Origin of the sequence: Sorangium sp. So ce117, assembly GCF_051524395.1 — a bacterium.
In the GTDB taxonomy this organism is placed as follows: Bacteria; Myxococcota_A; Polyangia; order Polyangiales; family Polyangiaceae; genus Sorangium; species Sorangium cellulosum_B.
Window position 1 is genome coordinate 2,536,446 of sequence record NZ_CP150309.1, and the last position, 461,373, is coordinate 2,997,818.

Genomic DNA, 461,373 nt, shown 5'->3' on the forward strand with positions numbered 1-461,373 from the left:
AGGTCGTCGAGGCGGCGGCGCTGGTCGCCCACCTCGCGATCCACCGGGTGACGTTCGCCGAGATCGACGCGGCGCTCGGCCGGGTCGCCGAGGTGGCGCTCGGGCTCGGGGCGACGGCGTCGATCCAGCTCGGCGAGCAGGGGGCCCCGCGCGCCGGCGCGGCGCGGGCGAGCCGCGCTCCCGAGCGCGCCGCGAGCGAGGCGCGGAGCCCCTGGGGCGACGGCCCGTACGACACGGTGTGGCTCGACATCACCGGGGCGTCGCACCTCGTCGGCGGCGAGGAGGCGCTGCTCGGCGAGCTCGGCGAGCGCGTGGCGGCGCTCGGCCACCGGGCGCGGCTCGCGATCGCCGACGGGCCGCGGCTCGCGCAGGCGCTCGCGCGCTTCGGCGCGCACGCGGACGGCGGGGGAGGGGCGGAGGCCCCGATCGCGCCGCCGGGCAAGGGGGCGCAGGCGATCGGGCCCTTGCCGGTGCAGGCGCTCCCGGTCGAGCGCGAGGTGGCGAGCTTCCTCGTCCGGCTCGGCGTGCTCCGCGTCGAGGATCTCGCGCGCCTTCCGCGGGCGCAGGTGGCGGCGCGGCTGGGGCCGCGGACGGCCGACGTGATGGAGCTCCTCGCCGGCCGCGATCCTGTGCCGCTCCTCCCGTTCGAGGTGCCCCGGCTGCTCGAGGAGGAGGTGCTCTTCGACGAGCCGATCGAGAGCGCCGAGTCGCTCCTGTTCGTGCTGCGCGGCATGACGTCGCGGATCGCGTCGCGGCTCGCCGCGCGCGGGGAGGCGTGCGGGCGGCTCAACGTGGCGATCGCCTACGATCGCTCGATCGCGCGGCTCCGCCTCGGCGAGCGCGAGGACGACGGCGCCGCCGCGCTCCTGGAAGACGACGGGCGCGGCCCTTCGCTGCGCTTCCACGTCGACATGCCGGTGCCCCTCTCGGACGCCGGCGATCTGCTCCGCCCGCTGAAGGCGAGGCTCGAGCGGATCGAGCTCGCGGCGCCCGCGGTGGGGGTCCACGTCATCGCCTCGCGCATCGCGCGGGCCCGTCGGGTGCAGCTCGATCTGTCGCGCGACCGGTCGGCCGATCCCGACAGCCTGCCGGCGCTCCTGGCCGAGCTCTCGGCGGAGATCGGCCAGGAGCGGGTGGGCATCCTGGAGATCGCCGACGCGCACCGCCCCGAGGCGCGCTCGCGGCTCGTGCCGGCCTCTGGCGAGGCGGCCATGACGCGCGCGTCCGCCGCGGCCCGCGCGCGCGCCGCGGCGGATCGGGGCGCGGCGGAGCAGGCGGGGGGCGCGGACGCGCCGGCGCTGGAGCCCGCGCGGCTCCTCGCGCAGCCGATCCCGCTGGGCCGGGTGGGGCGCGGGGCGATCGTGGCCGTCGATCGGCATCTTTACGCGATCGAGCGGCTCTCCTTCGTGATGCGGATCGACGCGGTGGAGTGGTGGACGCCCACGCCGGCGTCGCGCGACTACGCGCGCGCCTGGCTCGTCTCGGGCTCTCCGTCCGGCAAGGCCGCCCCGGCGCGCCTCGGCGAGCTGCGCCCTCCTCGAGACGGCGCGAGCGCGAGCTCCTGCGGCGAAGCGTGGATCTACGTCGACCGCGCGACGGGCGAGGCCTTCCTGCAGGGGTGGTGCGAGTGAGCGCCGGCGCGTCGGTCTCGTTCGTGGAGCTCTGCGGCCGCTCCTGCTTCTCTTTCCTGGAGGGCGCCTCGCACCCCGAGGAGCTCGTGCACCGCGCCAAGGAGCTCGGCCTCGAGGGGCTCGCGCTCTGCGATCGCGACGGGATCTACGGCAGCGTGCGCGCGCACACGGCGGCGAAGAAGGTCGAGCAGCGGGTGATCGTCGGGGCCGAGCTGACGCTGGGCGCGCCGCGCGGGGGCGCCGAGCGCGCGCCGGAGGTCCGGCCGTCGGTGGTCCTCCTGGTCCAGGACAGCGAGGGTTACGCGAACCTCTGCCGCCTGCTCACGATCGCGCACGCCGAGTGCGAGAAGGGGATGGCGAGCATCTCGGCGGAGGCGATCGCGGCGGCGCAGCGGGGCCTCTCCGCGATCGTGCCGCTCGATCCTCTCGTGCCCGCGGGCGTCTCCGGCGCGCTCCTCGGCACGCTGCGCGACGCGTTCGGCGAGCGCGCGCTCGTCGCGACCTGGAAGCACCTCGACCGCCGCGACGGCGAGCGCGTCGCGGCGGCCCTCGCGGCGGAGCGCCGCTACGGCCCCTGCGTGGTGGCGACGGCGCGCCCGCTCTATCATCACCCGTCGCGCAAGCCGCTCGCGGACGTGCTCGCGTGCATCCGGACCAAGACCACGCTCGATCAAGCGGGGACGCGGATCGCGCCGAACGCGGAGGCGTACGTGCGGTCCGGCGCGCAGATGGCGGCGCTGTTCCGCGATCATCCGGCCTGGGTCGCGCGCACGGTGGAGGTCGCGTCCCGCTGCCGCTTCTCGCTGTCCGAGCTCCGCTACAGCTTCCCGAGCGACGCCCTCTGCATGCCGGGGGAGACGTCGGATCAGGCGCTGCGCCGCCTCACCGAGGAGGGCTGCCGCGACCGTTACCCGGAGGGGACGCCGTCTCCCGTGCGCGCGCAGATCGAGAAGGAGCTCGCCTTGATCGCGAAGCTCGGCGTGGCGCCTTATTTCCTCAGCGTGCAGCAGGTCGTGAAGATCGCGCGCGCGCGGCAGATCCTCTGCCAGGGCCGCGGGAGCGCGGCCAACAGCGCGGTGTGCTTCGTGCTCGGCGTGACGGCGGTGGACCCGGCCCGGTCGAGCCTGCTCTTCGAGCGCTTCCTGTCGGAGGAGCGCCACGAGCCCCCGGACATCGACGTCGATTTCGAGCACGAGCGCCGGGAGGAGGTGATCCAGGCGATCTACGAGATGTACGGGCGCGACCGGGCGGCGATGGTCTCGGAGGTGATCGCCTACCGCGGCAAGAGCGCGCTCCGCGAGGTGGGCAAGGCGTTCGGCTTCTCAACGGATCAGGTCGATCGGCTGAGCGGCCTCGTGCTCCACCACGAGGCGGACATCACCGAGCAGCGGGTCAGCGAGGCGGGCCTCGATCCGGATGACGTGCGCGTCCGGCAGGCCGTCATGATGGCGAGCGCGCTCGAGGGCTTCCCGCGCCACCTCTCGATCCACGTGGGCGGCTTCGTGCTGTCGTCGGAGCCGCTGCACAAGGTCGCCCCGGTCGAGCCTGCGCGGATGGAGGGCCGCACGGTGATCCCGTGGGACAAGGACGATCTCGACGATCTCGGCTTCTTCAAGATCGACGTCCTGGCGCTCGGCATGCTGACGGCGATCCGCAAGGCGCTCGGTTTGATCCACTCGGACCGGTACGCCGAGCTCGCGGGTCGCACGGCACGGGGCCCCGCGTCTGCGGGTCCCTTGGTCCACACGGCACGGGACCCCGCGTCCGCGGGTCCCTTGGTCGACGCGGCAGGGGACCCTGCGCCCGCAGGGGTCTTGCTCCACGCGGGCCGAGGCGCCGCGTTCGATCCGATCGCGGAACTCGCGCAGATCCCGCCGGAGGACCCGGCTGTCTACGAGGCGATCGGCCGGGCCGACACGGTGGGGGTGTTCCAGATCGAGAGCCGCGCGCAGATGGCGATGCTCCCGCGGCTGAAGCCGAACAAGTTCTACGACCTGGTGATCGAGGTGGCGATCGTGCGCCCCGGGCCCATCCAGGGCGGGATGGTGCACCCCTACCTGCGCCGGCGGACGGGGCAAGAGCCGCCGGTGTCCCCGCACCCGTGCCTGGATCCCATCCTGGAGCGCACGCTCGGCGTTCCGCTCTTCCAGGAGCAGGTGATGCAGATCGCGATGGTCGGCGCGGGTTACACGCCGGGCGAGGCCGACCAGCTGCGCCGCGACATGGCGGCGTGGAAGAAGCACGGGCGCCTGGAGCGGCACCGCGGGCGGCTCATCCAGGGCTTCGCCGAGCAGGGGATCTCGGCGAGGTTCGGGGAGATGCTCTACCAGCAGATCCAGGGCTTCGGGGAGTACGGCTTCCCGGAGTCGCACGCGGCGAGCTTCGCGCTCCTCGTGTACGCGTCGGCCTGGCTCAAGGTCCACCACCAGGCGGCGTTCACCTGCGCGCTGCTCAACGCGCAGCCGATGGGGTTCTACAGCCCATCGGCGCTGGTGCAGGACGCGCAGCGGCACGGCGTGGAGGTGCGGCCGGTGTGCGTGGTGCAGAGCGCGTGGGACGCGACCCTGGAGCCTTCCGCCGAGCCCTCGGCGGGCCCGGCGCTGCGGCTCGGCATGCGGCTCGTGAAGGGGCTCGGCGAGGCGGCCGCGGCGGCGATCGTCGCGGCGCGCGAGGAGGCGCCGTTCACGAGCCTCCCGGATCTCGTGAGGCGCACGGAGCTGAAGAAGAACGAGGTGGAGGCGCTCGCAGAAGCGGGCGCGCTCGCCGCGCTGGTGCCTGCCCGGAGAGAGGCGCTCTGGCGCGCGCGCGCCCCCCGCGTGGAGGGGTTGTTCGAGGGCGTCCCGATCGAGCAGGACCGGGACGTCGGGCTGCCTCCGCTCAGGCCGCTGGAGCAGCTCGCGCTGGACTACGGGCGCGTGGGTCTGTCGCTGCACGACCACCCGATGCGGCACGTGCGGCGGGCGCTCAAGCGGCGGCGCGGGGCCGGGCGCGTGCGGACCGCCGAGGAGATCAAGGCCGCGCGCGACGGGGAGAGCGTGCGGGTCGCCGGGATGGTGGTCGGACGCCAGCGGCCGGCGACCGCGAGCGGCGTGACGTTCATGACGCTCGAGGACGAGACCGGCGTGGTCAACGTCATCGTCCAGCGGCAGGTCTTCGCGGAGTACGAGCACGTGGCGAGGAACGCGGCGCTCTTGCTCGTCGCCGGGCGGATCGAGCGGCAGGGCGAGGTCGTCCACGTGCTCGCGCGCGAGCTCGATCGGCTGGAGCTGCCCAGCGGCGAGGAGATCGCGCTCAAATCGCGCGACTACCGGTGAGGGCGCGCCGACGCCGCGCTCCCAGAGCGCGGGGCGATCGGCGGCGCGTCAGGAGAGCACGCGCGCTCGTCAGGGCGGCGGCGATGACCTCGTCGACCAGCGCGCTCGTCAGCGGGCGGCGACGACCTCGTCGACCAGCGAGAGCAGCGTCGCCGCGTCGAACGGCTTCAGGAGCAGCCGGGCGTTGACCTGCTGCAGGAACGCCTTGCTGCGCTCCGTGAAGGCGCCGCCGGTCAGGAACACGACACGGCGCTGCTGCTCGGGCGCGTGCTCGGCGAGCGAAGTGTAGAAATCCATTCCCGTCATATCGGGCATCATGAGGTCGCACAGGATGGCGTCGTAGCGCTCTCCGGCGCGGATCCGGCTGAGCGCGTCGCGCGCGCTCGCGGTCGCGGTCGTCTCGTGACGTGGCTCGAGCGTCCCCGCGATCGCCCGCGTGAGCAGCGGCTCGTCGTCGATGATGAGGACCCGCTGCCGCTGCGCCGCCTCCGGCGCGAGCGCGTCGAGGCTGCCGTTCTCGCGCGGCCACCTCGACGCGCACGAGCCGGGCGCAGCGGAGGCGTGCGCCTCGCTGGCCGCGGCGGCGGGGAGGACGAGGCGGAACGTGCTCCCCTTGCCGGGGCGGCTGTCCACCTCGATCCGACCCCCCAGCGCCGTGACGATGGAGTGGCAGATCGCGAGCCCCAACCCGAGCCCTTCGCCAGCTTCCTTGCTCGTGTAGAACGGCTCGAAGATCCGAGCGAGCGACTCGGGCGCGATCCCGGCGCCCGTGTCGCGCACCTCCACGACGACCGACCCCTCGGCGTCACAGCGCGTCGAGAGCTCGATCTCGTTCTGCTGGGCGAACCCCTCGGGGATGGCCTGCGCGGCGTTCACGATGAGGTTCAGGAAGACCTGCGCGAGCCGCGGCTCGTTCGCCTGGACGGGCGGCACCTCCTGGAAGCTCCGGACGACGCGGGCGCGGTGCCGGATCTCGTTCATCGCCATGTGGACGCAGGAGTCGAGCACCCGTCGGGGGTCGACCGGCCCGCGTCGGTCCTCCTCGGCGCGCGAGAAGCTGTGGAGATCGCGCACGATGAGCCGCACCCGCTCGGCGCCCTCGCGCGCGTCCTCCAGCAGGTTCAGCACGTCGGAGAGCTCGCTCGACGGCGCGCGGCCGTCGCCGTGAGAGCGCGCCCAGGGGCCGCCGCGCGCAGCGCTGTTCCGGCGATCGAGCGAGCCGATGCGCCGGATGGCCGCGTCGACGTTCGTGATGACGAAGGCGAGGGGGTTGTTGATCTCGTGGGCGACGCCGGCGGCCAGCGTGCCGACGCTCGCCATGCGGCCGGCGCCGACGAGGCGGGCCTGCGTCTGCGCGAGCGCCTGGCGCGCGGCGGCGTCGCGCGCGGCGCGCTCGCGGACGACGGAGAGCCGCGCCCGGGGGCCCGCGCCATCGCCGCCCGCGAGCAGGAAATCGGTCGCGCCGGCCGCGAGGATGCCGTCGATGTCCCCGTCGCGCTCGGTGATCGCGAGGACGAACACCGCATCGCCGCCGGGCTGCGCCCGCACGCGGCCGCAGAGCGCGGCGGCGCTGGCGGGCTCGCTCCAGTCGACGGCGAGCACCGGCGGCGCGTCGCTCAGGCACCTCTCGAGGGCGTGCGCGGGATCGGAGGTGACGCCGACGTCCGGCACATGGCGTCGGATCAGCGCTTCGAATCGCTCGCTCGCCGCGGCGCGCCCGCGGAGGAGCAGGATGGCGGCCGGCTCCGCGCAGCCCATCGACGTCCTCTCAGCTGTCCTTCGAAGACCCGTTTCAGGAGTCCTTCGAAGATCCTTTACCGCATCTCCATCCCGGCGTGCAGGCATGGTGATCCGTTCCGCTGCGCCTGCCAGGCGCCTCGCCGCGTCGCCGGTCTCCTTCGAGCCGCGCGCCAGCCTGTCGGCTCGCCCGCTTCGCGCGGCTATCGGGGGCTGGATGTCGCGTCGTCGTCCGGATCGCCGTCGTCGGCGATCCTCGTCGCGCCGTCCGTGAGCGGCGGATACAGGCTCTCGACGAACTTCCCGGAGAGCCGCCCCGCGAGGTGTGCATCCATCCGCGCCAGCGCCTCGCGCAGCCGATCGATCTCGTCCGAGAGCGCTGCCTTGAGCGGCTGGCGCTGCGCCTGTTCCATCCAGGCGAGCTCCACAAGCGCCTCCTCAAGGTGCGCGCGCGCCGCACCGCCCGCCTCGCCCGTGTCGGGCTCTCGGACCAGGTACTCCGCGACGCGCACGCGCCCGCGGTAGCGGACCCGCGTCCGCTCGAGGAAATCCCGGTACGGCTTCACCGCCCCGCTGAGCGCCTGCACCGCCGCCGCGAGCGCGCTCGCCTCGCCCTGGAGCGCCTCGCGATCGGCGCCGGAGAGCGCCGTGTTGTGCTCGACGTGGGCCTCGAGCGTCGCCAGCACCTCGCGGGCCCAGCGGAGGTGCCGGAGCCCCGAGGCGCCGCGCGACAGGCGCCTCCCGGCCGCCCCGTCCGCGCTCACGCCACCGCCGCCGCCGGCGCCGCCTCGCGCTCCGGGCGCTTCGCCGTCTCGTTGATCTTCACGCTGACGAGCTTCGAGACGCCGGGCTCCTGCATCGTGACGCCGTAGAGCACGTCGACCGACTGCATCGTGCGCTTGATGTGCGTGATGAGGATGAACTGCGAGTGGCTCGTCATGCTCCGGATCCCCTCGTTGTAGCGGGCCACGTTCGCCTCATCGAGCGGCGCGTCGACCTCGTCGAGGATGCAGAACGGCGACGGCTTGAACTGGAAGATCGCGAAGATGAGCGACACCGCGGTGAGCGCCTTCTCGCCGCCGCTCATGAGCTCGATGTTCCCGAGCTTCTTGCCCGGCGGCTGCGCCAGGATCTCGATCCCCGTCTCCAGCATGTCGTCGGGGTTCGTCAGCCGGAGCTCCGCCTGGCCGCCGCGGAACATCTTGGGGAACAGCGTCTTGAAGCGCGCGTTGATGCCGTCGTACGTCGTCTTGAAGAGCCGCTTCGACTCGCGGTTCATCTGGGCGATCGCCTTCTCGAGGTCGTCGAGCGCCTTCTCGAGATCGGCCTTCTGGCTCGAGTAGTACGTGTACCGCTCCTCGGCCTCGGCGTGCTCGCGCACGGCGTCGAGGTTGACGGGGCCCATGCGGTCGAGCAGCTCCGTCAGCTCCTGGATGCGCGCGCGGTGCGAGGCGTCGGCGGGCGGCCGCTTGTGGTAGTCGCCGACCACGCGGGCGAGCTCCAGCCCGCGGAAGCGCTCGCGCACCCCCTCGATGAGGTGGTCGTGCTCGACCCGCAGCCGCTCCAGCGCGAGCTCGTGCTTGCGGAGCCGCTCCGACACCTCGGTCAGCTCCTGCCGCAGCCCGCGCAGGTCGGCCTCGCGCACCCCGTGCGCCTGCCGCGCCTCGTCCAGCGAGCGCCGCGCATCGGTCAGCGCGGCCTGCGCCGCGTGCGCCTCCGCGACGGCGCGGACCAGCGCCTCGCGCGCGATCATGATCGTCGCAGCGGCCTTCCCCGCGCCCACGGCGCTCTCGGTCCGCTCCTGGTCGAGCCGGGCGATCCGGCCACGGAGCTCGTTGCACGACCGCGTGAGCCGCTCGACCGTGCCCCGCGCCGCCGCGGCGCGCTCGCGCACGCGCGCGAGCTTCACCTTGCGCTCGGTCACGACCGACTGCTGCCCGAGCACCCGCTCGCGCCACTCGGCCGCGACCTGCTCGGCGTGATCGAGGCCGGCCGCCGCCGCCTCGCGCGCCGCTCGCCCCGCCTCGAGCTTGTCGCGCGCCGCTTGCTGCTCGCTCCCGCCGGCGTCGAGGTTGTCGGCGAGGTCCTCGAGCTCGGAGCGCACCACGCCCTCGCGCTTCTGCGCCGCGGCGAGCTGCTCCTCCGCCCGGCGGAGATCCTTCTCGGCCGTCACGAGGGCGAGCTCTCCCTCGTGCGCCTCGCTCCGCGCCCGCTCCAGCGCCGTCCCCACCTCGGTGATGCGCAGGCGGAGCTTCTGCTGCGCGTCGAGCAGGGCCGTCACCTCCTCCGACTTGGTCGCGACGAACTCGTGCAGCGCGCGCATCTCCCGCTTCTGCTCGATCATGCCGGCCGCGACCGCGTCGCCCGAGCCGCCGCTCACCACGCCGTCCTCGCGGAGGACGGTGCCGTCGAGCGTCACGAGCGTGCACCCCGCGCCCTCCGCCGCGAGCCGCGCCGCGACCTCGGCGGAGGCGACGACCACCGCGTCCCCCACGAGCGCGCGCGCCAGCGCCTCGTCCTCGGGCGCGAAGACGAGCCGGTCCACGAGCGGCCCGAGCACGCCCTCCCCGCGCGGCGGCCGCCGCGCCGCGCCGGCCACGAACGAGGGCCGCGCCGCGATGACGCTCGCCCGCCCGCGGTTGTTCTTCGACAGATCCGCGAGCAGCGCGATCCCGCGCTCGACGTCGCTCACGACCGCGCACTGCAGCCGGTCCCCGAGCAGCCCCGCGAAGGCCGCGGTCAGCTCGGCCGGCGCCTCGATCCGGTCGGCCACGAGCCCGAGCAGCGCCGGGTCCTTGGTCTTGAGGAGGTTCTTCACCCCGGCGCCGACGCCCTCCAGCCGCGCGTGCAGCTCCTCGAGCGCGCGGAGCCGGTTGCGCCGCTGCCCGAGCTCGTTCTTGGCGTGCTCCACGGCGCGGTCGCTCGAGACCGCCTGCTCGCGCAGGGCCTTCATCTCGACATCGAGCCGCGACCGGTCCTCCGCCGAGATCCGCTTCCCCTCGGCGAGCTCCGCCACGTTGCGCGTCAGCGACGAGCGCCGTCGCTCGAGCTCCTCCGACTCGTACATCAGCCGCCCGAGCTCGTCCTCGAGCTTCGCCCGCCGCTGGCTCATCTCCGCCATGCGCCGATCGAAGCCGGTGAGCGACGCCTCGGCGGCCGCGACCGCCGCGGTGGCCTCGGCGGCCCGCCGGCGCAGGGCGGCGACCTCGTGCTCGGCGGTCCGCTCTCCGTGGCGCAGCTCCTCGAGCCGCTCGTGCTGCTCGAGCGCGAGCTCGCTCTCCCGCGCCTCTTCCTCGTCGACGCCGGCGAGCTGCGCCTCGAGCTGCGCCTTCTCTGCGCTGAGCTCCTCGACCGTCTTCTCGAGCTCTCCCTGCTCCTTGGCCGCGGTGACGAGCCGCTCCTCGAGGTGCCGCAGGCGGTCGCGCGCCCGCGCGATCTCCGCCTCGTGGGTGCGCACCTGGTTGTCGGCCGCGAACGCCTCGTTCTGCGCGCGCTCGGCCCGCTCCTCGCAAGCGAGGGCCTCGAGGCGGGTGACCTCGATCTCGGCCTCGCGCGCCGAGAGCGCCGTGCGCGACGCCTGCTCGCGCTCCGCGTGCGCGGCCCTTCCGAGCGACTCGTGCTGCGTGAGCACCGTGATCTCGAGGAGCTTGTGCGACGCCTCGTGGAGCACGAGGTCCTCCAGCTCCTTGCGGTAGTTGACGTACCGCTCGGCCTTGGCCGCCTGGCGCTTCAAGGACGCGAGGTTCCGCTGGATCTCGGAGACGATGTCCCCCACGCGGAGCAGGTTCTGCCGCGTCTGGTCCATCTTCTGCTCGGCCTGCTTCTTCCTGGCCTTGTATTTCGTGATGCCGGCGGCCTCCTCGATGAGCATCCGCCGGTCCTCGGGGCGCGCCGAGACGATGAGCCCGATCTTTCCCTGCTCGATGATGGAGTAGGCCTTCGTGCCGACGCCGGTGCCGAGGAAGAGGTCGGTCACGTCCTTGAGCCGGACCTGGGTCTTGTTGATGAGGTACTCGCTCGTCCCGTCGCGGAAGAGCCGGCGCGTCACCGCGATCTCCGCGTAGTCGCGGTACTCCAGCGGCAGCTGCGACGCCGCCGTCGGCTCGCTGTTGTCGAAGGTGAGCGTCACCTCGGCCATCCCGTGCTGGGCGCGGGTCTCGGAGCCGTTGAAGATGACGTCCGACATCGACTTGCCGCGCAGGTGCTTCGCGCTCTGCTCCCCGATCGCCCACCGGATGGCGTCGACGATGTTCGACTTGCCGCAGCCGTTGGGACCGACGATGCCCACCACGTCCGTGTCGAAATGGACCACCGTCCGGTCGACGAACGATTTGAACCCGCTGATCTCGAGCTTACGAATGCGCATGACGTCCCCGGGACCGGCCGGGCGGGCTTAAACGTATCGTCACAGCACGCCACGTACCGTCACAACTGGCGTCTCGGGGTCTACGTGGGCCGGCGCCGCGCGGCAAGAGCGGAATCCTGGCTCCTCACGCGCACCGAGGACCAGGTCTTGCGCGTCCCGCTGGTACAGCGATGTCCGAAGCGCAAGGTGTGCTTTTGGCAGCCGCCTTGACAGGTGGCTAACGTGGCCATACTCCTCGGGTTGTTCCGAGGAGTAGAAACGTCATGCCCACTTACGAGTACGCCTGCACATCTTGCGCGCATGAATGGGAGGCCGAGCAGTCCATCAAGGAGGCCGCCCTCTCGGAGTGCCCGTCGTGCCTCAACGCGACAGCCCGGCGGCAGATCTCGCGCGGCACGGGCTTCATCCTCAAGGGCAGTGGCTGGTACTCCGACCTCTACGCTTCGGGGTCGAACAAGCCGCCCGCGAAGTCGGAGGGCGGGTCGGGCAGCTCCTCAGGGTCGGAGGGGGCGAGCTCGGACTCCGGGTCAAGCAGCGCCTCGCCGGCGAGCGGCAGCACCAAGAGCGACTCCAGCGCGTCGTCCGCCTCCTCCGCGGCGGCCTGACGCCAACTCGGCGAGCAGCGACGGGGGTGTGGCCAGCGCGGCGCAGCGCGCGGTGGTGCCGTCGTGGTGCGCCGGCAGTGCTGCGTGCCCACCGGCGCCGGGCGTGGTGCTAGGGTGCCCTGGATGGATGAGAGAAAGCGACTTGAGGAGCTCCGCCGGCAGCTCACGGAGCTGGATCAAGAAATCCTTCGCAGCATCGAGCGGCGGGCTCGCATCGCGCACGAGCTTGCCAAGCTGAGGACAGGCACGGCCCGGTTCGCCCCCACGGCCGACGCAGCCCACATGCAGGCGCTCGAGCGCGCCGTGACGCCGCCGTTCCCGCAGCGCGCGGTGCGGCCGATCTTCGTCGCCATCGACGCGGCCTCGCGCGCGTTCGAACTCGCGCCCCGGGTGGCGTACCTGGGGGCCGAGGGCGACTATGGCTGGACCGCGGCGCACGATCACTTCGGGATCGGAGGCGAGTTCGTCCGCGCGGACAGCCCCCTCGCCGCCATCGAGGAGGTCGCGCGCTCGCGCGCTGACTTCGCGGTGGTCCCGTACGAGTCGCTCAAGGAAGGGCCGATCTTCCCGACGATCCAGGCGATCGGCGGCGCCGATCTCAAGGTGGTCGGCGAGCGCCAGCTGGTGCAGGCGCTCGACCTCGTGAACCGGACGGGCAGCCTCGCCGACGTCGAGCGGGTGTACTCCTCGCCCCAGGACCACGTGGCCTGCGTGAACTACCTCGAGCTCCAGCACCCGCGCGCGCTGGTGCTCGACGTTCGGGGCCCGCAGGCCGCCTGGGATCTCGCGGCGGAGAACGAGGGCAGCGCCGCCATCGTCCCCCGCGGCTTCGCGGGCGGGCAGGAGCTCAGGGTCGCCCGCGAGAACGTCGGCGACGAGGGGGAGCTCCGGATCCGCTACGCGGTGCTGTCCCGGCTCCCCTCGCCGCGCTCGGGCCACGACGCCACGGCGGTCCTCTTCAGCGTCCACGATCGGCCCGGCGCGCTCCACGACATCCTCCAGCACTTCAAGGAGCGCAGCTGCAACCTCCGGCGGGTCAACTCCCGCCCCGTCCCCGGCGAGGGCTGGGACTACGTGTTCTACGTGGAGGTCAGCGGACACACGACCGATCGGGCGCTCGTCGCGGCGCTCGAGGGCGTGAAGCGCGAGACGAAGATGCTGAAGATCATCGGCTCCTTCCCGCTGGAGCGCCCCGACCCGCCGCACGAGCGAGCTTGATGGCGAGCGCGATGGTGCGGACGCTGTTCCATTCCCGAGGCGCTGCCGCCCTGCGCCGCGCTGCGGGCGCGATCGCGATCGCGGCGCTCACCCTCCAGGCGCTCGGCGGCTGCGGCGGCGCCGACGACAGCCTCGCGCTGGTCGGCGGAGAGAAGATCGACGCGACGGCGATCGATCGCGACCCCCTGGCCGTCCTTCCGAGCGGCGCGGTGATGCTCGGATACCTCGACGCGGCGGCCATGTTCACGTCCGGCCTGGGAGGCGAGGTCAACCAGATCGTCACGAGCCTGCTCCCGCTGGGCCCCGAGTCGAACTTCGTCCCGTCGCGCGACATCGTGAAGGTCTACGGCGGCCTCTATGCCATGCAGGGCGCGGACTTCTGCGCCGTGATGCAGGGCAACTTCGACGTCGACGCGATCCGCCGCTCCGCCGACGCCAGGTCGGTCACCGTGATCGGCGCGCCGCTCGTGAAGACGCGCTACGCGGACAACGATCTCTTCACGGCCGGCAACGTCGGCTTCGTCGTGCTCACGCCGCACACGATCCTCACCGGCAACGAGACCGGGATGCGGCGGGCCCTCGATCGGCTCCGCTCCGGCAAGCTGACGCGCTCCGTGCCTTCGTGGATGGTCGAGCTGCTCGGGACGAAGGGCGCGTCGTTCGCCGTGGCCGGCGATCTCTCGAGCCAGGCGGCGGTCGCGTCTGCGGCGGGGCAGTTCCCCTTCGTCGCGGGGCTCCAGTACGTGCGCGTCATCGGCAACTTCCAGCCGCCCGGGGTCAACTTCGCCGGCGCCCTCACGTACTCGGACCCGCAGAGCGCGGCGAACGGCGCCGTCGCGCTCCGCAACCTCGAGCAGATCGCCAGGATCGCGACCCTGCTCTCCTCGTGGGGCTTCGGCTACGGCTCGGTCCCTCCGATGCAGGTCGCGCAGCGCGAGAGCGACGTCGCGTTCACGCTGCCCCTCGGCGAGGGGATCGTGCGCATGCTCCTCCGCACGGTCGCCGACACGGTGCGGAGCGTGGCGCTCGTGCGCTGACTCAAGCCTTGCGGAGCGGCGCGCGCGAGGGCGGCGCGGCGTGGGCGGGGTCGTCCGGCCACGCGTGCTTCGGGTAGCGGCGGCGGAGCTCCTTCGCGATCGCGGGATAGTGGCGCGCCCAGAACCCCGACAGATCGGTCGTGACCTGCACGGGGCGCTGGTTCGGCGCGCACAGGTGCAGCACGACAGGCACCCGTCCACCGGCGACGCGCGGCCCCTCCGCCATGCCGAAGAAGTCCTGCAGGCGGGACGCGAGCGACGGCGGCGCGCCCGCCGTGTACTCGAGGCGCGCCCGCCGGCCGCCGGGCAGGACGATCGACTCGGGGGCGAGCTCGGCGAGCGCTCGCGCCTTCGCGGGGCCCAGCGAGGCCTGCACGGCGCTCGAGAGATCGGCGTCGCGGAGCTCGGCGAAGCTCCTGCGCCCGTCGCAGAGCGCCTCGAGCGTGGCGAGCACCGCGTCCTCGTCCACGTCCGGTAACGCTGCGTCGGGGCAGTTCGCGCGCACGAACGCGACCCGCAACAGCCAGCCCTCGAGGGCGTCGCCCTTCACGAACGCTCGCCACCCCTTCGCCCTCGCCTGCGCCGCGAGCTCCCGCGCCGCCGCTTCCGCCAGCGGACCGCCGGCGCCGGCGGCCGGCCGCGCCTCGTCGAGCACGAGGGCGTCGTACGACAGCCGGCGAACGACCTCGACGCGCTCCGCGGCGGCGTTCCACGTCGCCTCCGTCGTGTCCCGGATCGCGTCCGTGAAGAGGTCGAGCAGCCAGTCGGCCTCGATCGCGCTCGCCGCCCGGACGACCGTGCGCGCCGAGCGCCCCTCGCTGCGCTCCTCGATGTCGACAGCGACCACGAGATCGACCTCGTCGATGACGCTCGCCTCCGAGAGCGCGGCCGTCCCGCCGGCGGCGAGCACGACCTCCCGTCCGGTCCGACCCGTCGCGCTGGTCGGCCGGCGGAGGCGCCCGACCCGGTCGGGGTATCCGGAGAGGATCGCGATGCGCTGGGCGATCTCGCGCGCCTCGACGGTCTCCGGCGGCGCGGCGCTCCGGTGATCGGCGAGCCGCGAGAGCTGCTTGCGCGTCCGCTCCACGGTGAGCGCGCGCGCCGGGTCCACGCCCAGCCACCGCAGTCGGTCCGCCGCGAACCGCGCGCGATCCGCCTCCTCGAAGGCCTGGAGCGCGGCGAGCAGGTCGGAGCTGTGCCGCGCGTCGCTCCTCCGACCATGGGGCTCCCGCGCGCCCGACGGCGCGCCGAGGTCGCGCTCCGCGACGAGCGCCGCGAGCGTGCACCCGTCGCTGGCGACGCCTCGCCGCTCGGCCTCGACGATCATCCGCGCCTGGCGCGGGTGCGCCGGGAAGCGCAGCATCCGCCGTCCGGTCGGGGTGACGCGCCGCCCCTCGTCGAGCGCGCCGAGCCGCACGAGCAGCGCCTCGGCCGCGGCGAGCCCGGCGGCGGGCGGCGCCTCCAGCCACCCGAACGCCTCGAGATCCGTGACCCCCGCGGCGCAGAGCTCGAGCACCGTCTCCGCGAGGTCGAGCCGGCGGATCTCGGGCGCCTCGTGCTCCGGCCGCGAGGCGAGATCCCCGCGCGTGTAGAGCCGGAGGCAGCGGCCGGGCCGCGTCCGCCCGGCGCGCCCAGCGCGCTGCGCCGCGGAGGCGCGGGCGATGGGCGCGACGCGGAGCGTCGGCAACCCCGACCACGGCGCGTGCGCGGCCACGCGCGCGAGGCCGCTGTCGATGACCGCGACGACGCCGTCGATGGTCACGGAGGTCTCGGCCACGTTGGTCGAGAGGATGATCTTTCGCCGATCCGCGGGGCGCACCGCGCGGTCCTGCTCCGCCGCGGACAGCGAGCCGTGGAGCGGCAGGAGCAGCAGGTCCTCGCTCTTCGCGATGGGGGAGCACGCGTCCATCGCTCGCCTGATCTCCGCGGAGCCGGGCAGGAAGACCAGCACGTCACCGTCGAGCCCCTCCTCGATGAGCTGCCGCACCGACGACGCCACAAGGCTCTCGAGCGTCCTGTCGCCCCAGTGCGCCGGGGCGCGGCGGTCGCCCGCGGCGTGGGTCGACGCGCTCACCCGGGCGCTCGGCAGGTACTCGATCGCGACGTCGAACATCCGCCCCTCGGCGCGCAGGGTCGGCGCCACGGAGGCTCCCGCCTCTTTGGCGTCGTGGCCGCGCTCGGCCTCGGCCGCAGGGGCGGGCTGCGCCTCCGGCTCGCCGAGGAACGCCGCGATCGGCCCGGGGTCGAGCGTCGCGGACATCACCACGAGGCGGAGATCGGGCCGCGCGCCGCGCTGCAGGCGCCGGAGCAGCGCGAGCGCGACGTCGCCGGCGAGGTGCCGCTCGTGGAACTCGTCGAGCACCACGGCGCTCACGCCCCGGAGCTCGCGATCGACGAGGAGCCGCCGCGTCAGCACGCCCTCGGTCACGAAGCGGACGCGCGTGGCCGGGCTGGACGCCTCCTCGAAGCGCATCGTGTAGCCCACAGTCTCGCCCACGCGCTCGCCGAGCTCTTCGGCCACGCGCCGCGCGGACAGGCGCGCCGCGAGCCGCCGCGGCTCGAGCACCAGGATCTCGCCGCGCTCCGCGAAGCCCGCGTCGAGCAGCGCGCGTGGCACGCGCGTCGTCTTGCCCGCTCCGGGCGGGGCCTCGAGCACCACGCTCGGGCGCGCCCCCAGGGTGGCGCAGAGATCGGGGAGGATCGGATCGATCGGCAGCGGCTGCATGGCTTCGGCGCTCTCCGCGCGATGGGCGCGCGGCAGCGGAGCCTAGCAATCCTTGGCGCGCGCGGACCTGTGATACTCGTCGAATTGCCGTGAGCGCATCGACCGATCCGACCCATCTTTCAGCGACCGCGCTCGCGACGCTCCTTTCGGCGCGCGAGATCAGCTCCGAGGAGCTCACGCGGGCGCACCTAGCGCGCATCGAGGCGCTCGAGCCGCGGCTCCGCGCCTTCACCCAGGTGCTCCGCGACGAGGCGCTCGCGGCCGCCCGCGGCCTCGACGAGGAGCGCCGCCGCGGGGACGTCCGCGGCCCGCTCCACGGGCTCCCGATCACCGTGAAGGAGTCGCTCGACATGGCCGGCATGGCCTCGACGCTCGGCGTCGCCTCCCGCAGGGGGCATCGGGCGACCAGCGACGCGACGGTGACCGCGCTGCTCCGACGCGCGGGGGCCGTGATCCTCGGGCGCACGAACGTCTCGCAGCTGCTCCTGTACAACGAGGCGCGCAACCCGCTCTTCGGGCAGACGGCGAACCCGTGGAGCCTCGATCACAGCCCGGGCGGCTCGTCCGGCGGCGAGGCGGCCGCCATCGCGGCGGGCATGTCGCCGCTCGGCATCGGCACGGACATCGGCGGCAGCATCCGCGTCCCCGCGCACTGCTGCGGCATCGTCGGCCTCAAGCCCACGCTCGATCGCTGGACCAACAAGGGGAGCAACACGGCGCTCCTCGGACAGGAGGCGATCCGCGCGCAAATCGGACCGATGGCCAGGAGCGCCCGCGACCTCGCGCTCGTCATGTCCGAGCTCGATCCCGCGTCGATGGCGGAGCTCGACGTGCGCGTGCCGCCGCTCCCGATGGTCGATCCGGCGAGCGTCGAGGTGGCGCGCCTGCGCGTCGGGTTCTACTGCGACGACGGGCTGGTGCCTCCGTCGACCGCCGTCGCCCGCGCCGTCGCGAAGGCGGCGTCAGCCCTGCGCGCGCGGGGCGCGACGGTCGTGCCGTTCACGCCGCCCGGGATCCCCGACGCGGTCTATGCGTATTTCGCGGCGCTCTCGGCGGACGGCGGCGCGACGGCGCTGTCGCTCCTCGACGCCGGCGAGGACGGCCGCGAGGGGACGGACATCGACGTCTCGCTCCGCTCGCTCCGAACGATGGCCTCGCTCCCGCCGTTCGCGCGCCGCGCCGCCGCGCGCGTCGCTGGTCTCGCGGGCGAGCGGCGGCTCCAGCGTCTCCTCGAGGTCACCGGGCCGAAGTCGGTCTCGGAGTTCTGGCGCACCACGCACGCCCTGCGCGAGGCGCGCGCCGCGATCGCGTCGGCGATGCGCGCCGAAGCGCTCGACCTGCTGCTCTGCCCGCCGTACGCCACGCCTGCCCTGCCGCACGCCGCGTCGCGCGACTTCGTCCTCGCGGGCAGCGCCGCGATGCTGTGGAACCTCACGCAGTTCCCGGCCGGCGTCGTCCCCGTGACCCGCGTGCGGCCCGAGGAGGCGCGCCGCGAGCGGCCGCGCGACCGGCTGGAGAAGCGGGCCGCCGAGGTCGATGCGAAGAGCGTGGGCCTGCCCGTCGGGGTGCAGGTGGTCGGCTTCCCCTTCACCGAACACGTGGTGATGGCCGCCATGATCGCCATCGAGGACGAGCTCGCCGGCGAGGCCGATCGGCCCGTCACCCCTGTCTCACCGCCCTCGCTCGCCGGATGACGCGGTGAACGCCGGGAGCCGGCTGAGCAGGACGACACCGGAGCTCGATGATGCCGCCGCGCGGTCGCTGTCCGGCGGGTCCACAGTCGACAGAAACTGAAGCCCTACAAAGCCGAAAGGTCCGCCGGAGAACCTCTCCGCCGGACCAGTCGGGGCGAGTGGATTCGAACCACCGACCCCTTGACCCCCAGTCAAGTGCGCTAACCAGGCTGCGCTACGCCCCGAGCCACTCCGCCGCCACGTTTCGGTGCGGAGCGAGGGCGCACCGTAGTCGAAGCCTTGGGAATTGCAAGGGCATCGCATCGAGGATCGCAGACTCGCTCCGGACGGGGCGTTTGGCGCTGGATGCAGCCGGGCGCCGGGCGCGGATCCTCCGACGAAAACGCCGGGGCTCTCCGCGCGACGTCGCGGGCGCGCGATCCGAGCGGCGCGGTCAGATGCCGCGGAGCGCGGCTGCGAGGCCCTGCGCCGTGCTGTCCGCGACGAGGATCCCGTCGTCGCTCTTGGCCCATGCGACCACGTCGCCTGCGTCGCAGGCGATGACCCGCACGCCGAGCGCGCGCGCCTCGCGGATCACCGTGGGGGCGGCCTCGTGCGATGAAGGGTGCAGCAGCACGTCTGCTGCGCCGATCCACGCGAGCGCTTCCCTCCGCGGGAGCGTGCCCGTGAAGCGCACCGCCCCGTTGCCGTCGCTCGTCGCCGTGATGCCCGCGCCGCGCGAGCCCCCTGCATCGAGATCGCCACGACTCGCGAGGCGCTCGAGCGCGCCGCGCTCTGGACCGTCTCCGACGACGACGAGGCGCAACCCGGATCCCGCGGTGCGCACCGCCTCGATCGCGAGCTCGACCCGCTTCGTCGGGATCAGCCGGCACGCGACGACGGCGAGGCGCTCGCCGGGGCCCTTCACGATCTCCCGACGGAGCGCGGCAGAGCGCCCCGCCACCGGCGGCAGATCGAACACGGGGGGCTCGACGCGCGAGGCGAAATCCAGCGCCCGAGCCTGCTCCGGAGCGAGCGAGCCTGCGAGCGCGTCGCGCAGCGCGCGCGCCGCGAAGACGAAGCGCGCGTCGCGCCGGAGGAGCGCGCTCACCACCGCGGCGCGAGCCGCGCGCGGCGCCCGGAGCAGGAGCCGGACGTCGGCGCCGTGCGCGCGCACCTCGAGCGGCGTGCGCGGAAGCGCGAGCAGGAGCGGCCACGCGCACGGGATGATCCAGTGCGCCACCGCGCGATCGACCGGCCCGATCTCACGGAGCCGCTCGAGCACGCCGGCCGCGAACGGCGCCACGGAGAGCAGCCGGAGCGGCGACTCGCGCGCGCGCGCCACGGCGCCGGGCCACGCGAACAGCGCGCCCCCGCCTGCCCGATGGACGACGAGCCGGCCGTCCCGCGAAGGTGGATCGAGGATCGAGCCCCCGGCGGCGATCACGTGGACCTCGGCGCCGCTGCGCGCGAGCGCCTCCGCCGACGACCGCACGAAATGGCCGGAGGGATCCTCGTCGCTGACCGGATAGGACGTCGTGACCACCACGGCGCGCATCGGGACCTCCCCAAGCTGGACGCGGCGCGGGCACCGCCTCCGCGTCGCTCAGGCGCGCCGCCGCGGTTGCATCACGCTGCCGGGGTAACTGCTCGACGAACAAAATGACAAGACGCAGAGCACGCCGCGGACGCTCGAATCAAGCGTCCGTGTGCGTCTTCTGCGTCTTGGCCGGCTGCTCTTGCGCGAGGGGTGGTCGCTCTAGGCGACCATGTCCATCTTCGACCGCTTCCGGCGACGACGAGCGGCCTCCGAGGCCTTCTTCCGTCGCTTCACGGACGGCTTCATGTAGTGCCGACGGCGCTTCAGCTCGCGGAGGATCCCCTCGGCGGCCATCTTCCTCTTGAGATGTTTGATGGCGCGCTCGATACCCTTGTCGCCCACGGCGACCTCGAGCGGTTTGCACTGAATGGCGTCTGTCGGCATGTCTCGAAGCGTCCTCTGCTGGGAAAAAACTGGCCCACTCGGCGGGCGAAATGCAAGCCGGCGGGGGCCGGCAGCGCGGGGCGCGCACTATGGCAGAGGCCTTCTAGCCTCGCAAGACCTCCCGGTAGTCGCGCAGCACGACGTCACAGCGCGCCGTCCGGCCTGTTTCGGCTGTTTCGCCAGGCCCGCCTGACTCGTCTTGCTCGTCAGGTTTCGCCGGAATCCGCGATTGGCCCCGGATTTCTCTGGCTGTCCGGCGGTAATTATTGGGACTTGCACCTGAGAAACTTTCTAAGTACACATGTCGCTGTGGCTACCTCGCGGACAGGTGCTGCAAAGGGGGCCGCGTCCCGCGATGTCCGGGGGCGCGCGGTCGGCTTCGAGCGCAGCGTGGTCGAGGAGGATACCCGGATCGCCTCCATGCTGGCGTGCGTGCGAGCGTCGGGGCTCAAGTTGACGCCGCAGCGCCTGGCGATCGTGCGCGAGCTAGCGGCGGATCCGACACATCCGACGGCGCAGGAGCTGTTCGAGCGGCTCCGGCCGGCGCTGCCGACGATGAGCTTCGCCACCGTCTACAACACGCTCGACGCGCTGGCGTCCGCGGGGCTGTGCGTCGCGCTGTCGCTGTCGCCGGGCGCCTCGCGCTTCGACCCCAACATGGCGGCGCATCATCACGCGGTCTGCGATCGCTGCGGGCTCGTCCGCGATGTGCCGTGCGAGCCGGCAGGCCCATCCGCCGAGCGCTCGGACGAGAGCGCCCCCGCGCCTCTCGCCGCCGCGCCCGGCTTCGAGGTCCGCGCCGTCGAGCGGATCTACCGGGGGCTCTGCGCTGCCTGCGCGAAGGGCACCCGGGGTGGCGAGGGCGCGCGCGGCAAGGCGCGAGACGCTGGGCGAAGCGCGGCGAACAGTCGACTCCGCCCTGCAGGGGCTCGAGGCGCGCGGCGCCCTGGACGTGTCTAGCGGATCCACCGCGCCGCCGAGCCGACCCGCGCGGGCACCAAGGACTCATCACCCCAGCCGTTCAACCGAAGGAAGGAGAGCGAACCCATGACAACCAAGCAGCTTACGGGCACGAAGACGCACCAGAACCTGAAGGACGCGTTCGCCGGGGAGTCGCAGGCCAACCGTCGCTACCTGTACTTCGCAAAGGTCGCCGACGTCGAAGGTCGCCCCGATGTCGCCGGTCTCTTCAAGGACACGGCGGACGGCGAGACCGGCCACGCGCACGGCCACCTCGATTACCTCAAGCAGGCGGGCGACCCGGCGACCGGCTTGCCGATCGGCAGCACGGAGAAGAACCTGAAGGCCGCCGTCGCCGGCGAGACCCACGAGTACGAGACGATGTACCCGGGCTTCGCGAAGGAGGCCCGCGACGAGGGCTTCGAGGACATCGCGGAGTGGTTCGAGACGCTCGCGAAGGCCGAGAAGTCTCACGCCGGGCGCTTCACGAAGGCGCTGCAGTCGCTCGACTTCTGAGATCGGCCGACGCGAGAGCGCGAGCGCTCCGGGGCGCGCCGAACCGACGGCGACTCGACCCGGGGCGCGCGCGCCATCGCGGCCCCGACGGCCGTCCGGCGGCGGGCCGCGCGGCGAGCCGTCCCTTTGCGCCGTACCCCACGTTGACGATGTTGAGAGGAGCCGACCAGTGAGCGTCATCCGGCGTGCACCAGACCGTCCACCGGCGACATCGCCGAACGACGAGCGATATCTCGAGCCCCGCGATCTCGAGGCAGAGCTGCGGCGGACGTTCCAGATCTGTCACGAGTGCCGCATGTGCGTCGGGTATTGCGGCTCGTTCCCCGAGCTCTTCGCGCGCGTCGACAGGGACATCGAGGCCGGCGTCGCCGAAGGCGCCGAGGCCCTCACCTACGATGACTTCAAGGCCGTCGGCGACGAGTGCTGGCAATGCAAGCTCTGCTACATCAAGTGCCCGTACACGGCCGACGAGCACGCGTACGAGCTCCTGGATTTCCCGCGCGTGCTCGCGCGAGAGCGCGCGGTGCGCGCCCAGCGGGAGGGCATCCCGCTGGTGGACAGGATCCTCGGCGAGCCGCAGCTGATCGGCGAGCTGGGCTCCGGCGCCGTCGCGCCGCTCGCCAACCTCGTGCAGGCCAGCCGCCTGCTGCGCAAGGTGCAGGAGAAGGTGACCGGGATCTCGTCGGAGTTCCCGCTCCCGGAGATGGCGCGCAGGCCGTTCTCGTCCTGGTTCGCGGAGCACGGCGCCGCGGCCGGCGCCGGCAAGCAAGGCGACGTGGTGCTCTTCGCGACCTGCTACGGCGAGTACAACACGCCCGCGGTCCCCGAGGCCGCGGTTCGCGTCCTCGAGCACAACGGCTACGCGGTGCACGTCCCGGGCTGCTCCTCGGCGGCAGATCTGCGAGACACCCCGGGGGGAGCGCTGACGTGCTGCGGGATGCCGAACCTCGACGGCGGCGATCTCGCGGCCTTCACCGCGAAGGTGAAGCACAACGTCGCGCTCCTGCTCCCGCACGTGCGCAGGGGGAGGAAGATCGTCGTGATCGGCCCGACGTGCGGCTACACGATGAAGAAGGAGTGGCCGGAGTACCTGCAGACGGCAGAGGCGCGCGAGGTCGCGGCCGCGACGGTCGACATGATGGAGTTCCTCGTCCAGCTCGGCCGCGAGAAGAAGCTCAACCGCGAGTTCAAGAAGGGGCTCGGCACGATCGCGTACCACGCCGCGTGCCACCTGCGCGCGCAGAAGATCGGCTTCCCGGGAGCCAGGGTGCTCGGCGTCGTCCCCGACACCGACGTGCGGGTCATCGAGCAGTGCTCGGCGGTCGACGGCACGTGGGGGATGAAGGCGGCCCACTACGAGACCGGGCGCAAGTACGCGTCGAAGCTCGTTCGCGGCGTCGCCGGCGCGGACGTCATCGTCAGCGACTGCACGCTCGCCGGTCTCAGGATGGTCAAGGAAAACGGCGCGAAGGTGCTGCACCCGGTCGAGGCGCTCGCCCACGCGTACGGGCTCGGCCCGACGCCGTGAGTCTCGGTCCGACGTCGTCAAGGAGAGGAGCGTCATGCGTCCCATCGATCGCAACGAGGTGCTCGGGATCGGCGAATACGAGGCGATCCGTGAGCGATTCCGCGGCCGCATCATCGAGGAGAAGCGGCCCCGCCGCGTGCGGATCGGAGACCACCTGACCGCGGTGTTCGAGAACCGCGACTCGGTGCTCTTCCAGATCCAGGAGATGCTCCGCACCGAGCGCATCACGAGCGAGAGCGGCATCCTCCACGAGATCGAGACGTACAACGATCTCATCCCGGGCGCGGGGCAGCTCAGCCTGACGCTCTTCGTCGAGATCCCCGATCGAGCGCTGCGCGACCGGATGCTCATCGATCTGGTGGGCCTCGAGGACACCGTGTCGATCGAGGTCGACGGCGTCGCCGCGCGAGCGCTCGGCAAGCGCGACGGATCGATGGAAGACCGCACGACGGCCGTGCATTACCTCAAGGCGGATCTCCCGGCCGAGGCGCAGGCCGCGATCAAGGCGAGGAAGGCGACGGTATCGCTCGTCGTCGGGCACCCGCGCTACGCGGTGAGGGCGCCGCTCGGGAGAGCGACCCTGGAGAAGCTCGCCGAGGACCTGTCCTAGCCGCGATGGTCTCCCTCGAGCGCCCCATCAAGTTCGAAGACGTCGACGCCGCGAACATCGTCTTCTTCGCGCGCTTCCTCAACTACGCGCACGAGGCGATGGAGCGGTTCTTCGCGCCGCTCGACGGAGGGTACGCCGGGCTCATCCTCGAGCGGCGGATCGGGCTGCCGGCGGTGCGGGTCGAGGCCGACTACGCGGCGCCGGTGCGTTACGGACAGGCGCTCCGGATCGAGACGTCGATCGCCCGTATCGGCCGGCGGAGCGCCACGCTCCGGTACCGCATGCACCGCGCGCACGACGGCGTGCTGTCGGCGGAGCTGCGGCACACGGTGGTGACCACCGACCTCGTGCAGCTGGTGTCGGTCCCGATGCCGGAGGACGTCCGGGCCCTGCTCAGCGCTCACCTCGAGCTCGAGCAGGCGCCCTCCAGCGCCGGTCAACCGGCGTGAGCGCTCGACCGGCGCGCCCGCGGGCACGCACGAGGACCGAACCCGAGGCGAAGGCGCGATCGCTGCTGAAGCGGCGCGTCGAGCTGACGCTCCTCCGCGACAGGGCGCATTACGACACGCTCGTGATGGGCGCCGTGGCGAACGCGCGCGTCTCCGTGTGGATCGCGACGGCGAACGTGAAGGAGCTGCGCGTGGAGGCGCCCATCGGATCGAGGGCGCGGGCGCGCGGCCGGTACATGTCGTTCCTCGACCTGCTCGACGCGCTCGCCGCCCGGGGGGTCGAGCTGCGCTTGCTGCACGCCGGCGTCCCGTCGCGCGCCTTCCGCGCCGAGCTCCGCCGGCGGCCCCGGCCGCCGATCGAGATGCGGCGCTGCCCGCGGGTCCACCTGAAGATGATCGCCGTCGACGGCGCGCTCCTCTACCTCGGCTCCGCGAACCTCACCGGCGCCGGCCTCGGGGCGAAGGGCGAGGGGCGGCGGAACTTCGAGGCGGGCGTGCTCACCGACGACGACCTCCTGCTCGACGAGATGCAGGCGACGTTCGAGGCGATCTGGACCGGCGCCGAGTGCAAGGGATGCAGGCTCCGGCCGCTCTGCCCGGGGCCGCTCGACCAGCTCGACAAAATCCCGTTGCGCTGACGGTCCCGATGGCCGATGAGCAGCGCATGAGCACCGCGGGACCGGACCCCTCCGACCTCGATCGAATCGCCAACGCCGCGCTCGCGCGCGTGGACAGCGGGATGCTGCTCGGGCTCGGCACCGGGCGGGCTTCCGAGGCCTTCATCCGCCGCCTCGGGGAGCGCGTCCGCCGAGGGCTCCAGATCAAGGGCGTCGCCACGTCGGAGCGCTCGGAGGCGCTTGCCCGCCGCGAGAACATCCCGATGGTGTCGCTCGAGGAGGTCGAGCGCCTCGACGTCGCCGTCGACGGCGCGGACGAGGTGGCGCCCGACCTTGGCCTCATCAAGGGCCTCGGCGGCGCGCTCCTCCGCGAGCGCGTGGTCGCCTACGAGGCCGCGCAGTTCATCATCCTCGTCACCCCCGAGAAGCTCGTCGAGAAGCTCGGTTCGCGCGTGCCCATCCCCGTCGAGGTGGTGCCCTTTGCGAGCACGACGGCCACGCGGCACCTGACCGCGCTCGGGGGCACGCCGGTGATCCGCAAGAACGCGGACGGGTACCCCTTCCAGACCGACAACCACAACTGGATCCTCGACACCGCGTTCGGCCCGATGGACGCGCCCGCAGCGGTCGACGCGCGCATCCGCAGCATCCCCGGCGTCGTCGACACGGGGCTGTTTCTCGACATCGCGACCCTCGTGCTGGTGGCGGACCCGGGCGCCGTCCGCGAGCTGACGCGGCAGCGCTAGCTCCGCGTGTCACGAATCCCGTCGGGGATCGCTGACACGCGAAGCCAGGGAACACGGCCTTCGGGCGGGCGGCGCCAGCGCGGCGCGCGCCCGCCCATGGCGGGACCTCTGCCAGGCGGAGCTAGCGCGCGTGGCGATCGAGCCTGCGGGCCAGGTCGTCCAGCGCGAGGTTGCCCGGAGCCCCGAGCGACACGCGCGCGCGGAGGCTCGCCGCGGCGTCGCCGGCCGGCAGCGCCGCGATCTCGGCCGCGACCTTGCGGTAAGCCTCGCGGAAGGGAACACCCTCCACGGCGAGCTCGACGGCGCGATCCGTGGCGAAGCACTCCGGCGTGATCGCGCGGGCCATGCGCTCCCGGTCGAACGCGAGCCCCTCGACGAGCCGCGGCAAGAGGCGCGACGTCGCGAGCGCCTCGTCGAGCCCCCGCATCGTGGGGCCCTTCGTGAGCTGGAGATCGCGGTGGTAGCCCGACGGGAGCGCGACGATGGACTGCACCTCGGCGAGCGCGCCCTGGACGACGGAGCACGCCGCGCGCATGAGCTCGACGACGTCGGGGTTGCGCTTCTGGGGCATGATCGACGAGCCGGTCGTGAACGCCTCCGGGAGGCGGATGAACGCGAGCTCGCTCATCGCGAACAGGCTGAGATCCCACGCGAGCCGGCGGCTCACGGCCATCACCTGCCACGCGGCGGCGAGGATCTGCGCCTCGATGATGCCGCGCGACGTCTGGGACGCGAGCGGGTTCAGCGCCACGCCGGCGAACCCGAGCTCGCGCGCGACGCCGACGCGATCGAGCGGGAGGTTCACGCCGAAGCCCGCGGCGCCCCCGAGCGGGCAGCGATCGACGAGCGCCCGCGTCGCGCGCACCACGTCGATCGCGTCGGTGAGCCCCTCGACGAACGAGGCGGCCCAGTAGCCGACGGACGACGGCACCGCCCGCTGCAGGTGCGTGTAGCCGGGCATCGGCGTCTCCGCCTCGCGCCTGGCGAGATCGAGCAGCGCGCGGGCGCCGGCGGTCGCGTTCTCGGCGAGCTCGTCCAGCGCGTCGCGCTCGTACAGGCGCGTGGCGACGAGCACCTGATCGTTGCGGCTCCGGCCGGTGTGCACCTTCTTGCCCGCGTCGCCGATGCGGGCGACCAGCGCGGCCTCGATCGCGCTGTGGCCGTCCTCGTCGTCCTCGGTGAGCCGCAGCTCGCCGGCCTCGTTCTGCGCCGAGAGCACCTCGAGCTCGCGGACGAGCGCGTCCCGCTCCGCCTCGCTGAGCACGCCGATCCGCGCGAGCCCGCGGACGTGCGCGATCGTGGCCCGCAGGTCGTACGCGAGCAGGCGCTGATCGAGCTGCCAGTCGTCGCGCGAGGTGTAACGCAGCATCTGGGCGTCGGTCGCGCCCCCTTTGTCCCACAGTCGTACGCTCATTCAGCTCCCCAGGCTCTCGTCCACGAGAGCACGGATCTCGGCAAGCTTCTTGGCCTTGCCCTCGTCCAGCGGTCGCGGCTTCGCCGCGCCGGCCGCGGGCGCGAGCTCTCGCTCGAGCTCGCGCAGCTCGTCGTCCGCCGTCCGCGCCGGCCGGCGCTTGCCGAGGCCGAGCGCGCGGGCCAGCCAGCTCCTCGACTCGCCGATCGCGTAGTCGTCCGCGGCGATCCGGTCCGGCGCGGCGCGCAGCATGCGGACGAGCGCGGCGTTGGAGCTCGCCCAGACGGCGGACTCGTCGAAGTGGGCGCGCGGCGTCACGTCGAGGTGCCGCGCGGCGGTCCGATCGGGCACGTCGTGCAGCCGGCAGTAGACGGCGAGCGCGAGCGCGAGCTCGTCGACCGGCATCTTGGTCGCCGAGTGCACCTGCACGCCGCCGCAGCCCTTCGCGTACAGGTAGGAGCCGTTCGTCGCGAGGACCCCGAAGCCGAGCAGCACGGCGGCGAGATCCACCGCGGGCTCGCGGTCCGACGGCGCGAGCGCGTCGAAGGCGCCGGCCTCGCTCAGGAACATGTACGCCACGGCGCGCACGAACGCCGTCGTGAGCACCGTGGGGTTGCGGAGCTCGCCCGCGGAGAGCGCGACCCGGTACCCGCCGTCGCCGCGCGGGGCGACGCGCTCCAGCTTCGACTCCAGCGCCATCCCGCCGCATGCGCCGCTCGAGCAGCTCACCGTGCTGGCCTGCCCCTCGGGGGTGACCACCGCGAGCTCCACCGGGACATCCTGGAGCCCGGCGTGCTCCTGGACCCGCAGCATCAGGGCGGCCACCGTCTTCGGTGAGCCGTCGAACGGGTCCGGGAAGAACTCGGCCGTCGGCTGCACCAGCCCGCGCACCGGCTCCGCGCCGTGCTGGAGGAGCGTCGCGGTCGTACGAAGGATCCAGCGGATCTGCGGTTCGTCCGGGAGGTCCATACAGCTACTGTATGCCACCGCTGCGCGGCGGTCGCGCGGTAGTTCCCAGGTAGCGGCAGCGGAAGGCGGGCCGGGCGGCAGCGCCTGGCTCGGGGACGCGAATTTTGGCGTTTTTTTGTCCATGCCACTTCCCTTTCGACGGCGGTCGGCGACCGCGTAAAGTTGTGCCCCCATGACGGAAGAGGCGAAGGGCATCTCCGAGAGGAAAGCGGATCACATCGAGCTCTGCGCGACCGGCGATGTCGGGTTCCGCGCCAAGACCACGCTGCTGGAGCAGGTCGAGCTGATCCACGACGCGTTGCCGGAGCTCTCCCTCGACGCGATCGACACCTCGGTGCTGCTGCTCGGGAAGCGGCTCCGCGTCCCGCTCCTGATCGCGGCAATGACCGGCGGGACGGAGCGCGCGCGTGCGATCAACCGGGAGCTCTCGCAGATCGCCGAGGAGCGCGGGTACGGCTTCGGGCTCGGGAGCCAGCGGGCGATGCTGAACGGCGACGCCTCCGCCTCCTACGAGGTCCGCGCGCACGCTCCGACCACCCTCCTCCTCGGGAACATCGGCGCCGTGCAGGCGCGATCGCTGTCGACGGAGGCGGTCGCCGAGCTCGTGGCCCAGGTCGGCGCCGACGCGCTCTGCGTCCACATGAACCCCGCGATGGAGCTGGTGCAGCCGGGCGGCGACCGGGACTTCGCCGGCGCGCTGGATGCGATGGGCCGGCTCGCGAGCGGCCTCAGCGTGCCGGTCGTCGCGAAGGAGACCGGCTGCGGGATCGGCCCGGGGACGGCATACCGCCTGGTCCGGGCGGGCGTCCGCGACCTGGACGTCTCCGGCGCTGGAGGCACCTCCTGGGTCGCCGTCGAGGCGGCCCGCGCCGCGGGTGCGGCCCGCTCCCTCGGTGAGGCGCTGCGCGAGTGGGGGGTACCCACGGCCGCCTCGGTGCTCATCGCCCGCGCTATCCGTCCTCGCTTCAAGACGATCATCGCGACAGGAGGCATCACGAGCGGCCTCGACGTCGCTCGAGCGCTCGCGCTCGGCGCACATGCGGCCGGGATCGCGCGCCCGGTCCTCCAGGCATTCGTCTCGGGGGGACGGGACGCAGCGGTGCGGTACCTCGAGAGCGTCGAGGCCGAACTCCGGGCGGTCATGCTGCTCGTCGGCGCGCGCGACGTCGCGTCGCTCCAGAAGGCACCCGTGCTGCTCGGACGGGAGCTGCGCAGGTGGACCCGGTTGCTGAAGCAGATGAAGCAGATGGAGAGGGCGTAGTCGTGGCGGTCGGGACAACGGGGGTAGGGGGGCCGAGACGGCGGGGTCCGGTCCCCGGGGTAGGGCCGGCGGGGCCGAACCGACGTTGTCGGCGGGGACGGCAACGCGCCCAGCGGTCGCTGTCCTTGGCGGGGGCGCCGGGCACGCCTCTGGCCCGCGCTCGACGCTTCCGTCCGGTCAGCCCCGCATGATACGGTCCGAAGCTCTGGAGAACCCCGGGATAAAATGACGGAGAAAAAAGGGCGTCCGAGCGATCGTCCCCCCGAGGACCTGAAGAAGGAGCGCGATGCCTTCATTCAGCAGTTCTTCCGCAAGGGGGCGCAGCTGACCGAGGAGCTCCTCCGCGAGAACGAGCGCCTTCGTGACAAGATCTCCGAGCTCGAGTCGGAGAACGGCAAGCTCCGCGCGCACCTCGCGAGCGACTCGGCCATCCGCGATCTGCTCCGCAAGATCGAGGAGCTCGAGCAGGAGAAACGCGACCTTGTGACGCAGTCGGTGCGGATGGTGGCGGCCTCGGACCGCTTCAACAGCCGCTACTCGGAGGCGGAGGGAGAGCTGGCGAACCTCGCGAACCTGTACGTCGCGCTGTCGCAGCTGCACGCGGCGCGCAACGTGCGCCATGTCCTCCGCAACCTCAAGGAGCTCCTGGCGCAGTTCCTCGGGGCGGGCGCCTTCTCCGTGTACCTGGCGTCTCCCGATGGTAAAGAGCTCGTCTCGATCGCGAGCGAAGGCGTCGCGGTCGAGGAGATCGCGCGCATGCCGGTGACCGAAGGCATCGTCGGCCAGGCATTCTCGAAGGGGGAAATCTTCTTCGACGAGACCAAGGACGTCTCCAAGGGGAGCATCGAGGATCCCGCTGCAGTGATCCCGCTCGATTTCAACGGGCGCACCGTGGGTGTCATCGCGATCTTCAGCACGCTCCCGCAGAAGACGGAGTTCGTGAACGTGGACACCGAGCTCTTCAAGCTCCTCGGGGCCCAGGCCGCCCCCGCCCTCATCAACGCGCGGCTCTTCACCGACGCCGGCCGGAAGGTGCCTGGCGTCCAGGCATTCCTGGACCTGGAGGACTGATCATGGCCGAGTACTCGTGTCTGATCGTTGAAGACTCGCCCATGATGCGGCAGCTCTTGGTCTTCGCGCTGGCGCGCGTGAAGAACCTCCGCGTCACCGAGGCGGACGATGGCGTCGACGGTCTCCGCAAGCTCGCCTCGACCAAGTACGACGTGATCATCACCGACATCAACATGCCGATCATGGACGGGCTCAAGCTCGTCAAGCGCGTGCGCACGGATCCGGTCCACAAGGACACCCCGATCATCATCATCACCACCGAGGGGTCTCAGGAGGATCGTCAGCGCGCGTTGCAGCTCGGCGCGAACGCGTACATCACGAAGCCGATCCAGGCCCCGCAGGTCATCGCCAAGGTCAAGGAGCTCCTCAAGATCGACTGAGGCGCCGCGCCCGCCAGCGGGCGCGCCCCACCGCCCGCGTTCTGCGGGCGCACGATTCCATGCGCCGGTCGCTCGGGCGGCGCGGCGCCCTGCAGCGGCCGCGGCCGCGGCCGTGCGGGTCGGCGCTGCGATGAACCCGCGCCCCGCTCTACGGCTTCGGGCCGAACTTCAGGAGCACGCGGTTGCGGCCGGTGCGCTTCGCCTCGTAGAGCGCCTCATCGGCCGCCGCGATGAGCTCCATGCCGGTCTGCACCTCGAGCTCGGGGTGCGCCGCGACGCCGACGCTGATCGTCGTCGGCATGCGAACGCCCTCGTGCTCGAAGACCGACCCCTCGATGAGGATGCGCAGCCGCTCGCCGAGGATGCCCGCGTTCTCGAGCCCCACGCCGCGGCACAGGATGCCGAACTCTTCACCGCCGTAGCGCGCGAACACGTCCTCGGTCCGCACCGTGTGGCTCGCGATCTTGGCGATCCTCGCAAGCACGTAGTCGCCGGCGAGGTGCCCGAAGGTGTCGTTGATCCTCTTGAAATGATCGACGTCGAACATGAGCAGCGACAGGTGCGCGCCGTGCCGCCGCGCATAGGAGACCTCGGTCTCGAGCCGATCGAGGAAGTACTTCTTGTTGAAGGCCTTGGTGAGGGCGTCGCGCAGCGCGGCGTCGTACATCTGCTGCTGAAACGACTCATCCAGGTGGTCGTGGTAGGTGAACTTGAGGATGGTCGTCGAGCCCAGGCGGATCTTGTCGCCGTCGTGCAGGGCGAGGCGCGTGATGTGCTCGCCGTTCACCATCGTCCCGTTCGAGCTGTTGAGATCCTCGATCAGCACCTGGCTGTCCATCTGGAGGAGGCGCGCGTGGCGCCGCGAGATGCCGTCGTCGTTCAGCCGGATGGTCGCCCCGGATGCCCGGCCGATCACGATCTCGGCGCCCTCGACCCGGTACATCTCGCCGACGTTCGAGCCAGCGAGCACGATGAGGTAGGCGCGGTCCTTCGGCGAACGCGCCGGGAGCTCCTTGTGGAGTTCCCCAACGTTGGCCACCCGCGTGGCCTCGAAGTCATCGTCGGGGAGGTAGCTGCCCATGCTCCCTGAGGATGATCCTAAATCCTTGAAATAGGTTCAAGCGGGAGGGCATGGCACAGGCGATGTTCCCTGTCGGGTAGGGTGTGTGACGGAGCGTCGAGCGTTTCGAGCGTTTCGAGCGTTTCGAGCGTTTCCCACCCCTTGCGCCCGCTCCCGACGGAGCGATTCCGCGCACCTGCGCGCTCACGCAGCCCTGCCGAGCGGCACCACGAGCTGCTCGACCCAGAGCTCGCCCGCTCGGAGCTCGACGAACGTCGCGTCGGCGTGCCCCGCGCCATACCCGGAGACGGCGCCGCTCCGCACAAGCTCGCCACGCTCGCCAGGCGCGCGCGCACCGACGCGCAGGTGATCGACGGTGCCCCGCACGTCGCCCCGCAGCGAGCACGGCGCTTCGCCCACCGAGCCGACGTTGATGATGCGCACGCCGCCCACCATCCGATCGAACGGGACGTGGGAGCCACCACAGATCACGACATCCGCCGGATCGTCGCCGAGCAGGGAGAGCACCTCCTCATCGGTCATGTCGTGAGAGATCGGCTCGAGCGGATCCGCCGGGGAGCCGTGGACCAGGACGAGCTCGCCGCCGTCCTCGAGCGGCAGGCGGTACGTCGGGGCGAGCCGCGCCAGCCGCGCAAGGATCAGCTCGCCGAGCTCGGTGCGCGTCTGGGACAGGCGATCGAGCCGCGCTCGCTCGTGCTCGCTCCGCGCCCTGACCTTGTCGAGGTCCAGCGTCGCCAGGGCGCGATCCGATACGCCCTGTACGCAAACCGCCTTGGCCTGGGTGAGCCGGCGCCACGTCTCGAGCGGCTTCGGGCCGGGAAAGCAGAGATCTCCGGCGACCAGGAGCTGGGTGTACCCTCGGCGCTCGGCCGTGGCCAGGACCGCCGCGAGCGCGTCGGCGTGGCCGTGAATATCCGAGACGCAGAGCAATCGCACCCGGCGAGCATAGGATCTGAGAGCGACGCCGCCAAGGCGCGAGGTGGGCCCAGGTCGCGATAAACCGGCGGTCGGGCCCTGCGGAACCGCCGTTCACGCCCCCACGGTCTTGCTAGCCTCCCGCCATGCAACAGGTCTCGAGGCTCCTGGAGATCGCGAGCGCGATCGATGAGCAACGCGTGAAGGACCGCGCGGAGCGGCTGTCGTCTCGGCTTCGTCCCGGGACGATGGCCTTCGCGATCGCGGCGCTCCTGACGGCCGCCTACCCCGCGATCGGCGCGATCATCGAGGCGAATCCGGACATCGTGGAGCGGCTCGCGGCGGAAGGCCACCAGACGGCGCGCGATCGCGCCACGTACCTGGCGCGGATCCGGAGCCGCGTCGGCGACGTCTCGGACACGGACCGCGTCCGGCGGGAGCTCCGGCGCGTGGCGCGCGAGGAGCGGATCCGCGTCGCGCTGCGCGAGCTGCTCCCGCCGTCGGCGGGCGGCGCGGACATCGACGTCACCGCGCGCGAGCTCACCGCGCTCGCCGAGGCCACGATCGAGGTCGCGCTCGCCGAGGCCGTCTCCGCCGTGACCGCGCGGTTCGGAGAGCCGCGCACCGCGACGGGCGCGCGCTCGAAGTTCGTCGTGCTCGGGATGGGGAAGCTCGGCGGCGACGAGCTCAACGCGGGCTCCGACGTGGATCTGATCTACCTCTACGACACGGACGACGGGCACGTGGGGCTGCCCGGCGATCGCGCCGTCTCGGTCACCCTGCACGACTTCTGGGCCCGCGTCGCGCGCCGCCTCACGTCGACGCTCGAGGAGGTCACGGAGGACGGCTTCGTCTGGCGCGTGGATCTCCGGCTCCGCCCGGAGGGCAGGAGCGGTCCGCTCGTCAACTCCCTGGCCGCGGCCGAGCGCTACTACGAGTCGTTCGGCCGCCTCTGGGAGCGCGCCGCGCTGCTCCGCGCCCGCGAGATCGCCGGCGATCTCGACTTTGGCGCCGAAGCGATCGAGGTGCTCGGCCCGTTCGTGTGGCGGCGCCAGGTCGATCCGCAGCTCGCCGTCGACATGATCGAGCTCGTCGATCGCGCTCGCGCGGAGCTCCCGCACGACGCGTCGCGCGACCTGAAGCTCGGCCCGGGAGGGATCCGCGAGGCAGAGTTCTTCGTGCAAGCCCTGCAGCTCATCTGGGGCGGGCGCGAGCCCCGCGCGCGCGCGCAGGGCATGCTCGACGGCCTGCGGCGCCTGCGCACCCTGGGGTACGTGACCGACCGGGAGGGGCGGGAGCTCGTGGAGGGCTACCTCGCGCTCCGGCGCGCGGAGCACGCGGTGCAGTCCGCGACCGGCGTGCAGACGCACCTCCTCCCCGACAGCGAGGCGGAGATCGCGCGCCTCGCGCGGGCGCTGCGCTTCGAGGACGCCGCGGCGTTCCTGGCCGACACCGCGCAGCGCCGGGGGCGCATCAAGGCCCGGCTCCTGTCGCTCCTGCCGAAGGGGAGCGCCCGGCCGTCGCGGTGGATCGACGCGATGGCCGCGCTCGACCACGGCGATCGCGACGCGTTCGCCGAGGCGCTGGCGAAGCACGCCGTGCTCGTCCTCGGCGGCGAGCCGGCGGCCGCCGCCGACGGCGCCGCGCCCGAGCTCGCCGCGCCGCCGGAGCCGCACGCCTCGCTGACGGCGCGCTTCCGCGACGTCGCCGACGATCTCTTCGAGCTGTCCCGCCACCCGGACGGCCTGCTCGGGGCGCGCAGCCGCGAGGCGTCCTCGTCCCTCGCGGAGACGCTGCTCGCCGCGGTGGTCGACGCCGCCGATCCGGAGCAGGCCGCGCGCTTCCTCCGGCTGTGCTTCTCCCGCATCAGGCACTCCTCCGTCTACGCGCGCATGCTCGGCGACGAGCCGCGCGCGCTCCGCAGGCTCGTCGAGGCGCTCGGGTCGAGCGCGTTCATCGGCGACGCCATGGTGAGGTACCCCGAGCTCGTCGACGCCGTCCTGTTCGCGCGCGGCGCGCCGAGCGCCGAGCTGATCCGACACACGATCGAGGCCAGCCTCAGCGAGGCGTCGCCGGACGAGGATCCGGAGGAGGCGCTCATCGGGGCGCTCCGGCGCGCCAAGGCGCGCGTCACCATCGAGGTCGGCCTCGCCGACCTGAGCGGCGAGGTCGGCACGCGCGAGGCGACGCTCGCGCTCTCGGATCTAGCCGACGCGTCGCTCGAGGCCGCGACGCGCTTCGCGCTGGGGACGCCGCCGGGCGAGCCCGTGCGAGGGCTCGCCGTGATCGCGATGGGCAAGCTCGGCGGCCGCGAGATCGGCTACGGCTCGGATCTGGACGTCTTCTTCCTGTTCGACCCGGCGTGCGCGCCGCCCGGCGAGCAGGGGGCCGCGTCCGACCCCGGCACGTACTACGCGCGGCGCGCGCGGCAGATCATCCGGCTCATCTCCATGTCGCACGCGGCGGGCCCAGGCTACGAGCTCGACACGCGACTGCGCCCGTCGGGCAGCCAGGGGCTGCTCGTCACGTCCATCGACTCGTTCGCTCGCTACCACGGCATCCGCCGCGCCGACGCGGCCTCCCCGGCGCCCGCGGAGCCGGAGTCGTCGCCCGGCGCGCGGCACATGCGCGCGGCGATCTGGGAGCGGCTCGCGCTCATCCGGGCGCGCGCCTCGGCCGGCGATCCCGAGCTCGGGGCGGAGGCGATCGCCATCGTGCACGAGGCCGCGTACCTCCAAGCGGACGACTTCGATCGGATCGCCGAGGAGATCCACCGGCTCCGGCTGCGCATGGAGAGCGAGCTCTCGCACGAGCGCCGCGGCCGCCGCGACTTCAAGCTCGGGCGGGGCGGCCTAGCGGACATCGAGTTCTCGGTGCAGCTCCTGCAGATCCGGCACGGCGCCGATCCGCGCGTCAGGACCACCGAGACGCTCGCGGCGATCGACGCGCTCGCCGCGGCCGGCCACCTCTCGGCCGAGCACGCCGAGACGTTCCGGGACGGCCACGCGTTCCTGCGCAAGCTGGAGCAGCGGATCCGCATCGTGCACGCGGACGCCTCGCAGCTCCTCGAGGAAGACGCGCCCGGGGTCCCGACCCTCGCGCGTCGGACGGGCATCCGGGGCCGCACCGCGGCCGAGGCCGCGCGCGAGCTGCTCGCGCGCTACGGCGCGATCACCGAGCGCGTGCGCCGGGCGTACGAGGCCATCGTCGCGGGCGGCGCGGCGTCTCTCGGTGAGGCGAGCGAGGCGCGAGGGGCGAGCACGGCGAGCGCGGGGGAACCGCGCGAAGACGAGCGCTGACGGTTGCCGTTGACCCTTGTCGGACGCGGTGGAATGCCAGGCGTTCCGATGACCACCCAGAGCGAGCAGAGCGCACGCCCGTCCGTCGGGCACCGTCATGTCACCGGGACGACCTCCCTCGATAGCCTCGTCGGCGCGCACCCGGGTACGCTGAGGCAGTTCTACGAGGCAGGGAAGCCAGCGGATCCGGCGGAGCTCGGCGATCTGCCGCGAGGGCGCCTGCTCGCCCTGCAGCCGACGGCCGGGATCCACCTGGCGACGCGCCCGCTGATCACGGCGCTCGCGTCGCGCTGGATGCCCTGGAAAGGGAACGAGTTCGACCATGGCGGCAACTCCGGCACGAACGTGGTCTTCGGGAGCCGGATCTGTCGCTTCAAGGCGCAGCTGATCCCTTCGGAGCTCGACGGCAAGCCGACGCTCGCGCTGACGTATGGCGAGAAGGCGTTCGGCAATCCCTGGCCGGTGAGCGCGGTCAAGGACGAGCTGCGGACCGTGGAGGCCGGGCTCGCGATCGGGCCGATGCTGCTGAAGTGGCACGAGCGGTGGCACGCCGTGCTCTGGTTCGGGCTGACCCGCGTCGATCCGCAGTAATCCGCCGGACGGGCCCGAAGCGGGCTCAGGCGAGCCGGAGTCGCGAGCGGCGCTCGTCGCGGGACCTCGCTCGCGGAGCAATTGCGCGGCGCGCGGCGCGCGGTGCGAAAGATCAACGCGCTCGTCACGAATCATCGATCCGTCAATCCTTCTTGTCATTGCGTCACGCACCATGTCGGACGCACGGAGATCCGCTGTCCAGGCCGTCCGACCGCGCGACACGCATGTCCTTCGCGGACGCGGTAGTCAGAGGTATCAGGGCTCACCCTAATAACCCATCGCTCCATTCCTGCTCTTTGCTGGACATACTTCCCGATTTCTACAGTCTGGCATACGATAGAGACTGGGCGGCAGCAGAGCACCTTTGCTCGCGTCGCCGGGAGGCTCGAAATGGTGACTTGGTCGGGCAAGGCGGGAGTCTTGATGGCTGCGATCGCTGTAGCACCGGGCGTCATGGCTGGCTGCTCCTGCGGAGATACCGGGGGCACGGCGCCTATAGCATCCGGCGGCGCGGGGCCTGGCGGTGGGAGTGGAATTGGCGGTGGAATTGGCGGTGGAATTGGCGGTGGCTTCGGCGGCTTCCCGGCGATCGCCAGCGGGGGCGGTGTCGGAGGCGAAGGCGACTGCGAGGGCCTCGAATGCCAGCAGGTCGAATGCGAGAACGGGGCGAAGACCACGGTGAGCGGCACCGTGTACGACCCCTCGGGCAAACTGCCGCTCTACAACGTGATCGTCTACGTCCCCAATGCGCCGCTTGAACCCATCCCCGACGGTGCGACCTGCGATCAGTGCAGCGCGACGCTCTCCGGCTCACCGCTCGTGACGGCGCTGACCGATACGGAAGGAAAGTTCGTCCTGGAGGACGTGCCGGTCGGCGAGAACATCCCGCTCGTCGTGCAGGTGGGCAAATGGCGCCGCGAGATGACGCTCCCCGTGGTCGACCGATGCAAGGACACCGCGACGGACGCCGGGATCATCCGGTTGCCGCGCAACCAATCGGAGGGGCACATCCCGAAGATCGCGCTCACGACGGGCGGCGCCGATCCGCTCGAGTGCTTGCTGCACAAACTCGGGATTGATGAGACCGAGTTCACGCCGGAGACCGGGACCGGGCGGATCAACCTGTTCGCCGGCCGCGGGGACGTCGATCACGAGGTGACGACGCGCTATGCGGATCGCCTGAATCAAGGCGCGGAGTTCACGCCGGCCACGAGCCTCTGGGGGACCGTCGACGCCCTGAGCCAGTACGACATGGTGATCCTCGCCTGCGAGGGCGACCCGCACGTGGAAGACAAACCCGGGCCCGCGCGCCAGGCCATGTTCGACTATACCTCGCTCGGCGGGCGCGTGTTCGCGTCCCACTGGCACAACGTCTGGCTGAAGCGGGGGCCGGCGCCGTTCCCGGACACGGCGGTCTGGGACAACGACGTCACGGACCCGGAGAGCCCTCTCACGGCGCTCGTGGACACCACGCTCCCGAAGGGGCAAGCCCTCGCGGAGTGGCTCGTCAATGTCGGCGCGTCGGACGTGCCCGGCGAGATCGTGATCAACGGCGCGCAGCATACGGTGAGCGACGTGACCGAGGACGTCTCGACCCGGTGGATCTATTACAACGAGCCCGAGCCGGCCGGGGTCCAGTACTTCACCTTCAACACGCCCGTCGACGCCCCAGAAGATCAGCAGTGCGGGCGTCTCGTGTTCACGGACATCCATGTCTCTGCGGCGGACCTCACGGGCCCGCCCTTCCCGGAGGGGTGCTCCGCGGAGGAGCTGAGCGCTCAGGAGAAGGCGCTGCTCTTCATGCTGTTCGACCTGTCGTCCTGCATCGTGCCCGACGACGAGCCGCCGCCGATCCCCATCCCGCAGTGACCTGCCTCCCTCGCGTCCCTGGCGTCCGCCGCGCCGCCGGCGCCCGTGCGCCGGCCCCGGAGCGCCGCCGGGGCTGAAGGACTCATGTCGGTATTCTCCTGAACTACGTCGTCTCCATCCCGAGCTGCCCCGCAAACGATCCTTGATGATGGGCGGAGAGCGTCCTCTCCGCTCGATCCGGCGAGCGCCGCGCGCCATCGGGGGTCGCCTGCGTTCCTCTCCGGGATATCCTGTTGCTATCCGCCTCGCCTGATCGCGGGAGACCACGAGCCGGGGAGCATCTGTGCTCCATTGCGCGCGGCGGCGGGACACGCTGCCGCGCTGCGCAGCCATTTCGTCGCGCCGCGCTCCGCGTGCGCCTCGGAGATATCGATTGAGCAGACGGAGGCGTACGAAGACGTACGAAGACGACAATCATGACGACAGCCGAGACAAGAGGCTGTCGCGGTGGGAAGCACCACGCAGATACGGAATGTCATCCATGCATGGTCCGGGGATCCTGCTAGGATGAATCTCGCCCGCAGTGCGGGGTTACATCCGGAGCCTGGGTCGCTGGTCTTCGGCTCGGCAGAAGGGACATTCCTACGATGGTCCAGCATCGCCCTAAGCCAGCGGCTGCATATCGGGCCATCGAGCGTTGGCTTCGCGAGGGCGGTCGTGCTCCGCGGTTGCGCGGGGCGTCGCAGGAGACCGGGCGCACGGAGGCGCTTCCGCTGCAGGGCGAGATGGGGGGGATGCGCGGAGTGATGGAGGGCGATGAAGTTCAGGTCTGTCCTGCGCCGCCGCCGTCCTCGCGCCGGTACCTGTTCAGCCGGCGCGGCGACGCGGGCTGCCCGCTCTGCGCGCGGCGCGCGCGGTCGACGATGCCAGGCCTCGGCGGGGCGCCGTATCCCTTCCTGGCCGCCACCTGGGTGGTCCTCATGGTCGGCGAGCCCTTGCCGTCACCGCCCTGATCGCGCCAACCCCTCACGTTGGCCGCGAAGGTGGCTGGCGTGCCGCTGCGCCCGGAGGTGGGGGCCTCGCGCGGAGGCCCGACGGCCGAGATCTGCCGGCGCCCTCTTGGGATGCTTGGGATGGGATGTGACGGGAAAGGTGCGACTGGGCGCTCCGCGGCGAGCGGCGCGCCCGACGCTGCAGCTCAGCTGGCCGCCGACCGCTTGCCGGCGGTCGCGCGCTTCTGCCCCGCCCTCTGCGCGCCCGACTGCGCCGCCTTCGTTCGCCGCGCGGCTCCGCGCCCGACGCGGGCGCTGGCCGACGGCTTCCTCATCGCTGCTGCGCGCTGCGGCGCCGCGCGCTTCGCGCCCGCCGCGCGCGTCGTTTTGCGCCCGCCAGCCGGCGTCGCGCCCGCCGCGCGCGTCGTCTTGCGCCCGCCGGCCGGCGTCGCGCCGGCCGCGCTTCGGCCGCGCCCCGCCGCGCTACCGGTGGCGGTCCGCTTCCTCGTCGTGGCCGCCCTCTTGGCCGCGCCGCTCTGCTGCCGGCTCGTCTGCCCGGCGGTCGCCTTCCTCGGCGCGCTGCTGGTCTTCTTCTTCTCCGCCGCCGCGGTGCTCCGCGCCGTGCCCGGCCGCGCCGCGGCGCTCGCTCCTGCCTTGCTCGCTCCCTTCTTCGCCCGGGTCACCCGCCGGGTCGACACAGCGGCCATCCGTGCGCCGGCAGCGGACTTCGTCCGCCTGCGCGGAGCCTTCCGACCCGCCTCGCCCTGGGATATCGCGGGCGCAGCTTGCTCGCGCTCGCCGCTCTGAACCCGCTTCCTCTGCTTGGACGTATCCTTCGATGTCTCGCCTCTCGGCATTGAGCCCTCCCCCCGAGCTCTCTCGACATGAGCTCGCTCGTGGACTCATGGTGCCACAGCCTTCCCTCTTTCCCGGTCGGAAAGTCGGCGGGAAGCACCGGAATCGAAATCAGGATCCGCTGTAGCCAACCCCGGCGGAAGCGCCTATTGCGCGTCAGGCGCTCGGCAAATCCGCGCCCGAGACCCGCGCGGTGGAGCCGCGGGCGCGGCGAGCCCCACGCCCGCGCGAGACCCGCTCCCCTCGCGCGCCATCGCGCTCCGCGCCGCGCGTCAGAAGCAGGTGCCGCCGCCGCAGCTCCTGCCCACGCAGCGCAGCAGCTGCAACGTCTCCGGGCTGTGGATGCACTGGAACCCGCAGACGGCGGGGCCGCTACCCTCGTCGAGGCAGCCGAAGAAGCACGCGACGTCGTCCGCGCAGGTGGGGCTGAGCAGGCACTCGCTCAGCTGCGCGCAGCAGCGCTCGGCCACGCATCCTCCGCAGCCCGTCCCGTCCGACGGGCAAGCGGGGCCGCCGCAGAGGCCGTTCTGGCAGCTGCCGTTGCAGCACTCGCCGGAGTCCGCGCACGGCTGGCCGTCGCGCGCGCACGGGGGCCGGCAGACGCCGTCCTCGCACGCGCCGCTGCAGCACGCCTCGCCGGACGCGCAGCGGCTGCCGTCTGCGGCGCACTCGACGCAGACCAGCCCGCAGAGCCTGGGGACCTCGCCGACGCAGATCTCGTCCCAGCTGGTGGTGCAGCAGAACGGGTCGAACCGGCAGAGCTCCGCCGCGCACCCGCCGCAGTCCGCGGCGAGCGGCGCGCCGATCTCGCAGGGCGCGTGCGAGCACGCCGCGCCCCCGCACACGCCCTGCGCGCAGACGCCGGAGCAGCACGGATCGGCCGAGCCGCACGCGACCCCGTCCGAGCTGCACCCGCCGCAGATGCCCGCGTTGCAGCGCCCGGTGCAGCAGTCCGCGCTCTGGCCGCACATGGAGCCGTCGGGCGCGCACGCCTCGGCGCAGGCGCCCGCGACGCAGGCGCCGCTGCAGCACGCGTCGCCCGCGCTGCAGCGCGCGCCGTTCGGGATGCACGGCGCGCGGCATGCGCCCTCCACGCAGCTCAGCGAGCAGCACTGTCCCGCGGACCCGCACGCGCTGCCGTCCCGGAAGCAGCCCCGCCCGCAGGCTCCGCCCATGCAGACCCCGGCGCAGCACTCCGCCGCGCTCTGGCACGGCGCCCCGTCGGCCGAGCAGCCCTGCCCGCAGAGCCCGCCGGCGCACAGGCCTGCGCAGCAGTCGCCCGGGGCGGCGCACGGCGCGCCGTCCCGCGCGCAGCTGTCGCCCCCGCAGATCCCCTGCGCGCACGCGGCGCTGCAACAGTCCGCCGCGCCCTGGCAGGGGAGCCCGTCCTCCCGGCACACCGGCGGGTCCGGGGGCGGCGCGTCGGGGGCGCCCCCTGCGCCCGCGAGATCGGGCAGCCCGACGAGCTGCTCTCGGGAGCCGCACCCGAGGGCCAGCGCCGCGAGGACCACGAGCACGAGAAACACGAGGAGGCAGCGCGCTCGGAAAAGCACGGCGCGGAGGCTAACACGGGGGCAGTTCACGACGGGCGGGCGTGGCGGTGGGGCAACGGCGGGGACGTGGGGAAGTGGAGATGGAGATGTCGAACGGAAGCGGGGAAGCGGCGCCGCCGGGGCGGGAGACCTCGGCGGCCCGCCGAACGTGCGGACCCGAGGCGGCTTCCGATGCTACACTCGCGAGCGTGTCGTTGAAGATCGACCAGGATCACGGGCGCTTCCGTCAGATCGTTCGCGGCCGCATCCGCGAGAACCTGCGCAAGTACATCTCGCAGGGCGAGCTCATCGGACGAAAGGGGAAGGACCTCGTCTCGATTCCCATCCCTCAGATCGACATCCCGCGCTTCCGCTTCGGCGACAAGCAACGCGGCGGCGTGGGGCAGGGCGACGGCAACCCCGGCGATCCCGTGGGGGGCTCGGACGACAAGCAGCCCGGCCAGGGGCAGGCGGGCAGCGGCGAGGGGGACCACCTCCTCGAGGTCGACGTCACGCTCGAGGAGCTCGCCGGCATCCTCGGCGAGGAGCTCGAGCTGCCCGACATCCAGGACAAGGGCAAGAGCAAGATCTCGAACGCCCACGATCGTTACTCCGGCATCCGCCGGGTGGGCCCCGAGTCGCTGCGCCACTTCAAGCGGACGTATCGCGAGGCGCTGAAGCGGATGATCGCGAGCGGGACGTTCCGCCCGGCGGCGCCCGTCGTCGTCCCCGTCCCGGACGACAAGCGGTACCGCTCGTGGAAGACGATCACCGAGCCCGTCGCGAACGCGGTCATCATCTACATGATGGACGTCTCCGGGTCGATGGGCGACGAGCAGAAGGAGATCGTGCGCATCGAGTCGTTCTGGCTCGATGCGTGGCTGACCCGCCAGTACAAGGGCCTCGAGTCGCGCTTCATCATCCACGACGCGATCGCCCGCGAGGTCGACCGGGACACGTTCTTCCACACGCGCGAGTCCGGCGGCACGATGATCTCGAGCGCCTACAAGCTGTGCTCGCAGATCATCGACAACGACTACCCGCCGGACGAGTGGAACATCTATCCGTTCCACTTCTCCGACGGCGACAACTGGTCGATGGACGACACGCTCTCCTGCGTGGACGTGCTCAAGACCCAGATCCTGCCGCGGGTCAACATGTTCGCCTACGGGCAGGTCGAGAGCCCGTACGGCTCGGGTCAGTTCATCAAGGATCTGAAAGAGCACTTCTCGCAGGACGATCGGGTGGTGGTGAGCGAGATCAGGGACAAGGACGCCATCGTGGGCAGCATCAAGGATTTCCTGGGGAAGGGGAAGTAGAGCGGTATGAGCAAGTTCGCCCTGAACACCGCGCTTCCCCGCTACCTGCGCACCGAGAAGGAGCGCATCGAGAAGATCGCCCGGGACTACGGGCTCGACTTCTTCCCCGTCATCTTCGAGATGCTGACGTACGACCAGATGAACGAGATCGCCGCGTACGGCGGCTTCCCGAGCCGCTACCCGCACTGGCGGTTCGGCATGGAGTACGAGCAGCTCTCGAAGAGCTACGAGTATGGCCTCTCGAAGATCTACGAGATGGTCATCAACAACAACCCTTCGTACGCCTACCTCCTCGAGGGCAACTCGCTCACCGACCAGAAGCTCGTCATGGCGCACGTGTACGCGCACGTCGACTTCTTCAAGAACAACTTCTGCTTCCGGTCCACCGATCTCGACCATCGCGGCCCGATCCTCGACCCGGTGCGGAAGAGCGACGCCTACGATCCGGACCGCAAGTGGATCGACAAGATGGCGAACCACGGCGCGCGCGTGTCGCGCCACATCGAGCGCTACGGCATCAACAAGGTCGAGGCGTTCGTCGACCACTGCCTCTCGCTCGAGAACCTGATTGACCCGTGGGCCCCCTTCTCCGGCCGTCCTGTGGCCAAGGAGGACGAGGAGCCCACGGAGGAGCCGATGGACACCTACAAGCTCCGGGCCAAGGAGTACATGGACTCCTTCATCAACCCGGAGGAGATCCTCGCGGCGCAGCGGAAGAAGCGGCAGGACCAGAGGAAGCCGGAGCGCAAGGTGCCGGAGCGCCCGGAGCGCGACGTGCTCAAGTTCCTGCTCGACCACGCGCCGCTCGATCGGTGGGAGCGCGACGTGCTTGAGATCATCCGCGAGGAGACCTACTACTTCGTCCCCCAGCGCCAGACGAAGATCATGAACGAGGGGTGGGCCTCGTACTGGCACTCGAAGATGATGACCGAGAAGGTCCTCGATGCGTCGGAGATCATCGACTACGCCGAGAACAACGCCGGTGTCATGGCGACGGCGCCGGGGCGCTTCAACCCCTACAAGGTCGGCGTGGAGCTCTATCGCTACATCGAGGAGCGATGGAACAAGGGCCGCTTCGGCCGCGAGTGGGAGGAGTGCGCGGACCTCGACGCGAAGCGCACCTGGGACATGCGGCTCGGCCTCGGCCGCGAGAAGATCTTCCAGGTGCGCGCGCTCTACAACGACGTGACCTTCATCGACGAGTTCCTGACGCCGGAGTTCGTGATCGAGCAGAAGATGTACACGTTCGGCTTCTCGGGGCGGAACGACAGGTTCGAGATCGAGAGCCGCGAGTTCAAGGAGGTGAAGGAGAAGCTCCTCTTCCAGCTGACGAACTTCGGCGACCCGTACATCCGTGTCGTCGACGCCAACTACGGCAACCGGGGAGAGCTCCTGCTCGAGCACGTGCACGGCGGCTTCGACCTGCGCGCCGACTACGCGCGGGAGACGCTCGTGGCGCTCGTCCGGTGCTGGAAGCGGCCGGTCGGCGTGGCGACGAAGATGGATAACAAGCCTGTGCTGCTCCGGTACGACGGCAAGGAGCACGCGATGACCCCGTACAAGCTGTGAGCGCCTGCGGAGCGATCCGCCGGCTCGGCGTCCTGCTCGTGCTCGCCGGCTGCGCCCCGGCGGCGCCAGCGTCGCGCTCGCCGGCGCCGCGACCCTCGGCGGAGGCCCCTGCGCCGACTGCCCGGCTCGATCCGACGGCGAACGCCGCGCCCGCGCCGCCTCCGGGGAGCGGCGCTGCCCCGGGCGCGGCGGGCCCGCCGGTCGGCTCCGGCGTCCCGTTCGACGCGCCGTCCACCAGCGAGGCAGCGGCGGCGAGCCCTCCTCCGCGCGTCGCGCGCGGCACCGGCACGCCGGCGGACAGGAAGCTCGAAGAGGGCGACGCCGCCTATGCGAGCGGCGATTTCGCCGCTGCCGAGAGGGCCTATCGCGCGGCCGCGCAGCTCGACAAGAAGGACGCTGCGGCGATCGTCGGCGCCCAGCGCGCGGCGATCGCCAGGGCAGGCGTGTCCACCGACTACAACGGGGCGCCGGGGGACAGGACGCTGCTCGCCGCGCTCCCGGAGCTGAAGCGCGCGGTGACGCTCGAGCCTGACCACGCGCTCGCGCACCTCGAGCTCGGCCGCACACTCCTCGTCCTCGGCCGGGCCGACGCCGCGCTCGGTGAGCTGACACGTGCCGCGGAGCTCGCCCCGAGCGACGCCGAGGCGCACTCCGCGCTCGGCGTCGCGCACCTCGCGCTCGGCAACCTGCAAGACGCTGTCCGCGAGCTGACGCGTGCCGCAGAGCTCGCACCCGGGGACGCGGAGCGGCAGGCGAACCTCGGGACAGCGCTCCTGGCCGCGGGGAGGACGGCCGACGCGATCCGCGCTTACGAGCGCGCCGCGAGGCTCTCGCCGGCGGACGCGCGCCTGCAGAACGACCTCGGGACGGCGCTCCTCGCCGCGAACGATCCAGCGCGCGCCGTTCCGCACCTCGAGGCGGCTGTCGCGCGCGACCCGGCGCGCGCCACCTACCGATCGAACCTCGGGTATGCGCACCATCTCCGTGGCGACCTGCAGAAGGCGACCGCGCTCTACCGCGAGGCGCTCAAGCTCGACGACAAGCTCGGGAGCGCCTGGATCAACCTGGGCAACGCCCTTGCGCAGTCGGGCCAGCTGAAGGACGCGCGCGCAGCGTACGAGAAGGCGCGCGCCGTCGATCCCACGGATCCGCGCGTGAAGGCGGTGATGGACGAGCTCGACGCCATCGAGCGACGCGGCGCTCCGCCGCGGTGACGCCGAGGCGCCGGTCGCGTGCGCCACAGCGGCGCTGCGCGGCGTGAGCTGCGCGCTGCGCTCGGGAGGCGGCGCGCTGCCGGGCTGGACAGCGCGACGGTGAACAGCCGTGGCCTGCGTCGTTGATTGTCAAGCTTAATCGTTGCCGTGTCCGACCCCGCGCGCCGCCTAGCCGCCCGCGCCGAAGGCGAGGGCGCTCCTTGGCCGAGCGGCGCCCGGCAGCAGGAGCGGGCGCTGCAGGACCATCGATGTCGTGAAGCGATCCCGGACGCGAGACACACCCGACGCCGGCCGCGGGCGCTCATTCATCGCGGCGCAGCCCAGAGACGCCGACTTCCGCGCGATGGGCCGCATACCGAATCCGCGTGCGAGAGGCGGACTCGGGTCCGGCGCGCGATGGGCTAGCCGGTAGGTGGGCGCACGGATCTCCTTGCACTCCCGTGGCGACTCTCGGGACCAAACGATGCCTGAGCGCGCCTTCGCCTCGCGCAGGAAAGGGTTGACAGAAGCGATGCACGTTCGATTACCTCTCTTCTGCAGCTCCAGATGCTCTGATGGTCAACCACTGTGCGCTCGGTCAAGACGAGCGGGGTGTATATGTGGTTCGAATTACAATCAAACGCCTCCGCAGCGGGTGCTCTGTGGACAAAATGGCTGGCGGCCGCGGTGACTCCGTGACGTCGCGTCCGGATAGAGGCAGGGCTCATTTCACCCGGATAAGTGCGAAACGATCGAGCTGAGCCGCAGGCTGCTGGAGGCTGTCCTACATTGATTTACCTGACCGTAAGGTCAGTGTAGATCCGAAAACGCAATTCGTATTACAAAAATGTTGCGACGTGATGGCATGCCTGGTGCAACCTGTCGGGCGGGCGCTGACGTTTCTGGCGTCTGAAATCCCGATGGGGCTCGCTGGAAACCTCGCGATGCACTCGACGGGGCACCCCGAACCCGGGTAACCTCGTTCGTGCCTCACTCGTCAACCAACCCCCGAGGCTTTGATGTCCGTTTCCAAGCAGGCCGACATAGCCCCGACGTTGAGACCGCCGCCGGCTCCTTTGGTGGACGGTATGATCATCTCCGCGAACTTCTCCGTGGGTGGTTTCAGCAAACGTTGGAACCACTGTCATCAGCTGGCCAATTTTCTCGCGCGATATGCCAGTGCCAACGAGGACGACCCCGAGCGTCATGCAACCTTGTTGTCGACGTTCTTTAACGAGCTGCTCGAAGCCGTCTTTCGAAATCACGGGCCATGCGGCGAGATACAGATTCGGTTCCGGAAGAGTCAGAGTCATATCTTCGTCGAGGCCGAGGTTCCGGTCAACGAACAGAGCGCGAAATTTTATAATCACGCAGTCCAGCTGGTCAATCAGCCCGACCCGATGTCCTGGTATCGAGAGCAGCTCGAGAACGACGTCCCGGACGATGACGCGCAGGCGCTCGGGCTGCTGGAGCTCGCGGTCGTGTACGGCTCCAAACTCAGCATCACCGAACCCGCTGGCGGGGGCCAGCTTCTGCTGGCCATTCAGTTCCCGTTCACTGAGGTAGACGAATTATGACTGCTTCGATCGGTCGCGAATCCGTCGTGCCGCCTTCCTCCTCGAGCGGCCTCCCGTCGTGGCGCTCGCAGGTCACGTTCAGCATGCGCGTCGACCAGACGGATCAGGAGGTCGCGCTGTCCGGCATGTTGCGGCCTTTTGGCGCCGATCAGATGAGGGCCATCCGCGGTACGCTGGAGACGGCGGCGAAGAGCGCGAGGGGCGAGTTGTGCTTGGACTTCAAGCGTCTCAAGTACATGAACAACGTCGCGTTCCTCGAGATCAACAGGTTCGTTCGCTGGGCGGTCGAGGCGCGTCCTAACCTCAAGATTAAGCTCATTATTTCGAGCGTCATCCCCTGGGCTATCCGCAAATTTCAGGTGATCGCGGAGATCTATACCAACGTCTCTGTCGAGATCTACGACATGGCGTTCTATCCGATCCAGCGGATGCTGGAGGACGCCGAGTTCATCGACGTGCTCCGGCTGCAGGAGCGGATCATCTGGGAGCACGAGCGCAAGATACTGCCGCACCACGGGCTCATGCCGGGGATGAGGATCGCGGACATCGCCTGCGGGCTCGGGTACTTCGCGGTGATGCTCCAGAAGGACTTCAAGCCCGAGTACTTGGTCGGCGTCGATCACTCCCGCCCGTCGCTCCGCTATGCGCAGGAGATGGCGAAGCGGCTCGCGATGGAGGACGTGGAGTACCAGTACGGCGATGCCGCGACTCTCCTCCTGCCGGACAACTCGTTCGATTTCGTGGCATGCCGCCTCGCGCTCCAGGTCTTTCACCAGCCCGAGATGATCATGCAGGAGCTCTATCGCATCTGCAAGCCGGGTGGACGCATTTACATCACGAACGAGATGATGTCGTGCAACTACGGGTGGCCCGACCACGAGCTCATCCGCGCGACCTACCAGCGCATCCTCGAGCTCGGCAAGATGGTCGGCATGGATCTCGATATAGGGATGAAGACGCGGCAGGTGCTGACGGACGCCGGCCTCGAAGACCTCAAGATCAACCTCATCGACATCACCAACATGAACACGGACTGCTACGACTTTGCCCGGGTCGTGGAGAGCTGGATCAACGGGACGAGCCAGATGGCGGCCACGGCGGGCACCCTTCCGGAGTTTCACCAGGAGATCTCGGCCGGCCTCAAGGTCCACATGGCGACCATCACCAATCCGAAAGGACTGGCGTCGTGGCCCATCTACGCGGGTTCAGGGCGCAAGCCAGTGAAGATGATGTAGGACGTTTCGTGCGAACTGTGCTCGTTTCAGTGGGAGATACTCATACGTGACCTCGCCTGCTGATGAGACACGGAGGGAGCCTCGGCGGCGCGGCTTCTTCTTTGGACTCAGAAAATTCAATACGAAGTTCATGCTGGTCACCGGGTTCAGCGTGCTGCTCGGTGCCCTCCTGAACGTCCTCGTAGCTCGGCAAGGTCTGCATGAGCTCAGTCAGAAGTCCGCCCGCGAGATAGAAGGTGGGCTGAACGAGGCGAACCGCGAGTACCTGACGAACCACCTCGGCGACACGGCGCAGCAGGTCAACCTGAAGCTGGGCCACGCCTATGCCGATCTCAGGATGCTGGCCGCCATCATGCAGACGATGGTGGACCAAGGCGACCAGCTCGACGAGCTGCACAAGAAGGTCGCCAGCACGGATTTCTTCCGCGACAAGCTCGTCTACAACTCGAAGAGCAACTGGTGGCAGAACGGCCCGGACGAGCCGACCGTCCTCGGCGTCTGGGGCTACCTCGGCAAGGACGGCCAGATTCTGCCTGACGTGCAGCGAGCGGTGGACAGGACCGCGCTGCTCGACCTCATCCTTCCGTCGTTCCAGAAGTACGGGGCTGATAAGCTCCAGGTCTATTACGCCGACAGCGCGGAGCAGCCGTTCGTCCGGGTGGCGCCCTACCTCGACATGGGGGGCACGTTCGATAAGCTCTATCCGGGGCACAACGAGAAGCGGTGGTACGACTTCTTCTATCCCGGCCTCGTCGAGAGCTGGAGCGAGTGGCTGAAGGAGCCTGGGGGGCTGGAGAGCCGTCCCGTTCAGACGACGGTCACGGCGCCCTACGACGACGCTGGGGGCGGCGGCATGATCATGACCGCGTTCCATCCAATTTGGAGCAAGGGGCGCGACAAGTTCGCGGGCGCGCTCGGGCTGGACCTGACCCTCGCGCAGCTCGTCGCGTCGATCAAGGACGTCCGCCTGGCGAACGCCGGCTTCGCCTTCCTGACCCAGGCGGACGGCAACGTGCTCGCCGTGAACGACCTTGGCGCCACGACGCTGCGCCTCCGGGCCGAAGGCGGCGCGGGGCAGAGCGAGGGGGTGGGTGTCCTCCAGCGTCGGCTCAAGGACAGCCGTGACCCCGCAGTTGCGATGATCGCGCTGCCCAGCGACGATAACGTAGATTACCATGAGCGGATGATCGCCGGAGAGGCGTACATCATCGCTCTCCAGCGGCTCGCTCCCGTGAACAGCTGGGCTGGTCCAGGCGCGCGGATCGAGTCGCAGCAGTGGACGCTCGGGTTCGTCGTGCCGAAGAAGGAGCTCTACGCGTCGCTCCTCGCATCGCAGCGTGCCATCGAGGAGAGCCGGACCAGCATCGTCACGAAGCAGATCCTCGTCACGATAGCCTCGTTCCTCGCGCTGATGCTCGGCGTATACCTCGTCTCCCGCAAGATGACGGGCGCTCTCGTCGCGCTCTCGACCGGCGCGACGCGGATGCGGGAGGGCGACTACGGCGTTCGCATCGACGTGAACTCCGCGGACGAGATCGGGCAGCTCGGCGTCGCGTTCAACGACATGGCGAGCGAGATCGAGGCCTACACGAACAACCTCGAAGAGCTCGTCGGCGAGCGGACGCGGGCGCTCGAGAAGGCGAACGAGGAGATCAGCGAGCTGAACGCGAAGCTCGCGCAGGAGAACATCCGGCTCGGCGCCGAGCTGAACGTCGCGCGGCAGCTCCAGCTCATGGTGCTCCCTGCGCCGAGCGAGCTCCAGGAGATCCCGGGCCTCGACATCTCGGGCTACATGGCCCCTGCCGACGAGGTCGGCGGGGACTACTACGACGTGCTCCGGAGCGACGGGCTCGTCAAGATCGGGATCGGCGACGTCACCGGCCACGGGCTGGAGAGCGGCGTGCTGATGCTCATGGTCCAGACGGCCGTCCGGACGCTGCTGGCGGCCAACGAGCGGGATCCGAAGAAGTTCCTGAGCATCGTCAACAAGGTCATCTACCAGAACATCCAGCGCATCCGGTCGGACAAGAACCTGTCCTTGACCCTGCTCGACTACAGCGACGGCGAGCTCCAGCTCACCGGCCAGCACGAGGACCTGATCATCGTCAGGAAGGACGGGACCCTCGATCGTGTCGAGACCATGGGGCTCGGGTTGCCGATTGGCATCGACCTGGATATCAGCGATTTCATCGGTAGCATCGAGGTGAAGCTGGAGGCCGGGGACGTCGTGACGCTCTTCAGCGACGGCATCACCGAGGCGGAGGACTCTTCAGAGGAACAGTACGGAATCGACCGTCTGTGTCAGGTGATCTCGCGAAACCACCAAAGAACCTCGCGGGAGATCAAGGACGCTATCATCGAGGACGTCTTGGCGCACGTAGGCTACAACAAAATCCATGATGACATCACTGTACTTGTCATTAAGAGGGTATGAGCAAGGGGGAGACTGGGCATTACCATGAGCGAAATCATCGGCGTCTACTCTTTAGACGATTCGTTCAGCGAACACATGTCGCTGACGTTGTACCCCGACTCGTTCGCGGTGAGATGGAGCCTTTGTAACCTGACGGCCAATTTCATGGCCGAGTACTTCGGCGAGCTCTTTCCGGAGATCGACGGCGAGGACAGGCTCATCAGCCGAGACGAGGTCTCAGGCGCCATCGGGTACGTTCTGAACGAACTGGTTGAGAACGCCGTCAAGTTCAATCAGCACGGTGACATCACCGTGACCGTGGGTATCGGGCGTGAGGACCTGGTGTGCCTCGTCAGCAACCAGATCACGAACGCCGCCGTCCCCTCGCTTCGTGAGAAGCTCCTAGAGCTCACACAGGAGGACCCTGGGGAGCTCCTGCGTCGGCAGGCGGAGGCGAACGCCGAAGACGCGGAGAACGCCGGGTCGGGGCTCGGGTATCTCATCATCATGAATGATTACGGTGTCAGTCTTGGCTGGAAGCTAGACCCGATCTCGGTCAACAGCTTCAGCATCAAGACGATGGCCAGGATTCCTATTTTGAATGAAAGGTCGAGAATGGAAATCAAAGGTGGTAACTACCGGGTTTGGTACGATCCCTCTGAGGTGGTGGTGTACCTGGAAGGAATCCTTCGTCTTGGCGGCACCACCGAGTACGCCCCCATCGAGGAGCTGCTCGACAAGGTCCTGGCCACGAACCCTCCCACCATCACACTCGACGTCAGGGCGCTGAACTTCCTGAACAGCTCCGGGATCAACGTCCTCTACAAGTTCGCGATCGCCACCAGGAAGAAGGGCGAGCTCCAGCTCATCGTCCGCGGGTCGAAGTCCATCCCGTGGCAGGGGAAGTCGCTGCCCAACCTCAAGAAGTTCAATCAGAACTTCGAGATGATACTCTGTGATTGAGATGGGATGGGTTCTTCCGTCCAACCCGAATCGCGTCCAGGTCGAGCCATGACTGCACCCAAGGACATCAGCTCGATGCACTCCAGAGGCTTCCTGCAGAAGCAGAGCAATCTGGATGCCATCAGGGCGATCGTGAAGGAGCGGCAAGCGTGGAACACCTTGCTCCGCGACGAGGGGAACTTCACAGACTTCATGGAGCGCTGCAACGCGCTGCTGGAGTACGTCGACAAGCTGAAGCTCGACTTCGACGACCTCTCCCTGGTGCACGAGGCGATCCTGGAACACGCGACCAGCATCGAGAACGAGCTCGAAGGGTACAACCGGGCCATCGACGACGACCTCGCGGTGGCGCGGCAGGTCCAGCGCGCCCTGCTTCCGGAGGCGAGCGGGGCCATCGCCTCGTCCTTCGACATGGCCATCTTCCACAAGCAGCTCGCCCAGGTCGGCGGAGACTACTACGACTTCTTCTACCTTCCCGGCGAGCGCCACGCGATAGGTGTTTACGATATCTCAGGTCACGGAGTATCGTCGGCGCTCATCATGGCGTTTCTGAAGGCGCAGTTCGCCCACGCTACCAAGAGGCTCGATAGCCCTGGGGCGATCGTGGACTGGGTGAACCGGAGCGCCTACTCGTTCCTCCGGGAGGTTCGCCGTTACGCGACGGTGAACTTCGTCATGTTTACTGACCGATTCCTCCGCTACGTCTCGGGCGGAGGGTACGGGCTCCTGGTCCGTCGCGGTACGCCTCGCTCGTTCAACCGGGTGAGCAACTTTATCGGTCTGCGCATCAAGCCATTTCACGAGTTCGAGCTGCCGTTCGAGGAGGATGACGTCCTCGCCTTGTACACAGACGGGATGTTCGAGGCGCAGGACGCGAGCGGGGAGATATATTCCGTGCAACGTCTCAACGAAATCGTCGTCAAGCACAGCGAGGAACCGGTGCAGGTGATCCTCGACCGGTGCATCGAGGACTACACGCGGTTCCGGGTGGCGGACGCCGACGACATCACACTGATCATCCTGCGAAGGTGCGCCTGATGAAGCCCGAGAAGAATCATTCGCAGACGTCGGTCGGTGCATCGATATATATATCTCCGATCGATCACATCACGGGCGACGTGGCCGGCCTGCTTGCGAACTTTTTGGACGCGCTGCTGGTGAGGTTCTATCCCAGGCGGATCTGCCAGAAGGTCAACGTGGTGGTCACGGAGCTGGTCACCAACGTGCTCCAGCACGGGACCGAGCGTGAGAGCGAGGTGCGGCTCGATCTGAGCATCGATCCGGATCGATTGCTCATCAAGGTATCCAACCGCGTTACGCCGGAAGAGTACCGGACCGTCAAGGCGGTATTCGACGAGATCTTCGCCGCGGAGGACCCGAGAGAGCTCTTTGCCAGGACGGTGCGCGAGCGGCGCAACGATCGACGCAGGGGCGGTCTAGGGCTCATTCGGTTGACCGCCGAGAACAAGTTCCATCTCTCGACGCAGTACGTCGATGGAATCCTCGTCGTCCAGGCTACTTTCCCTTGAAAAGGCTGCGTATGTTTTCCACGAAAGGTCGCGTATGAAGGCTCTCAGCTATGGAGAAATCACGGATGGCGGGCTGAGCGTCTTTCAGTCGGTCGCCCGGCTCGATGACGACAACCGCCTCGTCTTGACCTTCGAGGGCGCTATCCGGATCGACAACCCGTACCGGTACCTGTCGAGCTACCTGGACGAGCTCGCCCGAGTCCTCCCGCAGCACCCGATCACGTCCACGGTGATGGATTTCGTGAAGATGCGGTTCTGCAACTCGAACGGCTTCTACGTCATCATGGATATCGTGGACGCCGTGTACAACCTGGTGCCCGGCCGGGTGACCGTGCGGCGGATCCTCGACGATGACTGGCAGCACGAGACGCTGCCCATCCTGCTCAACCTGAACGAGGAGCACGTGGCCGCGCGGACGACGTTCGAGGACGTCAAGGAGACCTAAGCGTGGGGGTGTGGGCTGGGTAAGGCGACCGGCGATGGGCACACCTGCGAACGAAGCGGACGTAGAGAGGTTCTTCGCTGTCTGTCCCGATCCGCTGTGTGTTCTGCGGAGCGATGGATCGTTCCTGCGGGTGAGCGGCGCCTGGGAGCGGACGCTCGGCCTGGGGACCGAGGATCTCGTCGGCCGGAGCCTCCTCGATCTCGTGCACCAGGACGACGTCGTCGCGACCAGGGAGCAGATGGATCGGCTCCGCCAGGGGCCCGTCACGCTCGGGCTGGAGAACCGGTGCAGGAGCAGGAGCGGCCTCTACGTCTGGCTGTCGTGGTCGATGCTCTCGGTGCCGAGCGAAGGGCTCGTGTACGGGTGGGCGCGCAACGTGGGCAAGCAGAAGCGCCTCGAGCGGGCGCTGATGCAGCGGATCGAGACGAAGATGCTTGTCGCGTCGATCTCGTCCCATTTCATCAACGTGAAGCTTTCGGACGTCGACCGCGGCTTCCACTCGGCGCTCGCGGAGCTCGGCAAGGCGCTGCGCGCCGACAGGACGAGCCTGTTCCTCCTCGCGGAGGACGGGCGGCGGTTCCTGAACACGCACGAGTGGTGCGCCGACGGGGTGCCGTCGCTGCGCGCGGAGCGGGGAGTCGTGTCCAGGGACGTGTATCCGTGGCTCGTCGAGCGGCTGTTCCGCCTCGAGGTGTGCGACGTGCCGCGCGTGGCCGACCTGCCGGATGAGGCAGCGAGCGAGCGGCGGGCCTTCACGGAGCTCGGGATCGCCTCGCTCGTCCGGATGCCTGCAGCGTACGCGGGGCGGCTCGTGGGCGTCGTGGGGCTCGACGCGGTGCGATCGACCCGCGCGTGGGACAAGAGCGTCCGGGCGCTGCTCCAGGTCATCGGCGAGATGTTCGCGATCACGCTGGAGCGCATGCGCGCCGAGGAGTCGCTGCGCGAGGTGGTCGAGCAGCAGGAGTCGATGCGCGCGGTGATCTCGCGGCAGGAGTCCGCGATCGAGACGCTGTCGACGCCGATCATCCAGGTCTGGGACAGCGTGCTCGTGCTGCCGCTCGTCGGCAGCATCGATCGCCACCGGGCGACAGAGATCACGGAGAAGCTGCTGCGCACGATCGTCGAGACGAAGTCGCGCTACGCGATCGTCGAGGTGACGGGGGTCGAGGAGGTCGACTCGACGACGGCGCAGCACCTCATCAGCATGCTCAAGACGATCGAGCTGCTCGGCGCGCAAGGGGTCGTGGCCGGGGTCCAGCCGCAGGTGGCGCAGACGGCCTCGTCGCTCGGCGTCGAGCTCTCGTCCGTCCAGGTGCATCGGGACCTCCAGGAGGCGCTGAGGTGGTGCATCCGGGAGCTCCGGGCAGACCGGTCGACAGGGAAGCGGCGGTAGATCCGACTTCGCGCCGCGTTCTCCTACATCCGAACGTTTACGTGGACGTTTACGTGGTCGTGGTCGTGGTCGTTCACGGCCTATCGTTGACGACCACGACCACGTAAACGTTCACGGCCACGACCACGTAAACGTTCACGACCACGTAAACGTCCACGTTGGTGACCGATGGTGGGGGCGGGCTTCGGTGACCGGACGAGCTTGGTGAACGCCGATGCCCGGGGGTGGGACAGCGACCGCTCGGTCGGAGGGGGGCGCGGGAGCTTGACGCACCCCCGGGGAGAGAATATTTCGTACACGAAGCATCGTGACAGCGACCCTGCCGCCGCCCGAGAGGCCGGAGATCGACGCCATCGTGGAGATGATCATCTATCTCTACACGGAGTCGCGCAGGCTCACGAAGGGCATGGCGAGCGGATTCGGCCTCACCGGGCCACAGCTCACCATCCTCAAGCTGCTCGAGTCGTTCCAGGATCTCTCGCTGTCCACGCTGTCGGAGCGCATCCGGGCGCAGAACAGCACGGTGACCGGGATCGTCGATCGCATGGAGCGAGAGGGGCTCGTCCGCCGCGAACGCTCGAAGGCCGACCGGCGCGTCGTCCACATCCGGCTCAGCGAGAAGGGGGCGCGGCTCGCCCGCGAGATCCAGGTCGAACCGATGGAGATCTTCCGGAGCGCGCTGCTGAGCTTGAGCCCGACCGATCTGCGCGATCTGCTCCGGATCCTGACGAAGCTGCAAAAACAGGTGGTCTCGCGGGTCGGACAGAGCCGGACAGAAGAAGAGCGACGGCGCTGAGGACACGAAAGGGAGGCAGGGGGCATGAGAGAGAAGCCGACGTTCACCGGGGAACCGAGGGATCCGAACGGACGAGATCCCGATATCTGCGTGGTGACCTGCGCGCTGTCAGGGGTGCTCGCCGGCCGCAAGCAATGCCCCGCCATCCCCTATACGCCGGTCGAGATCGCCGAGGAGGCGAAGCGGGCCTACGACGCAGGGGCGGCGGCGGTGCACATCCATGCGCGCAACGACGACGGATCACCGACGTTCTCTCCGGCCGTGTTCGCGCGGATCAAGGACGAGGTGCGCCAGCGCTGCCCGGTGATCCTGAACTTCTCGACGGGCACCCTCCTCGACGACGTGAGCGAGCAGTGCGCGACCCTCCGGGAGAGCCGCCCCGAGATCGCGGCGCTCAACATGGGCACCATGAACTACTCGAAGTACTCGCGCGCGCGGAAGACCTTCGATTTCGATATGGTGTTTCCCAACACCTACGCGAAGATCAGCAAGCTCCTTGACGCAATGAACGAGGCCGGGACGAAGCCAGAGCTCGAGTGCTTCGATACGGGGCACACCCAGGGCACCTGGCCGCTCGTCGACATGGGGCTGCTCAAACCCCCGCTCCAGTTCTCGTTCATCGTCAACGTGCTGGGCGGCATCCCCGCGCACGTGGAGTCGCTCCAGCTCCAGACCAGGATCATGCCTCCCGGCTCGGAGTGGGAGGTGATCGGGATCAGCCACGGGCAGTGGAGGATGCTGGCGGCGGCGCTCGTGCTCGGCGGCAACGTGCGGTGCGGGCTCGAGGACCACTTCTACCTGCCGAGCGGCGAGATGGCGCGCAGCAACGGAGAGCTCTGCGAGGTGGCCGTGCGCATGGTGCGCGACGTCGGCCGCCGGCCGGCGACGGTCGAGGAAGCCCGGCAGATCCTGGGCCTGCGCGACGACGGCGCGACAGGAGCGGCAGGAGGGGCGGCCTCGTGACGGAGCGCGCGTACACGGTCATCCAGGCCTTTTTCGCGGGGGGCGTCCTCCGGCTCACGCTGAACAACCCGTGGCGCAAGAACGCGATCGGGCCGGCGATGGTGAGCGAGCTGCTCGACGCCCTCGCGGCGGGCGCGGCGGACGAGGCGGTGCGCTGCGTGGTCCTGACCGGCGCGGGCGACGCGTTCTGCGCGGGCGGGGACTTCGCGCAGATCGCGGGCGCGGAGGGGGCGCCGCCGCCCGAGATGAAGGGCGATTACGCGGACCTCCTGCTCGCCTTCGCGAACTCGAGCAAGCCGATCGTGGCGCGGGTGAACGGGCACGCGCTGGGCGGCGGGCTCGGGCTCGTCGCGGCGTCGCACTTCGCGATCGGCGCCCGCGGCGCCAAGCTCGGGACGCCGGAGATCAACGTCGGCCTGTTCCCGATGATGATCATGGCGGTGCTCCAGCGGCACGTGAGCCGGCGCAAGCTGCTGGAGATGATGCTCCTCGGGCAGCGCCTCGACGCCGACGAGGCCGCGCAGTGCGGCCTGCTCAACAAGGTGGTCGAGCCGGGAGCGCTCGACGCCGCGGTCGACGAGGTGACCTCCGCCATCGCCTCGAAGAGCCCGATCGCGGTGCGCCTCGGCCTCGAGGCGTTCGCGGCGCAGGACGATCTCGACCTCGAGTCGGCGCTGCCGCTCCTGCGCGAGCGGCTCGCCGGCTGCCTCGCGACGGACGACGCGCGGGAAGGGCTCCTGGCCTTTCTGGAGAAGCGAAAGCCCCGCTGGTCGGGCAGGTAGGCGCGCCGGGGCGCGCAGGGAGAGGTGGCCCGTGAACATGCGAGAGCTCGTGAAGGACCTCGAGGCCCGCCGGGAGCAGGTGCGGCGGATGGGCGGCGAGGAGCGCGTGGCAAAGCAGCACGCGCGCGGGAAGATGACGGCGCGGGAGCGGCTCGCGGCGTTCTTCGACGACGGGGTGCACTTCGAGGTGGGGATGCACGGCACGCAGATGGGGCTCGCGGCCGGGCCGGACGGGAGCGACCGGCCGCCGGCGGACGCGGTGGTCTGCGGGTTCGGCAAGGTCGACGGGCGGATGGTCTGCGCGGCGGCGTACGACTTCACCGTGAAGGGCGGCAGCATCGGGCAGACGGGCGAGGAGAAGGTGACCCGCCTGCGGCAGATGGCGCTCCGCGGCCGCTGGCCGATCGTGTGGTTCATCGACTCGGGCGGGGCGCGCATCGATCCCGGCTCGATGCACCCGGACAGCATCTCGCTGTTCGCCGGCTCTGGGCACCTGTTCCGCGAGCAGGTGCACATGAGCGGCGTCGTGCCGCAGGTCGCGGCCATGGTGGGGCCCGGCGCCGCGGGCACGGCGTACATCCCGGGGCTCGCGGACTTCGTGCCGATGGTCAAGGACGTCGGCTCGATGGCGCTCGGCGGCCCCGCGCTCGTGCGCGCGATGACGGGCGAGGACATCTCCGAGCAGGAGCTCGGCGGCAGCAAGGTGCACGCGACGAAGAGCGGCGTCGGGGACGCGGAGTACCCGAGCGACGCCGAGTGCGTCGCCGCGGTGAAGCGGTATCTGTCGTTCTTCCCCTCGAGCTGCGACGAGGAGCCGCCGCGCCTGCCGATCACGGATCCGATCGACCGGCGGGAGGAGTCGCTGCTCGACCTCCTGCCGGAGAGCCCGCGGCGCGCCTACGACATGCTGAAGCTGATCGACGCCATCGTCGATCACGGCGAGCGGTTCGACCTGAAGCCGCGGTGGGCGCGGTCGATCATCACCTGCCTCGCGCGCATCGGCGGCCAGCCGGTCGGCGTCGTGGCCAACCAGCCGACCCAGATGGGCGGCATCCTCGACGTGGACGCGTCGGACAAGGCCGCGCGCTTCATGCAGATCTGCGACGCGTTCAACATCCCGCTCGTGTTCCTGCAGGACGTGCCGGGGTTCATGATCGGCTCGAAGGTCGAGCACGAGGGGATCATCCGCCACGGGGCGAAGATGCTGCACGTCATGGCGGCGGCCACCGTGCCCAAGATCACGGTGGTCGTGCGCAAGGCGTACGGCGCGGGCTACTACGTGATGTGCGGGCGCGCGTACGAGCCGGACCTCATCGTCGGCTGGCCGACCGCGGAGATCAGCGTGATGGGGCCGGAGGGGATGCTCGGGATCGCGGCGAGGAAGATGTTCGGCGACGCGCCGCCGCCGCCGGAGGTGAAGCAGGGGATGGTCGACGCGATCCAGAAGAACATCGACGTGATGAAGGTCGCCGGCTGGGGCCTCATCGACGACGTGATCGATCCGCGGGACACCCGGAGGGCGATCGCGTGGGGGTTGGAGCTCGCACGGAAGAAGCGGGTGGAGCGGCCGGAGAAGAAGCGGGGGATCCTGCCGGTGTAAGTCGCGCCAGGGACGGGGTGCCCCGCCTCAGGGTGTCCCTGCCGCACTGACGCGCGGTCCTGTTCCTCGCGCTACTGGTCGTGCTCCTCGTGTTCCGGCGCCTGGCTGGCCTCGGGCTTCGGCTTGGGCGTCGGCGCGGCTCGCGGCGCGGCTGCGTAGAACGGCTCGGGCGCGCTCTTCACGCGAAGGAGCGTCGTGTTCTTGGCGGGGACGACGGCGGTGTACGCGTCCAGGCCGAGCTCGGTGCCCGGCTCGTTCGCGTGCAGCGTGGCCATGACCTCGTAGAGGCCCTCGCGGTTGAACGTGTCGGCGGGGCAGACCTCCCGGAGGAGGAGCGAGACGTCGGCCGATGCGCCGGGCTTCAGCGTCCTGAAGAGATCGCGCGGGATCGCCCCCGTCGGCGGGGCCGCCGTGCATACCGTCTCGCCGTTCGGGCCGGCGACGTGGAACTCGAGCATCCGAGACCGGATGGCGACGGTCATGGGGCGCCTGCCAGCGTTCTTGGCGCTCACCCGGACGACGATCGAGCGAGGGCTCGCCGCGTCGGACCAGGGTTCGCTCGTGAGCTCCAGGCGAGGCGCGTTGGCATCCACGATCGGCTTGCCCGGCGGACCGGCGCTGTGGCCTTTGTCCGACGGAACGCGCTTGTCCGGGGACTCGCCAGGTGGCCTATCCGCGGACGTCTGGGCCGCTTTGTCGTCCGCGGGTTGAGCAGCCTTGTCGTCCGTGGGCTGAGCGGCCTTGTCGCCCGAGGATTGTGCCGCCTTGTCGCCCCGAGGCTGAGCCGTCGTGTCCGCCGGAGAGGCCGGCTCGGTGCCGCCCGCATCGCCCGCGGCGGCCTCCCTGGGCGGCAGGCCGTAGCTCAGCACGACGGTGGGCGCCGCGAGGCCGGGCGCAGGGGCGAACGCCGGCGGATCGTCCGTCGACTCCGCAGCGAACGGCGCCGCCGGCGGCTTCTTCGACCACTTGGGCGGCGGACCCCAGCCGTACCAGGTCCTCACCACCGAGCCGCCCGCGAGCGCCGCCTCGTCCTTGCCGAAGCAGAGCAGGCGCGGGTCGAAATGCTCCATGTACGACTGACCGGGCGCCAGCAGCAGCGCGCGCCGCTCCGGGAAGCTGCTCGGCTTGAGCCCCGCGGGCGCGGCGCAGCGGACCGTCTTCTTCGTGCGCTTGTTCAGCGTGTCGACCTCGAGGCCCAGCAGCCGCACGTCCGCCGGGATGCGCATCGGCCGCTCCCCTTCGTTGTCGATCCGCAACGTCCACGGCCCGTGAGGCGACGGCGCGATGAGCCACAGGCGCGCCGGTGAAGGCGGCAGCGGCGGGGACTCGGGCGCCTTCTTCTTCGCGCTTGTCTTGGGCGCGGCGACCTTGCTCCCTGCAGGCGGCGGGGCGGCGGCAGCCTTCGGCCCCTCCGCGGGCACGGCGGAGCCCGGCCCTTCGGTCTGCTGCGCGGGGCTCGACTTCTCCTCCGCGAGCGCAGGGCTCGACGCGAGCCCCATCACGGCCGCTGCAGCAGGAGCGATCGAGGTGAACAGACAGGCGATCCGGACGAGACGTGTGCGCATGGAGGATCCGTTCGGGAGCGAACGCTTCCGCTTTCTTTCCGGGGGCGTCAACCTTAGCGTAGCCAGCGAGCCTGGCCTCCTCCGGAGCGCCCGGGCGCTCTCCCACCGCTCGAAGCGTGGTCATGCGCGGCCTGTACGCCATCGTCGACACCGACTCGCTCGCGCGCCGCGGGCTCGATCCTGCGGCGTTCGCCGAGGCCGTCCTCGACGCGCGCCCCGCGGCCATCCAGCTGCGCGACAAGCGGGGCGGGGCGGCCCAGACGCTCTCGCTCCTCCGCGCGATCCAGCCCCTGGCCGCACGCGCGGGGGTGCCGCTGTTCGCGAACGACAGGGCGGATCTCGCGATCCTCGCCCGCTGCGACGGCGTGCACGTCGGCCAGGACGACCTCCCGGCGGCCGCGGTTCGCAGGCTGGCGCAGCGCGCTTCCGTCCCGCTGCGCGTCGGGCTCTCGACCCACACGTCCGCGCAGATCGAGGCCGCGTTGCGGGCGTCGAGCGAGCTCCGCGATGCAGGTGATTCCGGCGATTCCCTCGAGCGCCTCGACTACGTCGCCATCGGGCCGATCTTCGCGACCTCGAGCAAGGAGCGCCCCGACGCCGTGGTCGGCCTCGAGGGGCTGGCGTCGCTGTGCGCCCTGGTCGAGCGGGTGCGTCCCGGGCTCCCGGTCGTGGCGATCGGCGGCATCTCCCTGGAGAGGGCGGCCGAGGTCGGCGCGCGCTGCTCCGCCGCCGCGATCATCGCCGCGCTGCTGCCGGATCAGGGCACGCCCGCGCCGCGCGCCCTCGAGGAGGTGAGCGCCCGGGCGCGGGCGCTCCAGGAGGCGCTCGCGCTGGCGGGCGCGCGCGCGGCGCCGGTGGACAGGGGCGCGCGATGAGCCTCACGCTGCTCGCGGCGGCCGCCGCGGTGGCCGCGACCGTGGGCTACATGGCGTCGCGCCGCGAGCGGGAGGCGCCGGGGGGGAAAGGCGGCGAGCGCGCGCGAGACGCGCCGGCGGCGCCCCCGGGGGACGCGCCGTGGCACGAGCTGCCGTTCGCGCTCGGCGACGTGGTCCTCGCCGGGAGCGAGGAGCGCTGGCTCTCGGGCGCGATCGTCGCGCGCGAGCGGGGCGAGATCGTCGCCGCGGTGTTCCTCGCGCCCGAGGGCGGCGCGCACGGGGCGGTCGTGGCCTTCCCCGCGCCACGGCGCGAGATCCTGTGGCTCGCGCCCGCGGCGGCCGATTCGCCGGACGAGCCGCCGGCGACGCTCGAGATCGCGGGCGCGACCATGCGGCGGCGGGCTCGGCTGCCGGCGGCGCTCGAGCGGTGCGGGCAGGGCGCGCCCCCCGTGGGCGACGCAGGGATCATCGCCCTCTACGACGGCGCCGGGCGCGACGCGGCCGTGGTGCTCGCCAGCGAGGGGCGGATCCACGCGTGGGCCGGGCGGCGCATCGAGGACGGCGGATACGAGCGGCTGGGCGGAGGCGGCGAGGGCTGACGCCGGCCCGCGCGGCCACGTGGCCGCGCGGCGCCTGTCAGCCGACGACGCTGCGCAGCTCCGCGATCAGCGACGCCATCGCGAGGCTCGGCGAGGCGTTGCGCTCGAGCTGCGCCACGGCGCGGGAGACCGCCGCGTAACGCCGGGCCGACAGGCCTGCGTGGCGCGGATCGGACGCGACAGCGGCGCGGGCCTCGCGGGCGAGCGCGGCGCTCAGCGCGCGGAGGTCGTCCTTGAGGGCGCCCTTGTCGCGGTCCACCGACTCGGCGAACGCGACGGCGGGCCCGAGGTCCCGGGCGGCCGCGGCATCGAGGACACCTTTTACAAAGGCGTCGCGCGAGGCGGTCTGCTCCTCGTCCGCGAGATCGAGCGCCGTGGACGCGCTGCCGGCGGCGAGCTCGACGGCGAGGTCGTGCCGCCCCTCGGGCACGCCGCGATCGCGGAGGATGCGGCGGATGAGGGCCTCGGAGAGCGGGGCGAAGCGCACCGGCAGGGTGCGCGAGCGGATCGTGTTGAGCAGGCGATCGCCGCGCGAGGTCAAGAGGATGAAGTGGGTGCCGGGCCGCGGCTCCTCGAGCGTCTTGAGGAACGCGTTCGCGGCGCCGACGCTGAGCTCCTCGGCGTCGCGGACGATGAACACCCGAGCGCGCCCCTCGTGGGGCGGGTAGGCGGCGCGGGCGAGCACGATGGCGCGGACCTGGTCGACCGAGATCTCGGTCAGCTCGTCGCGGCTCCGGCCGATGACGGCGGCGGGGTAGAAGTTCTTCGCGACGATCTGCACGTCGGGGTGGAGCGGCGCCGCGGGGCGCCCGTCGGAGCGCGCGGCCGCGCGCCGGCACGCGTCGCAGCGCCCGCAGCCGAGCGGGTCGCCCCCGGTGCAGACGAGCGCCTGGGAGAGGGCGACGGCCGCGAGCTCCTTGCCGACGCCCGGCGGGCCCTCGAAGCGGTAGGCGTGGTGCACGCGGCCCGCCTCGAGCGCGCGCGCGAGCGTGCCGACCGCGGTGTCCTGGCCGAGGATGTGGGAGAACGGCACGGCCCGCTATCTAGCACGACCGGGGGTCGACCTGGTCCCGGTCCGCGCCGCGCGCGAGCCCGCCCGGCGGCGGCTTCCTTCCCGCGCGCCGTCCCGCGCGTGATGGCGTCCTCGTCCTCGTCATCGTCATTGCGCGCGGCGGTGATAGGTTGCCGCGCATGCGCGTCCTCGTGCTCGGCGGCACTCGATTCATGGGTCATTTCCTGGTCTATCGCCTGCTCGCGGCGGGCCACCAGGTCACGCTCCTGAACCGCGGCGCGACGCCCGACGCGTTCGGCGATCGCGTCGCGCGGGTCCGCTGCGATCGCGCGGCCGGCGATCTCGCGCAGGCGCTCGGAGGTCGCGAGTTCGACGCCGCGGTGGACTTCACCGCGTACACGGCCGAGGACGGCCGCGCGGCAGCCCAGGCGCTCGGCGGCGGGCGCATCGGCCACTACGTGATGATCAGCACGGGCTCGGTGTACCTCGTCCGGGAGGCGTGCCCGCGGCCGTCGCGCGAGCGCGACTACCACGGACCGCTCCTCCCTGAGCCCGCGGGCGAAGAGGACCGCGAGGCGTGGTCTTACGGCGTCAACAAGCGCGGCTGCGAGGAGGAGATCGCCGCCGCCTGGCAGAGGGACCGCTTCCCCGCGACCGTCCTGCGCATCCCGATGGTGAACGGGGAGCGCGATCCCTACCGCCGCCTCGATCGGTACATCGTCCGCATGCTCGACGGCGGTCCGCTGCTCGTCCCGGACGGCGGCGGACACGCGGTTCGGCACGTCTACAGCGGTGACGTCGTCAGGGCGATCGTGAAGCTGCTCCTCGTGCCGTCGACCTTCGGCGAGGCGTACAACCTCTGCATGGACGAGACGCCGACGCTCACCGAGCTGCTCGAGCTCATCGCCTCGCTGCTCGGCGCGCCGGCGCGGCTCGCGCCGATCCCGTCGGCGGCGATCAGGGCCCGCGGCATCGATCCGGTCGCGATCTCGCCGTTCAGCGACCGCTGGATGTCGATGCTGGATCCGGCGAAGGCGAGGGCGGAGCTCGGCTTCCAGCACACGCCTCTCCGGCGCTGGCTGGAGACGGTGATCACGTCGCTGCTCGCGAATCCACGTCCCGAGCCGCCGGACGGCTACGAGAAGCGCGCCGAGGAGATCGCCCTCGCGGCGGAGCTCGCCGGCGCGGCGGGGGGTGGAGGGCGCTGACCCTGCGCGGGCGCTTTCGCCCGCGAGGCGAGGGGGAGGAAGGCAGGCGGGCGTTGGACCGGCTCCTGCGTTCCTGCGAACATCGGACGGAGGGAGATCTCGCGATGCAGGATGTGCAACCCAAGCGGGTCCTGGCGGCCATCGACGCCTTCCTGAGCACGCCGCTCGACGCGGCGCTGTCGCGGCACCGTGAGACCGATCCGGCCGACCGCGCGCTCGCGCTGTTCCACGAGGTCGCCGCCGCTGTCCCTGCTTACCGCCGCTTCCTCGCGGAGCACGGCGTGGACCCGGCGGCGATCCGGACGCCCGCGGATTTCGCGGCGCTGCCGGTGATCACGAAGCAGAACTACGTGCTCCGGCACCCCATCGCGGATCTCTGCCGGGGCGGGCGCGTCGAGCCGTGCGACATGATCGCGGTCTCCTCGGGCTCGACCGGAAAGCCGACGTTCTGGCCGCGCTCCGTCACGGACGAGCTCCCGGTCGCCCGGCGCTTCGAGCAGGTGTTCCACGACGGCTTCCGGGCCGACACGCGCCGCACGCTCGCGGTCGTGTGCTTCGCGCTCGGCTCGTGGGTCGGCGGGATGTACACCGCCGCGTGCTGCCGTCACCTCGCGGCGAAGGGGTATCCGATCACGGTCGTCACGCCGGGCAACAACAAGGACGAGATCTTCCGCGTCGTGCAGGATCTGGGGCCGGCGTTCGAGCAGGTCGTCCTGCTCGGCTATCCGCCGTTCCTGAAGGACGTCATCGACACGGGGCGGGCCCGCGGCGTCGACTGGGCGCCTTTCCAGATCAAGCTCGTGATGGCCGGGGAGGTGTTCAGCGAGGAGTGGCGGACCCTGGTCGGCGAGCGCGTCGGGTCGACGTCGCCCTGCTACGACTCGGCTTCGCTGTACGGGACGGCGGACGCCGGCGTGCTGGGCAACGAGACGCCGCTCAGCGTCGCGATCCGCCGGTTCCTCGCGGGGAGGCCGGACGCCGCGCGCGCCCTGTTCGGGCAGGACCGGCTCCCCACGCTGGTGCAGTACGACCCCGCGGAGCGGTTCTTCGAGCAGCGCGACGGGATGCTCCTCTTCTCGGGGGACAACGGCGTCCCGCTCGTTCGTTATGCGATCCTCGACAGCGGGGGCATTACCTCGCATGCGGACATGATGGCGGCCCTGGCCGGCTTCGGCTTCGACCCGCGGCGGGAGCTCGACGGGGAGCGCGGGGCCCGGGAGCTCCCGTTCGTCCATGTGTTCGGGCGATCGGATTTCACGGTGTCGTACTTCGGGGCGAACATCTATCCGGAGAACGTGGTCGTGGGCATCGAGCAGCCCGGCGTGAAGGAGTGGGTGACGGGGAAGTTCGTGCTGGAGGTCCGCGAGGGCGCGGACAGGGATGTGGTCCTGTCGGTGGTGGTCGAGCTCGCGCCGGGGGAGGGGGAGAGCGAGGCGCGGCGCGAGGCGGCAGCGCGATCGATCGAGGAGCACCTCGTCCGGCTGAACAGCGAGTTCAGGAGCTACGTGCCGGCGGGGAAGCGGGCGCCGCGGGTGACGCTGAGGGCGGCGGGGGATCCGGAGTACTTCCCGCTCGGGGTGAAGCACCGGTATACGCGCAAGGCAAGCGGGTGAGTCGAGCCGAAGCCTGGAGGTTACGGGCTAAGACCGTATCGTCCAGCTTCGTCTGTGGTTGGAGGGGATTGGGCCAAGCTGCCCGGCCCCCGGCAAGGGTGTTCGTCGCGCGGCGCGGGGACCCCGCCGGACTGGGCTGAGCCCTCGCGCCTCCGGCAGAGCCAGCGGCGCGAGGGCAACCGGGCTCAGACATCGGCCCTCCCCGCGCCGCGCGACGAACACCCTTGCCGGGGCCTACCACCTTCACGGATGATCCCGTCGTAGACATCGATCCTCCCCGCGCTTCATGAATGCGCTGTGGCGGGTGGACCGACACCATCGCTCGCTGCAGCGGAGACCGACAGTCGGTTGCGAGCTGAACGGAGCGATGAGGTTCAGCAGAGCCGCGACCACAGCTGCTACGCCTTGAACTCCTCCACACGTCCGGTCGCGATACGAATCTCCCGCTGCCTTCTCTGCACGATCTCGGTTCCTAGGCCGGCGTTTGCGAAGGCCCGACGAGCGCGGTGGATGAGAACGTTCAGGTGCCGCTCGTCAACGCCGAGCTGTTTCGCGAGATCGACCACGTGGATCCAACCCTGCTCGTCCTCGGAAAGGCTCCCGTGAGCGGCGTCCTTCCGCCGCTCGCGGGCGAGCAGCAGCAGCGCGTAGAAGGTGGTGAGCTGTCCTTCGATCTGCCGTATGGATTCCCCGTCCACAGCGTCGATGCGCACGCGCTCGTCGCGGCTCACGTGAAATCGTATTGTCGACGTCGCGAGCGAAGGAAAGAGCTTCGTCTTGTGCGTCCCGGCGACCGGCGAGGCAGGAGGCACCCTGAGCTCCCACCGCTCTCCCGCGAACGCAATCTCCTCCTGTTCGATCGCTCGGTGACCCGGGCCGCCTTCTTCCAGATCTCGCCCAACTGCCTCCACGAGCCCGCCCGCTACCCGCCGTGAGCCCTCATGCGTCTGTGACATCCTCTCGCCCTGGAACACCGGCACGCCGCTCGTGACCTCCAGCGGCGTCCCGCCCCCGTCCGCCGCTGCGTCCCGCAGCGCCTCACAGAACGCCGCCACATCCGGGAACCGCTCCGACGCCTCGAACTCGATAGCCCGCTCCAACACCTTCCGCACCGCATCGCTGCACGGCAGCCGCTCCAGCACCCGCCCCGGATACCGCATCATGATCGGCGGCAGCTCACCGCCGTGCAGGCAGAACACGGCCGTCATGCCGAGCCCGTACACGTCCGCGCGCGCGTCCGCGTCCTGCGGGCGATGCATCAGCTCCGGCGCCGCATAGAGGAAGGTCCCCAGCGCCCCGCTCCTCGTGCCCCCCGTCGTGTCGCGCGCCCAGACCAGATCGAAGTCTGTGATCCGTGGCAGCCCCTCTCCGTCGAGCAGGATGTTCGCCGGCTTCACGTCCCGGTGCACGAGCCCCCTCCCGTGCGCGAACGAGATCGCCTCTCCAGCGCTGAGGAGCATCGGAATCACCCGCTCTGCTGGCAGTCGCTTCCCGACGACCGCGCTCTGCACGTCCTCGCCATGGACGAGCTCCATCACGAAGTAGTGCCAGCCGCTGTCCTCGCCCTTGGGATCGAGGATGCGCACCACGCCGGGGTGGTCGAGCTCCGCCATCGCGCGTGCTCCCCGGAAGAACCGCTCCCGCCGGCCCTCGTCGCCCGCCAAGTTCGGGTGCAGCACCTTGATCGCCACGGGCAGGTCGCCCCGCCCCGCGTCGAGCGCTCGCCACACGGTCGCGAACCCGCCGCGCCCGATCCGCTCCAGCAGCAGGTACCGGCCGTCGCTGAGCTCCTCGCCGACGTGGAGCTGGCCGCCCTCCCGTCGCTTGCGCCGGAGGTCGACGATCTCCCGGTCCACCTCCTCGGTGCTCGCGCCGGCGGCTCTCAGCCTCACCCGCCGCTTCTGCGCGGCGGCGATCTGCTTGTCGACAGCGCGGATCGTCTCGTCTGCTTCGCGCAGGCTCACGCCGGGCGCGCCGGGCAGCGCGGTTGTGCCGGTGAGCGCCGCCTCCGGGCGCGCGCTCGCGGCGGCCTCCTCTACCGCTGCTCGGATGCCTCGAACGACATCCCTCCACGCTTCATCCGGGTTGGCCCAGCTCGTCACAGCCACGCTGTTCCGCGGCAGCGCCTGGAGCTCCGAAAGAGCGGTGCCCTCCAGGTCGCACGCGCGCACCAGGATGGGCACCACGCGCGCCGCCCCGCTGCGATGCCGCTCCAGCGCTCGCCCGAGCTCTCGCTCGTAGCAGCTGTCCGAGGCGAGGAACGCCTCGCTCACCAGCAGCACCACCACCTCGGCGGAGGAGAGTTCCGCCGCGATCGACTCGTCGCGCACGGCGCCTGGGCCGATCCGGCCGCGGTGCCAGGTGCTCACCAGGCCCTGCCGCTTGAGGGAGGCGAGGTGCGCCTCGAGCGCTTCGAGGTGCGACCGATCCGCGGGGGCGTAGGAGATGAAGACGTTGACCGCCATGCGCAGAGGAGCGTCGCTGTGGCGAGCACGCTGCGTCTCGGCGGCCCGCTCCCCGCCGACCAGGCTACCAGACGCGGCGTGGGCCCTCGACCATCCGTTGGATCCACGCCGTCCGGGCCGTGGAAGCGGCCGGGGCGGCTCCCCGGGGCGATCCGTGAGGTCGAGATGCCACGACGCCACCGCGGGGCTGAGCTCGCCGCGCTCGCTCAGCCTCTTCGCCTGGTCGGTGCCCGGCCCCTCCGGCCAGCGTCGCCGCGCGCCGCGTCGGTCGTCGCCTCGGTGGTGCCAGCGGCCTTCGTCCGTGGGACGCGCTCGTCGTCGTCGCCGCCCGGCGCGCGCAGCCCGACCTCGCCGCCATCGCATCGCATCGCGTCGAAGGAGGCGTGCCTGCGCGGATCGAGCGAGGCGTGCCTGTGCGGCAGGAACGGGAGCGCGTCGTGCCGCGTGATCTCGACCTTGTCCTCTTCGCCGATCGTCAGGGTGAACGTGCGGTCGACGTCGCACGTCGTCTCGGGGTCAGTGAGCTTGCCGCGCACCTGGAAGCTGGCGGTCGTGGCGCCGTCGTCCATGACGGCATGGATGTTCCTCGAATCGAAGGAGCTGTCGATGGAGGTGATGGTCATCCCCGACAGGGCCGTCACGACCGGGGGGTCGACCCATGCGCCTTCGTGGTTCAGCTCGATCCACAGGAGAGCGCTGGGCTCCTGAGGATCCTTGGTGAGCGTCCCCCTGGCCCACAGCGCCGAGCCGTCGGCGACCTCGTCGCACACGAGCGGTGGAGACGGGGGGTTGGTCGAGCCGTCCTCCTCACACGCGGTGAGCCCCGCCGTTGCGACCACGAGCAGCAGCGTCTTCGCTCTCTCCCGATTACCCATCTCCCTGTCCTTCCTGCCTTCGGTGCGCCGCTCCCCCGCCATGCCGGCGGTCGCAGCGTGGCCGCCAGCCCTACCATGACCATCCTAGGCGGCGGTGCGCAGACCCGGCGACCCACCCGCACGAAGACGACGACGACGACGCGACCTCATCCGTGCACCTCGGGCGCGGCCGGCAGCGCTCTCGCGCCGCGGAGGCTTCCTCTCGCGCTTGCTGGTAGAAGCGTCGCCCAGCACCCATGCTCAACACCTCCCCCCCGCTCATCGTCCTCGGCTGCGGCTTCACCGGCGCGGTGGTCGCCGGCCTGCGGAGGGCGTCCGGCGGCCGCGTCGTCGCGACGACGCGCTCGCCGGAGCGCGCCACGGAGCTCGCGCAGGCGGGCATCGAGGTGAGCGTCCTCCCGGCGCTCACCGCCGAGGCCGTCGACCGGCTCGTGACGGACGGCGCGGACGTGCTCGTCGCCTTCCCGCCCGACGGCGCGACCGACGCCGCGATCGCGCCTTCGCTCCGCCGCGCGCGCGCGATCGCCTACGTCTCGTCGACCGCCGTGTACGGCGACGCGACGGGGCGCATCGACGAGGCGACGCCCACGTCGGCCGACGGCCCCCGCGCGGCGGCGCGCCTCGCGGCCGAGGACGTGTACCGCGCGCGCGGCGCCGTGGTGCTGCGCGCCGCGGGCATCTACGGCCCGGGCCGCGGCCTGCACCAGCGGCTCTTGCGCGGCGACTTCCGCATGACCGGCGAGGGCGATCAGCAGGGCAGGAACGTCGTCTCGCGCATCCACGTCGAGGACCTCGCGCGCCTCGCGCTCGCGGCGCTGGAGCGCGCCGATCGCGCCGGCCCCGGCGAGGCCTTCCTGGTCGCCGACGACGCGCCCGTGCCGCAGATCGAGGTCGTCCGCTGGCTCTGCGCGCGGCTCGGCCTCGCGCTGCCGGCCGGGGCGCCGCGGGAGGAGCTGCACGAGACGCTCCGCCACGATCGCGCCGTGGACAACGCGAAGATCAAGCGCGCCCTCGGGATGGCGCTGCTCTACCCGAGCTACATCGAGGGGTTCGAGGCGTGCCTGGCCGTCGAGGCCGAGGCGCCGGCCCCCGCCGCGAGGGAGCGCGCCCCGCGGCACCGCGGGTGAGCCGCCCTGGCATCGCGGGTGAACCGCCGCGCGGCCGCGCCGTTCGCCGCCCGCGCTGTCACGCCTCGTCGTCCGCGGTGCCTTGCGGCGGCTCCTGCGGCTCCGTCGCGTCGAGCCGGTCGAGCTCGCGGAAGAGCGCGTCCAGATCGAGCGTCAGCCCCTCGCAGCCCGGAACCTCCCGGAGCACCCCTCCGGGCGCGGTGAGGCGGTGATGGTAGAGCCCGCCGCGCGCGAGCTCGTGGATCTCCAGCGTGCGGAGCTGCGGATCGAGCAACCAGTACCAGCGCACCCCGAACGCGGCGTACTCCTCGAGCTTCTCGACGCGATCGCGCCGGCTGTCCCGCGGCGAGGGAGAGACGATCTCGACCATGATGTCCGGCGGGATGCCGACGGCGCCACGGGCCGGGGGCCTCCGCGAGGTCGAGAGGAACGCCGATACGTCGGATTTGCGCCCGCGCCGCGGCTTGAGCGCGTACTTCACCTCGGAGCCGAAGACGAAGCCGCCGCGCGGGATGAGCCAGGCCCGCAGGGTGTGGATGAGCCAGGCGACGGCCAGCTCGTGGACGCAATCGGGCATCTCTTCCTCGACCAGGCGGCCATCGATGAGCTCACCGGCTTCGTCTTCCGGCAGCGCTGCCCACTCCGCGACGGACAAGAGGCGGGCTGCCTGGGGCTCAGGATACGGGCGCTGGCTCACGCCTGGAAAAGTACCATCACCGCGCGCCTCGTGCCGGGTCATGAGCGGGGTCGCGAGGTCACGCGGCGCGCCTGCACGGCGCGGCGACGCACGATGTCCAGCGAGGCGTCCATGCCTGCCGTGAAAATCAGGCATCGACGGACGGGATGGCCACGACTAGGGTCGAGGCACTTGGAGGATTGTTGAATGAAGCTTGGGTATTGGATGGTGCTTGCACTTGCGGCTGCCGCGGTGGGCGCAGGCTGCGGTGATGACGAAGGCGCGAGCAGCGGCGTCGGGCCAGGCGGCTCGGGCGGGGCTGGCGCCGGAGGCGGAGGCGCTGGAGGCGGAGGCGCTGGAGGCGGAGGCGCCGGAGGCGGAGGCGCCGGCGGAGAGGGCGGCACGGGCGACGGCGGGAGCGGCGGGCAGCCCCCGACGCCGCGGTGCGAGCCGTCCGACCCCGCGCTGGCCGAGCGCGACGCGGACGAGCTGTACGCGGCGGAGGAGGTCCCGCGCTTCGACTTCTACCTTCCGGAAGAGCGCTGGGCGGAGCTCAAGGAGAACGCCCGCGACGAGCGGTATGTCGAGGCCGAGGCCTGCTACAAGGGCAAGAGCCTGGGCGTGGTCGGCCTGCGGTTCAAGGGCGGTTACGGCACCCTCGCCATGTGCTTCGACGGGGAGGGGAACCTCACCTGTCCGAAGCTCAGCATGAAGGTGAAGTTCGACGAGTACGTCGACGGACAGCGCTTCTACGCGCAGAAGCGCCTGAACTTCCACTCCATGATCTGGGACCCCACCCGGCTCCACGAGCGGATCGCCTATGGCCTGTTCCGGGAGATGGGCGTCGCAGCCCCGCGGAGCGCGTGGGCGACGCTGCGCGTGAACGGCGAGTCGCAAGGGCTCTTCTCGATGGTCGAGGACGTGGACGGCCGCTTCCTGAAACACCACTTCTCCGAGGCTCCGGACGGCGATCTCTACAAGGAAGCGTGGCCGGTCTCGGACGACGCCGGCTACTACGCGGAGCGGATCGAGACGAACGAAGACGCGGCCACGCACGAGCGATTCATCGCGTTCTCGACCGCCCTCGCGTCGACCGAGGGCGCGGAGCGGATCACCGCGCTGTCGGAGTGGACGGACATCGAGCAGCTGCAGCGCTACATGGCAGTCGACGAGACGATCGTGAACTGGGACGGCGTCACGACCTACTACGCCAACGAGGCGGGCGCCGCGTTCAACCACAACTTCTACTTCTACGACGAGCCGTCCTCGGGCAAGTTCCACCTCATCCCGTGGGATCTCGATCAGACCCTCGGCCCCAGCACCTACTTCGGCCACGTGCCGCGATGGACGGAGACGCCGGCGGACTGCAGCGCCGTGGTCCCGGTGTTCATGGGCTCCGAGCACGTGCGCCCGCCGGGCTGTGACGCGCTGTTCTCTGCCTTGAACCAGGACGCAGCGGGCTACAAGGCCGCGCTGCAGGCGCTCCATGAGGGCCCGTTCAGCGAGGGGCGGCTCGAGGAGCAGGTCGACAAGTACGCGGCGCTGATCCGCACCGCCGTCGAGGAGGACCCGCTCGGGCCCGGGCTCGCCGGGTGGGAGCCCGCGGTCGAGCGCCTCAGGAACGAGCTGCCGATCCTGCGAGAGCGCCTGGGCCGCTTCGCCGGCGGCACGCCCCTCGCGCCGTTCTCGTTCACCGCGACGGGGATCAACGACTTCGAGGCCGCGGACACGCTCGGGCTGTACGTCGGGACGGTGCTGTCCACCAACAACGCGTCGAGCGCCGTGCAGGGCCTCTCGCAGGAAGATCCGCTGAACGGCGCGCAGAGCATGCTCCTCCGCTTCGACTTCCGCGACGAGGCGTCTCCCTGGGGGCAGTACGTGTACTTCGGGGTGCCTCTCGCCGAGGGCATGATCGACGCGACGGCGCTCGAGGGGGTCCGCTTCTGGGCGCGGGCGGAGGCGGCGCGCGGGATGCGCTTCGACGTCGAGAGCCCGGCGCAGAGCGAAGGGCTCTCGGGCGTTCGCCACGGATGGGACGTGCGGCTCACCGCGGAGCCGACGCTGATCGAGCTCAGGTTCGCCGAGATGGCGCTGCCCGGCTGGGCCATCGATCAGGGGCGCGACCCGGGCGACGACGTGAACGACGTGCTCCGGTCGATCGTCGGCCTCTCGTTCAGCGCGGAGATGAACGGCGTCCGCGCGAACGGCTTCCTCGGCAAGGACAAGGCCGACTCGGGCACCATCGAGATCGATGATGTCGAGTTCTTCGGGCCGACGTCCCAATCACCCTGAACGACGGATACGCAGGCTCGGAGCCGAGCGCGCCGGGTCTCCGCCCCTCCTGCGGCGGAGCCCGAGGCTCACGGCGAGGAGCAACGCGGCGACGCCGCCGGCGGACGGCGCGTCGCCGCCGAGGCTGCAGCTGCAGCCCGCCGACTCCCCGCTCCCGCTCGCGTCCCCGCCCGCGCCGGTGGAGGGAGCCCCACCCGAGCCTGAAGCGGCGTCCCCGCCCGCGCCGACCGAGGCGGCCACGTCGAGCGTCGGACCCGCCGCCGTCGTGCTGGCAGGAGCCGGCGGCTCCTCGGCGCACATGCCGGTCACGCACCGCTCGCCCGCGGGGCACACGACGCCGTCGCAGAGGTCGACGCACGCCCCGCCACGGCACGTGGTGCCCGCGCCGCACGCGACGTCGGCGCACGCGGCCTCGACGCACCGCCCGGTGTCCGCGGCGCAGCGGTCGTCCGAGGGACAGCCCCGGCAGCCGCACTGGACCACGCAGACGCCGCTCTCGCACACCTCGCCCGCGCCGCACGTCACGCCGTCGCACGGATCCAGGCAACGGTCGCCGCGACAGGTCTGGCCGTGCGGGCACACAACGCCGTCGCACGGGGCGCGGCACACGCCGTCATGGCACACCTCGCCGACATCGCAGTTCGCGTCGACGCACGCCTGCTCGACGCACAGGCCCTCCAGGCACACGAGCCCCGGCTCGCACGGGAACTCGGCCGAGCCGCAGCGGTTCACGCAGCGGCCGCGGCTGCACACCTGGTCCTCCGGACAGGGCGCCTCCTCGTCGACGATGTCGTCGCAGTCGTTGTCGATGCCGTCGCACTGCTCGGCCTGGCTGCCAGGCTCGACGATCGGCGTGCAGATCGCCTGTCCCTGCGCGTCGCAGTCGGAGATGCCCGCGCGGCACGCGCCCACGTTCTCCTCGATCTCGCACGGCTGGCCGGCCGCGGAGCACGTGATGCCGGAGAAGCGGAACAGGAAGTCCTCGTAATCGAGATCATTGCCGTTGACGCCCGCGCTGCCGGCGGCGTTCCGGAAATCGAGATCCTCGAACCCCAGGTAGAACGTGTTGGCGAGCTGGTTCGACCTGTAGATGAGATCGGAGTACCAGGGCCCCGGGGTCTCGCACACCGTACACTCCACGTTGAACCGGTGCTCGGTGTAATGGTACTGCGTGGCGTTGCCGTTGCCGGTGCCGTTCGGGTTGGGGATCAGCACGAAGCCGATGAGGCCGCCCGCGTAGGCGGGGTTCTCCCGGATCGAGACGGCCGTCAGCTCGCGCTGCGCGGCGGGCGGCAGGGAGCCAGAGAACGGAAAGAGGATCTGGATATCGCTCTCCGGCGCCGGCGTGCTGAGGTTGGCTCCGGTGTCGACGGGGACGTACCGCGGCGGGTCACCGCTGTCGCGGCCATCGTCGACGTTGTACCAGCCGACCGCGAAGTTGGCGCCGCCCCCCTTCTCGATGTACTTGCCGCTGAACTCGCAGAGCGGCGAGAACACCTGGGGCTCCACCGCGGCGTCGGCCACGACGTCGATCATCTCGTCGAGCATGTCGTTCTTCGTCGAGCCGTTCAGCAGATCGCTCAATCGGCTCGTGACCACGGGGACGACTGTGCCGTTCGGCTGCACCACATCCGCGCGCGCCGTCCCGCCCGTGCCGAGCGCCACGAAGAGGGCGACACGCCACGCGAGAGAAGACGGTTTGTTGGGGGTCGACCAGCGCATAGGGCTTCTCCTTCCGACAGGACACGTGAGTCCGGATCGTAAATTGGACTCGAGTTTCGCTCTCCTGTCCAGGTGCGGCGCGCCCGCTCGAACCCAAGAACGACGGATGTGGAGGACCAGCCCACGTGAGAACACTTCGTGCCTGTGCGCACGAGGGCGGGTGAACCCCTTTTTCCAGTGCGCCGGATGACGGGTGATGTGATGACGAGGGGGCGCACGGCGCCGGCTCTGCGCCGCCGTCAGCGTTCTTCCGCGTTCCGTGAGCCAGTGTCCGTTCGAGCCAGCGGGCCCAGCCGTCTCACGATGCGCCGACGGCGGCGGCGCTCACGCCGCGCCGCCGGTGCGCGGCGCGCCCGCCGTCCGGGCCGAGGCGCTCAGCCTTCCTGCTCTGCCGGCTCTTCCCGCCTGCGCGCGAGCGCCGCGAGCTCGCGGACGAGCTCCGGCATCCCCTCGCCCGTCGCGGCGCTGATGAGGTGGAGCTTCACCTTCGCCTTTGCGAACCGCGCCTTGAGCTTCGGGTAGGCCTCGCGCACCTCGGTCAGATCGGCCTTCGTCAGGACGACGATCTCCGGGCGCTCCGCGATCTCCGGGCTGAACTTCTTGAGCTCCTTGCGGAGCGCCCGGTAGTCGGCGAGCGGCTCGCGGCCCTCGCCCGGGTCGAGCGTCACGAGGTGGAGGAGCGCCCGCGTCCGCTCCACGTGCTTCAGGAACCGGATGCCGAGCCCGACCCCCTCGCTCGCGCCCGGGACCAGCCCGGGGATGTCCGCGATGACGAAGCTCGACCCGCCCGCCCGGACGCCGCCCCCGATCTCGACCATGCCCAGGATCGGGGTGAGCGTCGTGAACGGGTAGTCGCCGATCTTGGGCCGGGCCGCCGAGACGGCCGCGACGAAGGTGCTCTTGCCGGCGTTGGGGAAGCCGAGCAGGCCGATGTCGGCGAGCACCTTCAGCTCGAGGCGGAGCTCGCGGGCCTCGCCCGGCTCGCCCGGCTCGGCGCGCCGCGGAGCCCTGTCGTGCGGCGACTTGAAGTGCAGGTTGCCGCGGCCCCCCTTGCCGCCGCGGGCGACGATGACCCGCTGGCCTTGCTCGGTCACGTCGGCGATCAGCTCGCCGCTCTCCGCGTCGAAGATCTGCGTCCCCACGGGGAGCTTCTCGACCCGGTCGGCGCCGGCGCGCCCGTGGCAGTCGCTCCCCATCCCGTGCTCGCCCCGGTCGGCCTCGATCGTGCGCGCGTAGGTGAAGTCGAGTAGCGTGGACAGGCCTCCGTCGCCCACGAAGACGACGTCCCCGCCGCGGCCGCCGTCTCCACCCGCGGGGCCCCCGAACGGGATGTACTTCTCACGACGGAATGCGATCGCTCCATTGCCGCCATCCCCGGCGATCACCTTCAGACGGCACCGATCGACGAACCGCATGACGGCGGCTCATAGCATACAATTTAGGAAAGACCCCAAAGCGGAAGGGCGCCCCGCGCATCGGGCCGCCCGCCGGCCCGCTCGCCCAGGAGATCCCAGGTGCCCGCTCGAATCCTGATCGTGGACGACAACACGAGCCTCGCCGGAAACCTCCGCGAGGTCCTCGAGGGCGCGCGCGAGCTCGACGTGGAGGTCGCCCTCGCGCCCAACGGCAAGCAGGGGCTCGCGGCCGCCCGGCGCGACGGGTTCGACGTCGCGGTCGTCGACGTCAAGCTGCCGGACGCGAGCGGCCTCGAGCTCATCGCCCCGCTCCGCGCCGCCGCCCCCCACGGCGAGATCGTCCTCGTGACCGGCTTCGCGACCGTCGACGCCGCCATGGCCGCGCTCCGCGCCGGCGCCTTCGCCTTCATCCTCAAGTCGTTCCGCCCCGAGGAGCTCATCTCCACCGTGGCCCAGGCGATCGAGAAGATCTCGCTGAAGCGGGAGCGGGAAGAGCTCGAGCGCCGGTACCGGGCGATCATCGACGCGGCGGACGTGCTCATCCTCGGCCTGAACGCCGGCGGCAGCGTCGCGCTCTTCAACCCGCGCCTGTCCGCGCTGACCGGCGTGTCCTGCGACGCCGCGCTCGGCATGGCGTTCTGCGAGGCGCTCGTCGACGAGCCCGATCAGCGCCGGTTCAACCAGTCGTTCCTGAGCGTTGTCGAGGGCGACGCCGCCGCCGAGGTCGAGGTCGGCGTCCGGGACGCGGTGGGCGCCGTCCGCCGCGTGCGCTGGCACCTCTCCGGCGTCCGCGGCGGCGGGCGCGGCGGCAGGACCGACCTCGTCTACGGCATCGGCATCGACGTGACCGAGCGGCGCGCCCTCGAGCGGCGGGCCGCCGACGCCGAGGCCCTGAACGCCATGGCCCCGCTCGCCCTCGGGCTCGCCCACGAGATCAGGAACCCGCTGAACGCCGCGGTCCTGGAGCTCCACCTGCTCAGCCGCGGCATCGACCGCCTCTCCGATGAGGCGATCCGCGAGCCCATGAAGCGGCGCGTCGGCATCGTCGAGGCGGAGATCGCCCGCCTGGGCCGGCTCCTCGGCGAGTTCCTCGAGCTCGCCCGGCCGCGCGCCCCCCACCGGGAGCCCGTCGATCTGGCCCGCGTCGTGCGCGACGTGCTCGACCTCGAGGAGGAGGCGTTCGCGAGCCACCACGTCGAGGTCGTCCGCGATCTGGCGGACGACTGCTTCGCGCTGGGCGACGTCGAGAAGCTCAAGCAGGTGGTCTTGAACCTCGTCGTCAACGCGCTCGACGTGATGCCCGACGGCGGGGTCTTGCGGGCGTGCGCGTCGGGGGATGCGCACGAGGTGTGGCTGTCGATCGGGGACACGGGGCCAGGGATCGCGCCGACGATCCTCGCCGAGATCTTCGATCCGTTCTTCACCACGAAGGCGGCGGGCACGGGGCTCGGGCTCGCGATCGTCCGGAAGATCGTCGACCAGCACGCGGGCCGCGTGGATGTCGACGCACACGCCGCCGACGGCACGACGGTCCGGGTGAGGCTCCCCCGCTTCGTCCCCGAGCCCGTCGAGCGACCGGCGGGATCAACCCCACCCCGCGGCGCTGGCGCCTGACGGGGTGGGTGAGCGCCGCTCAGCCGACGATGCGCATGGGGGGCTTGAGCGGGAGCGGGGGCTTGGAGCCGGGGGCGGAGGGGATCGCGGAGGGGGCGGGCTTGGGCACCTCGCCCTCGAGGGCGGCGAGCGCGACGAACAGCCGGTCCATGCCGTAGTCGAGGGCCACCTCGCGCTGGAAGACGTGGGCGACCTTGATGAGGCGCAACGACGTCTGCTTGCCGAGGTCGATCTCCCGCTCGAGGAACGCCTCGAACGAGCCGTAGCCCTTCGCCTGATACAGCTCCTGCTGCTGGATCTCGGCGAGCACCACCCCGATATCGAAGAACCCCTTGTCGAGCCGCTTGCGGAGCGTGCGGATCTTCTGGGTCTGGTTGTGGAGCTCGGCGATCTTCGCCTTGATCTCCTCGGCGCCGCTCGGCACGCGGATGGTCGCCCGGGCGCTGCCAGGGGGCGCCGGCTCCGCGGCCCGGGCCCGCGCCTCGGCAGCGTGCTTCGCGGCGTGCCGCGCAGCCCAGGGCGCAGCGCCACGGAGGCCGAGCTTACGCTTCGACGCGCTCGACGCCGATTTCGAATCTTCCTTGATTACCGGATTCACGGGCTTGGCAAGCTGAGCTTCTGCGCCCCCCTTGCTGCTCGAAGAGGCCTTCTTCTTCATACCCGTCGCCTTCTCGGAGCTGCCCTGCTTTGTGATCTTCGGCATGTCGCTGCGTCCCCCGCTGGGTACGAGATCGTCGCGGCCCTTCGCCTCAAGCGCGCGCCGCCCGCGCGGCGGTAAAGACCCGCACGGCTGTCAAGCCCGATTGGCTCACCAGGTCGTCGCCTTACCAAAAAATCGACCACCCCGTCCACTAAGTTTCGGGGAGGCTCCTCGCTTTCCCGAAGGGCAGCATGACCCAAGATCGGTCCGGGAGCCAAAACCAGCGAGCATCGCACGCTATCGGGCGTCCCGGAAAGCTGGTCGTCGGGCGGGGCCGCTGGGTCGCGTCGGTCACATCGGTCCACAATCGCCGGTCCCGGCGGGCTCGGCGCTGCGGTCCGGCGAAGGCCACGCCCGCGGCGCCTGTCGCGCGCCGGCCGCCGGCCGGGCGGTTGGTCATCCATCATCCAATCCCGCGCATCCCGCGCATCCCGCGCGATCCAGCGTCATCCCGCGCTCCAAGCGCAGGGGTGGGTCGTGGTAGATCGCGGTGTATGACCTCTCCGCCCGCCGGTCGCGGCCCCGCCGATGACGTCCCCAAGGCCGCGGTCGCTGATGCGCCGCGTCGTGCGAGCGAGATGCCGCGAGGCGCGGCGAGCAGCCGGATTGCCGTGGTGGTGAACGGCAACGCCAAGAGCGTGACGGCGGAGGTGATCGAGACGCTCGATCAGATCCTTGACACGGGGGATCTGTTCGTCTCGCGGCGGGTGGAGGAGAGCGAGGGCATCGCGCGGATCCTGGTCGACCGGGGTTACGGCACGATCCTCACGGGCGGCGGCGACGGGACGTTCACGGTGGTGGTGACGGCCGTGGTGAACGAGGCGAAGCGGCGCGGGCTGCCGCTGCCGCGGTTCGGGCTGCTGCGCCTGGGGACGGGCAACTCGCTGGCGTGGGTGCTCGGCGCGTCCGGCGGCGCGGGCGCGAAGCCCGGGCTCGCGGTCGACCTCCAGCGGCTCCGCGCCGAGGCCGGGAGCCGGAACCTGCGGCTCGTGGAGGCCGAGGACATCCTGTCGCCGTTCTGCGGCTTCGGGATCGATGCGGTGATGCTCCGCGACTACAACGCGGTGAAGTCGGCGCTCGCGCGGGGCCCGCTGAAGCGGCTCGCGCCGGGGCCGGTGGCGTACGCCGTCGCCGCGACGACGCGGACGATCCCGAGCTACCTCGTGCGGCGAACACCGCACTGCCGCATCATCAACGAGGGCAACGACGCGATCCGCGTCGGCGAGAAGGGGGCGATGCTGGGGGCGCCCATCAAGAAGGGCGGCGTCATCTACGAGGGGCCGGCGAAGATCGCGGCGCTGTCGACGATCCCCTATTACGGCTTCGGCTTCCGGATGTTCCCCTATGCGGACGATCGCCAGGACCGGATGCAGCTGCGCGTGTCGGTGGTCTCGCCGTTCACGTTCGTGCGGAACTTCTCGAGCATCTGGAGCGGCGAGTACGACGACCTGGAGACGGTGTTCGATTACTTCGTGGACGAGGTCACGATCGAGATGGACCCGGTGACGAGCTTCCAGATCGGCGGCGACGTCCGCGGGGAGCGATCGCGGGTGCGCGTGCGCCTGACCGAGCCGATCCGGATCGTGGATTTCTACGCGCCGCCCCGCGGATAAGGCTCACCCGTCCGGCAGGGCGTGAGACGACGCGGATTGGACCAGAGTGGCACGACTCGAGTCGTGCTCCTGGCGCAGGGTGGCACGTCGGGGCGTTTCAGGGGCTCCTGGTGCCATGATCCCCGGGGATTTCGCGGGATGAGCGGGCGGCGAGGGGCTGGCGCAACGCTTGCTCCGGGTCTGTGCCATGAACATCAAGCTGACCCTTCTTCGCTCCGGTTCGATGGGAATTGCCTCGCTTGCGCTCCTCCTCGGCGTGGCGTCGATCGGCGCTGGATGCGCCGCGCAGGTGACGGAAGGGGAAAGCGGTGAGGGCACCGACGAGGGCGCGCTCGAAGGCGAGGAGCTCGAAGGCGACGAGCCCGAAGGCGACGAGGTGGTAGCGGCGTGTGAGATCGGCGAGTCCCGGAGCTGCACCGCCAACGGGACGGAGGGCTTCGAGCAGTGCGAGAACATCGACGGGGTGGCGACCTGGACCGGGTGCCAGGCGGGCGGCAGCGTCACCAGCACGCCGCTCGTGCTCTCGTTCGAGCAACGGCCGGTCGAGTACGTGACCGCGATGAGCGGCGCCTTCGATCTGAGCGGGCTCGGGGCCACGATCGCCACCGACTGGCCGACCGCGGCGACGCCGTGGCTCGCGCTCGATCGGGACGGCAACGGGGCGATCGACGGCGGCGAGGAGCTGTTCGGCTCGGCGACGGTGCTCTCGAGCGGCGCCCGCGCGGACAACGGGTTCACCGCGCTCCGCGAGCTCGACACCGACGGAGACGGCCGGATCACGGCGCGGGACGAGGCGTGGTCGCGGCTCGTGCTGTGGAGCGATCGCGACGCGAACCGCGCGTCGAGCGCCGGCGAGCTCGAGCCGATCGCGTCGCGCGGGCTCGTCGCGATCGAGCTCTCGTACGGGCGCGATCGGCGCTGTGACGCGCGCGGCAACTGCGAGATCGAGCGGGCCTCGTTCACGTTCTCGGAGGGCGCCTCGACGCGGACGGGCGCGGTCGTCGACGTGCACCTGCGCTGGCAGTGACGCCGCCGCGGGGCGGCGCGGAGCTGCCGGGCGATCAGTCGTAGTACTCGTTGCCCAGGTGGGTGATGAGGTCCTCCCCCATGAGCCAGCGCATCGTGTTCTTGAGCTTCATCGACTGGATGAAGAGATCGTGCTCCGGGTACAGGGCCGGCGCGGTCATGGGGCTCTTGAAGTAGAAGCTGAGCCACTCCTGCGTGCCGCGCAGCCCGGCGCGCTGCGCGAGATCGAGGAGGAGCGCCAGGTCGAGCACGAGGGGCGCGGCGAGGATCGAGTCGCGGCAGAGGAAGTTTAACTTCACCTGCATCGGGTAGCCGAGCCAGCCGACGAGATCGATGTTGTCCCACCCCTCCTTGGCGTCGCCCCGAGGGGGGTAGTACTCGATCCGCACCTTGTGGAAGAGCTTGCCATAGAGCTCGCCGTGGACGTGCGGCTGGAGGATGTGCTCGAGCACCCCGAGCTTCGAGACCTCCTTCGATCGGAACGAGTCCGGGTCGTCGAGCACCTCGCCGTCGCGGTTGCCGAGGATGTTCGTCGAGAACCACCCCGCGACGCCGAGCATCCTCGCCTTGAGCCCCGGGGCGATCACCGTCTTCATCAGGGTCTGGCCGGTCTTGAAGTCCTTGCCGGCGATGGGGACCTCCTGCTTGCTCGCGAGCTCCCACGCGGCGGGGAAATCCACCGTCAGGTTCGGGGCGCCGTTCGCGAACGGGACGCGCTCCTTCAGGCAGGCCCACGCGTAGATCTGGGAGCTCGAGATCGCCGGGTGGTCCTCGGCGAGGCCCGCCTCGAAGCGCGCGACGGAGGAGTGGACCTCCGCGGGCGCGATATAGACCTCGGTCGATCCGCACCAGACGGCGACGGCGCGCGCAGCGCCGCTGTCGCGGAGGAAGGCGCGGATGTCCTCCCGGACCTGCTCGACCATCGCGGCCTTGCTCGCGCCCTTCTTCACGTGGTTGCCGTGGAGCCGCCGGACGTACTGCGGGTAGAACACCGCGGGCATGGGGTGGATCCGCTCGAGCTCCTCGCGGACGGCGTCGAGGTGGCGGTGCTCGAGCACGTCCGCGTGCCGCGCCGACTCGTAGGCGTTGTCGGGGAAGATGTCCCACGCGCCGAACACCAGCTGATCGAGCGCCGCGATCGGCAAAAAATCCTTGATCCTTGGCGCGCGTTCGTCGGTGCGCCGGCCGAGCCGGATCGTGCCCATCTGGGTGAGCGACCCGATGGGCGCCGCGAGCCCGCGCCGCGCGAGCAGGGCGCCCGCGATGGTCGTCGTGGAGACGGCGCCCAGCCCCGGCAGCAGGACCCCGAGCTTGCCCTCCGCGGTCTTGATCTCTTTCGGCTGCTTCACGTGACGTGTTCCCCCCGTGGTCGTGGGCGCTCGCCGGGCGAGGGCGGGATCTGCCGGCGCCGTGGGCACGGCGAGCGCGAGGTCGGTCGAGGCCGCGCGGCGCTGCGACCCGCCGGGAGCATGAAGCTCGAGGGCCGCGATCACCACGGGCCGGCGCGCGCGCGGTGGCGTTTCCCGCGGGCGCCCTTCGCGCGTTTCCGGCGCTCCCTTCCTCCCGGCGCCTCGGACGGCGGTATGAGGCGCTGCCGGGAGATGGCATGTTCGCGACGCGCCGGGCAACCCCGGCGGGCGATCGCGATCAAGGGGAGGGGCGCGGGTAGCCGGCGGCGGGGGTCATCGCCTCGATCCAGGCGCGGATCGCGGCGACGGCCTCCTCGTCGATGCGCCGGGTCGCGAGCGGCGGCATCTGCTCGGGCGGCGCGCCGGGCGCGTCGCGCCGGGACATGCTGCGGAGCACGGCGCTGCGATCCGGATCGAGGGGCCTCAGCCGGTCATAGCGGGCTCCCGGCGGCGCTCCGGGCGGGCGGACCTTCGCGGGCTGGTTGATCGCCGTCTGGTAGACGCGCGTGCCGGGCACGTCGCCCACCCGGCCGGCAGCGTCGATGTCGAGGCGCATCTCGAAGTGCGTCGCGACGCCGCGCGGGTGGTGGCACGAGACGCCGCAGTTGACGTGCAGCAGGCCGAGGGCGCGCCGCTCCGTCGCGGTCCCGGGCACCTCGAGCGCGGCCGCGTCGGGGAGCGGGCCGCCGGAGGTCGTCGACAGGAGGCCGCGCTCGACGAGCTCGGCATACGTCAGGCCGCCGGCGCCCCGCGCGGCGAGCTGGATCGCCTCGAATCCAAGTGGGTTGTCGGTCTTGCCAGCGTGGCAACGGATGCAGTCGACCTGCGCCGGGATCGCATAGTCGGGGGCGCCGGGGACGTGGGGGACACCGGCCTTCACCTGCGTCGCGCTCGCTCCGTCCTCCGACCAGACGTAGGTGGCGCGCGTCCAGCCATCCTCCGCGGTCTTCCACAGGAACCTCGTCTCGATACGGCGGCTCGCGCCGGCGACGGGCAGACGGAACTCCTTCCACAGCTTTGTGCCGACAGGAAAGATCCAGTCGTTCATCCGGGAGACATCGATGGTCGCGCCCGGAGGGAGGTAGATCCAGCGCGTCTTCTCGGCGCCGTCGCTCCAGAGCTCGAAGGCCGGCTTGAACTCGCGGACACCCGCCGCGATCGTGCGCGCGCCGGGGTCGCTGTAAAGCCCGGTGCAGCGGAGATCGTGAGGATCGGTGTCGCCGTCCTTGCAAGGCGGCAGGCCTCCGGGCGCCTGGGCCGCGCCCTGGCCGGGGCGATCGCCTGTGCCGGGTGCGCGCGTGGTGGTCGCGGCCGCCGGGCCGGTCTGGCCCGGTGGGGTGGGGAGAGGTTCGGGCCGGGGCGCCTCCTGCGCGCCGCAGCCGCCGCAGCCGGCCAGCAGCAGCGACGCGGCCACGGCTTGCCAGGCGCGGCCTCTCGTGGTGAAGGTGGAGAGGGAGGTGCCCGCTTGCCCGAGAGACCGAGCCACCGGCGCGTCGTGGGGCGCGCTGCCTATCTGACGAGAGCGTGCCATCGGACCGCCTGGTGCCTCCTGCTGGCTGGCAGTGTAGCCGCCTGCGACAGGCGCGTGCAGGTCGCGGGGCCGCCCGAAGAGCCCCGCGAGGGCGGCCCTCCCGGCCAGGCCGCGGCGGGGAACCCCGTCCAGGCGGCTCAGGGGGGCACGGGGGCGCCTGGCGCGGCGCTCGCCGCGCAAGACACGCCGGCCGCGCAGGGGGTGCCCGCCGCGCAAGGCGCCCCCGCGGCGCAGGGGGCGCCCGCGAGCGCGGCGGAGCTCGCTCGCCCGGCGAAGTGCGGGGGCGTCCCGCAGCTGAAGCTCACCATGGTGGCGAGCGGGCTCGATCAGCCGACGTATGTCGCCGGGCCGCCCGGCGATCCGTCGCGCCTCCTCGTGCTCGAAAAGACGGGGGTCGTCCGGCTCATCAAGGGCGGCGCCGTCCAGCAGGCGCCGTTCCTCGACGTGCGCTCGCGCGTGTTCTTCCCGGCGCCGAACGCGGAGGGCGGCCTGCTCGGGCTCGCGTTCCACCCGGACTACGCGAACAACGGGCGCTTCTGGCTCCACTATTCGTCGGCCCCGCGCGGCAACGTCGTGATCGAGGAGTGGAAGCGCGCGGCGCAGGGCGGCGACGCCGCCCATCCCGAGCCGGTCAGGTCGCTGGTCGACGTGAAGCACGGCGCCTGGAACCACGTCGGCGGGATGCTCGCCTTCGGCAAGGACGGCCATCTCTACGCCGCGATCGGCGACTCCGCGCGATCGCCGAGCCCCGCGGCCGATCTCACCTCGAAGCTCGGCAAGATCCTCCGCATCGACGTCGATCAGCCGGGCAAGGCGCCGGCGGGCAACATGACCAGCGGCGACCCGATGATCTGGGATTACGGGCTCAGGAACCCGTGGCGGTTCAGCTTCGACCGGCTCACCGGGGACATGTACATCGGCGACGTCGGCCAGAAGAGCTGGGAAGAGATCCTGGTGGAGCGCCCTGGCCAGGGCCGGAACGATTACGGCTGGGAGGCGATGGAGGGCGCCCACTGCTACCCTCCTGGCGCGACGTGCAAGCCGCGCGGTCTCCCGCCCGCGGTCGAGCACCCGCGGAGCGAGGCGGGCTCCATCGTCGGCGGCTATGTCTACCGCGGGGCGAAGATCCCGTGCCTGCGCGGCCGCTATCTCTATGGCGACTACGTGACGGGCCGCTTCTTCTCCTTCGTGTGGGACGGCAAGGCCGCGACCGATCGCGTCGAGCTGACCTCGGCGTTGAACCCCAACGGACTCCCGGCCTCGTTCGGCGAGGACGCGGCCGGGGAGGTCTATGTGGTGATGTTCAACACGGGGCGCGTCTACCGGCTCGATCCGGGCTGAGGTGGTTCCACGGCCGCCGGCGCGTCGCCTGCTCTCTCCGGGACGGGCCGTCGACGTGGCGGCGACGAAGGGCTCTGCCGCAGCGCCGCGTCGAGGAACTCGCGCACGTCGCGCTCGAGCCGGCGGTGGAACGCCTCGCGATCGAACCCGGAGCGATCGATCGCGGGCAGGAAGTCCGGGCGCCGCATCTGGGGAGGAAACGGGCTCAGGAACGCGTGATGGTTCGCGTTCTCGACGACCTTGAACGTGACCCGGGCCGGGTCGGGGACGAGGTCGAGGACGAGCTGCCCCTGCCATCGCGGCGCGATGCGGTCGTGCTCCGCCACGAGCAGGAGGATGGGCGCCTCGACGTCCTTCAAGGCGTCGTTGGGCACGAACCAGCACGCCGCGGGGGCCATCAAGACCAGCGCCTTGACGCGCGGATCCTTCGTGACCGCGACCCTCTGCCCCGGCCCCGTCCAGGGCTGCCCGCCCGCGAGGGCGAGCGCGGTGTAGCCGCCCATCGAGTGCCCGATGACGGCGATGTCGTCGCCCTGCAGGCGAGGCCCGAGCTCGGCGTCGGAGCAGACAGCGTCCACCGCCAGCCGGGCGTGGCGGGGCCGGCGCTCCAGGTTCTCGATCGCCTCGGTCAGGGACCGATCGTTGCGATTGTCCCCGGGGTGCTCGGGCATCGCGACGACATAGCCGCTCTGTGCGAGGTGGGACGCGAGCGTCCGATACCCGAGGGGCGTCCCGCCGCCGCCGTGCGAGATGAGCACGAAGGGGAGAGGGCCGCCGTGCACGGGCGCGTTCCTGGCGACCTCCAGCGAGTAAGGCCCCATCGATACGACCTCGGCAGGGACGTGCGTCGGGTACATCACGAGGACCGGGAACGAGAGGTCGTTCATCGGATCTCGAACGGTCAGGCTGCGGCAGCCCACGAATCGATTCATGCGCGTTTCTCCGGACGGTGTCGGGGGGATGGGAAGACCAGGGACGATGCCTGTCTGTTCACGGGAAGCTCACTGGAGCGGGAGGAAGACATCCGTGACGGCCTCGTGATCGGGCACCTCGGGGAAGAAGCGCACCCGCTGCAGAAAGAGCGGGAAATCCCGCAGCTCCTCTCCGCTCATGGGGAGCCAGGTCGCATAGAGGTACCTCACGGCCACGTAGAGCGTGTCGTCGCATCCGACGTGCCGGAGGACGGCGCAGCGGCCGCCGGGGATCGCCTTCTCGACGACGCCGTGCGGGTTCTCTGAAATGGGGCGGTGGATGCCCGCGCAGAGGTCCGCGCGGTAGGCCTCCGGCGGGGACTCGGCCGGGTCGTCGTACAGGATGTTGAAGGTCGCGCTGACCCTCGGCGGGAGCTTGTTCTCCTTGCGCCACGCGATGAACCGGCGCACCGATTCCAGGATCCGCTTCGGGTCGCCGCGGTGCTCGAGGGCCGCGACGCGCGTCTCGTTGAACCGCACGATCGCCACGTCCTCGGCGCGGTGAGCGGCCTTCATGGGGAGGGCCCTTGTCTCTCTCAGGCGCTCATGGGTGGCGTGCCAAGGATCCCACCGGGGCTGCTCCCGGAACTCGGAGGGGGACTGGCCGAACGCTCTCTTGAAGGCGCGCGAGAAGGCCTCGGGGCTCTCGTAGCCGCTCGCCATCGCGATATCGATGATCCGGGCGTGATCCCGCTGCGGGAGCGCGAGACGGTAGGACGCGCTCCGCAGGCGGACGAGCTTCACGTACTCGTGAACTCCCATCCCGAACAGCTCGGAGAACTGCCGGTGAAAATGGAACTTCGAGCACGCGGCGACCCCGCTCAGCCGCTCGAGCGTCAAGTCCTCGTCCAGGTGCGCGTCGATGTGCTCGAGCACCCTGCGGAACCTTTCGATATACGCGTTCTCGGCGGCTTTGGTCAACGCGGTGTCCTCCTCGGCGAGGGGCAAGGTAACGAGGCGCCGCGCGCCATGCCTGACCGAAATTGCTGAATTTCGGGCGACCGGGCCCGGAGGGGCGCTGGGGGTGGCCCGGGGGCGCGGCGGTAGCTGGCCGGAGCCGGTTCACATGCCCGCCGGGGCGAAATTTTGTTCTGACGTGGTCGCCTGCTCCCGGCACAGGCCTGGCGTCGATGGCCCTGTCGCCGTCCATCATGGCGCGCGGCAGGACGCTGGCGACGCGGAATCCCGCGCGCTGGTAGAGCCCGCGCGCGGCGTCGCTCGTCATGGCGACCGTGACGTGCACCTGCTCGACCCCCGGCACCAGGAGTCACTCGAGGAGCAGCGTCCGGATCGTGCGTGAGTAGCTCGGTCGACTCCCGAGGAACGACTGCCGCTCACCTGACCTGGATTGGATCGCCGCCGGCTTCGCCGTGACATGTCACGTGACATGTCACGTGACATGTCACGTGACATGTCACGGCCGCGCCGTGACATGCGCTACAGTCCAGCAGGAACTTTCAGCACGGCTCCGCCTGGCGACGCGTGGCGCAGCAGCCCTCTCGCTCTGCAGCCGCTGTAGTTGCGACGCGCTGGCGCCGCGGTGACCCGAGTTTGGCGCTGCTGCGCATGCGAGCACCCAGGACGCCAGAGCTGGCGCGCCTGTTGCTTTGTCCCTTCAGCAATGGTCTTCACCTGATCCACGCGTTGCGGCGCCGTGACCCACGGTTCGATCGAAGATCGCTGCACGCTCGGGCGCGGACCACGAAAGCGCCGCTGCATGGATCCGCTTTGAAGCGCCGTCAAAGCTGCACGCCCCCTATCGATGGAATACATATGAAGAACGTATCGAACAAATTCTGGAAGCTCTCGTGCATCCTCCCTGTCCTGCTCATGGGAATCGGCTGCGTGGCGGCCACGGGTGAACAGGCGGGCGACGAGCTGATGGACGACGAGCTGGTCGGCACGGCCGAGCAGGCATTCACCGGCTACTGGGGCTGGTCGCGGGCGACGGCGGGTCACTCTACGCCGGCGTGGGATCTCGGGTCGACCGACGATATGACCTGCTTCCTCTCGGGGGTCGGCGGTAACCTCAATGCCACCGACACCTCCATCGGTGCCTGGGCGGGGGTCTGGAGCAACGACGACCGCTGGTTACTGGAAACGATTGGCTACGACGAGGGCGCCAAGGTCAAGGCGACCACCCTCTGCGTTCCCAGCATCAAGAACAGGACGACGTTCGCCAGGTGGAGTTCCGGAGACGGCCCGACGAAGCTGGCGCCGTCCACTGTCAGCCGGAGGTGTGGCCTGAGGATGGTGGGCAACTTCGGGTTCCACGACGAATGGGAGGCCGCCAGCGACAGCGTGCGGGTCTGGGACAGCGGCCTCGACTGGTTCATCGACGGTACCGGGAACGCCAATGGCCTGGCCATTTGCGTGGACGTCAGCCCCGGCAGTGGCACCTGGCGCTGGACATATATTGCGCCGAGCTCCGGCACGGCCACGCACAACCTCATCCAGGCAATCGACCACGGCACGAGCCCCCTCGGAACGCAATGCTTCCTCACGGGCGTCGCTGGACGCTTCCGGACCAACGCGTGGGACGACGGCGTCTTCGTCGCCTATGACCCCGGGACCAACTGGTGGAAGGTGACCGTGAGCAACGGCAGGACGGCCCACGTCATGTGCATCCAGTAGATCCCGCACGACGGTCGACGGATCCCGCCGTCAACGGGTCGCCTGGGCGCCCCCCGTGAGCGCCTGCGGTCCCGCCTGCTACCCGACCCGGGTCGCCGACGTACTCTGCACCGCGGAGGACGGGCGCCGGGCACGGCGTGGCCGGCAGCAACGCCCTGGCGCTTCCTAGCCGCATCCCGGCGAGCTGCGGCGCGCGCGCCGTCATCCAGTCGAACCGGCCTCTCCCGATCATCCCGGTGGCGTTCGACGCGGCGGGCCAGCCCTTCTCCCCACAGAACGTCGAGCATCCGGCGGTCGACGTGGCGGGGACCGGCGTGGAGCTCCGGGGGCGCGAGGGGGCGCGCCCTCCGAGATCGTCGCAACCGGGGATGGCACCGTCGTGATCACCGCGACCGACGGCGGCCCATCGCGCGAGGTCTCGGTGATCCCTGCCGCCCGAATCGACGCCATGGACGTGGTGTTCGCGCTCCCCGGCCATGCAGGGGGCGGGAGGACCCTTGTCGATGGAGAGACATCCAGTGAAGGTGCACGCACGGGGAACCGGGTGGTCGGCATCCAGATCCCCTGGGGGGATCTGCTGACGCGCTCCGCGGAGGTCATTGCCGACGGGAGGTGCGCCGTGCGCGTCGACGCGCCGGCGTTCGCCGGCGGGGCGGGCCTGGGCGCGGAGATCTCCGTGACCCTGAACGACACCGACAAGCTGGGCGATCTCACTCCCTAGCCTAGGCGCCTCCGGCAAGGCGCTTCAGCCGGCGCAGGCGAGCTCGTCGCGCACCGCCGCGGTGAGCTCGAGCGAGCGCACGCGGGCGGCGTGATCGAAGAGCGGCGAGCTCACGATGAGCTCGTCGGCGCGGGTGCGGGTGATGAAGGCGTCCAGCCACCGCCGCACGGTCTCGGGCGAGCCGGCGACCGAGCAGGCCAGCGCCTGCTCCAGGCCGGCGCGGTCGAGGGGGCTCAGGTCGCGCTCGACCAGGGGGTCCGCGCCCCGGGCGAGCAGCGGGAGCTCAGTGCTGCCCGAAGGGCCGGCTGAACCAGACGCTCGCGATCGAGGCGAGCCGCTCGGTGACGAGCGCCGCCGTCGCCGTGTCTCCCGGTAGCACGAAGACACGGAAGCCGGCGATCGAGGCGTCGGGCGACCATGCGTGCAACGCCGAGCCGACCGCCGGCTCTTTCTTGAGCGCCTCGAGCGCTTGCTGCGCGAGCTCTCTCTGCTTCCGCGTGTGACAGCCGGGACGCAGCTCGACCGGGACGCGCCTCGGAACCGGGATCTGGGCCTGAATCGACGCCCAATCCTGGAAGTCTGGCTCGAAGACGACGACGATCGACCGGCGCTTCCGCTCGGTGACCACCCCGATGAACGATGGGTGCTTCGAGAGCAGATCGTGCAGCGGCTGATAGTCGGTCACGCGGAGCTCTGGCCATGCAATCTCGCCGACCGGGCTCGTGCTGCCAGGCGCCTGAGCCTCCGGCTCGCAGTACGGCTGCAGGTTCACGCCGACCGCGTGGCCCTCGGTGATCTTGTGCTGCGCGCGCTGGATCGTCTCGAGGGTGACCGGGCTGAAGGCGGCTCGATCCGCGGCGGGAGGGACATCGCTCGATGGACTCGCCGCCGGGGCGGCCTCCGGCCTCGAGGCTGACGGCGCGGCCGACGTCGTGGCCGGGGGCCCCTGTGGTTTCGCGCCGGTGGTCGCTGCATCGCCGCCGCTCCCCGGCGCACGAGCGTTGCACCCGGCCGCGAGGAGGAGGGAAGCGGCGAGCGGTCGGGCCGCGGCGAGGCTCCAGTCAAAACGCAACGGTGACTCCTAGCTGAGTTTCGATGTTGGCGACCGAGTGAAACCAGGTCTGGTCGAAGGGGGCCACCACGAACCCGGCGATGTGCATCCCGACGATCGCGGCGTTCCCGACGCCGACGGGGATGTAGATCGGCGCGCCGGAGTCAGCGGGAGCCGCGATGTTGACGCCCGTGCGGCGGCCGAACCACACGTTCGAGCGGGCGTTCCCGTCGATGACCCAGGTGGATTGCATGTTGAAGACCTCGACGCTGCACTTGGCCAGATAGTTCCTGCCGCTGATGCACACGATCTGCCCGTTCGCGGGGTTCACCTTGCTCGTGACCGGCCTGGTGACTGGGCAGCACGGGTCTGTGTGAATGCGCGCGGAGTATGTCTCCAGCGGGAACGACGGACCGACGTACACCATGTCCCACGCCGTCGTGTTCGCGGGGAAGTGACCGGCTTCACCCCAGAACTCCGGGCCGGAATAGACGAACTCTCCCGCCGCGCTGACGCAGTGCCCCGCCGTCACCGCACCACGAATGAGCCCCCAGTTCACGACGAACCCGGCGGTGCAGACTCCCGTGTCCGTCTCGATGGCGGCTGCCCCGTAGTGCGGCTCGCCGTCGTTGAACCGCCCATGCTCGCCGAAGGGCCGGGACTCGATCGTCACGAGGGCCCCCAGCGCGCCCTGCAGAGCCTCTGCCACGTCGGCATCGGCAGCATCGGCGAACACCACGTAGCGCCCTTCCGCGACGTCCAGCAAGTAAAGGAGCTCCACCTCCGGCGCGCGCGAATGGAAGCTCCCGGTCTGGATGACCTCGAGCGCTCGCCTGAGCTCGCTGCCGCTCCTGCAGCTCGGTTGCACCACGAGAGGGACCGTGGGCTCGAGCCGCTGCAATCTCTCTGCCACTGCCGTGAGCTCCTCGTCCGTTCCGGCGTCGACCACCGCGATGAAGTGCTGCAGGGCGTCGTCGGCGGTGATCCCGAGGATCTCAGGTTCACTGGCGATGGCCTCCTGGAGGCGGGCGAGCTCGAACTGGACGGAGGCGCCGCTTCGCCAGACGTGACGGCGGAGGTATCCGTCGGGCAGCTCCTCTTCTGCGTCCGGCGGGAGAGGCGACACGCCGCAGAGCGGCGAGGCGACAACCCCCACATGGTACCCGAGCTCGAGACGATCGAACGAGATGGCCTCGACGCTGCTCGAGGTGTCCACCGCGAAGCGAACCACCAGGTCCTCGCAACCGCCAGCGAGCCGCTCGCGCAGCGACGGGGGCAGCGGAAGCGAGATCGTCTCGAATCTCCCCGTGGAGATCGGAGCGAGCTCGACTCTCCCGACGGTCTCGTGACGGATGCTCCGCGACGCGCAGTCGAGGGACACCTCCAAGTTACCTGCCCACGAGTAGTTTTCATCCGGCGTGCGCACGTCCACGCCGATGCGTGCCGGCGAGTCATCTACCCGGAAGGGCAGGCTCTCCAGCCGCACCCCCCCTGCCATGGAAACCTCGATCGCCTGAGATCCCTGGGTCGCATGGGCGACCGACGAGAGCTCCCCGTCACCCCGAAGCACCCAATCGGTCACACGTTCGAAGCCCGGGAGCTCCGGCGACGCGCCGCGCTGCGCCGGGGCGTCCTCTCTCTCCCTCAGATCGAGAGCCTCGCCTCCCTGATCCGAACAACCGAATGTCAGCGCCGCCAAAAACCCAAGCCCGAGCGCGCGACTTCCGAGCGTATTCATGTAAGCCACCTCGCGCCGCGCAGTGAACAGCGACGTGGCATTTTTGTCAAATTGAAATCGGAGCGCCGACTGCGCGCGTCGAAGTCGGCTGTATCGATGCCGTGGAGCGCGCAGCGAGCCCTTCGATGCGCGGACAGATCATGGAGAATGGCTCGACCTCCAGGTGAAAGGTGCGGACCGCACCCGACGCGATCTCTGGTCACCTCGGGCGGGCGTGGCGATTCACCTGTGACATCGCCGAATCGTCTTGGTTCCCGCTTCCTCCGGGGCAGCGCCTCGCCGCGGCGAGCCTGCGGGATCTCGCTCGAAGCGGGCGCGCGTCAACCCACCTCCGGCGCGGAGGCGCTCGATGTCGCTCGGCGTTCCGCCGGGGGGCCCGCTCAAATCAGCGTCGTCAGCGCGCCGCGCAGGAAGTCGCGCGCGACGACGACATCGTGGACCTCGTCCGGACCGTCGGCGATGCGAGCGGACCGGGCAAACCGGTACCAGAGCGAGAACGGCATGTCCTCGACAAGAGCGTCAGCGCCCTGCGCGCGCTCAACTATCCGGAGCTCGCGAAGCGGCCCCTCGCGGGCCAGCTCTGCGCGGGCGCGCACACGGATTACGGCAGCCTCACGCTGCTCAGCATGCAGGGCGCGCCCGGCGGGCTGGAGGTGCATCGCGGCGGCGACGACTGGGAGGCCGTCTCGGCCCCCTCCAGCGCCCTCGTGGTGAACATCGCCGATCTCATGCAGCAGTGGACCAACGACGTATGGCGCTCGACGCTCCACCGGGTCGCCTTGCCGCCGCCGGACGCGAGGGGCGCGCGCCGGCAGTCCCTCGTCTTCTTCCACCAGCCCAACTACGACAGAGAGATCGCGCCGATCCCCGCCTGCTCCTCTCCGGGGTCGCCGGTGACCTCGATGCCAACGACACCTCCAACATCGGCTTTGCGGGGGTCTGGACCTACAGCGGCGGCTGGTATTTTCGAACGAAGGGCAGGTACGAGGGCGCCAAGGTCAAGGCGACCACCCTCTGCGTTCCCAGCATCGCGAACAGGACGGGGGAGATCCGGTGGAGTTCCGGACAGGCGGCGAAGGTCCTGGCGCCGGTCACTGCCAACCGGCGGTGTGGCCTGATGAGCGTGTGGAACAACGGGGGCGACAAATGGCAGGCCGCCGGCGACAGCGTGCAGGTCTGGAACGACGGTACCAACTGGTACATCGGCGGCACCGGGAACGCCCTAGGCGACGGCAGTTGCGTGGATGTCAGCCCCGGCACCGGCATCGGGGTCTGGACCTAGATCGCGCCGAGTTCCGGCACGGCCACGCACAACCTGGTCCAGGCAATGGACCACGGCACGAGCCCGCTCGGCACGCAATGCTTCCTCACGGACGTCGCTGGACGCTTCCGGACCAGCTCCTGGGACGACGGCGTCTTCGTCACCTATGACCCCGGCACGCAGTGGTGGAAGGTGACCATGAGCAACGGCAAGACGGCCCACGTCATGTGCATCCAGTCGATCCCGCACGACGGTCGACGAATCCCTCCGTCAACGGGTCGCCTGGGCGCCCCCCGTGAGCGCCTGCGGTCCCGCCTGCTACCCGACCCGGGTCGACGCATCGCTCGGCTGCATCGACCGATACCGAACAGTCCCGTCACCTCCCGCCGCAGCGGATCGAGCGCGAGGTTTGCCCCCCCGGTCGGTGAGGAAGCTCTCTGCTCCCCGTCGGCGTCGACGAGGATGACCAGCACGCCAGAGGCTGTCCGGAGGTGGTGGAGGACCTCGGTGGAAGTCCTGCGGGCTTGCCCGGAGGTGGTGGAGCACCGTCGGGGAAGTACGGCGGGCGAGCTTGCCCGGAGGTGGTCGAGCACCGTCCCGCGAACGAGCCGGACGGAGAGCGCTGCGCGCCGAGCCGGCGGCCCGCCCGGCGCGAGCCCGCGCCTCCGGGCAAGGCGCTTCAGCCGGCGCGGGCGAGCTCGTCGCGCACCGCCGCGGTGAGCTCGAGCGAGCGTACGCGCGCGGCGTGATCGAAGATCGGCGAGCTCACGATGAGCTCGTCGGCGCGGGTGCGGGTGATGAAGGCGTCCAGCCCGCGCCGCACAGTCTCGGGCGAGCCGACGACCGAGCAGGACAGCGACTGCTCGAGGCCGGCGCGGTCCAGGGGGCTCAGGTCGCGCTCGAAGTCGTCGGCCGGCGGAGGAAAGGGCCCCGGCCGGCCACGGCGAAGGTTGACGAAGGCCTGCTGGAGCGAGGTCCACAGCCGGCGCGCCTCCTCGTCGGTGCCGGCCGCGACCACGTTGATCCCCAGCATGACGCGGGGCTCTGCGAGCTCGTCCGAGGGGCGGAACTCCCTGCGGTACAGCGCGATCGCCTGCGTCATCTGGCCCGGCGCGAAGTGCGAGGCGAAGGCGTAGGGGAGGCCGAGCGCCGCGGCGAGCTGCGCGCCGAAGAGGCTGGAGCCGAGGATCCAGATCGGCACGCGGAGCCCGGCGCCGGGCACGGCCTGAACCGGCTGGCCAGGCTCCGCCGGGCGGAAGTAGCCCATCAGCTCCAGGACGTCCTGGGGGAAGCCGTCCGCGTCGCCGGCCAGGTTGCGCCTGAGCGCGCGGGCGGTGAGCGGGTCAGAGCCCGGAGCGCGCCCGAGGCCCAGATCGATGCGCCCTGGAAAGAGCGACGCCAGCGTGCCGAACTGCTCGGCGATCACGAGCGGGGCGTGGTTCGGCAGCATGATCCCGCCCGCGCCGACGCGGATCGTCGAGGTGCCGGCGGCCACGTGCGCGATGACGATCGACGTCGCGGCGCTGGCGACGCCGCCCATGTTGTGGTGCTCGGCCAGCCAGTAGCGGTGATAGCCGAGCCGCTCGGCGTGGCGCGCGAGATCGAGCGAGTTGCGGAGCGCCTGGGCGGCGTCTCCGCCCTGGACGATCGGGGCAAGGTCGAGAACGGAGAACGGAATCATGTTGGACACCTCGCCAGACTGTTGCACGCCACGGACGGTTGCGGCAGCGCTCGGGGACCGGCGCGGCTCGTGCGCGGTCTCCGCGCGCGATCGCCGCGAGGAGGCGCCCCCGCCAGCGCGCGCCCCCGCGGCGCGTCGCCCCGCGGCGCTCCAGCCGTCTGGAACGCCATGACGCGGCCGCGCCCGCTGTATTACGCTCGGCTCGTGCGCCGTTCGTCCTCGCCGCTGCGCCGCCTACCGCAGGTCCTGCTCGTCGTCGCCGCCTCGGCCGCCGCTGTCGCGTCGCCCGGGGGAGCGGCCGCGACCCTCTGGCCCAACGTGCCCGAGCAGATCGCGCGTGCGCTCACGTCGGGCGACGCCCTGGAGCGGCGCCTGGCCGCGACCCGCGTGGGCGAGCTCGCCCCGGAGACGGCGATCAGGCTGATCCAGCGAGGCATGAGCGACCCGGACGTCGAGGTGCGGCTGCACCTCGCCGGGGCGGCCGTGCGCCTCCGGATGCCGCGCGCGGGGGACCTCGTGATCGAGTGGCTCGGCGAGGGCGACGCGCGCCTGCGGCTCGCGGCCTGCGACGTGATCCGCGCCTCGCCCACGGACCGCTCCGTCGTCGCGCTCGGGCGGGTGCTCGGCGATCCCGACCCGCACGTCCGCCTCGCCGCCGCGACCGCGATGGGCGCGGCGGGGCTCCCGGACGCGGTCTCGCCGCTGCTCGGCCACCTCGACGATACGGCGCCGGAGGTGCGCGCGGAGGTCGCGCGCGCGCTCGGCCGGATCGGCGACGCGCGCGCCGTCGTGCCGCTGATCGGCAAGGTGCAGGACTCGGTGCCGGAGGTCCGCAAGGCCACGGCGCGCGCGCTCGGAGAGCTCGGAGACCCGCGCGCGGTCAGCGCGCTGCTGCTCGCGCTCCAGGACCCATCCCAGGATGTGCGCGTCGAGGCGGTGACCGCCCTCGGCCGGCTGCGCTCGGACGACGCGACGTCGGCGATCGCCGATCTCGTCACGGCGTCGCCGGGGGCCGCGGGCGTGTTCCCGGGGGCGCGGCCGTCCGACAGCGCCACCTCGAGCAACGACGTGCGGGAGGCGGCGCTCCGGGCGCTCGGCCGCATCGGCTCCGACGCGGCCGTGAAGGCGCTGCTCGCGGCGCTCGCGAAGGACAACCCCGCGGCGCCGCGCTCCGCGGTCCGCGACGCCCTCGTCAGCGCCGGCGCCGCGGCCGTCCCCGCGCTGGTCGCCGCGCTCGCGGCCGCGCCGTCGGCCAACACAGCCGCGGGCGCCGCCCTCGTGCTCGGCGAGCTCAAGGCCAGGGAAGCGCTGCCCGCGCTCGAGCGGGGGATGCAGCGGGGCGTCGTCCCGCTCCGGCACGGGCTGCGCGCCCTCGGCGCGCTCGGCGATCCCGCGGCGCTGCCCGGCGTGCTGGAGCTGCTCGGCGACGCCGACCCCGCGGTCCGCGCGGAGGCCATCCGCGCCGCGACCGCGCTGCTCGATCCAGCGCGGCCCGACGGGCGCGCGGTGGACCCGGCGCGCGCCCTGCTGGTCGACCCGGCGACCGCGCCCGACGAGAAGCTCGCCCTCGTCCAGCTGCTCGGGCGCACCGGCTCGCCGCGCGCGCAGGCGGCGCTGCTGCCGCTCGCCAAGGCGCGCTCCACGCCGCTCCGCCTCGCCGTGATCGAGGCGCTCGGGGCCGCGCGCGCGGCCGGGACGCTCGGCGCGGCCGTGGACGCCGCCCTGCTCGCGGCGCTCGACGACGAGTCGGCCGACGTGCGGCTCCGGGCGGCGATCGCGCTCTCCCGCGTCGCCGGCCCAGGCAGCGCCCGGCCGCTGCTCCAGCGCCTCACGGTCGCGGCGGAGCAGGACCGCGGCGCGCTCGGCATCGCCCTCTCGGGCGCCCTGTCGCGCGCGGACGGCGCGACGGACGCGAAGGCCGCGAACGACGCGCGCGACGCGAGCGGCAAGGGCCTCGTCCACGAGGTCGCGGCCGCGATCGCGAGCGCGCCGGACGCCGCGCGCGACGCGCTGATCGAGGGGCTCGGCCGCATGCCGGGGCAGGCCGCGGGCGCCGCGCTCGCGCGGATGGCCTCGGCGGCGCCCATCGACGATCGCCGCAAGATCGCCGAGGCGCTCGCGGGGCACCCGGAGGCCGCCGCCGCGCTCCGCAAGCTCGCGGGTGACCCGGATCCCGGCGTCCGCGCCAACGCGGTCTGGTCGCTGGGCGCGGCGGGGGACAAGGACGCGCTGCCGCTGCTCCTGCCGCTCCTCAAGGACCCCGACGCCGCCGTGGCGGGCAACGCGGCGGGCGCGATCGGGCGCGCCGCCGGCCGCGCCGGGCAGCCGGCCCGCGCGGCCGCGGCGCTCTGCGCGGCGCTCCCCGACGCGCGCCCCTACGTGCGGGCCAACGCGCTCGCGGCCCTCACCGTGGCCGGCGCCCGCTGCGACGGCGACGCGGCCCGGGACCTGCTCGCGCGCGACCCCGCGGAGGCGGTCCGCCTCGCGGCCGCCGACCACCTCGCGCGGAGCGGCGCCGACGACGATCGCCGCGCGCTCGCCCGCTGCGCCGCCGAGGACAGGAACGCCACGGTCGCCGGGCGCTGCGCCCACGCCGCGGCGCCCCGCGCGCCGGCCGCCGGCGCCGAGGACGTCGCGGTCTTCATCGTCCCGTTCGACGCGGGCCGGGGAGGCTCGGTCCGCGACGCGCCGGCCCCGCGCGCGCCCTTCGCGCTCGTGCGCGCGGACGGGCTCATGCGCCTCGGCGTCGCGGACCGGCGCGGAGAGATCTTCGAGCGCGGCGCTCCCCGAGGGCCGATCCGCCTGACCGTCCCGGCCCCGCTCGTGAAGTGAGCCCGCGCCCGCCGCGCTGAGCCGGACACCATGCGAACCCGACCCGACGTCGAGCTCCGGATGTCCAGGACCGTCCACCCGGGCGACGTCGTCCTGGTCGAGCTGGTGCTCCGCTGCCGCGGGAGGACGCCGGTCGACGCGATCGAGCTCCACCTGGAGGGCATGCAGGTCGCCCGCGTCGAGGAGCGCGTCCTCGTGCCGCCCCACTTCCTCTCGCTCGTCGCCCGCGTCTCGGGGGCGACGACGCTCCCGGAGGGCGAGCAGCGCTACCGCGCGAGCTTCCCGCTCCCGGACGACGCGCCCTGCTCCTACCTCGGCACGCGCGCCGAGATCCGCTACGGCATCACGCTCTCCATCGCGATTCCGTGGTGGCTCGACGTCCAGGAGTCCTACGAGGTGCTCGTCACGCCCCGCCCCGTCACGCGCCCGGGCCGGTCGCCGGCCGCGGGGACCACGGCGCGCGGCGACAGCCCCTTCGTCGAGGTCTCGCTCGACGATCGCGTCTTCGCGCCGGGCGACGAGATCTCGGGGGCCGTGGCCCTCGGCAACGTGCAGGGCCGCGGCGTGCGCGGCATCGAGATCTCGCTGGTCGGCGTCGAGCGCCTCCTCAGCGCCGACCGCTCCGCGCCGAACCGCGCGACCGAGGCGCACCGCTTCACCGCCTTCCGCCGCGCGGACAGCCGCGACGAGGGGCGGGAGCTGCCCTTCCGGTTCCGGATCCCCCGCTCGGTGGCGCCGTCGTTCGACGCCGGCTGGGTCGCCCTCGTCTGGGGGCTCGAGGTGCGCGTCGATCTCGCGCGCGCGGACGGCGTCGTCCACACGACGCCGCTCGCGCTCGGCGTCTTCGACAGCCCGCCCGGCCTCGGCGCGATGCGGCGGCAGATCGGCTCCGGGAGGTGGCGGGCCGTCTGGGAAGCGGTCGGCGCGCGCCACGGCCTGTCCCTCGACGCGCTGGAGCTCCGCCTCTCGGGCACGCTCTCCGGCGCCGCGGCGTCGGTGTGGATCGACGCGGGCTCCTCGTCGAGCGGCGCGCTCGTGGGCGAGCTGCGCTGGCCGTCGTGGGGGCTCGACCTGGAGGTCGGCGTGAAGCGCTTCCTGCTCGCGCTGTCGTCCGAGGACGACGAGGGCTTCGGCCGCCGTTACCGCGTGCGCGGGCGCGATCCCGGCCAGGTGCGCGCCGTGATCGCGGGGCCGCTGCGCCGGGCGCTGCTCGCCTTCGACGACGTCCGGCTGGACGACGAGCACGTGTCGGTCCGGTCGCGGACGCCGGGCCACGATCAGCCCTGGCTCGGCGCGTTCCTGGAGCACCTCGCCGCGCTGGCGGCCGAGATCGGCGCCGCGAAGAGGCGCATCCCGCCGCCCACGCCGATGGCGGGGATGCGCGCGGCCTGGGAGCGGTTCGCGGCCGAGGTCCACGGCCGCTTCGAGGTGGGCCGCATGCGCATCCGGGACGCGCAGGTCGACGGCGCGACGTTCCACGTGGACACCTGCTTCGAGCGAGGCCCCCACCCCGAGCGCTCCGAGATCACGCTGGTGGTGGAGCCGCCCCTCGACGCGGCGCTCGATCCCGACGATCCCGAGCAGCTGCGCGCCGCCTCGCCCAGGGCGCGCGAGGCGGTCAAGGGCCTGCAGGCCCGCACGCGCGCGCTCCGGATCGCCCCGCACGCCATCGTGATCACGCTGCCGGCCCCGCTCGAGGACCCCGCCACCCTGCGCGATCTGCTCGGCGAGCAGCTGCACGTGGCGGCGCTCCTGCGCGGCCCGCGCGCCGCCCGCCCGTACCGCTGAGCGGCGAGGAGCGGGCGCCCGGGCGGGGGCCAGCACTCCGGAACCGGGAATCCCCCTAGGGCGCGCGGCTCGCTGATTTCCACACAAAACGCTGGCGGATCCGGGCTAGAGTCCCCGCCCATGCTCGACAAGCTTTCTCGCGAAGAACGCCTCCAGCTGATGCGGTTCATCTGTTCGTTCGCCTGGGCCGACCTCCAGGTGCGCGACCAGGAGCGCGAGTTCGTGCGCAAGATGATCCTGCGGCTCCACCTGGACGCGGAGGAAGCCAAGCAGGTGCGCGGCTGGCTCGAGGTGCCCCCCGCGGCCGACGACGTGGATCCGATGAAGATCCCGCGCGCGCACCGGCAGCTCTTCCTGAACGCCGCGCGCGAGATGATCTCGTCCGACGGCGAGATCGGCGAGGAAGAGCGCGAGAGCCTGAGCCTCCTGGATCAGCTGACGCGCTGACGCGGGCGGGGGGGCGACGGATGACGGACGACGGACGGCTGAGGAGCCGGTGAGCGGTGGAACGATGAGCACGATGGCGCAGGGAGGGGCCGGCGAGGGCCGGACCCCGGCGGAAATGGGAGTGAGCTCGGCCGAGAAGCCCTGGGTCGGCGTGATCATGGGCGGCAAGAGCGACTACGAGCACCTCGCCGTCACGAGCGAGCTGCTCACGCAGCTCGGCATCCCGCACGAGGTGCGCGTCGTCTCGGCGCACCGCACGCCGGACCGGATGTTCGAGTACGCGAGCACGGCCGCGGAGCGCGGGATCGAGGTGATCATCGCCGCCGCCGGCGGCGCCGCCCACCTGCCCGGGATGGTCGCGGCGAAGACGGTGCTGCCCGTCATCGGCGTGCCCATCCCCGCCACGGCGCTGAACGGGATGGACGCGCTGCTCTCGATCGTCCAGATGCCGAAGGGCGTCCCCGTCGCCACGATGGCGATCGGCAAGCCCGGGGCGGCCAACGCGGCCCTGTTCGCGGCGGCGGTCCTGTCGGGCAAGCACCCGGAGCTCCGCGAGCGCCTCGCCGCCTTCCGCGGCGCCCAGGAGGCGGCGGTGCTACGCGACTCGGTCATCGTCTAGCTCGTCAGGCCTCGTCGGGCCTCGTTTCGCTCCCTCTCGTACAGGTCCTCCGGAAATGCCCATCGCTCCCGGCTCCACGCTCGGTATCCTCGGTGGCGGCCAGCTCGGCCGCATGACGGCGCTGGCCGCCCGCACGCTCGGGTACAAGGTCCACGCCCTCGACCCTGACCCGGACTGCCCGGCCCGGTCGGTGCTCGATCGCTGCATCGTCGCCTCGTTCGACGACGTGGCGCAGGCGGCCGAGCTCGCGTCGCAGTGCGACGTGGTGACGCTCGAGATCGAGAAGGTCGCAACGGACGGCCTCGTCGCCGCCGCCCGGTTCGCGCCGGTGCGCCCGTCGGCCGACGTGCTGACCCTGGTGCAGGATCGCGGCGTCCAGAAGGGCTGGCTCTCGCGCAACGGCTTCCCGGTGGGGCCGTTCCGGGAGGTCGCGACGAGCGAGCAGCTCCTCGAGGCGACGCGCGCCATGGGCGGGGCGTGCTTCGTGAAATCGTGCGTCGGCGGGTACGACGGCCGCGGCCAGCTGCGGCTCTCGGGGGACGCGTGCTTGGACGAGGGCGGCGGCGCCGGCGGTCTCGAGGGCGAGGCCGCGTCGCTCTTCGCGTCGCTCGGCGGGCAGCGCTGCGTCGTCGAGCAGGCGCTCGACCTCGAGGCCGAGCTCTCGGTGCTCGTCGCGCGGAGCCCGAGCGGCAAGCTCGCGGTCTACCCGCCGGCGCTGAACCACCACGTCGACCAGATCCTCGACTGGTCGCTGCTGCCGGGCCCGCTGTCGGCCGCGGTGACGGGGCAGGCGGTCCAGATCGCGCTCGACCTCGCGGTCGGCCTGCGCGTCGAGGGGCTGCTCGTCGTCGAGCTCTTCCTGCTCAAGGACGGCCGCCTGCTCATCAACGAGCTCGCCCCGCGGCCCCACAACAGCTACCACGCCTCCGAGGTCGCCTGCGCGACGAGCCAGTTCGAGCAGGCGGTCCGCGCCGTGTGCGACCTGCCGCTCGGCTCGGTCGAGATCGTCCGCCCCGCGGCGATCCTCAACCTGCTCGGCGACGTGTGGCTCGGCGGCGCGCCGCCGCCGTTCGAGGCCGCGCTGGAGATCCCGGGCGTCCGGCTCCACCTCTACGGCAAGCGGGTCGCCCGCCCCGGCCGCAAGATGGGCCACCTCTCCGCCACGGGCCGCACGCCGGAGGAGGCGCTCGTCGCCGCGAAGCTCGCGATGGCCCGGCTCTCGGCGCAAGCCGGGCTGCCGCTCCCCGGGCGCTGACGCGCCGCCGGCGGGCCTCCGCCGGCGCACGACGCTCTCCACGGCTGCCCAGGATGGCGCGGCGCGCGCTGCGCCATCACGTCGACGGTCGACGGACTCGTCCCGTTCGCGTCGATTCATGAGCCGCCGCTGAGCCGCGGCGCAACTGCATGTTCGGGACGGCCCTGGAGAGTAGGGAGGTGTGTTCTCACGCGCTCAGGTTCGGCGTCGCCTGCGGCGTGGCCGGCGTCCGGGCGCGACGGCGACGCCGCGGCCGCGCGCGGCGATCTCGGCGGATTCAATGGTCTTGAGCGCTCGTGCGGAGACATCTCACGGTGTCTTCGTCCACAGGGGCAACACACGCTGGCCGGGGCGGAATCACGCGCACTGGCTATCAGGACGAAACATCGATATAGAATGCATTTGATCTGAACACATGCCCTGGACTTCGACGAATATCTCGCACAGAGGCGCCGTTGTGGCATGTTCGATTCTTAACAGGTCACGACCGTGGAGACTCCGGCCGTGCCCCTGCTTGCAACCCTGTCCATCTCGGGCGGCGGTGACCGCCCGAGGAGGAGCAAGTCGATGAAAAGAACCTCATTCATGGTGTTGGCGTGCGTGGCGGGCGGGCTGGGCAGCGTGTCGTGCGGGGGGGCGGACGCGGGCGACGACGCCACGCACGAGACTGAGCCCCAGTTCTCTGTCGACGCTCAGGGCGGGGTCTTCACCGGGGATGATGGATTCAAGATCGAAGTGCCGCCGGGGGCCGTCAGCGCGGCGACGGAGCTCACCATCGAGAACATCGTGGACGACCGCGAGGGCGCGGTAGGTCCCACGTACCGCCTCGGTCCGGAGGGGCAGATGTTCGCCAAGCCGATCAAGCTCACGCTGCCGATCACCGTGGAGCTCGAGGCGGAGCTCGGAGAGAATACCGTCCTCGATGCCTACGGCTTCTCCTCGCCGACGGGCTCCGACGACTTCACGCCGCTCGAGCGTCACGAGGTCTCTGCCGCGGAGATGATCACGGAGACCACCTCCGTGGGCACCTTCTACGCCGGGATGATCCCGGCGGGGGTGATGGCGAGCCAGCACGCCTACCCGATGGCGCTCGCCGCCGACGAAACCTACCTCTACTTTGCGAGCGGCGGGACCGAGTCCACCGCGCCCGCGGACTCGAACGACGGCTACATCTATCGCGTCAAGCCGGGCACGACCGAGGTGGAGGCGATGACCCCCGCGGATCCGGACCCCAAGGCGCTGTGGGTCAACGCCTCCCACGTGTACTGGGCGAGCGGCGGAGACAACGATCCGGTCATCCCTTCGGCGCTCAAGCGCGTCGACAAATCGACCCTGGAGATGGAGACGCTTGTCGAGATCGGCTACGTGCTGAGCGTCACCGGAGACGAGTCGTCCGTCTATTTCGGAGATGGTGACGGACACAACATCTACAAGCTGCCCCTCGACGGCGGCGAGCCCGTCGTGCTCGCCGCCGACGCCGGCGCGCCGGAGTACCTGGCGCAGGACGCAGAGAACATCTACTGGACCGGTGGCTCCCGGACGAACAAGGTCTACAAGGTGGCGAAGTCGGGCGGGGACGTGACCGTCATCGCCGAGAACGAGGGAGAGCCGGCCGGGATCGCGGTGGACGCGCAGTTCGTCTACTGGGCCAACGCCGGCGACGGCGGCGTGTTCAAGGCGCCGATCGCCGGAGGGGCGAAGACGCTGATCTACCAGGGGGGCTCGATGGGGGGGCTGGCCCTCAAGGGCTCGACGCTCTTCTCGACGGACATGAGCCGGAACCGCAGCGTCCAGGCCCACGATCTCTCGAGCAATACGACCGTCGTGCTCGCGCTCGGCCAGCACTTCGCCTGGCGCATCATCGCGCCGGAAGGTCAGGACGTGTTCTGGACCAACGGCGGCGATTATCGCTTCGAAGGACAGATCGTGTCCTACCGCGCTCCTTGAGCGCGCGCCTCCGGCGGCGATGCCGGGCAGCATGACAGCAGGGGCGAACGCCAGGTCGCGCGATTCGTGGGCCGCCGATTTGTGAGCCGCCCATGAGCCGCGGCGCGACTGCTCACCCGGGACCAGCGTGACGGGCAGGGGGGTCCCACACGCTCATGCTTGGCTTCGCTTCCAGCGACCCTGGAGCTCCGCTGTCGCGTGGAAGCGACGGCGGCGCCGGGGCCGCGCGCGGTGAGCTCGGCAGAGTCAATCGTCTTCACTCCCAGCGCGGAGAGCGCTCACGGCGTCTTTGTCTTCATGGCGAGCGCATGTTGGCCCGGGCGGAACCACGCGCGTTGGTCGCCGGGACGGACCATCGACCCAGGAAGCCGTTGATCCGAAAGCACCCGATCCCAGCTCCAACGATCCTCTCGTGAGAGGCGCCGCTGCGGCATGTTCGCATCTCATCGGCTCGCGACCGTGGAGACTCCGGTCGTGCCCCTGCTTGCAACCCTGTCCATCATGGGCGGCGGCGACCGCCCGCGGAGAAGCAAGTCGATGAAAAGAACCTCATTCATGGTGTTGGCCTGCGCGGCGGGCGGGCTGGGCGGCGTGTCGTGCGGGGGGGCGGAGGCGGACGACGCCACGCAGGGGACCAAGCCGCAGTTCTCCGTCGACGCGCAGGGCGGCGTGTTCACCGCGAGGGACGGGTTCACGATCGAGGTGCCGCCAGGCGCGGTCAGCGCGGCGACGGACATCACCATCGAGCGCGTCGAGGACGCGCGCGCGGGCGGGGTGGGGCCCATGTACCTCCTCGGCCCGGAGGGGCAGACGTTCGACAAGCCGATCTCGCTCACGTTGCCGATCACCGTCGAGCTCGAGGCAGAGCTCGGCGAAAACACCTTCCTCGACGTGTATGCCTTCACCGCGCCGGCCGGCTCCGACGACTTCACGCGGCTCGAGCGTCATGACGCTTTCCCTGCCGGCGTCGTCACGGAGACCCCGCATTTCTCCCGCTTCCAGGCCGGGATGGTCCCGCCGGCGGCGATGGCGAGCCAGCACGCCTACCCGATGGCGCTCGTGGCCGACGAAACCTACCTCTACTTTGCGAGCGGCGGGACCGAGTCCACCGCGCCCGCGGACTCGAACGACGGCTACATCTATCGCGTCAAGCCGGGCACGACCGAGGTGGAGGCGATGACCCCCGCGGATCCGGACCCCAAGGCGCTGTGGGTCAACGCCTCCCACGTGTACTGGGCGAGCGGCGGAGACAACGATCCGGTCATCCCTTCGGCGCTCAAGCGCGTCGACAAATCGACCCTGGCGATGGAGACGCTTGTCGAGATCGGCTACGTGCTGAGCGTCCTCGGAGACGAGTCGTCCGTCTATTTCGGCGATGGCGACGGACACAACATCTACAAGATGCCGCTCGACGGCGGCGAGCCCGTCGTGCTCGCGCAAGACGCCGGCGCGCCGGAGCACCTGGCGCAGGACGCCGCGAATATCTACTGGACCGGCGGCGCCACGACGAACAAGGTCTACAAGGTGGCGAAGTCGGGCGGGGACGTGACCGTCATCGCCGAGAACGAGGGGGAGCCGGCCGGGATCGCGGTGGACGCGGAGTTCGTCTACTGGGCCAACGCCGGCGACGGCGGCGTGTTCAAGGCGCCGATCGCCGGAGGGGCGAAGACGCTGATCTACCAGGGGGGCTCGATGGGCGGGTTGGCCCTCAGGGGCTCGACGCTCTTCTCGACGGACATGAGCCGGAACCGCAGCGTTCAGGCCCACGATCTCGCGAGCAATACGACCGTCGTGCTCGCGCTCGGCCAGCACTTCGCCTGGCGCATCATCGCCCCGGAAGGTCAGGACGTGTTCTGGACCAACGGCGGTGACTACCGCTTCGAAGGCGAGATCGTGTCCTACAGCGCTCCTTGAGCGCGCCCTGGCGAGCGCTCCCGAGCCCGCTCGCCAGGGCGCGCCGCGCCGCCCCGCTGCGCCGGTGTCGGCTGCTTTACGCATTGACCGTGTCCGGCGTCCTGGCGTAGTTCTTCTCATTCGATGCAGATCACCCTGTCGCGGGCCCGGCTCCAGGTCGCGCTGGTCGCCGTGATGGCGGTGATCGCGGGCGCCGGGCTCGCCGTCGAGGTGCTCAAGCCGCTCCTCCACCTGAGGAGCCAGAGCGGCGTCGTCCCGTTGTTCTCGCTGAGCTACGAGCAGAACGTGCCCACGTGGTACACCTCGTCACTGCTGTTCGTGTGCTCACTCACGCTCGCTGTCATCGCCGTCGGCGCCCGGCGCACGGGCAAGTTCGTGAAGCACTGGTGGGGGCTCTCCGCGGCGTTCCTCTACATCTCGCTCGACGAGGTGGTGGAGATCCATGAAGCGGCGAGCTCCTGGCTCGATCTGGGCGGGGTCCTGTACTTCAGCTGGGTGATCCCGGCGGCCGCCGCGGTGGCGGGATTCGTGGTCGCATACCTCCAGTTCCTCTCGCACCTCCCGCGAGATACGCGGAATCGATTCCTCCTCTCGGGCGGGATCTATGTCACCGGGGCCCTCGTCCTGGAGCTGCCGCTCGGGTACTGGACCGAGCGGGCCGGGAGCGACAACCTGATCTACGCGCTCATCGACTTCGTGGAGGAGTCGATGGAGATGCTCGGCGTGAATCTCTTCCTGCTGTCGCTCGTCGATCACCTCGCCGTGCAGGGATGGACGATCGGCTTCTCGCCAGCAGCACCGGAGCCGCGGCCCGCGGCGGCACCTCGTCCCGCATGAGCGCACGGGCCGAGCCCGCGTCCGCCGCGCTGCTCGGTGTAGGCCGGGCCGCGTACATCGTCGGCCCCTTGTATGACTGGGCCTTCTTCCTGCTCCCGCCGCTCGTCGCGCTCGCCGCGGGCGCCCTGATCGCGGGGACGCCGTTCGCCGACGCGAGGTTCAGGCTTCACGGGGAGAAGGTCACGTGGGCGGGGCTCTTCATCGGCACGCTCATCCATGGCCACCTCGCCGCGGTGCTCCTCCGGAGCCACGGCAACGCGGACATCTTCCGGCGGCACCGGCTCCGCTTTCTCGTGGCGCCGGTCGCCCTGTTCGCCGCGATGATGCTGTCCATGTGGGCCGTCGCCTGCGTGTCGGTCCTCGTGGTGTTCTGGGACGTCTACCACTCGGCGCTCCAGACGTTCGGCCTCGGGCGCATCTACGACGCGCGCGCGGGGAACGCGCCGGCGCTCGGCCGCCGGCTGGATCTGTGGCTCAACCTCGTCCTCTATGCCGGCCCCATCCTGGGCGGCGCGACGATGCTCCTCCACTTCCAGAGCTTCGACGCCTTCGAGGGCGTGGGCCCCGCCTTCTTCACCGCCGTCCCTGCGCTGATGACGTCGAGCCACCGCGTCCTCAGCTGGGCCGTCATCGCCGCGGGCACGTCGTACCTGCTCTATTACGCGCTCGCTTACCGAGCGATATGCCGGCGGGGTTATCGGGTGTCGTTCCCCAAGGTGTGGCTGCTCGTCAGCACGGGGCTCTGCTCGATCTACACGTGGGGTTTCAACCCCTGGGGACAGGCCTTCTTCATCATGAACCTGTTCCACGCCGTGCAGTACCTGGCGCTCGTCTGGTGGTCGGAGGGCGGCCGCCTCCGCCGCCGGCTGCGCCTCGACGCGCTCCGGGCCGGAACGCCGATCGCTGTGGCGGTCTTCCTCGGGGGTGTCCTTGTGTACGGGGTCTGGGCCGAGCTCGCGCCGGCGGACGACCGCGCGCTGTGGTCGATCACGCAGACCGTCGCGCTGATGCACTTCTGGTACGACGGCTTCATCTGGTCCGTTACGCGCAAGCAGGTATGAGGCGATCTCGCCTTCGAGAGGTCACCAGAGAGGGGTGTATGCGAATCCAACGTTGTCTCCGGTCCATGGTCGTCGCGCTCGGGGTCGCCTCCGCGGCGCTCGTCTCGTCCGCTTGCAGCAAATCGCCGCAGATCACGGCGGAGAGCATCGAGGACAACTGGGCGCTGACGGAGCAGCACGAGCCCGGGTCCGTCGTCATGACGGTGGCCCAGGACGGGCAGGTGACGGCGCTGGTGAAGGATCGCGACGGCAAGCCCATCGCGGCGGATGTGTCGGGCAGCGTCTCGGTCAAGGTGCCTGGCAAGGGCGGAGCCCCCATGAGCGCGGCGCTCGTGCCAGAGCCCAAGTCGGGGGGCGTGCTGCTCGCCAAGCTCCCGCCGCTCGAGGACGACCTGACCGAGGTCAGCTACGAGCTCAAGGTGAAGGGCGAGCCGTTCAAGGGGGTGCTGCACGTGCCCCGCGGCGGGACCCGGGAGCTCCAGGAGAGCGCCAGGGAGCACCAGACCACCCAGCTGGACGGGACCAAGGGGCCGAACGGGGGCGTGCTCCAGCCGGTCGGAGACGACATCGTGGAGATCGTCGCCGACAAGGAGAGCGGCGATCTGCGCGTGTACGTGCTGGATCTCAACCTCAAGCCGGTGCCGATCGGCGAGCGCGAGATCAAGCTCGCGATCCAGACGGCGTCGGGGCCGGACGTCATCGTGCTCGCGCCCGGGCCCGATCGGCTCTACTTCACCGGCAAGCTCAACGTGAAGGTCAATCCGACCAAGGTCACGGTGGTGCTCAAGGAAGGCGGGCACACGCACGTGGTCCTCTGCGGTTACCGTCCAGGCGCGGTGATCGTTGTCGGCCCGAGCGCGCCCGTGATCGCCATCCTGGTGGCGACCACGTGGGCCGTGAAGGTCGACGTCAGGCCGACCGTGGTGGTGCACGACGACGATGACGATGACGGCCGGGTCCTCGTCATCCACAAGCACAAGCACAAGCACAAGCACAAGGGCAAGGGGCACTGGAAATGACGGGGGAGGAGGGCGCCGCGCTCGGACGGGGCGCGCCGACGCGGTAAGGTGGCGGCGCGGCGCGCCCGCGCCTCAGCCGACGGAAAGCCCTCTCCCATGACCGAAGCGCCCGAGATCCCCGACCTCTCCCCCGACGACTGCCACCCACGGGCCGCCGCTGCCCTCGTCGACCCGTTCTTCTGGTCGCTCACCGACGAGACCGCTCCGTTCGGCAACGAGACCGCGCACGAGACCCTCACCGCCTTCCGCGACTTCCGCGACGAGCACCCGAAGAAGAGCCCGATCGAGCTCCTCGACGAGCTCCTCGAGCGCTGGGAGGTCGGCAATGCCGGCTGGGACGCCGTGGAAGCGGCCGAGGTCGAGGCGCTCGGCGAGGAGGACGAGTACGGCCTGCTCACCCGCGACGAGGCGATCCTCGCCCTGGCCTTCAGCCAGATCGTCGTCGAGGGCAGGCTCGATCCGGAGGTCCGCCGCCGCGCGCTGCTGGCGCTGGCCCGGCAGGCGCTCCCCGCGCTCCTGAGCGCCTACGAGGGACGCGCCCTGGAGAGGGCGCTGCGGATCGACCGGATGAGGGCCGTGCTCTCCGCTCGCTGGGATTAGGTAAGCGCCTCGGCGCCCCTGCGGCGCCGACGGCTAGGGGATCGCCCAGTCCTGCGCGTCCTGTCGGCACCCAGGCCCGCAGTCTTCGCCGTTCGGGTACCATGTCCGGTACGCGGGGGTGAAGCTCCGCTCTCCGAGGAGGGCGCCGTCCCGCCGCACGACGACGTCGACGCGCGCCGGCGTGCCACGAATCGCGAGCTGCTGCGTGAACTGCCCGGGGGCCGGGACGCAGCTCTGGGAGACGGCGTCGCCGCGCCTCGTCTCCGTGCAGATGCTCACCGCATCGACCGAGACACTGACGCTCGGGCTGCACTGGACGAACACGCCGCTGCCGCCGACGCTCGGCGTGTTCGTCCAGCTGTAGGCGCACGACACGGCGCTGCCGTCCACCGTGAGCTCCAGCGTGTACTCTCCCGCTGCCCAGCTCTTGTTCGCCGTCGCGGCGGTGATGGTGAAGGTGTCGCTACAGGCCATCTCGGTGCATTGCTTCTGGTTCAGGATGCAGCCGGGCATGGCGGAGACCATGGCGAATCCGGCGGCGAGCGCGGCGGTCGTGCGCACGCAGGCGCCGAGCGGGACGAGGGAAAAAAGAGATAAGGTCATGGATCCATCCTCTCTCCGGCGGGACCGCCGTGGATGGAGGCGCTGGCGAAGCAACGGGTAGACCACCTGCGCGGGCGCAAGAAGCCGGCGCTTCGGACGCCTTGTGCCAGGCGCCCGCCGAGCGGCATGACAGGTGTGTCAGGGCAACGAACCCGCGGCTCGGCTGAAGGACGCCCCGGCGCCGCCGGCGCGGGGCGCCTCCAGACCGCGCGGCGGCGCTTCGAAGGGGGCTCCCGCCGGCGCGGATTCGGGTACCGTCAGGCCTTCAGGTGGTCGAGCGTTCGAGCGCGAACGCCCGTCCTGCCAGGAGGTTTGCACATGAAGAAGACCTATACAGGGAGCTGCCACTGCGGCGCGGTCCGCTTCGAGGCCGACATCGACCTGAGCGGTGGAACCAACAAGTGCAACTGCTCTATCTGCACCAAGACGAGAAACTGGAACGTGATCCTCAAGCCGGACGCGTTCCGGTTGCTCGCGGGTGAGGACGCGCTGAGCGACTACCAGTTCGGCATGAAGGCCGGGCACCACCTGTTCTGTCGACACTGCGGCGTGCGGTCGTTCGGGCGCGGATATGTCGAGGCGATCGGCGGCGACTATGTGGCGGTCCAGCTCGCTTCCCTGGACGACGTGGATCTCGCGGAGCTCGTCTCCGCGCCGATCCGGTACGCCGACGGACGCAACAACGACTGGGGCGCGCCGCCGGGAGAGACCCGGCACCTGTGAACGGCGCCGCCGCTGCCGGCGGTGGATGGCGGCCCATCGACGGAGGCGCCGCCGCACGCCGGCGCCCCGGCTTCGCCAGTCTTACTTCGCGACCTCTCCCGTCTTCAGATCCAGCTTGAGCTCCCGCACCACCTCCGGCGTGGCGCACACGATCTGCGGCGTCGAGCCCTGCACATCGGCCTTGATCCGCTCCTCCAATTTCTTCGCGAGATCCCAGGTCGGCACGAACGCGGCGAAGAAGCGCTGCCCCATGTCGCGCGTCACCACGAAGCGCGCCGGCGAGAACTCCGTGCGTCCCTTGAGCGCCTTGCGCGTCAGCGGGAAGTCGTAGTCGTCCGGCGCCGTCTTGCTGAACGTGTAGAGCACCACGAGGTTCTGCGGGCACTTCGGCCCTCCGGGCCTGGGCAAGGTCCGGTTCTCCTTGGGCTTCGGCGGCGGCCCCTTCTGGAGCTGGATGCTCCCCGGCGCCGCGCCCGCGGCCTCGCCGGCGCCGCCGTGCTTCAGGATCGCCCCGCCGGCCGCGACCCACACGGCCCCGTCGCTCCCCACGGCCACGTCGCGGGCCTTCACCCCGTCGGGCAGCGGCGCCTGCTCCCAGGCATCGCCCTTGCGCGCGAACAGCGCGCCGTCCGTGAGCGCCCACAGCGTCCCGTCCGGCGCCGCCGACGCCGTGAGCACGCGCGCGCCCTTCGCCGGCGGGTCGATCTTCTTCGCCTCCCCGCCCTGGTAGCGGAGCACGCCCCCGTCCACGATCCACGCCTCGCCGTCGCCGGGGCCCGGCAGGATCAGCGTGCGCACATCGTCGGCCTTCTGTTCATCGAACGGCGCCGGGATGGGCAGGATGGTCGAGCGTTTCTCGCCCGGCTTCCAGACCTCCAGGGCGCTCTCCCCTTTGCAGTTGAGCCCGTAGCTCAGCGCGGTCCCATCGCGCGTCGCCCCGAATGCCTCCGGGCGGACCTCGGTCTCCGAGTAACGCGATGCCCCTTCGAAGTCGAACCCGCGGCACTCCCCCTTCCTGGGCGCCGGCGTGATCGTCAGTCCCACCCTGGGCCCGCGCAGCGTGACGAACCTCGAGGGGCCGATCATCGTCGGCCCCACCAGCCCCACGAGCGAGCTGCCCATGCTCGCCACCCCGGTGAACCACTGCCCCGCGTCGCTCACGCGCTGCGCCCAGCCCTTCGCCCCCAGCGCGTAGTGCTCGGCGACGCCGGTGCGGCCCGTCGTGCCCGTCGCGATCAGGTCGAGCTGGTCGGGATAGCGCCCGTGGACGCCGATCACCGACACCCACCACCCCGGCAGGTGCAGCCGCTTCGGGAACTCGATCTTCCCGTCCTTCAGCACGCCGACGGCGGCGGCCACGGCCGTCTGCTCCCCCTCGAGCACCGTCAGGTTGGAGGTCGACACGAGCAGCGCCCCCTCCACCGGGTGAAGCCGCAGCTCGACCTCCTCCGGGATCTGCGCCACCGGCGCGAACGCCGACTTCGGCGGCGGCGCCGGCTTCGCCGCCTCGTCCACCTTCGCCCCGCCCGCCGCGCCCGGCGCGCCCGCGGTGCTCGATGTGCCCGCCGTGCCTGCCGTGCCCGGCGCGCCCGGTCCCCGCGCCGCGGCCTCCGCGCGCGGCCCGTCCGCGGCCTGCGGCGCAGGCGCAGGTCCGCACCCTGCCATCGCCATCACGAGCCCGCCCAGCCCCCACCACGTCCTTCGCCCGATCATCGCTCGTCCTCCTCCAGGCACGGCCGCGCCCGAGCGCCCCGCCGCACTTCCATGCTCTCATCCTCGACCCGCCGGCTGCCCGGCCGCTCACCGCCCCGGACCGCGCGCCACGCCGGCCTGCTCCCCCTCGCGCCGATCCCTCGTCCGCTCATGGCGCGAGCCTCCCCGACGCGACCCGGATCTCGCCCTCGATCTCCGCGTCGCGCAGGTCCACCCCGTTCGGGTGCGCCACCCGCTGGTAGGCCACCTGCCACGCGATCGTCCGCGCCTCGCCAGCGGCCCCGACGTCGAGCTCCACCGTCACGGGCTCCGCGTGCACCCGATCGTCGGCCACGAGCTTCCGCCCGATCGCCCCGGGCCGCAGCGCGAAGTGCCGCGTCAGGTAGCGCTCCGCTTGCCCCAGCACGAGCTCGTCGGGCCCGAGCGCCTCGGCCGACACCTCGAGCCTCCGGAACAGATCCCCCGTCGGGAACGCGTGCCCCGCGTTCGCGGGCGCGAGCGTCACCGCCACGCGCGTCGCCGAGAGCCGCCGCGCCGTCACCGCGACGGCGCTCCGCACGAGCGCCTCGTCCCGCGATCCCGCGAACCCGTGGCCGCGCCGCCCCCCCGGCCCGCGGGGCATGTGGCACGCCGCGCAGGGCTGGTCCGCGGCCGGAGACGCGCGGTGCTCGATGACGGTCGACTGCATCAGCTCCGCGGCCGACCGCCCTCGCGCCGTGGGGAACGCGAACTCGTGGCAGGCCGCGCACGCGTCCGCGCCCCCGAACCGCGCGTCCCGGATCACCCCGTGCGGCGCCGCCGGCGGCGCCCCGCTCCCGGCCCACGGCGCCGCGAGCACCGGCGCCACCGCCTGCCTTGCGAGCTCGCCCTCGGCGTCGCCCGTCACGTGGCACGTCACGCACCCCACGCCGAGCGCCCCGAGCGCCTCCGGTTCTGGCTCCTCCGGCCTCGCCTCGGGCGCGTGGCAAGCCCGGCAGAACGGCATCGGCTCGATCGCGAACGCCCGCCGGTAGGCCGGCTCGGTGTTCGCCCGGTGGTGGAGCGACGCGCGCCACTCCCGCGCCACCTCCTCGTGGCACCCCTCGCAGGCGTGGTTCGCGCTCACCGCCGCCTCGAGCCGCGCCCGCGCCGGCCTCGGCATGGGCACCCGCGCCGCCTCCGGGGCCCCGGGCAGGGCGCTACCGGCCGGCGCCTCGACGTCACCTGTGGGCCGCGCGGGCGCGTCCGGCGCGGCAGCGCATGCGCCCGCGAGGGCGCCCGCGATCAGCAAGCCGAGGCCAGGTACACAGCGCTGCACAGCGAAGATTGCAGCTACAACACCCCCGACGCTGCGTCATCTCCGAGGCCTCCGCGCGACGCCGGCCGCTCTGCCTCCTTTGGGGCCGTTTCGCCGGCGCAGGCGGCGTGGCGCCGTAAGATCCCGCGGGCTCCCGTGTTTCCTGCCCATGCACGCGCTTGCTCTGCTCCTGTGCCCCCTGCTGCTCCTCGCCGCGGCCTGCGCCCCCAGGGGGCCCGACCCGGCGGATCCCCCTCGCCCAGGCGCTGACAACCCATGCGCGCCCGGGGGAACGCCGCGGCCTCCCCGCGAGCACGTCGTGGCCACAACGGTCACGCCGGACGGCCAGATCGTCGACTGGATCCCGATCGAGTCCCAGACGCCGGACGGCAAGATCGCCACGCCTCCCGCGGGGCCGACGGGCCCGGAGGGAGCCAGCCCCCCGCCGCCGGCGAGACCGGGCGGCGCTGCGCCGGCGCCGTCTCCGGCGGCGGCGACCGTTCAGCTGGGGCCGAGAGGCCCGGCCGGCACGGTGCCGGTGCTGCGCCCCCGGCGGCCGCAGTGCGACTGCTTGCCCGGGTATGTCCAGCAAGCCGACGGCTCGTGCGCAGCGCTCGCGTCGCGCTGCTCGGGCGAGGGAGGGATGGCGTCGAGCAAGTCGTTCACGACCTGCTGCCCGGGTCTCACGCCCATCGCGAGCATGGCGCGGGTCGACGGCGCGTGCGTGACCACGGCGCCCGACGCGCACCTCTGCGCGAGATGCGGCGACGGCGCCTGCGGCGCGGGTGAGAACGACTGCAATTGCCCGGGCGACTGCGGTGGAGCCCGGCCCTGAGCGGCCCGACCCAGGTTGTTGTGATCGCGATACACTCTGTGCTGCTCGAGCGACACCGCGACCGGGTTGTCACGGGCCACGCGAGCGCCAGCGCACGCCCGCAGGCGAACCAGAGCGGCCGGCGGCCCAGGGCAGCGATGGAGGACTCGTGATCTCGCGTCGGACAGGCCAGCGCGGCGGCGCCTGGCGGCGGGCCGCATGAATACGACGCACCTGGTACACGGGATGCTCCAGGGCGCGACATGCGCTCACTTCGAACGAACTCGCCTCGATGGTTCGCGACAGCCCTCTTTCTTTGCGCCGGGGCGGCCCGCGCGCAGGAGGGCAGCGCCCCTGACGTCGCTCCTGCGCGTAGGTCCGTGCCGAACATGGATTTCAACGTGCAAGTGGGCGCCGGCCTCTACTCGAGCTCGGACAGCGATGGGCTGCGCTTCGATCTCGCGCTCACGTACCGCATCGGCGTCATCGAGGTAGGTGGCTTCGCCGAGACGGGGGGTGAGCCTCTCGGGGAGAGTTTCAGCGGCGTCGGCGCGACAGCGGGCGTCGCGTGGAGATCGCCAGCTGGACTTCGACTCTCGCTCGCGGGCTCCTTCGGGAGACATACCTACACGGGGGTGGGAGCTCCCGGCTGGGACAGCGGCCCCGGCGTCGACGGCGACACGACCTTCGTCGGGGCTCGCGCCGGGGCGAGCTGGATCTTCGGTCCAGGTCCCGTGCACTTCGAGCTCGGCCTCGCCGTCGCCGTCGAGCACGACGTGACGAAGGAGCGAGTCCCCTACTCCTCCATTCATGACCCCGAATCCATGGGCGAGTCTCGGCTCATCTCCATCGGAACCACGCTCGTGCCCGTGTCGCTGGTGCGGCTCGGCATTACATGCGACGCGCTCTGACGCGCCCGTCACCCGGGCCGCCGTGGCCGCGGCGGCAGGTCTTCGCGGGCGCCGCGCGCTGCCGCTGCCCGGGCGGCGCCGCGGCGGCGTCGACGTCGCAGGGGCAGCGGATCATCCGGCGTACAGGCCGCGCGTGCGGCCGCACAGGCGCACGAGGCCGAGCAAGCTGTCGATGGTCGGCGTCGGTACGCCGGTCAGCTTGCCGATCTCGTGGACCACGGTCACCAGCGCGTCGATCTCCAGCGACTTGCTCGCTTCCGCGTCCTGCAGCATCGATGTCTTGAACGCGCCGAGCCTGCGCGTGACCTCCATCCGGTCTTCTCCGCTCTGCGCGATCGGGCAACCGATCCTCTCGCCGATCGCCGCCGCTTCCTGCATCGCCTGGAGACAGAAGCCGCGCACCAGCGGATCGTCCAGTATCCGATCACACGTCGCCCCGGTGAGCACCGACACCGGGTTCATCGTCATGTTGCCCCACAGCTTGTACCAGATGTCGGTCCGGATATCGGCGCTGGCCCTGGCCTCGAAGCCGGCGCGCTGCAGCAGTCCGACCAGCGCGCTCACCCGGTCCGAAGGTCCGCCCGCCGGCTCGCCGAGGAGCAGGCGGTTGCCAAGGCCGACGCGCACCATCCCCGGCTCCGGGCTGGAACCCGACAGATGCACGACGCAGCCGACCACCTGGCGGAGCCGGATGGCGCGCGGAACGATGTCGCCCGGGTCGAGCGCGTGGAGCCGGGCGCCGGCATACGGCACGTTCTCGGGCGCGAAGAACCACCACGGCACGCCGTTCATCGCGGGGACGACGATCGTGTCCTGGCGGAGCAGCGGCGCGACGCGCGCGGCGACGTCGGTCAGCGCGGTGGCCTTGACCGCGATGATCACGACGTCCTGCGCGCCGAGCGCGGCCGGATCCTCTGCGGCGCGGATCGGCACGCGGGTGATTTCTCCATCGACCTGCAGCAGCAGGCCGCGCTTCTGCAAGGCGGCGAGGTTCTCTCCGCGCGCGACGGCGCTGACGTCGCAGCCGGCCGTGGCCAGCCGGGCGCCGAGCAAACCGCCGATGGATCCGAAGCCGTACACAGCAATTTTCATGATGTCCCCGCATCCTAACGTCGCGGACCGCCGGTTGCCTCCTCGCCCGCCACCGCCGTTCACGGCGCACCGCGGCGTGCCGGTCCTTGGCCTGCGCGGAGCGCGCGATCGAGGCGCTGTGCCGCTCGGCCACCTCGGCCCTTGCGGCGCGAGGCGAGCTGACGATGATGAGCGGGCCCGATCGGCACACCATCCGGGGGCGCTTGGAGGCACTTGCTTATGAAGATCAGGTACTCGCTCGTTGTTTCTTGGATCGTGCTCGTTGCGGCGAATGGCTGCGGCGGCGGCGACGACCCGCTCGAGTCGGAGGGCGGGGGCGGATCCTCCAGCGGCGCTGGGGCCGGCGGGTCGAGCGGCTCCACGGGCAGCGTGGGTGCCACGAGCTCCAGCGGCACCAGCGCGGGCAGCGCGGGCAGCGCGGGCAGCGCGGGCAGCGCGGGCGCGGGCGCGGGCAGCGCTGCGGCGACGAGCGGCAGCGGGGGCGACGCGGCGGGGAGCGGCAGCGGCAGCGGCGGGGCCGGGGCGGGCGGGGCCGGGGCGGGCGGCGGTGATGACGTGTCGGTCGTCTGCCCGGGCGGCCCGTACGCGGCCGATCCGGTGCCGGCGAACGGCAGGGCGCAGCTGGTGAGAGGGGGGTTCACGTACGTCGAGGGCCCGGTCTGGGTCGCCGAGCTCGGGGCGCTGTTCTTCTCGGAGATCAACATGCAGGCGCAGAACTCTCCGCCCCTCAACGGTCCAAAGGCGAAGATCCAGAGGCTCACGCCGCCGGGCGCGTTCGAGGTGTTCGTCGAGAACAGCGGGACGAACGGGCTGGGCCTCCACAGCGACGGGAACCTCATCGCATGTACCCACGACACGCGCAGCATCTCCGTGTTCGATCTCGACACGAAGGCGCGGCGCGAGGTCGCCGGGTCGTACATGGGCAAGCGGTTCAGCTCCCCGAACGATGTCGTCGTGCGGAGCGACGGCAACGTCTACTTCACCGATCCCGATTTTCAGCTCACCGGCGGCAGGCCGGAGCTGCCGACAGCTGCTTACCGCGTGTCCCCGTCCGGCGCGGTGAGCCTCATCGGCACGCTGGAGACCCCCAACGGCGTCGCGCTCTCGCCGGACGAGAGCGTGCTGTACGTGACCGAGTTCACCCCCGGCCGGATCCGTCGCTATACGCTGAGCGCCGACGGAGCGCCCGGCGCCTCGTCCGATTTCGCCTCGAACCTGCCGAAGGCCGACGGAATGGGCGTCGACTGCGCGGGCAATGTCTACATCGCGTGGCGTGAGGGCATCGAGATCGTCGCGCCGAGCGGCGCGAGGCTCGGCAAGATCACGGGGATGGGCGAGGTGTCGAACGTCGCGTTCGGCGGGGCCGATAGAAAGACCCTTTACATCACGGCGGGCGCGTCGCTCTATGCGATGCAGATGAACATCCCCGGATACCCCTACTGAACCTCGCTGGACGCAGACCGCCGGTGCTCGGCCGCGCCGGCGCTTTGGCCGCGAGCGTCCGGCGGCTTGTCCTCGCGCGCGAGCATGTACTCCTGGAAACCCATGATGGCTTCACCGACGCGGACCACCCCGCGGGCGATCGCGCTTGACCGGTCTGGCGGGCCGGCTCAGGTCGATGTCGGGCAGATTCGTCCGTATGGGGAGCCACGACTGACCGGCGTTCGAGTTTCCATGCGGACAGAGGCGGGCGGATTCCGGCAGCCCGCGCGAAGCCGAGCGGCAGCGGCTTCCTGGCGGGGCTCCAGGTGCGGTAAACTGGGGCATGGCGAAGGTGCCGGAGAGATTCCGCTGGGTGTTCTGGGACGTCGACGCGAAGGCGCTCGATACAGTGACGGGCCAGGACTACATCATCCCGCGAGTTCTCGAGTTCGGTCGGCTGGAGGAGGTGCGCTGGCTCATCCGGACGTACGGAATGAACGGAATTCACCGGTTTTTGCGAGAACTCGGGCACCCCGAATTGAGTGGGCGGACGCTCGCGTTCTGGCGGGCAGTACTAAAAGCGGAGGGTGAAGTGTGGGCAAGTCCACCGGATTGGCGAAGGAGCAGAGCCGCGCCCTGGGTCGACTGAAGATCATCCCCGGGATCGAGCGGTTCTATCTGGCCGGGGGGACGGCCGTCGCAGTGCATCTACGCCACCGTCGGTCGATGGACCTCGACTTGTTCAGCAATTCCGCGGACGTCGATCTGACGATGCTCGCCCAGGCGGTTCGGGTTGTGGTGCCCGATCTGCAGGTGATAAGCATGACCGATGCGGCGTTGCGGGTAATGGTGGGTGGCATCCCAGTGGATATCGTAAGGTATCCTTATGGGCTGCTCGATGCGCCAACGCCCGGACCGGAAGCGTTTCCCATGGCAGGGGTGCGGGACCAACAAGCCGCTGCTGCCGGCGGCGCTGCGCGCCGCGGCTGACCGACAGGACGATGATCGAGGGACTCGAGCCGGTGTGCATGGGAGTGGTTGTCGCCGAGGCGCTCGCCGCGCAGCATATCGAGCGCGACGCCGAATGCAGCCTCGGCGCAGCGCTCGCCCTGGCGACCACGCTGCACGCGCCGGGGCAGCGCGAGCGCTATCGGCGTCTGCTCGATTGCGCGATCGAGCAGGCGGATCGCGCGCTGGCCGCCGCCGAGCAGGAGCGCGCTGCCCTCCAGGAACATGAGGTCGCCGCGGGAAGAGAGCGAATCCTCGCGACGGCGATGGGCGCCCATTCGACGCTGGCAAGGGCCCACGCGGCGCGGGCGGCAGACGCGCTCCACGGCGCGGGCCAGCTCTCGTTGAGCGCGCAGCGCGCGCCGACGCGCGACGCCTGCGACGACGGCTGGCGGCGCGTGGAGGCGATCGTGGCCGGCGCAGAGGCCTCGGCCCGCGCGGCCGCCATCAGCGCCTCGGAGCTCGAGGGCGGCTCTCCGCGGTCAAAGGTCGCCCGCGCGGCGCGCGCGGCGGCTCACGAGGCCGATGTCGCCGCCCGCGCGGCGCGCAGGATCATCGAGGAGCGAAACCACGCGTATACATTCCACACCGACGGCGGCTTCTCGTTCGGCGAGGGGTGGTACGTCGCCGCGGCCGCCGTCCTCGCGGGCGCGGCGATCCAGGTCGAGCCAGGCAAAGCGGGAACGGCGCAAGCCGAGGCGTTTCTGCGCGATGCAGGCCTGAGTGATCACCTTCAGGCGTACCGCTCGCGCCCGCGCGCGATGAAGCAGACAACGGAGATCGTCGCGCGCGCCTTCAAGGCCGATCCGTCGTCCGCCCAGGGGAAACTTCGCACAGCGTTTCTGGCGGACGCGCCCATTCCGGGATCGGTGATCGCCTGGGTCGATCGCAGGCTCGCGGAAGCGCGCGCGGGAGAGTCACGCCGGAAGAAGGTGCTGCTCTGGATCCGCGAGGGGGTCCACCACCCGCACCGCAACACGACGCTCGCCGAGCTCTTGGAGCTGACGGACCTCGTTCAATGTGCGGGGCTCGTGCCTGTGTTGACCGGCGACGCCCTTCGAGATGCAGCGGTCCCCGAGGGCGCGATCGACATGACGCTCTTCTGGAAGGACCCGACCTTCCGGCAGCTCGACATGCGCCGGGCGCAGCTACAGTTCTTCGAGCACTTGAAGCGAACGCACGGCCTCGTCGGCCAGCTCGGCGTCACGACCGCAGGCATGGATGGGCCCGCGCTCATGGGGCTCCCCACGATGTATCTCACCGAGGTGTCGAACGTGCGTATGCGGGAGTGGGTCGGCGCGGTGCCGGGATACCAGGAGATCGTGCGCGAGGAGGGATATCTCGATCGCGTCCGCCGTGTGTTGTCCGAATGGGCGGCGACTCCGTTTTCGGGAAAGTTCACAGGGAGGCGGGGAGGCGGGGAGTGAAATCCCATCAATCTCCCCGTCTCCCCGTCTCCCCGTCTCCCTGTTTAATTTCTCGTTAAAATGCCAACAAAGTGAGGGGACTTGTCAGGAGGCGCCGCCAGCGCCGCCTCCGCCGCCAGCGCCGCCTCCCGCGCCGCCGGTGCCGAGCGGGGTATCGTCGCCGCTGCAGTCCTGATCGATGCTGTCATCTGCCACGTCCGTCGCGCCGGGGTGGATGTCCGGATTGCCGTCGTCGCAGTCCTCCTCGGGCCCGTAGCCCTCGCATGTCGCCTGGTAGCCGTCGCCGTCGCTGTCGGTCGCGGGCTCGTCGCACGGGGGCATGCCGTAGCAGGCCATCAGCGTGACAGCCATCATGCCGCCCGACGCCACCGCGAGCAGCCGGCCCGCCATCCCGTGGCGCGCCTGCGCGCAGCCGGCGCGCTCGGCCGTGGGCGTCGCGCCGCAATGCGGGCAGGCGGAAGCGCCGGGAGGCAAGAAACCATCGCAGCAAGGACAAGCGCCGAGGGTGAGCATGAGGATCTCCGCCTTTGGGCCATGGGGCCGAGCCCTGGCGCGCCTCGGAAGGCCGAGCCAGGGAGGTCAAACCGTCCTATTCTATGGCAAGGCGAATCCGCGACGCGCAAGGAAAATGAAGGGGAATGGCGCAGCGGCCCGGCGTGCGCGTGCGCAGGTCACCCTCCATCCCCCGCGCGTCGAAAGGGCGCCGGAGAGCAGGAGCCGGCGGCGGAGTTCGCGGTAGGCTCCGGCATGGCGCTGCGCCGTCTCGATGTGGTCCCCGGCGAGTACTTCCCGGCGTACGTCGTCTGGGAGCTCACGCTCCGCTGCGATCAGCCCTGCCGGCACTGCGGATCCAGGGCAGGGGCCGCGCGGCCCTCGGAGCTCGGCACCGAGGAGGCGCTGGGCGTGGTGCAGCAGCTGGCGGCGATGGGCGCGCGCGAGGTGGTGCTCATCGGCGGCGAGGCCTACCTGCACGACGGCTTTCTGGAGATCATCGCGGCGCTCAAGGCCGCGGGCGTGCGGCCGACCATGACGACCGGAGGGCGGGGGATCACGGCGGAAATCTCGGCGCAGATGAAGGAGGCCGGCCTGCACAGCGTCTCGGTCAGCGTCGACGGGCTGGAGCGCGCCCACGACCTCATCCGCAAGGCCCCGGGCAGCCACCGGAGCGCGCTCTCGGCGCTCGGGCACCTCCGGGGCGCGGGGCTGCTCACCGCGGCCAACACCAACCTCAACCGGGTGAACCAGGGCGATCTGGAGGCGCTCTACGACCTGCTCCGGGAGCAGGGGATCAAGGCGTGGCAGGTGCAGATCACCGCGGCGCTCGGCCGCGCGGCGGACCGGCCGGCGATGCTGCTCCAGCCCTACGATCTGCTCGACGTGCTCCCGCGCATCGCCGAGCTGAAGCGGCGGGCCTTCCGGGACGGGATCACGGTGATGCCCGGCAACAACCTGGGCTACTTCGGCCCGGAGGAGGCGCTCCTGCGCTCGCTGCGCGAGGGCGGCCGCGACCACTTTCGCGGCTGTCAGGCCGGGAAGCTGGTGCTGGGGATCGAGTCCGACGGCGCGGTGAAGGGATGCCCGTCGCTCCAGAGCGACGCCTACGTGGGCGGCGACCTGCGCGGGCGCGCGCTCCAGGAGATCTGGGACGAGGCGCCGCGGCTCGCGTTCGCGCGGGCGCGCACGGCCGACGACCTCTGGGGCTTCTGCCGGAGCTGCGCTTTCGCGGAGGTGTGCATGGGCGGGTGCACCTTCACGGCGCACGCGCTCTTCGGGCGGCCGGGGAACAACCCGTACTGCCACTTCCGCGCGCGCACGCTGGCCGCGCAGGGCAAGCGCGAGCGCCTCGTGCCCGCCGCGCCGGCCGAGGGGAGGCCGTTCGACAACGGGCTGTTCGAGCTCGTGCTGGAGGATCTCGACGGCCCCGATCCCGGGCGCGATTCCCCGGAGCGCCTGGTCCAGCTCACGCGCAAGCCGCGGCCCTCCAGCTGAGTTTGCTAAGGTTCCGAAATGGTCCGACCGGTCACCCGCCGAGCCTTCCTCCACGCCAGCTGCTGCGCCGCAGGGATCGCCGCCTTCGATGGGATCGCCATCGAACCTTCCTGGCTCGATGTCGCCGAGCACGATGTCCCCATCCCGCGGCTCCCGGCCGCGCTTCAGGGGTTTCGGATCGCTCACTTCTCCGACATCCACCTGCGCGCGCTGGGCAGCGTCCACGAGAAGGCCATCGAGGCCGTCCGCGGGCTGGCGCCTGATCTCGTCGTGCTGACCGGCGACTCGATCGAGGGCGAGGGCTCGCTCGGCGTGCTGGAGGAGTTCTGCCGCGGCCTCGCCGCGCCGGGGCGTGAGGTCCTCGCCACCGTCGGCAACTGGGAACACTGGGGGCACGTCCCCTTGCAAAGGCTGAGCGAGGTGTACACGCGCGCCGGAGCCAGGCTCCTCGGGAACGAGTCGGTGCTGCTGAAGCGCGGCGTCTCCATCGTCGCGACGGACGATTTCTGCAGCGGGAACGCCGACCTGCGCGCCGCCCTGGCGAGCGTGCCGTCCGCTCCGGTTCGGCTCTTTCTCACGCACGCGCCCGGCGTCTTCGAGACGCTCCCTTCCGGCGCGCCGCGCTTCGATCTGGGCCTCGCGGGGCATACACATGGAGGGCAGATCCGAGCGCTCGGAACGGCGGTGTGGGTTCCGCCTGGATCGGGCCGATTTCGCTCGGGCATGTACGACACGGCCCATGGCAGGGTGTACGTGAGCCGCGGTGTCGGCACAAGCGTCCTTCCTGTGCGGTTCACATGTCGGCCAGAGCTCCCCGTGTTCCGGCTGATCGCGGGGTGACGTCCTGCCCGACGACGGACGGACGACCCGCGCGGCACTTCACCCCGGAGCATTATGCCGTCGCTCGCCCCGCCTTCGAGCCGGCTGTGAGCTCCTCGCTGTGGCTGCTCGGGCTGGGCTCTGTCCCGCCCGTCTTCCTCAGCGCAGGTGTGCCATGGGGCTGCAGAAAGGCGACGCAAACTCGCCGTCCTGGATCTGCTCGACGCCGACACCCTCCCCGTTGCGCGGCCGGCCCAGGGACTCCGGGTGCACCCAGCACGACAGATTGTACCGGCCCTCGAACTCCGACGAGGCGTCCTGAGGCGAGATGTCTGCGACCCCTCGGACGATCCGGCCGCTCTCCAGCGAGAAAGAGAGCGTGCCGGATTCCGAGTACCGACGCTCCTCGGCCTCCTGGAGGGCGACTGTCCCCATTCCCTCCGACAGCGGCTCGATGCGCAGCTCGACGGTCGCCCCGGAGACCTGTTCAAGGGAGAGCCCGATGGTCGCAGACCACACCCGTCCGTCGTCTGCCTGGGCGCTGATCGAGGCTTGTGCCGTCGGCTCGCCGCTCTCGAAGAGTCGAATGTCCATCGGACCTCCCTCGAAGAGAGAGCCATCGCGCACGGTGACACGCAACTCGGGCACGTAAGGTGGCTCCCCCACGGGATCAGGAAGGTCGCTGAGACATCCGAGCGACGAAGCGCTGGCAAGAAGGGAGACCGCTACGATGACTACCGACTTCAAGCGATTGCGCATGCGTCACCTCCGCAACGAACCTCGTTGTGCGCCAATGGTAGCATTGGTCGCGATCGCTCTCGATCGGCAACGTCGTCGGATTCGTGCACCTAGGGGAGAAGGAAATCCAAGATGACCGGGGGGTGAACCGCCCGGAGGACGTCAGTCGCGCTTCGGTTCTGCGGAGAGCGCGTTCAGGCGGCACGCGACCGACAGCGAGAGCCCTACCTCCAGCAGCGAGATGGGTCGCTGCTCGATGGCCCCCGGCGGCGCGCAGTCCACCAGCAGGAGCGGCGCCGACGCCGCCTGCGCCGCCTCCGCGAACGATCGCGCCCTCCGGAGCCAGTGCTCGGTCAGCTGCGCGCGGTGGCCCTCCGGCTCCTTCACCTCGGCCCGAAGCTGCCCGAAGGTGGCCCCGCGCCGCCCGTCCTTCGCAGCCTGCACCGCGGCGCTCACCTCGCGCCTGACCTGCGCCATGGCTGCGGCCAGCCGGCTCCTCGCCCAGAAGTCGAGCTCGGGGGCGAGGCGCACCTCGATCACGCCGTCGACGGCGGCCGATACGGCGTCGCCCTCGCTCTCCGCCTTCTCGGTGAAGACCGTGGTGAACGACGCGCCCAGCATCCTCACCGTGGATGCGCCGCCGGTCGCCTCCTTGAACTGCCGCTCCAGGTCCTCCACCGCGGCCTGCGCCGCGGCGAGGGCGCGCTGCGGATCGGCGTCGGTCTCCTGGAGCGCGAAGCCAAGGACGAGCACGTCGGGGCGGACGACCAGATCGGCCTGGACCGAAGCCCGGCTGGGCAACGCGGGCGCGGACGGCATGCTGGGCATGCTCGCCGACGTGGAGCCCAAACTCGTCGCGTAGGAGGGGGAGAGGGCCGCGCCGGGCGCCGCCCCGGATGCGCCCCCGCAACCGGTCAGGAGGGCGAGGGCGAAAACCGCGGTTCGCATCGGGGGCCGACGCTAACACGCGCATCGAAACCCAGCAATCGTACGGCCGGGTTGGATCCGCTGTGCACGATCTGGAAGGCGCGCCGCCGTCTCATCCGCGACGTCGACGCGGACCCTCGGCACGGGAGGCGTGACGCGAGCGCGCGGCGCGTGCGTGCGCCGGGTCATCGACGTGGAGCTTGCCGCCTTTTATTCCACCCGCCCGATCACCGTGGGGCCTTCTGGGCATATAGGACGGCCACTTTCTGACGCCTGCTGCAGGCACCGCCAAGGGGTTGCACCCCTGGGATGGAGGATTTTTGTGATGAACAGGGCACGCGCTTCGACCGCCGGCATATTGCTCGCGTTTCTCCTGGTGGGTTGTGGTTCTTCGAGCGGGCCGGAAGAACCCGAGAGCTCGGGCGGCCCGGGTGCGGGTGCGGGTGCGGGTGCGGGCAGTAGCGGGAGCGGGAGCGGAAACGCGAGCAGCAGCGGAGACGCGAGCAGCAGCGGAGACGCGAGCGGGAGCGGGACGACAGGCAGCGGCGCGGGGACGGGCGGTTCGGACGGTGCGGGCGGCGATCCGAGCGGAGACGGCGGCGGCGGCTCGTCTTCCGGTACCGGCGGCGGTGAGCCCGACGTTGTCGAGCCCACGTTGATCACCTCGGGCGCGAACGAGTACTGGAAGATCGGGACGCCGACGGAAGTGACGAGCGGCAATGCCGACGTGACCGTCGACGACGCGGCAACGCAGCAGCGTTGGGATGGCTTCGGCGGCTCGTTCAACGAGATGGGATGGAACATGCTCTCGATGCTCAGCGAGGCTGAGCGTCAGCGAGCCATCAAGCTTCTCTTCGACAAGAACGAGGGCGCAGGGTTCGCCTACGGGCGCATCCCCATGGGGGCGAGCGACTATGCGATGGACCGCTATAGCCTCAACGAGAAGAAAGATGATTTCACGATGGAGAGCTTCTCCATCGCGCGGGACAAGGAGAAATTGATCCCGTTCATCAAGGCGGCGCTCGCCGTGAGGCCCGGGCTCCACCTCTGGGCCAGCCCCTGGACGCCCCCCACCTGGATGAAGAGCAACGGCGCCTTCGATGGTGGCAAGATGAAGGACGACGCGAACACCCTGAAGGCGCATGCCCTCTACTTCGCGAAGTTCGTTGAGGCGTACGCCGCGGAGGGCATGACCATCGAGGCGGTCCACCCCCAGAACGAGCCGACCTACGAGACGAGGTATCCGAGCTGCGCGTGGACGGGGCAGCTCATGGCGAAGTTCATCGGCACCCACCTGGGGCCGCTGTTCGAAGAGCGCGGGATCAAGGCGCAGATCTTCCTCGGCACGATGTCCAACGACGCGGCGGACCCGGGGATCCTCAGCGCCGTGACCGGCGATGCCACCGCGATGAAGTACGTCAAGGGCTTCGGGCTGCAGTGGAACATGCGGGGCAGCGTGAACGGCTTGAAGTCGCGGAATCTGCCGATCGTGCAAACGGAGCACCAGTGCGGCAACTACAACTGGAACCCTCCGGGCGTGCCGACGTTCAACCCGAACACGGCAGCGAACGATCACGCCTACGGGCAGGAGAGCTGGGGGCTCATCCGCGACTGGATCAAGGCGGGGGTGAACTCGTACAACGCCTGGAACATGGTGCTGGACCCGGTGGGGAAGAACATCGACTCGCAGCGGCCGTGGCCCCAGAACGCGCTCCTCAACGTGAAAGCCGACACGAAGGAGCTGGTGCTGACCCCTGCCTACCACGTCTTCCGTCACGTCTCGCAGTACGTCGATCCTGGAGCGATGCGCGTCAACACGACCGGCGGTGACGCGCTGGCGTTCAAGAACCCTGACGGCAGCATCGTCACGGTCATCTACAACTCCGGCAGCTCCGCGAAGACGACCACCCTCAGCGTGGCCTCCAAGAAGCTCCAGTTCAGCGTTCCTGCCCGCGGCTGGGCCACCGTCAACTGGAAGTGAGGCGCGGGCGACCCGGCCCGGGTCGATCCATCGCGGCCCGGACCTGTCGATAGCCTCCCGGGAGAGATGAAACTCAAATCGGAGGGCGTCGACGCTCCGGAGCGCCGCCGCGCTCGGCCTTGCGAGCCTCCGGCCCCGGGGCGCTATGATCGCCCTCCATGGATGCCGCTTCCTTCCTCGCCGACATCGAGCCGCTGGCCCACTACGACCGCGTCCGCCGCGTGGTGGAGGTGGGCCGCGCCGCCGCGCGTGGCGACGCCGGCGCAAGCGCGCTCCTCGGCGCGCTCTGGAGCAGCGCTCAGCCCTACGAGCGCCTCCTCGCCCTGATGAGCGTCTACGGCTCCGGCGACGGCGCGCGCGTCGTGGCGGCCGTCTCCGACCCGTCCCGCTCCGTGCGGCGGCGCGCGGGCCGCATGGTCGCCCGCTTCTGCGACGACGCGCAGGCGCTCGCGGCGCTCGGCGCCCTCCTCGAGCGCCGCACCCTCCGGCGCACCGTCGCCCAGCTCGCGAGGCGCAAGCGCCAGGCCGCCGTGGACGCCTTCCTCGGCGCGCGCATGCAGGCGGGGCGCGATCCCCTGACCGTGGATCTGCTCCCGTTCGGCTCCGAGGCGCTCGTGTCGGCGCACCGGCGCGCCATCGACGAGGCGGGCGGCCCGAGCTGCCTCGATCGGCTCGGCGTGAGGCACCCCGCGGCCGCGGCGCGCTGGTTCGGGGAGGCGATCGCCCGCTCCCAGTCCCTCGACGTTCGCCTGCGCTACCGCCTCGCGCCGCTGCTCGTCCCGCTCGCCCGGCGCGCGCCCGACGCGGCGCTGCCGCTGATCCAGGCCCTCTTCGAGCGCGGCGAGGAGCCCTCGTTCCTCGCCGGCTCCCTGCAGCTCCTGGCCCGATCGCGCCCGGCCGCCACGTTCGACCTCCTCAAGGCGCGCCACGAGAGCGGGCGACCCGCGCGGCCGCCCGGCGCCTTCGCGGTTGTGCGCTTCGACAAGGGCGCGCCCGCCCTCGGCGCCGAGCGCCTCGATTACCTCATCCGCCACGCCTGGGGCGCGCTGAGCGACGGCAAGCAGGGCCCGCGGTGGTTCCTGCGGCTCGGCCCCGACGACCAGAAGGCCGTCCTCCGGGCCTTCCTGCTCGGAGGGCGCGGGGGCTTCGGCGCCTTCCTGTTCCGCTACGTGAAGGCCGACTCGGCCGAGGAGCAGGCGATCCGGGAGCGGGCCTTCGAGCGCTGGTCCTGCGCGGCGCAGGCCGCCGACGGCTCGATCGCGCCCGAGGTGCTCGACGCGCTGCCCCGCGACCTGCGCGAGCGCGAGGCGAGGCGGCACCTCTCGAGCTGCCCGTCGCTCGTCTCGAAGCCGGAGCGGCGGATGAGCTACGCGCGCCTCCTGTCCTTCGCCGAGGCCAAGGAGGTGCTCGCGCCGTTTCTCGGCCACCCGGAGGGCGACGAGCGGGCGAAGGCGCAGGCGCTGCTCCTCGCGAGCGTCCTGCACGACCGGGGCGCGCTCGCGGACGCCCTCGCGAACGTGCGCGCCCGCAAGTTCGAGCAGGATCCGGTGCGGCGGGCGATGATCGGCGCCCTCGCCGCGCTGCCCATCGGCCGGTTCGCGCAGGAGCACCTGGAGGCCGCGGGCGCCGTGGCGCAGGACGCGCTCGACGCCGCCGACCTGTCCCACGCCACGGCCTCGGCCGTGGAGCGGCTCGTTGTCCGCCTGTTCCGCATCGACGGGGCGTGGGGGGCGCGCTGGCTCACGAAGATCCTCGCGGTGCGCGGCTCGGTCTCGACAGCGGGCCTCGGGGAGGGGCTCACCCGCGCGGAGGCCGAGCGGCTCAGCCCGGCGCTCGCGCAGCTCGCGGGCGCGTGGTGCACCGGCGAGCGGGTAGGCGCGGTGCTCTCGCTCGCGCAGAGCCTCGGCATCCGCCTCGAGGTGGTCACGCCGCTGCTCGAGGCGCTCGAGCGGCTGTCCCGCGAGCTCCCGTTCGTCGGCGTCGCGGCGGGCGCGCTCGGCCTGCTGCGCGCCCACGACAGGCCGCGGTTCGCGCGGCTCGTGCCCGCGCTGCTGCGCGAGGACAGGAGCTTCGTGCTGATCGGCGCCGTCGCCCGGCACGTGAGCCAGAGGCGCCAGGATCTCCTGGACCCCCTGCTCGACCGGACGCAGCCCATGACCGGCAGGTTCGCGACGGGCAAGACGCGCTGGGTGCTCGATTTCGGCGGGGGCCACGGCCGCTGGACGGCGAGGCAGCAGGAAAAGTACGCCGCCGGCCTCCGCGCGCTGCTCGGCGACGAGACCTGCGACGTCCCCACGCTGCGGTTCGCGATCTCCGCGCTGGTCCGGCTCGCGTACGTCGACGCGTCGGCGATCACCCCGTTCGCCTCGGATCCGAGGCCGCCCCTGCGCGAGATGGCCATCCGGGGCCTGCCGTGGCTCGACGCAGGCCAGGGCGTCCCCGTCCTGATCGAGTGCCTGGGCGACGATCGCGCGCGCTGGGCGATCTACGCGCTCCGGAAGGTCTTCTCCGAGATGTCCCGGGAGCGGGTGCTCGCCGAGCTCCGGGCGGTGCCGACAACGAAGGTGACCGTGGCCAAGGAGGTCGTGCGCCTGCTCGGCGAGCTGGGCGGCGCCGACGCCTACCGCGACCTGCTCCGGCTGGACGCCCCGAAGACCCACCGCGACGTGCGGATCGCGCTGCTCCGGGCGCTCTGGGACCACCTGGACAAGCCCGAGACCTGGGACGTCTTCGGCCGCGCCGCCCGGGATCCCGACTGGATCGTGGCCTCGAAGCTCGCGGACATCCCGCTCGGCAGGCTGTCGACCGAGGCCGAGCGGCGCGTTGTGGACCTGCTCGCCGCGATCCTCGGGCGGGCAGAGCCGGAGGCGCGGCTCGACCTGCTCCGGCGCGCCGCGCACCTGCCGCTCCGGGACGAGGCGCGAGCGCTCTTCCGCCGGCTGCTCGATCACATGGCCGCGCCCGCGCCCGAGGAGGCGGCGGAGGCGCTGTCCGCGGCGCTCGCCAGGATGCAGCACGGGGAGGTCGCGATCGTCGTCCAGCGGCTCGCGGAGCTCTCGCCGAGGCGCCGGCACCTCGTGGCGTTCCTGCCCGCGCTCTCGGCGCGGCTCGGCTCCTACGCCGCGAAGCACCACGTCGCCGTCGGGGAGGGGCTGCTCGCCGCGCTCAAGGCGGACGCCCTGGCCGTGCCCCAGTACCTGGGGCTCGCGGCGCGCCTCCTTCCCTGGAAGGCGCTCGGGCAGGCGCTCGTCGAGCTCGGCCGGCGGGACCTCTTGCACCACGACGCGATGGTCGCGGCGATGTCCGCGGTGCACGGCTGCGTCCACCCGTCGCAGCTCGAGCAGGAGCTCCGGGCGAGCCCCGATCCGCGGCTGCGCAGGCTCGCGCTGGAGGCGCTCGTGCAGGCGGCGTCGCCGAAGAACGGCTGGACGGCGGACCGGCGCGAGCTGCTGGAGCGCTACCGAAAGGACCCGTCCCCCGCCGTGGCGGGGCCGGCGTCGTTCGTCATGCCGCCGTGAGGCGGAGGGCGACGGGCGAGCCGTCTGGCAGGGCTCACCTCACGACGACAGCGCAGCCATCGGCGGTGTAAATCACCGCCTCTGCCCCGGCGGCCTCGGCCTCCGGTGACGTATGTTCGATCGGCCGGCGACGAACCGCCTTCTTCTTCGAGCGCACGAACGGCCAGAAGAGCTGCTCGGCCCAGGGCTCGACCGGCGCGCCCTCGGGGAGCCCGAAGCCCTCCTGGCGCGCGTGCGGGATCATGAGCGTGCCGTGGATCCAATCGAAGCAAATGAGGGCGGCGCCATAATTCTTCGTGGCATTGCCGAAGCGGCCGACCCCGTGGTGCACATGGTGCGTGTCGGGCAGCGAGACGATGCGCTCGAGGACCCACATGGCAGGGCGCGCGAAGCGGCTCTGCTGGAGGTGCAGATCCCAGCGGAGATCGCTGTGCTCCACCAGCACGATCAGCGTCCTGAAGGCCAATCCCACGACATAGGCGCCAGGGTGGCCGAGCCAGACGACGAGCGGGGCCAGCCACGTGCCCGGCAACAGGACATACCATAGCCAGTTTTCGCGGTACGTGACCGCGATGTTCATGTTGCGCGGCACGTGGTGAGGCTTGTGGATCCACCAGAGCCAGGGCCACTCATGGCTCTTGCGGTGTACCCAGTAGATCCCGTATTCATCGAGGAGCACGTAGATCGGGAACACCAGCCATGAGCTCACGCCGGCGAGCGCGCCCTCGGAGCCGGGCCAGAGCGCCCAGAGCGCCCAGGTCACGCCGACGAAGGACGCGCCGCGGATCACGAGGTAGGCGCCGACGGACACGAGGCTCGCGCCGAGCTCCCGCATGGTGAGCACGCCTGTGCGCCGATACAGGCCGAGCGCGAGCTCGAGGGCGGCAAAGAGCGCGAGGAAGACGAGGACGAACACCGTGCCGTGGAGCATGAGGGCTCTCCTTTCGAGCGTCGTGGCCTGGCTCAGGCAACCGCAGCGGCGGCGCGAGCCACCGAGCCGCGGTCCAGGAATCTATCGTGATGCAAGTGCATCGGCGGGATCTCGCCGCGCAGCACGTCGAGCACGGCGTCGATCATCCCGGGCGGCCCGCACACGTAGGCCGCGCAATCGGCGTGGCCCGCGGCGACCTCGCGGAGGTGGTCGGTGACGTGCCCCTTCCGCCCTGTCCAGCTCGAGCCTTCGGGCTCGTGCGAGAGCACGGGCATGAAGACGAATCGACCTCGCCATCGCGCCTTGATCGAGGCGATGGCGTCGAGCGCATAGAGATCCTGCCGGGCGCGCGCGCCGACGACCAGCGTCACGTCGCGGGCGAGCCCATCCGAGAGCCCCTGCTCCAGGATCGCCTTGATCGGAGAGAGCCCTGTGCCTCCTGCCACGCAGAGGAGCGGCCGATCGGCCTCGTGATAGCGGAAGCTGCCGTGGGGCCCCGAGAAGCAGAGGCGCGCGCCCGTGCGATCGGCCCCGAAGAGCCAATCGGTGAAGGCGCCGCCCGGCACGTGGCGGATATGAAAGAGCGCCCTGCGCGGCGAGGCCCGAGCCGGCGCCTCGGCGAACGAGTAACAGCGCGGCTCGCCGAGCCCCGGGGCGCCGGGGACCGTGAGCTGCGCGTACTGCCCGGCCACGTAGCGGACGTCCGCGGCGAGGTCGACCTCGAGCGCGAGGACGCTGGCCGCGAGCCGCGTCACGCGCGCGACGCTCGCGTCGATCCGCGCCGGCGCTCGATCCGTCGAGCGCCCGCGGCCGGTCCCCGGGACCTCGATCGCCACCTCCTCCGATACGGCGAGGCTCTGGCAGGCGAGCACGAAGCCGGCAGAGATCTCCTCGGGCGCGACGTGGCGCGAGATATCGCTCTTGAGGCGGATATGCCCCTTGATGAGGCGGCACTTGCAGGTGCCGCACTCGCCCACGCGGCACATGTGTGGAAACGGGATGTTCCCGCGCACGGCTGCGCTGAGCAGTGTTTCTCCGGCCTCGATACGGACCGCGCGATCGCTGCCCAGGAGTTGGAGGGTCCCGGCTCGACCCCTCGTCCGGCCGCCGAATGAGATGGCTTTCACGATGTCATGGCTCCCTGTTGCACATGGATTCATGGAGGCGGCCCCCGAAAAGCCCAATCAGGAAATGGTATGAGGCAGATTGCCGGCGTGAATATTCCTCCGAATCCATGGCCGCCCGCCTCTTTCCGGCCGAGCCCGACCGCATGGGACGCGTCAGATGCGGCTGCAGAGCTCGATCAGGGACCGCCGGAGCCACTCGTGGGCCGGGTCGCCGTCCTGACAGGCATGCCACATCATGAACAGCGGGATCGGCTGGATGGGGAGCGGACAGCTCACCACCCGCACGGGGAAGTGCTGCTCGAACAGCCGCGCCAGGGGGAGCGGCACCGTGCAGACGAGGTTCGACTGCGAGACGATGAACGGCATCGAGAGATAGCGGGGGACCTGCACCCGCACGCGCCGCGATCGCCCAACGACGGCCTGAATTTGCTCTGCCAGGTTGGTCTGGCCCTCGCGCGGCTCGATGATCACGTGCTCGAGCGCCATGTACTCGTCGAGCGTCAGCGAGGGGCCCACGGTCGGATGATCCTGGCGCACCAGCGTGACGAACTCGAGGTCGAGCACGCGCGTTCGCCGGAACTCCTCGCCCGGGATGGCGATGTGATCCAGGACGAGCTCGATCTTGCCGAGCCGCATCTCGTTTTGCAGCGAGCTTCCGGGCTCGCGACAGAAATCGAGCCGGACGCGGGCGCCGAGCGGCTCGAGCCACTGCAGAAAACGAGGCAAGAGGAGGGCCTCTCCGATATCGCTGATCCCTAGCCTGAAGGTACGGCTCGCCGTGCAATCGAAGGCGCCGGTGTGGGCGAGTGATGCCTGGATCATGTCGAGCGCCCTGCGGATCGGGCCGGCGAGCGCGAGGGCGCGCGGCGTCGGGGCCATCTCCTTGCCGCGGCGCACGATGAGATCGTCGTTGAACAGCAGGCGCAGCCGGTTCAGCGCGCTGCTCACGGCCGGCTGGGTCATGCCGAGGCGCTCGGCCGCCCGTGTCACGTTGCGCTCGGTGAGCACGGCGTCCAGCACGGTGAGCAGGTTCAGGTCCACGGCGCGCAGGCGAGGCAGCGGCGGTGCGTTCATGTGGGGAGGGTAGCGCTGCCCCGACACCCGCCGCCGAGAGCGCGGGCGGCGAGCTCTTCCACGCGCCTGCCGTCACGAGGTGGCGGCCGGCGCCTACGGTGGCCCTGGCGCGGCCTCGATGCCGCCCTGCCCGACGCCCGGGGGCGGCGGCATCGCCGCGGCCACCAGGGCCACGCGCGCACCGCGCGAGAGCCCGAGGGTCACCCGGGTCCCCGCGGGCACGCGGAGCAGGGACCCGACCAGATACCCCAGCTTGCCGGTGACATCGTGGCCGTCCACCGAGACGATCACGTCCCCCACCTGCAGGCCCGCCGCCGCGGCCGGACCGTCGCGGCGCACCTCGACCACCTTGTGCGGCCGCATGGCCGACTCCATCGGCGACTGGGGCGGCTCGACCGTGAACCCGAGATCGCCGGGAGGCTCGTCGTGCTTCACCCGGCGCTTCGCCATGAACAACCGCCCTACGTCGGTCTCCGCGCCCGGCTGCACATCGACCGGGATCATCGCCGCGTCGAACGCCGAGCTCATCGGATCCGCGGGCATGAGCATGAGCACGAGGGGACCTCTGGGCACGCGGTCGAGGTGAAAATGACCCGCTCCGTCGGTGACCTCGTGTTGCTGCACCGGCGAGGGCGCCATTCCGCCGGCGCGCGGGTACGCGTGCACGGTCACCCCGGCCATGGGCGCGCCGTCCTCCAGGGACACCACCTGACCCCGGAGTGCGACGCGCCCGGCGAGCGTCAGCACCACCCCGCTCCGCTGCTCCCCCTGCGCGAGCGTCACCTCGCCCGTGGCCGTCCCCTCCGGGGCGTCGGCTGCGAGCTCGTACTTGCCCGCCGGCAGATCGCTCATCGTCCAGGCCCCGTCCGTGAACGCGAAGGACTCGTTCCGGAAGAACGGCGCTTCGCGGCCCGTGACGCGGATCGTGAACTGATCGGGCGGCGCGCCGCCGGGGCTGGAGACGGCGCCGGAGACGGTGCCTGTCTCCTGGATCATGAGCGTCACGGTGCCGCCGATCTCGACGTGCTCGACGGCGGCGCGGCCCCCTCCGCGGCGCTGCGCCTGGACCGTGTACGTGCCCCGGCCCAGGTTCCCGATCACGAACTCCCCGTCGGGATCGGTGAGCACCGGCGCGTAGGTCCCCATGATCTCCGGCGGTGGGGGAGGAGGGGCCGGGGCGCCCGGCTCGCCTGCGCCGTCGGGCTCCCGCTGGACATTGACGAACGCGTCCGCCACTGGCCTGCTGCTCCCGTCGACGACGCGCCCGTGGATCTCGCCGTTCTGGCGCTCCACGACCAGGCTCACGCGCGCGGCCGCCCCTGCCTCCACGGTCACCGCGACCCCGGGGTCGCCGCCGCCGGCCTGACCTGGCGCCCTCATGGGCATACCCCCCTGCATGGCCCAGATCCGGTACGCGCCCGGCGCGACCCCCTTGATCACGAATGTCCCGTCCGCGAGGGACGTTCTCGGAGCCGGAGGGCCGCCCCACCCGGGCTGCTGCGCGCTCAGCATGATGTCCGCGCCTGCAACGGGGCGGCGGTCCTCGTCGGTCACGGTGCCCTCGACGCTGCCCCCGCTGTCCATCACGAGGGTGATCTCGGGAGCGCGCTCATCGACGAGCTCGACCATCACCGGTTCGGGCGGAATGTGATCGTTCGAGTGCGCCATGACCCTGTGCTTGCCAGGGAAGAGCCCCCGGAGCACGAAGCGGCCGTCGTCATCGCTCTGCCCGACGGGGCCGGGCTGCATCGGCTGCATTCCCCCCATGTCGGTCGGGCTCGCGTGGACCATGGCGCGCACAGGCTTGTCCTCGCGGTCCACCACCCGGCCGCGGAGCGACAGCCCGGCGCGGACGGTCCACACGAGGCCCTCCACGTCCGCCTCGCCGACCTCCACGGCGGGGTAGGCCGGCTCCGACGCGTGATCCTGGCAGAGCACCATCACCTGGTACGAGCCGGGCAGCACGCCCTCGAAGCGCGCCGAACCGTCGGCCCCGAGGACCGTCGGGAGCCAGCCGCTCCCTTCGTGAAACAGGGTGACCGAGCCGCTCGCGCAGGGCCCGCCCCCGGGCGCGACCTCCACGCGGCCGGCCACGCTGCTGGCGGGGTGCATCTCGATCACCACCTCGCTCGAGGTCTGGCCGATCCCGAGCACCACGCTCGCGCGCGCCTGGCCATAGCCGCCCGCGGCGCGCGCCGTGGGCTTGTACCGCCCGGGCGCCAGGCCCGGGATGCGGAAGCGCCCCTCCGCGTCGCTCGACACCGGTTTCACCTCCCCGGGGCCCCACCTCTGCGCCATCCCGGGACGGACCGTCGCGCCGGCGATCGGCGCGCCCGACCCTGCCTCGACGACCCTCCCCTCGATCGCCGAGCCGGGCGTCATCAAGATCTCGAGCGGCGGCCCCGGCGCCATGCCGTGCTGCGACCCCTCGGCGTACCCGTCGGCGGTGGCGCGGGCCAGGCAGTATCCCTCCTCGGTCCACGCGGAGAAGGAGCCGTCTGCGTCGGAGCGGGTCACCGCGGCGCCCTGGTGCGACCCCAGGAAGCCATGAATCATGACGAGCGCCCCGGCGATGGGCCCGCCGCTGACGTCCTTGACGTGGCCCCGGACCTCGACGCCGCCGCGGACGAGCGTCAGATCGACGCCGGTGCGCGTCTCTCCCTGGCGGAGATCGAGCCAGCCGGCGCGGTCCGGGGCAGGGGAGGTGTAGCTCGCGGGGCGGTGGCCCGGCGCCGAGGCGAAGATGGTCCAGCGAGCGGGGGAGAGATCCGCGATCTGGTAGCGGCCGTCCTCGCTTGCGGGCGCGCACGTCGGCTCGCCCAGATCGAACGGCGTCAGTCCGCTCGCTCCGCCGCTCGCGCTGGCGCACACAAGCGCTCCGGCGACGGGCGAGCCGGCCGCATTGGCGACCCGCCCCGCGATGCTCCCGAGCTGCGGGGGCGGCGCGTCCCTCGCGCGGAGGCGCCGCGCTCCCCGTGCCGAAGCGGCGCTCGCCGGAGGTACGGGGCCGTCCGCCGGCGCCTCTCCGGCGCGGAGCCACAACAAGAGGCCCAGGATCCCCGCCGCCGCCAGCCCGAGCACGACAAGGGCAAGCCACCGTCTCGCTTCCGCGCTCTTCATGACCTGACAGCCCCTCCTTCGTGCATGGCCCCTGCCGCCGGGATCACTAATCCATCGCGCTCACGCGCGGCGGGGGCTCGTCCTGGGGAGCAGGATGACGGCGCGTTCCCACGGCGGGGCGCGGGGGTTTGCCCTGTCGCCTCATCGAGGGCGTATCGAGCGGCTCGACCCGTCCCCGGAACCCCCATAAGCGTCAACCAAGCTGCGTGCCGCGTTCTCCTACATCCGAACGTTTACGTGGTCGTAGTCGTAGTCGTGGTCGTGGTCGTCAACGATAGGCCGTGAACGACCACGACCACGACCACGACCACGTAAACGTTCACGTGGTGAACGATGGTGGGGAGGAGAGGGGCGGGCTCGTGCCGTGAGCGTGACCGAACGAGCTTGGTTAACGCCTATACCCCGTAACCGCCGACCCGCCCTCCTGAACGCGGTGGGGCCCACCGCGCTCCCATCACTGGCAGGCGGTCCCGTCGGCCAGCGCCGCGCACTCGTCCGGGTTCTCGAGCGCGCGGCTCACGTGGAGCAGCCGGCAAGAGACCGTGTCGCCGCCCTCGGCGCTCGCGACGGAGTAGTGGGAATCGTGGGTCGCTCCCGTCATCGTGCTGCACTCGTCCTGGCACGCCGCGCCCCAGCCATCGTACGCCTCGCCGAGGGCCTCCTTGCAGGCCGCCTCGAACAGCGTGCAGTACGACACGCAGTTGCCCGTCGTGCCCGAGCCCGGCTCCTCGACCCCGCAATGGCCGTCTCCGCCCGGCCCCGCGTGCGGGCAGTGGGTGGTCGGCGCCAGCATCGCGCTGTAAGCGTGGTACTTGCGGCAGCCCACGGTGTTCTCGACCCGGTCCTCCGTCGCGCCGGGAGGGAGCGCCGCGCAGACCGAGAGGCATTGCGCTCTCGACTCGTACACGGCCAGATCGCCCGTGCACGACGTCATGACCACCTGGCAGAAGTCCTCGCAGCTCGGCGCCGTCCCTTCCGGATCGCCGCAGGGCTGCACCGGCGTCAGGCTCGCGTGCGGGCAGTGCTCGTCGGGGTCCACCGTCGCGGAGCTCACGTGCACGAGGCGGCACTGCAGCGTGTCGCCGTCGTGGTTCTCGATGACGTCGAACTTATCCACGTCCTTGAGCCCCGCGCACATGGCGACGCACTCCTCCTCGGTGGCGACCTCGAGCGTGCACGCCGCGGCCCGCAGCGCGCAGTAGCTCTCGCAGTTGCTCCCGCACTCGCCGTCGCCGCCCGGGCCCGCCGCCGGACAGTGCACCCCGACCTCGCCGGTGGCGCCCGCCAGCTCCGCCTGGCGGGCGCGGCACGCGACCGTGTTGTCCACGGGCTCCAGGGGATCGCCCGCCGGGAGCAGCGCGCACACGCCCTGGCAGGTCGCCAGCGTGGCATAGACCTGGTGCTCTCCCGTGCAGTTCGCCATCACGTCGGCGCAGTACGACGCGCATTGCTCGCTCACGGGCGCCTGCCCGCCCCCCGACTCCGTGCTGCCCGGGTCGAAGGTGCGGTCCTCGATGCCGGCGATGGCCTGGCAGCCGAGCCACGCGAGGCTCGAGAGCGGGGCGAGCAGGGCGAGCGACAGGAGCCCTGTCATGCGTCTCATCAGAACGTACCTCCCACGCGCAACCCGACGTTGCGCGCGTCCACGAACGCCCCCATCTGGACGGGCGGGGCCTGCCTCGGCGCGACGACGAACACGAGGACGGCGCCGCCGATCGCCGCCGCCGCCCCGAGCCCGAACGCGACGTTCGACACGGTGGCGGCGCTCTTGGCCTCCTCGGTCAGCGTGACGCCGCGCTCGTCCTCGCACGTGCTGCCGCCCTTGCAGTAGGCCTCCGCGTCGCTGTTCTTCGAGATGGCCTTCACGCCGAAGAACGTCCCGACGCCGAGCCCCACGACGCCCGCGCCGCCCACGACGAAGCCAATCAAGCGCGCCGTGTTGCCCCCGGACGCCGCGGGCGCCGGCGCCGGCGCAGGGGCGCCGCGCGCCGGCGCAGGGCCCGCCGCCTCGGGAGGCGGCGCGTCGCGGGGCGCAGGCGGCGGCCCCTCGAGCCGCTTGAGCGCCGGGACATCGACGCTCGCAGGGCCCTTCTTGTCGCCCCCGAGCTTCACTGTCGCCGTCCAGGTCTCGTGGCCCGGGGCGCTCGCCTCGATCGCGATCTCGCCCGGATCCACGGGGATCGCGACGCCGAAGACCGCAGGATCGAGCGCCTTTCCGGCGGAGCGCACCTTGAAGCCCTCGATCGCGAGGTTCTCCGCGGCGACGCCGATGCTCAGCTTCGACAGGCCCGGCTCCAGCCGGGCCGCCCTCGCCTGCGCCTTGCGGGCGCGGTCGGCTTGCCCCGCGGCCTGCGACTCCGACATGGCCTGCCGGAACGTGGCCCAGGCGCTCGCCGTGCGGCCGGTGTTCTCGTAGCACTCGGCCAGGTAGAGGAGCGTGCCGATGCCCGGATCGATGCGCTGGCTCTGCTCCAGCCTCGGGCACGCCTCCGCGCTGCGCCCCTGCTTCATCAGGTCGAGCGCCGCGTCGAAGAGCGCCTCCGCCGTCGCCTTGTCGGCGGCGCTCGGCTCCGCCCGCGCGGGGAGCCCCCCGGAGATCAACGCCGCGCACAGACCCAGGCCGACGCAGTGTGCGATGCTTCGCTGACGACGTTTCGTACGCCTCATACGTCCCGTGTTCTCCTCCAAGCTGGCCACGACGAGCCTCGGGGCCGTCGCCGGATCGACGCGAGCGCCACGCTCAGCGCCGCCCGCCGAAGTCGCTGATCGAATTGCCCCGCGTAGGCTCCGGGCGCGCCCCCGCGTCGGGCTGCGCGCGCTCGACGGGCCGGCCCGTGGCGGTCGCCCGAGGCGCGCCCGGCTGCGCGGCGAGCGGCGCCGCCGGGCCGGAGGACGCCGCCGGCGGCGCCGCGGGCGCGCTGGAGGTGGCCGCCGGCGCGGTCGGGGCCGGCGAACCGCCGGCCACCTCGGGCGCGGCGCCGGTGGCGCCGGGAGCCTCGCGCGCGTCGCCCTTCGCCGTGGCTTCGGAGGTGGGCGCCGCCGCGGCCTCGGCGGTGGGCGCCGCCGTGGCCTCGGCGGTGGGCGCAACCGCGGCTGCGGGGGGCTGTGCCTGGTCGGTGGAGAGCCCGGAGCGCAGGAAGAACAGGGCGCCGAGCGAGGCCCCTGCCAGCAAGGCGCCGGCGGCGATGGCCAGGATGACGCGCGCCCCCTTGTGGACCGTTCGCACCGGATGGCCCGAGTTGCTCCACGAGTTGACCGTGGGCCCCGTCTCCGCGTTGGGCACGGTCGGCGAGGCCGGCACGAAGGACGGCATGCCCGGCGCGAAGGACGGCGTGCCCGGCACGAAGGACGGCGAAGACGGCGTTCCCGGCGCGAAGGACGGCGTGCCCGACGCGAAGGACGGTGAAGACGGCGTGCCCGACGCGAAGGGCGGGCCCCCGTGCGGTATGGACGGGCGCGATCCGGTGCCCTGAGCGCCCCCGCTCGGCACGCCGGTGTGGAGGAGGGACGGCCGCGCGATGTCCGAGGAGCTGCCGAGCATGCGGCGCGCCCGGTCGACGTGCATGTGGCCCGTGGCGGGGCCGAACGGGAGCAGCGCGGCCGCCAGATCGCCGACGTTCGTCCACCGCTGCTCGCGCTCCTTGGCGAGGCAGTGCATCACCACGGCGTCCAGCTCGCGCGGGACGTCGGGGCGCAGCTGGGCGACCGGGGCCGCGTTCTCGTAGAGCAGCGTGTGGAAGAGCTGAGCGACGGACTCGCCGTCGTACGGAGTCCGCCCGGTCAGCATCTCGTACAGGATGACGCCGAGAGACCAGATATCCGCGCGCGTATCCACGTCCCGCGCGGAGCGCACCTGCTCGGGAGACATGTAGAGCGGCGACCCGAGGAGCGACGCTGTCTGGGTCAGCGCGACCTGGTCGCGCGATATGCCGAGCAGCGACTTCGAGATACCGAAATCGAGGACCTTGATGACCCGATCGCCGTCGGGCCGGAGCGAGAGGAACAGGTTGGCCGGCTTGAGATCGCGGTGCACGATCCCCGTGGCGTGCGCCTCGGCCATCGCGTCGAGGGCCTGGAGCATGTACCCGACGGCCTCCATCACGGGCAGCGGACCGCGCGCCCGGATCTCGTGGGCGAGGTCGTTCCCCTCCAGGAACTCCATCACCATGTAGGGCATCCCGCCCTCCAGCGAGCCGACATCCAGGACGCGCGCGACGTGCTCGCTCTTGATCCTGGCCAGCGCGCGCGCCTCGCGCCGGAACCGCTCGGCCGGGTCGCCGCCGTCCGCCCGCAGCGAGTGCAGGAACTTCATCGCGACGCGCTGCTCCAGCTCCAGGTGCCACGCAGCGACGATCGTACCCATCGCACCGGCACCAACGATCTGCTCCACGCGGTACTTGCCCGCGAGGACGTCGCCCACAGCAACGGGAGCCATCGCCATGGGCCCTAGGCTAGCCGAGATCCACGAGATCACATACTTCGGCGCGCCGCGATCTGCGCGCAGGGCGGAAATCCCTCGTCGACGCTTCCCCTGCGGCGGAACCGTGCGTCTGGGCGCGTGGTGGGCAGGCATGACACCCGCGCCGGCGAGATCTCACCGGCGTTCCAGCGCGACGCCCTCGACGCAGCGCCAGCGTTCGGTCGGCCCCTCCACGGCCCACAGCTCGAGCCGGTCGGCCCACCACACCTCGTGCGCGAGCGCAAGCACCCGAGGATCCGCGGCGAGCTCCTTTCGGCGCGCGGCCGGCAGCTCGCCGTACGCGAGGCTCACGTGCGGGCGAAAGGGGGCCTCGTTCGCGGTCGCGCCGAGCGCCGCCTCGGCCGCGCGGCGCAGCGCCGCGAGCGGCTCGGACGGCGTCACGTCGAGGAACACGCACTGGTGGCGGGTGCCGCCGGTGGCGGGGCCCCGCGCCTCGAGCGCGACGGGGCGGAGCGCGCCGCCGTCGCCGCGCAGCCTGCCGAGCTTCGCGGCCAGCGCGCCAGCGTCGCCGCGCAGCCCGCCGAGCAGGGTGAGGTGAGGCGCGAACGCCGGGCCCCCCGTCTCCCGGGCGAGCGCCTCGATGAGCTCCTCGAGCCGCGCGGCCGGCGCTCCGCCGGGAATGAGCCACAGGGCGAACGCTGTCTCTTGCGCCATGCTCAGCCGAGCGCCGCGCGCAGGCTCCGGTAGAACGCGTCCGCGGCCCCGCCCTCGGGGATGCCCGCCGACCCGCCATCGTTCAGCTCCACCAGCATCCAGCCGCCCCCTTCCTTCTCGGCGACGTCGGCCGCGTAGAAACGACTGCGCACGCGGCCGAGAACGGGCGCGAGGACGTCGGCGCTCGGCGGCTCACCCGGATAGGCACCGTCGGCCCAGTACGGCGCCGAGTAGAACGGCCGGCCGTCGAGCACGAAGAAGCGATGCTCGTTCACCAGCGGAAGCCTGCTCTTCGGGTGCAGCCCGATGCGTCGCAGCTCGACGAACTCCCGGAAGACGAGCCCGCCGACGACGTGGTCGTCCTGGAGGCGGAGGAAGTTGCCCACGACGCGCCGCACGTTGGCCTCGTCGTCCGCCGCTGGGATGAAGCACGCGTCGAACCACTCGTGCTTGCGGGACTTCACATAGTCCTTGAGGATCACGGCGCCCGATCCGAACGCCTCTCGCACGTGAACGACGACGGCTTCGAGGTCGAACGTGGAGCCCGGGATCCAGATCGACCGCGCTGTGTGCTCGGCGCCGCCGATCGCCTCGTACCACTCGGGCAGGTGGTAGCAGTGCTGGTACGCCGCCGGCTCCGTGATCAAGCGCCGGCCACGCGCGGCGACGACCTCGCTCATGCATCGATAAGCATCGAGGTCCAGGATCCAGCCGCGGTAGATCACCTCGCCCGGGCCTTCCGGCACCCGGCGGAGCTTCACGTCGCCGCCGAGGAGCACCTCGAGGTCGATGAGGCCGACGTCGAAGCCGGCGCTGGCGGCATACCCGGCTTCCTCCTCGAAGGCGCTGTCCGGCGCGGTCGGGTGCAGCGGGCTGCTCGGGAACAGGACGAGCGGGGCGGGGAGCATCTCGCAGACTCTATCCGACGGCGCGATGGTCGTCACGAGGGTGTAGATCGGGCGATGACCGAGCGATTTTCAGCTCGGAGGTGGCTCCGTCGGCTTGTCGGGCGGGAGAGAGAGCAAGAGAGAGTGCACAGGGAGACGGGGAGGAGAACTATCGAGAGACCAAGGTGGAGAGGCGAGTGGTGGGGACCATCGTTCGCGTCTGCTTGCTCGGGGTCGATTGCTATCAGATCGCTCGTCCGTGGCCGTCGAGCTCAGCGCTGGGCTGCTCCCTCGACATCGATCCACGTTCCGCATATGGTGCAGAGCTTCGCCGACGCGTCGAGCAGGAACTCACAGTTCGAGCAGTACCTCTTTCCGCCGGGAGGCGGCGGCATCGGCCGGCGGGGGGGCGGCGGATTCCAGTTTGACACCATGGGCTCCGGCGGTAGCCAGGACGGTGGAGGTTCCTCCCAGCCGTTCAGCGCGATGGGCACGCCTGCCCTGTCGCCCGGCACGCAACGCAGCGCCGGCCCGCCGAGCTGGTCGCGGCGCAACCAGAAATCGCCGTTGATCATCCGGGATTGCAGCTCCGTGCCGTGCGCGCTCGAGGGCAAGAGCGGCCGGTTCGCCCCCGCATCATCGCGGTAAAGGACCGGCTGGCCCTCGGGCTTCAGGGCCGAGCCAAAGGCGATGTGGTGATCGACCTCGACCGTCGCCCGGAGATCGGGCGGGTTGCCGTCGTGGGCGTCGAGCGCGGGCGCGAACAGCCACTCCGGGTACCTGGGCTCGTACCACCACAGGAGCGGCTCGGGCTGGAGGTTGCCGTTCCAGCAACAGACCGCCACCGGCCAGCCGGGGTAATAGGCCTCGAACGCCTGAAGCATGCGGTCGTTGAGTGCAGGCCGCTTGGGCTTCGGGACCTGCCTGAGGACGGAGAGCACGGCGCGCGGCGACTCCGCGAGCACCACCGCATAGCTGCCCACGTCGAAAACCACCGCCCGAGCGGCCTCGAGCGTGCCGCCCAGCAGCGTGCCGTAGCTTCGCGGGATCGGCTGGCGCGTCGCCTCGCGGATGTCCTCGAGGAAGGTGCGGAACGGGCGCGTGTCGACAGCGTTCTGCGGGCCGAGCCGCGTGGCTGGAATCGGCAGGATCATGGCGTTCGGGCCAGAGGTCGACGCCGTGTTCTGGTAGGCGAGGACGTGGACGTAAAGGCCGTTCCACTGCGCATCGCCGGCATAGAGGAGGGTGCTGGAGAGCGTGGCGGGGGAGAAGGTGCAGCACATGGTCGCTGCAGGATACACGAACAGGAGCCGTTCACCCCATGGCCCCGGCGCGGTGCCCGGTCACCTGCCCGCGCGCGGGTCCAGCCGGCGCCCCTGCGCTGGCGGCACGCCGGGAGTGAACTGTCAGGCCGCGGCGAGCGCGCTGACCATGACGTAATACCCATCAGGATCACGGAGCGCGAACTCGCTGGTGCCGGTACTGGGGTTCAAACGGGGTTCCTCTTCCAGTCCGGCGACGAGGGCGCGTGCCCGAAGCAGCGTCTCATTGAAGTCGTCCACACGAAAGAACAAGAGTAGCCCATTGCCAGGCTGAGCGTGATCGGGGCTGATCAGTGGTGGATGCTCGTGGGCTCCCCACTGGTGAAGGCAAAGCAGGACCGTTCCATCGGAGTCCAGTATTTGCCCGAAATCATCATGGGCGGGCTTCGTTTCCGGTTGACCAAACAGCGACTGATACCACTTGAAGCTACGAGCAACATCAGCAACACCGATGATTGTCCACGTGCGTTTCATCGCTTCCTCCGGCAGGTCGGGCGGCGTCAGCGTGCACCTGGGAGTGCACCCGCGAGCTGTCGCGTGAGCTCCACCGCTGGCACTTCCTTGCACCCGCTGGCGTTTTGCCCCGCCCAGAGCGGCGAGAAGTCGCCGCTGCCCTGGCTTTCGGCCTTGGCGCGCAGGGGGGCGATGGCCGACGTCGCCAAGGGAAAAGCTGGCACGGCGCCGCTCATCGGCCCAAGCTCCCTCATCAGGCGGTTCACGATGCCCCGAGCGGGTCGCCCGGTGAACAGGTTGGTGAGCGCCGTGGTGCTGGCTGCGCCGCTCGCGAGGGCCGCGCGATGCACCAGGCTCGTGGTGGCCTCCGGGCACAAGAGGTAGGCCGTCCCGATCTGCACGCCGGCCGCACCGAGCGCGATGGCGGCTGCGACACCCCTCGCATCCGCGATGCCGCCCGCGGCGATGACGGGGATCTTCACGGCGTCCACGATCTGCGGCACCAGCGCGAAGGTGCCGAGCTGGACGCTGAGATCGTCGGACAGGAAGCTGCCGCGATGACCGCCCGCCTCGATGCCCTGGGCGATGACCGCGTCGACGCCGCGCGCCTCCAGCCAGCGCGCCTCGTCGACCGTCGTCGCAGAGGACAGGATCTTCGGGCTCCAGCGGCGCACCCGCGAGAGCAAGGCCTCCGAGGGCAGGCCGAAGTGAAAGCTCACCACAGCAGGCCTGAGCTCGTCGAGCACATCAGCGGCCTCATCGCTGAAGGGCAACCGGCCGGGGCCGGTCGGGATAGCGCTTGCGTCGACGCCGAGCTCGGCGAAGTACGGCAAGAGCAGGGCACGCCAGATCGCTTCTCGCTCGGCGTCGGGCTCGGGCCGCGTGTGACAGAAGAAGTTCACGTTGAACGGCTTCGTGGTCTGCGCTCGGATGGCTGCCAGCTCCTTGCGCAGGGCGTCCGGGCCCAGCACGGCGCCGGGCAGCGAGCCGAGCCCACCAGCGCTGGAGACGGCGACCGCGAGCGCGCTGCCCTGCACTCCGGCCATGGGGGCCTGGATGATTGGAAGATCGATCCCAAGGAGCTCCTGCAGCGTCGTCATGAGAATCTCCAGACCCACTGCCGAGGCAGCGTCCAGCTTTTGTCCTCTTTTCGCCCAACAGAGAGCGTTCGGCCGTGGGACCTGAGCGTAAGCGAAGGGCCCATCGGTGGCAACGCCGAGCTGGACGGCACGTGCTCACCTGCGCGATGCGCTACTCGTTCCTCTGGGGGCACCCGCGTCTGGCCAGCCGAACCCAAGTTGATAAACGCCCGCCGGCAGCTCGATCGTGCGCTCTTCCTCGATTTTCGTCAATTCCGTGCTGTCTTGCGAAAGTGACGGCGTGATACCAGCAGCAGCGCACCCTGGCGCCTTGAGCCATACCAACGCTCGTTCGCGAAGTCGGAGCGCGTGGGAGCCGGGGCTGCTCGCGACAGCGGTGATGTGCAGGCTGACAACGTCTTGCGCAGCAGCGCTTGGCGAGCTTGGCTGTCTCGATGCAGATAAGCTGCTATTTGATATCTCTTGGGCGGGGGCCGGCGATCGCGCTGCAGAGCCGTGGGGCAGCGGCGACGGACCATTTCGGGCACAGCCGGCGTGCAACAGGAGTGTCACGAGTAGCGGTGCTTGTGTCGTCTTCTTGCGCAGGTTGGTTAGTTTGTCTAACTATCGGTTGATTGGTCGTCCGAAGCCGCAGGACGAGGTCTGTCCAGTGGACCGTTCGGTAAGTCGTTCAACATGGTCGTGGAGCAGAGCCGTCCGATCGCGGCTCGCCGCCCGGTGTGCGGGTTCGACCGGCCACCGCGGATGATGTTGAAAGATCTGTCGAACAGTCCACCGGTTCGTTGCCTTTCGTGGCCTCCCAGCACGGAAAATCTCACGAATCGGTTCTGTGCCGCAAGGCTCGCATGCTGTCCAGCGCCCTGGGGTAGATCGGCCCACGACCGACGGCGGTCGTCGAGCGCTCGACCGGCGGCGAGCCGAGCGACGCTGGCGACGGAGAGCGCTGCGCGCATTGGCGCCGGCACGCAGCCTCGCCGCCGACGTCGCACAACCGTGCGCCCGTCGTGCGCAGGCCGCCTGCCTGACGGGCGGGTCGTAGAAAAGAATGTCAACCCGCGGAAGGTCGCGCAGTTGCGACTTGACATTTTCGAGTCGTTTGAATCTTCTTCTCTCCGAAGGAAGGCTTTTGTCATGTCGATCGGCACGGATAGAACCTTATGCAGGCGCGGTGAGGCCACCGCGAGGACCGCTGCGTCGGGCGACGGGCCTGCGCCGAGATGGGAAAGCGCTCGGTGGATAGGTACTTACCCATCGAGGCGAAACGGCGCGCGCGGGGTGACGTCGACGTGGTGGGGGGCCATCCGGCTCGTGGCGGGGCTATCGCTCACCGCGTGTGCGCCCGTGCAGAACCTCGCGAGCGCACCCATCACGCAGAGCGCATCCGGGAGCTCGCCCGCGCGCACCGGTCCCGGCGTGGAGAACGAGGAAGCCGCCCGCTACAGCAAGGCCTGCGACGCGGGTAACGCCAGGGGCTGCTCCAACCTTGGCGTTATGTTCGCGGAAGGCCGTGGGGTGGGCAAGGACGAAGCGCGCGCGGTGGCTCTCTACGACAAGGCCTGCGACGCGGATTACGCCGATGGCTGCAATAAGCTCGGCATCATGTTCGCGGCAGGCCGTGGGGTGGGCAAGGACGAAGCGCGCGCGGTGGCTCTGTACGACAAAGCCTGCAACGGCGGAGAGGCCAGTGGCTGCTTCAACCTCGGCGTTATGTTCGCGGCAGGCCGTGGGGTGGGCAAGGACGAAGCGCGCGCGGTGGCCCTCTACGACAAAGCCTGTAACGGCGGAGAGGCCGCGGGCTGCTTTAACCTTGGCATTATATTCGCGGCAGGCCGTGGGGTGGGCAAGGACGAAGCACGCGCGGTAGCCCTCTACGACAGAGCCTGCAGCGGCGGAGAGGCCATGGGCTGCTTCAACGTCGGCGTTATGTTCGCGGCAGGCCGTGGGGTGGGCAAGGACGAAGCGCGCGCGGCGGCCTTCTACGACAAAGCCTGTAACGGCGGAGAGGCCGGGGCCTGCTCCAACCTCGGCGTTATGTTCGCGGCAGGCCGTGGGGTGGGTAAGGACGAAGCGCGCGCGGCGGCCCTCTACGAGAAAGCCTGCGACGCGGGTGACGCCGTGGGCTGCTCTAACCTCGGCCACACGTTCCACGAAGGCCGTGGGGTGGGCAAGGACGAAGCGCGCGCGGCGGCTCTCTACGACAAAGCCTGCAACGGCGGAGAGGCCAAGGGCTGCTTCAACCTTGGCGTTATGGTCGCGGCAGGCCGCGGAGTCGGCAAGGATGAAGCACGCGCGGCGGCTCTCTACGACAAAGCCTGCGAAGCGGGTTACGCCACGGGTTGCTTCAACCTCGGCCTTTTCTTCGAGCGTGGCATCGGCGTGCGCCGGGACGCTCCACGCGCAGCGAGCTTATATGCTCGCGGCTGCGCCTTGGGCGAGTCGAAGGCCTGCGCGGCGCGGAGGTAGACCGCCGCCCCGCAGCCTGCGGGCGTCCTGCCAGTCGAATCGTGACTGTCAGAGCTCACCTGAGTCGGTGTCGGTCGTCGTCGAGGGGTCGTAGCGCAGGAACGGGCAGCGCCCTGCGTCGCTGGGGCGGGGGTAGGATCGACGGATCGGAGATGGGAAGGCTTCGGCACGGGTCAGGTCCATTCTCCGCCCTCTCACCACAGATTTCCAGGGGGAGCCTGTCTCACCCGACGTTGGCACACCGAGCGGCTCGCGACTCAGAAGGTGCCGCCGAGGCCGAAGGTGACGCCGCCGGGCGCGAAGCCGATCTGGGGCTCGAGCCGGATGCGGGTGGAACGATGGCTCTCCGGGTCGCTTTCCTCGTACGGGAGGACGGCGATATCGACGATGTTGGCCGCGAGCAGGCCGAGGCTGCCGCCGAGGATCGCGGCGATGACCGAAGGATCGACCCAATCACCTTCATCGGCCTTGCCGGCGGTCTCCGCTCCGATCAGGCCGCCGACCAACGTGCCCCCGATGTTGAAGCCGAGGCTGGCCAAGGCCTTGCCGGAATTGTCGTGACCGCCATGGATGATCGGGCCGCCGACCATCATGCCGCTGAGGCTCACCACGAGGATCTCCGGGGTCTCGGCGGCGAGGGCGACGGGCACGAGCAGGAGACTCCCGCCGAGCACGATGACGTGCTTCCAGCCATACCAGGCGAGTCGCGACGTGCCCTTTGTGCCCGGGCCGTGATTCCCGGGCTGCCGTGGGCCAGCGCGCCAGCCGTCGGGCGGCGGGGCGTACCCGGGCGGCGGGTCTCCCGCCTGTGGCATGCTCCTCACGCCGGACGGAGGCTGAGATGGTACGCCCCCCGCCTCGCCCGCAGGCTGCGCGAGCGGCGCGGGCGGGGCGGCGCCAGCAGCCGGCGGCACGACGACCGGCGGCGCCGTGGTCGAGTCCGCCGCCGCAGGCCGAGACGGTGGTGCCGGCGAGATCTGCGGCGCGGAACCGGGAGGCGGTTCCATCGCGCCCGCCTGACCCAGCGCCAACATCACGGCTGCTGCGCAGCAACCCCCTAGTCCATCGCGCACCCTGATCGTCACCTCGCCGCTCCTCTCTCTTCTCTGCTCCTCTTCTTTTACCCGCAAGCGTGCAGCGTTTGTGCTCGGATGAGGGGCGTATTCATGCTCATGAGGCGAGCGAGCCCGGAGGACCTGATGCGCGATAGACGGCTCGCCCGGCGCCGTCCCTGCGGGGCTTGACACGGCCGAGAGCTCCACGGTTTCAGATCCGCGGCGCGCGCGGCGCGGCTACACTGCGCGGCCCGTGGACTCCGTGATGGACAGCATCGAGGCGATGGTCGCCTGGCTCCGGCAGCGCCGGTGGGCGCACCTTGCCGTGGTGAACCTGCGCATCCTGATCGGCTTCGCGTTCCTGCCGGCGGGGCTGAAGAAGATCCTCGGCGAGCCGTTCACGGATCCGGGCAATCGCGGCCCGTTCCACGAGTTCTTGCACGCGTTCCACGCGACCGGGCACTTCTACACGTTCGTGGGCGTGGTCCAGCTGGTGGCCGCGACGCTGCTCATGACGCAGCGGTTCGCGACGGTCGGCGCGTTCATGGCGCTGCCGGTGACGGGCGCGATCCTGGCGTTCTGCTGGAGCACGGCGGTCGTCCCGACGGCGACGGTCGTCACGCTGATGTTCGCGGGCCTGGTCGGGCTGGCGCTGTGGGACATTGAGCGGTGGCGCGGCGTCCTCGACGCGCCGGACGCCACGCCGCGGGCCGCGCGTGCCTCGTCACCCGCGCCGATCGACCTGCGGCTGTGGAGCCTGTGCGGGGCGGCCATCCTGGTGGCGTACCTCGCGACGTGTCTACTCAGCGGCGGCATCTACCGGCCGCGGGGGCCCGCGTTCGATGAGCCGGGGTTCTACGTGCTGATGGCGCTGCCGCTGTTCCCGATCGTGACCGCGCTCATCGATCGTCGCCGGCGCGCGGGGCGCTGACGCCCCGGTGCCGGCCCGCGGTGCACCGTCGGGTTGTTCGGTGTGCCGCTCATCGTGCCGCAGTAGAGGTGCCCCTGCGGTGGTGTCATGCGCCGGCGGCACCCTCCAGCGCCACGACGATGTCGCCGAGCGGCGCAGCGAGGTGGAGCCACGCCTCGCCGCCCACGCGCAGCGCGGCGAGCACGTCGTCCGCCCGGCCGCGGAACGCGCCCAGCGAGCGGGCCGGGCGGCCCTCGTCGACCGCGAGCACGGCCACCTCGTTGTCAGCGCGCGCCACGACGACGAGCACACCCGGTTCGGTCGCGCCCAGCCAGACAGGGCGGCCGCCGAGCGCGACGTTCCGGGGAGCGCCGCGCTTCGGCACCTCGTGCAGGAGCCCGCGCGGAACGTCGCAGCCCCAGAACGAGCGCAGCCGCAGCGCGGCCGGCAGCGGGCCGCCGAACGCCTCGTAGGCGGCGCAGGCGTCGTAACCGGGGTCGAGAGGGAGCAGGTCGGCGTCGTTCGGGACGAGGCGGGCGAGCGCCGCGTCGCGCGCCTCCGTGAAGCGTGGCAGCGCATGGCGAAGGCGTAACGCCGGCAGGCCACAGAGCGGTCGCAGGTCTGGGCGAGACTCACCCTCTTCCGTCACTATGCAGCACCTGCCGCTCGGGTCGAGCAAGAGCACCGCGCGATTGCGGATCGCGATAGGTGTGTCTGGCCTGAAGACCGGGCGCACCTCGAGGACCCCGTGATCCTTCTTCAGCCGCACGAGCCTCCAGCCGTCGATGGCAAAAACCCGGCTGCCATCCGTGCAAAGGCGGCGATAGGACGACGACGTTGCGGCAACGAGGGTTGTCCCCGGAGGAACGAGCGCACCTCCTGAGGCCAAGCCTGCGGGCGCTTGGCCGCGTCCTGGCTCGGGGCGCGGTGCGGCTACACCGTGCCCGGTGAGCCAGGCGCGGAGCGCGGCAGGCGCGTCCACGTGCGCGGCGGTATCCCACGCAAGCTGGATCGATAGGTCAGCACCCACGCGCAGCGCGGCGATTGGCCGCCCATGGCGCTCGAGCTCCACCGTGACCGGCCCCAGCGTGTCCTCTTCCAGAGCTGCGCCCTCGCCGTGCGGAGGCGTATTCCCGCGAAGGCGAAGCAGAGGGCGAAGCGCGTCGAGCTCGGAACGAGGGACGCGAACGCGGCGGCGATCGTTCGCGACGAGCCACGCCGCCGTCGCGCTGCCGAGGGCGCGGTCCACATCCGCTTGCTGCGGAGGCGGCGAAGGTAGGATGGGCCATACAGGCATAGGGCTATCACTTCGGCGTTGTGGGCACGTACTTTCCGCCGTGCACCGTTGGGTTGTTCGGCGTGCCGCTCATCGTGCCGTAGTAGATGCGACCCGCAGTGGTGTTATGCGCCGGCGGCTCCCTCCAGCGCCACGATGATGTCGCCGAGCGGCGCCGCGAGGCGGAGCCACGCCTCGCCGCCCACGCATAGCGCGGCGAGTACGTCGTCCGCCCGGCCGCGGAACGCGCCCAGCGAGCGGGCCGGGCCGCTTTCGTCGACCGCAAGGACGGCGACCTGATTGTCATCGCGCGCCACGACGACGAGCACGCCCGTGCTGGTCGCGCCCAGCCAGACAGGGCGGCCGCCGAGCGCGACGTTCCGGGGAGCGCCGCGCTTCGGTGCCTCGTGCAGGAGCCCGCGCGGAACGTCGCAGCCCCAGAACGAGCGCAGCCGCAGCGCGGCCGGCAGCGGGCCGCCGAACGCCTCGTAGGCGTCGCAGGCGTCGTAGCCGGGGTCGAGCGGGAGCAGGTCGGCGTCGTTCGGGACGAGGCGGGCGAGCGCCCCGTCGCGCGCTTCCGTGAAGCGCGAGAGGGCGCGGCGCAGGCGGCGGGATGGCCAGTTGAAGAGCGGGCCGAGGCGGGAGCGGTCCTCTCCGCCTTCCACCGAGATGCTGTGTACGCCGCTGCGCCGGAGAAAGAACAGGCTGCCCTCGCGAGCGGCGAGCGGGCTCCCGGGGGCGAGCAGCCTGGTCAGCTCGGTGGTGCCATGGCCTCTCTCCAGCCGCGCGAGCTCATGACCATCGATGCCGAATGCGCGGGCACCATCCGTGCAAAGGCGATTGAATCGCCCGCCCGACGACGCCGCGACAAGCTCGGTTCCCGGTGGGGCGAGATCGCCCTCGCCGAACAACAGGCGCCTGGCGCGAACGATGTTCTCCTGAGCGCCGGAGTCCCGAGCCGCGGCCAGGAGCGCCTCGCGCACCTCCAGCGGCATACGCTGCTCGATCCCCCATCGCGCGCGCCAGGTGATCTGTTCGACCAAGAATCTCGTGATCCCTGTGCGCGCCGCGGCGGGCACACCCGCGAGCGCTGCCTCGAACACCACGTGGGCATCGAGGCTGCGAAGCATCGCCTCAGGCACCGCCTCGAAGGCATACGGCTCGTCCCAGCGACCGCGCCGCGCGCCGTACCAGGCACCGAGCGCCCAGGCCATCTCGGCCGGCTCGCCTCGGGCTGCGCGTAAAGCTTCCAGGGCCGCGCCATACGCCTCGGCGTCGAGCACGGCACGCCCCTCCTGCCAGAACGCATCCACGTACCGGCGGAGCTCCGGCGGCGCGGCGGCACGCCAGGTGCTCAGCACAGAGGCGATCTCGGGAGCGCAACTCCGCTCCAGCGCTCGCAGCGGCTTGTCGACACCGTGCGCCGCGAGCCACGCCGCGAGCATCGCAGGCTCCTCCACATCGGCGAACTCACTCCACGAGAGCAGCCGCACGGTGCAATTCCCTTCGATCCAGAGCGTGCCAGACGGTCGACAGGCACGTTCGAACGTGAGGGTCACCCGGCGTGCGCAGGCCGCGAGGCCAGCGCGCGCGCTCTTGCGCAGGCGGAGCAGCTGGCGGAGCGAGCCGAGTTCGGAGCGACTGACGCGGATCCAGCGCTGCTTGTCGCGGACGAGCCACGCCGCCGTGGCCTCATCGAGCACGCGATCGAGGTCAGCCTGGTTCGGCGGCGGAGAAGGCGCTGTGGGCCACACCGCCATGCGTTACGCCTTCGGCCTCACGGGGATGTAGCCCTCCGGACCGCGAAGGGGAATCGGCTTACCTTGTCCGGCGTGGCGCCGTTGCACGCGAGCAGGTCCATGCGCCTGCCCTTTCCTTTGAAGCCTGCGTTGCGGAGCTGCTCTCCTCCGTGGGGCTGTCTGCCTGCAGCAAGCCTGCGGAGGCGGTGCAGGCGACGGCGCCGGTCGCCGCGGCCGAGCTGGCCGCGCACCTCGGTCATCTCATCTGCCCGCGCGCGGCTCCAGCCGGAGCCACACGCCGCCGGACGTGCGCAGCGTGGTCGCGACGTGCAGCCGCGTCGTGCGCCCTGGCACCGCGCTGACCCGGTAGCGCTGGAGGAGCCGGGCGAGGATGAGCTGCCCTTCCATGAGCGCGAACTCCTTGCCGATGCACTGCCGCTGCCCGATCCCGAACGGGATGGCCGACGTCGAAGCCCGTGATGGCGGCATGCCGGGCTTCCTGCTCGAAGGTGCTGTCCGGCGCCGTCGGAGGGAGCGGGTTGCTCGGGAACAGGACGAGCGAGGCTGGGAACAAGTCGCCGGTCATCCACCCGTCAGCTCTTATCTCCTCGCACGGCATGGGCGTCGCTGCCTACGGCTGTCCGAATGAACGCTACGCTGCTGTGGGACCCGGCCATAGCTTCAGCGCTACGTCGAACAGCGCCCTGCCGCGCACCTCGATGCTGGACTCGTCCCAGGTGGCGAACGTATGCAGTTGCTGATTGATCGGCAGCAACGAGGAGACCAGTAGTTCCGATTTCTTAACCTTCCATGCGCTGTTCGAGACTGTCGAGTTCAACGCCTGCGTGAGGATAGTCAGGTTTCCGAGGGTGTGAATCGCGGCGCTTCTGCGGCGGGTCGCGACGGCCCGAGGATCAGTTGCATCGCTACTGACGAGCTCATCGGAGGTCATCCCCGCGGTCCCATCTGCCAGGGGCCAGTGTTCGATCCAGCTTTGCGGGAGGATGTGCTCGATGGTAAGCGGTCCCTCGACGCTGATTCGTTCACTCTTGTTGCTCAGCAACGCGTCACTCAGGCGCCGGAAGATGTGTACAACCCGGGGCTGGGCCAACGTCTGGTATGTGGCGCGCTCCTGCCATGCCGCCCGGAACTCCTCATCGGACGGCCACCCAGTGGACTCCCCGGAGAGCTCGGCCAGGTGCTTGCGAACGTTTTCCGGCGTGGTCCCATCCCGCCGCAAGCCCCGGGTCAGCGTAAGGAAGACACGGTTGTAGTTCTTGGTGTTTAGGCCGCACACCGCCCGTCGCAACAGATACGACTCGAGCAGGACGGTGAGCTGACGCCAGTGCATATCGGTCGTCCGGGCATCGAGGAGGTGGAGCAGCAGCGGATAAGCGGTACGGATGTCGAACGCGTCGAGGAACGACGTCAGCGGGAAGAGGATGTCGTCCTTCTTCGGATCAATGATCCGCCGGAAGTCGTCACCCTGGCGAGCCAGCGTCGCCAGCTCTTCGCGCACTGTGGCGTAGGGCCTCTTCCGCTCGATCCAGAACTTGTACTCGACGAAGAGGTGCGTGATAGGGATATCCGCGGTCCGGCGGCTGGCCAGGAAGTGCTGCATGAAAAGGTCGCTGCGCGGCCGGAGCAGGCGCCCCTGCTTGACCTCCTGGCGCCAAAAGTCGTCGTCGAACCTGCGCCAATACTCCTCGTAGAGCACCTCCTGCGACTCGCCCTGGCGCGCTGCCCGTAGGAAGATGAAGTTCCGCAGCAGATCGGCGGGCAGGAGCGGCTCCCCGCGGGCGTTCAGCGTCTCGAAGATAACCTGCGCGTCGTCCCCACCCTCGAGGTCGATCACGACCACCTGCAGCGCGTTCTTGAGGGCCTGGAAACACTCCTCCACCCGCACCGCGAGCGGTTGATCGGCGGCGATCGGCGGCTCCCCCTCTGTCCCGAAGAAGAATTCGCGCAGCTGATCGTGGAAATACAGATAAGCCTCGACCATGCGCGGCCGCGGGTCGTCGTGCCGCTGGTACTTGCGCCGTTGCCGCGGGTGCTTCTCCTCAAGCGCAGCGCGGGAGCCCGCGCCGATAACGTCCTTGAACTGCTGACGATCGAGCAGGGTAGGCCAAACTTTGAACCGGTCGGCGTCGGGCTCGGCCATCATTCCCTTGTTCAGGGTGAAGGAATCGCACTCCTTGGCCAGTTCCTCGCACGTGCTCTCGCGGCACAGGTCACGGAAGGCCGCGAGAAAGATCTGCAGCGTCGTGAGCCGCTGCTGCCCGTCGATGACCTGCCGCTTCTCGACGTGCGTGGTCGGCGTCTGCTTCTGGTCGAGCACCATGGCCCCGAGGAAGTGGACCGGCGCGTCCTTCCTCCCCTCGAGGTACTCGGTGAACTTCCGGCAGATGTCCTCCCAGAGGAACACCCACTGGTCGTCTTGGCTCCAGACATATTGCCGCTGGAAGAGCGGAACCTCAAGGCGCATCTTCTTCTCGAAGATGGCGAGCAGCGGGACGGCGTTGGCTTTCATCGGCGGTGCTCTCCAGGCGAGAGGGGATTTGCGTCTGCTCCATGAGCCCGGCGCGGGGCGCCCCGCAACCCTGGCTACGCGTTTCCGATCGGCTGGTGGAACCGGGAGCCAGCCGGTCGATGCGCGGGTCATATTATACCCGAGATCGCGGACGGGGTCCACTCCATTCATGTCGAGCGACACAGGAGAGTCTCGCTCCGGCGACGCGTGATATCCACATCAATACGCAGTCTCCGATGCTCGGCACGCGCGGCGTGGACTTCCGAGCGCAAAATTGTGCCGCGGCCGGGCGCGGCCCGATTGTCAGTCCCAGTTTTTTTGTTGGGCGGCGTCTTCCGTGTGGGCATGCGGTCACGTCGGCTCATTTGGTATTCCTGTTGCGCCGAGCCTTCCTCTGATTTCGATCTCTCCGAGCGGCCGAAGCTGCATCCGCGGCATCGTCACGCAGCAGCTCGATGGGACGCGAGGTGGCCCCGATGCGCACGTTATCCTCTTGGATAAAGCGCTCTGCCATGGCATCGTCCTCCGCGCACCATTGCACGCCATCGATGTAGCAGACCTCCTCGGAGTGCCCCTCCGAGTTCTCGTATTCCGTTGCAATGCCAACTACGTGGCGTAGATGCCTCTGATGATACTTAAATACGATGCAGTGCGAAGAAAGTGTCCAAGAACGCCGTGACCGGTACGCTAGATAGCTCTCATTATTCTCGCGAGGAGCGAGCACGAGGACGTACCCGGTGTCAGGTTGGGCGGGGACAATCGCGGTCCGAATAGTGGTATGCACGGACGACGCAGTCTTGAGGCACTGTGCTACGAAAAGTGCCAGCGCGCCTCGCACCCTCCGATTCGATCGAGCGAGTGCTCGTATGCGCCTTTCGTGCGCTATGGTACCTCGGCTTCTACCGCGGATGTGTACGGTCGTGCCTCCAAGAACGTTCGAGCTGAGCATCTCGATCGTTTGATCCCATAGGTAGCTGTGACGGATGGCATCTTTGCGTTCGTGGTAGTGCGAGGAGCCTGCGTACTTCGGCCAGAGTTCGCCACCGATAAGGAGCGGTTGCTCATTGTTCGCTGGAATCGAGTGGTATCCGTCTCTCCCCGGGTGCGCCAAGTAGTATGCGAGGAGATTCTCTTCGCCAGCTACGAAGGCAATGTGGTCCTCAAGAAGGAGCTGTTCCTTCGTTCGAAGATAGTGCGTAAAGTCAGAAATCGTGTCAAGCTCGGTGAGAATGGTATCCAATGTTGTGTCATCGAAGACGTGGATGATGCCATTTCTCGACAGCGCGTTGCCAACAACAAACGGCCTGCTGGGAAGGGCTCCACTGGTCGGACTGGTTGGCGAAGAAACCTCTGGGCAGAACAGCAAGCTCCCACTAGCGCTGTGGTGTGCCTCCCGACAGCGCCCGCCCGCGCCAAGTGCGACTACGATGCGGTGAAGCTTCATGCTGGCGGGCGTCGGCAATTCGAGAGGAAAAGGTTCGGTACACTGCTTGTCGAGGAAGATACGGTCAGGGTAGTCTCTGATCCAGCGTTCAGCCCCATAGACCTGGTCTGCCGACTTCTCGACGGAGCGCTGGTACCATCTGCGCCAATCCACATCGATTGAACCGGAGTTCGGAAAAGTGCAAGATTTGTCAGAAAATATGATGATCGTGTCGTCGAACACTACGAGCAAATCGCAAAGTTCCTTGCCGGCTCCAATGCCTCCGCGCCGACCCTGATCGCGGTAGACGTTCGGATAGCTCCACAAGCTGAGAAAGGAGCGCTCGCAGAGCGACTTGAGGTATCGCTCTGACGGAGTCGTTCCCTCCTGCTTTGTGATCCGCTTCATCCGTGTGCTTGCTGTTCTTGGTGCCTACTTCCGCCCAACGGCTAGCCGGTCAGCCGTCGTGCGGGCCGCCGAGCGAAGCGAGGCTGCCCGCACGGTCGGTTGCACCGGGTTGTTGGACCGCACCGGGGTGGATTTCGAGCCCTGGGCAGAGGATTCCGGAGAGAGGAAGGGCCACCCACGCCCAACCAGAGCAGGCGTCACCCGTGCCACTCGCATGGAATCCTCCTGCAATCGTCCCAATCGTGCATCAGTTCGATGCGGGCGTCCTTGTACGCAGCAACTGGATCCATCCGCCGACTCCGAACTCCGGACTTGTCCAACTCGACGTTCTCGGATTTGAGAATCCACACAATCTTCGCGCGGCGGAGGACGGTCAGTACGTCGTGAGGAGTCGGATTCTCTCCGAGCAGGTGAACTTCACGGGCCATCTCGTCAACGGTCGTGTAGTGCTCCCAATGAAAGATAGTGCGGCCATTGTCCTTCATTCCGCGCTTTTGCGGTTGGCAGAACCAGCAATATTGCCTGAGATCCTTCTCAAGACCGAGTTCGCGAGCCTTGGCGTGTGCGGCCCCTGAGACGTTCACCGGTGCTACTTCATCAACTTTTCGAATCGCAAGCGCAATCAGCTCGTCGTAACTCCTCGACCCGTGTCCGGTGAGCTTTTCGCGTGCCACCATCAGGTGAGAAATCGTCTCGGCAAACACAAGCAGCACGTCGTCAGTCATGTTCCCATCTCACTGTTCAGTGTGTGCCCAGGTGTTGAGAGTCAGGCTGGTTGATGCTCTCCCGCTCGGGCTGGCTGATGGCCATCGCGCTGGTGAGCGAGCGTCGGTCAGAGGCGTGATGGTCGGCCCATCGCGTCCTGAGCGTGCCGGGGTGCTCGGACGCGTCAAGGGTTCCCTCGCAGGGCTCGGCGGCTGCGCCGCCCTTGACGCGCCCTTCCGCGCCCCGGCGGCCGAGTCGCACGGGCGATGGGCGGACGGAGCCTCCGGCGGGGGCTCCGGGCACCGGATGGGCGATGGCCATCGCGCGCGTGAGCGCGCCATCATCCTGCCTGAGCGAAAAGTGGCCTCCACCCATCATCTATCGTGAGCGTCAACACCAGGTCAGGATGGTGGCCGGAACGTTCTCGCCTTCGCTCGGCGGAGCGCGGTGTGCAGAACCCAGGCGCAGCGCGACGCGAGCTTTCGGCATGGTCGTCGGTCCAACTATCAGTCGATTGGTCAACCGAAACTGCCGGACCAGATCTGTCTAGATGGTCGCCTTTTGTGACCTCCCCCCACGGAAAATCTCATGGATCGGTTCTACGCCGCAAGGCCGAAATGCTGTCCAGCGCCATGGGGTAGATCGGTCTAACACCGGTGGCTGTCGGCGCTTTTCCGGGGGCCGGGGGCGCCTGGAGGGAGGGGGCGCGGCGTACGCGCAGCCAGAGGCGTAGGCGTCGTGCCGCATCGCGCCTGCATGACACGGCGCGGCCGCCTCATCAGGAGGTTGCGGGACATCTAGCAGTCCGTTCACAATCTCGGACCGAAGGGCCCGTAGAGGGCGGGCAGTGGAACGACATGCCCTGCGACGCCAAGCTGCCCTAGGTGTGCAGGCTGCCTTGACGAGGATCACGTACGCTCCAGCCGCAGAGGCAGACAGGGCGGCCGTGATCCTCGATCCTCTCACCTGCCCGCGCGCGGCTCCAGCCGGAGCCACACGCCGCCGGACGTGCGCAGCGTGGTCGCGACGTGCAGCCGCGTCGTCCGCCCCGGCACCGCGCTGACCCGGTAGCGCTGGAGGAGCCGGGCGAGGATGAGCTGCCCTTCCATGAGCGCGAACTCCTTGCCGATGCATTGCCGCTGTCCGATCCCGAACGGGATGAACGCGAGCGGGTGCCGGGCGCGCGCGCGCTCGGGCGTGAACCGGCCCGGGTCGAACCGCATCGGGGCTTCCCAGTGGTCCGGGTGCCGGTGCAGGACATAACTCATGATGCCCACCAGGGTGCCTGCGGGGATGTGGAAGCCGTCGATCTCGTCGTCCTCGACCGCGGTGCGAGGTATCCAGTATGCCGGCGGGTAGATCCGGAGCGCCTCCTGCACGACCGCGAGCGCGAGCGGCAGCCTGGGGACGTCCGCGAAGGCGGGCCGCCTGTCGCCGAGCGCCGCGTCGACCTCTGCCGCTACCGCCTCCAGGAGGTCGGGGTTCTCGACGAGGAAGTGGAGCGCCCACGCGAGGGTGACCGAGGTCGTCTCGTACCCCGCGAGGAACATCGACACCGCCTCGTCCCGCAGCTGCTGGTTGGACATCTGCTCGCCGGTCTCGGCGTCCACCGTGGCGAGGAGGATCGAGAGCAGATCGCCGCCCCGCCCCGGCTGCGCGCGGCGCTGCGCGATGAAGCGAAACACGTTCTCATCGATCGTCTTCACCGACCGCTCGAAGCGGCGCCGCCCGGGGGCCGGCATCCAGCTCGGCAGCGCCCGGAGCGCGGCCCCGAAGATCATGTAGTCGATCGCGTACTTCATCGAGCCGCCGACGGCGTCCGCCTCCTCTTTGGTGATCCCCGAGCCAAACATGGTGTTGAGGATGACCTTCATCGTGATGTGCGGGAGCTCCCGCTCGGCGTTGACAGGGCGCCCCGCGGCGGCGGCCACGCCGAAGCCGGCCATGCCGTCGTCGATCGCCTGCACCATGAGGTCGCACATCGCGGCGAGCCGGTCCCTGTGGAACTCCGGCTGGATCATCCGCCGCTGCCGCAGCCAGAGGTCACCCTCGCTCGTGGGCAGCCCATTGCCGATGAGCGCGCGGATGCTCTCCCATATCGCGCCTCCCTTGCGGTAGTTGCGCGCGTTGTCGCGCAGGACGTGCTGCGCGTGCCTCGGGTGGTTCAGCGCGACGATCCGCGCGAGCCCGAGATCGATCGTGTACAGATCGCCGAGCTGCTCTCTCGCCGAGACGAGGTAATCGAGCCGATCCTTCAGCAGGTGCGGGAGCACGCCGACGAGCGGAAAGCCGTGCGCCGACGGCGGCGCGCTCGCGCGGGGGGCGGTGCCGGCGGTGGCGCGGGCGGGTGTGCTGGAGAGAAGATCCGGCTGCATCATGGCCTCGCCAAGGGAAGGGGCGTATCCGATCGAGCGGCAGTATCCGAGCCGCTCGGCGGACAGGGCGCCCGCTGCGCGGATCGGACGAGAGTACATGAGCCCGGATCCCGGCGACGAGACTTTGGAAAAGCTTCTTCGCAGCGCGCCCTCACCGCCCACAGTGTGGACGCGCGAGGCCCAAGCGACGGCGCGAGCGCCCGAGGGGCGATGTCCTCGGACGTTGTATTCCTACGCTGTCACGCGACCGCGCGCCGCGAGGTGCCGCTCGATGTGGCCTATCGCCGCCGTCACGCCGTCCTCGCCGCGGATCTTGCGTCCGAGCTCCTCGGCGCGCTGCTTCATGCCGGCGTCGGTCGCGGCGGTCCGGATCGCGGCCGCGAGCGCGTCGGCGGTGAGGCGCGGCCGCGGGATGGCGCGCGGGCCGACGCGGAGCTCCTCGACGCGGCGCCCCCAGAAGAGCTGGTCCGCGAGGTGCGGGACGACCACCGCGGGCCGCCCGGCGCGCAGGCACGCGGCCACGGTGCCCGCGCCGCCGTGGATCACCGCCGCGGCGACGCGCGGATAGAGCCAGTCGTGCGGCGCGGCGTCGATCCGGAGGATCGTGTCGGGCAGCGCGATGTCGCCGAGCCCGGCCCAGCCGGAGAGCAGGATGGCGCGCTGGCCGCTCCGCGCGACCGCGTCGACGAGGAGCCTCGTCGTGGCGCCGGGATCGTGGGACGTCATGCTGCCGAAGCCGAGGGCGATCGGCGGCTCGCCCGCCGCGAGGAACCGCTCGAGGGACTCGGGCGGCCTGTACTCTTCGCCCTCGTCGAGGAACCAGTAGCCCGTCGTGTGGTAGCTGGGCGGCCAGTCCGGCGGGTGCGGAACGACGTGGGCGCTGTAGCCGTGGACGACCAGCATGCGGCGCAGCGCGGCCATGTACGTTCGCCGATCCTGCGGCGGCAGGCCGAGCCTCTGCCGCACGCGGGCCGTCACGCCGCCGTACCAGCGCCACACCGTCGGCTCGATCAGGAGCTTGCCGAACAGGAGGTTGAGCACGCTGTCGCGGCGCGGGACGGGCGCGGCGAGCGCGGTCGGCCCGTGGCGCGTCGCCAGGATGGAGGGCTGGAGCGGCATGCTGACCTGCACCGCGCCGGAGGCCTCGGCGATGGAGGCCGCGTACGTGTCCGAGGTGAAGCTGCTCAGGATGAGCTCGGCGCCCTCGCAGGCGCGCAGGGCGTCGTCGGCCATCTCCGCGCCGAAGCGGTCGATGATCCGCTGCAGGATCCGCGACTGGGCCATGGGGTTCGTGCCCCGCGACACCCACTCTTTGCCGAGGTCGCTCTCCATGATGTCGACCGAGTCCACGCTCGCCGGGATGGCGGCGAGCCCGTGCGCCTCGATCCAGGGCTGGAAGCTCTTGCCGGCGAGGACGCTGATTGCGTGGCCGCGGGCCGCGAGCGCCTTGCCGAGCGCGATCGCGGGCTGGACATCTCCGCGGCTGCCGAGGGCGAGGACGGTGGTCTTCACAGGGCCGCCTCGCCTCAGAGCGCCTTCCAGGACGCGTCGCCCGACGGGAGCCGCGGCGGCTCGACCGACAGGATGTAGTCGACCCGGCGGTTGCGCGGCTCGTCCACCTGGTCCGCGGTCTTGACGAGCGGCGCCGACTCGCCGAGCCCCTCGAAGGCGATGGGGAGCTTCACGCCGCGGCCCTTGAACCAGGCGGCGATCGCGCGGGCGCGCTTCCGCGACAGGGCGAGGTTGTGCTCCGCGCTGCCGACGGTGTCCGTGTGGCCGACGATGAACAGCGTGATCTTGCCGAGCTCGCTGGTCTTCGCCACGACCTCCGAGATCTTCTGGAGGCTCGCCTCCAGCTTGGGCACCTCGGGGGCGCGGATGACGTCGGAGTTGGTCTCGAACTGCACTTCTTCGTGGGGGATGCTCACGTTCCAGGGGATGATCGCGATGCCCGCCCAGTACCCCTCGGTGTCGTAGCCGTACACCTCGATGCGCGCGACGGGCTCGTCGCTCGAGGGCGACCAGGTCACGGCGAGCGGCGAGCCGGCGGCGGCCCCGCCGAAGGGCTTCTCCTCTTCGGCCAGGACCGCGCCCGACTGCCCGAGGACCTTGATGCGCACCTTGCTGGCGGCGCGCGACAGCTTCACCTCGATCTGGCGGCCCTTGACGTCCACCTTGGACCTGTCGATCGTCACCTCGAGCGCGGGCGGCCTCGCCTGGGCGCTTCGTGGTGGTGAGGGCGCGGGTGAGGGGCCGTCGGCGCGCGCGGCGGCGGGGGCGAGCAGGGAGGCGGCGAGGAGCACGGCCGGGGCATGGCGCATGGGGATCCCCATCTCTGGAGGGTGAGGGAAATGCGGGAAGACGTCCCCGAGCATACCAAAAGGCGCGCGTGGTGGAGCGGCGGGGTGACGTGCTGTGTGTTCGTGGCGCGCGCCGCCCTGCGCGCCGGCCTGCACCGGTGTAGGGTGTACCGTCGAGCGTCGAGCGCGCTCCGGCAAAGGCGCCGGAGATCCTGCTGAACGGCGTTCCACGTCACATGGCAGTCACCATTTTCGACCTCTTCAAGATCGGTATCGGGCCCAGCAGCTCGCACACGGTCGGGCCGATGCGCGCGGCGCGCATGTTCGCGGTGGATCTCGACGAGGCGGACCTGCTCGCCCGCACCGCGGCGGTGTCGGTGGAGCTGTTCGGGTCGCTCGGCGCCACCGGCCGTGGCCATGGCAGCGACAAGGCCGTGCTCCTCGGGCTCATGGGCGAGACGCCGGACGGGGTGGACGTCGAGCGGGCGGGCGCGATCGTCGAGGGCGTGCGGCAGAGCGGCCGGCTGTCGCTGCTCTCCCGCCACGAGATCGGCTTCCAGGTGAAGGGACACCTGGCCTTCCTGCACCGGAGCCTGCCGTTCCATCCGAACGGCATGCGCTTCACGGCGCTGGACGAGGGGGGCGCGCCGCTGCGCGCGCGCGTGTATTACTCGGTGGGCGGCGGCTTCGTGGTGAACGAGGCGGCGGCGAAGGGGGAGAACCCGATCGAAGCGGACACGACGCCGCTCCCGTATCCGTTTCACAGCGCCGCGGATCTGCTCGCGGCGTGCGCGGCGAGCGGCCTGTCGATAAGCCAGGTCATGCTGGAGAACGAGAAGGTCTTTCGCCCGGAGGCGGAGAGCCGGGCGGGTCTGCTGCGGATCTGGGGGGTGATGCAGGAGTGCGTGCGGCGCGGCTTCCGGGCGGAGGGCGTGTTGCCCGGCGGCCTCAAGGTGGTGCGCCGCGCGCCGGCGCTGTACCGCAAGCTCATCGAGAGCCCCGAGGCGGGGCTCCGGGATCCGCTGACGGCGATGGACTGGGTGAGCCTCTACGCGCTGGCGGTGAGCGAGGAGAACGCCGCCGGGGGCCGCGTGGTGACGGCGCCGACGAACGGCGCCGCGGGGATCATCCCGGCGGTCCTGCACTATTACCGGCGCTTCGTGCCGACGTCGACGGACGAGGGGGTCATCCGTTTCTTGCTGACGGCGGGCGCGATAGGCATTCTCTACAAGGAGAACGCGTCGATCAGCGGCGCGGAGGTGGGGTGTCAGGGCGAGGTGGGCTCGGCGTGCTCGATGGCCGCGGGCGCGCTGGCCGAGGGGCTGGGCGGCACGCCGGAGCAGGCGGAGAACGCGGCCGAGATCGCGATGGAGCACAACCTCGGGTTGACGTGTGATCCGGTGGGCGGGCTCGTCCAGGTGCCGTGCATCGAGCGGAACGCGATGGCCGCGATCAAGGCGATCAGCGCGGCGCGCTTGGCGCTGCACGGCGATGGGGCGCATTTCGTGAGCCTCGACAAGGTGATCAAGACGATGCGCGACACCGGGGCAGACATGGAGTCGAAGTACAAGGAGACGGCGCGCGGGGGGCTCGCGGTCAACGTGCTCGAGCTGCCGGTGGAGGTGGGGGTCAATTTGCCGGAGTGCTAGCGCTCTTCCTGGACAGCAGCGTGCCTGCGGCATACCCATCGACGAACTCTTGCAGCTTTCGCATCTGGTACGTCCGCACGAGCCCCCTGAGCTGCTCGAGCCACGGGCCGAGCCGCGGGTCGGTTTCCTCCATCCGTGCCGCTTCCGCCACCACGTTCCGGACGCGCCCCGACGCGACCAGCCGAGATAGAAGAGCGAGTTCCTCGACCGACGGCGGCACCAGCGGACCACTCTCCCGCGCCGCCCTGACAGGGGCCTTCTCCTCGACGTGAATCCATTCCACGCCGAGGAAGCGGTGGATCTTGTCGAAGAGCTCGCCCGCTTGCACGGGCTTGTGCAAGGAGTCGTTCCAGCCGGCGCGGACGCCCTCCTGCTGTTCGGCTCCGGACACGTTCGCGGACGAGATCAGGATGACGACCTCGCCGAGCTCGGGCATCCGCCGCAGGCGGCGCGTGGCCTCATGGCCGTCGATGCCCGGCATGACCAGGTCCATCAAGACGAGCGCCGGCCTCCGCTCCATGGCCAGCCGGAGCGCCGCTTCACCGTCCTCGGCCTCCACGACCTCGAAGCCGATCGGGACCAGCAAATCGCTCATCAGGGCACGGTTATGCGGGTTGTCGTCCACGACGAGGATCGTGCGGCGCTCTCCGCGATACCCGGTGATCGTATGCCATCCGAGGACTCTGTCGGCGAGCGCGGAGTCAGGCCCCTCCGCGAGCGTGAGCGTCACCGTGAAGGCGCTGCCTCGGCCGAGCTCGCTCTCGACCTCGATCGTGCCGCCCATCTGGTCGACAATCTTCTTCGTGATGGCGAGGCCGAGCCCTGTGCCGGCGCTCTTTGCCTTGTGATCTCCGAGCTGCTCGAAGGGATCGAAGATGCGCGAGACGTGCTCCGCGGCGATCCCGGGGCCCGTATCCTCGACCCGGAACCGCAACGTGCTCCCTTCACCGGGGCCGCGCTTCAGCTCGTCGACGACGAGGGTGATGCTTCCTCGCTCGGTGAACTTGATGGCGTTGCTCAGGAGGTTCAACAGCACCTGCGTCAGGCGCTTCTCGTCGCCGTAGAACGCGGACGTCGTTCCGCCGCGTATCTCATGGGTGAAGGCGATGCCCTTCTGGTCCGCGCGCACGCGGCACAGATCCACCACCGTGCGCACCAGGGCCTGGAAATCGAACTTCTTCGGGACGAGATCCATCTTGCCGGCCTCGATCTTCGCGAGGTCCAGCACGTCTTCCAGCAAGGAAAGGAGATGCTCGCCCGATTTCTTGATGACTTGCACCCCATCACGGCTCTTCAGGGAGAGCTCGGGCGCGCGAGAGAGGACCTGGGCATAACCGAGGATGCCGTTGAGCGGCGTGCGCAGCTCGTGGCTCATGCTCGAGAGGAAATCGCTCTTCGCCCGGTTCGCCCGATCGGCCGCCTCCTTGGCGATCTGGAGCTCGGCCGTGCGCTCCTTGATCTTGGCCTCCAGGTCCCGGTACAGGACGGCGTTCTCGACGGCAATGGCCGCCTGCGAGGCCAGCACCGACAGGAACTCCACGCGCGCCGGAGGGAACGCCGACGGCACGTCGCGGTGCTCGAGGTACAGCACGCCCACGAGGTGGCCCCTGTGGGTCAAGGGCAGGGCCAGCAGCGAGAGCACCACGCGCGACACGAGGTACGGGTCGACGGCGAAGCGCGCCTCGCTCGTCGCGTCGCCCGTCACCACCGGCTCGCCCGTGCGGGCCGCATACTGCACCATGGTCGCCGGCACGTCGTGGCTTTGCCCGAGCGGCTCCGACAGCCCCGTCTCGATGCGAGCCCCCTCCACCGACAGCCGCGCCACGACGGAGAGCGACTCCCCTTCGCGCAGCACGAGGGCGCCGCGCTGCGCCCCCGCGTTCTCCAGCACGAGCTCCATCAGCCGGCCCACGACGCGCTCCGGGTCGCGCTCGCTCGAGAGCGCCTGCGCCGCGCGCACCGCGGTGTTCACGTCGAGGCTCGCGCCCGTGGACGCGCCCGTGGTCGCCGTGGTCGCCGCCGCCGCCATCGCGTGCTCGACGGGCGCCCCCTGCATGGCCGCCCTGAGCAAGGCAGGGTGTTTCGCGTTCAGATGGGCGACCACGTTGACCGCGCCCCAGCGCGCATAGGCGTCGCGCGCCTCGCGCAGGTACATGGCGCCGAGGTGCCTCTTGCCCGTCTGCAGCCGGAACTCGGCGGCGAGCTGGATCGAGAGAGCCTCGATGTGCAGGAAGCGGTGCTCGCGCGCGAGCTCGATGGCCTCGTCGTACCGGGCGCTGGCCTCTTCGGTCTGGCCGAGGACGCGGGCGTATTCGGCCTCGACGAGGCGCAGCTTGTGGAGGAAGTTCGGCGCGCAGCCTTCCGCGAAGTAGCGTAGCCGCTCGAGGCCGTGCTCGATGTGCTCCCGCAGCCGCGCCTGCTCCTCGGCGCCGGCGGCGTCATGCCAGCGCTTCGCCGCCGCGAGGGCGAGGAAGAACGGGATATCCGTGACCGGCGGCATGCCGAGGATGTCGGCTCGAGACTGGTCTGCCTCCCGCGCCCGCGACAACGCGCGCTCCCACCTGCCGGTGACGCAGAACAGATAGACTTCCAGCGTACGCGCGAGCCCCCCGGTGAACCCGTCGCCGTCGGCCAGGAGGGAGTGCGAGCCTCGCGACAGCGGCTCGTCGTTCAGGAGCTTCGGGGCGCCGTCGGCGGTCATCAGCACGTCGCAATAGGACGCGATCGTCTCGAAGTGGTGCCTCCCCACCGCGTCCCCCGCGCGCTGCACGAGATCCCAGCGAGCCTTGACCTGCGCGTCGACCTGGCCGAGCGGGAGGCCACGCCAGACGCGGTAATAGAACAGCTCGGCGAGGAGGCCCCAGCTCGTGCCCTGGAACGAACCGAGCTTCAGGCCGGCCCCCATGCCTTTCTCATAGAGGGCGGCCGTCTCGTCGACAGGCCTGGAATAGACCATGTAGATGCCGTGAAGCACCAGGCACTCGGGGAGCATCGGGGACCCCACGCGCACCGCTGCGCGCACCCCCGGCTCGACCCACCGCAAGACGCGGCGATACATGCCCGTGGCCACCGACCACACGTTGGCGAAGCTGCAGAGCATGAGGGTGGCGGCCGGCGTGAGGGCCCCCCGCCGCACCGCCTCGGAGACCAGGCGAACGATGATGAGCGTGTAGAGCATCGGCCGGCCGCCGTAGATGGAGCAGAGCTGCGTCTGCGTCATCAGGGCGTCGATGAGCCGGTGCTCCGGGGACTGCTCGGGCGGCATTCGATCGAACGCGCCGAGGTCCTGCTCCAACCATCGATCCAGCGCGGCGGACTCCTCGAGGAGCGCCGGCAGACACGCTTCGTCCGTCCCGGGGAAGGCGAAGCCCCGCTCCGCGAGCGCCGCGATACCAAGCCCGATCCCGCGCGCGTACTGCCCCGTCGCCAGGCAGCAGCGGACGCGGATCTCCTGCGCCGACAGCCAGGGCACCGCCCCGAGAGGTCTCGCGAGCAAGTCGAGCGCGCGCGCTTCGACGTCCTCGAAATCGCGCAACAGATAGGCCGCCTCCAGGCGCTCCAGCGCTATCTCCACCGACAGCGCGAGCTGTTCTCCGGCGGCGCGCTCGCCGAGGAGCGTCTGCGCGTTCTCCAGCAGGCTGGCCATCAGGCGGTGGGAGCTCGCGGCCTTCGCGACCCGAGCGGCCTCCAGGTTCATCCGCGCGACGTCGTTGAGCTCCTCGACGGACGTGAGCCGCGCCGAACCCTGGTTCATGTGCCGCGCGAGCTCCAGGAGCTGCTGAGCCGTGCCCCCTTCCGCGCGATACCGCGCCCAGAGCCGCCGGCCGATCTCGAGGTGCGCGAGGACGCGCTGCTCCGGCGAGATCCGCTCGTAGCTCGCCTGCTGCACGCGGTCGTGCAAGAACCGGTACGAAGCGTCCAGCGCTCCGTCGCCCACCCCTCCGAGCGCCTGCGCGGGGCGATAAGCCCCGTCGACCGGCACGACCAGCTCCTCCTGCAGCGCCGGCCATAACGCTCCCGTCACCCGGGCGGGCTCCCACCCGCTCAATCGCTCCAGATCATGGAGATGGAACGTGTGCCCCGCGCACGCCGCGAGCCCCATGAGCTGCTGTGTCGCGTCCGGCATTTCTCGCACTTTGTCCGTCAGCAACGACACCACGTTGTCGGTGATCTGCGCTCGCTCCAGGTCCGCTTGATTCCACTGCCATTCCCCGCTCTCCGCGTCCCTCGAGAGGAGCTTCTGACGGTGCAGGGAGAACAGCAGCTGCTCCAGGAAGAACGGGTTTCCGCGCGTCTTTTGCCACTGCACACGCGCGAGCGGCTCCACGCGCTTCGGCTCGCTCTCGAGCGTGCGCGAGAGCCACTTTTGCACCTGCTCTTCCGACAGGGGGCCCACCGTCAGCCTCGATACCTTGGCCTCGCTCGCCTCCACGGCCTCCACGAGCTTCCACAGCGGATGCTCGGGCGGGGTCTCGTTGTCGCGGTAGGCTGCGATCACCAGCAGCGACCGTCGCTCCACGTCCGTCAGCAGCGTCTGCAGGATGATCAGCGTAGCGCTGTCTGCCCACTGCATGTCGTCCAGGAACATGACGAGCGGCGGGTTCGGTGTCGTGACGGTTCGAACGAAGTTCAACCACGTCAGCTTCTGCCGGTTGAGCACCTGCTCGCCCTCCGCCGGCGGCACCGGCGGCAGCTTGCCCATGACGAGGTCGAGCTCCGGCACCACGTCCGCGATCAGCCGCGCGTTGTCCCCGACCTCGTTCCGGATCCGATCCCGCCAGGTCTCCAGGACCTCCTTCGGGCTCGAGATCCATTGACGCATCAGCCCCCCGAACGCCTGCGCTATCGCGGCGTACGGCGTCGACCGCGCGAGCTGGTCGTGCTTGCCTGCAATCAAGAGGCCGCGCCCCGCCTTCGCGATGTCGTGGTAGACCGTGCGCACCAGGGCGGTCTTGCCGATGCCCGACGGTCCGCCGACGAGCAAGAGCTCCGCCGCGCCTCGCTCGGCGCGGGCAAACGATTCGCCTACCCGCTCGACGTCCTGCTCCCGCCCCACGAGCACCTGCGGCAACCGCAGCTTGCGTGAGAAGTCCTTCTTTCCAAGCGAGAAGGGCGCCGCCGTACCACGCTGGTGGAGCGCGCGGAGCGCCTCCTCCAGATCCTCGGCCGCGCCTCTGGCTGTCTGGTACCGCCGCTCGGGATCCTTCGCCAGGAGCTTCGATATGATCGCCGACACGCCGCTCGGCACCTCCGGTGCGATCGTGTCGAGCGGAGGCGGGCTTTTGGCCAGGTGCGCGTGCACCAGCGAGAGCGGATCGCGGTCCGTGAAGGGCCGCCGCCCCGAGAGCACCTCGAAGAGCGTCACGCCCAAGGAATAGAGATCCGTGCGCGTGTCGAGCGCGCGCGCCGTGCGCCCCGTCTGCTCTGGCGAGATATACGCCAGGGTACCTTCCAGCGCTTCGGGAATGCTCGCCTCGGTCGCTTCCTGGGATAGCAGCGAGGCGATGCCGAAGTCGAGCAGGGTGACCTGCTCGTAGGTGTCATCCACGAGCAGGTTCTGCGGTTTGACGTCCTTGTGCATCACGCCGGCGGCATGCACACCCTCGAGCACCTGAGCAAGGCGTTGCCCGAACCGCAGCCCGGCCGCCACCGGCAGGCGACCGTGCCTGGCGAGCACGTGATCGAGCGAGCTCGCTCCAGGGTTCTCGAGCACCAGCGCCGCCGTGCCGTTCCGCTGCTCGAACGCATGCACGCGCGCCACGCCTGGCACGGCCGCGAGCTGCTGGAGCACTTGATGCTCGTGGACCAGCCGCCCCATGACGCGCGGGTTGGGCACCTCGGCGAGAGGAAATTTGATCGCCACCTGCGCGCCCGAGGGGAGATGCACCGCGCGACAGACGCGCGTCTCGCTTCCCTCGTATGCGATATCCCCCAGCGCATACTCCGTCAGTTCCATGCCTGAACCCCTCCCCTGCATCTGCACCGCGGCACGATAGCCGCGTGTGCGCTAAACTAGCCTGGGCACGGCAACACAAGTCAATGCAATTTTGAAAGACGCTTCGCGACTGCCACATTTGCGCACCCCGCGCACGTGCGCGGGCGCACGCTGCCTACAGCGTTTCCAGGTCGTGACCAGCGTTACGGGAGGCCGTATACGTTGGCACACGTACAGTTCGATCTGCCCTGGTATTATCGACGTGAAGCAAGTTACAGATACGTCGTGTCAGCGCTCTGCAGGGATCGTCGGGGCCGCGCTCCTCGGAGCGATGCTGCATGCTTGGCCCTTTACAGTCGTCACGCTCCTTGATAGCGTCCACGCTGCGTTTTTCAGGCACTGGGGGGGACGATTTTGACGCAATTCAATGGTTTCGTGGTCGCGGTCGACGACAACCCCGCCAACCTCGACACGCTCCTCGACGTACTGTCGGGCGAGCATCTGGATCTCGCCGTCGCCACGGATGGCAACATGGCGATCAGCTTGATCGAGCGCGAGCAGCCGGATCTCGTTCTCCTCGACGTCATGTTGCCAGATATCGACGGTTTCGGGGTGTGCAGGCGCCTGAAGGCCAACCCGCAAACCGCCGACACTCAGATCGTGTTCATGACCGCCTTGAACAATCGGGAGCACCGGTTGCAAGGGTTGAAGGCGGGCGCCGTGGATTACATAAGTAAGCCCTTCGATACGGAGGAGCTCCTTGCGCGGATACGCCCGCACATCGCCGTCCGGCGCATGACGCGAGCGTTGCAGGAGAAGAATACCAGCCTGGAGTCGGAGGTTCGGCAGCGCGTCGCCGTCGAGGCCGCGCGCGAGGCGCTCCTCGTCGAGCTCATGGCCCGTACGGACGAGCTGCGCGAGGCCAAGGAGGGGCTCGAGCGCGAGCTCGTCGAGAAGGGGCACGCGAACGCGGAGAGGACCGCGCTGCACGAGCAGGTCATCGCCGCGCAGCGCAGCCGGCTCCTCGAGCTCTCCACGCCGCTCATTCCGATCACGGATCGCATCCTGGTCATGCCGCTCATCGGTACCATGGACAGTGACCGGGCTCAGCAGGCCAACCATGCGATGCTCCACGGCGCGAGCAGCCGAGGCGCTGAATTCGTCATCATCGATATCACGGGCCTGAAACACGTGGACGAGAGCGTCGCCACCATGCTCGTCGCCGCGGCCAGCGGCCTGCGGCTCCTGGGGACGCGCACGGTGATCACCGGGATAGGCTCGGAGGTGGCCCGAACGCTCGTGCAGCTCGACGCGCCGCTGCAAGGCATCGTCACGAAGGGCACGCTCCAGGACGGCATTGCCGTCGCGATGCACTCCTCCCGTCATCGAGGATAGGACCTCTGCTCGGCCGGGAGCCCCCGGCCGCCTGAAGCCGAATCCGCGTCAGCTGTCGTTCTTCTGGTCTTTCGGACGAAGGCTCGCGAGCGACGCCCAGGCGCAAGATCCGCCCCGTCCAGCGCCGGACCGACGCGGGAGAGGTGGTAGATTCATTCACGGCGCGCTCCGGCGCCGTGCCAGGCGCACGTCGACGGACCAGCGCCCGGCGCCGACGACGACGAGAAAGAGCGCGCCCAGCAGCATCGCCCAGTCCGTCCTCGCCTCGTGGGCCATGCTCCAGAAGCCGTATTGCGGCAGCTTGCGCACGTGGAAGCCGAGGATGTCTCGGCCGAGCAGGATCGGAAGCTTGGTCGAGACCAGCGCCACGACCATGTCGATGACGAGCAGAGCGGCGGCGAACCGGGTCAGGAGCCCCGCGAGCACGAGCGCCCCGCAGACGATCTCGACCACCCCTACGAAAGGTCCCATGGCTTCCGGCCACGGGATGCCGATCTTGACGAACCGTCCGGCGCCGATCTCCGCTGGATAGATGAACTTCTGGATCCCTTCGGACAAGAACACGGCCCCGACCGAGAGGCGGACAAGGAGCGTCGCCGCAGGCGCCTGGGAATCGAGCATCTTGCGCAGGTGTTTCATTATTCCGTTCCAGCCCTTTTCGAGGGAGCGCGAATGTGGATCTTCCAGCGGCCCACCCGGATCTCACGATCCGCCGTCGAGATCATGGTTCGAAGCGCGTAGACGATCTTGGTAATCTCGTCAATCTCGACCCGCTGCCGTACGGACGCGGCCTGCAGCCTTCCGGCTCGGTCCCACAATCGAACCCGGCGCCTCCGCATCGGCTGGCTCGGCGCTCCTTGGTATCGTGATCCATCCCCGGAACCGAAACTGGACAGCGGCGCTGGCGAGGGCGGCGAAGTCACCCCATGCTCGGCGAGGGGGCTTCGAGAAGGCGGTCGCTGAGGTCGCCGAGCTCGAGGCGGCGTTCGGGATTGCCGACCTCGCGAGCTTCACGCCGACATAGGCGAAGGTGCGACGGGAGTGCTCGGGCCTCGCGACCGCCGCGCGGCGATGTGGCCGGCGACGTGATCGTCGGCCATAGTGTCCACGTGTTGTATGTCCGCCACGTGCCGGGTCCGCCGCTCTCGGCGCACGTCGCCGAGCTCTGGTACCTTTCGGCTGCTCCGCCTCACGCGGCCGAGCGCATCCTGCCCTCCGGTACCCTCCAGCTGGTCGTCAATCTCGACCAGGACGAGGTTCGCGTCTACGACGGCCCCACCATTCGCCGCTACTCCGGTGCCGTCGTCTCGGGCGCGTACCAGTCCGCCTTCGGTGTCGACACACGCGAGCACGCGTCGATGGTCGGCGTCCAGTTCCGCCCCGGCGGCGCGTGGCCGTTCCTCGGCGCGCCGCCCGGCGCGCTGACCGACACGCACGCCGACCTCGCGGACCTCTGGGGGCTGCGAGCGGCGGAGCTCCGTGAACGCCTGTGCTCGGCGCCGGAGCCGCGCGCTCGCTTCGCGCTGCTCGAGCGCGCGTTGCTCGACCGCCTTTCGAACGCGCGCCCCGGTCATCCCCTGGTGCCGCACGCGATCGCGGCGCTCGATGGAGGCGAAAGGCGCGTCGCCGACGTGGCGGCCACGCTCGGCATCAGCCACCGCCGGCTCGTCGACGTGTTCACCGCCGAGACCGGCCTCGCCCCGAAGGCCTTCGCCCGGATCACACGCTTTCGGCGGGCGCTCTTGCAGGCCGAGAGGGAGCGCGAGCCGGACTGGGCCCGGCTCGCTGCCACGTCAGGGTTCTGCGACCAGTCGCACCTGATCCGCGAGTTCGTGGCCCTCTCCGGCAATTCGCCGACCGCGCTCGTCGCCCACTCCTCCCGCGAACGCGTCAAGTTGCACCATATCGCCATCGCCGCGCCGGATGTGGCGCGCGGAAGGGACCGGCAACACGCGCGATCCCGAGGCGTCCCGACCCGATGACCGCGAAGGATCAGCGCGGTGTCGGGACGCACCGCGGCGCGACCGGCGACGAACCCGGTCGCCTCCGAGCCGTCATGATCAACCCGCTGACGGCTCGTGAAGCTCGATCGGGTTGCCGTCGGGATCTTCGAGTTGAATCTGCGCACCTCCCACGCCGCGTTCGATGTCGTTTCGGAAGGGTGTGCCGGCCCCGCGGAGTCGTTCGATGATCGCGGCGACGTCGTCGACGTAGAGGACGATGCGGTTCCAGCCGCCGGCGACCTGAGCGCGGCCGTCGGGCATCGGGCGCGCGCCGGAGCTGCCGGGGCCGCTCAGGAGCAAGCGCAAGTCACCGCGGGAGACCGTCGCGAACGCCGTGCCGGCCTGCAGGTCGAGCGTGAAGCCCAGTTGCTCGGTGTAGAAGCGAACGGCGCGATCGACGTCCGTGTTTTGATAGCGGACGACTGCCGCGGTGGCATCGGGGCCTTCCGCGGCCGAGGTCGATTCCTCCGGCGCCTCGTGAAGCTCGACCGGGTTGCCGTCGGGATCCTCGAGCTGAATCTGCGCGCCCCCCACGCCGCTTTCGATGTCGTTTCGGAAGGGTGTGCCGGCCGCGCGGAGTCGTTCGATGATCGCGGCGAGGTCGTCGACGTAGAGGACGATGCGGTTCCAGCCGCCCGCGACCTGAGCGCGGCCATCGGGCATCGGGCGCGCGCCGGAGCTGCCGGGGCCGCTCAGGAGCAAGCGCAAGTCACCGCGGGAGACCGTCGCGAACGCCGTGCCGGCCTGCAGGTCGAGCGTGAAGCCGAGTCGCTCGGTGTAGAAGCGAACGGCACGATCGACGTCCGTGACCTGGTAGCGGACGACGGCCGAGGTGGCATCGGGGCCTTCCATGGCCGAGGTCGATCCGGTGGTATGGGACATGCAACCTCCGAGAGAGAGAATGACCAGGATGAGGATGATCTTGAGGATGATCTTCATGCGCCGATTCTGTTGCCCGCGCGCGCCGCCGTATTGGACAAATTGGAAGCCGCGGCGGTCCAGGCTCGTGGGTCTGCGCCGCACCGAACGACGCTTCGTCATCCTCCACGTGCTGTGTGCCAGCGTTCGACCATGCGGGGAGCCGCAAGGCGGTGGAAGGGGCCTGCGCCGTGGTGTCCGCGGTCGCACCCCGGGACGCTCAGATTGCGATTGCCCGGCGCGCCCGGGTGCGCTCTTCTTCGATCCAGGAAGCGGGAGACTCTCCCGCGAGCGCGCCGCGATGAAGCCCTTGTACGAAGCTCGTGCACCAGAGATCGTGACGGAGCCCGAGCAGGTGGACCAGCTGCCGGCGCTGATCGAGCGGATCGCGGAGCAGACGCGGCGCGATGCCGAGGGCCGGCGGGTGGAGCTGCCGTCGGGGCGCGTCGTCGAGGTGCGATCCGCGGCAGGGGACGAGGAGTGGGTGACGATCCGGAGCGCCTCCGGGGACATCGAGCTCGACGTGCGCCTCACCGAGCGCGGGCCGGTGCTGCGGATCCGGGCGGCGGAGCTCGAGCTGGAGTCGCCGGGCGCGGTGCGCGTCGACTGCGATCGTTTCCACGTGCGCGCCGAGCACGGGATCGTGCACGAGACCGGCGGCGACCTCGCGCAGACGGTCGCCGGCGACGTGACGACGCGGGCGCGCGGCGAGCTGCGCGCCGAGGCCCGTCAGGTGAACCTCGAGGCCACGCGCGGCGACGTGCAGATCGCGGCGAACGATGACGTGCAGCTGCTCGGCGAGCGGATCAAGCTGAACTGCTGAGCGCCGCACGGCGGCGTGGGGCGTGGGGCGTACGGACGGCGTGCCGCGGGCGGCGCGCGCGGTCGACCGCGCGTCAGAGGGCCGAGAGCGCGCGTTCGACCTGCTCTGCCAGCGCGGCCTGCGCGGCGGCGCGCCGCTGCCACACGCGCTTCAGCCGCAGGCCGAGCGGCGCGTCGAGCCCCTGCTCCGCGATCCCGAGCGCGAGTTTGCCCCGCCGCTCGGCCCTGACGAGGCGGGCGTACTGCTCGGCCCCGAACCGGTCCGGGTGGCGCCGCTCCCAGGTGCTCACGTACGCATCGTCGAAGCGCTCGCGCAGCGCGCGGTCCCCGTGCTTCAGCGCGCGCTCGAGCTCGTCACGCCAGCGCCGCTCGGCCTTCCGCCAGGTGGCCTCGTCGAGGTCGTGCGCGGAGAGCACCTCGCCGCGCAGCGCGCCCCGCTCGGCGAGCTCCGAGCAGACGGCGGCGTACCGCTCGATCGTGACCGAATCTTCCGGGCGCGCTGGGCTCGGCGCCGGCGGCTCCTTCAGCCGGGCCGGCGGTTGCGGCGCCGGCGCGGGGGCCTGGGGGCGCGGCGCGGCGCCCGCGGGGGCGGGCGGCTGCGATGGGGCTCCATCGAAGTCGAGCGCGGCGAGCACCGCTCCCGCCACCGCCCCCGCCGCTGGGCCGGGCGTCGTGGCCGCGGGCGGGGTGGCGGGCAGGGTGCCCGACGCCGGCGTGCTGCCGGGCCCGTCGAGCGCCAGCGTGCCGCCCGCGGCCCCTTCCCGCCGCCGCGGCTCGCTGGAGCGCGACGGCGCGGCCGCCGCGGGGCGCTGAACCGGCGGGCGCCGCGGCGGGACCGCCGGCGCGCTCCCGATGCCCACGCCGGCGACGGCCACAAGGCGCTCCCGCTGCGCCGGGTCGCGCAGCTCGACGTGGGCGCGCCAGGTGATCGTGCAGAGCCGCCGATCCGCGTCGACGTGGAGGCCGTCGGCGTGGAACGCGAGCCGCGCCGGGGCGTCGGGATCGGCGTCGTCGAGGCCGTACACCGCGCCGGCGACGCGCGCGTCCGGCAGCGCGCTCTGGATCCGCGGGCGATCCGGGTGGAAGCCCTCGAGCACGACGACCGTGTCCGGCTGCAGCGCGGAGACCCACTGGTCGCGCGGGGCGCACTGGAAGTACGACCAGTCGAAGGCGCCCGGCACCTCCATCACCTCGGCGTCGAGCTTGGCGCGGGCGCCGGCCGGGAGGCGTCGGCTGCGCGCCGGCCACGCCGCCGCGAGCGGACCGAAGCCGGCGGGCCGCTGCGGATCGACGGGGTCGAGCACGTTCGGCAGCTCGCCGTCGCGCTCGCTGCACCCCAGGGGGTTCTCGGGCACGCCGACGCCGCCGGCGGCGCGCTCGTACACGATCGGCATCCGCACGAACGGCTCCGGCGCCGCCCCGGCCTCCTTGCGGCGGCCGACGACGCGCACCGTCTTGTCGAGGCCCGGCGCCTCGCGCTGGACGAGCGCGAACCGCGCGCTCATCTCGGCGACGGGGCGGCCGCCCGGCGCGGCGGCGTGCCCGAGGGCGGTCACGTCCACGTACTGGCGGTACGGCACCCGATCGCTCGCCGCGGTCACGTGGGTCATCGGGCCGCGGCGGTCGTGGACATCCTTCGTCTGGAACGGCGCCGCCACCTCCGCAGGCCGCATCGGCGACGCATCGAGCGAGAAGCTGGCCTTCACGACGACCGTCAGCCGCAGCTTGCCCTCGTGGCGCCAGGGGACCGTGTCCACGCTCGCCTGCGCCGCCGTCGCCGACGCCGACGGCGTGAGCGACGCGCACGCGACGCCGCCCGCGGTGCCTGGCAAGAACGGCAAGGCGCGCGCCGCGAACTGCGCGGCCTGCGCGTCGTCGACCGGGAGTGTCCCCTTCGGCTCGCTCATGTCCCCGTCGTGCACGGTCGCAACCGCGCCTCCCGAGGTCAAGGGCTCATCCAGCGATCGCGGGCCGCAACGACCCTTGGAGTCGTCGCCGGTGTGTGGCGGTGCGCGGATGGCTTCGGAACCTGGCCGCCGAGCTCGGCCAGGGGTGCGCGCCGGCGGCGGGAGATCAAAACAAAATACCGAGTGGCCGCCCGCGCGCGCCAAGTACCATGACCGCATGAAGCGGCTCACCGACCCCTTTCACGTGCTGCCGGAGGCGCAGCGCCACGAGCTCATGCGCGACACGGTGATGGCGATCTTCGGCCCCGCGGTGGGTCAGGGCTTCTGGGATCAGATGGAGCCGCTGCTCACCGACACGCGGCGCCAGCCAGGCGACGCGGAGGAGCCGGAGAAGAACTTCTGGCGGGGCCGGTGGCGCATCTACGAGGCAGAGTGAGCGGGGAGCAGCGGCCGTGAGCAACGACCCGACGCCGCCCGCCGCGCGCGCGCCTGCGCACAGACCGCGCAGACCGCGCCGCAAGACCGAGCTGCTCCTGCAGGGCGAGCCCGATGGGCGGCGGTGGATCGCCTGGATCTCGAAGCGCACCTACCGGATCCACAACGGGCGCTGCGAGCTCGACGCCCCCGGGCAGCAGGAGGTCCTGCACGACGACGAGATCCCGTACAGCGAGGATCGCAAGCCGCCGCGGGTCTCTCCGCCGATCGCCGTCGACGAGATGCTCCCTTTCCGGCGCGCGACCGACGTCGTCATCCAGGCCTTTGCCCACGCCTACAAGCCCGACACCCGCACGCTCACCGCGGGCGTCCGGTTCGGCAAGCACCACCGCGAGATCGTCGTCCACGGCGACCGCGTGGGTGAGATCGACCGCGCGGGCCGGCCGCGCTTCTCCGAGCCTGCGCCGATCGAGGTGGTCCCGATCCGCTACGACTACGCCTACGGCGGCGTCGATCTGACGGCGCTCGGCCGGAACGGCGACCTCCTCGGCCAGCTCGTCCAGGATGCCCGCCGAGGCATCGACCGGCTCGCCGACACGGTGTACCACTACCCGAGAAATCCTTGTGGTTACGGGTACTTGATGGAGCTCGACGCCGAGAGCTTCGCGGGGCGGCCGATCCCCAACCTCGAGTTCCCGTTCGACCCGCTGACGCCCCAGCGCCTCGCCGTGGGCAAGCCGTACCGGTGGATCCATGCGCCGCTGCCGGCAGGCTGGGATTACCAGTCCATGGCCTGGTTTCCCAGGCTCGCTTACCTCGGGCTCGCCCCGACCTGCCAGAGCGACGGCAAGCTCCCCGCGGAGGTCGAGCGCGGCTGGGCCGCCCGGGATGTCCTCTCGATTCCGCCGCTCTATCAGGACCCCGGCGGCCCGCTCCGGCCGGAGTACGCGCAGGTCGCGTCGCCCGGGATGAGCGTCTCCGACCTCGCGCCGGACGAGTACTTCGAGCTGCATCACGTGCACCCGAACCGGCAAGTCTACTCCTTCCACCTGCCCGGCGAGGTGCCCCGGGTGATGCTGGAGCTCGCGCCCGGCCGGGCGCTCGCCGAGGCGGAGTCCCACCTCTGCTCGGTGGTCGTGCGGCCGGTCCCGGGCGAGGTCGTGGTGGTCTGGAGCGCCCGGGCCCCCGTGGCCCTGGATCTCACCGAGGAGCAGATGATGAACCTGCGGCGCGAGGTGCGCTGGACCTCGGCGGCTCGCTCGACCCGATGAAGGAGCGCGGACAATGTCGTACGGCTGCCTGACCGTCACGCGGTGGAACGTGTTCCTCGGCCTCTCGTGGCACGAGGCCCTGTTCTGGTGGCCGATGCCGCCGCCCGGGGCCTACGTGCCCCAGAAGTACTGGCCTCATCTCCAGACGGGGCTTGTCAGCGGCACGCACCTCTTCTCGTTCTGGTCGGAGCAGAACAAGCACGAGATACAGCTCGACGGCGTGCACTGGATGGGGCGGGGGAGCGACGCGAGCCTCGTCGTCCCGCACGTGGACGTGGTCCAGGGGTGGAATCCGCTCCTACCCTGGACCATCCTCTTCGGGAGCTCCATCTCGGTCTGGGGGACGAGCGGGGTCACGATCGGATGCGACAACCCGATCTTCGGCGAGACGACCTGCGATCTCGCGTGCTCGCCGTTCAAGACCGTGCCGTTCTCGCTGCACCTCGCGTGCAACAGCCCGGTCAGCGCGCCGCTCGATTTCACCATCGTCTGGGGCACCGCCAAGGCCGGCTTCACCTGGACCGACTTCATCGCGTGCCTCGTCGACATCGCGATCGAGATCGCGATGGACATCCTGATGAAGTTCGGCGGCCAGATCGCGGGCAAGCTGTGGAAGGGCGCGAAGGCCGCGGGGAAGGGGCTGGTGAAGGGCGCGAAGATGGCCGCCGCCAAGAGCGCGGATCTCGCCCAGCCGTTCTTCAAGCGGGCCGGCAAGGCCCTCGCGCGGGAGAGCGCCGAGGAGACGCTCGCGAAGATCCTCAAGGAGTCCGCCGAGGAGGCGGCCGACGACGTCGCGTCGAAGGTGGGCAAGCAGGCGGCGGAGAGCTTCTCGGACTCGCTCAGCCGGCTGCGATCGCAGAGCGACGAGCTGCTCGAGGAGCTCGCCGAGGCCGCGGACGGCAGCGTGTGGAAGTCGTTCAAGGAGGGCGCCGCGGAGCTCGGCGAGAGCGCCGCCGATCGCATGAAGAAGCTCGGGAAGAGCCTTGGCTCCGCGGCGAAGTCGGTGAAGGACACGATCATCGCCGTCAAGACGTGGAAGAAGGTGACCGAGCAGAACCTCCTGCAGTCGCGGAAGGTGAGCAGCATCCTCAAGTACACGGCCCTGGCGAACGGGTTCAAATACTCGAAGAAGGTCGGCGGGAAACTCTACAGCTCCATCGACGCGCAGTACCACGATCCCGGGGATCTCGACGCGGGCTCGGACGGGTACAGCTTCGGGCCGTTCGCGCTCGGGTCCAGGAGCGGCGTCTACGACGACCTCGGGGACCCCGTGGGCGACACGGGCGACGACGACGATGATGACAAGACCACCAAGGCCGTGGTTGGCGATCGGTTCGCCTGGCGGGGCGACGCGACCGCGAAGACGCGCGTGAGCGAGCGATTCTCGTGGTCCGATCAGAGCGAGGAGAGCGGCGGGAGCGCGGGTGTGGACGACCGCTTTGCCTGGATCGTGAGCGACGCCGCCACGTCCGGCGCGTAGCTCCACCCATCAGGAGTCAGGCCAGGGATCCGGAGAGAGATTTCAACGCGAAGTCGCAAAGTCGCAAAGTCGCAAAAAAAGAGCACGCCTACGGTGTCACGAAAATGACCGAGAGATCATCGACGTAGAAGGCGCCCGTGGAGTTCGCGCCCATCCAGGCTCTGACCGCGCCGAAGTTCCGCGCCTGGTTGAGGAAGTAGCTCGGGATCGCGACGTCGAGGCTGCCGGATGCCGCCCCCTGGAGGGAGATGGTCGCCGTGGCGGCGCTCGCGCCGATGTTGAACGTCACCTGCACGCTGAACACTTGCCCGCGTTGATACGTCCCAAAGGTCAGGTTGCTGTCGTCGTTGACGCGCACCGTTCCGTTCGCGAGGAAGTCGAGGTGCAAGAAGCTGTTCAGGTCGCTCAGCGGCTGGTTGAAGCCCTCGAACTGCAGCGTCGGGACTCCGCCGTCCGCGCCTGGAATGAAGAGCCTGGCGGTCGCCATGTATTGGCCATCTCCGCGGAAGGCGCTGAAGCGGCCCTGGATCGACGTCACGTCGTTGAAGTTCGGGTGCTGAACGAGCACCCACTGATCGTTGGCCTCGCCAGCCGGAGAAGCGGCCACCGTCACGTTGCCGTTGCCGAGCGCCGCCGCGACGGTGCCGACCGTTTGCTGTGAGCTCGGCGGCTGAGATGCGGTGTCCTGGTTGAACCCGGCGCTGAGCAGCGTCTCGGCGGTGCAGCCTGTGAGCAGCGCCGGCGCGGCCAGCAGCGGCAGACCCAGGATCGTGCGCCGAGAAACGAGGGGCGATTTGCCGGTCGCATGGTCTTTGGCGCGAGCAGACTCGATCGTTCGATTGAACGTCATGTTCCTCTCCGTTGGGTGAAATCGGCCCACGCACGACGTGCGTGGCTCGGTGGTCAAAGGGGCGTTGTCGCCGAGAAGCGCGGCGTACAGCGACAGCTTTCGCAAGCGTCATGCCACGGCGAGCGGGTCGCGCACCCCCCGACGAGCCCCCGTGTTCGCGCCGAGAACGAGGCTCATCGCTCCCGTGATCTCCGGAGAAGAGCACGGGGCTGCCGAGCTCCCTGTCTCTCTGAAGGAGACACATGTTCCCCCGGAGAACCAGAGCGAGCAGGGATGGCCTGCGGAGGAGGGCTCCGCGCCTAGCGAGGCGCTCGCCTGCCGGATGATCGTCAGGTCGCCCCCAGGAGACGTCGAGCTGGAACAAGACATCAACCCACAGAAATTTTCGTCCCAGGCACCGTCGATGTGGGACAAGATACGTGTCGACGATGGCGCTCCGCGGCAAGCCGACCGCCCCACCATCGAAGAGCTGGATCCAGGTGCGCCGCTGGCATCGGCGATGGTGGTCCGCAACACCAATCGAGCCGCAACCAGCGCCCCAGGTGCGGCCGGGATTCGCATCGTGGACGCGGCATAGGCCATCTGGCGGAGGCCCCCGGGCGGCGGTGAACGGGCGCGTGAGGGCGCGGCGCACGAGCCTTGCGCCGGACAGACCATGGTTCGAATTTGCTTTACGCTCGCAACCCAGCCTGAGATGCTATGCACTGCGACGAAACAATGCAGGACAAGGGCATCGTTTCGATTGCGAAAGCATCCTGGAGGGGTAACATGCCGATCTCAGTGACAGTCAAAGGCAAGACGTACGAGAGCGACGGTCATTACCATGCGGAAGAGGTCATGTTCGCTTCCGTCAAGCGTCAAGGGAACCTCGACGTGGAAATGAACGGTTGGCCGTGCACGGGCGAGCGGCACCACGATTGCCATCAGCTCTTCCTCGACCAGTCCGCTAACCGCACGATCACGGTGACCATCACGGGGGATCATGCCGGCTACGCCGCGAACCATGGGCGCAAATTCGGGGATAAAGGGACGATCACCTATGCCGCTGGCGTCGCGACCTACGGCTAGAGCGGCAAACCGTCAGAAAAGCGTCCAATCCTCCGCCGCACCATTGCGGAGACCACGCCCTTCGGCCGAGCGCGGCCCGTCCCATCACGCCTCCACCCCGTACTTGTCCAGCCACTGTTTCAGGCGCTGGTAGCTCCTGAAGCCGATGAGCGCCGCCGCGCGCGTCTTGTTGTGGTTCGCTTCCTTCATGGCCCGCTCCAGGTAGTGCCGGACGACGTGGGCGATGGTCTCCTCGAGGCTGAAGCCGTCGCCGAGCGGCTGGCCCAGCACCGCATCCCGCGGCGTGTCTTCGCGGACGAACAGCGCCTCGCGGACCTCGACGACATCGATCACCGGCCCGTGCGCCCAGACGAAGGCGCGCCAGAGGGTCCCCTCGAGCTCCCGGACGTTCCCCGGCCAGGGGTGACGGAGCAGGTGGTTCCTCGCGGCGGGAGAGAGCTTCTTCTGGATGCCTCCGGGGCGCGCTTCGTTGTTGAGGCGGCGCGTCGGGCGGCAGCTCGCCGACTTCGTCGAGGAAGAGCGTCCCGCCGGTCGCGCGCCCGAGGTGCCCCTGGTGGTCGGCGGCGGCGCCCGTGAAGGCGCCCCGCGTGTGCCCGAAGAACTCGGAGTCCACGAACTCCCGGGGCAGGGCGCCGCAGTTGACGGCCACGAACGGGCCCGCGGCGCGCGGGCTCGCCTGGTGGATGGCGCGGGCAAGGAGCTCCTTTCCGGTCCCGGACTCGCCCTGGATGAGGACGGGCGCCGTGGTGCCGGCGGCCTGCCGCGCGCGGTGGAGCAGCCGCTCCATCGCCTCACTCCGGTGGACGATGTCCGAGAACCCCGGCTCGTCGGGCCGGAAGCCGTCCGAGAGGCGGGCGAGGTCTTCCTCGGTGCGGCGGACCGCGGAGGGGATCAGCTCCGCGGCGAGCTCGAAGGGCACGTCGGCGGTCTGGACGCCGGTCTGGGGCGATGACTCGATGAGCTCCGCCTCGAAGCGCGTCTTCGCGACGAGGATCCAGATGGCCGCCATCGCCGGCGTGCCCGGGCTCAGGTGGAAGGTCCGCTTGGCCCTCTTGCCGTACTGCTCGATCGACCAGGCCACAGCCTCCATGACGGCGCGGTAGATGTCCGCGTGGTGCGTCGGGGTGGAGAGCGCCTCCTGCCGGAGGACGACGCTCGCCTTCGTCTTCTTCCTGAGCCATCGCGTGAACGGCGCGACCTCCTCTCCTGGATGGTTGTTCAGCAGGACGAGGTGGTCGAACTCGCGCTCGGCGACGGCGTGCGCGATGGGGCCTTCGCCGACCGTGGCCTCGCCCGACGCCGCCTTGATATCGGTCTTCCCGATCCATGCGAGGAGAACACGGGCCATCGTGCTGGCCAGCGTAACAAACCTTCTGGCAGCGGAGCAACGCCGCCTTCTGCTCGCTGTCGTGGTTCCGACGGGAGGCCCCGCCGCTCGGTCGCGCGGCGCTGCTCCGGCCCAGCCTGGAGCGCGACGGTCCCGCGCAGCGCGCTGGGACCGGCTAGCCCCGGCTCGATCGGGGCGCTCGATCCGCCGGGTACGGACGCACGTTCAGGCCGGTCCAGCGCATGAGGTAACCGAGGACGGCGCCGAACACCAGGTGACCGATGAGGCTCAGAACGAACGTCTTCGGCGTGAGCCGGAAGAGCAACTCCTCGCCATGGGGCGCGGCGAGCACCGTGATGATGAGGCATGTCCAGACGAAGACGCCGTACTTCACGGCAGCCTGGACGACCTCACGCCCTCTGGCGAAGATGGGGTAAACCATGAAGAACGCGATCCCCATGCCACCCCCATTTCCAAGCCAGCGCCAGGCATAACCGAGCGGCGCGTGGCCCTCCTGTCGATGGAGCAGCTGCGCGCCGATGTTCGGGATGAAGTCGTTCCATTGTCCGGTGAGCATCCAGGGCGCCCTCGTGACGTCGTACATCCACACCGCGACGAGCGCCATCAGGTACCCGCGGGCGGCGAGCCGGCCGTAGCGCGGGAAGCGGACGCCGAGGGCGATCGCCGCGAACGCGGCGGGGAGCGCCACGCCAGGACCCGAGAGGTGCAGCGGGACGATCTCGAACATCGCCAGCGCCACGCAGACTATGGGCATGAACCCGAGCACCCCGAAGCTCAGAGGGACCCAGATGTCCCGGCGAAGCTTGACCCGATCCAGGAGCTCCGCGAGGAGCAGCGACACGTCATCTTGCTCCGCGATCGGGACGCCCGCGCCCGCGTGCGCCGCCACGCCGCGCGCGTCCAGGTTCTCCAGCGCTCGCCGCCAGGGAGAAGCATTGCCGCCGTCGTGATCGTTCCGCGCCCGCTGGGGCGAATCGCCGCTCGGTTTGCGCGATCTTTCGTGCTGAAGTTGCTTGTTCGAGTCCGGGTCGGTCGTGATGAGCAGCATGATGTGACGAATCCACGTGAGCCGGGTTTGCCGCTGGATGTGCTGGTTGTCGCGAAGTTCTGTCAAGGGCCGGTGAGGCTCGTTTCCCTTCTCTCCGCCGATGTGTGAGATAGAGTCTTGCATGAGGCTACTCCAGTGTTGACGATGGACGTCGCAGGCGCGCGAGCGATCCGCGCCGCGGCGCCGAGGATGCTGCGGCAAACCGACCAACCACGAGACGCGCAGCGATTCGATGCCGCGTGTTCGACGCGCGGCGCCGCTGCTCGCCTCGAAGGCGCTGCGAGCGCACGTCGAGATCTTTGCCGCTCGACCCTGACGAACCCTGCGTCGAGAACCACAGGTCGATCTTCAGCTGTCTGCTCGCGTGCCGTCCCGAGCGGCGCAGCGTCGCAAGGGGGGCGATTCACGAGAGCGCCGCGAGGTGTGGTCGTGATGATTGCTAGTCTGGATGTGTCGGCTTTGTCCAGGTCGAGGCTGGACTCCATGGATGATCCGGGCCTCCGGGTTCGCACCTCCGAGACTCCAATGGTGCAAGCATCCTACACGCACACTGCGACCCATCGCGCCCGGAGCCCGGAGCTCCAGGCGCTCGCTCGTGCTGGAGAGAGCTTCGCGCGAGCGGCAAGCTGCGGCGGGATGAGCCCTTCTCGCTCGTCGAGTTCGGCGCGGGCAACGGACGCCTTGCCCGCGATGTCCTGGATGCGGTCCGGAGCCTGAGCGGATCGAGCGACGACTGGCGTCGCTTCAGGGAGGTCCTCGAGGTTCGCATCTACGAGATCTCGGATCCCCTGCGCGAATTTCCTCGGGTCCTCGCGTCCACCGATCAGCGCCCGTTCGCCGAGCTCGTGGGGAACTCTGTCTTCAAGCTGCTCGTCGTGGGACGCGGCGTGTCGTGCTTCCCGGAGCTGCGAGGGCTCGAGCCGCTCCCGCTCCTCGCGCACGCGCCCGAGGCGACGCTCGATAACGGATCCACGCGCGGAGCCTTTTCCGGGATGCCCACGTTCGAAGAGCTTCGAGTCGTCTTCACGGAGAAGAGCAGGCCGCTCAGGGGGACCGTCCGATGATCTCCACGAGCGCTCGCTCCCTGGCCGCGCCCCGGCAGACGGCGCGCCCGGTGAGGCGCGAGGCGCAGCAATTTCACCGCGTCCGCAGGCCTTGCGCCCGCGCCCCGGCGACGTAGCGGCGCAGCGGCTCCGGGGCGCGGGTGCACGCTGGTCGGCCTCTTGCATGCTCCGTCGAGCGGGCACGGGGGAGCGGAGCTCGCAATGGGGGCGGGCGTACTCATGCGTGCCGAGAGCGCAAGGAGCCTGTTCGATGAAGCCCAAGAAGAACTGCAGGGTCGAGGATTACATGAGCACCGCGGTCATCACGCTGAAGGAGGCCGACACGATCAGCGCCGCAAACCTCGAGATGAAGCTCGCGGAGATCCGGCATATTCCCGTGGTCGACGCGAAGGGGCACGTCGTCGGGATCGTCTCCGATCGCGATTTGCTCCGCCACGTGAGCCGCCTCGACGGCAAGCCCATCCCGATCGAGTCGATCATGACCCGGCGTGTCCGCACCGTGCGAGCGACGACCCCGGCCGCCGATGCAGCCCAGATCCTCCTCGATCACAAGATCGGCTGTCTGCCCGTGGTCGGCGACGAGGAGCAGCTCGTCGGGATCATCACCGAGACGGATTTCCTGAGCATCGCCCAGCAGGCGCTGCGAGGCATCGACGTGACCCACGGCGCCGGAGATCGCTAGGCCAGCGACGCTTCAGAAGGCCGGGGAGCAGCTCTTGCCGTCGGTGGTGATCGGCTTGTCCTCGGGCTCGGCCTGCGTGAGGTCGATGGCGTGGAGATCCGTCACGTCGTCATGGCGCAGGCAGTAGACGAGGGACGTCGCGTCGGGAGCGATCGTCACGCTATCGATGTAGGTGCCGGGCTCGGCGAGCACGAGGGGGGACATCATGGCTGTGGCCATGTCGTAGACCAGGAGGGCGCTTGTCTCTACCGTGGTGTCGTCGGCCGGGATATCGATGGTTCCGGCGAAGACAAAGCCGCTTCCATCGCCGAGCCAGCTCGCCGGCGTAAGGGAGGGCCGCACCTGGCCTGCGCCGTAGCCCTCATCCACGAGCTTCACGGGGCTGGTGCCACCCGCTCTCGGATAGAGAAAGATGCCCTGATCTTCCGAATTCACGCACACGCTGTGAATGAGGAGAATTTCGCCGGTGGCCGGGTTGACCGAAGGTTCTATCACGGTGCAGCTCAACATCGTGGGGAAGGGCTCCGGCAAGCCACCCCCCGCGGGCACGCGCCACGGGAACGAGCCTCCTTGGAGGCTCGTTCCCTCGTACCACCAGTTGCCAAAGTCGTAGATGATGCCGGTGCCGTCGGCCGTGAACATCGGTGCGTCCACCGAGATTTCGAAGTTCGTACGGCCCTCGCCGTCGTTGGGAAACACCGGGGTGAGGCGGCGGAAGTCGGTCCCGTCGGTGGCGAGGCTCCAGAGGCGGCGGGTCGCGAGGCGGGTGTCGTTGTCTTCCTTGGTGGGGCCGTAGAGCGAAGCGAGGACGATGCGGGTGCGGTCGGGCGAGAGGGTGTGGCCCCAGATCTCCCATCCTTCACTGCCGTCGCCGCGCAGATCGGTGACCACGCGCTCGGCGCCGGTCGCGAAGTCTCGCGCGATGAGATGATCGTGATCGGCCGTCTCCGCGCGCACGTAGAGGAACGTGCCGGCGGGGAGCGCACCCGCGCCGGTGGACGAGCCACCGCTGCCGGAAGCGCCCGTGCCGCCCGATGCGCCGGTGCTGCCGGAGGAGCCGCTCGGACCAGCGCCCCCGGCGCCGGAGGTGCCCGCGCCGCCGGAGGTGCCCGCGCCGCCGGACGTGCCCGATGTGCCGGTGGGCGAGGCGGTCTCGATCGTGCACGCCGACGTCGAGCCCGCGGCGATCGCAACGAGGCTGAGAACTAGCCAACTGTTCTTCGTTGGAGTCATGCGACCAGCCTAACAAACTCTACTCACGCGCATTTGCCTTTCGATCCGGCTGGATCTCAGGCTCGACCAGGTGCGCTCGACGCCTCCCCGGCGTGCGCCCTCAGTCCTCGATGCGCAGCACGCGCCGAGCCGGATGCGGGAATTCCGCACGTCCAGATCTGTGGAGGGCCGGGGGGAGTCGACCCCGGCCTACCCGACTAGGGGATTTCGGGGTCGGTGTGCCTTCGCCACTCGTCCCGCGCGCTTGAGTAGGCGGTCCGGGCGGCGAGCTCGCGCTCCACGCCGGTGATGGCGGGCATCTTGCGATGGCACAGCTCCCCGGGAAGGGTGATCTCCACCTGCGTTCGTGCTTCACGCAGCGTGCCGGGCCATCCGCCGGCGGCGGGGCGGCCTTCTCGATGGAGGTCTTGACGCCAACGCCTGGCCCACGCCTGGCCCAGCGCGTTTGCGCTCTGCTCGATGAATCGTTGCCGTCCGGCCGCCTGCGCCGAGCCGTCCTGGTCGGCTCCTGGCTCGGACGGGGCGCGCTCGGCGCCCTGGCTCGGCGCTGCGCGCTTCACTCGGTGACCGCAGGCTGAGGCCCCGGGACGATCCCTGCGATGTCCGGATCCTCTCCCGGCGTCCCGCTGTTGGCGGCGCCCTTTCCCGTGCGGCGCGCGAGACGGTTCGCGTCTTTCTCGCGCTGCTTCTCTTGCCTCTCGCGTTCCTTTTGCCGCTTCAATGCTCCCTGTCTCTGCATGCCGAACCGGCCTTTCGGCGCCTCCGGGCGCGTTCTTCAGCACCTCATGGGTGCGTCCTGAAAGCGCAGGCGTGGCGGCGCACGAGCGCCGCCACGCCGCGCCCGTGATCAGTACCGGTCGCGACCGCCGCCGCCGCCGCCGCCGCCGCCGAAGCCGCGCGCCGGGCGCTCCTGCGCTTCGTTGACCTTCAGCGCGCGGCCATCGAGCATGGTGCCGTTCAGCTGCGAGATGGCGCTGTTCGCGGCCTGGGCCGAGCCCATGGTCACGAACGCGAAGCCGCGCGGCTGCCCCGTCTCGCGGTCGGTCGGCATCGCGATCTCACGGACCTCGCCGGCCGCGGCGAACGCGGACTCGAGGGTCTCGCGGGTGGTGTTGAACGAAAGATTTCCTACGTAGAGACGATTTCCCATGCCATCCTGCTCTTCTGCGGCCTTCTGGTGCGCCCTGCGGCGCACTCGGCCTGCCATCCGACGAAGCCGTGACGAATCGAACGGAGACGTGCGGCGCGGAACTCCCGCGCGAGCACACGGTGCGTCGTCCAGTCGTCCGAGCGAGCTGCAATCTCCCTCACGAGAGGGAAGAGGGAAAGCGTCGTTATAGAGGGCCAGGGACGATCGTGAGGAGGGCATCCTAGCCCGGTGCATCGTCGTCTGCAAGCGCGCCGTTCCGTCTTCCGTCGCGGAGCCTGCCGCCGGCCGCAGGCGGCAGGCGAACAAGAGGTTGCATCGGGGCGAAATGGCCGATGTCCGCGATCGCCGCGCACCTCGGCCCCGGGCCCTGCGAGGGCCCGCCGGGAGCTGAGCGGGGGCCTGGCGCCCGCGCCCCTCGCGACCGCGCCGCGTGCTGAACGGGCCCGGCCCCCAGCGCGAGGACGTCAATCTCACTTGTAGGCCGCGGGCGCATCCGACTGCGAACAAGCGAGCTCCTTGAAATCGGAGCAGCTCATCGGCTCGATGTTGGGGATCATCGCGTCGGGTCCTGACGCGGACCCGAACGCACATGCCAGGCTGCGCCGTGACGCCGTCCACCTCTGGAGCCTCGAGACGAGCCTCGACCGCCGGCCTCACCGGTCGTGCGCGATCCGGTAACTCCCCGGGATCACCGCCGGCGGCGGCCCGTCGTACAGCGTCGCCGTGCGCCGCTCCTCCTTGCGGACGTGGTACTCGAACACGCAGCGCAGGGAGAAGAACACCCGCCCTTCCCCCGCGACGATCCCTATCTGATCGAGGTGCATGGGAAAGACAACCTCTCGCTCCTCGAGCTGCACATGGATGTGCATCCGCAGGTCGGGCATCGCGAACGCGAGCTCCCCGCCGCGCAGGCCGTGCGTGAGCCGGATCCCGTCGCCCGGCCTCGGCTCGCCGCCTGCCTCGATCATCATGCCCGGGTGCCCCATGTTGAAGAACGTGGGGAGGATATCCCTGTGCCCCAGCTTGAATTCGGGCGCCCTGTCGGGCGTGAGCCGGCTCGGGTCCGGCGCGGCGGCGCTCGTCGCGGCCTTCACGCGGAGCGCGCCCTCGCTCGGGTAATACCCCAGGCCGACGGGATCGGGGGAGTCGCCGAACGAGCGGAGCAGCCGGTTCGGGTCCTCGAGGTTGGGCAGCGGCTTCCCGAGCGCGCTCTTCGCGTCGAGGTAGAACCCTCGCCCCGCCGGGTTGGGCGTGAAGGGCATGTCGAGCCCGTAGTCGGTCGGGCAGGTCCCGCCGAAGGCACGCCCGTAGTCGAGCTCCATCGAGACGAACGCCTCCGGCTCGCTCGGGACCAGGGCGCCGCCGGCCCCGGGCACCCACGAGCGATCACCGAAGACGGTGATCCGCCGCCGGAAGGTCCGGCCCACCTCGAGCTCGACGTCGAGGCGCGGCCTCGCCGCGCCGCCGGGCTGGCGCACCTTCCCGCCGAGCAGCACGTCGATCCCGCCCATGTAGAAGGGCTTGTCCCCCGGCATCTTGCCGAGCGCCGTCGCGACGGGCTCGCCCGAGATCGGCCACGGCTCGTCGGGCGTGGCGACGAGCGCGCCGCCGGCGACCCGGAAGGTGGGCCGCGCGATCGCGCAGCCCAGCATGTGGTCGTCGCTGCGCGCCGACGCCGTCCTGAGGAGCACCGCCGGATGCCTTGTCTCGTTGCGAAGCTTCACGGATCGAGCCCTCTCCGCCGCGGCGCCGCGCTCAGCAGTTCAGGCGCACGGTGCCGCCGTCGAGCTTCTCCGTGGCGCTCCCGTTGGTCACGTAGATCCCGTCCGAGGTGATCTCGATCTTCGCGGACTTGCCCTCGGCGTCGGTCGAATTGCCGATCTCGAGGATGATCTTCTTCTGGGCGCGGATCCGGATCGTCGAGTCGGCGAAAAGGGCGAGATCGGGTCCGCCGATCTGGACCTCCTGCTCGGACTCGACGCGCACCTCTCCGGCGCACGTCATCTCCAGCGCGCCGTCGGTGACCGCCCACTCGAGCGAGCCCGCGCTGAGCGTGCAGTGCCCGTCGACGACCTGCTGCATCGTGCCGCCGACCGAGAGGGTGAGGTTGCCCGCCACGCGCCTCGACTCGTCGTCCAGGGACGAGATCGCGTGCGCCCCGGTGACGATGACGGTCCGATCACCGCTCACCTTGACCGACTCGTCCCCGCCGACGCACGCGCTGCGGTCCCCGGCGACGATGTCGCGGCGGTCTCCGACGACGCTCGCCGTGTGATCGCCCGCGACCGAGAGCCAGCTGTCGGCGCCGACCGAGGTGGTCTGATCCGCGGCCACCGTCCTGGTCTCGGCCGCGCCCACGGTCACGGTGCGCGCGCCCGCGACCGTCACCGTCTCCGCGCCGCCGACGGTCTTCGTGCGGTCGCCCGTCACCGCGAGCGCGTCGTCGCCGCCGACGTTGCGGCGCGCGTCGTTCAGGGCCTCAACCTTGAGGTCGCGCTGGGCGCGGAGGTAGACCTCTTCCCGGCCTGACTGGTCCTCGAAGCGGAGCTCGTTGTACCCGCCGCCTCCCGGCGTGGTCTGGGTCCGCAAGGCCGACTTGGTCTTCTCGGCAGGGAGCGCGTACGGGTAGGGGCTCACGACCGTGTACACCCGCCCGGTCACGATCGGCCGGTCCGGATCGCCGTCGAGGAACTCGACGAGCACCGCGCTCCCGACGCGCGGGATGTGCATCGCCCCGTAGCCGGCCCCCGACGCCATCTGCGCGACGTGGACCCAGCACGCGTTCTCCGAGGCGCTGCCGTTGCGATCCCAGTGCAGCCTGACCCTCACGCGCCCGTCGCTGTCCGTCTCGATCTCGGCCCCCTGCGTCCCGACGACGGTCGCGGCGTGCGGGCCGGCGATGCGCGGCTTTGGCGTCCTGCACGGGGGCCGGAAGGCGACGCCGGCCGGGACGCACTCGAACGTGCAGCGGTACCCCTCCTTGCTGTCGAACCGGGCCGCGTGCTGGAGCCGGGTGACGAGGTACTCCGCGTTGAAGCTCTCCCTCGGGTGATCCTCGAGCCGGAACCGCGCGCCGGGCGCGAGCCGCACGGAGAAGGCCTCGCCCTGCCCCACGGCGGCGGTCGCCTGGAGCGCGTCGAGGCGGACCTCCGCCGCGGGGCTGGCCGGGTACGCGAACACGGCGAGGTCCGTGTGCCGCCCCTTCTCGGCCGCCGTGTCCACGACCGAGGCGGGGTTCTCGAACGGCACGTCGCGCGTCGTGACCTTCCCCGGCCGGACCCGCTGCGCGAAGCGGAACGTGTCGATGCCTTCTCCGGTGTGGATCGCCCCCGTCACCGGCCGATACCGGAGCTCCTTCGGGGAGATGGGCGAGTGGACCTGCGCCGTGTCGGAGATCGTCAGGGTCGCGCCGGCGTCGGTGTGCTCGAAGTAATAGAAGATGCCTTCTTCCTCCATGAGGCGGCTGAGGAACGCCCAGTCCGATTCGCGGTACTGGACGCAGACGTCGCGCGCCTCGTAGCCGCGCTGGAGCACGATCTGGTAACGCCGGACGCCGCCGAGCTTCAGCACGCGCTCGATGACCTCGGCCGTTGTGACGCCCTGGAAGATGCGGCAATCGTACCGCTGGTCGAGGAGCCAGACCTCCGGCACCAGCGTGGCGCGGTAGGCGGCGTGGTGCTCCGAGGTGTGGACCTGCTCGAACCGGCTGACGATCCCGTGCAGGTGGCGGGCGCCGGCGCCGTGATCGAGCGCCAGCACGGCCGACTCGGCGACGAGCGCGTCGAGGTCGAGGTCGGTGTCGGCGCACTCGACGGTGATATCGAAGGCGTAGAGCTCCGACATCGCCTCCGCGCCTGAGAGCTCCTTCACCTCGAGCGAGGTCTTGAGTCCATCGATCGTGAGTCGTGCGCGGACGAGGGGCGGGGCCACGGCCATGAGAACCTCGGAAGAAGTTCGGCCATCAGAGCCGATGTCGCGCCGATGTGCAAACACGTTGCGCGGGCCGGCCGCGCCGGGCGAGCTGTGCGGTGCAGGTGCGATGTGCCGCCTGCCACCCGACCCTGCTGCGCCCGGCGCATGTCGCGGGCTGCTCGTGCCTCGTCCAGCGACGCGATCCCGAGCGGCCGCTGTCGGCCGTGCGGCCCTGGGATGTGCGCACGGCTCGATGGGCTCGCTCGGTACGCTCACCGGCCGCGCCGGCGGGTTACACGACCTGTCGACGGCAGCGGCGAGCGCTCGAGGATCGAGAGCGCTCGCCCGGGGTTCCGCGCTGTCGCGCCGGCGCTACCGAGGGGGCGGCGTCTTCGAGGCGCAGCAAGTGAACTTTGCGTAGCTCGACTCGTGGGCGGCGCAGCGACCATCGTACCCGTAGTCGAACGCCGCGAGCTCCGCGCCGTCGCTCGCGCACGTGGCGTAGGCCCGTTCCTTGAGGGCGGCCATGTCGATGCACGAGGAGCCGTCGCCCAGAGAACCACCCCAGCAGGCGTCCGGCGGAGGAGGCGGCGGCTCGGCGCCGCAGCACTCGAAGTAGGCCTTGCTGGTCTCGGTGCCGGCGCAACGCGGGTTGTTCTCCTCGTACGTGAAGGAGGTGAACTCGGCGCCTGCGCTCACGCACGTCGCATAGGCCTTGTCCTTCATGACCGAGCGGTCGACGCAGGAGAGGCCATCGCCCAGCTCGCCCTTCCAGCACGTGCTCGGCGGCGGAGGCGGCTCGTTACCGCAGCACTCGAAGACGGCCTTGCTGGTCTCGTAGCCGGTGCAACGCGGGTTTTCCTCCTCGTAAGTGAAGGAGGTGAACCTGGCGCCTGCGCTCACGCACGTCGCATAGGCCCGATCCTTCATGGCCGAGCGGTCGACGCAGGAGAGGCCATCGCCCAGCTCGCCCTTCCAGCACGCGCCGGACGAAGGAGGCGGCGGAGGAGGAGGCTCGCTACCGCAGCACTCGAAGTAACCCCAGGTGGTTTCGTGGGCTGCGCAGCTCGGGTTGTTCCGCTCGTAATCGAAGAAGGTGAGGTCTGCGGCCGAGCGCGAGCACGCCGCATAGGCCTGGTCCTTGAGTGCGGAGGGGTCGACGCAGGATCTGCGATCGCCCAGCTCGCCCTTCCAGCACGCGCGCGGCGGAGGGGGCGGCGGCGTGGAGCCGCAGCACTCGAAGGTGGCCTTGGTGGCCTGGCTCGGACCGCAGCGCCCGGGGTCCGGCAGGGCGTCGAGCCAGGTGAGCTGGGCGCCCGCGCTCTCGCACATCGCGTAGGCCCGATCCTTGATGGCGCCCAGGTCGATGCAGGAGGACCCGTCGCCCAGCTCGCCCTTCCAGCACGAATTCGGCGGCGGCGGCGGCGGCGGCGGCTCGCCGCCGCAGCACTCGAAGACCACCTCGCTGCTCTCGTGCTCGGCGCAGCTCGGGTTGAGGGTGTCGCTCACGAAGCTCGCGAGCTCCGCGCCCATCCTCGCGCACCTCGCCTGGGCGTGATCCCGGAGCGTGGCCGTGTCGTGGCACGTGAATCCGTCGCCCATATCCCCGAGCCAGCACGCCGAGGGCGGGGGAGGCAACGTTCCCCCACCGCCCTCCGACCCCGGGTCCTCGCCGCCGCCCGCCCCTTGATTCGCGTCCCCGCCGTTCCCGCCTTCCCCGCCTGTCGAGCCCGCTGGTGGATCGGGATCCGGCGCCAGGGTGATGGTGCACCCCGAGCCGACGAGGAGACTGGATATCGAGACGCTGAGCAATAGACCTATCGCAAGGGAAGTCCGCATCGTGATCCTCCGTGAAAGCCGGCGTTGCGCCGGACAGCTCCGAACGCGCGCCGCTCGAGCTCGGGTCAGCGCGCCCTCTCCGTCGTGTCGCTCTCCATCTATCAACCGCGACGAGGCCGGCGGTTTCCTCGGGCGGGCGATTTCGCGATCAGAAGGGGCAGCAGGTGTAGCTCAGGCTCGTGGCCGTGGCGTCGGTGCAGGCGACGTGTTTGTCCCCGAACACGCGACGGAAGAGATAGTGGCCATTGCCCCTGCAGAGCGCCGTGGCCTCGGCATCCAGCTTCTCGTACGGCTGGCATGCCTCACCGAAGTCGATCTCGCTCGTCCAGCACGACGGCGAAGGCAGCGGATCCCCCAGGGGACAGCACTCGTAGTAGACCCTGGTCGTCTCGTGATCACCGCAGTCCCCGTCGGGCTGCTCCTGATCGAGGGAGCGGAGCTCCGTGTCCCTTTCCCTGCACATCATGTAGACCTCGTCCTTGACATACGTCGTGTCGAAGCACGTGACGCCGTCGCCGAGCACCCCTTTCCAGCACGTGGTCAGCGCCATCCTCCCGCACGTGTACTCGGCGTCGAGGTAGCTCCCCTGATTGCAGGGATCGAGCAGCGTCAGATCCGCGACGATGAGGCCCTGCGCCTCGCACCGTGCCCTGGCCTCACGCCGCAACGCGTCCGCCGTCTGGCAGAGCGCCTCGTCCCGCGGGGCCGCCGGATCTTCGGTCGCGGGTCCTTCGGCGTCCGTGGCACGGGTGCCTTCTCCGCTCTCGCCCTCGTGCGCGGCCGCTTCCGCGGGGACGCCTCCGGAGCCTCGGCGCAGCGCGGCGTGAGGGCCGCGCTGCGCGAGAGGAGATAGCCCTTCCTGGCCATCGACCCATCTCCGGCCCAGCGTCTGCGGGGGGGTCAGCGGCTCGACGCGCCCGCGCGCCGGCGGGGGCGAGGTGCGGTCGACCGGAAGCCGGCTGTCGTCCAGGAGCCCTGGGGTGTCGTTCGCGTCCCGCGGGGGCACGGCGCTGCGCGGAACGGGCGGCGCCGGAGCGAGCCGGCGGGGAGGTTCCTGGAGGAGCGGGGCGCGGATCCGGGGAGGCGGCGCCGTCGGGCCGTGGGCCGGCGTGCGCTCCAGGAGCCCGCCGTCCGCGGGAGGCGGATCGCCCGCGAACTCGATCGCTTGTTCGACGGGGCGCTCTGTGAAGATGGAGCCGGGTGTGAGGCCCTGGAGCGCGGTGCCCAGGGCGACGATGCTGGCGCTGGCGCCCAGCGCCAGCACGAGCGAGCGCCCCCCGCTCCCGCCCATGAAAGGCCGCCGCCCGCGCCGGTCGAGCTCCGCGACGAGGCGCGCCTCGAGCCGAGGCGACGGCTTCACCGCGGCGAGCTGCTCGTCCACCTCGCGCAGCAACGCGAGCAGATCACGGTTTCGCGTCATGGCCCACTTCCCATCCGGCGTCGCGGAGCTGCGCAACCGCCTTTTGAATCAGCTTGCAAACGTATCCCTTGGAGTGGCCGAGTATCTCCCCGATCTCCTCCTGCTCCTTGCCGTCGAGATAGAACATCGAGAAAGCGACCTGTTCTTTGGGAGGCAGCGTGCCCAGCGTCTCGAGCGCGCGGCGCAGATCGTCGCGCGCGATCGTCACTTCATCGAGGGGGCTGCGCTCGCCCCCGCCTTGCCCGAGCAGCCAGCGGATGGGCGGGAGCGCGAGGAATCGGTCCCGGCGCAGCCGGTTCAGGCAGCGATTCGAGGTCGTCCTGTACAGCCACCCCTCGAGGTTGTCTCGCTCGGTCAGGGTCTCGAGCGCCTTCATCAGGTCGAGGAAGACGTCCTGCGTCACGTCCTCTGCCCAGGCCACATTGCCGCGGCCGTAGCGGAGCGCGAGGCGGTACACCAAGCGATGGTGGTTGCGGTAGAGCGCGCCGAGTTCGTGCGCCGCTTCGCCGGAGCGCTGCGTCACGGCGGGTGGGAGCTTCCGCTCCGAAGGCACGGCGATGTCGTCCGGCGGAGCGCTCCGGCCTCCGTCCCCGGGAGGGGGGAGCAGCTCCTCCGCCCGGGTCTGGCCCTCGAAATGAGGCCGCGCGGCGAGGTTCACCGGCGCCTCCGAGCGAGGGTCCCGTCCGCCGTGAAGCCCCACGAGCCGACCAAGGGTTGCGCCATCTGACACCCTACACAATCGAGGTCGGCGCTGGTTTCCTGTCGGCGGTCTCAGGCGCCGATTTCCCCTCCACGGGGTGCTCCTGGTACCCTCCTGCAACGTCCGCGGTAGAATCGGCGAATGTCACGAGAATCGCTGCGGATCGGCGTCGTCGGGCCCGTGAGGCTCCGCGAGCGCGCCTTGCTCACCCGGTACGCAGCGCCTTCATCGCTCCGGCCCACGCGAGCAGCTGATCGAGCAAGGCGAAGGCGGACTTCTCGTGGCGGGGGCGGGGCTTGAACACGCTGAAATTTTCGAAGTCGTCGAACAGAGAGAGCATGACCTGCGCGCGCACGTCCGCGATCTGGAGCTCGGCCATCACGAGCCGGAGGTGCTCGACGGCGCGTGAGCCTCCCGCGCTGCCGTAGCTCACGAAGCCAGCCGCCTTGTTGTTCCACTCCTTGTACAGGTAATCGATCGCGTTCTTGAGCGCGCCCGAGGTGCCGTGGTTGTACTCCGGCGTGACGAACACGAAGGCATCGAACGAATCGATCTTCGCCGCCCACGCCTTGGTGTGAGGCTTCGTGTACTGTCCCATCGACGGGGGCGCCGGCTCGTCGAGCAACGGCAGGTCGAAATCCTTGACATCGACGAGCTCGTAGTCGGCGCCGCCCTTCTTCGTCGCCACGTCGTGCACCCACTTCGCGACAGCCTCGCCGTTGCGGCCCGGCCGCGTGCTCCCCAGGATGATCGCCACCTTCAACATGTCTGCTCTCCAAGGCAATAGCCCCTCTCCGCTCGAGCCAGCGGGCGGCGTGATGCGCATTCCCACGACGCCGCGGCGGAGAGGAGGGGGCTCACGAGGTTGCTACCAGCTCGAGGCTACTACCAGCCAGGCAGGCTTCCCGCCAGCCAGGTGTCGCGGGAGCGCACGACCCCTGGACCCGTACCGCCGCTTGTGCGGCCGCAAGCGCCAGGGGGGTGAGCCCCGTCACGGGCAGGCGGACCCCTCCATGGGGCTTGCCGCGTTATCGTCCAGGCTCGTCCCGGGGGTGGGGGGCGGACATCACGGGGCGGGATCGCCGGGGCCGAGCTCCGAGATCGCCTGGCGCACGATGCCGCCTCGGACCCAGACCCAGACCTCGCGGGAGTCCACGTGAGCGATGTCCTGGATGTCGAAGAGCTCGGGAGGCGTCTTGAACGACCAGTGATGGGCGTCGGACAGGCGGTAGACGTGGATCACCTTCTCGCCGATCGCGTAGACGGCATAGAAGCCTTCGCCGGCGGCCGAGATGGGGTATCCGATGATAGGGCCCGGCCGGCGCTTCTTCGGAGCGAGATCCGCCTTCGTCGCCGCGAAGGGGCTGGTCCAGAGGCTGGACGCCCCGTAGAACCCGTCGTCGGAGTAGGGCTCCGCCTCCAGCCACACGAGCGTCTGCCCGTCGCTCTTGACGTCGGCGATGACCCGAGGCGACTCCGCCCGGAGCAGCGGTTCGATGGTGTGGGTCTGGCGGCTCCAGATCCACCCCTCGGACGTAGCGTCTTCGAGGACCGCCAGGCCGAGCGCATGATCGCCGACTGGATACATCTGATCGAACGATGGCGCGCCGTTGCCTGACGGGCGACCGAACGTCTTGGCCTGGTTGCTGATCCTGTCGTAGATGTTGACCGTGCCGGGCCCGGGCCCCGATAGCGCGAAGGTGTCGTCGCTCGTGTGGAGGCCCTGGCTCAGCGCGTCGACCGGGATGGGTTGGCTCGCGGTGGCGAGCGCGTCGTAGCCGGAGACGAGGTAGGCCGAGCCGGGCGCCTCGACGCCCACCCTCTGCGCGCCGAGCCAGACCCGCTCATGACCGACGTTGGGCACCGTCGGTATGCAGTACTCCTGTCTCGGGTTGGCCTCGGGCACGGTCGGCTCGAGGTCCCTGAAGCGCCATGCGGCGAGCGGTGTCCCGTCGGCGTCGTAGACGCCGGTCCGTCGTTCACCCCGGTACTGGAGGTACAGCCCGACGCGGTAGCCGTCGCCCCATCGAACGACGCTCGGCGAGGCGGTTCGTGGATACGCGTCGGCATCCCAGTGGACGACGAGCGACGTGCAGCCCGGAGCGCTGCCCGGGCACTGCTCCCAGCGCAAGGACGGCAGCGCCTTGCTGGGCTCGTCGGCGACGTCGATCTGGCACCGGTCGAGCCAACGCGTGGCCCTCCAGGTGCTGTCCCCTGGATGTTCGGGCGCATCAGGGGGAGCGTCCGGGCCAGCGTCGCCCGGGACGCTGGCGCCGGTCGCCGCCTCGCCTGCAGTCCCGGACGCGTGCGTGCTGCCCTGGCCCGCGTCACCGGCCGCCGTATGTCCGCCGGCGCCGTCGAGGCTCGGAGGCTCCGGCGCGCCGCGAGAGCAGCTCGCCGAGAGGGCCGAAAAGGAGAAGAAGAGCGGCACGGCGCGCGCCGCGAGACTGGCAAGGAGGTCGTGTTGCATGGCTCAGAAGACCGTGGGCATCTTGGTGCTCGAGGGCGTGTTGAAGTCGATCAGCAGCGGCACCTCGTTTGTGGAGATGCTCTGATCCGGAAGCAAGCGGGACACGGACATGGTGGTCCGACCCACGAGCGGGGCGCCTTTGAGATAGATCGCCATCTCCTTGAGGCCGTCGAATCCGAGCTCGCCCGCGGAGACGACGAACCGAGCGAACGCCGCCCGCGATGTCGTATTGAACGGGGAGGTGATGGGGGAGGTCGCGGCCAGGATCAGATCGCCCGCCTCGCCCGGGACCAGCCAGTACTTCGAAAAGTCGTTCCACCACACCGGGAACTGGGCCAGCGTCTCGACCTCGCGGTGCGGCTGCCACCGCCTCAGCCTGAGGACGCCGCCGACCTTGTCGAGCAGGTAAACGGAGCGGTCTTCCAGGCGGAAGGTCGCGCTGATCACGGCGCCTGGCAGGGTGCTCCCTGGGATCGGGATCTCGGACCAGAGCTCCGAGTCGACGTCGAGCATCCAGGCCGAAGGGTTGGGCTGCGACGCGAGCTGGCCGTCGACGGTCCCGCCGATGACCAGGAGCCGGCGGGTGGTCGCCGAGAGCACGCGCGCCTCGTTGCCGTGCAGCACAGGCGCATTCAGCGGGATGGTGCTGCCCTGGCCAGCGGAAGGCAAGACGAGCGGCGCCCCGTCGAACTCGGTGCTGACCATCCGAGCTGCGAGCTCGTTGTTGTCCACGCCGTCGAGCGCGACGGCTCTCAGGACCGTCTCGCCGGGGATCTGCTCGCGGAGGAGCTGCCGGAACGTCTCGGCGGCGGCGACGTATTTGATGGCCCCGCTGGCGGCGTTGGCGTAGAGGCTCTCCGCGGCGGCGGAGAGGCCGGACACGAGCGCCAACCCCTTCGGCGTGGACTGGTAGATCCGGGGCAGATTGATCACTGGGTCATCGATCTTATACAGGTCGCTGAAGGCCAAGGGGCACTGCGGGCAGAAATACTTGTCTTTCACGTCGATGGCATTGGGCGGGATGATCGGCCTGTGCGTGGCGACGAGGGAGGCGTTGCCCGAGAAATAGTAATTGCCGAACGTGATGGCCTGGGTCTGGTTGTACCCGGCCATAGGGGAAAAGCTGGTCACGTGACTGAAGAGCACCCCCTTCACGCTGCGGATAAAGGGGGTCGACTGGACGTAGCTGGACCCGAGATCGAGGAAGTCCCAGTCGACGACCCGCTTGACGAGCTCCGGATTCTCGTCGAACGGCAGAGTGTACGAGGCGCCGACGCTCTTTCCGTTCGCCCACCCGTTGTCGCCGGTGCTCGATCCGCTCGCCTTGGTGGAGAGATTGAGCCACTTCGGGTGCGTGGTGAACTCGGCGGCCGCTCGTCTGCAGTCGGCCTGCGCGTCGTGATCGCAGGCGAGCCGCCCCTCCAGCGTGTTGGTGTCGTAGTTGGGGCACTCGCACCACTTCAGTTTGAGTGTCCCGGTCGTGTTGGCGTTGCCGATATTGCCTTGTATCGGCTTCAAATTGATCCGGTTGCGCAACTCCCAGTGGCAGGGATCCACCACGGAGCAGCCGGCCTGGCCGTTCGGCACAGGAGGGATCTCGGCCGCGGGCAGCGAGCCGCCCTCGGTCAGGTCCGCCTTGGGGCAAGGTACGGGGTCGCACACGTTCGGGCGGAACGTGTCCCTGTACAGCTGAAGATCGGCAGCGAGGGTAGGCGAGTCGGCTCGGATGATGGGCGGCTCGGACTCGTTGGGATACGAGGCGGCGAGCTCCGCCTCGAAATTGCAGTTCATCGTCGGCCCTATCCACTGATCGTTCCCCTGGGTGAGGCACATGTCGCACGCGCTGCCGAGGCCGTCGCCATCGGCGTCATCGTTGGGATTGGTGGCTTGCTCCGGGTTGGCGATCGTCGGGCAATTGTCGCACACGTCGATGATGCCGTCGACGTCCGTGTCTGTCTCGTTGCAAAAGCCGAACCTGTCGCACTCGTCGATGAACCTCGGGCACTCACCGTCGAAGTTGCCCTTCGCGTCGATGATGCTGTTGCCGGCGGGGGTCACCGCGCCGAGCATGAAGCTTCGCGCTTGGTTGCTGTCGAGCGCGGCGAAGACGTTCTCCAGGAAGTAGGTGCCCGGCAGGGCCCCTCCGAACGTCTTGCCGCTGACCGCGCCGCAGAGCCTGCCATCGTCGTCCAGGAGAGGTCCGCCGGAGTCGCCGCCGTAGCTCCCCTCGTACTCGTCGCAGACCCAAGGCCAGTTGATCAGCGTCCACATCGAGGTGTCGTAGAAGATGTCGCCGTAGTCCTCGTGCGAGCGGTCATACTCGAGCGTACTGCTGCTGTACCGCCGCATGGAGGGGATATCGCTGCAGACGAGAATGTCGTCCGTGTCGCCCCCGAATCCCACGATGGTACCGTCGAAGACCGAGCCGCACGCGTCCTCGTCCGGCAGGTGGAGAGGCCGGGCCAGCGTGCGCGGGACCCGGGTGTCCAGGCGAAACACGGCGATGTCGCGCGACCGCTCGTCGTCGTCCCATGTGCTGTTTGGCACGATGGAGCCGACGAAGACCGGGCCCGACACGGCCGTCGTGTGCATGAAGAAGGGCGAGGCCACGGAGGGATCCGTGCCCAGGGAGACGCTGAAGTTCTCGTTCTTGAGGGTCCCGTTGTCGTTCAGGAAGCAGTGCTTCGCTGAGACCACCCACCACGGTGTGATCAGCGTTCCGCTGCAGTAGCCGTTTGAAAAGTTCAGCCTCACCACGTGAGGGTACTGGTTCCCGGTGTCCACGGTGCCGTTACCGACGGCATACGCTGGGGCGCTGAAGCAGGTGCCGAGCACCGCGAGCGTGCCGGCGACTGATAATTTTCTAAATATTGCTCTCACTGACTTCGATATTCCCTTCTCGGCAGCGGGGCGCTCCTCCTGCTCTGGTTCCAGAGACCCTGCTTCGCAGGTAGAGCCCTGCACGATGCGCCGAACTGCCATGGTGGGCGCAGGCGCCCCGTCGCCGGTGATCGTCTCGACGACGCCGGACAGCGACGGGCTGAGCTCTCGGTGGGAGCGCTGATGAATCCGCTTCCTGAACCGTCCTTTTAGCAACAGCCGTGCCGGCCGTGGCTCCCCGGCGGCTTCCGCGGACTTGGCGGACGCGCTCAATGTCACGCCGCACGCCGTGACATGTCACGCCGCATCCTGTGACATGTCACGCCGCATTCCGTGACATGTCGCGGGGCGCGCGACGCCACCGCTCGAGCTCGGAGGTGCGGTGCCAGGGCGGTGAGCCTCGCCACGGGCAGGCGGATACCACCATGGGGCTTGCATCGGTTCCGATGCGGATCGACCACGCGCCCGGAGCTGGGGGGCGCGCCGCGGGCTCGCTGGGCGAACTGGCGAGATGGCGCAGATCACCTTCACGCAGAACCTGGCAAGACACGTGGAATGCCCCGCGATCGAGGTCGACGGCGGGACGGTGCGCGAGGCGCTGGAGAGCTATTTCGCGCTGCACCCGCGCGTGCGCGGCTACGTGCTCGACGACCAGGGCGCGCTTCGGAAGCACGTCGTGATCTTCGTCGATGGCCAGCAGCGCAAGGACCGCGCTGGCCTGAGCGAGCCGGTGAACGAACAGACGAGCCTCTACGTCATGCAGGCGCTCTCTCGAGGGTAGACAACATCATGGACACATTGCTCGTCGCGACGCGCAAAGGCCTGTTTCGGATCGAGCGGGGCAGCGCCGGGTGGGACATCTACCATGTATCGTTCCTTGGAGACGCCGTGCCGATCGTGTCGTCCGATGCGCGCGACGGCGCGATCTACGCCGCGCTCGGCCTCGGCCATTTCGGCGTGAAGCTGCGCCGCTCGCGCGATCGCGGCGAGACATGGGAAGAGCTGCAGACGCCGGCCTATCCGCAGCAGCCCGAGGGCGTGACGGACTCCCTGCCGGATGGGCAGCCGTGGCCCTGGCGGCTCCAGCAGATCGGGTCGCTCGAGGCGACGCACCCGAGCCAGCCTGGCACGCTCTTCTGCGGCACCATCCCGGGTGGGCTGTTCCGCTCGGACGGGTCCCTCTGGATCACCAAGGATCAACGTGATTCATGGCAATCGATCTCAAGCCACCTCCCTCCGATTCACTGCGTCCGGTTCATGGCATGACACGGCGCGCGCCGTCGCGCTCGCGGCGCCGCGCGGCCTGTCTCCTGTGTAGACACACGTCGGCGTCGGGGATTTGCTTAGGTCGTTTATAATTAGTATTTACTTGCGGTCGTGGTCCGTTCGTGAACAATCTGCTCGACGGCGGGGCCGAGAGGATCGTCAATCCAGGCGATCGCCGCGGTCGCGTCGAGACACTTTCTTTTTTGCCGTGGCGGCGTGTGCTCGGGGGGCAGCCTCTCGCGCGCGCGGCCGGCAGTGGAGATCAAGAACCATGACTGACAAGAAGCAAGGAACTCCTTCGTCCAGCTCGACCCCTACCCGCCGCCAGGTGCTGAAGCAGGCGGTGGGTCTCGGCGCGGGGCTGGCCGCCACGAGCTTGCTCGGTGGCGAGGCGTCGGCCGCGCCGCGCATCCGCTCCGGGACCTTCACGACGAGCGACGGGGTCGCCCTCAACTACCTGGAGGCGGGGAGGGGGAGGCCGCTGCTGCTCCTGCACGGGTGGTCCCAGTCGGCAGCGCTGTACAGGGCGCAGATCCTCGCCTTCGCGCGGCACCACCATGTCTTCGCGCTCGACTGGCGCGGACATGGCGAGTCGGAGAAGCCCGAGCACGGCTACCGCATCGCGCGCTTCAGCAGAGATCTTCACGAATTCATCTGCGGGATGAGGTTCAAGCACCTCTCCGTCCTCGGGCACTCGATGGGGTGCGGCGCGCTCTACAGCTACTGGGACAACTACGGGGGGCGCGACCTGGACCGCCTGATCCTTGTCGACGTGGGCCCGGCGATGACGGCCTGGCCCGACTGGTCCGCGGAAGAGGCGGCCGAGGCGGGGGCCCTGTTCACCCCGCAGACGCTCCACGAGACGGCCGCCGCGCTGCGCGGGCCCGACGGGATCGCCGTGACCTACGGGCTCCTGGCCACCATGTTCACTCCCGGCTACCCGGCGGATCAGCTCGGCCTCGTCGTCGAGCAGAACCTGAAGCTCCCGCGCGAGTACGCAGCCAAGCTGCTCGTGGACCAGGCCGAGCAGGACTGGAGGGACGTGATCCCGCGGATCGACGTGCCCACGCTCGTCGTCGGCGGAGAGACGAGCATTTTCAACCCCATCTCCCAGCAGTGGGTCGCCGACCAGATCCCCGGCGCCGAGCTCGTCATCTTCGGCGCGGACGAGGGGGGCAGCCACTTCATGTGGCTCGAGAACCCCGAGAAGTTCAACGAGGATGTCCTCGACTTCCTCCGCTGAGCTGCGCCGCTTCTGAGCGGCTGCCGCGCGCGGCTGCGCGGCGGCGCTGACAGTGCCTCTCCTTCTCGCCGGGCTGCTGCGAGCGCCGGCCGTTACCCCGGCGATCCGAGCCTGGTATGGGTAGGGTGGCTGCCATGAGGTTGTGACAAAAGGGCCGGGAGAGATGCCCGATTGCCCGCGGGCACATCGATTCAGTCAACTCCTCCCCGGCAGTTCGAGCCGGTCGACGACTGCACCCGTCCCGGCGCCGCCGCTGACCGCGTTGGACATCCGGTGAGAGAGCGCGCATCGTGGCGGCCATGAAGGTCTTCGTTACAGGGGGCTCGGGGTTCATCGGAGGCCATCTCATCGAGGGGCTCGTGCGCGCCGGTCACGAGGTGAGCGCGCTGGCGCGCTCGCCGAGGAGCGCCGACGTCGTGCGACGATATGGCGCGACGCCGGTCGCGACCGACCTCGGGGCGCTGAAGGGCGAAGACCTCGCGGGCGCCGAGGCCGCGGTGCACTGCGCCGCGTATGTCGAGGAGTGGGGGACGCGCGCGCAGTTCTGGGAGGGCAACGTGGAGGGGACGGCGCGGGTGCTCGACGCGGCGCGCGCCGCCGGTGTGCGCCGGTTCGTCCACGTCGGCACCGAGGCGGCGCTCTTCGATGGCCACGATCTCATCGATATCGACGAGACGCACCCTTATCCCGAGAGGCAGCGCTTCCTGTACTCGGAGACGAAAGCAGAGGCGGAGCGGCGCGTGCTCGCTGCGAACGAACCCGGCGGCATGACCACCGTCTCCATTCGCCCGCGCCTCGTCTGGGGCCCAAGGGACGCGACGGTGCTGCCTGTCGTGCTGCGCATGGCGCGGGAGGGGAGCTTCGCGTGGCTCGACGGCGGCGGCGCGCGCACGTCGACGACGCACGTCGCGAACCTCGTGCACGCGCTGCTGCTCGCCCTGGAACGCGGCCAGGGCGGGCGCGCCTACTTCGTCGCCGACGACGGCACGCGCACGTTTCGCGAGTTCCTGACGGCGCTGGCGCGGACGCAAGGGGTGGCGCTGCCCGGGCGCAGCGTCCCGAGCGCCGTCGTCCTCCCGCTCGCGGCCGCGATCGAGGGCGCATGGCGCCTCCTCGGCGTCCGCCGGGCGCCGCCGATGACCCGCTTCGCCGCCGCCATGATGTCGCGTTCGGTGACCGTGAAGACCGACCGCGCCCGCGCCGAGCTCGGGTATGCGCCTGTCATCGGCGTGGACGAGGGGCTGGAGCAGCTCTCGGCGGCGCGCTGACAGGGGACGCGCCGCGGGCGGTGAACACCGGGGATCCCGCCGGCGGCGATCGACAGAGAGCTCGCGGGCGGGCAGGGCAAGCGGCGGACAGGCGGCCTCCGCAGGAGCGCGGCCGTCCGCTCGGGCGCGCGAGGCCTGCAGGAGCCAGCTTGGCAGTACCTCGGCGCGTCCGGGTCTCGTAAGATGACGAGCTCATGCCGCGATCATCGGTACGCAAGGCCCCTCCGCCCGGCGCTGCATGAGCGCGCGGGCGACCCCGACAGACGCTGAGCCGAGGAGACCCACGTGAGCGCTCGAATCCCTCTTCAGCCCTTCCCCCAAGGCTGGTTCCAGGTCGCCGCCTCGGACGAGCTGTCCACGGGCGGGCCCATGTCGCTCCGCTGCTTCGGGCAGGATCTGGTCCTGTTCCGGACGCAGGACGGACAGGCCCGGGTCCTCGACGCTCACTGCCCTCACATGGGCGCGCACCTCGGGGTGGGGGGCCGCGTCGAGCAGGGCGGCATCCGGTGCCCGTTCCACGGATGGGTGATCTCCGGCGAAGGGAAGTGCGTGCACATCCCTTATGCGGACACGATCCCGCCGAAAGCGAGGACCCGCGCCTGGGAGGTACGGGAGCTCGACGGCCTGATCCTTGTCCACCACGCGCTCGGCGGCGAGCCCGCCGCCTTCGAGATCCCGCCGCTCGCCGAGGCGCGCTCGACGGAGTGGTCCCTGAACCTTATCAAGCGCTGGAGGGTCCGGACGCACATCCAGGAGACCCTCGAGAACATCGTGGATCCGGCCCACTTCGTCACCGTGCACGGCATGCTCGAGCCGCCCCGGACCGAGATCGAGATCGACGGCCACATCCTCCGATCGCGGTCGGCGGTGAAGCAGAAGGGCCCGGGAGGGCGGGTGGTCGACGGCACGATCACATGGGAAGGCCACGGCATGGGGTACGGGACGATCCGCTTCACCGGCATCGTCGAGCTCCTCTTCGTGAACACGGTCACGCCGATCGACGACGAGCTCGTCGACATCCGCTTCGCCTTCTGGCTGCGCAACGACGGCGCGCAGCGCCTCGGCCAGGCCCTCGCCGCGGAGGTCTGCCGGCAGCTCGAGGAGGACATCCCGATCTGGGAGAACAAGATCTACCGCGCTCAGCCCGTCCTGTGCGCCGGGGAGAAAGGCATCATGACGTTCCGCAAGTGGAGCAGCCAGTTCCTCTGACGCGCGGGGCGCGGCGGCGGCCTCTATCCGAGCGGGGCCACATCGACCGGGAGCTGGTTCAAGGGCCGCAGCGCCTTGCCATCGAGGAAGGCGCGGATGTCCTCGACCGCCTGGCCATAGACCAGGCGATAGCCCTCCTCGGTGACATAGCCGAGGTGCGGCGTGATCACCGTGTTGTCGAGCGCGAGCAGCGGGTGATCCGCGGGGAGCGGCTCGGGCTCGAAGACGTCGAGCGCCGCGCCGGCGATGCGCCGCGCGCGCAGGGCGGCGAGCAGCGCCGCCTCGTCGACGAGGGGGCCGCGCGAGGTGTTGACGAGGAACGCGGTCGGCTTCATCCGCCCGAGCTCGGCCGCGCCGACCAGCCAGCGGGTGCGCGGGCTCAGCACGAGGTGGACGCTGACGACATCCGCGCCGGCGAAGAGGTCGTCCTTGGGGACGAGCCGGGCGCCCACCTCGGCGGCGCGCTCGGCGGTGAGGTTCTGGCTCCAGGCGACGACCTCCATGCCGAAGGCGCGGCCCACCTGCGCGACCTGGCCGCCGAGCTTGCCGAGCCCGACGAGCCCGAGCGTCTTGCCCTTGAGGCCGAGGCCGAGCGTCGTCTGCCAGCGGCCCTCGCGCGCGGCGCGGTCCTCGGCCGGGATGTGCCGGAAGAGCGCGAGGATGAGCCCCCAGGTGAGCTCCGCCGTCGGGTAGGGCAGCATGTCGGTGCCCGAGACCTGGACGCGGCGCTCGGTCGCGGCCGCCAGGTCGATCGAGGCGTTGCGCATGCCCGCCGTGACCAGCAGCCGGAGGCCGTCGAGCCTCTCGAACAGCGCGCGCGGGAACGGCGTGCGCTCGCGCATCAGCACCACGGCCTGGAAGGGGCGCAGCCGCGCGGCCAGGGCCTCGAGGTCGTCGAGGTGGTCGGTGAAGGCCTGCACCTCTGCCGCCGGGTGGAGGCTCCGCCAGTCGGCCATCCGGAGCGCCACGCCCTGGTAGTCGTCGAGGATCGCCACGCGCATGGGTGCTGCCTCTCGCATCTCGGGTGAGCTCGACTTCTAGCCGATCCCGATGGCCTCTGTTCCGGATCCCTCCGCGAGGGCAGACTGAGGCAGGTCCCCGCGTGCTCGTGCCCGCCCCCAGATCGCCCCTCTCCGGCGCCGGCGCCGTCGGCGTTGGCTTCCGCCCCGAGCTCGCGGCCGATCTGCTGTCCGCGCCCGGCGCGGTGGACTTCGTCGAGGTCGTCGCCGAGGCCTGCTTCGCGAGCCCGGCCGCGCGGCGCGAAGCCTCGGCCATCGCCCGCATCTGGCCGGTGGTGCCCCACGGCGTGAAGCTCTCGCTCGGCAGCGCCTCGGGCATCGACATGGATCGCGCGCGCCGCCTCGGGGCGCTCTGCCGGGAGCTCTCGGCCCCCGTCGTGAGCGAGCATGTCGCGTTCGTGCGCGGCGGCGGCCGGGAGATCGGCCACCTCACCGCCCTGCCGTACACACTCGAGGCGGCGCGCGCCGTCGCGAGGAACGTCGCCGCCGCCCGGCGGGCGCTCCCGGACATCCCCCTGCTGCTCGAGAACGCGGCGTGCACGCTGCGGTTCCCGGGCGACGCCCTCGGGGAGGGGGACTTCTATGCCGAGGTCGTCGCCCGCACCGGGTGCGATCTGCTCCTCGACGTCGGCAACGTCTACGCGAACGCCGTCAACGCCGGCGTCGATCCGGGGGAGCTCCTCGGTTCCTACCCGCTCGAGCGCGTGGCGATGGTCCACATCGCCGGCGGCGTCGTGGAGCACGGCTTCTACTTCGACACGCATGCCCATCCGGTCCCCGCGCCGGTGTTCGAGCTGCTCGCCCAGGTTGTTGCTCGCACCGGGCCGCTCCCGATCCTCCTCGAGCGCGACGGTGACTTCCCGCCCTTTGCCGCCCTCGCGGCCGAGATCGCGACCGCGAGGGAGATCGCCCGGTCCGCGCCGTCCCGACCCACGTTGACCCGACCCAGGTTGGCCGGGCCCACACCGGCCGAACCCACGTTGGCGCCGACCCGACCGGGGTTGGGGTTGGCGTTGCCGACCCGACCGGGGTTGCCCGCCTCTCGCGCCGCCTTGCTGTACAATTCCACCGATGCCTCTCCCTCAGAGGCGTCGGCGCTCGCCGAGGTCCAGGCCCGCGTGGCCGAGCTGCTCACCTCACCCGTCGATCCGCCGCCGGAGGCCGTGGCTCCGTTCGACGCCGAGGACGTCGCCCGGTCGCGCGCCATCCTCCAGCGCAAGCGCGTCGACGACGCGCTCCCGCTCTTGCCTCGGCTCTCGTCTCACCGCGAGGCGGCCGCGCGCCTGGGTGCCCGGTGCGTCGAGGCGTCGCCGCGGGCCCCGAGCCGCACGGCGGTCGCCGACGCGCTCCGCATCGCCGCGGCGGCGGTGGACGACGCCCGGCTCGCGCCCGAGGCGATCGTCGACCGCCTGCTGCTCCGCGCCCGCTTCGTCGGGCCCTCGGGCGACGGGAGCGTCAGGCCCAGGCTCCTGCCGTTCATTCGGCGAGAGCGGCTGCCGGGAGGTCGGGTAGTCTGGGCGATCAAGGGGATTGGCTCGAGCGCCGAGGTCCGGCTCATCGAGCCGCGAAGGTAGACAATGAACGAGGGATCCATCGCCACGGGGAGCGCCGTCTCCAGGTTGCCGGCGCCGGTGCAGGCGCGGCTCGTCGAGCTCAAGGAGAGCCTGGAGCGGACGCTCGGCGACGAGCTTTCGTGCCTGCTCGTGTACGGGAGCGCGGCGCGGGGCGGCTACCGCGACGGGCAGAGCGACGTCGATCTGATGGTGGTGCTCAAGGAGGCCTCCCGCCAGAGCCTCGACGCGATCGCCAACGCGCTCCAGATCGCGCGCTACGCGGCCCGCATCGAGGCGATGATCCTCACCGCCGCCGAGATCCCGCGGGCCGCGGACGTGTTCCCGCTGCTCTACGACGACATCCGCCGGTGCCACGTGCTCCTCTCCGGCAGCGATCCCTTCTCGGCGCTCGTGATCGACGGCAAGAACCGCCGCCTGCGCGTCGAGCAGGAGCTGCGCGAGGCGCAGATCCGCCTCCGGCGCGCGGTGGTGGACGGGATGGGCGCGGACGACGCCTTGAAGGGCGCGGTCTCCCGCAAGGTGAAGCAGATCCGCGGGGCGCTCCACGCCCTGCTCGGCCTGCACGGGATCGAGGGCGGCGACGATCTGGGCACGGTGCTCGCCGGAGCGAGCAAGCTCCTCGGCGTCGACGTGGCCCCGCTGAAGCGCGTCCACGAGGCGCCGGCCCCGGCCTACGCGGCGCTGGCGGAGCTGCTCGCGCGCGCGGTCGACGACGTCGACCGGCTGGAGCACCCGGAGGCGGCGCGATGATCCACGAGATCTTCGACTTCTTCCCGTTCGACATGGCGTCGGGGCCGGCGTTCCTGCTCTTCTATCTGGCGCTCTCGGTCTCTGGCCTCGTCGTCGCCATCCTGGTGCGCAGCGCCGTCGGCGCCTCCCTGGATCGAGCGGGGCAGGCGAGCGTCCCCGCGGGGAGCGCGTCGTACCGCTCACCGGCGTGGCGGCAGCGGCTCTCGGCGGGCTGGATCCCGCAGCCGGACGAGTACTGGGCGATCGCGTACCTCCGCGACGGGAACAAGGGCGTCGCCGCCACGCTGATCGCGGTCGCGATGGGCGCGGGCTGGCTCGTGCCCGCGGGGGACGCGAAGGACGCGCCGCAGGCGCTCCACCTCCTGGTCGGCTCGCCCCCGCCGGACCGGGTGCTCGCGGCGTTCTTCAGCTCGCTCTCGTCGAGGGGCGCGCACGGCCAGCAGACGGTGACGCTCTCGCTCGATCAGGTGCGCGCCTCCGCCGACCAGATCGCGGCCCGCTTCGAGCAGGAGATCCGCCTCGATCTCACCGCCGCGGGGATGCTCCGCCCGCGGGGGAGGATGACGGCGCTCTCGGCCGTGGTGTGGGCGGTCGGCGTCGGCCTGCTCGGCGTGGGGCTGATCCGCGCCATCCGCGCGGAGGAGCTCGACCGGCCCTACGCGTTCCTGGTGGTGGAGATGATCGCGCTGCTCGTCGCCACGTGGATCGTGGCGCGGACCGCGAGCGCCTACAGCACCATGAAGTCGGACTACCTCAGGTGGCTCGACGACTCGACCGTCTCGCTCCGCTCCGACGTCGCGAGCGGCCGCCGCCGGCAGGCGGTGGACATCGGCTTGACGGTCGCCGCGAGCGGCACGGCGGCGCTCGCGATGTCGCCGCTCTTCGGGCCGATGGTCTACGCGATGACCCCGCCCCCCCCGGTCTCGACGGGGGGCGGCTCGTCCGGCGGATCGAGCTGCAGCTCGTCGAGCTGCGGTGGCGGCGGCGGCTGCGGCGGCGGCGGCGGCTGCGGCGGTGGTGGTGGCTGCGGCGGGTGACGCCCGCTTCGAGGTGCTCGACGCCCTCGGCCTGTGCCGGCTCACCCGGCGCACCGGCGATCTCGACGGCGCGGTGCCGCTCCGGGTGGCGAAGGCGTGTGTGCCGCTGCTCGAGGGCAACGCGTTCGGGCTCCAGATCACGCTGGCGCGGCCGATCGAGGTGCGGCGGCGCCTCGGGTCGCTCCGCGCCGAGCCGGCGGGAGAGCACCGCGAGGCGCTCGCCCGCGCCCACCGCGCCGCGCTGACCCGGCTGGTCTCGCAGGGGTTCCTGGCGCCGGAAGGGGCATGGCACCGGGCGCTGCGCGGCGGCCTCGCCTGGACGTGCCGGAAGGGTCTGGGCCCGCCCCGCCTGCGCCTGTGGACCGGGCTCCTGGTGCGCCCCGACCCGGGCCTGTGGCTGCGCGTCGCGGGGGCAGCCAACCGCCGGAACGCGCTGATCGAGGTGAGCGAGGCGTACCTCGCCGACGACGGCGCGTTCGTCCCGCTGGTGGTCGAGCTGCGCGTCCGCGACGAGGCCCCGCAGCGGCTGCAGATCGAGGGGGAGATCGGCTGCATCGCGCCCGTGCTCCCCGACGTGCAGATCGAGGCGTGCTCGCTCGCGGACGCGCCCGAGGTGGGGCGGGCGCACGCGGAGTTCTACGACGCGAAGTACTTCGCGGCGAAGAAGGGCCAGGTGACCCGCAAGTACCGGCGGCTCGTGGCGGGCACGGCGGTTGGGCGGAACGCGAGCGCGGGCGGGGAGAGCGCGGGCGGGGGAAGGGCGGGCGAGGGAAGGGCGGGCGAGGGGCGCGCGGGCGTGGGGAGCGCAGGGCCGGCGCGCGTGCGGCTGGTCGTCGCCGGGCCGGCGGCGCCGGAGATCACCGAGGTGACCGAGGTCACGACCGCGGCCGGGCCGGATCCGGTCCCCTGGCGCGGGGGTGCTCGGCGGCTCGCGTCGATCGTGGTGAGGAACGCCGTCCCGTTCCGCGCGACGTTCGACGGGCACACGCTCGCCGTCGCGCCGGAGGCGCCGCGCCTCGCCGACGGGGCGGCCGCGGTGGAGCGCGCGTTCGCGCAGGCCTTCGGCGACGATTTCCTCGCCGCGAACCGCGGGGCGCTCTGGTACCTGACGAAGTACTTCACGCCGCATCCGCCGGGCGAGCCGCACTTCTTCGTGAAGCCGTGGGCGTTCACCCGGACGCCGCCGGGCTGGTCCAGCCTGCTCGACGGCGTCAACGGCGACGGCTACGACGTGATGCGCGGCGTGGTCGCGACCGACGCGTTCTTCGCGACCCCGGCGGTGTTCCACGTGCGCCGGCTCGGGGCGCCGATCGAGGTGCCCGAGGGCGCGCCGTTGCTCCGGATCGTGCCCATCCCGCGCGATCTGCTCCGGGCCGGCTTCCGGGAGGCCCGCTTTCTCGATGCATGAGCGGGGCGGACGGCGCGGCCAGCGGGCCTGGTTGTGCTGGATAAATAGGATGATCTTCCCCTTCGAGCCCCCTCGCGGAGCGCGCCCATGAGCGAGCGATGGATCTGGCCCGGGCCGGAGGGCGGTCCGGCGAGGCTCTTCGACGAGCTCGCGGCGCGCGGCTTCTCGGTCCTCCGCGGCGACGCGGCGCTGGCGCCGGAGGAGGCCGCGCGGGCGCCGTGGAGCTTCGCCGAGCGGCTCCTCGGGGCCAGGCCGCTCCTTGTGGAGCGGCAGCCGATCAAGGCCGTGCCGGGCGGCAGGTCGTTCGCCGCGAGCTCCGCGGCGGCGCCGCTCCACACCGACAGCCAGTGCTACGCGGGCGCGCCTCCGGCGGTGCAGATCATGGCCTGTGTCAGGCCGGCGGAGCGCGGCGGCGGCTGCCTCCTGCTCGACGGCTGGCCGCTGCTCTCGGCCATCGAGCGCGCCGATCCCGAGCTCTTCCGCGCGCTCTTCACTGTGTACAGGCGCATCCCGTTCGTCTTCGGCGACTTCTTCGGGCCCACGGTGTCGCTCCGCGGCGGCGCGCTCGCGCTCACGCACGCGCCGGTCGTGCCGCCGGGGGACGGAATCGCCGCGCGCCTCGCGCGGTTCGTCGAGGCGTCGCGACGCGAGGTGATCGAGCTGTCGCTGGGCCCGGCGGACATCCTGGTCGTCGACAACCGGCGCATGCTGCACGGGCGGCGGGCGTTCGAGGGGGCGCGCGAGTTCGTGCGGCTGCTCGTCTGGACGGAGGCGCGGCTCCCGTCGCCGCCGGCGTACAACGCGCTCGCCGCGGAGGTCGCCGAGGCTGCCGCGCGCCGTCTCGCCGGAGCGCCGCGGGCCACGCGGCGGCGGCTCGGCCTGGGTGCGCCGCCGCTGCCCGAGGCCCGCCGCCGCCTGGGCCTGGTCCTGGAGATGCTGCGCGGCGTCCCGCCGGGCGTGCTCGCCGCGCGCGAGCGCATCCCCGAGCCCGAGCTCTACCGCCTCCGCGACGCGGCGCTCGCCGCCGCGGAGGAGGCGCTCTCGGGCGACGCGGAGGGCGCGGACGACAGCGCGCTGGCCGAGGCGCTCGGGCGGATGAGCCGCGGGTGAGCCGCGCTTGCGCCGGCTGACAGCCTGGTAGCGTGCAGCGTGCGAGGAAGAGCCCGCCGAGCGGGCGGAAGCTGCGTGGACGGCGCTGTGGACGCCCGCCGGGTCGATGCGGTCGCAGCTGCGCTGGCCTGCCCATCGGCTGCGCCAAGCGGCATGGTACCGTGTGGCCATGAGCGCAGGTGATGAGGCTGCGGAAGCGCGGCGGTTGGCCCGCGCGGGCTGGATGATGCGCGTCTTTCGGCCAGGAGAGGACGAGGCGCAAGCGGAAGCGGACGCCCTCTTCTGGAGCTCCATCCCCATCCACCAGCGTGCCGAGGTCACCTGGAAGCTAAGTCAGGAGCTGTTCGAGCTGGCCTTCCCGGGATCCGCCCATGAACGAAGACTTCCTCGATCTGATTTCCGCCCTGTGCGCCGTTGACGCGAGGTTCTTGGTGATCGGGGCCTACGCCGTTGGCGTGCATGGCCGCCCGCGCGCGACCAAGGACGTTGGTGCGGCGCGGCCGCCGGGATACGCTCTCGAGGCATGGCGTCACGTCCTCTCGGAGCGGCCGCGCTGTGCGGGATCGCCCTTGGCTGCGCGGCGTGCAGGCCGGCGGCGCCGCCGCTGCCGGCGCATGTCCGCATCTCCATCGACGGCGCGGTCATCAGCCCGGCAAAGGCGGACGGCCGTCAATGGGACGGCATGGGCGCGGTCCCGGCGGAGGCGCTCACCGCCATCGGCGGCCTGCTCCGCACGAAGCACCCTGTCGCGGCGGCCGCCAGCGTGGCCGGCTTCGCGGCGGAGGCGGCAGGGGCGGGGACCGAGCCGCCGGAGCCCTTCGGCTCGGCGGAGCTGTTCGTGGGCGGCCGGTCGCTCGGGAGGCGCGCGCTGGATCGCCCGGGGCAACGCGACACCTGCACGCCCGGATGGAAGGGACCGCCGACCTGGTACCGCGTGCCGCTCACGCCGGATGTCCATCTGAGCGGTGAGCTCATCGACAGGGACCTCGTGAACGACGACTTCATCGGGCGGTTCGCGATCCACCACGGTCACCTCGTCGAGGCGCTCCGAACGCGCACGGTCTATCCGGTGGCGGTCGACAACCAGGCCGCCGGACAGGTGCTGTTCGTCTGGATCGAGGTCTGGCCGGAGTAGACGCCTGCTCGCGCTAGTACCACAGCCGCACGTCGCGGCATCTCCGCGGATTTCGATGAGCGGGCGGACGATCGTGACGCTTGGCTCGTCCGCACACTGGTGAAGCCCAGCTCGTTCGGCGCTCACCGACGTGCGGCTGTAGTACTAGAGCGGGGAGCAGGTCCGACGTGCACGCTCTGCTTGCATCCCCTTCGCAGGGCGGCAGCAAGGATGCGACCCTGCGGACTCGACCTTCGAGAGCGCATCGTCAAGGCGTACGAGAATGGGGAAGGATCGGTGCGCGACCTGGCTGAGCAGTTTGAAGTCGCACCGAAAACTGTGCAGTCCTATCTCACGCTCTACCGGACGACCGGCAGCGTTGCGCCGCGCCCTCGCGCGAACGGGCCGCGCCCTCGCGCGAACGGGCCGCGGCCGAAGATCAACGGGCAAGCCCTGGATCACCTGAGGTCGCTCGTGGCGACGTCCTCCGACGCGACCCTGGACGATTTGGCTGACCCGCTCGCGCGCCGTGATCACATCGCCGCCATACCGTCGGCCGGGCGTTGCGGCGCCTGAACATCACCCGGAAAAAAAGCGCTCCACGCAGCCGAGCGCGACACGGAAGATGTGACAGCGGCTCGCCAGGCCTTCGCAAAGAAGCTCGCTCGGCTCGATCCATAAGAACTGGTTTTTATTGATGAATTTGGGGCCAGTCTGGGCATGAGGCGGAGGCACGCATGGGCACCACGGGGAATCCGTGCCCACGGTGCGGTGCCGATCAACACCGACCCGATGATCACGCTTACGATCGGGCTGGCCCTCGATGGTGTCGTCGCTCCCTTCGCGTTCGAGGGCACCATGGACGGCGTAGCCTTCCGCGCGTACGTCCGAGGGACAGCTCGTACCGGCGCTGAGGCCAGGCCAAGTCGTCATCGCGGACAACCTCGGAGCGCACCGCACGCGGGGGGTTCGCGAAGCGATCGAAGGCGCTGGCGCGAAGCTGAGGTACCTGCCGCCCTACTCCCCGGACTTTTCTCCGGTCGAGAATTGTGGTTCCAAGATCAAAGAGTCGATCCGAGCGGACGCGCCTCGATCGCCCTCAGCCGTCTACAAGTCGATGGGGCATGCGATCGGCGCGATCACTCCGGCGGACGCTCGCGGCTGGTTCAACCACTGCGGGTACTGTGTCCCTCGGACCTGCTCCTCGCTCTAGTACTACAGCCGCACCTCGACATCGATCAGGTTGGACCCAGGATCCGCCCATGGATCCGGGGGCGAGCGAGCTGCCAGCCGCGTTGGCGTGGGACGCGATGGCAGCAGATTTTGAGGCATTTCACGCGCGATTCGCGGCGCTGTTCGCGCGCAGCGAGCCGCGCGAGCAGGCGATCAAGTACGTGCGCTCGCTGACGGGGCCGGTGGCGCGGCGGAACGGTTGGCAGTTCGCCGAGGCCATCGGGGACCGCACGCCCGATCGCGTGCAGCGGCTGCTGTACAGTGCGGACTGGAGCGCGGATGCGGCGCGCGATCTCCTGCTGGACTTCACGATCGAGCAGTTCGGCGATCCGCAGGGCATCGGCGTACTGGATGAAACGGGCTTCCTCAAGAAAGGCACGAAATCCGTCGGCGTGCAGCGGCAATACAGCGGGACGGCAGGCAAGATCGAGAACTGCCAGATCGGTGTGTTCCTCAGCTACACCAGCCCACGTGGATATGTGATTCTGGATCGTCGCCTTTACTTGCCAGAAGCGTGGTGCAGCGATCCGGCGCGGAGGCAGGACGCTCACGTTCCGGAGGATGTCGCATTCCAGACCAAGCCGCAGCTGGCGATGCAGATGCTGCATGGCGCCTGGCAGCGTGGTGTACCGATGGCGTGGGTCACAGGCGATGAAGTCTACGGGGACGACCCCGTGCTTCGCGACGGCATCGCCGCGCAGGGCCATCAGTATGTTCTCGCGGTCATCTCGAGCACGCCGGTATGGCCCCAGCGACCCGCGGTCGCGGAACCCCCGACCGAACGCGAACACCCTCGTGGTCCGCTCCGCACGCGCACTCGTCTTGCACCGGGCACGCCGCACGCCTCCACCGTGGCAAAAGTGGCGGCGCAGTGGTCGCCGAAGCAATGGCATCGCCTTGCCGTCCATCAAGGCGAGAAGGGACCCATCGAGTACGACTGGGCCCGCGCCGCGTCGTCGACAGCCGTCGGCGCTTGCCGGCCGACGAACTCTGGCTCCTGGCCCGCCGCTCTGTCTCGAAGCCGTCGGAAGTGGCCTACTACTACCTGTCCAACGCCGGAGCCGACACACCGCTGGTAACGCTCGCGCACGTGGCTTCCACGCGCTACACGATGTTGACGCTCAGGCTGGCTGATGGTCCGCCGAGCAGGCCGCTTGATGGTCATCGCGGGCGTGCGCGGTTGCGGTCAAGGAGAGCGATGGCCATCGTTCGGACGCGCGCCGCAGGGCAGCTCGCAATGGCCATCATGGTTGGTGGCCGTCGGCGCCGGCGAGGTGTCCCTTCGCCAGCGCCGAGGGGGCGCCCGTCGTGTCGGTCAGCGTCAGCTGCCGTCCGTCCCCAGGTCGCCGACGATGCGCGCCATCACGTCACGCTCGACGAGCTTCTTCTTCCGTCGCGCCGCCTCGCGCAGCGCGGCGGTGGCCATGCGGTCGATCTCGCGCAGACTCGAGCCAGCCGCCTCGTGGAGCAGCGTCAGAGCGTCCGAGGTGAAGACATCGCGATCGGCGCCGGCGCGGCTCATCCGGAGCCGCACGTACTCTCCGGTATCGTCGGGGACCATCGCACCAATGGACAGACGGCGCTCGATGCGGGAATATAGCGAGCGGTTTTTGCGCAGCTCAAGCCGGTCTTGGAGGTCAGAGAGCCCTACCAGGATCAGCGACAACAGGGCGCGGCTGTCCCATTCGTAGGTGGGTGGGCGGCCGGCGCCGTGTCTGGCTTGCGCCAGATCGGTCTCCGGCCGCCCCCCTCCGAACCCGGCGTGCACCTTTCGTTATGCACCGGGCTCTCTATCGACGTTTGTAGCGAAGTACGGCGCGTGCATCCACCCCAGCTTGTATTGCTCAACAGTGAGCTGGGAGGTCTCGAAGAGGGTAACCTCTCCGTCCTTCCAGCGCACGCATCGGCCACCTGGCTTTCGCCAGCCGTAGCGTCTGGCGAGGCGCTTCAGGGAGAGCCGATGCTTCTTCGTGAGCCAGCGGGCGACCGTCCACCAGACATAGTGGTCGAGGAAGTTGAACACCTTCTTCGCACCCCAAGCATGCCGGTAGAAGTTCGCCCAGCCTCGCAGCATGGGGTTGAGCTTCCGGAGTTGCTTGCTCAACGACTGGTTCTTCGTGGAGTTCGAGAACAGCCGCTTCACGCGCTCCCGGAAGAGCTTGCTGCGTTCCTTCGGAACGAGGCTGGCGCTCACCATCCGGCGGTGGCCGGGATGTCGCCGTACCAGGATATGGTGGCCCAGGAAGCGCATGGGTCTCGTGACCGGGGTCACGAGCGTTTTCGCTTCCGACAGCTCCAATCCTAACTCGTTCTTCAGGAAGGCGGCCAGCGCAGACTTCTCCTCGTTTGCATATCGCTCGGCGTCCGCTTGTTGCTGCGGGCCGGGCGGTGCGCCGACGAGAAGGATGAAGTCATCCGCATACCGAATAGGGACGAACACCGGGAGACCGCGCCGCCTGTCGGTGGTACGTCTCTCGTTGGCCCGCCGTGTAATCGTCTCCGGATCGGTACGAAGCGTCGGCGTGCGGCGTGGCCACACGTGTCGCTCGTACCGTTCCTCGATCACGCTGAGCGCGATGTTCGCGAGGAGGGGAGACAGGATCCCTCCTTGCGGGGTGCCTGCCTCCGTCCGGGAGAATTGCTCCTCGGACAGGACGCCCGCCTTCAGGAAGGCGCTCACCAACCGATTCACCTTGAGATCGCCGATGCGCCGGCGCACCCGGTTCATCAGCGCGTGATGGTTGATGTTGTCGAAGCACCCCTTTATATCTCCCTCAATGGCCCATTGGTATGGAAGCCGATTCGCAGCCTTGCCCTGTTCGCGGATAGGCCGGGGACGCAGAAGCATCCGGAGATGCTCAAGCGCTCCATGGACGCCGCGCCCAGGGCGGAAGCCGTATGAGACGGGGAAGAAGTCCGCCTCAAAGATCGGCTCGAGGATGCTCTTCAACGCTGCCTGCACGACACGATCCTGGACGGTGGGGATGCCCAGCGGACGGTACTTACCAGGCTGACCTGTCTTCGGGATGAGCACCCGACGCACTGGACTCGGCCGGTAGGTTCGGCACCTCAACTCCTCCCGCAGTTTCTGCGCGAAGAGCTCCGCGCCGATGTCCCGGATGAGGCTCCCCATCGTGATTCCGTCTACGCCCGCCGTGCGGCTCCCACGGTTGCGAGCCACGCGGTGAAGGGCGCATCGCAACGTGCGAGGATCGACAATGAACCCCCACAGCTTGCGAAATACGTAATCCGGATCTTCGCTACTTCGCCGGTGTAGCTCACGTTGTACGCTCCGGAGCCAGTCCAAATCGGACTGAGATGCCGCATACACGGCTTTCCCCGGCGCAGCGTGAGCCGTCCCCATCGACTGCCCCCCTTCGCCTTGTACGCGGCTTTCCCGCGCTCCGACTACTACGGGGGCTCCGCCCCTCGTCCGAGACATGGCCGGACCTGTCGGCTTGCCAACGCTTGCGGCGCTGGCGCCCGGATCGAGGTTCCCGTGTTCACTGATACAACCCGTGGTGCGGTAGGTGGTCGGCTTTGCCCCTGGCAGCGCGGACCGGTCTCCCGTTCGAGGCTGGGAGCCGGCGTGCCCAGGCTGGGCACACCCAGTCGTTTTCAACTGACAACCAGGCTCTGGCTGCAAACCCGCGCGAGGCGGGGCATCCTTCCGTACAGAGGGTTCCAACACCGACTTCGATTTGCCTGAACGATCGTTCATGCGGCTCTCACCGTGGCACCTTCGGTCACCGGCCTCGGTCGCCAATGGCTCCCTGCGCCGGCTCTTCACGCCGCTCGGCTGTTGCAGGCCTCCGGTCCAGTCCCCGGAGACGTTCGCGGCGCCCTTCTTCACCCAGCTCGACCCAGGTGAGGGGGACCCCTTGTGGTCCCCGGTCGTATCAGCGCCTCACGGCGCACGTTCAACAAGATGTGGAGATGATCGAGCGTGTCTTGGTGGAGCAGGTGCGCTTCATCCAGCAGGAAAACCGGGTGGATGCGCTCGCGGCCGAGGGTCTCGATATGCGCGCTGACAGCGTAGAATACGGCCGCCGCGGTCGCAGCGGGGTTGAGGCCGAGGGCATGGCAGAGCTGGCGATAGAAGTCGCGGCGACCCAGCGTGGCGTTGTGGCAGTAGGTCAGCCGGAAGCCTGCCTGCGGCAATCGATGACGCACTGCCCGCAGCACACACGTCTTTCCGGCACCGGGCTCGCCGACCAGCAGCACTTGGGCGTGCTCGTGCACGGCCTCGCACACCTCCTCGACGAGCTGCTCCTTGGAGGGCGGCAGCCACAGGTCGCCGTCCTGGATCTCCTTGGAGAAGGGTGCGGCGGAGAGGGTGAAGAAGCGGACGTAGGACTCGCTCACGTCTCACCTCCGCGCTCGCTCGTGTCGGCACCAGTGCCCGTCGAGCGGCCGAGAGTCCACGCGGGGTTGAAGTCCACCGGGCGTGTCGGCTTGTCCACCGCAGGCCCGCCGCACGGCAGCCGCTTGCGCCGCGCGTTGCGCTGCGGGTCGACCGGATGCAGCACCAGGCGCTTGCCCTCGTGCTCGACCCACGGCGGCTCGTCGGGCGCGACGAAGCACCGGGCGACGGAGACGATCTGGCCAGCGAGGTAGCCTTGATCGAGCTGCCAGGCGACGCCGTCGACAGAGACGATGTTGTCGCCCGAGACGCGGCGCCGGGTGCGCTCGGTGAGCGCCACGCGCAGCGCCTTTTCGTCGACGCCGCCCTCGGCGGCCGGGCGGGCCGCATAGACCTTCGCTGGGGTCTGGCCGAGCAGGCCAGCGTGCGGCGCCGGGTGGTAACGCCTTTCGAGGAAGGCGCGGAGCGTCGTGTTGATGTCCACGAGCGACGCCACGGCGCCGAGGTACGTAAGGCACCCTTCGCGCAGCGTGCGCCAGAAACGCTCCATCTTGCCACGCGCCTCTGGGTCGTACGGTTTGGCGTGCAGGAGGGCGATGCCGAGCCGGGCGCACGCGGTTTTGAGGACGTCGCCGCGGTAAGTGGAGCCGTTGTCGAGATAGAGCGCGTCGGGCTTGCCGTGGCGGCGCAGGGCGTCGACGGTCATGGCGAGCATGTCGACCTCCTTCTCCGTCGTGTGCGCCTCGAGCGCCACGACGTAACGAGAGGCGTCGTCAAGCAGCCCGTGGATGCGGAGCGGCATCGCTTTGCCACCGACGGTGCAGCCGGTCACGTGGCAGACATCGCCGTGCCAGAGGGCGCCGGGGCGCTCGGCTTGCCAGCGCAGCCGCGTCTTCGGCTCTCCCTCGGCGCGCGCGGCGCGGCGGCGAAGGCCGTGCGCCGCGTACAGTCGGCGTACGGTGGGCTCGGAGACCTGGGTTGCTTCGAGCCGCCCCTCGTCGACGAGCGTCTTGAGGATGAGCGGCACCGAGGCGTAGGGATGCTCGCGCCGGATGTCGAGCAGCAGCGTGCGCAGCTCTTCCGACAGGTCCTACGCGAAGCCGCGATCGCTGCGCGGCTGCGGGCGCAGGCCGTCGAGGCCAGCGGAGCGATACGCGTACAGCCAGCGCTCGAGCGTGGGCACCGAGTAGGTGCGCGTGCTGTGCGCGCCCGGCGGTCGAAACCGCTGCTCGCTGAGCGTGCGCAGCTCGGCGGCGAGCTGGCCGTGGGTGAGCACGCGGTGCATGAGAGGGCCGATGACCGTGGCGCGATAGAGCGCGACGGTCTCGGCGTGGTCGGCGGGGCCGAGGGCCATTCGGACAGGTCCTTTCTGCGCCTTGCTGGCGCGCGGTCCTTGTCCGGGATCGACGGCGTTTTCGGCAGGGATCCTCTCAGGTGGGCTGTACGAGGGGGTCTCCTCGGGGGCAAAGACCATCACGCCGCACGCGCGGCGCCGAAGAAGGCGCGCTGCTCGATCGGCAGCGCCCGGGTCGTCGGATCCGCGCTTGCCGCGAGCGATGTCGCGACGGCGGCTGCCCTCTTTCGGAGCGAGGCGGACGGGCCTGGGTCGGGGGCATCCGAAAACAGACGTCGCTGCGCGACATCGCGCGCCCACCGGCGCAGCGTGGCCCAGCCGGCGACGGCGCTGTCGCCGAGGATCTTCGCCGGGCCCACGCGCCGACGGACCTCGGCCGCCGTCGCGAGCACCAGGCCCCAGAGCGCGAGGGCGAAGCCGATCGCGGCGGCGCTGTACACGCGAAGGCCGAGCACTCCGCGAGGAACGACGAGGAGCACAGCGCCGCAATCGAGGCAGCGGTAGCGGCGGGCGGTCACCGAGAGCACCTCGGGGGGTTGGTCCGGGCTGGTGGGGCCCCAGACCTGCCGCTCACGCCTGCCGTGGCCTTGGAGCCGGATCGCGCCGCCCAGCGGACAACTCGCAGCGCCGCAGACGGGGCAGCGCGCAGGCCGCGCTTCGACGACCGTGGGCGGCTGCTGCTGCCAGCGCTTGATGTCGATGGCGCTCTGGATAACACTGCGACCGCTTCGATTCCTGGGCACAAGAACCGGAGCACGACGAGGAGGCTGTCCGCCAAGATCAGGTCTCCTCGTCGCCTATTTTGTGGCCGGCACCGCGCCGCTGCTCCGCTCCAGCGGCCGGCCTACCCCGTCGTGAGGCAGGCGTGGGAGCGACGAGGGGTGGTAATTTTCGACCGGTGAACGGAAGTGGGGCGCCCGCGCAGGAAGGGCTTCTTTGAGACGACGTAACCGTGCTCAGAGGGAACAGAGATGAGAATCTTAAGAGTCTGGAGGTAATGCATCGTGCGCCGCGGCGCTCCGGAGTCGTCCTCCCGGGCTGCGTACGCGGAGCGAGCACTCTCCGTGATGGCCAGCCTCGTTGGGCAGAACCCCTCACCATCAACCAGCATGCTCGATGCGATGCGCTGCCGCATCAATGAGAGGGCGCGGTAATACACGATCGAGCAGTGCTTCGAGGAGGCGAAGGATGACGTCGGCCTCGACCATTACGAGGTCCGATCGTGGCCGAGCTGGCATCGGTACATCACGTTGGGAATGGTGGCCCTGGCGTGGTTGGCTTTTGTGCGCGCGAAGCTTCCTGCGGAGGGCGCCTTCCCGTACGCCCCGGCGATGAACCCCGACCTCGTGCCCAAAGCGGCGCGCCCGGGGCCGGGGAAGAATGCCAAGCGGATGCAGCAGATGGCGCTTGACACGTAGGGGAAAAAAGGCGCGCGGCGCCCGAAGAAGGCGACGGTCCGCCGACGCTGGCGCCCTTGAGCATTCCCGAAGTCCGCCGCCTGATGGACCTGGTGCTTCCGCTGCCCGCCCATTCGCCCGAGTTCCGCTGGGCATGGTCGAGGTGGCGACGCCGAAAGCGCGCGCAGGCTCGCGCCTGCTGCTACCGGCGCCGCCGCAACCGGCCGCTCGCCCGCGCCCGGGCTCCCTAACCGCGGCTGTAGTACTAGCCGGGCCGTTGCAGGGTTACTTCTTCGGCTCGGAGCGGGATAGGGCATCGAGGGCCAGGTCGCGCCCTCGTCCGGCGTGGGGTCCACACGCTCCTGCGCTGGTCTCCTTGACAAGGCGGGGTAGCCGTCGGATACGCTACCTTCCCACGATGAGTGGTGGCGGCACGACAGGGTGGGGTCGGAGGTTAAGGCGCTCCACGCTGAGGCGGCGGTCAGCGGGTAAATGGGCTGATGACGATGACAGGGCAGCAGGCGATGATGTGGGCGTAGTTCATCGTGGTCCGCACATCCTTCTGACCGAGCAGTGCTTGGAACGCCCGGATTTCGGTGCGCGCCTCGTGCAGGTGGGTCGCGAACACGTGACGCAGGATATGGCATGTCGCGCACTCGGTGAGTCCCGTCTCGCGTCCGTCTTCGTGAACGACGCTTTGCACATTCAATTCGTGCCGGTGGTAGACGACCCGTCGGCCAGTCGCTGGATCCATGCAAGGGCGACAGGCGGGAAAGATGTATTGCCAGGCGGGGCTGGTGGCTGCCATTGGTAACTAACTTCACAATCCGAGTGCGCCTACTCACGTTGCAGCCGGCGTGCAGGGCATCCCCGCACGCAGCTGAACGTGGCGTTGGGTGCATGGCGGCCGCATCCACAAGGCATGAATACCTGACCTAAGGAGCATCAGATGTCGTACGATCGCGCCCAGCAGTCAATCCAGGAACTTGGCTACCTCATCGCAGAAGCTTCCAAAAATGTGGTGTTCATCGTGGGGGCAGGGCTCTCGATGCCCGCGGGGCTGCCCAGTTGGAACAAGCTGAACGAAGCACTGAAGATTGAGGCGCTCGCTTGTATCAAAGCGAGCAAGGAGCTTCCCGCTGCGCAAAAAGACCGGGAAACGCAACGGCTCGCCGAGATGCAGGACGCCTGGTTGCTTGGGGACAAATTTCGCGAACTCATTCCTCAAGGTCGATACAATCAACTTGTTCGCGACAAACTGCATTCCGATACTGTGCCGGAGTCCTATAAAAGGATTTGGGCTTTGAAGCCCTCAGGCGTAGTTTCGTTTAACTTAGACTCCTTGGCCGAACGAGCGCTAGGAGGGCTGAAGGAGCAGGTCGCATCTGCGTTGGACGAAAGTAGATTTCAGAAGTTTTTGTTGTTATCTCGCCCGTTTCTGTTCCAGCCCCATGGTGTGCTGCGAAGGCCCGATAGTTGGGTGCTCGGCATGAAGAATCGTAACGCCCTGCTGACAAATGCCGCGTATAAGCGATGGATTGGAAGTATGCTCGGCAGTAGGCGAATGGTGATCGTGGGTTTTCAGCCCGGGGATTTTTCATTTCAGTCGTTGCTCTTGGAGGATTTTCGCGATCAGCTCAGTCAAGGTGTGGAACACTATTGGTTGTGTTCGAGTCCGTCCGAGGATCAGCGCGCCTTTGCCGAGAATTACCATCTATCAATAATCGAATACGATGGCAGTTCGAACAATCACGCCGACGTGGTCGAAATTCTGGATCAGTTAGCAACGTTTCAGCCGAGAAAGCTCAATACTTCGGTCGTGTACCAAGGAGATGCTATATCTCCGCAGGATCTGCCACCTGATGAGGTTTTGCGCACTAGTATGGTAGAGGATATTAGGCGCAAACTCAACGCTGCTCTGAAGGGGTCCGTTTCTGGCAAGCCAGACGTTGACGTTGATCTGATTGCCAAGTTTATGGCAGATTACAGCGGATCGGTTCACATGGCCTGGCACATCAAGCCGGGGGGCGCATACGGTACGCTGTTTGGGTATCGACTCATGGCCCCCGAACTCGGTCAGGGCGCATTCGGTAGCGTTTGGAAGGCTCAGGATGTAGTGGACGGCTCACTGTACGCCATTAAGGTTCTTCATGAGAGCGTGATCGATCAGCCTGGCTTCTTGGAATCGTTTCATCGCGGGGTGCGCGCAAATCGCATCCTCTCCAGCGCGAATGTTTCTGGAATGGTCAAGTACGTGAATGCGTTCGACGTTCCTGCGTGCGTCGTGATGGAGTACGTTGACGGGCCGACGTTTAGCGACGCCATGGCTTCTAAAGACATCGTATCGCTGAACGATTCTTTGCGTGTGGTCGAGCGCGTTGGCTCGATCGTCCTCGCCGGTCACCAGCTCAACAAGCAAGTGCTTCACCGGGACTTGAAGCCGGCCAATATCATGATTCGAAATGTTCATGATTTGGGGATCGAAAGACCAGACGTAGTCGTTTTGGACTTCGATCTGTCTTGGTACGAGGGGGCGATCGGTAAGTCCATGATGGCGGGAACGCGATTCCATAATTATGTGGCTCCGGAGCAGCTTTCCACACGGAAGGCTGGGTACAGTAGTCGTCATACTGCGGTCGACGTTTATGGTATGGGCATGCTCCTGTATTTTGCCACTACGGGCACTGATCCTGAACTGAACATTCAAAATACAATTTCTTTTCAGTCGAATACTGCAAAGTCAATTGCCGGGCGATGGCGGTGCCCGTTTGTGGCTGTTGCCGAGTATCTGTCCATGGTGATCGCTGAAGCGACATTGAATGCGCAGGAAAAGAGAGTGTCGCTGCCTGCTTTCATACAGCAGGTTGAAATGGTGGCGGAGGCAATTGAATCCGGTGTGCTGCCTATTCCCAGCGATCTCGCAACCTTGGAGATTGTGGTGCGTCTGCGTGAGGACGACTGGCGTGTGGATCTTGCTCTTGACAGGCTCGATCGTGTTGTTCTTCGGAAGCGTGGTTGCACCATAACCTGCGGATTTGATGATTCTCGTGAAAATTCACGCTTCGTGGTGAATGTGGCGTATTCTCATTCTGGAAGCCAGGCGCGTTCGCATGTGTCGAAATATCTTAAGTCGAAAAGCGATTCTGCTTCATCTAGGTTGAGGAAGGGCGGCCTGTTCGAGGTTAGGGCCGAGCGTGCGGATAATACTGTGAGTGTGACCGGGGAAATGACGATGATGGAGTGGACCCCGGACATGGTCAAGTCGATCGCTTCGGCACTCGGTGATGCGGGTAATTTGCTTGCATTTTCTGATTGAAACTACTTGTCTCGGCTGGGCGGGCGGCGAGCGATTTCACGGAGCCGTTCCTGATGCTCAGCAGCTATGGCCCCGCGTCGAGTTCCTGCCCGGCGTGCGCGTGCCGACGCGGCCCTTCATCGGAACCATCGGGGGGCGCTCGCGGAGCCCGGCCAGTACAGCGTGATCCCGCCGCGGCGCGTGGGCGGAAATCTGGACTCCCGGGAGATGGGGCGCGGCACCCGTGCGTACTTCCCCGTCGAGGTGCCCGGCGCGAAGCTATCTGTAGGTGATACGTAGGCGGCGCAGGGCGACGGTGAAGTCTGCGGCACGGCGATCGCGACGGCGCTGCGCGTGCGGCTGCGCATCGGCTTGCAGAAGCGGCTGCCGCTGCGCGCACCACGGCTCGACGTGCCGGCGCCTCAGCCCAGCGGCGAGGCAGGCGGACACTTCGTCACCACGGGCGTGGGGCCCGATCCGATGGCCGCCGCGTGCGATGCGGGTACGCGTTCGGCGACCCCCATCCTGTCGTCGAGCCTCTGCACCGCTTAGAAACCCGCGCCGGAGGTGTCGATGGACGAGAGCAAAGGCGTCTGGCGCGACCGCGTGGCGCGCTGGCATAGGAGCGGGCACTCCGCCCGCGTGTTCGCGGAGCAGGAGGGGATCAACGCCGGGACGCTGTACTCCTGGAGCCGCCGATTGGGGATGAAGCGGAGCGCGTATCGACAGCGCTCGGAGAAGACGACGCTGCCCACGTTGCTCCCGGTCGTGGTCGCCCCATCGGGCGCGGCGACGTCCTCGCCGGGCACGGCGTTGGAGATCGTCTTTCCGGAGGGGGTGGTCGTGTGCGTCCCGCGGACGTTCGACGAGGACACGCTGGCGCGCGTCGTTCGTGCGCTCGGGGGCGCACGATGATCCCGGGCCGCGTCTCGATTTATGTCGCCACCGGGCCGCTCGATCTGCGCCGGTCATTTGATGGCCTCGCTGCCGTCGTGCGCGAGGTACTGCGGCAGGATCCCCTCTCCGGCGCGCTGTTTCTCTTCTTCAACCGGGCAGCTGATCGCTGCAAGGCCCTGTGGTGGGACCGCAGCGGGTATTGCCTACTCTACAAGCGGCTCGAGCGCGGGACCTTCCGAGCTCCGCGTGCGGTCACTCCGGGAGCCACGAGCGTCGTCATCGACGCGGCCGAGCTGGCGAAGATCCTCGAGGGCATCGCTCTTGCGCCTTCGAAGCTGCGACGAGAGGCCCGCCTCGCCGAGGCTGCACCGCCTCCAAGCCTCTAATCTCACCCGAGCTCTTCACGCTCTGGCGGGCAGCGCACGCGCTGCATTGCCTTGAGAGCCCTTCATTTTCCTGCAACAACCCGCTTCAAAAAGCAAAAAGTCACGAGTACTTATCGCCTCGTGAGCAAGTCGCTCGAAGAGCAGATTGACGGTCTAAAGGACAAGCTGGCTCGCGCCGCGCACGAGCGCGACGAGTACCGCAAGCTCTACGAGCTCGCCAGCATCGAGCTGGAGCGGCTTCGCCGCCACATCTTCGGCCAGAAGGCCGAGCATGTCGACCCCGGGCAGATGCAGCTCGCCTTCGACGCCATCGTCCAGATGCTCGCGGGCGCAGCGGCTCCGGCGGGCGCGGCAGCGCCAGCCGACACTGGCCCTGCAAGCTCGCCTGAAGGTCATGGCGCGGCGCCAGGGGGCTCGTCCGGAGGCGGCGGCAAGGGCCGCAGGATCACCCCGCACGGACGGCAGAGGCTACCCGAGCACCTGCCGGTCGAGCGGATCGAGCTACTCCCGATCCAGATGCGCGACGAGCGCGCCGCCGGGATGGTCCGCATTGGCGAAGAGGTGTCCGAGACGCTGGAGTGGAGGCCCGCGAGCTTCATACGGCTGCAGATCGTGCGACCCAAGTTTGCCACCAGGGGCGAGCCCGAAGCCGGTGTCGTCATTGCGGACGTGGCCGACAGCCCCGTCCCCCGGTCGCTCGCCGGCCCAGGGCTGCTCGCGCACGTGCTGGTGAGCAAGTACGGCGACCATCTGCCGCTGCATCGGCAGGAGAAGATCTACGAGCGCCAAGGGCTCCACCTGTCGCGCTCGACGCTCTGCGGCTGGGTTGGCTCGTGCGCCGAGGTGCTGGGCTACCTGGTCGAGGCCATGGCCAGGGACGCGCTCTCGGCGCATTGCATCGCCATCGACGCCACCGGGGTGCTCGTGCAGGCGAAGGACAAGTGCCGGCGCGGACACTTCTGGGTGCTCGTCGCTGACCGGGATCACGTGCTGTTCCGTTTCACGCCTCGTCACAACCAGGATGGCCCCAAGGGGTTTCTCCGCGGGTACAAGGGCTACGTCCAGGCGGACGCATCGAGCGTCTACGAGGAGCTGTTCCGGACCGAGCAGGTCGTGGAAGTGGGCTGCTGGGGCTCATTGTCGCCGACGCTTCTTCGAAGCGATGTCCTCGGATCGGGAGCGTGCGATGACGGCGCTCGGCTTCATTCACCAGCTCTTCGCCATCGACAAGGTGACCAAGGACCAGGCTCCCGGTCGCCGCACCGAGCAGCGCAGGAGCCATGCCCAGCCCGTGCTCGACGCCTTCCGCGCCTGGCTCGACAGCGAGCAGCTGCTCGTGCTGCCCAGAAGCCCCATCGCTGGAGCTATCGGGTATGCGCGCAACCAGTGGACCGCGCTCACTCGCTTCGTTGAGGACGGGCGGCTTCGCCTGGACAACAACCGCAGTGAACTCGAGCTCCGTAGAGAGGCACTCGGTCGAAAGAACTGGATTTTCGTGGGCAGCGACGACGGGGCGGAGTGGAACGCCATCATCGTGTCGCTGATCGCATCCTGCGCCTTGCACCAACTCGACCCGTGGGCCTACTTGCGCGATGTGCTGATCCTGCTGTCGAGCTGGCCGCGCGATCGGGTCCTCGAGCTCGCTCCCAAGTCCTGGAAGCAGACCCTCGAGAACACCGACGCTCGGCAGCGGCTCGCTGCCAGCCCGTGGACCTGGGCGCCGGCCACGCTGACCAGGTGAGCGCTTCGGCGCTTGCTCTGCGCCGCCGGTAGCCTCCAGCGACGTCGCGCTGGCCTCGGGCACCGCTCGCCGGCGCTGGCGAGGCGGCGCGGTCTGTCCGGCGTCCATCGTCGGCGCGCGCCGCTTGCGGCCGCTCTTCCGCGCCTCGGCCTCCACGGCAGATACGCTCGACTTGCTGGGGCGCCGCCTTCGCACGCCGACGTCATCGGCCGCGCGCTCCTCGGGCCTCGCTTCGGGACCCCTCAGTCCGGTCTCGTCGTTGTTGCCCGCGCCCTGCCGTCGCTCTCGCATCGCACGGCAAGCCTATGTCCCTGGTCTGCTCGGCGTCAGGATGGGCTCTACCGAACGGATAGTGCGCCGGGATAAACCGGCAGGAAGATGAGGATGAAAGCACCTTACGTCGAAGGAGTAGCGAACCACGACGGCCCCGAGTCATGCGCCTGCACCCGCAAGGGGGCAGGTGAAGCGTTGACAGGGGTACGTACGGGCAGGGTATTGAGCCGCGAAATCAGGAAATCCAGGGTGCTGACGCTGTTATCCGAAGCGGAAGGCAACACAGCCGGGGGCGTTACCGCGAGCCTCCGGTCGGCCCTGCGCGGTCGTAGACCCCTCGCACGTGCGGATTCTTCCTGCGCGAGAACCGGGAGATCCACGAGTCGCCCACGGCGGATGGTGCCGCGGGCCGCATCGGGAAGGCCAGGGGCCGGACGCCGATGATGCACGACTCGCGGAAGTCGGACAGGCCCATAGTACCGACGAGGCCCTCGAACAAGGCGGAGCCGTCCGCTGCGGAGGGGGTGGAGGGAAGGGGTCTGGCCAAGGGGAACACGGACGAGCAAAACGCACCCCGGACGCAGAGCCGGATCGAAGGTGCGCCCAGTGCGCTCGACCGTGTACGACAGAGGGCACAACAGGACAGGAATGCAAAGTTCACGGCGCTCTTCCACCTCGTCACGGTCGATCGGCTTCGAGACGCTTACCTCTCGCTGCAGAAGAGGGCGGCGCCAGGAGTCGACGGCGTGACGTGGGAGCAGTACGGCGAGAACGTGGAGGCCAACCTCCTCGATCTTCACGCGCGGCTCCATCGAGGGGCGTACCGGGCGAGACCGTCTCGGAGGGTGTACATCCCGAAGGCCGACGGGCGGCAACGGCCGCTCGGCATCGCCTCGCTGGAAGACAAGCTTGTCCAGCGAGCCGTGGTCGAGGTGCTGAACGCCATCTACGAGGTGGATTTTGTCGGCTTCTCCTATGGATTTCGCCCGCGGCGCAGCCCGCATCACGCCCTGGATGCGCTTGCCGTCGGGATCCTACGGAAGAAGGTGAGCTGGGTGCTCGATGCTGACATCCGTGATTTCTTCAACACCATCGATCACGGGTGGTTGGTCAAGTTCGTCGAGCATCGTGTTGCGGATCGGAGGATCCTGCGCCTCATCCAGAAGTGGCTGAGCGCAGGGGTGATGGAGGAAGGTCGCTGGACCGCGAGCGAGCAGGGGTCCCCTCAGGGGGCGACGGTGTCGCCCCTCCTGGCGAACATCTACTTGCACTACGTCTTCGACCTGTGGGTTCAGCAGTGGAGAAAGCGGCACGCGTACGGCGATGTGACCGTCGTACGCTACGCCGACGATCTCCTGGTTGGATTCCAGCACAAGCCGGATGCCGTGAAGTTTCTCGACGCGATGCGTGGCCGATTCCAGCGCTTCGCGTTGGCTCTTCATCCTGACAAGACGCGGCTGATCGCATTCGGCAGATTCGCGAATGCGAATCGGCGAGAGCGAAACCTGAAAGGAGCCGCGGAGACCTTCTCGTTCCTTGGCTTCACGCACATTTGCGCGAAGAGCTTGGCGGGAAAGTTTCTGCTGGCTCGGCATACGGTGAAGAAGCGGATGCAGGCGAAGCTGCAGGAGGTGAAAGCCGAATTGCAGATCCGCCGGCATCAGCCCATCCCCGAACAAGGGCGTTGGCTTGGACAGGTGGTGCGCGGCTACTTCGCGTACCATGCCGTGCCGACGAACATCCTAGCGCTATCGTCTTTCCGCAGCCAGGTTATCCGTACGTGGCACCGCACCCTGCGACGTCGGGGTCAGCGTGACCGGACGGACTGGGCGCGGATGGCGGCCCTAGCGCAGCGGTGGATCCCACCCGCCCGTGTGCTGCATCCCTGGCCTGACGAGCGCTTTGACGTCCGTACCCGAGGCAGGAGCCCAGTGCGGTAGCTCCGCTCGCTGGGATCTGTGCGGGGGGCGGCCCGAGCTCGACGGGGCGAAGGGCCGTCCCTACCGCGACCCGATGCGGTGCGCGAGATGATCGACCACCTGATGCGCGAGGTTGGCCTCACGCCCGAGCAGCGCTACTGCTCGTGCAGCGTGGGCGTCCACCTGCGTATGAGAGCGGTGGTGGACGTGGCCAAGTGGGTGGTCTCGGCGTATCCGCCCAAGTCGCCGTTCACGCGGCGGCTGAGCCGCGTCACGGGCCCGCGGTGATGGCAGACAACATCGGCAGCACCTCGTAGCGAAAACCCCCCTGCGCGCGCACCACCGGATCGCTCTCGAGCAGCGCGCACGGACGCCTCGTCGGGCAGCTTCACGCCAGGCGACGGCGCGAGATGAGGTGACCTGAAGTGATCGTCCAGCGAGTCTTCGCGGATGATCGCGGGCTCGAGCGACGCTCGGCCGCTCAGCCGCGATTCCGTCTCGCTCGCGCGCTGAAGAGGAGGGCTCCGAGCGCCGCAAGATGGATCCCGAAGCGCCAAGGCGGCGTTCCGGGTTCGGACCCGGGGACCGAGACGCTGCAGCCAGAGTCCTCCGTCACGGGCGTATCCTCGTCGGTGCCGCCGCTCGCACTGCTCGAAACCTGCCCGCCTGTCGTTGCAGAAGCGCCTGTCGTGACGGCACCACTTCCGGGCACGCCCCCGCCGTTACCACTTCCGACCCCTGCGCCCCCGCCGTTACCGCTTCCGACCCCTGCGCCCCCGCCGTTTCCGCTTCCGACCCCTGCGCCCCCGCCGTTACCGCTTCCGACCCCTGCGCCCCCGCCGTTGCCCGCGGTCTCACCCGCCCCACCGGCCCCGTCCGCCCCGCCGGCCCCGCCGGCGCCCGTCGCGTCCTCGAGGAAAATGCGCTGGGCGAAGTTGTAGAAGCTGCGGTTCCAGACGGTCTTGGTATGGCCTTCGTTCGCCTCGATCTGGTAGATATGCTCGATGTTGTTCTGATCCAGGAAGTCGTGATAATTCCTGCTATTGTTGATCAGGTTGTCTGCGCTGCCGCAAGAGATGAAGATGAGCTTCACGTTGTTCTTGACCGCAGCCACGTCCTTGATGGTCTGACTTGGCTGCTGGGTATTGGGCGCAGCCGAATACGGTCCGATGTAATGGAAGACATCGGTGTTGGGGAACCCGAAGTTGAAGGTCTGCCCCCCGCCCATTGACAGGCCGGAGATGGCCCGCAAATCGGCATCGGTGGCGGCGGAATACGTCTTCTCGACCCAGGGGATCAGGTCCTTGAGCAGGACGTCCCCGAAGTTTGCGAAGCGCGCGAAATCGTCCGCTCCGTCCATCTTGCCGCTGGGCATCACGACGATCATGGGTTTGGCCATCTGCTTCGAGTACAGATAGTCCATGATATTGTCGGCATTGCCTTCGTTGCTCCCCTGGCCGATCCAGGAGACCTCATTGCCGCCGATTCCATGATGCAGGTAGACGACGGGGTATTTCTGGTTCGTCGAATACCCCGGCGGCATATAAACCGTCACCTTCCGCATCCCGTAGTTTCGGGTCGGATAGCTGACGGAGACGTCCACCTTCCCATGGGGAATGCTGTTGTCCCTGGTATCGAAGCCCCTGGGCGGAAGGGGAAGGTCAGCGGGGTCGCTGGCATACGCCGCGGCGGGGAGGACAGAAATGACCGAGAGCGAAAGGACGGCAGGCCAGTTCTTCAACAGCATGAGGACCTCCAACGTGCGTAAAAATCAAACTCGAGTTCCATGGCCCGCGCTAGGTCCATGGACCGCGCTACAAGTGCTTTGGCGCATTTGCACTGTCACCGTGGTGTCCCAAGCAAGCGGCATGTGCCGACGCACGGGTCGCGCACCACGCATGCAGCTGGCATGCAAAACTACGCTTCAGGCGTTCCGAGGAGCAACAGGGCGAGGGAATCCAAACGCGATCCGAGGGGCTAGAGAATCCAAACGCCATCCGGATGTCAAGCGCCTCGTGTGAACGTTCTCATGGTACAGCCACGCCGCACGTGCCTGTTGACATAGGAAACCTTACGCGATTCGCCTCCTCCTGGAAAAGTGACGCTGTCGAGGGCCTGCTTCGTGAGGTTGATGTCTGTCCGTTCTTCGCCGCCCTTGCCCTCACTGAATTCGGAGCGGGGGACGAAGACATGGCAGGCAAGGTGGAGACGTTCAGCGCTGCCAGCGATGATCTTGTCGTCAAGGGAGATCTTGTCGTTCGAGAGGCGCCCCTCCGGGTGTATGCTGCCGGTCGCCGCCCGTGGGACTTCGGGGCGATTTCCGATCCCAGTCTGGAAACTGTCGTAGGTTGATCGCCTCACCATTCCCCGGGCGGCTCTTTGCCATGCCCCCCGCCCCTACCGCGCCCCCCGCACGCTTTCACACCGAGCGCGTCGAGCGCGAGGACCTCGTCATGTTCATCAACGCCTGCTTCGCGTGCACCGGGCAGGCCGAGTTCTATGGCACCTCCGGAGGCCAGGCCGTCTCCATCGAGTTCCTCCACGAGTACATCCTCGGCAATTACCGCCGCCTCTACGCGCGCACGCTCGCCGCCGGCATCAACCACTTCAACCAGGCGCGCATCGCCATGAACCTCCTCGCGACCGGCGCAGAGACGCCCGCTCCCGACCGGCGGGAGGAGGGCTCGCTCATCGCGGCGGCCCTCCGGGAGCTCCCCCCGCAGCGCGCGCTCCGGGCGCTGCGCGAGCTCCGGGAGCGCCGCGTGAACAACCGCCGCGCGCGCGCCGTCATCCGCGGCTACCTCGCCGGCCGGCCCGACCCGGCGTTCGACGCCGTCAAGTACCGCGCCCACCTCCGCGCGCTCGCGGTGCACGCCCACCTCCAGCTCCCCGGCGAGATCGGGCCCTTTTTGTTCGAGCCCAAGCGGCGTGCGCCTTTCGAGACGCCGCTCCTCGAGCGCGCGCGGCAGGCGCGTTATGCGAAAGAGGCGATCTTCGACCTGCCGCTGACCGTCGCCGAGGGGCTCGCCGCCGCCCGCGGCGTCTCTCGCGAAGAGCTCCTGCGCCGCGCCGCGCCGCGCATGACCGAGGGAGAGCGCCTCCGGCTCCAGCGCGCCGCCGGGCGAGAGGACGTCGACCTCGCCGTCGACCTCGGCCGCGCCCCGCTCACGCGCGTCGCGCTCTATGCGCTCTCGCTGCCCGAGAAGGTCCGGCGCGAGCGCCGCGACGAGCTCCACGCGGGGCTCGAGCGCGCCGCCGCCCGCGCGCTCAGGAAGAGCCCAGCCGCGCTCGGGCGCGTCGCCGCCGTGCTCGACAGGAGCTACTCGGCGTCCGGATCGAGCGAGAAGCGCCGCCGCCCGCTCGCCGTCGCGCTCGGCGTGAGCTACCTGCTCCGCGCCGCCGCCCGCGAGTACCGCGCCTTCTGGACCGCGCCCACGGCCGACGAGATCCTCGTCGGCGCGCGAGGCCAGACCGATCTCGCGACGCCGCTGCTCGACGCGCTCGCCTGGCGACCCGACGTCGTGGTCGTCCTCTCGGACGGCTTCGAGAACGACCCGCCCGGCGCCGCCGCCGAGGTCGCGCGCTGCTTCCGGGCGCGGCTCGATCCGGGGCAGCGCACGTCGATCGTCCACATCAACCCCGTGTTCGACAGCGAGCGCTACGCGCCCCGCGCGCTCGGCCCGTCGATCCCGACGGTCGGCCTGCGCGACGCCGAGGACCTGCCGACGGTCCTCGGCTTCGCCCGCTTTGCCGAGGGCACGGCGCCGCTCGCGGAGCTCGAGCGCTACCTCGCGCAGCGCGCGGCCGCGCTGCTCTCGCGGCACGCCCGGACGCCGGGCGCCGCGGAGCCAGCTGCGGACGCGGGGCCGGCAGACGCCGTGGAGCTGGCAGACGCAATGGAGCCGGCAGACGCCGTGAAGCTGGCAGACGCAATGGAGCCGGCAGACGCAATGGAGCCGGCAGACGCCGCCGAGCCCGCAGAAGAGGCGCCCGCCGCGGCGCTCGAGGTGCCCTGATGGCCAAGGCGCCGGCCCTGCTCCGGTCGCTCTCGCTCCGGGGCCTCTCCGCGACGCACGCCCAGGTCTTCGCGGGCGTGCGCCTGGTCCCGCTCCTCCGGGACGCGCCGCGGGACGACCTGCGCATCGCCGGCCGCAGACACGAGGACGCCTGGTCGATCGTCGATCTCGGCGACGGCACGGCCTACTGCTCCTACGTGCCGCACGCGCTCGTGATCGGGTGGACCGAGGACGGCTCGCCGGTCGCGTCCTACGGCGCGGCGCTCGCGGGGCCGGAGGTCCGAAACCCGCTCAGCAAGTTGGGCTGCGGCGTCCAGCTGCTCCACCGCATGGCCCGGCGCGAGGCGCGCGGCGAGGACCCGGCCGAGCGGAACCGCCTGCGCCTCCTGCCGCTGCACCTCGCGATGGAGGGCTTCCTCGCGCTGCACTTCAACGCCCCCGAGATCGCCTGGTCCGAGTACTCGCGGCGGGCCATCTCCCGCGGCCTCGACCCGCGCACCGAGGTGTCGCTCTCCGGCCGGGCGATCCCGAGCCTGGAGGACGCGCTGCGCGTCTTCGAGATCCACGAGGGCCAGTGCGGCGTCCTGCTCTTCGTCGGCGAGCTGCTCGCGTCGGTGTTCGTTGTGTCGCACCCCGACGACTACCGCGCGCTGCACCGCACGCTGATCGAGGACTTCTACGAGCAGACGCTGCTCTACGCGGCCCGCCACAACGGCGACAGCCAGGCGATCGAGCACACCTTCGACGCCGCGCAGATCGGCTCGCTCGACGACCTGCGGGCCGCGCTCGGCCGGGCGCGGGCAGAGGCCGGCGCGCTGCACGTGGACACGGCCGCGGGGCTCCTCGGCCGGCCGATCGCGGCGGAGCGCGTGTACCGGGCGGGGCCGTTCTCGCTGCAGCGGTTCATGACCGAGCTCGATCCGTCGCTGGACAACCACATCGGCGAGGCGATCGTGCGCGAGGACGGCACGCTGGAGTACGCGAAGACGTACCGGCTCGCGGCGGGGCAGGTGAGGCGCGCCCGGCTCCTCCAGCAGCTCGCGGCGCACGGGTGGAACCTGAACGCCACGGCGTCGGCGCTCCGGACCACGCGCGATCAGCTGATCCGGCGGATCGAGGGCGAGGGGTTCGGCTACCTCATCGCGGAGCACGTGCTCAAGGCGGCGCTGAAGCGGACGAGGTGAGCGCGCTGCTCGAGGCGCTGGTCGAACAGGCCTGCGCCGCCTCGTTCACCTGCGCAGAGCGCTGGCGACCTGGCCGACGAGCGTGGCCCAGGGCATGTCGAGCGCGGCATAGACGGCGCCCGCCTCCGGACGGCCGTTGTCCTTGAGGATCTCGACCATCAGGGTCGCGTAGTCGGACAGGATGACGCCGGCCTGCTGCATGCGGAACAGGCTCACGTCGTGCTTGGTCTCGCTGAACGTTCCGGAGGCGTCGACGGCCACATACGCGTCCAGCCCGCGCGCGACGGCCGTCATCGCCGGGAAGCCCGCGCACACCTCGAGCGAGATGCCGGCGAAGATCAGCTTCTTGCGGCCCGTGGCGTCGATGGCCCTTGCGACGCGCGGGTCGTCGTAGGCGTTCACGGTCGATCGATCGATGATCTGGATGCCAGGCAAGGCGTCGACGAGCTCGGGGAAGGTCGGCCCCCACATGCTGTCGCGCGCCGTCGTGGTGACGACGATCGGCAGCTTGAGCGCCCTGGCGGCCTTCGCGAGGGCGACGACGTTGTGCTTCAGCTCGCCTGTCGAGTAGTCGCGGACGCCGGTCATGAGGCCGACCTGGTGGTCGACCAGGATGACGGCGGCATTGTCCTGGGTGAGCGGCTCGTACTTGCGAATGGTCATCGGGTCCTCCTGAGCTCGTCGCCGGATCCGGGCGGGCCGGACCTTCGGGGTCACGGTCGTTTGCCGTGATGACGCGAGGACTACCCGCTGGACGAACAGCCCAAAAGACGGCAAAATCCGAACTCAGCGTCCGGTAGATTGGACGATGAGCGAAACATGCTGGATTTGAACGATTTCTTCCTGTTCGTGCAGGTGGTCGACCGGGGCGGGTTCACGGCCGCGAGCCGCACGCTGCGGACCCCCAAATCGACGCTCAGCTACCGCATGCAGCAGCTCGAGAATAGCCTCGGGGTCCGGCTCCTCAACCGCACGTCGCGCAAGTTCGGGATGACGGATGCTGGCGAAGAATTCTATCGGCACGCGGTCAGCATGCTTCGCGAAGCCGAGCTGGCCGAGGCCGCGATCCGCCAGCGCCTGGTGGAGCCGAGCGGCACGATACGATGCACCGGCGGCGTGGCGACGATGCAATTTGCGATGTCCGACATCGTCGCGGACTTCCTTGTGCAGTACCCGAAGGTCAACGTCGTCGTGCATGCGGTCGACCGCGCCGTCGACATCGTCGGAGAGAACTTCGACGTCGCCATCCGAGCGCACTCCGATCCGCTGCCGGATTCCACTCTGGTCCAGCGGACGCTCGCGCCCGCCCCCTGGTACCTGTTCGCCGGATCCGACTACCTCGACGAGAAAGGCGAGCCGCAGAGACCCCAGGACCTGCGCGAGCATCCATCGCTGTTCATGATGCGGACAGGGGTCGATCCGGTCTGGCGGCTGCGCCACGCGCGTCAGGCCAAGAACGAGGCCGTTGTGCCGCTGACGCCGCGGCTGTCGAGCGACGATATGGTCGGCCTGCAGCAGGCGGCGATCAGGGGTCTCGGGATCGTCGCCCTGCCCGGCTACGTCTGCCGGGCGGCCGTGAAGTCCGGCAAGCTGCGCCGGGTGCTGCCGAGCTGGATCGCGGGCGACGCCACGATCACCGCGCTCATCCCCTACAGGCAGGGGCTGCTTCCCTCGGTGCGCGTCTTCCTCGATCATCTGGCGGCCGAGCTTCCGAGAGCCGTGCTGATCTAGGTCGTCCAACCAGCTGGACGCTACGTCTCAGAAATGGCGTCTTTTCAGGTCGACGTTTCCCGCCCCTAGATGTCCCACGCCACGCGCGACACGTGGCTTCGCGCGGACGGCGGAGCCATGTCCAACGATGGAGAACGACGATGTCGGAGATGCAGTTGCAGGATCATCAACATAGCAAAACGGAGATCATCAAGCTCTCGTCCGAGGAGCGGCAGCGCGAAGCCGCGCTGCGCGAGCGGTTCGCCAACTTCTGGGCGACGGCGATGGGAGACCAGAGGACCGTCTACGATGCTTTCATCTCCGGCTCTCCTTTGACCAGCGACGTCACGCTCGAGGCTGTCGACGAGGCGGGCGTGCGGGGCTTTTTCATCCGTCCGCCGCAGGCCGAGCCGAAGCGGGCGATCCTCTACCTGCACGGCGGCGGCTACGTCCTCGGCTCGGCGAAGGCATACAGCGGATTCGTCAGCCAGATCGTCAGCCGCACGAAGATCCCGGCGCTCGTCATCGATTATCCTCTGGCGCCCGAAGCTTCGCTGCCGGCCGCTCCGGACGCGGCGCGGACCGCTGCCATGTCTCTGGTCGCCAAGGGCTTCGACCGCATCGCGATCGTCGGCGACTCCGCGGGCGGCGGCCTCACGCTCGTGACGCTGGCGGGTTTGACCGGGAAGCCCGCTGGTCCGGCGCCGGTCGCGGGCGTCGTGTTCTCGCCGTGGGTGGATCTTTCCTTCACCGGCGCGTCGATGACGGATCCGGACATCGTCGATCCGTTGATCGGCCACGACTACCTGCAGGACTGCGCCCGCAAGGTCGTCGGCGCCTATGGCACCTCCGATCCGCTCGCCTCGCCGCTGTTCGGCGACCTGAGAGGCTTGCCGCCGCTCCTCATCCAGGTCGGCACCGACGAGCGCCTGCTCGACGACTCCAGACAGTACGCGGAGCGTGCGGCGAAGGCCGGAGTCCTCGTCGAGCTCCAGATCTTCGAGGGGATGCACCACGTCTTCCAGCTCGACGTCGCGCACCTCGAAACCAGCAGGAACGCGCTCGATCGCGCCGCCCGCTTCCTCCGCGACGCCTTGGACCGCGGCTGAAAGGAGCCCGTCAGAAAGGAGAAACCGCAATGGCCAACGAAACCCCGAAATTCGACGTCGTCATCGTGGGCGGCGGATCCGCGGGCGCCGTGCTCGCGAACCGCCTGAGCGACAACCGGGACCGTCGGGTTCTTTTGCTGGAAGCTGGCCAGGCCTACGCGCCGGTGAACACCCCAGACGTGATCGCGAACGCGAACCGCGTGGGCGGCGATCGCGATCACGACTGGGGCTACCACACCCAGGATCACCTCGGGCTCGGTCACGACGTGAAGGCGATTCGCGGCAAGGTGCTGGGCGGAAGCTCGGGCGTGAACGCGGCGGTCGCGATCCGCGCCAGGCCTTCCGACTTCGCGCGCTGGGCAACTCACGGCGTCGAAGGCTGGTCGTTCGACGACGTGCTGCCGATCTTCAAGGCGATGGAGAACACGCCGACCGGCGAAGACGCCTGGCACGGGCGCACAGGCCCCTTCCCGATCCGGCAGCGGACGATGGAGGAGAACACCCCGTCGATGCGCGCGTTCGTGCTCGCCGCGGAGAGGTGCGGCCTCGCGCGCGTCACCGACTTCAACGGCGCCGAGCAGCACGGGGTGTCGCCCTACCCATTGAACGTCGTCGACGGCAAGCGGATCAACACCGGTATGGCCTACCTCACGGAAGACGTACGCCGCCGGCCGAACCTGACGATCAGAGGATGCGTCGAGGTCGACAGCGTGGTGTTCGAAGGCCGCCGCGCGACCGGCGTGCGCCTCGTCGGCGGCGAGACCATCGCGGCCGGTCAGGTGATCCTGTCGGCCGGCGCGTACGGCAGCCCCGCGATCCTGATGCGTTCGGGCATCGGCCCGTCGTCGCATCTGAAGGAGCTCGGCATCCCCGTCATCGTCGAGGCTCCGGTCGGGCAGCGGCTGAAGGAGCACCCGTTCTACTACAACGTCTATGCGCTGAAACCCGAAGCCAGGTCGATGACGCCGGTCGCCGGCGCGATCCTCTGGACCAGGTCCAGCGAGGCCGGCGCGGACGAGCTCGACCTGCACATCTCCGGCACGCACATCTTCGATCCGGCCCAGAGCCCGACCGGAGGGGCGATCGTGCTGGCCTGCTCGGTGACGCTGCCGAAGTCGAAGGGATCGATCCGCCTGGCGAGCCGCGATCCCCGTGTGATGCCTCTGATCCGCTTCAACTTCTTCGAGGACCGCAGCGACCTGCGGCGGATGATGGAAGCTGTGCGCCTGTCGCGCGAGATCGGCAAGACCGCGCCGTTCAGCGACGTGGTCGAGCTGGAGATGACCCCCGGCAACGACGTGCAAGACGACGCCGCGCTGGAGAAGGCGATCATCGCGCAGGTCGACGGCTACTCCCACCCGACATCCTCCGTCCCGATGGGCGGACCGAACGATCCGGGCGCCGTCGTCGACGCAAGGGGCGCGGTCCGCGGCGTTGACGGCCTGCACGTCGTCGATGCGTCGATCATGCCGGACATCATCTCGGCGCCGACGAACGTGACGACGATCATGATCGCCGAAGCCATCAGCCGGAAGCTCTGAGGCGACGAGCGCGCCGCACCGACAGGGCACGACGGCGCGCACGCCAGGGTGCGTCCTGGCGATGGCCGCGGCGAGCACGCCGACGCCGCCGCCGAGCACCGAGCCCGCCGCGTGGTAGGCTCCCCAGGTGCCTGCAACGCCGAAGCATCGCACGTCCCGTGTACGGGGCCCGCTCCTCTTCGCGGCTCTGATCCTGGCCATGTCCGGATTTCTTCTGGCCCTTCCCCTGGCCGGCGAGGCACGGCTCCCCACCTGCGCTCGGCCCGAGATCGTCGTCCGCAAGGGCGATGGAGCGCTCGACCTTCATTGCGCCGGCCAGAAGACGTATACGTTTTCGGCCACCTTCGGCGCCAACCCCGTCGGTCCCAAGGAGCGCGAGGGCGACGAGCGCACGCCGGAGGGCGTCTACCGCATCGACAGCAAACGCGAGAGCAAGCGGTTTTATCGTTTCCTCGGCGTCTCGTACCCGAACGTGGATGACCTGAAGCGCGCCCGCGCGAAGGGCATCGAGAAGCCGGGAGGCGCGATCGGCATCCACGGCAGCGATCCCCGCCTCGCCGGCCTGGCGCGCGCCTGGATCCGCCTCGCCAACGCCGCCGGTCTTCAGAAGCTGTGGGGGCCCACCGACGGCTGCATCGGCCTGACCAACGAGGATGTCGATGTGCTCTATGCGCTCGTGCCGGTCGGGACCAAGGTCACCATCCAACCCTGACCTTGGGTGAGCGACGACCGGCGGCCTCGGCGTCGCCGCCGCGGCGGCGCTGCTCCCCCGCGCTCGCCGAGGCGCTCGCCGCCCACCTCGGTGAACGGTAGTTCCGCCTGGCAGCATGCGCCATAGTGCGACGCGTGTCGCTCGACGCTGCGATCCACTCCTTTGCCAGCGATCCGCTCACCGACATCCTGCGGCTCACCCAGGCCACGTCGGTCATGGCCGGAGGCATCGCCGCCGGTGGCCGCTGGGCCGTCCACTTCCCGCCACCCGGCGAGATGAAGATCTCGGTCGTCGCCAAGGGCGGCTGCTGGTTCCGCCTGGACGGCCACAAGAAGGCGATCCGTGGGGAGCCGGGGGACGCGGTCCTCCTGCCCGGGCGAAGGGGGTTCCTTGTCGGCAGCGACCTCTCGGCCCCACCCCTGGACGTGATGGGCCTGCTGGCCCAGAAGCGCCACCTCTTCTCTACCCTCGGTGACGGCTCCGAGGTGCTGCTCCTCGCCGGCGGCGTGACCCTCGACCCGCGCCACGCCGACCTCGTGCAGGGCGCGCTTCCCCCTTTTCTGCACGTGCGCGCGGCCGCACCGCAGGCAGCCCCCATCCGCTGGCTCATCGAGCAGCTGCTGGCGGAGCAGACAGCGCGCGGCGCGCCGGGCGCCTTCCTCTCGGCATCGATGCTGGCGCAGCTGCTGTTCATCCAGATCCTGCGCGCCCACCTGGCCGCGGCGCCACGCCTGCCCGCGGGCTGGCTGCGGGCCCTCCGCGACGAGCGGCTGGCGGCGGCGCTGCGCCTCCTCCACGGCGAGCCGGCGCGCGACTGGAAGCTCGAGGAGCTGGCCCGCGCCGCGGCCATGTCGCGCACCACCTTCGCCGTGCGCTTCAAGGAGGCCGCGGGGGTGGCGCCGCTCCAGTACCTCACGGCGTGGCGCATACGGCTGGCGGAGCGGCGGCTGCGGGACGAGGCAGCGCCGATCTCGCAGATCGCCGCCGCGCTCGGCTACTCGTCGGAGAGCGCCTTCAGCCAGGCCTTCAAGCGCGTCACCGGCAAGCGGCCGCGGGACTACCGCAACGAAGCGCGCGGCTGAAGCTGTCCTGTCGTTTCGTACGCTCGCGACAGTGATCGGCACGCTGGCGCATGGTGCGTTCGACAGGCCATCGCTATCGATGAGGACATGCGAACCGTGCTCGTCCTCGGCGGCACCGGGCTCACCGGCCGCCGCCTCGTCGAAGCGCTGCTCCAGGAAGGGTTCCTGGTCCGCTGCGCCGTGCGCAACCTCGACGCCGCCCGCGCCAGACTGCCCGCCGCCGCCGAGCTCGTGCGCGGCGACATCGCCGACCGCGCCGCCATCGAGGAAGCGGTTCGCGGCTGCGAGGCCGTGTTCAACTGCGTGCACACGCTCTCGCCGCAGAAGGGCGCCGCGCCCGGCGAGACCTTCGTGGACACCGAGCTGCGCGGCCTGGAGAACGTGGTGGCAGCCTGCCGGATCCACGGCGTGCGGCGCGTGCTCTACGTGACCTTCCTGGGCATCACGCCCGACACGCGCTCGATCTGGGCGCGCGGTCGCTGGAAGGCCGAGCAGATGCTGCTCGGCAGCGGGCTCGACGTGACCATCCTCCGGCCGGGGCAGATCGTCGGACGCGGCGGCTTCGGCTTCGACACCACGCTGGCCAACGCGCGGCGGCGCGTGGCGCTGATCCTCGGCAGCGGCCGGAGCCGCATGCAGAACATCGCGCTCGACGATCTCGTCCATTACCTCGTGCGCAGCCTCGACGAGCCGCGCACCTTCGGCCGGGCCTTCGACGTGGGCGGCGACGAGGCGTTCACCACCGACGAGATGGTCGACGTGGCGGCCCGCGTGCTCGGCCGGCGCCCGCCGTGGAAGCTGCACCTCCTGCCCTGGCTGCTGGCGCCGTTCGCCGGGCTCTTCGAGCGCCTGGCGGGCCTGCCCCGCGGCGCCTTCGCCGACCTGCTGCTGGGCCTGGACGCCGACCTCGTCGGCGATGTGGGGCCGATCCGCGCCATCATCCCGCTCACGCCCATGCCCTACGCGCAGGCCGTCGAGAGGGCGCTCGCCGACTGAGCACCTGCACGGGCGGCCGGGGCCGCGTGTCGCTTGCGGCTGGATGCCATGCCGCCCGGCGACCGCGGACGGATCGCCCTGCCGCTCGCGCTGGCCCTCCTGGGCGCGAGTCCGGTCCGTGCCATGCTGCGCACCCTGCGCTGCTGAACCGAAGGACGCCTCACGTGAGCCTGCAGACCACCCGCGACACCTGCCTTGCCCGCGACGCGAGCGACCCGCTGCGCCACCTGCGCGACGAGTTCGCGCTACCGGACGGTGTGATCTACCTGGACGGCAACTCGCTGGGCGCCCGCCCCAAGGCGTCGCTGGCCCGCGCCAGGGAAGTGATCGAAGCGGAATGGGGTGACGGCTTGATCCGTAGCTGGAACACGGCCGGCTGGGTGCACCTGTCCCGCCGCCTGGGCGACCTCCTGGCTCCGCTGATCGGCGCCGGCAGCGGCGAAGTGGTGGTCGCCGACACGACGTCCATCAACCTGTTCAAGGTGCTGGCCGCCGCCCTGCGCCAGCAGCAGAGCGCCGCGCCCGAGCGCCGGGTGCTCGTGTCGGAGCGCGACAACTTCCCCACCGACCTGTACATCGCCGAGGGCCTGACCGATCTGCTGAAGATGGGCGGCGGCGCAGCCTACGAGTTACGCCTGATCGACTCACCCAAGGAATTGCCGCAGGTGATCCGCGACGACGTGGCGGTGCTGGTGCTCACCCATGTCAACTACAAGACCGGCACCATGCACGACATGGCCGCCGTCACGGCGCTCGCGCGCGAAGCCGGCGCGCTGACCGTGTGGGACCTGGCGCATTCCGCCGGCGCCGTGCCGGTGGACCTCCACGGCGCCCGCGCCGACTTCGCCGTCGGCTGCACCTACAAGTACCTGAACGGCGGACCCGGCGCGCCGGCCTTCCTGTGGGTGGCGCCGCGTCATCAGAGCCGCTTCTGGCAGCCGCTGTCCGGCTGGTTCGGCCATGCCCGGCAGTTCGCGATGGAACCCGCCTACACCCCCGCCGACGGCATCGGCCGCTTCCTGTGCGGCACCCAGCCGATCACCGCGCTTTCGCTGGTGGAATGCGGGCTTGCCATCTTCCGCCATACCGACATGGCCGCGCTGCGCGCCAAGTCGCTGGCGCTGACGGAGCTGTTCATCCAGCTGGTGGAAGCCCGCTGCGGCCAGCATCCGCTGATCCTGGTCACCCCGCGCGACGCCGCCCGCCGCGGCAGCCAGGTCAGCTTCGAGCACCCGCAGGGCTACGCGGTGATGCAGGCGCTGATCGCCCGTGGCGTGATCGGCGACTACCGCGAGCCGCGCATCATGCGCTTCGGCTTCACCCCGCTGTATACCCGCTTCGTCGACGTCTGGGATGCGGTGGAAGCGCTGCGCGACCTTCTGGAGAGCGGCGCCTGGGACAAGCCGGAATTCCACCAGCGCGGCGCGGTGACCTGATCCGCCCGTGGCCTGGACGGGAAGCCGCCGGGGACGCGTTGGCCCGGCGCTCGCAGCCCTCTGCGATCGGGTAGAATGGGAGGCTCTGAATCGGGCACTCTCGGACTGCGGGCGAGACATCTCTGAGGAGCACGGCTCATGGGCAAGACGGCCAAGCTGTTTTCGGTTCCGAAAGAGCGGCAGATGGAGGCGCTCTGCGCGCGCAGCGCCGAGATCCGCGACGAGTTTCGAGCGTGCTTCTCCGTGTCGCCCGGACACCCGAAGACGCACGAGGAGCCGCGAGAGGCCGAAGCGCCCCATTTCGACGGGCTCTGGGTCTTCGGGGATGGGCCCGGCGTCGAGGTGGGCGACACCGGCGCGCACGTCGAAGCCGAGCTCCTCTGCAATCGCGCGCTCGGGGAGCGCTCCTACGTGCAGTACGAGGTCCGCATCGAAGCGCTCGATCTTCGGTACAAGGGCGACTACGCGCCGTATTACAGGAGTCGCGGCAGAATCCTGAAGCACATCGGAAAGCGCCTCGAGCTCTTCTGCGCGTACTCGCTGCTCGAGCTCCACGAGCTGGTGCGGAGCCGCGGGGTCGAGGACACGACGCTCGGCGCGCTCTTCTCGCCCAGGCACGTGAAGGCCAGTTTCATGGCGTTTCGCGTGCCGATCCGCTTCACCGGCGACCTTGGTTGAGGTGCGGCCCGGCGCCTCGCGACGCGCGGCATGTCGGTCTCGGCCCGTCGCCGGGCACGGCGCGCCGGGCGACGGCTCGTCATCGACCGGCTGTTCTGGCAGGATTTCTCTAGGCGCGCGCGCTCACGAGCCAGCAGGCCGCGGTGAAGCGGGCCGCGCCCTCCTGGACGTAACCGTCGAAGGCAGCGCGAACCGCCTGGGCCGTCCGGGCGCGCGTCGGCTCGTCCGCGTCCCGCAGCGCCTGACCCACCGGTCCGAGCCTTGTGACGTAGGCGAGGAGGTCGTTCTCCGCGACGCCGATCGGCACGTCGATCGGGCGAATGTCGACGTCGGTCCAGCCGCTCGCGTCCAGGATCCGCTGCAGCCGCTCTCTGTCCGCGAAGGCGAACGGGCCGGGGGCGTCGGGGTCCGGGACGCGCAAGCTCGGCAGGAGCGGGGCCGCAGCGCGCGCGGCCTCGGTCATGAACGGGTTCTCGTCCGCGCTGCGCCATGCCACGAACGAGAGCTTTGCCTCGCGCCGGGCGGCGCGCCGGATGTTGGCGAACGCCGCCGCGGGATCGTCGAAGAACATCACGCCGAAGCGCGAGATCACCGCGTCGAACGTGCCCTGCTCGAACGCATGGGTCTGCGCGTCCGCCTGGACGAACGCGGCGGACGCCAGCCCCTCGGCGGCGGCGCGTGCCCTGGCGGCCGCCACGAGCGGCCCGGAGATATCCACGCCGAGGCAGAGGCCCGCTGGCCCGAGGCGCCGCGCCATCGCGAGGGACGTGGCGCCCGCGCCGCAGCCGACGTCGAGGACGCGCCCGCCCTCGCCGGGGAAGCCCTCGTCGATGAGCGGCGCCACGAGCGGGGCCATCATGCCGTCGAGCACTTCCTGCATTTCCACCCAGGTGCGCCCGCTGGCCTCGTTCCACAGCGTGGCCTGGTCGCGATTCGGTTGATGGGCTTCGGACATCGGCGTCTCCTTCGGTTTGCAGTCGGAACTCATGTGCCGTAGTCTGCAAGCTCAAGTCAACTTGAGGTCAAGCGTGAAACAGCTGGACATCGCGGAGGTGGCCCGGCGCTCCGGCGTGCCCGCCTCGACCCTGCGGTTTTACGAGGAGAAGGGGCTGATCGCGTCCACCGGGCGGAGGGGCTTGCGGCGCCTGTTCGACCCCGGGGTGCTGGAGCGCCTGGCGCTGATCGCGCTCGGCCAGGTGGCGGGGTTCTCGCTGGACGAGATCGCCCGGATGTTCTCGCCCGACGGCCGGCCGCGCATCGAGCGAGAGCGGCTGACAGCCAAGGCCGAGGAGCTGGACCGGACCATCCAGCGCCTGGTCGCCCTGCGCGACGGCCTGCGCCACGCGGCGGCGTGTACCGCGCCGAGCCACATGGAGTGTCCGCGCTTTCGCAGCATCGTCCGGCTCGCCGGCGCCGGCCGTCTCGATCCCCCTTCCGGTCCCAGAGAGGCGCGTGTGCAGGAGGGCGGGAACCCTGCCCGGCGGAGCGTGGGGCGCTCCCGGGCTGGCGGGACCGGGGCTCGTACCGGGTTGCGGCCTGCTACCGTCGCGCTCGAGGCGAGCGAAGGCAGGAACGGGAGCGGGCGAAGTTGAAGCAGGGAGAGGGAGAGGAAGAGGAGCGGCGGGCGGCCCGGGAGCGTGCGCCGCGACGGACGCTGGTGGCGAGTGCGGCCGTTGCCGTCGCGGTGGCCCTGGTGGTGGCGGTCATCGTTGTCCGGGCGCTGGAGCAGCGGAGCGCGGCACGGAATGCGGAGGCTGCCGCGCGGAGGGCGGAGGAGGCGCAGCGGGAGGCGGCGACCCAGGCGGCGCTGATGCGAGCATCCTCGCTGATGGCCGGCGCTCGTGAGCTGCTGGCGCGAAATCGGCCAGAGTCAGCGGTGCAGCTGCTGCTCGAGGTGAGAGACGCGGAAAACGTACGTGGCTGGACCGAGCTGACACGTGATGTGCTCGCCGCGGCTCCTTTGATGCTCACGATGCGCGGCCATCGGGGCGACGTGCTGCGTGCTGACTTCAGCCCCGATGGGAAGCGCATCGTCTCGGCCTCGAGCGACAAGACGGCGCGGGTGTGGAACGCGGAAGGCAGCGGAACGACCGTGGTGCTCCGGGGCCACGAGGGCGCCGTGATGTTCGCGGCGTTCAGCGCCGACGGGCAGCGTGTGGTCACGGCCTCGGACGACGGGACGGCGCGGGTGTGGAGCGCGGATGGCAGCGGCACGGCCGTGGTGCTCGGGGGCCATCAGGGCGCGGTTGTGTTCGCGGCGTTCAGCGCGGATGGGCAGCGTGTGGTCACGGCCTCCCACGACAGGACGGCGCGGGTGTGGAACGCGGATGGCAGCGGCACGGCCGTGGTGCTCCGGGGCCACGAAGGCGAGGTGGGCTCCGCGGAGTTCAGCGCGGATGGGCAGCGTGTGGTCACGGCCTCCCACGACAAGACGGCGCGGGTGTGGAACGCGGATGGCAGCGGCACGGCCGTGGTGCTCCGGGGCCACGCGGCTGCGGTGATCTCCGCCGCGTTCAGCGCTGACGGGCAGCGTGTGGTCACGGCCTCGAACGACAAGACGGCGCGGGTGTGGAACGCGGATGGCAATGGCAGTGGAGCGCCGGTGGTGCTCCGGGGCCACGAAGGCGAGGTGAGCTCCGCGGAGTTCAGCGCTGACGGGCAGCGTGTTGTCACGGCCTCGAACGACACGACGGCGCGGGTGTGGAACGCCGGGAGTGCCCGGAACGGCCCTGTTCACGCGGATGAGTCCGAGCACGCGCAAACCGGTTGCGACCACGACCACGCGGAGGACGGAGGCGCGCCTGTCGTGCTCCGCGGCCATGAGGCAGGCGTTGGGTACGCGACGTTCAGCGCCGATGGGCAGCGGGTAGTCACCACCGGGTTCGACAGGACGGCGCGGGTGTGGAACGCGGACGGCAGCGGCGTGCCCATCGTGCTCCGTGGCCACGAGGGCGACGTGAGCTCCGCGGCGTTCAGCCCTGACAGGCGGCGCGTGGTCACGGCCTCGAACGACACGACGGTGCGTGTGTGGAGCGCGGACGGCAGCAGCATGCCTGTCGTGCTCCGAGGGCATGAGGCCCCGGTCTGGTCGGCGGCGTTCAGCGTCGATGGGCGGCGCGTGGTCACGGCCTCGAACGACACGACGGTGCGTGTGTGGAGCGCGGACGGCAGCGGCATGCCTGTCGTGCTCCGGGGGCACGAGGCCCCGGTGTGGTCGGCGGCGTTCAGCGCCGATGGGCGGCGGGTGGTCACGGCCTCGCACGACAAGACGGCGCGTGTGTGGAACGCGGACGGCAGCGGCGCGCCCGTCGTGCTCCGAGGCCACGAGGCAGGGGTCGGTTTCGCGGCGTTCAGCGCCGACGGGCAGCGGGTGGTCACGGCCTCGAACGACAGGACGGCGCGTGTGTGGAACGCAGACGGCAGCGGCACGCCCGTCGTGCTCCGGGGACACGAGGACTGGGTCAGATCCGCAGCGTTCAGCGCCGACGGGCAGCGGGTGATCACCATCTCGCACGACAGGACGGCGCGTGTGTGGAATGCGGACGGCAGCGGCGTGCCCGTCGTGCTCCGGGGGCACGAGGCCCCGGTCTGGTCCGCGGCCCTCAGCGCCGACGGGCAGCGGGTGGTGACGGCCTCGCACGACAGGACGGCGCGTGTGTGGAACGCGGACGGCAGCGGCACGCCCATCGTGCTCCGCGGCCATGAGAGCTCGCTGCTCTCGGCGGCGTTCAGCGCCGATGGGCAGCGGGTGGTGACGGCCTCGCACGACAAGACGGCGCGTGTGTGGAACGCGGACGGCAGCGGGGCGCCGGTGGTGCTCCGGGGCCACGAGGCAGGGGTCAGCTTCGCGGCGTTCAGCGCCGACGGGCAGCGGGTGGTGACGGCCTCGCACGACAGGACGGCGCGTGTGTGGAACGCGGACGGCAGCGGCACGCCTATCGTGCTCGGAGGCCATGAGGGCTCGCTTCTCTCGGCGGCATTCAGCGCCGACGGCCAGCGCGTGGTCACCACGTCGGACAAGACGGCGCGGGTATGGGCCATCTCTGCCGACGCGCTTCGGCAGGCCCTTCGCGCCGCCACCAGCGACTGCATCTCTCCTGAGATGCGCCGGACCTACCTCGACGAGAGCGACGAAGACGCCCGTCGGGGCTACGAGTCCTGCGAGCGCTCTTACGGCCGGGTCCCGTTCTACGCAGACGTTGACCTGCCGTGAGCCGCAAAGGTGCCTGCTCGACATCGAACGACCGGCCGGCCGCCCGGCAGCGAATCGGGCACCTGCGGGGCTCGCCGGTCGTAGAAGGACGCGGGGACGGGCTCGTCGGGAAGCACGCCTACGACGGGCGGCGCTCTAGCACGGAGCGCGCGGACGGCGGGATGTCATCTTCTACAGCGCGCTCGCGTCGGTGACAGCCCCTGGGAGAGCGAGCCACATCGTGCGGTCCGGAGGAGGGGCATCGGCTCAGGTGCCGAGCGCGATCCAGTTGACGTCGACGCCGTGCACCTGGCTGCCGAACCAGGTGCTGAGCAGCACCGTGAAGCCGGCGCGATCGATGTGGCGCGCGCACACGCGCACGCGCACCGCGTCGCTGCCTTCCACGTCCAGACCGGCGATGCCGATGTGCACGACCGGCGGGCTATTGAACTCGCGCTCGAACTCGACGCGTGCAGAGAACTCCCGATCGATGCCCTCGCTGGGCGGTCCGAGCAGGTTCCAGTGCGGCTGCGCCTTGCCAAAGTGGTTCGTGCCGGCGAGCATCTGCAGAGGGGTCACGGCGGTAGTCATGGCGGCGCATCGGAGTCGAGGCGCCGAGCCGGGTCAATCGCCTTTGCACGAGGCCCCTCCCCGAGCCGGTGGACGACACGCGACGGAAACTCGGGAGATCACCGGAGCGCCTCGTGAGCGCTCCCGGCGCGCCGCCAGGTCGTGCTCCGCGGTGGATGCTCGGCAAGCGATGAGCGCCTGCCCATGCTCGCGATCGAGCGCTCGCGCCGAGGCGCTGCTCGATCTCCTTGCGCAGGGAGTCCGGCGTGTCGCTGGGCGCATGGCGGCTGACGATGTCAACCCGCATGGTGGGGCGAGATGGCCCTGGATCGGCCAACCCTCTCTGGACTCCCTACCTGCTCAGCGACATCGACCGAGCAGAGCGCGACGCAGGATAGAGCGTGGCGCGAAGAGAGAGGTTGAACCACACCGCCACGGCGCATTGACCCACCCGAATGCCCCTGGCACCCTGCCGCGTCCATGAACGCTGCCCTCCCCAGCACCCTGGAGCTCCTGCTCGCGGACGCCACCGCGCTCCGCCCCACCCTTGCGGCGGGCCTGCCCGAGGTGACGGCGGGCATTGCGCCGCGGCCGGACAAGACGTCTCGTCGTGTGGACGCGCTCGTGCGCGAGATGCCCGACGCAGATCCCAACGATCTCGCCCTCCAGCGCTGGTCGGTGATCGCGCCCGAAGGCGCGCTGGGCGACGAGGCGCTCGAGGCGATCGCGCCGCTCCTCCGGCTCCGGGAGGCGGAGCAAGGCGCGCCGGTGACACCCTACCGCGTCGAGCCCGGAATGGGCATGGCGGAAGCGCTCCGCTGGAAGACCGATGTGCTGCGCGACGAGTCGATTCCGGAGGAGGAGAGGCCCCGGTATCTGCTCCTCCTCGGGGATCTCGACGCCGTCTCCCCCGAGCTCCAGCACGTCCTCGCGAACGGCGCGTTCGTCGGCCGCCTCCACATCGCGGGCGCCGACGGCAAGCCGGATCCCAGCGGCTATGCCGCGTATGCAGACAAGGTGGTGCGCTGGGCCAAGGCGCCTTCTGGCCACGACCAGCCCGACGCGCTGTTCTTCGTCGCGGACGACGGCACCGCCGCTACCCAGCTCGGCCGCAGCCTGCTCATCGCGCCTTGCGTCGCGATGGCGCGGAGGCAAGGTAGGCGACCGTTCCCGGCCGCGAACGTCGTCGAGATCCCAGGCGCCGGCAGCGCAGACGATCTCCTCCGCGCGGGGAGCACGCCGAGGCCTTCCGTGCTCCTGTCCGTGAGCCACGGGCTCGGCCGGCCCCGCGGCGGGTGGGCCTCCGTCGATCAGCAGCGCGCGCTCCAGGGGGCGCTGCTCGTGGGCGCACAGGGCAGCACCGCGTCGCTGCTCACGGCGGAGATGCTGCAACACGCGCCCTTTCTCCCAGGCGGCCTGTGGTTCTGTCTGGCCTGCTTCGGGGCCGGGACGCCGAAGGAGAGCGCGTTCTATCCCTGGCTCTCGCTCCTCGCGCGCGAGGGCGCCTACGGCGGCCAGGTCCAGCGGGTGCTGGCGAGCTTGCCTCAGGGCGGCGAGCGCCCGTTCCTGGCCGCGCTGCCGCAGGCCGCGCTCCGGAATCCAGAGGGGCCGCTCTCGGTGATAGCGCACCTGGATCTGGCCTGGACCTTTGGCTTCGTCGATCCCAGCAGGATGACCCAGAGCCGCGCCTCCCGGATCTTTGGCAGCATCCAGGCCATGGCCCGCGGCAGCCGCGCCGGCGTGGCGCTCGACGCGCTGATGCGCTCCTACCGCGAGGTCAACGATGAGCTGCTCGCCGGCTACCACGCCGAGGAGGACGCGCGCGTGTGGAAACGGCCCTCCCCGGTCGATCCCATGCAGCGCGGCAGCGCGTTCATGCTGCGCAACGATCTGCGGGGTTATGTGCTCCTCGGCGATCCCGCGGCGCGGCTGCCCCTGAAGGGGAGCCAGGCCCCGCACCCGACAGCGCCGTAGTCAGCCATCGCGAACCCGGCGCGCGCGTCGCTTTCCTGACTCGCGCAGATGCGAGCACGCTCACGCTTACGACCTACTCCACAGCCGTCGATGGGAACGCCGTGGACGGGCAGAGTCCTGCGCCTTCATGGTCTGTCGCTCTACATCGCGAACCAGGCCCAGCCCGTCCAGCGCCGCTCGCCCGTCCGTCACTCACGGAACCTCCGATGTGAGGGACGGTGGCTTTCGTCGCGGGCACCGGCGCGCGCCGTAGACAAGGCGCTGAAGCACAGGCATCTTCAACGATGCGGCATGGTGCGTCTGCTGCGCCGCACGGGCCGCGGGGGAGGTATGGATGCACGCAAACTTGGACGCATTTCCTGAACCGCTCGCGGTGCTCGACGCGAACCTCCGGTTGCGGGAGGCCAACCTGGCCTGGCGCAACGCGTTCGGAGAGGCGGCGCTGCTTGTGCCCGAGGCGGAGGAGGCCGCTCGCGCGGTGCTCGGCGGGGTCCAGAGCCGGGCGGAGATCGACGCCACGGCGAGCAACGGGGCGAGCCCGCAGCGCTGGACGCTCCTGCGGTGCTCGAGATCCGAGGGAGAGCCGCTCGTCTTCGTCCACGCTCATGCGGCCGACGACGCCGCGCAGCGCCGCCGCGAGGAGGCGCTCGCCGAGGAGCTGGAGCTCCTGCGCAACTTCATCGATCTCGCGCCCAACCTCATGTTCATCAAGGACCGGCGCAGCCGCTACGTCATGGCGAACAGCGCCCTCGCGAGCTGCTACGGGATGACGCCGGCGCAGGTCGTCCACGCGTCCCAGCACGAGCTCACCACGAGCGCGGATGAGGCCTCAGGCTTCACCAGCGTCGACCGGCAGGTCATCGACACGGGACAACCCGTGGTCATCGAGGAGAAGGAGACGCGGCCGAACGGCGACGTGCACTGGTACGAGACGGTCAAGAAGCCCATCCTCCGCAGGAGCGGTGAGGTGCAGGTCGCCTGCTTCTGCGTGGATGTCACCGAGCGCCAGAGGGCGCAGGACGCGCTCCAGAGCTCGGCGCGCGAGCTCGAGGCCATGGCCGCGGCGGCCCGGCGCGAGGCGGACGAGAAGTCGGCGCTCGCGGCGGAGCTCGACCGGAGGCTCGCCGTCATCCAGGCGCAGCACCGGCAGATCCTGGCGCTCTCCGCGCCCATCCTGGAGGTCGCCGATGGCGTCGTCGGCGTGCCGCTCATCGGCGCCATGGATGAAGAGCGGACGGCCACGCTCACCGAGCGCCTTCTCAACATCATCGCGACGCGGCAGGTGCGCAGCGTCGTGCTCGACCTCTCGGCGCTCGAGACGATCGACACCCGCACCGCCGATCGGCTGGTGGGCATCGTCCGCGCGATAGGCCTGCTCGGCGCGCGCGCGGCGATCACGGGGATCCAGCCAGCGGTCGCGCACACGATGACCTCGCTGGGCATCGATCTGTCGAGCATGGTCACGATGCGCACCCCGAAGGACGCGATCCGCCTCTTCTCGACGGCCGGCCCAGCCCGCTAGTCCGGCGGGCGCGTCACATCGGCTCTTGAAGGTCCTTGTAGCTCGGCAGCGCGCCGAAGTTGAACCCGATGCCGAAGTTGTAAACGAGCCCCCGGCCCTCGAGGCTCTTCATCATCGTGAGCTCCGGGTGGATCGCGAAGTTGTCGGAGGTCCGGAACTGGAACCCGAGGCTGCCTCGGAGGAGGAGGCCATCCGCGCTCGAAGCGGCCTCGCCGTCGTCCACGATATTGCCCGAGGCGAGGCCGTAGGTGACGCCAGGGGTCAGCACGATCGAGAACCAGTCCGTCGGGTTCACGCCGAGCATCACCGGCGCGTGAAGGTAGACGATGTGGACCGACGCCTCGTCGGACGCGAGGTAGAAGTACTGAACCCCCGGATCGACGGCGAGATCAAAGACGCCGCGGACGGGGTTCACCTTGAGATCGACGCCGAACGAGCTGAGGTTATGGACGTGGGCGCCGACGTCGAGGATGTCCGTCAAGCCGGTCCGGAGCTGATACGAGGGCAGCGTCGGCATGAACCCGCTGGTCGTCCTCGTCCTCGCCTCCGCCTGGCCGGTCTCAGGATTCACCTCGTCCTCGGTGATCTCGCCGATGTAGCCGAAGCTTTCGAGTGACACCGAATGCGCGACCTTGCCGGGCGCCACGGTCCGCGGGGTTCCGTAGGAGTTCGGGTTGGGGCAACCCGAGAGCAGGGCGCCGAAGAGCAGGACGGCCGGAAGCGCAAGGAGACGAGCAGATGGCTTTCGCATAGCCGACCATCCTATCCATTCCACACTTGCGATGTCCAGGAGTGTCGCGGAGAGAGCAGCATTACAGCATAAGGGCTTCACGCATCGGTCGATTCGCCACTCCCTTGTTGGGATCGGGCCATGGAGCGTATACGTCGGCGGCCTCACGCTCCTTCCTTCGCGCAGCGTCGAGGCAGGGCCCGAGCTTGAGTCGAGGACCCGAAGCAGAATCCGGCATGGGGGGCGCTCACCGCAGCTGGGGCATCCGCTGCAGGTGGGGCACGCCGGCGAGGGATCCGGCCAACACGCGGGCGTGCCGCCGCACCTCGTCGGCGCCGAGCGGCCCTCCGTGGCCCAGGTGGAACGTCTGTATCCCCTCGTCGACCAGCCGCGTGAGCTCGACGCCGACGGCGCGCGGGTCCAGCTCGAACGGGGGACGGATGGCGTGGCCGAGCCGCGCGAGCCCGCCCAGCATCAGCCCCGAGGCGACCAGATCTCCGACCAGCGCCTCGCGCGACTCGAGGACGACGGAGAGTGAGCCCTGGGTGTGCCCGGGGGTGTGGCGCACGCGACCCGCGACCCCGTAGGGAGCCAGATCGAGCGTCTCGTTGCCGGACAGCACGATGTCGGGCGCGACAGGCGCGTAGCGCTCGTGAACGAGAGGGGTCCGGACGAACAAGCGGCCGAACCAACCCGTCGGACAGAACGTCATCGGAGCACGCCCGTTGAGGTGCTCGACCTCGGCCTCGTGGGCGACGACGAGCGCCCCGGAGCGCTCGCGCAGCTCGGCGGCGCTCCCGGCGTGGTCGACGTGGGCGTGAGTGACCACGATCGCCTTCAGGTCGGACCAGCCACGGCCCGCGCGCGCCAGCGCCTCGCCCACCCTGGGCGTCGCGTCCGTCACGCCGGCATCGACAAGCACGCAACCCGTGGCGCCGACGAGCAGGTGGGCGTTGAGCATGCGAAAGGGTAGAATGGGCACGCGAATGATCTGGGCGGCAGACATGATGTTCCTCCGGGGCCGAACGCCTGGCCCCAAGGTGGCGTGTCGGGGCGGCTCTCGCCTGGCCCGATTCGACGCGGCGGATGGTCCACGATGGAACTGACCCACGTGGCGACACCCCCGGAGTCGATGCTCGAGCGCGCGGTGCAGGCCGGCCCTGGCGAGCTGCTCTGGCTCGGCGCCGAGCCGTTCGAGGTCCGCTGCGAGCCCAGACAGGCCGCGGGGCTGCTCAAGATCATCGCCGTGGCCGAGGGGGAGGGGGTGATCGCGCAAGGGGGGCGCCGGGCAATCCTGCGCGAAGGGACGTTCGCGTGGTTTCAGTCGGACACCCCCTTCGAGCTGACGATGCGCCGGGGCCGGCGGCTGCTGCTGCGGATGCCGCTCTCGGCGGTGCAGCAGCGGCACCCCGGGGTCGACCTGCGGACGGCCGTCACGCGCGGCGAAGAGCACGCGGGTGAGCGGGTCGTGGCGGGGCTCTTGCGCCAGATCCTGTGCGAGAGCTCCTCGCTGTCGGAGCGCGACTGCGTGGCGGCCGTCGGCGTGGTGCTCGAGGCGATCGGGATGTGCGGCCGCGCGCCCGAGCTTCCGCAGGCGAGGGTCGAGCGGGCGCTGGCCGACATCGAGATTCGTCTCGGCGATCCGACGCTCCAGCCGGCGGATATCGCGCGGGCGCAGGGGGTGAGCCGCCGTTACCTCGACGGCGTGATGGCAGAGCAGCTGGGCTGCTCGCTGGCCGCGCACATCCGGCGGCGCCGGCTCGAAAGGGCGGCGAGCGAGCTCTCGATCCGCCCGATCGAGGCCGTGTCCGAGGTCGCCGCGCGCTGGGGCTTCCGCGACACGAGCCACTTCACGCGCCTGTTCCGGGGCCACTTTGCCACGACGCCCGCGGCCTACCGGCGCGCGGCGCTTCACGGCACGTGCGAGGGCGGCGGGCGCACGGCCGACGCCGCGTCGCTGGCCCGGGGCTCGTCGGCCGCGGAGTAGCCCGCCCTACGTCGGCACGGGGCGCGTGTCGTGGGGGCCCGCCTCGCCGGCAGGCGCCGGCTGACTGCGCTCCAGCGCCTCGATGCGCCCGAGGAACGCGCGCCCCTTGGCCGGATCCGTCATGTACACGAACGCCGCGAGCCCCTTGAGCTGCGCGAGCGTCTCGCCCTTGCCCGGCCTCCCGAGCTCCCGGTTGCGGATCGCCGCGCGCAGCGCGCGCACCCGCTCGCGCGGGACCCGCGCCTCCGGCGCCCCCTCGCTCGCCTGGTTGACGACGAGGCCTGTCACCTTCTGCCGGCTGCCCTTGCGCATCACCACGGTCTTGCTCGGATGCAGCCGGAAGCCCTCCGAGCTCAGGATCTCCCGGAGCCCGCGGAGCAGCGCGCCCACCGGCGCGCGCGGCCGCGCGGCGCCGGCGACGCCCGGCGCCTCGGGCGCGCGGAACGAGAACGTGAGATCGTCAGCATACCGCGTGTAACGAAGCCCCAGCTTGCGCGCGAGGCCGGACGCGCGCCGATCGAGCCGCAGGCAGATCGCGTTCGTGATCGCCGGGGAGGTGGGCGCGCCCTGCGGGAGCACGCGCGGGCCCGTCGCCACGTAGAGCGTCTGCCCTCGGAACTGCACGACGTCCCGCGGCGACTCCGTCGAGAGGAGCGCAACGAGCGTCGCGGGACCCTCGGCCACGCCCGCCTTGCGGAGCAGGCCGCGCACCCGGCGCCACGTGATCGTCGGGAAGAAGTCCTTGATGTCCACCTTGACGATCGTGTCGGCGCCGGCATGCGCGGCGGCGTTCGTGACGATGGATCGGCTCGCGAGGAAGCCGTGCGCCGCGGCGTGGACCGGCAGCTTCTCGAACAGGTTGCGGAGCGCCCAGCGCTGCGCGCGCTTCAGATCCCGCTTCGGCGACGAGATGGTGCGCGCGCTGCCGTCGCGCTTCGGGATGTGCCACCGCCGGTAATGGGTGCCCGTGTCGACCTCGCGGTGGTACGCGAGCCAGCGGAGCCGCGGGATCGACAGCCCCAGCGCGCCCGCGAGCTCGGCCGCGCCCGGCAGGTCGGGGAAGCCGTGCGCCCGCGCGCGCTCGCTCAGCCCGGGCACATCGAGCCTGTCCGGCCCGCCACGGTCGCTCCAGTGCACGCCCGCGCCGAGGTGGTTGACGTGCGTGGCGACGTAGGCCTCCCAGGCCAGGCGGCGCAGCGAGCGGCGCTCCCTGGCCTCGACCTTCTTGCGCTCCTTCCACTGCGCGCGCTCCCGGTCGGACATCGCCTTGGGATCGCCGGTCGCGAGGGCGCCCTTCGACGTGAGCTCCGCGCTCACCCACGCGTCGATCCCGCCCGCCTCGTCGATCGCCTTCCAGCGGGCGACGCGCTCCTCATGGGCGAGCCGGCGCGCTTCTGCGCCTGCGCCGCGGGCCGCCGCGCCGCCGGGGGCAGGCGGCGTCGTGATGGGGAGAACGACGGGGGCTCGGGCTTGAACGGTCGCGTCGATCTTCGCGGTCATGTCTCGGTGGGAGCGTGGTGGTGAGTCACGATGGAAGCGATCTGTCCTCGGGACGCCGGACCGTCGATCGCTGTCTCATGTCGCCAAGAGAGGCTCCAAGCGCATCACCTTCATCGCTTGGTGCACGGTAGCCTCACCGGTTCTCCGGCTAGACGAGCCCTACGGCGTCGGGAGAAACGGCGTTTGCGAGGTTGTCTCAGCTCTCCCGACGCCGTAGGGCTCGTCTAGCCGAAGAGAACCAAGAACAGGCTACCTTGCGGAGAGTGACTGGCGGTTCCTCCAGAGCGGCGCGACGCCGCTCCTACGCTCGAGGCGTGGAGGCTGGTGCGTTCAGAACCTCTCCTGGCAACACGAACAATCTCTTTTTCTTGACCTCCTTTCCTCTCTCATGCTGACGACGCGTCGGCGTCCACGAACCCGGAGGACGTCAATGCATCCAGTCTCTTGAAATACGCGTCGCGCGCTTCGCCGTCCGTGTCAAACCAAATGCGCTGGTGTCGAGGCGCTTCGGCGCGCGCCCCCCACGACAGGTGTACTACGCGGTCGTCCAGGGAGACACGGTAGACGACCTCCGCGCCCGAGGCCTCGCGGCGCACGTACGTGCGGGTCTCGGCGCGGATGAGCGACCGCCCCTCGGCCGTCTGGCGCAGGGCGTCCCGCTCGGCGCGCTCGCGGGCGTAGGCGACGCGGAGCGCGATCATGTGCTCGCACGGACCTTCGCGGAGGCCGCTCCGGCGGAACGTGGGGCAGCTGCACCACGCGTCGGAGACGCGGCCCTCGAGATCCATCGTGAACCGTGGCGCGAAGTCGCGGTGCGCCTCCCGGTCCGCGACCTCTCCGTGGATCTCGGTTCCCTCGCCGGCGATCTCGTGCACCTTGGTCGGCCTCACCGCGCCGGGCGCGCCGAGCAGGCGGTGGGCCGCGGCCTCGCGGGGCGAGCTGTAGCGGATGTCGCGCTCGTCCACCGGATCGGCGAACAGCTCGCGCGGGCGGTAGACGCGGCGCGCGACGTCGTAGAGCACCCGGCCGCGCAGGCACTCGAGCTGGAGCGCCGCGCGGGCGTCCTCGGCGCCGCCGCCGGCCGCGAGCGCCGCGAGCGGGAGCGGCCCGCGCTCGCGGAGGAGGGCGATCTGCCTGCCCGCGAGCGCGTCGAGCGCCGCGCGCGCCTTGTCGCCGCCTTTCCCCTCGCGAGGCATCAGGGCGTCGAACGAGGCGGCGCTGGCCCAGCTGCTGTCGGTCCAGCCCGTGAGCGCGATCGTCAGCGTCGCGCGGCCCAGATCGAGCACCCAGAAGACCGGCAGCCCGGGGCCCCGGAGCTCGGCGCGCACGCGCTGCACGTGCGGCAGGAGCCGCGACAGCGCGAGCAGCCGCTGCCGGCCGAAGGTCCGGACCACGCGCGCCGGGCCCTCGTACGGAGGGCCGTGGCCCTCGATCAAGATCTCCCAGGGCTCCAGGATGAGGCGCGGCGGCTTGCCGGGGACGAGCTCGAAGCGCAGGCCGCGGGGCGGCTTCTTCGCCTTGCGGGTGCGGAGCACGAACAGCGCGTTGTAGAGATCGATCGGCGCGAGCTCGCAGGAGACCGCGGGCAGCGTCGCCGCCGACTGCACCTGCAGGAAGCCGCGGAGCCAGGTCGTCGGGACCTCGAGCGAGCGCTCGATCGGCGTCGCGCGGGCTGCCGCGGCGTCGCCGCGCGCCACGCCTGCGTCGAGCTCCACCTTGGCGTAGGCGCGCAGGCGATCGATCTGCTCGACGATGCGCGGCGAGAGATCGACGAAGGCGGTGCCGTGGGCCGCCTCGCGGCCCTCGAAGAGGTCGCTGGAGAAGGCGAGCCGGGCGTAGGCGCTCTCGTCGCGCGAGAAGACCTCGATCGAGACCTCGTCCGGGTGCACCGTGAGCACGGGATCGAGCGCGCCGGAGGCCCTCGGCTTCGCGGCGGAGCCGTCGCCCTGGGTCGCCGCGTCGTCGGGGAAGGCGCCCTCCAGGAACGCCTTCTGCGCCTCCCAGATGGCCGCCGTCGCCTTCTTGCCCTGCTTCATCAGGTAGGCGAGGTACGCGGTCCGATCCCGGCCCTTGTACCGGAGATCGCTCTCCAGGATGGTCGCCAGCGCGGCCATCGCGTCGCGGAAGAGCGCCGCGTCGCGGACGGTGCCGCGCACGCCGACCGGGCCGCGGGCGCCGTCGAGGGAGAGGCGCACGCTCGAGTGGAGCGGGGCGGCGGCGAGCTCGCTCGGGGCGGCGTACCGGAGGAGGATCGGGCGGGCGAGTGCGGCCGTCATGCGTTGACTCCTTCGGGGGTCTCGGGCGATGCGGGGGAGGGCGCGGTCACGAGCCGCGCCGCGCGGGGATCCGCCGCCTTGCGCTTCGCGCGGCGGTACGCTCGGTACGCGGCCTTGCGGACGGCGACGTCGGCCTTCTCTTTGGCCTTCTCCTTGTCGAAGGCGAGCGCGGCGAGCGCCTCGAGCGCGCGCTCGCCGCCGGCGCGGCCGAGCGCCGCGATAGCGTCGAGGCGCGCGGAGGCGTCGCCGCCGCTGCCCTGCGCGAGCGAGATCAGCGGGGCGAGCGCGGCGACGTCATGGCGCGCGAGGATCGACGGCAGCGCGAGGCGCCGGCCCGGCTCGGTCGCGGCGAGCGCCGCGAGCGCTTCGGGCGAGGCGACGCGCGCGGTCGGCCCGAAGGCGACCGGGTCGAACGGCCTCACCGCCACGGCGATCGCGGCCGAGCCGTCCGACGCGAGCGCGGCGAGCGCGGCCGACGCCGAGGCCCGGACGCCGGCGTCCATGTCCTTGAGGGCCGCCGTGAGCGCCTCCACGGCGCCCGCGGGCGGCGCGGCCCCTGCGGACCTCGCGGCCGACTCGAGCGCGCCGAGGGCGCGTACGGCCTCGCGGCGGACCTCGCCGGGGGCGCTGTCGTTCGAGAGGAGCGCGCGCAGCGCGGGCGCCATCGCGGTCGCGCCGGCGCGCCCCGCGGCCCAGAGCAGCTCGCGCCACGCCGCGGCCTCGGCGCTGCGCTCGTCGCCGTGCGCGGCCGACCAGCGCTCCGCGGTGCGCTGCGCCGCGGCGGCGAGCGCGCCCGCGAGCGCCCCGCGATCTCCGGCCACGGTGCCGGCGGCGATGAGCCGCGCGGCCTCCTGCCGCGCCGGGGCGCGCTCGTCCTCGAGCATGCGCAGGAGCGCGGCCACCGGCAGCCCGCCGCGGCGGAGCAGGCCCATGGCGAGGCGCTGCCGCAGGTCCTCGTCCTTGAGCGCGGCGAGCCGGGGCAAGAGCTCGGCCGGGTCGGCCTCCGCGGCGAGGTAGCTCGCCGCCGGGCCCGCGATGTCGTCGTGCTCGCTCCCGACCGCGAGGAGCTCGACGCGCGTCCGCTCGCCAGGGAAGAGCTTCTCCAGCGCCTTGCGCGCGTTCTTGCGGACCTCGCTGCTCCGCGAGTCGAGCGCGCGGGCGAGCGCGGGCTCGGCCGCGCCGTCGCCGAGCAGGCCGAGCTCGTTCACCGCGACGACGCGGAGCCTGTCGGGCGTGTCGCCGGCGCGCACGAGCTCCTCGAGCAGCACGCGGGCGCGCTCGCCGCCGATCCAGCGCACGCCCTTCGCCGCCGACTCGCGGAGATCGATGGAGTCCGCGTGGAGCGCCTGCTCGACGCGCTCCGAGGCCCGCTTGCGGAGCTCGGCGCTCCCCAGCTTCGGGGCCATGCGGCCGAGCGCCTCGGTGGCGGCGGCCTGCATGCTCGGCTCGATGGGCGCTTCCTTGGTGCCGCCGGCGGCCACCGCCTCGAGCTCTTCCAGCGCGCGGGCGTCGCCGAGCGTGCCGAGCGCGAGCAGCGCGCGCTCCCGCTCCCCGGGCTCGCCCGCGCGCACGACGAGGAGGAGCGGCCGGAGCGCTGACGCGAGGCCCCGCTCGGCCACCCCCTCCGCGGCGGGCAGCACGAGCTCGCGCGCGCCCGCGCGCAGCACGGCCTCGAGCGGCCCGGAGGGCGCGCCCTTGTCCTTGACGCGCTTCGCGTACGAGGTCACGGCCGCGACGCGCGTGGGGAGATCGCGATCCGCGAAGAGCGCGACCAGGAGGTCGTTCTGCGCGGGATCGTCGCCGAGATCGAGCTCGCGCGCCGCGGCGAGGCGGAGCGCCGGGTCCTTCGCGCGCGCGGCGGCGGCGAGGAAGGCGAGCGCGAGCGCCGTCTCGCGCTTCTCGCGCTCGCGCCCCTTGTCGACGATCTCGAGGCACGCCTTGAGCGCGGCGCTCCGGACCTCGGCCACCTCGTCGTCGAAGCGCGCCGCGAGCGGGTCGGTGGCCGCGGGGTTCCGCGTGCTCCCGAGCGCGCTCGCCAGCGCGGCGCGGTCCGCCGGCGTGGCGGCCTCATCCATGCGCGCCGCGAGCGCCCGCACCGCCGCGTCGCTCGCGAGCGCGACGAGCGCCTTGCGGGCGCGCGCCGAAGGCGCGGCCGCGCCCTCGCGCAGGAACGCCGAGAGCACGTCGACCGCGCGATCGTCGCGGCTGCGGGCGAGGAGCTCCGCGGCGCGCAGGCGCAGGTCGTCGTGATCGCTCTCCATCGCGCGGCACAGGGCGGGCACGATGCGCGGATCGCTCGACGACGCGAGGCGCTCGAGAACGCCGAGGCGCAGATCGGCGTGCTCGCTGCCGAGCGCCGCGAGGAGCGGGTCGAGGCTGCCCTTCGGAGAGAGCCGCTCCAGGAGCTCGAAGGCGTAGCGGCGCACGTCGGGCAGCGCGGAGCTGAGCGCGCGCACGATCTCCGGGCGGGCGTCGCCGCCCCGCGCGGCGATCTCGTCGAGCGCGGTCCGCGCCACGTCGGCCGACGCCGAGGCGAGCCCGAGCGCGAGCGGCTCGCCCGCCCCCGCCGGGAAGAGCGCCTTGAGCCCCGCGAACGCCGCCTTGCGCACGAGGTGGTGCGGGTCGTCGAGCGCCCGGACGAGCGGCGGGACGGCGGCCGTGCTGCTGACGTGCCCCTTGGCGCAGACGTCGACGATGCGATCGATGGCGTCGCGGCGCGTGCGGTGCGCCTCGTCGTCGCCCGTCGAGACCTGCCGGAGGAGGCCCATGTACGCGCCGAACGCGAGCCAGCGCAGCCGCCGCTGCTCGCCCTCCGGGACCGCGTCGCCGGCCGGCTTGTCGCTCTGCTTCTGGCCGCTCTGCCCGCTCGGCTCGGGCTGCGCGAAGAGGCGGCGGAGCCACCCCTTCGCGGGCTTGGTGTCGCTCTCCTCCGCGGCGCGCGGGGTCGTGTCCGCCACGACGTGGGCGCCCGCGGGGCGCAGCGCGGCCACGCGCTTCGCCTCGCGGAAGTACTCGACCGGCTTGCGCCGGATGCGGAGCACCTGCGCGGCCGCGTAGCGCTGCTGCGGGTCGTCGCTGGCGAGCGCCTCGGCGAGGCCGACGAGGATGCGCCCGCGCGCGACCTCGGGCGGCCAGTCCTTCGTGCCGGCGGGCTTCTCGCCGTCGGCCGCGCGGCCCTGCTCCGCCGTGTCGGGGCGCGGGGGCATCAGCGCCTCGATGAGGTGGGCGAGGTACAGCTCCGGATCGGTGCGGAGCTCCAGCGCGCGCGCCGCGGCGAAGCGCACGTCGGAGCGCTGCGACGAGAGCGCGCTCGTCAGGAGGTCCGGCGGGTCGCCGCGGCGGAAGGCCCTGAGGTCGCGCGCGAGCACGATCGCGAAGACGATCTCCTGCACCTCGCGCGAGCTGTCCTCGAGGCCCTGCAGCATGCCGCCGTAGCCCTCGGGCCCGAGCGCCGCGAACGACATGATCGTCGCGACGCGGATGGGCGGGTGCTCGTGGCGCAGCGTGCCCGTGAGCACCGGCAGCGCCCGCACGTCGCCGAGCCGCGCGAGCCCGTCGGCGGCCCACGACCGCACCGCGACGTCGGCGTGGCCCATGGCGTCGAGCAGGTAGCCCTCCTCGCCGCGGCGGGCGGCCATCGCGAGCCCGCGCGCGGCCTGCTCGCGCACGTCGGGGTACTCGTCCTTGAGCAGCTCGGTGGCGAAGTACTTGACGAGGCGCGGCGATCCCAGCGTCGCCAGCGCGGTCGCGGCGCGGGCGCGCAGCGGGCCGAGGACCTGGATCGGCAGCTGCTTGAAGAGGGACTGATCGGCGAGGAGCGCCCGCATCGGGTTGATCAGCTGCTCGTCGCGCCGGACGGCGCAGAGCTCGGCCGCCCGCACCCGGAGGTCGAGGTGGCTCGACTGGAGGCCGATGTGGAGCGGCCCCGCCTCGCTCGGCAGGAGCTTGTCGAGCGCCTCGATCGCGGCGATGCGCGGCCCCGCGTGCTCGTCCTCGAGCAGCTTGCTCAGGGCGCTGCGCGCGGCCTCGCCCACCGGCACGCGCGTGGCGAGCAGCCGGAGCAGGGCGTTGCGCGCGTCGTCGCCCGCCGGCAGGAGCGCGGCCCCGCGCGCGCCGCTCTCCCGGACCGAGGGGTGGATCGACGCCATGGCGGCGAGGTGCGGCTCCGCGGCCTCCTTGCCGCGCAGCTTGACGACGGCGTCGTACGCGGCCTGGGCCACGCTCGCGTCGCGGTCGCCGATGGCCGCGTGCAGCCGCTCCGCGGCCCACGGCTGCTCGCCGTGCGCCTTGAGCTCCTCGACGGCGCGCAGGCGCAGGTCGGGGAAGCGCGCGAGCTGGGCGCGGTCGAGCGCCGTCTGCGGATCCGAGGCGTGCCACGACCAGAGCGTCCGGAACGCCTCGCGGCGGACCTTGGGCGACTCGTCCTCGATCGCGTCGGCGAGCAGCGCCTCGGCCTCGGGCGGCCTCGGTCCCTTGCCCTCGCCGGCGAGCGCCACGAGCCGGTCGAGCCCGCGGACGCGGATGTCCTCCTGCGACGACCGGAGCGACGCCTCGGCCACGGTGAGCGGGGCCGACGGCTGGAGCCGCGCGTAGGCGTCGTGCGCCGCGGCGCGCACCGCACCGTCCGCGTCGTCGAGCATCCAGATGAGGCGCTTCTCGGCGCGGGTGTCCCGGAGCTCGGCGAGCGCGGTCGCCGCCTGCCGTCGCAGCGACGGGTCCTGCTCGCGCGTGAGCTGCAGCAGCGCGCCGAGGGCGCGCGTGTCGCCGAGCTGCGCGAGGCCGCGCGCCCCACGCACCGCCGTGTCCGGCGTGCGGCACGCCATCGCGGTGAGCAGCGGCTCGAGGTCGGCCTCGGCGAGCTCGGCCCCCGGGCTGCCCACGCCGGGGATCCGGGCGCGCGCCGCCTTGATGGCCGCCTCGTCGGCCGCCTTCGCGGCGTCCTTCGCCCCCTCCTTCGCGTTCGCCGCGGGCTTCTCCGCGCCGCCCGCGCCGGCGCGCCGCAGGACCTCGGCCGCGCGCCGCGCGATGTCGATCGCCGCGCGGCCGAGATCCTCGTCGCGCGCCTCGAGCGCGTGGGCGAGCGCGCGCCGCTCGATCACCTTCGCCGCGAACGCGATGCGGCGCACCTCGGCGTCCTCGTCGTCGAGCGCGCGCGCCGCGATCGGCGCGAACTCCGGCGCCGAGAGCCAGCCGGCGAGCGCCGCCCGGATGAGCGCCTCGACCCGGAGGTCGGCCGGGCCGCGCTCGAAGGCGGCGCGGAGCGGCTGCGGGCCGTCCGGGTAGATCTGCTGGAGCTGGTCGAGCGCCGTGAGCCGCACCGACGCGTCGCGGCCGGCGAGCTTCTCGGCGATGAGCCCCGGGATGAGCGGCGAGCTGCCGTAGAGCTTCCCGAGCTCGAGGAGCGCCCGGCGCTGCACGTCCGCGGCGCGGGCCTCGAGCGCCGCCCGGAGCGGGGCGAGCGGCGTGTCGCGCTCGATCGCGCGGAGCGCCTCGAGCGCGGCCATGCGGACGTTCGGGCTCTCGTCGTCGAGCGCCTCGCGCAGCTTCACGCGCGCGCCGCGGCGCCCCTTCGCGCCGAGCTCCCGGGCGGCGAGCGCGCGGACCTCGGCGTCGCGGTCCGATCGGAGCACGGGAAGCGCGGCCTCGAGCGCCTCGGGCTCGTCGAGCGAGGCGAGCGTCTTGACGGCGCTCTCGCGCGCCGGTCGGGCGCCCGAGAGCGCCTGGGCGAGCACATCGAAGCCGTGCGCGAGCTCGGCGGTGCCGTCCGCGGGCGCGCCTGCGGCGTCGATCGGGAAGCGCCATACCGTGCGCCGGTCCCCTGCGGCGAAGACGGCGCCGAGCCCGTCCTTCGCGTCCGCGCCGCCGCGGCTCGCCTGCCCGCGCGCGCCTTTGCGCGCGGCGGCCGGCGCGAGCGCCAGCGCGTGGAGCGCCAGCGCGCTCGTCTCCAGCGTGCGCGGCTTGCGCTTGTCCTCGAGCCGGTGGATGCGGATCGCGCCGTCCGCGCCTGCGGACAGCAGGCGGTCGCCGCTCTCCTTGCCGTCTTCCTGCGGCGGCGGGGTGGGCAGGCACAGGAGCGCGCGGACGCCGCCCGCGTGGCCGCTCCCGTCCGCGCCGCGCACCTCGCACTCGACGTCGCCGACGAGGTACCAGAGGCGCACGGTGCCGTCGTCGCCGCCCGACGCCAGCCGCCCGTCGCGCGGCGTGAACGCGAGCGCCGTGACCGGCCCGTCGTGGCCCGGCATGGCGCGGATGGCGCCCGTCGCCAGCGTGACCACGCGGACGACGCCGTCGTCGCCTGCCGCCGCGCAGAGCTCGCCGGCGGGATCGAAGGCGACGGCGCGGAGCGGAGCGGCCGAGAGCGCGAACGACGCGATCTCGACCGCGGCGCCGGGCTGCGGGGCAGGGGATCCGGCGGCCTCGCCGACGCGGAACACCCGCAGCGCGCCGTCGACCCCCACGGTCGCGAGGCGCGCGCCGGCGTTCTGCGACACGCCCGCGGCGATCGCCGTGGCGCCGCCCGGGTGCGCGTCGATCGCCCGCACGTCGGTCCCGCCGCCCGCGACGAGGCGAAGCGCCCCGTCGGAGCACGCCGCCGCGAGCAGGTCGCCCGCGAAGGCGAGGCCCAGCACGTGCGCGGGCACGTCGATCGAGCGCACCGGCTTGTTCGCCACGTGATCGAACAGCGTCACCTGGCTCGCGCTGGCGGGGGATGGCGTGGTCTGCGTCTCGCGCGTCCCGCGCGTCTCGCCCGGCACCGGCGCGCGCACGCCGCCGACCGCGAGGAGCCGCGGGCCGATCGCGAGCGCGCGGACCTTCTCGTAATGGCCGATCGCGTGGCTCATGCGGTCTCCTGTCCGACGCCGGGGAGCGCCCGGCCTTCGCCGGCCGCTTGTCCGACGCTTGGGAGCGGCCGGCTATCGCCGGCCGCTCCGAGGCCTTCGATCTCGAGGCCCGGGTGCGCGTGCTTGAGCCGCAGGAGCGCCGCCAGGCAGGCCTGCCACTCGCCCTTCGCGATCGAGCCGGTGAACTCGGCGATGACGGGGGCGACGAGCGCCGCGAACGCCGCGTCCTCGACCGCGAGATCGCGCACGACCTCGATCACGTGCCGCTTGGCCTCGCTCGCCGAGAGGCGCCTGCGCGAGCCCGCGTCGTCGCCCGGCTCCGGCGACCGCCCCGCGGGGATCCCGGCCAGCACGTACCGCAGGAAGCGCCGGAGCGCCTCGACGTCCGCGAACCGCCCGGCGTCCTCGGGCAGCTCCGCCGCGGGGCGCGCCTCGTCTCCCCGCGCCCCGCGCGGCCGCCAGCCCGGCGGCAGATGGCGCGGACGGTGCTTCTCCCAGAGCATCCGCACGGCGAAGAGGCGCACCTCGCGGTCGGCGCTCTGCATCAGCCAGCCGAGGCGCTCCGGGCCGCCGAGCCGCGCGTAGTGCTTCAGGATGAGCGAGAGGCCGAGCTCGCGCGCGCTCTTCTTCAGGCTCTCCGTGAGCGCGAAGACCTGCGCCGGATCGAGCTCCTCCGGCGTGAGCGCGATCGCCGGATCGGCCGACGGATCGCCGACCTTGCGGAGCGCGTCGAAGGCGATGTTGCGCACCTCCTTCGCGTCGCTGTGCGCGAGCTCGTAAACGCGGGTCTGGTAGCCCCACGCCCGGAGCTCGGCGCGCGTGATGAGCGCGGCGAAGCGCCGGACGTCGTCCCGCTTGTCGGAGAGCGCGGGCCAGATGCGCTCCGCGGTGAACGCGCCTCGCTTGAGCGCCGGCTTCAGCTCGAGCTCCTTGGCCTCGCTCTGCTCGGGCCCGAGGACGGGGTGGTGGCAGCGCAGGTACGTCTGCGCGAACGCCCGCATCGGCTCGGGCTCCTTCTCGCCGAGCGCGAGCGCGAACAGCCTCGCCGTGCCCGCCTCGCGGTCGCCGCGGCCGCTCGCGTCCTGCCCCGCGTCGAAGTCCTGCGGCTTCATGTGCGAGAGGAGGTAGCGGCGCGCGAAGCCGTTCAGCGTCGGATCGGCGCGCCGCGCGAGCGCGAGCAGCCAGGGCAGCGTGAGCTGCCGCGGCGACACGATCTTCGGGTTGCCCAGCACCTCCAGCGCGACCGCGCGCGTCTCGGCGCTGAAGACGAGCCCCTTCAGGCGCTCGACGCCCTCGGCCGTCAGGTCGGGCAGGGCGTCGGCCTTCTGGAGCCAGGTCGCGACCGTGGACCCGAGGCGCTTGCGCGTGAGCGCGCCGAGCAGCCACGGCGTCCCGATCGCCGCGATCGGGTACTTCCCGAGCGCGTCGAGCGCGGACTTCGTCGCCTGGTAGTCGTCCTCGTGGCGCGGGTCGTCGAGCACGCGCACCCAGAAGCCCGCCCCCGGCTCGCCGGGCCGGTACTTGGCCTTGAAGTACGCGGCGGCCCACTTCTTCTGCTCGGACTCGCCGTAGAGCATGTCGATGAGGAAGCCCTCGGGCAGCTCGGCGCGGTCGAAGCTCTCGCTCAGGGCCTTGCTGGCCCACGCCTCGGTCTCGCTGTGCGTGAGCAGCCGCCCCAGGAACGCGTGGCCGAGCGCGCGCGGGCTCTTGCCCTGGAGCGCCGACGCCGCGAAGGCGCGCGTGTCCTTGTGCTCGGAGTCGAGCAGCGCGGCGAGGCGCTCCGGGTCGAGGTCCGTCGCGTGCGCGCGGGCGTACTCGATCGCGAACGTGCGCGCCTTCGGGCTCGGGGAGCCGAGCAGCGCGAGCGCCGCGTCGTGCAGCCCGAGGCCCCGCAGCTTGCTCTGGTGGAGCTCCGGCGAGCCGAGCAGCGTCTCGATCAGGAACTCGTGCGCGCTCGCGAGCGGCCGGTACGCGAGGCGCGAAAGCCATGCGGGCGTGACGCTCCTCAGGGTGTCGGCGAAGTCCTTCTTGAGCCCCTGGATCGCGAACTTGGCCGGGGGATCGGCCTGGCAGGCCGAGAGCAGGAGCATCAGCGGATCGGGCGATCGCTTCCACGCCTCGTCGAAGGCGCGGTGCTTCACCATGTCGTTCGGCGGGACGTTGCCGTGGAACGAGCGCCCGTCGTACTTGCCCGTGCCGTGCGCCCAGATGTGGTTCGCGACCCAGAGGTCGCTGAAGCTCGTGCCCGGCGCGTAGTGGCGGAGCACCTCGACCGCGAACTGCGGGTAGAGCTCCGGCGTGCTCCGGCCGAGCTCGCGCAGGAAGCGCCACGCGCGGCGGCGCATGTAGATCAACGTCCCCTTGGAGACCTCGCGCCGCCGGCTGCGGGAGAGCTCGACGTCGAAGCGGAAGGCGAGCGCGCCGAAGAGCTCCGCGTCGAGCCGCGCCTCGGCCAGCTTGTAGATTCGCTTGAGCCCGCCCCACGCGCCGAAGACCAGCGGCGCGCTCGTGGCGATGTCGCGCAGCGCGCTGCGCCCTGCGTCCGTGCCCTCGTCGTAGATGCGCACGAGCAGGTCCGCGAGCTCGAGCCGCGGCGGCGGCGCGGCGTCGACCTGGGCGAGGAAGCGCTTCCACGCGTCGGTCGACTGCTCTCGCCGCTGCTCGGGGGAGCGCATGCCCTGCGCGCGCGAGAGCAGCTGCAGGAACGCCGTGAAGGTGAGCGCGCCCTCGCGCGGCGGCGTCTCCGGTTTGGGATCCGGCTGCCCGAGGTACGTCTCGACGACCTCGGCCAGGGCGGGCGAGCCGCTCGTGGCGAGCTGCTTGACGTTTGCGATGTCGATCGGATTCGGTGAGCTCGTCAAGGCGCCCTCCCGCGGCGGGATGGCCTGGGAGAATCGCGAGCCCCGCGGTGCAGGTCAAGCCAGAGTCGATCGGACGATGACGGAAGCGTCGTCGCTTCCCCCCGGTGTGCGCCTGTGGGTGGGGCGTGTTCGCCGATGCCGGGGTGCCGCGCGGCGCCCGGAGCGTCGCCTCGAGGCGCGCGCCGGACGCGCAGCTCAGGCCGCGAAATTCACTCAGCCCAGCTCAGGCCGAGCAGCTCACGCCGCGCGCATCCGCGCGACCCGCTCGGCGACGTGCGGGTCGCCGCCCGCGTCGATGCTCGCGAGGAGGTCCTTCAGCGAGCGCCCGCGGTGGGCGAGGTGCGCCTCGAGGTGCGGCGAGAGCGCCTTCCAGCGCCGCGCCCACCCGGCCTCGGCGCTCATCGAGCCGTTGTGTGGCCGATCGACGAGCAGGGCGCCGAGCCGGAGGCCGAGCTCGGGATCGTCGAGCTCCTCGAGCTGCCGCTTCAAAAGGGCGAGCGCTCCGGCGGCAGGAGAGGTCGCCGGCGGGGCCTTCCAGGTGTCGCGCACCGCGCGCGCGAACGCCGCGGCGTCGAGCTCCGAGAGCAGCTCGATCGCGCGCACGAGCGGCAGGCGATCGCGCGCGCTCGGCGCGACGACGCGGTCGAGGAGCGCGTCCAGGGCGGCGGACAGCGCCCCGTCGGTCGCGGGATCGAGCCCGCCGAGCGGCTCGAGCGCCCGGCGGGCGCGTCGGACGGCGCGCCCGAGCACCCAGCTCCGCCGGCCGCGCGCGGCCGAGACCGCGGCGAGCGCGTGGACGGCGGCCTTGCGCCGCGCCTCGGTGGCCTCGCCGGGCTGGACGCGCGGCGGCAGATCGAGCTTCGGCGGCTGCGGGGGCGCGGCCGCTCCGGGGGTGGCTGCGGGGGCGCCGGCGGCGGGCGCGCCGCCCCCGGCGGCGGCCACTTCCTGGTAGCCCTCCCTGAGCTTCTCCGCGATCTTCTTGTCGCACTCGCGCTGCGCGGCCTCCGCCGTGGGGAACGCCTTCTCCTTGCGTTGCCCGGCGGTCCCCAGCCGCCCGTAGACGACGATGAAGGTCGTGTCGTCCACGTCGGCCATCCAGAACTTGGCGCTCGTCCCCTGCACGAACTCGAACCGGCGCATGCGGGCGACGATATCACGTCGCGCCGGCGGCGCGCCTCAAGAGGGCAGCGGCGAGGGGGGCCGGCGGATCAGCACGAACGGCGCGACCACGAGCGACAGGAAGCGCAGATCGTGCTGCTGCGGCCAGCGCGCGAGATCGGCGGCCGTCGGCTTGGTCAGCTTGCCGGCCGCGATCCACGCCTCCACCGCGGCCGTGTCGTTCGCGGCCATGGCCTCACCGACGTCCAGGAGGTCGAGATCGGCGGCGACGACGATGACCGCGTCGCGCGCTGTATGGGTGCGGAGATCGGTCCAGAAGACCTCCCCGAGCGTCTTGGCGAGCTGTTCGCGCATGGGGGCAGCATAGGCCCCGGACAGCGGCCGCCAAGCCTGCGCGCCGCCGCCCGGGCGGGGGAGGGCGGCGGCCGCCGGCCGCGGCGGTCCGGGCAGGCGGCGCTGCCCGAGGCTCCGATCGGGCCCTACCAGCCCATGTTGTGGTGGACCCAGCAGTCGATCTGCTCCCAGCCGACCCGCGCCTTGCGATGGCCGTTCAGGATATGGCCCGTGTCGGGGACAATCGCGGTCGTGACGCTCTCGGCGCTGGCATAGAGCGCCGCGTCGGAGTCCGCGTACGACGCCGGCTGCAGCGCGTCGGTCTCCCCGAACTGGATGAACACCGGGCTCGTCACCTCGTCGATGCCGGCGAGCGTCGGGTCCCCGGAGACGGCGAGGAGGTTCAGGAACTGCCCGCGCGTGAACGTGTCGGCGATGGTGGCGTTGTCAAAATCGATGAGCGCCGGGTTCGCGTTCGCGGTGTCGTAGAAGATGGCGGTGCGCAGGTCCGGCGGGATCGCGATATAGGGCGTCTGCAGCAGCGCGGAGATCGCCTCCGGGGGGACCGGGATCGGGTGCGGCGTGAAGGCGAGGCCGGTGTTCACGAGGACGTCGGCGTCATTGTAGGTGCTCTGAGTGAACGTGTTGATGATGGCACCGTTCGAGTGACCGACGAGCGCGACGCGCGTGAAAGGCGTCTTGTAGACGCCGCCAGGCGTCCGCATCTCGGTGATGATCTGATGGACGCTGTCGGCGGTCTTGGCCAGGTCGAGGGAGTCGCCGTCGGGCCGGCTGCTCTCTCCGGCCCCGAGCATGTCGAGCGCCAGGACGGCGTATCCCTCCTTCGCCATGTGCCGGGCATAGGAGTAATCGTGTCCGCCGAACGACGGGAGATCCCAGTACTCGTGCGTGTAGGTCAGGCCGTGAACGAGCACCTGAAGGGGGCGGTACTTGGTCTGACCCTGATAGTAGAGGTATCCGACGACGTCGTACGTGTTGCCGTCGGAGAGGGTCACCGGGAACACCAGGCGCTCGACCTTGGTGGGCTGTCTCGACGACGACGCCTCGGCATCGCCCGTAGAGAGCGCGGCGGCCGCGAGCGTCGCCGAGAAGAGTACCGTGCTGAGTGCGCGATAATACAAGTTCATGAATTGACCCTCATGGTTACGGCAGGTGATTGGAGGTGAGGCAACGTCTATCGCGGTGCGATATCCCGTGGTCTCTCAGCTCCAGCGCCGCCACGCCATGTTCGCAAACATTGGACCAGAAAGCGTCTACGTCAACAGGATAGCGCACGATCTCCGCCCGCGCCGCCGTTCGCCGCCATTTCGGAGCGATGTTTGGTCTCCAGCGCGTTGACCGTGGGCTCGCCGGGCCCTCGCGGCCCGTCGTGAGGAGTGGACGCCGCACGAGTCTTTGCGTGATGCCGCAATGATTTGCACGGGGGTGACGCCGGCTGCCGATCCCGGCACATGTGCCAGGGAGGGCGTCATCACGACGACTTCTGTGCTGGCGAACAAATCCCCCCGTGCTTTATCGCTCTTGCCGGACGTCATGGCCAGGAGACGCCATCGCGGCACGGATGTCGTTGGATGAATCGATATGGGATTTTTGTGGCTCCGCTGCATTGTGCTCGCGGGCGCACGGGCGATCGCGCTCCCGCGGGTGATCCCGGCGATCCTCGGCGCGGCGCGGGCGCGCAGCCGCGGCGCCGCTGGTGAGCGCGAGCGCTGCCCGCGGCGCGATGACGTCAATGCCGCTCAGAAGGTCGCTTCGGCGCCGATGCTCGGCAGGATGATGGGTCCGAGCGTCTCCGGCTCGCATCCGCGCAGGAGCGAGCACTCGTATTGCAGCGTCTCTTTTCCAGCGGTGGCGTTGAGCACCTCGACCGTGAGCGAGAGGGTCCGTCCTTCGCGGAGGATCCACCGCTTCTCGAGCCGCACGTCCAGCCGGAAGAACGCCGGCAGTCGCTCTGGCAGGCTCAGCCGGCGGACCACCTGGGCGATCCGCTCGCGCAGCTGCTCGCGGCGCCGGATGTCCTGCTCCGTGTCGGGGCGGTCGTCGTTGCCATCCGGGCGCTGCCCGTCGACGCCGTCGTTGTCCCAGAGGTCGTAATCGACCGTCATGGGAATGCCGCTGTAGAACACCGCCCTGCCCCCGAGCTTCCAGCCGCGGCCCACGTCGGCCGCGGCCGCCATGTTGAGCACATGGCGGCGGTCGAACGCCGAGTCGAAGCTCTCCCGGCCGACATGGCGGACCGAGCGGGAGAGGGTGTAGGACACGAACCCTCCGATGCGCTTCGACAGGCTGCGGTGCGCGTGGATCTCCAGCCCATGGGTGCTGCCGGCGCCGCGCAGCTCGGCCCGCTGCGCGAGGCCAGCGTCGGTGCCGGGAGGCCGGTTGCCGAGGGCGTCGCTCAGGTCGAGGAAGCCGCTCCGGAACCCGGTGATCGTGGCCTTGATCTCCCCGGGGAGGCGGAGCTCGACGCCGGCGCTCGCCAGGAGCCCCGTCTGCACGCCGCCGCGCAGGCTGCCCACCTGCATGCCGGGCACCGCGCCGAGGAAGCTCGGCGGCTGGTGGGTCACGCCGAAGGCGCTCAGCAGGGCGACGCGCGGGGTCGCTTGCAGCCGCGTCGCGAGCCGCGGATCCACCGTGGCCCTCGTCGCGCCGCCGGACGCGAAGAGGTCGCCGCGCAGGCCCGGGACCACCTCGAACCCGGGCGCGACGCGGACGACGACGTCGGCCCAGAGCCCCGCGGCGAGGTCCTCCCGGCTCGTGAAGAGGCGCGCGAGCGCCCTGTCGTTCCGGGTCGGGAAGTCGCCGTCGTTCTCGCGGATGTCGATGTCGAACCGCTCCAGCTGTGCGTCGGCGCCGGCGCGCGCCGTCAGCCGCTCGGAGACCGGCGCGGACAGCTCCACGCGCGCGCCGACGAGGCGGGCGCGCCCGGCCCGCTCCCCGTCCTGGTTCTCGCTCTCCTCGTGGCCGAGCGTGATCGCGTGCCGGAGGCGGCCGCCGCGCGCGAAGAACCTGTCGTAGCGGAGGTCGAGCCGGTGGAAGTCGCCGGCGAGCACCACGTCCTTGTCGCCGTCGTCCTCGATCTGGGCGAGGTAATCGTGCGACCCGAAGGCGAAGAGGCCGACCCGGTCGTACGGCGAGGCGTCGTAGGTGACGCGCGCCTGGTAGTCCCAGTAGCCGAGCTCGATGCCGGGCGAGAAGAGCGCGAGCAGCGCGCCCGGGTACGCGTAGCGCCCGCCGACGAGCGCGGTGCCGCGGCCGTCGGCCCAGGGCGCCTCGACAAGGGCGCCCGCGTCGAAGAGCCGGAGGTTGGCCTCGCCGTGGAGCAGGCGCGACGGCTCCCGGGTCTCGCCGGCGATGACGCCGCCGGTGTAGCGCCCGAAGCGCGCCGGGAAGCCGCCGGGGTAGAGATCGACCCGCTCGACGAGCGCCGGGTGGATCACGCTGGGGCCGAGCGCCACGTGATAGAGCAGCGGGACGCGCACGCCGTCGATGAAGTAGCCGACGTTGCCCGGCGGCGCGCCGCGCACGAAGAAGTACGGCACGCCGGACGCGATGGGCGTCACGCCGGGCATCGCCTCGATCGCGCGGAAAGGATCGCCGAACGCGCCGGGCACCTGGCGAACCTCCTCGCGCGTCATCGAGGTCGTCATCGGCGCCGCGCGTTCGCCCACCACCACCACGTCGATGGCCTGCGCGGCAGCCGGCGGCGAGGGCGGCACCGTCGCGACGCTCCCGCGGGGCGGCGCGGGCCCGGCGGGCGCCGCAGGAGGCGCGGCCGGCGCCGCGGCGCGAGGATCGCGGAACCTCACGGGGAACAGGATGCGCGCGCCGATGGGCCGCCCGTCGCGCCGGGCGGGCTCGAACCGCCACGACGGCGCCGCGCGCGCGACCGCGCTCGCGAACGGCTCCTCGCCCTCCACCTCGACCGCGCCCACGGTGCCGTCCGCGTACACCGTGATGCGGGCGACCACGGTCGCGTCGCCGACGCCGCCGGGCGGGTAAGGCGGCTCGGTGGGGCCGAGCGGCGACGGCATCGTGACCCGGGCGCCCTGCGTGGCCGCCGCGGGCGCCGCAGGGGCCTGCTCCTGCGCGGGAGCCGCCGTGGCCTCGCCGTCGGTGAAGGCCACGAGGGCGCCGGTCGCCGCGGCCACCGCGACGGCCGCGGAGCCGCGCGTCCTCCGGCGTCGCAGATCGCTGTGCTCCGGCTCCTCCATCGGCGCTCCGGAAACCATGGAGAGTCGCGGCGGCACGCTCAAGCAAAACGTTCCGGCGCGCCTTTCAGGCCGAGCGCTGCTCGCCTCGCCGAGGTCGCGCTGGACGACCGCGCCGTCCCTGCCGTAGATAACTGGCAGCATCGACGTGGGCTCGAACAGGAAGCGACAGCAGAAGTCCTGGGGTTCGCGCGTGCTCGTCGCGCTCCTCGTGACCGGGCTCAGCGCGGTGGGGGTCAAGTGCGGCCTCGATCGCGTGCTCGAGGAGCTCGGCCTCGACCTCGGCGGCGACCGCCCCTCCAGGCCATCGCCGACGCCCGGCCGATCCGGCGGCGCCTCGCCGCCGAAGGGCGCTCCGCCGAAGGGCGCTCCGCCGAAGGACGTGCCCTCCTCGCGCCCGCCCGCGCCGAGCCCGCATCTCGAGCTCGGCGTCCCGGCCCGCACGGGAGCGCGCGCCGCGCGGGCCGACGCGTCCGACGATCACCTGATGATCAAGCCCCAGTACGCCCTCTCCTACAACCGCTCCAGGAACGTGGCGAACTGGGTCGGCTGGCGGCTCGACGCCGCGTCGTTCGGGGACGCGCCCCGCCATCGGGGCAAATTCCTGGCCGACAGCGCGCTGCCGGACGGCTGGTACCGCGTGCAGCACGACGACTACACCGGCTCCGGCTTCGATCGAGGCCACATGGTCCGCTCCGAGGAGCGGACGCGGAATCCCGACGACAACAAGGCGACGTTCCTCCTCACGAACATCCTGCCGCAGCGGCACGAGCTCAACGCCGGTCCGTGGCTGAGGCTCGAGGAGGCGTGCCAGGAGCTCGCGCAGAAGGAGCGGCGGGTGCTGTTCCTCATCGCCGGCGGCCTCTTCGACGAGCGTGAGCGACCGGCCGCCACCATCGGCAAGGACGTCGCCGTGCCGGACGCGTTCTTCAAGGTCGCCGTGGTCCTCGAGCCGGGGCAGGGGCCCGGCGACGTCGGCCCGGCGACGCGGGTCATCGCGGTGGTGATGCCGAACGAGACGGGCATCCTCGATCGGGGCTGGGGGCAGTACCGGACGACGGTGGACGAGATCGAGCGGCGCGCGGGCTACGACCTCATGACCGCCCTCCCCGAGGCCGTGCAGCGGACGCTCGAGGCGCGCGTCGACGACGGGCCCGCAGGCGGTCGCTGAGCGGCGCGCTCAGGTCTCGACGACCTTCGTCACGAGGCCGAGCCACGCGCCGGACGGATGGCGGCCGACGACGTAGACATCGATCGCGACGCGCCCGACGCGGTAGACCCGGACGTCGGTCAGGTGGCGCTCCAGCAGGTCCACGAGCCGCCGGTACCGCCCCGCCTCGGCCAGCGCCGCGTCGCCGGCGTCCCCGGGCACGTCGATCACGGGCGCGAAGAGGTCGCCCGCCGTCGTGACCTCGATCGGCGTCGCCGCGCCGAGGCCCTCGGCCGCGAGCAGCGCGGGCGGCGAGGACGCGTCCCCGCGCGACCGGAACGGGCGCAGCTCGTGATCGGACTCACTGGGGAACAGCAGGCCCTGCGCGGCCTCCGCGAGGGACGCGAGGAGCTCTTCGGGCGACATGGATGAGGCCTGCATGCGGATCTCCGGGCGGCAGCTCGGCGAGGGCAAGCTCGCCGTGGCGTGATTCATTCCACCGTGAAGCCAGCGGAGAATCCGCTTGCTCCCTGGGCTTTGGCGATGGTACCCGGACCCGCCCGCCCTGCGGATCCGATCCACCCTTCCGCTTTCCTTCGCCGCGTTGCATGCTCGGGCGAGACCCGAGCAAGGAACAAGGATTCAAGGTGCCATGTCCAAGATGAAGCTCAAGCCCGGCGTGATCACTGGCTCCGCTCTTCAGGAGCTGTTCGAGTACATGAAGAGCGTCGAGTGTGCGCTGCCGGCCGTGAACGTGATCGGCTCGCACAGCACGACCGCCGCGCTCCAGGCGGCCCGGGAGGCCAAGTGCCCCATCATCATCCAGTTCTCGAACGGCGGCGCCCACTTCTTCGGCGGCAAGTTCCTGGACAACAAGGGTGAGAAGGCCACCATCGCGGGCGCCGTCGCGGGCGCGCACTACGTGCGGAACCTGGCCGAGGCCTACGGCGTGCCGGTCATCCTGCACACCGATCACGCCGCGAAGAAGCTCCTGCCGTGGATCGACGGCCTGCTGGAGCATGGCAAGAAGTTCTTCGAGAAGAACGGAGAGCCCCTGTTCTCCTCTCACATGCTCGATCTGTCCGAGGAGCCGCTCCACGAGAACCTCGAGATCTGCCAGAAGTACCTGCGGCAGATGGCGGCGCTCAAGATGACGCTCGAGATCGAGCTCGGCGTCACGGGCGGCGAGGAGGACGGCGTCGACAACAGCGGCATCGACAACTCCAAGCTGTACACCCAGCCCGCGGAGGTGCTCGCCGCGTACGACGCGCTGAAGCCGATCGGCAACTTCACGATCGCCGCGTCGTTCGGCAACACGCACGGCGTCTACAAGCCGGGCAACGTGCAGCTCCGGCCGCCCATCCTGAAGAACTCCCAGGACGCGATCCAGAAGGAGCGCAAGACGGGCCCGAAGCCTGTCGACTTCGTGTTCCACGGCGGCTCCGGCTCGTCGCGCGAGGAGATCCGCGAGGCGGTGTCCTACGGCGTCATCAAGATGAACATCGACACGGACACGCAGTGGGCCTTCACGCAGCCCATCAAGAAGTACATGGACGACAAGGGCGCCTACCTGAAGTCGCAGCTCGGCAACCCCGAGGGCGAGGACAAGCCCAACAAGAAGTACATCGACCCGCGCGGCTGGCTCCACCTCGGCGAGAAGGGCGTGGCGGCGCGCCTCGTCGATGCGTGCAAGGACCTGAACTCGTTCGACAAGTTCGAGTTCTGATCCGCGGCGATCGCGACGGCCCCGCTCGCGCGGGGCCGGAGCGACGCCTGGTAAGCCGCGCCGCGGCGACACCGCGGCGCGTCGATCGACCCGCAAGCGGCTGGCTGCTCACGAGGGCGACGGGTGCGCCGCGCTCAGCGAGCGCACCGGCGCCGTCACCGCAGGGCGGCGGCGAGGCAGCCGGGAGAGCGGCAGGCCGAAGAGGCCGAACGCGGTGAGCTCGATCCCCAGCACGGGCAGGAAAGCGAAGCCCGAACCCCCGGTGGCAAGGAACTGCACGAGGGCGATCGGGGCCGCGATCGACAGGAGCGCTGTCGGGTACGTGACGCCGTGAAGCAACGCGAGCAGCACGCCGACGATCCCCACCGTGAGGCAGCCGTCGACGCTGGGGGTCATGTCCAGCGCGCCCGGCGTGCGCAGCGCGGCGCGGATCCACAGCAGGGAGCCAGTCGCCAGGAGGACCATCGCGATCGGCAGATTCGCCGAGGAGCGGGTCGCCATCTTCGGTATCTGGAAAGCCATGGTTCCGGCCATGACAGCACGCGATGTGCCATCAGGGCTCCCCGGCGGCGGCGGGCCGGCCGGCGCGCTGCGCGATGCAGGGAGTGCGGGGCGGCGCACGCCTTGCGCGTCACGAGCCCTTGGTCCCATCAGGGCGAGGGCGGGCCGGGCTCCTCGCCGGCGCCGGGCTCGCCCGCGTCAGGGCGCTCGTGCGTTCGTGGTGGACGCGCTGGATCGAGGGGCGCGAGCCGGATGCCCAGGTTCAGGAGCTTCACACAGTCCTGCTCGCACGTGGGCCGCCCGCCGGGGAGAAGCGAGCAGTGTGCGACCTCGACGGACTCCTCGGAGCGGCCGTCGACGACGAGTCGGCACCGCACGGGAGCCCCGGTCCGTGGACAGACCAGGGTGGTCTCCGAGGTGTGGTAATGCCGCCGGGCGAGCAGGCTTCTCGTCCCGACGATCAACGCCACGACGCCTCCAGCAGCCGCCAGCAGCACGACGAGCCAGTCTGCCATCGCGACCCCCTGTGAAGAGCGCTGCGGCGTCCACCGCAGCAGGTACGACGCAGCAAGGGGTGCGCCACGCGCTTCGCCGAGGCGTGGGCCCGGCCGGCGCGGCAGGGACCGTCCCTCGTGCATCGCAGATGCACTCCGCGCGCCTCTCGGCGCAGGGCGTGCGCCCCGGCGCCCGGGGCGAGGCGCAGCTGCCCGCCCCGCCGCCGAGCGACGACGTGAGGAGCCGTGAAGAAGCATGGGAATCGACGGCAACAGGCGCGATCCGGGTGCGGTCCTGGCGGCTCGCCATGGCGGCGCCGCGGGTCGACATCTTCCGGCTCGATGATTGCAAACCTCCTTTCATCGGCGGATGCCGCGGGAGGAGGGCGCCATGGCCTGTCATCTGGAGGAATCGGACAAGCTGGTGTGGATCGAGGTCGAGGGGGGTGGCACCGAGCCACGGACGGTGCGCTGCCCGCGGCGGGCGGCGACGGTGGACACGCGGGAGTGCTTCGCCTGCCCGCGCTACGCGACGCTCGCGATCCATCCGAGCGGGAAGAAGGTCTATCTCGTCTGCGAGCCGTTCGACGAGGAGCCGGTCGAGCCCTCGTAGCGGCGCGCGAGCCCGGGAGCGCCCCTCACGACCTCCCGTCCCCGATGGCTGCGCTCACGCGCGGCGCGGGCGCCTCAGATCGCGCAGCTTCTCCAGCTCGAAGAACCCCGCGAACGCCACGCCGAGCAGCGGGTACGGGAACAGGATCGCCATCGTGAGCAGCACGCCGAGGTGGAAGAGCCAGGCGGCGCCGCAGAAGACGACCGCGACGCGCCGGCTGAACAGGGCGAGCGGCGCGCCGAGCTCCATCGCCAGGCTGGCGAGCGCGAGGGGCGGGAACAGGAACCGATAGCGGACGAGCGCGCCGCCGAGCGGGGAGTGCGTGTCGCCGAGCGCGATCTTCCGGACGTTGTCGTAAGCGATGTAGTTGCGGAGGATGTCGCTCGTCGCCCAGTCGAGGCCGCTGTTCCGGAGCTTCGTGACCCCGGCGATGAAATACGACATCACCGTGATCGCGCAGAAGAGCCGGATCGGCCAGCCATAGCGGCCGTCCGGCGCCGGCGCGGGGGCACGCTCCGACGACGCGCGCGCCGCGCGCGCGTCGAGCGAGTGCGCGTCCGCCGCGGCCCCGAGGCCGAGCGCGATGACGTGGAGCGCGAGGAGGTTCTCGGTGTGGAACACCATGCCCCAGGAGCTCCGGTAGCTCAGCACCCAGAGCAGGAGCGCGCCGAAGACGGGCCCGGCGACGCGGAACCGGTAGCCCGCCACGAACGCCGCGCCCGCGGCGATGGCCGCGCCAAGGAGGCTCTGTACCGCCCAGAGGGGGAGCGGCGCGGACAGCACCGCGACCACGCCGACGGGCCTGAAGCTCTCCAGGGGCAGGTGGCTCACCCGCTGGAAGTGCACAGCGCGGACGCAGAGGTACACGAGGGCGAAGCCGCCGACCAGGAGCCGCAAGAGCGCGAGCCGCTCGGCGGGCGCCTCCGCGAAGAAGGCGCGGTCGAACCGCGCAAAAAGCCGCCTCATCGCGCGCCCACCTTGCACGTCGCGTGGAGCTTCGAGTCGATCGGGGCCTCCTGCCCCTCGAAGAACGCGACGGCATCGAAGGTGTCGGTCCGGATCTCGACCGCGACGACATCCGCGTAGCCGTCCTGCGCCGCGACGCGCGACGCGATGCCGCGGCAGAGCGCGCGGGCCGCGCGGGCGCCCTGGCGGATGCTCTGCGCCAGCGTGGCCTTGGCCTGCAGCACCTCCTCGCTGCCCACGAGGCGCGGCGGGATCGGCCGCCGCCCGCCCCGGGAGTCCACGCCGACGGCGCGCTCCACGGCGGTCCGCGCGTCGTGGCGGCCCCACGAGAACATCGGGTAGGTGGACAGCGGAAAGCTGTCGACCGGAGGGCGGCGGAACAGCGGGGCGAGCATGAGGAGCAGGAACGCGGCGGTCACGCCGTACGCGTACGCCCGGCGCTCGCCGAAGCGAGCGGCCCCGCGCGGGCTCGATCCACCGCCGGCGCCAGCGCTCACGGCGCCGCCCTGCGGGCTCGATCCGCCGCCGGCCCCGGCGCTCACGGCGCCGCCCTGCGGGCTCGGTCCACCGCCGGCGCCAGCGCTCACGACGGCCTCTCCCTCGCCGCCCGCGCTCACTGAGGCCCCGCCGCCGGCGCGCTCCGCCCTGGCACGAGCCCGAGCATCCGGCCCCCGTGGCCGAGCGCGGCCCAGGCGTGCTGCACGTAGTCGATGCGGATCCGCGGAGACGCCATGCTCTCGCTGAAGCCCCCCTCGATGATCACGTCGCGGCTGCAGGCGAAGCAGGTCGCGGGCGACCACTGCTGCCGCACGAGGAACCCGAGCACCCGCCGCATCAGCGCCTGGTCGGGCGCGAGGTCCTCGCCGCGCGCCTCCTTGACCGCCATCGCCGCGGCGAGCGCCTCGCCGAACCCCGCCGTCGCCGTGTTGTGCGGCGGCAGCACGTTGCCGAACCCGTAACCGCCCACGAGATCGGGCGTCACCTTGCTGTCCTCGTCGAGCACGAGCCGCGACTTGAACGCCACGTAGTCGAGGCAGAACCGCTCGTAGTCGTCGCGGCGGTGGTGCCCGAGCGCCGCGCGCGCCGCGAGGCAGTGCCAGTTCTCCTCCATGTACACGAAATCACTGGCGAAATGGTCCCAGTAGCGGTTCGCGTAGTAGTCCATGGCGCGATCGACGGCGGCGCGCACCGCGGTCGCGGGCGGGTACTCGGGGCTCGGCTCGCGGGCGGCGAGCGCCTCGAGCAGCGTCAGCGCGAGCACCGACTGGCCTCCCTCGTAGAGCTGCGTCGGGCCGAGGACGGGCGCGACGCGCGCGAGGTCGAGCTGCGGCGCGAAGCCGCCGTCGTCCCGCTGCGTGGCGAGCACCATGCGGGCGAGCCGCCCGATGAGCGCGTCGTGCGTTCCGTGCGCGTCGCGGCACGAGAGGAACGTGACGAGGCTCAGCGCCGTGGGGTTGAGGCCCGCGATCGTCCCGGGGCTGTCCTTGGGGTAGAAGAGCGCGCCGACGGAGTCGCCTTCGCCGGCCCGGCGCTCGAGCTTCGCGAGCAGCCCGAGCGAGCGCTGCACCACCTTCGCGAGCTCCGGCGACGCAGGCACGCTCTCGGCGCCGACCCCGAGCTCGCACAGGGCGAGCGTCGTGCCGGCCTGCCGCGCGATCGAGAACCCGTCGAACGAGGCGCGCCCGGTGAACGGGTCGACGATGTAGCGGAACATGCCGTCCTTCCGCTGCGCCCCGAGGATGTAGCGCTGGGCCGCGGCCGCCGCCTGCTGCGCTGTCGCCTCGGTGAGCGGGACCGACGGCTCTCCGATCCGCGACAGGAGGTGGAGCGCGCCCTCGGCGTCGACGGCGTAGCTGAGCGTCTCGATCCGCACGAGGCCGTCCCGCAGCGCGGCGCCGCCGGCGGTGGGGCCGCCGGGCGGCTCGGGCTCGCCGAGGGCGCGGCGCAGGACCGCGAGATCCACGCCGAAGCGGAAGTCGGGGACGCCGGCCAGCGGCGCGTTCGTGTTGAACGCGTCGAGCGCGAGGAGCTGCCACGGCATGAGGCACCGCTCCGCGAGGCAGAGGCCGTCGAGCCCGGGGCGCAGCGATAGCCCGTCGAGGCCCGGGCCGGGGGAGGCGAGCGGCTGCGCAGCCGAGACGACGTCGATCTTGAGCGGGCCGCGCAGGGCCTCGGCGAGCGCGCCGCGCAGCGCCGCCGCGGCGTCCTCGCCGGGGGCGGGCTGGAGGCAGCGGGTCGCGACGGCGGCGCGCTCGGGGTCGCGGCCGCCGGTGAGGTGGGTGACGACGAGGGTGGGGCGGTCGGGCTCCGGGGGCGCGGCGCACGCGGCCGGCGCCGTGGTCATGAGCGAGGGCGCCTTGGCCGGCGGCGGCGGGAGCGCGTCGAAGGAAGAGAGCGCCTCGCGCAGCGCCGCCCCGGTGCGCGACGGCGCGCCGCCCGGCACGGGCACGACGTCGGCCTTGGCGACGCGGTGACGGAAGAGCAGGGAGAGGGCGGCCAGGACGACCAGCCCGGCGAGCGCGGCGAGCGCGCGCGAGGGCCGGCGCTTCGCGCGGAGCAGGCGGAGGCCGCCGGTCGAGGCGACGCCCCAGCACGCGAACGGCAGCGTGAGGAGCGCGACGACCGCCCAGACCGCGAGCAGCGCCGCCGCGATGCCGGTGCCGAGGCCGCGGTTCAGCGAGGCGACGTAGACGGCGGAGGAGAGCAGCCCGAAGCTCAGGAAGGCGAGGTAGCCGAGCGAGCAGAACGACGCCGCGCGGAAGGCGCGGGGCGCGAGCGGGTGGGGGAGGAGCGAGAGGACGGCGGTCGCGGCGTGGAGCAGCGCGAGCGCGGCGGTGACCACGGCGAAGAGCGTCCACGGCCGGAAGGGGAGGGAGAGCGCGGCCCAGGCGAAGACGGGGGCGTGCAGGGCGCTGAGCAGCCCGACGGCCCAGCGGCGCCCGGGCGGGCGCCGGGAGGCGGCGCCGCGGCTGGCGAGCGTGGGGGATTCGGCCGGGGGGGCGCTGTCCTGGAGCGGCCCCGAGGGCGGGGGGGGATCGGTGTCGGGCGCCTGCATGGTGCGGCGACGCTTAACACGGCGCCTGGCGCGCACGATCGCCGCTGTTACCCGATCGCGGCGCGAGGGGCGGGCGGGCTCAAGGCGCTCGACACCGGCGCCCTCGGCCTGGAGCGGCGGGGACGCGACACGACGGTGTCCGACTCAAGGGCTGCAGTCGAGGAGCGCGCCCGCGTCCGCGCAGATCGCGGACATCTCTGTTCCTCCGTTCCTGCAGGAGAACCAGGCGACGTCGGCGAGGTGATGGAGGCCGACCACCAGACCCGTGCCAGCATCGATGATCGGCGACCCGCTCGAGCCCCCTTCGCTGTCGCACGAGTAGCCGATCTGCGATCCAGAGAGCGTGCCGGAGTAGGTCTGATCGAGCGCGTCGATCTGGCAGCGGAGGGTGTGCGCGTCATCCCTCCAGAAGCCGATCTCTTTCGGGCGCCCGCCCGGGTGCTGGATGAAGTTGATGGGGCGGCCGACGCTGGGGGCCTTCGTCGTCGGGGTGAGCACGCCCCAGGTCGTCTGCGGGTTGCCCGGCAGCCTTATCAGCGTGTAATCGAGGCCGCCTCTGGAGCGGCTGCGGGTCCGGCTGTTGGTCTTGAGGAGGGAGCCGCCCATGAGCCCCTCGCCTGCCGCCACGGCCGCCACCGTCGAGCTCTCGCAGGCCGTTCTCTGGTAACCAAAGCGGGTCTCGAGGCTGTTCGTCTCGTCCTGGGTGCTGATGCAATGGTTGTTGGTGATGAGCGTGGTACGCTCCTTGTCTTTGGTGGCGATCAGCCAGCCCGTGCACAGGTACATGCCCGTGCCGCGCGCGAAGAGCAGCCTCGCCACAGGCCTCTGCTGGAGGTCGAGCTCCGGGTGACACATGATGGCTTCGCGACCCTCCGTGGCACACACGACATCCGGCGTGCCTCCGCCGGGCCTCCTCTCGAGGGAGACGCTGTGCGGCGTCGCCTCGCCCGATGTCACAGGAACCGGGGCGAGCGCGAGCGTCCCGTGGCCGATGTCCGGGATCGAGAATCCGTGGCCACCGCCGGTGCTGCTGTGCAGCTCGACGATCGCCGTCTCGCCGTCGATGGCGAACGCCCAGACGTCGCCGTCCCCGTTCGGGCCGCGATCCTCGTACCGGAACGACTGCGCGCCGTCGGGGCTCGAGACGGTGACATAATCGCCCTTCGCGAGAGAGAAGTCGTTGAAGTGCACGCGCACGAACGTGGCGCCCGGCGAGGTGATCGCCTGCTTCCAGCCGCCGGCGTACGGGTGGGACGTCTCGGCCGCATACGCGATGACGTCACCCGCCCGGAGCGGCCCGGGCGCCGTCTCGAGCTCCTCTGGGTCGTCGGCTCCGCCTGCGCCGGGAGCGTCCACGTTCCCAGCACACCCCGTGAGCGCGAGGAGCGACCCAGCGACCAGCATCTTTCTGTTCATTACAACCCCCCTTCGTCCCGGCTCGCCGCGTGGAAGCGGCGCAAGCGGACGAACCGCATAGGATAAGAGAGGATGGCGAGCCTGGCAAACACGCCTGCCCGCCGAGCGCCGGGGGTGTCAAGGTGCGGCTGTGGTGCTACGCCTCGAAGATCTCGCGCACGCGGCCGAGCTCCGCCGGCTCCACGAGCACTTCGAGCCTGTCGCCGGCCTCGAGGATCGTCTGGCCTCGGGGCACGACCGTCCCGCCCTCGCGGTGAACGGCGCGAATGAGCACGCCGGCAGGCAGGCCGAGCTCGGCGATACGCTTGCCGACGACGGCGGCCCCGGGCGCGAGCTCGAACGTGCGGGTCCTCGGCTCCGTGCCGGCGAGGGTGTGGGTCGCCGGATCGTAATGCGCCGCGAGCTCGTTCACCACGGTCTCCGGCGAGAGGGGCGTGCTCGTCGTGTAGCCGGCGCGAGCGAGCAAGTGCGTCGCCACGGGCATCGTCAGCGCCACGAACGCGATGATGACGATGGCCCGGGTCGTGACGGCGACGCGCTGGTTCGGAGCTGCGGTTTCCGCTACGAGCTGAGCCCGACGACGAGCCGGACGCTCCTCGCCCAGGTCGAGGAGTGTGCGAGCGACCGGGGCTGCAAGCCTCCGACACGGTTTCAGTACAGCCGCGGAAAGCGATGATTCGAGCGGCTCACGACGGACATCGACAAGCCGGTCTCCGAGAAGGCGAGCCCGATGGTGTTCGACACCGACGCCGACGGGCTCGACGACCTCGTGATTCCGGACATCGTCGCGGGGCTCAGCACGCCGTCGAATCCGATCACCGCGTAGCAGGTGGCGCGCAACCTCGGGCCGCGCGCCTCACCGACCTACCTCGCGCCGGCGGAGCTCGCCTTCCTTGAGGATTGGCTGTTCGTCGCCGATCCGGATCGACCGTCCGCCCCGGCCCTTCCTCAGCCCGAGCTCGGGACGGTCCTGGACTACGATGACGACGGGCGGATGGACGTCCTGCTCCACGACGTCTACGAGGCCGAGACCACGTGGCATGTGCTCCTGTCCCGGCCGGACCGGACCTTCGCGCTTCACGACACGGGCATCCGCCGGCCGTTCCCGCTCGGGGTCACGCCTGCGCCGCCGAGCCTGAGCAGCCCCGGCGCTTCGGTGCACCTTGCCGATCTCGACGGCGACTCAGTGCCGGATCTGATCCAGTGTCAGGACCACGCCGAGGAGCTGGTGCAGCTCCCGCTCTCCGCCGTGTGGACCGTCCACTTCTGGAGGCCCGCGCGCGGCGCGACGCCCGCGGGGTTCGACCGCACGGGCGAATCGATCGAGCTGCTCACCGGCTATCCGTGCAATGTGGAGCTCGACGCGCTCGACGTCGACGCCGACGGCAAGATCGACCTCATCGTGCCTTCCCTGAAGTTGTTTAATGACGGGACGGCCCTCATCGGAAATAGTTACGAGGCGATCATGCGCCGAGGCGAGGGACGCTGGGAGCTCATCGACACCGAGCTCCCTGTCGTGTGGGGCGTGGGCCGCGTCGTCTTTCTCGACGTCAACGGCGACGGCCTGCCCGATGCCGTCGAATCGGTGACGCGATCACGCTCGCCGATCCACACGGGCCGCGCACCGGCGATCTCAACGGGGACGGGGCCCAGGATGTGATCCTGCCGCTCGGCGGTGTGTTCAACGCGCGTACGCGCTCAACAACGGCGCGGACCGGCCGCGGCGCTTCGAGGTCGGCTACCGCGACGGGCGTTACCACCGGCTGGGCCGCGGATTTCTCGGCTTCTCTTCCTTCAGCTCTCCGCGTCGGACGTCATCGAGCGCACCGTCACCCTCCAGCGTCAGGAGGTCACGGTGATGCCTTCGAAGAAAGTTTCCGAGTCTCGCTAGCTGGCCACCCGCCGCGGGATGGTAGCCGGGGGGCCGATACGCCCCCCGGAGGCCCGGACGGACGAGCTCCGCGGAGGGTTACTCCTGCTCGATGAGGCCGCAGCCGATGCGGCCGCCCGCGTCGGGGTCTGCCGCGGCGTGCACGACGATCGCGTACTTCGTCACGTCGGTGTCCGCGTCGTCGCCAACGGTCCAGACGTCGGTCCCGCGCTTGACCGTGTGCGTGCCCTTGCCGCTCGCATCGCACGTGAAGCTGCCGAGTCCTTCGCCGTTGGGCACCCAGTGGGCCCCCGCATCATTACCGTTGCTGCCGCAGCTCTTGTTCTCGTGGATGTGAGCGGAGTGCTCGCCTTCAGGGCAGCCTGACAGCGTGATGGTGAGCGTCACCTCCTCTCCGGTCTGCGCGAAAGCCGCGGTCCCGGTCAGGCCGCTCGAGTTCAGCCCCTGGATCTCCGCCTCGGCCCGCAGGGACGCGCCGCCGCCGTTTCCGCCGTCACCGCCGCCGTTTCCGCCGTCACCGCCGCCGTTTCCGCCGTCACCGCCGCCGTTTCCGCCGTCACCGCCGCCGCTCCCCGACGCGGATGTGCTCGTCGAGGCGTCGCCCCCGCCCGAGCCGGCCGTGGACGACGTGCTGCTGGTGCCAGCGGGCGATTCCCCGTCATCCCCGCACGCGGCCAAGAGAGTGCTGGCCCCAAGGGCGAGCAACGAGAGCTTCAACCACCGTGACATAAGTCTCCTTTTCTCGGGGTGACCCGAACAGGCAGGCAGTTGCCCCCCGGACGCGATCAAGCCATCGAGGGCACGAGTATGTCCGAACACGGCGAGCGTCCAAGCAGTTCCGTCACAAAAATCATGCAGGGGTCGCCTATCCGGCGACGGAATTCCGTCGATCGTAGAAAGATGTGGCCCCGCTGCCCTGCTTCGGCGCTCCGGCGCGCGCGGTGGGGGCTATCCAGCCCTGAGCGCTCGCGTGGAGGAGGCTGTCCTGGCAGCGAGACGATGCGTGAGGATACGGAGCCGGTTCATCAGGGATCGAGCTAGTACTACAGCCGCACGACGCGAAATCTCCGCGGATTTCGATGGACGGGCGGACGATCGTGACGCTTGGCTTGTCCGCACACTGGTGGAGCCCAGCTCGTTCGGCGCTCGCCGACGTGCGGCTGTAGTACTAGGCCTCGAAGATCTCGCGCACGCGGCCGAGCTCCGCCGGCTCCACGAGCACTTCGAGCCTGTCGCCGGCCTCGAGGATCGTCTGGCCTCGGGGCACGACGGTCCCGCCCTCGCGGTGAACGGCGCGAATGAGCACGCCGGCAGGCAGGCCGAGCTCGGCGATACGCTTGCCGATGACGGCGGCCCCGGGCGCGAGCTCGAACGTGCGGGTCCTCGGCTCCGTGCCGGCGAGGGTGTGGGTCGCCGGATCGTAATGCGCCGCGAGCTCGTTCACCACGGTCTCCGGCGAGAGGGGCGTGCTCGTCGTGTAGCCGGCGCGAGCGAGCAAGTGCGTCGCCACGGGCATCGTCAGCGCAACGAACGCGATGATGACGATGGCCCGGGTCGTGACGGCCGGGTCGTAGAAATGAAGGGCGGAGGCCGAGATGATGCATGTCATCCCGAACACCGAGGCCTTCGATGTCACCTGGAGGCGCGTGAACAGGTCCGGCATGCGCAGGATGCCCACGGCCGCGAGCAGCATGAAGATGCATCCGACGATGAGGAGCGCGCCCTCGACGAGTTCGAGGATCACGACGTCTCCCCCTGCCGCTCGAGGTAGTACGCGAACGCGATGGTGCCGAGGAAGAAGATGAGCGACAGCACCATGACCGCATCGAGGAGGACGCCGTGATCGGTCACCATTGCGTAGAGGGCGATGCCCCCGCTTCCGACCGTCGCCATGAGGTCCATGGCGACAACGCGGTCGGGGAGGCTCGGCCCGAGCAGGAGGCGGATGAACGCGACGACGAACGCCGCCGTGACGACGGCGATCGCGACGAGCAAGAGCGGGGTCATCGGAAGAGCTCCTTCACGCGGCGCTCGAGGTCGCTCTTGATGGTCGCGCGCAGCGCGTCGGCGCTGTCCACGAACATCGCATGGACGAAGAGGACCGTGCGGTCGCCCGAGACGTCGAGGCCAAAGGTGCCTGGCGTCAGGGCGAGCAGGATCGTCAGCACGGTGATCTCGAGATCGGTCGTCAGATCCAGGGGCACCGCGACGATGCCGGGGCGGCTCTTTCGCCTGATCGAAATGACGTCGCGGGCGACCCTGAGGTTCGCCCGCACCATCTCTTTCGCAAAGAAGAGCATGAACGACAGCACCCCTGGCAGCTTCTCGAAATAGGTCGTGGGGCCGAGCAGGCGCCGGAGCCAGAGGAGCAAGAGGTACCCGAGGAGGAAGCCGAAGACGAGGCCCCCTGCGGTGGCGCGGCCGGTCAGGCCCACCCAGACGATCGCCAGGAACAGATTGAGGACGAGGGCTCTCATGGGCGACCCTCCCCCAGCACGGCGCGCACGTAGTCGGTCGGATCGGCGAGCTGCGCGGCGGCCCGCCGGACGACGGCGAGGAGCGGCTCGGGCGCCATTCCGAGCGTGACGCCCAGCGCGGTCAAGAGGACGACCGGCACGTACAGGAGCGCGCGGCGCCGCGCCCCGCTCTCGCGCGGGGCGAGGTCGGCCTCGGCGGGCGCGGGCTTCCAGAAGGCCTCATTCCATATCTTCGTCATCGAAATCAGGGTGACGAGGCCGACGGCGAGGCTCGTGGCGACGACGGCCGCGGCCCCCCGCGAGCCGAGCTCGAGCCCCGACCGCACCAGGATGAGCTTGGCCCAGAAACCCGACAGGGGCGGTATGCCGGCGAGGGAGAGGGCCGTGACGAGGAAGCAGGCGGAGAGCCCGGGGCTCCGCGCGAGGAGCCCGCCCTGGAGGTCGAGGGAAGCGTCTTTCCCGCCGGATCGCATGATCCCGCTGATGAGAAAGAGGTTCGACTTGATGATGGCGTGGTGCAGGACGAAAAAGATCGCCCCCGAGAGGGACGACAGCGTGAACAGGCCGAGGCCCATGACCATGTAGCCGACCTGGCTCACGCTGTGAAACGCGAGGATACGCCGGACCTCCCGGTGGGACACCGCGCCGAGCACGCCGACGGCCATGGTGAAGGCCGCGATCCCGAGGAGGAGCGCGTGGGTGGCCTCCCTGTCGCCCACGAAGAGGAGGGTGAAGCTGCGCACGAGGGCGTAGACACCCACCTTCGTCAAGAGCCCCGCGAACAGCGCGGTGACCGTGACGGGGGGCGTGTGATACGAGTCCGGCAGCCAGAAGAAGAGGGGGAAGACAGCGGCCTTGATGCCGAACGCGACGAGGAAGATCATCGCGAGGGTGAACCGGATCGGCGGCGCGAGGCTCGGCAGCTTGACCGAGAGATCGGCCATGTTGAGGGCGTGCACGGATCCGTAGAGGATGCCGAGGCCGGTGAGGAAGAGGGCGCTCGAGATCAGGTTCATCGCGACGTACTTGATCGCGCCCTGCATCTGCGGCCGCTCGTTGCCGAGCACCAGGAGGACGAAGGAGGCGATCAGCGTCACCTCGAACCAGACGTACAGATTGAAGAGGTCGCCTGTGACGAAGACCCCGTTCGTCCCCATGAGGAGCACGTGCATGAGCGGGTAGAACCCGTGCGCCCGCCGTCCGCGGTCGATGTCCGACAGGGAGTAGATCGACGTGACGACCGCGATGACGCCCGAGAGCAGGACCATCAGCGCGGAGAAGAGGTCGGCCACGAAGGTGATGCCGTACGGCGCGGGCCAGCCCCCGAGCTGGGTCGATTGAATGCCTCCCCGGTGCACGGCGCGGAGCAAGGCGATACCGACGGTGAGCTGAAGGACGCTCCCGGCGAGCCCGAGCGCGCGCTGCCTCCCCACGCGCCGGAAGGAGAGGAGCGAGAGGGCCGCCGTGGCCAGGGGGACGAGGACGGGCAGGACGAGCAGCACCTTCATGGGCGGGTCGATTCGAGAGAGTCGATGTCGTCGCTGCCCATCGTCCGATGAACGCGATGAAGGAGGACGACGGCGAACGCGACGACCGCGAAGCTGATGACGATGGCCGTCAGGATCAGCGCCTGGGCCACGGGATCGGCCGGCGGCGCGTGGAAGGCCCCCTCGCCCTTGGGGATCAGCGGGGGACGGCCGCGGACGACGCCGGCCGCCGTGAGAATGAGGAGATTCGTCCCGTGCCCGAGCAGCACGAGGCCGAAGGCGAGCTTCACGATGCTGCGCCGGAGCATGAGGAACAGCCCCGACGCATAGAGCCCGCCGACGACGATCGCGAGGAGGACCGTCATGAGCTCATCTCCGCGGCCATAAGGAGGATCATGAGCACCATGCCCATCACGGCGGCATACACGCCGACGTCGAACAGCACCGGCGTCCCGACCGCGACGTCGCCGAGCCCCGGCACGGGGACGGTCGCCCATACGCCTTGCAGGAAGGAGCCGCCGGCCACGAGCCCGATGACGCCCGAGAGCAGGCTCGTCGCGAGCCCGAGCCCCATGAGCGTCTGGGGCGCGACGCGGAGCAGCCGCCGCGTCGAGGGGACGTCGTGAGCGAGGATGTGGAGCGAGAACGCCGCTGCGATGATGAGCCCGCCGAGGAACCCGCCCCCGGGCTCGTTGTGACCGCGGAGGAGCGCATAGATCGAGACGATGATGAGGAGCACCATCAGGACCGGCGTGGCGGCGCGCAGGACGACGGAGGGCATGGCTCAGGCCCCCTTCCGCGTGCGGGTCGCGAGCAGGGCATAGACCCCGATCCCGGCCACGCAGAGGACCGTGGACTCCCCGAGCGTGTCCATCGCCCGGAAATCCACGAGGATCACGTTGACGATGTCCCGGCCGTGGGCCTCCGGGTATCCCTTCGCCACGAAGAACTCGCGCAGGATCGGCTCCGGGGAGAGCGTCGACGACATGAGGATCAACAGGGTCACCGTGGCCCCGAAGATCACGGAGACGATCGCGTCCGGGATCCACACGCGCGCGGGGGATCGGGGCACGAAGCGCGGAAGGTGGTGCAGGACGAGGACGAAGATGACGACCGTCAGCACCTCGACCATGATCTGCGTCAGCGCGAGATCGAGCGCGCTGAAGATCACGTAGACGAGCATGACGCAGAGGCCGATCGCGCCGAGCGCGGCGACGACGGCGAGGCGCGATTGCGTGCGCGTCGCCATGGCCGCGGACGCGAGGATCACGCCCGCGAGCACGAGCTCCGGGAGCTCCACCGTGAGCGACGGGATCGTGAAAGGGAGGCTCCGGAGCAGAGGCGTCCCGACGAGCACGACCGTCGTCAGGGCCGTGATGAGCAGGTAACGGCGCAAATGCCCCGTCTGGAGCCGCGCGGTCAGCCACTCCGCGAACCGGAGGAGCCCCGCGAAGGCAGCGTCGTACACGCGCGCGGGGCCCCAGGCCCCGACGCGCGCGGCGGCGTCGAGGAGGCGCCCTTCGCGGCCGGAGAGAGCACGGAAGAGCCCGAGGCCGGCGAGGAGGGTCGCGACGCTGAGCCCGAGCACGGGGGTCAGGCCGTGCCACAGGTGCAGTTCGAGCGGCGCGGGCCGGCCGAGGATGGCTGTCGCCGCCGCGCTCGGGAGGTCACCGAGGAGCGCCGGCGCCACCCCGAAGACGAGGCTCGCCGCCGCGAGCGTGGCAGGCCCGAGCCACAAGGACGGCGGCGCTTCGTGGGGGAGCGCGGGCGCCGCCAGAGGACCCCCGAAGAAGGGGCGATGGCCGACGACCAGGCTCACCACGACCAGGAGGGCGCTCGACAGGACCGCGGCCCCGGCGAGGACCGCCGTCATCGAGGGCGGCCCGAGGACGGCCTCGTAGAAGAGCTCTTTCGACAGGAAACCGAGGAGGGGCGGCGCCCCCGCGCTCGAGAGCGCCGCCAGCACGGCCGCCGTCGCGGTGATCGGCATGAGCCGCGCGAGGCCCCGCAAGCGGGTGACGTCGCGGGTCCCGGTCTCGTGGTCCAGGGTCCCCGCGGTCATGAAGAGCGCGCCCTTGTACAGCGAATGCGCGACCAGATAGACCACCGCCGCGGAGACGGCCGCCCGGGTCCCGATGCCGAGGAGCATCGTGAGCAGGCCGAGCACGCTCACGGTCGAATAGGCGAGGATCCGCTTGAGGTCCTTCTGCGTGACCGCGAGCGCCGCGCCCGCCACCATCGTGGCGGCGCCGAAGCCCGTCACGACGAGGTGCCATTGTCGCGTCGCGCCCAGCGTTGGATGCAGGCGCGCGAGCAGATAGACGCCGGCCTTCACCATCGTGGCCGAATGCAGGTAGGCGCTGACCGGCGTGGGCGCCTCCATCGCCCGAGGGAGCCAGAAATGAAAGGGCACCTGCGCTGACTTCGTGAAAGCCCCCGCGAGGACGAGGAGCAGGATCGGCAGGTAGAGGGGGCCTTCGCGGACGACGTCCCCCGAGAACCGCGAGATCTGCGTCTCTCCCGTGACCACGACGAGGAGGACGAGGCCCGCGAGCATGGCGAGCCCGCCGCCGCCCGTCACGAGGAGCGCCGTCAAGGCGGCTTTGCGCGCCGCCGGCCGCTCGTGGTCCCACCCGATGAGCAGATACGAGCTCACGCTCGTGAGCTCCCAGCACACGAAGAGGAGAATGACGTCGTCCGCGAGCACGAGGCCCGCCATGGATCCCGTGAACAGGAGCAGGTAGGCGTAAAACCGCCCGAGCCGCGGGTGCGAGCGCAGGTATTCGCTCGCGTACACGAAGATCAGCGCGCCGATGCCGCAGATGAGCCCGAGGAACACGAGCGAGAGCCCATCCAGCCTCACCGCGAGCTCCACGCCGAGCGACGGGATCCACGGCAGCGACGCGTGATGGGCCGCCCCCTCGGCGAAGGGCCTCGGGACGAGCTGCGCCGCGAACACGAGCACCGCGAGCGGGAGCGCCGCGAAGAGCCAGCCGGCCGGGCGCCCGAGCCCGCGGTAGAGGGCCGGCGCCAGCAGCGCTCCGACGAACACGCTCAGGACAGCCCACAGCATCGCAGCAGGTTCCCCTTCGATGCCGGCGAGGGGCCGAGGCGTTCGAGCCCACGGCCTGCCGAGCGGGCTCGACACGCTGTTTGCCCTCGTTCCCGCGGCACCGGCGAGCGCGATCGGGCGAGCGCGCCGCGCCGAGCTGCCCGCCTCGTCGCGTCCGCGCGCTCGATGGCGCTGCCGCGATGCGCGGCGGGCGCGGAGCATCGGATGCGGCATGGATGCGCAGCGCGCCAAGGCGAGGCCCGCCGCCGGCCGCCCACTCGCGGCGCTGCTCCTCGCAGCGCCGCTCCTCCTGGCGAGCTGCGGCCGGGCGCCCGCCGCCCGCCGGGTGGAGCCGCGCGTGCGGGCCGTCCTGGAGGCGCACGGCGCGCCTGCGCTCCCGGCGCCGCCGCCCGCGGAATCGGTCCCGCTGCTGCTCGTCGCCGACGCCGCGGCGAGCGCGCCCGCGCCCGCGAAGCGCCCGCCGGGAGCGGCGCTGCCGGCGCCGGAAGCCGTCGTGTCGGCGGCCGTGCCGTTCGCGCCGGGCGCGCTGCGCGACGTCCGGTTCATCCGCCTGCGCGACGCGCGCGGCGCGGCGGTCCCGCTCCGCGCGAAGCCGCTCGCCGTCTGGCCCAGGGGCCGCTCGATCCGCAGCGCGCTCCTCGTCTTCCGCGCCGCGCTCGCGCCCGGAGAACGAGCGATCTACACGCTGGATTTCGGCGCCCCTTCGCCATCGTCACCTTCGCAGCGCGCCGACCGTCCAGCCCTCCCGGCCGCCCCGGCCCCCGGGCTCGCCCAGGTCCCGCAGCCCTTCCAGGTCCCTCCGGCGGCCGTGCTCGACGAGGCGCTCCTGCCGAACCCGGACGGGCCGATCGCGGCGGTGCTGCCGCCGTCGTGGTACGCGGCGAGCCTGGTGTCCGGGCCGCAGCTGCCGGCCATGGACGATCGCCGCTTCCCCGGCTTCGAGGCCCGCATCGAGGGCGCGCTCGCCCGCATGACGCCCGCCTACGACGCGTACGGCGTCACCTGCTCGGCCCCGTACCGCACGTACTACGACGGTCCGCACGCGCTCTACCAGCGCTTCCTCCGCAACGGCGACGCCGCGCGCTACCGGCGCGCGCGCGCCGAGGCCGTCTGGTACCGGCAGCACGAGCTCAGGTTCTCGCCCGATCGCCGCCTCGCTGTCCACATCTGCGAGCGCGACGACTGGAGCCCGGCGGCGCCCCTCTCCTGGCCAGTCCTCCGGCGCATGCTCGGCCAGGGGATGGTCGACGACTACCTGCTCACCGGTGATCCGGCGGCCAGGGAGGCGGTCCTCGCCATGGGCGAGGCCCTCCGGCAGAACCAGGCCGCGCTCACGGGCGGAAGGGAAGACGTGCTGCGCGTGACCGAGCGCAACATGGCCTGGGTGATGATGACCCTGTCGAGCTACTACGCGCTCGACCCGCGGCCCGAGCTCCTGTCGACGCTGCGCGGGCTGGCGGACCGCACGGTCGCCTGGCAGCGGCAGGGCGCGTCGGGCGCGTTCGAGCACGACCTGACCCGCGCCGACCCGTCGGAGTGCGAGCGCGGCCCGCGCGGCGGCTCGCCGTTCATGACCGCGCTGCTCGTCGACGCGCTCATGGACTACCACGCGCTCACCGGCGACCCGCGCGTCCGCGAGGTGGTCGCGCGCGCGGCAGGCTGGCTCGCCGAGCGCGCCATCACCTCGGACGGGCGCGCGTTCCGGTACCTGTGGGGCTGCGAGACCGACGCGTACGACGACAGCGGGACCGCCGACCTCAACCTGCTGATCGTGCCCGTGTTCGGCGCCGCCTACGCGCTGACGCGCGAGCCGCGGTGGATCGAGGTGGGCGACGCGCTGGCCGACGTCGGCGTGAAGGAGATGCTGGTGAAGGAGCCCAAGCACTGGAACCAGGCGATGCGCGCGTTCGGGCGCTACCTGGGGTACCGGGCGGCGCTCCCCGGCGCGGCGAGCGAAGGGCAGCGATCTGCCGGTCCCTAATAATGGCCGTTCCTGCGCCCGGTCGCGCCGCCGTTGCGGGCGCTATTGCCGTTGACGTGCAGGCCCGCCACGCCGTCGCCGGCCTGCCGGAGCGCGTAGCCGATGCCGCTCTGCAGCGTCCCCTTGGTCACCACGGCGCCGAGATCGACGCCCAGATCGATGAGCGTCTGCGCCAGCTCGGCGCGGATGCCGGTGATCACCGTCTTCGACCCGAGCAGCCGCAGCGCCGTCGCCGTGCTCATCAGCGTACTCGCGACCGCCGAGTCGAGCACCGTCACGCCGGTGACGTCGATGATGACGACCTTCGCCCGGTTCGTCTGGACGCCGTTCAGCGCCGCCTCGAGCGCCTGCTGCGCTCGCGCGGAGTCGATCGTCCCGATGAGCGGCATCACCATGATGTGATCGGTGATCGGGATGAGCGGCGTCGAGAGCTCGGCGAGCCGGGCGCTCTGCGCGTCGATGACCTCCGCCTGCAGCGCGGCGCGCTCCTCCTCGGCCCGGGCGCGCTCCTCCTCGGCCCGGGCGCGCTCCACGAGCTCCCGCTGCAAACGCTCGTTCGTCTGGCGGAGCTCCTCCGTCTGGCGCGCCACCTCGGTCTCCAGGCGCTCGTTCGAGCGGCGGAGCTCGGACGTCATGTCCGCCAGGTGCCCGTAGAGCAGGGCGTTCTTCACGGCCACCGCCGCCTGGGAGGCCAGGAGCCCGAGCGTCTCCAGCTGCGTCGCGAGCAGCGGCTCCGGCGCCGCGTCGCCCTCGATGTAGAGGACGCCGATCAGCTCGCCCTGGCACATCATGGCCAGGCAGAGGATCGACCTCGGCCCCTTCCCGGCGAGGTACCGCGCGTCCTCCGGGCGAGCGTCGCGGCCCGTGTCCCAGACGAAGACCGATTGACGGGTGCTCGCGACCTCCTCCACGAGCGACGCCGCGAGATCGGCGCCCGGGCCGACCGGCGTCGAGAGCCCGAGCACCACCGTGTCCGGATCGCTCGTGATCGACGCCTCGATCACCAGCCCGGACTCGCGCGAGAGGACGAGGACGCACTTCCGCGCGCCGGCGTGCTCCAGCGTGAGCCGCATCAGCCGGTCGAGCACGTCGTCGAGGACGATCTCGCCCGAGACCGCCTGCGCCGCGCGGATGACCGTCGCCATCTGCGCCTGCGCCTGCGTGAGCCCCTCGAGCGCGCGCTCCAGCGCCACCGTGCGCTCTCCCACGCGCCTCTCCAGCTCTTGCGTGAGCCGCTGCAAGGCCGCCTCCGCCGCGATCCGCTCCTCCACCTGCGCGGCGAGGCGCATCGTCAGCCTCCTGAGCTTTGTGTGCACCCGGACGCGCGCGAGCAGCTCCTCGTCCAGGAACGGCTTGGCGAGGTAATCGACGGCGCCCAGGTTCAGGCCCTTCACCCGGTCCGCAGACAGGTCCGTGCTCGCCGTCATGAAGATGACGGGGATCGCGGCCGTGGCCGGGTCTCCCTTCAGCCGGCGGCACGTCTCGAACCCATCCATCCCATCCATCTTCACGTCGAGCAGGATGAGATCCGGCATCCCCTCCCGCGCGAGCCGGAGGGCGCGCGCGCCGTCCACCGCCACCGCGACCTCGAAGCCTGAGCCCGTCAGGGTATCGGACAAGAGACCGAGGTTCCTCGGGTTGTCGTCCACGATGAGTATCGTTCCGGCTTCACTGGCATCCATCGTTCTAGCCTCCAGGAAGCGCGCGCTCCCATTGCCACGACCAAGGCGCGCGCCGTCCAAGCAACGTCAATCGCGTAGGTGCATCTTGATGAAATCTTCAACGGCTTCCATCTTGAAATCCTGCATCAGGCGGCGCAGGTGCCTGCAAAACGGCGCGAGCTTCGGATCGGCGCGATCGAGCCTGTCGAGGTGCTTCTGGAGCTGGTGGGAGAGCCCCCTGTGCGCGAGATCGAAGAGGAGCCGCAGATCCTCGGCGGCGGGGGCGGTCATCGGGAGATCTGCGCCGCCGGGGAGCTCGGGTGAGCTCGGGTCGCGGTGGGCGACGGCGGGCGCCTCGCCCATTGCGCCAGGATCGCCCTGCTGCTCGTAGATCCACGAGAGCCCGAGGTGCCGCTGGATCTTGTCGAAGAGCTCCTCCAGCTGCAGCGGCTTCGGGAGGAAATCGTCGGCGCCCGCGGCCAGGCTCTTGTCCTGATCGGAGAGGAAGACGCTCGCGGACGACGCGAAGATCTTCAATCCTGCTCGATCCGGCGCCTTCCGGAGCAGCCGGATCATCTCCCAGCCGTCGAGCTCCGGCATCGCGAGGTCCGTGATCACCAGGTCGAACTCGCGCTCCGACGCCGCCGCGAGGCCCTCCTTGCCGTCCGTGGCCTCGGACGTCTCGAACCCGACGGACTGCAGCATGTTCACGAGCACCGCGCGGTTCTCGGGCTGGTCGTCGACGACGAGCACCCGCCGCCGCCTGCCCTCGTAATCGACGACCGCCGAGGCGGGCCGGAGCGCCGTGGGCTGGGTTCGCCGGGGCGACTCGGCGAGGATCACGTCCATCCAGAACACGCTCCCCTTGCCGGGCTCGCTCCTCACCTCGATGGAGCTGCCGAGCAGCTTCATGATGCGCTGGCTGATCGCGAGCCCGAGCCCCGTCCCGTCGACGCGGCGCTTGCCGTCGCTGGCTTGCTTGAACGGGAGGAAGATCTGGTCGAGCTGATCCGGGCTGATGCCCGTCCCGGTGTCCTCGATCTCGAAGCGCACCCGGTGCGTCCTGCGCGGCGCGCTCTGGATCGTGGCGGAGTCCGGCGCGGATCCGTGCGGCGGGCGCGGCCCGTCGCCCAGCCGCTTGATCGTGAAGGAGACGCTGCCCTTCTCGGTGAACTTCACGGCGTTGCCGAGCAGGTTGATCAGCACCTGCCGCAGCCGCCGCTCGTCGGCGACCACGTCGGTGGGGAGCTCGGGATCGGGCGTATACACGAGCGTGATGCCCTTCTCCTCGGCGCGGATGCGGCAGATCTCGGCCGTCGATCGCAGGAACGAGGGGAGGTGGAAATCGTTCGCGTGGGCCTCCATCGCCTGCGCCTCGATCTTCGCCAGATCGAGGACGTCGTTGATCAGCGTGAGCAGGTGGGCGCCGGAGCGATGGATGACGTCGATCCCGCGCAGGTCCTGCTCGCTCAGCCCCCGCGAGCGCCGGAGGATCTGCGCGTAGCCGAGGATGCCGTTGAGCGGCGTCCTGAGCTCGTGGCTCATGTTGGCGAGGAAGTCGCTCTTCGCCTTGTTGGCGGCGTCCGCGGCGACCTTCGCCTCCTTCAGCTCGGCCGTGCGCTGCTCGACGCGGTGCTCGAGCTCCTCGAACGACCCCTGGAGCTGGCGCGCCATCTGGTTGAACGACTCCGCCAGCGTGCCCATCTCGTCGTGGGATCGCACCTCGACCGCTGTGTCGAGCTTCCCGCTCGCCAGCTGCGACGCCGCCTGGGCGAGGCGGGTGATCGGCCTCGTCAGGACCTGCGCCATCAGGACGGCGACCGCCGTGACGATCGCGGCGATCAGCGAGGCGAGCAGCAGCGCGTCGCGCGTCGTCTTCTCCTCGATGGGCTCGAGGAACGCCGCCTCCGGCCGCACGAACGCCACGGTCCACGGCGGCTTCTTCATGCCGTCGAAGGCGCTCACGCGCGCGAGGGCCACCGCGCTCATGGGGGCGTCCCGCGCGGCCATGCGGGCCTGCAGGAAGCGGCTCGCCGTCGAGGTGGGGTCCTGCTCGCGCTCGAACCGGCGCAGCCCCTCGTCGAAGGCCTGCGCGTCGGTCGACAGCTCCGCGGCCGGCTTGTCCGGCAGCCGCCGCTCCGCCTTGAGCCGGCCTTCGAGCTCCGGGGCGAGCGGCACCAGCGACTTGAACACGAGCTCCGGAGAGCGGCCGTGCGCCAGGCGGACGTGGTGCTCGTCGAGGAGGATCGCGAACGCGTCCGACGCCTCCAGGAGGCGCGTCTGGGAGAGGATGATCCGCTGGACGGCCGACAGGTTGTAGGTGCACCGGAGCACGCCGATCGTCTTCTTCTTGTTCAGCGCGTCGCGGACGGGGCTGCTGAAGACGAGCTGGGGCACCTCGCCGGCGAACACGACCGACGACGCGTACGGCAGGCCCGTCTCCATCGCGCGGACGAAGTAGTCCCTCCTCGATTCGTCCCTCTCCGCGGGCGTCTGCACCGTGTCGAGGACGTTGTGCCCGCGCTCGTCGAGCAGTGCATAGGAGAGGATGTTGATCGTGTCCTTCCGGATGAGGCCGTGCAGCGTCCTCGACGCGAACGCGTGCGCCTCGCTCCCGCTCCTCCGGGCCTCGTCGTCGAGGCTCAGGTAGCTGGTCAGCCCGGGCAGGCGGGCCTCGACGCGGACCGCGTCCAGGTTGCTCTCGATGAAGTCGTCGACGCTTGTCGCGGCCTGCGACGCGGCCGCGGCGAGCGCCTGGTTGGCGCTCTCGGTCAACACCATCTCGTTCGTCCGCTTGTTCAGGAGCGTGAGGATCGAGAGCGGCGCGAGCGCGACCGTCAAGAGCGCCACGATCAGCTTCATGCGGAGGGTGATGAGCGGGGCCTGCTGCTGCATTGCGCGACTCATGGCGTTCGTCGAACCTCCGTGGCGATGCTCTCCAGGTGCTCCGCGGGCCGCGGCGGTCACTCGCGGCTCGTGGCGGGCGGCAGGAAGGACGAATCGAAGATGTTGTCGAGGTCCGGGCGGCGCCCCAGCTGCCCGTCCTGGACGAGAAAATCGATGTGCTTGTTGACGAGCGGGGCCAGCGACGTGGGGTCGTTGTTCGGGGCGAACCGCCGTCGGACCTCCTCCAGCGAGAAGAGCTCGTATCCGTCCGTGCTGATGTCCGAGGCCGGGATCTTGAGCGCCTTCGCGATGATCTCGTTGCCCTCCTGCGGGTGGGCCTTCCAGAACTCGACGGCCTGGAACCACGCCCGGATGAAGGCGCGGACGTCGTCCGGGCGGTCGCGCAGCACCGTGCTGCGGAAGAGCGTGAAATCGGCGAACAGCGCGGGCGTCTCCTTGCTCGAGAAGATCGCCTTGGCGCCGGACTTCGCCGCCTGCGTGACATAGGGCTCCCAGGTGTGCCCAGCCTGGATCGTATTGTTCGCCAGGAGCTGGGCGACGTCCGTCTCGCCCACGTTGACCAGCGTCACGTCGTCGATGGCGAGCCCGTTCCTCTCCAGCATCTCGCTGACCAGCATCTCGCCCATGGCGCCGGTCTTGGCCGCGATCTTCTTCCCCTTGAGATCGGAGATCGTCTGGATCTCGGGCCGCGCCATGATGACGTCGGCGCCCGCCGTCTGGCCGGAGTAGAGGACGACCCGCGCATCGGGCTCTCTCGCGAGGATGCGCACGACGACCTCCATGGTCCACGGCAAGCCGTCGACCTTGCCCGCGGTGAAATCGGAGATCATGCCGTAGAGATCCGGGTTGAAGACGAGCTCCACGTCGACGCCCTGCTGGTCGAAGAAGCCCTTCTCCTCGGCGATCGACAGCGGGAAATACCCGAGCCAGTAGCCGTGGCTGAAGCGGAGAGGCGGTCGCGCCTCCTTGCCCCGGTCGCCGGGCGAGGGATCCGGCTGGCACGCCGAGGCGAGGACGGACAGCACGGCGACCGTGAGCCCGGCGATGGTGCGTCGCACAGCCGATGTCTTCATGGTCTCTCGGGGCTCCTTCCCGGGGCGTGTCGTGCGGGCAGCGCGCGCCGCTCGACGGCGCGACAGCGCGCGATGCGCACCGATCGCCGCGCGCCGCGCTCCCGGCGCCGAGACGACGGCCCGACTGCGAGGCCCCCCTGCATGTTGCGCAGCCTACCATGAACCGCCGCGGCGCCGCGATGCTCTGCGACCGGATCACGGCGATCCGGGGGGCCGTCTCGAGGTCGCCGGCGCCGTCTGCCCGACTGGACTGCCTCGCACCGTCGCGACACCTCGGTAGGTAGCTCGGCGCAGGTGTGCCGAAGGCATCGATTGCTGAAGCAAACCCATTGCGATATTGCAATGCGAGCCGGCCACGACTACCCTTTAACTCAGCCTTCGCGCCTTATCGTCTGCTTGCCATTCGAAATCAGTTGAGGAGAACCCCACTCATCGGAGGTGACTCATGGCCTCGTACTTTGTCGTGCGCGATGTCCTCTCCCGTCTCGTGGCGGCGTCGGCGCTGCTCGTCGCCCTCGCGGCCGGCCGATCCGCCGAGGCGGCGTCGTCTTTCACCCTCTTCGAGAGCGGCCATGTGCGTCCGCTCGCGCTCTCGCCCGACGGAAAGCTGCTATTCGCCGTGAACACGCCCGACAACCACCTCGAGGTGTATCGGGTCAAGGATCAGGGTATCGAGCACCGCGCCTCCATCCCCGTCGGCCTCGAGCCGGTGGCCGTGGCGGCGCGGAGCGATACCGAGGTCTGGGTCGTCAACCACCTGTCGGACAGCGTGAGCGTCGTCGAGCTGACCCAGGGGGCGCGCTCGGGCCGGGTCGTGCGGACGCTGCTCGTGGGCGACGAGCCGCGGGATATCGTGTTTGCTGGTCCTGGAAGGCGCCGCGCGTTCATCACGACGGCGCACCGCGGACAGAACATCCCGTTCGATCCTCAGCTCACGACCCCGGGCGTGGGCCGGGCGGACGTATGGGTCTTCGACGCTGATCGCCTCGGGCCGACGCTCGCCGGCGCGCCCCTCACCATCGTCACGCTGTTCAGCGATACCCCGAGGGCGCTGGCGGTGACGCCGGACGGCAGCAAGGTGTATGCGGCGGCCTTCCACTCCGGGAACCGCACAACCGCGATCCACGAGGGTTTGATCCCGAACGGCGGAGAGGCGGCGGGGGGCGTGCCCGGGCCGGCCACCAACGCGGAGGGGATCCCGCATCCGGAGACGGGGCTCATCGTCAAGTTCAATGGTTCCCACTGGGTCGACGAGCTGAACCGCGTCTGGGACAGCTCCGTCCGGCTCTCGCTGCCCGACAAGGACGTGTTCGTCATCGACGCGAACGCGAGCCCGCCGAGGCAGCTGCCCGGCGCCGCCGGGTTCTACACCGGCGTCGGCACCATCCTCTACAACATGGTGGTGAACCCGGTCAGCGGGAAGGTGTACGTGTCGAACACCGAGGCAGGGAACGAGAAGCGCTTCGAGGGGCCCGGGATCTTCGCCGGCCAGACGGTACGAGGTCACCTGCACGAGAGCAGGATCACCGTCCTCGGCCTGGCGGGCAGCGTCACGCCGAGGCACCTCAACAAACACATCGATTATGACGCCTGCTGCGCCCCGGTCCCGAACGCCGAGAACCAGAAGAGCCTCGCCCTCCCGCAGCAGATGGCCGTCACGAGCGACGGCAAGACGCTGTACGTGGCGACGATAGGCTCGTCCAAGATCGGGGTGTTCAGCACCGCCGCCCTGGAGAACGACACCTTCGTGCCGAGCGCCTCCAGGCAGATCCCGGTGCCCGGCGGCGGCCCGACGGGGCTTTTGCTCGACGAGGCGCGGCGGCGCCTGTACACGATCACGCGTTTCGACAACGCGATCTCGATCCTCAGCACGACGACCAGGTCCGAGATCGCGCACGTGCCGATGCACAACCCGGAGCCGCCGAGCGTGGTCGCCGGCCGCCGGTTCCTCTACGACGCGTCGTTCGAGTCGAGCCACGGCGACTCGTCGTGCGCGAGCTGCCATGTCTACGGCGATTTCGACAGCCTGTCCTGGGATCTCGGCAATCCGGACGGGTTGGTCGCCGACATCCCGGGGCCGTTCGAGTCACACCCCCTCGATTTCGGGATACCCGACACCCACCACCCGATGAAGGGGCCGATGACGACGCAGAGCCTCCGCGGGATGGCGAACCACGGGCCCATGCACTGGCGCGGCGATCGCACCGGGGGCGACGACGAGCCGAGCGCGCACCCGGACAGCGGGACGTTCGACGAGGTGACGGCGTTCCTGGAGTTCCAGGCCGCGTTCCCGGATCTCCTGGGGAGGAGCGAGCTTATCCCCGAGGCCGACATGCGGGCGTTCGCCGATTTCATCCTGCAGGTCACCTATCCGCCCAACCCGAACCGGGCGCTCGACAACTCGCTCACTCCGGCGCAGCAGGCCGGGCGCAGCTTCTTCTTCAACAACGTGTCCGACTTCAGCGAGGAGGGCACCTGCGTCTCGTGCCATGTGCTCGACCGCCACGCGAACGAGGAGTTCGGCGTCGATGCGCCGGGCTTCTTCGGCGGCGATGGCCGGTACACGTTCGACCTGGAGACCGAGGCCTTCAAATCGCCGCACTTCCGCAATCTGTACCAGAAGGTCGGCATGTTCGGGATGGCGAACAACGAGCTCTTCCCGGGCAGCGACGCGCACCTGGGCGACCAGGTCCGCGGCTTCGGCTTCAACAACGAAGGGGGCGTCCCGACGCTCTTCCGCTTCGTGAGCTCGGCGACCCCCGACATGGGGTTCAACCAGTCTCCGCTCACCCCGGGCGGGTTCCCGCCGGGGCCGGAGGGGGACGTGATGCGGCGCGAGGTGGAGCAGTTCCTGCTCGCGTTCGACAGCAACCTGGCGCCGATCGTCGGGCAGCAGGTGACGCTCACCCGCCACAACGCGGCCGCGGTCGGGCCGAGGATCGATCTGCTCCGCGCGCGGGCTGATGCAGGGGAGTGTGATCTGGTGGTCAAGGGATCACACGACCATGAGGCGGCGGGGTTCCTGTACGTCGGCGCGGGCCTGTTCGTCGGCGACCGGCTCTGCGACGCGCCGATCCGCGACGCGGCGCTGCGGCACCGGGCCTCGCGCAACCGGGGCGAGCTCACGTACACGTGCGCGCCGCCGGGATCGGGGGTGCGGATCGGGCTCGATCGCGACGGCGACGGCTTCCGCGACGGCGACGAGGAAGACGAGGGCAGCGACCCGGCAGACCCGTCGAGCACGCCCTGAGGGTCGCGCTCCGCCCCTCGCTCGCGCGACTGCCCACATGACGGAAGCGCTGCTCGTCGCTCGGCGTGGCCCGGCGACGAGCAGCGCGAGGGGCGGCGCTACCCCGCCGGCCGGAGCCGGAACGCGCCGCAGTCGGGGTGTTCGATGCGTCCGGCGAAGAGCGAGCCGTCGAACGCGAGGTCGCCCTTCATGCCCACGGTGACGTAGTTGGGCGGGCGCTCGAGCCAGGCGCCGGGCGAGAACGATGCCGTCCGCGTCTCGGCGTCGTAGCGGCCGCTCATGAGGTATTTGCCGGCGGCGCCGGAGTCGGCATGATGAAAGCCGAACACGGCCTTGATCCTGTCGCCCTTGACCTCCAGGATCCGGAACGTCATCTCGGTCGTGCCCTGCGGGCAGTCGTAATCGCCGATCCAGGTGCGTGTCCGCTCGAACGGGTTGTCGCCGGGGAATTCCTCCGGCACCCAGCCGTCGGCCGCCGTTATCGCCGCCGCCGGGGGCGGATCCTGGAGGACGATGTAGACCGTCTCGGCGGCGGGCGGCGGCTCCGGCGCGCGCGGCTCGGCCAGCGTGGGCGCGGGGCCGCACCCGGCCAGCAGGAGGGCCGCGCATGCGGCGCGGCGCAGGGCCGAGCGCCGTCGGGGGGCGGGGGCGTTCGCGGTACCCATACGCGGGAGGGTACCATGGGAGAGGGCCGAGCGCGGAGCGTGCTTCAGCGGCGGCAGCCGATGCGCTCGGTCGCGACGACGACATCGTCGTAGAGGATGGTGTGTGTGTCGGAGACGGTCATGCCGAGCTCTTCCATCTCCGCCCGCCGGCGAGCGTCGGAGTCGCGCTCGTAATAGGCGTCGAGCATGAATTTCTTGAAGCGCACGTCATCGCTCGATCGGAAGTCGAAGCCACCGAACGGCTCGGGCTGGGTGCACGCGCTGAAGTCGCACCCTCCCGTGTGGAACTGGGCGCGGAGCCAGGTGCCGTCGGGGTAGCCGGGGCGGTAGTCGCCGATCGCCACGCCGTCGATCCAGAACGCGAGCGCGCCGTCGCTCTGGCCGACCGTGTTGGCGCGTGCGTGCATCTCGACGCAGAACCAGCGGTCGCGCGGGAACGACGCTTGATCCGGCGGCTGAAAGACATTCCCGTAGTAGTATGTCGTGCCTTGATCGCCGGCGCAGCCAGGGGTGGCGGTCCCGTCGTTGCAGCGCCCGGAGCGCATCTTGTACCAGTAGGCGTAGAAGTTGAAGACGTCGTCGGTTGTCGTATCGAAGTCGAACCAGAAGCCGTCGTCTCCGGCCGGCACCGTGTTCGCGAGGCCGCTGCTGTCCCAGCTCTCGGTGCCCGCCGCCATGCGCACCCAGTGGTGCGGGTTCGGGGCGAGCTCGGGGAAGCGCACATGGAAGCGCCAGTAGAGCGCGTCGACGCGCTCATGGGTGACCCACGTGGACGACGAGATGTACGTCTCCTCCGCCAGATCGGCGGTCGTCACGGTCGAGCGGAGGTAGCCCTGCCCGGCGTGGGCTGTGGCCGGGTCGGTCTCGATATGAAGGTAGCGCGTGTCGGCGGTGGGCCCGTCCCAGCGCCCCCAGCCTTGCTCGAAGTCGTCGTGGAAGAGCACGGCGGGGTCACCGGCGAGCCCCACGTCGTCCGGGTAGCGCTCGCTCAGCGTGCCGGACGGCAGCACCGGCCCGTCGCCGCCGCCCCCGCCGCCATCGCTCGTTCCGCCGCCCCCGCCGCCATCGTTCGCTCCGCCGCCGGCGGGGTGCGGCGAGGGCACGTCAGGCCCTGAGCCGCCGTCGCCGCCGGAGCCCGGCGTGGAGTCGCAGGCGGCGAGCAACAGCGCGATCACCAGGGGAAATTGCAGAGGATTCTTCATCCTTCCAAGCTATCCGCAGCTCCGCCGCCTGCGCGAGCGCCCGAGGAAAAAATGCGGAAGACCCGGTGGCGGGCGGTGTAGGTTCGCTGTCCGACGAGCCGCGCTCAGGAGCAGGCCGCCCCTGCTGCTATCGGAGAAACTCCGGATCTTGCAGGCCTGTGTTCGCGCTGAAAGCGCTTGACAGAACGAGGACGGGTTGGTTGACCTTCCGCCAGGAATCGCGACCATGAGGTCAGCGCCAGCCGGGCTGTCGGACTGAGGGCGAGCGCCCAGGCCGGCGCCGCGGCAACATGCTCCGTCTTCGCGACGGCGAAGCGCCGTGATTGAAGCGAGGTGCGTCGATGCCCGTGCCTGGACCGCTCGATCGAATTCCGCTCTGGTTGCTCCTGGGGATCGTGATCGTGCTCCTGGTGCTCGCCGTCGAGGGCGGCTATCGGCTGGGAGGATACCGGCTGCGCCGGTCCGAGGGGGAGGCCGGGGCCCACGTGCTCGCCCTGGTCACAACCACGATGGGCCTGCTGGCGCTCGTCCTGGCGTTCACGTTCGGCTTTGCGGCGACCCGCTTCGAGGCGAGGAAACATATGGTCGTCGACGAGGCCAACGCCATCGAGACGACCTACCTGCGCGCCGGCCTGCTCCCCGGCGACCGCGGCGCGAAGGTCCGCGCGCTGCTGCGTGACTACGTGGCGTCGCGTCTGGAGGGGGTGAGGCTCGGCAACGTCGAGCAAGCGGTGCGGCGCTCGGAGGAGCTGCACCGGGAGCTCTGGAAAGAGGCGGAGACCGCCGGACGAGACCACCCCAGCTCGCCCGTCGTGGCGCTCTTCATCGAGTCGCTGAACCGGACGATAGAACTCCACACGACGCGCGTCAACGTGGCCATCCGGAGCGGTATTCCAGGGGTCCTGTGGGCGGCGCTCTTCGCGGTCGCGATCCTGAACCTGATGGCGGTCGGTTATCACGCCGGTCTGGTCAAGACGCGCCGGTCCCCCACGGTCGCGACGCTGGTCATGAGCCTCTCGGTCGTCATGCTGCTGACCGCCGACCTCGATCGCCCGCAGGAGGGGGCTCTGCAGGTGAGCCAGCAGGCCTTGAACGATCTGCGGCGAACGATGGGCGATTGAACATCCCTCGTGCGTCTGGCGGACGTGCGAGGATCTGAACGGCGCGTCCCGCACGGCCGCGGGACGTTGAACGCCGAGGGAGGGACGGAAGACGGAGATGGTCACACTCGATGGATCATCCACGGTTACGGGGGAGTGGGCGATGCCGCACCTCTCCGCCGAGGAGCATGCGGCTCGCGGCAAGGCGGAGCGCGCGGAGATCCCACGTGCCGCGCACGCGAACTGGGAGGCGCTGCCCTACCGGCCCGATCCGATCGCGCTTCTGGAGGAGCAAGCGAAGACCCGCGTGCCAGAGCTCGTGCCGATCCGCTACGGCCGGATGCTGGTCTCCCCGTTCACGTTTTACCGGGGCGCAGCGTGCGTGATGGCCTCCGATCTGGCCGCCGCGGCGCGCTCGGGCCTGAGGGCGCAGCTCTGCGGCGACGCGCACCTCTCGAACTTCGGGGTGTTCGGATCCCCCGAGCGCCGCATGGTATTCGACATCAACGACTTCGACGAGACGCTCCCGGGACCGTGGGACTGGGACGTGAAGCGGCTGGCTGCCAGCATGGAGCTGGCCGGGCGCGACAACGGCTTCTCGAAGGCGGCGCGGTCCGACATCGTCCTGACGACGGTCCGCGCGTACCGCGAGGCGATGCGGAGCTTCGCGGCGCTCCGCAACCTCGACGTCTGGTACGCGAGCCTCGACATCCAGCAGATCCTCGACCGGTTCCGCTCGCAGGTGGGCCGCGAGCGCCTGAACGCCACCGAGCGCAACGTCGCGAAGGCTCGGACGAAGGACAGCATCCAGGCTTACGAGAAGCTGACCCGCGAGGTGGGTGGCCGGCGGCGAATCATCAGCGATCCTCCCCTGATCGTCCCGATGGAGGATTTCGTGAAGGGCGTGGACCGCGAGCAGCTCGAGCAGCAGGTGCGCGAGATCCTGCGCGGCTATCGAAGCACCCTCCAGGCCGATCGGCGGCACGTGCTGGAGGGGTACAACTTCGCGGACATGGCCCACAAGGTCGTCGGGGTCGGGAGCGTCGGCGCGCGGGCCTGGATCATCCTGCTGTTCGGCCGTGACGAGGAGGACCCGCTCTTCCTGCAGGCGAAGGAGGCGCAAGCGTCGGTCCTCGAGCGGTTCCTCGGCAAGAGCGCGTACCCCAACAGCGGCCAGCGCGTTGTGGCGGGCCAGCGGCTGATGCAGGCCGCGAGCGACATCTTCCTCGGCTGGCAGCGCGTGAAGGGCGCCGACGGGATCGAGCGCGACTTCTACGTGCGCCAGCTGCGCGACTGGAAGTTCTCGGTGGACATCGCCGCGCTGGATCGGGTCCTCTTGACGACGTACGGCGGCCTCTGCGGCTGGACTTTGGCGCGCGCACACGCACGCTCGGGCGATCGGATCGCGATCGCGGCTTACCTCGGGAAGGCAGACACCTTCGACAAGGCGATCGCCGCGTTCTCGATCGCCTACGCCGATCAGACCGAGCGCGACCACCAGGCGCTGGCGGCCGCGGTGAAGAGCGGGCGCATCCAGGCCGCGGACGAACGCGAATGAATCGTCCGCTTCGTGGAGCGCCGCGCCGCTCTGCTCGACAAGCAATCTGCAGACCCGAGGGCAATCCGTGTACCGGCAGCAGTGGCCGAGAGGTTGTGCATCTAGCGAGACGCGCGACGTAGAACGGTGAACCCACAAGCCGCGCCAGCGGCCACTGGAAGCGCGAGAAACGCGTACCACACGAAGGGTGCGACGTCCTCCGAAAGCAACCGCGAAAGCTCGCGCAGCAGCGGCGGCGAGTGCTCGAGCGCGACGACCAACAGGGGAGCCATGGTCGTGGCCCCGAGGATCGCGCCTAGCAGAGTCAACGCGGGGCGCCTGCCGCCGCCGGCGAGGGAGTCGCCGAAAAGCCAGACGAGGACGGCTACCGCCGTTGGTACCAGCAAGACCGGCAGGAAGGCGAGCGCCAAGCCGGCGGCTTCTTGCCGGAAATCAAGGAGCTCGATCGCGATAAGAGTCTCCGCAACGGCCGCTGGCCCGCCAAGTAGGCCAGCCAGGACGAAAGCGCCGACACGGGCGGCGGAGCCGGTGGCACGCTTCGGAAACACCGAGTACGCGCCAATCGCGAGGGCAATGTTGATGGCGGCGGCGATCCCTGCCGGTACTCGATACGAGTTCGCGAGTTCGAAGAAAAACCGCAGAGGCTCGAGAGCTTTCATCGATCGCCCTTTACTAGTCGACCCAACGACCTGTCGGTCTGTCGCGGCCCGAAGCGCGCGTGATGCGGATAGTTCATCTCTGCGCCGCGCGGATGTGTGCGAGTGCGTCGAGCATCGTGTCGAAGATGCAGGCCGGACTGACAGACATGGCGCAAAGATGGTCATCTGCACCAGGTGATCGAATCCACGCGGTGGGCCCGCTCCGCTGGACGAGGGGGGCGAGGAATGGATGGAAATAGGTGCCCATCGATCGGAAGTTCGAGAAGTCGACGATGAGGGGCTCATCCGCAGGGATGGCAGAGAGCACCTCGCGAAGGGCGTCGGCCACATCGGGGCTCCAGCCCAGACGCCCGAAAATCCGGAGAATACGCGGCGGTCCCGACTGCACTTTGACCGGGAGCCCCGAGCCACGAAGGTAGCCGAACAGGTTCTCCAGCGCTGCTACACTCCCGGGAAGGCGAGCGCGTTCCCACGCCGCTTCGAAGAGGAGCCTGGCGAGCTGGACGCCAGGACCACTGCTCGCCACATGAACATTGAAGTCGTGCTGGAGGCCGTCGCGGAAGCACCCTGCGACCCTCAACCCGTCGAGCGCCCGGGCTTCTCGCTCCGGACTGTCGACCGAAATTGCCCCGATCTTGCGCCAAAGCTCCACGGCATCCTCCGCGCGCACGACAACCTGCTCCTGGTGAACTGCGAGAGCGTCTGGCAGTCGCTCGGCAGGGAGGCTGTTCGCAAAATCGGGGTCCCAGGCGAGGTAGGCGGAGCGCCAGAGGCTGGCGCTGGCCGCCGTGATCGAGAGCACGGTCCGGTCGTCGTCAAGGACGAGGGAGAGAGCGGCCTCCGGGTCGAACGAGGGCTGGTAGACAACCTGGACGAGCTTGTCGACGGTGGCAGACGCGGCGTCGCCGAACTTCACGCCGAGGACGCCGGCCACGGTCTCTCCGCGATATCCATGAAAGAGGATCGGCAAGACGGCCGCCGTGTTGACGAGCCTCACGCTCCCCTGCTGCATGTGCGCGCGCGAGTAGCGGAGCTTACCCTTCTCCAAGGCCGAGAGCTCTCCACCGACCGATTCGAACAGCGCGGCCGCCAGCACGTAGTTCTTCTCCGCGAACATTCGCCCGGCGAGCCGCCGCCGATCCTCGGCAGGCAGCGCTGAATATCCATCCTCGTACGCCGACGGCTCGCTCATCCGATCTGATCCATTGCAAATGGCGCCTGCGCCTGCCCGTCAGCCACTGCGCTCCACGGTTGCTTGTCGGCCCGACGAGTCGTCGACTGGTCCACCGAAGCCGGCGGACCAGGTCTGTGCATTCGAACGTTTCCGGTGACCTTTCGCATCGAGGATCTCACCAGCGGCGCCGCGCCGCAAGCGCGAGCGCTGTCCAGCGCCGTAGGGTGCGTTGGCAAGAGCTGCAGGTCGGCCTGGCGACGCGGCGGCTCACCCATGTGGCATCTTGGCTCGCGAGGCAGCCGCGGACGCCGTCCCGGGCTCGCCCGCGCTCACGTCCCTTGATGGCCCGCAGTCCCCTTCGCGCCCCGGAGCTCGCGCGGAGGGCAGCCGAACCAGCGCCGGAACGCGTGGCTGAACGCGGTCGTGTCCGAGAAGCCGAGCCGGAGCGCCGTCTCGGTCACGCTGCTCCTCGCCAGCAGGTCGGCCGCGCGGTCGCGGCGCACCTCCTCGACAAGCTTCCGAAAGCTCGTCCGCTCGACCTCCAGGCGCCGGCGCAGCGTCCGCTCCGTCGTGCCGAGGGAGCGAGCCACGTCGTCCAGCGTCGGGAGCCCGCCCTCGGCGCTCGCGAGCGCGCGGACGAGCTGGTGCCGCACGCCGTCCGCGATCGACGGCGGCGCGAGCTGCTCGCAGAGGGCGCTCACGCTCCGGCACAGGTACTCCCATAACCTCTGGTTCGCGCCCGCAGGCACCATGTCGAGGACCTCGCGGCGGAACACCATCCCGTCCCAGGGCGCGTCGAACCGCACGGGGCAACGGAAGAACTCCACGTGCGCAGTCCGGCGCGGCGGGGCCGCGTGGCGGAAGCTCACCTCCAGCGGCGTGAGGTCGTCGCCCGCCATCTGCCGCAGGCAGCCGAGGTTCTGCGCCAGCGCGGTCTCGTTGGAGAGGCGGTGCCCCAGCGTGAGCGGCCGCAGGCGATGCCACCGCACCTCGGCGCGCTTCGCGCTCTCGATCGCCTCCCATCGGCCCGAGTCGGTCAGGAGCGCGCTGTACCGCGCTGCGGTGCCGAGCGCATGCCGGATGGAGGGCGCGGTCATGAGCGCGAAGCCGAGCACATGGAGGTCCTCCACCGTCGCCCGCTGCGCGACGCGGATCGGCAGCGACGGGTCGTCCAGCGTTTGACCCAGATAGGTCCACAGATCGAGCAGCCGGTCGATCTCGATGCGCCGATCGGGATCGGCGGCGAGCGACGGCAGGCGCGCGGCGCGCTCCATCGCGCCCAGCCGGATGCCGTCGCGGAGCCCTAAGTCGACGACCAGCCTGGCCACGGACGTCATCACGGTGGGCAGCGGGCGGTGCATGCGCCCGGGATCATGCAGGATCCGCACCGACGGTCGCTCGCCGGTGCTCGCCGCGGCGCGAGATCGCGGCGGGGCGAGCGCGCTCTGGCGCGCCGATCAGGGCGCAGGTACCGCGGGCGTCAGGGGCTGGTGAAGCCGAGGAGCCCGTGGCCGACGACGATGGTCGTGATGTTCGGAGGCAGGGAGGGGGCGTTCGTGGGGCCCGCCCATCCTTCGCGCATCAGCGCCGTCCGGATGCGCGAGATCGGGGAGACCTGGTGGGCCTCCTGGAGCAGCTTCATCGCCTCGGCCGGGATCGTCAGCGTGCCATCACCTCCCAGCGCGACGCATTGAATCTCGACCTGCTTGCGCGCGGGCGGGGGCATCGCGAACGGCGACGCGCCCTCGACGTCGCCGTCCGTGCTGGTGAGGCGCACGAGCGTGGCCTGCGCCGGCCCGCAGCTGCCCCCCGGGCCGCCGCAGCCGAGCGTCAATGGGCTGCCGTCGAGCGGCACCGCGACGAGGGCGGCCGCCGACGCCGTGTCGGGCGTGAACGCCTCGCCGGCCACGATGGGCGCGCTGTCGGGGAAGTCGAAGGCCATCTCGCCGCCGGGCGAGATGCCCACGACGACCTCGTCGCCGCCCTCGATCGGGTCGACGGGGTTGTTCGGAACGGGCCCCGCCCCGGCGAGCACGGTGTACTCGGCCGCGAAGGCTTCCTCCGCCGCGCCCTGGTTGACCACGATCGCCGTCGTGCTCGACTCCACGGCGACGATGGGGAACGCGCCCTGGTTCTTCGCGTTCGCCGCGCCGGTGACGCGCAGGTAACGACCGACATCCGCTGCGGAGAAGGTCGCGCCCTCGATCGTGTAGGCCGCGGTCCCCGTCTGCCCCGGAGCGACGCTCGCCTGTCCGGCCCCCGTCGACGTCGGGCACGCATAACCCGAGCCAGCAAAGCGGCACGCGAGGGGCCCGCCTTCGAGGCCGGCAATCGTGATCACCCCCTGATCCGTCAGCGCCGGCGGCGGATTGTCCTGTGTGTCGTAGACCCACGCCCTGCACCCTTCGATTTCCCCGGGCATCTGCTCGTAAGCGGGAGGCGTGGAGGGGGTGAACAGGACTTGCACCGTGAGGCCGTGGCCCGCCTGCGGCGCGCCTTGAATCGATACATCCTGGATCGAGATGATCCCGCTGTGCGTCGCGACCGGGCAGCGGACCGAGCCGCCTTCACCGGAGCTCGAGGAGCCGCCCTCACCGGAGCTCGAGGAGCCGCCTTCACCGGAGCTCGACGAGCTGCCTTCACCGGCGCTCGACGAGCCGCCCTCGCCGGAGGCCGACGAGCCGCCGTGCCCAGCGCTCGTCGAGCTGCCGCCGGCGCCATCATCATCATCCGACATGGGGCAGCCCCCTGCGACCGCGAGGGTGGTGGCGAGCGCGAGGGCCATTGAGCCCCTCCTTGAATTTTGCGAGAGTTCCATTCGACCGATCATGGCTTTGAGCCTCCACGCGTCCGGCGAGGCGCGACGCGCGCCTCCGCGGCTGGACATGAGGCAGATGTAGCGATTGGCCTCAGGGGCGGCTTGGTCGCGCCGGCCAGCAAGTTGGTCGAATCGGCCACTTCCATCGGCGATTCCGGGTTTGTTCGCGTGCAACGCCTCCTGATCGCCTGGCGCGCGCTGGAGCTCGCGCTCGTCCTCGGGCGCGAGCGCGAGATAGCCGAGCTCATCGTCGCCCGCTTCCTCGAGCCGGAGCCACCGCTCCTCCAGGGCACCCACATCCGCGTCCCCCTCCGCATGGGAGCCGTCTGCGCCCGCGCCAGCCGGCCGGCGCCGCTTGACGACCGGCGCTCCTGGTTTATAGTGAGCCCCGCTGCTGCGGTGTGCGATCCCCTCGTTCGCGCACCGGGTCCAAATCGGGGGAGAGTGAGCCGCGGCCCGTCGCGTGATCGCGCCGGCCGCGTGCGTCTTCGTGGATTGGACAGCAGCATGGTTGGCAAATTGCATCTCGATGCGGTGGTGCGTCGCCTGGATGGCGCGACGGCCCGCATCGACAATCCGTTCGATATTCCGATCACCCTCGTGGCCAGGGAGGATGTCGTCGTCGAGGCCGACGGCATCGAGGAGCTCCTCCGGTTCGCCTCGCTTGAAGGCACGCTCCGCGATCTTCATACCTGGGAAAAGGCCGGCAGGATTGCCCCGTTCTGGGGCGGCTCAGCCGGCGAGATCCGCTCCATCGTGCTCACGCCCGACTTTCACAAGGGCGCGGGCATCCCCGTGGGCACCGTCGTGGATGCCCGCGGGTTCGTGGTGCCGCAGGCCGTCGGCAACGACGTCTGTTGCGGCATGCGCCTGCTCGCGACGGACGTGGACCGGGACGAGCTCGCGCCGCACATCGGCGCCCTGAAGCAGCGGCTCCGCGCGATCTTCTTCCAGGGCCAGCGCGATATCCCCATGTCGCCGCGCCAGCGCGCGGCGATGCTCCGTGATGGCCTGTCCGGGCTGCACGATACGGCGGCGGACAACGCCCGCACCGGCCTGTGGGCCCACTACGATCCTCGCGCCCAGCGCGCGGATCTCGATCGCGTGCACTTCCACGGCGGGCTCCCCGCGCGTGGGACGTTCGCGTTCGACGCGTACATCCAGGCGTCGGGCCGGGCGGACGGGCGTGACATCCAGATCGGCACGGTCGGCGGCGGCAACCATTTCGTCGAGATACAGGCCGTCGACGAGCTGGTCGACGGCGCGACGGCGCGCTCGTTCGGGCTCTCGAAGAACGCCGTCACGATCATGGCCCATGCGGGCTCCGTCGGGCTCGGGCACGCGGTCGGCGGCTATTTCAACGAGCGCGCCCGCGCGCTGTACCCCGCGGGGGTGCCCCATCCGGCGCACGGCTTCTATGTGCTGCCGGCGGTGGGCCCCCACGCCCACGAGGCCTCCGTCTACCTCGACGCGATGCGGAACGCGGCGAACTTCGCGTTCGCGAACCGCCTCTTCCTGGGCCTCATGGTGGTGCGCGCGATGCGGGAGGTCCTTGGCCGCGAGGTCGCGAGCACGCTCGTGTACGATGCGCCGCACAACCTCATCTGGGAGCCCGACGGGGCCGAGCCACGCTACCTGCACCGCAAGGGCGCGACGCCCGCCGGGGGACCCGATGGCGAGGGCGGAGCGTTCTCGTACACGGGTGACCCGGTGATCATCCCCGGCTCGATGGGCGACTCGAGCTGGGTGCTGGCGGGCGCAGGGCACGCGGCGCTGCTCGCGAGCGCGTGCCACGGCGCGGGCCGCAGCCTCACGCGCGGCCGCTCCGCGCACACCGACGAGGACGTCTACCGGCGCGCGGTCGAGAAGCTGCACGTCGTGACGCCGCTCGACCCCGACGCGCCCCACGTGCGGCGGCGGCGCGACATCCTCGCGAAGTACCACCAGCGGATGAAGGAGGAGGCGCCGTATGCCTACAAGCCCATCACGCCGGTGGTGCGCTCCGTCGAGGAGGCGGGGATCGCGCGGCGCGTGGCGCGGCTCTGGCCGCTCGTCACGGTCAAGGGATGAGGGCACGAGCCGGACGACCGCTCCGCCCGCGAGCGGGCGCCTGAGGGGCGCCCGCTCCTGGTTCCACCCGGCGAGCGCCTACCGGCGCCGACGCCCAAGAACGAGCGCAGAAGCGGCCAACCAGAGAGCGGCGGCGAGTCCGCCGCCCCCGGTGCTCGCGCCCGTCCGGCAAGCGCACGAGCCGTCTGAGTCGTCGCCGGCCGCGTCGTTCCCACCGGTGGGTCCGGCGCTGCCGCTGCTGCCCGCGACGGCGGAGCCGGTCGTTCCGCCGGTGCCTGCGGCGACCGCGCCGCCGCTGGCCGAGGTCGTGCCCCCGGCGGCGGCGCTGCCACCGGTGCCCGAGGTCGCGCCCCCGGCGCCGGCGCTGGCATCGTTGCCGCCCGTTCCCGGGTCCGTGCCGCCAGCACCGCCTCCGCCTCCGTCTCCCCCGTCACCCGGCATGGTGGGTCCGGTAAACCGCCACCAGTTGAACTTGAAGAGGTCGCCGCCGCCACCGACGAACTTCAGGAACAGGTCGTGTTTCCCGCTGCCCCCGCTGACCGCGCAGGTCTTGGTGGTCCAGGCCGACGCGCCCGAGACGTCGCACGTCCCGAGGAGCGTGCCGTTCTGACTGTCGAGGTGGAGCTCGATCTTCGCGTCGCCGGCTGCGGACGACACGCGCGCCTCGAAAGAGGTCACGCCGTCCAGGAAATCGACGTCCTTCACCTTGATGTAGTCGCCATTGCTGATGGACGTTACGTTCATGCCGGCGCCGGTGTCGGTGCACACCTCGGTCTTGAGCCCGGACGAGAAGGCGATGGTCTCGGCCTCGACTTGCTTGAACGGATCCAGCGTGTCGACGGCGGACGGTCCGTTCGTGGACATCATGATCTTCGGAATGCTGCCGTCGGCGCCGTAGGTGAACTCCTCCACGCAGACCGAGCGCTTGAAGTCACTGCCGCCCGGCAATGCGCTGTTGTGATAGAAGAAGTACGAGTGCCCCTTGTAGTCGACGATGCCGGAGTGGTTGGTGTAGGTCCGGCCAGCGCCCATGATGTCGCCGCGGACGGTCCAGGGCCCGGTCGGGCTGTTGCTGGTCGCGTAGCTGATCTTCTCGGTCCCGGCGATGGCGGCGTAGACGAGGTAGTACAGCGACCCTCGCTTGTGGAGCCACGGCCCCTCGGTGAAGCCGTTCAACGGCACCTCGGTGATGCTTCCCGAGGTGCTGATCATGTCCGAGTTCAGCTTCACGTGCCGGAGCTTGGCATTCCCCCAGTACATGTGGGCCTGTCCATCGTCGTCGACGAACACCGTCGGGTCGATGTTGCCGCCTCCGGGCGCCACGGCCAGCTCCTTTCCCAGCGGGTCCATGAACGGGCCTGCCACATTGTCCGATACGCCAACGCCGATCTTCGCGCCGCTGTTGTTGTTCAGCGGCACGTACAGATAGTACTTGCCGTTCCTGGCGATACCCTGCGGCGCCCACGCATTGTCGGTTCCCCACTTGAAGCTCTTGTAGCCCGCCACCGAGCCGTGGTCCCTCCAGTTGACCATGTCCGTGGTGGAGTACAACCTCCAGTCGTTCATGGTGTAGAAGTTGTTCACCGTGACGTCCTCGTCGTGGGACGTGTAGAGGTACAACCTGCCTTCGTGCACCATGGGCGCGGGGTCGGCCGTGTAGAAGGTCTGTACGATCGGGTTGTCCGCCCGAGCGGGGGAGGGGATCGCGGCGACGAGGCCCAGCGCCATCGCCGACAGCGTCATTCTTCTTGCTCGGTAGAACGTTGTATTTAAGCGCACGTTGAATCCTCTCGCGAGCGAATTGCCGGCGCCCCGCACCCCTGGTGCTGACTCGACGGAGGCGCCATCAATGAGAGGATGGCCCGCGCAAAGGCACGCAGGACGACCCCCCCAGGGCAAAGAACAAGTATACCCTTTCGAAATGTGAACGATCACATTCCTGGTGTCAAACCCAATCGACCGGCCCGGGCGGCATCCTCGATCCCGAAGGGAGGACAGCGCTGGCGGGCTCATCCGGCGCGCCGCGTCACGGGGGCCGGCGGGCGCCGGACCGCGGTGATCGCAGGCTCGATGCGCTCGATGCCGACCTGCGCACGGACGGCTGGCGCTCGATGGCGGACTGCGCACGGACGGCCGGCGCTCGATGGCGGACTGCACACGGACGGCCGGCGCCCTGGGTATCGCCTCTTGTGCGCGACGACTCGAGCGCGCGCTCCGGCCAAGCGCTCGCCCCATCATCGGCCGATTTGGATTGACGTTGTCGATGTGAACGATCACATTTCGAGCTGCGATGGGGTTGTCGAGCTTGCCCTTTCACCGGATCAGGAGACGCCAGATGTCGATAAGCAGGAAGCTGATGGGGGCCATGATCATGAGCGTCGGCATCGGCTCTGCCGGCGGTTTTGCGGGCGCAGCGTGGGCCGCGGGCGAGAAGGCGGATGTCCCCGCGTCCGTCGCCGAGGGGAAGGATTTCGGCTGCGGCGCAAAAGGACAGAAGGCCTGTCCGATGCAGGGCTGGATGAAGACGGTGATGCAGTCGGCGACCACGAGCGGAGACGGCGCGAAGATCGCGTCGGCGCTGGACTATGTGGCGTCGAAGCCGCCGCCCGGGATGTCGAAGTGGGTCGCGATATCGAAGGAGGGCGCGGAGAAGGCCAAGAAGGGCGATATCGACGGCGCCAAGGCGAGCTGCAAGGTCTGCCATGATCTGTACAAGGCGGAGTACAAGGCGAAGCTCCGTGACGCCGCCTTCTGAGGCGCCGCGCTCTGCTCTCGCCTTTGTCGAGCGACAGCAACACTGGCTCTCCCGCGATCTTGCACCCTGAGCCAGCGCTCGAACGCGCGCAGCACGAGGCGGGCACGCTCGTGCTGACCCTCCGAAGCTCGCGGTCCTTCAAACAACGCGCATGCCGCGGGGCCTGAGCTCGCGACCGCAGCCCGGGACCGGCGGAGCGCCCGTGATGCGCAACCATGCGCGAAAGTGAGCGAGGTTTCGCTCAACTACGCGCGCAGGTGAGCGAGGTTTCGCTCAACATGCCCACGCGCACCTCCGAGGGCTGTCGTATCGTTTCCACGAGGCACCGAAAGACCGGCAGGCGTCCGGCGGCCCCGGTCCACCGGGAATGGCCCGAAGAAGCGGGGGGTTGATGCGCGGGCACCGGCCTTGCTCTGAGGGAGCAGCGAACCTTCACGAGGAGCTGCTCAGATGAAGAACACCATTCGCGCCGCGCTCGCCATCCTGTCTCTTGCCTCCGGCCTCCTGGCCGGCTGCGTCGTGGCCCCCGACGAAACGACCACTCCGGATGAGACGGCCGCCGTGACAGAGGCGCTCGTGAACAACGGAGGCGGCGCTGGTTCGCTCGGTTGGTGGTGCGGCGACGACGGAACCTGCACGTGCGAGGGTGGAACGCTGTCGTCAGACTGCTGGGGGCTCTCTCAGTACTGCATCGACAGGTTCGAGTGTCGCATCAATCCGCCGTACCTGTGCTATTGCCACTGGAAGCTCGTGCGGCAACACCCTGGCGTCAAGGCGACGACCGGGATAGTCGGGAGCGGGACAGTCGGGGCGGCGATCAGTCCGTGAGTCCCCGCGCGGTGGCATCGCTCGCCTGGGCGGGCTCGGATGCGCTCACGCGGTCTGCGTGGCCGGCGCCATCCACGGGCTGGCAGCCCGCCGCCACCGTGAAGCGGTTCATCGACAAGATCACCTCCGAGACGAGCTGTCTGGCGACACCTGACGAAGCTCGGCGGGCGTGGTCGTGGCGCAGCGGCGCGCGCGAAAGGCAGGTGCGAGTCGGGTCGCCGACGCGTGCGGGGGCTGATCGTGTCCGGCTCGAGGCGAGCGGCGCGACCACCGGCGGCTGACGACCCACTCAGGGCAAAGCCGGAGGACGAGGCTTGACCGGGGGCGTTCACGCCGATCCGCCCCTCCGCCGCCGAGATCGGGCCCGGCCAATGGCGAGGCGCCGCGCGAGCGGCGCATCAAGAGAGGCGGGCGCCGGCGCGCGGTCGTGGTGGATGTCGATACCATTCCCCCCGCGCCCGACTAAGCTTGGCCCCGATGGACGAAAACTCTCCTCCCGAGCGGCGCGTCAAGAGAGGCGGGCGCCGGGCCGCGGTCATGGTCGACGTGGCCAAGCTCGCCGGCGTCTCGTACCAGACGGTCTCTCGGGTCCTGCACGACAGCCCCAACGTGCACCGGGACACGCGGGAGCGCGTGCTCGACGCGATCCGCCAGCTCGACTACCGCCCGAGCTCCGTGGCGCAGGCGCTCGTCACCGGGCGCTCGCGGACGTTCGGTGTGGTCAGCTTCAACACGACGCACTACGGCCCGGCGTCGACGCTCCACGGGCTCGAGACGGCGGCGCACGATGCCGGGTACGGCGTCAGCGTCGTCAGCCTGAAATCGCTCAGCCGCGCGCCGGTGGTGGATGCGGTGAAGGGGCTGTGCGATCAGGGTGTCGACGGCATCATGGTCGTCGCCCCGCTGCGGTCGGCGGTGGACGCGCTCCGCCACGTCACCTCCGACGTGCCGGTGGTCGCCGTCGAGGGGGGGCCGGACGATTCGGTCCCGGTGGTCGCCGTCGACCAGCACGGCGGCGCGACGGCCGCGACGCGCCATCTCCTCGACCTGGGTCACCGGACGGTGTGGCACATCGCCGGTTCGATCGAATCGCTCGAGGCCGAGCAGCGCATCGACGGCTGGCGTTCGACGCTGGAGGCCGCGGGCGTCGAGCCGCCGCCTCTCCTGCGCGGCGACTGGAGCGCACGCTCGGGCTACGAGCTCGCCCCGCAGCTGGCGCGCACGCCAGGCGCCACCGCCCTGTTCGTGGCCAACGACCAGATGGCGCTGGGCGTGCTCCGCTACCTCCACGAGATCGGACGCGCGGTGCCGCGGGACATCAGCATCGTCGGCTTCGACGACATCCCGGAGGCGGCCTACTTCACGCCTCCGCTCACCACCGTCCGCCAGGACTTCTCCGAGCTGGGGCGCAGGTGCCTCCACTTGCTGCTCGGGCAGATCGAGAGCGGCCGCCGCTCCTGCTCGCGCGTCGTTGTCGAGGCCGAGCTGGTCTTGCGCAAGAGCACCGCCGCCGTCGCCCGGAGCCGATGAGCGCTCCAGCCTGCCAGCTTCGTCTGCGCGCATCCCCTCACGGATCAGAAGCCCGCAATCGATCCGATGAGACAGTGGATATCCACCGCAGCGATGAGGCGCTTGTCCTCGTCGGGGTATAGAGGGCTTTGGGCCTTGTCGTTGTCCGCCTTGGGAACCCATCCACGTGGCAACGGATTGCTGGCGATGATCCGCGCGGGACAGGTCGCGAGCGCGAGTATCCGGTGAAGGCCATCACGCCGCCCCGCGCGACCCGTCGCCGAAGAGCATCGCCCGCAGCGCCTCGGCCTCCCGCTGCGCCCGCGCCACGATGGGCATCAGCCCAACGAGGCACTCGACAGGCACCTCCCGCACCAGGATCACCCCGTTCTGGCTGCGGAACACGCGCACGCCGCGCGCCCGGAGCCTCGCCGGGCTGATCTCGAGCATCACGTCGACCTTCGCGCGCTTGCCCACCGCGCTGCTCAGCGCGTCGGTGCAGTGGACGTGCGTGCGCGCCACCGGCCGGATCCCGTCGCGCGCGATGCCCCTCACGGCGTCCACGCTGGTGCCGTGCCAGATCGACGCGTCGCCGTGGACCTCCTCCCACGACGCCTCGAGGCCCGCGAGCGTTACCGGCATCCCGTCGCGCGAGTGCCCTTGCGAGGCGCGCACCCGGTCGCCGCGGATCTCGAGGCGGTTCTTCGTGTTCTTCTCCACCACCTCGTCGAGCACCGGCCGGGAGATCCGGAGCGCCTTGAGGACGTCGTCCACGGCCACCCAGCCGGCGTCGTCCATGGCGACGCCCTGCGAGGGCGCCGCGTGGCGGAGCAGCCAGGAGAGCTTCTTGCTCGTGTCGGTCAAGCGATCGCGGCCCATCGTCAAGCTCCATTCTCGTCTCGTGAACCGGAGCCGCGGTCCGCGATCCGCGCGGGCACGCAGAGGCCTCCGGAAGGTCCCTGGGCGGGACCGGGACCGAAACCGTGAAGGGAATCGGTACGAGGAAAGAATAGACGCCCGGGTATCATCCGGAAGAAGTATTTCTGGAGCTGCTATCGCGTTTCGCGATAGCTTTCCGCCATGCTCAACCTCGACTGGCTCGCCGCCTTCGTGGTCTTCACCGAGCACCTCAACTTCACGCGCGCGGCGCGGGCGCTGCACGTCTCGCAGCCGGCGCTCCACGCCCAGATCGGCAAGCTGGGCGAGGCGCTCGGCGTCACGCTCTACAAGCGGCGCGGGCAGCGGCTGGAGCTCACGGCCGACGGCAAGCGCGTCGCCGCGTTCGGGCGCGAGGTCGGCGAGCGGACGCGCTCGTTCCTCGACGTGCTCCGCCACGGCGAGAGCCGGGAACCGGTGGTGCTCTGCGCCGGGGAGGGCTCGTACCTCTACCTGCTCGGCGAGGGGATCCGCGCCTTCTCCGCGCGCGCCGCCGCCCCGCTCCGGCTGCTCACGCGCGACCGCGAGGGCACGCTCGAGGCCGTCGCGGCGGGCGAGGCGCACCTCGGCGTCGCGCCGCTCGAGGGGGCGCCGGACGGGCTCGCCGCCGATCGCCTCACCGAGGTGGCGCAGGTCCTGGTCGTCCCCGACGGCCACCCGCTCGCCCGGAAGCGCCACATCCGGCTGCGCGACCTCGAGGGGGCGCGGCTGGTCGTCCCCGGCCCGTCGCGGCCCCACCGGGCCCTGCTCGCGCAGGCGCTGCTCTCGGCCGGTGTCCGCTGGGAGCCGGCGGTCGAGGCGAACGGCTGGGAGCTGATGCTCCACTTCGTCCAGCTCGGCGTCGGCATCGCGGTGGTCAACGCCTGCTGCCGCCTCCCCCGCGGCCTCGTCGCGCGCCCGCTGCCCGAGCTGCCGCACAAGGTCTTCTATCTCGTCCGCCGGCGCGGCGGCGAGCTCCAGGGCGCGGCCGCGGAGCTCCGGGGCGCGCTGCTCGCGCACGCCGCGGCGTGGCAGACAAACCATGCATTGGGCGCGTCGAGCGCGCCCGACGTCGCCCCGACGGTGCCCGCGCGCCGGCGCTGAGCCCCGCCATCGCTCTTCCTGCCGCCTGCGGTGCTCTGCCGGTCTCCTCCCGGGCTCTGGCTTCCGGGCTCAGGCCGCCTTTCTCGACTTCTGCTTGCCCTGCTTCGCCTTCTTGCCGCCGACGTCGTCCGGGCGGCTCACCAGCTTGGAGAAGTTGCTCGGCTGCCCGTCCGCCGTCTTCTCCTGGTACACGAAGGCGAGGTTCGACTCCTCGAACTTGTCGAAGAAGTCCTCCCACGAGATCTCCTCCAGGGTGTCTTCCCCGCTGTACCCGGGGAAATCGATGCGGAGGATGCCAGGCTCACCGCCCTCCTCGGTGCTCTTCACCGTCGCCGGGCGGCCTCCGCGCGATTCGGCCCACTGGCGGATCTCCTCATGAACGATGGTCGTCTTTGATGAGCTGGCCGACATGGTCTTCCCTCCTGTGCTCGTGCATCGATGGCGCGGGGAACGGCAATCTGCATGCCAGAGGCCGATGAGAAGATCCGGGCACGCGATGGCCGACCTCGGCCATACCGCGGCTCCCTGGACCGAGCGCGGCGCGCCGCGGAGCCCGTCGCGCTGTCGAACCACCGTGCCGTCGTGCATGCGGCGCGTCGAGGTCACCAGGCCGAGACCGTGGTGAAAGCAGGGGAGCTCTGCTGTGTTCGAGGATGGGCTCGGCGATGCAATTTGCCCCGCCTGCGGCGAAATGCGGCCGGCTGGCGCAGGTCCTCGTCGATGATCGCGTTCCCCTGGATCCGTTTGAACTCGAAGCAGACAGGCCGACAGACTGCCTGCTTGAATGCTGACGGACAGACTGCCTGGCTGACAGAGACAGACCGACACGCGACGCGCGGCGCCCTCACGGAGGCATACGTGTACGCCATGAGGGCACCCCGGTGGCGCTCGCCACGGAACCAGGCGTCCCCAGTGTAGCTCGCGCTCGATGTAACCCACGTGGGCCGGGCCAACCCGGTTGGGCGGCCGAGAGATCGAGAGAGCACGTGTCGACGCGGGGGAGCCGGTCGTGCTACCTAGAATCGAGCGCCGCGATGCGCGCGCTGCCGAGGCCGAGGACGTGACCGCCGCGCACCATCTGCTCCTCCGGGTCGCTGTGATCGTCGTCGCCACGGCGACCGCCGCGACGGCGGACGCGCGCCCGACGCGCCCCGCGCCGGCCGCCCCGCAGGCTTACCCGCCGCGCCGTGCGCCGGCCGCCCCGCAGATCCACCCGCCGCGCCGTGCGCCGGCCCCCTCGCCGGGGCGCCCGCCGCGCCCTGCGCCGGCCGCCCCGCAGGCCCTCTTACCCGCGCCGGCCGCCCCGCAGGCGCCCCCGGCTTCGCCCGCCCCGCCGGCCCTGCCTTCCGCGGCTTCCCCCGAGCCCGCGGCCTGGCGCGCGCTCGTCGTGGGCGGTGGCCCGAGGCCGCCGATGAACCAGGTGGCCATCGAAGGGCACATCCGGTACTTCCAGTCGTTGCTCCCGGCCAGGGCGGAGCGGCGCGTCCTCTTCGCCGACGGGCGCCGGGGCACGCGGAGCGTGCAGTTCCTCGACGGCGACCAGACGCGCTACCGCGCGCCCAGGCTGCCGCGCATCGACGGGGCGACCACCCGCCCCGGGTTCGACGCGATCTGGCGCAGGTTCGTCCACGCGCGCCCCGCCGACCCGCTGCTGCTGTATTTCGCCGGCCATGGGAGCCCGGATCCCGGGCACGACCTCGACAACAACGTATTCGACCTCTGGGGCGGCGGAGCGCTGTCCGTGCGCGATCTCGCTGCCCGCATGAAGGAGCTGCCCGCCGGCACTCCCGTCGTCCTCGTCATGGCCCAGTGCTACTCCGGCTCGTTCGCGAACCTCCTCTTCGAGGGCGGCAGGCCCGACGGCGAGCTGGTCGAGCGCGACATCGTCGGCTTCTTCGCGGCGACCCGGGACCGCCCCGCGTCGGGCTGCACGCCCGAGATCGACGAGGCGGATTACACCGATTTCAGCAGCTTCTTCTTTGCAGCCCTCTCGGGCGTCGATCGCCTCGGGAAGCGCGTCGACGGCGCCGATTACGACCGGAACCAGCTCGTGGGGATGAACGAGGCGTTCGCGTACGCCCTCCTCCACCAGGAGACGGGCGATGTGCCGGTCGCGACGTCCGATGTGTTCCTGCGCCGCTTCGTCAACAAGCCCGATCACGAGACCATGGCGACGCCCTATTCCAGGGTCCTCTCGTGGTCGACCCCGGCGGAGCGGGCCGCGCTCGAGGGGCTCTCGGACGCGCTGGGCCTCCACGGAGAGCACCGCCTCCGGGCCGCCTACGATCGCGAGTTCGGGCCCCGGGCGGGCAGGAGAGACGTCGAGGACGTGGACTCGGCCCACCGCCTGCGGTTCATCCGGCTCGCCAAGAGCGTTGTGCTCGCGCGGACGCTGCGGCAGAGCGGCAGCCGCGCGCGCATCGAGCGCTTCGAGCGGCTGCGCGCCGCGGAGGCGCGCAATCCGCTCGTCGAGGTCAGGGCGGCGAGCCAGGCGCGACAGGACGGGCGGCGGCGCGCCGCCCGGTGATCCCGGGCTGGCCTCGCCCGCCTGCCCAAGGTGCTATCGGACCACCGGACAGCCGCGCTCGCCGCGGGGCGAGGCGCGCGAGCGCGTGTCATGACGCGCGGCTCTCGTCCCGCAGCATCGCGATCAGATCGGTCGCGCCAGGGTCGATCCCCATCTGTGTGAGCAGGGTGGTCACCTGACCGCGGTGATGGGTCTGATGATTGAAGAGGTGCCCCAGGGACCACCAGAGCGGAGAGGTGTAGACGGTCCCGCTCCGCGTGTACGTCAGGTCGCCCGCGAGCGCCCGGTCATCGATCTCGTGCACCCAGGCGAGGATATCCGCGTCCGTCCTGGCGCGCTCGCGGGAGAGATCGCCGAAGTCCGCGTAGAGCTCCTGCGAGAGCGCGGTGATCTCGATGGCCTTCCCGCTCGCATCACGGGAGGTGAACCGCTCCGCGCCGCCGGTGAAGCGCCCCATCCACGTGCGGTCGGCGAGCAGGATGTGGTTCAACGTGCCGTGGATCGACCGGAAGAAGGCCCCGCGATCGCGCTTGCGCTCCACGTCGTCGAGCTTGCCGACCAGCGCAAAGAGCTTGTCGTTCATCCACCGGTTGTAGCGAGCCAAGGCGCGGTACTGGTCGATCCAGCTCATGAGCGACTCCTCGTGGTTCGAGAGCAGGCGCGAACGCTACCACGCCCGCTCCCGACGGCGAAACCCGGCCAGCACCGCCGCCATCACCGCGGCGTCACGGCCGGCGCGCTACCCCCGGGACCGCGCGCCTCGGGCGCATCGCCGCCATCGCGCGCAGCCGTCGAGATCGCGCTTGCTCGGTCCGTTATGGCGGACTATTGTCCTCGATAACAGACGCGTGGTGCTCGGGGGAGACCCTCCATTCGGACCCGTCTTTCGCCGATCTCCACCTCCTCTCCCAAGGAGCCATGATGGTCAGCCTTTCGCTCGATTCAGCTGTCCTGGCCGAGACGTACGATCGCGTCAGCGATCGGCAGTTCAACCACGGAAAGCTGCTCATCGAAGATCTCCAGATTTCCCCGGGCGAGCGGGTCCTCGACGTCGGGTGTGGGACGGGCCGGCTCGGGGCCTACGTCGCCGATCGGGTCGGCCCCTCCGGCGCGGTGGCCGGCGTCGATCCGCTGCCGCTCCGGGTCGAGCTGGCGAACGAGAAGCGCCGGCCGAACTTCCGCGCCAGCGTCGGGCAGGCGGAGGATCTCACGCAGTTCGCCGCCGGGAGCTTCGATGTCGTGTTCCTGAACAGCGTGCTCCACTGGCTGCCCGAGAAGCTCGGCCCGCTGCGTGAGGCGCGCCGCGTCCTCAAGCGGGGAGGGCGCCTCGGCATCAGCTCGGCCGCCAGGGAGCGCCCGCACGAGTTCGAGCAGGTGATCCAGGGTGTGCTGTCGTCTCTCGGCCTGACCGGCACCGCGGAGACGCTCGGCAGCACGACCCACAAGGTGACCTCGGACGACCTGACGAGCACCCTCCTGCTCGCCGGCTTCGAGGATCCGAGGCTCCAGATTCGCTCCTTCACCGACCATTTCGCCGACACGGACGACGTGGTCGCGTTCTACCTGGCCAGCTCGTTTGGCAACTTCCTGTCCAACCTCGATCGAGCGGAGGCCGCGCGGGTCAAGGCGGCGCTCGCGGCCGAGCTCGAGCGCCGCCGCGCGCCGGAGGGGATCCGGCTGCAACGTCACCTGATCTTCGCCGTGGCGCGTGCGGAAGGCTGACCGGCCGCGCCGCGGAACACAACATCGAGGCGGGGCCACGCCCGCCCCGGGGGACGCCGGCCGTTGCGGGCTCCCGAGGTGCTCCTCCGGCACCACCGGAGCAGCAGGCGCTGCGCTCGGAGCAGCACGCACTGCCCCCGGAGCAGCAGCCGGAGCCGCCGTGATCGACGCGGCGGCGGGGGGCATCTCGGGGCGACTCGGGCACAGCCCCTGCAATGGGCATGGACCGACCGCGCCGCTGCCGCCCTGCTTTCCGGCTTTCGGACATCCTTCCCCATGCGGCGGCACGAGGAGCTCGCCCATGGAGTACACAAATCTCGGTTCGACTGGCCTCAAGGTCTCGCGGATCTGTCTCGGCGCCATGACCTTCGGCTCGCCCAAATGGCGGGATTGGGTGCTCGACGAGGCGGCGAGCCGCCCGCTCATCAAGCGAGCGCTGGACCTCGGTATCAACTTCTTCGACACGGCCGACGTCTACTCGCTCGGCGAGAGCGAGTCGGTGCTGGGCCGCGCGCTCAAGGATCTCGGCCCCTCGCGCGACAGGCTGGTGATCGCGACCAAGGTCAACGGCCCCATGGGCGACGACCCGAACCAGCGCGGGCTCTCGCGCAAGCACATCAGGCACTCCATCGACGACAGCCTTCGCCGGCTCGGCACCGATTACGTCGACCTCTATCAGATCCACCGCTTCGATCCGAACACCCCGATCGAGGAGACGCTCGACGCGCTGAACGAGGTCGTCAAGGCGGGCAAGGCGCTCTACCTCGGCGCCTCGTCCATGTTCGCGTGGCAGTTCGCGAAGACGCTCCACGCCTCGGACAGGCTGGGCCTCCACCGGTTCGTGGCCATGCAGAACCATTACAACCTCGTTTACCGGGAGGAGGAGCGCGAGGTGATCCCGCTCTGCAGGTCCGAGGGCATCGGGGTCATCCCGTGGAGCCCGCTCGCGCGCGGGTTCCTGGCGGGCAACCGGGGCAAGGACGGGAAGGGGGAGACGGTCCGCTCGAAGAGCGATGAATTCGCGCAGCGGCTGTATTTCCAGGACTCCGACTTCACCGTCGTCGAGAAGGTGACCGAGATCGCCGCGAGGCGCGGCGTCCCGAACGCGCAGGTGGCGCTCGCGTGGCTGCTCCAGCAGCCCGGGGTGACCGCGCCGATCGTCGGAGCGACCAAGCTGTCGCACGTCAACGACGCGGCCAAGGCGGTGGAGCTCAAGCTCGACGCGGAGGAGCTGCGCGCGCTCGCCGAGCCGTACCGGCCGCACGCGGTGCTCGGTCACAGCTGAGCGCCCTGGAGCCTCCGCCTATCTTCCGGCGAAGGCCAGGGCCTGCCTGCCAGGGATCCGGAGAGAGAATTCAACGCAAAGCCGCAAAGTCGCAAAGCCGCAAAAAGAATTAATCTTGTGCATGTTGCGACTTTGCGACTTTGCGGCTTTGCGACTTTGCGTTAAAATCCCGTCTCGCTCGCGGGGCAGGTCCCTGGCAGGACTCCTGGGGAGTTGAACTAGCAAGCTCGGCGACCGGTGGCCCGGGCGACGGGTCGGCCGGCGCGAGCACTCCAGAGCTCTCTCCATGGTCGCGCGCCGGTTGCGCGGTCGCGCGCCTCTGCGAGGATACGGCGCCGGCAGGGGCGGGGAGCCCGGTGAGCGCCCGCGTGTGCTCGACGACGACCGAGGAGCGCTGAGCCCGCCGCTCGGAGGGCAGGTGAGCGAACGACTCGACGTAGAGGTGCTGAGCCGCCGCGAGGAGCTCGAGGCGCTGCGGGAGCCGTGGAGCGCGCTGTGGCAGCGCTGCCCGGCGGCGACGGCGTTCCAGCGGCCGGAGTGGCTGATCCCGTGGGGCCGCGCGCTCGGGCCCGAGGAGGTGCTCGCCCTGGTCTTCCGGTCGGACGAGGGGCTCGTCGGCCTCGCGCCCCTCGCGGTTCACCGCATCGGCGACGAGCGCGTCGTCGCGCTGCTCGGCGCCGGGATCACCGATTACAACGATGTCCTGGCCGCGTCCGGGTACGAGCGCGCGGTCGCGGACGCGGCGCTCGCTTGCCTCGAAGAGCGCGCCGACACGTGGGACGTCGCCGATCTCCACGACCTGCGCGCGTCGTCGCCGCTGCTCCTCGCCGAGGCGCCCCCCGGCTGGTCGGACGAGGTCGAGAAGCACGAGGCGTGTCCGGCGGTGGCGATCCCCGAGGGCGCCGCGCCGGACGAGCTGTTTCCGCCGGGGATCCGCGCGCGCGTCGCCCGCGCGCGGAAGCGGCTCGCGCGGGCCGGGGACCTGCGCCTCGACGTGGCCGACGCGGCGAGCGTGGACGAGCTGCTCGACGCGCTGTTCGCGAACCACAAGGCGCGCTGGCGCTCGCGCGGCGAGGGGGGCGTGCTCGACGAGGCGCTCCGGCCGTTCCACCGCGAGGCCGCGCGCGCGCTGTGCGCGCGGGGCGCGCTGCGGCTCTTCGGCCTGCGGCTCGACGGGCGGATCATCGCGTCGCTCTACGGGTTCGCCGAGCGCGGCGGGCTCGCGTCGTACATCACCGGCTTCGATCCGGAGCTCGCCTGGTACAGCCCGGGGCTCGTGATGCTCGCCAGCGCGATCGAGCACGCGGCGCGCGAGGGCGCGCGGACCGTGGACTTCCTCCGCGGCCGCGAGCCGTACAAGTACGACTGGGGCGCCGTCGACCGGTGGACGTTCCGCCGGCGGCTGCGGCGCCGGGGCGCGACGCGCGGGGTGCCTGCCGCTCCGCCGCGCGGCTGTTCGACGAGCTCTGCGAGCGCTCGGAGGAGGCGAGCGTCGCCGCGTACTCGCTCGGCGATCCGGAGATCCTCGAGCGCGCGACGCGGGAGGTGGTCGAGCTCCTCGAGCGGTGGGGCGCGATCGGGGAGGACCGCGCGATCCTGCAGATCGGCTGCGGGATCGGCCGCTTCGAGGCGGCGCTCGCGCCGAGGGTGCGCGAGGCGTGGGGGCTCGACGTCTCGCCGCGCATGATCGAGGCCGCGCGGCGCCGCTGCGCGGGGCGCTCGAACGTCGTGCTCGCGGTCTCGTCGGGCGTCGATCTGGGCGACGCGCCGTCGGCCCGCTTCGATCTCGTGTACGCTGTCGACTCGTTTCCGTACGCGGTCGCCGCGGGCGCGGAGGTCGTGGATCTGCTCGTCGCGGAGGCGCGCCGGGCGCTGCGGCCGGGAGGGGAGCTCGTCGTCCTGGGCTACTCGTACCGCGGCGACCCCGCGCGCGACGCGGCCGACGTCGCGCGGCTCGGGGCCCGCCATGGGTTCGACGTCCTCGCGAGCGGCGAGCGGGCGTTCTCGCTGTGGGACGCGCGGGCGTACCGGCTGCGGAAGATCGACCACCGGTGAGGCGCGCTCGAACCGCGACGTCACGCGGGAGATCGACACAAGGCCGACCGAGGACGAGGCCTGTCGGAATCCTGCCGGCCCGGCGGTCCAGCGAGGAAGAAGCGCTCGCGCGCGCACGTAGCAATCGACACAAGGTGCTTGCCATGAAGACATCGATCCACGGTGCGTTTGCGCTCCTCCTGTGTTGCCTGACCCTCCCCGCGTGTGCCGCCGTCGAGCTCGCCCCCGGCGCCGAGAAGGTCATCGTCACCAAGCAGTCGGCCCCGCAGGGGTGCCGGTTCCTGGGGACGGTGATCGGGGAGCAGGGCGGCTCCGTGTCTGGAGCGTTCACCAGCAATGCGAACCTGCAGGAGGGCGCGGTCAACGACATGAAGAACAAGGCCCATGGCCTGGGCGGCAACTACGTGGTCCTGGAGAACACGAACGCAGGGACCACCCTCTCCGGCGACCGAGACAGCATCTCTGGCCAGCAGACCGACGTCACCCACATGGGCAACGCGTACAGCTGCCCGCCGCAGCTCGTCGGCCTGTAGGGCGCCCCGATCTCGCGAGGTCGCCGCGGCGATGGTCCGCGGCGCGAGGCTCCCGAAGGCGCCGCCGGCGGGGGCCTCATGGCCTCTGGGCCGCGCGGCCCGTCCGGCCGCCGCCGGGGAGGCGCGCTCGACCAGGTGAACCGATCCGGAGCGGCCCGACCGCAACGCGGCGGGCCGGGGCTCATCCAATGTCGACGAAGGGCCGGCGGAGCGTCGCCTCGGCGGGGTGCCCGCCGGTCGACCGTACGGCCTGCGCCTGCCGTCGGGATGGCTCCACGGTCGGGCGCGGCCGCTGCCGCGCGTCGATCCGCGCCGAGGGGGCCTGCCGCAGGGGGGGATGAAGAGATGGAGATGTCGTTGTCCAGGCGTACGGCCGCAGAGTTTCTCGGAACGTTCTGGCTCGTGCTCGGCGGCTGCGGGAGCGCCGTGCTCTCCGCGGCGTATCCCAGGATGGGGATCGGCTTCCTCGGCGTGGCGCTCGCGTTCGGGCTCTCCGTCCTGACGATGGCCTACGCGGTGGGCCACATCTCGGGCGCGCACTTCAACCCCGCCGTGACGATCGGCCTGATCGCCGGCGGGCGCTTCCCCGCGCGGGACCTCCTGCCGTACGTCCTCGCCCAGATCGCCGGCGCCATCGTCGCCGCCGGGATCCTCTATGCGATCGCCAGCGGCGCCGCCGGGTTCGCCGTGCACGCAGGCTTCGCGTCGAACGGCTATGGAGGGCGCTCGCCCGGCGGATACTCGCTCTTCGCGAGCCTCCTGACCGAGATCGTCCTCACGTTCGGCTTCGTGACGGTGGTCCTCGGCGCGACCGATCACGGCGCGCCGCGCGGGTTCGCGCCGATCGCCATCGGGCTCGCGCTCACGCTGGTTCACCTCATCGGGATCCCGGTCACGAACATGTCGGTGAACCCGGCGCGCTCCACCGGTCCTGCCCTGTTCGTCGGCGGAGGGGCGCTGTCTCAGCTCTGGCTCTTCTGGCTCGCCCCGCTCGCCGGCGGCGTGCTCGCGGGCGCCCTCTATCCGGTGCTCGTGGGCCCGAGGGCGGGCCGGGCCGTCGTCACGTCGCCGCCCGCAATCTGACGAAGCAGACGAAGCAGACCAGGCAGACGAAGCAGACCAGCCAGACGAGGCCGACGAAGGCGCCGGCGGACACGCCGCGCGAGCGAGCGAGCTGCCCCTTGGCGGTGCGCTCGGCCGCGCGGTAGTCTCGCGCCGCCATGTCCGTGCTGGAACGCATCTGGGATCGCGCTGAGGTCACGCTGGCGGCGGTGGTATCGCTGCTGTTCGGGGCCTCGTTCGGGTGGAATTGCGGCGTCAACAATCAGGTCGTGTACATGCTCGGGTCGCTGCGGCTCGTGCACCCCGACATCCTCGCGCGGGACTGGTTTGCGACCAGCACGACCCACTATCACCCCGCGTTCAAGTACCTGGCTGCCGGGCTCCTCGCGCTCAATGAGAAGGGGTGGGGCGTCGGCATCGCCCAGACCGTGGTCATCGGCGTCGGCACGACAGCCGTCTACTTCCTGCTGCGCGCCCTCGTCGATCGCCGCCACGCGCTGCCCAGCTTCCTCCTGCTCGTCGCGTTCGCCACGCTCACGCGCACCTGGGGTCCCTGCGATACCTACGTCTTCGATTTCATCCTCCAGCCCTCGTCGCTGGGCTCCGCGGCGTTCTTGATCTCGGTGCCCCTCTTCGTGCGGGGCCAGTGGCTCGCCTCCGGCATCGCGCTCGCTGCGAGCGGCCTCTTCCACGCCAACTACCTGATCCTCTTCTTCGGCGCCTACGCGCTCGCGCACCTCGGGCTCGGCGTGCGCGACCGGAGAGAGCTCTTTCACCGCGCCTCGCGGCAGCTCCTGCCGCCGCTCGCCGTCCTCGCGCTCTTTGCGCCGATGATCCTCGCCACCGCCGGGGCGAAGGACGCGAGGCTCGCGCAGGAGATCTACACCACCATCCGGGCCCCTCATCATTTCGTCATCCAGGGCCGCGAGCGCGAGTTTTTCAGCTTCATCGCGTGGCACCTGCTCGGGCTGGGCGCGGCCTTGCCGCTCACAAGGAACCGCAAGAGCCCTGCGGCGAGGCTGGTCACCCTGATCCTCGCGCTCGTCCTCGTGATCTGGACGTGCGTCGGCCTCTCGGCCCTCGCGGGGCTGCGCCCCGTCACGCAGCTCTTCGCGTGGCGCGTCGCCCCGCACGCGGAGCTGCTCCTCACGGCGCTGGGGTGCGCGGGAGCGGTGCGCGTCCTCCTGGAGCCCTCCGCCGGGCGTCGCTACGGCGTCACCGCGATGGCCCTGATCGTCGGCGGCCTCGGGGTCCTCGCCCTGTACGGCAGCGTCGAGAAGTCCGCGCGTGTCCCGGCGCTGGCCGTCGGCGTCGTGGCCGCCGCCGCGCTGTCCCGGCTCGCCTCGGAGTCCGCCCGGCGCTTCGCGCCCGAGCCCGGCCTCGCGCGCGCCCGCGCGCTCTGGCAGCGCGGCGGCGCGCTCGTGGGGCTCGCCGCCGCGCTCGCCGTCCTGCTCGTCTTTCTCGTGCCGAAGCTCAAGGAGATCCGCCGGAGCTCCAGCGTCCTCTCCGGCCTGCGCGCCGACGAGCGGTCCCTGTACGCCTGGATGCAGGCAAGCACCCCTGTCGACGCGATCTTCCTGACGCCGCCGGAGAGCGAGAAGATGCGCTTCCACGGGCAGCGGCCGATCGTCGTCGACTGGAAGTCGAACCCCATCGTCCCGGCCGACGTGCTCGAGTGGCTCCGCCGGCTCGAGGCCGTCACCGGCCGGAAGGTCCGCGGCCAGAAGGATCTGGACGGCTATGACAGCCTCGACGAGGCCCGCGTCCAGACCCTGCGGGAGCGTTATGGCGTGGATTACGTCGTCTTGCGCCGCGGCCAGAACAAGCAGATCGACCGGTACAAGACCGTCTATTCCAACAGCGGGTTCACCGTGCTCGACGTCCGCGAATAGCGGATCTCGGCCTGGGGCGCCGCGCCCGCCTCGCGCGGCGGCGCCCGGTCCACGCTCTGGTCGATGATCGTGAGCGGGCGCCTGCGCACCTGCTGGTAGATGCGGCCCACGTACTCGCCGATGACCCCCAGGAACAGGGCGTTGATGCTCAGCGAGAGCAGGATGAGCAGCGTCGTCGTCGCGAAGCCAGCAGGCCAGTCCGCGCCATAGACGACCCTGCCGACGGCGTAGCCCGCGATCGCGAGGAGCGTCAGCGCCGAGACCACGAGCCCCGTGTAGGTCGCGACCCGGAGCGGCACGGTCGAGTGGCTGAGGATGCCGTCGAGCGCCAGCCCGACGAGATCCTTCATCCGGAACTTGCTCTCGCCCCGCTCCCGCGCGGCCCGATCGTAGGCGATGCCCGTCTGCTTGAACCCGAGCGTGGCCAGCATCCCGCGCAGGTAGGGCTTCGTGTCGTCGACCTGGCGCAGCACCTCGAGCACCCGGCGATCCACCAGCCGGAAGTCGCCCGCGTCGTGGGGCAGGTGATCCTCGCTGAGGAAATCGATCAGGCGGTAGAACACCCGCCGGAGCAGGGTGATCCGATAACCCTCCTTGCGGCTGCGGCGGATCCCGTAAACCACCTGGGCGCCCGCCTCCCATTCCTTCACGAAATCGAGGATGAGCTCAGGCGGGTCCTGCAGGTCGCAGTCGATCTGCACGGCCGCGTCCCCGCGCGCCTTCATGTACCCCGTGTAGATGGAGCGCTGGAAGCCGAAGTTGCGAGAGAAGCGGAAGACGCGGATCCGCTCGTCCCGCGCCGCCAGCTTCACGAGCTCGTCGAAGGTCCCGTCGGTGCTCCGGTTGTCGGTGAAGACGAGCTCGAAGTCGTACCGATCCGCGATGCGGCGCATCACCGCGGCGACCGCCTCGTACAGCGGGGCCACGTTGCGCTCCTCGTTGTAGACCGGCACGACGATCGAGATCAGCCTGCGCCCGCTCTCCGCGTCGCTCACGGCGCCCTCTCTGCATCGGCGGCCTCGATCATGCGCCGCACCCCCTCGTCGAGCGCGATCCGGGGCCGCCACCCGGTCGCCTCCGCGAAGTGGGATGGATCACCGACGATCCACATGGGCTCGCCGTCCCGGTAGGGGACGCGCCCGAGGCCCAGGTCGTCGCCGGGCCAGCCCGCCGCGCGCGCGACGCGCTCGGCCACCTCGCGGACGCGCACCGGCGCGCCCGAGCACACGTTGTACGCGCGGCCGGACTCGAGGCCTCTCGACGTCGCGGCGGCGATCAGCGCCTCGACCACGTCGTCGACGTAGGTGAGGTCGCGCGCCTGCGCGCCCGGCGTCAGGGCCGGCGCCTCGCCCGCCCGGAAGCGCGCGATGAGGTGAGGGATGAGGCGCGCGGGGCCCTCGCCCGGGCCGTAGACGCCGAAGAGCCGCAGCGCGACGAAGGGGATCCGGAGCCGCGCCGCGACGGCCTTGCCGCAGAGGTAGGCGGCCGCCTTGGCCGCGCCGTAGACGCACGCCGGCTCGAGCGGGTGATCCTCGCGGAGGCGCGCGGGCTCCTGGGCCGGGGCGTACTCGGAGCACGAGCCCGCGTGGAGGAAGCGCGCCGGCCGGTGCGGCTCGATCTCCGCGAGCGCCGCGAGCAGGCGCGTCGTCAAGCCCACGTTCCCGTCCACCACGAGCTCCGGATCCCGCTCGCTCGGGTTCACCCCGGATGCGGCCAGGTGAAAGACCACCTCGGGCCGGATCGCCGCGACGGCCCGCGCGAGCTCCGGCGTCGAGAACGACGCGACGGGCAGGACCTCCACCCCGGCGATGCCCGCGAGCCGCGCCCGGCGGGGGCTCTCCGCGCGGACGATGCACGCCGTCCGCGCGCCCGTCGCCGCGAGCCGCGCCGCCAGCGCCGCGCCGATGAACCCCGTGGCGCCGGTGACGAGGACCGCACCGAGCCCGGCGCTCATGCGAAATCGACCCCGTACGCGCGGATCTGCGCGTCGAGCTCGGCGCGGCTCGACGCGGGGTCGTCGAGGTACGCGCGGTACCAGCGCGCCGTCAGCGCGACGGTCTCGTCGAGCGTGAGCCGCGGCGTCCAGCCGAGCCGGGCGCGCGCCTTGCTGATGTCGAGGTGCAGCAGCTGCGCCTCGTGCGGGCCGGAGCGGTGCTCGGGCGGCACGAGCCTGAGCTCGCCGCGCCCGAGCTGCTGGATGAGCCGCTCGGCGACGCCGCCGACCGCGCACGTGTCGCCGTCGCGCGGCCCGAAGTTCCACCCGCCCTCGTGGGCAGCGGGCGCCTCGCACAGCCGCCGCGCGAGCAGGAGGTAGCCCCCGAGCGGCTCGAGCACGTGCTGCCAGGGCCGGGTCGCGAGCGGGTTGCGGATGACGATCGGCTCCCCGGCGGCGACGCCGCGCACGATGTCGGGCACCAGCCGATCCTCCGAGAAATCGCCCCCGCCAATGACGTTTCCCGCCCGCGCGGACGCCACCGCCGCGCCGCTGCCGGAGAAGAACGAGCGCCGGTAGGCCGCCGTGACGAGCTCGGCGCAGCCCTTGCTGCTGCTGTACGGGTCGTGCCCGCCCATGGGCTCGTCCTCGCGGTAGCCCCAGACCCACTCGCGGTTCTCGTAACACTTGTCCGAGGTCACGACGACGATGGCGCGCGCGGAGCCCACGCGCCGGCACGCCTCGAGCACGTTCACCGTCCCCATCACGTTGGTCGCGAACGTCTCCGCGGGCTCGCGGTACGAGCGCCGGACGAGCGGCTGGGCCGCGAGGTGCAGCACGATCTCCGGCCGGTGCTCCTCGACCACGGAGAGCAGCGCCGGCAGATCTCGCACGTCGCCGGTCACGGACGTGACGTCGCCCGCGATGCCCGCGAGCTCGAACAGGTTCGGCCGCCCCTCCGGCGGCAGCGAGAAGCCCACCACGCGCGCGCCCATGAGCGTCAGCCAGCGCGAGAGCCAGCTGCCCTTGAAGCCCGTGTGCCCGGTGACGAGCACCGCGCGCCCGGCGAAGAACGAGGCGCCGCGGCCGGTCATGCCCAGGTCTTCCAGGGCGCCTTGCCGGACTCCCACAGCGACTCGAGGAGCCGCTTCTCCCGCAGCGTGTCCATCGGCTGCCAGAAGCCGTCGTGCCGGTACGCCGCGAGCTGGCCCTCCGAGGCGAGCCGCTCGAGCGGCTCGCGCTCGAGCACGGTGGTGTCGTCGGTCATGTACTCGAGCGCGCGCCGCTCGAACACGAAGAACCCGCCGTTGATCCAGCCCTCGCCGGACTGGGGCTTCTCCGAGAACTCGCGGACGAGGTTGCCCTCGAGCGAGAGCCCGCCGAAGCGCGCCGGCGGGCGGACGGCCGTGACCGTCGCGAGCTTGCCGTGGGACTTGTGGAACTCGACGAGGCGGCGGATATCCACGTCGCCCACGCCGTCTCCGTAGGTGCACATGAAGCGCGGGCCGTCGAGCCACGCGTCGAGCCGCCGGAGCCGGCCGCCCGTCATCGTGTTGAGCCCGGTGTCCACGAGGGCCACGGTCCAGTCCGGCGCGGCGCTCCGGACGAAGCGCTGGGCGCCGTCTCGCAGATTCACCACGTAGTCCGCGCTGCGAACGTAGAAGTTGTGGAAGTAATCCTTGATGACCTCGCCCTTGTAGCCACAGGCCACGACGAAATCGTTGAACCCGTGGTCCGCGTAGATCTGCATGATGTGCCAGAGGATCGGATACGGGCCGATCTCGATCATCGGCTTCGGGCGAGCCTCGGTGTGCTCGGCGAGCCGGCTTCCGAAGCCTCCGGCGAGCAGGACGACCTTCATGGGTTCCATGGGGCGCCGGAGGATAGATCAGAACGAAAGAACTTACACGGCGCGAACCGTGGGCGATGGTGCTTCGCTACCTCGGGCAGCAGGGCCGTGGTAGACGCGGCCGCATGAGCATGGCGAAGCCGGCGTCGCTGCGAGGCCTCTTCCGGTCCCGGAGCCTGCAGAGGCATCGCCTCGCGATCGCGGCGTCGCTCCTCGTCGCGCTCGGCTGCGCGTGGGTGCTGCGCGTCGGGGGGCTGCCCGTCGTGCCGGACAGGGCCGCGTTCGCGGGCGTGACGTGGTGGGCGCTGGCGCTGCACGGCGCGCTCTATGTCGCCGCGCTCTACCTTCGATCCCACCGCTGGACGTGGTTGCTCGAGCCCATCGAGCCCGTGCCGCTCCGGCGCGTCGTCGCCGTCTCCTTCATTGGTTATGGCGCGCTCGTGCTGATGCCGTTCCGCACCGGGGAGGCGGTGCGCCCGCTGCTCATCCGCCGCCGCGGCCTGTCCGCGTGGGCGGCGGCGGGCACGGTGGCCGCCGAGCGGATCATCGACGGCCTGTTCCTCAGCGCGCTGCTCCTCGCCGGGCTCGCGCTCGCGCGCCCCCACGAGCCGCTCCCGGATCGGATCGGCGACCTCGCGGTCCCCGCCGCCGCCGTCCCGCGCGCCGCCTACCTGGCGCTCGCCGTCTTCGGCGCGGCGTTCGTCGCGATAGGCGTCTTCTATTTCCGCAGGGCCTGGGCGCGGCGCGCGACCGAGCGCGTTGTCGGGCTCGTCTCGCCGAAGCTCGCGGGCCGCCTGGCCGACGCCGTGGAGCGCGTCGCCTCGGGCCTCGGCTTCCTGCCCCGGCTCCGGTACACGGCCCCGTTCCTCCTGGCGACGGCGGGGTACTTCCTCCTGAACGTGTGGGCGATGCAGATCGTGGCCTTCGGGTGCGGCCTTCTGCCCATCGACTTCCCGCGGGCGGCCGTCCTCGTCGGCGTGCTCCACCTCGGCGTCCTCCTCCCGAACGCGCCGGGGTATTTCGGCACGTTCCAGATGGCTGTCTATGCGGGGCTCTCGCTTTACCTCGCGCCGGAGGTCGTGATGGGCCCCGGCTCGGCGCTCGTCTTCTCGACCTACTCGCTTCAGGTCGGGCTCGTGGTGCTGCTCGCCGCGATCGCGCTCGCGGTGGAGGGGGCGCCGCTGAGCCAGGCGTTCGCGGAAAATCCGGCCGAGGACGTGAGGCCGCAGGGGCTACCCTCGCCGCCGGGCGCGAGCTAGGCTCGCCGCCCTTTCATGGCGCTCTCCTCCCACCTGCTCGATCGCGGCCATGCCGCCCTGTACGTCCTCTCCCAGCGCCTCGTCGGGGCCGACCTGGCCCGGCGCGCGTGCCTCGAGGCGCTCGATCTGCGCCCCGGCGATCGCGTGCTCGATATCGGCTGCGGCCCTGCGTACTACTTCGATCGCCTGCCGGCGGTCGACTACCACGGGTTCGACACCGACCGCCGCCACATCGCGGCGGCCCGCGCGCGCCACGGGGATCGGGCCAGGTTCTACGACGAGCCGTTCGGCGAGCTGCACGCGCGCGCGCTGGCCCCCTTCGACCGGGTCCTGATGCTGGGCCTCTTGCACCACGTGGACGACGAGGTGGCGAGCTCGCTGCTCTCGCTGGTCGCGCGCTCGATCCGCCCCTCGGGCCGCGTGATCACGCTCGACACCGCCTTCTGGGAGGGCCAGTCCTCGCTGGCGCGGCTCATCGCGAAGAACGATCGCGGCGACTACATCCGCACCCCGCAGGCGTTCCGGCGGCTCGCCGACCGGTCCTTCGGCCGGATCGAAGAGCGCTTCGTGGGCGACACCCTCAGGATGCCCGCCTCCCATTTCATGATGAGCCTCGAGGCGCCGCGGGTCGCGTAGCCGTCCGGGCTAGCCGCCGAGCTAGCCGCCGAAGCGGTCCCACGCGAGCTTGGCCGTGAGCGTGAGGCCGAGCGCGACAACGAACCACCGCACCTTCCTGGGCTCGATGCGGCGGGCGACGACGGCGCCGGCGAGCGAGCCGACCACCGCCGCTGCCATCATGATCGGCGTGGCGACCGCGTCGACCGCGCCCGCGAACAGGAACGCGAGCGCCGCCACGCCGTTGATCAGGCTCGCGAGCACCGTCTTGATCCCGTTCAGCCGGTGGATGTCCACGTCGCCCGCGAACGAGGAGAGCAGCGCGAGCATCATGATGCCGATGCCCGCGCCGAAGTAGCCGCCGTAGACGCTCACGAGGAACTGGAGCAGGAACACGAGCCACGGCCGCGAGGGCAGCGCGAAGCGCTCCGCGCCGGGATCCGCAGCGCCGCCGTTCGCGGAGGGCTTCGCCGGGCGCAGGTTCTGCCAGAGCAGCAGCAGCGTCGCGACAAGCACGAGCCCCGGCACCGCGGCGTCGAACACGCGCTGCGGCGTCACGAGCAGGAGCGCCGAGCCCACGACGCCGCCGAGCAGCGAGGGCAGGAACAGGACGCGGAGGACCCGGTAGTCCCGGGAGAGCTCGCGGCGATACGCCCACGCCGACGCGAGCGACGCCGGCGTGAGCGCCACGGCGTTCGTCGCGTTCGCCGCGAGCGGGGGCAGCCCCGCCGCGATCGCCGCGGGGAACGACACAAGCGTGCCGCCCCCGGCCACCGCGTTGATGGCGCCGGCCACGGCGGCGCCGCCGGCGAGGAGTGCCGCTCTGGTCAGATCCACGGCGCGAGATCGCCCGAGCCCCGCCGGCCTGTCAACCGCCGCGCTTGAGGGCGCAGGCGCGGCGCCCCTAGGATGGCACTGCGGCCGACCCTGGCGGTCGCTCCTCCTCGGAGAGCCGAGCGACATGCCGCGATCCTTCCCGCACCTCCCCGCCGCGCTGCTCTCCGCCATGGCGTGCGGCGCGCTCGCGAAAGCGGCCGCCGCCGAGGGGCAGCCCGAGCGCGCGCGCGTCTGGGTGGCCGACGACGGCACGCGCGTCCGCCGGGAGGACGTCGGCCTGCCGCTCTCGCGCGGCGAAGGAAACGCGGTCTTCCGGCCCGGCGAGCCGATCCGGCTCGGCGCGCTCCGCGCGGAGGTCGTCGCCTTCCAGGTCGTCGTCGAGTCCGGCGCCGAGCCCGTGCGCGGCGTCACGGTCGAGCTCTCCGCGCTCGGCCCCGCGGCCGGTCCGGGCGCGCCGGCCAAGGCGCCGCCGGCGCCGCAGCAGCCCGCGCAGGGGCAGGGAGCCGCGCCCGAGGGGGCGATCTCGATCCGCCGCTTCGTCGAGCACTACGTCGAGATCACGCAGCGCTCGCGCAACGAGCAGCGCCCCCGGGAGTCGCTCGGGTGGAGCCCTGCGGCGCGGCCGCCCGACGACGTGCACCTCGGGTTCCTCCCCGACGCGCTCATCCCGGTCGAGCTCGCGCCCCCCTGGGCGCCGTACCCGCTCGAGGTCGGCGCCCGCGAGACCCGGGCGGTCTGGATCGATCTCCACGTCCCGGAGGGCGCCCTCCCCGGCGCTTACGAGGGGAGGGTGGTGGTCGGATCGGCGTCGCACGGCGAGCTCGCGTCGCTCGAGCTGAAGCTCGACGTCGCCCCCGCGACGCTGCCGTACGGCGCTGTCGACTTCATCGCGTTCTACGACGTCGACGAGGTCGCCGCGCGGGTCGGCGACGGGCCCGCCGTCGAGCAGCAGCTCTGGCAGCTGCTCCACGAGCACCACGTCGACGGCTTCGCGTCGGTCCGGAGCCCCGCCGAGGTCGAGCGGCTGCGCGCGGCGATCGACGGCTCGCTCTTCACGGAGGCGCGCGGCTACCGTGGGCCGGGCGCGGGCGTGCCGCCCGGGGCGGTGGCGCTTGGCGCCTATGGCGGCTTCGGCGATCCGGCGGAAGCGACCCTCCACCGCGTCGAGGCGGTCGCGGACCTCCTCCCGCCGGCGGTGGACGACGTGATGCTCTATGCGATCGACGAGCAGTGCGAGAGCCCCCGCGGGCCCGGCTGGCGCCGGCTGATCCGCGGCTCGCGCCTGTCGTCGCGCGTCCTCGTGGGGCACTCGTGCGGCGAGGTCCCTCCGGTGGAGCAGGACGTCGACCTCGTGCTCACGCCGGCGAACCGCTTCGACTCCACGTGGGCGCGGGCCGCGCGCGAGGCGGGCCAGCGGCTCTGGGTGTACAACGGCGCGCTGCCGCGGACCGGCACGTTCATGATCGACGCGCCGCTCACCGGGCTCATGGCCGACGGCTGGATCGCGGCCTCCCACGAGGTGGACCGCTGGTTCCTGTGGGAGACGGCGTTCTGGCACGACGGCAACCGCGGCGGCAAAGGGCCCATCGACCCGTTCACGGTCGCCGAGAACTTCCACAACCGCGACGGCGACGCGTGCCTCGGCGACGGCATGCTGCTCTATCCCGGGACGCAGCGGGGCGCGTTCTCCTCCCGATCCGTCGGCTTTCCCGGCGTGCTCCCCTCGATGCGCCTGAAGAGCCTTCGCCGCGGGATCCAGGACGCCGGCTACATCGCGCTCGCGAGGTCGGCGTCGCCCGGCGCGGTGGACGCGATCGTCAAGGAGGTGATCCCGGCCGCGCTCGACGAGGCGCTCGACAGCGCGCCCGCCGCGTGGAGCAGCGACGGCGCCCCGTTCTTCCGGGCGCGCTCCGCGCTGCGCGCCCTCATCCCGGCGGGCGCCTCGCTCGACGCCGCCGGCGTCCGCCGCGCGCTCGTCGAGGCGGCGGCGGCCCGCCGCGCGCTCGTCCCGCTCCCCCGCGCGGGCGACGAGGCGGACAGGGCGGGACGGGCCAGCCCGTGGCCGTTCGGACGGTGGAGCACGACGGCGCGGCTCATCGCCATCGCCGGGCTGGGCGCCGCCGTGCTCGCGCTGGTCATCGGTCTCTACCGCCGGCGGAAGCCAGGGCGGGGGGCCGAGGGGCGCTGACCGGCGTACGCCTCGCTCGCTGCCTGGCGGCTGCGCCCATATCCCACGAACCTGCACCCCGCTATGAAGAGCGGTTCTACCGCCGGCGGATGGAACGGCGTTGTGGGCTCGTCGGGCTCACGATGATCGCATGATGAGCTGCTGAGTCGCCTTGCGCTCGCCCACGACGGCGACCACCGTCTCGGAGGCGAGCCCCGCCGCGCCCTGCGACGTGCGGCGGATCGTGCCGAGCAGCGCTAACCAGCCGAGCTGGCTGCTCGAAATGGCGCGCTCGCTGATTCCGTCCATGCGGGCCAGCGTCTTGCGCGCGACCCGGAACATGCTGCGATCGATCCCCTCGAGCAGGTCGAGCGTGGCGCCGAGCCGCTCCTGCGTCTCGACGCGCACGTCCTCGAGGAAGCCGAACCCCGCGCGCACGACCTCTTCGACGACGCCGAGGCTGCCATCAACCCAGGTGGTGATCAGGCCCTCTTGCGGAACGCTGAGCTTCGCGCGTTCAGAACCATTGCTGCCGGCCGCGGCCTGGCCGGAGATGCTCTCGTCCATCTCGAACCCCCTTCCTCAAAATGGCTCGCAGGCCATTCGCCTGCTGCGAACCCATTATCAACAACTGAGTTCTCGGATGGGTTATCACAGGGCAACAAAGGCGTGAACTCTTTCTTCGTCATCTCGTCATCGCGATCGTGCCCTCTGGTGCTCTGGTCGGTCGCGTCCGTTGCTTCGTTGCCTCTTGCGTCCGTCGCGTCCGTTGCGTCCGTTGCGTCCGTTTCCGGAGCCAGGCGTGCCGCGCGGAGTGAGGCCGTGGCGACGCCCTCCCAGGCGTCCTGCCGAATCCGCCCTGCCTCGGTAAATTTCGCTGAAAACTCGCGATAAACGGCCAGCGCGTCGCAGACGTAAGCTGGCGGCCACCGAAGACCCTTGGTCCTTGGCAGGCGCGCCCCGGCTGGGTACGGTCCCGCGGTGCCCACGAGGCCCACGAAGACCGAGCGATTCCTGAGGGGAGCCACCTTGTCCACGCTGCTTGCCGCCTCCTGCGTCTCCGGCGCACCGCACGGCGAGGCGCCCTCCGCGCCCCCACCTGCTGAGCTCTTGGCCTTCGATCTGCAAGAAGGCCAGATAGACAACCATTTTTTCCGTCGTGGTCATATCGCTGCCCATCTCTTGACGACGTCGGGCGTGTCGCCGCGGCTCATCGTCGCTTTTCCGGCAGGCAACATGGGAATCGCGGTGTGGTTCGATTCTCTGCCCGCGCCGGTCGATCTCTCGGTGGAGGGGGACGTCTCTGACGTGGAGCGCGTGGAGCGGCCCGGCGTCATGCGCGGCGTGTCGGCGCTCCTCGCGAGCGAGGCGCCGGTGCTGCGTGTCCATCGGGTGCTCCTAGGGAGTGTCCGTACGCTCCGCGACGTGGGGCGCGACGCCGAGGTTCCGGCCTGGCTCGGGAACGACGTCGAGGCGTTCGCCTCGCAGCGGGGCGCGGCGATTGCCGTGCGGCGGACGATGCTGGACGGCGATCATCACCTCGAGCTGCTCATCGAGCCGCAGGACGGCACGACGGCCGCGCTCGGGGACGACGGCCGGATCGAGCTGGTGGCAGGGCCGAGCGGCCTCCGTGTCCGGGTGACGGCGCTCTCGGACGAGGCGCCGCTCACGCCGGTGCCCCTCGAGGAGCTCGTGACGGAGCGCGCGAGCGACGAGCCGCGCCACCGCCAGGCGCTCGGCTTCCTCGCGTACCGGGAGAAGCTGCTGGCCGGGTCCTGGCGTTTCCTTACGTACTTCGGCCGGGACACGTTGCTCGCGGTGAGGATGCTCCTGCCCGTCCTCGATCCGGCGGTTGTCGAGGCGGGCCTCGGCTCGGTCCTCGATCGGCTGAGCCTGGCCGGTGAGGTCGCGCACGAGGAGGCGATCGGCGAGTACGCGGCGCTCATGCACCTCGATTCGGGCATCCCCGGGGCGCTGCGCGAGCCCATCTACGATTACAAGATGATCGACGACGACTTCCTCCTCGCGCCGGTCGCCGCCGAGTATCTCCTCGGCAGCGCGGCCGGTCGGGAGCGCGCCGCAGAGTTCCTGTCGCGCCGGACGCCGGGGGGCGACACGTATGCGGAGGCGCTCGCGCGGAACGTGGCGCTCGTGCTCCACCTCGCCGCCCCGTTCGCCGAGACGGGGGATCCGATGACGTTGATCGGGCTCAAGGCGGGCACGAAGGTGGGCGAGTGGCGTGACAGCCAGGAGGGCCTGGCGGGCGGCCGGATCCCCTACGACGTGAACGCCGCGCTGGTTCCGGCCGCGCTCCGCGCGTCGGCGCGGCTGCTCGCGAGCCCGCTGCTCGGCGCGGACGCGGAGCGCGCCGGCCGGGCGGAGCGGCTCGCGCGCGCGTGGAAGGACGCCGGCGTGTTCTTCCGTGTGGAGCTGCCGGAGGACGAGGCCAGGCGGCGCGTGTCGTCCTATGCGGCGTCGCTGGGCCTGGACGCGGCGCCGGCGCTCGCGTCGCTCTCGGGGATGCTCTCGTTCCCTGCCGTCGCGCTCGACAGCGAGGGGAAGCCGATTGCCATCATGCACTCCGACGACAGCTTCGTCCTCCTGTTCACGGAGCCGCCGCCCGCTGCGCTGGAGGAGATCGCGGGCCGCCTGATCCGCCCGTTCCCGGCCGGCCTGCGGACGCCGGTGGGGATCCTGGTCGCGAACCCCGCGTTCGCGCAGGATCCGGCGATCCAGAGGGATTTCACGGCGGCCCATTACCACGGGACGGTCACGTGGTCGTGGCAGCAGGCGATGCTGGCCGCGGGCCTCGAGCGGCAGCTCGGCCGCGGCGATCTGCCGGCGCGCGCGCGGGGCGCGCTGGAGCGGGCGCGGAGCGCGCTCTGGGAGGTCATCGCGGCGACGCGCGAGGCGAGCACGCGGGAGCTCTGGAGCTGGGCCTTCGAGGGCGGCTGTTACAAGCTGGTCCCCTTCGGCGCGGAGCGATTGCACCACGACGAGTCGAACGCGGTGCAGCTCTGGAGCACCGTGTACCTCGCGGTACGCCCCTGAGCCGAGCGGCGGCTAGTCCCGCGTGTCACGAGTCCCGCCAGGGATCTGTCTCGCAAATGAAGAGAGATTTCGACGCAAAGACGCCAAGAGCGCAAAGACGCAAAGAAACAAAAAATCTGTTCTTTCTTGCGCCTTTGCGCCTTTGCGCTTTTGCGTTGAAATCTCTCTCCGGATCCCTGACCGGACCTCTGGCGGGCGGAACTAGCGCTCAGGCCTTCGCGCCGGCGATCAAGTCCATCAGCGATCGCCGCTCCCCGCCACGATCGGCCCCTTCAATCGCCCCCAGCTCGACATCCGGCCGGATCCCCGTCCCCTGGATCGGCTCTCCCCCCGGCAGGACCATCCTCGCCGCCGGCGCGAGCACCGGCGCGTGATCCTCCGGATCCGCCGCGACCTTCAACGCCGTCCCCTTCCCGTAGGTGCGCTCCCCCGCCACGACCGCCCTCCCGTGCCACTGGAGGCAGCCGGCGAAGAGCTCCGCCGCCGACGCCGTCCCGCCATTCACCAGGATCCACAGCGGCGCGCGGCACGGATCCCGGTGGCTCGACCGGTACACGATCTCGTCGCCGTCCGCGTCGATCGCCCTCCCGAGGACGCTCCCCGGCTCCAGGAAGTCGCCCGCGAGCTCGAGGAACGCCGTCAGCTCCCCACCGGGGTTGTCGCGCAGATCCAGCACGAGCGTCTCCAGCCCTTCGGCCTCGAGCGCCCTCACCGCCGTGTGGACCCGGGCGGGCACGTCCAGCGAGAAGGTGCGGATCTTCACGTACCCGACCCCCGGCTCGAGCTGGACGCTCTCGACGGGCGACGCGCCGCCGCACGGGTGGAGCGACGCGACAAGCGCGTCCAGATCGGCCAGCATCGGGGCGCCGGCGGGCCGCTCGCCCCCGGCGCTGCCCCCGTTGTACGTGATGAAGACGTTGGTCACGCTCGGCAACACCTGGACGCCGATGAAGCAGTTGTAATTGTTGCCGGCCCTCGGAGAGAGCAGCGACGTGGCGGGGGCATAGTTGATGAAGACCCGCACGTTGCCGAACGTGTACTGGCCTGATCCCATGAAGGTCCAGTGCAGCGTGCCCAGCCAGTCGCCCATCGTGAGGATCGCGCGCGCCAGGAGGCTCAGCGCAGGCCCCATCGAGAACCACACGTTGAACGAGAACGGGAATTTCACCGCGTTCGGGTCGAAATTGGGGAACGGGAACGGGCCGAACGCAGGCGACAGGCAGACGTCGGGGTAGCCGGCGCTCATGCCGGTGCACTTGTTGTTCGCAGGGAGCATCGCGCCGGCCTCCTATCCCAAGAGGATCTGCTTGCCGTTCACCGTGACCGTCTCTTCGGTCAGGATCGTCGCGTTCTTCGCCTTCGTGAACGCCGTCTTCTCCACGATCGTGTGCGACTCGCTCGCTTGAACGCTCAGCAGCGCGCTCACCCGCTGGACCATCGAGGTGAACCTCTGGACCACGGCGTCGGCCACCATCCGGATCTTGCCCGCCTGCACCTCGATCTCCGGCCCCCGGATCGCGACGCCCTTGTCCCCGGACAGCGAGAGCTCTCCGTCCCTCGCGTGCACCGCCACGTCCCCCTGGAGCGACAGCACCGTCCGACCCGCGCCGTGGAGCACGCCGATGGCGTAGTAGCGCTCCTCCCTGCCGATGACGAGCAGCGTGTCGCCCACCGCGGGCTCGTAGGGCAGCGCGAGCGCCATCTCGACGGCGACCGGCTGGCCGCCCGGCAGCTCCACCGCGATGGCGCCCCCCTCCGCCGCCGTGACTCGGCCCGGGCCCAGGTACTCCCTCGGGAGCGCCGCGGCGCCCTCCTGGCCCGCGTCGCCGGCCGCCGCGCCCCCGGCCCGCGGGAGGCCGATCCGCAGCACGTCCGCGCCGCGCGGCCGAAGGGCGTGCTCCTCGCCCGCCGCCGCGTCCACCCGCACGGCCGCCGCGCGATCGCTCTCCTTCATGGCTCCCATCGACATCGCTCCTCCTTCATTGCGAGCGCCGCTCGGGCGGCATCCATGCTTCGGCCTCGAGCCGATCGACGTCCGTGCGCCTCGCCGTGGCGAGGTTGGCATCGAGATAACGTGTCTTCTCGTCGCGGACGTGGTGCAGGTTCGCCCAGTGCAGGTCCGCGCCGGTGAAGTCGGCGCCCGAGATGTCCGCGTGCGAGAGATCGGCGTGGTGCGCCTTGACCCCCACGAACAGCGCCCCGGCAGCGCGGACCTCGTGCATCACCGTCTCCCGGATGTCGGCCCCCGCGAGGTTCGCCCCCGAGAGATCGGCCTTCACGAAGATCGCATTGCGGAGCATCGCCTGCGTCAGCCCGGCGCCGGCGAGCACGCCGTCGCCGAAGAAGGCGGCCTTCGCCATCGCGCCCGCCAGCGAGGCCTGCCGCAGGTTCGCCCCCTTGAAGTTCGCGTTCGCCAGGATGGCGCCGTCGAACCGGGTCCGCTCCAGGTTGCACGAGGTGAAGTCGCAGTTCGACAGGTTGCACCCCGAGAGGTCCATCCCCGAGAGGTTCCCGAGCACGAAGAAGCACCGCGAGATGGTCAGCCCGGAGAGCGACGCCCGCGTCAGGTCCACGCCGGAGAAGTCCACGCAGTCGAAGATCGCCTTCTCGAAGGTGACGCCCTCCACGACCGCGGTCCGCAGCGTGGTCTGCGAGACGAGCGCGCGCGTCAGGTTCGCGCCCGTCAGGTTGGCCCCCTCCAGCACGCAGCGCACGAGCCGCGATCCGGACAGGTCGGCGCCCGAGAGATCGGCCTCCTTGAAGACCACCATCTCGAGGTCCTTGCCCGAGAGATCCGCGCCCGGCAGCCGCGCCCGGTACAGCATGCACGACCTCAGCGTCGCGCCCCGGAAGTCCGCGCCGGTGAGGTCGCAGCTCGCGAGCACCGTCTGGTCGAGCGTCGCGCCCCGGAAGCTCGCGCCCCGGAGGTCCGTGCCCTGGAGCGACGACAGCGTGAGGTTCGCGTTCTCGAAGCTCACCCCGGCGAAGTCCATCCCCTCCAGCGCCGCGCCCGAGAGGTCCGCCCCGGAGAGGTCGAGCCGGCCGAGGCGCGCGCCGTCGAACACCGTCTTCGTGAGCTTCTTCGGGAGCACGGCCTCCCGGAGATCCGCCTTCAGGAACACCACCGTGTCGAGCTCGGCGCCCGACATATCGGCCCGCGTCAGGTTCGCCTCGGTGAACGACGAGCCCTCGATCCGCGCCTGCGACAGCGAGGCGCCCGAGAGATCCGCCCGCGTGAACGACGACTGCGAGACGGTCACCCCGTCGAGCGCCGCGCCCGACAGGTCGGCAAGGTCGAGCCGCGTGCCCTTCAGGGTCGCGCCGGACAGCTCTGCCCCCGCGAGCTTCGACTCGGCCAGGTTCGCCTCCTGGAGCCGCGCGCCGCGCAGGTTCGCCCCGGTCAGCTGCCCGCGGACCAGGCTCGCCCCCGTGAGGTTCGCGCCGGCGAGGTTCGCGCCCGAGAGGTCGCACTGGGCGACGGCCGCGCCCTGGAGATCAGCGCCCGACAGGTCCGCGCCGCGGAGCGCGCACCAGGCCATCTTGATGCCGCGGAGATCGGCCCCCGAGAGGTCCGCGCCCTCCAGCTGCACCCGCCCGAGCTTCACGCCGCGCAGCCGCGCCTTGCGGAGGTCGGCCCCGCGCAGATCCATGTCGCCGAGCGTCCTGCCCTCGAGCGCCTCGCCCGCCTGGAGCAGCGCCCTCAGCTCGTCCGGGGTCATCGATCTCGCTCCAGCGTCGACTTCTTCAGGTTCGCCCCCCTGAAATCACAGCCGGATCCCGAGGTTTCATAGAATTTCGCATCGTAGAGGTTCGCGTCGACGAACTTCGCCTCCGGGACCCGCGCCCTGAGCAGGTCCGCCTCGAAGAGGTTCGCCCGCGTGAAGTCGGCGCGCGTGAGGTTTGCCCGGTCGAACCGGGCGCCCCGCACGTTGGCCCCGAAGAAGCTCGCGCCGTCGGCCGTGGCCTCGCTGAAGAGGGCGCCCGTCAGCACGGCGAGGCCGAGATCCGCGCCGGTGAGGGTCGCGCCCATCCACACGCTCCCGTCGCCCCGCGCGCCCGTGAAGATCGCGCCGGTCAGGTCGGACCCGGAGAAGCTCGATCCGGTGAGGGTGGCGCCCGCGAACGTGGCGGAGGCGCCCTTGACCTTGGACACGAAACACCGCGTGAGCGAGGCCTGCGACAGGTCCGCGCGCTCGAGCACGGTGTCCTCCAGGAAGGCCACGGCCCACGCCGCCCCGCGCGCGACGGCCCCCGTCATGTCCGCCCTCGAGAAGACGAGCTGCGACCCTTGCGTGCCCGAGAGATCGGCCTCCATGAGCCGCGCGCCGTCGAACGTGGTGCCCTCCAGCGTGGCGCCGCGGAAGACGGCGCGCTCTGCCGAAGCGCTCTGCAGGGTGGCGAGGCTCAGGTCCGCGCCCGTGAAATCGGCCTCCCTCACGTCGGCGTCGAACAGCACGGCCTGCTTGAGGATGGCGCGCGTGAGCCTGGCGCCCCGGAGGTTGGCGCCCGTGAGAATGGCGCCCGTGAGGTCCGCGCCGGTCAGGTCGCGGCCGCTCAGGTCCTGCTCGCTCAGGTCCTGGTCGCGGAGGTCGCTCCCGGGCCCGATCTGCCCGGGCGGCCGCGGCGGGGCCATGGAGAGGCCCATCGACGCGAGCTTCGGATCGCCGGCGAGCTTGTCCCACGCCGCGAGCGCCGGGACCTGGGTCCCGCGCGCGGCAGCGAGCGTCTTCGCCTCCTCCACCGCCCGCGCGACGCGCCGGAAGGCCGTCCGGAGCGCCGCGTCCATCAGCATGGGCGACGCGCCGGAGCTCATCGGCGGCAGGGCCTGCGAGGCCTTCGGCAGGTTGCGCAGCGCCTCCGCGATGATGCTGCCGAGGATCTTCCCCCCCGGCAACGCGACGCCCGCGAGCCCCGCCATCGCCCGGCCGATCCTCTCCTGCTGCGGCTTCGCGACGTCGCCGAGCCGGGCCTTGAGCAGCGCCGACAGCGGGTCGAGCCCCGCCGCGTCGCCGCCGTCGCGCGGCGCCGCGCCGTCGCCCTTCTTCTGCAGCGCCTGCAGCGCCCCCCACTCCTCCTTGAGCTCCGGGGCGAGCTGCTCCTCGATCTCGAGCGGATCGGCCTCGAAGCGCGCGAGGATCTCCCGGTAATGCTCCTCGGGCAGCGCCGGCCCGTCGAGCGGCTCGGAGGCGACGAGCGTGGTGACGCGCGAGAGGTCGTCGTCGGTCACCTCCGTGAGGCCGCGCCACGTGAGGAACAGGGCCCCCTCGTCCAGGTTGGCGAGCAGCGTGTCGAGGTGCATCGGCACCTCCCGGAACCCGCGCTCCGCGTCGTTCGCGAAGACGCGGATCCGGAGGCCCGGCAGCCGCGATCGGAAGACCTCCGCGTCCGGGTGGAGGTTCTGGAACAGGAGCTCCTCGTCGCCGCGCAGGTACGGGAGCCACTGATCGGGCCGGGCCGAGTTGAAATACGTCCAGTCGAAGTCGTCGGCGAAATACGGCGCTCGCTTCTCGCGGTACGCCTTGCCGTAGTTCTTCCCGACCCGGGCGCGCCGATCGGGCCGGTTCGGCGACAGGGGCCCGAACCCCGCGGGCGCCGGCCGATCCGAGCGCGACAGCAGCAGATCGTCCGCGCCCTCGACGTTGGGGAGCTCGCGCGTCCCGTGGCCTCTGCCCACCGGGTTGAGCGGGTGCCCCGGCCCTCCGAAGCTGCGCCGATCGCCGAGCGGCATCCGGTCGAACGGCACGGGATCGCTCATGGCGGGCCCGAGCAGGCCATCCATCCACACGCGCTCGCCGACCACGCGCAGGATCTTCGACCAGGACCCGACGCCGAACCGCACCGGACACTCGGTCATGCGCTCCTTGCCCGGCGTGTGGCACGTGCCGAGCAAGAGCACGTCGGCGTGGGGCTTGAAGTCCGCCAGATCGCTCGGGTACAGGCACTCGCCGGTCTGCTCGTGATCGTCGTCGTGGAACACGTCGCCGCGCAGCGTCTCCTGCGCGAGCGCCGGGTGGCCCTCGGGCAGCGAGAGCGGCGCTCCGGGCGTGAGGATGAACTTCGCCCGGACGATCAGGGTCATCTCCGGCTGGGGCGGCCTCCGCGAGGTGACCTTGCTGCCGAAGAGGAACGGGGTGAGATTCTTGTTCGCCATCCGTGAGGGTCGTCGCGCTTGCGCGTCACGTCATGAGGTGGACTGCCGCGATGTTCGTGCGGACGGGCACGAACTTGCCCCGGTCCAGGGTGACCTTCACTTTCTCCGGCCCCATCGAGAGCGTGGGCCCGATGCTGGCCTCGAGCGACGCGGCGACGGTGACGGACGCCTCCAGGCCGATCGTGGCGCTCGCCGAGATGCCGCCTGTGAAGCTCACCTCCGCGCCGAGCGTCGCCTCGATCATCCCCCCCAGGACGACCTCGTTGACCATGCCGAGGTTGATCGTCGTCTCGATCCCCTCGACGACGGTCTTGCTGTTGCCCTGCGTGTAGGAGTCCGCGTCGCCGTACTTCTCGTCCTTGGTGTCGGCGTGGGTCTCGGAGATGATCTTGCTCGCCTTCGTGTAGTTCTTGATGATGTCGGCCTCGGTGTGGTCATCGATGGTCCCGGTGACCGTTGTCGAGGTCGTGATCGACCCTGCCTTCATCGTCGACTTCGACGGTCCGTCGATGGTCGTCTCGTCGGTCATCGACGTGGCGTGCGTCTTCGACACCATCGTATCCGCCCAGGTCTCGTTGGAGATCGAGGGTACCCGGAGCTTCGCCGAGCCGGTATAGGACGAGATGCTCTTGGCCCACGTCCTGTCGACGATCGTGGGGTTCTCCCCGAGGACGCCTGACGACGGGAGCCCCCAGGGGTCCGTGATCTCGTCCAGGTTGCGCGGCGGGCTGTCGTGTCCGGTGACGCTCTCCAGCTTGCTGCCGTAATGGAACTCGAAGGCATCGCCGTGGTAGGTGGTGTGCACCTCGCCCTTCACGGTCTTCTCGCGCAGGCGCTTCTCGCCGCGGGGGCCCTGGATGAAGTCGAACTCACCCGACCCGTAGAAGGTGATGCTCTTCTCGTTGATCTGCCCGTCCTCCGCCTTCCAGCCGCCCTCGAACTCGCGGTGGCCGAGGACGGTCATCTTGTACGTGCCCCCGATGACCTCGACCTTGTCGCCCCGCGTGGTGATGACCCGGTTGCCGTCGGTGTGATCTCGCCAGGTGTACTCGTCGCCCTCGGCCGCGCCGATGCGCAGGTACGACGACATGCCGTCGCCGAAATCAGGCACATGGAGGATACCGTACTTGCCATCGCCGGCCATGGGAGCTCCGTATCCGGTGGCGCGTGGAGCGTTGTGCTCGCGCCCTCAAACGAAGAGGTTGAACGCCGAGACGATCTTGTTGGCGAGCGCGATCTCCGTCTTGCTCATGTGGAGCTCCACGCCCGCCGGGCTGATCTCGAGCGTGGGGCCGGCGGAGACGTCGATGCTCCCGGTCAAGCTGAAATCCGCCTTGAGCCCGACGGTCACGTCGACGATGCCGCCGGCCGTGAAGGTCACCTCCGCGCCGAGCGTCGCCTCGATCATCCCCCCGAGGACGACCTCGTTGACCATGCCGAGGTTGATCGTCGTCTCGATCCCCTCGACGACGGTCTTGCTGTTGCCCTGCGTGTAGGAGTCCGCGTCGCCGTACATATCGTCCTCGGTGTCGGCGTGGGTCTCGGAGATGATCTTGCTCGCCTTCGTATAACTCTTGATGATGTCCGCCTCGGTGTGGTCATCCATGGTCCCGTCGACCTTGGTGGAGGACGTGATCGACGCGGCGCGCAGGGTGGATTTCGACTCCTCCTTGACGGTCGTCTCGTCGGTCATCGAGGTGGCGTTCGTCTTCGTCACCATCACTTCCGCCCAGGTCTCGTCCGAGATCGACGGCACCGGCAGCTTCTCCGAGCCGGTATAGGACGAGATGCTCTTGGCCCACGTCCTGTCGACGATCGTGGGGTTGTCCGTCGGGATCGCCTGGGGCGAGGGCGGGTTCTTGTCATCGATGAAATCGTCGGTGACATTCAGCGTGGGGAACGTGTCCGTGCCGGTCTGGCTCTCCTTGATCTTCCCGAAGTAATGGTCGTAGACGTCGCCGTGGTAGAGGGTGTGCACCTCGCCCTTGATGGTCGTCTCGACGACCTTCCACGTCCCGCCGTAGTTCTGCACCCACTCGATCGTTGTGCCGCCGCCGAAGGTCTCGCTGACCTCGGTGACGTGCCCTCCCGACACGTCCCAGCCCGCCTGGTGCTCCCCGCGGCCGAGGATGAGCAGGCGGTAGTTCCCCCCGATCACCTCGACCTTGTCGCCCTTGGTGGTCGAGATGCGGTTGCCGTCGGTGTGATCGCGCCAGCCGCCCTTCGTGTGCAGCTTCGCGGTCTCGGCCTTTCGCTCGCCCACAGGCACGAAATTGGGCGAGCCGTCCCGCTTTCGGTCGTCGTCGGTGAACGTCTGAATCCGCTCGGCGAGATCGTCGCCCGCGCTCTCGCCGAGCGGCGCGGCGGCCCCGAGGCGCAGGTAGGACGGTTCCCCACCATTCAGATCCGGTACTTCGAGGAGCGCAAACTTGCCTCCGGACACTGGAGCCTCCGAGCGTGATGGACGACGCAAGGCGTCGCCGCGTCGCGGACCGCGCAATCCTATGTCAGGGGGAGCCGCCCGTCCACGCCGAACCGCTCGCCGCGATCGTCGTGATCGCGCGCGCGGCTCACGGGGCCGCGTGGCTCATGAGGCCTCGGCGGGGCGCTGCGCCGCCGACTCGGGGGCTTGGTGCGCGATGGCCCAGACGAACTCCGGCAGCAGCGCGAGGGAGTGCGGATCCTGCGTCACGCCGATGAGACCGCTGATGAACTCCATCGGGTGCTCGCGCCTGCTCCCGTCGATGAAGCGCAGCTGGGCGCTGGTCAGGCCGGGCGGCAGCTCGGAGAGCCCTGGTCCCTGCGGGTTGCCGAGGCCCCCGAGCGCGTCGCTCCGGGCCTCGGCCGTCAACCATCGCTCGTGCCAGCTCTCGAGATAGGGATTCGGGGCGAAGTAGTCGTTGGGCCACGCGCGCAGGTAGGGAAACAGCACGTGGATCCACCCGGTGAGCTCGTCGGCCGAGCTCTCGTGCCTGAAGAACGCGCGCCAGAACATCGTGTCGGCGCGCCCCTCCGCGGAGGCGGCGATCTGGTCGAGCACGGGCAGGAGCGCGCGGGTCCACCGATCTTGCCCGACGGAGCCGAGCATCGCCACGCGCTGGCGCACCCAGCGCCAGTCGTCGGACGTACCGAGCAGGTACACGCGCGGGATCCCGCGCTGCGGGAACACCATGTCGCCCGGGAACGGCGGCTCCCACGCGTAGTGCGGCGCGAGCGGGGTCGCGACCGTGAGCTCCGACGACACCCGCTCGACAGGCCCCGTTGTGGAGAAATTGGAGGTCACGAGGTCCCGCAGCGAGCCGACCCGCGCCGAAACCTGCCTGGAAAAGTCCGGAAACAAAGCTGGCCACGGGTTCACCTCGCCGAGGGTGAAGTCCGGGCGATCGACGACGAGCGAGAACTCGTGATCGTCGGGGAGGAAGCGGCGTCGATGCTCGTCGTTCGCGGCGAGGTGGAACGTGAAGCCGCGCGCCAGGCAGAGCCAGACCACGTCGGGCGAGAGCACGAGGGGATAGCGCTGGGTGAAGGCGGTATAGGCGGCCTGGACGAGCGGGTGGAGGTCCGTGCGTCCGACGAGGGGCAGGCGGTGGCGGTAGGAGGCCTCGATCTTCGAGACGAGCAGGCTCTGCACCGCAGCTTCGCTATCGAACCCCGGCAACGGCGCCGTTGCGGGCTCGACGTCGGCAACGGCGATCGTCGTGACGTTCATGAAACCTCGTCCTCCCCAAGGCTGCGCGGCGAGCTCGTGATCCTTCGCTGTCCTTCGTACACGAGCGTGCGGCGCGCGACAACGGGCCGCACGCAGGCGCCCACCGCGGCGTCCCCGCATGGGACGGAGCGCGCCCGGGCGCGGCCCATTTCTGCTGTCCGGCGTGAGCGCTGGGGCCCGGCAAGGTGCTTGTTCCGAGGCATCGATTGGCGATGGGTCGTGATCGGTCGTGCTCCGGGTCCGCCGGGAGGCGTGTGCGGTCGTTCTTCCGGACGTCGGAAGACAGGAGTTCGTTCTCCTCCTTGTTACCCGCGGCGCGCGCAGCCAGGTCGACGGCGCTGTCGCTCGGCGCCGGCGTTGCCGCCGAGCGGATAGCCAAGCGGATAGCCGAGCGGATTGTCGTCGGAGCCGAGCATTTTTCTCTGGATCCGGGCTGCTCTTCGCCGGATGCTGCGCGATGTCGGCGCGCCGTTCACGCCGCGCCGGTTCCTCCGCGCGCGCACGATGCCGCTGGAGCGTGATTTTTTTGTGGACAGCGGATGCCCGAGGGCTTCGCCTGGCGGTGTTGCATGTCCGTGGTGAATGATGCACGACTAGGGGCTCGTGCAGCCGCGGCGAGACGCCCTGAAGGAGGAGCGCAGCAGATGAACTCACGCCAGGCGAGTCCCCTCGGGGCGAGCGTATCGGCCAGCCCGAAGCTGGCGCTGCGGATCGACTTTCTCAAGAAGGTCTACGGGCTCTTCACGGCGAGCCTGGTGGTCTCCTCCCTCGGCGCCATGTGCGCGCTGTACATCGGGGCGCCGGACGTGGAGGAGGGGACGCTGGGGCGCGAGATGCCGCCGCTGGTCGAGCTCTTCGCGCAGCACCCGATCCTCTCGATGGGCGTCGTGTTCGGCGTGATGTTCGGCGCGCGGGCGGTGCGCAAGATCCCCGGCGTCAACGTCCTCGCGCTCTTCGGGATGGCGGCCGTCCTGGGCGTCACGGCGGCGCCTGCGCTCTACATGGCCCAGGCGGCGGCGGGCCTCGGCGGCACCCTGTCGTCGGCCCCGGTGCGGGACACCTTCATCCTGACGGTCCTCACGTTCGGGAGCCTCACGCTGGGGGTCTTCCTCTCGAGGGAGGACCTGTCGTTCATGGCCAGCGGGCTGGTGATGGGCGCCATGGTCGTCCTCGGCGCGATGCTGCTGAACGCCCTGCTCGGGAGCACGCTCCTCGGCCTCGCGATCGCCAGCGTGTCCGTCCTCGTGTTCGGGGGATACGTCCTCTACAACACGTCGCGCCTGCTCCACTCGAACGAAGAGGACCCGGTCGGCGGCGCGCTCGACCTCTACCTCAACTTCATCAACCTCTTCTCGGCGATTCTGCAGATCCTCTCGGGCCGCCACGTTTGAGCCGGCCGCGCTGCGTTCACGTCGCGGCGCGCGCCCGTCTGCGCCCGACCGTCCCTCGGTCTCTCGCCCGGGGCGGACGGCTGGAGGGCGGCTTGACGCGCGATTTAGGCCGGGTAAGAACGCGCTGACCATGAGCCTGCAGCTCCTCGTCACCACGCTTGCCCTCTCCCTCTCATCGCTCGCACCGCTCGGTTGCAACAAGCCCGCCGAGGAGGCGCCGGTGGTGGCGGCCGCCGAGCTCGCCGCGCCGGCGAACGTCAAGCGCATTGACATCGCGGTGAACGACAGCGGCTTCTCCCCGTCGACGATCGAGCTGAAGAAGGGAGAGCCCGTGGTGCTGCGCTTCACGCGGACGACGAAGAGCGAGTGTCTGAAGGCGATCGCGATTCCCGATCTGAAGATCGAGAAGGACCTGCCGCTGAACACGCAGGTCGAGGTGGCCATCACCCCGGAGAAGGAGGGGAAGATGGTGCTTCAGTGCTGGATGGCGATGGTCAAGGCGACCATCAACGTGGTCGGCTCGTGACGCGGCCGCGCCCGTCGCGAGACGCGCGCGCCGTCAGAGCATGAGCCAGAGCTCGGCGTCGTAGCGCTTCGCGCCGCCTCCAGCGTCCTGCGCCGCGCGGCGCCTCCCCGAGGCGGGCTCCCCCGCGCTGTCCGGCGCGTCGTCCCGGCGCGCCCCGTCGCCTCGAACGCGCGCGCCGGCGTGGGCCAGGTCGATGCCGGAGGCGGCGCAGCGGGCGACGGCGAAGCGGAGCATCTCGCGCACGTCGCCCGAGCGGAGCATGCCGCGCGTCCGGTGGCGCGCGATCGCGGCCGCGCGCTCGACGCACTCGGCGCAGGGGGCCACCTCCGATCGGAACCTGAAGAGCAGCGTCCCCTCGGGCCACCCGAGCGCCGACGCCTCGATGTTCACCACGACGAACTCGCCGTCGCGGACCACCCGGGTCCGGGCCGCGCTCGCGCTGTCCTCGCCGGCGCCGTGCGCCTCGCCTCTCAGCAGGAACCAGTAACGATCCATGAGGCGCTCGACGTCGCGCGGCTCACCGTGAGCGATGATGTCTGTCATCCCTGACCTCCGACGACCCAATGTGAGGCCCGCTCCTTCGAACTTCGATGGCAGGGAGAGACAGGAAATGTCCGCCCAGAAGGACAATGTCCGAGCGGACGTGACGCAACATGACGCGACGCGTCTCGATTTAATGTGGTCTGTATTACCGTTGTTGCGGTGGTTTTCGCTTCCCTTTGGGGGCCCCGTGGGTAAGCTCTGCGCCCCCCAACGTGCCCGGCGGGAAGCCGCCCCGGTTCTTCGCTCCGAACCGGCTCGTGACGAGGCGCGCCGAGGGGATCGCTCTCGCGGCGTGCCGCGCGGAGCCAGTTTCAGCCACCCCAGACGGAGCGAAAGGCGATCCCATCATGAATCAGCATCCCGGCATCATCGGCAAGAAGATCGGCATGACGCAGATCTTCAACGAGACGGGCGAGGTCCTGCGCTGCACGGTCGTGCAGGCGGGCTGCGTCGTCATCGGCAAGCGCACGCTCGAGAAGGACGGCTACAGCGCCCTCATCCTCGGCCTCGGCGAGCGGGCGGAGAAGCACACGACGAAGCCGGTCGCCGGCGCGTACAAGAAGTCGGGGCAGACGCCGAAGCGGATCGTGCGCGAGCTGCGCTGCAGCCCGGAGCACGCGGCGAAGTACGAGATCGGGACCGCGCTCAAGGTCGACGAGATCTTCGAGGTGGGCCAGCGGGTGGACGCGCAGGGCCGCTCGCGCGGCCGCGGCTTCAGCGGCGTCATCCGCCGGTGGAGCTTCGCCGGCGCGGTCAGCTCGCACGGTACGCACGAGTACTTCCGCCACGGCGGCTCGATCGGTACGAACATGACCCCCGGCCGCACGCTGCCCGGCCTGAAGATGCCCGGCCACTACGGCGACGAGACGGTGAGCGCGCTCAACCTCAAGATCGTGAAGCTCCTCCCCGAGGACAACCTGATCCTCATCGAGGGCCCGGTCCCCGGCCCGAAGAACCAGCTGGTGACGATCCGCGGCGCCGTGAAGAAGCGCGGCGGCAAGGGGATCGTGCCGGTGCAGCAGCCGACCAAGAAGAAGGGCGGCTGATCCCGGCCGTCGGCGGGGCAGCTCCCATGAGCGAGCGCCCCGCCGGTCGTGCCCGCCGAGCGTCCCTCCGTGTCGCAGAAGCCGAAGAACCCGTACAAGCGGCCTGACGCCTTCACGAAGGCGGCGAAGGCGCAGGGCTACCCTGCGCGCAGCGTCTTCAAGCTCGAGGAGATCGATCGTCGGGTGCGGCTGCTTCGCCCCGGCCAGCGGGTGCTCGACCTGGGCGCCGCGCCGGGGTCGTGGTCGATGTACGCGGCGCAGCGGATCGGCGCGGGGGGCAAGCTGCTCGCGGTGGATCTGTCGCCGATCACGGCGGCGTTCGGGCCGCAGGCGACGGTGGTGCAGGGGGACGCGCTGTCGCTGACGAACGAGGCGCTCGCGCAGTTCGCGCCGTACGACGTTGTGCTGTCGGACATGGCGCCCGCGACGAGCGGCAGCAAGATCGCCGACCAGGCCCGGAGCTACGAGCTGTTCATGCGCGCCGTGGCCGTGGCCGAGGCGCTGCTCGCGCCGGGCGGGGCGTTCGTCGGCAAGATCTTCATGAGCGAGGACTTCGTGAAGGCCCGGGACGCGCTGAGGAACCTCTGCGAGGAGGTCCGGAGCATCCGGCCCGAGGGGACTCGCGCGAGCAGCGTGGAGATCTTCCTGGTGGGGCTGAAGCGGAAGGCGGCGGGGAAGGCCGGATAGCGGAGTGCCACATCGGCCACCAACGTGGTCGTGGTCGTGAACGTGGTCGTGGTCGTGGTCGTGGTCGTCAACGGCTCGGTCGTGAACGTCACTCGAGAGTCCTCGCTCTCACTTCCTGCGACAAGAGTCGGCCAAGATGTCGGCAGAACGTTCACGTCCACGATCATATCGTCGACGACCACGACCACGACCACGTTCACGTTCACGTTCACGACCACGGATACGTTGGTGACCGATGGGGGCTGGGTTTCGTGCCCTGAGCGCGAACGAATACGCTTGGGGAACACCGATGTTCTCGACCGCCTGTCGACGGGAGGGCCCTTGGCTGTCAATCCGCTCTGAACACCGCCGATATCCCCTCAGAAGGCGTTGTGTCCCGTGATCGCGTTGCCGAGGATCAGGCAATGCACCTCGTCGGTGCCCTCGTACGTGTACACGCTCTCCAGGTTGAGCATGTGCCGGATGACCGGGTAATCGAGCAGGATCCCGTTCGCGCCGAGCACGCCCCGCGCGGTCCGCGCGATCTTGAGCGCCCAGCCCACGTTGTTCCGCTTGCACAGCGAGACCTGCACCGGGCTGATGCCGGTCGTGTCCTTCAGCCGCCCGAAGTGCAGCGCCATGAGCTGCCCCTTCGCGATCTCCATCGCCATCTCGACGAGCTCCGACTGGATGAGCTGACGCGACGCGATCGGCTGGCCGAACTGGATGCGCTCGCGCGCATAGGAGACCGCCGTCTCGTAGCAGGCACGCGCGGCGCCCAGCGCGCCCCACGCGATGCCGAAGCGCGCCTGGGTCAGGCAGCCGAGCGGGCCCTTCAGGCCAACCACGCCCGGGAGCACGTTCTCCTCCGGCACGCGCACCTCGTTCAGGACGATCTCCCCGGTCGGGCTGGCGCGCAGGCTCATCTTGCCGTGGATGAGCGGGGTTTCCAGGCCCGTCATCCCGCGCTCCACCACGAAGCCGCGGATGGACTCGGCCCCTCCGTCATCGACCTTGGCCCACACAACGCAGAGGTCCGCGATGGGCGCGCTCGTGATCCACATCTTCGTGCCCGTCAGCACGTACGAGCTCCCGTCCTTCCGGGCGCGGGTCTTCATCGAGCTCGGATCCGACCCGCTGTCGGGCTCCGTCAGGCCGAAACACCCGATCAGCTCGGCGGCGGCCATCTTCGGCAGCCAGCGCTGCTTCTGCGCCTCGGAGCCGTACTTCCAGATCGGATACATCGCCAGCGAGCCCTGGACGCTCACGAAGCTGCGCAGGCCGCTGTCGCCATACTCGAGCTCCTGCAGCGCGAGGCCGTAAGCGACCGAGTTCATGCCCGCGCAGCCGTAGCCGGTCAGCGAGCCCCCGAGCAGGCCGAGCGCGGCGATCTCGGGGATCAGGTCGGTCGCGAACTCCTCGCGCGCGAACAGGTCCGCGGCGCGCGGCAGGTACCGCTCGCGCACGAAGCGACGGACGGCATCGCGGATCATGCGCTCTTCCTCGGAGAGCAGCGGATCGATCGCCATGAGCTGATCGAGCGAGAGGGGCTCCTGGATGGCCATGGAGCGAGCGTGTAGCGTGCCTGCGCGCGGCGCGGAAGGGGCAGCGCCGGCGGGCCGCCGGCTCAGGGGCGGATGGAGACGAGCGTGCCCTTCCGTAGCGAGAGCGCGCCGTGCCATTCGGCCGGCACCTCGGGGGTCGTCCACTCGAACAGCCAGGCGGCGTCGAGCGGAGAGAGGTTCACACAACCGTGGCTGCGCGCGGTGCCGAAGTCGTCGTGCCAGTAGGCCGCGTGGAAGGCGAAGCCCTCCGTGAAGTACTGGACGAAAGGCACGTCGCGGAAGTCGAACGGATCCTCGTCCTCCTCGTCGCCGTCCATCGTGACCGTGACATGCTTCGTGTGGATGCGGAACAGCCCCTGGATGGTAGAGCGCGTCGTCTTGGGGTCGCCGAGGCCGTCCGCCCCCGTCGAGACGAGCGTCACGTAGACCGGCCGGGTGCCCTCGTAGGCGACGAGGCTCTGCTTGTCGATCGAGACGTCGATCCACTTCCGCCCGCGCACCGCCCACGCGGGGGTCCGGGGGAGCGGGTCGACGCGCACGACCTCGTCCGAGCGGACGAGCGAGCCGTCCCGCGCCTCGAGGTAATCGATGCCGCCGAGGCGCCGCGAGGCGCCGGACAGCGGGATCGCCTCGCGGAAGCGGAGCGGAGCGCGGGTGGCGCCGCCGCGCTCGCCCGGGACGAGGCGCGCGGCGTGGCGGCGCCTTGCGAAGGCCACGGGCAACGTGACGCCCTCAGGGAGCGCCAGCCCGGCGAAGGCGCTCGGCCGGATGACGCGGGTGCGGTCGAGCGGCAGGACGGCGAGGTCGGTCGTCAGGCCGAAGCGGCGCCCGTCGTGATCGAACGTCGAGAGCAGGGCGAAGCCGGAGCGCGTCCGGGCGCGGCCCAGGACGAGCGCGTCGGGAGAACGGCGATCGCCGGCGAGCCCGGGCGCCGGCCGCCCGTAGAGCAGGACCGAGGGCGTCGCGTCCGGAGGCGGCGGCGCGACGAAGTCTGGAGCGCGCGCGGCGGTCGCGGCGCGGAGCAGGTGCCCGGCGAGGTCGGGCTCGGCGCCGCGCTGCTCGTCCCCGTCCGGAAGGCGCGCATAGAGCGGCGGGGTGGGGGAGCGAGACATCACGTACGTGTAGGGCAGGCCGCCGAGCAGGGCTGTCGCGTCGCCTGCCTGCGTCGCGGCAAGTGCGTTTGCGCCCGGCTGCGTCGCGGCAAGTGCGTTTGCGCCCGGCTGCGTTGCGGCAAGTGCGGTCTCGCCTGGCTGCGTTGCAGCAAGTGTGGCCTCGCCCGCCTGCGCCGCGGCAAGTGTGGCCTCGCCGGCCTGTGTCGTGGCAGGCGCGGCCTCGCCACGAACGACCGGCAAGGTGGGCGAAGCGAACCGGCGGACAGGGCGGCGCGATGATGCCTCGACCGCGAGGTCGTGAATGTTGAGCGTCGCGCTGGCGCCGATGCAGACGTAGCCGTTCGGCTCGATGTGGTACCAGCCGTCGGCGCACGACGTCCTGCCGGACGGCTCCGGCCTGCGCGCGACCACGGCGCCGGCGCGCAGGTACCCGATGCGCCGGCTGGTCCAGCGCGGTTCGGCGAAGATCCACGTCTCCCTGGCGACGCTCGCGAGCTCGTGGACATCCTCCTCGGCCACCGTCGGCGAGGTGGCCGGGGGAGGATCGATCTCGGGCAGCTTGTCGGACCCGTCATCGACGAGCTCCGGCGGCAGCGCCGGCAACGCGAGCGGGTCGCCGCCCGGCGCCGCGGCGAGCGCGCCCGGCGCCGTCGCGGCCTCCTCGCCGGGCGGCGCGGCGTCCTCCGCGCGGGCGGCGGAGGGCGCCGGAGCAGCGACGGCCGGCGCGGCTGCGGCGAGCGGCGCGGTGACGGCGGAGGCGGGCGCAGGGGCCGGGGACGTCGCGGCGGGCTCGGAGGCAGGGCGCGGGCAGCTCACGCTCAGCGTCGCGAGCGCCATCGCCGGCAGGAGGAAAATGCCTCTCACGCGCATGGAGCGCGCGTATCAGGGGGCGCCGGCGAGGGCCAAGTTCAAGGGGGGCACTCAGGAGAGCAGGAGGGCAGGGAGCGAGCGGCTCGCCGGCAGGAGGCGCCCGCCTGGGAGGCCCGGCGGGCCGGCGGGCGCCTTGGCACGAGGTGCGCAGCGGATCCGCGCCCGCCGGCTTCATCAGCGCGGCGCGCATTCGCCTCGCCGGGCCGCCGGCCGGAGCGGCGTCACGGCGTGGCGAGATCGCGCGCGCACGTCGCTGTGACGTAGTAGCGCCGCGAGGTGCCCGCGTAGGAAGCCCGAAAGTCCGTCGTCTGCTTGTACCCGGCGGCCAGGAAGCTGCCGCCGTGCATGAAGCGCGCGCTCGAGCTGTTGTCGAGCCGCGAGCAGTCGTTGCAGGGCATCAGCAGCTGATAGTTATCCGAACCGTCACGGGTGGCCTTGTACGCGTTGCCAGCGAGGTCGAGCTGCCCCCACCGCCCGGCGCCCTGGGGGAACTTGCCGACGTCCGTGAGATCCGTGTGCGCGCAGGGATAGTTGCTCGGGTACGGCTCACCCAGGCAGCGGTTCGTCCCATCGCCCGCGACCGTGCCGTCGCCCTGGCAGCACCAGGAGGCATACCGTGTGACATCCGTGGAGCCGTCCTGGTTGACGCCGATGATGCTCTCGACGTTCGAGCCGCCCCACGGGAAGATGCGCTGCTCGTTGCCGCCGGCAGAGGCGTAGTTCATCTCCGCCTGGGTCGGCAGCCGGCCGCCGTCCCACGCGCAGAACGCGAACAGCTCGTACCACGTCGCGCAGACGATCGGCTTCTTCTCCTTGGCTCCCGGCGTGTCGCTCCAGGACGGCCATCCATAGGGATCGCAGATGAGCGCCGTCTTGAGCGCGCCCGTGTTGGCCGCGAGATACGTGTTCCACGACGGGTCCCAACCGCTGTTCGCGATCTTCGGGTGCGCACCCGCGCCGGCGGCCGGCGGGTTGGCCTGGGTCGGGCCGCCGGTCTGCTCGAGGTACCGCCGGAAGCGCCCCACCGTGACCGAGTACTTGTCGAGGTAGAAGCTGCTGACCGTCGCCGGCAGACCCGCATTGTTGAGCCGGTTGAACGTGCCGCCCGAGACCGGAAGGGTCGAGCAGCAGTTATCGCCCCCCTCGACGCCGCAATTGGCACCTGCGCCAGGAGTGCTGCTGTTGCAGCTGATCGGCAGGCCAGGCACGCCGCCCCCGCCTCCGCCGCCCGCTCCACCCGAGCCCCCCGCGCCGCCGGCACCCCCCGCGCCGCCCGCGCCGCCCGCGCCGCTGGAGCTCGACGTCGTGGAGGAGGTCGTCGAGGCGCTGGAGCTCGACGTCGTGGAGGAGGTCGTCGAGGCGCTGGAGCTCGACGTCGTGGTGGAGGTCGTGGAGGAGCTGGAGCTCGACGTCGTGGCGGAGGTCGTCGACGAGCTGGAGCTGCTCGACGTCGCCGTCGTGCCCCCCGTCTCGCTGTCGTAGCAGACGCGGAGATACGGCCGCCGATCCAGCGAGGCCTCGCTCGTTCGGATGTGGGTGCGATTCAGGCTTTGCTCGAAGAACACGCCGTTGTTCGCGACGGTGCGGTTCACCCAGCTCTGTACGGTGCTGGTGAGGCTGAGCGTGTGGTAAGCGTACGTGTATCCCGAGCTCGCCGTGAGCCACCCCAGGACCGTGGGATCCCAGGCGCTCGAGTGCGAGTTCCACGTCACGGTGTTCTCGTCCCAGGCCGTCGTGACCCGGTGCACGCGCATCACGTCGGGGGTCACGGCGCCGAGGTAGAGGTAGAGATCCGCCGAGACGATGGAGGCGTTGGCAGGGATCGACGAGAGATCGAACGCGATCAGCCCACGCAGCTGGGAGCCGGAGCTCTCGCCAGCATACATGTCGGCTCCGGTGGGGGTGTAGGTGGGGTAGGTCGAATTGATGAGGGCATCCTTGACCACGCCCGTCGTGCCGGTGCGCTGGAGAGTCACACAGACCGTCGCGGCCTGCTGCGCCTCACCGAGCAGCTCGTCACCTTCGTCTTGTGCGCCGACGCACCCGGCGAGCGCCGCGCCGGAGGCGGCGGCGAGAGACGCCAGGAGCAGATGCCGAGACCCTCTCATGATCGTTCGATTCCTCATGATGCTCTCCGATCCGCGTCGTCGGGCCAGCTCCGCCCGCGAGGCTGCGTGTGATGCCGTCGCGCAGGAACGCCAGAGAGCGCCCCCGCCAAAACCACCATCTGCCTGCGCGCCGTAAAGCATCACCTTCATCAGGTCAGCCGTCGGATCGTTCTGGCGTCAAACAGCGCGCGAGGAAAACGATACCGTTTTACGGCTTCTAATTGAATGCGTCAATTGGGAAGCGATGTTTGTTGTCAAAAATCTGTTGATGTTGATTGTGATGTCAGAGCAAAACTAATCATTATTGATCGAGTCCTTGGTGATTGTCGAGCGCCGTGAGGCGCATTTGTGATGCAGCTCGCGTCTTGCTTACGTCTTGCTCACGTCTTGCTCACGTTCTGCGCGTGCCGCGCGACATGAGCAGCCCCATCAGCCTGAGCTGCCTGATCAGCTTGCCGGGGCGCGTGAGTCGATGGCGGATTCTGCCGTTCAGTCGAGCGTGCGGGGGGTGGTGCTGGAGCAGAAATGCCTGCGTTTGTCTACCTGAACGCTCGTTGGCCTACCTGCTGCTTTTTCCTGGCGGGGGCTCGTGGCCGGAAGCGCTGGAGAGGCCTTCTTCGACCTCGGTGACAATCATCGTCGCGAGCAGATCCAGCAACGCGCGGCCTTCGTCCTCGGACGCTTCGCGCGGAGATCCGGTGTAGGCGGCGTCCATGCCCAGCGCGCGGAAGCTCTTCGCTCCTGCCTTGATGCCCTCCGACAGGCTCAGACCGACGTCCGGCAGCGCCTGGGCGATGTCTTTACGGACGAGCGCAGAGGCCGCGGCGAGGACGAGCGAGGTCTCGTAACGGCCCGCGTGGCAGGCGCCGCTCCGGAACTCCGCGGAGAGCGTCCGTGCCCAGCGGCGCGCGAGCGGACACGCGACCGAGGCGCGGCCGAGGGGCAGGTCGCTGGTGGCGGCGCGCACGGCGCGGTCGTGCTCCGGCTCGAGGTGGTTGTTGATGAAGCAGACATGCGACAGGCCGGCCGACAGGTAGGCCTCGGCGACGGCGCGCAGAAAGGCGGTGAGCGCGGGCGCCGGGATCGAGATCGCGCCGGCGAAGCCCGCCGCGAAGTCGGTCACGCCATAACCCACGGGCGGGGCGAGGAGCGCAGCGACGCCGCGCGCCCACAGCCGGCGGCCGGCCTGCTCGGCCGCGGCCTCGCCGATGAGCGTGTCCGTACCGAGCGGCAGGTGCGGGCCGTGCGGCTCGACCGACCCGACCGGCACGAGCGCGACGCACGGCGCGCCGCCCGCCAGGAGCGCGGCGAGCTCCTCCGTCGTGAGCTCCGCGAGGCGCGGCGCGGCCTGCATGGGCTACAGGCCCGCCGGGTTCTCGCCGGCGACCTCGCGCTGCCGGAGCGCCTTGCGATCGACCTTGCCGCGATCGTTCCTGGGGACGTCATCGACGAAGGCGACCCAGCGGGGGTACTTGTGCTTGCTCAGCCGGTCCTTCACGAAGGCCTTGAGCTCCTGGGCGAGCTCGGCCCTCCCCTCGTCGGTGGCGACGCGGCGTCGCGCGTCGTCGCGGACCACGATGAACGCCTTCGGCTTCACGAGGCCCGCCTCCTCGGCGCCGATCACGGCGGCGAGGCTGACGGCCGGGTGCTCGGTCAGGCACTCCTCCACCTCGACCGGCGCGACCCAGACGCCGCCCACCTTGAGCAGCTCGTCGGCGCGCCCGCTGAACCAGAGGTAGCCCTCGGCATCCATGCGGAAGAGATCTCCGGTGCGGCACCAGTGGCCATGGAAGGTGCCCCAGCTCTTCTCGCGATCCTGGAAGTAGCCGAGCGCGACCGAGTCGCCCTTCACCCACATGACGCCGGTCTCGCCGGGCGGGAGCTCGGGCGCGCCCGGTCCAGCCGCGTCCGAGGCGAGGATCTTGATCGTGTACCCCTCCACGACGCGGCCGAGCGACCCCGGGCGCACGTCGCCGGGGCGGTTCGTGCAGTAGATGTGGAACATCTCCGCGGAGCCGATGCCGTCATAGACGTCGGCGTGAAACCGCGCGCGGAAGCGCTCGAGGAGCGCCGGCGGCAGCGCCTCGCCCGCGGACAGGTGGAAGCGGACGCTGGAGAGGTCGAGGCGCGGCGCGCCGCGCGCCGCGCGGGCGTCGTCGTCATCGAGCAGCTTGCCCATCATCGTCGGGACGTTGGTGACCACCGTCGGGCGATAAAGCTCGATGTACCGCGCGAGCGACTCCGGGGTCGGCCGCTCGACGAAGAGGCCCGACGTCGCGCCGACGGCGAAGGGGAACATCAGGTTGGTGCCCGTGGCGTAGCCGAAGAAGAGGCGCGGCACCGAGACGGTGATGTCGTCCTCGCGGTAGCCCACGGTCGCCTTGGCGTAGCGCTCGGTGTTGAAGGCGAAGTCGCGGTGCGTGTGCATGGCCGCCTTGCTCCTGCCGGTGGAGCCGGACGTGAAGAGCCAGATGGCGATGTCGTCGCGCCGGGTGGGGCGGGGGCCCGCCGGGGCGCGCTTCGCCGCGAGCGCCGCGCGCCCCTGCGCGAGGGCGCCGCGGAGCGAGGTGCCCCGCTGCGCCGCGAGGGCCGGCGAGACCGGGAGATCGGCCTCGAGATCGCCGCCGGTCGGGACCTCGGGCACCAGCACGACGGTGCGGACGTCCGTGGCCGCGAGCGCGCCTTGAAGCGCGAGCGCCTCGGCCACGCGCGGGATCGTGACGACCGCGGCGGCCCGCGTGTACTCGACGAGGTGCGCGAGGTCAGGCGCGGGCGCCTCGGGGTTGCCCATCGCCACGACGGCGCCGTGGCTCAGCGCCGCGAAGAAGGCCCAGACGAACGCGGGCGAGTCGTGCAGGACGATGAGCACCCGCTGCTCGAGCGCGACGCCCTCGACGGCGAGGTGCGCCTGGAGCATCCGGACCTTCTCGGCGACGTCGGCGTAGGTGTGCCGCTGATCACCGAAGAGCAGCGCGACCTTGTCGCCGAGCCCCTCGCGCAGCCGATCGAACAGGAAGTAGTCGGCGAGGTTGAGCTCGTCAGGGAACGTCGGTGCGGTCATCGTCACGCCTCCATCGCGGCGCCGTGAGCCGCCGCTTTCCGCCCTCCGTGGTCGCGACCCCCGGCTCGTCGAGCCCCTCGCGATCCCAGAGCTGGCACGTCACCGGTCGGTGGCGCTGATCGAGCGCCTCGCAGTAATTGGAATAGATGCAACGTCGGACCTCCCCGCTGCGCCCGAGCCGCACCTTCAGGAACCAGTCGGGATCCGCGAGCGTCTGCCGTGCCGCCCCGATGAGATCGGCCTCGCCGCGCGCGAGGATCGCCTCGGCCTGGGCGAACGTGCAGATCCCCCCCGCCACGACGACCGGCGTGCCGAGGCCGGCCTCGCGCAGGGCGCGCCGGATCTGCGCCTGCTTCGGCACCTGCCGCCCGAACGGCCCCGCCGCGTCCGAGAGAGCGGTCGGCATGCACTCGTACCCGCTCGGGCCGGTGTAGGGGTACGCGGCCTCGCCGACCTTGGGCTGCTTCGCGTCCTCGAACTTGCCGCCGGTCGACAGCGAGAGGAAGTCCATGCCGGCGCGCGCGAACGCGAGCGCGAAGGACGCCGCGTCGTCGACCCGGCTGCCCCCCGCGATGACGTCGTCGCAGAGGAAGCGGCAGCCCACCGTGAAGCGAGCGGAGACGGCGGCGCGCACCGCCGCGTAGACCTCGAGCGGGAGGCGCGCGCGGCGCTCGCGATCGCCGCCGTAGCCGTCCGGGCGGGTGTTCAGCGCGGACAGGAACGAGGCCATGGTGTAGGCGTGCGCGTAGTGGAGCTCGACCCCGTCGAAGCCCGCCTCGCGCGCCCTCACGGCGGCCTCGGCGAAGAGGCCCGGCAGCGTCCGCGGCAGATCGCGGATGTGAGGGAGCGCGACGTCGGTGACGCGCTCGCGCTCGCCGAAGCGCAGCGCCTCGAGCTCGCGGGGCGCGAGCACGGCCTCGAGCCGCGCGTCGTCGAGCGCGATGAGCCGCTCGCGCACCTCGCGCTCCGGCGCGTCCCGGAGCGGCGGCTCCCCCAGCGCCTCGGACAGGGCGCGCCGGTGCGCGCCGGTGATCTCGAGGAACTCCCGCAGGAACCTGTCCTTCTCCGGGCGCCTGCGGATGCGGAGGAAGTCGATGAGCTGCAGGAACACGCGCGTCCTGCCGGCGCTCCGCGCGCGGACCGTCCGGACGAGCTCCCGGAGCCCCGGGACGAACCGATCGTGTCCGACGCGGAGCAGCGGGCCGCTCGGCACGTCGCGGATCCCGGTCGCCTCGACAACGAGGGCGCCGGGCTGGCCTTCGGCGAAGCGGCCGTACCAGTCGAGCACGTCCTGCGTGACGACGCCCTCCTCGGTCGCGCGCCATGGGACCATCGCGGGCACCCACGAGCGCTCGGCGAGCTCGAGGCCCGAGGCGAGGCGGAGCGGCGAGAAGAGGCGCGCGCGCGCCGCCTCGCCCGCCGCCTTGGGCTCCTCGCGGGGCAGCGCGTGGCGGATCCTCTCCGGCGGCCTCCACATGGCTACCGCGCCTCGTCGCGAGCGCGCTCGTCGGCCGGGGGCTCCGCGGCGGCGCGCTCGAGGATGCCCTTCGCGATGATGAGCTTCTGTATCTCCGTCGTCCCCTCGTAGATGCGCAGCGGCCGGATCTCGCGGTACAGCCGCTCGACCTCGGTCCCCTCGATGACCCCCATGCCGCCGTGGAGCTGGACAGCGCGGTCGATGATCCGCTGCGCCGCCTCGGTGGCGAACATCTTCGCCATGGCCGCCTCGGTCGAGACGCGCGCCGCCGCCCCGGCCGCCGCCGTGTCGCGCTTGTGGGCCGCGCGGGCGACGAGCAGGCGGGCCGCGTCGAGCTCGGTCGCCATCTCGGCGAGGTAGGCGCGCACCATCTGCTGCTCGGACAGGGGCGCCCCGAACTGCCTCCGCCGCGTGACGTGCGCGATCGCCTCGCGGAGCGCGCGCGCGGCCATCCCGTTCGCCGCCGCGCCGACCGAGATCCGGAAGGCGTCGAGCGTCTGCATCGCGAGCTTGAAGCCGCCGCCCACCTCGCCGAGCCGCGCGCTGTCCGGCACGCGGCAGCGCTCGAAGCGGAGCCGGCCGATCGGGTGCGGGACCGACATCGGGAGCGGCTCCGAGGCGACGCCCTGCGCGCCGCTGTCGACGAGGAACGCCGTGATCGCGGCGCGCCCGCCGCCGCGCTCGCCCGCCGCGCCGCCGCCGTCGCGCGGCGGCGCGCCCGTGCGGGCGAAGACAACGAGGTGGTGCGCGAGCGGCACGTTCGAGATCAGCACCTTCTCGCCGTCGAGGACCCACCCGTCGCCCTCGCGGCGGGCCTCGGTCCTCAGCGAGGCGACGTCGCTGCCCGCCTCGGGCTCCGTCAGCGCGAAGGCCCCGATGCGCCGCCCCGAGAGCACGTCGGGCAAGATCGCGCGGCGCTGCGCGTCGCTGCCGGCCAGCACGATCGGGTACGAGCCGAGCCCTTGCACCGCGAAGATCGCGTCGGCGAGCGGGGCGACCTGGCCGAGCGCCTCGCGGATGAGGACCAGCGAGCGCACGTCGATGGCGGTCGTGTCCGCGGGGAGGCCGCTGCCGCTCGGCGCGCCGCCGAGCGCCTCGGGGACGAGGTGCGCGTAGAGCCCGAGCGGCTCGCCCATGCTGCGCGCGACGGCGGCGGCGTCGTGCGTCCTGGCGAGCCGCGCGAGCGGCGCGAGCGCCTCGGGCGTCAGCCGCGCGGCGAGCGCGGCGTGGCGCTCCTCGAAGAAGACGGGGAGCTCGGCAGAGGAGAGCGCGAGCCCGCTCATACGCGGGGCGTCTCCTGGCCGGTGGACCGCGGGGTGGGGGGCGCGTCGGCGTCGCCGGGCGCGGCCGGCGCGTTGCCCTGATCGGCGCCCTCGAAGCGCGGCGGGCGCTTCGCCCTGGTCGCCTCGTAGGCCTCGCGGAAGTCGGGGTGGGCCATGCAGATGGCCTGCGCCTGCGCCTCGGCCTCGATCGCGGCGGCGAGGGGCATCGTGCGCTCGCTCTCGAGCATCTGCTTGGTGATCGCGTGCGCGAACGCCGGCCCGCGCGCGAGGCGCTCGGCCCAGCCGCGCGCCACGCCCAGCGCGTCGCTGTCGGCGACGACGCGGTTCACGAGGCCGATGCGGAGCGCCTCGTCGGCGCCGATGAGATCGCCCAAGAAGAGCAGCTCGGCGGCGCGCCCCTGGCCGACGATGCGCGGCAGGAGGTACGAGGCGCCCATGTCGGCGCCGGACAGGCCGACCTTGGGGAAGATGAACCCGAAGCGGGCGCTCGCCGCGGCGATGCGCAGGTCGCAGGCGGCGGCGATCACCGCGCCCGCGCCGACGGCGACCCCATTGACGGCGGCGATGACCGGGCGCCGGAGCTCGCAGATGCTCTGGATCAGCGCGCCGGTCACGCGGGTGAACTCGAGCAGCCCCCGCGCGTCGCGCGCGAACAGCTCGGCGATGATCCCCTCCACGTCGCCGCCCGAGCAGAAGCCGCGCCCCGCTCCGGTGAGCACGACCGCGCGCGCGGCCGAGCGCTCGAGCGAGCGGAACGTGGCCGTGAGCTCGCCGTAGACCTCGAAGGTGAGGGCGTTCAGGCGGTCGGGGCGGCTCAGCGTGATCTCCGCGACGCCGCGGCTGAGCTCGAGATGGAAGGACCGGGGTGTGAGGGTCATGGGCATCTCCTGGGTCCGGCGGGCGCCGGACGCGAGCCTCGCGCGATCAGGGCTTCGTCCGCGTGCGCCGCGGGGGGCTCCGCGCGCTCCGCTCGGCGTGCGCGCGGGCGCTGCCGGGGCGCGACGGGGCGGGCATGTCCGGCTCGCGGAGCGTGGTGCGCAGCTTGTCGAGCAGCCGCGTCAGCGTGGAGAGCTCGGCCTGGCTCAGCCCGGAGAACACCTTCGCCACGCGCGCGGCGTGCCGCCGCTCGGCGTCGCGGAACGCGCGCTGCCCCTTGGCGGTCAGGTGCACCCGCCACGCGCGGCGGTCGCTCGGGTCGGCCCGCCGCTCGACCATGCCGTCGCGCGCCGCGCGATCGACGAGCCCGGTGAGGTTGCCCGCCGTGACGAGCATGCTGCGGGAGAGCGACGCGAGCGTCTGCCCGTCGCTGCGCACGAGGTTCGCCAGGAGGTCGAAGCGCGGGAGGGTCATCTCGTGCTCCAGGTCCTCCCGGATGGCCGCGAGCGCGCGCTTGTGTACCGCGAGGATGCGCACCCAGGCGCGCACGGCGGCCTGGTCGCCGCGCGCGCTCTCCGGCGGGGGGACCACGGCGAGCGGCCGCCGCGCCGGCGCCCCGCGCCTCACGGGCCGCCCCCGCCCCCGCCGCGCGCGTCGAGGGCCGCGACGGCCTCGATCTCCACGAGCGCGCGCCGCTCGACGAGCCCCGCGACGCCGAGGAGGGCCATCGCCGGGAAATGCTTGCCGAACCGCGCCCGCCACGCGGCGCCGATCGCGCGGAGCGAGCCCCTGTACGCCTCGAGATCGGTCACGTAGACGGTCATGCGCGCGACGTCGCCCGGCTCCCCGCCGGCGGCCGCGACGACCGCGAGCACGTTGTCGAGCGCCTGGGCGAACTGCTCGGCCAGATCGTCGCTCCGGAACCGCCCGGACGCGGGGTCCCACCCGATCTGCCCCGCGATGTGCAGCGTCCTGCCGCTCGTCACGACGCCGTTGGCGTAGCCTCGCGGCGCAGGCCACCCGGCCGGCTGCACGATCTCGAGATCGCCGTTCACCGCATCACCTGCCCCCCGTCGACCGGGATCGCCTGGCCATGAATGCTGCGCGCCTCGTCGCTGCAGAGCATCGCCACGACGAGCGCGACCTCGCCGGGCTCGACCATCCGGCCCTGAGGCGACATCGACTCGAGCGACCGCCGCGCCGCGTCCTCGCCCCGCCCGGTCTTCTCCGCGATGCGGGAGATCGCCTCGTCCGCCATCCTCGTGTTCACCCACCCGGGGCAGACGCAGTTGATGGTCACCGGCGTCCGGGCGATCTCCAGCGCGATGGCGCGGGTCATTCCGACCATGGCGTGCTTCGACGCGCAGTACGCGGTCGAGTAGGCGCACCCGACGAGCCCGGCGGTCGAGGCGACGTTGACGACGCGCCCGAACCCGCGCGCGATCATCTTCGGGATCAGGGCGCGGCAGAGCGCGAAGGCGCCGGTCACGTTGACCGCGAGCATGCGGTCCCAGAGCGCGTCGCTCGTCCTGTCGAACGGCGCGCTCTCGGCGACGCCCGCGTTGTTGACGAGCACGTCGATGCGCCCGAGCTGAGCTTCGAGCGCGGCGATCGCCGGCGGCGCGCCCTCGCGATCGCCGACATCGAGCCGGACGGCGACGCCCCCGATGGCCGCCGCCGTCTCCTCGATCTCGGCTTGCGTGCGGCCTGCGACGGCGACGCGCGCGCCGCCCTGCGCGAGCCGCTCGGCGATCGCCCGGCCGATGCCGCGACCCCCACCCGTGACGAGCGCGATCCTGCCTTCCAGGGACATCCGGAGCACCTAAATCATATATATATGAAGCACAAGCCGAAGTCACCCTGGTCGGCGCGCGCTGCGGCGCCTGCTCGCTGGGGTCGGAGTCGGCCACGTCGCGACGGAACGCGCGGATCGGCCTCGTTTTCCTCGCTCTCCTCGGTCTCCTCGCTCGTCTGGCGCTCGCCGCGCGGCGTACGCTGCGCGGCGTCGTCTGGAACGTAGTGGGCGGAGAGCATGGATGAAGACCAGAGCGGCCGTGGCCGAACGGTCTGCGCCGCGAGGGCGGCATGGTCCGGCTCGACGGCGGCTCCGGGCTCGCCGGAGCGCGGAGCACGAGCTCCGCCCCGCGATCTCGCTCGCGCAGTCGATCGTCGACGTGGTCGATCCGATCCACTACGCTGCGCGCCTGTTCGTCGCGCCCCGGGACGGCGTCGCGCCGAAGAGCACCTACATGACCGAGAGCATCCACCGGTTGGCACCGGCGACACGTTCGCGCCGCCCCGCGGCACCGAGATGCATGCCCTGGCGATGGGCTTGCCGCTGCAGCTGCCGGCGGGCGCCGTGAGCGCGGCCGGCGTGCTCGCGTCGCGCGTCGCCGCGCTGCTCGCATGCGCCGGCGTGGAGGCGCGGCCCCCGGCGGCAGGGGCGGGCGCGTGGTCCCTCGCGCTGGCCGAGCCGCCGGATCTCGCGGCGCTCTACGCGGCGGCGGACGGCATCGCGCTCCCGGACGGCACGCTCATCCTGCCGCGCGGCGACGTCGCGCGGGCGACGGCGTGGCTCGCGGAGGAGCGCTCGCTCGACTGGGCGCGCGACCTCCTGGTCATCGGGGAGCGGGAGGATCTCGTCATCGTGCTCGACCTCGACGTCGCGGGCGCGCGCGCCGGGGGCGGCGTGCTCGAGGCGCCGACCGACGGCCTCGCCTCGTTCCAGCGCGTCGCCCGCTCGGTGGTCGGTTACCTGGAGCGGCGCCTCCGTGTCGCAGGGGCCGAGGCCGCGGCGCCCGAGGTGCGGGCGCGCGAGGCCGCGGCGCGCCGCGACGTCCCGGCGCTCGTCGAGGCGCTCGCGGAGGAGATGTACCCGGGCGCGGAGCGGCAGGTCGCGCACGCGGCGCTCACGCTGGGCGGGCTCCTGTCGGAGCGCGGGGACGAGGCGGCGCTGGACGCCTTCGCGCGCTCGGTCGAGGCGCGGCTCGCGGCGGCGCCGCGGGGCGCCGCGGGGCCGGAGCGGCTCGCGGCGTGGCGCGCGTGCGAGATCGCGGCGCGGGAGGCGGGGGCTGAGGCGATCGCCGCGGCGTGCGCGGCGCGGGCGAGCGGCAGGGGGTAGGGGGCTGGCCTCGAAGCGCCTCGATCGACGGCGCTTCGTCGCTCAGCGGACCGAGCTCACCTTTCGCCCCGCTCCCGGAGCCTCGCGCGCCACGCGCGCACCACGGTGGTCTGATCGCCCTTGCGCAGCATGAACTCCGTCAGCCCCGCGACGTCGAGCCCCGGCAGGAGCCGGCTCTGCCCCGCCTCCGCGTAGCCGTCCGGGCCGAGGAGGTGGATGGAGAGCTTTCCCTTCTTCAAAAACCAGACCTCGGGCACGCCGAGACCCGCATAGACGGAGAGCTTGTTGATCGTCCCGCTCTTCTCGATGATCTCGATCGCGAGCTCCGGGAGCTCCCCGTCCTCGACCGTCCCGAGCACATAGCACTCATCCGGCTCGACCCCCCGCTGCGCGAGCTTCTTGCGGACGGTCATGCTGCCGTACCCGCTGAGCGGCAGCTCCGCCTCCTCCGCGTAGGCCTCGACGAGGCGGGCAAGGATCGTCTTCCGCCCCTCGTGCGGTCCGCCCGGGCTCATCAGCTCCAGCACTCCCTCGCAGTACGTCACCCGCACGCCAGCCCGGTCGCCGAGGGCGGCCAGGATGGCCTCGTACTCCTCCCACGAGACGTCATGAACGACGAAGAGCTGGTCTTCCGAGCCGTCCGCCGCGACAGCGTCGGCGGCGCCGGCAGGGGGGGCGAGGAGGAGGGGTGCAGCGGCGGCCATGACAGCGTGCTCCTCTGCGGAGTATCACCGCCGGGCCGCACCCTGGCAACCGCCGATCCGAGCGCCCGCGCACCGCTGCCCCGCTCGACCGTCCTGACGCGCGCCGCGGCCTCGCCGGACGCTGCCAGGGGCGGGCCCCGGGCGCGCCCGGGAGCCGCGCCTTCAGAACACGCGCCCCAGCCCGTCGAGCGCCGCGACGCGGTAGGCCTCGGCCATGGTGGGGTAGTTGAACGTCGTGTTCACGAAGTACCGGATCGTGTTGTGCGGCGCAGGTTGCGACATGATCGCCTGCCCGATGTGGATGATCTCCGCGGCGTTCTCGCCGAAGCAGTGGATGCCGAGCAGCGCGAGCGTCTCGCGGTGGAAGATCAGCTTCAGCATCCCGACCTGCTGGCCCGTGATCTGCGCGCGCGCGAGCGTCTTGAACGTCGACTTGCCCACCTCGTACGGCACCTTCTCCGCCGTGAGCTCCCGCTCGCTCTTGCCGAGCGACGAGATCTCGGGCGTCGTGTAGATGCCCGTGGGGATGTCCCGGACCAGCTTGTCGTCGGCGTGGCCGCAGATGTGGCTGGCCGCGTACCGGCCCTGGTCGTAGCTCGCGCTCGCGAGCGCCGGGAAGCCGACCACGTCGCCGACCGCGTAGATGTGCGGCTGGCTCGTCTGGAAGGTCTCGCTCACCTCGAGCTGACCGCGCTTGTTCGGCGTGATGCCGACGCTCTCCAGGCCGAGATCGGCCGTGTTGCCCGACCTCCCGTTGGCCCAGAGGAAGACCTCGCTCCGGAGCTTCTTCCCGCTCTTCAGGGAGAGCACGACGCCCTCCTTCGTCGCCTCGACCGTCTCGTGCTCCTCGCCGTTCAGGACGCGGATCCCCTTGTCGCAGAAGTGGTACCCGAGCGCGTCGGTGATCTCGTCGTCGAGGAACTCCAGGAGATGGGAGCGCGTGTTCACGAGGTTCACGGCGACCTGCATGTTGCGCAGCATCGACGCGTACTCGCAGCCGATGACGCCCGCCCCGAAGATGGTGATGCTCCGGGGGGTGTGCTCCATGCGCAGCAGCGTGTCGCTGTCGAAGACGCGCGGGTGGCTGAAGTCGATGTCGGCCGGCCGGTACGGGCGCGAGCCGGTCGCGATGACGAAGCTGTCGGCCGTGTACCGCCGGCGCTGGCCGCCGTCGCTCTCCACCTCGATCGTGTGCGGATCGACGAACCTGGCCTGCCCCGGAACGAGCTGGACGCGGTTCCGGTCGTAGAAGCTCTCCCGCAGGTCGACCTGCTCGTCGATGACGCGGTTCGCGGTCGCGAGGAGCTCGGCGAACGGGTACTCCGGAACCACATCCATCCGCTTGTAGATGGGGCTCTGGTTGATCAGGTTCATGTGGTAAATCGCGCGGCGCAGCGCCTTGCTGGGGATCGTCCCCCAGTGGGTGCAGCCCCCGCCGACCCGCGCGTAGCGCTCGATCGCCGCGACCGATTTGCCGTGCTTCGCGGCCGTCATGGCGGCGCCTTCGCCGCCCGGCCCCGTGCCGAGGATGATGAGATCGAAGTGCGGGGTGGTCACCATCGAGTTCCTTGCCTCCGGTGCGCCGAGCGCGCGCGTGCGCCGGGAGAAGGCTACTCGAACTGGAGCGGCTCGTCGTCGCCCCCGACGCCGAGCATCTCGAGGATCTGCCGCACCTCCATCGCGGCCTCGACCTCCGGGCCCGCGTCCAGGAAGCCCTGGAGGTGCTTCCGCGCGAGCGCGCGGTTGCCGCGGGCCGCGTACGCCAGCCCCATCGCGTGCATCGCCTCGCCGTCCTTCGGGAACCGGCGGAGCGCCTCCTTCGCCTGCGCGGTCGCGCCGTCCGTGTCGCCGAGGCGACGGAGCGCGTGCGACAGGGCGACCCGCGCCCCGAGGAAGCTCGGCGCGAGCCGCACGGCGGCGCGGTAAGCGTCGCGCGCCGGCTCGAGCTGGCCGAGCTCGTAGAGCGCGTGCCCGAGCAGGTTGTACGCGTACGGGTTCGACGGGGAGGCCTTGATCACGTCGCGCAGCGCGACGAGCGCCTCCTGGACTTGCTCCTCTTGCAGGAGCTCGGCCGCCTCCTCGACGGCCTCCCAGTGGGCGGCGTCGATCGATTCGTCCACCACGGCTCTGAGCACCATGGCGCGCAGTCTAGCCAGAATCGGCGCGCCGTCCTGGGCTCCTTCGTGGTACCGGCCGGGCGGTGAGGCGCCCGCCGCGGATCCGGCCGCTCTTGTGGCACGCGAGCGCCGCGATCCCGGTGCTCGGCGCCGCCGCGGCGTTCTACGGGCCCGCGCTCGCCAGGACGGGCGGCGTCTGGCCGGCGCCCCTCGACGATGTCTACATCCACTTCGGGTTCGCCCGCGCCGCGGCCCTGGGCCACCCGTTCTCGTGGATCCCGGGCAACGGCTACTCCTCGGGCGGGACCAGCCTGGCGTACCCCCTCGCCCTGGCGCCCGGGTACCTGCTCGGGTTTCGCGGCGCGTGGCTCGGCCTCTTCGCCGCGCTCCTCGCGTGCGCCGCGCTGCTCGATCTCTGCCGGTCGCTCCGGCGGCTCCTCGAGCCGCGCGGCGGGCCGGGAGCCGCCTCTTCTCGCTGGGTCGCCTGGGCCGCGCCGCTCTTCGTCGTGGCCGTGCCGCTGCTCGACTGGAGCTGGTTCTCCGGGATGGAGGTCGCGCTGCTCGGCGCGGTGATGGGCCGGGCGCTCGTCGCGGTGCGGCGCGCCGAGCTCGCCCCGCCGGCGCAGCGCCCGGCCGAGCAGCTCCGGGCAGGGCTCCTCGCCGCGCTGCTCGTCGCGACCCGGCCCGAGGCCGTCGCGCTCGCGGCGCCCCTCGCGGTCGCCGTGGCCCACGCGGCGGGCTCGCTGGGCGCGGCGGCGTCGCTCGCGCGCGCGTCCCTGCCGACCGCGCTGCTCCTCGGCGCGCAGGCCGCCGCGAACCGCGCGCTCACGGGGGAGTGGAGCGCCGCGGGGGCGGTGCGCAAGCTCATCCTCTCGAACCCGTACCCGGCGCCGCTCGAGAAGGCGCTGGAGGTGATCAAGAACCTCGCCGCGCTGCGGGTGCAGGCGCTGGAGAGCGCGCTGGGCGGCCCGTCCTACGCCTTCCTCTTGCCGCTGCTCGGCGCGATCGCGGCGCTCGACCGGCGGACGCGGCGCCTCGCCGTGCCGCTCCTGATCGGCGCCTACGGCTCGCTGCTCCTCGTCGCGCTCAACGCGACGGCGCGCTACCAGAACCTCCGCTACGCCGCCCCGGCGCTCGCGATGCTGCTCGTCGCCGCGGCCCTCGGGACCGAGGCGCTCGCGCGGCGGGGGCGGCTCGCGGCCGGCGTCGCCGCCGCGCTCGCGCTCGCGGCGCTCGCGGCGGCCTCCGCGTGGTTCCCGCGGCAGATCGACCACTTCGCCCGCTCCTCGGCCAACATCGCCGGGCAGCAGGTCGAGGTCGCGCGGCGCCTGGCCGCGCGCGCGCGCCAACACCGAGCGCCGCGGCGGGTGCTGGTCGGCGACGCGGGCGCGATCCCGTACCTGTCGGGGATCCCCGCCATCGACGGGCTCGGGCTCGGCGGGTACCGGGGGATGCCGTTCGCGCGGGCCTCGGTGCACGGGGTCCCGGCCGTTGTCGAGCTCATCGAGCGGCTCGACGCCGCCGAGCGGCCCGACGTCTTCGCCCTGTACCCCTCGTGGTGGGGCGGGCTCGCGGACGTCTTCGGCCGGCGCGTCGACGCGGTGAAGATCGAGGACAACGTGATGTGCGCCGCGGACGAGAAGGTGATCTACGAGGCGGACTGGTCGGCGCTCGCGCCGCCGGGGGAGCGCCGCGATGGGGCCATCGACGAGGTGGACATCGCCGACCTGGTCGACGAGCGCGCGCACGGCTACGCGTTCCCGTCGCCGCGCGGCGGCTGGGTCGTCGGCGCCGTGCTGCGGGACGGGAGCGACGGCGGCGGCGCGCCGCGGTTCGACGCCGGCAGGATCATCCCCGAGGGGCGCGAGCAGTCGTTCGCAATCGGAGCGGCCGCCGCGGCCGCCGCGAGCGCCCTCGGGCCCGCCGTGCTCGCGCTGCGCACCGACGGGGGCGGCCCGATCGCGATCGGCGTGGCGATCGAGCGCGCCATGGACGAGGCGCGCGTCGAGGTGCCAGAGCGCCCTCTGGACCGCTGGTCCGAGATCCGGGTGCCGCTGCGCGACGTCGCGCCGGGGGACCTTGTCCGGATCCGCGCGCTCCGGGGGACGTTCCGCAGCTTCCATGTCTGGCTGCTGCGGCCGTGATCGGCCTCCGTGCCGCCCGCGCGGCGTCCTCGCGGCGCGCGCCCGCGACACAGCGCGTCGCGAGCCACGAGGACGTCGCGCGACGGATCCATGGTAAGAGCCACCACGTGGCGAGGTGGTTCCGTGCGTCGGCCTTCGCGGCGACAGCTGGCAGGGAGGTGGCCTCGTTCGCGAGGCAGGCGGTGCTCCTGCCGTACGACACCCTCGCGCCGGTGATCCCTGACGGGGCGCGCGACGGCGACGAGGTGGTGGTCATCCTTCACGGGCTCTTCGCCTCCGCCGGCGTGCTCCGGCCGTTGCGCACGGCGATCGAGCGCCACGCCGCGATGTCTCGCGCGTCGCGGGCGCGCGGTCGGACGGACCCGGCGCGCGCCGAGCCGTCGTGGTCGGTCCACACGGCGACGATGTCCTACGCGCCGGGGCCCGGCGTCGAGGCGCTGTCGGCGCGCCTCGCGGCGCTCGTCGCGGCGCTCCCGGACGGGGCGCGCTTGCACCTCGTCGGCCACAGCATGGGCGGCATCGTGTGCCGCTTCTTCGCGCAGGAGGTCTGCGATCCGCGCGTCGTGCAGACCATCTCCATGGCGAGCCCGTTCGGCGGCATCCCGCGCGCAGGGCTGCTCGGCTTCGGCGGCGCGCGCGATCTCGACGCGTCGAGCCCGGTCCTCCGGCGCGTCCTCCTCGGGACGGCGCGGTCGAGCATCCCGCACCTGTCGATCGTCGCGGGGGCCGACACGCTGGTCCGCTCGCCCATCGCGCACGCGCTGCCGGGCGGCGAGGTGCGGGTGATGGAGGGGCGGGGGCACAACACGCTCCTCTTCGATCCCGAGGTGGCCGCGCTCGTGGCGCGGCGCATCGTCGAGCGGCGCGGCCCCGCGCGCTGACCTATCCCCGCTCGGCGCTTCGTGGTAGCTCGCTCGCGTGCGCTCGCCCATCGCCTGCCTCGCAGCCCTCGGGGCCTTGCTCGCCCCGCTCGCCTGGTCCTCGCCGTCGCGCGCGGACGCCTCCGCGTGGACCTTCGTGGGCGCCGGCGCGATCGGCTGGAAGCAGGGCGAAAGCGATCTCGTCTTCGACGGCGCGCTGTCGTGCGACGTCGGCGTCGGGACCACGCCCGACGCGCCCGTCATCGTCGGCGGCCTGATGCGCGCGACGCCGATCCTCGACAGCGGCATCGATCTCGCGCTGCTCGCCCGGGTCGCGACGCGCGGCTTCCAGGCTGGCCAGCTGGGCCTCGCCCTCGACGCGGGCGGCTACCGCCGCTTCTGGGGCGCAGGTTCCACGGGCGTGGCCGGCGCGCTCACGCTGGGGGCGCCGCTCGGCATCAGCCTCTCGCTCCAGGGGAGCTACGGGACCGACAAGGCGATGGCGTTCGCCGCCATCGCGGGCATCGACCTGCTGCGCCTCACCGTCTACCGGCAGTCGCTCCTGCCGCTGTGGCCGAACCCGTTCCCCGCGCAGCAGCGCGGGCAGGACGTCGCCTCGCGCTGACCTGGCCGCCCCCGGCGAGCGGGTTCGTCGCGCCAGCGACCCGACCAAGGCGGCGAGCTCACTCGGCGGGGCGTCCCCCCGAGCCGTCGTCGAGCCACGCCTCCGAGAGCTCGAGCGTGCGGGCATTCTCCTCGACATTGTGGAGGAAGCTGTCGCGCGTCCGCATGTCTGCGATCTGCATGGCGACAGCCAGGAGCCGGTCGCGCGCGTCGGCGATCGCAGCCCGGGCCGCGCCGCGCTCGCCCGCCGCAAAGAGCGCCTCCGCGTGCACGAGGCGGGCGAGCGCCTCGCCCTCCTCGACCTTCGTCACCGTGGCCAGCAGCGCCATGGCCGCGTGGCTCTCCGCGAGCGCCTCGGCCGACCGGCCGCGCGCGAGCAGCACCGAAGCCAGCGTCGCTCGGGCCGCGACCTGGGCTTGGTGCGCGGTCTCCAGCAGCGCCACCGCGCGGCGGGCCTCGACCTCCGCCTCGTCGAGCCGGCCCGCGCTTCGCAGGATCCCCGCCAGGTAGGTGCGAGACCAGCCCTCTCCCCGCCGGCTGCCCTGCGCGGCGCACAGGGCGGCGGCCTTCGCCTCCACCACGCACGCCTCCTCGAGGGCGCCAGTACGGCCGAGGACGCGACCCAGGTCGTGCAACGTGAAGCCGAGGACGTAGTCCAGCCCCATCTGCTCGGCTTCAGCGACCGCGGCGCGCAGGCGCGTCCTCGCTTCCGCGTACGCGCCGAGCAGGGATTCCCGGAATCCGAGGTTGCACCGCTCGACGCACGCCCTCCGTAGGTCGCCCACCTCCTCGTAGCAACGGAGCGCGCGCGCGGCGAACGCGCAGCTCTCTTCCAGATGGCCGGCGAAGAGCTCACGCATCCCGCGCTGTCGGTAAATCGGCCCGCTCACGCTCGGGTCGTCGCGAAAGCGCTCCGCGACCGACTTGATGCGCGCATCGATCGCCTCGGCCCGCTCGTGGAGACCCGCGAGCAGGAGGTCCAGCGCGATCGACGCGGCCGTCGTCACCGCCGGAGCTGTCGCCTGCCCGTCGGGCCGCCAGGCGTCTGCGAGCATCGTGTCGAGCAGGAGGAGGTCCTCCGGCTGCCCGAGGTGCCTCGCCGCCCGTCCGGCCTCGGCCAGCGCCACATACCAGGGCGCAGTGCCCCTCGGCAGCACGCGCAAGGCCACCTGGGCGCACCGACCGAACTCCGCGATGTCCCCGCGCCACCGGCGCGCCTCCGTGCGCAGCAAGAGCAGCTCCTCCCGCGCCGCGCCGCTGACCCCGAGGGAGAGGGCGCGCTCGGCCCACCGCAGCACCGCGGCGAAGTCGTTCGCGGCAAACGCCTGCGCCGCCGCGGTCCGGTAGAGCTCGGCGGCGCGCGCGAGCTCGCCGGCGCGATCGAAATGCTCGGCGATCACCGCCGCCGACGGCTCGGCGGCGCGCTCGAGCCACGCCCCCGCCAGCCGATGCCCGAGCGCGCGATCCTCCTCGGTGAGCATCCCGTAGGCCGCCTCGCGCACGAGCGCGTGCCGGAACGCGATCTCCCGCTCGCCTTGGAACCTCGAAGCAGAACGCGTGATGATCCACTCCAGGCCCTCCAGCCGGGCGAGGTGGTCGTCGATCGACCCGTCGTCCATGCCACCCAGCAGCGAGTCGATCGCGCCTCGCCAGAAGACGTCGCCGAACACGCTCCCGGCGCGCAGCAGCCGGCGCGCCATGTCGTCCAGCCCTTCGAGGCGGGACCGCACCATGGCCAGCACGGTCTCCGGAGTGTTCTGCTTGTTCCCTTCGTAGGTCGCGCGGATCAGCTCTTCCAGGTAGAACGCGTTGCCTTCGGCCTGCGTCACGATGCGCTCCAGGGTCGCTTCGCTCACCTGGTCGCCGAGCACTTGCCTCACGAGCCGCGCGCTCGCCCTGGAGGTCAGCGGATCGAGGCGAATCTCCTGGAGCTGCCGCTCGGCCCACAACCGGGGGAACACCTCGTGGACGTCCGGGCGCGCCAGCGCCAGCAGCATCCATGGCCGATCGCGGACGCGGCGCAGCGCCTCGTCGAGGTATTGAACCGTCGGCGCGTCGCTCCAGTGCAGGTCCTCTATCACCAGGAGCAAAGGGCGCTCCCCGGACACCGCCTCGAGGAAATCCACCCAGGCGCGCAGCATCTGATCGCCGAGGAGCCGGACGTCCCGGCGCGCGGCGTGCAGCTGAATGCTGTCCTCGTCGGGAAACGGCGTATTCAGGAGCTCTCCGAGGAACTCCGAGACGCGCCGCGCGTCGGCCCCGTCGAAATGCTTGTTCACGTGGGCGCGGAGCTTCTCGCGGCGCTCCTCCAGCGGCTCTCCGTCCTGGATGCCGCCGCAGGCCTGCCGCAGCGCCTGACCGAGCAGACCGAGCGCGGCGCCCGTGCGCAGCGGGTCCCCTCGGCCGACCCACAAGGCGAAGGGGGGGTCGCGCTGGCGGACGCGGAGCAGCAGCTCGTAGGCGATGCGCGATTTGCCCATACCGGCCGGCCCCGTCACGAGCACCGCGCGCGCCCTCGACTCCTCGATGGATTGGGTGCGCAGCGCCTCGATTGCCGCGATCACCCAGTCGCGCCCGACACATGCGGTCGGCCTGCCGAGCAGCGTTCGCGCGCCCTTCGCGAGCGCCTGTTCGCCCTGGAGCCACAGGCCGGTCTCCGTCTCGAGGACATCGAAGCGGGCGTCGAGCAGCCCGGCGGTCACCTCGTCGATCGCGATCGGCCGCGCCTGGCCTGCCGCGTGCGCGGCGCCGGCGGAGGGCGCGGACTGCGCCAGCGTCCGTGTCGCGCGGTCGATAAGCTCGCTGGCGGGCAGCCTCCCCGACAGCTCTGCGGTGCCCGTCGCGAGCGCCAGCTGACGGCCGCCGGCGTGCTTGCGCAGCGAGAGCGCGCAGCGGGCCGCTCGCACGGCCTGATCGGTCGCCAGGCCAGTCCCGGTGAACGTCATGAGGATCGAGCTGTCCATCAAGAGGTCGAGCTGAACCCCGAGCGCGGCGACCTCCCGGGTCATCTCCTCCGCGGCGGACGCGATCTCGGTCTCCGCGTCCGATCGCCCCGCGCCGCCGGCCATGGGTGGCTCCGGGGCCATCAGCAGCACGCACGTCACCCTTCGTTCCTTGTGGGTCAGCGATGGCGAGGGGGAGGACGGCGACGCGCGGACCGAGGCCACCGGGGTCGACACCTCTGCAATGGGGAGCGTCGCTCCCAGGCCCACCGCATTGAGCGCCGCGGCCACCGCGGCGCCGTCGCACGGGCGCTGCGCCGGGTCCTTGGCGAGCATCCGGGTGCACAGCACGTCGAGGGACGGCGGCACATCGGCCCGCAGCTCGCTCGCCCGCTGGACGTCCTCCAGCACGATCTTCAGCAGGATGGACATGAAGCTGTCGCCCCTGAAGGCCTGTACGCCGGTCAGGCATTCGAACAGCACGCAGCCGAGCGCGAATACATCGGCGCGCGCGTCGACCGCCGCCCTGCTCCGGGCCTGCTCAGGCGCGATGTAGGCGGGAGTCCCGAGGATCATCCCCGACTGGGTCATTCGTGATGCGTCGGAGAGCCGGGCGATCCCGAAGTCGAGCAGCTTCACCCGCGCGACGTCGCGCTCCACGAGGAACAGATTGGAAGGCTTGAGATCGCGGTGCACTATCCGGTGCGCGTGCACGACCGCGAGCGCCTCGGCGGCGCGCGTCACGAGCGTGACCGTCTCGTCCACGCTGAGCCCTCGACGCCCGAGCCTCGCGCAGAGATCCTCGCCCTCGAGCCACTCCATGGCGAGGTAGGGCACTCCCTGCGCCGTCATCCCGTGCGCCACATAGCGGCAGATGCCCGGGTGCTCGAGCTCGGCGAGCAGAGCGGCTTCGTGCATCAGGCGCTCGACGTTCCTCGGGTCGAGCTGCTGCAATAGCTTGACGGCGACGGGCTCGCCCGAGGCTCGATCGCGAGCCTGGTAGACTTCCCCCATGCCGCCGATTCCCCCGAGCTTTTCGATTTCGAATCGCCCGGCGATTACCTCTCCCCCCCGCATGGGGGCGCAGTATCCCCCGGATCGAGGAATACTTGCATCAGAGGAAATCTCGACCGTCTAGGCATCAGCCGGCGAGCTTGTGGGGGGCCCGCGTCGTGCCCTGCGCCTCGAATGGGCGCACCCCACTCACGTAGTCTGGTTATCCCGGCGGCGATCGCGACGCTCTGTCTCTCGAAGCGACCGTGCGTTCCGCTTGGAATCGCGCGCGGGCGTCCCCCGCGTCAGCCCGTGAACCCCGCGAGCCCATCGACGAGCCGATCGAGATCCGCGCGGCTGTGCCGCTCGGTCACGGCGACGAGCAGCTCGTCCCGCCGCCGCGCGTCGATCCGTCCGAGATCGAGCCCCGCGATGATCCCCTGATCGGCCAGCGCCCGCGTGAGCCTCCCCGCGTCCCCGCCGCGGACCTTCACGACGAACTCGTGGAACGTCGGCGCCGACATCGGCAGCGAATAGCCGTCGAGCCGCGCGATCTCCCGCTTCAGGTGCTCGGCCTTCGCGAGGCACTGCTTCGCCGCCTCCACGAACCCGCGCTTGCCGAGCATGCACATCCGCATCGTGACCGCCGTCGCGCAGAGGCCGCTGTTCGTGCAGATGTTGCTCGTCGCCCGCTCGCGGCGGATGTGCTGCTCGCGCGTCGCGAGCGTCAGCACGTACCCGCGGCTCCCGTGCTTGTCGACCGTCTCGCCGACCAGCCGGCCGGGCACCTGCTGGAGGTACTTGCGGTCGTTCCGGCACGCGAACAGCCCGACGTTGGGGCCGCCGTACTGCGGCGGCAGCCCGAGCGGCTGGCCCTCCGCCACGGCGATGTCGGCGCCGAGCGCGCCCGGCGACTCGAGCAGCGCGAGCGCGTACGGGTCCAGGGTGACCGTGATCAGCAGCGCGCCCTTCTGGTGGCACACCTCGGCCACCTTCCGGATGTCGCCCACGACGCCGAAGAAGTTCGGATAGCCCACCACCACGCAGGCCGTCGTCTCGTCGATCGCCCGCGTCAGCGCCTCGACGTCCGCCGTGCCGTCGCGGCCGACGTCGACCCCGACCAGCGACGCCTTGCCGGCCCCGATGCCGTGCACGTACGTCTCGACCGTGCCGATGTAGTCGGGGTGCACGCCCCCGGACAGGACGGTGCGCTCGCGCCCCGTCAGCCGGCGGGCCATCAGCACGGCCTCCGCGAGCGCGCTCGCGCCGTCGTACATCGACGCGTTGGCGATCGGCAGCCCGAGGATCTCGCTCACGATCGTCTGGAACTCGAAGATCACCTGGAGCGTGCCCTGGGAGACCTCGGGCTGGTACGGCGTGTAGGCCGTGTAGAACTCGCTGCGGAGCAGCAGCTGATCGGCGGCCGGCGGGAAATGGTGCTCGTAGGCGCCGGCCCCCAGGAACGAGAGCATGCGCCCTGCGCGGTTCTTCTGGGCGAGCTCCTCGAGGTGCCGCATGAGCGAGGCCTCGTCGAGCGAAGGCTCCATCGAGAGCGGGCGCGTGAGGCGCGCCTCCTTCGGGATCGCGCTGTAGAGCTCCTCGAGCGACGACAGGCCGACGGCCTGCAGCATCTCGCTGATTTCCTCGGGCGTGTGGGGCAGGTAGCGCATGGTCTTGTGCAGCGGGAAGCGGGAAGGGTGATGCGGAACGCGGAGGGGAGCGGCGCTCAGTGCGCCGCGGTCTTCAGGAGCTCGCTGTACGCGTCGGGATCCATGAGCGTGCCGAGCTCGCCCTGGTCCGAGGGGACGACCTCGATCATCCACGCCTTGCCGTAGCAGTCGTCGTTGACCAGCTCGGGGCGGCTCTCGAGATCCGCGTTCACGCGCTGGATCTTGCCGCTCACCGGCGCGAACAGATCACTCAGCGTCTTGACGCTCTCGATCGTGCCGAACGCCGTGCCCGCGGTGATCGTGTCGCCCGGCTTCACGTCGAGGTTGACCAGCGTGATGTCGCCGAGCTGCTCGACCGCGAAGGCGGTGATCCCGATCACGACGAGATCGTTCTCCTGCTTGGCCCACTCGTGGTCCTTCGTGTACCGCCGGTCCGTTCGGACATTGTCGCTCGCCATGTGACTTCTTCTCCCTTTGCCAACCTGGATCTCTGGTCGCCGCGTGCGGTCGCTCGGATCGGCTCGCCGCGGCGCGCCTCGGCGCGGGTCAGGCCCGCTTGTAGAACGGGGTCTTGACCACGACCGCCTCGACCGAGCGCCCGCGGCAGTCCACCTGGAAGGCGGTCCCTACCGCCGCCATCGGCGCGGGCAGGTAGCCGAGCCCGATGTTCTTGCCGACGGTCGGCCCCGGGCTGCCGCTCGTGCAGACGCCGACCTTCGCGCCGCTCGGGTCGAGCAGCGGGTAGCCGTGGCGCGCGATGCCGCGCCCCGTCATCTCGAAGCCGACCAGCTTGCGCGCGGGGCCCTCGTCCTTGATGCGCTGGAGCGCGGCGCGCCCCACGAAATCGCCCTTGTCGAGCTTCACCACCCAGCCGAGGCCCGCCTCGATGGGGTTCGTCGTCTCGTCGATGTCGTTGCCGTACAGCGACAGGCGCGCCTCCAGGCGGAGCGTGTCGCGCGCGCCGAGGCCCGTCGCCTCGAGGCCGAGCGGACCGCCGAGCTCGACGAGCGCGCGCCAGAGCCGCTGCGCGTCGGACGGCGAGCAGAAGATCTCGATGCCGTCCTCGCCGGTGTAGCCGGTGCGGGCCACGGTGCAGCGCACGTTGGCGAGCGTCGCGTCGCGGAAGTGGAACGGCGCGAGCTCGCGCAGCGCGGGGCCGTCGCCGCCCGTGAGCGCGACGATGTCGAGCGCCTTCGGCCCCTGGAGCGCCATCATCGCCGTGCGATCCGACGCGTCCTCGAAGCTGCAGTGGCCCTGCGCCGCGCCCCGGATGTGGGCGGCGATCTTGTCGCGGTTCGACGCGTTGCAGACGATGAGCCACTGCCGCGCGTCGATCCGGTACACGATGAGGTCGTCGAGGATCGTTCCGGCCTCGTTGCACGCGCACGTGTAGAGCGCGTGTCCGTCCTCCAGCTTCTTCACGTCGTTCGTGACGAGGTAGTCGACCACCTGTCCGGAGTGCTCGCCGCTCAGGATGATCTCGCCCATGTGCGAGACGTCGAACAGCCCGGCGGCGGAGCGCACCGCCTTGTGCTCTTCGGTGACGCCTTTGTACTGGACCGGCATCTCCCAGCCGGCGAACGGGACCATGCGGCCGCCGAGCTTGATGTGCTCGTCGTAGAGCGGCGTCCTTCGGAGCGGAGCGGTGGGGAGCGGCTTGGTCGACACGGCCGCGATCTACTTCGAAAGGTCGGAGATGTCGACTGGCGCCGACTGGCGCCGACTGGCGCCGACTGGCGCAGCGGCCCCCGCGGCGCTGGAGGTCGAGGCCGCCGCCGCCGCGCTCACTCGAGGCGGGTGGGATCGATCACCTTGCCGTCCGGCGTGAGCCCGCTGCGGCGCCAGCGCTCCTCGACCGACACGCCCTGCTCCGCAGGGGCCCGGGTCTCGTCGCGGACGACGAGCTCCGAGATGTGCGCGCGAGAGACGACCTCGATCCGGATCATCCGCTGCGGCGCGCTCTTCACGGTGGCGCGCGAGAAGATCGTCTTCGCAGGCCCGGTCTCGACATTTCCTGCGAGGACGCGCGTGCGCACGTAGTTCGCCACCCGCTCGGCAGGTATTTCACCGACGGCGAAGACGGCATCGGCGAAGCGCGCGCGCACCTTCATGCGGCGCGGGATGGGCAGGCCGAACGCCTGCTCGGCCCCCTCGGCGAGCTCGCCCGGCAGCGCCTGGTCGACCGGCGGCTTCTGGGCCGCGGCCTCGCTCGCCTGCGGCGCCGGCGCCGGCGCGCTGGCGTCGCTGCGGCAGGCGGGCGCGGCCGAAGCGCACGCGACGAGCGCGGCGAGCGCGCCGGCGGCGCGCGACAGGCTGGCTCGCGTCATTCGATGAGGGTGGCCCACGAGTCGATCTTAACGACCTTGCGCGGCCGCTGCAGCGTCCTCGTGCTCGTTCGCGTCGCGCCCCCCTGGGCGTCCGCGTCGCCGGCGGCGCCGGTGTGGAACACGAGCTGGTACTCGGGCGGGGTGGACTGCCGGACGATCGTCTGCGGGCCGAAGACCGCATCGGTGTACGCCGTCGTATCCACGCACGTCGGCTTCTGGGTCACGGCCACGCCGAAGACGATCGTGCCTGGCGACTGCAGCTCGAAGTGCTCCGGAGGAGCGGCCGGATCGACGATGAGGCAAGCGTGCGGGTACGCCGGCGTGTCCGTGTTGCCGAGCAGGTAGTCGACGCCCCAGATGGCGCCGCGCCCGTCCGCGCACGCGTAGGTCCCGGGCGCGACGGGCGTGAAGGTCGCGAAGTACGCGCAGCCGTTGAAGAGGGAGATGGGCCCGGTCACGCGCTGGCCGCCCGTGAAGGGGACGACCCAGTTCTCGCTGAAGCGGAGGCTGGTGTTGTGCGGTCGCTCGGTGATCGACCAGACCCGCGTCTCGATGGCGGCGCTCGCCGTGAACGCCTCCTGATCGCCGGTGGAGAACAGGATGACCTTGTTGCCGAGCGGATCGGTGCTCACGATCGGCGTCGTCTGGATCGGCTGGCTGCTCGCCGCGCTGTCGGTCGGGAACGAGTACGCGTCCCAGGCGAGGTCCACGGTCCAGTTGTCCGGGTCGGTGCTCGTCAGGCTGACGCGCCAGAGCGTCCCGTCGGCGTCGCCGACGTAGATGCGCTCGGCGACCTCGCCGACGCCCGCCGGGAACGGCACGGGCACGCCGGTGATCGGCGAGTCGAAGTCGACCTCCGTGGTCCGCGAGGCGATCCCGGCCGGGGCCTCGGAGGGGAGGCCGCGGAACGTGCGGAGGATCTCGCCCGTGTCCAGCCGGACGATCGTGAGCGAGCGCGACGGGCCGACGGGGCCGCCGGTGCCCGCGCTGCCCCAGCACCGGACCGAGTCGCGGACCGCCAGGGTGCCCGTCGGATAGAAGAGCGGGTGCGCCGTGTTCTTCCGGTTGCACGCGGGCTGGCTCGTATCGAGCGGAGCAGAGCCGCCGGGCAGGATGGCGACCGCGATCTCCTTGATCTGGCCGCCGGACTCCATCTCCACCATGCCGATCGCCGGCGTCGGCGTCGCCTCGCCGAACAGCGGGGCGCCGCTGCCGTCCGTGGAGAGCTGCCAGAGGAACCGCGGATCACGGGGGTTCGTCACGTCGAGCGCGTAGTAGAAGCTGCCGCCCGCGCCGCCGCTGGCGAGGAGCACGGTGTTCCAGGTCGCGTTGGCGCTGCTCACCTGCGCCGACGTGCGCTCGAAGACGACGTTCTTCACGACGGGCGCGCCGTCGAGCAGCAGCGATTGCTGGTTGAACGTCGCGAGCAGCCGGGGGAGCACGTGAGGCGGCAGGAACGACCAGAGCTCGTTGTTCTCGACCTTGTCCACCTTGAGCGGGTCCGCCGCGTTCGCCGCGGTCACCTGGAACGCGTGCAGCTGCCCGTCGGTCGTCGCCGTGTAGAGCACGAGCGGCCGGGCCGCCTGATCGGGGTGCTCTGCGAAGGCCCGGTAGGACTCGTCGGGGATGTAGTCGTTCGGCGGCCCCACGACGACCGGCGTGGAGTGATAGATGCTGCCGAGCTCGTTCCCGTCGCGGGAGGCGACGCCCGAGGGCATCGGCTGGCCGACCTCCCACTCGATGAGGCGCCGGGCGCAGTCCGCGGCGTTGGTCGCCTGCAGCCCGCCCGAGCACTGCGGTGGGACTGCCGCGCTGGGATCGAGGTCGAGCGCGCGGGACGCGCTGGAGAACGCGCTCGCGAAGATCGTCCCTTGCGCGAGCGCGCCGCTGTTGGTCACCGTGCCCGTGTAGCTGCCCAGGCCGTCCGTGGCGACGGTGGCGGGGCGGATGCTCCGGCTCGACCAGATGCGCTGCGCGGTGGTGTCCAGCTCGCCGATCACGGTGAAGAACCGCCGCGGCTGCCCGGCGTTCGAGTTGACGTTGGCCGCGAAGTCATCGCCCTTGCCGGGGTCGATGTCCTTCAGCTGCGTCGTCATGACGCCGCTCACGGACTCGCAGACGAAGCGCTTGCGCTCGAGGTTGCCGCTCCACAGCGAGCCGTCCGGCGGCGGGCTGAACGAGGAGCCGAACTGGTAGGCGACCCCCTCGTCGGTGCTGCCGTTGTTCGCGGTCGTGGTCGCGTTGGCGAAGACGGGGAGGGTGCGGCTCGTCGAGTTCGCGGCGATCTGCGCGAAGATCCTCGACATCACCGCGGAGAGCTCGTTGGCGTCGTTCGGAAAATAGCCGCGGTCGGTCCCGCCCTCGATGGCGATGCGCGAGAGCGTGCAGCACGCCTTGAGCGCGCCGGACGCGCCGTCGCAGCGCCCGCCGGCCAGGAAATCGGCCGAGGAGATCGTCGAGCAGTCGATGCCCGCCTCCGTCGAGAGGCCGAACCCGACGGTATAGGTCGGCACACGCCGGTTCGGGTTGACGTGCGTGTTGAGCGAGTGGGCGATGACCTGCGGCTCCTCGTAGGGACAGCCCGTCCCTTCGGGGCCGGGGCCGGCGCCCTGTGTGCAGGTCGGGCGCAGGTCGAGGTTCGGCTCGCCGTCGGAGATCAGCACGATCGAGGTCTTGCGGCAGCCGCCGCTGATGAACGGATCGTCGCGCGGCCCGAGCGGCCGACTCTTCCAGGTCGAGGCCTCGTTCAGGATGTAGTCGCGCGCGTCGGACAGCATCCCAGCGAGCGGCGTCGCGCCGTAGGGGCGCGCCGCGATGAGCGCGTTCTGGATGCTCTCGTTCACGCTGCGGATCTCGGTGGTGTCCGCCGTGTAGGTCGGGAAGGGGATGAGCGGCCCTTCCCAGAGCGGCGCGGACGGGTTCCTGGCGCCGACCTCCATGTCCGCGGGAGCGCAGGCGGGCGGGTTGCCCCGCGCCGGGTATCCTGCGCCGGTCTCGAACCCGAGGAAGTAGCTCCACATCCCCTCGATGCCACCCACGGGATCGGGAACGCCGGAGAGGAGCCCGGTGCTCGCGTCGGGGAGCGTGTCGAACGTCATGAGCGAGAACCGGATCCGATCCTGATAGACGTCGAGCAGGCCGGTTTCGGTCTGCGCGAACGGCGTCGCACAAGGAGTGGCCGCGTTGTCCCAGCGATGCTCTCCCAGCAGATCGTAGGTCGCCCCCGGGCCCTTCGTGCAGTGGCCCGAGATCATGCGATGGAACGGGATGTAGTAGTTCCTGTCGTAGGGCGGCTCTCCCCCGAGGCTGAACTCGTTGACGAACGCGGTGCCCGTGCGGGGCTGCGCTTCGCAGCTGAAGTTCTGGATCGGGCCCGTGAGCGACTCGACGAGCTTCGTCCAGCGGCTCTTCAGGGCCTCGGAGGCGGGGGGAGTGCCAGGGTTGCAGTCCGGCTCCCCGCCCGCCACCGTCTTCTCCATCGAGCCCGACGTGTCGACGAGCAAGAGCACGTTGGGCAGCGGCGGCTCCACATCCATGGCCTGCGCGCGTGCGCGCCCCGCGACGAGGCCGAGCGTCGCCGCGGAGCTCATTGTGACAAGGACCTTCGTCAGGTTTCGCATCGTGCGCTCCGGTTCGTCACTTCGAGCAAAGGATATCGGCAACGACGGACATGGATTCCTGGCTGCCCGCCGCCGCGATGGCGGAGCCGCCGGGCCAGGCGATGAGCCGCGCGCTCATGGTGACCGTGCAGTAATCGACGCTCACCGGGTTCGGGCCGCCCATGTCGCTGCCGGCGCGGTTCCCTATCGCAGGCCTTATCTTATCAGTGATCTCCACCTTGGCGATCCACTGGACGGGGGCGCGACCAAGGCTCCCGGGCGTCTCCGGCGGGCCGGGCAAGGGCGGCTCCAGGAGCTCTTCTGCCGCGTCGAACGTGTGCGGCAAGAGCGGCCAGCACGCGTCGGTGATGACCGAGCAGCTCGTCGACCTGGGGATCATCTCCAGGCCTCCCTTCTGCTCGATCTCGGCGATCGCGAGCTGCATCGCGTACTCGGTGAGATAGTGGGTCTGCGTCATCCGGCGCTCGTGGCCGCTGGCGATGGTCGACAGCGTGGCCGCGTGGGCCGCGAACAGGCCGATGGCGGTGAGCATCGTGATGACCAGCACGACGATGAAGACGGCGGCGCCCCGCTCGCGGGAGCGCCGGCGGGACCGGGCGATGCTTGCGTTCACCATTGGACGTAGGCCTGGTTGGGGAGCGCGATGTCGGCGTAGAGCGTGCGCATCCGGGCATAGACCGGCGGCGATCCCGAGGGCGCCGTGTCCCCGAAGGTGTTGGCGCTGGCGGAGATGCCGGGGATCAGGAACCTGAGCCTGCGGCCGTCGGCGCCCAGGGGGAAGCCGACGTCGCGATCGGGCGCGCGGGTGCGGGTCGAGAGCCGGACCTGGACCGACCGCACGCGCTGCGGCATGGCCCCTGGCTGGTCGTTCGCGGCGGCGTTGGTGTACACCGACGCGTTGTCGATCGCGGTGATCGGAAACCGCGTGATCTGCGGATTGGTTACCCCGGGCACGGTGCCCGCCGTTGCGGTGGAGATCCCGAACTTCAGATCGACGGTGTACTCCGCGATGACCTCGAGCGTGTCCGGGAGCTCCTGATCCTCCTCGTCGAGCTCGACCCGCACGAGCTCGGTGCGGCCGTTGTCGCCGGTGAGCGCCGGCGTGACGGGCGCCACGAGCGGGGCGTAGGCCGTCGCGTCGCCGACGAGGCTCCGGATGTCGTAGCGGACGCGGGAGACGACGTTCACCCATCCTCCGTCGCCGGTGGCGCCGCCGGGGGTCACGCCGCAATCGGCGAGCCCGACCAGCGTCGGCAGGCCGGGATCCGCCTTCAGCGTGATGGAGATCTGGATGGGCGGATTACCGATCACGTTGACCTGATCGATGACGCCATACAGGAACTTCTCCTGACCGCGGACCATGATGCGCAGGAAGCGGTGAGGAGCGAAGATCTGGGTCAGGCTCTGCCCGCCGCCCCGCGAGCGCTCCAGCGTCCGCTGCACGGCGGTGCTGCTCGGGTTGAGCTCGACGACCCAGTCGCCCGACTCATCGCTGATCTTCCTGAACTCGAACAGCTCGGTGCTGTTCAAGCTGCCGCCGATGATGATGGAGTCAGGGTGCAGCCCGTTGGCGATGCTCTGGTTGAGCTCCGTCGCATGGAGGAACTCCGACCCCTGACGGAGGATCGAGATCCCGGCGAGGCGCCGCAGGCCGACCGGCGAGGCCGGGACCTGACAGACCTCCGGGTCCTGGAGGATGTTGGGCGACGACAGATAGCCCGCGCGCTGCAGGTCCGCGGTCAGCCGGTTCATCCCGATCGTCGCCGCGAGGTGCGAGGCGGAGGCCCTCGACTCGTTCTGGAAGAAGCGCGTCGCGTTCTTCGAGAGCAGGAAGGCCGCCAGCGACACGATGAGGCCGGCCGCCATCGCCACGAGCAGCTCCACGAGCGTGAAGGCTCGCTGTCCTGAGGCGCGCGCGCGCGGGCGGGTGGTGCGTCGGCTCGTCGTCATCGCCTGTCCTCGCTCGTGTTCCGGAGCACGCCGGTCGTGAGGTAAACCGCGCCGAAGCGCCCCGGGTCCGCGTCGACGTCGAGCGGGGGGATCCCGCAGTTGATCGGGTCCCCGTTGCGCTCCCAGATGACGCGGATCTCGGCGCGGAGGAGGCTGTCCCAGATCCGCGTGCCCGACACGGGATCGGTGAACTGGCGGAAGCGGACGTGCGTGCAGAACGCGGACGCCGACGTGTCGCCCGTGTAGATGTCGGCCCCGAGCACGTCCGCGCTCGGCGACCCGAGCGCGGGGATCTCCGTGGGGGTCACCTTCGTGAACGGGGCGGTGGTGCTGAGCGCGAGCCAGTCGGTGTCGCTGTTGATGTCGGGGACCCGCATGGGATCGTTCCACTGGAGCGCGTCCACCCGCAGCCGCTCTGCCCAGGTCATGGCGATGCTGTTGGCGATCGCGAGGTTGCGCGCGTTCGTGTTGCTGATGAGCGTCGCCTTCTGCAGCGCGAGCACGCCGGTGGCGCCGATCGCGAGCACGCCGAGCGCCGCCATGACCTCGATGAGCGTGTAGCCGCGGCTCGCCGCCCTCCTCGCACGCGCCGCGCTCACAGCCCGAGCCTCGCGACGCCGTTCGGCGGGACGAAGACCGAGCGCAGGAGGCCGGTCCTTGTGTTGGTCACATCGACCCGGAGCGCGCCGAGCAGCGGCGCGAACCCAGCGGCGGTGTCGTAGCGGACGAACGTCCGCCCCCGCGGCGTGAAGCAGACGTCGGCGTTGGCGCGCGCCACGCCGGTGGGATCGAGCAGCTGCATCGCCGCCAGATCGATGCCCTGGGTGTGGAGCGTCGTGACCGGCTCGGTCTCGGCCGGGTTCATCCAGTCGACGACGCTGAGGCAGCTCTTCGCGATCAGCGGGCCGGCGGGGGTGCTATCGACCAGCGCCTGCTGCACCTGGAACGCGCCTGTCGAGGCGGTCCACCGCACGAGGACCGCCGTCCCGCGCCCGATCGCCTGGTAGCGCGCGAGCCGGTAGATGCCGCTGATCTCCATCGCGGTGCGGTTCACGCGGCGATCGCGCATGCCGCTCACGAAGCTCGGCGACGCCGCGGCGGCCAGGATGCCGATGAGGACCACCACCGCGAGCAGCTCCGGCAGGGTGAAGCCGCGCTCGCCACGGCGGCGCAGCGCGCGCTGCCCCGGAGCGCAGGCCCGCGGTCGATCGGAATCACGAGGAGGAGGTCGCGAACAGGAGGGAGGGCGCACCAAAGGATCGGCAAAGGCAAGCCGCATGCCCTCGGCGGGCGGCGCTAAGTCATTGAACTTCATGGTGAATCTATCAAAGCGATTCGCCGCGGGCGCTAACGATTGCGGCGCTATGAAAAAAGGTGCAAGGCGAACATGCCATGCGATTCCCGCCCGAAAGGTGTTCACCGAGAGGCCCATTGGACCACAGCGTGTCAGCTGCGACACGCGCGACTCGCGCGACTCGCGCGTGCCCCGGGAGGCCGTTGCGCTCCCGTGCGTGGGGCTGCGCGCTGCTCGCAGGCGCGCTCGTGGCCGCGCTGTCTTCGGGCTGCAGCAAGAAGGAAGAGCCCCTCGGCGCGCCGCCGCCGCCTCCGCCGGCCGCGAAGCCGGCCGCCTGCGCTGGCGGCGGGGGGACGATCAGCGACGCGGCGAGCGCGCCGTTCTTCCCGCGCACGACGGGCGGGTTCTGCCTCGACCCGAACGGCGGGGAGAAGACGTTCGGCGAATCGGCGCCCCTGCCGCTCGACAGCATCTGCGACATGTTCGACGGGGAGTGCGAGATCTACAAGGGATTCGGCGTGCGGCGGGTGGTCGAGGCGCGGTACGTGAGCGGCGAGGGCGGCTCCGCGACCGTCGACGTCCACCTCTCGAAATTCGGATCCACGGAGGGCGCTTACGGGATGTTCACGAAGCGCACCGTGGGCGACGGTGACCCCGCCGACGAGGCGACGCCCCGCGCGATCGAGGGGGGCGGCGCGGCCGCGATGGGGGTCGGGAACGCGTACCTCTGGCGCGGGCAGTACCTCGCCGAGATCACCTACAACGACGAGGCGCTGGCCGAGGCGGCGCTCAAGTCGTCGAGCGAGAAGGTCCTGCCTGGGCTCGTGAAGGAGATGGGCGCGAAGCTGCCCGGCGAGCCGTCGCTGCCGCCTGCCGCGGCGGCGCTGCCCAGGGACAACATGATCCCGCTCGGGATCCGCTACGAGACCAAGGACGTGCTCGGGGTGGATGGCGCCGGGCCCGGCGCGTTCGGCTACTACAAGGAGGTCGACAAGCGCTACCGGGTGGTCGCGATCGTGCGCGACGACGTCGACCAGGCCAAGGACGTGCTGTCGACGCTGGCGAAGCTGCCGGGCGCGGCCCGGGAGAAGGGCATCGGCGACGGCTCGGTGCGCCTCATGAGCAAGGACGGCGAGGGCTCCGCGACCGAGTGGGTGTTCGCGCGCGCCGACAAGACCGTCTACGGCATCGGCGACGAGGCCCGCGTGCTCCGCAACGGCATGACGGCCGACGAGCACGCCAAGCTGACGCTGACCAAGGAAGAGAAGACGGCGAGGCTGAAGAAGCTCGTCAGCGCTCCGGCGCGCTGACCACGGCGGGAGGGGTCGAGCCGCCCGGGGCTCGCGACGCTGCGGCGCCGCGGCCCGGCGGCGCCGCGCGCTCACTGCGTGCGGAGGATGACGTGGTAGCCGAACGCCGTCTCGACGAGTTCGCTCACCTGGCCGACCTTGATCTTCTCGAGGCCCGCCTGGAACTCCGGGACCATCGCGCCCTTCGGGAACTTGCCGAGGTCCCCGCCGCGCTTGTCCGCCCCCGGCTCGTCCGAGTACTCCTTCACGACGTCCGCGAACTTGCTCGGATCGGCCTTGGCCTTCGTCATGGCCTCGGTCGCGCGGGCCTTGGCTTCGTCCTTCGTGCGCTCGATGGTCGGGGGCGCTCGGCGGCTCCCCTTGTACATGACGAGCAGGTGCTTCGCGCCGAACATCTCCCTCGGCGCCTGCGCCGACTGCGCCGGGCGGGGCGTGGGAGCGGGCGGCGGAGCGGCGGCGGTGGCGTGCTCGTGCTCGTCGGGCTCCGGGGCGACGGGGGCCGCGAGGCGGGCGAGCGGCGTCTTGTTGAACATGCCGAAGAAGCCGAGGAGCCCGATCAGCACGAGCGCGCTGAGCACGGCGTGCGGCGCCCACCAGTACGGATCTTCCGGCTCGGCGCCGTCGTCCTCCGCGTCGTCGTCGTCGTCGTGCGCGTGGCCGTGTCCCCGCCCGCGGGCCGCGGTGGCCTTCGCCTCTTCCTCCTCGCCGTCGTCGTTGCCTTCGTCGGTCGACCCGGCCTCGTCGTCGAGGTCCTCGTCGTCCTTGGCCCTGTCCTTCTCGCTCGTCTTGCTCATAACGCTTCCCCGATCCGGGCCTCGGCCCTTAGCACGCGACCACGCCGGCCGTCAGCCGATCTCCGCCCACGCGCTCGTGAGCACCGGATCGGGGCGTTCCTTGACAGAGGTGACCACCGCGACCTTGCCGCCGGCCAGCGCCCAGCCCCGCGTGATGAGGGTGTCGCCCGGCCACACCGGCTTGCGGAACTGCGCGCCGTACGCCCGCAGCCGGCTCGCGTCGCCGCCCGCCGCCTTCTGGATGATCGCGCGCGCCGCGAAGCCGTACGTGCAGAGGCCGTGCAGGATGGGGCCCTGCGTGAAGCTCGCCTTCGCCGCGACCTCCGGATCGGCGTGCAGCGGGTTCTCGTCGCCCGAGAGCCGGTACAGAAGCGCCTGCTCGGGCGCCGTCGCCTGCTCGACGACCCAGTCGGGCTCGCGGTCCTTCGGCACGGGGGCCTCCGACTCGGCGTGCGGCGGGCGCGGCCCGCCGAAGCCACCGACGCCGCGCACGATGATCGACCACACCGTGTCGAAGAGCGGCTCGTCGTTGAGCGTGGTCTTCGTCTCGACGATCACCTGCGCGAACTTCTTGAGGTCGTAGATGGCCGCCAGCGTGGCGGTCGTGAACAGCGTCCCGCTCGTCGGGAGCGGGCGGTGCACCCGGAGCGTCTGCCCTCCGTGGACGATGAGCGCCAGCTCGGCCCCGGCCACCTCGAGCGCCTCGAACACGGTCCCCTGGGAGGGGATCACGCCGAACGTGGGGTAGACCTTCATGCCTCCCGGCGCGCCCTCGTACAGGTACTCGAGCTCCTCGCGCTGGGCGCCGATCCCGAGCGCGTAGGTGGCCAGGGTCTTCCAGTTGAAGGTGAACGCGCTGGGCTGGGTCGTGTAGCCGACCTTCGAGAGATTCAGCGGCATCGGGGGCTCCTCGCAGGATGGAAACGGCCGCGCAGGCGTACCGACCTGGCGATGTCGCGTCAACTGCCGCCCGCCGAGCGGAGCGCGGCGTCAGGGCGTGAGGCGCCGCAGGCGGCGCCTGGCGCGGCGTCAGAGCGCGAGGCGGTACGCGATCAGGACGCCGATGTTGAACATGTCGACGCGCTCGGAGAGCGAGGCGAGATCGCCGGTCGGGGAGACCTTGCGCTGCTCGGGGAGGAACCAGCTCGAGTAGCGGATGTGGCTCCCGACGCTCCAGTTGTCGGCGAAGGCCCAGTCGCCGCCGATCGCGAGCCCCGCGGCGACACCTTCGGTGCCGATCGTCGCCGCCCTGGGCCCGACGTACGCCGTGTCCGAGTACGGGTTGCGATCGGCCTCGACCGACCACGAGTCGTTGACGACGACGCCGCCGACCGTCACGCCGGCCCACCACTCCGAGCTGCGGATGCGGAGGGCGTAGTAGCGAAACAGCCCGTCGAGCATGAAGTAGCTGCGCGCGTGATCGCGCTCGAGGCCGCGCGCGCCGCGCGCGGCGTCGGAGGTCAGCGTCGCCGCCCAGAAGATGCCTGCGCCGAAGCCGATGTCGCGAAAGCGGTAGAGGTTGTGGATGCCGAGGGAGACGCTCGTCTCGCCCTGCTCGCAGGCGCCCGGAGACAGCGAGACGGGGCAGACGTCGGCGCCCGGGAGCGTCATCACGCCGCTGCTCACCTCCACCATGGTGTAGGGGAAACCGCGCTCGCGCGCGGCGACGGCGCGGCGGGCGGCCCTGCTCTCGTCGGCCCGGCCGGGGGCGGAGATCAGGAGCGCGGCGAGCGCGGCGGCGCACGCGGCGCCGCGCGAGCGCACGCTCGTCGCTCGCGCGCTGCCACGCCCCACCAGCGCTGCTCGGCCGCCCTGCCCGGAGCTGGCGTTGGCGGGCGCTTGCGACGTCGGGTACCGGCCGCCTGGACTCACCTTCTCTGGATTATAACCAAGGACCGGTCGACGAGGGGAGCGGCGAGGCGGCGTCCGTGGGCAGCGGCGGCGGCGAGGGCGGAAGGACCGGCGCAGGTGCGGCGCTGGCCGGCGGCGAGGCGGCGCCTGTGCTGTGGGGCGAACCCGCGCCGCCCGGCGTCGGGGACGGGGCCGGCGCGCCCCGGGGGACGGGCGCCGGCGGCTGGCCCTGGGGAGCGCCGCGGACCTCGGCCGCCGCGGGGCGGCGCGGCGCAGGCCTGCGGTCGGCGCCTGCGGCCTGCGGCCCCGAGCTCTGTGGAGCGACCTGGGGTGGCGGCGCCGGGGCGGCGCCCGGCGGGCCGCCGGAGAGCTCGGCGACGAGGTGCTGGGCGGTGGTGAGGGCCGGCTGCAGCTCGAGCGCGAGCTTCGCCAGCCGGATGGCGCCGGCCTTGTCGCCGGCGTATTTCCGCCCGAGGGCGTCGGCGACGATGCGCTCGGACGACTCGCGGCGGAGCTCGGCGAGGCGCGCGTCTCCTGGCCACCGGGCGAGCGCCTGCGAGACGATCTCCTTGACGTTCTCGCGGGGCGGGGTGTCCCAGGCGTGCCTGCCCATGCAGTCGCGCGCGCGCTCGATGTGTGCTTCGAGGGTGTCGCGCGCGGCCGGCCCCCCGAAGGCGCCGAGGTGCCGCCCGCCGAGGAACACGACGAACCCCACCGCGCTGGCGCACGCGAGCAGGGCGGTCGCGCGCGCGATCATCGCCCGACGGGGGAGCGGCCGCGCCGCGGACTCGACGCCTTGCATGGTCGACGGGACGGGCGCGGCGTCGCGCATGGGATCGATGCCGAGGCCGATCGCCGTGCGCGCGGGCTCGTCCGCCGCGCCGACGTGGTGAGCGGCGCTCCACGATGCGCGCGCTCCGGCGTCGAGCCGCTCCACCGGTTCGGCGAGCGCGCCGCCGAACCGCGCGCCGCTCGAAGGCCGCTCGGCCTGCGACGACGCTGCGAGCGGCGTTGTCCAGGAGGGCGCCGAGCTGATCGAGCTGGACGAAGCGCGCTCGACGCCGCTGGAGGAGGAGCGCTCCTCCTCGCGGCGGTGCGACGCGGGGTCGCTCTCGCGGCGGTGCGACGCGGGGTCGCTGTAGCGCGCTGCCCCGCCCCCCGGGAGGCGGGGATCGAGGTCGCCGATGTGGGCGCTCTCGAGCGTCGGCGCGGCGATGCCGCCGATCTGGGCGGCGAGCGCGGGGGAGAGATCGAGCGATTTGGTGCGCGACTTCGAGGCCAGCTTCATGACCGCGCTGGCGCGCAGGAGCCCGGGCTGGGCGGCGATCTCATCGGGGTCGAGCCCGCTCGCACGGACGGCGAGGGCGAGGTCGCGGCCGAGGGCGCGCGCGTCGGGCGCCCGGTCCGACGGCTTCTTGGCGAGGTTCTGCATCACGATCCGCGCGATGGGCTCGGGCACGTAGCTGGAGCGCGCGATGCTGCGCAGGTCCGCCGGCGGGGCGTGCGTGTGCTGGACCAGGAGCGCGACGGGCGAGTCCCCCTCGAACGGGGCGCGCCCCGCGAGGCACTGGTACAGCATCGTCGCGATGGAGTAGACGTCCGCCGGCGGGCCGACCCGCTGCCCTTCGGCGCCTTCGGGCGAGATGTACTTGGCGGTGCCGAAGATGAGCCCCGCCTGGGTGGTCATCGCTTTGTCGGCCCAGTCGAGGCGGGCGATGCCGAAGTCGAGCACCTTCACGTAATCCGGGTCCTCGCCGCGGCGGACGAGCATGATGTTCTCGGGCTTGAGATCCCGGTGGACGATGCCCTGCGCGTGCGCTTCGCCGACCGCGTCGCACACCTGGAGGGCGATGTGGAGCGCCCTCGGGAGCGGCAGCGCCTCGCTCTCGCCGCCTGTCCCTGCCGCGGCGAGCGCGGAGAGCAGCGAGATGCCGTCGAGGTGCTCCATGACGAGGTAGAGCTCCCCGCCGATCCGGGGATCGGCCGTGGCGGGCACGCTCCCGGTCATGAGGACCTGGACGACGTTCGGGTGGACGAGCCGGCTCGAGATCTTGGCCTCGCGGTGAAAGCGGCTCACGAGCTCGGCGTTGCTGCTGAGCTCGCGGTGGAGGATCTTCACGGCCACGTCGCGCTCGATCCCGGCCTGGAAAGCGCGGTAGACGCGGCCCATCGAGCCGATGCCGATGAGGTGGCGGGTCTGGATCTGCCCCCCGAGCGTGATGCCCACGTACGGGTCGCGCTCCGCGGCGCCGAAGCTGGGGCTCTTGCGCGAGCTCGCGAGCGGGGTGCCGTCGCGCGGGCAGTAGAGAACGCCCGCGTCGTAGCGCTCGCCGCACGAGGGGCAGCTCTTCGCGGGGGACGGCTCCATCGACGGCGCTGATCCTAGCACCGCTCCCGCCATAAATTCTCGGACGGAGCGGCGTTTCGGCGCGCCGCGGCGCCCGAGGACGCTCGGACGTGGACCGACCGGCGCCTTGCGACTACGGTCGCGGCGTGAGCGGTTCCAAGGCGGGTGCAGCACGGGCGCGCAGCGGGAAAGGGCGCGGCAACGCGGGCGCCGCCCCTGTGCCCGCAGCGCGCCAGGGCGCCGCCTCGCTGGCCCGGGAGGCCGCCTCGCCGCCCCGGGAGGTCGCCTCGCCGGCGGCCGATGCAGGGCCGCGCGAGGGCGAGTACGTCGTCACGCTCCCCACGTTCGAGGGGCCGCTCGACCTGCTGCTGCACCTCATCCAGCAGCACGAGCTCGACATCCTCGACATCCCCGTGAGCTTCGTCACGGAGAAATACCTCGAATACCTGAAGATCATGCGCTCGCTCTCGATCGACCTCGCGAGCGAGTACCTCGTGATGGCGGCGACGCTGACGCACATCAAGTCGAAGATGCTCCTGCCGAGCGTGCCTGCGGGGCAGGACGACGACGGGATGCCGGGTGAGGAGGAGGATCCGCGGGCGGAGCTCGTCCGGCGGCTCCTGGAGTACCAGAAGTACAAGGTCGCCGCGGCCGACCTGAGCGAGCGCGGGACGCTCGGGCGCGACGTGTTCACGCGCGGCATGAGCGAGAGCGAGGTGCCGAAGGGCCCGGCTCCGTTCGCGCAGACGGCCATCTTCAGCCTGCTGGACGCCTTCGAGCGCGTGCTGAAGCGGACGAACGTCCAGATTGACCATGAGGTCGTCTTCGATCGCATCAGCATCACGGATCGCATCGTCGAGCTCACGGAGAAGCTCTCGGTGCGGCGCGCCGTGCGGTTCGAGGATCTGCTGCTCGACAGCGTCTCGAAGGGGGGAGTGATCCCTCGCTTCGAGGTCGTCATCACGTTCCTGGCCGTGCTCGAGATGTGCAAGCTGAGGCTCATCCGGGTCCATCAGACGGACCCGCTGGCGCCGATTCACATCCAGCTCGCGGCAGCCGATGGCGCGCCGGTGGCGGATGACGGATTCGAGGACGTCGCGCCGGTGGCGGAGCGGCTCGAGACGGCGGGGAGCGAGGAGGCAGGAGCGCCGCCTTCTGCCGCGGAGAGCGAGGTCGCGGAGGCGGTCGAGGTGGGGCGAAGCGAGCCGGCTGGGCCGGAGCTCGTCGAGCCGATCGAGCAGACGCGCGGAGAACTGCCGGAAGCGGAGCTCGTGGGGGCGCCGAGCGGCGCACCGGAGAGCCTGGAGCCGGTCGAGCCCCTGGAGCAGGTGGAGGACGTCAGCGTCGCGGAGGCAGAACCTGAGCCTGCGGAGGCGTCGAGCAGCGAACCGGTGTGGTCGGAGCCGGCCGAGCCCCTGGAGCAGGTGGAGGACGTCAGCGTCTCGGAGGCAGAACCGGAGCCCGCGGAAGCAGCGGAGGCGTCGAGCAGCGAACCGGCGTGGTCGGAGCTGATCGAGCCTGTGGAGCAGGTGGAGGACGTCAGCGTCGCGGAGGCAGAACCGGAGCCCGCGGAAGCAGCGGAGGCGTCGAGCAGCGAACCGGCGTGGTCGGAGCTGGTGGAGCCCGTGGACGAGAGGAACGTCGAGGCGGGTGACACGGACCTGGCAGAGGCCGCGGAGCCACCGACCGGCGAACCGACGGGCCCGGAGCTGGCCGAGCCAGCTGAGGAATCGAGCGGCGAAGTATCGGGGACGGAGCTTCCCGGGATGGCGGAGGAGGCGAGTCGTGCGCACGACGTCGCCGGGGGCGAGCCTGCGGTGGACGCGGCGGAAGCCGATGCCGGTCCGGCTCCGGATGAGGCGGAGCGCGATGCGGTTGTGGGCCCGAACGCGCACTCGACCGCCGAGGACTTCGCAGCGCCGCCGACAGAGGTGGATGAGGTAGACGCAGGGAGTGGCCGTGACGGTGGCTGATGCCGCGGCGAAGCGGCGGCGCATAGCGAAGACGACGACAGGTCAGGGCGCTTCGGCGCGGCTGCGGGCGGCGGCGCACGCATGGCTCGGCGAAACGAAGCGGCCGAGGGGCGGGAAGAAGGAGCCACGCGCACCGAAGACGGCGGGGCAGGGCACGCCGGCCAAGGCGAGCGCGCAGGCCACGCCAGCGCGGCTGAGGGCGGGGGCGCACGCATGGCTCGGCGGAACGAAGCGGCCGAGGGGCGGGAAGAAGGAGCCACGTGCACCGAAGACGGCGGGGCAGGGCACGCCGGCGCGGCTGAGGGCGGGGGCGCACGCATGGCTCGGCGGAACGAAGCGGCCGAGGGGCGGGAAGAAGGAGCCACGCGCACCGAAGACGGCGGGGCAGGGCACGCCGGCCAAGGCGAGCGCGCAGGCCACGCCAGCGCGGCTGAGGGCGGGGGCGCACGCATGGCTCGGCGGAACGAAGCGGCCGAGGGGCGGGAAGAAGGAGCCACGCGCACCGAAAGGGACACGGCAAGATCCGGTCGCTCGCTTCCGCGCTGGCGCATGGGACCAGCTCGGTCATCCGGCGCGCCGCGCCGACGTTCCTGTCCGGAGCGCAACCACGGTGCCCGGGCTCTCTGCCGTCGCGCGCAAGCACCTGAAGGGAGTGTTGGAAGCGCTCATCTTCGTCGCGGAGCGACCGGTGCCGGCGCGTGATCTCGCGCGTTCGGCGAACGCAGAGCACCGCGTCGTGCGAGAGTTGCTGGCCGAGCTCGTCGCGGAGTACGACGGACGAGGATTTCGTCTGGACGAGGTCGCCGGAGGGTACGTCTTTCGAACGAGCCCCGCATTTGCGCCCTTCGTTCGCGAGGTGACAGAGCAGAAGCCGGTCAAGATGTCTCGCGCCCAGACCGAGACGCTCGCGATCGTCGCGTACCGGCAACCGATCACGAGGCCCGAGATCGACGAGATCCGCGGTGTGGATTCCGGCGCGGCGCTCAAGTCGCTCCTGGAGCGTGATCTCGTGAGGATCCTGGGCAAGAAGGACGAGCCTGGGCGTCCGATGCTGTACGGCACGACGGCGCAGTTCCTCGAGTTCTTCGGCCTGAAGGCGCTCGGCGAGCTGCCCACCCTGCGCGAGTTCACCGAGCTGACCGAGGAGTCGCGCCGTGCCTATGAGCGTGAGCTCGGCGAAGAGCCGCCCGAGACGGGGGTGGTGACGTCGGGACAGGAGAGCTTCGCCGGCGCGGAGGGATCGCTCCGGACGAGCGCCGCCAGTGGGGGCGAGAACCTATCGGAAGACGTCGGCGCGTCGTCTGCTGCGCCGCGGGAGGGAGAGGTCGCGATGGACGCAAGGGAAGACGAAATGTCTGAGGAGATCTCTGTCGTGGGAGCGGACGCAGCGCTTGGTGAGCCTGCTGCAAAGGACGCTTTCCAGCACGCCAACGACGTCGCAGAGGAACGGCGCGACGAGGACGACGAGGACGACGAGGACGACGAGGACGACGAGGACGAGGACGACGAAGACGAAGAGGACGGGGACGGGGACGAGGAAGAGGACGAAGAGGACGGGGACGACGAGGACGAGGACGACGAAGACGAGGACGACGAAGACGACGAGGACGACGAAGACGACGAGGACGAGGACGAGGACGAGGACGAGGACGACGAAGATGACGAGGACGACGAAGATGACGAGGACTGAACGTTCACCCTTGTCTGAACGTCCAGTGCGTTGCCGCGTCGCTCACGGCGGTGCAGCATCCGTCGGATCCGGATAGGCCTCGGCCAGCTTCGTTGCGGCGCTCCTCAGCTCGGGGTGGGCGAGGAGCTTGCGGAAGAGCCGCCAGAGCTCGGGATCGGCGAGCAGCTGGAGCGGCGAGGCGGCGACCTGTCTCCTCTTCTTGCGGGGGATCGCCTCCGGACCTTTTCGTCGCAGCTCCTCCATCATTCCCACGAAGCGCTTCGTAGGAAAGAGATCTCCGTGCTCCCACGCGAGCACGGTCTCCTGCTCGATGCCCAGCGCTCCGGCGAGCTCGCGGGCCGTGCAGCCGAGCTCCTGCCGGAGCTTCTTGATGTCCTCGGGGGCCATGCGAGGCGAGGGTAGCGGCCTCGAAAAAAGAAAGCGACGTCGAGCAACCGGCAGCGAGCTCCCGCCGAACTCCGCGTCATGACCCATCGTTGCCCGATTCGCCCCTCGTGGACCCCCCGCGCGCTCCGCGCGCTGCCGCTTGCGCTCGCGCTCACGCCGCTCGTGGCCTCACCCCTGTCCTGCGCGCCGGAGCTCGTCGTTCCACCGCAACTCGATGAAGGCGGTGACGAAGAGGACGCCGAGGTCGCCGGCCCCGCAGACCCGGGCCCCGAGCTCCAGATCGAGCCCGCCGCGCCGCTGGACGCCGCGCCTCCGGTGCTGCGGGCGCGGGTGCTCCTCCCCGGCGCCGCTCTCGGGAGCGTCGATCCCGCCCGTGCGCTGGTCGTCCGCGGCAAGCTCAGCGCGGCGCACCTCCGGCAGATAGAGCGAGGCGAGCTGTCGACGGCGCTGTCGGAGCGCGTCGTCCCCTCGATCGCCTGGCTGAACGGGACACCCCCTGGCGACCTCTCGCTGACCGTGGCGCCGCTCGCCCCGCTCGCGCCCGGGGAGACCTACGCCATCGCGAGCGGCAGCCCTGTGTTCTCGCACCACATCCAGATCGCCGCGGAGGGCTCGCCGCCCGTGCTCTCACGGCTCTGGCCGCCGCCCGACGCCGGCGCGACCCTCGGCCTGGGGGTGTGGTGCGGCGACGCGCCCCTCCCGGAGGTGGTCGCCGCGGCGACGCTCGCGCCTGGCGGACCGGCGGGCGAGCTGCGCCGCGGCGCCGTCGACGACATCGGCGCGCGCTGCCTGCGCTTCGAAGGGGAGCCGACCGCCACGGCGCCGCCCGAGGCCGACGGCGTGCGCCTCGTGGGGCCTCCCGTCGCGCTCCCGGGCGAGCCGACAGCAGTGAGCCTCGATCCACGTCCGTTCATGATGGAATCGGATCCGCTTCCCGCCATTGCGGCGGCGTGTGCGCCGGACGAGCTCGCGCTCGGGCCGGGCTGTGCTCGGGTCGCCGACGATCGGATCCTCGTTCGTTCGGCGGATGCGCCGCTGCTCTGGGCGATCGCGGGCGCGGGGTTCGACGAAGTCCTCGCGGTACCGCCGGGCGAGCCGTTCGTCCTCGCTCCCCTGCCGCCCTCGAGCCCCGTGGAGCTCGCCATTGCGACCGTCGACAACGCCGGGGTCGTGGAGCGCCGGACGTTCTCGGCCATGACGCTCGCGCCCATGCCCCATGTGATCATCAACGAGGTGCTGGCGAACCCCGTCGGGCCAGAGCCAGGGCAGGAGTGGATCGAGCTCTACAATGACAGTGACGTCCCTGCTGAGCTCACAGGGGTTGTACTCGCCGATGTGGGTGGTGAGACCGAATTGCCCCCTATTTCGTTCATGCCCGGCGCGTACGCTCTGGTCGTCAACGAGGACTACGTTTCTGATGATGAGCTCGACCCTCCGCCTCCTCCCGAGACGCTTCTTCTCCGCGTCCCCAAACTTGGCAGCCACGGGCTGTCGAACTCGGGAGAACCGCTCAAACTGAAGGATCGAGGAGGTGCTGTCTTGTCCAGGTCGCCCGCCGCGCCCGTACCAAAGCCGGGAATGAGCCTGGCCCGCGTCGCTCCGCGCGCTCCAGACGGCTCGGCTGGCTCCTTCGCGACCACCTGGCCGACGCCCGGTCGCGTGAACATAATGAACAAGGAGATCCCCTGAAGGATGGGGAGTTTGCCTCCGCGCGGGGCGAACTCGCCATGGGGCCGAGAAAATTCGAGCAAAGCGGGTGACGGACCCGTCTATGAGAGCTAGGTTTCAATCGAGTAGACAGACGGGTGGGGGGGCCGCCACCTGAGGAGACGCTGCCGCGCTGTGAACGCGAGCTGTGCGGCAGGTGCCTTTCGCGTGGAGTTCGGCGATGGCTGGTGTTCGTGAAAAGCTGTTGACGGCATCGGACCTCGCAGCCTTGTGCGAGGTCGACTTGAAGACAATCCATAACTGGGTAGATCGGGGGAGGATTGCCCATTTCCGTACGCCGGGGAGACACTTGCGCTTCAAGGCTGCGGACGTGGCAGAGTTCCTCCGTGCATGGGGCTATTCGGTGCCCAGGGAGCTCGCCAAGGCGACCTCCAAGTCGATGATGGCCATCGGTACCAAGGATACGATGGCCCACGTGGCGCGAGCCCTCGGGGAAGGCGTGCCCATCCGGCACGCGAGCCACCCGTATGACGCGCTGATCTTCGCGGGGGCGGACCCCGCGGACGTGTACATCGTCGACGTGCGGGCGGTGTCCAGCGACGTGGACGTCCCCTCCCTCTTCGAGGCGCTCCATCGAGCGAACTCGCAGGGGACCTTCGTCGCCTTGTCGGATGAGCCGATCAGCCTGCCGTCGTTCGTCGGCCGGATCGGTCGGAGCGACGCGCAGCAGCTGAAGGGCTTCCTCGTGCCCGAAGCAGCCGCGCAGACGGCGACGCCCCTCCAGGCGGCGAGCGGTCCGGCGTCGGAAGAGCCGCCGCGGAGCCTCGCCGCAGGCGGGTCCTCGCGCTGAGCAGGGCCCCGGCCGTCCTACGCCCAGCAGAAGGGGCTGGGCTAGGACGGCCGGTCGCGCCCGAGGAGGCTCCGCCAGGAGCCGCAGCACTGCAGAGCGAGCCGCTGAGGTCAGAACCCCTCAGCAGCACAACCCGGGGCCGGTTGATGGGTCGCTCGCAACCCCGCTGTCGAGTCCGCTTCGAAATCTCCTGGAAGAAGACGCGCCCGAGGAGCAACGCTCTTCGGACGGAGGCGCTTCAGCTTCCAGCGATGGTCATGGAGGAGACCCGGAACGTCGGTGAGCACGTCGACGTCCGGAGATCCAGATCGTCCCCGACGGCGTCGATCCGCTGCAAGAGCTCGTCAAGGTTGAGTGAGATGGTTACTTCGCTCACCGGATAGGCGAGCTCTCCATTCTCGATCCAGAAGCCGGACGCACCCCGGGAAAAGTCGCCGGTCACGGCGTTGAAGCCGAAGCCCATCATCTCGGTGACGTACAGCCCGCGCGGCGTGGAACGCACGATCTCCGCCGCCGGCGTGGACGTGGGCTGGAGGAGGAAGTTCGACGTGGACGGCCCGACTCCGCCGCCAGCGCCGCGCGAGGCGCTGGCGGTCGGCGGGCGCTTGAGCTTCCGGCCGCTGTAGCTGTCGCAGAGGTACGTCTTCAGGATGCCTTGCTCGACAACGACGTTGCGCCGGGCGAGGAGGCCCTCGCCGTCGAACGGGCGCGAGCCGGGCGCGCGCGGGATCAGCGGGTCGTCGACGATCGTGATGAGATCGCTGGCGATGCGCGTCCCCTCGCGGCCGACGAGGTAGCTCGACTTGCGCCAGATCGAGCTGCCCATGATGCAGGAGCCGATCAATCCGAGCATCGACCGGGCGACGTCCGGGTCGAAGACGACGGGCGCCTCGCAGGTCGCCACCTTGCGGGCACCGAGCTTGCGCAGCGTCCGGCGCGCCGCCTCGCGGCCCACGGCGTCCGGGGCGTCCAGGTCGGCGAGGTGGCGCCGGCCGGTGAAGTAGAAGCCGCGGCGCTTCTTGTCGCCGCTGTCATCGGCGATCGGGGAGACCACGAGCTGCGCGTACGAGCCGGCGAAGCCGCCGCGGAACCCGCCGGACAGGACGAGGGCGAAGGCGCCCGCGCTCCGCGAGAACGTCGCGCCCTCGCTGTTCGTGATCCGCGGGTCGGCGTCGCGCGCGGCCTGCTCGCCTCGGCGCGCGATGTCGATCGCCTGCGCGGCCGTGACCTCGCCGCCCGAGGGATCGTAGAGATCGAGCGCGGGGAACGGCCCCTTGGCGATGAGCTCCGGATCGGCGGGGCCGGCGAACGCGTCCTCCTGGGAGATGTCGGCAAGCTCGAGCGCGTCCGCCACGAAGCGATCGATGCCGCGGGGCGTGAGGTCGGACGTCGAGGTCAGCGCGACGCGCTGCTTCTTGATGATCCGCATGCCGAGGCCCTTGTGGACGGCCTCCTCGACGAGCTCGGGCTCGCCGAGGCGCACCTTGGTGGTGAGCTCGGAGCCGGAGCGGGCGATCGCCTCCGCGACGTCGGCGCCGCCCTTCCTGGCGCGCGTCACCACCTGCTCGGCGAGCTCCATGAGTTCCTCGACCTGCTGCTCCACGCGGGCTCGTTCGGACATGGGGCGACAGGGTGGTGGAGCGGGCTGGCTCCGTCAACGCGGTGACGCGGTCGCCTACCCGCGCGCCAGGGGCGTCTCAGCCCCGCGCGCACGAGGGGCGTCTCAGCCCGGCCGGTTGGAGCGCCCGCCGCTGCCGACGCCGAGCCGCCGCTGAGGGCGTGTCGAGGCGGGCCGGGGGGGAACGACCTCAGGCGCTGGCTCACTCGGGACGGCGCGGGGGCGCGCGCCGGGGGAGGGCTCGACCTTCGGCGCGCCGCCCGGGGGCTCGCGCCGGAGCAGGGCGCTCACGGTGACAGCGAAGCCGCCGGCCAGCATGGTGTACATCCAGAGGAGCGCATACCCGAGCGGACCGCCGGCGACCGGGTGGACGCCGAAGTCGCCCTCGACCTGCCGGTAGGTGCCGTCGAGCGCGAGCCGCCGGGACAGGGCCAGGACGGCGAACAAGGCGATCGACAGCGGCGCGCCGGCGAGGACGGCGAGCGCATGGACCGCGCGCTGCGCGGTCCACCTGCCGCCAGCGCTCCCGGCGAAGCGATTCGCGGCGGCGAACCCGGCGGGCACCGAGGCGGCGTTGACGAGGACGAGCACGAGGTCGACGGCGGACGGGATGCGACGCGTGTCGACGAGGTACGCGAAGCTCCAATCAGGGGCGAACACCAGGAAGTACGCGCAAACCGGCGCGAAGACGAGGCAGGCGAACAAGGAGACGAGCGCGAGCGGCCGAGCGCGCGCGCCCGGCGTTAGCCGAGGCTCCGCCGCGCGCAGCGCGCCCAGGCGGTGAGGGGCTGCAGCGCTGAACCAGGCGAGCAGCGCACCGAGAGCAAAGCCGACGAGGGGAGCGACGAAGGCGGGCACGCGGCGCCGAAAGTAGTCCTGTCGCCCCCTCCTGAGCAAAGTGCCTGGACCTTTTCCTGACCAGGACGGCTCGAGCGGCCCACACAAGGGCTCTTCCGGGCGCCGCTGGGCAGGCGGGGCGGAACGTTTGCTCTGGGGACGCCGCCGCGCTAAGCGGCTGCGCGCATGGAGCCGCGCCTCGTCCGGGAGATGCTTGAGCGCGTTCGGACCGGCGAGCTTGCCGTCGAGGAGGCGCTCGATGCCCTCCGAGGGCTGCCTTTCCGGGACCTGGGCGTCGCGACCGTCGATCACCACCGCGCGCTCAGGCAGGGCGTCCCCGAGGTGATCTTCGGCGAAGGGAAGACACCCGAGCAGATCGCCCTGATCGCCGGGGAGATCTCGGGGGCGGGGCAGAACGTGCTCGTGACCCGGGTCGACGCCGCGAAGGGCGCGGCGGTCTCGGCGCTCTTGCCCGCGTTCCGTTATGTGCCCCTCGCGCGGACCGGCAGCATCGAGGTCGCGCCGCCGCCGAAGCGCGCCGCCGGGGCGGTCGCCGTCGTGACCGCGGGCACGAGCGATCTGCCGGTCGCCGAGGAGGCGATCGAGACGCTGCGCGCCGTGGGCCTCGAGGCGAAGCGGCTGTACGACGTGGGGGTCGCGGGGCTGCACCGCTTCCTCCATCGCGTCGAGGAGCTGCGCAAGGCGTCGGCCGTGATCGTGGTCGCGGGCATGGAAGGGGCGCTGCCCAGCGTGGTCGGCGGGCTCGTGGCGGCGCCGGTGATCGCGGTGCCGACGTCGGTCGGCTACGGCACGGCCCTGGGCGGCTTCACGCCGCTCTTCGCCATGCTCACGTCGTGTGCCTCCGGAGTCGCCGTGGTCAACATCGACAGCGGCTTCGGCGCGGCGATGGTGGCGCATCGCATGTTGCCGAAGGAGTAGCTCGGAACGAGCGCGACCGCGGGAGCGCCGCGCCGCGAAGGCGCCCGGGGAACGGAGAAGGCGAGAGATGGGACACGGGCACGATCACGACCACGCGCACGGGGATGCGCACGGAGACGAGCTCCACCACGGGGGCCATCACGACCACGGGCACGCGCACGAGGGCCATCACGACCACGGGCACGCGCACGAGGGCCATCACGACCACGGGCACGCGCACGAGGGCCACCACGACCACGGGCACGCGCACGGGGGCCATCACGACCACGGGCACGCGCACGAGGGCCATCACGGGCACGCGCACGGGGGCCATCACGGGCACGCGCACGGGGGCCATCACGACCACGGGCACGCGCACGACCATCCGCGCGCGCCGCTCCTCGAGGAGGGCGCGGGCACGGGCAAGGTCCTGTTCTTCGACGCCTTCAGCGGGATCGCGGGCGACATGACCATCGCCGCGCTGCTCGATCTCGGGGTGCCCCTCCTCGTCATCGAGCGCGCCGTCGCCGCGCTGCCGCTCGATGGGTTCCACCTGCACCGCGGGCACGCCCATCGGAGCGGCATCGTGGCGACCTCGTTCGACGTGCACGTCGAGGCGGCGCAGCCGGAGCGCACCTACGGATCCATCGACGCCATGCTCGCCGCCGCGCCGCTCGATCCACCGGTCGCCGCGCTGGCGCGCCGGATCTTCCGGCGCCTCGGCGAGGCGGAGGCCGCCGTGCACCGGATCCGCCTGGAAGACGTGCACTTCCACGAGGTCGGCGCCGTCGACGCGATCGTCGATATCGTGGGCTCCGCCGCGGCGATCGTGCACATCGGGGCGGAGGTCGTCGGATCGCCGCTGCCCATGGGGCGCGGGTTCGTGAAGGCGCGGCACGGGATCCTCCCGCTGCCGCCGCCCGCGGCGGTCGCGTGCCTCCGCGGCGTCCCGACCTACGGCGTCGAGCTCGACGCCGAGCTGGTCACGCCCACCGGCGCGGCCATCATCGCCACGCTGGCGACCCGGTTCGAGCGCTGGCCGACGTTCGCCCCCGATCGGATCGGCTTTGGCGCCGGTCAGCGCGAGCTGCCGGACCGCCCCAACCTGCTGCGGGTCGTGCTCGGGACGCGCACGGGTGGAGACGAGAGCCTCGGCAGCGCGTCGCACGTGATCGTCGAGGCGAACGTCGACGATCTGACGGGCGAGGTGGCAGGGCACGCGATCGAGGCGCTGTTCGCGGCGGGCGCGCTCGACGCCTGGGCGGCCCCGATCACCATGAAGAAAGGGCGCCCCGCCCTGACGATCGCGGCGCTCGCGGCCGCCCCCCAGGCCGACGCCGTCGCGACGGCGCTGCTCCGCGAGACGACCAGCATCGGGCTACGGAAGATCCCGGTCGCGCGCACCGAGCGGCCGCGGCGGATCATCACGGTGCAGACGGCGTACGGAGCCATCCGGGTGAAGATCAGCGAGGGGCCGTTCGGGCCGCCGCAGATCAAGCCGGAGTTCGACGATTGCGCCGCGGCGGCGAGGACGCACGGCGTGCCGGTGCGCGAGGTCGTCTCGGCGGCGCTGTCGGCCGCCAAGGGGTGACGCCGCGCCGCGCAGGGTGCTGCCGCGCGGCGCCGAGCTCGCCGAGCGGCGCTGCGTCACCCTGCGGCAGCGGTCAGTCGGGGCGCTGGATCGGGAGCGCCTCGGCCTCCCACGAGAGGAAGCCGCCCTCGAGGAACGCGACGGGCACGCCCTCCTCGGCGAGCTTCGCGGCGACGTCCTTCGACTTGTCGCCGGAGCGGCAATAGAGGACGGGCGCGCCGGCCAGCATGTGGAGCTCGGCGAGCCGGCCCTCGATCTCCTCGATCGGGATGTGCACCGCGCCCGGGATGTGGGCGCGGCCGTAGGCGGGGGTCTCGCGCGTGTCCACGGGGACCACTTGACCCTCCCGGATCAGCTGCGCCAGCTCGGCGGCCCGGATGGCGCCCTCGGCGCGCGGGAGGAACGGATCGAGCAGCTCGCGGAGCTGCTTTCGGTTGAGGACGCCCTGCTCGGCGGCCACCGGGCGGCCTCGATGAAAGACCATGAACGTCGGGACGGACTGGATGCGCAGCGTGGTGGCGATGCGCTTCGACCGGTCGATGTCGACCTTGACCACCTTGGCCTTGCCTTCGAGCTCGCGCGCGATGGCGTCGACCTCCGGCGCGACCGTCTTGCACGGTCCGCACCAGGTGGCGGTGAAATCGATGAGCACGGGCAACTCGCTGCGGAGCACCTCGCGCTCGAACTCCTGCTCGTTGATCTCGGGAACGGCCATGGCGGGCGAATTCATAGCGGGCCTTTCCTGCGAGATCGAGCGGCGCGAGGGCTCCGCGGCCGAGATCGCGGAGATGAACGCGATTTCAGCGCAATTTCGGCACGCGAGAGCGCTGCACGGCCGGCGGCGCCTGCGGACGTGCGGCCCCCGCGCCCCGCCCCGTCAGCGCGGGACGCGCGTGCGCACGGTGCGTGTATCGATGGAGTCGCGCAGGGCGTCGGCGATGAGGTATGAGCCGCCGACCGTCGCCAGGAGCAGCACGAAAGGGAAGACGAGCAGCCGGATCTCGCTCGGGTGCCGCGCCGCCTGGCCCAGCGTCTCCCCCCACGAGGCCACGCGCGCGGGCGCGCCCATCCCGAGGAACGAGATCGCCGCCTCGAGCAGGACGACGGACGCCACGCCGAGCACCGAGCTCACGATCACGGGGCCGAGCGCGTTCGGGAGGATGTGGCGGTAGAAGACGCGCAGCCGGGTGCTGCCGAGCGCGTGCGCGGCCGCCACGTACTCCTCGCTCGACGCGCGCAGCACCTCGGCGCGCACGAGGCGCGCGATCTCCGCCCAGCGGACGAAGGCGACCGCGAGCACCAGCGACAGCGCGGAGGGCTCGCGCTCGATCGCCCGCACGATGGCCACGACGAGGATCGCCGGGAAGGTGTCGACCGTCTCGACGAGGCGGACGAGGCCGTCGTTCCAGACGCCGCGCAGCGTGCCCGCGAGCCCGCCGAGCACGACGCCGAGGAACATGCCCACGAGCACCGCGCTGAGCGACAGGCCGAGCGCCGTTCGGGCGCCGTAGATCAGCCGCGCGGCGAGATCGCGGCTCTCGAAGTCCGTGCCGAGCGGGTGGTCGAGGGAGGGCGACGCGTTCGGGCCGGCGTCGGTGCGCTGCTCCGGGCCGTAGCGGATGGGCGGCCAGATCGCGAAGCCCTCGAAGCGCACCCTGAGCTCGGCCTCGGTGAGCGACTCGAGCGCGGCGCCCTCGGTGACCGCGGGCAGGATCTCCGCGCGGCCCGGCCCGAAGCAGGCGATGGGCGCGGGGGCGGCGAGGAGCTCGGCGAAGATGGCGAGCAGCGCGAGGACGCCGAGCAGCACGGCGCCGATGGCGACGCGCTTGCTGCCCACCATGCGGCGGAGGAACGCGGTCGCGTGGGTCACGCCTCGCTCCTCCGCGAGAGCACCGCCGGGCCGAGCCGCGGATCGACGAGCACATAGGCGAGATCGGTCGCGATCACGCCGAGCGCGGCGATGGCCGCGGCGCCGATCGAGATGGCCATGAGCCAGCTCACGTCGCGCGCCTGCACGGCGAGGAGCGTGAGCTCGCCGAGCCCGTGGAGCTCGAAGACGCGCTCGACGACGAAGGCGCCGCCGAGCGCCATCGGCGGCTCGAGCATGGCGAGCGTCACGACCGGGAGCACGGCGTTGCGGAGCCCGTGGACGGCGATGGCGCGCGCGGCGCCGGCGCCGCGCGCCCGCGCGGCCCGGACGAAGTCCTGCGTGAGGACCGCGACGAGCGCGGCGCGCTGCTGCCGCGTCGGCGCGGCGACGAGCGAGAGCGCGATCATGCACGTCGGCAGGAGCAGGGTCCGCGCGCCGCCCGAGAGGAGCGCGGCGGCCACGGCCACGACGGCGGTCGGGAGGACGGCGGCGGTGAGCACGGCGGCCGCGATCGCGGAGTCGCTCCGCCGGCCCTGCGAGGCCGCGCTGAGCGCGCCGAGCGGGATCGCCACGGCGTAGGCCAGCGCGATCGCCCCGAAGACGAGCGCGAGGGTGACGGGCGCGCGCCGCGCGAGCTCGTCGAGCACCGGCTCTCCGGTCGCCGCGACGCCGAGCCGGTGGGTGACCGCGCCGAGCGCCCACTTGCCGTAGCGGGTCTCGAGCACGGTCGCCGCGAGCTGCGCCGGGCCGGTGAACACCTCGAAGTCGCTGCGGTACACGTTCCAGAACGACCTCCACCGCGTGACGCACGCGCGGGCCTCCGCGAGGTCGTCGCCCGGGGCGATCCGGTCGTCGATCTCCGCGATGTGGGCCGCGACGTCGACGAGGGCGCGCGCCTGCTCGAGCGTGGCGGCGTCGCGCGGCGGCGGCAGCGCGGCGATCACCGCCTGCAGGGCGAACGTGTCGAGCTCCAGCAGCTCGGCGGCGCGCGACGCGGAGCCGTAGCGGACCAGGCGCCGCACGGCGCTCCGGACCGACGCGCTCCGGAACTCGATGCCGCGGTCGTCCCAGAAGCGCGTCCAGAACGCGACCGCGTGCGCCGGGTCCGCGGCGTCGTCGGCCCGCGGCAGGCCCATCCGCGCCGCGACGGGCGCGAGCGCGAGCGCGACGCGGGTGCGCGGCTCGGGCGCGAGCGCGTCGAGCGGCAGGATGTGCGGCAGCGCGGCGCCGCCGAGGCGCCGCAGCTCGTCGGCGGCGGCCGCCGCGTCGTCGCCGCCGGCCGCGATGGCCTGCGCGGCCGCGAGGGCGCGCAGGCGCACGTCGCGCGGCGCCAGGTTGATGAAGCGCGGCAGGTCGAGGAAGCGCTCCCGGCGGAGCCGCGCGAGCTCCGCGCTGGAGAGCGAGCTGGCGAGGAGCGGATCGTCCGTCGGATCCGGGACGAAGGAGAGCACGAAGAAGGTCAGCAGCGAGACGCCGACGAGGGTCGGCAGCGTCCAGAGGAGCCTGCGGAGCGCGTGGCGGAGCATCTCTCTCGGCCCGGTGTCAGCGCAGGATGGCGTCGAGCAGGTCGATGCGCATCCCGAACTTGTAGGGGGAGGCCTTTACCACCTCCATCTTCTGGCCAGAGATCGTCTCGTCGTTGCCCTCGAGGTACCCGCCGGCGTTGATGCCGATGACCTTGCCCTGGCCGTTGAAGATGGGGCTCCCGCTCATGCCGCTCGTGCTGCGGGCGTCGTGCTGGATCAGCCAGGCCTCCGCCGCGGGCGCGGGCCGGCCGTTCGCGCCCGTGATCCGGCCGATGTTGGCGGCGAGGAACGTGGCGACGGGGTTCGCGGTGTCCGTGAGCCGCTCCGGGAAGCCGATCAGGTACACGTCGTCGCCGGCGCCGGACGCGGCGAGCTCTTCCCGCGTCGCGAGCTCGAGCACGGCGGCCGCGCGCCCGGCGATCGTGACGGTGCCGATGTCCGGGGTGAGCTGATCCGCGCTGTCGCGGTACTGCGGGTGCGTCCGCATGCCGGTCACGGCGAAGCTTATCTGGCCCCGGCCCTCGTTCTCGAGCGCCGCGATCGCGCCGCCGCGGCGCTTGGCCGCGGTGATGCAGTGGGCGTTCGTCACGAGGACGGAGGGCCGCACCGCGAACGCCGTGCAGAACCCCTCGCGCCCGGCGGCGAGCATGAAGATCCCCTTCCTGGAGCGATCGTGGAGGTTGCGCCCGAAGTTCGCGTTCGAGGGGTGGAGCGTCCCGAGGCGGCGCTCGATCTCCTTGCGCCGGGGGTCCTCCGGCGAGAGGCCCGCGAGCTCCTCCCGGAGCTGGCTGATCTCGTCGTGGGAGGAGCGGTTGTAGACGATGAGCGCGGCGAGGCTGGCGAGCGCGATCACGAGGAGCGCGGCGAGGATGTAGGTCGTGCGGCGCTGGCCTGCCGTCGCGGCGTGCACCTCCTTGTGGAGCATGGCGTTGATCTCGACGGTGCCGCGGGGCTTCGCGCGCCCCGTGGCGGCCGCGACGGCCGAGGAGATCATCATGGCGATCGTCCGCTCGCCGACCCGCCGAGCTCCGGCGGGCGGCGCCGCCGGGACGTGCCCAGGGGGGGCGGCAGCGGGCGCGGGGTACGCGGCGGGCGCCGGGTATGCAGCGGGCGCGGGGTACGCAGCGGGCGCCGGGTATGCAGCGGGCGCGGGGTACGCGGCGGGCGCGGGGTACGCAGCGGGCGCGGGGTACGCAGCGGGCGCCGGGTATCCAGCGGGCGCGGAGTAGCCCGCAGTAGGCACGGGGTACGCGGCGGGCGGGGGATGGCCCGTCACTGGCGCAGGGTAAGCGGCGGCAGGAGAGGGGTGATGGGCCACAGCGTGCGCCTGCGGCGGACCCGACGTGCGGCGCTCGACGAGCTCCAGCCGCACCCGCGGGCCCTTGGCGCCGAACGTGATCTCGTCGCCCGACGCGATCGGGTGCCGCTTGATCCGCTGCCCGCCCGCGTAGGTCCCGTTGCGGCTGTCGAGGTCGTAGAGCACCCAGCCAGCCGCCTCGAGGCGCGCCTCGGCGTGGTGGCTGCTCGCGTCGCGATCGTGGTTCGGGTCGAAGACGACGTCGTTGTCCGGCGCTCGACCGAAGCGCACCGCGCGCCGGTCATGGATCTCCACAGAACCGGCGTTGCGCCCGAAGGTATGTACGACGCGTAACATCACGGCGCCGGGACCCCCTGCAGCAGATCGATCCGCATCCCGATGCGGAACGGCGAGCTCTGCGTCACCGTCGCCTTCCGGCCGTCGATCGTGACGTTGTCCTCGTCGTCGATGTGCGCCGCGTGGATGCCGATGACGTGCCCGTACTGGTTGAAGATGGGGCTCCCGCTGTTGCCCCCGCGCGTGACGGCGTCGTGCTGGATCAGGACCGCTCGGTCCGGCGTCGTCGCCTCCTCGTCGATGCCGGTCACGCGCCCGATGCGGCCCTCCAGGAACGTCGCCGAGGGGCTCAGCGGGTCCATCAGGCGACCGGGGAAGCCGATGACGTAGGCGTCGTCGCCCGGCCCGATGGCCCGCAGCTCGGCGTCGTTCGCGAGCTTCACCGTGCGCGTCGCCTTGCCGGCGATCCGGAGCAGGGCGACGTCCGGCGAGCCGGCGCCCGCTTGCCCCGGCTTGTACGCCGGGTGGGCCGACATCGCGACGATGGGGAAGCGGATCTTCCCCATCGAGTCGTTCTGCGTGACGATCGAGGTGCCGCCGCGGGCGCGGCAGTCGCGGACGCAGTGCGCGTTCGTCGCGAGCAGATCGGGCGCGATGGCGAACGCCGAGCAGCAGCCGCCGATGCGGTTGTCCACCTTGTAGCCCATCACGTAGAGCGCCAGCCTGTTCTGCTCGAAGATGGCGCGCCCCGAGAGCACCTGCTCCGGGATCGCGCCCGACGGGCGCGCCGCCGGCGCGATCCCGAGGCCGACCTCGCGCGCCAGCGCGTCGGCCGCCTGGCGCGACCGGTAGGTGACCACGAACGCCACGGCCACGGCGACGAGCGCCGCGGCGACGCCTAGCCCGAGGATCAGGTTGTGGCGCGACACCTTGCGCCTCGCCTCGTCCGCCTTGGCGCGCACGAGCGCGAGCGCCTTCTCCTCGCGCCGCATCGCCTGCACGACGGCATCCTTGACGATGCGCTGCGCGGTCTCGACGTCGACGCGGCCGTCCGCGTCCGGGCGCCCGGAGGGCCACTCTTCCTGCGGGGCGGCCGGGGTCTGCCGGCCACGCTTGTCGTTGCTGCGCAGCATCGCGGTGGGGGGCGCGCGCACGTGCGCTACGCGCACCCTAACGAAGCAGGTAGTAGCCGGCGATGGTAACGCACGCGACGGCGCTCACGATCATCAAGATCACCAGCCACTGCGGCGCGCCGTCGGTCGGGATCATGATCGGCTCGTCGCCCTGGACGGGCGCGCGGGCTTTGCGCTCGTCCAGCGCGTCGTCGGCCGGCAGGGGCGAGGCGACGTGGTCGTAGTCGTCTCCGTCGTCGTCCATGTCGCTGTCCGCGCTGCTCAGCCACGATTTCGGCGAGGGGGGGCGCTGCGAGATCTTCTTCTCGTCGAGCTCCTTCACCTTGCGCGCCGGCTCGGACGCGGCGGCGTTCTGGGCCAGGAGGTGCTCGGGCAGCGCGTACTTCTGGTAGCGGAGGTCCTCGATGTCCTCGAGCTCCGGCAGGGCGAGCCCGTCGCCGTCGAACTTCGCGACCACCACCGTGATGTTGTCGTGCCCGCCCGCCTGGTTGGCCCGATCCGTCAGCACCTTGCAGGCCTCGATCGGATCGTCGACGCTCCGCAGCACCTCGCGGATCTCCTCGTTCCGCACCATGCCCGAGAGCCCGTCGGAACAGAGCATCAGCGTGTCGCCCCGCTTGAGCTCCACGAAGGTGAGGTCGACCTGCACCGAGTCCGCGGTGCCGAGCGCCTGGAGGATGATGTTGTTGTGCTCGAAGGTCTCGGCCTCCTCCTCGGTGAGCTGGCCCGCCTCGATGAGCTGGTTCACGAGCGACTGGTCGCGCGTCACCTGCACGAGCCGATCGCCGCGGAGGACGTACGCGCGGCTGTCGCCGACCTGGCCGAGGAACAGGTGATCGTCCATCAGCGCGGCGATGGTCGAGGTGGTCCCCATCCCCCGCCGGGTCCGATCGAGCTTCGCCTCGCTGAAGATCCGGAGGCCTGCCGCCTCGATCGCCTGCACCAGCCGCGCCGCGAGCTCGTCGTGGTTCTCCGGGGGACCGGCGACGCTCATCCGCTGGTAGATGATGTCGACCGCGAGCTGGCTCGCGACCTCGCCGGCCGCGGCGCCGCCCATGCCGTCGCACACGCCGAGCAGGGCGCCCCGCTCGCCGACGACCTGGTAGCGATCCATCTCCATCAGGCCGCGGCTCGCATTCGTGAGATCCGCGACGATGAAGTTGTCCTCGTTGTGCTCGCGGACCTGGCCCACGTCGGTCCGGCCGAACAGCCGCAGCACGACCTCGGGGCGACGCGGCTCGTCGGGCGGTGTCGCCGCGCCGTCCATGCCGTCGGGGCGCTGCCCGCCCTCGTCCGGCTCGCCATCCCCCGGCGCCTCGCCCGCGAAGCGCCCGGCAGCGCCGCCGTGGGCGGCCTCCACGGCGGGGGTCTCGTCGAGCGCGCCGTCGTACGAAGCGGCCGCGAGCGAGGCGTGCGCCTGAGCGGCGGCCGGCGGAGCATCGGGGGTCACTGCGTCTCCGAGGTCGTCCGACCGTGCGGCGCTTCCATCCGTGTCCTCCTCGCGCGAGCCGCCTGCGGTGAGCCGCACCCGCGGCGGCGGAGGGAGCTTCCGCCCGACCTTCTCCGGGCTCGATGTGCTGGGCGCCTTCACGGGCTTCACGGCGATGCCAGCCTTGTGCGCGGCGTTCGCGGCCGGACGCGTCTTGGGCGGCGGGGGCTTCCAGTTCACGGGCTTGCCTGCTTCCACAGACCCCGCCTTGCCGGGCTCGAGCGACGCGGCGCCGTGCGGGGAGTCATGAAGCGCCTTGCCGGCGTGGCTGCTCGAGTCGGTTCCTGCGGACGTCGCGCCGGGGAGCCCCTCGACTTCCAGCGCCTCGGTCGGCGTTTCGCGGACGGTCTGGTCGCTCATCGGGGGAGATCCACGCGGAACAGGTGCTGCCCGATGCGCACGAAATCGCGATCGAGGAGGCTGACGTCCTCGCGGACGGCGACGTAGGTCCCGTTCGACGAGTCCAGGTCGCTGAGCGTGAACTCCCCCGTGGCCGGGTTCCTCCGGATGGCGGCGTGGCGTCGCGAGAGGAACGGATCGGCCGTGAATACGATGTCTCCCGTCTCCCGTCCGATCACCGTCTCATCCCGGTAGAGGTGGTACACGTCCCGCGTCACGCCCTCCACCGTCCGCTGGCAGAGTCTCGCCCGGCGGTGGATGGCGGGCGAGCCAAACAGCAACGTTCCATGCTGGATGGCATGGCCGAGGCCTCGCTCGCCGTCGTTCACGGTCTGAAACTGTAACACCTCGAGGCCCAGGAGGAGCAAGTCGCCATCTCGGAGGGGGTGCGTCTTCCGGATGCGGAGGTAGATGCGGTTGACGCTGCCCAGGTCACGGAGAACCCAGGACCCTTCCTGCGGGATGATCCGCGCGTGCCGCGGCGAGACGTACTGGTCGTCCTCGAGGAGGATATCCCCCTCGGTTCGGCCGATGTCGATCTGCGGCCCCGCGAGGGGGAAGCTCTTCCCCTCGGTCCCGTCTTCGACGATCACGATGAGCTTGCCCTCGAGCGCTCGGGTCGGCTGGGTGTCAGCCGGAACCCACGCCGGCGGGCGAACCGAGAGGGACGCGCGCAGCGGCGCGAGCGGCCGCTGGGAGGCTGGCGGCGCGCTGCTCGCCTCGGCCGAGATCGGCCCGGCGGGCTCGGCTGTCTGCGGGGGCCGCTGCGGGTCGCGCCGGGCGTCCGGGGCGAGCGCGGGCGCGGGCTGCGGGCGTTCGGAGGCGGCCCTGGACGGGCGCTCGGAGGCGGGCCGCTCGCCCTCGAGGGGCGCACCGCAATACTTGCAGAACCGCGTGCCCGCCAGGCACTGACCGCGACAGCGCGCGCACTCGACGGGCGGGACGGGAGCCCGCTGCGACGACGCGATGTCGACAACCGGCGAGCCGACGATCTTGTCCGCGTTGCTCCCGCTGGCCGCGGGCGGGGGCAGCCGCGCTGGGGGCAGGGCGACCGGGGGCAGCGGGGGCGGAGCCGGCCTGGTCGGCGCGCCGGCCCGTGGATGCGCGTCTCCGGCGCCGGAGCGCTCGTCGCGCGCCGCTGGCGGCGGCGCGGCCTCCGCGGGCGGCGCGTGCCGGGCCGCGGCGGGCGTGACGTCGTGGAGACCTCGCGCGGTCGTCCCGATCTCCTCGTGGGGCGGGGGCGCCATGTACGGCGCGCCAGGGGAGAGCGCGGTGCCTGGCTCGCCGCGCTCTCCCCGGGCGCGCTTCGACACCTGGCTCACCGGCTGCGGGGCGCCCGCCGGCGCTCCGCCATCTCTCCTGTTCAGCGCCGCGCCGCACGTCACGCAGAAGCGGTAGCCCGGAGGGTTCTCCCCGTTGCAGTTCGCGCAGGAGAGCCCCAGGATCGCGCCAGTGATCGAGGGCGTCGCGGGCGTCCCGGGCGGCGCGGGCGCGTCACCCCGCTCGGTGACTCTCGGCCCTTGCAGGGCTGGCACCATCTGGATCGCGCTGTCCAGCGCGCCAGCAGCCGGCGTCGCGGCGCCCTCGCGCGCCGGGCGCGTGGCGCCCTCGGCGCGGCCGTGCACCGCCGGCATCGCTGGCTCCGTCCTCGCCGAGCTGAGCGGGCTGAAGGAGAACACGGGCGCCTCCGGGCGAAGGCGCCCCGGCGCGCCGCGGGGCCCCGGCGCCCTGGCGGCCGCGCGGGCGTCGTTCGCCGGCGGCGCCTCGGCCTGCGCGGGCGCGGGCAGGGCCGGGAGCGACACCTGCGGCAAGCCGCTCGGCGGCGTCGGCGGGACGACCCGCGCCTCTCGAGCCTTCAGCCGTCGACCGCAATCCTGACAGAACGTCAGATCGCCAGCGTTGTCGCGGCCGCACACATCGCAGATCACGCTGCCGAGGGGACCGCGGAGCGACGGTCGAGTCAAGTAGCCGGTGCGTTCTCTCGAGCGGACAGGGGGAACCGCTCAGCGCCGGCCGACCTCGGTCCGCACCTCGAGAAGGAGCTCGAAGCCGACGAATTGCGCGATGGCGGTGGCCCGCTCGTAGTTGGCCGTGTCCCTCCAGCCAGCGAGGAGCACCGGCCGGTACACGCAGCTGACGCCGAGCACCGCGCGGCGCGAGACCTCCAGCTCGACCCCGACGCCGCCGAAGATGAGCGCGCCGCCCGTCTCGACGCCCCACTCGTTCCCGTAGGCGACGCCGCCGATCCCGGCGGAAAAATAGGGAGCCGCCCGGTAGCCGATGTCCGGCAGGTACCTCATCTCGGCCCGGAGCTGCTGGAAGATTCCAAGCCGGTAGAGGTTGCTCGAGTCCATCTTGGTGAACTGGTACGCGCCGCCGAAGTACCAGGGGCCCGGCGAGCGGTATCCGCCGCGGATCGCGAGCCCGCCTCCGCTGCCCAGGATGCACGCGTAGAGGGGCCCGGAGCGCGGGCAGGCAGCGCCAGGATCGAGGCTCATCTCGGCGACGAGGGCGACGCCGTACTGCACGTACTCGACGTGCAGCGGCGGCGGTCGGGAGGCGAGCTCGACGCGCGGCTTGACGTCAGGTGATGGCTCGTGCTCGGCGGCGGCCTCGCCCCCTGCCGCGTCGAGCCGAGCGCTCCCGTCGGGCGTGGCGCGGCCGTCCTCGGCCCCTTCGCCGGGGCCTCTTCCCGTCCGGCCGCCGGCGGGAGCGCCTGGCGCGGCGTCGTGGAGGGCGCCCTCGGCTTGGGGGTGCGGAGGCGCGGCCCGCGCTGTCAAGGACAGCAGGGCGCCGGCCGCGATGATCGCGGCCGAGAGCGCGCCGGGCGGAGATCGCAAACGCACGAGTTGTTTGAGATACGCGAGAGATCTGCCGCCGGCAACGCTCCTTCGCCGTGCGGGCGCGCGCCGTGTGGGGGCGGGGACGCGCCGGCGCCGACATAGGTGCGCGCCCGCCTGGGGCACCTCCGCGCCTCTGCGTGCCCGCCGCGCCCCCTTCGCGTCTCGGCGCGCCCCCAGGAAAAGACGCGACGGAAGGGGGAGGCGAGCGGTCTCTTGAAGCTCGACACCATACGCCGCTTGACGGCAGCTGCGAGGGTCGCCTAAACGAAGCCACCTTCATGGAGATTCACCTCGACAAGCGTGCCGTAAAGCAGATCCGCCTCTCTGCGGCGGATGCCGTTGAGGAAGGCGACACCGAAGCGCTGCGCGAGGACGTCCTCGAGGCGTTCTCGGAGGAGCAGGTCGAAGAGATCGAGCGTCGTCTGGACAGCGGTGATTTTTTTGAGTTCTTGACCGACGTGCTCGATGAGTGGGGGGGCGACGACGTAGACGAGCTCTTCGAGCTCCTCGAGACCCAGCTCGGCGACATCGGCATCGATCTGAAGTACGAGCCGCGCGAGGACGACGACGACCTCGACGAGGCCGACGACGACGACCTTGCCGACGACGACGAGGATGAGGACGAGGACGGCGACGACGACGCCGAGCTGGAGCCCGGGGCCGACGAGGACGACTGAGCGCGATCGGCCCGCCGCCGCGGCGACGCGCCGCGCGGCGTGCCCGCGTCAGGGGTCCTTCCCGCCGTCGAGCTCGCGGAGGATGTAGTCCGCGCACGGGCGAGGCGCCGCCGGGAGCGACGGACATATCGCGTGCGCGCAGCGCGCGTAGCGCGAGTCGGGGAGCTCCCGGACGATCCGGGCTGCGGTGGCGCACGCCTCCTTGCTCCGGCCGTCCTCGCGCCACAGCTTCGCCTCGGCCCAGAGCGCGTCGTCGCGCAGGATGGACGCGGGGTGGTCCGTATAGAGCTTCTGCAGCTCGCGGCGCGAGGCCGCGCGATCGCCGAGCGCGTCGCGGTAGAGGCGCGCGATCTCGAGCTGCGCGTCGTCGAACTTCGCGCGGTCGTAGCTGCCGGTGACGGCCGGCTCGCGCGCCGAGAGCATCTCCCTCAGGTAGCCGATGGCCTCCTCGGGGCGCCCGAGGGACGCGGCGAGCTCCGCCGCGTGGAACAGGGCGTCGTCCGTCAAGCTACCGGCGGGGTACGGGTGCGCGCGCGCGGCGGCGACGAGCGCGCGCAGCGCGGCCTCTCGATCGCCGCTCCGCTCGAGGAGGAGCGCTGTGTGGTAGGCGACGTCCTGATCGAGCTCCGTCCCGCGGAGCGCGGGGCCGTGCTGCCGCAGCCACGCGAGCGCTCCGGCCACGCCGGCGCGCTCCTCTTCGCGCCGGATGAGCCGCTTCAGCGCGTTGCGCGCGAGCCCGTGCGACGGGCGGCGCAGCGTTGCCGTCAGCAGCATCGCGTAACCCGCGTCCGCGTCGCCGTGCTCGATCGCGAGATCGGCGAGCTCGAACTCCGCGCGCTCCGAGCGCGGCCCGCGCGGCGAGTCGGCGAGCAGCCGCTCGTACGACGCGCGCGCCTCGCCCCAGGATTCCGCGCGCTCGAACGAGCGCGCTTGCATGAGGCGCGCCTCGTCGCGGTCCTTCACGCGCAGCGCCTGCGACGCGGCGTCGTCGAACGAGCGGGCCGCATCACGGTAGCGCCCAGCGTGGTAGGCGCGCTCGCCGGCGGTCATCGCGACGATGTAGGCCTCGCCGCGCACCGGCGCGCACGCGGGGCCGAGCAGCGCGGCGATCGCGATCGCAAGGGCGAGCGCCGGCGCGGGGGCGTTCGTGGGGCGGCGGCTCATGCGCGCGCGCCCTCGGCGCCGCGATCGCGCGGCATCGCCAGCACCTCGGCGAGCGCCTCGGCGAGGGCGCTCGCCGCGGGCGCGACCTGCTCCGGCGCGAGATCGAGGTGGGTCACGGCGCGGACGGCGCTCCGGCCCGTCGCCCCGACGAGCACGCCGCGCCGCCGCGCGGCCTCGACGAGCCGCTCGGCCGGGATGCCGGGCGTCTCGATGTAAAGGATGTTCGTCTCGGGCTCCTCGATCGTCGCGATCGCACGGAGGGCCGCCGCGCGCATCGCCCGCGCGATGGCGCGCGCGGCCTCGTGGTCCTCGGCGATGCGGCCCTGGTGGTGCGCGAGCGCGTACAGGGCGGCGGCCGCGAGCACGCCGGCCTGCCGCATGCCGCCGCCGAGCATCTTCCGGAAGCGCAGCGCGGCGCGGACCACGTCGGCGCTGCCGCACAGCGCGGAGCCGACGGGCGCGCCCAGGCCCTTCGAGAAGCAGACGCTCACCGTGTCGAACGGCGCGGCGAGCTCGGCGGGCGTTCGACCGGTGGCGACCGCCGCGTTCCAGAGGCGCGCCCCGTCGAGGTGCAGCGCGAGCCCGTGCGCGCGCGCGACCGACGCGATGGCGAGCACGTCCTCCTGCGGGAAGACCCGGCCGCCCGCGCGGTTGTGGGTGTTCTCGATCGCGACGAGGCGCGTGCGCGGGAGGTAGTACTGCGGCGGCTTGATCGCGTCCTCGACGTCGGCCGCCTTGAACAGGCCGCCGCGCCCGGCGAAGACGAACTGCACGCCGCTCCAGGCGGGCGCGGCGCCGCTCTCGTAGAACGCGCAGTGCGCGCCCTCGCCCGCGATCACCTCGTCGCCGCGCTGCGTGTGGCAGAGGAGCGCGATCTGGTTGCCCATCGTGCCGCTCGGCACGAAGAGCGCCGCCTCCTTGCCCGTGAGCTCCGCGACGCGCTCCTCGAGCGCCCGCACGGTGGGGTCCTCCCGGTACACGTCGTCGCCGACCTCGGCCGCGGCCATGGCGGCGCGCATGGCCGCGGTCGGCCGGGTGACGGTGTCGGAGCGGAGATCGATCGTCGCTTGCATCCTGGAACCTCGGCTGTCGGCGTCGGCCGACGTTGTAGCACCGCGTGGCGCCGCGCCCGCTACGCGGGGCTCGCCGCCGCGAGCCGCGGGAACCGCTCGGCCATCCGCCACGCGATGCGCGTCGCCATCGCCATGATCGGCACCTGCGAGTTCACGCCGATGCTCGTGGGGAGGATCGAGCCGTCGGCGACGAAGAGCCCCGGCAGCGCGAAGCACTCGCCGCTCTGATCGACGATCCCGCGCCGCGGATCGTTCGCGACCCGCGCGCTCCCGAGCGGGTGGAACGCCATGCACTCGATGCGCCGCGCGTCGATGGGTGTGCGCTCGGCCGCGCGCGCGGCGTCCATCGACGTGACCGGCGGCGCGCCGAGCAGCGCGGTGTAGACCTCGCGCGCGCCGGCGGCGAGCGCCATCTCGCTGAGGATCGTGATCGACCGGCGGAGCCGCGCGAGGTCGCGCGGCGCCATCGCGTACGAGACGAGCGGCTCCCGGCCGGGGCCGGGGCGGACGCGGCCGCCGCCCTCGTCGTGGATCATGGCGCCGAAGACGGCGCAGCGCGACAGCGCGGCGGCCCGACGCCGCAGCGCGGGTCCGACGCCGGGGAGGCCCGCCGCGAGCACGTTCACCGCCGAGTAGACGCCCACGAGCTTGATCCCCTCGGCGTCGAAGTGGTCGGAGTAGACGCTCTGGAGCGCGCCGTCCCAGCCGTTCAGCGCGTCGTCGAACCGGGCGACCACGCGCACCGCGGGGTGCAGCGTCACGCCGTCGCCGAGCCCGGAGCTCGCCCCGAACGCGCCCGCCGTGCGGAGGAGCAGCGGCGTGTGCAGCGTGCCGCACGCGGCGACGACCGCCTTCGCGCGCACCCGGAACCGGCGCGGCGGGGCCCCCGGCTCGCCGCCGAGCAGCCTCCCCTCGACGCCGACGGCGCGCCCGCGCTTCACGGCGATCCGCTCGACCAGCGCGTCGGCGACCACGCGCGCGCCATGCGCGGTCGCCGACGGCAGGTAGGCGACGTCGACCGAGCGCTTCGCCCCGGCGGGGCAGGTGAAGTTGCACCGGCCGTTGCCCTCGCACGCGTCGCCGGTGTTGCGGCGGAGCGGGCGCATCGGGATGCCGAGCCGGCTCGCCCCCTCGACGAGCCGCGCCGTCGAGGCGGAGCGCAGCGCCTCGGGGACCTCGCGGACCTCTAGCCGACGCTCGACGCTGTCGTACGCCGCCTCGAGGGCGCGCTCCGACAGCTCGTCGAGGCCGAGGTCGCGGGTCCACCGCGCGTGGACGCTGCCCGGGACGCGGAAGCACACCCCGCCGGTCACCACCGACGATCCGCCGACGGCGCGCCCCAGGGTGAGCGAGATCATCGGCGTCGGGCCCACGCCGAACGCCGTGAACAGGCCGGCCTCGCGGAACAGCCGCCGCACCGACTCGCTGGGCTTCCAGCGCTGGTAGTCGTCAGGGCGAACGTAGGGGCCCTCCTCCAGCACGATCACGCGCCGCCCCGCCTCGGCGAGCAGCGCGGCGACGACCGCGCCGCCGGCGCCGGAGCCGACCACGACGACGTCGCACGCCTCGTCGAACCCCGCAGGCAGGTCGCGCCCGCCGACGATCGGCTCGCTCGACGCGACGCCGCCGTTCACGCGCCGCCCCCGGCGCCGAGCCCGGGCAGCCTGCGCCGCGCCGCGGTGCTCTCGCGGTCGAAGCCCGTCAGCGCGAGCTCCGCGCCCTCCTCGAAGGCGGCGATGCACATCGGCACCTTGAAGGCGAGGAGCAGCATCGCGAGGAGTCCGGAGCGGCTCGACTCGAGCGCCTCCAGGTACGCGAGCCGCCGGCCGAGCGAGAGCCGGCTCATCCGGCCGAAGGCGCCGATCACGAAGGGCGGCAGCAGCTCGAGGCAGGCGGCCAGCAGCGCGAAGCTGCGCCGGGTCTCGGGGCTGCCCTGCCCGAGCGCGAGATCCAGCGCCGCGACCGCGCGCTCGCACACCTCGGCGCCCGGCGGGGCGAGCTCCCCGCGCTCGTCCTCGTCGCAGAGCATCGCCTCGGCGGCGGCCCACGCGACGCGTCGCGCCCACGGCGAGAGCCCGCGCCCGGCCCGCTCCCACCGCTCGATCCCTCGCGCGGCGCGCTCGGGTGCGCTCCCTCCCCCGTCCTCTTGCATGGCCGCGAGAGCCTAGCCCGGATCGACGCAGCGCCGAGGTCGAAGGCGGCGCGCGACGTGGTCGGGTGATCCCGGGCGCTTGGCTCGGCCACGCGGACGGGCTGTTCGCGTGCCATTGCAGAACGACATCCTGACGGTCCGCTGAAGGCGCGCGCCGTGCCGCGTCGAGCGCTGCGCCGCGGCGCGCGGATCGCTCTTCGCGGCCGCGTGTGGGCTGGCTGTCCGCCGCGGATCCGGTTCTGGTATTGAGCAGTGCGGCCGGGGGAGCACGGAGGAACGATGGCGGAGCGATCGCTGCAGCACCGGGATCCCGATAGCAAGGACGACGAGACGCTGAGGAGAGAGGCGCGCGTGCACCTCGCGAGCGAGCCGGCGCTGCAGCTCGTGGCCGAGCTGATCGCGCGGCTGCGCGAGCTCGATCTGCCGTGGTGGACGCCGGTCAAGCTGCGCGATCAGTTCGGCGCGGTCGAGCGGATGGGTTGGTTCCGCGAGCGGAGCGACGTGCGCCAGCAGATCACGACGTCCCTCACCGGCCTCTCGCCCAAGGCCGCCCGCCGCAAGACGCCCGACTTCCAGGGCGCGCTCATCGACTCCGTCATCGACGAGGGCGACATCACCCCGCGCGCGTTCGAGGACGCGTTCGACCCGCGCGATCTCGCGGTGTACGGCCCGGCCGGCGGCTACTGGCAGTTCTTCCGGGACTCGATGCCGTGGGATCAGGACACGCCGCAGCTCCAGGAGATCGTCGCCTGGCTGCTCAAGGCGCTGCTCGCGGATCGCAGCCCGTTCGAGGGCATCGGCAGGACGCCGATCCTGACGCCGTGGGACGTGCGCACGGCGATCGACGGCCGGCTGTGGCAGACCCGCATCCCGCTCGAGATCCGCGTCGCCATCGACAACGCGCGGCTCAAGCAGGAGCGCGAGCGCCCGGGCGTGCCGTTCCACGCCGACGGCGAGCTCGCGATCGCCGGGCCGGACGTCATCGCCGCGAACATCCCGCCGCGCGACATCCTCCCCGTGGTGCAGCTCGCGCAGAAGGCGATGCGCTTCGACGGGCCGCGGGCCGCCACGCCGAAGGCGGCGGCGCCGGTGGAGCTCTCGTCCGGCCGCGGCGCCGCGCCCGCTGCCGCTCCGCCGGCCGGAGCGGCAGCGCCTGCATCGGCGCCGGGGGCCTCCGCCCCCGTGTCGAAGCCGGCGGCGTCGGCGTCCGGCGGGCCCGTGTCGGGCCCGGCGGCGTCAGCGCCTGTGTCGTCCGGCGGCGGGCCCGTGTCGGCGCCGGCCTCCGGCTCGTCCGGCGGCGCGCCCGACGCGGGCCAGGCGGGCAAGGCCGCCGTGAGCGCCGCGCTCTTCGGGGCGGCCGGCTCGCCGCCGGGGGGCCTCGCGGCGTCGGTGAGCAGCCCGCCGGCCGGCTCCCCCGCGGGGCCGAAGGCCGCCGGCGGCATCACGCCGCCGAGCGCGATCGCCGCGAGGCCGCTCGCAGCGGCGGGCGCCGCGGCGGCGGTCTCACCGCAGGGGGGTGAGCCGTCGCGCAACAGGCTCCCGAGCGACCCTGGCACCTCGTCGGCGCGCGCATCGACGCCGCCCCCTCCGGCGGTGCGCCCGTCGACGCCGCCCGCGCCGCGCGCATCGACGCCGCCCGCGCCCCCGGCGTCGCGCGCGTCGACGCCGCCTGCGCCGAGCGCCTCGCCGGACGGGGCCAAGGTCGAGTCGCTCGACGACCTCGAAGAGGAGGAGGACGACGAAGACGGAGACCGTGGCGTGCCCGAGAGCGAGCGCACGAATCCGTGGGCGACCTCGGGCGACGGGAAACCCAAGGACGACCTCGACGACATCGGCGATGTCGAGTCGGTGAAGTAGCGCCGCCGGAGCGCGGGGCGCCGTCCGCGAGCGGATGGCGCGCCCCTCCGTCATGGCGCCGCGCCGCGCTGCCCGCGGCGGTCTTCATGTTTCTTCACACACGCTCCTGAACATCCTTCACACGCGCTGCGCAGCTTCGAGGTGTCCCGGAGCCGCGCGTCTGCGGCTCCGGTCTTTGCTGCCCGGGGCGGCGCCCGCGTTCGGACGAACCGAAGCCGCGCGCACACGCCCCGTGCACGGATCGACGGCGGAGACGCTCACGGAGGGTACGCATCATGTTGGGATTCGTGGTTGGAACGGCCTGTCTGATAGGCCTCGTCATGACGTTGAAGCGCGGCTGCAGGTACGACTGCGGTGCGCCCTGGGGCGCTGGGCCGCGCTTCTTCGGGCGGCGCGGCTTCGGGGGGCACGGCTTCCGCCGTCGCTTCTTCCTGTCCTTCCTCTTCGATCGGCTCGGCACCACGCCGACGCAGGAGAAGGTCATCGTCGCGGCCATCGACGAGCTCCGCTCCGCCGCTGAGGCGCAGCGGAGCGAGATCCGCAGCACGCGCGCGGACGTCGCGGCGGCGATGCGGAGCCCGAGCTTCGACGAGACGCGCCTCGGCGAGCTCTTCGCGCGCCACGACACGGCCATCGAGTCGCTGCGCAGGGCCGCGGTCGGCGCGCTCGGGAAGGTCCACGCCGTGCTCGAGGACCGCCAGCGCGAGCAGCTCGCCGATCTCATCGAGATCGGGCCGGCCGCGTTCCGCGACATGTGGTCCGGCAGGGCCGGGTGGCGCGGCGACGATCCCTACAGGACCCACGGCCGGTGGGCGTGAAGGAGGGGGATGAGACCATGATGCGACGCCAGATCACCATCGCGCTGCTCGCGCTCGGCACCGTCGCCGGTTACGCCTCCGGCTTCTCCTCGCTGCGCTGCCGGGCGGAGGCCCGCCGCGACGCCTTCCAGCGCCACGTCGCCTCCATCTGCGTGGACGCCGCGCGGGAGGCCGAGCGCTCCTGGCCGCGGGGCGCCGCGCGCGCGGTCCACGCGCCCGCGGCGGCCGACGCCGACACCGGCGCGGGCCCCTGAGCTATACAAGGGGTGAGCGGCGGCCGGTCGCCGCCGCACCTGCCCCCCGGGTCCTTCCATGGCGCTGCGGCTCCTGCTCATCGACGACGACACACGGCTCCACGCCTTGCTCGCGAGCTACCTCGAGCAGAACGGGTTCGCGGTGACCGTCGCGTGCGACGGCGCGCGCGGCCTCTTGGCGCTCGCCGCGGGCACCTTCGACGCCGTCCTGCTCGACGTGATGATGCCGGGCATGGACGGCATCGAGGTCGTCCGCCGCATCCGGCAGAAGAGCTCGATGCCGATCCTCATGCTCACCGCCCGCGGCGACGAGGCCGATCGCGTGGTCGGCCTCGAGATCGGCGCCGACGACTACATCGCAAAGCCATTCAGCCCGCGCGAGCTGCTCGCGCGCCTCCGCGCGGTGCTCCGGCGGGCCACGCCCGACGCCGCCGGCGAGCGGATCGTGGCCGGCGACATCGCCATCGACGTGCCCGGCCGCGTCGTCACCGTCTCGGGCAAGCCCGCCGATCTCACCGGCATCGAGTTCGACATCCTCGTCGCCCTCGCGCGGCGCGCGGGCCGCGTCGTCGCCCGGGACGCGCTCCTCGAGGAGGCCGGCCGCGGCGACGTCAACGTCGGCGGGCGGACGGTCGACGTGCACATCTCGCACCTGCGGCAGAAGCTGTCCGACGACCCGAGGTCGCCGAGGCTCATCAAGACGGTGCGCGGCGTCGGCTACGTGCTCGCCAAGGACCGCGTGTGAGGAGGCGGTACCGGTCCTGGCTCTACGAGAACGGGCGCAAGGTCTCGATCGGCCGCTTCGTGAGCGCGCGGCTGCACCGCCGGATCTTCATGTGGTTCGGCGCGACCATCCTGATCACCGCGCTCGCCGCGGTCGCCACGATCGGGGCCATCGATCGCGTCGGCAACTCCGGCTGGCGGCGCGAGCACGCCCGCGCCCAGTCGTTCGTGGCCCACGAGTTCGAGCGCGTATGGGGCGATCCCGCGGCCCGCGACGCCCTCGCCCGCGCGTTCGCCGAGGATCTCGAGATTGACCTGGAGCTCATCGACGCGACCGGGCGGCGGCTCGCGAGGTACGGCCAGCCCTGCCGGGCGCAGACCCTTGTCGCCCCGGTCCGCGACGAGGGGGGGCCGCTCGGCACCGTGCTCCTCTGCCCCGCCCGTGGCCGCTCCGGCGGATCGCTCCGGTTCGCCCTGCCGCTGCTCGCCGTGGCCATCGTCATGTGGGGGGCCTCGGGCCTCATCGCGCGCCGCCTCGCCCGCCCGCTCGTCGATCTGGCCCACGTCGCGCACGAGATCGGCGCCGGCAAGCTGTCGAGCCGCGTCCGGCTCGACTGCCACGGGCAGCAGGGCGAGGTCGGCATCGTCGCCGAGGCGGTCAACGACATGGCCGCGCGCATCGAGCGCCAGATCGCCGACCAGAGAGAGCTCCTCGCCGCCGTGTCGCACGAGCTCCGCACGCCGCTCGCCCGCATCCGCCTGCTGACGGAGATGGCCCGCGAGGGCGGCGGGCCGAGCGCCTGCGTGCTCGACGACCTCGACCGCGAGGTCATGGAGATCGACGCGCTCGTCGGCGACCTCCTGGCCAGCTCGCGCCTCGACTTCGCGGCCCTCACCGTGGCCCGCCTCGACCCGGCCGAGGCCGGGATCCGCGCCCTGGAGCGCGCAGGGCTGGATCCGACGCTGCTGGAGGTCGTCGAGGGGACGCCCGCGCTCCAGGCGGACGCGACGCTGCTGGCGCGCGCCCTCGCCAACTTGCTGGAGAACGCGCGCGCGCACGCTGGCGGGGCCGAGCGGCTGCGGGTCCGTCCCGGCGGCCAGCGCGGCGTCGTCTTCGAGGTCGAGGATCGCGGGCCCGGGTTCGCGGACGGGGAGGAGACGCGCATCTTCGAGGCGTTCTTCCGGCGCGAGCGGGGGCAGGGCGGCGAGAGCGGCGCCGAGCGCGGCTCGCTCGGCCTCGGCCTGGCGCTGTGCAAGCGCATCGCCGAGGCGCACGGGGGCCGCGCGTTCGCCGAGCGCCGCGAGGGCGGCGGGGCGCGCGTCGGCATCGAGCTCGCGCTGCGTCCGCCAACCAGCGCCGCGCGCTCACAGGGACGCGACAGGGGAGCAGACGGAGCAAACAGAGCAGACAGAGCAAACAGAGCAGACAGAGCAAACAGAGCAGACAGAGAGGCCCGCCCTCGCCGCGGGTAGCGTTCCCGCTTGACCGCGCGATGGGGCGGGTGCAACGCTCCCCGTGCTCGCGACCATGCGAATCCTCCTCTGCGAAGATCAGGACGCGATCCGGCGCATGATCGAGGCGCTGGTCGGAGCGAGTGGTCACGAGGTGATCGGCGTGGGCACCGGCCGCGAGGCGGTGGAGCGCGCCCTGACCGAGCCCTTCGACGTGCTGCTGCTCGACCTGATGCTGCCCGGGAGCATGGATGGCTTCGAGGTCTGCGAGCGCCTCCGCGCGCACCCGGGCACCTCCGGCCTGCCGATCCTCGTGATCAGCGCCCTCGACGATCACGAGGCGCGCGCCCGCGCCTTGAAGCTCGGCGCGACCGCCTACTACGCCAAGCCGTTCCGGCCCCTCGAGCTCCTGGAGCACATCGGCGGGCTCAAGGCCGCGCGGCGGGCCTGAAGCGGGGCCCCGCCCCGACGGGAGCCGTCCGTCGGCGCAACGCAACGGAGCGCTGGAAGATGGCGCCCATTTTGGCTACACCCGGCCGTCATGGACACTCGGTGGCGCTGGGTCATGGCTTCGACGCTCGCGGCGGTCGCCCTCGCGGGGCTCGCGGGCTGCGAGGGGGAAAAGGGCAAGGCGCAGGTCGCCGCCGACGCCGGCGCGCTCGACGCCGGCCCGCCGCTGCCCGTCGTCGGCGGCAAGCTCGGCGCGGCGCTCGCGGAGGCGGCGGCGGGCGGCGCCGAGAAGAAGGGGCCAGCCGCGGGCGGCGCGGCGGGCGGGCCGCCGGAGAGCGGCGTGTTCTCGGCGTCCGAAGCGGCCGCCGCGCTGCCGAAGGACGTGCCTTACAAGATCGAGGTCGTCAGCGACGGCAGCGAGCCGCGGGCCAGGCTCGCCCCGAAGATCGACCCGAAATCCGAGCAGAAGCTCGACATCACGCTCGGGCTGCGCATGGGCGGGCCGCAGGGGCTGCCGAACCTGGAGCTCGGCGTGAGCTTCAAGGCGGAGAAGCCGGCGGACGCGCCCAAGGAGGGCGCGGCCGCGCGCGTGGCGTCGACGGCGAGCGCGGCTCCGACGAGGGTGATCGCGAAGATCACGTCGGCGATGCTCGCCTCGATGTCGATCGGCGGCCCGCCGAAGCAGCTCGCCGACGCGCTCGCGAGGCTGAAGGGGAGCGCGCTGCGGTACGAGCTCTCGCCGGCGAACGCGGTCAGCAACCTCCAATTCGAGCTCTCCAAGGACGCCGATCCAGGGCTCCAGCCGCTGATCGGCGCGCTCGGGGAGGCCATCACGCTCCTCACGCCGCCGCTCCCGGACAAGCCCCTCGGCGCAGGCGCCTACTGGATGGTCACCGATCGCGTTGTGGCGTCGGGCGCGCAGCTGCCGGTGCTGCGGTACCGGGTCTTCAAGATCGAGAAGGTGGAGGGAGGCGTCGTCTCGCTCAGCGTGGACACGCGCCAGTACGCGGAAGGGGCCGACCTCAAGCTGCCGAGCCCGAACGGGGAGATCACGATGACCATCGACCGGCTCGACTCCTCGGGCAAGGGCACGCTCACCTGGTCGCCGTCGAGCTTCGCGCCCGGCGTGGCCGACGCCTCGCAGCGGCTCCAGGCATTGCTGGTGCCGCCCGGCGCCACCGCCCAGCAGGCCGCTCAGCGCAGCGTGGCCCAGGTGGAGCTCACCGCGAAGTTCGCGCCGCCGGCAGCGCCGTAGCGCCGGTCCGCTGGGCGGGGGCGCAGTAGCTCTCGCCGGGGCCACGCCCTGCCGCCCGGGGCACACGGAGCGGCTCTCGCGCATCGGGCGGTGTGAGCGCATCGCCCTGGCGGCTGTGCACTTCCGTGCGGGCGTTCGCGCCTGCATCTCCCGCCCCGCGGCCGTGCTGCCTTCCAGGACGCAGGCGTGCGTCCCGGTCGCTGCCCGCGAGCCATGGAAACCATGGCAGCCGCGCCCAACCCTGGAGCGACACCGCGGTGCCGGGGGTGTTGGCTAATCCCGTGCATGAGCGCCCGTGCGGGGAGGCGTGACGGCTGTCCGACCCGGCTGCCAGAGGCGGGTGAGCAGACCGAGCCACGGTGCAGACGCATGACGTACGGGTGCGAGCGGAACATGCGCGGGTGCAGCCTCGAGGCGTACATCGAGGAGCCGGGCCTCACGGAAGGGCAGCGCCGGCGGCTGCGGCTGTTCCAGACGGTGGAGGAGGCCGTGAGCCGTCGCGTGGAGCGGCTGTGCACGTCCAGCGAGATCGAGGTGACGGACGCGGCGATCCTCGTCGTCTCCCCGGCGGCGCGCCGAGCGTTCTTCCGGATCGACGCGCGGGGCAGCGCGGAGGCGCCGGGCGCGAGCGTCATCGTCGACCACCGCGCGCGGCTCCACGAGTTCCTGCACGCGGTGCTGCCGCCCGTGGACGAGGCGCCGTTCGATCCGTACGTCGACCTGCTCGCGCCGTCTCCGCCCCAGTGCGTCCGCGTGCTCATCGTGGACGAGGACTCGCTCACGGTCCTGAATTACGGCGCGTTCGTGGTGGTGAACCTCGACCGCAGGGAGATGCCGAAGGCCTAGCTCCCGCGTCGGAAGTCAGAAGCGCACGGTGAGGCGGAACGGGTCGAGGGCGGCGCGCGGCGGGGGCTGCTTGCGCGGGGCGCCGGCGGGATCGCGGTCGAAGACCATCACGAGCACGCCGACGCCCGCCGCGAGGAGGCCGGCGCCGGCGACGATGTCGCCCGCGAGCGCCTGGGCGCGCGCGGCGTCGGCCGCGCCCCCGTCCCGCGTCGGTGCGTCCGACGCGCTCGCGACCCCGAGCAGCCCGATGGCCGCGCCGGCCGCCACGGTGGTCAGACCGCCGGCGACCAGCACGATCGGCACCACGCGGCTCGGCGCAGCGTCGGGCGCGGAGCTCGGCGGGGCGCCGCGCAGGACCGGTCTGGCCGGAGCGACGCTCGCTGGAGCGCTCGTCGAGGACACCCTCGGCCCGGCGGGCGCTGCCGGCGCGACGACCTCGCGCTCGAGGCTCAGCACGACGACGGCGCGGCTCCCCGGCGCCGCTGCGACGCTCCGCTCGGCCTCGCGGTAGCCCGGCGCGCTCGCGGTCACCGTGTGATCCCCCGGGTTGACCGGGCGCGGGCGATCGAGCGCCGCCGCGGGCACAGCGACGCCGTCGATCTTCACCTCGAGGCCGGCGGCGTCGCCCGGGGAGAGCCGCAGCTCGAGCGCCGCGACCTTGTGCTCGAGCTCCTGGATCGCCTGCCGCGCGAGCTTCTCGTACCCTTTTGTCGCAGGCGCGGACGGCTCGACAAGGAACGCGCGGAAGTTCTCGAGCGCCTCGACGAGCTGCCCCGTCTGCTGCTGGGCCACCCCGAGGCTGTAGAGCGTGATCGGCGCGCGCTTGATCGCGAGCGAGCGCTCGTACCGCTCCCGCGCCTGCTCCCAGCGCCCCTGCCTCGCGAGCTCGGAGGCCTCGATGAAGATCTCGCGCGCGACGGCGACGTCGGCCGCGCTCTGGGCCGCGGCGGGCGCGGGCGCGGCGAGCATCGCCGCCGCGACGAGGAGCGCCAGGACGCCCGGGAGCGGGTGCGTCCGCCGCGGCGTCACGGCCTGAACCGCTCCCCGTCGGGCACCAGCGAGAACCCCTCGAGCCCGGACCACAAGATGAGCTCGGTCCCCGTCCACACGCCCACGCCGTAGGTGTGCTGCTTGCCCGCGGCCGACATGTTCGCTCCCCACGCCATCGTCATCGGATCGTACAGCTTCCCGTCTCGCCTGAGCGTCAGGCCGCTCCGCCCGCCGGCGACGAGCGCGAGCGCGCCGGTCCAGCCGGTCCAGCCGGTGCGCCGCTCGACGCGGCTGCGCTCCGAGGGGGCCCCCTTGTCGTCGATCCCGCGCCACGCGTCGGCCACCGGATCGTAGATCGCGCCGCCCTTGCGGGCGCCGCCCTCCTGGTCCTGCCCGCCCCAGACGAGGAGCCGATCGCCCATCCAGACCGCGAACGCTTCGGTCCTCGGGCTCGGCGCGTTGGCGCTGGGCAGCGACCGCCACACGTCGGTGGTGGGGTTGTAGGCGTACCCCTCGTTCGTGGTCGCCTCGCCGGCCTCCCCGCCGAACAGGTAGAGCTCCGTGCCCGACCAGGCCCACGCGACGCCTTCGCGCGCGGGGGCCGCGCCGGCGCTGGAGGCCGGAGTCCATGCGTCGGCGACCGGGTTGTAGAGCCCGCCGCCGGCGACCGGGGCGCCGCCCTCGTTGCCGCCCCAGATCAGCAGGCGCGTGCCGGTCCACACGCCGAGCGGCATCCGCCGCGCCGCGGGGGCGTTGGTGGTGCTCATCGCGCGCCAGGTCCGCGTCGCCGGGTCGTACACGCCGCCGGTGGACAGGCCGAAGGGGCTCGCGAACGAGCCGCCGCCCCAGACGAGCACCCGGGAGCCCGTCCACGCCGCGGCCGCGAGCACGCGCGGCGAGGGGGCGCCCTCGTTGCCCAGCGTCGACCAGGTGTCGCGCGCCGGATCGTAGAGCGCCCCGTCGCCCACGTCCCCGACCGACGTGCGGCCGCCCCACAGGAAGAGCGCGTCCCCGATCCAGGTCGCCGCGGCCATCTGCCGCGGCGCGGGCGCGCCGGTCCTCGTCATCGGGGCCCACGCGGGGGTGCACTGGCCGGTGCGGCACTCGCGCCCGCTCAGGCAGGCGTTCCCGCACGCGCCGCAGTGCTCGGCCGAGCCCAGGCTGACGCACTTGCCCTCGCAGGCCACGAGGCCACCTCCGCAGGGCGGGATGCAGGCCCCGCCGGAGCAGATCTCGCCCCCGCTGCAGTCCGCGCTTGTGCAGCACTGGCGGCACGCGACGAGGCTGCAGCACTGCTCTCCGTCGGCGCAGCCCGTGCTCTTGCACCTCGCGCCGCCGTCTTCGCACACGTCGGCGGTGCAGCCGTCGCCGTCCGAGCAGTCCTCGTCCGAGCAGCAGGCGCGGCAGGCCGTGCCGCAGTCGTGCGGCGTGAGCGCCCCGCACGCGCACGCGCCGGACACGCACACGGCGCCCGGCTTGCAGGCGGTGCTGCACGCGCCGCAGTGCCGCGGATCCCTTGTGAGATCGGACTCGCAGCCCGGGGCGATCGGGTCGCAGTCCGCGAAGCCCTCGTCGCACACCAGCTCGCCTCCGTCGCAGCGCTGGTGCGGCCCCGCGGCGACCCCGCACGCGCCGCAGTGGAACGGGCTGACCTGCGTGTCGACGCACGAGGAGTCGCACACGGCGAGGCCGGCGGCGCAGCCGGCGGCGCACGCGGCGCCGTCGCAGTAGGCCGCCTCCGGCGCGCACCGCACGTCGCACGCGCCGCAGGTCGTCGGGTCGATGGTGATCGCCTCACAGCCGGGCGCGCCGTCGCAGTCGAGGCGCCCGCTCGCGCACGCGCAGCCGCCGAGGCCATCGCAGATCATGCCGCTCGCGCAGGCATCCCCGCAGGCCCGGCAGTCCGCCTCCGTCCCGAGCGTGGCCTCGCAGCCGTCGTCGGGCGAGCCGTTGCAGTCGGCGTACCCCGGAGCGCACCCGCACACGCCGGCCCGGCACTCCATGTTCGGCCCGCAGGTGACGCCGCAGGCGCCGCAGTTCGCGCGATCCGAGGAGCCGTCGATCTCGCACCCGGTGTCATGGAGGTTGTCGCAGTCGAGGAGCGGCGGCGCGCACGCGCACTGCCCCGCGTCGCAGATCGCGCCCGAGGGGCAACGGAGCGAGCAACCGCCGCAGCGCTCGGGATCGCTCTTGAGATCGACCTCGCAGCCGTTGGTGACGACGTTCCCGTCGCAGTTGTCGAAGCCGAAGACGCACTCGGACGAGCAGTGGCCGCCCACGCAGAGGGTGTGCGGGCACGGCACGCCGCACGCGCCGCAGTGCGACGGGTCGTTCAGCACGTTGGTGCACGACCCGCCGCAGCACGACTCCCCGTCACCGCACGCGTTGCCGCAGGCGCCGCAGTGCTCCCGGTTCTCGCCCAGCGCGACGCACGTACCGCCGCAGCAGGCGCCGTCCGGGCAGTCCGGCGCGCAGCCGCCGCCCGTCGAGGTCGCGCCCTGGCCGCCCTCGGAAGGTTTGTCGGAGAGGGCGCTCTCCGCGAGCAGCGAGCAGGCGCCGGTGAGCACGGCCAGCGCGAGCAGCAGCGGCCAGCGTGCGCCGATCGTGGGCCTTCGATGTTGCGTCTCGCGCGCGGGGCTTTCCTGGGAAGACATCGCGACGCTAGAAGTTCGGCCGGGCCGGGACCGGCAAGGCAGCGCCAGAGGTCTTCGCGCCCGCCCGCGAGGGCGCGGTCCGTCGCGAGCCGGCGCTCCGGGGCGCCGGCGCGGGCTCCCGCGCGTGGGCGCTCGCGGTGGGGCTCTCGGCCGGTCCGAGGCGGGCCGCGCCGGCCGAGGGCTGCGGCTCGGCCGTGCGGGCTGGCTCGGGGCGGCTCTCGCGCGCGGGGCTCTGCTGCTCGCTCGATCGTGCGGCGGCGGCCTGCGGCTGGACCTGCGACGCAGCGGGCGGCGCCGCAGGCGCGGGCTCGGCGCTGCCGTCCCGCGCGGTCATGGCGCGCAGGGAGAACAGCGCGGCGCCGAGGATCACGAGCGTCGCCAGCCCCGCCGCCGCGACGACGGCGACGCGCCGCCGGTCCCCGGTCGGGCGAGCGGCCTCCTGGTGGACAGGGTGTACAGCGACCTCCTGGTGGTCCTCGCTGCTCCTCTGCGCCCGCACCGCCGGCCGCTCGGAGATGCGCCGCTGCTGCGCCCGCAGCGCCGGGCGCTCGGAGAGGGGCCGCTGCTCGCCGTCGCTCAGCCAGTGCACGGCGAGCGAGGTCCCGGTCACGTCCTCCACGACGCCGTTCTCGGTCGCCCAGCGCGCGAGCGCGACGCCCATCTCGCGCATGGTCCGCCACCTGTTGAAGCGCTCCTTCCCGAGGCCGCGCGCGATGATGGCCCACAGCGCCTCGTCGCCCACGCCGAGCGCGGTGATCGGCGTCGGATCCTTGACGAGGATCGCCGCCACGAGGTCGTGGTAGTTGCCGCCCTGGAACGGCTTCTGGCCGGTGATCGTCTCGTAGAGCACCACGGCGAACGCCCAGACGTCGGTCTGCCCGTCGACGTCGGTGATGCCGCGCGCCTGCTCGGGCGACATGTAATCGGGGCTGCCGAGCACCGTGCCCGCCTTGGTCATCTCGCCGCTCGCCGTCTCGCTCCACACCTTGGCGATGCCGAAGTCGACGATCTTCGGGGTGATGTCGCCGCGATCGTTCTTCACGAGGAAGATGTTCTCTGGCTTGAGATCGCGGTGGACGATCCTCCGGTCGTGCGCAGCGGCGACGGCGCTCGCGATGGGCAGGAGGATGCGGAGCGCCGCCGCGGGCGAGAAGCGCTTCCTGCGCTCGAGCGCCTCGACCAGCTGCTCTCCCCGGAGCACCTCCATCACGATGTACGGGTCGCGGTGCTCGGACTCCCCGAAGTCGATCACGCGGACGATCGAGGGGTGATCGATCCGCGCGGCGGCGCGCGCCTCCTGGTGGAGGCGCACCGTCGCCTCGGTCGAGTTGACCTCGCGCCGGATGAACTTGATAGCGACGTCGATGTTGAGGACGTCGTTGTGGGCCAGCCACACCATCCCCATGCCGCCCTCGCCGAGGACGTAGCGCAGGCGGTACTTGCCGCCGATCACGTCGCCCTCGCGGTAGATGCGCCGCGCCGCCTTCCCCGGAGCGGGCGACGGCGTGCCGGCCTCCGGAGGCGGTGTCACGAGGGACGGATCGATCAGCTCCGGGTCGAGCGAGTCCGGAGCGCTGGCGCGCGGGAACGCCGCAGACGAGGCGAACGAGCGGTTCGCGCTCTCGGGCCGCGGGGTCGAGTCCGTCGACGAGGCGGGCGCGGAGGAGGAGCGCGGCGGCATGGAGCGAACGCAGTCTAACTTTGCTGGCCTCTCACAGCCATGGTCTCGCGCACCCGTACGTCGCTGCCTGCCCGCGCGCCGGCGCGCCGTCGGCGCATGGTCAGCGCGTGATCCATGCATGATCAGCGTACGATTCCGCAGGGATGCGCGCGCTCGCCGCGGGCGCACACATCGTGCGACGTGCGCCGTGCGCCGGCGGGGCGATGGCCGGACTTGTGCTCCACGAGGATCTTCACCCGCGGGCCGATGCGCACGGTGAGCGGGCCCGCGTGCTCGTGCACGTCGCCGTCGCAGACGTAGTGGACCACGCCCGACCTGGCCTCGAGCACCGCGCGCCGGGCGATCTTCTCGAACGTGTGCGCCTCGCCCATCGGCCGCGCCCGCCAGATATCGGGCAGCTTCCTGACGAAGCCGAGCGCGGAGGTGTGGATGCCCAGCATGTGGAAGCTCTCCGGGCGCTCGTCGTGGCGGTGGAACGGGCGGAACCCGAGGCCGATCTGGTCCACCGTGCCGGCGGCGACGGCGAGGTAGTCGCGGTCCGGGAACGCGGAGCCGTCCTCGAAGTGGACGCGGCCCTGCCAGCGCGCGGCGACCTGGGTGCCCGTGTTGAGTAGCACGGCGGCGCTCGCGCGGGCGAGGACCTTGGCGGCCCAGAGCGCGCTCCGCTCCTCGCTGCGGTTGTACTCGGCGATGAAGCCGTGGACGCAGCCGGTGCCGAAGATGAAGCCGTAGTGGGCGCCGATCTGCATCACGTGGCGCTCGATCCAGCGCAGCGGGTGCCGGCCGCGGTCGGTGTAGCGGGCGATGAGCCCCGCGAGCAGGCCGTCGGGGCGCCCGCGGGGGACGCCCACGGCGTTGGCCACGGTGTTCATCGTCCCGCCGCGCAGGAAGGCGATCGGCGGCAGCGGCTCGTTCTCGTAGACGTCGAGGAAGCCGGTGATGGTGACGTGGTTCGTGCCGTCGCCCCCCGAGATGCCGAGCACGTCGATGTCGAGCTTCCGGAAGTCCTCCGCGATGCAGGCGAGGTCCTCGCGGGAGCGCGCGGTGCGGACGACGCCGTGATCGCCGAGCGCGCGCGCGAGCCGGACCGCGGCGCGGGGATCGCTCAGGTTCTGCCGCGAGCGGGGGTTGATGATGACGCCGATGCCGCCCATCTAGCGCCGGCCTCGCGGCGACTTCCACCGCGGGTTGAGGTGGACCCGCACGACGTCCGCCATCAGGCCGAGGTGGGCGCAGTGATCGGGCTTGTCGTCGCCGGTGTACCCGCGGACGTGGAAGTCGCCGCGGTCGAAGCGCTGGATCATGTCGAGGCCGAGCACGTCGGCGCGGGAGGAGCCCCTCGGCTTGCCCCGCAGCTGCCGCACGATGAAGTCCGCCGTCTCCGCCGTCGACGCGTAGCCGGGCGGCAGGATGGAGGAGTGGCTCATGAACATGAACGCCTCGCCCGCCGCGGCGCGCCTCGCGAACGCGATGAACGGCTCGATCTGCGCGACCTTGAGCTTGTGCTGCTGCTCGTCGGCGTACCCCGCGTGGAGCGAGTCGAGCAGCACGAGGGCGTCGACCCGCTTGCCGGCCGGCTGCCGCAGGATCTGCTCGACGGCGCCGTAGCCCGCGCTCCACGACGAGAGGCCGAGCTTGCGGATGTAGGCCTTCTTCTTGCCGGTCTTCTTCGCGACGGCGCGCTCGATGCTGTCGAGCAGGTTCTCGAAGACGTACGGCGCCGAGAACGCGCTCGAGTACGCGCCCGAGCCGATGCCCAGATCGATGCCGACGAGGACGGCGCCCTCGGCGGTCTTCACGAACTCCTTCCGGAGCGCCTCGTGGCCGTGGAAGTGGATGATGACGTCGAAGCCGCCGCGCTTCGTGACCCCGCCCCGGTGGGGCATGATCATCTGCCCGATCGAGGGCGCGCGGGACCACCGGTCGTAGACGCCCCAGCCCGGATCGGGCGTCATGCAGGGGTTGATGTCCCCGCGGCGCTTCTTGGAAGGCGTGGCGCGGCTGCTCGTCGCCCCGGGCCTGTCGCGCCGCGCCGCGCTGCGCTCGGCCGGATCGCGCGCGTCCGAGGCCGCGCCACCGGCGCCGCCCGCGCCGCCCGACGGCGCGTCGGCGCCGCCCGACGGCGCGCCGGCCCCGGCGGCTCCGTCCGTCGGGGGCGCGCCGCCCTCCGCCGGAGGGCTGTCGACCTGCGGCGCGGCGGCCTGCGCGGCGGCCGGAGGGCCGTCGGCCTGCAGCGAGGCGGCGTGCGTCGCGGGCGGAGCGTTGTCGGCCTGCGGCGCGGCGGCCTTCGGAGTGGCCGTGTCCTGCGCCGCTGCAGGGGGCGCGGCGAGCCACCAGGTGGCGGCGAGCAGCGAGAGGAGCGCCCATCGCCCGGACGGCCGGCGGGCCTGCAGGGGGTGTCTCATGTCGGGAGCGCCTCCATTCCATGGAACGGCGTGCGGATCGAGCGCTCGGTGCAGGGCCGCCGCCGCGCTGTGTTCGCGGGGACACCCCGCGGGAGTTCTGTGGTCGTGCGGAGGGAGGCGCGACCCCTCGCGCCGGCCGGCGTCACGCTGCCGGCGTCACCCTGGCGGCGGCTTCCCGTGGGTGAGGGCGGCGCCCGCGTCGGCGGCGGCGAGGATGCGCTCCTCGGCCTGGGAGGCGAGCTTCTCGACCGCCGCGGCGGCGTCGACGGGGGGCAGCGAGCGGAGGAACTGGATGAACTCGAGCTCGAGGCCGGGCTTCACGCCGCTCAGGACGAGCACGATGGGGATGGCCGGCTTCTCGACCTCGGCGAGCTCCGTGGTGCGGGCGCGCCAGCGGCTCGCGCCGAGGGCGAGGCGGAAGGCCCACTGCGCGCCGAGGCCGATGAGGAGGCCCGCCATGACGCCCGCGACGAACAGGTCGGCGTCCCTCGGGGCGAGGAGGGCCGCGGAGAACCCGCCGATGGCGGCGCCGATCACGAGGCCGGGCTCGCCGCTGTTGTGCGTCGCGGCGGTCTTCAGGATCTCCGCGGCCTGCATGCCCGGGCGCCCGCTGCGGACCGCGTCGCGCAGCGGGAGCAGCGTCGCGAGGCGGCGCATCGAGGCGGCCCGCACGCCCAGGTAGCTGATGAAGAGCGCGCAGACCGTCAGCCCGACGCCGACGCTCACGGCCACGCGCCGCGAGAAGACGCCCTGAGGCAGCGGCTCGCGGACCATCGCGGTGAGCGCGCGCTCCCGGTCGCGCTCCGCGTTCGCCTTGAACGCCGCCTCGGCGTCCTTCGTGGCCTGCGCGACCTTGTCGGCCGGGATGTCGGCGACGAGCGAGAGCAGCTGCTTCGCCGCCTCGAACTGCTCGGCCTCCGCGGCGCCCGGCGGCGTGATCGCGGCCGCCTTGGCGATGGCCTCCCAGGCGGGGATGGCGTTCACCCGAGCCCCGAGGAGCGCCTCGGTCGCCTCGCGGCAGCCCGACAGGGTCTTGATCTGCTTGTAGAGCGGCTGGGCGGAGGCCCACGCGCCCTGCTTGTCCGGCTCCTTGGGCTTCGGCGGCGGCGGCGCGTTGCGGGGCGCGCGCCCCTTCGTGCTCGTCGCCGGCGGCGGCGGCGGCGCGGGAGGCGCCTCGCCCGGGTCGGGCATGCGCGCCGATTTCGCGGCCGCCTTGAACAGGTCGATCTCAACGATCAGCTTCTCGCCGGCGAGGGCGCACGCCCGCGCGGGCGCGACGCGGGCCTCGGACTCCTCGGCCTGGCGCCGCGCGCCCGGGTCGGGGACGAGCCTGCCCTCCACGGTGACGAGCCGGAGGACCGCCACGGCGATGCACAGCACGAGGATGGCCGAGGCGATGAAGGTGGCGCGGACCTCCTCGCGCCGGGTGTACTCGTTCACGCTGGCTCCCTCGGAAAGACCGGAGATGAGCAAGGCGCCGGCCGCGTCGGCGCGAGGTCGGCGCGCGCGAGCGCGGCCGCACGGCCGGAGCGGCACGAAGCGCCACGATCGGCGTCGCCGCCGTGACGGCAGGGGGACACCGAGGGAGCGTGAGCCCGTCGCATGCAGTTCACCGTTTAAACCAGATGCCGGACCGATACCACAGCGTCGCTCGCGATGGCGTCCGCTGCGTCCTCGCCGCCTCACGGCCTCACGGCGCCGCGGCCTCACGGCGTCGTGTTTGCTTCCACGGTCGGGCGCGGCGGTCGGGCGTCCTGGAACTTGCTCCGTCCCGGGACGCATCGTGTAAGGGTGCGGAGAAGGCGTGGAGGCTGCCGTTACATCCCACAAGCCCGTTGAGCCCGCGGCCGCGGCGCGCGCCGCGCTGCCCGAGCCGGGAGCGGAGGCGCCGAGGCGTGACGCCTCCTCGGAGGCGCCCGGTGAGGCGGCGTCGTCCGGCGTGGCGGCGGCGCCCGGCGCGGTGGCGGGAGGGGCGCGCCGGGGCCTGTGGATCTCGTCGACCTACTTTGCCGAGGGCCTGCCCTACGCGATCGCGCACAAGGTGGCGGGGGAGTTCTTCACGGCGGCGGGGGCGAGCCTGGAGATCATCGGGCTGACGTCGCTCTACGGGCTCCCGTGGAACCTCAAGTTCCTCTGGAGCCCGCTGGTCGACCTCCACGGCAGCCCGCGGCGCTGGCTCGTGGCGGTCGAGATCGCGCTTGTCGCGATCGTCCTCGGGCTCGCTGCGGCGGCGGACAGCGGCGCGATATGGCTCGTGGCGGCGCTGTTCGGGGCGGTCGCGGTCGCCGCGGCGACGCACGACATCGCGGTCGACGGCTTCTACCTGCAGGCGCTCGACAAGGACGCGCAGGCGGCGTTCTCCGGGCTGCGGGTCGGCGCGTACCGGCTCGCGCTGCTCGCGGGCGCGCTGCTTGTCGCGTTCGCGGGCTGGGCGTCCTTTGGCGCGGCGTTCGCGGTCGCGGCAGGCGGGCTCGCGCTGCTCGCGATCGCGCACGCCGCGGGGCTGCCGCGCCCGGCCGCGACGCCCGGGGCCGGCGCCGCGCCCGGAGCGACCGGGCTGCGGCGCTACATCGAGCCGTTCCGTGTGTACCTGCGGCAGCCGCAGATCGCGTCGAGCCTGGCGTTCATCCTCTGCTACCGGGCAGGGGACGCGCTCATGTTCGCGATGTCGTCGCCGCTGCTGAAGAGCCTCGGCCTCGACACGGCGGCGCGAGGCAACGTGGGCGGGGTCGGGACGGTCGCCTCGATCGCCGGCTCGATCCTCGGCGGGGTGATCATCAAGCGGTGGGGGCTCGCGCGGACCATCTTCCCGATCGCGCTCGTGCAGAGCCTGGCGATCCTGCTGTACGTGGCGCTCGCGTGGGCGCGGCCGGCGCTCCCGTGGGTCGTCGCGCTCGTCACGCTCGAGCAGCTCGCCGCCGGCGTCGGGACGGCGGTGCTCGCGGTGTTCCTGATGCGGCGCTGCGTGGACGGGTACAAGTCGTCGCACTTCGCGATCGGGTCGGCGCTCATGTCCGTCTCGGCGACGTTCGCCGGCAGCGCGAGCGGCTACCTGGCCGCCAGCGCGGGGTTCACGGCGTTCTTCGCGATCGCGTTCGCGGCGTCGATCCCGGGGGTCGTCCTGTCGCGCCTGGTGCCGCGCGAGTAGAGCGGCGGGGGGCGGAGGGGACCGCGCTATCCGGCGCGCGCCCGCGAGCTCCACCGGAGCGCGTGGGAGAGGACGTCGGCGACGGCGGCGAGCGCATCGTCGCCGCCGATGCGCCCGATGAGCGGCGCGAGCTGCTCCACGCCGCCCCAGCGGCTCAGGGTGGAGACGAGTTCGGCCCGATCGATCTCCTCGCCGAGGCTCATGGCGAACAGCCTCGCTGCGTCCGGGACCGACATCCAGGGCGCGCAGCTCACCACGCTCGCCAGACCGTCGGTGTCCTGGTCATCGTGATAGGCAGCGACGGCGCGCGCCGCGACGTCGGGGCGCGACGGCTCGGGGGCGGCGTGACACAGGGCCACGAGCGCCGTGATACGCGTGTACTCCGAGCCGCCTCCGCCGCGCTCCGCGACGTCCACCGCTGCGTCGAGCCCGAGCACCCGGATCGCCTCGGCCGCGTGATCGCGCACGAGCCCCGCGGCAACCCAGGCCGGATCGATCGCGGCCACCGCCTCGCGCGCTGCTTGTACGAGGGAGCGGCCGCCCTCGGTCGCCGCGGCGCGCAGCAAAGGGTGAGCGGCGAAGATTCCACCCCCGCAGCGCTCCCTGATGACGTCGAGCGCGCACCCGGGCGCGCCGAGCTCGGCGAAGCGCACGGCCACGGCGCCGGCGGTCGGGAGGGCCTCGTCCAGCAATCTGCGGAGCTCGGCCACCCCGAGAAAGGGGAGCAGCGCCGCGGTGCATGCGTCGATGTCATGCAACTCGGCGCCCTCGTCGTGGTCGACGAGGAACGCATCGAACGACGCGGAGACGGCGCGGGCGCGCTCCTCGCTGGCCAGCTGTGACAGGAGCGGCGCCAGCGCGTTCGCGCGCGACGTCGGTGGAAGGGACATCGCGGCGCGAAAGAGGGCGAGCGCCTGGTCCGGGCCGAGCCGTTCTGCCGTGGCGAGCTGCGCGAGCGCGCCCCCCGGCCTCGCGCTCGAGAGCGCGCGCTCGATGGCTTGCTGGACGAGCGTTTCCGCCTCGGGCAGCGGCAAGAAGCTCGCGGCGGTGAGCCACCCGGCCAGGTAGAGGTCGGGCCCGTTCTCCGTGCGCCATATCGCCGACGCCGCCCACCGCGCGAAGGTCGCTGCCTCGTCCCTGGATGCAGCGCGCGCCGCGGCGAACAATGCCAGCGCATCTTCCCAGCCATCGCCGCGCCATGCCGCGCCGGTCCGCCTCACGAGGTCGAGCGCGCCCCCGGTGATGCCCTCGCGGAGCGATGGAGAGGCGCGCTCCGCGAGCGCGAGGAGCGCGACGGCGAGCGCGCGTTCCGTATCGTTCCACGCACCTTGGTCGGGCTGGTCCGTCTGTGGAGGCCATGCGTGGTGCAAGGTCGTGAGCGCGCCCTGCGCGATCGCGAGCCTCACGACGCTGGATATCGCTTCGGACGGGATATCGATCGCGTCCGACACGTCGAGCCGCGCCGCCAGGGTGCACCGCGCGCGGGCCAGCTCCGCTCGGCGCGCAGCGAGATCGTCGCGCGAGCACGGCCACGCCCAGCGCGGGTCGCAGAGCGGGAGCAGGTCGGCGTCCGGCGCGCCCGCGGCGACGAGGTGATCGCCGGCGTAGCGACGGAGGTAGGTGACGGGGCCCCGCTCGGCCGTATCGGCGCTCGTCCATGCACGAACGAGCTCTCGACCCGCCTCGGCAAACCGTCGTTCCGCGAGCGCGACGTGCTCCTGGTTCGCTTGCGCCCAGGCGGCGCGCAGCGCCTCGTGACGGAAGCGGATCCGGTGACCCTCTTCGCACCCCTCGAGCACGGCATGGACGGCGTCGCGGTGCGCGTCGAGCCACTCCGTCACCTCGGCGGCCCGCGCGCCGAGGAGCGGCGCCAGCTCGGCGGCGTCGAGCGGCGCGAAGGCGCACGCGAGGATCGCCATGAGCATGTCTGACCGCGCTGCGCCGCCATCGCGAAGGCAGGTCGCGAGCGCTTCCACGTGGGCGCGTGGACCTGGACCGTCGACCGCGGCCCAGGCGAGCCTCTCGCGCAGCTGCGGGTCGATCTCCTCGAGGCGGGGCCCGTCGACCGGGATGTACTCCACGCTCTCGGGGCCGAAGCCGAGCCGCTCTGCCCACTGCTCGGCGACGCTGCGGCTGCCGGAGACCGCCACCAGCACGCGCGCGGCGGGCCCTGGCTCGTCCAGGACCGAGCGGCCAGGATCGTCCGGCCAGTCCACGCACGCATCGGGCGCGATGAGGCCGATCAGGAGCTGTGGCTGGCCGTCCTCGCCGTCCCAGTTGATGATCCGGTTCACGAGGCTCGTGCGGACGCCGAAGTGATGCGGGTCATACGGCGTGCCCTGGGGCCACGGGCCCGCCGAGAGCTGTGCGAGCGCCTCTTCCTCGAAGGCTGCGCCATGGACGCGCCCAGCGTGGACGACGAGCTTCAGCGTCCCAGGGCTCGCGATCGAGCCGAAGAAGCGCTCGACGACCGTGCTCTTTCCCGCGCCGGGCGGCCCATGGACGATGCACGCCGCCGGGCGGCCTGCTTCGTGCCAGGATCGCAGCGCTTCGAACGCTTTGGACTGACCCTTTCCAAAGAACCGCCCCACCATCGCGCGCTCCTGAGTCTGGGAAAGAGGCATCATCGCGGTCCAGATGCAAGAGTCCTCGATGGCCCTCTCCGAGCCGAAGGCGCGCGCCGAACGCGCGCTGAGCCTGGTCTCCCTCGGCCTCCTGGCGCTCCAGGCCGCGCTCGACGCGCCCGCGTTCCCGCGCGCGACGCTCGCCGTCGCCGTGGCCGCGGCCCTGGTGGCGCTGCTCGCGGCCCGCGTGGCGCAGGGGCCGGCGCGCGCCGTCGCGGCGCTCGTGGCGTGCATCGTGGTGGCGATGCGCCTCGGCGTCGTATGGCAGCTCGCCATGATCCTGGCGCTCGCGGCCTACGGCGGCCTCGCGCGGCTCGCGCCCGCGCTGCGTCCGCCCGAGGGGTGGCGCGCGGCCGGCGGGCTCCCGAAGCGCTGGACGGCGCTCGTCGGCGGCGTCACGCCGGTCGCGCTCGTCGCGTGGCTCGCGCTCGCCCGGCCCGACCTCCGCGACATCACCGGCTCGGAGCTGCTCCAGGTGTCGACGCCGTTGCTCATCGCGGGAGGCGCGGTCTTTGCCGTGCTGAACGCCACGCTGGAGGAGGTGATCTGGCGGGGCGTGCTCCAGCCCAGCCTCGCGGCGGCGTGGGGCGCGCGCGTCGCGGTGGTCCTGCAGGCTGCCTCGTTCGGCGCGCAGCACGCGCACGGGTTCCCGCGGGGGCTGCTGGGCGTCTTCCTGGCGGGCAGCTGGGCCGTGATGCTGGGCGTCTTGCGGCAGCACTCCCGCGGGCTCCTTGCGCCCGTGCTCGCGCACATCGTCGCGGACGCGACGATCGCCGCCCTGGTGATCGGCATGCTCCGCTGAGCGCGTCAGGGCCGGAGGCCGAGCAGCTCGAACGCGCCCAGCAGCGCCGAGCGCGCCCACGACCCCCGGCCGCTCGACGCGCGCCGCGAGGCGGGCAGATCCCAGAGCCGCTCGAAGTGCGCCGCGAACGCGGCGACGAAGGCCGGATCGCGGGTCTCGAGGTCGGTCTCGAGCCACGCGCGCGAGAACGAGTTGGGCGTGAAGTTGGCCTGGCCGCCCACGAGCATCGGCCGAGCGCCGAGCCGCGCCGCCGTCTTGAGGTGCATCATCGCCCCGCCGCGCGAGTCGTGGACGCGCAGCGCGAAGCGGTCGGGCCACCGCGCTTCGGCCTCGATCGCGCGGGTGATCCCGTGGTGATTGACCAGGTTGCGGATGAGCCACCCGGCCGCGGGGGGCAGCGGGAGCGCGTCGATGGAGTCGATCAGCACACGCACCCGGGCGCCGCGCGCCGCCGCGCGATCGAGCGCCTCGAGCATCGGCAGGTCCGAGAGGTACGTGGTCGCGACGAGGAGCTCGTCGCCCGCCTCCGCGCCGTCGAACAGGTCCGTGAGGCGCTCGCGGATCGCCTCGTGCTCGACGAGCGCGCACGTCTCGTCGCCCGCGGCGGTGAGCGCGCCGGGCGGGGGGAGGGGGACGCGCAGGCCGCCGGCGTACCCCGGCACCGGCGCGAGCGTGGGCGTCAGGGAGGCGCCCTCGGTCCCGAGATCGTCGGGCCTGGCCGCGGCGCGCGCGGCGTCTGCGACGAGCGCGTGGAGCGCGGCGCGGCCCTCGTCGCCGATCGCCTGCGGGAGGGTGAGCGCCTCGCCGATCGCCGCCATCGCGACGCGCCAGAGCCGGCGGGCCACGGCGCCCGTCAGCCAGAACAGGTTCTCGTGCCAGTCGAACGCCGCGTCGATGAAGTTGTGCGACGTGATCGCGCCGGCGCGCCCGCCGTCGATCACCAGGTTCTTCCGGTGGTCCTCGACGTTGTGCAGCACCTGCCAGCGGTTCTGGTGCTCGACCCAGTCCTCGATCGACACGCGCGCGTGGTCGAGGTGGAAATTCATCCGGGGCAGGAGCCGGCGGCGCCCCTCGAACCGCGCGCCGAACAGGCAGGCGTTCAGCACGAGGACGCCCGCGTCCGCGAGGCGCCTCCGCACCGGCGCGCCGCGGCGGCGCGTCAGGGCGGGGTTCGCGGGCGTGTTGCTGTCCAGGATCACGACGATGGTCACGTCGGGCCGCGCGCGCTTCTTGGCGATGAGCCAGTCGGCGACCGTGTCGGCGTAGGGGAACGCGCCCGGGCGCGGCAGCAGCGTGGTCTGGTCGCCGTTGGCCGCGAAGAGGTACATCTGCAGGACGACGCTCCGCTCGGCGGCCTCGATGAGGTCGCGGCACGCGGAGAGGATGCCGTGGCTGTCGCCGATGTACGCGAGCCCGGAGCTCACGCGGGATCCGTGCGCAGCGCGCGCCGCAGCGCCCAGCAGAGGGGCCGCGCTCCCGCGAGCCCGCGGCCCTCCAGCTTGCGCGTGAAGCTCTCGGTGCCCCAGCGATCGGACTGCGTCGGGGCGCGCGCGCCGAGCCGCCGCCGCTGCGCGGCGTCGAGGCCCAGCTCGCTGCCGGCCGAGGCCACGAGGCGGCGCCACGCGTCGCCGACCACGCCGTCGACGTACACAAGGAAGGGCAGCGCGAGGGCCGTCTGGATCGCGGCGAGCCAGCGCGGACAGCGCTCGTTCAGGTGCAGGAGCACGCGCTCGTCGATGGCGACGTGCGGCGCCTCCTCGCGCGCGTGCAGGGCCATGATCTCGGCGACGAGCGCCGCGCTCTGATCGGGCCGGGCCTCGATCGCCCGCGGCACGAAGAGCGTGATCTCCTCGAAATACCACGCGAGCAGGAAGAACGTGCCCGCCGGGGCGAGGCGCAGCGCCGCGTCGTCGCCCCGGCCCCAGCGCAGGAAGCGCGGCGGGGCCGCGTCGGTCGGGTAGAGATCCGGCCGGAGCCTGTGCAGGAGCCGGCCGAACATCTCCGCGTGCGTGCGCTCCTCGGCGACGAAGCGGGCGACGACGGGCGCGGACAGGTACGGCGCGCGGTGGGCCGACCGCTCGAGGTACCGGATCACGTAGCCCTCGAAGTGGATGAACAGCTCGCACGTGAAACACGCGAACAGCCGGTTGATCGCGACGCGCTGGCGCTCGGTGAGCCCGAGGCCCGCGACGTCCATGTAGTGCGCCTCGGGGATCACCAGCGCCTCGGGCGGGATCGGCCGCGTCCAGTCGATGCGGTCCCAGCGCCGGCGCACCGCCGCGTGGAGCCGCTCCTCCCTCGCGGCGGCCTCTCCGTCGTGGGGCGGCGTCCGAGGGCTGCCTTCGTGGCCGGAGAGCGCGGGATCGGCGGAGATCTGGAGGCTCACGATGGGACCGTCCTCTCGATCGATGCGACCGCGCGTTCGTCTGCGGCCGCGGGCGCTGGGCCGGCCGTGGGCGCTGGCGGCGACCACGTAGGCAGCTCGCACAGCCCGCCGCCGAGGAAGAGGTGGTGCCACAGCTGCGTGGTGACCACGGCGGTGTAGCTCCCGTCGGCGACGATCCGCCGCGGGGCGAGCGCAGGCAGGATCCGCTGGAAGCGCTGCTCGCGCGCGACCTTCGCGGGCGAGAAGTAGCCCGTCTTGCGCAGCGACTCGGGGCTCACGAGCTGCGCGATCCAGCGGGGCTGGGGCCCGAGCGCGCAGAGCGCGTGGGCCTTGAACATGCCCTTGGGCGGGTCGGCGACGTCGCGCGGGAGCACCCGCCGCGCCACCTCGCGGAGGAGCCACTTCTCCCGCAGCCCGCGGAGCTTGTACGCCGGCGAGAGGCCGCTGGAGAGGTCGACGAAGGCCTCGTCGAGGAACGGGTAGCGGTGCTCCACGCCCGAGTGCATCGCCGCGCGGTCGCCCTTGCCCACCAGGAGGTGTCCGGCCAGCATCAGCTTGTACTCCACGTAGAGCGACCGATTCAGCGGATCCCAGCGGCGCATCCGCGCTGGCGCGATGTCGAGCTCGGAGAACGGGTCGTGGCCCGCGACGCGCTCGGCCATCGTATCCGAATAGAACAGCCAGCGCGCGCGGGAGAGCGGCTCGTACAGGTCGAGGAGGCTCGGGCGAACGTCGCCGAAGTGGGCCTGGAACGTGGGCGCGGGTGTGCCGGGCGCCGCGAGCTCGGCCAGCGTGTCGCGGATCGCGCGCGGCAGGGCTGGGTGGACGCGGGCGAGGCGCTCCATGGCGCGGTGGGTCTTGTGCCAGACGTAGCCGCCCATCGCCTCGTCCGCGCCCTCGCCCGTGAGCACGACCTTGAACCCCCGGCGCGCGGCGCGCTCGGCCAGGAGGAGCACGCACCCGTCGGCCGTGTCCATCACGGGGCCCTCGGCGGCCTCCACCACGCGCGGGAGGGCCTCGAGGATGTCCATCGGCGAGGGCACCAGGGTCTCGAGCCGCGCGCCCAGGCGCGCCGCGCTGCGGGTCGCGCGGCGGCGCTCGTCGGGCCCGGCGCCGTCGAAGCCGACGGTGAACGACGCGATGGGCGCGTCGCCGCGGGCCTCTCGGGCGAGGCCGAGCACCAGCGTCGAGTCGAGCCCGCCGCTCAGGTACGTCGCGACCGGGCCGTCGGAGACGAGGCGGCGCTGCACGGCGTCGCGCAGGCAGGCGCGCGTCTCCTCGATCAGCGCGTCGAGCGAGGCGACGCGCCGCTCCTCGCCCTGGGCAGGGAAATCCAGGTCCCAGTAGCGCCGCTGCTCCACCGCGCCGCCCTGCGCGCGGAGGTAGTGCCCGGGCCAGATCGAGCGCACGCCGCGGAAGCACGTCCGCTGCGTGCCCGCGGCGAACAGCGAGAAGACGTGGTCGATGCCCGCCGGATCGGCCTCGGGGCGCACGAGCCCGCTCGCCAGGATCGCCTTGATCTCCGAGGCCCAGATGAGCCAGCCGTCCGCCACCGCGTAGTGGAGCGGGCAGATCCCGATCCGGTCGCGGCCGAGCAGCAGCGTGCGCGCCTCGCGATCCCAGAGCGCCACGGCGAACTGCCCGCGCGCGCGGGAGAAGGCGCCCTCGCCCGCGTCGAGGTAGAGCCCGGGCCACAGCTCGGTGTCGCACCGCGTGCGCAGCGTGTGCCCGCGCGCAGCGAGCTCGCGGCGCAGCTCGGCGTGGTTGAACAGCTCGCCGTTGTAGGAGACCCACACGCGGCCGCCCGCGTCGGTCATCGGCTGGCGGCCGCCCGCGACGTCGACGATGGCGAGGCGCCGCGTGGCCATGGCGATCCCTGGCGCTGAAAAGGAGGCGCCGTCGTCCGGGCCGCGGTGCCGCACGCTCGCCGCCATGCGGTCGAGGCGCGCCGGATCGAACGTGCGTCGCCCGGCGAGGTCCAGCGCTCCGACGATGCCGCACATGATCGAGCGTTACCTCCCCGTGTCCCCGAGCAGATGCCGCCGGAGCCAGCGCCAGCCGAGGCGGGGGCCGAGGCGCACCGCGACGGCGCGCACGAGCGGCCGGCTCGCGCGCGCGTACGCGGCGTATCCGCGCCAGATCCGCAGCGTTGCGCGCTCGATCGCGAGCGCGTCGCCGGGCGCCGCGCAGGCGTCCATGAGCCGTGTGATGGCCTCGATCGACCACGCGGTGTGGCCCGACGCGGCGTTGTCGATCGTGTTGTGCAGGTCGAAGAAGTACGGGTCGATCCGGTGGCGCCGCAGGAGCGCGGCGGCCATCGCGTACCCGCGGCCGATGCCGGCCATCTCGATCGCCAGGTTGAGGCCGAGCAGCTCGGGCAAGAGCTCGGTGGACCCTTGCGCGAACGCGAGCCAGAGCACGGGCATCGAGAACGCCTGCGGGAGGAAGTCGGGCCGCTCCACGAACGCGCGCGCGTCGCACGGCGGCAGCGTCACGCCCTGCTCCGCGAGCGCCCTGCGCAGCACGTTGCCGTGGTGCTGGGCGGGCGCGCCCGCACCGAGCTCGTCGCGGTAGATCCGGAGCAGGAGCGACGCGACCGGCGTGTGGAACGCGCCGGGGGCCGTCATGCCCTGGAGCCAGGCGCCGTCGATCACGGCCGCCGGCGCGAGCTGGGTGAGCAGCCAGACGGCCTCGTCGCGGGTGATCTCGCGTGCGACGCCCGCGTCGTCCGTGGGCTGCGTGCGGTCGCGCGCGGGGTGTGCGGCCGCATGCGGTCCCACCGTGGACCGCGCGTGGGCGTGGCCTTCCTCGAAGATCTGCTCGCGTAGCCGCGCGTCGACCCAGCGCGAGAGCCCCGCGGCGGACCAGGGCCAGCGCCCATCCGCGGCGAGCCGGGCGGGGGACACCTCGCTGTGCACCTCGCGGAGCATCGCTTCGGCGTGTGCGCGTGCTAGCTCGCCCGCGTCGCGGTCCACGTCCCCGGGCCCGCGGGCGCAGAGCAGCCGGTGGTACAGATCCGGCAAGGGGAGCCCTGCGCGCGCCTGCGCGCGAGGGGTGGATCCTCCTCGGCGATTCACGTCGATCGAGGGGTCCTCGTGATCGACGCGCGGCGAGCCGGCGCGCTCGTCCGCGCCGCGCGTCACGCGGAGGGCGGCCGGAGGTTCCGGCGCCTCGATCAGCGCGCGGATCCAGGCGCGCATCACGTCGACCTCGGCGTCGGTGAACACGCCGAACATCGGCCCGCCGAACTGAACGGAGCGCGTGACGAGCGGGCTCTCGTCGGGCCTCCCCGGCACGATCCAGGGCGAGCGCGCGAGGCGCAGGAGGATGCGGCGCGCATCGACCCGCGCCGGATCGAGCGCGTCGTCCAGCGCCTGTCCGTCGATCCGGACGCGGCCGTGAAATCCGAACGCGTGGCGCGCCTTCGCCTCGACGAGGGCCAGCATCGCCTCCCACGCGGACGGCGGGGCGGCGGGCCGGAGCGAGGCGAGCCACGCGCGCCGCGCGGCCCAGAGCGACCACGCGCCGCGCCACACGCGCGACCAGTCCGGCGCCCCGCCCGCGGCGTGCGCCTCGAGGCACCGTCGCGCGAGATCGCGGGCCCGGCGGGCTGTCTCCGCGCCCTCCGCGTGCTCGGCGAAATACAGGCCGTCGCAGCGCGCGCGCGACGCGGCCCGGCGCACCGCGGCGGGCGGGCCCAGCACCGTGGCCGCCGCGTG

General features: G+C 71.2%; 365 protein-coding genes, 1 tRNA gene and 6 pseudogenes (2 of these 372 running past the window's edge). 176 read left to right on the plus strand and 196 right to left on the minus strand.

The window, feature by feature from the left end; genetic code table 11:
* Positions 1-1,631, plus strand: the 3' portion of a protein-coding gene (locus tag WMF46_RS09540; RefSeq protein ID WP_437985327.1) for a DinB/UmuC family translesion DNA polymerase. The gene continues 235 nt to the left of window position 1, outside the view; only the last 1,631 of its 1,866 coding nucleotides appear in the window; its start codon lies off the left edge, out of view; it ends in the stop codon at positions 1,629-1,631.
* Entirely contained in the window at positions 1,628-4,945 is a 3,318-nt protein-coding gene (gene dnaE, locus WMF46_RS09545) for a DNA polymerase III subunit alpha (protein WP_437985328.1), read from the plus strand. The genes WMF46_RS09540 and dnaE overlap by 4 nt, the downstream gene beginning before the upstream one ends.
* A gap of 108 nt (positions 4,946-5,053) precedes the next feature.
* Here the strand turns inward: dnaE and WMF46_RS09550 are convergent, their stop codons facing one another.
* The 3 genes from WMF46_RS09550 to smc form a co-directional block, all read right to left on the minus strand.
* Positions 5,054-6,703 (minus strand): ATP-binding protein, encoded by a 1,650-nt coding sequence (locus WMF46_RS09550; RefSeq protein WP_437985329.1) that lies wholly within the window; start codon positions 6,701-6,703, stop codon positions 5,054-5,056.
* Between the two features lie 182 nt (positions 6,704-6,885).
* Positions 6,886-7,446, minus strand: a complete 561-nt coding sequence (locus WMF46_RS09555; RefSeq protein WP_437985330.1) for a hypothetical protein — start codon at positions 7,444-7,446, stop codon at positions 6,886-6,888.
* Positions 7,443-11,048, minus strand: a complete 3,606-nt coding sequence (gene smc / locus WMF46_RS09560; RefSeq protein WP_437985331.1) for a chromosome segregation protein SMC — start codon at positions 11,046-11,048, stop codon at positions 7,443-7,445. The genes WMF46_RS09555 and smc overlap by 4 nt, the downstream gene beginning before the upstream one ends.
* 263 nt (positions 11,049-11,311) lie before the next feature.
* Between smc and WMF46_RS09565 the strand changes: the two genes are divergently transcribed.
* The 3 genes from WMF46_RS09565 to WMF46_RS09575 all read left to right on the plus strand — a co-directional run bounded on the left by WMF46_RS09565 (position 11,312) and on the right by WMF46_RS09575 (position 13,908).
* A complete protein-coding gene (locus WMF46_RS09565; protein WP_437985332.1) occupies positions 11,312-11,653 on the plus strand; it encodes an FmdB family zinc ribbon protein in 342 nt (113 codons plus the stop codon).
* Positions 11,654-11,776: 123 nt separating this feature from the next.
* Positions 11,777-12,871: a bifunctional chorismate mutase/prephenate dehydratase gene (locus WMF46_RS09570; protein ID WP_437551260.1), complete on the plus strand. Its 1,095-nt coding sequence runs from the start codon at positions 11,777-11,779 to the stop codon at positions 12,869-12,871.
* Positions 12,871-13,908, plus strand: a complete 1,038-nt coding sequence (locus tag WMF46_RS09575; RefSeq protein ID WP_437985333.1) for a hypothetical protein — start codon at positions 12,871-12,873, stop codon at positions 13,906-13,908. Before WMF46_RS09570 ends, WMF46_RS09575 begins: the two co-directional genes overlap by 1 nt.
* Before the next feature lies 1 nt (position 13,909).
* Here the strand turns inward: WMF46_RS09575 and WMF46_RS09580 are convergent, their stop codons facing one another.
* On the minus strand, positions 13,910-16,633 hold the full coding sequence (locus WMF46_RS09580; RefSeq protein WP_437985334.1) for an ATP-dependent RNA helicase: 2,724 nt from the start codon (positions 16,631-16,633) through the stop codon (positions 13,910-13,912).
* 89 nt (positions 16,634-16,722) lie between these two features.
* Here WMF46_RS09580 and WMF46_RS09585 point away from each other — a divergent pair, with 89 nt between their 5' ends.
* Entirely contained in the window at positions 16,723-18,327 is a 1,605-nt protein-coding gene (locus WMF46_RS09585; RefSeq protein ID WP_437985335.1) for an amidase, read from the plus strand.
* Positions 18,328-18,476: 149 nt separating this feature from the next.
* Here the strand turns inward: WMF46_RS09585 and WMF46_RS09590 are convergent.
* The 3 genes from WMF46_RS09590 to rpsU form a co-directional block, all read right to left on the minus strand.
* A tRNA-Pro gene (locus tag WMF46_RS09590) sits at positions 18,477-18,551 on the minus strand.
* A gap of 209 nt (positions 18,552-18,760) precedes the next feature.
* The gene (locus WMF46_RS09595; RefSeq protein ID WP_437985336.1) at positions 18,761-19,864 is read right to left on the minus strand and encodes a glycosyltransferase; all 1,104 of its coding nucleotides are present in this window, start codon (positions 19,862-19,864) and stop codon (positions 18,761-18,763) included.
* 201 nt (positions 19,865-20,065) lie between these two features.
* Complete coding sequence (gene rpsU / locus WMF46_RS09600) at positions 20,066-20,290, minus strand: 30S ribosomal protein S21 (protein ID WP_012234386.1); 225 nt, start codon at positions 20,288-20,290, stop codon at positions 20,066-20,068.
* 390 nt (positions 20,291-20,680) lie between these two features.
* Between rpsU and WMF46_RS09605 the strand changes: the two genes are divergently transcribed.
* The 7 genes from WMF46_RS09605 to rpiA all read left to right on the plus strand — a co-directional run bounded on the left by WMF46_RS09605 (position 20,681) and on the right by rpiA (position 25,716).
* Positions 20,681-21,250 carry a Fur family transcriptional regulator gene (locus WMF46_RS09605; protein WP_437985337.1) on the plus strand — a complete coding sequence of 190 codons (570 nt, stop codon included), beginning with the start codon at positions 20,681-20,683 and terminating at the stop codon, positions 21,248-21,250.
* Between the two features lie 87 nt (positions 21,251-21,337).
* Positions 21,338-21,766 (plus strand): rubrerythrin family protein, encoded by a 429-nt coding sequence (locus tag WMF46_RS09610; protein ID WP_012234388.1) that lies wholly within the window; start codon positions 21,338-21,340, stop codon positions 21,764-21,766.
* A 169-nt stretch (positions 21,767-21,935) separates the two neighbouring features.
* Positions 21,936-23,294, plus strand: a complete 1,359-nt coding sequence (locus WMF46_RS09615) for a heterodisulfide reductase-related iron-sulfur binding cluster (RefSeq protein WP_437985338.1) — start codon at positions 21,936-21,938, stop codon at positions 23,292-23,294.
* 34 nt (positions 23,295-23,328) lie between these two features.
* Entirely contained in the window at positions 23,329-23,904 is a 576-nt protein-coding gene (locus WMF46_RS09620) for a DUF3501 family protein (RefSeq protein WP_437985339.1), read from the plus strand.
* A gap of 5 nt (positions 23,905-23,909) precedes the next feature.
* Positions 23,910-24,353: an acyl-CoA thioesterase gene (locus tag WMF46_RS09625; protein WP_437985340.1), complete on the plus strand. Its 444-nt coding sequence runs from the start codon at positions 23,910-23,912 to the stop codon at positions 24,351-24,353.
* Positions 24,350-24,991 carry a phospholipase D family protein gene (locus WMF46_RS09630; protein ID WP_437985341.1) on the plus strand — a complete coding sequence of 214 codons (642 nt, stop codon included), beginning with the start codon at positions 24,350-24,352 and terminating at the stop codon, positions 24,989-24,991. The genes WMF46_RS09625 and WMF46_RS09630 overlap by 4 nt, the downstream gene beginning before the upstream one ends.
* Positions 24,992-25,017: 26 nt before the next feature.
* A complete protein-coding gene (gene rpiA / locus WMF46_RS09635; protein ID WP_437985342.1) occupies positions 25,018-25,716 on the plus strand; it encodes a ribose-5-phosphate isomerase RpiA in 699 nt (232 codons plus the stop codon).
* Positions 25,717-25,837: 121 nt separating this feature from the next.
* On the opposite strand, the gene argH is transcribed toward rpiA, so the two are convergent.
* The gene (gene argH / locus WMF46_RS09640) at positions 25,838-27,130 is read right to left on the minus strand and encodes an argininosuccinate lyase (RefSeq protein ID WP_437551281.1); all 1,293 of its coding nucleotides are present in this window, start codon (positions 27,128-27,130) and stop codon (positions 25,838-25,840) included.
* Positions 27,131-28,096 (minus strand): hypothetical protein, encoded by a 966-nt coding sequence (locus WMF46_RS09645; protein ID WP_437908179.1) that lies wholly within the window; start codon positions 28,094-28,096, stop codon positions 27,131-27,133.
* A 172-nt stretch (positions 28,097-28,268) separates the two neighbouring features.
* Between WMF46_RS09645 and fni the strand changes: the two genes are divergently transcribed.
* The 3 genes from fni to WMF46_RS09660 all read left to right on the plus strand — a co-directional run bounded on the left by fni (position 28,269) and on the right by WMF46_RS09660 (position 30,808).
* Positions 28,269-29,357 (plus strand): type 2 isopentenyl-diphosphate Delta-isomerase, encoded by a 1,089-nt coding sequence (fni, locus tag WMF46_RS09650; RefSeq protein WP_437985343.1) that lies wholly within the window; start codon positions 28,269-28,271, stop codon positions 29,355-29,357.
* Positions 29,358-29,582: 225 nt separating this feature from the next.
* Entirely contained in the window at positions 29,583-30,428 is an 846-nt protein-coding gene (locus WMF46_RS09655; RefSeq protein ID WP_437551285.1) for a GAF domain-containing protein, read from the plus strand.
* Positions 30,429-30,430: 2 nt separating this feature from the next.
* Positions 30,431-30,808 carry a response regulator gene (locus WMF46_RS09660; protein WP_012234398.1) on the plus strand — a complete coding sequence of 126 codons (378 nt, stop codon included), beginning with the start codon at positions 30,431-30,433 and terminating at the stop codon, positions 30,806-30,808.
* A gap of 148 nt (positions 30,809-30,956) precedes the next feature.
* Here WMF46_RS09660 and WMF46_RS09665 read toward each other — a convergent pair whose 3' ends face one another.
* Positions 30,957-31,889 (minus strand): diguanylate cyclase, encoded by a 933-nt coding sequence (locus tag WMF46_RS09665; RefSeq protein ID WP_437985344.1) that lies wholly within the window; start codon positions 31,887-31,889, stop codon positions 30,957-30,959.
* Between the two features lie 183 nt (positions 31,890-32,072).
* Positions 32,073-32,825, minus strand: a complete 753-nt coding sequence (locus tag WMF46_RS09670; RefSeq protein ID WP_437985345.1) for a metallophosphoesterase family protein — start codon at positions 32,823-32,825, stop codon at positions 32,073-32,075.
* Positions 32,826-32,950: 125 nt separating this feature from the next.
* Between WMF46_RS09670 and glnE the strand changes: the two genes are divergently transcribed.
* The 5 genes from glnE (at position 32,951) to WMF46_RS09695 (ending at position 40,302) form a co-directional block, all read left to right on the plus strand.
* Positions 32,951-36,103: a bifunctional [glutamate--ammonia ligase]-adenylyl-L-tyrosine phosphorylase/[glutamate--ammonia-ligase] adenylyltransferase gene (gene glnE, locus WMF46_RS09675; RefSeq protein WP_437985346.1), complete on the plus strand. Its 3,153-nt coding sequence runs from the start codon at positions 32,951-32,953 to the stop codon at positions 36,101-36,103.
* A gap of 48 nt (positions 36,104-36,151) precedes the next feature.
* Positions 36,152-36,694: a hypothetical protein gene (locus tag WMF46_RS09680; RefSeq protein WP_437985347.1), complete on the plus strand. Its 543-nt coding sequence runs from the start codon at positions 36,152-36,154 to the stop codon at positions 36,692-36,694.
* A gap of 678 nt (positions 36,695-37,372) precedes the next feature.
* Positions 37,373-38,563 carry a carboxypeptidase regulatory-like domain-containing protein gene (locus WMF46_RS09685; RefSeq protein ID WP_437985348.1) on the plus strand — a complete coding sequence of 397 codons (1,191 nt, stop codon included), beginning with the start codon at positions 37,373-37,375 and terminating at the stop codon, positions 38,561-38,563.
* 734 nt (positions 38,564-39,297) lie between these two features.
* Positions 39,298-39,516, plus strand: coding sequence for a hypothetical protein (locus tag WMF46_RS09690; protein WP_437985349.1), 219 nt, complete (start codon positions 39,298-39,300; stop codon positions 39,514-39,516).
* A gap of 120 nt (positions 39,517-39,636) precedes the next feature.
* On the plus strand, positions 39,637-40,302 hold the full coding sequence (locus WMF46_RS09695; RefSeq protein ID WP_437985350.1) for a hypothetical protein: 666 nt from the start codon (positions 39,637-39,639) through the stop codon (positions 40,300-40,302).
* A 320-nt stretch (positions 40,303-40,622) separates the two neighbouring features.
* On the opposite strand, the gene WMF46_RS09700 is transcribed toward WMF46_RS09695, so the two are convergent.
* Complete coding sequence (locus tag WMF46_RS09700) at positions 40,623-41,903, minus strand: hypothetical protein (RefSeq protein ID WP_437985351.1); 1,281 nt, start codon at positions 41,901-41,903, stop codon at positions 40,623-40,625.
* Positions 41,904-42,091: 188 nt separating this feature from the next.
* On the opposite strand from WMF46_RS09700, the gene WMF46_RS09705 reads away from it, so the two are divergent.
* The 15 genes from WMF46_RS09705 (at position 42,092) to WMF46_RS09775 (ending at position 59,659) form a co-directional block, all read left to right on the plus strand.
* Positions 42,092-43,201, plus strand: coding sequence for a DUF444 family protein (locus WMF46_RS09705; protein WP_437280781.1), 1,110 nt, complete (start codon positions 42,092-42,094; stop codon positions 43,199-43,201).
* 6 nt (positions 43,202-43,207) lie between these two features.
* A complete protein-coding gene (locus WMF46_RS09710) occupies positions 43,208-44,770 on the plus strand; it encodes a SpoVR family protein (RefSeq protein ID WP_437985352.1) in 1,563 nt (520 codons plus the stop codon).
* Complete coding sequence (locus tag WMF46_RS09715; protein WP_437985353.1) at positions 44,767-45,984, plus strand: tetratricopeptide repeat protein; 1,218 nt, start codon at positions 44,767-44,769, stop codon at positions 45,982-45,984. Before WMF46_RS09710 ends, WMF46_RS09715 begins: the two co-directional genes overlap by 4 nt.
* A 998-nt stretch (positions 45,985-46,982) precedes the next feature.
* Complete coding sequence (locus tag WMF46_RS09720) at positions 46,983-47,540, plus strand: hypothetical protein (RefSeq protein ID WP_437716667.1); 558 nt, start codon at positions 46,983-46,985, stop codon at positions 47,538-47,540.
* Between the two features lie 26 nt (positions 47,541-47,566).
* Positions 47,567-48,775: a methyltransferase domain-containing protein gene (locus WMF46_RS09725; RefSeq protein ID WP_437985354.1), complete on the plus strand. Its 1,209-nt coding sequence runs from the start codon at positions 47,567-47,569 to the stop codon at positions 48,773-48,775.
* Positions 48,776-48,905: 130 nt separating this feature from the next.
* Positions 48,906-51,209, plus strand: a complete 2,304-nt coding sequence (locus WMF46_RS09730) for a SpoIIE family protein phosphatase (RefSeq protein WP_437985355.1) — start codon at positions 48,906-48,908, stop codon at positions 51,207-51,209.
* Positions 51,210-51,233: 24 nt separating this feature from the next.
* The gene (locus tag WMF46_RS09735) at positions 51,234-52,151 is read left to right on the plus strand and encodes a slr1658 superfamily regulator (RefSeq protein ID WP_012234413.1); all 918 of its coding nucleotides are present in this window, start codon (positions 51,234-51,236) and stop codon (positions 52,149-52,151) included.
* Positions 52,152-52,199: 48 nt separating this feature from the next.
* Entirely contained in the window at positions 52,200-53,189 is a 990-nt protein-coding gene (locus WMF46_RS09740) for a PP2C family protein-serine/threonine phosphatase (RefSeq protein WP_437716670.1), read from the plus strand.
* The gene (locus WMF46_RS09745) at positions 53,189-53,680 is read left to right on the plus strand and encodes an ATP-binding protein (RefSeq protein WP_231864758.1); all 492 of its coding nucleotides are present in this window, start codon (positions 53,189-53,191) and stop codon (positions 53,678-53,680) included. The genes WMF46_RS09740 and WMF46_RS09745 overlap by 1 nt, the downstream gene beginning before the upstream one ends.
* Positions 53,681-53,714: 34 nt before the next feature.
* Positions 53,715-54,125: a hypothetical protein gene (locus WMF46_RS09750; protein WP_012234416.1), complete on the plus strand. Its 411-nt coding sequence runs from the start codon at positions 53,715-53,717 to the stop codon at positions 54,123-54,125.
* A gap of 34 nt (positions 54,126-54,159) precedes the next feature.
* Complete coding sequence (locus tag WMF46_RS09755; protein ID WP_437985356.1) at positions 54,160-55,518, plus strand: STAS domain-containing protein; 1,359 nt, start codon at positions 54,160-54,162, stop codon at positions 55,516-55,518.
* A gap of 307 nt (positions 55,519-55,825) precedes the next feature.
* Positions 55,826-56,314 (plus strand): MarR family winged helix-turn-helix transcriptional regulator, encoded by a 489-nt coding sequence (locus WMF46_RS09760; protein WP_437716672.1) that lies wholly within the window; start codon positions 55,826-55,828, stop codon positions 56,312-56,314.
* 24 nt (positions 56,315-56,338) lie between these two features.
* On the plus strand, positions 56,339-57,277 hold the full coding sequence (locus WMF46_RS09765) for a 3-keto-5-aminohexanoate cleavage protein (RefSeq protein WP_437985357.1): 939 nt from the start codon (positions 56,339-56,341) through the stop codon (positions 57,275-57,277).
* Entirely contained in the window at positions 57,274-58,059 is a 786-nt protein-coding gene (locus WMF46_RS09770; protein WP_437985358.1) for an enoyl-CoA hydratase/isomerase family protein, read from the plus strand. Before WMF46_RS09765 ends, WMF46_RS09770 begins: the two co-directional genes overlap by 4 nt.
* 37 nt (positions 58,060-58,096) lie before the next feature.
* Positions 58,097-59,659 carry an acyl-CoA carboxylase subunit beta gene (locus WMF46_RS09775; protein ID WP_437987874.1) on the plus strand — a complete coding sequence of 521 codons (1,563 nt, stop codon included), beginning with the start codon at positions 58,097-58,099 and terminating at the stop codon, positions 59,657-59,659.
* A 71-nt stretch (positions 59,660-59,730) separates the two neighbouring features.
* On the opposite strand, the gene WMF46_RS09780 is transcribed toward WMF46_RS09775, so the two are convergent.
* Positions 59,731-61,224, minus strand: a complete 1,494-nt coding sequence (locus tag WMF46_RS09780) for a hypothetical protein (protein ID WP_437985359.1) — start codon at positions 61,222-61,224, stop codon at positions 59,731-59,733.
* Between the two features lie 122 nt (positions 61,225-61,346).
* Here WMF46_RS09780 and WMF46_RS09785 point away from each other — a divergent pair, with 122 nt between their 5' ends.
* Positions 61,347-62,099 carry a thiamine phosphate synthase gene (locus WMF46_RS09785; RefSeq protein ID WP_437985360.1) on the plus strand — a complete coding sequence of 251 codons (753 nt, stop codon included), beginning with the start codon at positions 61,347-61,349 and terminating at the stop codon, positions 62,097-62,099.
* Positions 62,096-62,698 carry a hypothetical protein gene (locus WMF46_RS09790; RefSeq protein ID WP_437985361.1) on the plus strand — a complete coding sequence of 201 codons (603 nt, stop codon included), beginning with the start codon at positions 62,096-62,098 and terminating at the stop codon, positions 62,696-62,698. Before WMF46_RS09785 ends, WMF46_RS09790 begins: the two co-directional genes overlap by 4 nt.
* Positions 62,699-62,735: 37 nt before the next feature.
* Here the strand turns inward: WMF46_RS09790 and WMF46_RS09795 are convergent, their stop codons facing one another.
* Positions 62,736-63,731, minus strand: coding sequence for an ATP-binding protein (locus WMF46_RS09795; RefSeq protein ID WP_437985362.1), 996 nt, complete (start codon positions 63,729-63,731; stop codon positions 62,736-62,738).
* Between the two features lie 158 nt (positions 63,732-63,889).
* Here WMF46_RS09795 and WMF46_RS09800 point away from each other — a divergent pair, with 158 nt between their 5' ends.
* Together WMF46_RS09800 and WMF46_RS09805 are read left to right on the plus strand one after the other, a co-directional pair.
* Positions 63,890-64,918 (plus strand): NAD-dependent epimerase/dehydratase family protein, encoded by a 1,029-nt coding sequence (locus tag WMF46_RS09800; protein WP_437985363.1) that lies wholly within the window; start codon positions 63,890-63,892, stop codon positions 64,916-64,918.
* Between the two features lie 104 nt (positions 64,919-65,022).
* A complete protein-coding gene (locus WMF46_RS09805; protein ID WP_437985364.1) occupies positions 65,023-66,531 on the plus strand; it encodes a phenylacetate--CoA ligase family protein in 1,509 nt (502 codons plus the stop codon).
* 398 nt (positions 66,532-66,929) lie between these two features.
* Here WMF46_RS09805 and WMF46_RS09810 read toward each other — a convergent pair whose 3' ends face one another.
* Both WMF46_RS09810 and WMF46_RS09815 read right to left on the minus strand, forming a co-directional pair.
* On the minus strand, positions 66,930-68,996 hold the full coding sequence (locus WMF46_RS09810; RefSeq protein WP_437985365.1) for a protein kinase domain-containing protein: 2,067 nt from the start codon (positions 68,994-68,996) through the stop codon (positions 66,930-66,932).
* Between the two features lie 206 nt (positions 68,997-69,202).
* Positions 69,203-69,871 carry a hypothetical protein gene (locus WMF46_RS09815; RefSeq protein ID WP_437985366.1) on the minus strand — a complete coding sequence of 223 codons (669 nt, stop codon included), beginning with the start codon at positions 69,869-69,871 and terminating at the stop codon, positions 69,203-69,205.
* A 236-nt stretch (positions 69,872-70,107) separates the two neighbouring features.
* Here WMF46_RS09815 and WMF46_RS09820 point away from each other — a divergent pair, with 236 nt between their 5' ends.
* Positions 70,108-70,998: an NAD-dependent epimerase/dehydratase family protein gene (locus WMF46_RS09820; RefSeq protein ID WP_437985367.1), complete on the plus strand. Its 891-nt coding sequence runs from the start codon at positions 70,108-70,110 to the stop codon at positions 70,996-70,998.
* Between the two features lie 58 nt (positions 70,999-71,056).
* On the opposite strand, the gene WMF46_RS09825 is transcribed toward WMF46_RS09820, so the two are convergent.
* The gene (locus WMF46_RS09825; RefSeq protein ID WP_437985368.1) at positions 71,057-71,695 is read right to left on the minus strand and encodes a Uma2 family endonuclease; all 639 of its coding nucleotides are present in this window, start codon (positions 71,693-71,695) and stop codon (positions 71,057-71,059) included.
* A 186-nt stretch (positions 71,696-71,881) separates the two neighbouring features.
* Between WMF46_RS09825 and WMF46_RS09830 the strand changes: the two genes are divergently transcribed.
* Complete coding sequence (locus WMF46_RS09830; protein ID WP_437985369.1) at positions 71,882-73,966, plus strand: CotH kinase family protein; 2,085 nt, start codon at positions 71,882-71,884, stop codon at positions 73,964-73,966.
* Here WMF46_RS09830 and WMF46_RS09835 read toward each other — a convergent pair.
* Complete coding sequence (locus WMF46_RS09835) at positions 73,958-75,688, minus strand: hypothetical protein (RefSeq protein WP_437985370.1); 1,731 nt, start codon at positions 75,686-75,688, stop codon at positions 73,958-73,960. The genes WMF46_RS09830 and WMF46_RS09835 overlap by 9 nt on opposite strands.
* Before the next feature lie 374 nt (positions 75,689-76,062).
* A complete protein-coding gene (obgE, locus tag WMF46_RS09840; RefSeq protein WP_437985371.1) occupies positions 76,063-77,103 on the minus strand; it encodes a GTPase ObgE in 1,041 nt (346 codons plus the stop codon).
* Positions 77,104-77,202: 99 nt separating this feature from the next.
* On the opposite strand from obgE, the gene WMF46_RS09845 reads away from it, so the two are divergent.
* Positions 77,203-78,717, plus strand: coding sequence for an ATP-binding protein (locus WMF46_RS09845; RefSeq protein ID WP_437908208.1), 1,515 nt, complete (start codon positions 77,203-77,205; stop codon positions 78,715-78,717).
* A gap of 19 nt (positions 78,718-78,736) precedes the next feature.
* Here WMF46_RS09845 and WMF46_RS09850 read toward each other — a convergent pair whose 3' ends face one another.
* Complete coding sequence (locus WMF46_RS09850) at positions 78,737-79,420, minus strand: hypothetical protein (RefSeq protein ID WP_012234436.1); 684 nt, start codon at positions 79,418-79,420, stop codon at positions 78,737-78,739.
* Positions 79,421-79,911: 491 nt separating this feature from the next.
* On the opposite strand from WMF46_RS09850, the gene WMF46_RS09855 reads away from it, so the two are divergent.
* Complete coding sequence (locus WMF46_RS09855) at positions 79,912-81,030, plus strand: diacylglycerol/lipid kinase family protein (protein WP_437985372.1); 1,119 nt, start codon at positions 79,912-79,914, stop codon at positions 81,028-81,030.
* Positions 81,031-81,253: 223 nt separating this feature from the next.
* Entirely contained in the window at positions 81,254-82,057 is an 804-nt protein-coding gene (locus tag WMF46_RS09860; RefSeq protein ID WP_437985373.1) for a calcium-binding protein, read from the plus strand.
* A gap of 34 nt (positions 82,058-82,091) precedes the next feature.
* Here the strand turns inward: WMF46_RS09860 and WMF46_RS09865 are convergent, their stop codons facing one another.
* Both WMF46_RS09865 and WMF46_RS09870 read right to left on the minus strand, forming a co-directional pair.
* Positions 82,092-83,405: an inositol-3-phosphate synthase gene (locus WMF46_RS09865; protein ID WP_437985374.1), complete on the minus strand. Its 1,314-nt coding sequence runs from the start codon at positions 83,403-83,405 to the stop codon at positions 82,092-82,094.
* A 298-nt stretch (positions 83,406-83,703) separates the two neighbouring features.
* Entirely contained in the window at positions 83,704-84,996 is a 1,293-nt protein-coding gene (locus WMF46_RS09870; RefSeq protein ID WP_437985375.1) for a hypothetical protein, read from the minus strand.
* Positions 84,997-85,050: 54 nt separating this feature from the next.
* On the opposite strand from WMF46_RS09870, the gene WMF46_RS09875 reads away from it, so the two are divergent.
* Entirely contained in the window at positions 85,051-86,337 is a 1,287-nt protein-coding gene (locus tag WMF46_RS09875) for a PQQ-dependent sugar dehydrogenase (RefSeq protein ID WP_437985376.1), read from the plus strand.
* On the opposite strand, the gene WMF46_RS09880 is transcribed toward WMF46_RS09875, so the two are convergent.
* A complete protein-coding gene (locus WMF46_RS09880) occupies positions 86,316-87,269 on the minus strand; it encodes an alpha/beta hydrolase family protein (RefSeq protein WP_437985377.1) in 954 nt (317 codons plus the stop codon). The genes WMF46_RS09875 and WMF46_RS09880 overlap by 22 nt on opposite strands.
* Before the next feature lie 69 nt (positions 87,270-87,338).
* Positions 87,339-88,229: an AraC family transcriptional regulator gene (locus WMF46_RS09885; RefSeq protein WP_437985378.1), complete on the minus strand. Its 891-nt coding sequence runs from the start codon at positions 88,227-88,229 to the stop codon at positions 87,339-87,341.
* 852 nt (positions 88,230-89,081) lie between these two features.
* On the opposite strand from WMF46_RS09885, the gene WMF46_RS09890 reads away from it, so the two are divergent.
* The gene (locus WMF46_RS09890; RefSeq protein WP_437985379.1) at positions 89,082-89,942 is read left to right on the plus strand and encodes a hypothetical protein; all 861 of its coding nucleotides are present in this window, start codon (positions 89,082-89,084) and stop codon (positions 89,940-89,942) included.
* A 379-nt stretch (positions 89,943-90,321) separates the two neighbouring features.
* The gene (locus WMF46_RS09895; RefSeq protein WP_437985380.1) at positions 90,322-90,663 is read left to right on the plus strand and encodes a hypothetical protein; all 342 of its coding nucleotides are present in this window, start codon (positions 90,322-90,324) and stop codon (positions 90,661-90,663) included.
* A gap of 24 nt (positions 90,664-90,687) precedes the next feature.
* Here the strand turns inward: WMF46_RS09895 and WMF46_RS09900 are convergent, their stop codons facing one another.
* From WMF46_RS09900 to WMF46_RS09915, 4 genes are all read right to left on the minus strand, one after another.
* A complete protein-coding gene (locus WMF46_RS09900) occupies positions 90,688-90,831 on the minus strand; it encodes a hypothetical protein (RefSeq protein ID WP_437985381.1) in 144 nt (47 codons plus the stop codon).
* 115 nt (positions 90,832-90,946) lie between these two features.
* Positions 90,947-91,735, minus strand: a complete 789-nt coding sequence (locus tag WMF46_RS09905) for a hypothetical protein (RefSeq protein ID WP_437985382.1) — start codon at positions 91,733-91,735, stop codon at positions 90,947-90,949.
* Positions 91,725-93,212 (minus strand): hypothetical protein, encoded by a 1,488-nt coding sequence (locus WMF46_RS09910; protein WP_437985383.1) that lies wholly within the window; start codon positions 93,210-93,212, stop codon positions 91,725-91,727. Before WMF46_RS09910 ends, WMF46_RS09905 begins: the two co-directional genes overlap by 11 nt.
* Positions 93,213-93,832: 620 nt before the next feature.
* Positions 93,833-94,048: an acyl-CoA dehydrogenase family protein gene (locus WMF46_RS09915; protein ID WP_437987875.1), complete on the minus strand. Its 216-nt coding sequence runs from the start codon at positions 94,046-94,048 to the stop codon at positions 93,833-93,835.
* Between WMF46_RS09915 and WMF46_RS09920 the strand changes: the two genes are divergently transcribed.
* Positions 93,980-94,570 (plus strand): 2OG-Fe(II) oxygenase family protein, encoded by a 591-nt coding sequence (locus WMF46_RS09920; RefSeq protein WP_437987876.1) that lies wholly within the window; start codon positions 93,980-93,982, stop codon positions 94,568-94,570. The genes WMF46_RS09915 and WMF46_RS09920 overlap by 69 nt on opposite strands.
* A gap of 822 nt (positions 94,571-95,392) precedes the next feature.
* Here WMF46_RS09920 and WMF46_RS09925 read toward each other — a convergent pair.
* Positions 95,393-96,394 carry an LLM class flavin-dependent oxidoreductase gene (locus tag WMF46_RS09925; protein ID WP_437985384.1) on the minus strand — a complete coding sequence of 334 codons (1,002 nt, stop codon included), beginning with the start codon at positions 96,392-96,394 and terminating at the stop codon, positions 95,393-95,395.
* 204 nt (positions 96,395-96,598) lie between these two features.
* On the opposite strand from WMF46_RS09925, the gene WMF46_RS09930 reads away from it, so the two are divergent.
* From WMF46_RS09930 to WMF46_RS09980, 11 genes are all read left to right on the plus strand, one after another.
* Positions 96,599-99,226, plus strand: coding sequence for a HEAT repeat domain-containing protein (locus WMF46_RS09930; protein WP_437985385.1), 2,628 nt, complete (start codon positions 96,599-96,601; stop codon positions 99,224-99,226).
* 30 nt (positions 99,227-99,256) lie between these two features.
* Positions 99,257-101,014: a hypothetical protein gene (locus WMF46_RS09935; RefSeq protein ID WP_437985386.1), complete on the plus strand. Its 1,758-nt coding sequence runs from the start codon at positions 99,257-99,259 to the stop codon at positions 101,012-101,014.
* 120 nt (positions 101,015-101,134) lie between these two features.
* Positions 101,135-101,461, plus strand: coding sequence for a TerB family tellurite resistance protein (locus WMF46_RS09940; RefSeq protein ID WP_437551368.1), 327 nt, complete (start codon positions 101,135-101,137; stop codon positions 101,459-101,461).
* Between the two features lie 115 nt (positions 101,462-101,576).
* Positions 101,577-102,080: a 5-(carboxyamino)imidazole ribonucleotide mutase gene (gene purE / locus WMF46_RS09945; protein ID WP_437987877.1), complete on the plus strand. Its 504-nt coding sequence runs from the start codon at positions 101,577-101,579 to the stop codon at positions 102,078-102,080.
* Positions 102,081-102,135: 55 nt separating this feature from the next.
* Positions 102,136-103,335: a 5-(carboxyamino)imidazole ribonucleotide synthase gene (gene purK, locus WMF46_RS09950; RefSeq protein ID WP_437985387.1), complete on the plus strand. Its 1,200-nt coding sequence runs from the start codon at positions 102,136-102,138 to the stop codon at positions 103,333-103,335.
* 567 nt (positions 103,336-103,902) lie between these two features.
* A complete protein-coding gene (locus WMF46_RS09955; protein ID WP_437985388.1) occupies positions 103,903-105,282 on the plus strand; it encodes a DUF5050 domain-containing protein in 1,380 nt (459 codons plus the stop codon).
* A 537-nt stretch (positions 105,283-105,819) separates the two neighbouring features.
* The gene (locus tag WMF46_RS09960; RefSeq protein WP_437985389.1) at positions 105,820-107,196 is read left to right on the plus strand and encodes a DUF5050 domain-containing protein; all 1,377 of its coding nucleotides are present in this window, start codon (positions 105,820-105,822) and stop codon (positions 107,194-107,196) included.
* A 123-nt stretch (positions 107,197-107,319) separates the two neighbouring features.
* On the plus strand, positions 107,320-108,033 hold the full coding sequence (locus WMF46_RS09965) for a hypothetical protein (protein WP_437985390.1): 714 nt from the start codon (positions 107,320-107,322) through the stop codon (positions 108,031-108,033).
* A complete protein-coding gene (locus tag WMF46_RS09970) occupies positions 107,967-109,094 on the plus strand; it encodes a hypothetical protein (RefSeq protein ID WP_437985391.1) in 1,128 nt (375 codons plus the stop codon). The genes WMF46_RS09965 and WMF46_RS09970 overlap by 67 nt, the downstream gene beginning before the upstream one ends.
* 38 nt (positions 109,095-109,132) lie before the next feature.
* Positions 109,133-110,113, plus strand: coding sequence for a hypothetical protein (locus WMF46_RS09975; protein WP_437985392.1), 981 nt, complete (start codon positions 109,133-109,135; stop codon positions 110,111-110,113).
* A gap of 96 nt (positions 110,114-110,209) precedes the next feature.
* Positions 110,210-110,713, plus strand: a complete 504-nt coding sequence (locus WMF46_RS09980) for a hypothetical protein (RefSeq protein ID WP_437985393.1) — start codon at positions 110,210-110,212, stop codon at positions 110,711-110,713.
* Positions 110,714-110,746: 33 nt separating this feature from the next.
* Here the strand turns inward: WMF46_RS09980 and WMF46_RS09985 are convergent, their stop codons facing one another.
* Positions 110,747-111,316: a hypothetical protein gene (locus tag WMF46_RS09985; protein WP_437985394.1), complete on the minus strand. Its 570-nt coding sequence runs from the start codon at positions 111,314-111,316 to the stop codon at positions 110,747-110,749.
* Positions 111,317-111,634: 318 nt separating this feature from the next.
* On the opposite strand from WMF46_RS09985, the gene WMF46_RS09990 reads away from it, so the two are divergent.
* Positions 111,635-112,039 carry a GFA family protein gene (locus WMF46_RS09990; RefSeq protein WP_437985395.1) on the plus strand — a complete coding sequence of 135 codons (405 nt, stop codon included), beginning with the start codon at positions 111,635-111,637 and terminating at the stop codon, positions 112,037-112,039.
* An 81-nt stretch (positions 112,040-112,120) separates the two neighbouring features.
* On the opposite strand, the gene WMF46_RS09995 is transcribed toward WMF46_RS09990, so the two are convergent.
* Complete coding sequence (locus WMF46_RS09995; protein WP_437985396.1) at positions 112,121-113,752, minus strand: hypothetical protein; 1,632 nt, start codon at positions 113,750-113,752, stop codon at positions 112,121-112,123.
* A 148-nt stretch (positions 113,753-113,900) separates the two neighbouring features.
* A complete protein-coding gene (locus WMF46_RS10000) occupies positions 113,901-115,022 on the minus strand; it encodes a multiheme c-type cytochrome (RefSeq protein WP_437985397.1) in 1,122 nt (373 codons plus the stop codon).
* Between the two features lie 175 nt (positions 115,023-115,197).
* Here WMF46_RS10000 and WMF46_RS10005 point away from each other — a divergent pair, with 175 nt between their 5' ends.
* Positions 115,198-115,863 (plus strand): hypothetical protein, encoded by a 666-nt coding sequence (locus tag WMF46_RS10005; RefSeq protein WP_437985398.1) that lies wholly within the window; start codon positions 115,198-115,200, stop codon positions 115,861-115,863.
* 368 nt (positions 115,864-116,231) lie between these two features.
* A complete protein-coding gene (locus WMF46_RS10010) occupies positions 116,232-116,753 on the plus strand; it encodes a hypothetical protein (RefSeq protein WP_437985399.1) in 522 nt (173 codons plus the stop codon).
* A 111-nt stretch (positions 116,754-116,864) separates the two neighbouring features.
* Here the strand turns inward: WMF46_RS10010 and WMF46_RS10015 are convergent, their stop codons facing one another.
* Positions 116,865-117,845 (minus strand): 2-dehydropantoate 2-reductase, encoded by a 981-nt coding sequence (locus WMF46_RS10015; protein WP_437985400.1) that lies wholly within the window; start codon positions 117,843-117,845, stop codon positions 116,865-116,867.
* A 219-nt stretch (positions 117,846-118,064) separates the two neighbouring features.
* On the opposite strand from WMF46_RS10015, the gene WMF46_RS10020 reads away from it, so the two are divergent.
* The 4 genes from WMF46_RS10020 (at position 118,065) to WMF46_RS10035 (ending at position 121,702) form a co-directional block, all read left to right on the plus strand.
* Positions 118,065-119,288, plus strand: a complete 1,224-nt coding sequence (locus WMF46_RS10020; protein ID WP_437985401.1) for an SMP-30/gluconolactonase/LRE family protein — start codon at positions 118,065-118,067, stop codon at positions 119,286-119,288.
* A gap of 322 nt (positions 119,289-119,610) precedes the next feature.
* Entirely contained in the window at positions 119,611-119,916 is a 306-nt protein-coding gene (locus tag WMF46_RS10025; RefSeq protein WP_437551392.1) for a DUF6922 domain-containing protein, read from the plus strand.
* Entirely contained in the window at positions 119,862-120,257 is a 396-nt protein-coding gene (locus tag WMF46_RS10030; protein ID WP_437985402.1) for a nucleotidyl transferase AbiEii/AbiGii toxin family protein, read from the plus strand. Before WMF46_RS10025 ends, WMF46_RS10030 begins: the two co-directional genes overlap by 55 nt.
* Before the next feature lie 38 nt (positions 120,258-120,295).
* Positions 120,296-121,702, plus strand: a complete 1,407-nt coding sequence (locus WMF46_RS10035; protein ID WP_437985403.1) for a hypothetical protein — start codon at positions 120,296-120,298, stop codon at positions 121,700-121,702.
* Between the two features lie 84 nt (positions 121,703-121,786).
* Here WMF46_RS10035 and WMF46_RS10040 read toward each other — a convergent pair whose 3' ends face one another.
* Positions 121,787-122,215 carry a putative metal-binding motif-containing protein gene (locus WMF46_RS10040; RefSeq protein ID WP_437985404.1) on the minus strand — a complete coding sequence of 143 codons (429 nt, stop codon included), beginning with the start codon at positions 122,213-122,215 and terminating at the stop codon, positions 121,787-121,789.
* A 234-nt stretch (positions 122,216-122,449) separates the two neighbouring features.
* Between WMF46_RS10040 and WMF46_RS10045 the strand changes: the two genes are divergently transcribed.
* Both WMF46_RS10045 and WMF46_RS10050 read left to right on the plus strand, forming a co-directional pair.
* Entirely contained in the window at positions 122,450-123,691 is a 1,242-nt protein-coding gene (locus tag WMF46_RS10045) for a radical SAM protein (protein WP_437985405.1), read from the plus strand.
* Positions 123,692-123,709: 18 nt separating this feature from the next.
* Positions 123,710-124,531: a metallophosphoesterase gene (locus WMF46_RS10050; RefSeq protein ID WP_437985406.1), complete on the plus strand. Its 822-nt coding sequence runs from the start codon at positions 123,710-123,712 to the stop codon at positions 124,529-124,531.
* A gap of 138 nt (positions 124,532-124,669) precedes the next feature.
* On the opposite strand, the gene WMF46_RS10055 is transcribed toward WMF46_RS10050, so the two are convergent.
* Both WMF46_RS10055 and WMF46_RS10060 read right to left on the minus strand, forming a co-directional pair.
* Positions 124,670-125,269, minus strand: coding sequence for a hypothetical protein (locus WMF46_RS10055; RefSeq protein WP_437985407.1), 600 nt, complete (start codon positions 125,267-125,269; stop codon positions 124,670-124,672).
* Positions 125,270-125,410: 141 nt separating this feature from the next.
* Positions 125,411-126,067, minus strand: a complete 657-nt coding sequence (locus WMF46_RS10060; RefSeq protein ID WP_437985408.1) for a hypothetical protein — start codon at positions 126,065-126,067, stop codon at positions 125,411-125,413.
* Between the two features lie 433 nt (positions 126,068-126,500).
* On the opposite strand from WMF46_RS10060, the gene WMF46_RS10065 reads away from it, so the two are divergent.
* Both WMF46_RS10065 and WMF46_RS10070 read left to right on the plus strand, forming a co-directional pair.
* Complete coding sequence (locus tag WMF46_RS10065) at positions 126,501-128,156, plus strand: glycoside hydrolase family 30 protein (RefSeq protein ID WP_437985409.1); 1,656 nt, start codon at positions 126,501-126,503, stop codon at positions 128,154-128,156.
* A gap of 158 nt (positions 128,157-128,314) precedes the next feature.
* Complete coding sequence (locus WMF46_RS10070; RefSeq protein WP_437985410.1) at positions 128,315-131,674, plus strand: HEAT repeat domain-containing protein; 3,360 nt, start codon at positions 128,315-128,317, stop codon at positions 131,672-131,674.
* 34 nt (positions 131,675-131,708) lie between these two features.
* Here the strand turns inward: WMF46_RS10070 and WMF46_RS10075 are convergent, their stop codons facing one another.
* The 12 genes from WMF46_RS10075 to WMF46_RS10130 all read right to left on the minus strand — a co-directional run bounded on the left by WMF46_RS10075 (position 131,709) and on the right by WMF46_RS10130 (position 146,822).
* Entirely contained in the window at positions 131,709-132,605 is an 897-nt protein-coding gene (locus tag WMF46_RS10075; RefSeq protein ID WP_437985411.1) for a sterol desaturase family protein, read from the minus strand.
* Between the two features lie 32 nt (positions 132,606-132,637).
* On the minus strand, positions 132,638-133,732 hold the full coding sequence (locus WMF46_RS10080) for a 2Fe-2S iron-sulfur cluster-binding protein (protein WP_437985412.1): 1,095 nt from the start codon (positions 133,730-133,732) through the stop codon (positions 132,638-132,640).
* A 153-nt stretch (positions 133,733-133,885) separates the two neighbouring features.
* On the minus strand, positions 133,886-134,806 hold the full coding sequence (locus WMF46_RS10085; protein WP_437985413.1) for a LysR family transcriptional regulator: 921 nt from the start codon (positions 134,804-134,806) through the stop codon (positions 133,886-133,888).
* Positions 134,807-134,899: 93 nt separating this feature from the next.
* Complete coding sequence (locus WMF46_RS10090; RefSeq protein WP_437985414.1) at positions 134,900-137,926, minus strand: carboxypeptidase regulatory-like domain-containing protein; 3,027 nt, start codon at positions 137,924-137,926, stop codon at positions 134,900-134,902.
* A gap of 454 nt (positions 137,927-138,380) precedes the next feature.
* On the minus strand, positions 138,381-139,529 hold the full coding sequence (locus tag WMF46_RS10095) for a hypothetical protein (protein WP_437985415.1): 1,149 nt from the start codon (positions 139,527-139,529) through the stop codon (positions 138,381-138,383).
* Positions 139,529-140,593: a hypothetical protein gene (locus tag WMF46_RS10100; RefSeq protein WP_437985416.1), complete on the minus strand. Its 1,065-nt coding sequence runs from the start codon at positions 140,591-140,593 to the stop codon at positions 139,529-139,531. The genes WMF46_RS10095 and WMF46_RS10100 overlap by 1 nt, the downstream gene beginning before the upstream one ends.
* 73 nt (positions 140,594-140,666) lie before the next feature.
* A complete protein-coding gene (locus WMF46_RS10105; RefSeq protein ID WP_437985417.1) occupies positions 140,667-142,361 on the minus strand; it encodes a protein kinase domain-containing protein in 1,695 nt (564 codons plus the stop codon).
* A gap of 159 nt (positions 142,362-142,520) precedes the next feature.
* Positions 142,521-143,060, minus strand: coding sequence for a 2'-5' RNA ligase family protein (locus tag WMF46_RS10110; protein WP_437985418.1), 540 nt, complete (start codon positions 143,058-143,060; stop codon positions 142,521-142,523).
* Between the two features lie 2 nt (positions 143,061-143,062).
* On the minus strand, positions 143,063-143,968 hold the full coding sequence (locus WMF46_RS10115) for an ATP-grasp domain-containing protein (protein WP_437985419.1): 906 nt from the start codon (positions 143,966-143,968) through the stop codon (positions 143,063-143,065).
* Positions 143,969-144,219: 251 nt separating this feature from the next.
* Complete coding sequence (locus WMF46_RS10120) at positions 144,220-145,230, minus strand: hypothetical protein (RefSeq protein ID WP_437985420.1); 1,011 nt, start codon at positions 145,228-145,230, stop codon at positions 144,220-144,222.
* Positions 145,231-145,353: 123 nt separating this feature from the next.
* Positions 145,354-145,743 carry a VOC family protein gene (locus WMF46_RS10125; RefSeq protein ID WP_437985421.1) on the minus strand — a complete coding sequence of 130 codons (390 nt, stop codon included), beginning with the start codon at positions 145,741-145,743 and terminating at the stop codon, positions 145,354-145,356.
* Positions 145,744-145,769: 26 nt separating this feature from the next.
* Complete coding sequence (locus WMF46_RS10130; RefSeq protein ID WP_437985422.1) at positions 145,770-146,822, minus strand: NAD(P)H-dependent flavin oxidoreductase; 1,053 nt, start codon at positions 146,820-146,822, stop codon at positions 145,770-145,772.
* 1,413 nt (positions 146,823-148,235) lie between these two features.
* Here WMF46_RS10130 and WMF46_RS10135 point away from each other — a divergent pair.
* Positions 148,236-149,285: an SEL1-like repeat protein gene (locus WMF46_RS10135; protein ID WP_437985423.1), complete on the plus strand. Its 1,050-nt coding sequence runs from the start codon at positions 148,236-148,238 to the stop codon at positions 149,283-149,285.
* Positions 149,286-149,542: 257 nt separating this feature from the next.
* Here WMF46_RS10135 and WMF46_RS10140 read toward each other — a convergent pair whose 3' ends face one another.
* Positions 149,543-149,935 carry a hypothetical protein gene (locus tag WMF46_RS10140; protein ID WP_437985424.1) on the minus strand — a complete coding sequence of 131 codons (393 nt, stop codon included), beginning with the start codon at positions 149,933-149,935 and terminating at the stop codon, positions 149,543-149,545.
* A gap of 670 nt (positions 149,936-150,605) precedes the next feature.
* Here WMF46_RS10140 and WMF46_RS10145 point away from each other — a divergent pair.
* Positions 150,606-151,271, plus strand: coding sequence for a hypothetical protein (locus tag WMF46_RS10145; RefSeq protein ID WP_437985425.1), 666 nt, complete (start codon positions 150,606-150,608; stop codon positions 151,269-151,271).
* A gap of 85 nt (positions 151,272-151,356) precedes the next feature.
* On the opposite strand, the gene WMF46_RS10150 is transcribed toward WMF46_RS10145, so the two are convergent.
* From WMF46_RS10150 to WMF46_RS10190, 9 genes are all read right to left on the minus strand, one after another.
* Entirely contained in the window at positions 151,357-152,019 is a 663-nt protein-coding gene (locus WMF46_RS10150; protein ID WP_437985426.1) for a hypothetical protein, read from the minus strand.
* A gap of 632 nt (positions 152,020-152,651) precedes the next feature.
* Positions 152,652-154,286, minus strand: coding sequence for a hypothetical protein (locus WMF46_RS10155; protein ID WP_437985427.1), 1,635 nt, complete (start codon positions 154,284-154,286; stop codon positions 152,652-152,654).
* A 240-nt stretch (positions 154,287-154,526) separates the two neighbouring features.
* Positions 154,527-154,754: a cytochrome P450 gene (locus WMF46_RS10160; protein ID WP_437985428.1), complete on the minus strand. Its 228-nt coding sequence runs from the start codon at positions 154,752-154,754 to the stop codon at positions 154,527-154,529.
* A 163-nt stretch (positions 154,755-154,917) separates the two neighbouring features.
* A complete protein-coding gene (locus tag WMF46_RS10165; protein WP_437985429.1) occupies positions 154,918-156,795 on the minus strand; it encodes a DUF262 domain-containing protein in 1,878 nt (625 codons plus the stop codon).
* 361 nt (positions 156,796-157,156) lie between these two features.
* Positions 157,157-158,626 carry a hypothetical protein gene (locus WMF46_RS10170; RefSeq protein ID WP_437985430.1) on the minus strand — a complete coding sequence of 490 codons (1,470 nt, stop codon included), beginning with the start codon at positions 158,624-158,626 and terminating at the stop codon, positions 157,157-157,159.
* Between the two features lie 197 nt (positions 158,627-158,823).
* Positions 158,824-159,351, minus strand: a complete 528-nt coding sequence (locus tag WMF46_RS10175) for a hypothetical protein (RefSeq protein ID WP_437985431.1) — start codon at positions 159,349-159,351, stop codon at positions 158,824-158,826.
* Between the two features lie 942 nt (positions 159,352-160,293).
* The gene (locus tag WMF46_RS10180; RefSeq protein ID WP_437985432.1) at positions 160,294-161,805 is read right to left on the minus strand and encodes a cytochrome P450; all 1,512 of its coding nucleotides are present in this window, start codon (positions 161,803-161,805) and stop codon (positions 160,294-160,296) included.
* 132 nt (positions 161,806-161,937) lie between these two features.
* Positions 161,938-163,218, minus strand: a complete 1,281-nt coding sequence (locus WMF46_RS10185) for a glycosyltransferase (RefSeq protein ID WP_437985433.1) — start codon at positions 163,216-163,218, stop codon at positions 161,938-161,940.
* A gap of 14 nt (positions 163,219-163,232) precedes the next feature.
* Complete coding sequence (locus tag WMF46_RS10190) at positions 163,233-164,027, minus strand: OmpA family protein (protein ID WP_437985434.1); 795 nt, start codon at positions 164,025-164,027, stop codon at positions 163,233-163,235.
* Positions 164,028-164,242: 215 nt separating this feature from the next.
* On the opposite strand from WMF46_RS10190, the gene WMF46_RS10195 reads away from it, so the two are divergent.
* Positions 164,243-165,655 (plus strand): L-serine ammonia-lyase, encoded by a 1,413-nt coding sequence (locus WMF46_RS10195; protein ID WP_437985435.1) that lies wholly within the window; start codon positions 164,243-164,245, stop codon positions 165,653-165,655.
* Here the strand turns inward: WMF46_RS10195 and WMF46_RS10200 are convergent.
* Complete coding sequence (locus tag WMF46_RS10200; protein WP_437985436.1) at positions 165,636-171,611, minus strand: AAA family ATPase; 5,976 nt, start codon at positions 171,609-171,611, stop codon at positions 165,636-165,638. The genes WMF46_RS10195 and WMF46_RS10200 overlap by 20 nt on opposite strands.
* A gap of 414 nt (positions 171,612-172,025) precedes the next feature.
* On the opposite strand from WMF46_RS10200, the gene WMF46_RS10205 reads away from it, so the two are divergent.
* A complete protein-coding gene (locus WMF46_RS10205) occupies positions 172,026-172,985 on the plus strand; it encodes a response regulator (RefSeq protein WP_437985437.1) in 960 nt (319 codons plus the stop codon).
* Between the two features lie 156 nt (positions 172,986-173,141).
* On the opposite strand, the gene WMF46_RS10210 is transcribed toward WMF46_RS10205, so the two are convergent.
* Positions 173,142-173,624, minus strand: a complete 483-nt coding sequence (locus WMF46_RS10210) for a DoxX family protein (RefSeq protein ID WP_437985438.1) — start codon at positions 173,622-173,624, stop codon at positions 173,142-173,144.
* A 446-nt stretch (positions 173,625-174,070) separates the two neighbouring features.
* On the opposite strand from WMF46_RS10210, the gene WMF46_RS10215 reads away from it, so the two are divergent.
* Positions 174,071-174,967 (plus strand): AraC family transcriptional regulator, encoded by an 897-nt coding sequence (locus WMF46_RS10215; protein WP_437985439.1) that lies wholly within the window; start codon positions 174,071-174,073, stop codon positions 174,965-174,967.
* A gap of 78 nt (positions 174,968-175,045) precedes the next feature.
* Here the strand turns inward: WMF46_RS10215 and WMF46_RS10220 are convergent, their stop codons facing one another.
* Complete coding sequence (locus WMF46_RS10220; protein ID WP_437985440.1) at positions 175,046-175,927, minus strand: VOC family protein; 882 nt, start codon at positions 175,925-175,927, stop codon at positions 175,046-175,048.
* A gap of 316 nt (positions 175,928-176,243) precedes the next feature.
* On the opposite strand from WMF46_RS10220, the gene WMF46_RS10225 reads away from it, so the two are divergent.
* Entirely contained in the window at positions 176,244-176,729 is a 486-nt protein-coding gene (locus WMF46_RS10225) for a hypothetical protein (protein WP_437985441.1), read from the plus strand.
* A gap of 73 nt (positions 176,730-176,802) precedes the next feature.
* On the opposite strand, the gene WMF46_RS10230 is transcribed toward WMF46_RS10225, so the two are convergent.
* Positions 176,803-178,635: a DUF2169 family type VI secretion system accessory protein gene (locus WMF46_RS10230; RefSeq protein ID WP_437985442.1), complete on the minus strand. Its 1,833-nt coding sequence runs from the start codon at positions 178,633-178,635 to the stop codon at positions 176,803-176,805.
* 217 nt (positions 178,636-178,852) lie between these two features.
* Between WMF46_RS10230 and WMF46_RS10235 the strand changes: the two genes are divergently transcribed.
* From WMF46_RS10235 to WMF46_RS10245, 3 genes are read left to right on the plus strand one after another with little or no spacing between them, the layout of a single operon-like run.
* The gene (locus WMF46_RS10235) at positions 178,853-179,071 is read left to right on the plus strand and encodes a hypothetical protein (protein WP_272101560.1); all 219 of its coding nucleotides are present in this window, start codon (positions 178,853-178,855) and stop codon (positions 179,069-179,071) included.
* Positions 179,072-179,087: 16 nt separating this feature from the next.
* Positions 179,088-180,341 (plus strand): DUF2169 domain-containing protein, encoded by a 1,254-nt coding sequence (locus WMF46_RS10240; protein ID WP_437985443.1) that lies wholly within the window; start codon positions 179,088-179,090, stop codon positions 180,339-180,341.
* A 13-nt stretch (positions 180,342-180,354) separates the two neighbouring features.
* Positions 180,355-181,821: a hypothetical protein gene (locus WMF46_RS10245; RefSeq protein WP_437985444.1), complete on the plus strand. Its 1,467-nt coding sequence runs from the start codon at positions 180,355-180,357 to the stop codon at positions 181,819-181,821.
* 88 nt (positions 181,822-181,909) lie between these two features.
* Here the strand turns inward: WMF46_RS10245 and WMF46_RS10250 are convergent, their stop codons facing one another.
* Entirely contained in the window at positions 181,910-182,671 is a 762-nt protein-coding gene (locus tag WMF46_RS10250; protein ID WP_437985445.1) for a hypothetical protein, read from the minus strand.
* Positions 182,672-182,855: 184 nt separating this feature from the next.
* Between WMF46_RS10250 and WMF46_RS10255 the strand changes: the two genes are divergently transcribed.
* Positions 182,856-183,248 (plus strand): hypothetical protein, encoded by a 393-nt coding sequence (locus WMF46_RS10255; RefSeq protein ID WP_437985446.1) that lies wholly within the window; start codon positions 182,856-182,858, stop codon positions 183,246-183,248.
* 191 nt (positions 183,249-183,439) lie between these two features.
* A complete protein-coding gene (locus WMF46_RS10260; RefSeq protein ID WP_437985447.1) occupies positions 183,440-183,739 on the plus strand; it encodes a hypothetical protein in 300 nt (99 codons plus the stop codon).
* Positions 183,740-183,823: 84 nt separating this feature from the next.
* On the opposite strand, the gene WMF46_RS10265 is transcribed toward WMF46_RS10260, so the two are convergent.
* The 3 genes and pseudogenes from WMF46_RS10265 to WMF46_RS10275 all read right to left on the minus strand — a co-directional run bounded on the left by WMF46_RS10265 (position 183,824) and on the right by WMF46_RS10275 (position 186,201).
* Positions 183,824-184,072, minus strand: coding sequence for a hypothetical protein (locus WMF46_RS10265; protein WP_437988043.1), 249 nt, complete (start codon positions 184,070-184,072; stop codon positions 183,824-183,826).
* A 211-nt stretch (positions 184,073-184,283) separates the two neighbouring features.
* A pseudogene (locus WMF46_RS10270) lies at positions 184,284-185,087 on the minus strand (sigma 54-interacting transcriptional regulator); the annotation flags it as partial.
* 154 nt (positions 185,088-185,241) lie between these two features.
* A complete protein-coding gene (locus WMF46_RS10275; protein WP_437985448.1) occupies positions 185,242-186,201 on the minus strand; it encodes a hypothetical protein in 960 nt (319 codons plus the stop codon).
* A 470-nt stretch (positions 186,202-186,671) separates the two neighbouring features.
* Between WMF46_RS10275 and WMF46_RS10280 the strand changes: the two are divergent.
* The 3 genes and pseudogenes from WMF46_RS10280 to WMF46_RS10290 form a co-directional block, all read left to right on the plus strand.
* A pseudogene (locus WMF46_RS10280) lies at positions 186,672-186,929 on the plus strand (SAM-dependent methyltransferase); the annotation flags it as partial.
* A gap of 51 nt (positions 186,930-186,980) precedes the next feature.
* On the plus strand, positions 186,981-187,199 hold the full coding sequence (locus tag WMF46_RS10285; RefSeq protein WP_437985449.1) for a hypothetical protein: 219 nt from the start codon (positions 186,981-186,983) through the stop codon (positions 187,197-187,199).
* Between the two features lie 250 nt (positions 187,200-187,449).
* A complete protein-coding gene (locus tag WMF46_RS10290; RefSeq protein WP_437551527.1) occupies positions 187,450-187,881 on the plus strand; it encodes a CBS domain-containing protein in 432 nt (143 codons plus the stop codon).
* Positions 187,882-187,893: 12 nt separating this feature from the next.
* On the opposite strand, the gene WMF46_RS10295 is transcribed toward WMF46_RS10290, so the two are convergent.
* From WMF46_RS10295 to WMF46_RS10345, 11 genes are all read right to left on the minus strand, one after another.
* A complete protein-coding gene (locus WMF46_RS10295) occupies positions 187,894-189,114 on the minus strand; it encodes a hypothetical protein (protein ID WP_437985450.1) in 1,221 nt (406 codons plus the stop codon).
* Between the two features lie 197 nt (positions 189,115-189,311).
* On the minus strand, positions 189,312-189,452 hold the full coding sequence (locus tag WMF46_RS10300) for a hypothetical protein (protein ID WP_437716756.1): 141 nt from the start codon (positions 189,450-189,452) through the stop codon (positions 189,312-189,314).
* Positions 189,453-189,961: 509 nt separating this feature from the next.
* On the minus strand, positions 189,962-190,264 hold the full coding sequence (locus tag WMF46_RS10305; RefSeq protein ID WP_437985451.1) for an RNA recognition motif domain-containing protein: 303 nt from the start codon (positions 190,262-190,264) through the stop codon (positions 189,962-189,964).
* Positions 190,265-190,917: 653 nt separating this feature from the next.
* On the minus strand, positions 190,918-191,988 hold the full coding sequence (locus WMF46_RS10310; protein ID WP_437985452.1) for a DUF2169 domain-containing protein: 1,071 nt from the start codon (positions 191,986-191,988) through the stop codon (positions 190,918-190,920).
* Positions 191,989-192,019: 31 nt separating this feature from the next.
* The gene (locus WMF46_RS10315; RefSeq protein WP_437985453.1) at positions 192,020-194,200 is read right to left on the minus strand and encodes a type VI secretion system Vgr family protein; all 2,181 of its coding nucleotides are present in this window, start codon (positions 194,198-194,200) and stop codon (positions 192,020-192,022) included.
* 348 nt (positions 194,201-194,548) lie between these two features.
* Positions 194,549-196,015, minus strand: a complete 1,467-nt coding sequence (locus tag WMF46_RS10320) for a hypothetical protein (RefSeq protein WP_437985454.1) — start codon at positions 196,013-196,015, stop codon at positions 194,549-194,551.
* A 148-nt stretch (positions 196,016-196,163) separates the two neighbouring features.
* The gene (locus WMF46_RS10325; protein WP_437985455.1) at positions 196,164-197,435 is read right to left on the minus strand and encodes a hypothetical protein; all 1,272 of its coding nucleotides are present in this window, start codon (positions 197,433-197,435) and stop codon (positions 196,164-196,166) included.
* The gene (locus WMF46_RS10330) at positions 197,419-198,093 is read right to left on the minus strand and encodes an RNA polymerase sigma factor (protein ID WP_437985456.1); all 675 of its coding nucleotides are present in this window, start codon (positions 198,091-198,093) and stop codon (positions 197,419-197,421) included. Before WMF46_RS10330 ends, WMF46_RS10325 begins: the two co-directional genes overlap by 17 nt.
* Before the next feature lie 247 nt (positions 198,094-198,340).
* Positions 198,341-198,901: an NADPH-dependent FMN reductase gene (locus tag WMF46_RS10335; RefSeq protein WP_437985457.1), complete on the minus strand. Its 561-nt coding sequence runs from the start codon at positions 198,899-198,901 to the stop codon at positions 198,341-198,343.
* A 300-nt stretch (positions 198,902-199,201) separates the two neighbouring features.
* Positions 199,202-200,605 (minus strand): hypothetical protein, encoded by a 1,404-nt coding sequence (locus WMF46_RS10340; protein ID WP_437985458.1) that lies wholly within the window; start codon positions 200,603-200,605, stop codon positions 199,202-199,204.
* Between the two features lie 3 nt (positions 200,606-200,608).
* Complete coding sequence (locus WMF46_RS10345; RefSeq protein ID WP_437985459.1) at positions 200,609-203,389, minus strand: trypsin-like serine protease; 2,781 nt, start codon at positions 203,387-203,389, stop codon at positions 200,609-200,611.
* 607 nt (positions 203,390-203,996) lie between these two features.
* Between WMF46_RS10345 and WMF46_RS10350 the strand changes: the two genes are divergently transcribed.
* From WMF46_RS10350 to WMF46_RS10370, 5 genes are all read left to right on the plus strand, one after another.
* A complete protein-coding gene (locus tag WMF46_RS10350) occupies positions 203,997-204,266 on the plus strand; it encodes a MoaD/ThiS family protein (protein ID WP_437985460.1) in 270 nt (89 codons plus the stop codon).
* 8 nt (positions 204,267-204,274) lie between these two features.
* On the plus strand, positions 204,275-204,751 hold the full coding sequence (locus tag WMF46_RS10355) for a hypothetical protein (protein WP_437985461.1): 477 nt from the start codon (positions 204,275-204,277) through the stop codon (positions 204,749-204,751).
* A gap of 271 nt (positions 204,752-205,022) precedes the next feature.
* Positions 205,023-205,994: an alpha/beta fold hydrolase gene (locus WMF46_RS10360; RefSeq protein WP_437985462.1), complete on the plus strand. Its 972-nt coding sequence runs from the start codon at positions 205,023-205,025 to the stop codon at positions 205,992-205,994.
* Positions 205,995-206,293: 299 nt separating this feature from the next.
* Positions 206,294-207,262, plus strand: coding sequence for an NAD-dependent epimerase/dehydratase family protein (locus WMF46_RS10365; protein ID WP_437985463.1), 969 nt, complete (start codon positions 206,294-206,296; stop codon positions 207,260-207,262).
* Between the two features lie 285 nt (positions 207,263-207,547).
* Entirely contained in the window at positions 207,548-208,471 is a 924-nt protein-coding gene (locus tag WMF46_RS10370; RefSeq protein ID WP_437985464.1) for a Rieske 2Fe-2S domain-containing protein, read from the plus strand.
* A 23-nt stretch (positions 208,472-208,494) separates the two neighbouring features.
* On the opposite strand, the gene WMF46_RS10375 is transcribed toward WMF46_RS10370, so the two are convergent.
* Positions 208,495-209,472 (minus strand): D-2-hydroxyacid dehydrogenase family protein, encoded by a 978-nt coding sequence (locus WMF46_RS10375; RefSeq protein WP_437985465.1) that lies wholly within the window; start codon positions 209,470-209,472, stop codon positions 208,495-208,497.
* 101 nt (positions 209,473-209,573) lie between these two features.
* Between WMF46_RS10375 and WMF46_RS10380 the strand changes: the two genes are divergently transcribed.
* From WMF46_RS10380 to WMF46_RS10420, 9 genes are all read left to right on the plus strand, one after another.
* A complete protein-coding gene (locus tag WMF46_RS10380; RefSeq protein ID WP_437985466.1) occupies positions 209,574-211,064 on the plus strand; it encodes a multinuclear nonheme iron-dependent oxidase in 1,491 nt (496 codons plus the stop codon).
* A 3-nt stretch (positions 211,065-211,067) separates the two neighbouring features.
* Complete coding sequence (locus WMF46_RS10385) at positions 211,068-211,814, plus strand: nucleotidyltransferase domain-containing protein (protein ID WP_437985467.1); 747 nt, start codon at positions 211,068-211,070, stop codon at positions 211,812-211,814.
* Positions 211,811-212,851: a hypothetical protein gene (locus WMF46_RS10390; RefSeq protein ID WP_437985468.1), complete on the plus strand. Its 1,041-nt coding sequence runs from the start codon at positions 211,811-211,813 to the stop codon at positions 212,849-212,851. The genes WMF46_RS10385 and WMF46_RS10390 overlap by 4 nt, the downstream gene beginning before the upstream one ends.
* Positions 212,790-214,259, plus strand: coding sequence for a hypothetical protein (locus WMF46_RS10395; protein WP_437985469.1), 1,470 nt, complete (start codon positions 212,790-212,792; stop codon positions 214,257-214,259). The genes WMF46_RS10390 and WMF46_RS10395 overlap by 62 nt, the downstream gene beginning before the upstream one ends.
* 87 nt (positions 214,260-214,346) lie before the next feature.
* A complete protein-coding gene (locus tag WMF46_RS10400) occupies positions 214,347-215,369 on the plus strand; it encodes a TauD/TfdA family dioxygenase (RefSeq protein WP_437985470.1) in 1,023 nt (340 codons plus the stop codon).
* Between the two features lie 523 nt (positions 215,370-215,892).
* On the plus strand, positions 215,893-216,504 hold the full coding sequence (locus tag WMF46_RS10405; RefSeq protein WP_437985471.1) for a hypothetical protein: 612 nt from the start codon (positions 215,893-215,895) through the stop codon (positions 216,502-216,504).
* A gap of 210 nt (positions 216,505-216,714) precedes the next feature.
* Positions 216,715-217,059 carry a helix-turn-helix domain-containing protein gene (locus WMF46_RS10410; protein WP_437987878.1) on the plus strand — a complete coding sequence of 115 codons (345 nt, stop codon included), beginning with the start codon at positions 216,715-216,717 and terminating at the stop codon, positions 217,057-217,059.
* 334 nt (positions 217,060-217,393) lie between these two features.
* Positions 217,394-217,696, plus strand: coding sequence for a transposase (locus WMF46_RS10415; protein ID WP_437987879.1), 303 nt, complete (start codon positions 217,394-217,396; stop codon positions 217,694-217,696).
* A gap of 49 nt (positions 217,697-217,745) precedes the next feature.
* Positions 217,746-218,795, plus strand: coding sequence for an IS701 family transposase (locus tag WMF46_RS10420; RefSeq protein ID WP_437985472.1), 1,050 nt, complete (start codon positions 217,746-217,748; stop codon positions 218,793-218,795).
* 242 nt (positions 218,796-219,037) lie between these two features.
* Here the strand turns inward: WMF46_RS10420 and WMF46_RS10425 are convergent, their stop codons facing one another.
* The 6 genes and pseudogenes from WMF46_RS10425 to WMF46_RS10450 all read right to left on the minus strand — a co-directional run bounded on the left by WMF46_RS10425 (position 219,038) and on the right by WMF46_RS10450 (position 225,638).
* Positions 219,038-219,484 (minus strand): hypothetical protein, encoded by a 447-nt coding sequence (locus WMF46_RS10425; protein WP_437982944.1) that lies wholly within the window; start codon positions 219,482-219,484, stop codon positions 219,038-219,040.
* Positions 219,485-219,490: 6 nt separating this feature from the next.
* The gene (gene ltrA / locus WMF46_RS10430) at positions 219,491-221,080 is read right to left on the minus strand and encodes a group II intron reverse transcriptase/maturase (protein WP_437982945.1); all 1,590 of its coding nucleotides are present in this window, start codon (positions 221,078-221,080) and stop codon (positions 219,491-219,493) included.
* Between the two features lie 485 nt (positions 221,081-221,565).
* Positions 221,566-222,081, minus strand: a complete 516-nt coding sequence (locus WMF46_RS10435) for an AAA family ATPase (RefSeq protein WP_437982946.1) — start codon at positions 222,079-222,081, stop codon at positions 221,566-221,568.
* Positions 222,078-223,433: pseudogene (locus tag WMF46_RS10440) on the minus strand (DDE-type integrase/transposase/recombinase). Before WMF46_RS10440 ends, WMF46_RS10435 begins: the two are co-directional and overlap by 4 nt.
* Positions 223,434-223,552: 119 nt before the next feature.
* Positions 223,553-224,176: a hypothetical protein gene (locus WMF46_RS10445; protein WP_437985473.1), complete on the minus strand. Its 624-nt coding sequence runs from the start codon at positions 224,174-224,176 to the stop codon at positions 223,553-223,555.
* Positions 224,177-225,311: 1,135 nt separating this feature from the next.
* The gene (locus tag WMF46_RS10450; protein WP_437985474.1) at positions 225,312-225,638 is read right to left on the minus strand and encodes a tyrosine-type recombinase/integrase; all 327 of its coding nucleotides are present in this window, start codon (positions 225,636-225,638) and stop codon (positions 225,312-225,314) included.
* Between the two features lie 141 nt (positions 225,639-225,779).
* Between WMF46_RS10450 and WMF46_RS10455 the strand changes: the two genes are divergently transcribed.
* From WMF46_RS10455 to WMF46_RS10495, 9 genes and pseudogenes are all read left to right on the plus strand, one after another.
* Positions 225,780-228,146 (plus strand): protein kinase domain-containing protein, encoded by a 2,367-nt coding sequence (locus WMF46_RS10455; protein WP_437985475.1) that lies wholly within the window; start codon positions 225,780-225,782, stop codon positions 228,144-228,146.
* Positions 228,147-228,212: 66 nt separating this feature from the next.
* Positions 228,213-228,425, plus strand: a complete 213-nt coding sequence (locus tag WMF46_RS10460) for an acetamidase/formamidase family protein (protein WP_437985476.1) — start codon at positions 228,213-228,215, stop codon at positions 228,423-228,425.
* Positions 228,426-228,698: 273 nt separating this feature from the next.
* On the plus strand, positions 228,699-229,040 hold the full coding sequence (gene tnpA, locus WMF46_RS10465; RefSeq protein ID WP_437985477.1) for an IS66 family insertion sequence element accessory protein TnpA: 342 nt from the start codon (positions 228,699-228,701) through the stop codon (positions 229,038-229,040).
* On the plus strand, positions 229,037-229,408 hold the full coding sequence (gene tnpB, locus WMF46_RS10470; RefSeq protein ID WP_437985478.1) for an IS66 family insertion sequence element accessory protein TnpB: 372 nt from the start codon (positions 229,037-229,039) through the stop codon (positions 229,406-229,408). Before tnpA ends, tnpB begins: the two co-directional genes overlap by 4 nt.
* Before the next feature lie 120 nt (positions 229,409-229,528).
* A pseudogene (locus tag WMF46_RS10475) lies at positions 229,529-230,479 on the plus strand (IS66 family transposase); the annotation flags it as partial.
* Positions 230,480-230,594: 115 nt separating this feature from the next.
* Positions 230,595-230,867: pseudogene (locus WMF46_RS10480) on the plus strand (IS66 family transposase); the annotation flags it as partial.
* A 36-nt stretch (positions 230,868-230,903) separates the two neighbouring features.
* Positions 230,904-231,149 carry a transposase domain-containing protein gene (locus WMF46_RS10485; protein ID WP_437987880.1) on the plus strand — a complete coding sequence of 82 codons (246 nt, stop codon included), beginning with the start codon at positions 230,904-230,906 and terminating at the stop codon, positions 231,147-231,149.
* 716 nt (positions 231,150-231,865) lie between these two features.
* Positions 231,866-233,362, plus strand: a complete 1,497-nt coding sequence (gene ltrA / locus WMF46_RS10490) for a group II intron reverse transcriptase/maturase (protein ID WP_437987881.1) — start codon at positions 231,866-231,868, stop codon at positions 233,360-233,362.
* Between the two features lie 87 nt (positions 233,363-233,449).
* On the plus strand, positions 233,450-233,629 hold the full coding sequence (locus tag WMF46_RS10495; protein WP_437985479.1) for a hypothetical protein: 180 nt from the start codon (positions 233,450-233,452) through the stop codon (positions 233,627-233,629).
* Positions 233,630-233,822: 193 nt separating this feature from the next.
* Here WMF46_RS10495 and WMF46_RS10500 read toward each other — a convergent pair whose 3' ends face one another.
* A complete protein-coding gene (locus WMF46_RS10500; RefSeq protein ID WP_437985480.1) occupies positions 233,823-235,088 on the minus strand; it encodes an alpha/beta hydrolase in 1,266 nt (421 codons plus the stop codon).
* A gap of 302 nt (positions 235,089-235,390) precedes the next feature.
* Between WMF46_RS10500 and WMF46_RS10505 the strand changes: the two genes are divergently transcribed.
* From WMF46_RS10505 to WMF46_RS10515, 3 genes are read left to right on the plus strand one after another with little or no spacing between them, the layout of a single operon-like run.
* Positions 235,391-235,693 carry a hypothetical protein gene (locus tag WMF46_RS10505; RefSeq protein ID WP_437985481.1) on the plus strand — a complete coding sequence of 101 codons (303 nt, stop codon included), beginning with the start codon at positions 235,391-235,393 and terminating at the stop codon, positions 235,691-235,693.
* Between the two features lie 32 nt (positions 235,694-235,725).
* On the plus strand, positions 235,726-237,357 hold the full coding sequence (locus WMF46_RS10510; protein ID WP_437985482.1) for a hypothetical protein: 1,632 nt from the start codon (positions 235,726-235,728) through the stop codon (positions 237,355-237,357).
* Positions 237,357-238,541, plus strand: coding sequence for an ARPP-2 domain-containing protein (locus WMF46_RS10515; RefSeq protein ID WP_437985483.1), 1,185 nt, complete (start codon positions 237,357-237,359; stop codon positions 238,539-238,541). The genes WMF46_RS10510 and WMF46_RS10515 overlap by 1 nt, the downstream gene beginning before the upstream one ends.
* A 45-nt stretch (positions 238,542-238,586) precedes the next feature.
* Here WMF46_RS10515 and WMF46_RS10520 read toward each other — a convergent pair whose 3' ends face one another.
* Entirely contained in the window at positions 238,587-239,204 is a 618-nt protein-coding gene (locus WMF46_RS10520; protein WP_437985484.1) for an isochorismatase family protein, read from the minus strand.
* A gap of 156 nt (positions 239,205-239,360) precedes the next feature.
* Between WMF46_RS10520 and WMF46_RS10525 the strand changes: the two genes are divergently transcribed.
* The 8 genes from WMF46_RS10525 to WMF46_RS10560 all read left to right on the plus strand — a co-directional run bounded on the left by WMF46_RS10525 (position 239,361) and on the right by WMF46_RS10560 (position 247,805).
* Complete coding sequence (locus tag WMF46_RS10525) at positions 239,361-240,272, plus strand: LysR substrate-binding domain-containing protein (protein WP_437985485.1); 912 nt, start codon at positions 239,361-239,363, stop codon at positions 240,270-240,272.
* A gap of 149 nt (positions 240,273-240,421) precedes the next feature.
* Entirely contained in the window at positions 240,422-241,360 is a 939-nt protein-coding gene (locus WMF46_RS10530; protein ID WP_437985486.1) for an alpha/beta hydrolase fold domain-containing protein, read from the plus strand.
* A gap of 29 nt (positions 241,361-241,389) precedes the next feature.
* Entirely contained in the window at positions 241,390-242,901 is a 1,512-nt protein-coding gene (locus tag WMF46_RS10535; protein WP_437985487.1) for a GMC family oxidoreductase, read from the plus strand.
* 199 nt (positions 242,902-243,100) lie between these two features.
* Complete coding sequence (locus tag WMF46_RS10540; RefSeq protein WP_437985488.1) at positions 243,101-243,613, plus strand: L,D-transpeptidase family protein; 513 nt, start codon at positions 243,101-243,103, stop codon at positions 243,611-243,613.
* A gap of 134 nt (positions 243,614-243,747) precedes the next feature.
* Positions 243,748-244,695 carry an AraC family transcriptional regulator gene (locus WMF46_RS10545; RefSeq protein ID WP_437985489.1) on the plus strand — a complete coding sequence of 316 codons (948 nt, stop codon included), beginning with the start codon at positions 243,748-243,750 and terminating at the stop codon, positions 244,693-244,695.
* Positions 244,696-244,782: 87 nt separating this feature from the next.
* Positions 244,783-245,691, plus strand: coding sequence for an SDR family oxidoreductase (locus WMF46_RS10550; RefSeq protein ID WP_437985490.1), 909 nt, complete (start codon positions 244,783-244,785; stop codon positions 245,689-245,691).
* Positions 245,692-245,861: 170 nt separating this feature from the next.
* Positions 245,862-247,127: a kynureninase gene (gene kynU / locus WMF46_RS10555; RefSeq protein WP_437987882.1), complete on the plus strand. Its 1,266-nt coding sequence runs from the start codon at positions 245,862-245,864 to the stop codon at positions 247,125-247,127.
* A gap of 138 nt (positions 247,128-247,265) precedes the next feature.
* Positions 247,266-247,805 carry a hypothetical protein gene (locus WMF46_RS10560; RefSeq protein ID WP_437985491.1) on the plus strand — a complete coding sequence of 180 codons (540 nt, stop codon included), beginning with the start codon at positions 247,266-247,268 and terminating at the stop codon, positions 247,803-247,805.
* A gap of 109 nt (positions 247,806-247,914) precedes the next feature.
* Here WMF46_RS10560 and WMF46_RS10565 read toward each other — a convergent pair whose 3' ends face one another.
* Positions 247,915-248,760: a class I SAM-dependent methyltransferase gene (locus WMF46_RS10565; RefSeq protein ID WP_437985492.1), complete on the minus strand. Its 846-nt coding sequence runs from the start codon at positions 248,758-248,760 to the stop codon at positions 247,915-247,917.
* 73 nt (positions 248,761-248,833) lie between these two features.
* Here WMF46_RS10565 and WMF46_RS10570 point away from each other — a divergent pair.
* Together WMF46_RS10570 and WMF46_RS10575 are read left to right on the plus strand one after the other, a co-directional pair.
* Positions 248,834-249,262: pseudogene (locus WMF46_RS10570) on the plus strand (helix-turn-helix domain-containing protein); the annotation flags it as partial.
* Between the two features lie 515 nt (positions 249,263-249,777).
* Complete coding sequence (locus WMF46_RS10575; protein WP_437985493.1) at positions 249,778-252,018, plus strand: WD40 repeat domain-containing protein; 2,241 nt, start codon at positions 249,778-249,780, stop codon at positions 252,016-252,018.
* Between the two features lie 246 nt (positions 252,019-252,264).
* Here the strand turns inward: WMF46_RS10575 and WMF46_RS10580 are convergent, their stop codons facing one another.
* Positions 252,265-252,588: an H-type lectin domain-containing protein gene (locus WMF46_RS10580; RefSeq protein ID WP_437985494.1), complete on the minus strand. Its 324-nt coding sequence runs from the start codon at positions 252,586-252,588 to the stop codon at positions 252,265-252,267.
* 459 nt (positions 252,589-253,047) lie between these two features.
* On the opposite strand from WMF46_RS10580, the gene WMF46_RS10585 reads away from it, so the two are divergent.
* On the plus strand, positions 253,048-254,541 hold the full coding sequence (locus tag WMF46_RS10585; protein WP_437985495.1) for a hypothetical protein: 1,494 nt from the start codon (positions 253,048-253,050) through the stop codon (positions 254,539-254,541).
* Between the two features lie 334 nt (positions 254,542-254,875).
* Entirely contained in the window at positions 254,876-256,063 is a 1,188-nt protein-coding gene (locus tag WMF46_RS10590; protein ID WP_437985496.1) for a PAS domain-containing protein, read from the plus strand.
* A 13-nt stretch (positions 256,064-256,076) separates the two neighbouring features.
* Here WMF46_RS10590 and WMF46_RS10595 read toward each other — a convergent pair whose 3' ends face one another.
* The gene (locus tag WMF46_RS10595; protein WP_437985497.1) at positions 256,077-256,814 is read right to left on the minus strand and encodes a hypothetical protein; all 738 of its coding nucleotides are present in this window, start codon (positions 256,812-256,814) and stop codon (positions 256,077-256,079) included.
* Between the two features lie 226 nt (positions 256,815-257,040).
* On the minus strand, positions 257,041-257,799 hold the full coding sequence (locus WMF46_RS10600) for an MBL fold metallo-hydrolase (protein WP_437985498.1): 759 nt from the start codon (positions 257,797-257,799) through the stop codon (positions 257,041-257,043).
* Between the two features lie 90 nt (positions 257,800-257,889).
* On the opposite strand from WMF46_RS10600, the gene WMF46_RS10605 reads away from it, so the two are divergent.
* Positions 257,890-258,780 (plus strand): helix-turn-helix transcriptional regulator, encoded by an 891-nt coding sequence (locus WMF46_RS10605; protein ID WP_437985499.1) that lies wholly within the window; start codon positions 257,890-257,892, stop codon positions 258,778-258,780.
* A 6-nt stretch (positions 258,781-258,786) separates the two neighbouring features.
* Here the strand turns inward: WMF46_RS10605 and WMF46_RS10610 are convergent, their stop codons facing one another.
* The 8 genes from WMF46_RS10610 to WMF46_RS10645 form a co-directional block, all read right to left on the minus strand.
* Positions 258,787-260,280 (minus strand): reverse transcriptase family protein, encoded by a 1,494-nt coding sequence (locus WMF46_RS10610; protein WP_437985500.1) that lies wholly within the window; start codon positions 260,278-260,280, stop codon positions 258,787-258,789.
* Positions 260,281-260,666: 386 nt separating this feature from the next.
* On the minus strand, positions 260,667-262,556 hold the full coding sequence (locus tag WMF46_RS10615) for an SWIM zinc finger family protein (protein ID WP_437716797.1): 1,890 nt from the start codon (positions 262,554-262,556) through the stop codon (positions 260,667-260,669).
* Entirely contained in the window at positions 262,553-269,398 is a 6,846-nt protein-coding gene (locus WMF46_RS10620) for a HEAT repeat domain-containing protein (RefSeq protein ID WP_437985501.1), read from the minus strand. The genes WMF46_RS10615 and WMF46_RS10620 overlap by 4 nt, the downstream gene beginning before the upstream one ends.
* Positions 269,395-272,259, minus strand: a complete 2,865-nt coding sequence (locus WMF46_RS10625) for a hypothetical protein (protein ID WP_437985502.1) — start codon at positions 272,257-272,259, stop codon at positions 269,395-269,397. Before WMF46_RS10625 ends, WMF46_RS10620 begins: the two co-directional genes overlap by 4 nt.
* A gap of 237 nt (positions 272,260-272,496) precedes the next feature.
* Entirely contained in the window at positions 272,497-273,399 is a 903-nt protein-coding gene (locus WMF46_RS10630) for a WGR domain-containing protein (protein WP_437985503.1), read from the minus strand.
* A gap of 36 nt (positions 273,400-273,435) precedes the next feature.
* The gene (locus tag WMF46_RS10635) at positions 273,436-273,732 is read right to left on the minus strand and encodes a DUF2288 domain-containing protein (RefSeq protein WP_437985504.1); all 297 of its coding nucleotides are present in this window, start codon (positions 273,730-273,732) and stop codon (positions 273,436-273,438) included.
* A 125-nt stretch (positions 273,733-273,857) separates the two neighbouring features.
* Positions 273,858-274,859 carry an alpha/beta hydrolase gene (locus WMF46_RS10640; protein WP_437985505.1) on the minus strand — a complete coding sequence of 334 codons (1,002 nt, stop codon included), beginning with the start codon at positions 274,857-274,859 and terminating at the stop codon, positions 273,858-273,860.
* A gap of 612 nt (positions 274,860-275,471) precedes the next feature.
* Positions 275,472-277,961: a TonB-dependent receptor plug domain-containing protein gene (locus WMF46_RS10645; RefSeq protein WP_437985506.1), complete on the minus strand. Its 2,490-nt coding sequence runs from the start codon at positions 277,959-277,961 to the stop codon at positions 275,472-275,474.
* Between the two features lie 127 nt (positions 277,962-278,088).
* Here WMF46_RS10645 and WMF46_RS10650 point away from each other — a divergent pair, with 127 nt between their 5' ends.
* Complete coding sequence (locus WMF46_RS10650) at positions 278,089-279,111, plus strand: DNA/RNA non-specific endonuclease (protein ID WP_437985507.1); 1,023 nt, start codon at positions 278,089-278,091, stop codon at positions 279,109-279,111.
* Between the two features lie 9 nt (positions 279,112-279,120).
* Here the strand turns inward: WMF46_RS10650 and WMF46_RS10655 are convergent, their stop codons facing one another.
* Complete coding sequence (locus tag WMF46_RS10655; protein WP_437985508.1) at positions 279,121-279,531, minus strand: nuclease A inhibitor family protein; 411 nt, start codon at positions 279,529-279,531, stop codon at positions 279,121-279,123.
* A 211-nt stretch (positions 279,532-279,742) separates the two neighbouring features.
* Between WMF46_RS10655 and fbaA the strand changes: the two genes are divergently transcribed.
* The gene (fbaA, locus tag WMF46_RS10660) at positions 279,743-280,816 is read left to right on the plus strand and encodes a class II fructose-bisphosphate aldolase (RefSeq protein WP_437985509.1); all 1,074 of its coding nucleotides are present in this window, start codon (positions 279,743-279,745) and stop codon (positions 280,814-280,816) included.
* Between the two features lie 108 nt (positions 280,817-280,924).
* Here fbaA and WMF46_RS10665 read toward each other — a convergent pair whose 3' ends face one another.
* Entirely contained in the window at positions 280,925-281,338 is a 414-nt protein-coding gene (locus WMF46_RS10665; RefSeq protein ID WP_437985510.1) for a hypothetical protein, read from the minus strand.
* Between the two features lie 128 nt (positions 281,339-281,466).
* Positions 281,467-281,832 carry a hypothetical protein gene (locus WMF46_RS10670; protein ID WP_437985511.1) on the minus strand — a complete coding sequence of 122 codons (366 nt, stop codon included), beginning with the start codon at positions 281,830-281,832 and terminating at the stop codon, positions 281,467-281,469.
* A gap of 370 nt (positions 281,833-282,202) precedes the next feature.
* Here WMF46_RS10670 and WMF46_RS10675 point away from each other — a divergent pair, with 370 nt between their 5' ends.
* Entirely contained in the window at positions 282,203-282,424 is a 222-nt protein-coding gene (locus WMF46_RS10675; RefSeq protein WP_437985512.1) for a hypothetical protein, read from the plus strand.
* A 54-nt stretch (positions 282,425-282,478) separates the two neighbouring features.
* Here the strand turns inward: WMF46_RS10675 and WMF46_RS10680 are convergent, their stop codons facing one another.
* The 5 genes from WMF46_RS10680 to WMF46_RS10700 all read right to left on the minus strand — a co-directional run bounded on the left by WMF46_RS10680 (position 282,479) and on the right by WMF46_RS10700 (position 288,339).
* Positions 282,479-283,390: an HTTM domain-containing protein gene (locus WMF46_RS10680; RefSeq protein ID WP_437985513.1), complete on the minus strand. Its 912-nt coding sequence runs from the start codon at positions 283,388-283,390 to the stop codon at positions 282,479-282,481.
* On the minus strand, positions 283,387-283,977 hold the full coding sequence (locus WMF46_RS10685; protein WP_437985514.1) for a hypothetical protein: 591 nt from the start codon (positions 283,975-283,977) through the stop codon (positions 283,387-283,389). The genes WMF46_RS10680 and WMF46_RS10685 overlap by 4 nt, the downstream gene beginning before the upstream one ends.
* A gap of 26 nt (positions 283,978-284,003) precedes the next feature.
* Positions 284,004-286,445 (minus strand): hypothetical protein, encoded by a 2,442-nt coding sequence (locus tag WMF46_RS10690; protein WP_437985515.1) that lies wholly within the window; start codon positions 286,443-286,445, stop codon positions 284,004-284,006.
* Between the two features lie 144 nt (positions 286,446-286,589).
* Entirely contained in the window at positions 286,590-287,861 is a 1,272-nt protein-coding gene (locus WMF46_RS10695; protein WP_437985516.1) for a trypsin-like serine peptidase, read from the minus strand.
* A 136-nt stretch (positions 287,862-287,997) separates the two neighbouring features.
* Positions 287,998-288,339, minus strand: a complete 342-nt coding sequence (locus WMF46_RS10700; protein ID WP_437987883.1) for a TrkA C-terminal domain-containing protein — start codon at positions 288,337-288,339, stop codon at positions 287,998-288,000.
* A gap of 351 nt (positions 288,340-288,690) precedes the next feature.
* Here WMF46_RS10700 and WMF46_RS10705 point away from each other — a divergent pair, with 351 nt between their 5' ends.
* Positions 288,691-289,521 (plus strand): FG-GAP repeat domain-containing protein, encoded by an 831-nt coding sequence (locus tag WMF46_RS10705; protein ID WP_437985517.1) that lies wholly within the window; start codon positions 288,691-288,693, stop codon positions 289,519-289,521.
* A gap of 309 nt (positions 289,522-289,830) precedes the next feature.
* Here WMF46_RS10705 and WMF46_RS10710 read toward each other — a convergent pair whose 3' ends face one another.
* The 8 genes from WMF46_RS10710 to WMF46_RS10745 form a co-directional block, all read right to left on the minus strand.
* Positions 289,831-290,481, minus strand: coding sequence for a superoxide dismutase family protein (locus tag WMF46_RS10710; RefSeq protein WP_437985518.1), 651 nt, complete (start codon positions 290,479-290,481; stop codon positions 289,831-289,833).
* Positions 290,482-290,920: 439 nt separating this feature from the next.
* Positions 290,921-291,496, minus strand: coding sequence for a monovalent cation/H(+) antiporter subunit G (mnhG, locus tag WMF46_RS10715; RefSeq protein WP_437985519.1), 576 nt, complete (start codon positions 291,494-291,496; stop codon positions 290,921-290,923).
* Positions 291,493-291,759: a monovalent cation/H+ antiporter complex subunit F gene (locus WMF46_RS10720; RefSeq protein ID WP_437985520.1), complete on the minus strand. Its 267-nt coding sequence runs from the start codon at positions 291,757-291,759 to the stop codon at positions 291,493-291,495. The genes mnhG and WMF46_RS10720 overlap by 4 nt, the downstream gene beginning before the upstream one ends.
* Entirely contained in the window at positions 291,756-292,229 is a 474-nt protein-coding gene (locus WMF46_RS10725) for a Na+/H+ antiporter subunit E (RefSeq protein WP_437551647.1), read from the minus strand. Before WMF46_RS10725 ends, WMF46_RS10720 begins: the two co-directional genes overlap by 4 nt.
* Entirely contained in the window at positions 292,226-293,737 is a 1,512-nt protein-coding gene (locus WMF46_RS10730) for a Na+/H+ antiporter subunit D (RefSeq protein ID WP_437985521.1), read from the minus strand. The genes WMF46_RS10725 and WMF46_RS10730 overlap by 4 nt, the downstream gene beginning before the upstream one ends.
* Entirely contained in the window at positions 293,734-294,081 is a 348-nt protein-coding gene (locus WMF46_RS10735; RefSeq protein WP_272101619.1) for a Na+/H+ antiporter subunit C, read from the minus strand. Before WMF46_RS10735 ends, WMF46_RS10730 begins: the two co-directional genes overlap by 4 nt.
* Complete coding sequence (locus tag WMF46_RS10740) at positions 294,078-294,497, minus strand: Na+/H+ antiporter subunit B (RefSeq protein WP_437716820.1); 420 nt, start codon at positions 294,495-294,497, stop codon at positions 294,078-294,080. Before WMF46_RS10740 ends, WMF46_RS10735 begins: the two co-directional genes overlap by 4 nt.
* Before the next feature lie 3 nt (positions 294,498-294,500).
* Positions 294,501-296,789 (minus strand): putative monovalent cation/H+ antiporter subunit A, encoded by a 2,289-nt coding sequence (locus WMF46_RS10745; protein WP_437985522.1) that lies wholly within the window; start codon positions 296,787-296,789, stop codon positions 294,501-294,503.
* A 211-nt stretch (positions 296,790-297,000) separates the two neighbouring features.
* On the opposite strand from WMF46_RS10745, the gene WMF46_RS10750 reads away from it, so the two are divergent.
* Positions 297,001-298,770, plus strand: coding sequence for a hypothetical protein (locus WMF46_RS10750; RefSeq protein WP_437985523.1), 1,770 nt, complete (start codon positions 297,001-297,003; stop codon positions 298,768-298,770).
* Here the strand turns inward: WMF46_RS10750 and WMF46_RS10755 are convergent.
* The 3 genes from WMF46_RS10755 to WMF46_RS10765 all read right to left on the minus strand — a co-directional run bounded on the left by WMF46_RS10755 (position 298,767) and on the right by WMF46_RS10765 (position 304,411).
* Positions 298,767-300,452 (minus strand): response regulator, encoded by a 1,686-nt coding sequence (locus tag WMF46_RS10755; protein WP_437985524.1) that lies wholly within the window; start codon positions 300,450-300,452, stop codon positions 298,767-298,769. The two genes, WMF46_RS10750 and WMF46_RS10755, sit on opposite strands and share 4 nt — an antisense overlap.
* Positions 300,453-300,518: 66 nt before the next feature.
* Positions 300,519-303,338: an ATP-binding protein gene (locus WMF46_RS10760; RefSeq protein WP_437985525.1), complete on the minus strand. Its 2,820-nt coding sequence runs from the start codon at positions 303,336-303,338 to the stop codon at positions 300,519-300,521.
* 56 nt (positions 303,339-303,394) lie between these two features.
* The gene (locus tag WMF46_RS10765) at positions 303,395-304,411 is read right to left on the minus strand and encodes an ABC transporter substrate-binding protein (RefSeq protein WP_437985526.1); all 1,017 of its coding nucleotides are present in this window, start codon (positions 304,409-304,411) and stop codon (positions 303,395-303,397) included.
* Positions 304,412-304,856: 445 nt separating this feature from the next.
* Here WMF46_RS10765 and WMF46_RS10770 point away from each other — a divergent pair, with 445 nt between their 5' ends.
* Entirely contained in the window at positions 304,857-307,661 is a 2,805-nt protein-coding gene (locus WMF46_RS10770; RefSeq protein ID WP_437985527.1) for a hypothetical protein, read from the plus strand.
* A gap of 98 nt (positions 307,662-307,759) precedes the next feature.
* Here WMF46_RS10770 and WMF46_RS10775 read toward each other — a convergent pair whose 3' ends face one another.
* Together WMF46_RS10775 and WMF46_RS10780 are read right to left on the minus strand one after the other, a co-directional pair.
* Positions 307,760-308,326, minus strand: a complete 567-nt coding sequence (locus tag WMF46_RS10775; RefSeq protein ID WP_437985528.1) for a hypothetical protein — start codon at positions 308,324-308,326, stop codon at positions 307,760-307,762.
* Positions 308,327-308,370: 44 nt separating this feature from the next.
* Positions 308,371-309,528: a hypothetical protein gene (locus WMF46_RS10780; RefSeq protein ID WP_437985529.1), complete on the minus strand. Its 1,158-nt coding sequence runs from the start codon at positions 309,526-309,528 to the stop codon at positions 308,371-308,373.
* A gap of 341 nt (positions 309,529-309,869) precedes the next feature.
* On the opposite strand from WMF46_RS10780, the gene WMF46_RS10785 reads away from it, so the two are divergent.
* Positions 309,870-310,649: a hypothetical protein gene (locus WMF46_RS10785; protein ID WP_437985530.1), complete on the plus strand. Its 780-nt coding sequence runs from the start codon at positions 309,870-309,872 to the stop codon at positions 310,647-310,649.
* Between the two features lie 142 nt (positions 310,650-310,791).
* On the plus strand, positions 310,792-312,186 hold the full coding sequence (locus tag WMF46_RS10790) for a DUF2252 domain-containing protein (protein WP_437985531.1): 1,395 nt from the start codon (positions 310,792-310,794) through the stop codon (positions 312,184-312,186).
* Positions 312,187-312,287: 101 nt separating this feature from the next.
* Here WMF46_RS10790 and WMF46_RS10795 read toward each other — a convergent pair whose 3' ends face one another.
* From WMF46_RS10795 to WMF46_RS10810, 4 genes are all read right to left on the minus strand, one after another.
* Positions 312,288-312,845 (minus strand): hypothetical protein, encoded by a 558-nt coding sequence (locus WMF46_RS10795; RefSeq protein WP_437985532.1) that lies wholly within the window; start codon positions 312,843-312,845, stop codon positions 312,288-312,290.
* Between the two features lie 73 nt (positions 312,846-312,918).
* A complete protein-coding gene (locus tag WMF46_RS10800) occupies positions 312,919-314,037 on the minus strand; it encodes a hypothetical protein (protein ID WP_437985533.1) in 1,119 nt (372 codons plus the stop codon).
* Positions 314,038-314,348: 311 nt separating this feature from the next.
* Positions 314,349-315,293 carry an AraC family transcriptional regulator gene (locus WMF46_RS10805; RefSeq protein WP_437985534.1) on the minus strand — a complete coding sequence of 315 codons (945 nt, stop codon included), beginning with the start codon at positions 315,291-315,293 and terminating at the stop codon, positions 314,349-314,351.
* 206 nt (positions 315,294-315,499) lie between these two features.
* A complete protein-coding gene (locus WMF46_RS10810; RefSeq protein WP_437985535.1) occupies positions 315,500-316,804 on the minus strand; it encodes a hypothetical protein in 1,305 nt (434 codons plus the stop codon).
* 135 nt (positions 316,805-316,939) lie between these two features.
* Between WMF46_RS10810 and WMF46_RS10815 the strand changes: the two genes are divergently transcribed.
* Positions 316,940-318,907 carry an RtcB family protein gene (locus WMF46_RS10815; protein ID WP_437985536.1) on the plus strand — a complete coding sequence of 656 codons (1,968 nt, stop codon included), beginning with the start codon at positions 316,940-316,942 and terminating at the stop codon, positions 318,905-318,907.
* 78 nt (positions 318,908-318,985) lie between these two features.
* On the opposite strand, the gene WMF46_RS10820 is transcribed toward WMF46_RS10815, so the two are convergent.
* Positions 318,986-320,650: a glycoside hydrolase family 43 protein gene (locus WMF46_RS10820; protein WP_437985537.1), complete on the minus strand. Its 1,665-nt coding sequence runs from the start codon at positions 320,648-320,650 to the stop codon at positions 318,986-318,988.
* 592 nt (positions 320,651-321,242) lie between these two features.
* Between WMF46_RS10820 and WMF46_RS10825 the strand changes: the two genes are divergently transcribed.
* The 3 genes from WMF46_RS10825 (at position 321,243) to WMF46_RS10835 (ending at position 324,020) form a co-directional block, all read left to right on the plus strand.
* A complete protein-coding gene (locus WMF46_RS10825) occupies positions 321,243-321,662 on the plus strand; it encodes a hypothetical protein (RefSeq protein ID WP_437551716.1) in 420 nt (139 codons plus the stop codon).
* Positions 321,663-322,112: 450 nt separating this feature from the next.
* Positions 322,113-322,490: a hypothetical protein gene (locus WMF46_RS10830; protein ID WP_437985538.1), complete on the plus strand. Its 378-nt coding sequence runs from the start codon at positions 322,113-322,115 to the stop codon at positions 322,488-322,490.
* A 477-nt stretch (positions 322,491-322,967) separates the two neighbouring features.
* Entirely contained in the window at positions 322,968-324,020 is a 1,053-nt protein-coding gene (locus WMF46_RS10835; protein ID WP_437985539.1) for a LacI family DNA-binding transcriptional regulator, read from the plus strand.
* Positions 324,021-324,254: 234 nt separating this feature from the next.
* On the opposite strand, the gene WMF46_RS10840 is transcribed toward WMF46_RS10835, so the two are convergent.
* Positions 324,255-324,878 (minus strand): RNA 2'-phosphotransferase, encoded by a 624-nt coding sequence (locus WMF46_RS10840; protein WP_437985540.1) that lies wholly within the window; start codon positions 324,876-324,878, stop codon positions 324,255-324,257.
* Positions 324,879-325,079: 201 nt separating this feature from the next.
* On the opposite strand from WMF46_RS10840, the gene WMF46_RS10845 reads away from it, so the two are divergent.
* Complete coding sequence (locus tag WMF46_RS10845; protein WP_437985541.1) at positions 325,080-326,018, plus strand: LysR family transcriptional regulator; 939 nt, start codon at positions 325,080-325,082, stop codon at positions 326,016-326,018.
* A gap of 69 nt (positions 326,019-326,087) precedes the next feature.
* Here WMF46_RS10845 and WMF46_RS10850 read toward each other — a convergent pair whose 3' ends face one another.
* Positions 326,088-326,429: a hypothetical protein gene (locus WMF46_RS10850; RefSeq protein WP_437985542.1), complete on the minus strand. Its 342-nt coding sequence runs from the start codon at positions 326,427-326,429 to the stop codon at positions 326,088-326,090.
* Positions 326,430-327,027: 598 nt separating this feature from the next.
* On the opposite strand from WMF46_RS10850, the gene WMF46_RS10855 reads away from it, so the two are divergent.
* Entirely contained in the window at positions 327,028-328,545 is a 1,518-nt protein-coding gene (locus WMF46_RS10855; protein ID WP_437985543.1) for a hypothetical protein, read from the plus strand.
* A gap of 88 nt (positions 328,546-328,633) precedes the next feature.
* On the opposite strand, the gene WMF46_RS10860 is transcribed toward WMF46_RS10855, so the two are convergent.
* Entirely contained in the window at positions 328,634-329,176 is a 543-nt protein-coding gene (locus WMF46_RS10860) for a DinB family protein (RefSeq protein ID WP_437985544.1), read from the minus strand.
* 287 nt (positions 329,177-329,463) lie between these two features.
* Between WMF46_RS10860 and WMF46_RS10865 the strand changes: the two genes are divergently transcribed.
* The 6 genes from WMF46_RS10865 to aqpZ all read left to right on the plus strand — a co-directional run bounded on the left by WMF46_RS10865 (position 329,464) and on the right by aqpZ (position 335,223).
* On the plus strand, positions 329,464-330,267 hold the full coding sequence (locus WMF46_RS10865) for a class I SAM-dependent methyltransferase (protein WP_437985545.1): 804 nt from the start codon (positions 329,464-329,466) through the stop codon (positions 330,265-330,267).
* 301 nt (positions 330,268-330,568) lie between these two features.
* Positions 330,569-331,552, plus strand: a complete 984-nt coding sequence (locus WMF46_RS10870) for an aldo/keto reductase (protein WP_437985546.1) — start codon at positions 330,569-330,571, stop codon at positions 331,550-331,552.
* Between the two features lie 418 nt (positions 331,553-331,970).
* The gene (locus WMF46_RS10875) at positions 331,971-333,239 is read left to right on the plus strand and encodes a GNAT family N-acetyltransferase (RefSeq protein WP_437985547.1); all 1,269 of its coding nucleotides are present in this window, start codon (positions 331,971-331,973) and stop codon (positions 333,237-333,239) included.
* Positions 333,128-333,607, plus strand: coding sequence for a class I SAM-dependent DNA methyltransferase (locus tag WMF46_RS10880; RefSeq protein WP_437987884.1), 480 nt, complete (start codon positions 333,128-333,130; stop codon positions 333,605-333,607). Before WMF46_RS10875 ends, WMF46_RS10880 begins: the two co-directional genes overlap by 112 nt.
* A gap of 143 nt (positions 333,608-333,750) precedes the next feature.
* The gene (locus WMF46_RS10885; protein WP_437985548.1) at positions 333,751-334,140 is read left to right on the plus strand and encodes a DUF4156 domain-containing protein; all 390 of its coding nucleotides are present in this window, start codon (positions 333,751-333,753) and stop codon (positions 334,138-334,140) included.
* A gap of 351 nt (positions 334,141-334,491) precedes the next feature.
* A complete protein-coding gene (gene aqpZ, locus WMF46_RS10890) occupies positions 334,492-335,223 on the plus strand; it encodes an aquaporin Z (protein ID WP_437985549.1) in 732 nt (243 codons plus the stop codon).
* On the opposite strand, the gene WMF46_RS10895 is transcribed toward aqpZ, so the two are convergent.
* Positions 335,201-335,362 carry a hypothetical protein gene (locus tag WMF46_RS10895; RefSeq protein ID WP_437908395.1) on the minus strand — a complete coding sequence of 54 codons (162 nt, stop codon included), beginning with the start codon at positions 335,360-335,362 and terminating at the stop codon, positions 335,201-335,203. The two genes, aqpZ and WMF46_RS10895, sit on opposite strands and share 23 nt — an antisense overlap.
* Between WMF46_RS10895 and WMF46_RS10900 the strand changes: the two genes are divergently transcribed.
* On the plus strand, positions 335,361-337,094 hold the full coding sequence (locus tag WMF46_RS10900) for a DUF6798 domain-containing protein (protein WP_437985550.1): 1,734 nt from the start codon (positions 335,361-335,363) through the stop codon (positions 337,092-337,094). The genes WMF46_RS10895 and WMF46_RS10900 overlap by 2 nt on opposite strands.
* Here WMF46_RS10900 and WMF46_RS10905 read toward each other — a convergent pair.
* Genes WMF46_RS10905 through rfbF form a run of 4 tightly spaced genes read right to left on the minus strand, consistent with a single transcriptional unit; the run spans position 337,052 to position 340,888 of the window.
* Positions 337,052-338,089: a glycosyltransferase family 2 protein gene (locus tag WMF46_RS10905; protein WP_437985551.1), complete on the minus strand. Its 1,038-nt coding sequence runs from the start codon at positions 338,087-338,089 to the stop codon at positions 337,052-337,054. The two genes, WMF46_RS10900 and WMF46_RS10905, sit on opposite strands and share 43 nt — an antisense overlap.
* Positions 338,086-339,048 (minus strand): NAD-dependent epimerase/dehydratase family protein, encoded by a 963-nt coding sequence (locus WMF46_RS10910; RefSeq protein ID WP_437985552.1) that lies wholly within the window; start codon positions 339,046-339,048, stop codon positions 338,086-338,088. Before WMF46_RS10910 ends, WMF46_RS10905 begins: the two co-directional genes overlap by 4 nt.
* The gene (gene rfbG / locus WMF46_RS10915) at positions 339,045-340,121 is read right to left on the minus strand and encodes a CDP-glucose 4,6-dehydratase (protein WP_437908399.1); all 1,077 of its coding nucleotides are present in this window, start codon (positions 340,119-340,121) and stop codon (positions 339,045-339,047) included. Before rfbG ends, WMF46_RS10910 begins: the two co-directional genes overlap by 4 nt.
* Positions 340,118-340,888, minus strand: coding sequence for a glucose-1-phosphate cytidylyltransferase (gene rfbF, locus WMF46_RS10920; RefSeq protein WP_437719520.1), 771 nt, complete (start codon positions 340,886-340,888; stop codon positions 340,118-340,120). Before rfbF ends, rfbG begins: the two co-directional genes overlap by 4 nt.
* A gap of 113 nt (positions 340,889-341,001) precedes the next feature.
* Here rfbF and WMF46_RS10925 point away from each other — a divergent pair, with 113 nt between their 5' ends.
* Together WMF46_RS10925 and WMF46_RS10930 are read left to right on the plus strand one after the other, a co-directional pair.
* Positions 341,002-342,135 carry a lysylphosphatidylglycerol synthase transmembrane domain-containing protein gene (locus tag WMF46_RS10925; protein ID WP_437985553.1) on the plus strand — a complete coding sequence of 378 codons (1,134 nt, stop codon included), beginning with the start codon at positions 341,002-341,004 and terminating at the stop codon, positions 342,133-342,135.
* A 15-nt stretch (positions 342,136-342,150) separates the two neighbouring features.
* Positions 342,151-342,771 carry an SAM-dependent methyltransferase gene (locus tag WMF46_RS10930; RefSeq protein WP_437551752.1) on the plus strand — a complete coding sequence of 207 codons (621 nt, stop codon included), beginning with the start codon at positions 342,151-342,153 and terminating at the stop codon, positions 342,769-342,771.
* 21 nt (positions 342,772-342,792) lie between these two features.
* Here the strand turns inward: WMF46_RS10930 and WMF46_RS10935 are convergent, their stop codons facing one another.
* On the minus strand, positions 342,793-343,587 hold the full coding sequence (locus WMF46_RS10935) for a sulfite exporter TauE/SafE family protein (RefSeq protein WP_437985554.1): 795 nt from the start codon (positions 343,585-343,587) through the stop codon (positions 342,793-342,795).
* A 124-nt stretch (positions 343,588-343,711) separates the two neighbouring features.
* Between WMF46_RS10935 and WMF46_RS10940 the strand changes: the two genes are divergently transcribed.
* A complete protein-coding gene (locus WMF46_RS10940; RefSeq protein ID WP_437985555.1) occupies positions 343,712-345,775 on the plus strand; it encodes a hypothetical protein in 2,064 nt (687 codons plus the stop codon).
* Between the two features lie 117 nt (positions 345,776-345,892).
* Here the strand turns inward: WMF46_RS10940 and WMF46_RS10945 are convergent, their stop codons facing one another.
* Complete coding sequence (locus tag WMF46_RS10945) at positions 345,893-346,321, minus strand: hypothetical protein (protein ID WP_437985556.1); 429 nt, start codon at positions 346,319-346,321, stop codon at positions 345,893-345,895.
* A gap of 462 nt (positions 346,322-346,783) precedes the next feature.
* On the opposite strand from WMF46_RS10945, the gene WMF46_RS10950 reads away from it, so the two are divergent.
* The gene (locus tag WMF46_RS10950; RefSeq protein WP_437985557.1) at positions 346,784-348,805 is read left to right on the plus strand and encodes a hypothetical protein; all 2,022 of its coding nucleotides are present in this window, start codon (positions 346,784-346,786) and stop codon (positions 348,803-348,805) included.
* Positions 348,806-349,013: 208 nt separating this feature from the next.
* Here WMF46_RS10950 and WMF46_RS10955 read toward each other — a convergent pair whose 3' ends face one another.
* The 7 genes from WMF46_RS10955 to WMF46_RS10985 form a co-directional block, all read right to left on the minus strand.
* Positions 349,014-350,081: a S41 family peptidase gene (locus WMF46_RS10955; RefSeq protein ID WP_437985558.1), complete on the minus strand. Its 1,068-nt coding sequence runs from the start codon at positions 350,079-350,081 to the stop codon at positions 349,014-349,016.
* A 12-nt stretch (positions 350,082-350,093) separates the two neighbouring features.
* Positions 350,094-350,774: a DUF3540 domain-containing protein gene (locus WMF46_RS10960; RefSeq protein ID WP_437985559.1), complete on the minus strand. Its 681-nt coding sequence runs from the start codon at positions 350,772-350,774 to the stop codon at positions 350,094-350,096.
* Positions 350,775-350,784: 10 nt separating this feature from the next.
* A complete protein-coding gene (locus tag WMF46_RS10965; protein ID WP_437985560.1) occupies positions 350,785-352,524 on the minus strand; it encodes a pentapeptide repeat-containing protein in 1,740 nt (579 codons plus the stop codon).
* A complete protein-coding gene (locus tag WMF46_RS10970) occupies positions 352,521-354,956 on the minus strand; it encodes a DUF2169 domain-containing protein (RefSeq protein ID WP_437985561.1) in 2,436 nt (811 codons plus the stop codon). Before WMF46_RS10970 ends, WMF46_RS10965 begins: the two co-directional genes overlap by 4 nt.
* 25 nt (positions 354,957-354,981) lie before the next feature.
* Positions 354,982-356,100 (minus strand): hypothetical protein, encoded by a 1,119-nt coding sequence (locus WMF46_RS10975; RefSeq protein WP_437985562.1) that lies wholly within the window; start codon positions 356,098-356,100, stop codon positions 354,982-354,984.
* A gap of 45 nt (positions 356,101-356,145) precedes the next feature.
* On the minus strand, positions 356,146-357,399 hold the full coding sequence (locus WMF46_RS10980; protein ID WP_437985563.1) for a hypothetical protein: 1,254 nt from the start codon (positions 357,397-357,399) through the stop codon (positions 356,146-356,148).
* A gap of 144 nt (positions 357,400-357,543) precedes the next feature.
* On the minus strand, positions 357,544-358,665 hold the full coding sequence (locus WMF46_RS10985; RefSeq protein ID WP_437985564.1) for a DUF4419 domain-containing protein: 1,122 nt from the start codon (positions 358,663-358,665) through the stop codon (positions 357,544-357,546).
* A gap of 644 nt (positions 358,666-359,309) precedes the next feature.
* Here WMF46_RS10985 and WMF46_RS10990 point away from each other — a divergent pair.
* Positions 359,310-360,056 carry a Bax inhibitor-1/YccA family protein gene (locus tag WMF46_RS10990; protein ID WP_437716883.1) on the plus strand — a complete coding sequence of 249 codons (747 nt, stop codon included), beginning with the start codon at positions 359,310-359,312 and terminating at the stop codon, positions 360,054-360,056.
* 130 nt (positions 360,057-360,186) lie between these two features.
* Positions 360,187-360,582, plus strand: coding sequence for a cupredoxin domain-containing protein (locus tag WMF46_RS10995; protein WP_437985565.1), 396 nt, complete (start codon positions 360,187-360,189; stop codon positions 360,580-360,582).
* A 33-nt stretch (positions 360,583-360,615) separates the two neighbouring features.
* Here the strand turns inward: WMF46_RS10995 and WMF46_RS11000 are convergent, their stop codons facing one another.
* Positions 360,616-361,125, minus strand: a complete 510-nt coding sequence (locus WMF46_RS11000; protein ID WP_437985566.1) for a hypothetical protein — start codon at positions 361,123-361,125, stop codon at positions 360,616-360,618.
* Between the two features lie 347 nt (positions 361,126-361,472).
* Between WMF46_RS11000 and rplC the strand changes: the two genes are divergently transcribed.
* The 3 genes from rplC (at position 361,473) to WMF46_RS11015 (ending at position 363,200) form a co-directional block, all read left to right on the plus strand.
* Positions 361,473-362,171, plus strand: a complete 699-nt coding sequence (gene rplC / locus WMF46_RS11005) for a 50S ribosomal protein L3 (RefSeq protein WP_437551781.1) — start codon at positions 361,473-361,475, stop codon at positions 362,169-362,171.
* A gap of 69 nt (positions 362,172-362,240) precedes the next feature.
* Positions 362,241-362,858, plus strand: coding sequence for an SAM-dependent methyltransferase (locus WMF46_RS11010; protein WP_437985567.1), 618 nt, complete (start codon positions 362,241-362,243; stop codon positions 362,856-362,858).
* Between the two features lie 36 nt (positions 362,859-362,894).
* On the plus strand, positions 362,895-363,200 hold the full coding sequence (locus tag WMF46_RS11015) for a hypothetical protein (RefSeq protein ID WP_437985568.1): 306 nt from the start codon (positions 362,895-362,897) through the stop codon (positions 363,198-363,200).
* Between the two features lie 17 nt (positions 363,201-363,217).
* Here WMF46_RS11015 and WMF46_RS11020 read toward each other — a convergent pair whose 3' ends face one another.
* The 11 genes from WMF46_RS11020 to WMF46_RS11070 all read right to left on the minus strand — a co-directional run bounded on the left by WMF46_RS11020 (position 363,218) and on the right by WMF46_RS11070 (position 377,002).
* Entirely contained in the window at positions 363,218-364,402 is a 1,185-nt protein-coding gene (locus WMF46_RS11020) for an acyl-CoA dehydrogenase family protein (RefSeq protein ID WP_437985569.1), read from the minus strand.
* 62 nt (positions 364,403-364,464) lie between these two features.
* Complete coding sequence (locus WMF46_RS11025; RefSeq protein WP_437985570.1) at positions 364,465-366,384, minus strand: L,D-transpeptidase family protein; 1,920 nt, start codon at positions 366,382-366,384, stop codon at positions 364,465-364,467.
* A gap of 221 nt (positions 366,385-366,605) precedes the next feature.
* Positions 366,606-368,492 (minus strand): SUMF1/EgtB/PvdO family nonheme iron enzyme, encoded by a 1,887-nt coding sequence (locus WMF46_RS11030; RefSeq protein ID WP_437985571.1) that lies wholly within the window; start codon positions 368,490-368,492, stop codon positions 366,606-366,608.
* Positions 368,493-369,051: 559 nt separating this feature from the next.
* Positions 369,052-369,846 (minus strand): creatininase family protein, encoded by a 795-nt coding sequence (locus tag WMF46_RS11035; RefSeq protein ID WP_437985572.1) that lies wholly within the window; start codon positions 369,844-369,846, stop codon positions 369,052-369,054.
* A gap of 3 nt (positions 369,847-369,849) precedes the next feature.
* Positions 369,850-371,553, minus strand: a complete 1,704-nt coding sequence (locus WMF46_RS11040) for a benzoate-CoA ligase family protein (protein ID WP_437985573.1) — start codon at positions 371,551-371,553, stop codon at positions 369,850-369,852.
* Positions 371,531-373,030 carry an NADH:flavin oxidoreductase gene (locus WMF46_RS11045; protein WP_437985574.1) on the minus strand — a complete coding sequence of 500 codons (1,500 nt, stop codon included), beginning with the start codon at positions 373,028-373,030 and terminating at the stop codon, positions 371,531-371,533. Before WMF46_RS11045 ends, WMF46_RS11040 begins: the two co-directional genes overlap by 23 nt.
* 2 nt (positions 373,031-373,032) lie before the next feature.
* Entirely contained in the window at positions 373,033-374,313 is a 1,281-nt protein-coding gene (locus WMF46_RS11050; protein WP_437985575.1) for an acyl-CoA dehydrogenase family protein, read from the minus strand.
* On the minus strand, positions 374,310-375,197 hold the full coding sequence (locus WMF46_RS11055; protein ID WP_437985576.1) for an enoyl-CoA hydratase family protein: 888 nt from the start codon (positions 375,195-375,197) through the stop codon (positions 374,310-374,312). The genes WMF46_RS11050 and WMF46_RS11055 overlap by 4 nt, the downstream gene beginning before the upstream one ends.
* Positions 375,198-375,237: 40 nt before the next feature.
* Complete coding sequence (locus WMF46_RS11060; protein ID WP_437985577.1) at positions 375,238-375,816, minus strand: MarR family winged helix-turn-helix transcriptional regulator; 579 nt, start codon at positions 375,814-375,816, stop codon at positions 375,238-375,240.
* Positions 375,813-376,244 (minus strand): RidA family protein, encoded by a 432-nt coding sequence (locus tag WMF46_RS11065; protein WP_437985578.1) that lies wholly within the window; start codon positions 376,242-376,244, stop codon positions 375,813-375,815. Before WMF46_RS11065 ends, WMF46_RS11060 begins: the two co-directional genes overlap by 4 nt.
* A complete protein-coding gene (locus tag WMF46_RS11070; RefSeq protein ID WP_437555358.1) occupies positions 376,241-377,002 on the minus strand; it encodes an SDR family NAD(P)-dependent oxidoreductase in 762 nt (253 codons plus the stop codon). Before WMF46_RS11070 ends, WMF46_RS11065 begins: the two co-directional genes overlap by 4 nt.
* Positions 377,003-377,515: 513 nt before the next feature.
* On the opposite strand from WMF46_RS11070, the gene WMF46_RS11075 reads away from it, so the two are divergent.
* Entirely contained in the window at positions 377,516-378,310 is a 795-nt protein-coding gene (locus tag WMF46_RS11075; RefSeq protein WP_437985579.1) for a hypothetical protein, read from the plus strand.
* A 56-nt stretch (positions 378,311-378,366) separates the two neighbouring features.
* On the opposite strand, the gene WMF46_RS11080 is transcribed toward WMF46_RS11075, so the two are convergent.
* The 3 genes from WMF46_RS11080 to WMF46_RS11090 form a co-directional block, all read right to left on the minus strand.
* Positions 378,367-379,014, minus strand: coding sequence for a Uma2 family endonuclease (locus WMF46_RS11080; protein WP_437985580.1), 648 nt, complete (start codon positions 379,012-379,014; stop codon positions 378,367-378,369).
* A gap of 162 nt (positions 379,015-379,176) precedes the next feature.
* Positions 379,177-380,574: a Si-specific NAD(P)(+) transhydrogenase gene (gene sthA, locus WMF46_RS11085; RefSeq protein WP_437985581.1), complete on the minus strand. Its 1,398-nt coding sequence runs from the start codon at positions 380,572-380,574 to the stop codon at positions 379,177-379,179.
* Positions 380,575-380,624: 50 nt separating this feature from the next.
* Positions 380,625-381,152: a tetratricopeptide repeat protein gene (locus WMF46_RS11090; protein ID WP_437551803.1), complete on the minus strand. Its 528-nt coding sequence runs from the start codon at positions 381,150-381,152 to the stop codon at positions 380,625-380,627.
* Positions 381,153-381,244: 92 nt separating this feature from the next.
* Here WMF46_RS11090 and WMF46_RS11095 point away from each other — a divergent pair, with 92 nt between their 5' ends.
* The 3 genes from WMF46_RS11095 (at position 381,245) to WMF46_RS11105 (ending at position 384,760) form a co-directional block, all read left to right on the plus strand.
* Positions 381,245-383,275, plus strand: a complete 2,031-nt coding sequence (locus WMF46_RS11095) for a hypothetical protein (RefSeq protein ID WP_437985582.1) — start codon at positions 381,245-381,247, stop codon at positions 383,273-383,275.
* Positions 383,276-383,382: 107 nt separating this feature from the next.
* The gene (locus WMF46_RS11100) at positions 383,383-384,156 is read left to right on the plus strand and encodes an esterase/lipase family protein (protein WP_437985583.1); all 774 of its coding nucleotides are present in this window, start codon (positions 383,383-383,385) and stop codon (positions 384,154-384,156) included.
* 37 nt (positions 384,157-384,193) lie between these two features.
* Complete coding sequence (locus tag WMF46_RS11105; protein WP_437908431.1) at positions 384,194-384,760, plus strand: hypothetical protein; 567 nt, start codon at positions 384,194-384,196, stop codon at positions 384,758-384,760.
* Positions 384,761-384,818: 58 nt separating this feature from the next.
* On the opposite strand, the gene WMF46_RS11110 is transcribed toward WMF46_RS11105, so the two are convergent.
* The 10 genes from WMF46_RS11110 to WMF46_RS11155 form a co-directional block, all read right to left on the minus strand.
* Complete coding sequence (locus tag WMF46_RS11110; protein WP_437985584.1) at positions 384,819-388,778, minus strand: protein kinase domain-containing protein; 3,960 nt, start codon at positions 388,776-388,778, stop codon at positions 384,819-384,821.
* A gap of 221 nt (positions 388,779-388,999) precedes the next feature.
* Positions 389,000-390,364 (minus strand): aminomethyl-transferring glycine dehydrogenase subunit GcvPA, encoded by a 1,365-nt coding sequence (gene gcvPA / locus WMF46_RS11115; RefSeq protein WP_437985585.1) that lies wholly within the window; start codon positions 390,362-390,364, stop codon positions 389,000-389,002.
* Between the two features lie 56 nt (positions 390,365-390,420).
* Positions 390,421-390,822 carry a glycine cleavage system protein GcvH gene (gene gcvH, locus WMF46_RS11120; RefSeq protein WP_437551815.1) on the minus strand — a complete coding sequence of 134 codons (402 nt, stop codon included), beginning with the start codon at positions 390,820-390,822 and terminating at the stop codon, positions 390,421-390,423.
* A gap of 88 nt (positions 390,823-390,910) precedes the next feature.
* Positions 390,911-392,032: a glycine cleavage system aminomethyltransferase GcvT gene (gcvT, locus tag WMF46_RS11125; RefSeq protein WP_437985586.1), complete on the minus strand. Its 1,122-nt coding sequence runs from the start codon at positions 392,030-392,032 to the stop codon at positions 390,911-390,913.
* 116 nt (positions 392,033-392,148) lie between these two features.
* Positions 392,149-392,691 (minus strand): hypothetical protein, encoded by a 543-nt coding sequence (locus tag WMF46_RS11130; protein ID WP_437985587.1) that lies wholly within the window; start codon positions 392,689-392,691, stop codon positions 392,149-392,151.
* A complete protein-coding gene (locus WMF46_RS11135) occupies positions 392,688-396,311 on the minus strand; it encodes a hypothetical protein (RefSeq protein WP_437985588.1) in 3,624 nt (1,207 codons plus the stop codon). Before WMF46_RS11135 ends, WMF46_RS11130 begins: the two co-directional genes overlap by 4 nt.
* Before the next feature lie 16 nt (positions 396,312-396,327).
* A complete protein-coding gene (locus tag WMF46_RS11140) occupies positions 396,328-396,927 on the minus strand; it encodes a hypothetical protein (protein ID WP_437985589.1) in 600 nt (199 codons plus the stop codon).
* Positions 396,921-398,261, minus strand: coding sequence for a PilW family protein (locus WMF46_RS11145; protein ID WP_437985590.1), 1,341 nt, complete (start codon positions 398,259-398,261; stop codon positions 396,921-396,923). Before WMF46_RS11145 ends, WMF46_RS11140 begins: the two co-directional genes overlap by 7 nt.
* Positions 398,258-398,860 (minus strand): type IV pilus modification PilV family protein, encoded by a 603-nt coding sequence (locus tag WMF46_RS11150; protein WP_437985591.1) that lies wholly within the window; start codon positions 398,858-398,860, stop codon positions 398,258-398,260. The genes WMF46_RS11145 and WMF46_RS11150 overlap by 4 nt, the downstream gene beginning before the upstream one ends.
* Positions 398,857-399,693, minus strand: a complete 837-nt coding sequence (locus tag WMF46_RS11155; RefSeq protein ID WP_437985592.1) for a pilus assembly FimT family protein — start codon at positions 399,691-399,693, stop codon at positions 398,857-398,859. Before WMF46_RS11155 ends, WMF46_RS11150 begins: the two co-directional genes overlap by 4 nt.
* Before the next feature lie 110 nt (positions 399,694-399,803).
* Between WMF46_RS11155 and WMF46_RS11160 the strand changes: the two genes are divergently transcribed.
* Entirely contained in the window at positions 399,804-400,865 is a 1,062-nt protein-coding gene (locus WMF46_RS11160; RefSeq protein WP_437985593.1) for a DUF6599 family protein, read from the plus strand.
* Between the two features lie 71 nt (positions 400,866-400,936).
* Here WMF46_RS11160 and WMF46_RS11165 read toward each other — a convergent pair whose 3' ends face one another.
* From WMF46_RS11165 to WMF46_RS11180, 4 genes are all read right to left on the minus strand, one after another.
* On the minus strand, positions 400,937-401,659 hold the full coding sequence (locus WMF46_RS11165; protein ID WP_437716915.1) for a peptidylprolyl isomerase: 723 nt from the start codon (positions 401,657-401,659) through the stop codon (positions 400,937-400,939).
* Positions 401,660-401,710: 51 nt separating this feature from the next.
* Positions 401,711-402,559: a MaoC/PaaZ C-terminal domain-containing protein gene (locus WMF46_RS11170; protein WP_437985594.1), complete on the minus strand. Its 849-nt coding sequence runs from the start codon at positions 402,557-402,559 to the stop codon at positions 401,711-401,713.
* 129 nt (positions 402,560-402,688) lie between these two features.
* Positions 402,689-403,453 carry a hypothetical protein gene (locus WMF46_RS11175; protein ID WP_437985595.1) on the minus strand — a complete coding sequence of 255 codons (765 nt, stop codon included), beginning with the start codon at positions 403,451-403,453 and terminating at the stop codon, positions 402,689-402,691.
* Between the two features lie 88 nt (positions 403,454-403,541).
* Positions 403,542-405,878, minus strand: a complete 2,337-nt coding sequence (locus tag WMF46_RS11180; RefSeq protein WP_437985596.1) for a serine/threonine-protein kinase — start codon at positions 405,876-405,878, stop codon at positions 403,542-403,544.
* Positions 405,879-406,003: 125 nt separating this feature from the next.
* Between WMF46_RS11180 and WMF46_RS11185 the strand changes: the two genes are divergently transcribed.
* Positions 406,004-407,830 (plus strand): segregation/condensation protein A, encoded by a 1,827-nt coding sequence (locus WMF46_RS11185; protein ID WP_437985597.1) that lies wholly within the window; start codon positions 406,004-406,006, stop codon positions 407,828-407,830.
* A complete protein-coding gene (scpB, locus tag WMF46_RS11190) occupies positions 407,817-409,520 on the plus strand; it encodes an SMC-Scp complex subunit ScpB (RefSeq protein WP_437985598.1) in 1,704 nt (567 codons plus the stop codon). The genes WMF46_RS11185 and scpB overlap by 14 nt, the downstream gene beginning before the upstream one ends.
* A 42-nt stretch (positions 409,521-409,562) precedes the next feature.
* Here the strand turns inward: scpB and WMF46_RS11195 are convergent, their stop codons facing one another.
* The gene (locus tag WMF46_RS11195; protein ID WP_437985599.1) at positions 409,563-409,907 is read right to left on the minus strand and encodes a helix-turn-helix domain-containing protein; all 345 of its coding nucleotides are present in this window, start codon (positions 409,905-409,907) and stop codon (positions 409,563-409,565) included.
* A gap of 78 nt (positions 409,908-409,985) precedes the next feature.
* On the opposite strand from WMF46_RS11195, the gene WMF46_RS11200 reads away from it, so the two are divergent.
* Together WMF46_RS11200 and WMF46_RS11205 are read left to right on the plus strand one after the other, a co-directional pair.
* Complete coding sequence (locus tag WMF46_RS11200) at positions 409,986-411,596, plus strand: lamin tail domain-containing protein (protein ID WP_437985600.1); 1,611 nt, start codon at positions 409,986-409,988, stop codon at positions 411,594-411,596.
* Between the two features lie 199 nt (positions 411,597-411,795).
* Positions 411,796-412,425 (plus strand): helix-turn-helix domain-containing protein, encoded by a 630-nt coding sequence (locus WMF46_RS11205; protein ID WP_437534721.1) that lies wholly within the window; start codon positions 411,796-411,798, stop codon positions 412,423-412,425.
* Between the two features lie 238 nt (positions 412,426-412,663).
* Here WMF46_RS11205 and WMF46_RS11210 read toward each other — a convergent pair whose 3' ends face one another.
* On the minus strand, positions 412,664-414,046 hold the full coding sequence (locus WMF46_RS11210) for a TldD/PmbA family protein (protein ID WP_437985601.1): 1,383 nt from the start codon (positions 414,044-414,046) through the stop codon (positions 412,664-412,666).
* A gap of 102 nt (positions 414,047-414,148) precedes the next feature.
* Positions 414,149-414,901, minus strand: a complete 753-nt coding sequence (locus tag WMF46_RS11215) for a hypothetical protein (protein ID WP_437985602.1) — start codon at positions 414,899-414,901, stop codon at positions 414,149-414,151.
* Positions 414,902-415,066: 165 nt separating this feature from the next.
* On the opposite strand from WMF46_RS11215, the gene larB reads away from it, so the two are divergent.
* The gene (gene larB / locus WMF46_RS11220; RefSeq protein ID WP_437985603.1) at positions 415,067-415,819 is read left to right on the plus strand and encodes a nickel pincer cofactor biosynthesis protein LarB; all 753 of its coding nucleotides are present in this window, start codon (positions 415,067-415,069) and stop codon (positions 415,817-415,819) included.
* A 67-nt stretch (positions 415,820-415,886) separates the two neighbouring features.
* Entirely contained in the window at positions 415,887-417,389 is a 1,503-nt protein-coding gene (gene larC / locus WMF46_RS11225; protein ID WP_437985604.1) for a nickel pincer cofactor biosynthesis protein LarC, read from the plus strand.
* Positions 417,390-417,462: 73 nt separating this feature from the next.
* Here the strand turns inward: larC and trxA are convergent, their stop codons facing one another.
* From trxA to WMF46_RS11265, 8 genes are all read right to left on the minus strand, one after another.
* Complete coding sequence (gene trxA, locus WMF46_RS11230; RefSeq protein ID WP_437985605.1) at positions 417,463-418,104, minus strand: thioredoxin; 642 nt, start codon at positions 418,102-418,104, stop codon at positions 417,463-417,465.
* Between the two features lie 162 nt (positions 418,105-418,266).
* On the minus strand, positions 418,267-419,259 hold the full coding sequence (locus WMF46_RS11235) for an ABC transporter permease (RefSeq protein ID WP_437985606.1): 993 nt from the start codon (positions 419,257-419,259) through the stop codon (positions 418,267-418,269).
* Positions 419,256-420,785 carry an ABC transporter permease subunit gene (locus WMF46_RS11240; protein ID WP_437985607.1) on the minus strand — a complete coding sequence of 510 codons (1,530 nt, stop codon included), beginning with the start codon at positions 420,783-420,785 and terminating at the stop codon, positions 419,256-419,258. The genes WMF46_RS11235 and WMF46_RS11240 overlap by 4 nt, the downstream gene beginning before the upstream one ends.
* 16 nt (positions 420,786-420,801) lie before the next feature.
* Positions 420,802-422,397, minus strand: coding sequence for a trypsin-like peptidase domain-containing protein (locus WMF46_RS11245; protein WP_437985608.1), 1,596 nt, complete (start codon positions 422,395-422,397; stop codon positions 420,802-420,804).
* Between the two features lie 41 nt (positions 422,398-422,438).
* On the minus strand, positions 422,439-423,533 hold the full coding sequence (locus tag WMF46_RS11250) for a S1 family peptidase (protein ID WP_437985609.1): 1,095 nt from the start codon (positions 423,531-423,533) through the stop codon (positions 422,439-422,441).
* A 16-nt stretch (positions 423,534-423,549) separates the two neighbouring features.
* On the minus strand, positions 423,550-425,361 hold the full coding sequence (locus WMF46_RS11255) for a Stp1/IreP family PP2C-type Ser/Thr phosphatase (RefSeq protein WP_437985610.1): 1,812 nt from the start codon (positions 425,359-425,361) through the stop codon (positions 423,550-423,552).
* Positions 425,358-427,364: an FHA domain-containing protein gene (locus WMF46_RS11260; RefSeq protein ID WP_437985611.1), complete on the minus strand. Its 2,007-nt coding sequence runs from the start codon at positions 427,362-427,364 to the stop codon at positions 425,358-425,360. The genes WMF46_RS11255 and WMF46_RS11260 overlap by 4 nt, the downstream gene beginning before the upstream one ends.
* A 39-nt stretch (positions 427,365-427,403) precedes the next feature.
* Positions 427,404-428,246 (minus strand): hypothetical protein, encoded by an 843-nt coding sequence (locus WMF46_RS11265; RefSeq protein WP_437985612.1) that lies wholly within the window; start codon positions 428,244-428,246, stop codon positions 427,404-427,406.
* Between the two features lie 275 nt (positions 428,247-428,521).
* On the opposite strand from WMF46_RS11265, the gene WMF46_RS11270 reads away from it, so the two are divergent.
* The gene (locus WMF46_RS11270) at positions 428,522-428,920 is read left to right on the plus strand and encodes a hypothetical protein (RefSeq protein WP_437985613.1); all 399 of its coding nucleotides are present in this window, start codon (positions 428,522-428,524) and stop codon (positions 428,918-428,920) included.
* A gap of 48 nt (positions 428,921-428,968) precedes the next feature.
* On the opposite strand, the gene WMF46_RS11275 is transcribed toward WMF46_RS11270, so the two are convergent.
* From WMF46_RS11275 to WMF46_RS11290, 4 genes are read right to left on the minus strand one after another with little or no spacing between them, the layout of a single operon-like run.
* Positions 428,969-430,084 carry a tetratricopeptide repeat protein gene (locus tag WMF46_RS11275; RefSeq protein WP_437985614.1) on the minus strand — a complete coding sequence of 372 codons (1,116 nt, stop codon included), beginning with the start codon at positions 430,082-430,084 and terminating at the stop codon, positions 428,969-428,971.
* On the minus strand, positions 430,081-431,157 hold the full coding sequence (gene ltaE / locus WMF46_RS11280; RefSeq protein WP_437985615.1) for a low-specificity L-threonine aldolase: 1,077 nt from the start codon (positions 431,155-431,157) through the stop codon (positions 430,081-430,083). The genes WMF46_RS11275 and ltaE overlap by 4 nt, the downstream gene beginning before the upstream one ends.
* A gap of 59 nt (positions 431,158-431,216) precedes the next feature.
* Entirely contained in the window at positions 431,217-432,791 is a 1,575-nt protein-coding gene (locus WMF46_RS11285) for a GMC family oxidoreductase N-terminal domain-containing protein (protein ID WP_437985616.1), read from the minus strand.
* The gene (locus tag WMF46_RS11290) at positions 432,788-433,309 is read right to left on the minus strand and encodes a hypothetical protein (RefSeq protein WP_437985617.1); all 522 of its coding nucleotides are present in this window, start codon (positions 433,307-433,309) and stop codon (positions 432,788-432,790) included. Before WMF46_RS11290 ends, WMF46_RS11285 begins: the two co-directional genes overlap by 4 nt.
* Before the next feature lie 279 nt (positions 433,310-433,588).
* Here WMF46_RS11290 and WMF46_RS11295 point away from each other — a divergent pair, with 279 nt between their 5' ends.
* The 8 genes from WMF46_RS11295 to WMF46_RS11330 all read left to right on the plus strand — a co-directional run bounded on the left by WMF46_RS11295 (position 433,589) and on the right by WMF46_RS11330 (position 440,964).
* On the plus strand, positions 433,589-435,166 hold the full coding sequence (locus WMF46_RS11295; RefSeq protein ID WP_437985618.1) for a hypothetical protein: 1,578 nt from the start codon (positions 433,589-433,591) through the stop codon (positions 435,164-435,166).
* Positions 435,167-435,486: 320 nt separating this feature from the next.
* Entirely contained in the window at positions 435,487-435,984 is a 498-nt protein-coding gene (locus WMF46_RS11300) for a Spy/CpxP family protein refolding chaperone (protein ID WP_437534739.1), read from the plus strand.
* A gap of 17 nt (positions 435,985-436,001) precedes the next feature.
* A complete protein-coding gene (locus tag WMF46_RS11305) occupies positions 436,002-436,238 on the plus strand; it encodes a hypothetical protein (protein ID WP_437299101.1) in 237 nt (78 codons plus the stop codon).
* Positions 436,239-436,296: 58 nt separating this feature from the next.
* The gene (locus tag WMF46_RS11310) at positions 436,297-436,983 is read left to right on the plus strand and encodes a response regulator (protein WP_437977491.1); all 687 of its coding nucleotides are present in this window, start codon (positions 436,297-436,299) and stop codon (positions 436,981-436,983) included.
* Positions 436,980-438,434 carry an ATP-binding protein gene (locus tag WMF46_RS11315; RefSeq protein WP_437985619.1) on the plus strand — a complete coding sequence of 485 codons (1,455 nt, stop codon included), beginning with the start codon at positions 436,980-436,982 and terminating at the stop codon, positions 438,432-438,434. Before WMF46_RS11310 ends, WMF46_RS11315 begins: the two co-directional genes overlap by 4 nt.
* Before the next feature lie 55 nt (positions 438,435-438,489).
* The gene (locus WMF46_RS11320; protein WP_437551876.1) at positions 438,490-438,864 is read left to right on the plus strand and encodes a response regulator; all 375 of its coding nucleotides are present in this window, start codon (positions 438,490-438,492) and stop codon (positions 438,862-438,864) included.
* A 114-nt stretch (positions 438,865-438,978) separates the two neighbouring features.
* Positions 438,979-440,118 carry a hypothetical protein gene (locus WMF46_RS11325; protein ID WP_437985620.1) on the plus strand — a complete coding sequence of 380 codons (1,140 nt, stop codon included), beginning with the start codon at positions 438,979-438,981 and terminating at the stop codon, positions 440,116-440,118.
* 369 nt (positions 440,119-440,487) lie between these two features.
* Positions 440,488-440,964, plus strand: coding sequence for a hypothetical protein (locus WMF46_RS11330; RefSeq protein WP_157906600.1), 477 nt, complete (start codon positions 440,488-440,490; stop codon positions 440,962-440,964).
* Between the two features lie 15 nt (positions 440,965-440,979).
* Here the strand turns inward: WMF46_RS11330 and WMF46_RS11335 are convergent, their stop codons facing one another.
* The 6 genes from WMF46_RS11335 to WMF46_RS11360 all read right to left on the minus strand — a co-directional run bounded on the left by WMF46_RS11335 (position 440,980) and on the right by WMF46_RS11360 (position 450,134).
* Positions 440,980-441,993: a hypothetical protein gene (locus tag WMF46_RS11335; RefSeq protein ID WP_437985621.1), complete on the minus strand. Its 1,014-nt coding sequence runs from the start codon at positions 441,991-441,993 to the stop codon at positions 440,980-440,982.
* Complete coding sequence (locus WMF46_RS11340; RefSeq protein WP_437985622.1) at positions 441,990-444,608, minus strand: Kelch repeat-containing protein; 2,619 nt, start codon at positions 444,606-444,608, stop codon at positions 441,990-441,992. The genes WMF46_RS11335 and WMF46_RS11340 overlap by 4 nt, the downstream gene beginning before the upstream one ends.
* A gap of 7 nt (positions 444,609-444,615) precedes the next feature.
* Positions 444,616-446,289, minus strand: a complete 1,674-nt coding sequence (locus WMF46_RS11345; RefSeq protein WP_437985623.1) for a protein kinase domain-containing protein — start codon at positions 446,287-446,289, stop codon at positions 444,616-444,618.
* Positions 446,290-446,411: 122 nt separating this feature from the next.
* Positions 446,412-447,443, minus strand: coding sequence for a diacylglycerol/lipid kinase family protein (locus tag WMF46_RS11350; protein ID WP_437985624.1), 1,032 nt, complete (start codon positions 447,441-447,443; stop codon positions 446,412-446,414).
* The gene (locus WMF46_RS11355; protein WP_437985625.1) at positions 447,444-448,694 is read right to left on the minus strand and encodes a hypothetical protein; all 1,251 of its coding nucleotides are present in this window, start codon (positions 448,692-448,694) and stop codon (positions 447,444-447,446) included. It abuts the gene before it with no gap.
* A 156-nt stretch (positions 448,695-448,850) separates the two neighbouring features.
* Positions 448,851-450,134, minus strand: a complete 1,284-nt coding sequence (locus tag WMF46_RS11360; RefSeq protein WP_437985626.1) for a hypothetical protein — start codon at positions 450,132-450,134, stop codon at positions 448,851-448,853.
* 364 nt (positions 450,135-450,498) lie between these two features.
* Between WMF46_RS11360 and WMF46_RS11365 the strand changes: the two genes are divergently transcribed.
* Complete coding sequence (locus WMF46_RS11365; RefSeq protein ID WP_437985627.1) at positions 450,499-451,842, plus strand: MFS transporter; 1,344 nt, start codon at positions 450,499-450,501, stop codon at positions 451,840-451,842.
* A gap of 26 nt (positions 451,843-451,868) precedes the next feature.
* Here WMF46_RS11365 and WMF46_RS11370 read toward each other — a convergent pair whose 3' ends face one another.
* Positions 451,869-454,469: a hypothetical protein gene (locus WMF46_RS11370; protein WP_437985628.1), complete on the minus strand. Its 2,601-nt coding sequence runs from the start codon at positions 454,467-454,469 to the stop codon at positions 451,869-451,871.
* A 25-nt stretch (positions 454,470-454,494) separates the two neighbouring features.
* Between WMF46_RS11370 and WMF46_RS11375 the strand changes: the two genes are divergently transcribed.
* Positions 454,495-455,268: a CPBP family glutamic-type intramembrane protease gene (locus WMF46_RS11375; protein WP_437985629.1), complete on the plus strand. Its 774-nt coding sequence runs from the start codon at positions 454,495-454,497 to the stop codon at positions 455,266-455,268.
* A gap of 5 nt (positions 455,269-455,273) precedes the next feature.
* On the opposite strand, the gene WMF46_RS11380 is transcribed toward WMF46_RS11375, so the two are convergent.
* The 4 genes in view from WMF46_RS11380 to WMF46_RS11395 are tightly spaced (at most 9 nt apart) and all read right to left on the minus strand, a layout consistent with a single transcriptional unit that may run on beyond the window.
* Positions 455,274-456,692, minus strand: coding sequence for a phospholipase D-like domain-containing protein (locus tag WMF46_RS11380; protein ID WP_437985630.1), 1,419 nt, complete (start codon positions 456,690-456,692; stop codon positions 455,274-455,276).
* Positions 456,689-457,654 (minus strand): diiron oxygenase, encoded by a 966-nt coding sequence (locus tag WMF46_RS11385; RefSeq protein ID WP_437985631.1) that lies wholly within the window; start codon positions 457,652-457,654, stop codon positions 456,689-456,691. Before WMF46_RS11385 ends, WMF46_RS11380 begins: the two co-directional genes overlap by 4 nt.
* Positions 457,651-459,657, minus strand: coding sequence for an asparagine synthase (glutamine-hydrolyzing) (asnB, locus tag WMF46_RS11390; RefSeq protein WP_437985632.1), 2,007 nt, complete (start codon positions 459,655-459,657; stop codon positions 457,651-457,653). Before asnB ends, WMF46_RS11385 begins: the two co-directional genes overlap by 4 nt.
* A gap of 9 nt (positions 459,658-459,666) precedes the next feature.
* Positions 459,667-461,373 carry the 3' portion of an iron-containing redox enzyme family protein gene (locus WMF46_RS11395; RefSeq protein ID WP_437985633.1) on the minus strand. Its footprint extends 537 nt past the window's final position, so 1,707 of the gene's 2,244 nt are visible here — the last part of the coding sequence; its start codon lies off the right edge, out of view; the stop codon is at positions 459,667-459,669.

What these genes read in the sequence shown, in the direction of transcription:
- WMF46_RS10010 (WP_437985399.1), top strand. Translation starts at nt 116,232, where the DNA reads ATGGATTTCAACGTGCAAGTGGGCGCCGGCCTCTACTCGAGCTCGGAC.
- rpiA (WP_437985342.1), top strand. Translation starts at nt 25,018, where the DNA reads ATGAGCACCGCGGGACCGGACCCCTCCGACCTCGATCGAATCGCCAAC.
- WMF46_RS10400 (WP_437985470.1), top strand. Translation starts at nt 214,347, where the DNA reads ATGAGCGAGCGATGGATCTGGCCCGGGCCGGAGGGCGGTCCGGCGAGG.
- WMF46_RS10600 (WP_437985498.1), bottom strand. Translation starts at nt 257,799, where the DNA reads ATGTCTGCCGCCCAGATCATTCGCGTGCCCATTCTACCCTTTCGCATG.
- WMF46_RS10620 (WP_437985501.1), bottom strand. Translation starts at nt 269,398, where the DNA reads ATGAGCCACGCGATCGGCCATTACGAGAAGGTCCGCGCGCTCGCGATC.
- WMF46_RS09955 (WP_437985388.1), top strand. Translation starts at nt 103,903, where the DNA reads ATGAAAAGAACCTCATTCATGGTGTTGGCGTGCGTGGCGGGCGGGCTG.
- WMF46_RS09790 (WP_437985361.1), top strand. Translation starts at nt 62,096, where the DNA reads ATGAGCCTCACGCTGCTCGCGGCGGCCGCCGCGGTGGCCGCGACCGTG.
- WMF46_RS10745 (WP_437985522.1), bottom strand. Translation starts at nt 296,789, where the DNA reads ATGCTGTGGGCTGTCCTGAGCGTGTTCGTCGGAGCGCTGCTGGCGCCG.
- aqpZ (WP_437985549.1), top strand. Translation starts at nt 334,492, where the DNA reads ATGTCGTTGTCCAGGCGTACGGCCGCAGAGTTTCTCGGAACGTTCTGG.
- WMF46_RS11195 (WP_437985599.1), bottom strand. Translation starts at nt 409,907, where the DNA reads ATGGCCCCCGAGGACATCAAGAAGCTCCGGCAGGAGCTCGGCTGCACG.
- WMF46_RS10160 (WP_437985428.1), bottom strand. Translation starts at nt 154,754, where the DNA reads ATGCCGCCATCACGGGCTTCGACGTCGGCCATCCCGTTCGGGATCGGG.
- WMF46_RS10675 (WP_437985512.1), top strand. Translation starts at nt 282,203, where the DNA reads ATGGCCTGTCATCTGGAGGAATCGGACAAGCTGGTGTGGATCGAGGTC.
- WMF46_RS09645 (WP_437908179.1), bottom strand. Translation starts at nt 28,096, where the DNA reads ATGGACCTCCCGGACGAACCGCAGATCCGCTGGATCCTTCGTACGACC.
- WMF46_RS10110 (WP_437985418.1), bottom strand. Translation starts at nt 143,060, where the DNA reads ATGGCGCAAGAGACAGCGTTCGCCCTGTGGCTCATTCCCGGCGGAGCG.
- WMF46_RS10780 (WP_437985529.1), bottom strand. Translation starts at nt 309,528, where the DNA reads ATGAAGAATCCTCTGCAATTTCCCCTGGTGATCGCGCTGTTGCTCGCC.
- WMF46_RS10655 (WP_437985508.1), bottom strand. Translation starts at nt 279,531, where the DNA reads ATGCAGGCCTCATCCATGTCGCCCGAAGAGCTCCTCGCGTCCCTCGCG.
- rpsU (WP_012234386.1), bottom strand. Translation starts at nt 20,290, where the DNA reads ATGCCGACAGACGCCATTCAGTGCAAACCGCTCGAGGTCGCCGTGGGC.
- WMF46_RS09610 (WP_012234388.1), top strand. Translation starts at nt 21,338, where the DNA reads ATGACAACCAAGCAGCTTACGGGCACGAAGACGCACCAGAACCTGAAG.
- WMF46_RS09925 (WP_437985384.1), bottom strand. Translation starts at nt 96,394, where the DNA reads ATGATTCCGTTCTCCGTTCTCGACCTTGCCCCGATCGTCCAGGGCGGA.
- WMF46_RS10740 (WP_437716820.1), bottom strand. Translation starts at nt 294,497, where the DNA reads ATGCCCTCCGTCGTCCTGCGCGCCGCCACGCCGGTCCTGATGGTGCTC.
- WMF46_RS10510 (WP_437985482.1), top strand. Translation starts at nt 235,726, where the DNA reads ATGCCCCCCGCCCCTACCGCGCCCCCCGCACGCTTTCACACCGAGCGC.
- WMF46_RS10595 (WP_437985497.1), bottom strand. Translation starts at nt 256,814, where the DNA reads ATGCGAAAGCCATCTGCTCGTCTCCTTGCGCTTCCGGCCGTCCTGCTC.
- WMF46_RS10025 (WP_437551392.1), top strand. Translation starts at nt 119,611, where the DNA reads ATGGCGAAGGTGCCGGAGAGATTCCGCTGGGTGTTCTGGGACGTCGAC.
- larB (WP_437985603.1), top strand. Translation starts at nt 415,067, where the DNA reads ATGGAGCCGCGCCTCGTCCGGGAGATGCTTGAGCGCGTTCGGACCGGC.
- WMF46_RS10580 (WP_437985494.1), bottom strand. Translation starts at nt 252,588, where the DNA reads ATGACTACCGCCGTGACCCCTCTGCAGATGCTCGCCGGCACGAACCAC.
- WMF46_RS10125 (WP_437985421.1), bottom strand. Translation starts at nt 145,743, where the DNA reads ATGAAACGCACGTGGACAATCATCGGTGTTGCTGATGTTGCTCGTAGC.
- WMF46_RS09550 (WP_437985329.1), bottom strand. Translation starts at nt 6,703, where the DNA reads ATGGGCTGCGCGGAGCCGGCCGCCATCCTGCTCCTCCGCGGGCGCGCC.
- WMF46_RS11140 (WP_437985589.1), bottom strand. Translation starts at nt 396,927, where the DNA reads ATGGTGAACGCAAGCATCGCCCGGTCCCGCCGGCGCTCCCGCGAGCGG.
- WMF46_RS10315 (WP_437985453.1), bottom strand. Translation starts at nt 194,200, where the DNA reads ATGGCCGTGGCCCCGCCCCTCGTCCGCGCACGACTCACGATCGATGGA.
- WMF46_RS10045 (WP_437985405.1), top strand. Translation starts at nt 122,450, where the DNA reads ATGGCGCTGCGCCGTCTCGATGTGGTCCCCGGCGAGTACTTCCCGGCG.
- WMF46_RS10565 (WP_437985492.1), bottom strand. Translation starts at nt 248,760, where the DNA reads ATGTCCGAAGCCCATCAACCGAATCGCGACCAGGCCACGCTGTGGAAC.
- WMF46_RS10250 (WP_437985445.1), bottom strand. Translation starts at nt 182,671, where the DNA reads ATGACGTTCAATCGAACGATCGAGTCTGCTCGCGCCAAAGACCATGCG.
- WMF46_RS10535 (WP_437985487.1), top strand. Translation starts at nt 241,390, where the DNA reads ATGGCCAACGAAACCCCGAAATTCGACGTCGTCATCGTGGGCGGCGGA.
- WMF46_RS10295 (WP_437985450.1), bottom strand. Translation starts at nt 189,114, where the DNA reads ATGACTCCAACGAAGAACAGTTGGCTAGTTCTCAGCCTCGTTGCGATC.
- WMF46_RS10965 (WP_437985560.1), bottom strand. Translation starts at nt 352,524, where the DNA reads ATGACCCCGGACGAGCTGAGGGCGCTGCTCCAGGCGGGCGAGGCGCTC.
- WMF46_RS10670 (WP_437985511.1), bottom strand. Translation starts at nt 281,832, where the DNA reads ATGGCAGACTGGCTCGTCGTGCTGCTGGCGGCTGCTGGAGGCGTCGTG.
- WMF46_RS11310 (WP_437977491.1), top strand. Translation starts at nt 436,297, where the DNA reads ATGGCGCTGCGGCTCCTGCTCATCGACGACGACACACGGCTCCACGCC.
- WMF46_RS10210 (WP_437985438.1), bottom strand. Translation starts at nt 173,624, where the DNA reads ATGAAACACCTGCGCAAGATGCTCGATTCCCAGGCGCCTGCGGCGACG.
- WMF46_RS10100 (WP_437985416.1), bottom strand. Translation starts at nt 140,593, where the DNA reads ATGAGGCGTACGAAACGTCGTCAGCGAAGCATCGCACACTGCGTCGGC.
- WMF46_RS10530 (WP_437985486.1), top strand. Translation starts at nt 240,422, where the DNA reads ATGCAGTTGCAGGATCATCAACATAGCAAAACGGAGATCATCAAGCTC.
- rfbF (WP_437719520.1), bottom strand. Translation starts at nt 340,888, where the DNA reads ATGAAGGTCGTCCTGCTCGCCGGAGGCTTCGGAAGCCGGCTCGCCGAG.
- WMF46_RS10170 (WP_437985430.1), bottom strand. Translation starts at nt 158,626, where the DNA reads ATGAAGCGGATCACAAAGCAGGAGGGAACGACTCCGTCAGAGCGATAC.
- WMF46_RS09890 (WP_437985379.1), top strand. Translation starts at nt 89,082, where the DNA reads ATGAAGAACGTATCGAACAAATTCTGGAAGCTCTCGTGCATCCTCCCT.
- WMF46_RS11090 (WP_437551803.1), bottom strand. Translation starts at nt 381,152, where the DNA reads ATGGTGCTCAGAGCCGTGGTGGACGAATCGATCGACGCCGCCCACTGG.
- rplC (WP_437551781.1), top strand. Translation starts at nt 361,473, where the DNA reads ATGAATCAGCATCCCGGCATCATCGGCAAGAAGATCGGCATGACGCAG.
- WMF46_RS10975 (WP_437985562.1), bottom strand. Translation starts at nt 356,100, where the DNA reads ATGGCCGGCGATGGCAAGTACGGTATCCTCCATGTGCCTGATTTCGGC.
- WMF46_RS10800 (WP_437985533.1), bottom strand. Translation starts at nt 314,037, where the DNA reads ATGAGCGAGCCGTCGGCGTACGAGGATGGATATTCAGCGCTGCCTGCC.
- WMF46_RS10165 (WP_437985429.1), bottom strand. Translation starts at nt 156,795, where the DNA reads ATGAAAGCCAACGCCGTCCCGCTGCTCGCCATCTTCGAGAAGAAGATG.
- WMF46_RS10735 (WP_272101619.1), bottom strand. Translation starts at nt 294,081, where the DNA reads ATGACGGTCCTCCTCGCGATCGTCGTCGGCGGGCTCTATGCGTCGGGG.
- WMF46_RS10775 (WP_437985528.1), bottom strand. Translation starts at nt 308,326, where the DNA reads ATGGGTACCGCGAACGCCCCCGCCCCCCGACGGCGCTCGGCCCTGCGC.
- WMF46_RS09970 (WP_437985391.1), top strand. Translation starts at nt 107,967, where the DNA reads ATGGACGATCGGCTTCTCGCCAGCAGCACCGGAGCCGCGGCCCGCGGC.
- WMF46_RS10390 (WP_437985468.1), top strand. Translation starts at nt 211,811, where the DNA reads ATGATCCACGAGATCTTCGACTTCTTCCCGTTCGACATGGCGTCGGGG.
- WMF46_RS11045 (WP_437985574.1), bottom strand. Translation starts at nt 373,030, where the DNA reads ATGTGGAGGCCGCCGGAGAGGATCCGCCACGCGCTGCCCCGCGAGGAG.
- WMF46_RS09805 (WP_437985364.1), top strand. Translation starts at nt 65,023, where the DNA reads ATGCAGGATGTGCAACCCAAGCGGGTCCTGGCGGCCATCGACGCCTTC.
- WMF46_RS11155 (WP_437985592.1), bottom strand. Translation starts at nt 399,693, where the DNA reads ATGGGCCTCTCGGTGAACACCTTTCGGGCGGGAATCGCATGGCATGTT.
- WMF46_RS10665 (WP_437985510.1), bottom strand. Translation starts at nt 281,338, where the DNA reads ATGGCTTTCCAGATACCGAAGATGGCGACCCGCTCCTCGGCGAATCTG.
- WMF46_RS11355 (WP_437985625.1), bottom strand. Translation starts at nt 448,694, where the DNA reads ATGAGACACCCCCTGCAGGCCCGCCGGCCGTCCGGGCGATGGGCGCTC.
- WMF46_RS09575 (WP_437985333.1), top strand. Translation starts at nt 12,871, where the DNA reads ATGGCGAGCGCGATGGTGCGGACGCTGTTCCATTCCCGAGGCGCTGCC.
- ltrA (WP_437982945.1), bottom strand. Translation starts at nt 221,080, where the DNA reads ATGGGGACGGCTCACGCTGCGCCGGGGAAAGCCGTGTATGCGGCATCT.
- WMF46_RS10360 (WP_437985462.1), top strand. Translation starts at nt 205,023, where the DNA reads ATGACTGACAAGAAGCAAGGAACTCCTTCGTCCAGCTCGACCCCTACC.
- WMF46_RS09710 (WP_437985352.1), top strand. Translation starts at nt 43,208, where the DNA reads ATGAGCAAGTTCGCCCTGAACACCGCGCTTCCCCGCTACCTGCGCACC.
- WMF46_RS09570 (WP_437551260.1), top strand. Translation starts at nt 11,777, where the DNA reads ATGGATGAGAGAAAGCGACTTGAGGAGCTCCGCCGGCAGCTCACGGAG.
- WMF46_RS11295 (WP_437985618.1), top strand. Translation starts at nt 433,589, where the DNA reads ATGGCGGAGCGATCGCTGCAGCACCGGGATCCCGATAGCAAGGACGAC.
- WMF46_RS10765 (WP_437985526.1), bottom strand. Translation starts at nt 304,411, where the DNA reads ATGAAGACATCGGCTGTGCGACGCACCATCGCCGGGCTCACGGTCGCC.
- WMF46_RS10925 (WP_437985553.1), top strand. Translation starts at nt 341,002, where the DNA reads ATGAGCATGGCGAAGCCGGCGTCGCTGCGAGGCCTCTTCCGGTCCCGG.
- WMF46_RS10410 (WP_437987878.1), top strand. Translation starts at nt 216,715, where the DNA reads ATGCGACCCTGCGGACTCGACCTTCGAGAGCGCATCGTCAAGGCGTAC.
- WMF46_RS11025 (WP_437985570.1), bottom strand. Translation starts at nt 366,384, where the DNA reads ATGCGCGTGAGAGGCATTTTCCTCCTGCCGGCGATGGCGCTCGCGACG.
- WMF46_RS11350 (WP_437985624.1), bottom strand. Translation starts at nt 447,443, where the DNA reads ATGGGCGGCATCGGCGTCATCATCAACCCCCGCTCGCGGCAGAACCTG.
- WMF46_RS11290 (WP_437985617.1), bottom strand. Translation starts at nt 433,309, where the DNA reads ATGCAAGAGGACGGGGGAGGGAGCGCACCCGAGCGCGCCGCGCGAGGG.
- WMF46_RS11300 (WP_437534739.1), top strand. Translation starts at nt 435,487, where the DNA reads ATGACGTTGAAGCGCGGCTGCAGGTACGACTGCGGTGCGCCCTGGGGC.
- WMF46_RS10005 (WP_437985398.1), top strand. Translation starts at nt 115,198, where the DNA reads ATGCACGCGCTTGCTCTGCTCCTGTGCCCCCTGCTGCTCCTCGCCGCG.
- WMF46_RS10760 (WP_437985525.1), bottom strand. Translation starts at nt 303,338, where the DNA reads ATGAGTCGCGCAATGCAGCAGCAGGCCCCGCTCATCACCCTCCGCATG.
- WMF46_RS09660 (WP_012234398.1), top strand. Translation starts at nt 30,431, where the DNA reads ATGGCCGAGTACTCGTGTCTGATCGTTGAAGACTCGCCCATGATGCGG.
- fbaA (WP_437985509.1), top strand. Translation starts at nt 279,743, where the DNA reads ATGTCCAAGATGAAGCTCAAGCCCGGCGTGATCACTGGCTCCGCTCTT.
- sthA (WP_437985581.1), bottom strand. Translation starts at nt 380,574, where the DNA reads ATGGTGACCACCCCGCACTTCGATCTCATCATCCTCGGCACGGGGCCG.
- WMF46_RS10895 (WP_437908395.1), bottom strand. Translation starts at nt 335,362, where the DNA reads ATGGCGGCGCGAGACTACCGCGCGGCCGAGCGCACCGCCAAGGGGCAG.
- WMF46_RS10860 (WP_437985544.1), bottom strand. Translation starts at nt 329,176, where the DNA reads ATGAGCTGGATCGACCAGTACCGCGCCTTGGCTCGCTACAACCGGTGG.
- WMF46_RS10870 (WP_437985546.1), top strand. Translation starts at nt 330,569, where the DNA reads ATGGAGTACACAAATCTCGGTTCGACTGGCCTCAAGGTCTCGCGGATC.
- WMF46_RS10350 (WP_437985460.1), top strand. Translation starts at nt 203,997, where the DNA reads ATGGCGCAGATCACCTTCACGCAGAACCTGGCAAGACACGTGGAATGC.
- WMF46_RS10500 (WP_437985480.1), bottom strand. Translation starts at nt 235,088, where the DNA reads ATGCTGTTGAAGAACTGGCCTGCCGTCCTTTCGCTCTCGGTCATTTCT.
- WMF46_RS10865 (WP_437985545.1), top strand. Translation starts at nt 329,464, where the DNA reads ATGATGGTCAGCCTTTCGCTCGATTCAGCTGTCCTGGCCGAGACGTAC.
- WMF46_RS10375 (WP_437985465.1), bottom strand. Translation starts at nt 209,472, where the DNA reads ATGCGCGTGGCGATCCTCGACGACTACCAGGGCGTGGCGCTCCGGATG.
- WMF46_RS09935 (WP_437985386.1), top strand. Translation starts at nt 99,257, where the DNA reads ATGCGAACCCGACCCGACGTCGAGCTCCGGATGTCCAGGACCGTCCAC.
- WMF46_RS10695 (WP_437985516.1), bottom strand. Translation starts at nt 287,861, where the DNA reads ATGAACAGAAAGATGCTGGTCGCTGGGTCGCTCCTCGCGCTCACGGGG.
- WMF46_RS10015 (WP_437985400.1), bottom strand. Translation starts at nt 117,845, where the DNA reads ATGAAAATTGCTGTGTACGGCTTCGGATCCATCGGCGGTTTGCTCGGC.
- WMF46_RS10070 (WP_437985410.1), top strand. Translation starts at nt 128,315, where the DNA reads ATGGATGCCGCTTCCTTCCTCGCCGACATCGAGCCGCTGGCCCACTAC.
- WMF46_RS10960 (WP_437985559.1), bottom strand. Translation starts at nt 350,774, where the DNA reads ATGTCGATGGGAGCCATGAAGGAGAGCGATCGCGCGGCGGCCGTGCGG.
- WMF46_RS10955 (WP_437985558.1), bottom strand. Translation starts at nt 350,081, where the DNA reads ATGCTCCCTGCGAACAACAAGTGCACCGGCATGAGCGCCGGCTACCCC.
- WMF46_RS10060 (WP_437985408.1), bottom strand. Translation starts at nt 126,067, where the DNA reads ATGCCGTCCGCGCCCGCGTTGCCCAGCCGGGCTTCGGTCCAGGCCGAT.
- WMF46_RS10790 (WP_437985531.1), top strand. Translation starts at nt 310,792, where the DNA reads ATGCCGCACCTCTCCGCCGAGGAGCATGCGGCTCGCGGCAAGGCGGAG.
- WMF46_RS09690 (WP_437985349.1), top strand. Translation starts at nt 39,298, where the DNA reads ATGCGCGGAGTGATGGAGGGCGATGAAGTTCAGGTCTGTCCTGCGCCG.
- WMF46_RS10495 (WP_437985479.1), top strand. Translation starts at nt 233,450, where the DNA reads ATGATCGACCACCTGATGCGCGAGGTTGGCCTCACGCCCGAGCAGCGC.
- WMF46_RS09565 (WP_437985332.1), top strand. Translation starts at nt 11,312, where the DNA reads ATGCCCACTTACGAGTACGCCTGCACATCTTGCGCGCATGAATGGGAG.
- smc (WP_437985331.1), bottom strand. Translation starts at nt 11,048, where the DNA reads ATGCGCATTCGTAAGCTCGAGATCAGCGGGTTCAAATCGTTCGTCGAC.
- WMF46_RS10795 (WP_437985532.1), bottom strand. Translation starts at nt 312,845, where the DNA reads ATGAAAGCTCTCGAGCCTCTGCGGTTTTTCTTCGAACTCGCGAACTCG.
- WMF46_RS10235 (WP_272101560.1), top strand. Translation starts at nt 178,853, where the DNA reads ATGAAGCGGCTCACCGACCCCTTTCACGTGCTGCCGGAGGCGCAGCGC.
- WMF46_RS11180 (WP_437985596.1), bottom strand. Translation starts at nt 405,878, where the DNA reads ATGGAGCCGTCCCCCGCGAAGAGCTGCCCCTCGTGCGGCGAGCGCTAC.
- WMF46_RS09980 (WP_437985393.1), top strand. Translation starts at nt 110,210, where the DNA reads ATGACCGAAGCGCCCGAGATCCCCGACCTCTCCCCCGACGACTGCCAC.
- WMF46_RS10710 (WP_437985518.1), bottom strand. Translation starts at nt 290,481, where the DNA reads ATGTCACGGTGGTTGAAGCTCTCGTTGCTCGCCCTTGGGGCCAGCACT.
- WMF46_RS11000 (WP_437985566.1), bottom strand. Translation starts at nt 361,125, where the DNA reads ATGACAGACATCATCGCTCACGGTGAGCCGCGCGACGTCGAGCGCCTC.
- WMF46_RS11305 (WP_437299101.1), top strand. Translation starts at nt 436,002, where the DNA reads ATGATGCGACGCCAGATCACCATCGCGCTGCTCGCGCTCGGCACCGTC.
- WMF46_RS11055 (WP_437985576.1), bottom strand. Translation starts at nt 375,197, where the DNA reads ATGCCCATGACCCTCACACCCCGGTCCTTCCATCTCGAGCTCAGCCGC.
- WMF46_RS10180 (WP_437985432.1), bottom strand. Translation starts at nt 161,805, where the DNA reads ATGTACTCTCGTCCGATCCGCGCAGCGGGCGCCCTGTCCGCCGAGCGG.
- WMF46_RS10630 (WP_437985503.1), bottom strand. Translation starts at nt 273,399, where the DNA reads ATGCGCCGGTTCGAGTTCGTGCAGGGGACGAGCGCCAAGTTCTGGATG.
- WMF46_RS09625 (WP_437985340.1), top strand. Translation starts at nt 23,910, where the DNA reads ATGGTCTCCCTCGAGCGCCCCATCAAGTTCGAAGACGTCGACGCCGCG.
- WMF46_RS09830 (WP_437985369.1), top strand. Translation starts at nt 71,882, where the DNA reads ATGAAGCTTGGGTATTGGATGGTGCTTGCACTTGCGGCTGCCGCGGTG.
- WMF46_RS11370 (WP_437985628.1), bottom strand. Translation starts at nt 454,469, where the DNA reads ATGATGCCTCTTTCCCAGACTCAGGAGCGCGCGATGGTGGGGCGGTTC.
- WMF46_RS10305 (WP_437985451.1), bottom strand. Translation starts at nt 190,264, where the DNA reads ATGGGAAATCGTCTCTACGTAGGAAATCTTTCGTTCAACACCACCCGC.
- WMF46_RS09965 (WP_437985390.1), top strand. Translation starts at nt 107,320, where the DNA reads ATGCAGATCACCCTGTCGCGGGCCCGGCTCCAGGTCGCGCTGGTCGCC.
- WMF46_RS09765 (WP_437985357.1), top strand. Translation starts at nt 56,339, where the DNA reads ATGAGAGAGAAGCCGACGTTCACCGGGGAACCGAGGGATCCGAACGGA.
- WMF46_RS10940 (WP_437985555.1), top strand. Translation starts at nt 343,712, where the DNA reads ATGCCGCGATCCTTCCCGCACCTCCCCGCCGCGCTGCTCTCCGCCATG.
- WMF46_RS10175 (WP_437985431.1), bottom strand. Translation starts at nt 159,351, where the DNA reads ATGACTGACGACGTGCTGCTTGTGTTTGCCGAGACGATTTCTCACCTG.
- WMF46_RS11165 (WP_437716915.1), bottom strand. Translation starts at nt 401,659, where the DNA reads ATGAGCAAGACGAGCGAGAAGGACAGGGCCAAGGACGACGAGGACCTC.
- larC (WP_437985604.1), top strand. Translation starts at nt 415,887, where the DNA reads ATGGGACACGGGCACGATCACGACCACGCGCACGGGGATGCGCACGGA.
- WMF46_RS09620 (WP_437985339.1), top strand. Translation starts at nt 23,329, where the DNA reads ATGCGTCCCATCGATCGCAACGAGGTGCTCGGGATCGGCGAATACGAG.
- purK (WP_437985387.1), top strand. Translation starts at nt 102,136, where the DNA reads ATGCCCATCGCTCCCGGCTCCACGCTCGGTATCCTCGGTGGCGGCCAG.
- WMF46_RS11040 (WP_437985573.1), bottom strand. Translation starts at nt 371,553, where the DNA reads ATGACCGCACCGACGTTCCCTGACGAGCTCAACCTCGCCGACTACTTC.
- WMF46_RS11255 (WP_437985610.1), bottom strand. Translation starts at nt 425,361, where the DNA reads ATGAGCGACCAGACCGTCCGCGAAACGCCGACCGAGGCGCTGGAAGTC.
- WMF46_RS10020 (WP_437985401.1), top strand. Translation starts at nt 118,065, where the DNA reads ATGAAGATCAGGTACTCGCTCGTTGTTTCTTGGATCGTGCTCGTTGCG.
- WMF46_RS10835 (WP_437985539.1), top strand. Translation starts at nt 322,968, where the DNA reads ATGGACGAAAACTCTCCTCCCGAGCGGCGCGTCAAGAGAGGCGGGCGC.
- WMF46_RS10245 (WP_437985444.1), top strand. Translation starts at nt 180,355, where the DNA reads ATGTCGTACGGCTGCCTGACCGTCACGCGGTGGAACGTGTTCCTCGGC.
- WMF46_RS09730 (WP_437985355.1), top strand. Translation starts at nt 48,906, where the DNA reads ATGCTGGTCACCGGGTTCAGCGTGCTGCTCGGTGCCCTCCTGAACGTC.
- WMF46_RS09665 (WP_437985344.1), bottom strand. Translation starts at nt 31,889, where the DNA reads ATGGGCAGCTACCTCCCCGACGATGACTTCGAGGCCACGCGGGTGGCC.
- WMF46_RS10995 (WP_437985565.1), top strand. Translation starts at nt 360,187, where the DNA reads ATGAGCCTGCAGCTCCTCGTCACCACGCTTGCCCTCTCCCTCTCATCG.
- WMF46_RS10155 (WP_437985427.1), bottom strand. Translation starts at nt 154,286, where the DNA reads ATGGCGGTGTGGCCCACAGCGCCTTCTCCGCCGCCGAACCAGGCTGAC.
- WMF46_RS10830 (WP_437985538.1), top strand. Translation starts at nt 322,113, where the DNA reads ATGAAGAACACCATTCGCGCCGCGCTCGCCATCCTGTCTCTTGCCTCC.
- rfbG (WP_437908399.1), bottom strand. Translation starts at nt 340,121, where the DNA reads ATGACCGGCCGCGGCGCCTCGTTCTTCGCCGGGCGCGCGGTGCTCGTC.
- WMF46_RS10220 (WP_437985440.1), bottom strand. Translation starts at nt 175,927, where the DNA reads ATGAAGATCATCCTCAAGATCATCCTCATCCTGGTCATTCTCTCTCTC.
- purE (WP_437987877.1), top strand. Translation starts at nt 101,577, where the DNA reads ATGGGAGTGAGCTCGGCCGAGAAGCCCTGGGTCGGCGTGATCATGGGC.
- WMF46_RS10730 (WP_437985521.1), bottom strand. Translation starts at nt 293,737, where the DNA reads ATGAAGGTGCTGCTCGTCCTGCCCGTCCTCGTCCCCCTGGCCACGGCG.
- WMF46_RS11070 (WP_437555358.1), bottom strand. Translation starts at nt 377,002, where the DNA reads ATGTCCCTGGAAGGCAGGATCGCGCTCGTCACGGGTGGGGGTCGCGGC.
- WMF46_RS10550 (WP_437985490.1), top strand. Translation starts at nt 244,783, where the DNA reads ATGCGAACCGTGCTCGTCCTCGGCGGCACCGGGCTCACCGGCCGCCGC.
- WMF46_RS10195 (WP_437985435.1), top strand. Translation starts at nt 164,243, where the DNA reads ATGGCAGTCACCATTTTCGACCTCTTCAAGATCGGTATCGGGCCCAGC.
- WMF46_RS10460 (WP_437985476.1), top strand. Translation starts at nt 228,213, where the DNA reads ATGGCCCCGCGTCGAGTTCCTGCCCGGCGTGCGCGTGCCGACGCGGCC.
- WMF46_RS10405 (WP_437985471.1), top strand. Translation starts at nt 215,893, where the DNA reads ATGGCGTCACGTCCTCTCGGAGCGGCCGCGCTGTGCGGGATCGCCCTT.
- WMF46_RS10680 (WP_437985513.1), bottom strand. Translation starts at nt 283,390, where the DNA reads ATGAGGCGGCTTTTTGCGCGGTTCGACCGCGCCTTCTTCGCGGAGGCG.
- WMF46_RS09800 (WP_437985363.1), top strand. Translation starts at nt 63,890, where the DNA reads ATGCGCGTCCTCGTGCTCGGCGGCACTCGATTCATGGGTCATTTCCTG.
- WMF46_RS09995 (WP_437985396.1), bottom strand. Translation starts at nt 113,752, where the DNA reads ATGATCGGGCGAAGGACGTGGTGGGGGCTGGGCGGGCTCGTGATGGCG.
- ltrA (WP_437987881.1), top strand. Translation starts at nt 231,866, where the DNA reads ATGCACGACTCGCGGAAGTCGGACAGGCCCATAGTACCGACGAGGCCC.
- WMF46_RS10910 (WP_437985552.1), bottom strand. Translation starts at nt 339,048, where the DNA reads ATGAGCGCCGGGCTCGGTGCGGTCCTCGTCACCGGCGCCACGGGGTTC.
- WMF46_RS10260 (WP_437985447.1), top strand. Translation starts at nt 183,440, where the DNA reads ATGCCGATCTCAGTGACAGTCAAAGGCAAGACGTACGAGAGCGACGGT.
- WMF46_RS09990 (WP_437985395.1), top strand. Translation starts at nt 111,635, where the DNA reads ATGAAGAAGACCTATACAGGGAGCTGCCACTGCGGCGCGGTCCGCTTC.
- WMF46_RS09785 (WP_437985360.1), top strand. Translation starts at nt 61,347, where the DNA reads ATGCGCGGCCTGTACGCCATCGTCGACACCGACTCGCTCGCGCGCCGC.
- WMF46_RS09580 (WP_437985334.1), bottom strand. Translation starts at nt 16,633, where the DNA reads ATGCAGCCGCTGCCGATCGATCCGATCCTCCCCGATCTCTGCGCCACC.
- WMF46_RS10605 (WP_437985499.1), top strand. Translation starts at nt 257,890, where the DNA reads ATGGAACTGACCCACGTGGCGACACCCCCGGAGTCGATGCTCGAGCGC.
- gcvH (WP_437551815.1), bottom strand. Translation starts at nt 390,822, where the DNA reads ATGGCGAGCGACAATGTCCGAACGGACCGGCGGTACACGAAGGACCAC.
- WMF46_RS11135 (WP_437985588.1), bottom strand. Translation starts at nt 396,311, where the DNA reads ATGCGAAACCTGACGAAGGTCCTTGTCACAATGAGCTCCGCGGCGACG.
- WMF46_RS10690 (WP_437985515.1), bottom strand. Translation starts at nt 286,445, where the DNA reads ATGCAGGCGCCCGACACCGATCCCCCCCCGCCCTCGGGGCCGCTCCAG.
- WMF46_RS11375 (WP_437985629.1), top strand. Translation starts at nt 454,495, where the DNA reads ATGGCCCTCTCCGAGCCGAAGGCGCGCGCCGAACGCGCGCTGAGCCTG.
- WMF46_RS10515 (WP_437985483.1), top strand. Translation starts at nt 237,357, where the DNA reads ATGGCCAAGGCGCCGGCCCTGCTCCGGTCGCTCTCGCTCCGGGGCCTC.
- WMF46_RS09810 (WP_437985365.1), bottom strand. Translation starts at nt 68,996, where the DNA reads ATGGCGGTCAACGTCTTCATCTCCTACGCCCCCGCGGATCGGTCGCAC.
- WMF46_RS10325 (WP_437985455.1), bottom strand. Translation starts at nt 197,435, where the DNA reads ATGACGCGAAACCGTGATCTGCTCGCGTTGCTGCGCGAGGTGGACGAG.
- WMF46_RS09775 (WP_437987874.1), top strand. Translation starts at nt 58,097, where the DNA reads ATGCGAGAGCTCGTGAAGGACCTCGAGGCCCGCCGGGAGCAGGTGCGG.
- WMF46_RS10575 (WP_437985493.1), top strand. Translation starts at nt 249,778, where the DNA reads ATGCGCGGCCATCGGGGCGACGTGCTGCGTGCTGACTTCAGCCCCGAT.
- WMF46_RS11345 (WP_437985623.1), bottom strand. Translation starts at nt 446,289, where the DNA reads ATGCCGCCGCGCTCCTCCTCCGCGCCCGCCTCGTCGACGGACTCGACC.
- WMF46_RS10585 (WP_437985495.1), top strand. Translation starts at nt 253,048, where the DNA reads ATGAACGCTGCCCTCCCCAGCACCCTGGAGCTCCTGCTCGCGGACGCC.
- WMF46_RS09860 (WP_437985373.1), top strand. Translation starts at nt 81,254, where the DNA reads ATGGGAATTGCCTCGCTTGCGCTCCTCCTCGGCGTGGCGTCGATCGGC.
- WMF46_RS10290 (WP_437551527.1), top strand. Translation starts at nt 187,450, where the DNA reads ATGAAGCCCAAGAAGAACTGCAGGGTCGAGGATTACATGAGCACCGCG.
- WMF46_RS10610 (WP_437985500.1), bottom strand. Translation starts at nt 260,280, where the DNA reads ATGACCGCGAAGATCGACGCGACCGTTCAAGCCCGAGCCCCCGTCGTT.
- WMF46_RS11080 (WP_437985580.1), bottom strand. Translation starts at nt 379,014, where the DNA reads ATGGCCGCCGCTGCACCCCTCCTCCTCGCCCCCCCTGCCGGCGCCGCC.
- WMF46_RS09835 (WP_437985370.1), bottom strand. Translation starts at nt 75,688, where the DNA reads ATGCGCTGGTCGACCCCCAACAAACCGTCTTCTCTCGCGTGGCGTGTC.
- WMF46_RS11275 (WP_437985614.1), bottom strand. Translation starts at nt 430,084, where the DNA reads ATGAGCCGCCGCCCCACGAACGCCCCCGCGCCGGCGCTCGCCCTTGCG.
- WMF46_RS11020 (WP_437985569.1), bottom strand. Translation starts at nt 364,402, where the DNA reads ATGGCCATCCAGGAGCCCCTCTCGCTCGATCAGCTCATGGCGATCGAT.
- WMF46_RS09695 (WP_437985350.1), top strand. Translation starts at nt 39,637, where the DNA reads ATGGGATGTGACGGGAAAGGTGCGACTGGGCGCTCCGCGGCGAGCGGC.
- WMF46_RS10200 (WP_437985436.1), bottom strand. Translation starts at nt 171,611, where the DNA reads ATGGAACTGACGGAGTATGCGCTGGGGGATATCGCATACGAGGGAAGC.
- tnpA (WP_437985477.1), top strand. Translation starts at nt 228,699, where the DNA reads ATGGACGAGAGCAAAGGCGTCTGGCGCGACCGCGTGGCGCGCTGGCAT.
- WMF46_RS10065 (WP_437985409.1), top strand. Translation starts at nt 126,501, where the DNA reads ATGAACAGGGCACGCGCTTCGACCGCCGGCATATTGCTCGCGTTTCTC.
- WMF46_RS10050 (WP_437985406.1), top strand. Translation starts at nt 123,710, where the DNA reads ATGGTCCGACCGGTCACCCGCCGAGCCTTCCTCCACGCCAGCTGCTGC.
- WMF46_RS10725 (WP_437551647.1), bottom strand. Translation starts at nt 292,229, where the DNA reads ATGAGAGCCCTCGTCCTCAATCTGTTCCTGGCGATCGTCTGGGTGGGC.
- WMF46_RS10385 (WP_437985467.1), top strand. Translation starts at nt 211,068, where the DNA reads ATGAACGAGGGATCCATCGCCACGGGGAGCGCCGTCTCCAGGTTGCCG.
- WMF46_RS10590 (WP_437985496.1), top strand. Translation starts at nt 254,876, where the DNA reads ATGCACGCAAACTTGGACGCATTTCCTGAACCGCTCGCGGTGCTCGAC.
- WMF46_RS11340 (WP_437985622.1), bottom strand. Translation starts at nt 444,608, where the DNA reads ATGTCTTCCCAGGAAAGCCCCGCGCGCGAGACGCAACATCGAAGGCCC.
- WMF46_RS09815 (WP_437985366.1), bottom strand. Translation starts at nt 69,871, where the DNA reads ATGGGTAATCGGGAGAGAGCGAAGACGCTGCTGCTCGTGGTCGCAACG.
- WMF46_RS10145 (WP_437985425.1), top strand. Translation starts at nt 150,606, where the DNA reads ATGGACAGCATCGAGGCGATGGTCGCCTGGCTCCGGCAGCGCCGGTGG.
- WMF46_RS09680 (WP_437985347.1), top strand. Translation starts at nt 36,152, where the DNA reads ATGACCACCCAGAGCGAGCAGAGCGCACGCCCGTCCGTCGGGCACCGT.
- WMF46_RS10635 (WP_437985504.1), bottom strand. Translation starts at nt 273,732, where the DNA reads ATGCGCGAACAGCTCGCCAAGACGCTCGGGGAGGTCTTCTGGACCGAT.
- WMF46_RS10230 (WP_437985442.1), bottom strand. Translation starts at nt 178,635, where the DNA reads ATGAGCGAGCCGAAGGGGACACTCCCGGTCGACGACGCGCAGGCCGCG.
- WMF46_RS10075 (WP_437985411.1), bottom strand. Translation starts at nt 132,605, where the DNA reads ATGCTCCACGGCACGGTGTTCGTCCTCGTCTTCCTCGCGCTCTTTGCC.
- WMF46_RS10770 (WP_437985527.1), top strand. Translation starts at nt 304,857, where the DNA reads ATGGCCTCGTACTTTGTCGTGCGCGATGTCCTCTCCCGTCTCGTGGCG.
- WMF46_RS10540 (WP_437985488.1), top strand. Translation starts at nt 243,101, where the DNA reads ATGTCCGGATTTCTTCTGGCCCTTCCCCTGGCCGGCGAGGCACGGCTC.
- WMF46_RS10945 (WP_437985556.1), bottom strand. Translation starts at nt 346,321, where the DNA reads ATGGACGAGAGCATCTCCGGCCAGGCCGCGGCCGGCAGCAATGGTTCT.
- WMF46_RS10090 (WP_437985414.1), bottom strand. Translation starts at nt 137,926, where the DNA reads ATGAAGAGCGCGGAAGCGAGACGGTGGCTTGCCCTTGTCGTGCTCGGG.
- WMF46_RS10355 (WP_437985461.1), top strand. Translation starts at nt 204,275, where the DNA reads ATGGACACATTGCTCGTCGCGACGCGCAAAGGCCTGTTTCGGATCGAG.
- WMF46_RS10450 (WP_437985474.1), bottom strand. Translation starts at nt 225,638, where the DNA reads ATGGCAGCCACCAGCCCCGCCTGGCAATACATCTTTCCCGCCTGTCGC.
- WMF46_RS10560 (WP_437985491.1), top strand. Translation starts at nt 247,266, where the DNA reads ATGGGCAAGACGGCCAAGCTGTTTTCGGTTCCGAAAGAGCGGCAGATG.
- WMF46_RS10820 (WP_437985537.1), bottom strand. Translation starts at nt 320,650, where the DNA reads ATGACGCTGTCGGCGATGGCGCTGGGCCTCGTCGCCGCGATCCCCTCC.
- WMF46_RS09940 (WP_437551368.1), top strand. Translation starts at nt 101,135, where the DNA reads ATGCTCGACAAGCTTTCTCGCGAAGAACGCCTCCAGCTGATGCGGTTC.
- WMF46_RS10990 (WP_437716883.1), top strand. Translation starts at nt 359,310, where the DNA reads ATGAACTCACGCCAGGCGAGTCCCCTCGGGGCGAGCGTATCGGCCAGC.
- WMF46_RS09985 (WP_437985394.1), bottom strand. Translation starts at nt 111,316, where the DNA reads ATGACCTTATCTCTTTTTTCCCTCGTCCCGCTCGGCGCCTGCGTGCGC.
- WMF46_RS10340 (WP_437985458.1), bottom strand. Translation starts at nt 200,605, where the DNA reads ATGCAACACGACCTCCTTGCCAGTCTCGCGGCGCGCGCCGTGCCGCTC.
- WMF46_RS11270 (WP_437985613.1), top strand. Translation starts at nt 428,522, where the DNA reads ATGGAGATTCACCTCGACAAGCGTGCCGTAAAGCAGATCCGCCTCTCT.
- WMF46_RS09850 (WP_012234436.1), bottom strand. Translation starts at nt 79,420, where the DNA reads ATGCCGAAGATCACAAAGCAGGGCAGCTCCGAGAAGGCGACGGGTATG.
- WMF46_RS10190 (WP_437985434.1), bottom strand. Translation starts at nt 164,027, where the DNA reads ATGCGCCATGCCCCGGCCGTGCTCCTCGCCGCCTCCCTGCTCGCCCCC.
- WMF46_RS09735 (WP_012234413.1), top strand. Translation starts at nt 51,234, where the DNA reads ATGAGCGAAATCATCGGCGTCTACTCTTTAGACGATTCGTTCAGCGAA.
- WMF46_RS10320 (WP_437985454.1), bottom strand. Translation starts at nt 196,015, where the DNA reads ATGCGGACTTCCCTTGCGATAGGTCTATTGCTCAGCGTCTCGATATCC.
- WMF46_RS10040 (WP_437985404.1), bottom strand. Translation starts at nt 122,215, where the DNA reads ATGCTCACCCTCGGCGCTTGTCCTTGCTGCGATGGTTTCTTGCCTCCC.
- WMF46_RS11330 (WP_157906600.1), top strand. Translation starts at nt 440,488, where the DNA reads ATGACGTACGGGTGCGAGCGGAACATGCGCGGGTGCAGCCTCGAGGCG.
- WMF46_RS10845 (WP_437985541.1), top strand. Translation starts at nt 325,080, where the DNA reads ATGCTCAACCTCGACTGGCTCGCCGCCTTCGTGGTCTTCACCGAGCAC.
- WMF46_RS10105 (WP_437985417.1), bottom strand. Translation starts at nt 142,361, where the DNA reads ATGGCTCCCGTTGCTGTGGGCGACGTCCTCGCGGGCAAGTACCGCGTG.
- WMF46_RS11205 (WP_437534721.1), top strand. Translation starts at nt 411,796, where the DNA reads ATGGCTGGTGTTCGTGAAAAGCTGTTGACGGCATCGGACCTCGCAGCC.
- obgE (WP_437985371.1), bottom strand. Translation starts at nt 77,103, where the DNA reads ATGCGGTTCGTCGATCGGTGCCGTCTGAAGGTGATCGCCGGGGATGGC.
- WMF46_RS09960 (WP_437985389.1), top strand. Translation starts at nt 105,820, where the DNA reads ATGAAAAGAACCTCATTCATGGTGTTGGCCTGCGCGGCGGGCGGGCTG.
- argH (WP_437551281.1), bottom strand. Translation starts at nt 27,130, where the DNA reads ATGAGCGTACGACTGTGGGACAAAGGGGGCGCGACCGACGCCCAGATG.
- gcvPA (WP_437985585.1), bottom strand. Translation starts at nt 390,364, where the DNA reads ATGCGCTACCTGCCCCACACGCCCGAGGAAATCAGCGAGATGCTGCAG.
- WMF46_RS09780 (WP_437985359.1), bottom strand. Translation starts at nt 61,224, where the DNA reads ATGCGCACACGTCTCGTCCGGATCGCCTGTCTGTTCACCTCGATCGCT.
- WMF46_RS10985 (WP_437985564.1), bottom strand. Translation starts at nt 358,665, where the DNA reads ATGAACGTCACGACGATCGCCGTTGCCGACGTCGAGCCCGCAACGGCG.
- WMF46_RS10615 (WP_437716797.1), bottom strand. Translation starts at nt 262,556, where the DNA reads ATGACGGCCGCACTCGCCCGCCCGATCCTCCTCCGGTACGCCGCCCCG.
- WMF46_RS11035 (WP_437985572.1), bottom strand. Translation starts at nt 369,846, where the DNA reads ATGCAGGCCGCGCCGCGCCTCGCGGAGCTCACGACGGAGGAGCTCGCC.
- WMF46_RS10525 (WP_437985485.1), top strand. Translation starts at nt 239,361, where the DNA reads ATGCTGGATTTGAACGATTTCTTCCTGTTCGTGCAGGTGGTCGACCGG.
- WMF46_RS10785 (WP_437985530.1), top strand. Translation starts at nt 309,870, where the DNA reads ATGCCCGTGCCTGGACCGCTCGATCGAATTCCGCTCTGGTTGCTCCTG.
- tnpB (WP_437985478.1), top strand. Translation starts at nt 229,037, where the DNA reads ATGATCCCGGGCCGCGTCTCGATTTATGTCGCCACCGGGCCGCTCGAT.
- WMF46_RS09595 (WP_437985336.1), bottom strand. Translation starts at nt 19,864, where the DNA reads ATGCGCGCCGTGGTGGTCACGACGTCCTATCCGGTCAGCGACGAGGAT.
- WMF46_RS09880 (WP_437985377.1), bottom strand. Translation starts at nt 87,269, where the DNA reads ATGAATCGATTCGTGGGCTGCCGCAGCCTGACCGTTCGAGATCCGATG.
- ltaE (WP_437985615.1), bottom strand. Translation starts at nt 431,157, where the DNA reads ATGCAAGCGACGATCGATCTCCGCTCCGACACCGTCACCCGGCCGACC.
- WMF46_RS11320 (WP_437551876.1), top strand. Translation starts at nt 438,490, where the DNA reads ATGCGAATCCTCCTCTGCGAAGATCAGGACGCGATCCGGCGCATGATC.
- WMF46_RS10645 (WP_437985506.1), bottom strand. Translation starts at nt 277,961, where the DNA reads ATGGTTTCCGGAGCGCCGATGGAGGAGCCGGAGCACAGCGATCTGCGA.
- WMF46_RS09855 (WP_437985372.1), top strand. Translation starts at nt 79,912, where the DNA reads ATGACCTCTCCGCCCGCCGGTCGCGGCCCCGCCGATGACGTCCCCAAG.
- WMF46_RS10805 (WP_437985534.1), bottom strand. Translation starts at nt 315,293, where the DNA reads ATGGAGCGCGCCGCGCGCCTGCCGTCGCTCGCCGCCGATCCCGATCGG.
- asnB (WP_437985632.1), bottom strand. Translation starts at nt 459,657, where the DNA reads ATGTGCGGCATCGTCGGAGCGCTGGACCTCGCCGGGCGACGCACGTTC.
- WMF46_RS10850 (WP_437985542.1), bottom strand. Translation starts at nt 326,429, where the DNA reads ATGTCGGCCAGCTCATCAAAGACGACCATCGTTCATGAGGAGATCCGC.
- WMF46_RS09820 (WP_437985367.1), top strand. Translation starts at nt 70,108, where the DNA reads ATGCTCAACACCTCCCCCCCGCTCATCGTCCTCGGCTGCGGCTTCACC.
- WMF46_RS11130 (WP_437985587.1), bottom strand. Translation starts at nt 392,691, where the DNA reads ATGACGCGAGCCAGCCTGTCGCGCGCCGCCGGCGCGCTCGCCGCGCTC.
- WMF46_RS10970 (WP_437985561.1), bottom strand. Translation starts at nt 354,956, where the DNA reads ATGGCGAACAAGAATCTCACCCCGTTCCTCTTCGGCAGCAAGGTCACC.
- WMF46_RS09740 (WP_437716670.1), top strand. Translation starts at nt 52,200, where the DNA reads ATGACTGCACCCAAGGACATCAGCTCGATGCACTCCAGAGGCTTCCTG.
- WMF46_RS09870 (WP_437985375.1), bottom strand. Translation starts at nt 84,996, where the DNA reads ATGGCACGCTCTCGTCAGATAGGCAGCGCGCCCCACGACGCGCCGGTG.
- WMF46_RS09745 (WP_231864758.1), top strand. Translation starts at nt 53,189, where the DNA reads ATGAAGCCCGAGAAGAATCATTCGCAGACGTCGGTCGGTGCATCGATA.
- WMF46_RS10335 (WP_437985457.1), bottom strand. Translation starts at nt 198,901, where the DNA reads ATGTTGAAGGTGGCGATCATCCTGGGGAGCACGCGGCCGGGCCGCAAC.
- WMF46_RS09720 (WP_437716667.1), top strand. Translation starts at nt 46,983, where the DNA reads ATGTCCGTTTCCAAGCAGGCCGACATAGCCCCGACGTTGAGACCGCCG.
- WMF46_RS11200 (WP_437985600.1), top strand. Translation starts at nt 409,986, where the DNA reads ATGACCCATCGTTGCCCGATTCGCCCCTCGTGGACCCCCCGCGCGCTC.
- WMF46_RS09975 (WP_437985392.1), top strand. Translation starts at nt 109,133, where the DNA reads ATGCGAATCCAACGTTGTCTCCGGTCCATGGTCGTCGCGCTCGGGGTC.
- WMF46_RS11030 (WP_437985571.1), bottom strand. Translation starts at nt 368,492, where the DNA reads ATGAGAGGGTCTCGGCATCTGCTCCTGGCGTCTCTCGCCGCCGCCTCC.
- WMF46_RS10810 (WP_437985535.1), bottom strand. Translation starts at nt 316,804, where the DNA reads ATGGCCCTCGCGCTCGCCACCACCCTCGCGGTCGCAGGGGGCTGCCCC.
- WMF46_RS10120 (WP_437985420.1), bottom strand. Translation starts at nt 145,230, where the DNA reads ATGTGCTGCACCTTCTCCCCCGCCACGCTCTCCAGCACCCTCCTCTAT.
- WMF46_RS10115 (WP_437985419.1), bottom strand. Translation starts at nt 143,968, where the DNA reads ATGCTCCCCGCCCCGCTCGTCCTGTTCCCGAGCAGCCCGCTGCACCCG.
- WMF46_RS10365 (WP_437985463.1), top strand. Translation starts at nt 206,294, where the DNA reads ATGAAGGTCTTCGTTACAGGGGGCTCGGGGTTCATCGGAGGCCATCTC.
- WMF46_RS10420 (WP_437985472.1), top strand. Translation starts at nt 217,746, where the DNA reads ATGGATCCGGGGGCGAGCGAGCTGCCAGCCGCGTTGGCGTGGGACGCG.
- WMF46_RS10720 (WP_437985520.1), bottom strand. Translation starts at nt 291,759, where the DNA reads ATGACCCCGCTCTTGCTCGTCGCGATCGCCGTCGTCACGGCGGCGTTC.
- WMF46_RS11110 (WP_437985584.1), bottom strand. Translation starts at nt 388,778, where the DNA reads ATGCGGGGGGGAGAGGTAATCGCCGGGCGATTCGAAATCGAAAAGCTC.
- trxA (WP_437985605.1), bottom strand. Translation starts at nt 418,104, where the DNA reads ATGGCCGTTCCCGAGATCAACGAGCAGGAGTTCGAGCGCGAGGTGCTC.
- WMF46_RS11145 (WP_437985590.1), bottom strand. Translation starts at nt 398,261, where the DNA reads ATGACGACGAGCCGACGCACCACCCGCCCGCGCGCGCGCGCCTCAGGA.
- glnE (WP_437985346.1), top strand. Translation starts at nt 32,951, where the DNA reads ATGCAACAGGTCTCGAGGCTCCTGGAGATCGCGAGCGCGATCGATGAG.
- WMF46_RS10900 (WP_437985550.1), top strand. Translation starts at nt 335,361, where the DNA reads ATGTCCGTGCTGGAACGCATCTGGGATCGCGCTGAGGTCACGCTGGCG.
- WMF46_RS11325 (WP_437985620.1), top strand. Translation starts at nt 438,979, where the DNA reads ATGGCTTCGACGCTCGCGGCGGTCGCCCTCGCGGGGCTCGCGGGCTGC.
- WMF46_RS10085 (WP_437985413.1), bottom strand. Translation starts at nt 134,806, where the DNA reads ATGAACGCACCGCCGCTGCCTCGCCTGCGCGCCGTGGACCTGAACCTG.
- WMF46_RS09655 (WP_437551285.1), top strand. Translation starts at nt 29,583, where the DNA reads ATGACGGAGAAAAAAGGGCGTCCGAGCGATCGTCCCCCCGAGGACCTG.
- WMF46_RS10055 (WP_437985407.1), bottom strand. Translation starts at nt 125,269, where the DNA reads ATGCGCAATCGCTTGAAGTCGGTAGTCATCGTAGCGGTCTCCCTTCTT.
- WMF46_RS10750 (WP_437985523.1), top strand. Translation starts at nt 297,001, where the DNA reads ATGGATGCGCAGCGCGCCAAGGCGAGGCCCGCCGCCGGCCGCCCACTC.
- WMF46_RS10520 (WP_437985484.1), bottom strand. Translation starts at nt 239,204, where the DNA reads ATGACCATTCGCAAGTACGAGCCGCTCACCCAGGACAATGCCGCCGTC.
- WMF46_RS10130 (WP_437985422.1), bottom strand. Translation starts at nt 146,822, where the DNA reads ATGACGACGCTGCAGGAGCTCCTTGGGATCGATCTTCCAATCATCCAG.
- WMF46_RS09910 (WP_437985383.1), bottom strand. Translation starts at nt 93,212, where the DNA reads ATGGCAGGGGGGGTGCGGCTGGAGAGCCTGCCCTTCCGGGTAGATGAC.
- fni (WP_437985343.1), top strand. Translation starts at nt 28,269, where the DNA reads ATGACGGAAGAGGCGAAGGGCATCTCCGAGAGGAAAGCGGATCACATC.
- WMF46_RS10755 (WP_437985524.1), bottom strand. Translation starts at nt 300,452, where the DNA reads ATGGATGCCAGTGAAGCCGGAACGATACTCATCGTGGACGACAACCCG.
- WMF46_RS11050 (WP_437985575.1), bottom strand. Translation starts at nt 374,313, where the DNA reads ATGAGCGGGCTCGCGCTCTCCTCTGCCGAGCTCCCCGTCTTCTTCGAG.
- WMF46_RS11210 (WP_437985601.1), bottom strand. Translation starts at nt 414,046, where the DNA reads ATGTCCGAACGAGCCCGCGTGGAGCAGCAGGTCGAGGAACTCATGGAG.
- WMF46_RS10885 (WP_437985548.1), top strand. Translation starts at nt 333,751, where the DNA reads ATGAAGACATCGATCCACGGTGCGTTTGCGCTCCTCCTGTGTTGCCTG.
- WMF46_RS11170 (WP_437985594.1), bottom strand. Translation starts at nt 402,559, where the DNA reads ATGCCGCTGAATCTCTCGAAGGTCGGCTACACGACCCAGCCCAGCGCG.
- WMF46_RS10930 (WP_437551752.1), top strand. Translation starts at nt 342,151, where the DNA reads ATGGCGCTCTCCTCCCACCTGCTCGATCGCGGCCATGCCGCCCTGTAC.
- WMF46_RS10095 (WP_437985415.1), bottom strand. Translation starts at nt 139,529, where the DNA reads ATGAGACGCATGACAGGGCTCCTGTCGCTCGCCCTGCTCGCCCCGCTC.
- WMF46_RS09755 (WP_437985356.1), top strand. Translation starts at nt 54,160, where the DNA reads ATGGGCACACCTGCGAACGAAGCGGACGTAGAGAGGTTCTTCGCTGTC.
- WMF46_RS10825 (WP_437551716.1), top strand. Translation starts at nt 321,243, where the DNA reads ATGTCGATAAGCAGGAAGCTGATGGGGGCCATGATCATGAGCGTCGGC.
- WMF46_RS10035 (WP_437985403.1), top strand. Translation starts at nt 120,296, where the DNA reads ATGGGAGTGGTTGTCGCCGAGGCGCTCGCCGCGCAGCATATCGAGCGC.
- WMF46_RS10455 (WP_437985475.1), top strand. Translation starts at nt 225,780, where the DNA reads ATGTCGTACGATCGCGCCCAGCAGTCAATCCAGGAACTTGGCTACCTC.
- WMF46_RS11240 (WP_437985607.1), bottom strand. Translation starts at nt 420,785, where the DNA reads ATGCTCCGCCACGCGCTCCGCAGGCTCCTCTGGACGCTGCCGACCCTC.
- WMF46_RS10840 (WP_437985540.1), bottom strand. Translation starts at nt 324,878, where the DNA reads ATGGGCCGCGATCGCTTGACCGACACGAGCAAGAAGCTCTCCTGGCTG.
- WMF46_RS11075 (WP_437985579.1), top strand. Translation starts at nt 377,516, where the DNA reads ATGGGCTTGCCGCTGCAGCTGCCGGCGGGCGCCGTGAGCGCGGCCGGC.
- WMF46_RS09750 (WP_012234416.1), top strand. Translation starts at nt 53,715, where the DNA reads ATGAAGGCTCTCAGCTATGGAGAAATCACGGATGGCGGGCTGAGCGTC.
- WMF46_RS10640 (WP_437985505.1), bottom strand. Translation starts at nt 274,859, where the DNA reads ATGAACTTGTATTATCGCGCACTCAGCACGGTACTCTTCTCGGCGACG.